Below are 461,373 nucleotides of genomic sequence, written 5' to 3' on the forward strand. Positions count from 1 at the left end.
ACTCGGGCTTCCGGATGAGGGCCTCGACGTTGTGGCCGGCTTTGGTCAGCAACGGCAGAGTGCGCAGGGCAACTCGTCCGTGGCCGCCAATGACAAGGACATTCTTAGATGTACTCATGCCAACAACCGTACGCGTGGGGTCTGGAGCGGAGACCCGGTTGCAAGTCACCACTTCGTATCCCCGCCATCGCCCACCTCACCCTCGCGTCCCACCACCGCGCGCCCCACCACGTCGGCCGCCGCACGCTGGCATATCCTGTCAGAAAGCGTTCTTTTGGCTTCCATTCGCGTGCCTGAATGTGAGGGGTTGTTGTGGGTTCTTTGTCGCGTGAGGTTCAGCGGGATCGTTTGCATCGGACTATTTGGGAGGTAGCGAACGAGCTCCGCGGTTCGGTGGATGGCTGGGATTTCAAGAGTTATGTGCTCGGGATGCTGTTCTACCGTTTTATTTCGGAGAATCTCGCGACCTTCATCGAAAAGAACGAGGGCGAAGGGTTCAGCTACGCGGACCTGACGGATGAGCAGGCTGAACCGATCCGCGGCATGATGGTGGATGAGAAGGGGTTCTTCATCCTCCCCTCGCAGCTGTTCGTCAACGTACGCAAGCGGGCGGCGCAGGATGAGAACCTAAACGAGACCCTGGAGAAAGTCTTCCAAAGCATCGAAGGTTCCTCGGTGGGGCATGCGAGCGAGGACGACCTCAAGGGCCTGTTCGATGATCTTGATGTGAACTCGACCCGCCTGGGCAACACGGTGGAGCGCCGCAACGAGAAGCTGCGCAAGCTGCTTAACGCGATCGGCAACCTGGACATGGGCGAGCAGCACGATGAGGGCATCGACATGTTCGGTGACGCTTACGAGTTCCTCATGCAGATGTACGCTTCCCAGGCCGGTAAGTCTGGTGGCGAGTACTACACGCCGCAGGAGGTCAGCGAGCTGTTGGCGCGCCTGACGGTGATCGGTAAGGACAGCGTGCAGCGCGTGTATGACCCTGCGGTCGGTTCCGGCTCGCTGCTTCTTAAGTTCGCGAAAGTCCTGGGCCCGAATGGTGTGCGGCAGGGCTATTACGGTCAGGAGATCAACCTGACTACCTATAACTTGGCGCGCATCAACATGTTTTTGCATGACGTGAACTATGACAAGTTCAATATCGCGCACGGGGACACGCTGATTGATCCGCAGCACTGGGATGATCAGCCGTTTGATGCGATTGTCTCTAACCCGCCGTATTCCACGCGGTGGGAGGGTAAGAATAATCCGTTGCTGATTAACGATGTGCGGTTCGCTCCGGCTGGTGTGTTGGCGCCGGTGACGAAGGCGGATCTCGCGTTCACGATGCATGTGCTTTCGTGGCTTGCGGTCGATGGTACGGCTGCGTTGGTTCAGTTCCCTGGGGTCTTGTATCGCGGGGGCACGGAGCAGAAGATCCGTAAATACTTGGTGGATAACAATTATGTCGATGCGGTGATTCAGTTGCCGGAGGACATGTTCTTTGGCACCACGATTGCTGTTTGTGTGCTCGTGTTGAAGAAGTCCAAGAAGGATAACGACGTGTTGTTTATTGACGCGTCGAAGGACTTCGTGCGGCAGGGTAAACACAATGTGATGGCGCCCTCGCACCGCGACAAGATCGTTGAGATGGTCGCGGAGCGCAGCGAGGAACAGTATGTTTCCAAGCGGGCGAGCGCTGAGGAGATCGCGGCGAACGACTACAACCTCTCCGTAAGTTCTTATGTGGAGATGGAAGACACCCGCGAAAAGATTGATATTGGCGCGTTGAACGCCGAGATCGCGGAGATTGTCGAGCGCCAGGCTGCGTTGCGGACCAGCATCGACGCAATCGTTGCCGAACTCGAAGCAGGTGCAACCAAGTGAACCGCATCGAGAAACTGATCCAAGAACTCTGCCCCAACGGGGTTGAGTTTGTCGCTTTAGACTCGATTGCAGCAATCCGATCAGGTATTGCGTTCCCAAAGCGTAAGCAAGGAAAACTGGAGGGGAAGTACCCTTTCTTCAAAGTTTCCGATATGAACCTTCCAACTAACCGCCGGTATATGGCCGAGGGTACGAATTACATCGAGCATTCTGACCTGGATGAGTTGCGGGCGTCTCTTGTTCCCGCAAACTCGATTATTTTTCCAAAAATTGGGGCGGCCGTTGGTACCAATAAGAAGCGGATGACAGTTGACGCGAGCCTAGTGGACAACAATGTGATGGCCCTTGTCCCTGGTGAACGGGTATCTGCCGGCTTTCTTTACCACTTTTTTACGACCATTAATTTAATGCAATTCGCCAACCAGCATGGGGCAGTTCCCTCTATTCGGAAAACTGTGATTGGCCAGTTGTTGGTCCCGGTTCCGCCGATTGAGGTGCAGCGGGAGATCGTTAAGATTCTTGATCTTTTTACTGAGCTCGAGGCTGAGCTGGAAACAGAGCTCAAAGCTGAGCTCGAGGCTCGCCGGAAGCAGTACGAGCACTACCGCGACCAGCTACTCACCTTCCCTGAAAATGGGGGGGTGACCTGGGTTGAGCTTGGTTCCCTTGGGAAATGGTATGGAGGAAGCACACCTAGTAAGAGCGAGAAGAAATACTGGGCCCAAGGAACAATTCCATGGGTCTCACCCAAGGACATGGGCGTTTCGCATATAGACAGAACAATTGATTTTGTCACTATGGACGCGATGAACTCAGCACGGGCGCGGCTCATTCCTGCCGGAGCCATCCTGGTCGTCACACGTTCCAGTATCTTGGCGAAACGGTTCCCCGTTGCAATCGCAGCTAATGAAGTGACCATCAACCAGGACCTCAAAGCTCTTGTACCCCAGGGGAATGTTGACGCTCGGTATGTTTTTCATGCGCTAAACGCATACGGGCGCCAGATCCTTTTGAAAGCCACCAAGCATGGCGGTTCCGTCAACTCAATCGAGTGGAAGCGTTTTGCTCGGTTCAAGATTCCAGTTCCGAATGTGTCGGAGCAGAAAAAGATTGCGGCCCACCTCGACAAGTTTGATGCGCTCGTGAACGACCTGTCGTCTGGCTTGCCGGCCGAGATCGAGGCTCGGCGGAAACAGTATGAGTACTATCGAGACAAACTCTTGACATTCAAAGAACTGCAACCCGAAGCGGCATAAACCCGCTTCCACTTCGGTTCGCGTAACGGCAGGGTAGGGAAATGGCAGGCATGGAGAAATCCGCAGTCGAGGAACTGGGCCGCGGCACAATCGCGCCCATCGCGGTCAGTGATGAAGCGACCGTCGTCGCCACCTACGAAGCCGACACCAGCACATCGGATGCCTACCAGTCCGAAGCGCAACTCGAAGACGCGTTCATCGCGCAACTCCAGGCGCAAGCCTACGAATACGCCGATATCCGCGACGAAACCGCCCTCGTCGCGAACCTGCGCACCCAACTCGAAGCGCTCAACAACATCCAATTCACCGACGCCGAATGGAAAACGTTCTTCGACACCTCCATTGCCAGCGCCAACGAAGGTCCCAAAGAGAAAACTGAACGCCTCCACAAGGACAACACCCAACTCCTACGCCGCGAAGACGGAACCACCAAAAACATCCGGCTCATCGACAAAACTCACATCCACAACAACAAACTCCAAGTCATCAACCAGTACGCCGTCGACGCTGGAACCACACCCGGCGCCGCGACCCACTCCAACCGGTACGACGTCACCATCCTCGTCAACGGGCTGCCGCTCATCCACATCGAACTCAAACGCCGCGGCGTCAACCTCCGCGAAGCGTTCAACCAAATAGCCCGCTACCAAAACCAATCACTCTGGGCAGGCCACGGCCTCTTCGACTACGTACAAGTGTTCGTGATCTCCAACGGAACATTCAGCAAGTACTACTCCAACACCACCCGGCCCAAGAAAACCGACAACACCAAACGCAACGTCAAGTCCTGGGCATTCACCTGCTGGTGGGCAGACAGCCACAACAAAGTCATCCCAGACCTCCACGGCTTCACCCGCACCTTCTTCGCCAAACACACCATCCTCAACATCCTCACCAAATACTGCGTACTCCGCGAAGACGGCACCCTCTTGGTAATGCGGCCCTACCAAATCGCCGCCATCGAACGCATCCTCCAACGCATCGACGTAGCCGCCAACAACAAAATGCTCGGCACCACCCAAGCCGGCGGCTACATCTGGCACACCACCGGCTCCGGCAAGACACTCACCAGCTTCAAAACAGCGCAACTCGCCACCGCCCTCCCAAGCGAGCCCAAAGTGCTGTTCGTTGTAGACCGTAAAGACCTCGACTACCAAACCATGCGGGAATACGACAGCTTCGAAAGAGGTGCCGCGAACTCCAACACCTCCACCAAAGTCCTCACCCAACAAATGGGGGATCCCAGCGCGCGCATCATCATTACCACCATCCAAAAACTCTCCAACTTCGTTGCCGCGAACGCGAAACACCCGATCTACAACGAACACACGGTGATCATCTTCGACGAATGCCACCGATCCCAATTCGGTGAAATGCACAACGCGATCACCAAGAAATTCAAGAAATACAACATCTTCGGGTTCACCGGGACCCCGATCTTTCGTGACAACGCCGGGAAATCCTACGGCGCACGCGACGGCCGCGTAGTGCTCCGCACCACCGAAGAAACCTTCGGAGAACAACTCCACACCTACACAATCGTCGACGCGATCGAAGACAAAAACGTCCTCCCCTTCAAACTCGCGTACAACAGTGTGCTGGCGCGTGCAGGAGGGGTAATGGCCGAAGGTGCGACGCGTGGTCAAGAAGAAGCCGCGTTCATGGCTCCCGAACGTATCAGCGCCGTCACCAGCTACATCCTCAAACACTTCGACCAACACACCCGTCGCGTCACCGAAGCCGGCGAAAGCACCACCTCCTACCTGCACACCGTCACCACTAACACCGCAGACGTTGCCCGCAGAAGGGGTAGTGCGGGCGAGGCGATCACAACCACGCGGCGCGTCACCGGCTTCAACGCGATGATGGCCGTGCAATCCGTGGAAGCCGCCAAGTTTTACTACAACGAATTCAAAGCCCAGCAGGCCGAGCTGCCGGAGCAGCAACGTCTCAAAGTCGCCACGATCTTCAGCTACGGGGCCAACGAAGACCCCGAAGCCGGAATCCTCGCAGAAGAAGGGTTCGACACCGGCAGGCTCAGCGGTGAGAACCGCGAATTCCTCGACGCGGCCATCGCCGACTACAACAAGAGCTTCGGCACCAACTTCGACGCCAACGGCGAGAACTTCCAGAACTACTACCGCGACCTCTCCATGCGGGTCAAAAACCGCGAAGTAGACCTGCTGCTGGTCGTGAACATGTTCCTCACCGGCTTCGACGCGCCAACCCTGAACACGCTCTACGTAGACAAGAACCTGAAATACCACGGGCTGATCCAGGCGTTTTCACGCACCAACCGCATCCTCAACACCGTCAAACGGTACGGGAACATCGTGTGCTTCCGCGACCTCCAAGAGAACACAGAAGACGCCCTCGCCCTGTTCGGGAACGCTGACGCACAAGGCATCGCCCTGCTTGAGCCATATGAACACTACCTGGACCAGTACCGGCTCAAAGTCGCAGAGATGCTGGCCTTCCATGCCCCCGGCACCGGGATGCCTGCGAGCGAAAGCGAACAGCGGCACTTCGCCGAAGTCTTCGGCGAGATCCTGAAGCTACGGAACCTGTTGGCCGGGTTCGATGAGTTCCCTGACGATGACGACCTCACTCCGCGCGAGATTCAAGACCTGCAGAGCGTCTACCTCGCGGTGCGGGATGAGATGCGGGCGGATGCCGACGCGAACGAGCCGCAGCCGGAACAGCTTGAACTCGTATTCGAGATCGAGCTGCTACGGCAAGTGGAAGTCAACGTCGACTACATCCTCATGCTGGTTGAGAAGTTCCGCGAACCAATGCTGAAATCCCAGGTTCCTGACTACCAGTACAAAGAGCAGGTGCTGCAAGCGGTTGACTCCAGCCCGACCCTACGCGATAAACGCGACCTGTTCATGGACTTCATCGAACTCGTCAACACCGACGCGAGCGTAGCCGAACAGTGGGTCGCATTCATCAACCAGCGCCGCGAACAAGAACTCGACACACTCATCGAAGAAGAACGACTCCGCGAGCCAGCCGCGCGGGACTTCATGGAAAGCGCCTTCGACGCCGGGGAAGTCCCCCGCATCGGAACCGACATCGGGGACGTACTGCCGCCCGTGAGCTTCTTCAGCAACACCGCCGATGGCGAGAGCCGCGCCGAAATCAAAGAACGCGTGCTCAACAAGATGAGCGAGTTCCTGGAACGCTACGAACCGCTCGGGTGAGAAAAGAATCAAAGGCAACACCCCTTAAGTTGTGAACCTCTCTAGAGCTGTCTTTGAAGCTCCTGGGTTTTAACGTCAAGATTGATTTGAAGGTTAAAGCTCAGATTTTGCGCCACCCGGTCGCCGTGGCGCCGTCACATGTTTAAGGAACGCCCTATGTTCACACGAATAACGTCCCCTCTATATAGGAGAACGGGCAGCGCGCTCGCGGTGCTCGCACTCGTATTCGGCATGACTGTGGCGCTCCCAAACCCAGCAACCGCAACACCCGACGCGGCGCCCACCGCAGAAGCCACCGCAACCGAAGCGGAAGCTCCGGGTGAACTCGGCGCGCCCGGTGAGACTCAGACTGTCGAGTTGGGGAACGGCAACGTCCAGTACGGCCTCCGGCTCGCCCGCGACGGCGGGGCCGGCTGTATCATCACGAAAGCTAACGGCTACGAACCCGGCGACAATACCCCGCGGGACGGCAATATTTGTGCCGGGGACATCGCCCACTACAGCATCGACCTCAACGTCAAAACCGCTGGCGAACCGATTACCTTCAAACTCACCCCCAACCTGGCTCTCCGCTGAGGCCCGCGCCTCGGGCCTGCCGGAGCCAACCGTCAAACCAACCCTGAAAACCGGTTCCGCTAACTACGGCGGCGTCTCCGCAACAGTCGACGCTAACAGTGTTGTCACCGTGAAAGCGGACCCGAACATCAACGCGACCGTCTCGCTCGAACTCACTGCCTCCACCATCGCCTCCATGCAGCTTTCGGACGGCACCAACCCGGAAGGCACGTTCAACCTCGGCCTCAAAGCAGTCAAGGAAGACGGAAGCAAACTCATCACCGCGGTAGCGAACAAGAAACTCAACGTACTGGTTGAGCCGCGCTTTGACCAGCGCCTCATCGAGCCAGAAAGCGGCGTCAACACCACCACCCGCAACGGCATCGAATACATCGGCATCAGCGCCCGCTCCGGCCTGCCCGCCTACCCGAGCGACCAGAAACACAGCCCGGCACCGGACAACGCAACCCCGAACGGCCGCATCCTGCCGATCGACCCTGAAACCATCAGCCGCTACACCCTCGTGATGCCAGCCGATGCGCCGTTCAAGGCGGACGAAGTGCTCGTCTCCTATAACGGCAGCCCGTGGCAGAAAGCCAAGGTTGACGCCAACGGCAACCCGTACATCGACGGCAAATACGATAAAAGCAACCCGCCGTTCCGCTTCCTGATCCCTACCGAGGGCCTGCCGGACGGTAAGACCACGTTCACTACCCGCATGGACATCGTCGATAAGGACGGCAAGCCGACGCGTGTGAAAGACAGCCGCGGGGTTCCATCCAACATCCCGACCACGGCGGGCAATAAAGCGCTCGGCAACAACACCGCTGACCCAGGTGGCTTGAGCGAATGCAGCGCATCCACCGCTGATGAGAAGCAGGGCCTGCTCGCAGGCCAGTACGGTTTCCCGAACAACAACTGCGCCAAGCAGGTTGTTGACCTGACCAGGTGGAAATGCACCAACCCGAACGGCTGCCCATCCGCTAAAGACGACGTCGGCGTCAAATGGGTGGAAACCGAGGAGAAAGGCAAACAAGCCTTCCGCTACAAGCAGGCCTTGTCCAGCGCGAACGTTCGTCTGAACGTCACCCCAGCCGATGTCAAAGACAACCCCACCATCTGTGCCGCATGGCAACCTGGGACACAACGTGTTGTTACTGAGGGGAACATTTACGTTCCCACCGTCCAGATCGGTGGCACCGGCAAGGTCAATATCCAAGACGTTTTCCCGGACGCCAAGGTGTACATCACCAAGCAAGACAAAACCAACGGCGGTAACCCGGACTGCGCCGGTGACGCAGGCTGGGAAGTGTTCTACGATGCCTCGACCGGCGTGAAGGGTAACACCTTCGCAGAGCCTGGCAGCATGAAGCCGAACGAGATCGCTGGTATCAAGATTGTGATTCCGGGCGAGAACGTCATCCAGCAGCCAACCATCTTCCGCTACGTGGCGACTACGGGTGACCCTCGCGTGGTCTCGACCCTGCCTACCGTGAAGGCCGCCAAGGGTGATGACGAGTACTACAAGACCGTTAACTACGGTGCGGTCTACTCGGGGGAAAAGAAGGTCCGCGGTAGCATGCAGGACACGCTCCTCGCGGAGAAGCCAGCGGCCGGTGTCCGCGATATCTGGGGCACCCTCGGCGAGACGCGCCTTAACGGTATCGGTGAACAGAAGCAACAGCTCATTACCTCCGGGCAGGTCGTTATCAACAACGGAACGCTCGCTGCAGTGAACTCGAAAGACGCTGACGGCAACCCGACGCGCGTACACATGCGCATCTATCTGTCCAAGTGTGTAACCGCCGACGCGGAAACGCTCTCGCCCGGTATGACCTACCACCGCGGCGAAATCTCGAACAACCCGAATGACTGCGCCCCGTCCAAGGACAACTACATTGAGCGCACGTGGGCCCTATCGGATCAGAAGAACGAAACCGGGGACCCAAATAATGACCCGTTCTTCCCGATCGACTGGGCCACCAAGAACGCTGCGCGTTCCACCGTGTTCTTCCAGCCGTGGGATAACGGCCAGCCGCGGCCAACGTTCACGGTAGTGACCCCGGTGTGGTCTGGCCCGCGCCAATCCTTCGATGTGGTCCATTCATACCGCATCACGGGCACCCCGGAGCTGGACCTTGATAAGGCGATGCCGGCGTTGAAGAAGGACCGGACCATCAAGTCCTCCTCTACCAAGGAAGCCTTCACTCCAGCTAAGGACGCGGCGAAGGAATACACGCCGCTGAACTCTATGGCCTCGCTGTCCACGCTCACTGTTCCTAACGTGGTAGCGGCTGGCTTAGCGAAGTCCACCGAGGACAAGCTCGTGGACCACGACGCCGTGTTCCAGCATCGTCTCAACCTCAGCAACTACACTGAGGCGCAACTGGGCGCCACCCAGTTCATTGACGTGTTGCCGTTCAACGGCGACTGGCGCGGCACCACATTCAGCGGCGAATACTGGCTGAGTAAGGTCCCGGAGAACGTGGGCTCGAACACGGCCGAAGGCCACGAGATCTACTACACCTACGATGACCCGAACACGGTGTCTGTATGCCCAACGAACGCTCAGGGCAAGGATGACCTCGATGCGTGCGTCAATGCCTCCCGGGCAACCAAACGCGGCATCGATAAGAAGCCGAGCGACACCAAATGGGAGCTACTGACCCAGGAGGTCATCGAGGCCCAAGCCAAGCCGGGGGCAAAGCACATCACAGCGCTGCGTTTCGACAGCCCGTTGCTGAGCCCTAAGTCCGAGGACGCATACGTTCTGGACTTCGAACCGCACGGTAATAAGCACGGCGACAAGTACGTGAACTCCACGGGTATTGCCACGATGCACGCTGTCCGCGGCGAGACCGCCGACACCACCGGCGTCGGGGCCCTACCTGTTCCGCAACCGGACCCCGTCAAGACTGAGGTCTATGCCGCGAAGATTTCCGGCACCGTCTACCACGACAAGAACCGGGACGAGAAACAGCAAGACGGCGAGAAGAACCTGCCGGGCTACACCGTGACCCTCTACGAAGTGGACGAGAACGGTGAGATCAAGAAAGACGAGAACGGCGACCCCGTCGCTGTCCAGACCACCACGAGTGATAAGGACGGCAACTACACGTTCGAGTCTCTCAAGCGGGGAGACTACCGCGTAGTGGTGAGCCCGCTGGAGGAAACCGACATCAACACCCAGGCAGGTAAGGGCGAGGACACTGATGCCGGCTCCTGGACGGGCCAGGTCATCACCGTGACCGAACCGAACCCGGACAAGTATGACGCCAACAAGTCTCAAACCCACAGTAAGTATGACTTCGGTGTGTTCAAACCAGCCCCGAAGATTAGCCTCAAGAAGACCGTGAACGGTAAGGACTCTGACGAGGTAGCCGTTAACGGTGAGGCGAGGTTCGTCCTGGCCGGTGAGAACAACGGCAACGTTGACCTTGAAAAGGTCAAGCTGGTTGACACCTGGGTCGAAGGCAAGGACCCTCTTGACCTGACGTGCACCATCACGCCGAAAACTGGCGGCGACTACGCGGGGGACGCGACTGAGGACCTGCTCAACGGCGAAGCCAAACTCGCGGTAGGGGACACCTATGAGTGCATCGGAACCTACACCGTCACCCAGGACGATGTGGACGAACAAGTCACGTTGCCTAACAACGCCGATGTGATCGGTGCATACCTGTATAAGTCCGCCACCACCGGCGAGGACAAGGAACTCCCTGTAGAAGACCACAGCAAGGCGACCGTCACTGTGCCGGAAGCTAAGCCCGCGCTTGAGGTGACGAAGACTGTTGATGGTCAGAAGTCAGTTATGAAGAAGGCTGGTGAGAAGGCCGAATGGTCCATCACCGGCAAGAACACCGGCAACGTAACCCTGTATAACGTGAAGCTCGCCGATGAGTGGGCCGGTGGCGACATTGAACTGACCTGCACGATGGGCGAGGAAGAGATCGATGTAGCCTCCGGTGACGTGACCCTGCCGGTGGGTGCCGAATTCACCTGCACGGGTGAAAGCGAGATCACCCAGGACCACGTGGATGCCGGTAACGAACTACCGAACACCGTGACCCTGACGGGTTCTTCGAAGCCGGAGGGCGGCGAGAAGGTCAGCTCGAAGGACACCGCGACTGTCACCGTCCCGAAGAGTGAGCCATCGCTGAGCCTTCAGAAGACCGTCACCAACTGGGCTGAAGACGCCGAACCGGCGCCTGAACCGCTCACGGTGGGCGACAAGGTCGAGTACAGCTTCATCGTCTCCAACAACGGGAACGTGACCGTCAAGGACGTCACGGTCGAGGACCCGAAGGTTCAGGATCTCGACTGCGGCGAGGCAAACACCACGCTGGCTCCGGGGGAATCGTTCACCTGCACCGCATCGCACGTTCTGACCAAGGAGGACGTTGAGGGCCAGACCGAATACGTCAACACGGCGAAAGCGAACGGCTCCACGGTCCCGGGTGAGCCGGTCGAGTCGAATGACGCAGAAGCCAAGGTCAAGGTCGCAACCCCGAAGTTGGAGCTGGAGAAAACCGTCAAGGATAAGAAGGACAGCTACCTGGCCGGGGACAAGGTCGAGTACCTCTTCACCATGACCAACACCGGCAAGCTCACCGTCAACGGCATCGAGCTGGATGACGCGATGCTCACCGAGGCCGAGGTTGAAGTCACGTGCGAGGCCGAAACCCTCGCACCGGGCGATTCCACCACGTGTGTGTCCGGTGAGTACACCGTGACAGAGGCCGATGCGGACGCCGGCGAAGTCATCAACACGGCCACCGCATCCGGCACCACGAACAACGGGACGCCGGTGAAGTCCAACGAGGCCGAGGCCAAGATCACGGTCGATAAGCCACGCGAACCGGAAGAACCAGCGCCAAGCGAGCCTGGCGACCCAAGCGAACCGGAGCCAAGCGAGCCTGCGCCAGAGGAGCCGGGCGACCCAAGCGAACCTGCGCCAAGCGAGCCAGGCGATCCAAGTGAACCGGCACCGAGCGAGCCTGCGCCAGAGGAGCCGGGCGACCCAAGCGAACCTGCGCCGAGTGAACCGGAGCCAAGCGAGCCGGAGGCTAGCGAGACGCCGGCTCCGGAGGCGCCTGAGGGTAGGAAGCCGGGGCTGGCTACCACGGGTGCTGAGGTGACGGTCGCTGTTTTGGCGGGGCTTGGCCTGGTGGCCGCTGGCGTGGCGCTCGTGCTGGTACGCCGCCAGCGCCGCAACTAGCGGCGCCCCAGCCCACCGGCTGAGCTAACGGAAGGGCCGGCAACACCTAATGGTGTTGCCGGCCCTTCCCGTTTGTTAGGAGTGTTCGGTGCTCGCGTTGCGTTAGAGCGAAACCCCGAATACGAGTGGCACGAGCGTGTAGAGCATAACCATGACCATCACGATGGAGATGAGGTTGAGCCAGATACCTGCCCGGACCATCTGTTTGATGGTGATTTCGCCGGAGCCGAACGCGACGGCGTTGGATGGTGTCGCGACCGGCAACATGTACGCCGAGCAGACAGCGAGCGTCACGGCGATCGTCATGAACAGCGGGTTGATACCCATACCCAAGGCAACCGCGCTGAAGATCGGGAAGAACGCCGCTGCGGTAGCGGTGTTGGAGGTCAGCTCGGTGAGTACGAGTGCGACCAAGATGATCGCGAGGATGATCAGGACCTTCGGTAGGGCGGTCCAGCCGGTCACCTGGTTGCCGATCCACGCGGAGAACCCGGTAGCGGTGAACATCGCGGACAGCGACAAACCGCCACCGAACAGCAACAGCAGGCCCCACGGGATTTCTTTCGCGGAAGACCAACGCAGTAGCGGCTGACCAGTTGCGTCTTCGCTACGCTTCTTGGCGGGCACCAGGAAGCATGCGACCGCGGCGGCCATCGCGACCTGGGAGTCGCTGATGCGGGCGAGGAACGGCAGGTTTTCAGCAACCCACGCGATGTCCTTGAGGAACGGCACAACAACCCAGAACAGGATCGCAGCCAGGAAAATCCAGGAGACACGGCGTTCAGCGGTGCTCATCTTGCCGAGCTTACGGAACTCGTTTTCGATCATTTCCTTGCCGCCAGGCAGTTCGTTGATCTCGGGGCGGAAAACGAACTTAGTCAGCACGAGCCATGCGAGCCCGGTCATGATGATCGCCCACGGCACGCCTACGAGCATCCACTGGCCGAACTGAATGTCGATGTCGTGGTTCTTCGCCAGGTGCCCCTTCATGAGTGCCATTGGCGGCTGGCCGATGAGGGTTGCGGTGGAACCGATCGTGACACCGTAGGCGACACCGAGCAGAAGGGACGCGGCGAGGCGCGGGCTTGCCGCGTCCGGGTCGACTTCCCGAACCAGCTTCAGGATCGATGCGGCAATCGGCACCATGATGACTGCGGTTGCGGTGTTGGAAACCCATGCGGAAATGAATGCAGACGCGATCATGATGCCCAGAACAATCTGCGACGGCCGCGTACCCACCAATCGGATGGTCCATAACGCGATCCTGAGGTGTAGCTGCGATTTCTCCGTAGCTAGGCCGAGGATCACGCCACCCATCACCAGGAAGACCACCGTGTCAGCGTAAGGTGCGGCGACCTCGCTCATCGGCGCCATTCCGAACAGTGGGAATACAGCCAGCGGCAACAGTGAGGTCACCGGAATCGGTGCGGCCTCGGTCATCCACCAGATCGCCATCCAGAGCGCGACGCCGGCAACGGCTTTGCCCTCAAAGCTCAGTGAAGCGGGCAGGATGAAACCCAACACAAGGCCCGCGATGGGGCCGAGGGCGAATGTCCACCAGTTGCGGCGGGTTGAACGGTCCAGTGGATCGCTAGCGGAGTCTTGCTGTTGCTCTTGCGGAGCAGGAGACGCGGTTGAGTTGAGTTCGGCAGACATAGCGTCCTTTTTGTGTACTTGTGAGATCTGGAGCACAGTTTGCTGGTTGAAGCATATGCTTCGAATCATGCTCCGTGAAGTACTCATTTGGGCGCTATTGAGATCTTGGGGATATAAGTTGGCCGCTTCGCCTCCAACACCGCCGCCTCAGGCTCGGCCGGCTCATATGCAGGGCTTGCGCAGTAGCAAGGACTCGGGACCGCGATCGAAGAAGAGCGTGTTCCTAGAACGCTACGAACCGATCGGCTAACAAGACATCTCGCGAACGAGCGGTCCACTCACCCTTCAAGGCTCGGGTAGTCCGTGTACCCGTGCGCGCCACTCGCGTAGACCGTCCCCTTCACCACCTCTTGCAGCGGTGCGCCAGTTGCGAACCGCTGAGGAAGATCCGGGTTGGCGATGAATAGCCTCCCGAAACCCACCAGATCAGCCACACCGGTGTCGATGAGGTCTTGCGCAGATTCGAACGTGAGCCCGCCAGTGACAATCACCGGGCCATCGAAAAGCGCGGAGTAATACGACGTCGGGACCTCGTCTCCGCGCGTCTCCGCGGAGCCAGCCCCGGCGATCCCCGGCTCAACCAGGTGCAGATAAGCCACATCGAGCTCATTCAACCGCTGAATCACCGCAGTGAACAGTGCGCGCTTATCCGAATCGATGGCATCCATCCAGCTCGAGGATGGGGAAAGACGCACACCAACACGATAAGACGGTACATGTTCGAATACCGCTTGCAACACTTCCTCGAGGAAACGCATCCGGTTTGTGATGCTTCCTCCGTACTTGTCGGTGCGCAGGTTCACTCCGTCATTAAGGAACTGCTCAACCAAATACCCGTTCGCACCGTGGATCTCCACGCCATCAAATCCAGCGAGCATCGCATTCTGGGCTGCCTGGCCAAACGAGTTCACAACATCGCGAATATCTGCCTCACTCAACACCCGAGGAACTTCATAAGGCACACGTCCCACCTCTGTACGGTATGTAGCACTCGTGATCGCTACCGCAGAAGGTGCTTTCGGTGGCAACCCGTCGGGTTGCATGCTCGAATGTGACTGACGCCCAACGTGCCACAGTTGGCAATACATCTTATTGCCACCCGACTTTGCGGCGGCAACGACGGGACGCCAAGAGGTAATTTGTTCCTGCGAATAGATCCCTGGGACGGCAGAATAAGCAGTCGCCTGGGCAGACACAACTGTCCCCTCAGCGATGATGAGTCCAGCGCTGGACCTCTGCTCATAGTAGCGCGCCATCAACTCTGTTGCGATGCCTCCAGTCGAGGCGCGACCGCGCGTCATCGGTGCAAGCACAATCCTGTTAGCAAGCTGTTGCCCACCAACCTGAACGGGCGTGAAAAGACTACTGGATGTGTTCATCTGCGCACCCTCCCTTCAGAAGAAGTCGAAACGGAGGAATCCGAAACCACGGTGTTTTCGATGCGTCCAATACCGTCAATCTCAACTGTGACGACATCGCCGTCGCGAAGGGTGACCTTCGGGTCCCGCTTACTGCCGATCCCCGCAGGCGTCCCCGCCAATATCACGTCGCCAGCATCTAGACGCGTGAATTCAGAGACCGTGGCGATCAGAGCTGGAACCGAGAACAGCATCATGGACATTCGGGCGTCCTGCAACGTGCGCCCGTTGACCGTGGTCCTGATGCCGGCTGTTTCAAGATCAACCTCATCAGGGGTCACGATGTGCGGACCCAGCGGCGTCGAATTATCCCACGCCTTACCCTGCAACCACTGATGTGATTTGTACTGATAGTCACGCATGCTCACATCGTTCGCGACTGAGTAGCCGAGCACATGATCCAACGCATCCGCTTTCGCGATGTGCCGGCCCCCACGGCCAATGATGACCGCCATCTCGCCCTCATAGTCAGGGCCGGTTGAAGTCGTGGGGATCACGATGTCGTCACTAGGTCCCACAAGGTTGCTGGCGAACTTTGTGAACAGGACCGGATAGTCAGGCATCTCCCGCTCCACTTCTTCAACATGCGAAGCGAAGTTCAACCCAACGCAGATGACCTTCCCCGGGGCGGGGGAAGCCGGCAAAAGCCGCACATCTACCTCACGCACCGCCGCGCCTTCCAACCTTTTCGCTGCGGCGATAACCTCTGGCGTCGTTTCATGGCCCAGCTTGCTGATCCCTTCAAGGGGAACCAAAGAATTACCTGATACCTCAGCTAACTGGGGCTCGCCATTGTGTGCGAGGAAATGGGCGAATCTAGTCATGCCATCCTCCTTTACTCGTAGTGCAGCGCTTCCTTAGACCGCTCCGGCAATGTGGCAGCAGCGATCATCGAAAGCAGTACGAGTCCGACTCCGATTCCAGTCAGAGCAAGAGTCCCATTGGTGGTGTTTTGGAAGATCCACGCTGCAATGAACGGGATGGGCGCGCCGAAGATCAACCCGGCAAACGTCATGCCCAACGCAGACCCGGTGTAACGCATTCGTGTCGGCAGAGACTCAGCGAAGAACGGAGCCTGAACTGCGGCAGTGATCTGGATACCGCACAGCGCTAGCGCGACGACAGCGACTGACAATGGGTAATTCATGGTGTTCATAACAGGGAACATTGTCGCAGCAGCGGTTCCTTGCAACACGAGTCCGATGTAGAACGTCTTCTTCCTGCCGATGTAATCGCTGACATACCCACCCAAAATGGCCATAGGGATAGAAACAAGGTTGGCAATGACTAGCAGGAGGAAGGTGGCAGATTTCTCATAGTCAAGCTGACCAGTTAGATAGTTCACTGCGTAGGTGACGCAAATCCAGAATAGTCCGGCCGAGGCTGCCCACGAGCAAACCAATTTGATGACCGTCCCTGGCTTTCTAACTATGACTTTGAGCGCCTTCTCCTGGGACGGCTCTTGCGCTTGCTTTTCAGCGGCACGTTTCTGGCTTTCTCGGAAGGCAGGCGTCTCTTCAATGTTGCGGCGAATCCACACGCCGACAAGCAGGAGGAATAGTCCCATGAAGAACGGAATACGCCAACCCCAGCTCTGGAAAGCGTCTTCGCTCAGGAACAACGCCAACCCGGCAAGAGTAAGCGAGGCGAAGGTTTGAGCCAGTGGTGAACCAACAGCAAGGATGCCGCCGTATAGGCCACGTTTGTGCGAAGGAGCATGCTCAGTCACCAGTACCTGTACTCCAGAGGCTTCCCCGCCTAGAGCGAAACCTTGGAGGAAACGAAGGATGACCAGTAGCGTTGGCGCCCAGATACCGATGGCGCTGGCTGGGGGAAGAAGTCCAATGAGTACCGATGCGGTACCCATCAGAACGAGCGTAAACATTAAGACATTTCGACGCCCCATCCGGTCGCCCAAAGCGCCGAAGAAGATACCTCCGAGCGGACGAGCTGCCATACCTGCTCCGAACGTTGCGAATGAGGCGAGAAGTGCAGTGTCTGCCTCAACGTTGCTAAAGAAGAGGATGGGGAAGATCGTCGCGGACAAAGTTCCGTAAACGGCAAAATCGAACCATTCGAGAGCGGTACCGAGAGTTCCACTGAAAACCGCTGTACGAGCCGTTTTTGGGTTAAATGTAGGAGCCTCGTTAGCCCCGTCATTGTGCGCGGCATCGGTTTGGGCTTGAGGGAAAGATTTCTCTGTAGCCATCGTCGACTTCTTTCTAGATGTAAAAGCAGGCAGTCCTGCGAGAGGCTGTTTAGCGCTTATAGGTCAGTTGAAGGGCTGACTCTATTGCTGAAGGGGTGTGTCGCCCTAGGAAGGGCGGCATTTCATGAGGGCTGTTCGCCGTACGGTGCATACGAGCTCGTCGTTTTGGTTGTATCCGCGATGCTCGATGCCAACAAGGCCCGTTCCTGGCCGCGAGTTTGATTCCCGCTTGTCGAGGGCTTCAGTTTCTACCCGCAGCGTGTCACCGAAGAACACAGGCTTCGGGAAGCTGATTTCTCGGAAGCCAAGGTTCCCCAGAGTGGTTCCCAGCGTGGTTTCTTGAACGGGAATCCCGGTGACGAGTCCGAGGGTGAAGATCGAGTTGACAATCTGGCGGCCAAAGATCGATTCGCCCGAGAACTCTGCGTCAAGGTGCAGAGGCTGAACGTTCATTGTCAGCGTGGTGATCAGGAGGTTGTCCGACTCAGTCACGGTGCGCGTGACTTCGTGACGAATGACCTCTCCTACAACAAAATCTTCGTAGTACATGCCTGCCATGAGAGTGGCTCCTTAACAGTCGTAACCGGTCAGCGAGAGAAGCTCGCGAGCATGGTTGGCGTGGGCTTTATCGATGTGCTCGCCGGCGTAGGTTACGGCTCCCAAACCCCGTTCGGTTCCGGCTTCGAAAGCAGCCACCAGCTCGCGGTAATAGTTGGCATCGTCTTCGCTGATGCCGTAGGCCTCATTCACAATGTCGATGTGTTTGGGGTGAATTAGTACTTGGCCTGAATAGCCGAGGTTGCAGTTATCCGCCGCGAAGCGTTCCAGGCCTTCGAGGTTGTTGACCTCTTGCCACAAGCCCAGGAGGATGATGCGCACCCCGGCTGCCCGGGCCGCTACCACAACCTTGCTGCGTAGGTAGAGTGTTTCGGTGCCTTCCTCTGACCAGTTGAAGCCGACTTCGCGTGAGATGTCAGCGTTCTTCGCGGCAGCGGCCATGACACCGACAACGCGAGGGCCCTGTAGGATCTCGTCCACCCGATTGACGGAGGCCGCCGTCTCCAGCGACGGGACGAGCCCAATGCGCCCGCGCTGAATACCTGCATTGATTTCAGCTGCAGTGACGAGCGCATCGAAAGAAATCACATCGTCCCTGCTGAACAATTTGGGTAGAAGGAACGCGGTCAGAGCCGGGCTTGCCACGGTAGCGATGTCCCGCCCGAAGTGCTCAGTATCCAGGGCGTTAGGGCGCACTAGAATCTGAGGGCCCGCAGGCGACGCCGACTCAAGAACCTCGGTAACGGTCTCGCGTGCCAGCTGTTTTTCTGATTCCGGAACAGCATCCTCAAGGTCGAGGATGAGCGCATCGGCGTTGGAAGCCAGCGCTTTATCGATCATCGAGCGTCGATGACCAGGCACAAAGAGGACTGAACGTGCAGGTTTCATGAAGACGGCTCACTTTCGGTTAGAGCGGCGAGCTCGGTTCCGGCGGATAGCGATTGTCCGATCTCAACGAAGATTTCATCGACTGTGCCTGTGACAGGCGAGGCCACAGGGTTCTCCATTTTCATCGCTTCAAGGACGAACAACGCATCCCCAGCTTTCACTCTGGAACCGGGCTCAACATTGATCTTGATGATCGTTCCTTGCATAGGTGCATTGACGATGCCGTTAAACACGGTCTTGGATTGGCGGCGGTGGCCTCCGGACTGACGACGACGGTTTCCAACGGCCTCGCCTTCTTCACCCTGCGGCGGCGCGGCCAGCCCAGCGAGTGATGCGGCGGCCGGGTTGTCACTGAACTGGGGAATGACGTAGAACCGCCCGTTGACGATCACTTCATCGCGTGCCAGTTGGTCGTCATCGCTCGCGGTTAAGTCAAAGGAATTTTCAAGCCACAGGGTCGAATGCTCGATGGCACGGAAGTCTGGCGAGTCAATGATTCGGCGGGCCAGAGAGGCTGTTGAAGCCACACCTTCGATCTGCAGCTCACTGAGCGCTTGATGCAGGCGGTCAATAGCAGCGTCTCGGTCCTCGCCCCAAACAATCAGCTTGCCGATGAGGCTGTCGTAGAAAGGCAGAACCTCGTCGCCACTCTCATAGCCTGTGTCGAAGCGGACATGCTCAGCGGAAGGTGCTGTGAGGTCCGAGATGACGCCGGGTGAAGGGGCAAACAGACCGGCGGTGGCGTCCTCGGCGTTGATGCGCGCCTCAATCGCCGCACCCACAATGTTTGGGTTCTTGACTGCCTCGCTCAGAGGCTCACCTGCGGCGACCTTGAGTTGCTCCTCTACGAGGTCGATGTTGGTGATCATCTCAGTCACGGGATGTTCAACCTGGATGCGAGTGTTCATCTCAAGGAAATAGAACTCTTCGCCCTCCACAAGGAATTCGACGGTACCTAAGCCTTCGTAGCCTACGGTTTCAGCCAAGCGGGCCGCGGCGTCAGACATCTTGGTCCGCATAGCGTCCGTGAGTCCTGGCGCTGGTGCCTCTTCGATGAGCTTCTGATGCCGGCGCTGCACCGAGCAGTCGCGGTCACCAAGGGTTGCGACCGCCCCGTGTGAATCTGCGATAACTTGAACCTCGACGTGGCGGGCGTTGACCAGGTAACGCTCCACGAAAACCTCGCCGTTGCCGAAAGCAGCGGTCGCTTCCCGGACAGCGGCAGCGAAGGAATCGCTGACCTCATCGGAGCCGTTGATGCGGCGCATACCGCGCCCGCCGCCGCCAGCGGAGGCCTTAACGAGGACCGGGTAGCCGTGCTCTTCACCGAATTCCACCACCGCATCGGCTGAGTCAACCGCGCCATTGGAGCCGGGCGCCATGGGAACGTCAGCCTTGTTAGCCAATTCGCGCGAAGCGACTTTGTCACCCATCGTTGAGATGGCGTCAGGGGACGGGCCAATGAACACCAGGCCGGCGTCAGTGACAGCCTGAGCGAATCCGGCGTTCTCGGAAAGGAAGCCGTAACCCGGGTGGATCGCTTCCGCTCCGGTCTTGAGAGCTGCCTCGATGATCTTTTCTGGGCACAAGTAGTTCTCGCTGGCAGGCCCCTTGCCAAGATCGACGGCTTCATTCGCGCGACGAACGTGGAGTGAGGCGGCATCTGCACTTGAGTAGACAGCGACAGTCTCCACGTTGAGGCGAGCACATGTGTCAATAATTCGTGCGGCGATCTCACCCCGGTTAGCAATCAGAATCTTTGAAAACATGTGTGAGTTCCCTTTCGGGTAAGAAGTAAAGATGGGCGTGTGAACCAGCTACCGATGCGCGGGTCAGATCCAGTCGAGTTGCTGCTTGAGCTTGGACTTGACGAGCTTTCCGGCGGGAGAGCGCGGGAACTGTTCGGCTGTTACGAAGACGATCTTTTTCGGCACCTTGTACCCGGCCAGATGCTCGCGCAGGAACTCTTTCAGTTCGTCTTCGGTGGCGTTCAGATCGGAGCGTAGGACGACTGCCGCGCGGACTTCTTCGCCCCATTCGGGGTCCGGAACGCCCACGACTGCCGCTTCAAGGACCGCAGTGTGAAGGTAGAGTATCTGCTCTACCTCTGCGGCGTAGACGTTCTCACCACCGGACTTGATCATCTCTTTGAGGCGGTCACGGAAGAAGTAATAGCCGTTCTCATCGGTTACTGCTAGGTCTCCGGTGCGGAGCCATCCATTGCGGAACGTGTCCGCGGTTTGCTCGGGCCGGCCGTAGTATTCGAGCATCAGGGCTGGGCCGCGAACACAGATTTCCCCAAGTTCGCCGGTCTCAACTTGGTTGCCGTCAAGATCTTGAAGCTCTACTTCAACCATGAGGTAGGGCTGGCCGATCGAGCCATCGACGTTCTCTTTGAGGATGTCTTCTGCCTTGAGTCGGGTCACCATAGGGCCTGCTTCGGTCAAGCCGTATCGGAAGTACAGTTCGGTGTCCGGAAGCATCTCAGTGAAAAGCTCTTTGTCTGGCATCCGAAGCAAGCCCGCGCCTGTGTGCACTGCCTTCAGGTGCTTGCGAAGAATTGGGTTGTCGAAAGAACGTAGATCTAGCATCTTGCGCACCATGTTTGGGATGAGGAACGTGTTGGTGATGCGTTCCTGCTCCACGGTCTTGATGAAGTCATCTACATCGAACTTTGGGGAAAGAACGCTTGTAGCGCCCGCAATGAAATGCGTGACGAGCCAGCAGAGGAGCCCAGCGGTGTGGAAAAGTGGCGTGACGATCAGGCAGCGCTCATTAGTTCGGGTTCCGAGCTGGCAGTCGACCATCTCGTTCAAAGCGTTTGCTACAGCCGAGCGGTGGGAAAGAACTACGCCCTTAGGTGTCCCGGTGGAGCCGCCGGTGTAGAGAATGCATAGCGGCGAATCGAGGGTTGCTTCTGAATGGAGGGGGCCTGTGCCGATTCGCAGACCGTCGATCTCGCTTTCGCGAATGATGCGAGGGAGAGTCTCCTGAGTTTCTGAAAGTTTCTCAAGAGCTTGGTCAATGAGGTCATCGAAGCGTGATTCGACGATGATGACATCAGCGGAGGTTTCTGCGATGCCTTGTGCACACTCCCTGACTGACCAGCGCCAGTTATAGGCGACATAGACGGCATCGGCTGAGGCGACGGAGAAGAACATTTCAGCGTTGAATACTGTGTTGGAACCCATGACGCCGATGTTTGTTCCTGCAGTGACCCCTTGTTCTTTGAGTCCGCGGGCTAGGGACCAGGCCCGTTCTGCAAGCTGTGCAAATGTGACGCGGCCGTCGATGCCTACCAGAGCTTCTCTTGATGGATGTTTCTGAGCGTTAAGCTCTATCCAGGCGCCTATCGTAAGCATGCTTTTCCTCCTGTTCCAGCCGATCGCTTATTAGGAAGCGAACAAGCGTTCGTACGCCCATCGTATGGTGCGCCCCTCTTCGGCGCAAGAGGTGAAAAGTAAATGACATAAAAAGATGCCCCCGCCTGAGCGCGGGGGAATCGAGTCTGGTGGGCTTGTGGGATTGATCTATTTTCTAGCGTCAACTAGTTTGTCTGCGTCTGGCACGCCAAGTCCGCGCAGGGCGATCTTTGAGTAGATGTCCACGATCTCGTCGAGGGAAAGGCGGCCGTCCATTTGATACCAGGTGGCAATATCGGTACCTAGCGCGATGATGGCATAAGCGTGCAGGCGGGAGTCGAGGAGGGTTGCGAAACCCGCGCGCTCGGCGTCTTTGATGATGTCCTGGATGCGTCGTACATAGTCGCTACGCTTATCCGTGATTCCATTGCGGGCCTCTAGGCTTAGGAAGCGCAGGTTGTTGTTGCCGATGAAGACCTTGCGGGCTTGAGTCGCATGGAACCGCAAGTGGCAGTCGATCGCACTCAAGAGTCGGTCGATCGCTTCGGTTTTACCGTCAAGGGCGTTGTCCAGGTCCGCAATGATGTCATCCATGAAGCTCCCCATGACCTGTTGGAGGAGGTCTTCTTTACTAGAGATGTGGTTGTATAGACTGCTCACCTTGACGCCAGCGGCGGAGGCGACCTCGCGTAGTGTTGTAGCCGAGAATCCCTTGACAAAGAAAAACTCGGTCGCCTTCTCTCTTACTGCAGCAGCGGTCCGCTGACCCTTTGTTGCCATGGTTGTTGCCTCACGCCATCTTCTTGGTTTATCTCGGAGTGTATGACGGTGCACTCCGTTGACATTGCAAGTCCATTGTTGCAAACTCAACAACTAACGCTTGTTCGCTTTTGGTTTCGAGCCGGTGCTTTTCTGACACTAATACCTTCGAAAGAGTCTTCAATATGATCAATAAGACCAACATAACCTCTTCAATACCGTTCTCCTCGAAAAAAGATCAGCCTCGACGTGTTCTCGTCACGGGTGCCGGCGGTGGGATGTGTGCGGGAATCAACGAGGTCCTGGCGCGGGCGGGTCACCTCGTTGTGTGTACCGACGTGGACCAGACCGCAGTGGAGGTCGCAAGCGAACGCATCCGAAGTATCGGCGGGCGCAGCGCAGCCTACTGCGTTGATGTGACGGTTGAGGGCTCCGTGGCGGAACTCGCGGCTCGTGTTGACGAGGAATTCGGTGGAATCGACGTCCTTATTAACGCAGCCGGCCTACTTGATCGGAAGTATTTAGTTGACCATGACGGGGTATCGTTTGACCGTGTCATGGCAGTGAACCTCAACGGCCCATTCCGTATGATCCGCCACTTCACGCCTGGGATGGTCAGCCGTGGATGGGGGCGAGTCATTAACATCTCCTCGATCGCGGGCACTACGGGCTACCCATATCCCAGCTATGCCGCCTCAAAAGCCGGCCTATCCAACCTCACTAGGTCGCTTCTGATCGACTTCTGGGGCACTGGTGTCACCGTGAACAACATCTGCCCGGGTGTTGTTGACACCAAGATGGTCATCCAAGAAGTCAGGGAACAGGTCAAAGAGAAGGTGCCGACCCAGAATATCGTGGACCCGCAAGAGATAGGTGCTTTCATTGAATTCCTGCTAAGCGATAACGCTAAAAACATCAATGGTGCAGACCTCATGATCGATGGCGGCGCCACCCAGATCTTCAGGCTCTTCGACGACAAGTAATAGCCGTTGTTGCGCTGACGAAAGAGCGGCTCCCACTAGTCAACTGAAATATCAGTTACCAACTAGTGGGAGCTGCTCTTTAAGGTCCCGGCCAGTGCCCTACTTGTTTAGACAGGCGTGACAGCCTGGCGGCGTTCAACAGGCACGGTATCGCGCTTGCTGTACAGTGCGAGCCTGCGCGTCAGATCGTCACGTAGATCGTTAGCGGGCACGACTGCCTCAACCGCGTTAGCGTTTGCGATCTTGAAAACATCGATCTTCTCCGCGTATTCGGCGTGCTTCTCTGCGATGAACGCCTTGCGCGCCTGGGGATCCTCAATAGCGTGGATCTGGTTGTAATAGATGCCGTTGACCGCCGCATCCGGCCCCATGAGGGCAGGGCGGGCCGTTGGCAAAGCAATGACCGCATCGGGGTTCATCGGCGACCCCGACATGGCTAGGTAGCCGCCACCGTATGCTTTCCGAACGAGTACGGTGATCCGCGGAACCCGGCACTCCGATACCGCGAAAATCATCTTCGCGCCGTGGCGGATTATCCCCTGACGCTCAACCTCTGAACCGATCATGTACCCGGCAATATCGACCAGGAAGATAATCGGGATCCCGTAGGCGTTACAGATCCAGATGAACCGTGCAGCCTTATCCGAGGAGTTCGGGAAGATGGACCCACCCATATGCGTTGGCTGGTTCCCAACCAGGCCCACGGGCCGGCCGTTGATGCGCGCAAAACCTGTGATCATCTCCGGGGCGAAGAGTTCCTTGTATGGGAACCATGTTCCTTCATCGACAAGTGATTCGACGAGCTCTTCCATATCGAAGACCTCCGCCTCTCGGAGGGGGACGATCTCTTCAATCGAGCGGCCCTCACGTGGCGGCACTGCCTCGGCGATAGGGGGTGTTGTTGTCCAGTTAGGGGGCAGGAAGGACAGCCACACGCGGATCGCGGCAACCGCCTCCGAGTCGTCATCCACCAGGACATCGCCAAGACCGGAGACTGTCGAATGCATCTCGGCCCCTCCCATCTCTTCGAGCGTTACCTTCTCGCCAGTAACCATTTCAGCTAGTCGAGGGGAGCCTAGGTAAGCGGTCGCGTTGCCTCGCACCATGATCGTGAGGTCGCACAGTGCTGGAACGTATGCGGAACCGGCAGGGGAGGGGCCGAAGAGTGCGCACACCTGAGGGACGCGCCCAGAAATCTGCACCTGGTTGTAGAAGATGTTTCCCCACGCGTTGCGGCCAGCGAACGATTCGAACTGTTCGTCAATGCGGGCTCCTGCTGAGTCGAAGAGGTAGACGATCGGGATGCCCGCCGCTTCAGCTTTCTTCTGAGCCATGGTGATTTTCTCGAACGTGCGGTTGCCCCACGTGCCAGCTTTGACGCTGTAATCGTTTGCGATGACGCAGACTTCGCGGCCGTCGACTTTGCCGAAAGCAATGACCACAGCATCGCCGGGAAGGCCATCTTCAAATCTGGCTAGCAGGCCGTCTTCAATGTAGTTCTCGTCATCAAATAGTTCCGCAAGGCGTTCACGGACGAGTAGCTTGCCGGTGTCCTTGATCTTTTGCCGATTCTTTTCAGATCCGCCGAGCTTCGCCTCTGCGACGCTGGTTTTGAGGCGATCGTGCACTGTCGTTTCATCCGTTTCGATGCTCTGTGCCATTGCTGTCTCCTTCGGTGCGTTTGTAGCTCGATGCCGAATTCAGGCAAGCGAATTACCCACAAACAGTATACGAACAAGCGTTCGCTAGTCTATAGTTGGTGGGCAGAAGACGGAATTCGATCATCATCACGTGAACACGTTCGCCTGATGGGAATTGGAGGAAGATGTGGCCTCAAGCGGAAATAATGCGGTGAAGACCCGGCCAGATTATTTTTGGGAAGACCTCGTTGAGGGCGACGTCATCATCAGCCCTGGCCTGACCATTACCGAGACTCACCTTGTTCAGTGGGCGGGGTTGACGGGGGACTGGGTCTCCCTTCATCTGGATTCCGAGTACGCGAAGGCAAGCTCGTTTGGTCAAAGAGTTGGGCACGGGCCGCTGACGTTATCGGTGGCGATGGGGCTGCTTACTCAGACGGGATATTTCTCCAACGTTGCAGCATGGCTTGGTCTGGATGAGGTTCGGGCGATGAACCCGGTCTTCATCGGAGACACCGTGCGCGCGCAAGCGACCGCTATCGAGGTTCGCCCAACTGAAAAACCAGGCCGCGGAGTGTGGACTCTGCTCTATGAGGTGAAGAAGCAGGACGGCTCCATAGTCATGACGTTCCGCAGCTCGTTCCTGATGCTTCGCCGAGAAGAAAGCGAGCGTGAGGGTTGCAATGGATAAGATCGCTGGAAACGTAGGGAATAGCAATCTCGATGCCGGCAATGCCGTGCCTTTTTCGACGCGTGAGGACAGCCCTGAGATCGCGAACTTGCGCACCAAAGTACGCGGCGTGCTGCGCGACCTGGTGACGCCTGAACGGTTGATCAAGCATGACGAAGAAGAGGTATACGACGTCGAGCTCTTCGAGGCTCTGGCTGCAGAAGGGCTCGTGGGTCTGGGGACCGAGATTGATGGGGCGGGCCCGAAGCATGCACGTCAAGTCACCGTTCTGGAGGAACTAGGTGCCGGTGCCACCTCAATGGCGGTGAGCATGGTGGTTCAGTACATGGGCGTGGAGCTGCTGCACCGCTATGGTTCGGCGCGTCAAAAAGCTGAATGGTTAGCACCTTTGCTCACCGGCTCTGCGCGTATGTCGTTTGGTTTGAGCGAGCCAGCGGGTGGAACTGATGTGGCGCGACAGATGGCCACTACCGCGAGCCAGCGCTCGGATGGTTCGTGGGTCATCAACGGTGCGAAGAAATGGATTGGCGGAGCATCGACTGCCACATTCATCATCCTCCTTGCGCGCACGGAACCCGTCGACAAGAGAGTGATCGACGGCATCACGATGTTTATCGTTCCGCGAGACACTCCTGGAATAACGACCACGCCGATCGACACGATGGGGATCCGGGCTCTTGAGCAGGCAGACGTTGTCCTCAACGACGTCGTGGTTCCGCAAGAGAGCGTGCTCGGTGAGGTAGGGAAAGGGTTCAGAAGTGTTCTAGCCACGCTCAATGGCGAACGCCTCAACGGGGCTGCGGTGGCGTTGGGGATAGCTCGTGGAGCGTTGGCCTACGCCGTCGATTATGCGAATGAACGCCACGCATTCGACCGGCCCATCGGATCATTCCAAGGGCTCCAGCACCCAATGGTGGATGCCCTGACTCGCGTCGAATCGGCCCGCCATCTGGTGTACAACGGGGCGGAAATGTCGGATCAGGGTTCAGGGGAAGCGGTTGAAAACCTCTCTGGCCTGGCCAAGCTCGCCGCAGCCGAGGCGGCAACAACAGCCACTGACGTTGGTATGCGCGTCATGGGTGGATGGGGTTTCCATAGGCACTTGCCGATGCAACGTTACTTCCGAGATGCCCGGCTCTACACCTTCGCGCCGTTGACGGACGAGATGATCCGCAATCAGCTCGCACAACGCCACCTGGGGCTTCCCCGCTCCACCTAAATGTCCCATCGTCCACTACTAAAACCGCAAAGGAAGGGAAACAGTATGTCCGAGAACAACGAAGAATTCGATATCAACCGCAACGTCCACCTCTTCTCGGTGCAAAAGGCGAGCGATTTGGAAGAGGCACCAGGGCAGACGCAAAACGCCCGCCGTATTTCGGGTGTATCGCGCGAAAACTCGAAAGCATCGAACATCTGGTTCGGGAAGGTCTACACCGGACCGGGCGAGGTTTCGGGGGCACACCACCACGGCGAGGCTCAAACGGGTGGATATGTGTTCAAGGGTCGCGGCTACATCCGTTACGGTGAACGCTACGAAAAGATCGTCTACATGGAAGAAGGGGACTTCGTGTTCGTTCCCCCTTACATGCCGCACATTGAAGGTAACGCGAGCAAGACTGAAGAGCTCATCTGGATGACGACGCGCACGCCGGACAACATTGTTGTGAACCTGGAAGATCAGGACATCGCCGACATCGAGATTGACTACCGTTCATGACGGAATGGTGAGGTCAAAAATGGGTCTTGCAGTCCGGCTGAAACTCGGGCGGCAAGACCCATTTGTATGTTCAATGAGTGGCTCAGTGTGCTTCTATTAGTCGCTTGGTCGGGTATGGTCGGTGGCGAAGTTTGCTCCCTGCGGCTCCGGATCCGGTTGGGAGTCCTGGACTCCCAACCCCATCCGTACTGATTGCGTCGTCTCCAGATCCCGGGCGTCAGGCTTGGGTGGCTTTTCTTTTTCCGGTAGAGCCTCCTGGATGAAACCGCGCAGCGTGAGCAGAAATCTGAAAATGATCGAGTACAGCACCACTCGATAGAGATACGGCAGAAAACCAGGGGCCTCGCGGAGTTCATTGCCGTTCGCATCGACGATGCTGTTCTTGGCAGTCACGGTGGACTCACCCGGCGAGGGCGGGATGGCATGACCAGGACGGGGCGGCACGTAACTCGCCGCCCCGTCATAGCGCCAGGTGCTTGTGTGTCATCTCGACCTAGCGTGATGCGCGGGTGCGGCGCGCCCCGATGGCCATGAGGATGACACCAACACCGATCCACGCCAGCAGGACCCATGCCGAGCCGCCGAGTCCGTTGCCGTCAAAGTAGGCGGCTGAGCGGAGGAAAGTCCCGGACGCACCAACCGGCATGAGTTGACCGAAAGTGCCCCAGCCGTCGGGCAGCCACTGCGGGCCGGCCATAAAGCCGGACAGCGGGTTGGAGATGAACAGCATCAGCACGGCGCCGAGGCCGACGCCCGCGAAGCCCATGACCGAGTGCAAGCCGAGGATGGTCGCGGAGATCGCAAGGATGCCCAGTGAGAGACCCGTCCAGAGGAGCCAGAAGTTGCCGTCCACGGCGTGGAACCACGGCTGCAGGATCGCGGCTGCGATGAGCCCACCGAACACGGCCACGCCAACCGCGCCGGCCGTCCGCTTCGTCGCGGAGGTCAGCTGCGCTGCGAGCAGTACGGCCGAGGCCATGCCGCCGAAAATCAGCGGCAGTAGCGCCGAGTTGAGGCCCACACCCTGCGGGTCTTCAGGGGTCATAGGTGCGACGTCGTTGACGGTGACGTTCTGCCCGCTGGCTTCCAGTTGGGTTGACATACCCTTGAGGGCTGCGGCGTAGGGTGCGCCGGCGCCGCTTGCGATGGTGATGGTGGTTCCGGTGGGTGTTGCTGCGATCGCGCCGATGGTTTCGCGGTTCTCCACCTTGGCGGTGGCGTCTTCAGGGGAGTCCGCATCGATGACCTCGAAAGCCCCGCTTTCTTCAATCTTTTCCGTGAGTGCTGCTTTGACTGGTTCCGGCGCGGACACAGCGAGCGGAAGGTTGTTGGCGCCCGAGTTGATGGCTGGGGTGATGAAGGCCAGCAGCATGAGCGCGATGACCGTGCTCACCAGAGCGGTGATGGCACCCGGGCCTAGGCGCCGCTTCTTTGTGGTGTCTTGCTGGACTGTTTCTGGTGTGTTGCTTTGCGTGGTTGGCATGACGCCTCCTCGATAAGTGGAGCGGTTCGCTCCGTTTCTAAGTGGAGCATAGCGCTCCGGATATACTTAATGCAACTGAGGAGGTCACATGAGGCGTCAGATGAGAGCGGATGCGGAACAAAACCGCGCGGATATCCTGCGAGCTGCGTGGGCGTTGTTTGAAGAGCATGGAACGGGTGTCTCGCTGCGGGCCATCGCCGCCGAGGCGGGGGTGGGGATCGCTACGCTGTACCGGAGTTTCCCTACGCGTGATGATCTTTTGCTGGCGCTCGCTATGCAGGCGACCGATGAGGGGCTTGCCGCGATGGATTGCGCCTTGGAGTGCTGGGATGAGGACCCAGAGGCGGCATGGCATGGCTTCGTGCGGTCGATGGCGGGTGCGCGGGTGAGCGCTTTCTTGGTGTCGCTGGGCGAGGAGAATGAGGACTTCGTTGCTTCGGAGAAGGTCGCGGAGGTTAGGGCGGAGCGGCTGGCGCGCCTTGAAGTGATCCTTACGCGGGCGCGGGACGCGGGGCTCGTTGGGGATATTGATGCGATGCGGTTCATGGCTGGCATCGCCGCGGCGACTCGCCCGCTACCGCCGTTCGTTGAGGAATCCATTCCGGACTTGCATGAATGGCTCGTTGACGTCTACCTGCAGGGGCTCCGTCCGTAAGGCGTGGCTTCACTCAGTCGTCGCCGGTGCGGGTGTGTGATTCCTGCGCCCCGGCAGCCAGGCTCAGCGCAGGCCGGCCCGTTCGGCCAACGCTTGGGCTGTAACCGAGCGCGAATCCGGGCACACACCCTGCTGAGCAACCACCGCCGGTGTCCCGGTGGCCAGGATTTGGCCGCCCTCGTCGCCGGCTCCCGGGCCAACGTCGATGACGTGATCAGCCTGCGCCACCACCCGGAGGTCGTGCTCAACCACGACCACCGTCGCGCCGTCCTCTACCAAGCGACGCAACTGGGCAAGCAACAGGTCAACGTCCGCGGGATGCAGCCCCGTCGTCGGCTCATCCAAAAGGTACAGGCTGTGCTTGCGGCTGGATCCGCGTTGCATCTCGGAGGCCAGTTTGATGCGCTGCGCTTCGCCACCCGAAAGCTCCGGGGAACCCTGCCCCAGCCGCAGATAGCCCAGGCCGAGCGCGTGCAGGAGCTCGACCGAGCGCAGAATCCGCGGCTCCTCCGCGAAGACTTCCAGCGCCTCATCCACGGTCAGCGCCAAAACATCCGCGATGCTGCGGCCGTTCCACTGCACCTCAAGGATCTCCGGCTTATAGCGCTTGCCGTGGCAGGCCGGGCAAGTCGTGTAGGTGCCGGGCAGAAACACCAGCTCGACCTCGATGCTGCCCGCACCATCACACTCCGGGCAGCGGCCCTTCGTCGTGTTGTAGGAAAAATCAGACACCGACATGCCGCGCCGCTTAGCCTCCGGTGTTGCGGCGAAGATCTTGCGGACGTGATCGAAAAGACCCGTGTAGGTCGCGACAGTGGAACGCACGGTGCGGCCAATCGGCTTCTGTGTGATGTGAACCAGGCGGTGGATCTTATCGAGCCCCGTAGCGTTATCCACCCGGAAATCCTCGGAAGGGTCGGAACCAGCCGCGAACTCAGCATCCGCGTCCTCGGCGGTGGCCTCATCGGCGCCCACGACCTGCTTGGCCGAACGCGCCGCCACATCAGCCAGCACCCCGATGACCAAGGTGGATTTACCGGAACCGGACACGCCTGTGACGGCGGTGAGCGCACCCAGCGGGAAGTCCACATCGGCCCCATCGAAAGCGCGCGCGTGCACGCCGGTCAGGCTGATGGATTCACCGGTGCCGGCCGGGGTGTCCGTCAGCTCCGGGAAGTCCGCGTTCAGTGCGGCAGCGGTGGGCGAACCCAACTGCTCGGCGCTGGCGCGGAACTCGTCAGTGGGGCCGGAGAACACCAGCTGCCCACCGCGCTCACCGGCGCGGGGGCCGATATCCACGATCCAATCGCACCCGGCCACCAGGGACATATCGTGCTCCACCAGAAGCACCGAATTACCCGCGTCGATAAAGCGCTGCAGCAGCTCAGAGACCGCCTTTCGCTCCACGACGTGAAGGCCTGCCGAGGGCTCATCCAGCACATAGGTTGTGCCGAACAGGTTCGAATTCAACTGAGAAGCCAGCCGTAAGCGCTGATGCTCACCCGCAGATAAGCTACGTGCCGGGCGGGACAGGCTCAGATGCCCCAGCCCCAGCTCGATTGCCGCGCGCACCGTGGGCAGCACCTGATCCAGCAGGAGCTTTTCGGCCTCGTCGTGCTCATTCCACTGCTGCTTAGCGATTCCTTCCAGGTGCTGGAGGCGGTCCTCCAACGCGGCCAGCACGTCCTTCAACGCCAGGTTGTTGAATTCGTCGATCGCGTAGCCAGCGTAGGTGACCTGCAGGGTGTCCGGCTGAAAGCCGCGGCCCCGGCAGGTTGGGCACATCGATGAATGCATGAAGGAAAGTACTCGGCGGCGGTTTTTATCCGACTCCGTCTCCGCTAGCGTGTCGGTGAGGTAGGTGGCTACCGATCGCCATTTGCCTTTATATGAACCGTGCACGGCGTTTTCGTCCCGCACAGGGTGGACGGTAACCACCGGTTGCTCGTCGGTGAATAGGATCCAGTCGCGGTCCTTTTGTGGAATGTCCCGCCACGGGATGGTGAGCGGGTAGCCGAGGGTGCCGAGGATGTCCCGGAAGTTCTTGCCCAGCCACGCCCCTGGCCACGCGGCGATCGCGCCGTCCCAGATGGACCGGCTCGGGTCCGGCACCATCGACTCTTCTGTGGGCCGGTGCACGGTGCCGGTTCCTTGGCATTCGGGGCACATGCCGGCGGTGGTGTTGGGGGAGAAGGCGTCGGAGTCGAGCCGGCCGTATTCCAGCCGCTCGCGCATGCCGGCCGGGTAGCTTCCGGAGCGGGAGAAGAGCAACCGAATACTGTTCGACATGTTGGAGATCGTGCCGACGGAGGAGCGTGCCCCGCCCAGGGTGGTGGACTGCTGCAGAGCCACTGTCGGCGGTAGGCCGGTGACCGACCCGACGCGCGGGTTGACCGCACCACCGATGAGCCGGCGAGCGAAGGGGGCGACGGACTCCAGGTAGCGGCGCTGCGCCTCACCGTGGATGGTGCCGAAGGCGAGGCTGGACTTGCCCGAACCTGAAACGCCGGTGACCGCGACGAGGGTGTCGCGCGGCAGGTCAACGTCGATGTGTTTCAGGTTGTGTAGGTGCGCGTCACACACCCGGATCATGGGATCGTGCCCCGCGCGCGCCGATGCGTGCGGAGACGGGACTTCGGGCTGGGCGTGAGTCATGGTGGCCACTCTATCGGGCAGGCCGGGCCGGTGTAGGTGGTGAAGGCTCGACGATCAGCGCTAGGCCCGCATCGAGGTCTGCCAGTAACTGCTGAGCCGAGTTTTTCGGGCCGTTGAGGTAGTCGATCGTGAGTCCGTTGACGAGTGCCGTGACCAGCCGAGCTCCTTGTTCAGGCGATAGCTTGCCGTTCAGTTTCCCATGCTGTTCAGCCGCTGCGAGCCCGTTGCATACTAGCGCCCGGAAGCTCTCCACCTCGGCGTCGTATAAGTCGGCTAGCCAACCGCGTAATGAATGCTTTCGCGATGATGTCGTTTCGCGTCCCCATTTGAGGGTTAAGGGTCAAAATGTGTGTCTGGTTTGGGTGTGTTGCGGGGGTTAGATGTGGCCTTTTTGGATGCCGATTGAGTGTGTGTAGGTGGTGTCGATAGCGTTGTCGTAGAGGGCTGGTCGTCCTGTTTGGTGGTCGGCTTGGTTCTTGTTGTGGGTCAGGGCTGGTACTTTGGCGAGTTGGTTTTGGCCCCAGTTGGACTGCCTGGCGATTTCTGTTGGATCGTCAGGCAGTTCTGTTTTCTGGTAGAGCCACCATTCCAGCATTTTTCGTTGGTGTTCTCCGGTTCTGCCGCGGTGGGTGCGGGTGAGCAGTTTCAGTTCGGCGTTGATCGCGCCTTCAAGGCTGTTGGTGGTGGATTTGATGCGGTGCCGGTGCTGTAGTTCGGTCGGTGGGTTGAGGTAGGTGAACAGGAGGTTGTTACGCCATAGGTGTAGCAGGCTGTTGTAGGCCTTACGGGTGTTCGGGTGTGTCCAGGCCCAGTGGCGTTGTTGGGTGATTGGGTCTGTGGTGAAGGTTTTCTGGTTGAGCCATCTCCGGTAGAAGGTGCCGTATTCATGGAGTTGCCTCGCCCAGGTGGCTGCTTCATCCAGGGTGGTGATCCGGGTCAGGTTCCGTGCTAGTTGATAGATCGCTTTGCCCGCATCGGTACGCGGGTGTGAGGTGGTGTAGCGTCGTACAACTCGTTGTGCATGCACCAGGCAGCGTTGGATCACGGTGGCAGGCCAGCATTTCTTGATAGCGCTGGCGGCTCCTTGTCCTCCATCGATGACAGCGATCACTGGTGCGGGGATACGTTGAAGTAGTCGTTGGTAGTCCAGGCTGGTTTCACGCTTGCACCAGTGCCAGGCCAGGACATGATCGAAGGTGGCTGCCACGATAAGACACCCGGCACCGGTGTAGGTTCCATCGATAAAGATCTGGTCATAGATCGTCCCGGCGTGTTTGATCATCGGGTCGGGTACTTCAACCAGCCAGCACCAGCTAAACCGTCGCTTCAACGTCGAAGGGCTCACCCCGGCCTGTTGTGCGGTGTCTTTCAAGCTACGGGTCGAGGTGCAGTGAGCGATGAACTGCTTGAACACTGCTGCTTTGGTGATGTCAGTCCGGGTTTTGGTGCTTGAGGCTCCACAGAGTTTGCACCGCCACCTTGTCCTACCTTGTGTGGTGGTGCCATTGCGTTTCATATCGCCACCGCAGTGGCATCGTGGTCTGTTCTTCGGCATCCAGCCACCACACCACTAGCCGGTAGCACATCAAGGGCACCACACCGAGGAATGAACGCTCACACCACCGATATATGCCCAGCAGCCATATATATCCGCTGAAACCCGCGCCAACACAGCCGAAAACACCAACCCCAGACACACATTCTGACCCTTAACCCCCATTTGATACTGGACAGTCCCAGGTGCGACCCCCGCCTCTGCAGCGACATTGCGCACGCTCAGGGCATCGAGTCCTTTGTTGACCATCACTCGAATGGCGGCGTCGGCTATCAGCGCTGGGGAGCCGGTGATGGGAGTCTACCTTGCGACGATCGGTGGGGCCTACTGTGGCGAGGTTTCGCATGAAGCTGAAGGTTCGCGCAAACTGTTTACTTCCCGTCATCCGCGTGGGTACGTTTCGTGTAGCGAATAAGAGAAATGCCTCGTGAGGGTCGGTTGAAGATGTGCCGGTGTTACCGGGGTTCGGGAAGGCGGAAGGCTGAACGATGGCAACTATTGCTGAGAACGTGGTTGAAACTCTTGGGGCGAGTGGCGTAAAGCGAGTTTATGGCGTTGTAGGAGATTCCCTTAACGGTTTCACTGACGCGATTCGAGATTCAGATATCGAGTGGGTCCATGTCCGTCACGAAGAAGTCGCAGCCTTTGCGGCTTCTGCTGAAGCGGCGCTGACCGGTGAGCTTGCGGTGTGTGCCGGTAGTTGCGGACCGGGAAACCTTCACCTCATCAACGGGCTTTACGATGCTCAGCGGTCACGTGTGCCGGTCCTAGCGATTGCGGCTCAGATTCCCGGTGGGGAGATCGGTTCTGGCTACTTCCAGGAAACCCATCCTGTTGAACTGTTCCGGGAATGCTCGGTCTACGTTGAAGATGTGAGGTCGGCGCAGCAGATGCCGAGGGTTTTGCGGATTGCTATGAGAGAGGCACTCTCAAAGAGGGGAGTGGCTGTTCTCGTTGTTCCTGGTGAGATTTTCCTGGAAACAACGAAAGCTGCCGCCGAGGTAATCGTGGAATCCAAGTCGCACCAGGTTCCGGTAGAAGCTGATCTGGTTCAGGCTGCCAAGCTTCTCAATGACTGCAAGAAGGTCACGATCCTGGCGGGAGCAGGCGCTGAGGGCGCGCACAACGAGCTAGTGGCGCTTGCCGATAGGCTGCAGGCTCCCATTGTCCACGCCCTGCGCGGTAAAGAGTTTATCGAATACGATAACCCGTTTGATGTGGGGATGACCGGGCTGCTGGGATTCGAATCAGGGTATCGGGCCATGGAAGCCTGCGATACTCTCTTGATGCTGGGGACTGACTTCCCGTACCAGCAGTTCTTCCCAGAAGATGCCACGATCATTCAGGTTGATATTCGTGGAGAACAGATTGGTCGGCGCACCCCTGTCGATCTCGGTCTGGTGGGTGGAGTCAAAGAAACGATCGACCACCTGCTACCCAAGCTGCAAAAGAACAAGTCGAGCAAGCACCTCAAAGCGATGCTCAAGCATTACGGGAAGACCCGTAAGGATCTTGATGATCTGGCTACGCCTTCGCGTCGCACTATTCATCCCCAATACCTGACCAGGTTGATTGATGAGGGGGCTAGTGATGATGCGGTATTTATTCCCGATGTTGGATCCCCGGTTATTATGGCTTCCCGGCACCTGACCATGAATGGGAAACGGAGACTCATTGGCTCCTTTATTCACGGTTCCATGGCCAATGCCCTACCCCAGGCGATCGGCGCTCAACTCTCTCACCCGGATCGTCAGGTGATTGCCTTGGCGGGCGATGGTGGGCTCGCCATGCTCATGGGTGACCTTCTTACGCTCACAACGTATGACCTGCCGGTCAAGGTTGTGGTTTACAACAATTCTTCGCTGAACTTTGTTGAATTGGAGATGAAGGCAGCAGGGTTCGTGACTCACGGAACCGGTCTCGATAATCCGAACTTTGCTTCCCTTGCGGAGGCGATTGGGATGAAAGGTTTCAGGGTGGAAAAGTCGAAGGACCTGCCCAGGGCGGTTGAGGATTTCTTGGCCCATGATGGTCCAGCGATTCTCGATGTGACAACCGAACGCCAAGAGCTCACCCTGCCTCCCACAATTGATGCCGAGCAGGTCAAGGGCTTCACGATGTACGCAGTCCGTACGGTGCTTGACGGCAAGGGAGCCGAGCTCGTCGACCTGGCAAAGGCCAACCTGCGGCAGCTGTTCTAGGTGGGATAACGTTTCCTCACAAACTGGATGGGGAGCTCGCCGATGCTATGTTGCAGTGTCCAAGTGCTTCCCATCCGGGTAAGGCAATGCCTGATAAAACCGCGTCGCGAAGTAGCGCAGTTACGGAGCTTCATGCCCGCCGAGTAGAACCGGCTCGGCGGACATTACTAAACGGGAGACACTCTACGCACTAACCCTCAGAATGTATGTCAGGGTCTTTTCTGGGTTTCCAAATCAAAACTGGAAACGTTCGTCGCATCTGAATGGCTCAGACATTCTGGTCTGTTTGTCACACTCTGCCCCTTCGAGGCATTTAGCCTGCTTTGTTGGCCTCGCGGGGCCCGCTATTTTTCCGCGGCTGGAGCGTGCTGCTGGCAGGCTCGAGTATGAAGGTAAGGTGACTCGGCTGTGGATCGCGGCGATCGTTGGCGTCTACATGGCCTACAGGGGTGCGGCACAGCTAGGGCTGATGGGCGGCTAGGTAGCAAGGGGTGGCGAGCTACACGGCAGGCGACGTGGTAGGTGCCGTGTCGGCCGGTGTCTGGCATTACACGCCCGCCGCCGCGCAACAACCCGCGCCTTATTGCTCTTGGCAAAAGGACCTGACGTTTCCTGTCAGAAATGCTTTTTTCGGGCTGTTTTGGCCTGCCCTGATTAATGTGAGGGGTTGTTGTGGGTTCTTTGTCGCGTGAGGTTCAGCGGGATCGTCTGCACCGGACTATTTGGGAGGTCGCGAACGAGCTCCGCGGCGCGGTGGATGGCTGGAATTTCAAGAGCTATGTGCTCGGAATGCTGTTCTATCGATTCATTTCGGAGAACCTCGCGACCTTCATCGAGAAGAACGAGGGCGAAGGCTTCAGCTACGCGGACCTGAAGGATGAGCAGGTTGAGCCGATCCGCCAAATGATGGTGGATGAGAAGGGCTTCTTCATCCTCCCGTCGCAGCTGTTCGTGAATGTGCGCAAACGGGCGGCGCAAGATGAGAACCTGAACGAGACGCTAGAGAAGGTTTTCCAGAGCATCGAAGGCTCCTCGGTGGGGCACGCGAGTGAGGACGACCTCAAGGGCCTGTTCGATGATCTTGATGTGAACTCGACCCGCCTGGGCAACACGGTGGAGCGCCGCAACGAGAAGCTGCGCAAGCTGCTTAACGCGATCGGCGACCTCGACATGGGCGAGCAGCACGATGAAGGCATCGACATGTTCGGTGACGCTTACGAGTACCTGATGCAGATGTATGCCTCGCAGGCCGGTAAGTCCGGCGGCGAGTATTACACGCCGCAGGAGGTCAGTGAGCTGTTGGCGCGCCTTACGGTCATCGGTAAGGACAGCGTGCAGCGCGTGCTGGAAGCTTTCATGCCACGCTGGATACAAGCGCGCGCGAACTAGGATTTGGCCGCCTGACTGGTTCACTTCGCAATCCATGAGCAATTTGAGAGAATGCCATCTAACCGACGACTTAGGGGCAAGTAATGACTGGCGAAAATAGGCAGCTCGATGCAAAGGAAATAAGCGTCGGCAGGCTACTTAATGATGGAGACTACGAGTTTGTCATCCCTGAATACCAACGCCCTTATGCCTGGGGCGTAGAGGAAACCCTGCAGCTCCTTTCCGACTTGCTTGGCGCGCTGGAACGTGACACTGATGAGCCTTATTTCCTCGGTTCCGTCGTCTTGGTCAAAGACCCAAGCAACCCCCGCGCTGAGGTCATCGATGGGCAGCAACGACTGACTACCCTCACCCTTTTGCTTTCGCTTTTACGCGACCTGGCTACCGATGACGAATTGCGTAGAGACATCCACAAGCTCATTGAGGAACCGGCGGTTGGCTGGGAGGACAAGGCCGCTCGCCCCCGTTTGGCACTACGTCCACGCGACAACCAGTTCTTCTTAGAGAACGTCCAACAGCAGGGCGGCACTCTCGGGTTGGTCGGGCTGAGCGATAACATCCCGGAGACGGACGCCCAGCGCGGTCTGCGCGACAACGCCAAGGCACTCTACGAGGAGTTGCAGGGCCTTACTTCCGACCTGCGCAAAGATCTGTTTCGCCTCATCGCACGACGAGCATTCTTGGTCATCGTCGCAACCCCTGACTTGAACAGTGCGTATCGTATCTTCTCGGTAATGAACGCTCGGGGACTGCCTTTGTCGCCCCAGGATATTTTCAAGTCCCAGATCATCGGTGCTATCCCTGAAGATCAGAAGCAGCATTACGCTGACCGGTGGGAACGTCTTGAGGAAGATTTGGGTCGCGATGAGTTCGGAGATCTGTTCCCTCATATTCGTGCGATTAAAGCACGCACCCGAAGTGTCAGGAATTTGTTGCAGGAATTCCCTGAGCAGGTTCTCAACGTTTATCTGCCTGACAACGGAATCGGTTTCATGAAGGAAGTTCTCGAGCCGTATGCCAAAGCAAACATTCGTCTGAATGCTCAAGACTTCCAAGGTGATGTCCCACTTTGGGAGCAGATCAACCATTGGCTAAAGCGTTTAACTCAACTCGACAATGATGACTGGCGTCCCCCGGCTTTGTGGGCGATCACCGAACACGGCGAAGACCCCGAATTCCTAGTGGCGTTCTTCAGCAAGCTCGAACGCCTGGCTGCCAGCATGCTTGTCCGCCGGGTCTACTTGACGCCACGACGGCAGCGTTACATGGAGCTACTCAAACAACTCGCTGATGGGCATGGTCTGGATTCGCATAGCTTCGAACTCACCGAAATTGAACGGGCAGAGACGTTGGAACGCCTCGACGGTGACATCTACTTGGATACGCGTGTTCACAAGTATGTGTTGCTACGGCTGGACTCCGTGCTGGCTGATGACCCAGGAGCTTCCTACGACCACAAGATCATCACGGTCGAGCATGTTCTGCCTCAAACCATCGCTCCCGATAGCCAGTGGGCCTCGAACTTCACGGAGGAAGAGGCAGCGACGTGGACGCATCGTCTTGGGAATCTATTGCTGCTCAACCGCCGGAAAAACTCCAGCGCCGGTAATTACGACTTCGACGTTAAGAAGGAGAGGTACTTCAAGTCGGGGAAAGGTGTGGCGGTGTTCGCACTCACCACGCAGGTACTTGGAGAACCGGTGTGGACTCCGAGTGTTATCGAGCGACGTCAGCAAGTGCTTGTTGAGACCTTGATTAAGGAGTGGCAACTCTAGTCACACCCTGACACCTTCCCAAGTTACGGCTTGATGGCGAGTACTTGGGTGCTGCCGTCGCGGAATCGGAAAGCCACGGTACCGTCGACATCGAGGGTGCCTTTATCGAGCAGCGCCACGCAAAGGTAAGGGCTGAACTCCAGCTGCTCCAAGTCAAGGTTGGCAGTTTCTTGCTGATAGTAGCGGTAGGCAGCTAGCGGGTTCTGTTTGTTTCGGATCTCGGTGACCACGGCAGCGTGGTCAGCTAGGAGTGCCTGATGTTGCTGATAGATACTGCTAAACGTTTTCTCGTAGGCATGCTGGTCTTGAGCAACTCGTGAGTTGTAGGCAATCAGTGCCGGGAGCTTCTTAGCCACCTGCTCAATCTGTGCGAGCAACCCGGCGGCTTCAACTTTAAGGGCGCTTGTATCGAGTACGTTGGTGACAGCCTCGCTGACGGTAGCATCTTCCGATTTGCCGAAAGTGCAGAGCGATCGCTTCTAAGAACACCTGTTTCAGGCGCTCATCGTCAACGTGCTTGGTAGCGCACTTGGTGTCGCCTTTGTATTTGTGGCCGCAACGCCAGATGACTTTCTCGTACTTACTTCCGGCGTGCCAAGTTTTCAAGCCGAAGAAGTGCCCGCACTCGCTGCAGATGATCTTGGCGGAAAAGGGGCGGGTGCGGTGCTGTGCAGTTGCCCTCCTGCACCTTTAACGAGGACGCCAACGGAGACAACCTCCAGAACTACTACCGCGACCTCTCCATGCGGGTCAAAGACCGCGAAGTAGACCTGCTGCTGGTCGTGAACATGTTCCTCACCGGCTTCGACGCCCCAACCCTGAACACGCTCTACGTAGACAAGAACCTGAAATACCACGGCCTGATCCAGGCGTTCTCACGCACCAACCGCATCCTCAACACCGTCAAACGGTACGGGAACATCGTGTGCTTCCGTGACCTCCAAGAGAACACAGAAGACGCCCTCGCGTTGTTCGGGAACGCTGACGCGCAAGGCATCGCGCTACTGGAGCCATACGAGCACTACCTGGACCAGTACCGGCTCAAAGTCGCAGAGATGCTGGCCTTCCATGCCCCCGGCACCGGGATGCCAGCAAGTGAAAGCGAACAGCGGCACTTCGCCGAAGTCTTCGGCGAGATCCTGAAGCTACGGAACCTGTTGGCCGGATTCGATGAGTTCCCCGAGGATGATGACCTCACCCCGCGCGACATTCAAGACCTGCAGAGCGTCTATCTTGCGGTGCGCGATGAGATGCGCGCGGATGCCGACGCGAACGAGCCGCAACCGGAACAGCTTGAACTCGTATTCGAGATCGAGCTGATGCGGCAAGTGGAAGTTAACGTTGACTACATCCTCATGCTGGTTGAGAAGTTCCGCGAACCGATGCTGAAATCCCAGGTTCCGGACTACCAGTACAAGGAACAAGTACTGCAGGCGGTTGAAACAAGCCCGACCCTACGCGATAAACGCGACCTGTTCATGGACTTCATCGAACTCGTCAACACCGACGCGAGCGTAGCCGAACAGTGGGTCGCATTCATCAGCCAACGCCGCGAACAAGAACTCGACACACTCATCGAAGAAGAGCGGCTCCGCGAGCCTGCCGCTAGGGACTTCATGGAGAGCGCCTTCGACGCCGGGGAAGTCCCCCGCATCGGAACCGACATCGGCAAGGTGCTACCCCGCATGAGCTTCTTCGGCAACACCACCGGCGGTGAGAGTCGCGCCGAAGTCAAAGAACGCGTGCTCGACAAGATGACCGAGTTCCTGGAACGCTACGAACCGCTCGGGTGAGCGGTGCTAACCGCCGGCAACTGCAAGTACGACCAGTCGCCCCAGATGAACTGTACGTAAGCCGCGTAAGGGGGCTGACAGCACTAGCCCTGTGGCACGACAAGCGCTAGCGATGTGGCGTCGCGCCCGCAGATCCGCTAATGTTGTCTCGCCAGCTATTGTAAATGAGAATGATTAGCAATAAGAGAATTGTTGGCATCTGAATCATTGGCAACAGCGCCATCATCAGCAGAGTCATCACCAGCTAAGGAGCGGTTCATGCGCGTCCTCCGGGCAACCCGTGCCTCCATCGCGGCTGCGGCCATCGCGGCAACCACCTTCGCCACCGCATCGAGCATCACGGCATCGCTGACGCTCGGCGCGGCTCCTGCCTACGCCGGGCCGGATGATGGCCGCAGCGTGGAAACGAAAGCGCACATCGACGCCCCTAAGGTCTTCTGGAACAAGCAAGCTGGCACGTTCGCGATCAACTCGCAGGCCAACGGGAAAACCGTACCGCTCGAAACCACCGCCAACTGGGTGGGCCGCGGCTACAACGACGACGGCAGCCAAAACTACACGTTCCCCATCACCTCGGACCCGCGCCTGGACTTCCTCGGCAAGGACGGCCAGCTGCTCTACATGGCGCCGCAAGTTCCAGGGCCGGGCAACAGCCCCATCTGGTCGGGTTTCGGGGCCGATACCGCGGTGCCTATCGAGCAGTTCCAAGACGGCAACTTTGCGCTGGAAATGGTCGGCTTCAACGGCCCTGGCCGGATGGAGATGTTCAATTATTCGACGTTCGGTAGCCTGCCGGTGACGCGCCTGTTTTCTTCGCATGACAAGGTTTCGCGCACTGTGTGGCTGGACCCGGGCACGCACACGCACAACATCACGACGTTCACCAAGCCGGGCCGCTACGAAGTCACGTTCGACGCGACCGCCCGCACAACCGACGGCCGCTTCATTTCCTCTAAGCCCACGACGCTGGTGTGGCGGGTAGGCGGTACCAACCCCGCCGATGAGAAGCTCGGCGACGTCCGCGCCGCCTACAACAAAGCGTCCAGTGTGGGTGCAGCGGTGCAGGGCGACGCTCAGGAAAGTGCGGCGGAGGGTGCCGCGGCTTCCAAACCGACGTTCACGATCGCCCCGCACGCCGGCAGTGAGCGTGACGGCGACAAGAACCTCACCGACCTCACCTTCAACGCCGGCAACGAGGACGCTGAGGGCACGGTGGTGTTCTACATCGACGGCTACCACCTCGCCGAGGTTCCGGTGAAGAACGGCACCGCGACGTGGAGCGAGATGATCGGCTCGCAGACGTCGAATTTCCAGGCCGTGTTCGTGCCCACCAAGGGTGCGGCCCGCTGGATTAGTGCGCCGCTGAGCGCCGCCACGGGGCAGAAGGCCGTGTCCACGCAAGAAGCGGCTGAGTTCCCTGAGGAAACCCCCGATGCGCCGGCCGGCGAGTTCTCGAAGGGTGAGGTCACGGTCGGTTCGCGTGATGTGTCCGTGACCGCGCGGCCGCAGGACAGGAGCGATCTCATCACCATCGACACCAAGCCAGCCGATGATTCGCTGATCTATAACGTCACCGGCGGCTTCTATGAGGAAGGCTACGACGAGCCGACCTGCCCCGTTGAAGGCGTGAGCGGACCGGGCCGCCGCACCATCGTGGCGGACAGCGAATACTGCAAGGGCGACGACTATTCGCTGCGCCTCACGCTGGAGCCGCAGCCGCGCGCTGCGATCGGCAACACTGACGTGATCGACCTCGGCCAGGTGAGTGGCAAGGGTAAGACGGTTGAGACGCAGTTCTCCGGCGTCGGGGAAAGCAATGAGCCAGTTCCTGGTGAACCGGCGCCGGGCGACCCTGAGCCGAACCCGGGTGATGGCGACGACGGGACCGAAGGTTCCGACGGCGCGGTCTTGGACACGCCTGTGACGATCAACAACGGCCACGTGGACTTGCGTGCCATGGAGGTTGACGGGAAGTTCTCTGTGGCGTTGGGTGATGATTCGCGTCAGTACGCCAAGGAGTCCGTGCTCCGAACCATCAACTCGACGACCCTGGAGGTCACCAAGCTCGCGAAGGTTAAGCGTGAGGGCAACGTGCTGGCCGATGAGAGCTATGACGTGCTCGGCCCGAAGGGTAGCGAGCTGTATGTTCTGCCGCAGGGTCAGCAGCCGGGGCGTGTGTGGCCGGGCTTCTCGAGCGAGGCCCTGGACCGCGTGAAGTACCCCGAGGGCGCAACCATGACGCTCACCCCGGTGAGCGCCCCTGAGGGCGGTAAGTGGTTCGCATACACCGAGAACCTGGGCGCCATCAACCGGATGTACGCGTCTAGCGAGAAGACTTCCGACGTGCCGCTTCCTCCGGGCACGCACATGCACACCGCGTGGGCGTTCACGAAGCCGGGAACGTACACGATCGATGTGACGGCCCGCGCCAAGCAGTCCGGCGACGGCGAGCAGGGTGCCCAGGCCCGCAGTGCCGCTGGAAGTGGCAACGATGGGGAAGCGGTTGCTAAGACCCAACGCCTCACATTCGTGGTCGAGAAGAAGTCCGCCACCGATGAGCCTGGCGCTTCGGAAGCTCCGAGCGAGAATCCGACGGCGGAACCAACGGAAGAGCCGACGGAAGATCCAAGTGAGGAACCGACCGAGCAGCCGAGCGGGGAACCGTCCCAACAGCCGACCGCGGAACCTAGCGCGGAGTCTCCGGAAGCTCCAAGCGCGGAGCCAACGCTGGAAACGGGCGCCGAGCCGAGCGACCAGCCGACGGAGCAACCTTCAGCGGAACCGTCCGACCAGCCGTCTGAGCAGCCAACCGAAGAGCCTTCGGAATCGCCAAGCGCGGAGCCGACGCAGGAACCGGGCGCCCAGCCGTCAACGGAACATCCGAGTGAAAGCGCGGGCCCCTCAGCTCAGCCAGGTGAAGCCGGCGATCGTGCTGGGGCGGGATCCGCATCGGACGCTGGAAGTGACCTAGCACGCACGGGCGCGGCGGTGTTGGCTGCGAGCGTGATCGCCGGGGTGGCGGTTCTCGCGGGTGTCGTGTTGTTGTTGGTTGCGCGCCGCCGCAAGGGCTGAACCCCTGTTGAAGCGGTGCTGGTGTTCAAGAGGCGCTGGTGGGCGTGCAACGGAGCGGGGGTTGTCGCGACCCATCGCGACAACCCCCGCTCCGTTAGCTTAGAAAGCTTCCTTCCGGTTTAGGCGAGCATGAAGCCCCACACCAGAACCGATACTGCGAAGATGATTCCGAGCACGATGAGGATCAGGACCATATAGCCCATCACGTCGCGCAGCTTCAGCCCGGAGATAGCCAGCACTGGCAGGACCCAGAACGGCTGAACCATGTTGGTCCACTGGTCACCGATCTGCACCGCAACCGCGGTCGCAGCGTGATCCGCGCCAAGCGCCGCCGCGGCCTCCGCCATGACCGGTCCCTGGACTGCGAACTGACCGCCACCAGACGGCATCAAGATGTTCAAAATACCGCCAGAAATGAACGACCAGAACGGCAGAGTTTCCGCGCTAGCGAACGTACCGAACGCGTCAGCGAGCGCAACAGCCAAACCGGACGCGCTCAAAATACCCATGATGCCCGCATAGAACGGGTACTGGATGATGATGCCGGCAACAACCTTGATGCCATCGTTAACTGCCGCGAGGAACGCGGAGGGCCGCATGAACAGCAGGATTCCGATGAACAGGAACATGAAGTTCACCGTGTCCAAGTTCAGCGTGCCGCCCTTGACGAAATAGCGGACTGCGAACAGCATCGCAATCAACCCGAAACCAATCCCCACAACGCGGGAGTTGTTCAAACGGCTAGCAATAGTAGGGGTGCTTTCCTGCACGGGCTTCACCGAAACCGCAGGGAAGTCTTCGCGGTTGATCTCGCGGACCTTCGCCGGATCTTTCGGGTGTAGCAACATGTTGAAGATCGGCAAAATGATGAACACAGCGAGGTTCGTCAGTAGCAGGTACGGGGAGAACAGGGTATCCGTCAGCGGGATCAGACCAACCTGTTCCTCCATGAAGTTGCCAGGAGTCGCGAGCAACAGCGGAACAGAACCAGACAAGCCGATGCCGTACACAGCGAACCCGGAATAGCCGGCCGCAATCGCAAGCGGATAGTGCAGGCCCTTAACGTTCATCGCGAGCTTCTGCGCAACAATGCCGCCCATGACCAGGCCGAAGCCCCAGTTCAACCACGAACCGATACCGCCCACCAGCGTCGCTGCAACAATAGCGGCACGCGGCGAGGAGATCTTCGAGGTCAGCACGTCCAGGAAGCGGTCCACCGGCGGAGTCTTAGCGAGCACGTAGCCCGCCAACAGAACCACGGTCATCTGCATCGTGAAGGAAAGCAGACCCCAGAAGCCTTCGCCCCAGTAATCAACAACCTGGAACGGGCTGGAACCCTGGAAAATAATCGCCAGAATCATCGTCAAGACCGTCAAGATCATGGCGATCACGAGCGGATCCGGCAAATACCGGTCCATCAAATTAGAGAAAAACTGGGCCGTCGCTTCGAGCGGTCCACGCCTCCGTTTTACGGTTTGAACCTCATTGTTCATCATTTCCCCAAGGGCTTATTGAGTGATTTTTGCTTTAGAAGTTGTTCATCGCGCCATAGGACGCGCTGTTCCCAGTCGCTTGGCGAAAGTAGCTCGCCGCGTTGGCGCACCACCTCCGCGACAAGGTCCTCAGTCCACGGTGTCCTGTCACCAATGTCATGTTCCATGCGCTGATACGACGGGCCCATGCGTTCAGCGTGCGCGGCGATACCGCCGCGAGTGTTGAGGTCCACCGTCTCGAAAGGCCCCATGAAAGCCCAACGGCGCCCCAAACCGTCGCGGACCACTTTGTCGATGTCGTCGACGTCCGCAACGCCCTCCCGCACGAGCGCGTAGGCTTCCCTTAGCACAGCACCCTGGAGTCGGTTGAAGAGGAATCCCTCAATCTCCTTGTGCAGAACCACAGGTGAAAGCCCCGCTTGGTCATAGAGCGCACGAGCCCGCTCAACCACGGCGGGGGAGGTGGCAGGGTTAGGGACCAATTCGATCACCGGGATCGCGTATGGCGGGTTACCTGGGTGGGCCACCAGCGTCTGCTCCTCGATGCCGGTTCCTGCCGCGGATTTCGACGTCGGGATGAACGAAGTCGACGAGCACACAACGCAGTCCTCAGAGATCAGCTGAGCGAGTTCACTGAACAGTGAACGCTTCATCTCAAGCTTCTCCGGGATGCATTCCTGCACTAACGCCGCGCCGGCAGCCGTTTCCTCGAGGCGCCCAGTGGTGGTCACGAGTTCAACCAGGGCAGCAATATCGCCGTCGAAGAGGCCGTGCTTCTGCAGCAGCTCGCCGCGTTCGCGGATCTCCCGCGGAATCGCGTTCCGTCGCTGCTCCGCAGGCTCAAAAATAGAAACCTGGGTCCCCGCCTGCGCAAAAACCACAGCGAAAGCAACCCCGATGGAGCCGCCACCAACCACCGCGACGCGTGCCTTGGTCACGGCGCCGGCTGAAGATGCGTTCTGTTGATTAGTCATGGTGTGCTCCTACAGTCATGCCGCCACATACATACAAGGTCTGGCCGGTGATGAAGCCGGCGTCAGTACTCAGCAAGAAGGCGGCGGCGTGGGCGACGTCGTCGGGCGTTCCCATACGGCCAACCGGGATGCTGTTGACGATCGCCTTAGTACGCTCAGAGTCCGCTGGGTTCGCGTTCATGAACAGCTCAGTGGCGATAGGCCCCGGTGCTACGGCGTTCACCGTGATGCCCTGCTTACCTTCCTCGAGCGCCCACGTGCGGGTCATGCCCTGCAGACCGGCCTTCGTCGCGGAATACGCGGTGCGTAACTCCTTACCCAGAGCCGCGCGCGACGCGATATTCACGATCCGGCCGAAACCAGCCTCACGCATCCCCGGCACCAACGCCTGAGCGCACAAGAAAGCGCTCCGCAGATTGAGGGCAACAGCGTTATCAAACTCTTCGACCGTCTGATCGCTGAGAGAGTTCGCGAAAACCGCGCCAACATTATTGACCAGGCGGGTAATCGGGCCGCCGGCAAGCGCCTGCTCCAAGGCAGCGCGAGTGGATTCCGGGTCGGAAAGATCGCAGTGAATAGCGTCGTCGCCGGCGCGATCCAGGATGACTGTTTCGTAGCCGGCCTCGTGGCATTTCTTCGCGATCGCGGCACCAATACCGTTGGCCCCGCCAGTAATCAGGACACGTTCAGGGGTAGCAGTAGACATCAGCAAGCCTTCTCAAATAGGGGAGTGGAAGTTCGTGGGAGCTAGATCGTGGCTATCGGGTTGAGCGGCGAACCTGCCGCTCCAGGAAGGTGAAGTGGCGGAGCGGTGAGCAGGAACGCGCTTCGGCCAGCCTCGCGCAAGGCGTGGGCTAGCTCTTGGGTGTACCAGAGCTCTCCGAGCGGAACCCCGAGTTTGAAAAGGCAATGCTCGTGGAGCGGAAGGATCGCGGCAGGCCCCTCAACCGGCAGTGCTGGATACAACTCAACCGCGGTGTTATCCGCAGCGATTGCGGCAATGCCCGCATCAGTAATCCACTGCAGTAACCGCTGATCCCGCCCATCGAGCCCAGCACCCAGCGATTCGAGCTTCTGCGCATCGGGCTCGCCGCCCATCGCCATCAGTTCCGTCGCGAACCCGGTGTGGACCACCAGAATGTCGCCCGGGCGGATATCCAGCTGATCTTCCTTGAGGATTCGTTGCAGGTCCTCGAAACCGACCGGTTTCTGGTCGCGGCCCAGGTGCTTCTCCAGGTCCACCAGAACCGCGCGTCCTTGGATAGGGTGCTGCGCCATCGAATGGATGCCGAGCGGGCCGAAATCGGCCGTCGATGTGGACGGATCAGTGATGCTGCAGTCTTCCGGACGCTCTGGAGCGTGCACATCAGTTCCAGCCCGGTAGCCGTTGTAATAGACGGGCTCCGGGACGCCGTCACCGTCCGCATCGAACATAGACCCAGCATGAGCCAGCGAATCCCATTGAGTTGAATACTGATTGTGCAAGATCACGAGGTCATCATTGAGCACGTCCGTTGCGCCATCATGCACCTGGCTCACCTGACAGTTCGCGTTCACGAGACCGTTGCGTAAATTAGGTCGGTGTACCGGCGGCAAACGGTTCGGGTTCAACACGGTGCCGCCAGGCAAAGTGAGCGGAAGGCTCAGCGAAAAGGTGCGGTAGTCCCGGACTTCGGCGAAGCCCTCCCGGACCTTCTCAGGGGTGAGCAGATTCAGGCGTCCAAGCACATCGTCGGGTCCGAAGTCACCCCAGGTGGAGCCTTCAGGCTTCGCCACCCAGCGGTTGTTTTCTGTGTTGCGGTGCGTAGCCATAGAACCTCCATTTATATGCGTCTGCTTCAAGTTCTAAGCGATTTATGCAAGAACTGTCTAATTGTTTGTGCATATGAATCTTGATTAAAAACCTATGACGCCCAGGGCTGAGTGCCTCATGCCTGTTTGACCGCGAAATCACACGATTCTTCGGCGGGTACATGGGAAGGTTCTGGTGGGTGATAGGGGGCCGAGCTGACGTAACCCCCGTCACGAAAGCGAAACAAAACCGAGGCGTAAAGGGCTCTTCAGTGCCAGGTGCGATCACTTCTGTAAAGTGACATAGGTCACAGGGTTTTCGGTTGGTGTACCGAAGTTGGAGTACCGAACGGTGCAACTGCCGTAGCCATGGCTTACTTCGCAGGAGACATCCATGTCAGAACACAACACTGAAACGAGCACCTATCGCGCAACGGATTGCCTCGTCATCGGCGCAGGCTCAGCAGGCTCCGTCATCGCCCGCCGCCTCCTCGACGCCGGGCACACCGTCACCGTCGTAGAAGCTGGCGGTCAGGACGCCAACCCGGACATCGACGACGTCTCCCGCCTTGGCCTGCTCTGGAGTGGGCCACACGACTGGGACTTCGCTACCACCCCACAAGCCAACGCCGCCAACCAGCAGATCCAGATCCCGCGCGGCAAGGTCCTCGGCGGATCCCACGCACTCAACGCAACCATCTGGGTTCGCGGTGCTAAAGAAGACTTCGACGGCTGGGCCACCGAACACGACTGCGCTGGCTGGGGTTGGGACGACGTCCTCCCATACTTCAAAGCCATCGAAAACTATCCCGAAGGCGACCCGGAAACCCGCGGACACGACGGCCCGCTCGACGTCCGTACCGACTACTCTCGCCACCCCATCCAACAGGCCATGTATGACGCGGCCGTCGCCGCCGGCATGCCAGAGAACCCGGACTACAACTCCGGTGAGGAAGACGGCGTTGCATGGATGCAGCTGAACATCCGCGACAAGAAGCGCTTCAACACGTGGCGCGCCTACCTCAAGCCCGAGGCCGACAACCCAAACCTGCAACTCATCACCAACGCAGAAGTCGAGACCCTGACCCTGGACGGCAAGAAGGTGACCGGTGCGCGGGTTATCGTGAACCGCGACGGCGCTGAAGAGACGGTAGATCTTGTTGCGGGGGAGACGGTGCTCGCCGCGGGCGCGTTGGGTTCCCCGGTCGTACTGATGCGTTCGGGTATCGGCCCGGCCGACCACTTGAAAGAGGCCGGGGTCGATGTGGTGCACGACCTTCCGGGCGTCGGCCAGAACCTGCACGACCACCTGCTTTCTCCGGTGGTGTGCACTACCGAAAAAGAGCTGCCGCCAGTGGTTGAGGCGGCCGCCCAGGTGCACTTCTTTGCGAAGTCCTCGCCTGACCAGCCAGTGGTGGACACCCAGCCGATCTTCTTTAGCGTGCCTATGTACACGCGTCACGCGGCGTTCTCGATGACCGGCCCCGACGCCGGCTTCTCACTGTTGGCGGGGATTGTGCGGCCGAAGTCCCGCGGCTCCATCAAGCTCACCGGCCCAGGCGTCAAGGACCCGTTGGAGATCGACCTCTCCGCTTACGAGCACCCTGACGACCTGGAGGCGATGAAGTTCTCGCTCCGCCAATGCCGCGAGATCGCGTCGCAGCCACAACTGACCGAAGAGTGGGGCGCCACGGAACTGTATCCGGGACCTGAGGTCACCGATTCTGACGCCGACCTTGAAGAGTACATTCGCGCAACCAGCACCACCTACCACCACCAGGTTGGAACCTGCGCGATGGGAACCGGCGAGGACGCCGTCGTGGACCCGGAGACCTTCCGCGTCTATGGCGTTGACGGCTTGCGCGTTGCCGACGCAAGCATCATGCCAGTCGTCACCTCCGGCAACACCAACGCGCCATCCGTGATGATCGGCGAGAAAGCCGCAGCCCACATCACCGGCAAGCAACCGTTCTAGGAGCGTTCTGTTCTAGAACCTTTCTGTTCTACAACCGTTGCCGGCGCAGATACCGAAGTGGGGGTTGTCGCGACGCATCGCGACAACCCCCTCTCGTTCGTTTAGTTAGCTGCGTTGGAGACACAGCCTCGGGCCGGTGGGTTAGGTGAGCATGAAGCCCCACACCAGAACGGAAATCGTGTAGATAATTCCGAGCACCACGAGGATCAGCACAAGGTAGCCCATCACGTCACGCAGCTTGAGCCCGGAGATCGCGAGCGCGGGCAGAATCCAGAACGGCTGGATCATGTTGGTCCACTGGTCACCAATCTGAATAGCCATCGCTGTGGCGGCCTGGTCCGCGCCCAGCGCGGTCGCGGCTTCCGCCATCACCGGTCCTTGCACGGCGAACTGGCCGCCGCCCGAAGGCATGAAGATGTTCAGGAAACCAGCGGAGATGAATGACCAGAACGGCAAGGACTCCGCGGTCGCGAACGCTCCGAACGCATCCGCGACAGCGACAGCCAAACCAGTCGCGCTCAAAATAGCCATGATGCCGGCATAGAACGGGTACTGGACGATGAGGCCAGTAACAATCTTGACGCCATCATTCACCGCTGTGAGGAAAGCCGATGGGCGCGTGAACAACAGGACAGCGAGGAACAGCAGCATGAAGTTCACCATGTCCAGATTCAACGCTCCACCCTTGAGGAAGTAGCGGGCCGCGAACACCATCGCGATCAACCCGAAACCAATCCCAACAACCCGGGAATCATTCAACCGGCTAGCAATAGTTGGGACATCATCCTGCGCAGGCTTCGCCACTACCGTGCCGTAAGCGGCCCGGTCAATCTCACGAACCTTCGCCGGGTCCGTGGGGTGCAACAGCATGTTGAACAGCGGCAAAATAACGAGCGTCGCCAACGTTGTCAGCAACATCTGCGGGGTGAAAACCGTCTCCGACAACGGGATCACACCCACCTGTTTCTCCATAAAGCTGCCAGGCGTAGCCAACAGCAGCGGGACTGGAGCCGAAATCCCAAAACCAAAAACAGCAAAACCCGAATAGCCCGCAGCGATAGCGAGTGGATAATGCAAGCCCTTAACGTTCATCGCGAGCTTTTGCGCAACAATACCGCCCATCACCAGGCCGAAGCCCCAATTCAGCCAAGAACCAACGCCAGCAACCACAGTTGCCGTGACGATAGCGACGCGCGGCGAATAAATCTTAGATGCCAAGCTATCCAGGAAACGATCCACCGGTGGTGTCTTCGCGAGCACATAACCCGACAACAGCACCAAAGTCATCTGCATTGAGAAGGCCAACAGGTCCCATAAACCTGCGCCCCAGTAATCGACAACCTTGAGTGGGCTGGTGCCGCGAACTATGACCGCTAAAGCCATCGTTGCGACCGTCAAGAATATTGCTATGACGAACGGATCCGGTAGATATCGATCCATCAGATTCGAGAAGAACTGGACCGCCGCTTCAAGCGGGCCGCGCCTCTTCCGTCTGGCCTGTATTTGACTGGACTGTATTTGGTTGGTCTTTAGTTGTGTGGTTTCTGTTCGTGTTTGTGTTTCCGTTTGTGCGGATTGTGTCTGCGTTGTCTGCAAGCCATCTTCCTCTGGTTCGGCTTGCTTTTGACGCTTCCGCTTGAGGGTTAGAACCCCATTTTTCATCATTCCCCCTAAGGGCTCGTTGAGTGTTGGTATTTACACACTTTCAACGCCGCGCGGCATCGCGTTAACGCCCGGTGAAGAAGACCCCTTTCCGTAGCTGCAAACTGGTATGCCGCGGACGTTGAGAAAGAGCGTATGCGCTGTGGGAGGGCGGGACGACGAACATGACGAAATGCAACGCGCCCCGGTCTGCTTGCGCAACGCCGCTACGCGGAACGTCCATTATCGGAGGGCCTGTTCGGAGATATCTGTCCGCGGAACGTCACCCATTGTTTCCCTGCGAGTGTTTCAATGGGTTCATGAGCGAGAAACTTTTTGAACACGAATCTGAAGAGTCCATGAGCCGTGAACAGGCCGCCGCCCGCCTGCGCGACCTCGCCGATGCGCTTGATGAGATTCTCGCCGTGGGTAAATGTTAGGCGCATCTTTAGTTAGTGCGTCCCTCCTAAGGCAGTCGGGAACACATCGATCGAGACCGCCCCGACGTGGGAGTCGTTCTTGAACGAGCACGCCTACTCTCACTGGAGAAGCGCTCTGCCCCTCATCGCCACCCAGACGAGTGCTCTGGTATATCCTCGTAGTCGGCGAGGGGCTCGGCAGCGCTGAAGGCGGGCACGCAGCACCCGACCGATTCTATAAACGTGGGTAACGGTTATTCGCCTATTAACGTGGTGATCCGAGGGGCAGTCTAATTCGGTGTTAGGCTTTAAGTATGCAGGGGAGGTGAAGTCGATGGACTACTTGTGGCAGTTTATTTCTTGGACTACCAGACGTGAGGCTGATGAGGCGCTTGCCCCCTCTATTACGAATATGAAGGCGCAGAAGTTGGCCTATCTCGCGGAAAGTCTCTACGGACACTTGGAGTCTCGCGACCTTTCTGCAGGGGCGTTCCAGGCGTGGGAGCATGGTCCGGCCCAGCCAGAACTGTACCGGGCTATTAAATCTCGTGTTGGTGATAATCCTGCCGCTCCGTTGCCGCCTTTCTCGGGGGGTAATGCCCTTTCGAAGGATATTGAGGAAATCTACGAGGGGGTATGGGACAATTTCGGCGGAATGACTGCCAACCAGTTAAGAAACTTCACGCACACGTACGGCCCCTACGACCGTCATTATCGCCGCGATGTTCGAGACATCGACATTCCAAAGGACGAGATTCACGAAGCTTGGCCCGAGTTTATTAACGGCCTGCACATTTTCGAACGCTCGCCTGAAATGCGACGTCGGGTTGTGGCGCTCGCAAAGTTGCCCAGGACGGTTGCTTCCTCGCCAATGAGTGGGATCCATGGTGAAATAGTTCACGACGTCCTCGTGGGACCCTGTGTCGAGTCGTGAGTTTGTCGTTTCCGCTGGTTATCCGCCAAGGATGCCTTTATTACGTGAAAGATGAGAAAATTACCTTCATCTCCGAGGGTAAACGAACTCGGCACGCTACTCGTCGTCCGGTTCTAGTCGTCTCCCGTGACAACGTGAATGATGAAGACTCTTATGAGGCAGTTTTTGTATGCCCAATTTCTAGTGGAGGCAACTCATCGGACTTTGACGTTAAAATTGCGGCTTTTGAAGGTGGGCAGCGAAAAAAGAGCTGGGTGAGAGTCGAACACCTTCAGCGCTTGCTTAAGAACGACTTGGAAGCATGTCTGTCGCAGGACGGGATTTCAGCTGCCGCTTTGGAGAATGTTCTTGCTAACATCGCAGAAATGTTTTTTCCCCGATGAGCCCTCCGTGAGGAGGTATCTGGCGCCCTCTTCTCGAGCGGCCCGCGCTACTCCTGCATGCTAGGGGCGAGGTAAAGGGAATATCGACTACCTCCTATCGGTCTGGTCTTTTGTAGTGGGGGACTTGCTTGTGACTTCGGCACGATATTGAGTTTGCAGTGGGTGCGACGACTAGGTGAGGCTGGTTTCTGTGATCATCTCCACTGTGGCAGCGGGTCATAATTTGTTCAGTTCGTTTGAGTGTCGCTAGTGATATGTAGTATTTTGTTCTAGCTAACCCGGTGCCGATGGGCAAGTATTGAGTAGATAGTCGCGTGATGGAACGTGATGGAATCTTAAATCGGTATCCTGGTCTTGACATCTGTGCGCCGCTGGGGTCTACGGTTCCACTGTTCGGTGAGGTTGCCAGACCACGCTTTGTCCAGATCGGTTTGATGTTGCGATAAACGCCAAGAACTCGTGGCGACTCCCTCCAAAGAGGGGCAATCTGAGGTATTTTTGGTACCGTCGAGTTGACGAACCCACATAGGCTAGTGCCCAGGTGGGTGCATTACCGGGTTGTTGAATGACCGCCTGAAATGTCGCCAAGATATAGCCCATTGAATTTAGGATTTTCTCTTGGAGAGGTTCTTTATAAGGTGCGTGCGGTAACGCTGACAGGGTGCTTCAGACAATACTTCAGATATCGCGAAGTAACGCGAGCAGAAAAGTTAGAATTGATGCAACAAGAGAGGTAAAACTGCAGCATCAAGCGCACTGCCTGTTCGCTGAAGTTGCCGTGGTCTGGATAATAAAAATGGCCTTATGCAGAGCAACAACGCTTATCCGTTAAGGATTGGCGAACAGCTTTTTACGATGATGATGCCCGCAACATTCATCAGATTTGGTTGGAACCTGATGAGGTTTATGGTGCTCGGCAGATCACTGTAGAACATGCTGAGCGCTACTGCACTTCGGATAACAGGAAGCCGTTGCTAAGTGAATGCGCTTAATCGGGATAGAAGTGGTTCCGCGCGGCACCTTATCCCCCTGCTAACTGCCCAATCTACGCACAGGTTGCCTTATCCAAACCTGCTCAAGCACATATCCGAAACCGCTGGGCTGATCTGGATGTGGATGTTGGACTTTACCTATCTGCCCACCGGCGAACCCTGGTTGCACTTGTACACAGTCGACGAGAACCATTCCCACAGGGTCTGAGATCGGGCGATGAACAGCGTTCGCGGTGCACGCTTTGGTCGTAGTCCCTGGAGAAGGAACAAGTAATACGCGATTATGTTGCAGGGCCTGTTCGGGAAGTATCTGTCCGCGTAACGTCACCTTGCGTTTCCCTGCGAGTGCTTGAATGGGTTCATGAGCGAGAAACTGTTTGAACACGAATCCGAAGAGTCCATGAGCCGCGAGCAAGCAGCCGCCCGCCTGCGCGACCTCGCCGACGCGCTCGAACGCCAAAACAAGGTACGCGTCCAGTCCGGCGAAACCGACGTCATCGTAGACATGCCGGACCACGTCGGCTACGAATACGAAATCGAAGTCAAACAAGGCGGAAAGTCGGAGATCGAAGTCAAGATCTTCTGGAAGTAGGGCAGGCGGGGCGGACGCCTGAGAAACAACAGAGCCGCCTTAATACAACGATGCCGCCGTGCACTGAACATGCCAGTGCACGGTGGCATCACGCTTTTAGTTGCGGTCGCAGTCGCAACCGAAATAGCGGCTACGAACGCAGCGTGCGCATCGCGCCTTCAACTCGCTGCAGCTCTTCAAGCATCGTCTTCGCGGCGGCTACGTGATCCTCGGTGGCGATGAACTTGCCGTCCTCGAGGTACTTGCCGAAACCATGCAACGCGACCTGCTCCGTGAGCGGGAACAGCTTGAGCGTGGACGTGATCGGCTTCAACGTCTGCACCGCACGCATACCGCCCGAAGCGCCGCCGTAGCTCACAAAACCGAGCGGCTTGTAATGCCACTCAACCCACAGATAATCCAGGGCGTTCTTGATCGCGGCCGGGAAACCGAAGTTGTATTCCGGCATCACAAACACAAAAGCGTCCGAACCGTCCACGAGCTCCGACCACTTCTTAGTGTGCTCATGCTGGTAATCACGCAGGCGCGGATGCTTCGGCTCGTCCATCATCGGCAAGTTGATCTCGCCGAGGTCAGCAACCTGAACCTCAAACCCATCAAACTCGCGCGCGACCTTCTCAAACCACCGCCCGATCGGCAACGCCTTACGGCCAGGTCGGGTACTAGCAATCACGATGGTCAACGTCGGCTTAGCCACGAAAATTCCTCCCACAAAAGTTCAACAAAAGAATCAGCCCCAGAACATCCTAAAGGGGGCCTCCCACGCCGATGAGGTGAGTGCGGCGGGGAGCTGCGGCAAATGTCCGGGGCTAATTCCCGGTCATGGACCGGCCATCGATGAGAAGTGAGGAAAACGAGTGGCGACACTAGAAGCCTGGACTGGTAGAATTACATACAGCTCATCTGCCATGTGTAGACGGAGTATCTGGGCCGTCCGTTTCCGGGCGGCTCTCGCCTTTCACGCTTAAGTTTGCCCCATCGTAGGCCGGCTAGCCCGAGGAGCTCGGGTGGCATAACACCCGCGGTGCCGGGCCCGAATAGCTTCGGCGCGGGCTATGGTTTTCGTAAACACTCCACTCGTGGGATCGAAACCTACCTTCGCGACAAGGTCCCCACCATGTGCCGATGCGTCACCTGCAAAACCTGCGGCAAACCAACCTGGGCCGGCTGCGGCCAACACATCGAACAAGCGCTCGCCGGCGTCCCCAAATCACAACGCTGCCAAGGCCACGCCAGAGAACCAGCTAGCGGCGGCATCGCACGCTTCTTCAGCAAACTGTTCGGTCGCAACGAATAACAGCGCCGGCAAACACCGAGGTGCCGGCCAACACCGAGCCGCCGCTAACGCGGCCTACGCGTCGACGTCGGCTTCCGCCTCAGCCTTTGCTTTCGCCTCGGCTTCGGCTTTCGCTTGGGCGGCTTGCGCTTTCTTCTTCTCGCGCACCTTCCGCTTCGCCTTCTTCCGTGCCAACCGCAGCTTCTGCCGCTCGATCGCCCGAGCGCGCCGCTCAGCGGCCTCCGCCTTGATCTCGGCGTGCTCTTCCTTCATTCCCTCAATCGCAGAGGACTTACCGCCGCCCGGCAGGCCCGGCGCAAGGGTGGCCCAGTCACGCACAACCTCAACGCGGGTCACCAGGAAGCACGCGAGCACCAGCATCAGGAACCCGGCGATCAGCCACCCCATCAGGATGCTCGCCGCCACGGACGTACTGAGGATCACGCCGCCACCAATCAGGGAACGGAACGCCTCAACCGTGTACGTCATCGGCAAGTGCGGGTGAATATCGCGCAGAATCCCCGGCATCGTCTGCCACGGATACGTGCCGCCGGCGGAGGCGATCTGCAACACAACCAGGATCAACGAAAGGAACCGCCCCGGTGCCCCCAGCAGGCTCACAAGGCCCTGGTTCACCGCGAGGAACGCGAGCGAACCCAACGTCACCAGCCCCCACAACAGGAACGGGTGCGCCACCTCAAGACCGAAAATGAACTGCACGATGATGGTGATGATCGCCGCTTGAACGATCGCCATGATCGCCGCCCGGCTATAGGAGGCGAAGGCCATCTGAATGAACGAATACCACTTGCCGCGGTACTTACGCACCAAACGCTCAGGGATCGGCGCGAGCAGCATGAAGAACGCGATACCGCCAATCCACAACGCAAGCGACATGAAGTAAGGGCTCAAACCCGTACCGTTATTCGCCATCTGGTTGATGCGCTCCAGCTCGCCGGTCACGGGTGCTGAGTTCACCTCGGACAGCTTCTTCTTCTCATCCTTAGTGAACGCCGGAACCTTATCCGCACCGTCCTTCAAAGCATCGGTGAGCTCGCCGGAGCCATCCACAAGATCACCCAAGCCGCTGTTGAGCCGGTTGGATCCATCGTGGGCTTTCTGCGCGCCATCATCGAGCTTGCCGGCGCCCGCTTGCAACTGGTTCGTGCCATCCCACAGCTTGTTAGCGCCATTCGATAGCTGCCCGGCACCCGCATTCAGTTTGCCGATACCAGCCACCAACTCAGGTGCCTGCTGAGCCAACTGATGCGTGCCTTCCTTGAGCTGCTGAGCACCCTTGGCGAGCTCAGGGGACTTAGCCGCCAACTGGCCCAAACCATCCGAGAGCTTAGTCGCCCCCGTATTCAACTGGCTCGTTGCGGTGTTCAGCTCATTCGCGCCGCTCTTGATAGCGGCGTTACCGGCACGCAACTTCTGCAACAGGTCCCCCGGAACCAGCGGCTTCGAGCCACCAGACAAGCCCGCGCTCTGAGCGGCTTGCCGCACCGAATTGATACCCGCGCGAATATCAGCGGTGTCCTTTTGCGCTGTCGCAAGACGCTGTGCGAACTGAGGGTTCTCCTTCAGAAACTGCTGGAACTCCGGGGAGCCATTCAGATCCGTGAGGAAACCTTCAATCCGCTGTGCGGCCGGGTCCAGGTTGATCGTGACGTCCGGGGTCAGCGCCTCGAAATCTTTCTGAGCCTTCTCCAAGGCACCCAGCAGCTGATCATTCGCGCCAGTCAGGGTCTGCGCACCCTGATTCAGTTGAGTGATCTTGCTGTTGAGCTCACCCGTGCCTGAGCTCAACTGCTTCGAGCCCGCCGACAACTTCTGGATCGCATCGTTAGCATCACCGGCACCCTTGGCAAGCTTGCCGGCACCTGTATCCAGTGCCTTCGCCGCACCAGGCAGTGATGCCGTCTTGGAGCTCAACTCACCCAAGCCACCGGCGAGCTCGCTCGCGCCGCTCGAGAGCCTGCCCGCACCAGAGTTCAGCTCGCCCGAGGCACCACGCAAACTACGCGTACCATCGGCCAGCTGCAGAAGCCCCGAGCTCAACTCGCCTGAGGCATCGTGCGCTGTGGAGGCACCATCGGTGACCTTACCGGAACCATCCGCGGCCTCATTGAGAGAACCGTTGATGTCCGTGAGGCTCACATACACGTTCTCCAGGTATTCCTTAGCGAACTGGGAACGCAGCTCCGTGGTCAGCTTGTTCTCAACCGAGGAAGCGATCTGACCCATGATGTAGTTAGTCGAATCGTTGGTCTGGATCGTGATGTGCGCCGAGGCTGCATCCTCAATCGAGGCTTCCTTCTGAGAAGCCTTCGCCGCATGCGCCAGATGATCCGTGAACCCCTCCGGGATGGTCAACACCGCGAGCGCCCGACCATGATCCAACGCGTTCTTCGCCTCCGCCGCGGTGGCGGTGTCCCAGTTCAGGTTCTTGTCCGAATCACTCTCCATCAGCTTCTTAGTGAGCTCATCACCCACATTGATGGTCTTGCCCTTGACCTCCGCGGCGGAATCCTCATTCACGATCAACGCCGGAATATGGTTGAGGTTGCCCGTCGGATCCAAGTTGGAGAGGATCAGCATCGTCGCATAAATCAACGGGATACAGCCCACCGCAACCAAAGACACCGCGAGCCGGCCGTACTTCTTCAGGAAACCCTTGAAGCCGCCCGGCTGCGGTGATTCTTCCGACGGATGCTGTTGCTGTGACGGTGTGTTTGAAGCCATAAGTGTGAGCTCTTAAATCTAGGAAGTCTGAATGCTGGTAGCGTGCCCGGGCCGGTGTTGAGGCCATAGCACTCGTTGTGCGAGGTTTTGCAGGGTTGTGGCTAGCCGTTCCACGGTCTCGTCGCGGGTTCCGGTGAGCCAGCCGATCGCCGCGCCAGCGACCCCGTCGGAGACGAACTGCAGCTGTTGCGCCAAGCTTGGCTCGTTGGAATCAGTGTGGTGTTCCTCAAGCGGGGCGGGAGTCGCGAACGGGTTGTTCCCCGCGTCCAGCCCCTCCTCGTACGCGAACGCATTCCACAGTTGCCGCGCCAACGCGTGAGTGATCGCCTGCACCACCCGATAACTACTTGGCCCCTGGGTGACGTTGAGGAAGAAATCCCTATCTTCTTGCAGATGGTTCAGCAGGTTGCGGATCGCGTCCGCACTACGCCTAGTGCTTCCGTCTCTGTTGCTACCGGCGACGGGCCCGTCCTGCTCCCAAGCAGTGAACAGCAGCTGCTCGAGGTTGTGGACGGCGGCTGCCACGGTGAGCCCGGTCAGGTCACCGAAATGCTGATACAGCGTGGGCCGCGATGTGTGTGCTTCACGTGCAACCATGGACGCAGTGATCTTATCGATGGGTTGTTCCCGCAACAGCTCGGTCATCGCGGTGATCAGGGTGTCACGCGAACGCATGATGCGCGGGTCAACACCATCCGATGCCTTAGCGTCGGTCGCGTCGGTTTGTTCAGACTGCGCGGTCTGTGGCGCTGTCTGTTCACTGTGCGCGGCTTGTGCACACTGCACGGCGTTGATAGTCACGAGCCCCTCCACCAATCTCGTTGTCAATAACCTTATGTAGAGAACCGTTCGTACAGAACCACTTGTACTCAACCACGGTACATCTTACATCTGTAAAAGAGCCTACATGTGTGGGTTCGTCCAAAGCAACGGGTGTGAGACGCATCGCACCGTGCGTGAGTTCACTCTGGCCTGTACGGAAGTTCAGCCGAGCCAGTGCAGAAGTTCACTCGGGTCCGTGCGGTGCCGCATCGTTATCCAGCAGAGTGCAGTGCCGCGTGGGTAGCCAGCCTTGCTGGTGCAATAGTCTTGATCTCATCATTAGCTTTCGCGGTTGCTGCGTTCGCGGCATCCGCTGATCAGCCCCAAGGAGAATGCCATGGCCGGTGGGCTTGCCGCTTTGCTTGACGATATTGCCGCGATAGCGCGCGCCGCTGCCGCATCGTTGGATGATGTTGCCGCCGCAACCGGCAAGGCAACCGCGAAGGCCGCCGGCGTCGTCGTGGACGATGCCGCCGTGACCCCGCGCTATGTCCAGGGGATCACGCCGCAGCGCGAACTGCCGGTGGTGTGGAAGATCGCGCGCGGCTCCATCATCAATAAGCTTGTGATCATCCTGCCGCTCATCATGCTGATGAGCGAGTTCACGCCCTGGCTGTTGACCCCGCTACTCATGGTGGGTGGGCTCTTCCTGTGTTTTGAGGGCGCGGAGAAAATATGGGAAGTCATCCGGGGGCATTCGGAGGCGGAAAAACCGCCGGCGTCCTTCCAGGGTGCCGCGGAGGAGAAGCAGATCGTGCGGGGGGCGGTGCGCACTGACCTGATCTTGTCCGCTGAGATCATGGTGATCTCGCTGTCCGCGGTGGATGGAATGGGTTTCTGGATGCGCCTCATCTCGCTGATCGTGGTGGCGCTGGTCATCACGGTGGGCGTGTATGGCGTGGTCGCGTTGATCGTGAAAATGGACGATGTTGGCCTTGCTCTGGCCCGGAAGCCCGCGACCGAGAAGCTGGGTACCGGCATCGTTAAAGCGATGCCGGTGGTCATGAAGGTGCTTTCGGTTGTGGGTGTGGTCGCGATGCTGTGGGTCGGTGGGCACATCTTGTTAGTCGGGATGCATGACCTCGGTTTCCACCCCATCTATGAGTGGGTGCACCACGCTGAAACCGCGGTCGCCGCAGCAACCGGTGGTGCGGGCGCCGTGCTCGGCTGGCTCACCAACACGTTCTTCTCCGCAGTGCTCGGCTTGATTCTAGGGTCCGTTGTGGTCGCGGTAGTCGCCGGCGTTCATGCTGCGATGTCCGGCAAAGGTGGGAAGGCTGCGGCGGCTGGCGAGGCGGGTGCGCCTAGCGAGGGAGGCGCAACTGGTGAAAATGACACAGGTGTCATGGACTGATGTGCAGTCCCTAAGCGATGCGTAACGATGCAATAACGTTTCCTTCAAGCAGTGGATAAAGGTTGCTCGTTCGCATAGATTGGTTCACAGGTGGCGCACAGATGTTCGGCTGTGAGGCTGCCGCTGACCTAGGCGGATGCGCCTTGGAGATAAACAGCCCCGAAGCGGCGAATGACCCGCCGCGCCGGGGCTGTTTCGCATTTAAACAGTTGATGCATTGGGCCAGCTGACGCATGGGGCCGCGAGCCCCGCGTCGCTTACTGCTCGCCCCGCGCTTTCCCGCGGGCTTGCTCGCGGTTGCGTTCGCGTTGGAACCACCACCGTAGCAGCAACAAGGCGACTGTGATGATGAGGATGATGTCGATCCACACATCGGACAGCGCGGCAGCCTGGGTTTGGAGCCACATCTGAGTCTCCAACGGAACCAGCTGAGGCGCGGTCACCAAACCATTCGTCGTCCAGAAAAGAACACCCACGGCGATCATCAAAACACCCGTGATCACAGACACCACATGGAACTCACGTCCGGCAACCGTGAACGTGCGGCCCCGCAACACGCCACGGCCACGGGCACCGAGCCGCTGCCACAAAAGCGCGATCACAAACAACGGAACCACCATGCCCGCGCCATACACGGCCATCATGAACCCGGACATCCATGCACTACCCGAGGTCGCGGCAAGTGTGAGAACCGAACCCAGAATAGGGCCTGCACACGCCCCAGCCAGCCCCGAGGTCAACCCCAGCAACAGGCTCTTGATGAGCCCCGTGGCCATCGACGTCCGCTCATGCACCGCATCAGAGCCCGGGATCCAACGCGCAACATCGAACCCCAGCCCGAAAATCTGCAGCACACCCAAAACAATCAGCACGATGGCCGCCACAATGATCATAGACGTGCGGTACGCATTAAATAGCTGCGCCAGCGCACCCACACCAAGCCCCAGCGGGACCAGCACCGCGACCATGCCCACAAAGAACACGAGCGAATGCACCACCAGCCGCGCCCCGGAACCCACGACCGTCCCGAAATACGCTGGCAACAACAACGCCGAACACGGGCTCAACAACGCCAGAGTCCCGCCAATGAACGCGGCAACTACGCCAATATCCATGCGTCCCCTATGCCCTCACACTCAACGAACCTCACAGCAAGCAAACCTCGCAGCGAGCAAACCTTCACGGCCGGCAACCCTTCGTAGCCGGCCGGGCTACTCGGATTCCTGCTTCAGCTGCTCCTCGATTTTCAACTGCTCCTCGATGAACGCCTCAAACTGTTCCGTCGGCTGCGCGCCGCTCACGGGGCGGGTTCCAACAATGAACATCGGGGTTGAGGTCACACCAAGTTGTGCGGCACGCTGCTGATGCTGTGCCACCAGCTCCGCAATCTGCTTCGACCCCAAGTCAGCCTTGAACTTCTTAACGTCAAGCCCTAGCTCCTCAGCGATCTCCACCATCTTCTCTTCTGGGAAGCTCTTCATCGGCTCTCCACCCGGATACAGCGCCTTCTGGAACTCAAGGAACTTGCCCTGCTCGCCAGCGGCGGCCGCGGCACGCGCCGCTTTAACCGACTCCTCGCCGAATACGTTCGCCTCACGGAACTCTATCCGCAGCTTGCCCGGCTCAACATATTTCTCCATCAGAACCGGCAACGTCTTAGTGGTCCACAACGCGCAGAAACCGCACTGGAAGTCCGAATACATGATTATCTGCACCGGCGCGTCCGGCTCACCCACCGCCAACGTGTCATCAGGGTTGCGTTCCGGCAGCGACTTGATCAGCTCCAGTTGAGCCTCCTCCTCGCTGCTGCGCTCGCCCTGCTGCTTGCGTTGCTCATCGACCGCCGCGTCTTCCGCCGCATAATCCGGCGCGCCGCTACCGCTGTTGGAATTCGCGCCGCCGGAACCGCCGCGCAGGACCACCACCAACACCACAGCGATAATTGCCGCCACAATCACGATGCCGGGGAACAGATACTTACGCCACGCCGGCGCACTGTTAGTGGCAGCGGCAGGGGTGCTTCCGGCGGCATTCTCGGTAGGTTCCTGAGCGGCTTCCTGATTGGATTCCGATGGGGTAGGGGGCTGGTGCGACACGCGGGCTCCTTATGGGCTACGTAAATGAGGTAGAGGCGTGGCCTATTTTCCCACGTATGCAGAAAGGTGCAACTATTAGCTGGTAAAGCCTGAGTCGATTAAGCACGCACGATAAAGCCTCCGCTTGACCAAGTTGATGCCCTAGCATCACTGTAATCACGCGAGTGTCATAATCCATCTGCCATAATGCCTCTATGGCAAAAACAGCAACAACTGATACTGAAGCGCACGTACGCCCAGGTCAGGCATCACTCGTCAAGTGGGTTTTCTGGCCCACTGCTGTGATCGTGGTTGGCTTGTCGGTCATCACCATGATCAAGCCAAAGCTCATGGAAGTAGCGTTCCAATCCATCACATCGTGGATTACATCCAACTTCGGTTGGTGGTACGTGCTCCTAGCTTTCGTTTTCGTGGTGTTCTGCGTGGCGTTGGGATTGTCCAAGAAAGGCGACATCAAACTAGGGAGACCGGGCGATGAACCTGAGTTCTCGCTCATGTCCTGGTTCGCACTCCTCTTCGCAGCAGGCATGGGTATCGGCCTCGTCTTCTTCGGCGTCACCGAACCGATGTCCCACTTCGTTGAACCACGCCCAGGCGAAGACGTCTCCGGCGTCATCAGCGACTCCACCGAACACGGCGGGGAAGTAGCAACCACCACAGCGAATCGCGCACAATCCGCGATGGCAACCACGTTCCTTCACTGGGGCTTCCAGCCGTGGGCTATCTACGTCATCGTGGGTCTCTCGCTCGCGCTAGCGATCCACCGCCGCGGCCGCCCACTGTCCGTACGTTGGGGTCTGGAGCCGCTCTTCGGCGAAAAGCGCGTCAAGGGTGCGTTCGGTAACGTCATCGACGTCATCGCACTCGTCGGTACCGTCTTCGGTGTCTCCACTTCCCTCGGTTTGGGTGTCAACCAGATAACCGCAGGTATGGCCCACATGGGGTGGGTCGATGAATCCAACCCGTGGATCAAATACGTCCTGATCGCCGTGGTCACCGCCTGCGTCCTCTGGTCCGTACTCACCGGTGTTTCCAAGGGCATGAAATGGCTGTCGAACACCAACCTTGTGATCGCCGGCGGGCTGCTTCTGTTCTTGCTGATTGTCGGGCCAACCCAGTTCCTGCTCAAGGAATTCGTCCAGTCCATCGGCTACTACCTGCAGAACTACCTCGGCCTCTCCATGAACACCTCCGCCTTCCAGGGCGACGCCGGTGAAGCATGGCAGGCCGGCTGGTCCACGTTCTACTGGGGCTGGTGGATCGCCTGGTCGCCATTCGTGGGTGTCTTCATCGCACGCATCTCCCGCGGCCGCACCGTCCGCGAGTTCATCCTCGGCGTCATGGGTGTCCCTGCGACCATCACGTTCCTGTGGTTCGCGATCCTGGGCGGTAATGCGATCTACCGCGAAATTCACAAGACCCCAGGCTACGAATCGATCATCGGCCCAGACGGGGCCGTCGATTCGAACGCGGCACTATTCCAGATGCTCGCGCAAATCCCAGGCTCCGCAATGTTGATTGTGGGTGCGATGCTGCTGTCCGCGATCTTCTTCATCACCTCCTCTGACTCCGGTTCGCTCGTGATGGCGATGCTCGCAACCGGCGGCGACACCGAACCGCGTTCCTGGATTCGCGCGTTCTTCGCAGTCGCAACCTCCGTGCTTGCAGCAGCCCTGCTGATGGCGGGCGGACTCGAAGCGCTCCAGGCCGCATCGATCTCTGTGGCGCTACCGTTCTCGTTCGTCATGGTGCTACTAGCGATCGCTACCTGGAAATACCTCGGCGATAACGTGCGGCGCAACGAGAAACTGCGGCGTGAAGCGTTCATCGAAGAAATCGGTGAGGCATACGGTCTCGAAACCGAAGAAACCGGATCCGTCACCAAGAAATCAGACACGTGGTGGCGCGGCCTACGGAAATAGCTACAACACAGCACTAGCTTCACAACAGTTCCGATGAAGCTGTATCTGCAGTTCACATCAACAGCCCGCGTGGGGGAAGGCCAGGCCTTCCCCCACGCGGGCTTTAAACGGCCACGTAAAAAACACAGCCAACAGCAGGCTATGAACCGCTTTCCGGTAGGCTATTGTGCACTTGAATGCCCCGCGCATCGTAATGTTCCGCTCAGCACAATGCTTTGCTCTGCATTGAGAGCAAGCATCCCGTGAACGCGAGCCCGCGCCAATAGGCACAACACCGGCGCCCGCGCCCGCCGCGTCACGGACCACACTGAAAGGCCACAGCCATCAGACGCCCCGCACTGCTCCAGCGAGTCAAAGACGCCCGAGCCCAGCAGCATAACCAGGCCCGGCAGCGTAGCCAGGCTCGGCAGCACAACCAGGCCCAGCACACCCGGGTGCACGCACGCACCCAGACCGGCCGCCGTATCGGTGTGCTCGCGCGCATCACTGCCGTCATCGCGGCAGCAACGCTCACGCTCACCGCGTGCGGCGCCGGCGGCAGCAAGAGCGAGGGCGGGAGTAAGGACGCGGTCACCGTCGGCCTCACAGCCGCACCAGCGAACCTCGACTTCACCACCACATCGGGCGCTGCCATCCCGCAAGCGCTCATGACCAACGTGTATGAAGGGCTCGTGACCGTCAACCAAGAAGGCGAACTGGAACCACTGCTCGCCGAATCCTGGGACATCTCCAAAGACCGCACCGAATACACGTTCCACTTGCGCGAAGGCGTGAGGTTCTCCAACGGCACGGAATTCAACGCCGAAACCGCCAAGTTCTCGATCGAACGCGTCAAAAGCAAAGCGTGGAAGAACGGCCTCAAAGCCGGCATGGACGTCGTTAAAAAAGTTGAGGTCATCGACAAGAAAACCCTCAAAGTAACCCTCAAGCAGCCGTCCCAAGCATGGCTGTGGGACATGGCCACCCTCATCGGTGCGCAATTCGCGCCCGACGCGGTCGACAAACTCGCAACCGAACCCGTGGGCACCGGCCCGTTCACCGTCACCAAATGGGACAACGGCCGCACCCTCACCCTTGAAGCACGCGATGACTATTGGGGTGAGAAACCGGCATCCAAGAAAATCACGCTTCGCTACTTCGCAGACGCAACCACGGCAGCCAACGCACTCAAAACCGGCTCCGTGGACGCGATCCCGGCCTTCCAAGCCCCGGAACTCATTCCAAGCTACGAAAAGAACCCCAAATTCACGGTTCAACGCGGCACCACAACCGGCAAAGTCATGCTCGCGATGAACAACAAGAAACCGCCCTTCAACAAGCTGGCCGCACGCAAAGCGATCATGTACGGCATCGACCGTAAAGCCGTCATCGAATCCGCGTGGGGCGGCTACGGCGACCTGCTCGGCGCACCCGTGGTCCCAACCGACCCGTACTTCGAAGAGCTCAGCGGCGAATACCCCTACGATCCAGATAAAGCCGCCAAACTCGTCGAGGAAGCCGGCATCAAGGGTAAAACCGTGACCATCGCAACGCCATCGCTGCCGTATGCGACCGCTTCCGCGCAGGTCATCGTCTCTGACCTGAAAAAGATCGGTCTCAACGCCAAAATCGAACAACAAGAGTTCCCGGCCGTGTGGCTCGATAAGACCTACACCAAAGGCAACTACACGCTCTCAGTGATCGCCCACGTCGAACCTAAAGACCTGTTGAACCTGGTTCGCGGGGACTACTACTTCGGCTACGACGATTCCCGTATCGCGGAGCTACGCGCCTCCGCGGACGCTGGCGACGATAAAGAATACGTGCGCGATATGAAGAAACTCGTGCGCAAAGCCTTCGTCGAAGACGCCGCCGCCAACACGCTCTTCCTCATGGCCGGCATCACCGTCATGGCTGAAGACATCGAAGGCATGCCAAAGAACACGCCAACCACCGCACTCGATCTCACCAAGGTCCGCCACCGCTAATGCGCAAGCCAAACATGTGTGAGGGCGGCCGGTGATTCGCAGCCTCAGCCAGCTAGCGTTGCGGATGATCACAACGCTGCTCGTTGCCTCCATGATCCTCTTCGTCTTGTTGAGGGTCATGCCAGGCGACCCCGCACAGGTCGCGCTCGGGATGCAGGCCTCACCCGAAGACGTCGCGGCACTGCGCTCCGAGTACGGGCTCGACCGGCCGCTGGCTGTCCAATACCTCGACTGGATCGGCTCCTTCCTCACCGGCAACGCCGGGGAATCCGCGATCACAGGCCAAAACATGACCCCCATCATCGCCGACCGTTTCGCCGTCACAATGTGGCTCGTGGTCCCTTCGGTGGCACTCAGCCTGCTTGCCGCCGTGCTATTCGGCGTGTGGTCGGCCCGCCGCGCCGGAAAGTTCGACGCGGTGCTCATCTCACTCATGACCCAAGGATTCATGGCGGTGCCCGCGTTCCTCGCAGGCCTGCTGCTCGTGATGCTGTTCTCGGTCAGCCTCGGCTGGCTGCCGGCCTCCGGCTGGGTGGTCCCCAACGAAGGCTTCGGCACGTTCCTGTCCCACCTCGTGTTGCCGGTCATCGCGCTCTCGCTTGTGCAGACCGCGGTCCTGACCCGCTACGTACGTACCTCGATGGCGAACGTGTTGCGCAAAGACTACATCCGCTCCGCCCGAGCCCGCGGCCTCAGCAAATCCGCGGCCATCCGCCGCCACGGCCTACGCAACGCTGCTATCCCGGTGCTGACGGTAGCGGGACTGCAACTGGCCGCGGCCGTTGTTGGCGCCGTCGTGATCGAGCGGGTCTTCGACATCCCCGGCCTCGGCGCGCAACTGATCACCAGCGTTGAACACCGCGATATGGTGACCATCCAAGCCATCGTGATGCTGCTGGTGACCGTGACTGTGGTGATCAACGCGCTCGTCGATGCGCTCTTAGTGGCCGTGGATCCGCGGCTTCGCGTCAAGGCGGTGGCATGATGCGCAGACTCCCCGTGACGTTGTGGGCCGGTAGCGTCCTGATTGCGATGGTCGTGTTGCTTGCGCTGTGGTCCTGGCTCATCGGTGCCCCATACGACCCGGTTGCTGCAGACGCGGGCGCGCGGCTGCAAGACTCGAGCCCCGAACACCTCATGGGTACTGACCGTTTTGGACGCGATGTGTTCTCGATCATCTTGGGAGGGGCGCAAGTCGCTTTGTCTGTGGGTGTGGTCGCGGCGTTGATTGCGTTGCTGATCGGAACCCCGCTCGGGATGTGGGCGGCGATCCGCCGCGGCTGGGTGCAGGGGGCGGTGACCCGCTCATCTGACGTGATCCAGGCGTTCCCGTCGCTACTGTTGGCGATCGTGTTCTCGGCCGTGTTTGGGGCCTCCCCGATGGTGGCCGCAGTAGCGATCGGTATCGGCGCGATTCCGGGATTCGTGAGGATGGTGCGCGCCGTCACCGCACGTATTCTGCGAGAGGAATACATCACTGCTGCGCGCTCGGCCGGCCGGAACTGGTTCAGCATCGCGTGGCGGCACGTGCTCCCCAACCTTGCGGGACTGTTGCTGGTTGAGGTCGCGGTGACCTTCTCCATCGCGATCCTCGCTGAATCCGCGCTCAGCTACCTCGGTCTTGGCACGCCTGCGCCCGAACCATCCTGGGGTCGCATGCTGTACGAACACCAAGTCTTCATTGAAGTAGCGCCCATGACACTCGTGTGGCCGGGGCTCGCGATCGCGATCAGCGTGCTGGGCCTCAACCTGTTCTCTGAGGGGCTCCGCGACGCGCTACATAGCCGCCGCTCCTGACTTCGTTGACCGCAGGTTTCCCGTATTTCCTCATGTGTGTGGCTATTTATAGAAACTAGGCAATGAAAACTCCGTGGTCTAAACTTCAACTAGAAATAGCCTGAGAGCCTAGTCACACCAAAAGGAACTGACGACGTGACGCCACGCGAGAACACGCCACCAGAAGACAACGCATCCGTCAATAACGCGAACCAGCAACAGGGCGGACACCTCCCACCGCCACCGACGCCTGAAAACAGTGCCGACCAAACGCAGGCACTGCCACAGAACGGTTTTGATCAGACGCAGGCACTGCCACAGAACAATATCGACCGGACGCAGGCTCTGCCGATGCAGGGTGATGCGACCACCGTATTCCCGTCGACCCCGTACGAAGACAACGTCGAAGCGCACAGTCAGCAACCCTACGGTCAGCAGAACCAGTACCAGCAGGGGTATGGCCAGCAGAATCAGTACCAGCAGGGCTCCGGGCAGAGCGGCTATGGCCAACAGGGTCAGTATCAGCAGGCCTATGGCCAAGACGGATATGGGCAGGGTGGCTATGGCCAGCCAGGCCAGTACTCTCAGCAGGGGCAGTACGGCCAGCAGGGCTACTACGGTGCCGCCGGCTACGGCCAGAACGGTTATGGCCAGAACGGTTATGGGCAGGGTGGCCCAGGCTACGGTGGGCCGGGTTATGGCGGCCCAGGCTATTACGGCGGGTCAGGTGATGAGAAGGATAACGGCAAGAAGAAGAGCCTCACGTGGCTGTGGTGGCTCATTGGTCTTCTTGTTGTGCTGGTTGCCGCGGGGCTCGTGTACATGTTCGTGTGGGGCCCGTGGGGCGATAAAAGCAACAGCGGCGGCAACAAGCCGGCCCCAGGTGTTTCTGAAACCGTGACGGTCACGGATGACCCGAACAACCCGAATCCGAATAATCCAGGTTCAGGGGGCGGTGAGAACCCTGCTCCAGGTGGTGGCGGGGACAACCCTGGTCACGGCGGGGACGATTTCTTCACGGAAGATCCGTTCGGTAACTCGGGTGGCAACTCCGGTGGAGACACTGGCGGCGATACGGGCGGAGGAACAGATTCGTTTGGCGGCAACACTAGCGCTCCGTCGAGTGACCCGTTCGGCTCTTCTGATGGTCCGGGAAGCGGTCTGCCGGAGATGCCATCCATGCCGGAGATGCCGTCCATCCCAACAGACTTCGACTTCGACCTGGATAACTAGGCCTTCAAGGCCTTCGCCACAGCACGGCCTCCGCTTCATCCGATCCACACATCGAGATCCTGGCCGTTAGACTCATCACTATGTCAGCCGCATTGCCTCAAGACCCCATCGCCGCAGCCCAAGCCAACTGGGAGAAAGCCGGGTGGGGCGAGGTTGCCGAGCCCGTGGCGACCGTGACCAGCATCGTTCGGGCCAACCAGATCCTTACCGGCCGCGCCGAAGCGTTGCTTCGGCCGTTCGATCTCACGTTCGCCCGCTACGAGATGCTCATGGTGCTACGGTTCGCGCGCCGACCCATGGCGATGTCGAAAGCCTCACGCGTTCTGCAGGTCCACCCCACATCGGTCACCGCGGCCTCAGAACGGCTTGAACGCGACGGTCTCATCACTAAAACCCCGAGCCCGGATGACGCCCGCACCGTGCTGCTTGCCATCACCGAAGCCGGTCGCGAACTCAGCGAAGAAACCACTCAGATCCTCAACCGTGAACTCTTCGCGAAAACCGGATTCACGCAACGCGAGATCACCACACTCAACCGCATCCTGCGTAAGTTTCGGCAGAAAAACGGCGACTTCGCAGAACCGCTCGACTAGCGTCATCCCCGCCCCAACAAACGGGCGTTTGCGTTAGATTGGTGTCATGTCGAGTACCCGCCGGAAAGCCTCCGCAAGCGAACCTGTAGCGCCGCCAGCACACCAGAGCGCGATCGCTCGCCGTGTTTTCCCCACGGGTAAAGAACCAGACCCACGCTTCACGCTCGCCAACGAACGTACGTTCCTTGCATGGATCCGCACCTCGCTCGCGTTCGTCGCAGGCGGTGTCGCACTCGAGGCGTTCGAGGTTGGTAACTGGGATCCTGTGCTCCGTAAGTCGGTGGCTATCGCCGTGATCGCGATGGGCTTGTTGATCGGCTTGGGTGCGGCTTTCCGTTGGTTGCGTGTTGAGCGCGCGATGCGCCACGACCATCCGCTACCTGTCCCGCTGATCATCCCTGTGCTTGCGTTGATCGCTGCCGCAGGCTCAGGTGCGGCTGTTGGTTTGGTGCTAACTAACTGATGCCAGATCACGGAAGTAGCGAGCGCCGGGAGAACCGGGTCCGTCTCAGCACTGGATGGCACACCGTCAAAGAAACGGGTGTGACCATCAGCCGCGCGGTGCGTAAACGCATCCCGATCAAGCCGCCGCAACCCCTTCCGGAACCCGTCGACGTCGGCCTGCAACCGGAGCGCACATCGTTGGCGTGGTCTCGCACGGGTTTTGCCGCGCTCGTCGCAGGGTTCATGGGGGTCCGCTGGTACGGGCAGATGGGGTCACTGTTACTCGTGGCGACCGCGTTGACGTTCGTGGGTGCGGTGTGGGTTTCCACGACCCAGAGGGGGCGTCTGCGCCGCATGGCTGAGTCATTTGAGGAGCGGCAACCACCGCCCGTGGTGCCGGTCATCACGTTGACGGTCATGGTTGTGGCCATGGCAGTGATCGCAATGATCGTGGTGCTACGCGTGTAGCCGGCCTTAGTTTTTGTACCGCTTGATCACAAAGACCCTCAGCTGTTCTGCGAGTGCCCCGAGCTCATCGTGCGCGTAGTGGTCGGCTCGCCACGCAGCGTGCAGGGTTACGGTGAGCTCTTGTGCCCCGTTGGTGATTCGTAGCGGCACGAGGTCAAAACTGGGATCTTCGGTGACGACCGCAACTCCCTCCGTTGCGACGAGTGCTTGGGCAACGCGGCCTGAGTTGGTTTCGATGATGTCTGGCTGTGAGAGGCCAGCGGTTTCGCATGCGCCGTCGAATACGCGGCGGGCTTTGAATGCCCGCGATGGAATGTGGATGGTGTGCTGAGCGAGCTCCTCGAGCGGAACACTGCGGCGCTGAGCCCAAGGATGCTGAGCAGAAACATATGCCCAAACGGGCATCTGTTGAAGCTTGACATGGGGGATATCAGCTGATGGAGCAGAAGGCATCACTGCTAGATCGGATGTAGCGATCGTGTCCTGCAAGCTCGCATCCAAGGATGCCTCCACAATATTTGGTTGCCACTCGGACTGATCCAGCGTTGCCACGAACGGGATCACAACGTCGATAAGTGTGGTGCCAGGCGCTGCGATCGTCACTTCACGCATGCCACCGTGCGCGAGGAGCTCAGCGAAGTTGCGGGTGTGCTGATATTCGGTCAGGAGCTTCTTGGCGGCAGGTAGGAAATCGCGGCCTGCTTTCGTCGGAGTGAGACCGGATGGAACGCGATCAAACAGCACAAGCCCGACGTCGCGGCTGAGCTTCTGAAGCTGTCGCGTGACTGCAGGCTGTGTGATGCCGAGGTCTCGAGCCGCGGAGGAGACGGAGCCAGTTTCGTAAACGGTCACGAAGGCTTTCAGATGCTCGATGTCCATGATTCCCAGTCTATGCGCATTCGTTATAGGGGTTATGCAGATAACTGATTAGACAGTCATAATGATTTCGGAACAGAATGTGATGTACGCAACTATCTGCGATCCGTATTCACCGGGAGGGTTCACACCACAATGCACGCGGACAACACCAACGTCAGCACCCCGCTCGAACAGAGCCGCCACCTCGTAACTGACCTCCCGGGCCCTAAAGCCCAGGCACTCGCCGAACGACAGCGAGCATCGGTATCCGCCGGTGTCGGCGGGACCATGGCAACCTACGCTGTCCGCGCTGACCGCGGCATCATCGAAGACGTCGACGGCAACCGCCTCATCGACCTCGGTTCCGGCATCGCCGTGACCACCGTGGGCGCATCCCATCCGAAGGTCGTGGCTGCGGTCCAGGAAGCCGTCGTGAACTTCACCCACACGTGCTTCATGGTGACCCCATACGAGTCCTACGTCGAGGTCGCTGAAAAGCTCAACAAGCTCGCCCCGATCTCCGGCGAAACCCGCACCGTTCTGCTGAACTCGGGTTCTGAGGCCGTTGAAAACGCCGTCAAAATCGCACGCGCTACAACCGGTAAGACCGCCGTCGTCGCATTCGATCATGCCTACCATGGCCGCACCACGCTCACGATGGCGTTGACCGCGAAAGCCAACCCCTACAAGAAGGCATTCGGTCCATTCGCCCCAGAGATCTACCGCGTGGCTGGCTCCTATCCGCTGCGCGACGGCCTGAGCGGCGAGGAAGCAGCCGTCCGAGCTATCAAACAGATCGAAGTCCAGGTTGGCGCGCAAGACCTCGCCGCGATCATCATGGAGCCAATCCAAGGCGAAGGCGGATTCATCGCCCCAGCCCCAGGGTTCCTCCCGGCGATCATCGAATGGTGCAAAGCCAACGACGTCCTGTTCATCGCGGACGAAGTCCAGACCGGCTTCGCCCGCACCGGCTCGATGTTCGCATGCGAATACGAAGGCATCGAACCAGACCTCATCACCACCGCGAAAGGCATCGCCGGCGGTATGCCGCTCTCCGCAGTAACCGGTCGCGCCGAGATCATGGACGCCGTCCACACCGGCGGGCTCGGCGGAACTTACGGCGGCAACCCTGTCGCATGCGCCGCAGCGCTCGCCTCCATCAGCGTGATGGAAGAAGAGAAACTCGCCGACCGCGCGCAAGAAATCGACCGCATCATCACCGAAAAGTTCACCGCCGCGCAGGAAAAGGACAGCCGCATCGGGGAAGTCCGTGGCCGAGGCGCTATGAAAGCCATCGAATTCGTGGACCCAGCCACCGGCGAACCGGATGCCGCACTCACCGGCGCCATCGCCAACGCCGCCCGCGCACAGGGTGTTGTAACCCTGACCTGCGGAACCTACGGCAACGTCATCCGCCTGCTGCCGCCGCTAACCATCAGCGACGAACTGCTCACCGAAGGCATCGACATCATCCTCGAAGCCCTCGCGCAGAACTAACGGCGCAGTGTTGAGCTAACGACGCAGCCACCAAGCTAGCGCCGCGGGCATCACTACAGAACTCAAACGAAACATCCTCTATCGAGAATCCATACCTATAGGAAGCGATAACAATGACGAACGCTCAGAACCCAACCATCGACCGCGATGTGGTGGTCATCGGTGCAGGGCCAGCAGGACTCATGGCCGCATACACCCTTAAGAAGGCCGGCAAGTCGGTCGCCGTGCTGGAAGCACGCGAACGCGTGGGCGGGCGCACCTGGAACGGTAAGGTCGCCGGAACGGACGGTAAGGAACACTTCATCGAGATCGGTGGGCAGTGGATCTCCCCAGACCAGACGCGGCTGACTGAGCTGGTTGAGGAGCTCGGTCTGAACACGTTCCCGCGCTACCGCGAAGGCACCTCGATCTATGTGGATCCGGAGGGTAACCGCCACGAATACACAGGCGACCGCCTGCCGGTCAAGGAGTCCACGAATAAGGAGATGGATAAGCTCATCGACCTTATGAACTCGGTCGCTGAGGAAGTCGGGGCAACCGAGCCGTGGGCAGCCGAACGCGCAGCCGAGCTGGATTCGATCTCCTTCAAGGACTTCCTCGCTCAACACACCGACGATCAAGAGGCGATCGACAACGTCTCGATCTACGTGGCGTCCGGCATGCTGACTAAGCCAGCCCACACGTTCTCCGCGTTGCAGGCCGCTCTCATGGCCGCATCGGCGGGTTCTTTCTCCAACCTCGTGGATGAGGACTTCATCCTGGATAAGCGCGTTGAAGGCGGTATGCAGTCGGTATCGCTCACGCTCGCTGAGCACCTGGGGGAGGACGTGTTCCTCGGCAGCCCGGTGCGTGAACTCGAATGGGCCACCCCAGACCCATCGACCGCCGATGAGCTCAACAAGATTGCCGCCGATGTGCGCAACGGCGTTGAAAACGGTGTGCTCGGCCCGGTGACCGCGGTCTCCGATAAGGTCACCGTCAACGCGAAAGCCGCAGTACTCGCGGTACCGCCGAACCTGTACAACCGCATCCAGTTCGTTCCGCCGCTGCCACGCGAACAGCAGGTAGCCCACCAGCACATCTCGATGGGCCTGGTCATCAAGGTTCACGCGGTCTACGAGACCCCGTTCTGGCGTGAAGAAGGCCTCTCCGGTACCGGCTTCGGCGGCGGCCGCCTGGTTCAGGAGGTCTACGACAACACCAACTACGGCAAGAACTTCGCCGGCGGAACCAGCGGGGAAGAAGACACGAACGGAACCCTCGTCGGCTTCGTCTCCGACGTCTATGCCGAAGAGATGTGGGCGCTGCCTGCAGAGGAACGCAAGCAGCGGATCCTGTCTGCGATGGCTGACTACCTTGGCCCGAAGACCATGGAACCGATCGCGTTCTACCTCTCCGACATGGCGGCAGAGGAATGGACCCGCGGCGCATACGCAACCAGCTATGACCTCGGCGGCCTGAGCCGTTGGGGCCACCTCCAGAACCAGCCGACCGGGCCGATCTTCTACGCGTGCTCCGACATCGCGGCGGAGGGTTATCAGCACGTCGACGGTGCCGTGCGTATGGGTGAAGCCGCTGCACGTGCCATCCTGGAAGCACGTTAACGTTCACACCCACCCCGAAACAGGGGTGCTGAAGGTGAGGAGGACACCGTGCCAGTTCCATCCCGTCGAATCCTTGTAGGTTACGTCGCGACCGCGGCGGGCCGTGACGCCCTGAATCTGGGCATCGCGCTCGCCGCGGGACGCGATGCGGAGCTTCACGTGACCATGGTCGCCCCGGAAGCGGAGCCGTACGCTGCCGCTGTGTCTCAGGGTGCCGGTTATGAGCGTGTTTTGCGCCGTCAGCTGCAGAGCTGGCTCGACGAGGCGCTCGCTTCGGTCCCGGAAGGTGTTCGCGCGGTGGGGCACGTGGTGTCCTCCTCATCGGACGCTGAAGGCTTGTTGTCTCAGGCGCGCGCGGTGGATGCGGAGGCGATCGTGATCGGTGCCCGTGCCGGCGGTGTGCTGGGGCGGTATCGGATCGGTTCGGTTGCCCAGGCGTTGCTGCACAGTTCGCATGTACCGGTGGTTTTGGCGCCTCGCGGCTATTCAGGGCATGGCCCGCTAAGCCGTATCACCGCGCTGTTCGGCGACCGGCCGGGCGGTATGCAGGTGATCGCTGAAACGCTTGCGGCCGCTGAAGCGACCGAGACCCGGGTGCGGTTGGTGACGTTCGCGCAAGCCTCTGAGACGGGTAAGTCCTCGGCGGCCCACACGGGTGTCCCGGGTGCCGAGACGATGAAGGCTTTCGTTTTGGAGCAGCTGGATCGGCTAGGTAGTGGCGAGCACGGTGAGCGTGCTCGCGCAATGATTAGCTCCGGCCAGGCGACCACCGAGGTGGTGGCTGGCAAGGAGATCGAGAAATCGGTGCGGCGCCTTGATTGGGAACCGGACGAGGTTGTGGTTGTGGGATCTTCACGTTTGGCCCCTGCTGGGCGTGCGTTCTTGGGCTCCCACGCGGCACGTGTTCTGCGTGCAATCTCTGTTCCCATGGTGGTGGTTCCTGCACCGCGGTGATTCGGTCGCGGCCACGGTCACGTGAGCCCGCGGTTTTGATGGAAGGGGATGGTTTCGCTTGGCCACCTCAACGGAAAAACTTTCGAGGAGTGAAAGCTTCTCTGGCAAGGGGCTTGCGGCCGGTAAGGTCGGTGTGCTCGGTGCTGTGGTGATCGGTGTTTCGTGCATCGCGCCGGCCTATACCCTCACGTCTGGCTTGGGGCCTACGATCTCCGAGGTGGGCACGCACGTTCCCGCGATCTTGCTGCTGGGTTTCATCCCGATGCTGTTGGTCGCTTTCGGGTACAAGGAGCTCAACAACAAGGTCCCTGACTCGGGGACGTCCTTCACATGGGCAACCAAGGCGTTCAACCCGTGGATCGGTTGGATGGGCGGCTGGGGTCTGATCGCTGCGACCGTGATCGTGTTGTCCAACCTCGCGGCAGTTGCGGTGGACTTCTTCTATCTGATGCTTGCGCAACTATTCGGGAACCCGTCGATCGCGGAGCTGACACGTAACCTGTGGGTCAACATACCCACAACGATCGTGCTGATCTCGTTGGCCGCGTGGATCTCCTATGTGGGTGTCGAGGCGACCAAGACCGTCCAATACGTTCTGGTTTTGGTCCAGATCATCGTGCTGGGTGGCTTCGTTTTCATGGCGTTCCGCGGAGTTAACGAAGGCACTGCGTTCGATGCGACCCCGGTGAGCCTGGACTGGTTCAACCCGCTTTCGGCGGGGGACTTCTCGGTGATCGCGGCTGGTGTTTCGCTGTCGATCTTCATGTTCTGGGGCTGGGATACAACCCTGACCATGAACGAGGAGACGAAAGACCCGAAGACCACCTCGGCTCGCGCATCCCTCATCGTGATGCTTGTGATCATGACGGTCTACATCGGTGTTGCACTCGCTGTGGTTGCGTGGGCAGGCACGGGGGACGAGGGCTTGGGTGCCGGTAACCCTGATAATCAGGAATCGATATTCGCAGCGCTTGCTGGCCCGGTGATGGGCCCATTCGCGCTCGCGATGGCGGTGGGCATCATGGCTTCGTCTTTCGCATCCCTGCAGTCGACGATGGTCTCGCCATCCCGCACCCTACTTGCGATGGGCTACTACGGGGCGTTGCCGCCGAGCTTCGCGAAGATCTCGCCGAAATACCGGACGCCGTCCGTTGCCACGGTTTTTTCCGCGGCCGCCGCCGGAACCTTCTACATCGTGACCCGCCTGCTGAGCGAAAACGCGCTGTGGGACACGATCACCGCGCTTGGGCTCATGGTGTGTTTCTACTACGGGATCACCGCGCTCGCCGCCGTCTGGTATCTGCGCCGCGAGCTCTTTGAGAGCACCAAGACCATCTTCACCCGGCTCATCTTCCCGCTGCTGGGCGGGATCATGCTGCTGATCATGTTCTTCAAGACCGCCTACGATTCGCTCGACCCAGGCTACGGCTCCGGCTCCTCGCTGGGTGGCATCGGGATGGTATTCATCCTCGGAATGGGCGTCCTTGTGATCGGGGTCACTATTATGGTGATTACAGCGATCAAGAACCCAGCGTTCTTCCGCGGTGAAACTCTGCCTAGGGTGGACTCCACGACCGACACCTACATGGGGGATGTGGTCGGCGAGGCCCTCGAACGAGGCGAGGCACGCACCGTTGGGGACACTGGCGAGAAGATCGTTGCCGAAACTAACACCGCCGTAAAGGATGAGGACCGCCCGTGACCAACCAGTCCGCCGCATATGTGATGCCACCGGAGTGGGAACGCCACGAACGTACGTGGATGTCTTTCCCAACCCCGAATGACACATTCGGCGCGCGTGGCTCAGAATCGCTTGAGCGTGCACGGGACGCGTGGGCGCAGGTCGCGCTCGCGGTGGCTCGCTACGAGCCGGTTGTCATGGTCATGGACCCGGAAGATGAGGCCGAAGCGCGTGCCCGCTTGGGTGAGAACGTCGAGTATTTCGCGGCCCCGCTGGATGATGCGTGGATGCGGGATTCCGGCCCCACATTCGTGCGCAACGCAGACGGCGAGCTCGCGGCAGTCAACTGGGTTTTCAACGGTTGGGGTGCCCAGGACTGGGCGGCGTGGGAGCACGATGCGCTACTCGCCTCCCGCGTTGCCGCGCATGCCGGTGTGCCGCGTGTGGATTCGCAACTGGTCAACGAGGGCGGCGGGATCCACATCGACGGCAAGGGCACGGTCCTGCTGACCGAATCCGTGCAGATGGACCCGGGCCGCAACCCCGGTGTGGACCGCGAGGCAATCGAGCGCGAGATCCACAGCAAACTCGGCACGACCCATGCCGTGTGGGTGCCGTATGGCCTGACCCGCGATAACGGACAGTTCGGAACCCGCGGCCACATCGACATCGTCGCGTGCTTCACCCCGGCCGGCGACGTCCTGCTGCACATGCAGAACAATCCCGAACACCCGGACTACGAGGTTTCCCGCACCATCAGGAGCGTGCTCGAGTCCGCAACCAATGCCGCCGGCGAGCCGCTACGGATCATCGAGGTCCCGGCCCCGCAGGTGCTGACCGATGAGGAAGGCTGGGTCGATTACTCCTACATCAACCACTACGTCGGCAACGACTGCGTGATCCTGTGCGGATTCAACGACCCGAACGACCAAGCGGCCGTGGAAATCATGCAGGAAGCGTATCCGGGCCGCACGGTTGAGCTCGTCGATGCACGCGAGATCTTCGCATGCGGCGGCGGGATCCACTGCATCACCCAGCAACAGCCGGCGGTTGAGGCATGATCAAGGTTTTTGATGCCGGCGACGTTGCTGCGGACATCATTGTTGAGGCGAGCATCGCCGAGCTGCGCACCGCGCTGGAAGAAGGCCGGGTGACCGCGGTTGAGTTGGTGCGCGCGTATCTGGACCGCATCGACGCCTACGATGGCGAGCTCAACTCGGTGATCGTGCGCAACCCGGACGCGTTAGCTGAGGCCGAGGCCTCAGACGCCCGCAGGCGCACCGGTAAGCCCGCCTCGCCGCTGGACGGGATCCCGTACACCGCGAAAGAGTCCTACATGGTGCGCGGACTCACGGTTTCCGCGGGCTCGCCAGCGTTTAGAGACCTTGTAGCGCAGAAGGATGCGTTCACGATCGAACGGTTGCGTTCCGCCGGCGCGATCTGCCTGGGCCTGACTACGATGCCACCCATGGCTAACGGCGGAATGCAACGCGGCCTGCACGGCCGCGCCGAATCCCCGTATAACCGCGCCTACCTCACAAGCGCATTCGCGTCCGGTTCCTCGAACGGCTCGGGTACCGCGACCGCCGCGAGCTTCGCGGCCTTCGGGCTGGGGGAGGAGACATGGTCTTCGGGCCGCGCCCCGGCATCCTGCAACGCCTTGTGCGCCTATACGCCCTCCCGCGGAGTGATTTCGATGCGCGGGAACTGGCCGCTGGTGCCCACGATGGACGTGTGCGTACCCCATACGCGGTCGATGGCGGACATGCTCGAGGTCCTCAATGTGATCGTCGCCGACGATCACACGCACGCAGGCGATTTCTGGCGCGAACAACCCTGGGTTGAGATCCCGAAAGCCTCCGAAGTGCGGCCCGCTGACTATCGCGAGCTGGCTCAGCAACGCCCGCTGGCTGGCATGCGCATCGGGGTCCCGGGCATGTATATCAACCAAGACCAGCACGCTGGAACCGGCGGGGACCGCACGGCGGACGCTGGCGTGGGCGGGCCGATGGGGCAGAAAATCCACACCCACCCCGACGTCATTGCGCTATGGGAGAAAGCCCGTATCGTTCTTGAGCAGGCGGGCGCTAGCGTGGAGATTGTGGACTTCCCCGTAGTCAGCAATTATGAAGGTGACCGCCCCGAAGCTCACACGATTTCAAGCCGCGGGCTGGTCAGCTCCGAGTACCTCACTGACGAGGTCGGATACCTCGCAGCGTGGTCCTGGGAGCGCTTCCTGCGCGCCAACGCTGAGGCCACTGAAGCCGGCAATGACAACACCGCCCCGCGCCCGGCAACGCTGGCTGACGTTGACGGGGCAGAGATTTTCCCGCACCCGGACGGCGCGCTCGAAGACCGCTATGTGGGCTTCGATGACGACATCGCTACCTACCCGGACATGATCCGGGAACGCGGCTTCTGTGAACTCGCCGAGATCCCAGGCATCGGGGAGGGGATCGCGGGAATGAACCGGATCCGTGAGATCGACTTCGACGAATGGATGAACCGGCACAGCCTGGACGCTATCGCCTTCCCAACGATGGCCGACGTGGGCCCAGCCGATGCCGACACGAACCCGGAATCAGCGGATCAAGCGTGGGCGAACGGGGTGTGGGTCGCTAACGGCAACCTCGTCCCACGCCACTTCGGCATCCCGACCGTGACCGTATCCATGGGTGCGATGCGCACCGGGATGCCGGTGGGCCTCACCTTCGCGGGCCTACCGTATTCAGACAACACGCTGCTGGCGCTCGCCGCGCAGTTCGAGGCCAGCCATCCGGCCCGCACCACACCAAACCTGACCGTAACAAGCAAGGATTCAGCCGCCAACATCGGCAGCAAGTGAAAACAAAGGAGCAGGAACAATGTCCCAGTCCTACGTTGGAATCAACCCGGCAACCGGCCAGGTCAACAACGAATACCCACACACCACTGACGCCGAAATCAGCGAGGCCCTCGACAAAGCCGTGAAGGGCTACAAGGAGTGGCGCGCCAAGAGCGTCAAGGAGCGCGGTGAAATCCTCGCCAAGGTCGCTGACCTGTTCGTGGAGCGCCGCCGTGAACTCGGCGAGATCGCCACCAAGGAGATGGGTAAGCCATTCGGTGAGGCCCGCGGCGAGGCGGCGTTCTCCGGCGAGATCATCCGCTACTACGCGGAGAACGCCGAAGAGTTCCTCGCTGACGAGGTCATCAAGGATGACGAAGACGGCAAGGCCGTGATCCAGAAGCGCCCGCTGGGTCCGCTCGTGGGTGTTATGCCGTGGAACTACCCGTACTACCAGGTTGCACGCTTCGCCGGCCCTAACCTCATGCTCGGTAACGTCGTGCTGCTCAAGCACGCGGAATCCACCCCGGATTCGGCGCTTGCTATCCAGAAGATCATGGACGATGCGGGCGTTCCGGAAGGCGTCTACCAGAACATCTTCGCTTCCCACGAGCAGATCGCCTCGCTCATCGAGAACCCAGAAGTCGCAGGTGTCTCGCTGACCGGTTCGGAACGTGCAGGCCGCGAGGTCGGCGCAACCGCCGGTAAGGCTCTCAAGAAGTCCGTCCTTGAGCTCGGCGGTAATGACCCGTACGTGATCCTCTCGAGCGAGGACCCACGCCAGGCCGCACGCGACGCGATCGCGATCCGCTTCGAGAACACCGGCCAGGCATGCAACTCGAATAAGCGGCTGATCGTGATGGAGGACATCTACGATGAGTTCCTCGACGAGCTCATCAAGGAGACCGAGAAGCTTCAGGCGCACGACCCGATGGAGAAGGGCGAGAACGTCTTCGGTCCGCTCTCTTCCGAGAAGGCCGCAGAGCGTCTTGTGGAACAGCTCGAGCGCGCCGTCTCCGAAGGCGCGAACCTGCGTGTTGGCGGAACCCGCCTGGACCGTCCAGGCTTCTACGTTCAGCCAGCCGTGCTGACTGACATCCCGAAGGGCACCACCGGCTACAGCGAAGAACTCTTCGGCCCAGTCTTGAGCGTCTACAAGGTCACTTCCGACGAAGAAGCGCTCGAACTCGCCAACGACACCGCATACGGGCTGGGCTCCGCAGTGTTCGCAGTCGAGGAAGGCCGCGCAGAACGCTTCGCCGAAGGCATCGAAGCCGGCATGGTCGGCGTCAACGGCACAACCTTCGAAGACGTCGACATGCCATTCGGTGGCGTCAAGGGCTCCGGCTTCGGCCGCGAACTCGGCGCGCTCGGCATCGACGAGTTCGTCAACAAGCGCCTCGTATGCTTCAACAACTAACGCGCCAACGCTGGTGCTGACGCCAGTGGCGTCCGCTAGCAACAGCTTCGGCTAAAACAGCAGTGGCGGGCGGTTCACACGAACCGCCCGCCACTCGCGTTTAAAGGTTGTTGCTTACTCGGCGCTGTCTATTCGGCGCTGTCTATTCTGCGCTGTCTACAAAGATCGTGGAGAAGTCGCGGTCGCCGCGGCCCGTCTCCTGAGCCGCATCTAGCGAACCCAGTGCGGCACGCACGGCAGGCATGTTCGCATCGAACGCATCCGCATCAACCGCGCCCTGCTCGTACAGCTCACCGAAACGCTCCGAGCCAGCCACGGCATCGAGCATCAACCGAGCGTCCTTAGCGATCGCGTCCACCGTGAAATCGCCGGGCGAACTCTCCCGCTCGCCCTCAACGAATGGGCGCTTCATGTTCGCGATGAAAGCCAAGCCAGTCGAATCCAGCATGTCGAGGGTTGCGGAACCGTCCAGGCCAGCGGCCGCACCCAGCGTCAGGGCCTCACGCAGGCCTTGCGCTGAAACCGCCAACGCGAGGTTAGCCAGCAATTTACCAGCGGTAGCCTTCTCGGCAGTATCGACCGGACGCAAACGCGCCGGATCAGCCCACACAGCCACCACATCGGCGGCCCGGGTGCGCAGGCCCTCATCCGGGGAGCCCACATACACGCCGAGCTTGCCGGCACGCGCCGGACCCAGCGTGCCCACCACCGGGGTTGCGACATAGCTCGGGACCGCGGCAGCGAACTCACGTGCATCAGCCAGCCCCACCGTCGTGGCATCAAGCCACGGGACACCATCCGGGATCAAGCCCGCGCCCGTGATGACCTCACGCACCACATCCGGGCCAAACAAGCATGAAACCACGATGTCCGCGCCAGCCACCGCATCAGCGGCAGACTCAGCGAGCACGGCACCCTCATCAACCAGCGGCTGGGCACGCTCGGCGGAGCGGTTCCACACCGTCACATCGTGATCAGCGAGCAACTTACGGGCAAGCTCGGTGCCCATCCGGCCAGTACCAAGAAAAGCAATCTTCATGCTTTCAGTCTCTCGCACTGCGGCGCTCACGCCAACAGTGATGCCAGCGCCCAACAATCCGGTAATGCAGGTCTCCCCGGGTCTTGCGAAAGAAGACCCGGGGAGACCATGAACTCATGAGAGCTAGCGACTAGTGTCAGCAGCCGCACCCTGCATCGTTGGAGTCGCTGCCGTCGCTGGTGCAGCACACTTGCTGCTTCTCAGGTGGCGGGACATCCAGGACTGGGGAGCGGTCGAAGAAGCCTTCAGGGCGCAACTTGAACCCGACGGTGTCTACCGGCATGATCGGCCAGTCTTCAGGCCGTGGGAAGTGGGTCAGGCCGAAGGTGTGCCATACGACGTTGCGTTGGGTGTCGATATCGCGGTCGGCTTCGATCCACTGTTTGATGCCGTGCTTGCCCGGGTTCTGGTTCGGGTAGTCGCCGGTCGGGTATTTCTCTTCTTTCGCGTAGCGGGTCACCCAGAGCGCGTGGCACATCACGGTTGCGCGGCGGCCGATCGAGGAATCGTCGTGGTCGGCCAGTAGCACCGGGGTTCCCGCCGGATGCAGCTTGTAGGCAACCGGGTGGCCCAGGCGGTTGGTGGATTCTGGGTTGGAGATGACCCAGGCGCGGCCCACGGAGCCGTCCGGGTCACGCACCGCATCGGATTCTTTAGCGAGTACAGTGCGTTTGCGGGTGAACGCGTTACCGCGCGGGTTCTCTTCGGAGACCGGTACGCGTACGGCGTCTTCTTCTTCGATGCGGGACGGGCCGCCGTCCAGGGCGAAGTCGAGGCGCGCAGCGAACTGGTGCTGGTGGAACGGTGCACCCAGGCCTGGGGCGATTTCGCTGTTGTAGCGCGGGTCGCCCGTGAAGCCCGAGGTGAAGACGATGCCGGTGGCTTTCGCTTCGAACTCGATGTTGCCGTCCAGGTAGAGGTACCAGTAGAAGCCGTAGTCGTAGTTACCTACCGTGGTGAAGATCGAGAACACCATGCGGCGGTTGCGGCGGGTGTAGGCGGTGCCTGCCCAGTCGTCGGTGTGCTTTGCTAGCAGCGAGTAGTCTTCCTCGTGCATGCAGATGCCGTTGGTGATGGTAACTGGCTTGCCGTCGTTATCAGCGATGGTGGGGGACAGGTAGGTGATGTCGCCCAGGCAGTCGCAACCGAGTTCGAGCGAGTTGGCGCACTGGCCGATGAGGTACTCGCCGGTGTCGAAGTAGTTCTGCCACGAACGCACGGGGCTCGGGTCGCCGTAGGGGACCACCATTTCGGCGATGGATGCGCGGTTGAGGATGCGGCGGCGGCCCTTGATTGGGTCGTCGAAGCACACGTTGTGCAGCACGAGGCCGTCACGCATGTCGAAGCCAACGTCCAGGCTCCAGCGTTCCCATTCGACGTGGTTGCCGTTGGTCACGGTGAACGATGGGCCTTCAGGCTGGGTGATGACGATCGGTTTCTGTGTTTCACGCAGCGGGTGCCCGGTGTCTTCCGGGGTCATGTAGTTGCCGTGCTCTTCAGGGATCGGGTGGTCGAAGAAGTCGAGTACCTGCATGACTTCCTTGTTGCCCACATCGACGTATCCGAGCAGACCCTCGATTGGGCGTGCCCACGCGGAGTCGGCTTCGTGTTCCTGTACGAAAGCAAGACCGCGAAGAACGCGTTTGCCGGATTCCTCCGGGTATTCGAACACGCCAGCGGACAGTGGGGCGACTCGTACGTTCTCGACTTTGAGGCCGCGCTTTTCGATCGCCGCGATCCACTCGGGGTGCTGGGAGAGCAGCGCCTCGACGATCGGGAACTCTTCCGCCAGGACCGGGAGCTCGCCGTATTCCTGGGTGTCGATTTCGTGGTGGCATTCAACGGTCCCGTTGGTCACGGACACGGTTGCGTCATAGGACTTCTGCTCTTGTGCGTCATACAGGTAGATGCGGACCAAACGGTTGACGGGGGCGTCTTCTGGCAGATCAAAATCAGGGTCAACCAGGCCGATGTAGGCCAGGCGGGTTGCTTCGCTGAACTTGCCTGCCTCGCGCAGGATGTTCACTGCGGTTTCCACTTCCGCTGGGGTCAGCAGAGTGTGGTGCCCAGGGGTTGCGTTGGTTGGGGTGATGGTCTGCGACATGCTTTCTCCAATTCGACACGCGTGCGCCGGATGGCATGGTGGCGGGTCGCGCTTTCATGCGGACCCGGGTTTTTCTATACTCGTAGAGAATAAATGTGATTCGGGTTACATGCAAGTGATCTGGAGCATGTGAATCGACTCGGTTTTACGGCCGCGTAACTATATGTTTTTGCTTAAACGCGCATCGGGCGGTTAGAAGGATGTCATGCCTAAAGTTGTTGATCATCAGGCCCGCAGGGAACACATCGTCGATGCCGCGTGGGCGCTCATTGGGCGCGAAGGTTTCGATGCCGCCACGATGCGCGACATCGCCGCCGAGGCCGGCTTCGCCAATGGCGCGATCAAGCCCTATTTCGGGACCAAGCGAGAGCTGCTGGAGGCCGTGTATGAATCCGCGGTGGACAGGACCAACGCCCGCGCGCGCCGGGCGTGCACACAACGTACGGGCCGCGCGGCGATCGAGGTGTTCGCTAGGGAAGTGCTTCCGCTGACTCCGGAGTCCCGCGAGGAAGCCGCCGGCGTGGTGGCCTTCTGGGGTGCCGCGGCAGACAGCCCCGAGCTCAAAGCCATTCACGAGCGCGCGATGCGGCGCTGGCGTGAACGCGTAGCCGAATGGATCATGCAGGCTCAAACGGCTGGCGAGTTCAGGCCCGCGCTGTGCCCGCATAAGGCTGCCGATGCGCTCGTGACCTTTCTTCTGGGTACCCAAGTCATGCTCACGATGGAGTCACAGAACACTCGACCCGAATCTTTGACCGCACAGCTGCACGTGCTCCTTGACGGCTTCGCTCGTGACACAGAAACCCCAGCAACGTAGATTGAGCCCTATTATGTGGCCTATGTCACCTATGCAGAAAACTGAGCCAGCCAACCGCGCTGGAACTCATCGCGCGATCACGGGCACGCCGATCACTCGCACGTTCGTCGAGTGGCAGCGGGCGTCGTCGCAGGCCTTCGTGCCGCTGCATGCTCACGCGACCCGCGGTGGCGACTTCAGCGGCAAGCTCACCAGCTTTCAGCACGCCGCCGCATCGGCCATCCGCATCGACGCATCCGCCCACGCTGTGGAACGCACCCCGGAGCTGATCTCCGCGGGCGGGGGAGGGATGCTCAAGTTCACCCTCCAAGAGGCGGGGCGCTCCTACCTGATCCAGGGAGGCCGCGAACTTGAACTGACCCCAGGGCGGCTCGCAGTCTATGACACCTCAGAGCCGTACACGATGGTCGTGGACGATGATTCGAGCATGCTCATCGTGATGCTCCCATACGCCCGCCTATCCGCCCCGGCCCGGAACCTGACCGCGGTGGCGCTGGGCGAAAACGGCGGAATGTCCGATGTCGTGGCCCCGCTGCTTGCGGGACTTTCGCGCCGCATCGCACAGCAAGATGCCGCAGGCGGGCGGCATGACGCGGCAGGGTTGGCGGCGTTGTGCGCTCATTCCGTGGGGCTGCTGGATGCGATGTGCCGTGACCAGGCCGAGCGGGACCTCGGCGGCCAGGCGATTGCGGACTCCGCGCTGGCGGCCGTGCGCGCCACGATCGAGGCGAAACTGCGCGACCCATCGTTGACCCCGGCCACACTCGCGCAGGCGCACTTCATGTCCGTGAGGCAGCTCTACACGATCTTCGAGCCGATGGGCGTGCCGGTAGCTACCTGGATCAGGACCCGCCGGCTCGAGGAAGCCCGCAAAGAAATCCAAGACCCTGCACACGCCTCGGTTCCCGTGTCTCATATCGGGGCGCGCTGGGGTTTCCCGGAAGCCGCGCACTTCTCGCGGGCCTTCAAAGCCGAATTCGGGCAAACCCCAACCCAAGCCCGCCAAAAAATGCGGGCGCCGCGCTGAGTACGTGGGCGCCGAGCTAGCCCCGGCGCTGAGCTGACTCTGCAAGGGAATGCAAGGCGTGTGCACGGGAATGCTAGCTGAGCTGGCCCTCACGCGAGCAAGATGGTGAGCTATATCACATGTTGTCCTTAGGCGGCCGCAGTCTCTTCCGTATCGAAGGTTCCCGCGGTCCCATCTTTTGAGTGAGGTGCCCTCATGACAGCTGAAACGACGGGGTCCGCTAAAACGCCGCACGTAATAGAGCCAGGTTCGCTGGATACCAGCATCAGCCGACAGCTCAACAGTGACGAACCGAACGGCCAACCACCGGCATCCAAGCGCATCGGGACGGTTTCGCTCGCGCTCATGATCATCGCGGCCTCAGCGCCGTTGACGGTGCTCGCAGGTGGCGTGAGCTCCAACTATGCCGTGACCGGCCTGCTCGGTGTCCCGCTGAGCTTCCTCATACTCGGCGTGGTCCTCGCGCTGTTCGCAGTCGGCTACGCAGCCCTATCAGCGCGCGTACGCACCGCCGGCGCTTTCTACGCATATGTGGCTCGCGGACTCGGCCGCGTCACCGGTGTTTCCGCTGCGTGGGTCGCGCTGCTGGCCTATAACGCGATGCAGGTCGGCATCTACGGAATGTTCGGCTTCGCATCGGCAGACACGTTCAACGCACTGTTCAGCATCGACGTCCCATGGTGGGTCTACGCGCTCGCCGGCTGGGTGATCGTGGGCATCCTCGGCGTCAACTCGGTAGACCTCTCCGCGAAGGTCCTCGGAATCCTCGTGGTCATCGAGTTCATCATCGTGATCATCTACGACATCTTCGCAGTCGTCGACGCACCAGCAGGCCTATCCGCTGACGGCTTCCAGTTCGGTGACTTCTTCGCACCAGGCGTGGGTGCGGTACTCGCGTTCTCGATGGCTGCGTTCATGGGTTTCGAATCCGGCTCCGTCTATGTCGAAGAGGTCAAGGACCCAGAAAACACGGTCCGCCGCGCAACCTTCGGCGCCGTGATCGCTGTAGCGATCTTCTACGCGATCTCCGCATGGGCCATGATCATGGCACTTGCCCCAGAAAACACCGTCGCAGAAGCTGGGGAACAAGGCCCAGGCGTGGTGTTCTCACTGCTCGGGGCGCACGTGCCGAACTTCCTAGTGGTCTTCGCCCAAGTCATGTTCGTGACCTCGCTCATCGCAGCTCTCATCTCCTTCCACAACGTCGTAGCCCGCTACCTGCGCACCCTGGCACGCGAAGGCGCGATGCCTAAGTTCCTCGCGATCTCACTCGGCCGCGGCCAAGCCCCAGCGCTAGGTTCCATCTGCCAGTCCTCGATCGCACTCGCCGTGCTCATCGTCTTCGCTGTCGTCGGTTCAGGTTCGGAAGACCCGGTCATGTTCCCGGTCTTGACGCTGTTCACGTGGCTCACCAACCTCGGCTCTTTCGGTCTCATCGCGCTCATGGCTGTCACGAGCTTCGCGGCGATGGCCTACCTCGGAACCAACGCGCGGGATCTCTCGATGTGGACCAGGTTCGTTGCCCCACTGCTTGCGGGCCTGAGCCTGAGCGGGATCGTGGTGCTCATCATCACGAACTTCTCTTTCCTCGTGGGTATCTCTGAAACCAGCCCACTGAACTGGATCCTCCCAGGCCTCGTTGTTCTTGCCGCACTCTTCGGTGGCATCTGGGCGGCATGGCTGCGCTCGGCCCACCCAGAGCGCTACCTCAAGCTCGGTGGCGGCGAGGCCGCGGAATTCGAATGGAGAACATCCACCCAGGAGTGAAAACGGCGCAATCGAAATCACAACGCAGCTGAAACCGCCACAACTGAAACCACAGTGCAACTGAAACCGCAGCGCAGCTGAAATCGCAGCGCACCTGAAAGTGATTCGCAGTGCGCGAAACGTTTCAGATCGTTCTTTCCCGCAAGCGCGGGATAGGTTTAAAGACATACACGTGAGACTCGCCTCACACCGCTGAGCATCATACAGACAAGGAGTGTCATGACTACCGAAAACGTCACCTACGCGACCGTCGAAGAACTTCGCGCGGCGTTCGATCTTCCAAGCGAGGGTCGTGAAATCAAGGACCCCGCAACGGGCGAACTTGTTGGCTACGCACCAGAACCAACCGTTGAGGACCTCGACCGCGCTGTGGTCAAGGCCCGTGAAGCGCAGAAGTCCTGGGCCGCTAAGTCCTTTGAGGAGCGCACCAACGTCATGATGGCTGTTGCCGATGCGCTCGATGAGAACGCCGAGCAGCTGGCTCAGTTGCTCTCCCGCGAGCAGGGCAAGCCGCTCAACGGCCCGAACGCCCGCTTCGAGGTCGGCGCGTGCTCCGCATGGCTGCGCGCAACCGCAGCGATCGAAGTCAAGCCAGAAGTGCTCTTCGATGATGAGTCCGGCAAGGCTGAACTGCACTGGCGCCCGCTCGGCGTGGTCGGTGCGGTTGGCCCGTGGAACTGGCCGATGATGATAACGATGTGGCAGATCGCCCCGAACCTCAAGATGGGCAACGCAACCGTGATCAAGCCATCCGAATACACCCCGCTTTCGGTGCTTGCGATGGTCAGCGTGATGAACCGTGTTCTGCCAGAAGGCCTCGTGCAGGTCATCGCTGGTGGCCGCGACGTAGGTGAGGCGTTCACCGCGCACAAGGACATCGACAAGATCATGTTCACCGGGTCGATCGAAACCGGTAAGGCGATCGCGAAGGCCTCCGCTGAAACCCTCAAGCGCGTAACTCTGGAACTCGGCGGTAATGACGCCGGCATCGTCCTCGATGACGTCGACCCGGCCGCTATCGCTGAAGACCTGTTCTGGGGCGCGTTCATCAACACCGGCCAGACCTGCGCGGCCCTGAAGCGCCTCTACGTTCCGGATTCGATCTATGACGAGGTTGTTGAGGAGTTGCGCAAGGTCGCTGAAGCGATGCCGATGGGCGTGGGCCTGGGCGAAGAGAACGTGCTCGGCCCGCTGCAGAACCAGATGCAGCTCGATGTGGTCAAGCGTTTGGTGCAAGCCGCTAAGGATGGTGGCGCGCGCATCGTGACCGGTGGGGAAGAACGCCCAGCTGATGAGGCTGGTTTCTTCTACCCAGCCACCCTGGTTGCTGACATCGACAACGACAACCCGCTGGTTGCGGAAGAGCAGTTCGGCCCGGCTCTGCCGATCATTCGTTACACGGATGTTGAGGAGGCCATCGAGATGGCCAACGGGCTTGAGGTGGGCCTCGGCTCCTCCGTGTGGTCCTCGAACCGTGAGCGTGCGCTCGAGGTCGCTAACCGCCTCGAGGCAGGCACCACCTGGATCAACAAGCACGGTGCGATCGACCCGCGCATGCCGTTCGGTGGCGCGAAGCAGTCCGGCTACGGCGTCGAGTTCGCTCTGGAAGGCCTCAAGGAGGTCGCTCAGCCGCACGTCATCAACTACTGATCGCGTGGCTCGGCGCACGCTAGTTGGACGGCGTAGCTAGGCGGCGCCGGCACGGCTAGGTTGCATGCAGGCCGATGCGGTGTAGGCGCCGTTTGCGCCGCACGTGAGCGCATACAAAAGGGGTTTTAGGGAACCGGAAGAGGATCCCTAAAACCCCTTTCTATGCCTCAACGGTGATTTAGCTGTGCTTAATGAAAGCTATGAAAAGTGATGTAGCGCATATTCGATCTGGAAATTTGGGTACAATCAACCATCATCAAGAACAGTTCGTCCAAGGAATCCTGGAGATAGGCTTCAATCTTTCGAAAACGGCTGATCCTTGGCGAACATATGTGACAAAGTTCACATCACACTCTCCTCTTTGACACGACGGGAAGTAAAACTATGAAGCGCACTCGCGTAGCATCCCTTGCGGCAGTAGCCGCGATCGCAGCTCTCGGGCTCTCGGCCTGCTCCGGTGACGGCTCGGGTAGTGGAGGTTCCGGAGGCTCCGGCAACGAAAAGAAGAAGGTCGACATCGTCCAGTTCGTAAAGCACCCGTCGCTTGATGCAGCGAACAAGGGCTTCCAGAAGGGCCTGAAAGACAACGGCATCGACGCTGAGATCAAGGAATACAACGCACAGGGCGAAGCCGCGAACAACGCCCAGATCGGCTCCCAGGTCGCAACCAGCAAGTCTGATCTGATCCTCGCTATCGCGACCCCGAGCGCACAGGTGCTCTCGCAGGCAGTCAAGAACCGTCCGATCCTCTTCACCGCGGTCACTGACCCGGTTGACTCGCAGCTTGTCGATTCACTTGAGAAACCAGGCAAGAACGTCACCGGAACCTCGGATGCCAACCCGGTCAAGGAACAGCTCGAACTGCTGAAGCAGATCGACCCAGACGCCAAGAAGATCGGCATCGTCTACTCCTCGGCAGAGCAGAACTCCAAGGTTCAGGTTGACTGGGCTCAAGATGCTGCTAGCGAGCTCGGACTGACCGTGGAAACCAAGGCGATCTCCGCGTCCTCCGAGGTATCCCAAGCCGCAAGCTCCATGAACGTTGACGCGTTCTACGTGCCAACTGACAACATGGTTGTCGCCTCCCTGGAATCCCTCCTGAAGGTCGCAGAGAACAAGAAGATCCCAGCGATCGCCGCTGAAGGGGATTCCGTCAAGCGTGGCGCAACCGCAACCGTGGGTATCAACTACGAAAAGCTCGGTGAACAGACCGGCGCGATGGCCGCGAAGGTCCTCAAGGGTGAAGCTAAGCCAGAAGACATGGCAGTTGAAACCCAGGAGGAATACGACCTCTACGTCAACGAGACCTCCGCAAAGAAGTCCGGCATCGAACTTCCAAAGGAACTCGTAGAGAAGGCAGCCGAAAAGTACTGATCCCCTCCACGGATCACACACCCTGACGTGAAGCTCGGCCCGCCCACCTAACTTCACTGAAGACAACAGCGGCGGTGCAGGGAGCAGTACACAGCCCTCTGCACCGCCGAACTGTGAGAACATCACCACGCACGCAGGAGCACACACCATGTTTTTCAGCGACATGCTGGAGCAGATGCCTTCCGCAATGGAGCTCGGACTGATCTATGCCATCGCAGCCCTCGGGGTCTACCTGACCTTTCGCGTCCTCGGTTTCCCTGACCTGACCGTCGACGGTTCCTTCACTACCGGCGGCGCCACCGCGGCAACCGCCATCGTTGCTGGCATGCCGCCGTGGCTCGCGATGGTCATGGCGTTCTGCGCTGGCGCTATCGCGGGCGCTTTGACCGGCATTCTGCACACCAAAGGTAAGATCGACGGCCTTCTCGCGTCCATCATCATGATGATCGCGCTGTACTCGATCAACCTGCACATCATGGACAACTCGGCCGCCAAGCCGCTCCTCGGTGAAGAAACCATCCTGACCCCGCTCGAAGAAAACGGCCTGCTGCGTGACGACTGGGGAGGGTCCGGCCTGATGCTCCTCGGTGTTTTGGGGATCTCGTTCCTGCTCATCTGGTTCCTGCACACCCGCACGGGTCTCGCGTTGCGTGCAACCGGTAACAACAGCCAGATGGCAACCTCGTTCCGCGTCAACACGGACAACCAGAAGATCCTAGGGCTTGCGATCTCCAACGGCCTGGTCGCGGTCTCAGGCTCGATGCTCGCCCAGTACCAGGCGATCGCGGACGCGACGATGGGTATCGGCTTGATCGTGATCGGCCTGGCTTCCGTGATTGTTGGCCAGGCGATCTTCGGTCAGCGTCGCGTATGGCAAGCGGTGCTCGCGTGTGTTGCAGGTGCGATCATCTACCGTCTGGTTCTGCAGATCGCGCTCGGTGCCGGCTTGCCGTCCTCGGACATGAAGCTCGCCTCTGCGGTGCTCGTGGTGGTCGCACTGCTGCTGCCGCGGCTTGAGATTTTCAAGAAGCTCAAGGCACGTAAGATGCGCCGCGAACAAGCCGAGGTCGAATCCGGCCTCCCAGACGATACAGACACCCACGCCGATGCCGCGGGCGCCGCACGCGCAGACGCTCAGGCATAAGGAGAGAACCATGCTTGAAATCCAGAACCTCTCCCGCACGTTCTTCCCAGGAACCGTCAACGAACGCAAAGCCCTGCGCAACATCAACCTGACCCTCAAGAACGGTGACTTCGTAACCGTGATCGGTTCCAATGGTGCAGGGAAATCGACGTTGCTGAACATGATCGGCGGGCGGCTGCGTCCGGATACCGGCAAGGTTGTGATCAACGGCAAGGACGTCACCAAGTTCAAGGAGCACAAACGGGCCTTGTGGGTTTCGCGGGTGTTCCAGGACCCGATGGCCGGAACCGCCCCGGAGCTCACGATCGAAGAGAACCTCTCGGTTGCGGCCTCCCGCGTTCGGAACCGCGGGCTACAGTTGGCGGTATCCGGTAAGGACCGCGCACAGTTTAGGACCGCGCTGGAAACTCTCGAGCTCGGCCTCGAGAACCGCATGAGGACCCCGGTCGGGCTGCTGTCCGGTGGTCAGCGTCAGGCTCTCAGCCTGCTCATGGCGACCATGACGCATCCGCAGATCCTACTGCTGGATGAGCACACCGCGGCACTGGATCCGCAGCGTGCAACGCTCGTATCACGCTTGACAGGCGAAATCGTGGAACGCGATCAGCTCACCACACTCATGGTGACCCACAACATGGAACAAGCGATCCAGTTGGGCAACAGGCTGATCATGATGCACGACGGCCAGATCATCCTCGAACTCGACGGCGAAGCGAAGAAGAACGCAACCGTCTCCAGCCTGCTCGCAGAGTTCGACAAGATCGGTGGTGAACTCTCCGACCGCGCGCTGCTTGCCTAACAACCGACGAGGTGGCGCAGACGAGGTAACTGGCGCGGATGGTGCTGTGGTACTTCGCGGATGATGCCGTGGTATTTACTGACCGAGCGTGCGGCGCGGTATCTTGAGGAGTATGCCCACACAGTCTGTTAAGCGTGGCCAGCGTGCGGCCATGAACCCCGCCGTGAAAATCGGTGCGCTGGTGCTCGGTGCGATCGTTGTCGTAGCGGTCCTGGTGCTTGCTGCCCGCGGCCTGCGGAGCCTCGACGCGGTTGAAGAGTTCATTCAACGCTACCCAGGAACCTCTAAGCCGCCGGCGTTCAGCGAGCCAGGGTTTCCGTTGTGGGTGCGTATTACGCACTACCTGAACTTCCTGTTCATCCTGCTCTTGATGCGTTCGGGCATGCAGAAACGGGCGATCGGCGCACGCAAGCATCCCGCGTACTGGACCCCGAGCAAGCGCGGCGGACGTAAGATCCCGTTCTTGCTGTGGTGGCACCAGTTCGTGGATGTTCTGTGGGTCGCCAACGGCATCGTCTATGTTGTGTTGCTGTTCTCCACCGGACGCTGGGGCCGGATGGTGCCGACTAGTTGGGACGTGTTCCCGAACGCGATCTCCGCTGGCTTGCAGTACCTTTCGCTGGATTGGCCTCTGACTGAATCGTGGGCGGCCTATAACTCGCTGCAGCTTTTGGCGTACTTCGTGATCGTGTTCATCGCAGCGCCGCTTGCGATCATCTCCGGCCTGAGGCTTTCCAGTTTCTGGCCTAAGGATGCTCCACGCTTGAACAAGATCGTCTCAGCCAAGGTTGCGCGCGGTCTGCACTTCCCGGTCATCCTCGTGTTCATTGCCTTCGTGGTGTTCCACGTGTTCCTCGTGTTCACGACCGGGATGCGGCAGAACCTCAACCACATGTTCGCAGGCACCGCCGATACCTCGTGGGTCGGTTTCTGGGGCTTCGTGATCTCGACCGTGATCGCCATCGGTTTGACGGCGGCCGCGACCACGCCGGTTCTGCGGCCGATCGCCGCAACCCACGGCAAGGTCACGACGCGTTAGTTCGCGGTCGCGTGAACTAACGCGATGATTTCTGCAAGCCGCGCAGGCGTCATACCGGTGAGGGTTTCGCGGATGATGAGCCCGTCGCGTCCGGTGATCGCCGCGGTGTGTGGGATGCCGAGGGTCGCCAGCCCCGCGTTGACGGCGGAGGTTGTTCCGGGTGTTGAGTCTTCGATCGCGATAACCCGCTCTGCAGGTAGCTCTAGCCCCGTGGCTTCACGCAGCAAGCGTAGACCCTGAAGGTAGGGTTCAGGTTCTGGCTTGTGCGGATGCACCGTGTCTCCCGTGACTATCGCCTGGAAGGGGTTGTGTCCCAGCACCTCGATGAAAGCGCTCGAAAGAGGCGTCTCAGACATCGTGACCAGCGCTTGCGGAACACCCGCCTCGCTCAGCGCCTCAAGCAGTTCGCGGGCGCCTGGCCGCCACGGGATCCCGTGTTCGCGCACACCGGCGGCAACCGCGGTGATGAGGTGGTCGATGATCTGTCGAACAGACAAATCGAGCCCGGCATCTCGCATCTTCGCAGCCGCAGTGGGTAGGGAAGCGCCTACGAAATCCTCGACGTCCTGCTGCGTCCACGGGGCGCCCGCCCGCTGCATGAGCGAGATCTCAGCGCGGCCCCACAGCGGATCGGAATCGATGAGGGTCCCGTCCATGTCCCACAAGACTGCCGCTGGTACCTGATTGCTCACGTTTCACTCTCACTTGTGCTGTAGCCGCCGACGCGGTGGTGTGGTTCCCGTTCGGCCTGCCCCAATTCTAGTGAAGGCAAAGCCTATGGGAAGGCCCGGTTAAAGCTCTGCGGGGGTATGGGATGAATTCCCATACCCCCGCAGTCGCTGGTGGCGAAGCGCTAGTCCACGTTCGTGATCCTTATGCGCTGATGTGCCAGCGTTCTCTTGCCAATGATTCAGTGCAAGTGGTTACTTGCCTGGGATCACCTGTGCGCGAGAACCCTTCTGCTTGTCGTTGCCACCCTTGAGGTTGCCGGTGCGGTTGTTCAGGTGCAGAACCAGGAGATCCTTGGCTGCGTCATTGACCAGAACTGGTGCGGCCGAGCCCTGAACCGAGGTGACGAGCAGGCCGTCGGTGCGGTTAGCGATAGCTGGCTTGGTTGCATCGAACTCGATCCAGTCGGTCTCATCAACCGCGGCGAGGCGGCCGTCCTCGTCAACGTTGTAACGGGACCACGAGCTGACCTTGTAACGCAGCTTTGAGGCCTCGTCCTTGGTGAGTCCAAGTTCCTTGAGGGCTACCGGGAATACTGCAACGTTCGAATCGAAGGTTGCTGGGTCCTGGTTACCAACGAGGTCATTGACTGGACGCAGGTCGATGTCCTTACCGGTGTCCGAGTGGACGGTAGCTACGAGGTCCAGATCGAGCGTGTTGATTCGAGTGTTGAACATCTCGTAGTCAGCCTTGCCGTCACCGTCGATGTCGAGCTCGATGTTGAACTCGGTTGCGGTGGACATGCGTGCCCAGTTGCCCCACGTGGAGATACCGATACCCAAGACCGCGTCATCCAAACCGGTGACTGGTGCGGTCGTGGTTGCACCTACGTACTGCAGGTCCATTTCGCGGCCGCCTGGAACCTTGTCGAGCTCCTTGCCCTGTCGGTCAGAGGTTGCACCGAGTTCGAGGAGCGCTGCCTTCGAGATGAAGGCCTCGTTGCGGGAGCCGGAGTCGGCGTCTGCGCCGCGGAAGCGGACGGTGCCGCGGTCGCCGCGTACCTTGGCCAGCTGAGCGGTAGCGTTACCGGCTGGCTTAGGTGCCGAGGTGACAGGGACGCGCAGGGTTGGCTGGGTCGAGGAGGTGAACTCGACGCGGCCGGTGGTGTCTGCAACGTATGCACGTGGCAGGTCCATCTGCATCGCGTCCATGGTTGGGTCCATGGTGCGGGTCATCGCGTTCTTATCGAAGGACACGGTGACCTTGACGTGTGCGACGCCCTTGGAAGGAACCGAGACGCGGTCCTTATCGAGGGAAACCTTGACACCCTTCTGCTGGGTTGCGCCCTTGTAGGCGACGTTGTAGGTCTGCGCACGGGTGGTCAGGTTGCGCACCTCGATCGTCTTGGTGACGGAATCGGTGTCCTTCACAACCTCAACTACACCGAAGTTCGCGGAGACGAGGTCCTTGCGGTCCTTGTCGTAAGCGATGACCGGGGTCTTCAACGCAGCATCAGCCATGACACGGCCGGAACCAACACGGTTAGGGCTGTAGATGTTCTTGCCCTTCTTGATGTCGGCTGCCGCGGTGTTCATCACGATGTTCTTGATCTCGGTTGGGCTGTAGTTGCCGTTAGCCGCGACCAGCGCAGCAACACCTGCGGTGTATGGGGTAGCCATCGAGGTACCGGTCATGGTCAGAGCGCCGTTACCCATCGCGACACCTGCGGAAGGAATCGAGGTACCTGGTGCTGCAATGTCTGGCTTCACAACGGAATCCGAGCCGTGCAGACCACGCGAAGAGGACGCAGCCAGGGTGTCGAGAGCGTTCGTGTTGATCGACATCGAAGACGTCTTATCAGGATCAACGGTGACCTCGAGCTCGCCCTTCTTAGCGGCATCGAGCAGAGCCTCGGAGCCGGACTTAGTCAGCTGAACGCCTGGGATCTTCGAGTTACCGGCGATACCGGCGGAGAAGACTTCGTTAGGGGCGTCCAAGACAATGCCTTTAGCTCCTGCGGCGGTTGCGTTGTCGAAGCGGGCCTTGGAGCCGCATTCGAAGGTCTCACCAGTTGGGTCATCCGACCAGTGCAACCATACCCACTTGCCCTTCAGTGAATCATCGCCGGTGAGCGCGGAGCAACCGGTGGTCTTAGGGCCGGCCTTAGGGACGACAACCTGACCGGACTCTGGCTTCTCCCATGGGTAGGAGCCGGAGAGCTGGCCTGGGTAGTCCTTAGCGAGGTTCTTAGGCTTGGTCACAGTGATCGCGTCAGCCGCGGCCTGAGAACCCACCGAGTTAGCGACGGTGAGAGCGGATGCGGCAACGCCTGGCGCGCCACCGATGTCGGTGATGTCGCCGGAGTTACCGGAAGCGATGACGGTCAGGATGCCTTGATCGGTGAGCGCGTTGACCATGTCTGCTTCAGGGTCATCGGCCGGGCTGTTGGTCGAGCCCAGCGACATGTTGACGATCTGTGCACGGTCAGAGAAGTCGCCGTCGCCGTTCGGGTCGAGCACGCGGTCGAGTGCCTCGCCGACAACGTTGGTCGAGCCTTCGCAACCGAACACACGCAGGCCAACGATGCCGGCTTCCGGAGCGGCGCCCGGGCCGATGCGCATAGCGTTGACGAGGTCATCGTTGAGGGACTGGTAGTCGCCGCGGAAGGTCTTGCCGTCCTTATCGACGCCGTAGCCGGCAGCGGTTCCCGCTACGTGGGTTCCGTGGCCGCCGATTTCGCAGTCAAGCGGGTTGGAGTCTGGCTGAGGCCAGGAGAAGAAAGAAGCCGCGTTATAGTCATCGCCAACGAGGTCCCAGCCGCCCTTGTACTTCTTAGGGTCGTAGAGGCCGGACTTCGCGGATGGCATGTCGTTGGAAGCCTTAGCTTCCTTGTAGGCTTCCTTGGTGCCTGGGCCACCGAAAGCTGCGTGGGTGTAGTCCACGCCGGAGTCGATGACAGCGATCGTGACACCCTTACCGGTCTGGTGCTGTGCCGCCCAAGCCTGGACTGCGCCGGTGTCGATGACGGTGCCCTTGTTTTCACGGGTCTTCGGGATGATCGCGGAGATCTTCACGACGTCGTCACGCTTTGCGAGATCACGCAGACGGCTCGCTTCACCCTGGAGGGCTACACCTGGCAGAGCGTTCGTGGTCTTGTAGAGGACCTTGGACTGGGACTGCTGTGCAGCCGAATCAGCCTTGGACTGGATTTCCTTGCGGACCTGGCGGACCTTAGCAACGTTCTTGACAGGGCGCTTCTTGCCGGTACGAACCTGGACTGGCTGGGAGAGTTCGTAAGCACCCTTGCCAGTGAACTGAACGTAGACGGAAGCCTGACCTTCCATGTCGGCCAGTGAGCCCTGGATCTTCAGCTTGGCCAGCTTGTCTAGGTCAAGGTCAGAAGGCTTGAGCTTATTCTTATCTACCTTGTCCTTGCTCTGGCTGAGCGAGTCTGATTTGGCTGCTGGGTTCATAAATGACGATGCGTTAGCGGCTGGGATTGACCCCATAGTTAACGCAGCACCCACAGCCAGCGCGGCGGCACCGCGTGCAACGCGGCGCGTTTTGCTGTTTTTCAAGAGAGCTCCTCAAGAGTGCTTTGAGTATTGTGAATAGATTTGTGTTGATGGGAACAAGGCTGTGAACATCATGTGCGTAATGTCACATCAACACTGATGAGATTTCTCTAAACCGCGAGTAATGTCAAGGCGAATTTATGATTCTATGCAAAGGCTATGAAAAGGCTGTGGTGTAGCCAAGATAGTTTACGTGTCACTTTTATCAAAAACCCCGACTTTCCAGGTTTTTGCCTGTGAAGCCTGAGAAAGCCGGGGTTTATTCGTATACGAAATGTTGCAAGAACTTTTTGCTCACAAACAGCTCCCGCACAGCCTCGTATTAGAGTCAGCGCAGCCCGCCCTGCCACAAGGCATCGAACGGAAGCTGCGAAGACACCCGCTGGTGGATGCCGCGGGTCACGAAGTCCTTGGCCTCGCGTGCCGCGTCAAGTGGGGAGCGGCCCCGAGCCAGCAGTGCGGCGACGGCGGCAGCCAATGAGCAACCGGCCCCGGAGACTGCGTGATCGCCGACCTTAGGGGTCGCGAGAACCTCGAATTCGCCTCCGTTATAGAACACATCCACAGCGTCCGGGCCGTCCATACGGACCCCACCCTTGGCGAGTACCGCGGCACCAGACTTTTCATGGATGACCTGCGCGGCTTTCTTGAGGCCCTCGATATCCGTGACCTCAAAACCGGCCAGGGTTGAAGCCTCGAACAGGTTAGGGGTCACGAACGTAGCCTTCGGAAGGAGCTTGGCAATCAAAGCCTGGTCAGTATCCAAAGCCGCGCCCGGCTCCTGGCCCTTGCAGATCAGCACCGGGTCCAAGACGACGTTGTCCCACTCCTGGCGCTCGAGCGCGCCCGCGACGGTCTCGATGGTCTGCGGGGTGCCCATCATGCCGAGCTTCACGGTACGTAGCTTGCCCTCATACGAGGTCTGCGAGGCCTCAAGCTGGTCGGCAATCACCTGCGGATCGATCGGTACGAAACGGTGGTTCCAATCATCCTTCGGGTCGAAAGAGACGATGCACGTGAGCCCTGCGATACCGAAAACACCGAGCTCCTGGAACGTCTTCAGGTCAGCCTGGGCGCCCGCACCGCCGGTGGCCTCAGAACCTGCGATGGTCAATACGATGGGAGGATTCTCAAAACTCATAGTCATATCGTAAAACCACGCACAGTCACGATCCGGCAAACCAGTCACTGGTCGTGCCAAAATAGGTCGGGAACTTTCATGTTTCGTAGCAACCCGGTGGTGGCAGGACCGGGCCGCGCAACACCATTCCGTTGAAGGAGAGCTATGCCTACCCGGCCCGAAACCAACCCTGCCAATGAAACCAACCCGGCTAGTGACACCAACGCTGCCCAGGACGCCGTCTTCGCCAGCCCCGTAACGGAGGCGACCCGTGAGCGGCGGGCGGTTTTCGCATCGACCGGTTCACGTTTCTATCCCACCATTTTGGCCCTCATGGGCCTCGTGTTCGTGCTCAGCAACATTGGCGCGAGCAAGGGCGTTGAACTGTTCGGGTTGGTGACCGACGGCGGATTCTTCCTCTTCCCGCTGGCCTACATTCTGGGGGACGTGGTCTCCGAGGTCTATGGGTGGAAAGCCTCGCGCCGGGCCATCATCACAACCTTCATCTTCGGTGCGCTCGCGGTGCTGACGTTCCAGGCGATCATCGCGCTGCCTGCCGCGAGCTTCTATGAGGGCCAGGAAGCGCTCGCAGCGACCTTGGGGCCGGTATGGCAGATCGTGCTCGCCTCCCTTCTAGGTTTCATGGCGGGCCAGCTTTCGAACGCGCTCATCATCGTGTGGCTCAAGCGCCGCCACGGCGAGCGCGGTCTGTTGTTGCGCATCCTGGGTTCTTCGGGTGTTGGTGAGGCGCTGGATACGCTGATTTTCTGCTCGATTGCCGCCCCGGTGATCGGGATCGATTCGTTCGGGGTGTTCCTGCAGTACTTTGTGATTGGTTTCTGCTGGAAGCTCGGTGTGGAGGTCGTGTTCTCGCCGGTGACGGTTGTGGTGATCAAGCTGGTGAAGCGGTATGAGCCGAGCTACCCGAAGAATAACGACGTCACGGCCGCCTAGCCCTCTGCCGCTGAGTTAGCTGGGCTGTTGAGTTAGCTGGGCGGCTTAGCTGGCGGGCCCGTCGGGGGAACCGTGGCCTCCGTAGTAGTTGCTCAAGACGGTGTGCTTGTACGCCTCGTAGGTTCCGTTCTCGATCGCTTCGCGGGCGCGGTCCACGAGCCTCACGGTGAAGGCGAGGTTGTGGATCGAGATGAGCGTGTGGCTGAGCATCTCTTTCGCCTTGTAGAGGTGGTGGATGTAGGCGCGGGTGTAGGTGGTGCAGGTCGCGCATTCGCAGCCGGGCTGTAGTGGGCGGAAGTCTTCGCGGAAGCGTCGGTTGGAGAGGTTGTAGCGGCCGTAGTCGGTGTAGAACGCCGAGTTGCGGGCTACGCGGGTAGGAGAGACGCAGTCGAAGGTGTCCGCGCCGTTTTCGATGGCCCACAGCACATCGTCTGGTTCGGAGATGCCCAGCAGGTGGCGCGGCTTATTCTCGGGTAGTTCTTCGGCACACCAGCCCACGATGGTCCCGAGGTGTTCCTTCTCGAGTGCTCCGCCGATCCCGAAGCCGTCGAAAGGCATAGCTGCGAGGTCTTGGCAGGCTTGGCGGCGCAGGTCTTCGTATTGGGCGCCCTGGATCACGCCGAAGAGTGCTTGGTATGGGCGGTGGGCGCGTTCATCGGTGAGGCGGAAGTGTTCGATGATGCAACGTTCAGCCCAGCGGCGGGTCCGTTCGAGGGATTCGATCTGGTACCGGCGGGAATTGTGCAGCGTGGTGAGCTCGTCGAAAGCGAACATGATGTCCGCGCCGAGGCCGTGCTGCACCCGCATCGAAATCTCGGGTGTGAAGCGGTGTTTATCGCCGTTGATGTGGGAGGTGAACCACACGCCGTCGTCATCGACGTTAGCCATGCGTTCATGCCCGGGCGCTACCGCATCGTCGGCGCCACCACCCACGGCGGCGCCGTCGGAACCCATGTCGATGACCTTCTTGAAGCCTGAGCCGAGGCTCATGACTTGGAAGCCGCCCGAGTCGGTGAAGGTTGGCCCATCCCAGCCCATGAAGTTCCCCAGCCCGCCCGCGGCGTCCACGATCTCATGCCCTGGCTGCAGATAGAGGTGGTACGCGTTGGAGAGTACAGTTTGCGCGCCAAGCTCTTTGACGTCGCGCGGGAGCACGGCCTTGACGGTGGCTTTGGTGCCGACCACCACGAACGCAGGCGTGGCGATGTCGCCATGCGGGGTGCGGATCACGCCGGTACGGCCGCGCCCATTGGCCATGCGGGTGCCCACGGTGAAACCGAATTCGGACTGCCGCTCATGCCCCGCTGGAAGCTCAGGCTTGACGTAATCAGCCGAGGGCGCGTGGCTGGCTGCAGCGGAGCGCTTGCTAGCACGAACCGAGCGCTGGCTAGAACCAACCGAGCGCTTGCTAGTTCGATCGGAATGTGGCGTGCTGTTGGGCGGCGTGGCGTTCAGCGGCGTGTTGGTGGGTGGAGTGGTGTTCACGGGGTTCTCCTGATGCGGCGCGGATGATCGGTAGCTCGCGTTCGATCAACGCAATGAAGTCGGGGCGTTCGCGCTCAAACGCTAAACGGTATGCGGTGGTGACCATGAGCGACTTCAGCCGGCTCCACCGGAATTCGAGCTCTAGGGGTGCGTTGAGGCTGTCGCGGGCGCGCTGTATTTCGCGGTCGTATAACGATGCGTGCTCAAGCTGGCGGCGGTGAATCTCACGCGCGGTGCCCGGCAGGGTAGCGATGAGTGCTTCCTCGCCGCCCTTGAGTTGCTGCGCGTAGCCGGTGGCGGCATCGTGGTCTGCGGCTTGGCGGGCAAGCCAGCACGCGAGCGCGAGCCCGTAGCGTGTGGGGAGCCAGCGTGTTGCGTTGTCCTCGAAGGATTGTTGGGTGAGCACGTTGAGGATAGGCCACACGAATTCGGTGTCTTCATACACCACAGCCAGCTGGAAAGCGGCCCACACGAGGCTATCGAGGTGGGATCCAGCACGAGTGTTGATGCCGGGTGCCACACGCAGCGCAGCACTGAGCAACTGCGCGTCCTTGCGGTGGGCCTTGGCGGCCTCAACGAGTGCGGCTTCCGCGGAACCTTCCTCGACAGGCACCGCCAACAGCTCATCGATTCCGGGGCCCAGGTTGCGTTCGGTGAAAACCCGGATGGTCGAATTGATCGCCACGGTTGCACGCGAGCCGTCTTCCAGCACCACATCCACGTAGGCGTCAGTCCCGAAGGAGTCCTTCACGACCCTCGCGGACTGGACCGGCTCCGAAGGCAGGCCGGAACGGTGCATGAAACGGTCACCCTTGGTGATATTGCGGGCGGGGATCGCTTGGCGGTGCCGCGGGAAACGCCCATCGAAATGCACGGTTGCCGCATGGGATGGGGACCCCGCCTGCGCTTGCGCCGCCGCCTGCGTTTGGGCCGTCTGCGCCTGCGCCGTTGATTGTGTTTGGCTCACCGTCCCCACCCCACGTAGGCGAGCGCTTGGTGGATGATCTGCCCACGGCCTCCGGTGAATTCGGCTTGAACGCTTTCTGAGAGGGCCTCTTCTGGGGTCAGCCAGGACAGTTCGAGCGCGTCTTGGCGTGGGTTGCACTCGCCTTGCACCGGAATCACGTAGGTGAGTGCGACGGCGTGCTGCCGTTCGTCGGTGAGCCCGGTTTCGGAGGGGGACGGGAAGTATTCCGCAACCGAGAACGGGGTGAGCGAGGCTGGCAACGACGGCATCGCAAGCGGGCCGAGGTCCTTTTCGAGGTTGCGCATCAAGGCCGCGCGGATCGTCTCGCGGTACATGACACGGCCGGAGACGAAGGTCCGCTCGAACTGGCCTTCATCCGTGGTCGTGTAGAGCAGGCCGACCTCGGAAACGTATCCCATCGGGTCCACACGCACGGGGATCGCTTGCACGTAGACGATCGGTAGCCGGCGTCGGGCCTCGTACAGGTCCTCTTCTGATAGCCAGCCTGGGTTTGGGTCCGGGGTCCGTACAGCGCTCATAGTCTTTGTCTACCTCACTGTGTGTCTGGTTGCCAGCCTCGCCCGGGGCATTGTCGCTTTGTTCTCAAACAGCGTGAGAGCGTAGCCGTGCGTTTTCGCTAGCGCATCCCGAGCCAGTAAGCCTCCGATGCGGGGCTATTTTCAACGCGCACGCGCAACGAACGTGCGGCCACGGCCGCCCAGTGCGGGTTGCGCAGGGCCTCACGCCCGATGCTGGTGGCGTCGGCTTGGCCGCTGGCGACGATCGTTTCGGCTTGGGCGGGTTCGGTGATGAGCCCTACCGTGCTAACCACGGCCTGTTCGGCCGGTAACGCTTGGCGTAGCACAGCTGCTAACTGAACCTGGTAGCCGGCCCCGACCGGGATGACTTTAGGGTCCGGATGGATCCCGCCGGATGAGATGTCAAACCACGTCACACCGGCGTCCTCCAGCAGCCGGCGGGCGAGTTCGAGCGTGTCCTGTAGCGTCACGCCGCCTTCGACCCAGTCGGTTGCGGACAAGCGGATCCCCAGAGGCTTGTGCGCAGGCCACACGTCACGCACCGCGGATGCGACCTCGAGTGCGAACCGTGCCCGGTCGCGGCCGTATTCATCCTCACGTTGATTGGTCAGCGGCGAGAAGAACTCGTGGATCAGGTAGCCGTGCGCCCCGTGGATCTGCACCGCGTCATAGCCGGCTTGATCCGCGCGGCGTGCTGCTTCACGGAACGCGGCGATAACCTCTTGGATGTCCTCAGCGGTCATCTCGCGAGGGGTGAACAGGCCGGGCTGGATCGGTTCAGAACCGGGCGCGATGACCTCCCATGCGCGGTCCTCACCCAGGGTCCCGCGGGGCTCGTCACGCAAGTTGGGGTAGGTTGCGGCTTTACCGCCCGCGTGCCCCAGCTGAACCGCTGCGGCCGCGCCTTGAGCGCGCATGAACTCCGCCATCGTGCGGTGGCCTTCGATCTGTTCATCCGACCACAGCCCGAGGTCCTGATCAGAGATCCGTCCGCGTGCCTCGACCGCCGTGGATTCGACCGTGACGAGGCCGAAACCGCCGGTCGCGAACGCGCCGTAATGCACCAGGTGCCACGGCTGCGGAACCCCGGTGCGAGGCGCGTAGTACTGGCACATCGGTGAGACAAACGCGCGGTTGCGTAGAGTGAGCCCCGCACCGTGCGGGGCGGGGATGGTCAGCTCGGTGAACAGTGTGGATGCCACGGCACTCCTTCGACAACTGATGAACGGTTGGCAGGGGCAAGGCTGGTACAGGCTCGGGGTTGGTACAGACCCCGGCGGGCGTAAGGGTTTCAGCGGGTGTGAGGGGTCCAGCATGGTACAGGCCTGGCGCATGTAGACCTCGCGGGTGCGTAGGCCTAGCGTGGGAGGTAGATCTTCGCGAAGTTCGCCAGGATACGGTGCGCTGCGGTCACGTCCGCGTTGCGTGCCAGGTGAGCGATCGCATCGAAATCTTCCGGATCGAAATAGCCGTTTTCACGGTAGGCCTCGATGCGGCCGATGAGTCCGTCCGGGTCCAGTTCGGGGTGGAACTGGGTCGCATAAATGTTGTTCTTGAGCTTATACATCTGGACCGGTGCGGGGTCCGATGTGGCAAGCAACACCGCCTCGGCCGGCAGCTTGGTCGTGGACTCCTTGTGGCCTACGAACGCATCGAAATGCGGGTCAACGCCAGAAAGTACGGGGTCAGCGATACCTTCCGGAGTGAGGCTGATGTGGGAGATGCCCGCAGGTTCTGAATACGTGCGGTCAACCACCGCGCCGGAGGCCAACCCGAGCACACCCACCCCGTAACACAAACCAAGGAACGGGAGGTCTTTCTCGATCACGACCCCCAGCACTCGCGCGAGTTCTTCCTCAACACGGATCTGGGTTTCGCTTCGATCAACATCGGTTGAGGTGAATGGGCTCCCGCCAAGAACCAGAGCCGAATAGCGTTGATGCCACGTGTTCTCAAAACCGGCCGGTAGCGGCGCGGCTTCAAGCCGGAACCGTTCAACATCGCCCGCTTCAAGTCCGGACAGCCGCACGAACGCCTCGTATTCGGCGTCCGCCAAGGCGTCTTCCGGGCGGGTCTGCAACAGCAGGAATGGTGCGCTCATCAGCCCATCCTTTCACGTATGAGATCAAGCAGGCGCGGCGCCGACGCGAAGCCGTGCCAGGCTAGCGAGTGAGCCAGGCTAGCCGGCGGCCAGGCTCGATACTGCGACGCAGGTTCGCGCGTTAGCTGCTGCGGCGCAGGTTGGCGTCGATGGCTGCTTCTTTGACTCGGATGTCGTTGCGTCGCGTGGTCGCTGCGATCAGCGTACATGCTGCCGCGAGCCCTGCCACCAGGATGAGCCCTACATGGAAACCCAACGTAACGATGTGGGCGATGATGAGCCACGCCGCACCCCAACCGAAGGCAACCGGCGCCCACAGGCGCCCACGTTCCGTGAATGAGGCGAGGAACACGGGGATGCACGCTACAGCGAGGGTCGCTGGCGCCCAGAGCGCTTGCGGTGGCAGCGACCATCCGGCCGCGGTTGCGGCCGCGCTTGCGGTCCATGCGGCCATGAAGGCGCCGGCGCCGAGGCTCAGCTCAGTGGGGAGGTCGGTTTCGTAATACTCACGATGCGTGCGCGCGGTGAGCAGGTTGAGCCGCCGCACTGCTTCCGCGGCCAGAGCGGTCCACAGGACCGCACAGACGGCGGCAAGCCACCACAAACCCGCCATCGCGGAGCCGACCCAGCCGGCCAGCGCCGCCGAGGTCACAGCCGTTAACCAGCCTGTGCTGCGTTGGCGGCGGGCTGAATGTTGATTGCGTTTCCATGAGAAAGCGCTCGCGGTGAGGAGCCCTAAAGCAGCAACCGGAACCAGAGCTATACCTGGAACCAGCGGCGCGAGTTCAACACGCGCATCGGCATGCGTTATGAGTCCAGCCGGCACTCCTTTGCTGAAGAGCGCGAGGCTCGCCACGAAAGCGACGAGTGAGACAACCGTTGCCGTGATGCGCCGGAACAGATCGTGCGGGCGTGGCTCAGGCGCTGGCGAAAACTCTGGCAGGTTATACGGCAACACAACAGTCTGCGGGGCCTGCTCCTGTGCAGTCGTTGATGCCGGCCTGCGGGACACCGCGATGGGGACATACTCGGTCGGTGAATAGTCCGGGTCATTGTGGCGCTCGTTCTGCAGGCGCAAGGCCTCACGGGCCTCCCACACGCTCTCCTCGAGGGTCAACTCACGCGGTGCTTCCTCGACCGCCTCAGGTTCCTCGAGCTCTTCAGATTCCGCCGCGATCTCGTCCGGTTCATCAATCGCCTCTGGCGTAGAGGGAACGTCCGCCTCTGGCGTAGCCGGGACGTCTGGCGCTGGAGGAACGCCCAGCGCAGGTGGAACGCCCAGGGCTGGAGGGCCGTCTGGGGCAGCAGGTGCTTCAGGTGCTTCGTCCGTCTTTTTGCTGCTCCGTTCGCGGGAAGCCTGTGCCGCAGCGGCGCGACGTTCGGTTTCGGCGTTCGTGTCATCCACATCGAACGGTTCATCACGTTCAGGGAAACGCAACGTCTCAGGCCGGATCTGAGCCGGAAAATAGAGGGTCTCGCCGTAGCCTTCTACGTTCTCGTCCGCGCGCCCACCCTGGCCCTCGCCGGAATCCTGGGCGCCAGAACTGTCCCGAGCAGACTCAACCTGCTCATCAGAGCGGTCACTTTTCTTCACGGGATTGTTCCAACGGGACGGAAGCTGCACTAACGGCTCCTCGAAGTCGACGGCGGCGTTTGTGCGTCCACACGAGGGGGACTACCCCCAAAACACTACCGATAATCATGCCTAGAATCGCGGAACTCCACGCCGGCAACCCCAGAAGCGAGTGCAGAATTCCGCCAAGGGTAATCATATATAAGACCCACAAGGTGGAGCCCACACATGAAGACCACCACACCAGGGACCACCGTAGTTTCGACAAGCCCGCGCCAACGCACGCGACGGTACGGCCGCCCGATATGAACCGCAAGCCCACCAAAACAGAGAAACTGCCCGCAGAACCAAGCGAACCCGCCGCGGAGTCCGCGCTCTGCAGTAACCGGCGGCCCCATCGTCGTTTGTTAAGCCACCCGTGGCGCGTACGCACTACCCACGTGAGCCACACCTCACCCAGCACATGCCCGATCACCGTGACCGCGGCAGCGAGTGGCCCGTTGATAATTCCCTGCCCCGTCAACGCTGGGATGGCTAGAGCGAACAGCTCCTGCGGGATCAGCGGGAACGCGGCATCCAACACTTGAGCCAAGAACGTGCCGAGATAGAACCACGTACCCCACGCGTTCGGATCGAAAAGGTTCACGGCCGGCCGTCCTGCGTGACGGAGCGGTGTTTTGTGGAGGAGTAGTGCTGTGCAGGGGAGCTGTCCTGCGTGACGGAGCTGTCCTGCGTAGGGATGGTGAGTGGGCCTAGGGTGAGGCGTTGCTGGGTTGTGAAGGAGCGCGGCTGGCCCGTGAGAGGGTCAGTGAACCTGATGGTGTGGGCTAATAGCTGCAGGGGCTCATCGTGGTTGTCCGGGGCGTCATCCAGCAGGTAGGGGTAGTGCTGATCTCCGATGATCCCGGAACCCAGCTGGGCAAGATGCACGCGCAACTGGTGGGTGCGGCCGGTTACCGGCGAGAGGTCCCACAAGCAGACGCCCTCGCCGCGGCGGTTGAGGCCATAGGCGGCAAGGCGGATGCGGGTGACGGCGTTGGGAGGAAACTGGTCGAGGCGATGGAGGCGCACCACGATCTCGCCGCGGACCTTCTTGATATGGCTGCGGACGGTGAAGGGCAGGCGGGTTCCACCCAGGGCGGGATGTTGCGGATCCCAGCCGGGCGGGGTCAACGTGACGGCTTGATATTTCTTGGTGATTTCGCGGCGCTCAAACATGGTTTGGTAGGCGCCGCGGGTCGCTGGATTGATCGAGAACATGACCACACCGGCTGTTGCGCGGTCGAGCCGGTGGATCGGCACGAGGTCATCGATCCCCAGCTGGACTCTCAGCCGAGCCAGTGCAGATTCGCGCACGTACCGGCCGCCCGGGGTCATCGGCAGGAAATGCGGTTTATCCACCACCAGCAGGTCCGCATCGCGATGGATCACGCGGCAATAGAACGGGATGTGTTCCTCGTTAGGGGAGTCCCGGTAATACCAAATGAATTCGTGCGCGCCCAGCGGGGTCTCCGGGGTGACGCGACTGCCATCGACCGCGGCAACCTCACCGTGAGCGAAGCGGCGGCGCAACCCTTCAGCGTCGATGTGCCCAAAACGATCCAGCGTGTATTCCTGAATGGTCTCCCACGGGCCGGTGGTCGGTACGCGAAGGCGGGTCGCGTTGATGCCGTTTCTCACCGGTAGCGGGGACTGCTTATAAGAGGAAGGTTTGAAGCTCATGCGTTTCAGGACTGGATGTGTGAACTACACAGAATGTGTGAAATACCTTGCCCATTCTTGCAGGCCTTGCTGGGGTAGCTGCGTTACGGCGGCGCTTTAGGCGCCACAGAAAAGTTAAGGTAGCTTAACAATTGCCGGGGTATGTTGAAACACCAGGCTGACGAGGAGGACACCATGCAAACAGCCGATGCGGTGCGCATCGAAGAGCTGACCGTGCGCTACGGACGCAACACCATCTTGAGCAACGTCAACCTCAGCATCCCCGCAGGACGCATGGTGGGGGTCATGGGCCCCAACGGCGCCGGTAAATCCACCCTCGTCAAAGCGTGCCTGGGGCTCATTCCGCGAGCCACAGGCCGCATCGTCATCAACGGCAAAAGCCTTGACGAGGTGCGCGGCGAGGTCGCCTACATCCCCCAACGCACCACAAGCGACTGGGACTTCCCAATCACCGTTCTGGAAACCGCGGTGCTCGGAAGCTATCCGCGGCTACGCACCTTTCAACGGCCCAGCCGAGCCGACCGCGAACGCGCCCGCGAATGCCTCGAAGCCGTCGGGATGAGCGAATACGCCACAACCCAGCTACGGGAACTCTCCGGAGGCCAAGCCCAACGCGTCTTCACCGCGCGAGCCCTCATGCAAGAAGCCACCGTGTTCTTCCTCGACGAACCTTTCGTGGGTATCGACGCCGCATCCCAGGCCCGCATCACACACATCCTCAAGCAACGCGTCGCCCACGGCGCGACCGTCATCGTGGTCCACCACGACCTCAACAACGCACGCCTCATTTTCGACGACATCGTGCTCGTCAACCGCCGCATCATCGCCAACGGAGCAACCGCCGCGACCTTCACCGCAGACAACCTCTCCGCAACCTACGGTCCCGACATCATCACCTACGCCCCGGCGCTGCTCGGCGGCGCAGCGCACAGCGGCAGCGACGCTAGCGGTACCGGCGGCGGGGAGAACGAGAACCTATGACCTTCATCAACGACCTTTTCGAATACACATTCCTCGCCCGTGCGCTCTTCACCGCAAGCGTTGTGGGGCTTGTGTGCGGGGTCATCGGCAGCTTCATCATCCTGCGGGGGCTCTCACTCATGGGGGACGCGATCTCCCACGCCGTGCTGCCGGGGATCGCGCTCGCGTTCATGTTCGACGTCTCATTCTTCGTGGGAGCGCTCGCCGCGGGGCTGCTCGCGGCGTTCGGGATCGGCGTGGTCTCGACCACCACAACGCTCAAACGTGACACCTCGATCGGGATCGTGTTCACCGCGTTCCTCGCGTTCGGCATCATCTTGCTCTCCAACACGACCGCGACGTTCTCACTGACCGATGTATTGTTCGGCAACGTGCTCGCGGTTCGGAAGCAAGACATGTGGCTTGCGGTGGTGATCGGCGCGGTTGTGTGCGCGGCGGTCTTGTTGTTCTATAAACAGCTGAAGATCACGACGTTCGACCCGGTCCTCGCTGATTCTTACGGGGTTCCCGTCAAAGCCGTGCATTACGGCGTTCTGGTTGCGCTTGCACTCGTGACGGTCGCGTCCGTGCAGACCGTGGGCGTGATCCTCGTGGTCGCTTTGCTCATCACACCTGCCGCGACCGCGTATCTATTGACCACCCGGTTGCCAAGCATGATCGCGGTCTCCGCGCTCATCGGTGTCGTAGCGGCTGCTGGAGGGATGTACTTCTCCGTAAGGTTCAACATCGTGTCTGGGCCCGCCATCGTGCTCACCGCGTTCACCATGTTCACGCTCGCGTACCTCTTCGCGCCACGCACCGGCGTCGTTACGAAAGCGATCGCTGGGCGATGACGCGGAAAGTGACTTTCAAAGCGGTGCTTGCTGCCATCGCGGTGGCGTTGCTTGCCGTGACAGGTTGTAGCGTGGTTCCGCGAGACGAGGCCGGTAGTGGCGCCGGGTTCGATGGTGACGGCAAGTTCAACGTCGTGACGAGTTTTTCTGTTCTCGAGGACATGACGCGGCAGATCGGCGGGGAGCACGTGAATGTCTACAACCTCGTTCCGGTGGGGCAGGACCCGCACGAATACGAGCTCCGTCCTGCCGACACGACTCACGCTCAAGATGCTGACCTGCTGATTTCCAGCGGCATGAATCTAGAGGGCGGGGAGGACGGCTGGATCAGCCGGCTCATGAACGCCGTGGACCTAGACACCAGCCAACACGTGGAGGCGACCCGCGGCATCAAACCGCTCTACATCAGCGACGGGGTGGAACAGGACGAAGCTGACGGCGATCAAGCATCCGATCTGGATGAGGATGAAGTGAATCCGCATGTTTTCGTTGACCCGGCTAACGGGGCGAAGATGGCGGAGAACGTCGCTGAGGCCCTGATCCGGGCGGACCCGGAGCACGCCGCTGACTATCGTGCCAACCGGGACGCCTACGTTGGGCGCATCAACGAGTTGGCGGGCAGCTATGACGAACTGTTCGCAGGCGTCGCGGAGGACGACCGGATCATCGTGACAAGCGAGCGTGCGTTCCAGTATCTAGCAAAGCGTTACGGGCTTGCCGAAGGCTACATCTGGCTGATCGATACGGAGGACGCGGGTAGTCCCGAGCAGCTGAAGCGTGCCGTGGATTTTGTGCGGGAGCATCGGCCGCCGGCGCTGTTTGTGGAGACGAACGTCAATCAGCGGCCTATGGAGACTGTGTCGGAGGAGACCGGTGTGCCGATCGCAGGAACCCTGTACTCGGATGAACTCGGCGCACCAGGCACTCCCGCGGGGACGTATATCGGTTTCCTTGAACACAACCTTGAAAGCCTGACCCGCGGGCTCGGTGAACAGTAGGGCTAGATCTTCGGGAACCGGCGCTTCTCAGTGAACGGTTCGACGTGGAACATATCAACGCCGCGTTCTCTGAGCCCTTCAAGTACGCGTTCGCTCACGATCCACGCGAAACTGTGGGCGCTTTCCCGCCAAGCATATGACGTAATCTCGCTGGTGCCTTCCGTGTTTTCGACGAATCCGACGTAGCCGGTGACACGCCCCTCGTTCGCGCTGAAAAGGTTTACCTCGAATGTTGAGCACCCTGCTACCCCGAGTTCAGCTACTGCATCCGCGAAACGTTGGGACACGAGCGTGGGCGGGCCACCCCAGAGAATGTCGCCCCGACGTTTACCGCGACTTATTGTTTCTCGTTCGAACCACACGTCGAATGGGAGCTCTTCGAGGTTGCCGTCGGCAACAACATCGTAAATATCGCGTCCATCGTCAAGGGTGTACGGCCCCAACGGGGGTTTCCCTTCCCAAACTGTGCGAATCCAAAAGTCTCGCTGGGTGCTCAGCGGAAGTATCTCGTACCAAGTCGTCACGGGGTCCCACGTCAGGTCTAGGCGGTGTTCGGATAGGTCCGATCCTATACCTCTACTGCTTTGGAACTGCCGAGTTCTCAGAAATCCGGGCGGAATCGCACGCCCGACGGCAGTGAAGAGAACCCTGCCCCGAGGAGCGCCGCAGCCAGATTCGTGCCCAGGATGTCTTCGCCGTTGACCTTCTGGAGCGTGATGACCTGCGACCGGGCACGCCGCAACGCCTCAACCAGTGAGACTGCAACGATCGAGGTCAACGCTGACTGCACATCGGCCGCCGACGCGCTGGCAGGCACCGCGCCGCTTGCGGTAGTGAGATGGTGCGCGAGCTCATCGATCCACGAAATGACGGTCCGACCACCCCGCTCCACATACAGTGCCGCGTGACCATCCACCATGACCACGAGGGCACCAGCCTTCCGGCCCGGTCGTGCTTTCGCGGGCGGGTCTGGCCACGGCAGAACCCCGCCGAAAGGGTTCGCGGGATCAGTCGCCGCGAGGGTCACCGCACTGTATGCGGGTGTGCCCGTGGCGAAGGTGGCGGAGGTGTCGGACAGGGCGGCGGAAGGTGCATCGCCGTCGCGGACGAACTCACGCAGCCTGTCCACCGTCCCGGACAACGCGAACTGCGCCGCCCCGAGTTTCTCCACGAAATAGCCGCGGCGGACCGTCCCGGTCTCCTCACGCCGCTGGAAAACCTTATACAGCGCCCCGAAACTGGCGCCCTCAACTGAGGCCCCGCCCTTCGTGACGACCCCGTAGCGGGCCAACAGCATCTCGGCGCGGGCGGCAGCCAGCAACGTCGGGTCGGTCTCCGGGGCAGGCAGCGCGGCCCATCGTCCCGCGTTCAGCCGTTCCGCAGGAGACAACACGGCCGGCTTCGACGCGGATGCCGAACGCAAACCACGCAAACCGGCCCGCCCCACCCTCGTGGTGCGGGTGCGGGCACGCGAACGCGACTGATGCGTCGCCTTACCCTGCGTCAACAGAGAACGCACCGGCAGGAACGAATCGTTCGTGACCCGGCCGGACCACAATAAATCCCACAAAACCGAACCCACAACGGAGTCTGTGACTGGGGTGGCGCCAGGGTCCGCGCCGTCGGCGGCCAAAGCCTGCGCAATCTGCCCCACATAGAACGCACCGCCGGAACCCAAGACCCCGAGCACGCGTTCGTGGAGGGTCGAGTGGACGGCCGCGTCGTCGGTGCTCGTTGCGTCGCCTGGGTTGGTTGCGTCGGCAGGGCTCTTGGAGTCCGCGCCGTTAGCCACCACCGCATCGGTCATGGCCAGAGGCAGCGAGAGCGCCGCGGTATCGGTGGTGTGGAATGCGATCCAGCCGTCATCAGCAGCGAGCGCCCCCGCGCCAGAGAACACAACATCGCCCGAAGCGAGGAGCTCCTCGAGCATCGCCGGCGCATAATCCGTCACGCGCGCCGGGAACACGTAAGACTCCCACGCGCTCGCCGGCAACGGGACTCCCGCGAGCTGCTCAATCACGGTGTAAACGCCGTCCAAGCCACGCAACGCATCAGCGCTATGCGACGCTTGAGTGCCGCGCCCAGCGCCCGTGCCGACGTCTTGCCAGTCGAGCAGGAATCGCGCGTACGCGTCTTGCGGGGTGGGCTCGACTTCGCTACGCAGTGCCGCGAGTGTGCGGGCGCGGATGCGCCGCAGGATCTCGGTGTCGCACCATTCACCTCCGGTGCGCCCGGGCGTGAATTCGCCGCATTCGATGCGGTTGTCCTGCATCAGCCGCCGCAGGGTCTGGATCACGACGGCGTTGGCCAGCCCCAGCGAATGCGCGGCTTGTTCTGTGGTGAAGGGGCCGTGGGTGCGGGCATAACGCAGCACGAGGTCTTCGAGCGGCGCTTCGACGGGTTCGAGGAACGCGACCGGGACACCCATGGGCAGCGGGATGCCCAGGGCATCCCGTAGACGTGCCGCATCCTCGATCGCGGCATACATCTCAGAGCCACGGATCCTGACCTTGAGCGCGCGCCGCTGAGCCACGAGCTCATCAGCCCACGCCGCCGCGTCCTCAACCGACGCGTGCGGTGCGGCACCTGCGCCGGCGTCGCTATCCGCGCCGCCATCGTGGGCGCCTGCACCGCCAGTCCGGCCATCGTCGTCCTGACCATCGGGCGGGTTGAGGCGGGCCGCGAGTTCTTCGGCGTTGAGTGGGCCGAGCACCCGCAGGAGGTCCGCGGCGCCTTCGAGCCCCCACGCGCGCCGTGATGGGGTGAGGCGTTGGGCTTCGGCTTCGACAGCGGCGATGATGTCCGCATCGAGCAGTTCGCGTAGTTCGCCTCGGCCCATGATTTCGTTGAGCAGTTTGGGGTCCAGGCTGAGCGCGGCAGCGCGGCGTTCCGCGAGCGGGGAGTCGCCTTCATACAGGAATTGGGCGACGTACCCGAACAGGAGGCTTTGCGCGAACGGCGAGGGTTCGCGGGTCTCAACCTCGGTGATGCGCACCGCGCGGGACGCAAGTTTCTGGGTGAGCACCCGCAGGGCCGGCATGTCGTAGACGTCTTGGAGGACTTCCCGCACGGTTTCCATGACGATGGGGAACGTCGGATGCTTCGCCGCTACAGCGAGTAGCTGGGCGGCTCTTTGCCGTTGTTGCCATAGCGGTGTGCGGCGGCCCGGGTCGCGGCGGGGCAGCAGGAGGGCGCGGGCAGCGCATTCACGGAAGCGGGCGGCGAAGAGCGCGGAACCGCCGACGCGTTCGGTCACGATCTCTTCAAGTTCCTCGGGTTCGAAGATGAAGATTTCGGCCCCGGGTGGTTCGTCTTCGGCGAGCGGTAGCCGCACGACGATGCCGTCGTCGGCTGCCATCGCGGACCCGTCGAGTCCGTAGCGTTCCTCGATCCGGGCGGCGACCGCGAGCGCCCATGGCGCGTGGACGGCTTTACCCCACGGCGAGTGCAGTATGAGCCGCCAGTCGCCGAGTTCGTCTTTGAAACGCTCGATCACAAGGTGAGTGTCGCTGGGTACGCGCCCGGTGGCTTGTTCCTGTACTTTGATGTAGCGGATGAGGTTGGTCGCGGCCCATTCGTCGAGCCCCGTGTTGGTGAGTTCGGTGTGGGTTTCAGTTTCGGGTTGGTGTGCGATGCGGGCTTGGAATGCGCCTAGTGCTTGGCCGAGTTCGGCGGGGCGGCTGAGGTCGTCGCCGTGCCAGAACGGTAGCTTGCCGGGTTCTCCGGCGGCTGGGGTGACGAGGACGCGGTCGAATGTGATGTCTTGGATGCGCCACGCGCTGGCACCGAGTTGGATGACTTCGCCGATCCTGGTTTCGTAGACCATTTCTTCGTCGAGTTCGCCTACGCGTTTGTTGCCGGTTCCGGCTTGGTCGCCGTCGGCGAGGAATACGCCGAAGAGTCCGCGGTCCGGGATGGTTCCGCCGCTGGTGACGGCGAGGCGTTGCGCGCCGGGGCGGGCGGTGATGGTGCCTTCGTCGCGGTCCCAGATGATGCGGGGCCGCAGTTCCGCGAAGTCGGCTGAGGGGTATTTCCCGGCGAGCAGGTCGAGGACTGCGATGTAGGCGGAGTGGGGTAGGGATGCGTAGGGTGCGCTGCGGCGGAGGGTGTCGTACCAGGTTTCGACGTCGAGGGTGTCTAGGGCCGCGGCGGCGACGGTGTGTTGTGCGAGGACGTCGAGTGGGTTGGCGGGTATCGCCATGGTTTCGATGAGTCCTTCGCGCATGCGTTGCACCGTGATGGTGGTGGAGACGAGGTCGCTTCGGTGTTTGGGGAAGAAGTGGCCGTGGGATTCGGCTCCGACGTGGTGGCCGGCTCGGCCTACGCGTTGCAGGCCGGCGGAGACGGCGCCGGGGGATTCGATCTGGATGACGAGGTCGACGTCGCCCATGTCGATGCCGAGTTCGAGCGAGCTGGTTGCCACGACGCATGTGAGCGTCCCGGTTTTGAGGGATTCTTCGATCGTGGCGCGGCGTTCTTTGGATACGGAGCCGTGGTGGGCCATCACGATGTCCGGCACAGGTGTTTCTGTGCCGGTGCGTTCGTTTTCGTGGCGGGTGTTGAGTTCGTTGAGTGCGGTGGTGAGTTTTTCTGCGAGCCGCCGTGAGTTGACGAACACGATGGTGGAGCGGTGGGCGCGGATGAGGCTGAGCACGCGTTCTTCGATGTGGGGCCAGATGCTTGCGCTGGCGACGTCGGTGGGTAGGCCTGTTTGGGGTGCGGGTGCGGTCGCGAGGTCTGAGAGGTCAGGCACGGGGACGGTGACGCGGAGGTCCCAGGTTTTCTCTGCTGGCGGGGCGACGATCGTGACTGGCTGGTTTCCGCCCAGGAAGCGGGCAACCTCTTGGTGCGGTTCCACTGTGGCTGAAAGCCCGATGCGTTGAGCGGGTTTGGCCAGGAGGCTATCGAGGCGTTCAAGTGAGACGGCGAGGTGGGCGCCGCGTTTGGTTGAGGCGAGTGCGTGGACTTCGTCGATGATGACGGTCTCTACGTTGCTGAGGGTCTCCCGCGCTTTGGAGGTCAGCATGAGGTAGAGGGATTCCGGGGTGGTGATGAGGATATCCGGCGGGCTGGAAATGAGTTTGCGGCGCTGGTTGACGGGGGTGTCGCCAGTGCGGATCCCTACCGTGATCTCCGGGGTGGTGTTGGTGTCCAGAACGGCGTTGTCTGCGGTGATGTCGGTTGTGGTGCCGTTGTCAGCGGCTTGGGTGAGGTGTTTGGCGGTTTGGGTGATTCCGATGAGGGGCGCGCGGAGGTTGCGTTCAACATCGGTTCCGAGCGCTTTGAGCGGGGAGATGTAGAGGACCCGGGTGCGTTTCTTTTTGCTCCGGCTCTTCTTGGTTTCTTTCTCTGAGCGCAGTGTCTTGTCGCTCTGTGTCTTGTTGCTCTGTGTCTTGTTGCTCTGTGGCTTTTCGCCGGTGGCTTGGTGCTGTTTCCCGTGGAGGAGTTGGTCGAGTGACCAGAGGAATGCGGAGAGTGTTTTTCCGGAGCCGGTGGGCGCGATGACGAGCGTGTGGTTGCCGCGTGAGATTGAGTCCCAGGCGCCGAGTTGGGCGGCCGTGGGGTGTGGGAAGGCGCCGTTGAACCAGGTGCTGGTGGGTTCTGAGAACCGGCCCAGGATGGTTTCTGCGTTCGGTGTTTGTGGTGCCACTCGTTACGAGTTTATCCCCCGCTGGTAGCTAGTACTTGATGCCTATAAGGTAGCTCCAGAATGCGATCGAGACCATGAACGCGATCACCGCTCCTGCGAAGATGCCCCAGCCGAGGTGCTTTCGAGGAGTAAACAAAGCGGTTTGCAGGCCGATGATCCCGAGAATGAACGGGGCCATGGGGACTAGGAGAAGAGTCTCGCCGGGGTCAATGAACCATGGAAGATGCATGCCGAGGACGGTTGGGACGAAACCGATCAAGAAGCCTGCAACACCGATGTAGACGTTGCGGCGTTTTTTGCGATTTTCATCGACCAGCTCCGCTACATGTGACGAAATGGTTTGTTCGTGCACCTGGGACGGGGTGGTATGTGGCTCGGGCGGGGTACTCTTCTCGTTCATTTTTAACCTTCGCGGGAAGAAGCCCAGCAAATGTAAGTGTTGGCGGGGCTGTGTTAGTTAGGCCAGTTCAAATAGTCGGCGAGCAGGTAAGCCCCGTATATGAACATTACAACGAAGGGTATGGCGAATCCGGCGAATAGACCCAAACCGAAGTGTTTGTGAGGCGTCAGCAGAGCAATCAGTATGCCTATCACTGGGATTCCAAATGAAACTAGAGGAAGCAGAAATACGTAGTGGCCTATGGCTAGCTGCGACAGAAGATAGTACAGGAGGAAGAGTGCGAAACCGGTAGCCAACCCGAGGAAAGTACGGCGGAAAGCCAGGCGGCGATGTTTGGTCTGCTTTGGTGTGCGTGGAGATGGGGTTTCTTGGTGGGCCGGAGCTGGTGTGGTGTGTAGTTCGGGAGGTGGATTGTTCTCGTTCATGTTTCAACCTTTGTGGAAAGAGATCTAGCAGGTATAGCGGTGGTTTAGATGCAACAGTGGCTGTGCTAGCTAATTCAGTTTTTACTGTTGCCGAGGAAGTAGAGCAGGAGCACGATGACAACGATGAAGCCTGCAACAGTTCCTATGAAGATGCCCCAGCCGAGGCGTTTACGAGAGCTCAGCGTGGCTATCGTTATGCCGATGATTGCGTAGACGAGCGGGGACAAGAGCAAGAGGGGAAGAATATCCCCGTTAGCGAAGAATGGCGGCACATACATACTGAGGCCGGTTGCCACGAAACCGATAGCAAAACCGATGTAGGCGCCGCGACGGTCTGTATGTCGTTTCTCGGTCTGCTTGGGTGTGTGGATGTTTTCGTGCACGGATCACCCCTTGTGGGAAACCCTACTGAGTGCAGGGAGACTGTGAGTTTCTGGTGAGTGAGTTTTATATGTGGACATTCTGAGCCTATGAAAAGGCCATAAGGGCGCACGGACCAAAGAAGATGATGATGCTGGCCAAAGGCCCAGCAATGAGCCCCCATCCGAATGATTTGTGTTTTTCGTTTTTCAGGATTAGGGAGATGCCGATGAGGATGAACCCTATCGGTGGAATCAATGGGCCCACGAATGGGTTCATAAAGAAGAAGAAAGGAGACACTAGCACCGAGAAGAAAACACCAACAACAGCGCCGGCGAACATGAGCCCGCATCCGCCCACATCGTTGCCCCGCTCATCATCCCGAGGGGGACCGTAACCGTCGCTAGTGCCAGGCATGCCATACTGCTGGTTGTTGCTCTCGTTGTGGTGTTCGCCGCTGTCTTCGCTGTCTCCGTAGCCGTTGGTGTTGTTGTTCGTGCTCATGCCGGCACCTCATTTTCTTCAGGCGCGCGGTTTCCTGCGTGGACAGGTGCTGCCACACGGGTAGTTTCTCCCTCAAGCGCAGGTTGCGTCACGTGGCCATGAGCGTGTTCTGCCGCGGCATCGTGAACAGCCGCCAGACGCGGAGCAGCCGCAGTATCACGGCTGGTTTCGGTGCCCCAGAGTTTGCCGCGTTTTATGAGGTAGATAATGCGGATCGCGAAGATCGGGATCGTCACGAGCAGGAACATTTGCGGCCGGGTGAGGCCCATCCAGGCGATCTCGTTGCCGCGCACAAACTCGACGAAGAACCGGAATACCGCGTACGTCCCGATATACAGGGTGAGGGTTTCACCCGGTGCGATCGGTTTGAACCGTAGCCAGAACCACAGAACACAGAATGCGATCAGATGGAACGCGGATTCGTAAGCGAAGCTCGGATGCAAACCCACACCCGCCGGGGTGTGCAGGTGAGCCCCTTGCTGTTCGTTGAGCACAACACCCCAGTCGCTCCCCGTGGGGGTTCCCGGCCGCTCCGTCAAATAGCAGGCCCAACGCCCAAAAGCCATCGCAAGCGCCACAGCCGGTGCGAACAAGTCACCGCTGCGGGCTTTATAACCGATGATCTTCTTCGCAACATGGACGCCAAGCCACGCACCCACCAGCGCAGACAGGAAGGATGCATTGCCATAAGCTAGCTGCTCTGCGAGGCCCAGATTCTCGCGCGGGTCCAGGTGTTGCGCCCATGTGCCAAGACGAGCGAACACGGCGGCACCAGCCAGTGCGCCCACTACAAGCACGCCTGTGCGTTCGTTGAGGCGTTCGCGTCTGCGCGCCTCAATCCAGAACACCACGGAACCGAGCAATAATGCGATAGCAACGAACACCGAGTGGGTATCCAACGGGACCCCAGGGATGAGTTCGAACCCGATCAAATCAGATAAATGTGGATACATGGTCAGCTCACTATCTTGATCCATGCCATGACCCACAGCGGTGTGAGCGCTGCTGCGAGCACGGCAAGTGTGGTGAGGTAGGCGATCACACGTTTAGTGTCGCCTAGTTTGCATTTGGATTTCATGAGGCCTTCGCGACGTGCCTTCGCGTAGCCGCGAATCCCAAGAATCGAGAAGAACAAAAGCGAAAGCGGGCCGAAAATACACGTCAGTAAAGCGATGGTGGCGAAGATGCACAACCGCAACGGGTCGAAAGGCTGAGCCGGTTCCGGCAACCCGTCCGTGACACGTTGGTTCAACGCCGGGGTGTTCGGCGTCATGAACGAATGCTCCGCCTCGTGTGCCCTATTAGTCATGATGCACCCTCATCGTGTCACTCCGTCAGGAACTTTCACTGACACAGGGAGACGGTGCCGGCCAGCGGAGTCATGAGCCGGCGTGCTTGCGGTGTCTGCTTTGCCAGTGGCGGTGGAGATGCGGCGTTCACCTAGCGGAGCCCACGCCTGCACAGCGCAGAATGGCGCGCACTGGTGGATCGCGTTGCCATCCTCGTCGGCGCCTTCACGCACTGTCGCGACGTGTACACAGCATTGGGTGAGGCGTTCTTCGATCATCGTGTTGATGTCCATGAACGGTTTGATCGTGATGCGTTTGACGCGTTCACCCATGAACTGGCGTAGCCGGTGTTGTTGCCCCGGCAGGGAAGAAGCCGCGAGCTTGGCGAGCGTTCCGATCCCCAGATCACACCCCACACAGATGTCGCGCCACAGCGAACCGATCGACGGGTGAGACAGCGAGGACTGCTCAGAGAACAGATCCAGAAGTGATTGCTTGACCTGTTTCTTGAGTGTCTTATTGACCCCGGAATCCGCGATGCGGTTGGCGATCATGTCAGGGTTCAGGTCAAGGAACTCTTTCAGTTTCTCAGGGCCCACGAGGCTCGTGAGTGAAGACCATTCGCCCGAATCGTCTTTGAGTAGGTATCCCAGTGAGCAACAGTGCGGATGGGAACACGGTAGCGCGGTCATGTCCCGCCACGTGACGAGGCCATCAGTCTGTTCCTCAAGACGGGCAAGAACCCCTGTATGCGTTAAACGGTTGTTCGGGTCGATGCCCGCGGAACGTCCAGACCCGAAGACCGGCTGGATCGTCACGCCACCCACGAACGGGGTGTCGAGCGCACGGCGGATCACGGTGCCGATCTCGTGGTCGTTGACTCCTAAAGCCGCCGTCATGGTCAGCGTTGTGAAGATCCCGGCCTCAGACAACCGGTCCAGGGCCTCGAACTTGATCTTCCGGATGTCCCCGCCGCGGTGGTAACGCACGGAGCATTCCTCTTCGCCGTCGTACTGCAAATACACTTCGAGGCGCTCGCGGTGCTTGGCTAGGAAATCAACGAATTCCTGGTCTTGGGCTATACGCAGTCCGTTGGAGTTGAGCAGGATCCGGACTACCGGGCGTGCAGCAAGTTCCTCGATGAGCTGCTCAAGCCACGGATACAGCGTCGGTTCGCCGCCCGAGAGCATGAGCACGTCGATACGGTTCTCTTCGCGGGACAAACGCGTATCGACCGAGGCGAGGACTTCCGCGAGCGGAGCAACAGAGGACTCAGCAGGGGAAGAGGACGCGAAGCACGTGGGGCACTTGAGGTTGCAGTGGTCTGTGATGTCTTCCAACAAGATGCAGGTGTGCTGGGTCTGCATCGTGGGAAGACCATATTCGTAGGCTTCCGGAACCGGTAGGAAGTTGTTCTCAAGGTCCGGGGTATGCACTTTGGTGGGAGCCGTCCACTGCTCAAGATAGGTGAGGATCTCACCGGATTCGTCATACAGCGTCCGCTGCAGACCGTGTTTGCGGCAACCGCGTTCCAGCCACACTTGCCCGTCAGGGTATTCGGCAAGCCAACCGGTGAGCCGCTCAACCTGAGCTAGTGGTTTATGAGGGTCTTGCTCATGGCATACGGGACAAAACGCATTCACATAACGGTGAATGCGGTACGAACGAAGCGGCATCCCAGGTGCATCGACAGGCATGATATGAGCCTAAGACAAGAACGTGCCGTAGGCCACATTCCTATCAAAATTGTGGATATATAACGGAGCGTTCGCGGCTGTGGACAACGGAAAACCCGCACGGCGTCCTCACACGTGGTGGTATCCGCTACCGGCCATGATCTCTTGTGATCGGTACACCTGCTCAACGAGCATCAACCGCACAAGCTGGTGCGGGAACACCAAGTTGGAGAGCGACCATACGAGGTCCGCCCGTTGGTGCACGCTCTGATCAACACCGAACGCGCCACCAATTACCACAACCACTCTCTTACCTTGGTCGATCGGGCCACGCAACGCCTTCGCTAACTGAGGTGAGTTCAGCATCTTCCCGCGCTCATCCAACAGCACAACGTAGTCGCCGTGGCCGATCTTCTTCAGCAGGCGAGCTGACTCTTCAGCCCGTGCAACATCGTCGGCTTTGGAACTGTGCTGTAGTAGGTCCCACTGCACATCCCACGGCTTGCGCAGCCGGCGTTCGTAACGGGCGATGCCTTCTTCAACCCACGACTCATGTTTGCGGCCCACGGCCAGAACCCTAATACTCACACAACCATCCTGGCATGCGTGTGGAAGACTTAACCCTATGAGTCATTCTCACGAGCCTGAACCTGGAACCCATCCACGTCTTCGCCGTTTGCGGGCAGGGGATGCGGATGCGGTGCTTGCAGCGTTCGCCTCGTGCCCAGAGATGACCCGCCAAGGCAACGTCACCGATGCCGCTTCAGCGGCCCGCTATGTAGCCGCGCTCATCAACGAGGACTCCAGCGCTGACCCCGAAACCACGGATGAACCCGCAACCGAAACCACCGGCGACACCACGGACGCTTGCGATGACAAGGACGCGTTCGCGGTCGTGGATGACAATGACCGCCTGTGGGGGCTTGTTGGTATAAACCGCGATGCGGCCAACAAGGTTGGCTGGTTCTGGTACTGGATGCACGCTGCAACACGGAAGCGTGGTTGGACCTCGCAAGCGGCCGCAACAGTTGCGAACTGGGCTCTAGATCACGGAGGATATGAAAGGCTCGAGTTAGGTTACAGAGCCAACAACCCGGGCTCTCAACGGGTTGCCGCCCTGGCCGGATTCATCCCGGAAGGGGTCGAAAGGAAGAAGTTCCTTGTCAAAGGGGAACGTATCGACGTTCACTTAAGCGGCCGGTTGGTGACAGACCCGGCACCAGAAACCACGGAACTTGACATCACCTGGTGATCGACCAGCGTGAAGGCCACTATGAAAGACAAGGCGAAGGCCCAAGTGAAGACGAGTCTGAAGCCCTCAATACAGCTTGGGGTGATCGTGTGAGCAACCGCGGAGTGTTCAGCCCTATATCTGGGCGGCCTGCACCTCACCCGGTGCCTCTTCCCGGTTGGAACATCTCCATCTTGTGGTTGAGCGCGCTCATACCTCTGGTAGCTACCATCACGTTGCTGGGGCATGTAGGCCGTAACTCAACAGGCCTACCCGTGGACCGAGATATTTTGGACTGGATCGTAGCGTCCCGCTCTGAGCCCTGGACCCACATCGTCCCTGTGTTCAGCATGATCGGTAGTACGCCGGTGTTCACGCCCATCATGATCGTGTTTGCTGGATCTATCGCGTATTTCAAACGGTCGCTGTGGCCGGTGATCTTGCTCGCTCTCACGGCAACGCTGTCGGTGAGTGCCACGGTGATCATCAAGAACGTGTTCAACCGCCGGCGGCCACCCCTTGAAACCCAGCTACAACCTTACGAGTATTCCGGGTCGTTCCCCTCGGGGCATACTTTGAACGCGTTCGCCCTCGTGAGTGTGTCTATCTCAATGGTTCTGCGGTGGGCAGTGCGCACTTGGCTGCGGTGGGCCACCGTGATCCTCGGTGTGGCTTACATGTTCGCGATGGCGTTCTCCCGTGTCTATATGGGTGTGCACTGGCTATCAGATGTCCAATGCGGCGCCATGTTGGGTGCGGCGATCGGGTTTATCATGATTTCGGTCGATGTGTGGGCCCGCTCGCACTGGTGGTCGCGGGAGATCAACCGGGCGAGCGAAGAAAGGCTTCCGCGCCGCGAGGTAAAGCGGACAAGCAGGCGGCGCATCAGACAAACGGTGCATAAGATAAACATCGATTAAGCCAAGAGGTCCCAAGAACTGGTGTTCTTGGGACCTCTTGTTTGTGGCGGTAGCGGTGGGATTTGAACCCACGGTGCAGGGTCACTGCACACAACATTTCGAGTGTTGCACCTTCGGCCGCTCGGACACGCTACCAACTCCGGACACTCTATGTCATAGCCCGGCCGGTTTCCAAACCGAACTGGTGCCTCGGTACGTAGCGTTCAGGGTTCGCTACGCATTGTGGCGAAGAATTCCTGGAGTATTTCTTGGCACTCTCCGGCTTGGACGCCCGCGAAAACTTCGGCGCGATGGTTCAGCCGCGGTTCCCGCAGAATATCCATCACGGAGCCGGTTGCTCCGGCTTTCTCGTCCCACGCACCAAATATCACCCGCGGGATGCGGGCGAGCACGATTGCCCCGGCACACATAGGGCACGGTTCAAGCGTCACCACGAGCGTGCAGTCAGTGAGCCGCCAACCATCGCCGCCATCGTCGTCTCCTCTGTCGCTAGCGGCGCCACCGTCGCCACCGGTGGGGTTGCCGGCGTTGGATGCGAGGGCGCGTGCGGCTTCACGGATCGCTACGACTTCGGCGTGCCCGGTCGGATCGCCGTCGCGTTCGCGGATGTTATGGCCGCGGGCAACGATTCTCCCGTCCGGACCCACGATGACCGCGCCGATGGGGATGTCGCCGTGCTGGGCGGCTGCGCGGGCTTCTTCGAGGGCGGCCCCCATCCATGCGTTGGCCCCGTCGGGTGGTTTGATCGGCATGTTCACAACGGTAAACCATGAATCTTCCCGCCGCGTACTCGGCAGTGGCGGCGGCGTTGTTGCTCGGACGGTATCCTGTTTTCATGCGCGTACATGTTGTTGAGCACCCGCTCGTGGCCCACAAGATTTCGGTTCTGCGTGACAAGACGACCCCGTCCCCGGTTTTCCGGCAGTTGACTGAGGAGCTTGTCACGTTGCTTTCGTATGAAGCGACCCGGGACGTCCGCACCCGTGAAGTCACGGTTGAGACGCCTGTGGCGACAACCAAGGGGGTTGCTTTCGCAAAGCCGACCCCGCTTGTCGTGCCGATTCTTCGCGCTGGTTTGGGGATGCTCGAAGGCATGATGCGGCTGTTGCCGACCGCTGAGGTGGGCTTCTTAGGCATGGCTCGTAACGAGGAGACGCTTGACATCATCACGTACGCCGAGCGGCTGCCCGATGATTTGTCGAACCGTCAGGTTTTCGTGATCGACCCGATGCTGGCTACCGGTGGAACCCTTGTGGAATCGATCGGTTACCTGTTTGAGCATGGAGCGGATCAAGTCACGTGTATCTGCTTGATCGCTGCCCCGGAGGGCGTTGAGCGCCTGAACGCGGCCTACGGCGATGATGACCGCGTCAACCTCTACATCGCGGCGCTCGATGAAGGGCTGGATGAGAACGCCTACATTGTGCCTGGTCTCGGCGATGCAGGAGACCGCCTGTACGGCCTCGCCGAATAGACCGGCTCCTTAGCGTTGGCAGGCTCTTGAACCTTCGGTTCCTGCCGCGTGGCTGGGGCCTGCGCCGTGGTTGGAGTTTGCGTCTCTATCGCGGCCTGGGCATCAGCTGGGGCTTGCGCTTCGAGCTGTGTGGTTTCAGCGAGGTGCTTTGCCGCGCCTGCCGCCGGTGGTGGGCAGTATGGCAGCCGGATGGTGAAGACGGTGTTGCCGGGCTCTGATTCAACGTTGATGGTGCCTTGGTGGGCTTCTGCAATCGCTTTGACGATGGCCAGGCCGAGGCCGCTGGTTGATGTTGAACCGGAGCGCGCTTTGTCGGCGCGGGCGAGCCGGTCGAATACTTTCGGCAGGAATTCTGGGTCGATACCTTCGCCGGTGTCGTGGACACGGACTACGACGTCGTAGCCGCTGTTGTGCGAGCGTGCCCGTTCTTCCGCGTGCATTTGTGTGGTGCTTGCGTTGAACAGCGCTGGAACATGGGTGAGCTGTGTCGGTTCGATGCCGACTGTGATATCGACTTGCGTTCCGGCGCTGGTGTGTTTCGCGGCGTTGGAGGCAAGGTTGCTGAGAACCCGGGCGAGCTGGGACGGGTCGCCTTCGACGTAGGCGGGGTCGCCGTCGGTGAACGCGTCGAATTCCCATGTGTGCTCGCCGAACGCGGCTTGAGAGTCCAGGTACACGTTCGCGGCGATCTGGACCATGTCCACGGTTTCGATGGTCGTGGCGTGGCCTTCTTCGAGTCGGTTCAGAAGCAAGAGCTGCTCGACCAGTTCGGTCATGTTCTCGGTCTGCCCGATCAGGCGTTCGAGTGAGCGTTCCCCGTCGGGGGTGAGCTCGTGGGTCACGTGGATCAGCTGGGCGTAACCGCGGATCGAGGCCAGTGGTGTGCGCAGTTCGTGGGATGCGTCGGCCACGAAGCGGCGCATCTTCATTTCGGAAGCGGCGCGGGTCTCTAATGCGTCTCCGACGTTGTCGAGCAAACGGTTCAGAGCTCCACCGAGGCGCCCGATCTCTGTAGGTTTGCTGGCAAGGTTACGGTTCACCCGCTGATCCACATGAACATCGGATTCTGTGAGGGGGAGGGTCGCGATGGAGTCCGCGACATCCACTACGTGGTGGAGCGGCTGCATCGTGGCTCGTATGACCGCGCCGCCTACAGCGCCCACCAACACGACGCCGATCGTGGAGACCACCAGCATCGTGAGGTCGAGCGTCCGCAGGGTTGCGTAGGTGCGTTTAGCGGGCAGTCCTGCGACCATCACTGTTGATGCTGGCAAATCGCGTGAGGCGACAGGCTCAATGAGGAGCCGGTAGTCCCCGATCTCGAGTGTGGCTGTGATGCCTTCAGTCTTTTGAGGGTTGTACTCGAACTCGTCGATTTTGGTGATGATGGTTTTCCGGTCGGCTTCTGAGAGCTTTGTAGGCTCGCCGGTAACGGAGTCGGTGACTTCGGGGCCGGCACGGAACTTGCCGTCGGCAACGAGGGCGACGACGGTTCCAACGGGCTGGCTGCTTACGTCGGTGACCGGCATGTGCCCGCTGGCGGAGGTCGCGCGGTCGATGGTCGCGGCGAGGCTCGAGTCGAGCTGCCCCCACAGCTTTGCGGCCATGAGGGTGTGCGTCAGCCCGCCGATGATCATGGATCCAGCGGCGAGCATCAGGGTTAGCAAGACCACCAAGCGTACGCGCAAAGACATGCGCGTATTCTTGCGTGCTAGGTGGCGCTTGCGGTGACGCACGTGATAATCACGCTCCAGGTTTGAGGACGTAACCAGCTCCGCGAACGGTGTGGATCATTGGCGAGCGGCCTGTGTCAATTTTTTTGCGTAAGTATGAGATGTATAGCTCGACGATATTAGCTTGTCCGTCAAAACCATAGTTCCACACTGATTCTAGGATCTGTGGTTTGGACACTACCCGACGAGCATTCTCCATGAGGTATTTCAAAAGGTCGAATTCGGTTGCGGTGAGTTGAATCTCTTCGCCAGCGCGGTGCACTTCGTGCGAAGCGGTGTTGAGGCTGAGATCACCGACCACGATTTCGGTCTCGTCGGCGCTTGCTGCGCCGGAGCGTTGCACAAGACGGTGCAAGCGCAGGAGGAGTTCTTCGAGGTTGAAGGGTTTGGTGACGTAGTCGTCGCCGCCGACTGCCAGGCCTTCGATTCGTTCGTTGGCGGAATCCTTCGCTGTCAAGAACAGTGCTGGCAGTTCAGGCTTGAATCCGCGGATTCGCTTGAGCACTTCAGGCCCTTCGATTCCTGGCAACATCCAGTCGAGGACAACGATGTCTGGGTTGACGTCACGGGTCATCTGGACGGCTTCGAGGCCGTCGTGACACACAGTGGCTTCCCAGCCAAGCATGCGGACTCCCATCGCTACGAGATCGGCGAGGGTTGGCTCGTCATCGACGACGAGAGCGCGGATAGGGGAACCGTCTGGGTGTTCAAGGCGCGGTAGCTCTTGAGGGGAGAAACGAGAAGTGCTCATGTAACCACTTTTCCTGAGAGAGGTGAGGTAATTCTATGGAAAACCTATGTAAATGCTGTGTAACGCTTCTACATCAGCTGTTTCTTCTTGTCAAGACAGCATCTGAATTATATGCAACTGATTGAATCAATATTCACCAACCGGCACTGATTCTCAGTCTTGAGGCCTGAAGGTTGCGGGTTGCATGGTGACGAAGATTGCATAGTGCCGGTTCGTGGGTGTGCAAAAACTCTTTGATAATTCAAAGCCTTAGGTTCAAAGTGCCTCCGGGAGTGAGGTTCGTCACTAAAATCGGCGTGTATCTCACATGCTGAGACGTTTGCATAAACTTTGCTTGCGATATCGAAATATTGCGAGCAATATCTTGTCATACAAGGAAATGAGCCGAAACATATAACGTTCCAGAATTTCGGACCATTGTGAAAATCGCTCTGTTATATCGTGTCATTTTCGCATTGGTATGTTTTTAGGCGTTGGAGTTTTGGTTGGCAGGGCCCCGGGGCGGCAAGGTGTCGGGGCTGCGTCTAAGGAGCAGGTATGTCCACCAACCCCGGATACGTTCACATCTCTGTCCGCGCCGCACAAAAGCGCGCAGCAGCAGCTCGCCGAGCAGCTGAGTTAGGTCGGGCCGGCTGGGGTAACCTCGCTCCAGTACCTCAAGGGCAGAACGGGATGCATCCCATGCCCGGTCAAGCTATGAGGCATAACAACCCTGCAGAATCCGGCGGTGAGACATCGGCGCGCGGTTTCGTGGTCTATGTGGGTCTGGATGAAGAGACCGCAGCAAACGCGGGCACGTCGCTTTCGCGTTTGTCCTCGCAGGTCACGACGTTCCTCCAGACTCTGGTTCCGGACGCTCAAACTCACGCGGCAGTAGCGCTCGCGCCTGCAAGCGCCGGTGGTAGCAACATCGACGTTGTGCGCCAGTGCTTGGGCGACCCAACTGTCAGCGGCAACGCTCCGGCTCGCGCGGTCCCGACTGTCGCTGATCCAGCGCGTCACACCGTGGGTGTATTGATTGATCTTTCTCGCCGCGAAGTGCAGCTCGACGGCGACATCCTGAACCTCACTCATAAAGAGTTTGAACTTCTGAACTACCTCGTTGAGAACGGTTCCCGCACTGTGGGGCGTGAGGAGCTGCTTGAGAGTCTGTGGCGCGGCGCCGACGAGATCCCGAATGAGCGTACGATCGACGTTCATATCCGTCGATTGCGCGCCAAGCTCGGGCGTCTGTCCAATACGGTACGGACTGTCCGCGGCCAGGGCTACCGCTTTTATGATCACCCAGAGGTGACCGTGTGGGCGGTTCCGGAATACTCCATCTAATATAGAACCAATCCATGGTGTGAACGGGGCGAGGCTTGATGCCTTGCCCCGCTCGCATTTAATGGTGTTGAGTAAGTGGTCCGGTTGGATGTCAAGCGAGGGATTCAGATGGCAGCTAAGACTCTGTTGATCATGCGTCACGGAAAAGCTGAGGCTCCGTGGGGGCAAGAGGATCGAATGCGTCAGCTCACCGAGTTCGGATGCGAGCAAGCGCGCCGGGCGGGGGAGTATGTGCTGGGGCAGGGGCTCGTGCCGGATGCAGCCTTGGTGTCTGATGCGGTGCGTACGAGGGCGACGTATGCGATGTTCTCTTCGGTGCTGGGCGAGGATGCCCCGAGCGCGTATCTCGATGCTGATTTGTATCTGACTGATGCAGTGGGCCTGATTGCCGCGATTAATCATGTGCCGGAAACGGTGTCCCGTTTGATTGTGGTCGGGCACATGCCTGCGGTGCAGGATGCTGCAATGCGGTTGGCGTCAGCTGAGTCAGATGAACAAGCGGTCATGGACATGGCGGGGCATTACCCGCCCGCATCGTTATGTGTGTTCCACTTTGATGGTGTGTGGGCTGAGCTTGACGGGCGCGATGCGGCGCTGGAGCGGTTCAAGACCTTTAAGTAAGCAACATTCAAGGCAGTGTGCCAGGAGATGAAACCCCCGAGAATATAAAAGGTCTCGGGCACCGCATGAACGGTGTCCCGAGACCTAACAATTTGCGCGCCCTAAGGGATTCGAACCCCTGACCTTCTGTTCCGTAGACAGACGCTCTATCCAGCTGAGCTAAGGGCGCATTTAGTTTTCATCTGATGTTCACCTGATCGGTTCTCATCGATGGCGACCTGCATAAGATTACCGAGACTTTGGCGGGTGTGCAAATCGGTAGTCCAGTACCACGTAAAAGATAGACCGGTCTATTTGACGTGTGTTACCAGCCGAAGCTCAAGAAACCCCGGAAATACAAGGAACTTAGACCGCTCACTTGCCTCGTGGGGCCCTGTCCGCGTGGGACGCCTCACGTCACGTCCTGCCTGCACCTGCATTCTGTAAGCCCTCATGGTTACTCTTGATGGAGACGCAACAGTCCATTTGGAGGCATAGTCTTATGACCGCGAACGCTGAGCAGACCAGCTTGTCCGCACCCACTTCTCACCAGAAGCTGGCGCAGTGGGTGTCCGAGGTGGCAGCGCTGACCCAGCCGGATGCTATCCACTGGGTAGACGGTTCCGAATCCGAAGACCTCAAGCTCAAACAGCTCCTTGTTGACGCCGGTACGTTCACCAAGCTCAACGAGGACTTGTTCCCTAACTCTTACCTCGCGAACTCTGACCCTGCCGACGTCGCGCGTGTCGAGTCCCGTACGTTCATTTGCTCCGAGAAGGAAGAGGACGCAGGCTTCACGAACAACTGGATGGATCCGGTTGAGATGAAGACTAAACTCAACACCCTTTTCGAAGGCTCGATGCGCGGCCGCACGATGTACGTCATCCCGTTCGTGATGGGCCACCTCGACGCGAAGAACCCTAAGTTCGGTGTTGAGATCTCTGACTCCGCATACGTCGTGACCTCGATGCGCATCATGGCCAAGATCGGTAACGAGGTCTTGCGCAAGATGGAGGAGACGGACGCGTTCTTCGTTCCGGCGTTGCACTCGGTCGGCGCCCCGCTTGAAGAGGGCCAAGAGGACGTTGCGTGGCCATGCAACGAAGAGAAGTGGATTGTGCACTTCCCGGAGGAACGCTCGATCGTCTCCTACGGTTCCGGCTACGGCGGCAACGCGCTGCTCGGTAAGAAGTGCTACTCGCTGCGTATCGCCTCCGTCATGGCACGCGATGAGGGCTGGCTCGCGGAGCACATGGTGCTGATGCGACTGACCAACCCGGAAGGTAAGTCCTTCAACATTTCCGCTGCGTTCCCATCGGCATGCGGTAAGACCAACCTCGCTTTGATCGACCCAACCGTGGACGGCTGGAAGGCCGAAGTCCTAGGCGATGACATCGTCTGGATGAACTTCGACGAAGACGGCGCTCTGCGTGCGGTCAACCCTGAATACGGTTTCTTCGGCGTAGCACCGGGCACCGGCTGGTCCACCAACCCGAACGCGATGCGCGCCATCGCTAAGGGCAACACGATCTTCACCAACGTCGCACTCACTGACGAGGGCGGCGTCTGGTGGGAAGGCATGACCGACGAAGCCCCAGATCACCTGATCGACTGGCAAGGTAATGACTGGACTCCGGACGCAGGCCGTCCAGCGGCCCACCCGAACAGCCGTTTCTGCACGCCGATCAGCCAGGCTGACATGCTCTCCGAGGAGTACTACAACCCGGACGGCGTCAAGCTGGACGCGATCATGTTCGGTGGCCGCCGCAAAACCACCATCCCGTTGGTCTCCCAGGCTCGCAGCTGGACCCAGGGCGTGTTCTTCGGCTCGACTCTCTCCTCTGAGACGACCGCGGCCGCAGAAGGTGCTGTGGGTGTTGTCCGCCGCGACCCAATGGCAATGCTTCCATTCATCGGCTACGACGCGGGCGACTACCTCAACCACTGGGACAAGCTACGCGACCTTCCAGCGGCTCAGGGCGGCAAGAACCTGCCAGCCGTGTTCTTGGTCAACTGGTTCCGCCGCAACGCTGAAGGCGGGTTCGCGTGGCCTGGCTTCGGCGAGAACTCGCGCGTTCTGAAGTGGATCTGCGACCGCATCGAAGGCAAGGTTGAAGCTGAAGAGACCCCACTGGGTCTGATCCCTGCTGAGGGCTCGCTGGACCTGGTTGGTTTGGAGATCAGCGATGAGGACCTCGAAGCCGCAACCCGCTTCGATGTTGAAGAGTGGAAGAACGAGCTTCCACTTATCGAACAGTGGTACGAGAACTTCGGCGATCACCTACCAACCGCTATGCGCGCCGAGCTGGACGCTTTGCGCGAACGCCTCGGAGCCTAAACGCCAAGCATCAGCTGAAGCCGCACGCACGGCTTCAGCTGATGCTGTGAACTGATAACGATGCCGCAGTCACTGTGTGAGGTGACTGCGGCATCGTTGTTGTCTGCAGAGAAAGGTGGGCCCCGTGGCGGAATTGACGCTGATTTTCGATGGCCGCTGTGGTGTGTGTACGCGGGCTGCGGGTTGGTTGCGGCGGCTTGATAGGGGTGGCCGGATCCAGCTGAGGGCCTCGCAAGAGCACGGGGTGCGTCAAGCGTACGGCCTCACGCAGGCTCAAACGGATGTTGAGATTTGGGGATTCCGCGTGGTTACCGGCGAAGGCCGCGTCATGGTTTCACGTGGTGCCGGTGCTGCGGCGATTGCGTTGGATGTCGCGATGGGCACGCGGATTTTTCGAAACCTGTATCGCTTCCCGCCGCTTCGGTGGTGTGCGGACCGTGTATATGCGTGGGTGAGCGCGCATCGCGGAAGATTCCCGGGAACCACTCCGTGGTGTACGCAAAACCCCGGAGCCTGCGAGGATACTCAAGTATCCCGCGCAAACCCCGGGGCATGCGGTGCAACGCAGCCATACGGTGCAGCGTGACCGTGAGGTGTAGCGCGGCTATGCGGTGGTGCGTAGCTGCGTGGCTACGTCAACGCCCTCAGGCTTGACGCTGTAGCCCCTGACGCCTTAGCCGCGGACGATTCCGAGCACCGTATCGCGGATGCGTTCCATCGTTTCTTGGTCTGCGGCTTCAGCGTTGAAGCGAAGCAGAGGTTCGGTGTTGGATGGCCGCAGGTTGAACCACCAGGAGCCGTCGGATGCGCTCACGGTGGTTCCGTCGAGGGTTTCGATTGTGGTGTCGTCACCGGAAGCGAGCTCGTCAACAACTTTCTGGGTTGCGGCCGCGGCGTCGGCGACCGTGGTGTTGATCTCGCCGGACGCGACGTACGGGTGGTATTTGGCGACCAGCTCCGAAAGTGGCTTATCTTGCCCGCCGAGCGCGGCAAGAATGTGCATCGCGGCCAGCATCCCGGTGTCTGCGAAATAGAAGTCACGGAAGTAGTAGTGAGCGGAGTGCTCACCGCCGAATACTGCGTTCTCATCGGCCATCACAGCTTTGATGAAGGAATGCCCCACGCGCGTGCGCACCGTCCGGCCGCCGGCCGCTTCAACCGTTTCCGGCACTGCTTTGGACGTGATGAGGTTGTGAATCACCACCGGGGTTTCTTCACCCTCGGACTTCGCGCGGGTGATCTCGCGGGCGGCAACCAACGCGGTGATCGCGGAAGGGGAGACGGCATCCCCGTTCTCGTCCACAACAAAGCAACGGTCCGCATCGCCATCGAAAGCAAGCCCAAGGTCTGCGCCGTGCTTCTTCACGGCCGCCTGGAGGTCTGCGATGTTTTCCGGCTCGATGGGGTTGGCCGGGTGGTTCGGGAAGGAGCCGTCCAGCTCGAAATACAGCGGCACGATCTCAAGCGGGAGGGGATCCAGCGCGGAATCGCCCAGTACGGCCGGGGTCGTGAGGCCAGCCATCCCGTTGCCCGCATCAACAACCACCTTGAGGGGGCGGATACGGGAAAGGTCGACGAGCGAACGCAAGTGCCGGGCGTAATCAGGCAACACATCGCGGTGTTCAATCTCAGCACGCGCATTGAGAGGCTGAGGGAGGCCTTCGTTGAGGTACTTCTGGGCGAGGATGCGGATGTCCTCGAGGCCCGTGTCAGCAGAGATCGGTTTAGCGCCGGCACGCGTCATTTTGATGCCGTTGTAGCCGGCCGGGTTGTGTGAGGCGGTGAAGGTCACGCCGGCGGCGTCGAGGGAGCCGCTAGCGAAGTAGAGCTCATCGGTAGAGATCTGGCCAAGGACCAACGGGTGTGCGCCACGCGCGGCGAGGGTCTCAGCGAAAACTTTGACGAACAGTGTGCTGGAAGGCCGCATATCGCCGCCGACGAGCACGGTGGCCCCTGCCAGTCCGAGCACGTCGACGAAAGCCGCGGCGGTGGCTTCTACTGTTTCTTCTGTGATGCTCTCGCCGACGATACCGCGTACGTCATAAGCTTTGAATGAATCGCTGAGATTGATCGTGGTCATAAGTGTCAGACTACGCTGTCACGCTTTGCTCAATGGTCAGACTCACGGAAACAGCGGGAGGCGTGGGATGGAATTTACAGGTAACGATGCCCTGTCTGCTGACTTCGATGCGGATGCGGCTCTTGCCGCGTTACGCCGTCTGGTGGGCCGGGCGGGCACAGACAGCGAGCGTGTCCAGTTCCATCCGGGGCAGCTTGAAGCGATCGAGGCGCTTGTGGGGCGCCGGCGTAGGGCCTTGGTGGTTCAGCGGACCGGTTGGGGTAAGTCTGCCGTGTATTTTGTGGCGACCGCGCTGTTGCGGGCTCAGGGAGCCGGCCCAACACTGATTATTTCTCCGCTGTTGGCGCTGATGCGAGATCAGATTGCGGCGGCTCAGCGGGCTGGTGTGCGCGCGCAAGCGATCAACTCGGCGAACGCGACGGAGTGGGAACAGATCCGCGGTCAGCTCGCCGCAGATCAAGTGGATGTCTTGTTGGTGTCTCCGGAGCGGTTGAATAATCCGCGGTTCCGTGAAGAGCAGCTTCCGCAGCTGGTTGAGCGGATGGGGCTGCTCGTGGTGGATGAGGCGCACTGTATTTCTGACTGGGGGCATGATTTCCGGCCGGATTACCGCAGGATCAAGGACCTCATCGAGCAGCTTCCGCAGGATGTGCCGGTCTTAGCGACTACCGCGACCGCGAACGAGCGCGTTGTTCGGGACGTTGAGGAGCAACTGGCCGCAGGTGGTCAGGATGTGTTCACGTTGCGTGGCCCGTTGGCGAGGAAGTCGCTACGTTTGGGTGTTTTGCGGATGGCAAGCCCGCGTAAGCAGTTGGGTTGGCTCGTGCAGCATGTGGGGCAACTTGCCGGTTCCGGGATTATTTATGCTTTGACGGTTTCCGCGGCCGAGGACATCGCTCAGATGCTGCGCGAGGCGGGTCTGAACGTGCGGGCCTATACGGGGCGCACGGATCAGGATGAGCGGCACGAGCTTGAAGATGCGTTGAAGAATAATCAGGTCAAGGCGTTGGTTGCGACCTCCGCGCTGGGTATGGGGTTCGATAAGCCTGATCTTGGGTTCGTGGTGCACGTGGGTGCTCCGAGTTCCCCGGTCGCGTATTACCAGCAGGTGGGGCGTGCTGGGCGTGGCGCTGCCCGGGCGGATGTCATGTTGTTGCCGGGGCCTGAGGATCGGGAGATTTGGCGGTATTTCGCGTCTGCGTCGATGCCGCAAGAGTCCGTGGCCCGCGCTGTGCTCGATGCGTTGGCTGAGGCCGGTGGGCCGGTTTCGGTTCCTGTTTTGGAGGCGCGGGTCAATGTTCGGCGGACGGTGCTGGACCTGTTGCTCAAGGTGCTGGCTGTGGATGGCGCGGTTGAGCGGGTCCAGGGCGGCTGGGTGGGTACCGGTGTTCCGTGGGTGTATGACCGTGGACGGTATGAGCGGGTGGCGGCGGCGCGTGAGGCTGAGCAGGAAGCAATGCTTGCGTATGAGCAGACCGAGGAATGCCGGATGCGTTTCTTGTCTGAGCAGTTGGATGACCCGCACGCGGAGGATTGTGGAATATGCGATAACTGCGCTGGCCGCTGGTGCCCTGCCGATGTGGGGGATGAGGCGACGCAGCTGGCTGAAGGTGGCCTGAATCGGGTTGGTGTAGAGATTGAGCCGCGGAAGATGTACCCGACGGGGCTTGCTGCGCTGGGCTTGGATGTGAAGGGCCGGATCCCTGTTGAGCTTCAGGCCGCTGAGGGGCGCGCGTTGGCTCGGTTTACAGATTTGGGGTGGGGCACACGCTTGCGTGAACTACTGCAACAGCAGACCCCGGATGCGCCGGTGGCCTCCGATGTGCTGAACGCGTGCGTCAAGGTCGTGGGGGAGTGGTCGGCTGCGGCTGGCTGGATGGACCCAGATGGCATGCCGTCTTCTGAGCGTCCGGTGGGGGTTGTGGCGATGCCGTCTACGCGGCATCCGCAGCTGATCTATAGCTTGGCGTCTGAGTTGGCTCGGATTGGGCAGATGCGCTTCATGGGTGCGCTCGAATATTCGGGTGCTCCGCCGAGGTCTGGGCCGGGCGGCAACTCGGCGTACAGGTTCGCGGATGTGCGTGACGCGTTCGTGGTGCCGCCTGCAATGGGTGAGGCGGTGGCTTCTGCGCCGGGCCCGTTGTTGCTCGTGGATGATGTGGTGGATTCGCGGTGGTCGATCACGAGCGCGACCGCAACCTTGCGGCAGGCAGGCGCTCCAGGGGTGCTGCCGTTCGCTTTGGCGGTTGTTGGTTAGCGGGGGTTCGTAGACTTAGTTATATGGATCCAACGTTTCTGGTCTTGGGTGTCGTTGTTGTCGTGGTCGTGGTTGTGCTGGGGCTACGGTCAATGGCTAAGCGTGCGCAGAATAAGCTCCGCTCCAACACCACACCTGAGCGTGCCCGTGAGGTTTCTGAGCTTCTGGACACCGAAACCCATAAGGCGGTGTATGCGAGGATCGCTCAAAATGACCTGATGGGTGCCGCCCAGTTGATCAAGAGCGCCACGAACCGTTCCAACATGGATTGCGTCACTGACGTGGTGGCGTTGCAACAATACCCGCAGATCAAGACCGAACCTGCGTTGCGTGAGATCGAGACGCCTGAGTTCGAGTCGCCGGGGACTGGGGCGCCTTGGGAAGGGCAGTCGCGGGACGGGGAAACATCGGGATCCAGCGCGTCCCGTACTGAGTCGTCGGAGTCTTCTGTGGATTCCGGGGTACAGGACGGGGCCGGTAGCGAGCTTGACCTGGGCAGTGACCAGGATTGGGCGATCCCTGAGGACTGGGCGGTTAAGTACGGTGATGAGGCGGCTGCCTCTGAACGGCACATGAACTTCACACACAACGATGGCGTGCGGGAGCATTCGTTTAGTACCCAGGACATTACTGGTGCCGAGCGGGATCAGTTCATGGCCAAGATGCGCGATGGCCGTTTCGATGAGGCGGCCGAGATCATCGCGCGCCACATCGATCTGAACCAGGAGATGATCCGCCGTGCTTTGGAAGCGAACACGTCGGCTGGCACGAGCGATGGCATCACGCTGCAGGTCAATGTTGAGGATGGCCGCACGGTCACGTTCAGCACGGATCATTTGAGCGAGCCGGAGCAGGACGCGTTCATGATGGCGATGCGCACCGAAGATGTGGACGCGGCGATGGATATTTTCATGCGTCACACCGGTGTTGATGAGGAGCACGCTCGGGAGGTGCTGCAACAGATTGCGCACCTGTATAAGCGTGGACGGTAGGTCTGCTGGTGTAGCTGTTTTGCGCATATCAGTTGTGCAGTATTGAGATGTCCGCTTTTGAGTTTTGAATAGTCGGTTTTATCGCTTTAGGAGGGTGACATGGCATTGGCGCCGAACGGAAACGATCCATTTGCTGGTTTGGGTGAGGTCCCAAGCTTTGAGCTGACGTCTACCACGGTTAAGGATGGTGGGATGTGGCCGGCTGAACAGTACTCGGGTGCTTTCGGTATCGAAGGCGGCCAGGATATTTCGCCGCAGTTGAGCTGGTCTGGCGCGCCTGAGGGCACTAAGAGTTTTGCTGTCACAGTGTTTGATCCGGATGCCCCAACTCAGTCGGGTTTCTGGCACTGGGTTCTCACGCGTATCCCGGCTTCGGTCACGGAGCTCGATGAGGGTGCCGGTAACGGCTTGGACCTTCCGGAGGGTGCGTTCCAGCTGCGTAACGATGGCGGCCAGCCGGGCTTCATTGGTGCCGCGCCTCCGCAGGGGCATGGCCCGCATCGTTATGTGATTACGGTGCATGCTTTGGATGTTGAGGATCTTGGTGTGGATGGGGATACGTCGCCGGCTAAGCATGGCTTCATGATGTTCGGGCACACGTTGGGCCGGGCAACCATGGTGGTCAACGGGGAGATCCCAGCCTAGGTTTCAGCGTGGTTCCCGGCTGTAGGGGCTGAGTTGTTTTTGAGGGCGGTTTCGTGGCGTGAGCTGCGGGGCCGCCCTCGTTGAGTTAAAGCCTCACTCTGTCTGGCGGTGTGATTGGGTTGCGCTGATGGGGCTGGGCTCTGTTAAGGATCGCTAATCTTAGGGGGTGCTTAGTAAGCGTAGCCTAGCTTTGCTAGCGCTGAGAGGTGGGGAGGAGGAAACTGTTCATATGAGTTCAACGAATGTGGGACATGAGAATAGGCTGGAACCGCATCAGGTTTCGGGGTATGCGCAGAAACTGAACTGGCTGCGTGCCGGTGTTTTGGGCGCTAATGATGGCATCGTCTCGGTTGCGGCGGTGGTGGTTGGTGTTGCTGGGGCGACAACGCAGATCGGCCCGATTTTAGCGGCTGGGGCTGCTGCTGTGATTGGTGGCGCGGTGTCGATGGGTCTTGGCGAGTATGTTTCGGTTTCTTCGCAGAAGGATGCGGAGGAGGCGTTGGTTGCTAAGGAGAAACGTGAGCTTCTTGAGGATCCGGAGGGGGAGCTTGAGGAGCTGACGCAGCTGTATCAGCAGCAGGGGCTTTCGCGGGATACTGCGGAGAAGGTTGCGGTTGAGTTGACTGAGAAGGATGCGTTGAAGGCGCACCTGCAGATGGAACTCAACATTGATGAGGATGACATCGTGAGCCCGTGGCATGCGGCTTTCGCTTCGATGCTTGCGTTCCTCGCTGGTGCGATCTTGCCGATGTTGACGATCGTTCTGCTCCCGCATGGAGCGAATATTGTGGGCACGTTCGCGGCGACGTTGGTTGCTTTGGCGTTGACGGGGGCGGTTGGAGCCAAGCTGGGTGGTAGCTCGCCGGGCAAGGCCGCTATCCGCGTGGTTGTTGGTGGCGCGCTCGCGCTCGGATTCACGTACCTCGTGGGCTACCTTCTGGGTGCGTCAGGAGTCGCTTGAGGTGTAAGCGTTTCAGTACAAGAAGCATGCTTCTAATATGGCTTTAGCCCGGCACCCTTAAAGGGTGCCGGGCTAAGACGGTCTATCACTAGTTACCTGAAAACACAGTTAGTCGAGGTTAGCGATGGCGTAGTCGGCCTCTTCTTTGGTGAACTTTTCACCGTGTTCACTTGTCAATTGGTCATGAATTGCGCTTGGAGACATAGCCATCGATTCTTGATAATTCTTGGCTGTTTCGAGGGCGTTCTTTTTATAGTCTGCCTTGAGATTGTCTATCGCGTATTGAGCTGCTTCTTTAGTAAATTTTTCACCGTACTCGCTGGTGAGCTGTTCATAGATTCCGGCCTTGCTCATGTGCATCGTATCGGAGTAGGTCTCCGCAGTTCTGAGTGCTGACTTATATTCCGTCGGAATTGTCTTTTCAGTTGGCTTGTCAGTTTTTGTAGAGGCGCTCGACTTCTCACCGTCACTTGTCTGTGACTTATGCGTCTCTGAAGCTGATGGGGTCGAGGAGCCGGCCGGTGAGGCGTTCTCGTCACCTCCGTTAGCCAATGCATTGATGATGCCGATACCGAGGACGACGTAGATGGCAATCATCCACCAGCGGGTCCAAAGCGACTTTTTCTTGGTAGTCGCGGGGGAGCTGCTCGAGGATGGAATGTCACCCGGCTCAGACGCTGGTGGCACCTGTGGGGAGTTATGGTCTGACACGTATGAACCTCCAAGATGAATATGCATTTATCTCTTCTTTGCAACAGTATTGTCCCATAAAATGTGTCCAATGGATTTCGATATGGCTTTACGACATTTTTCTACATATCTGCGTAGCCCACGTCGCGACAGGGTGGCACAGAAAATTGCTACCCCAGTAGTCACGTGCAACAGATGTAACGGCAACAGGACGATCCCCGGGAGTATCGGAGCTGCAAGGTAAGAAAATCGTTTCGCGGGGTTCTTTAGAGACCCCAGCGCCGGAACGATGACGCGACACATCAACGCCCCAGAGCATAAAAAATGTCGGGACATCGTGTGAACGATGTCCCGACACATAACAAAAGCGGAGACGGGGGGATTCGAACCCCCGGTCCGGTTTTACCCAGACCCTTCATTAGCAGTGAAGTCCAATCGGCCACTCTGGCACGTCTCCACATTGCCCTCACGAAGGGCAACATCCCATAGTTTAGCCGAGGGCAAGCGTTCACATCAAAGTGAACACCTGGCCGCAACCGTTCACACGGTCCCAGGCCACGGCTATTGGCGGGTCAACGCGCCCCAAATAAAGCTGTAGCTTCGGGCCGCAGTCCGGGCAGCGGACGCATGGTCCACTGAACCTGAATGTCCGCCATCCACCTCCTCGTGGTACCACGCGTTACGGTGGCCGAGCTCCTCCAACAACGCATAAAAGTGACGTGCCTGCACAGGACCCACACGGTCATCGGACGCTGTAGTCCACACCAATAGTTCAGGCCACGTAACCTCACCCTCGCTGTTGGCTGTATCAGCTAGCCGATGGGTAGCTGAAATATCGCGCAGATGTTCAACATCCCCGGGAACATCAGGGTCGCCGTACTCCGCGATCCACGAATGCCCCGCCGAAAGCTGCGTGTACCGCAGCATGTCCAGCAACGGGACACCACACGAGATCGCGCCGAACAGCTCCGGGTAGCGCACATACATGTTGCCCGCTAGCAGGCCACCATTCGAGCCACCGGCCATACCCGTCAAAGCAGCTGAAGAAACGCCGCGCTCATGAAGATCACGCACAACAGCCGCCAGATCCTCGTACGCGCGCGGACGTTTCTCACGCAAAGCAGCCGCATGCCAATCCGGGCCGTACTCGCCACCGCCGCGAATATTCGCGACAACAAACGCCGGAGCCCGGCCCTCATCCGTGCGGCGCTCAAGCCAGCCAAGGCCCACCGCCGAAGAATAAACCGGAGTACGGGACACCCGGAAACCACCATAAGCACTCACATACACCGGCGTCTTACCGTCCAGCGGAGCGTCCTTCGGGGCGACCAAGAAGTACGGGACCCGCGCCCCATCATCAGACACCGCGAAATGCTGCGAAACCTCGTGTGCGCTCACATCGAAACGCTCCGGCGCAACACCGATGACCCGCCAGCCACCGCCGCCACTACCATCGTCGCCGTCACCTTCACCGCCAGCGCCACTCACGCTCGCGAGCGAACCGAGCTGCAGCGTCGGAGGCTGTAGGAACCCCTCCGAAACCATCCAGACGTCGTCGCTATTTTCCTCATCAAGCGGCCACATACTCACCGAAGACAACGCCGGCACACCAGGCAACTCAGTCACCTGCCAATCGTTGCGCGGATCCAAACGCACTACCCGGGAAGCGACGTCCCTCATGATGAGAGCGAAGCCAAAATTCTTGGTGAACCCCACGCCCTGAACGGACTCGGACTGCTCCGGGACCAATACCGCACGCAAACCAGACCGCTCACCAGCCAGCCACTCAGTGGTCTTGACCACCAAAACCGTTCCAGCCGGGTAGCTCTGCCCGTTGACCTCCCACGTGCTCATCGGGCGGATAATCAACCAGTCCTCAAAGAAGCCAACGTGGGCATCCCCCGGAGCGTCGATCTTCTGAACAGTCACGCCTACACCGGTGCCACCGCCAGCGCCCCCGTCTGCGCCGTCACCAGCTCCATCGCCTAACGCCACATAGTTCGTGCCGGTGAAAAAGTCCTCAGCATCCCGGAACACGGTCTTCTCAAATCCAGGCGTGGTGTCCACGCCGGCCCCAGCCGCCACGTGGCTCGCATCAACCTCGAACACAACCTCCGCATCCGCCAGATCCTGCCCTCGGCGCACACGGCGCACGCACCGCGCATAGGTCGACCGCGTCATATCGTCCTCGCCCGTCACCGTAGAGACCAAGAACGTGTCATCAAAACCCCAGCTCACGGACGTCTTCGCCAACGGAAGCTCCAAACCGCCGTCAACAAAGCCCCGATCCACCGCATCGAACTCACGGACCACCACCGCATCCCCACCATCAGGGGAGAGCATCACCAACGCACGCCGCGGCTGCCCTCCCGGCTTCGGCTCCCAGGAGGCACCACGCCACACCCAATTCACGCCCTCATCGGCGCTGAGCTCATCCAGATCCAGAAGCGTCTCCCACCGTGGGGCGCCCGCAACATAGGAATCCCAGTCCGTAGTGCGCCAGATCCCGCGCGGATGCTCGGCGTCCTGCCAGAAATTCGTGTGGAACTCACCATGCCTGCTGACCGTGATGAGCCGATCCTGGGCATCCATCGCTTCCTGGATCCGAGCCACCACACGTTCATGCTCCGGGGAAGCTAGATGCTCATCAGTCGCGCTCGTGCGTTCAGCAGCCCACTCGAGCGCCGCCTCACCGCGAATCTCGTCCAAAAATGAATGAATATGCGTCAGGTCAGTTGGTTTAGTCACAGCCTAAGAATACGTTGAAGTGATAGAGATAAATACATGGAACAAGCAACGGATCATGCACAGGATGACGGCCTCCTTCGCGTAGTGGTGATCGGCGCTGGACCGCGCGGAACCTCGGTTGTGGAGCGGCTCGCGCTCGCCGCGTCGGGGCAGTCCGCGTGGGCTCCTTCTGATCTGTTGATTGATGCCGACGACGGCCAGGCCCTGGCCGCGCGCCCGTTGCGTATCGATGTGGTTGACCCGTGCGATCCCGGTTCTGGCAGGGTGTGGGATCCGGGGCAGTCGCGGAACTTGTGGATGAACACGCCCTCGATGTTCCCCACGGTTGCCCCGGAGCGTCCAGCCGGTGTGGGGCGGGCCGAACATCCGGGGCTGAGTTTTGAGCAGTTCCGTCTCTCTGACGGTGATGGGGCCGAGCTGAGCGAGGTCGAGCGGGCCGAGCTGGGGGCGTTGGGGCCGGGTAGTTTCCCGCCACGCCCGCTCTATGGCCGGTACTTGCAGCACGTGTGGGAAGGTGTCGCCACACAGCTGGAGCGCTTGGAGCACGTGGATGGGCCGCATGTGCATTCGACGTTGGCGGTTTCGGTTGACCCGCATGTTGGTGGTGGCTACCGCGTTGTTTTAGGCACGGGCCAGGTTTTGTATGCGGACCGTGTGGTGCTGGCTCTCGGCCACGTTCCGGCCCGGATCTCACCTGAGCAGGAGGCCGTGGGTTCGGCGTGTGCATCGCATCCGGGGGCGCACTATGTTCCCCCGCACGTTTCCACGGACGTGGACTATGGTGCGCTCCCGGCCGGTCAGAACGTCCTGGTGCGCGGGATGGGGTTGAACTTTTTCGACCTCATGGCAGAGGTCACTTTGAGCCGTGGCGGCCGCTTCGAGGCAACTGATGGCCCGCCAGGGCAAGCGTTGAAGTATGTCCCGTGCGGAAAAGAACCGGTGCTGATCGCGGGCTCGCGCCGTGGAACCCCCTACCGCGCCAAGGCCGCGATCCCAGCGTTCATCCCGCCGGGCATCGAACTCAAATTCTTCACCTATGACCGCATCGTTGAGGCAGCGGAGAAAGGCGCGACCGGCCGGTTGCCCGGCACCGTGGACTTTGAGCGTCACGTGTGGCCGCTTCTGAACCGGGACGTGATCCGCACCTACTACTACGAGCTCGCTGCCGCCGCTCCCGAGGTGTTCGAAACCACCCCGTCCGTGTTCTTGGATGAGCTGGACGAAATCCTTGCCGCCCCCACCGACATCGGTGACGAGGTGTGGGTTCTGAAGCTCAAAGACGCGTTGGCACGCGCGCTCCCTGACCGTGAACTCTTCGATATCCGGGCACTGGCTCGGCCGTGGTCGGGGCACGGCGCGATCACCGCTGAGGCCTACCGTGCCGCGACTATCGAGATGCTGGAGCGTGATGTCGCCGCCGCCTCGCTGGGTACGGGTTCGCCGGAACACATGGCGATCGGTGCGCTGCACGCCGGCCGAATGATCGTGAAACGTCTGATCGCGGAGAGCTATATCGACGAACGTTCCGTCGCTGCCCAGGTGCGTGGCTGGTTTGAGCCGCTCGTGGAAGGCCTCGCGTCGGGGCCTCCTTTGGAGCGCATCGAGCAGATGGCGGCGCTGGTGCGGGCTGGCGTGGTTGAGGTTCTGGGCCCTGAGCCGTCCTATACCTACGATGCGGAGGCCCGTCTATTCCGCGCTGTGTCCCCGTGGGTTGGCGGCGCGGAACCGGAGGCGGCGTGGATGGTTGAGGCGATGATGCCAGCCAACCGTGTTGCGATCACTGATTCGCCGCTGTTGCGTTCGATGCTGGCCTCGGGTTTGGCTCGCCCTCGCGTACGCATGACCGATGATGGTGAGCAGGTTCCTGGTTCTGGCCTTGACGTTGAGGGCGCTGATCACCGTGTGGTCGGGACAAGTGGCGCTGCCTCCGATGGCGTGCACGTGCTTGGCCTGCAACTTTCCTCTGTGCAGTGGGGGACTGCGATTGCGGCTGAGGCCGGTGGGGATCCGCACGTGGGCGCCCGGACACTGGCGGATGCTGAAGCGATCGCCCGCTCGGTTCTGTTGGCCTAGTCTGACGCTTTAAAAGCGGAAACCCCGGAATCTCGATGATTCCGGGGCGCTCAGCGGAGGGTAAGGGATTCGAACCCTTGGTACGGGGTTACCGCACAATGGTTTTCAAGACCATCTCCTTCGGCCACTCGGACAACCCTCCAACATCGCTTGAGTTTATCGCATGCTTCCGTCAACTCTGTATTCGTGTCAGTCTGGGTGTATGTGTGCTGATCGTGAAGTGAAAATGCCCGGCCAGCCGAGGCCGGTGGTTCCGTCAGATGTGAAGACATCCGCAGCGATGACTGCGGTCTCGTTTGAAGGGGCGGGCGGCCCTGAGGTGATTCGGGTGGGGGAGGCTCCCGTTCCGGAGCCTGGCCCTGGAGAGGTTTTGATCCGGGTGCGCGCGTGCGGTGTGAACCCGGCTGATGTTTCGCAGCGTGAAGGGAACTATCGTCCCCCGAAAGGTGCCTCGGAGGTTCCGGGGCTAGAGGTCGCTGGCGAGGTTGTGGGGCGCGGCCGCGGCGTGAGCGAGGCGGTATGGCCGTTGGGTGAACCCGTGGTCGCCTTGATTGACGCGGGTGGTTACGCAGAGTATGCGGTCGCTCCGGTCGCGCAAGTTTTGCGGGTTCCTCGCGGTATCAGCATGGTGGGTGCGGCTGCATTGATTGAGGTTGCCGCCACGGTGTATTCGAATCTTGCGATGACTGCGCGCCTGCAAGCGGGCGAGACCGTCCTGGTGCATGGCGCATCGGGCGGTATCGGGACGTTCGCGCTGCAGTGGCTTTCGGCCTGCGGGCACACGGTGTACGCGAGCGCATCGACCCCGGAGAAGTGCCGGTGGGCGCGTGAACGCGGCGCAACTGAGGCGATCAACTACAGGGATGAGGATTTCGTTGAGCGCATCAAGCAACTCACCGACGGCCGGGGCGTGGATGTTGTGATCGATGTAGTGGGCGGGGCATACCTGGACCGTAACCTGAGATGCTTGGCTACTGATGGCCGGATGGTCACGATCGGTTTGGTGGGTGGCCGGAAGGCTGAGCTGGATATGGGCCGGTTGATGATCAAACGGCTTTCGGTGCACGGCACTACGTTGCGGGCTCGGCCCGCGGATCAGAAAGCGGCGATCGTTGCGGCTGTGGGTCAGCATGTGTGGCCTTTGATCGCCGATGGCCGGGTCACGGTGCCCGTGGATGCGCAGTTCCCGCTGGAGCAAGCGAGGGCCGCGCATGAGTATCTGGCGCGCGGCGAGCATTTCGGCAAGATCGTGTTAACGACGCATCCCGACAACCGGGAGTAGTGTGTCTTGTACAAGTCATCGCAAGTACCTATTTGAGTGAGGTTTCTTATGTCTACAACCTCAGACGAGGTTCAGCGGCCACCGGCGTACGTTGAACCTGACGTCCTGGAAGCAGAGGAACGTAAATGGACTCCGACCCGCATTATCGTGTGGGTCGGAGTCGCCCTGTTGGGCGCGGTTGGTTGGGGTGCGATCGCGCTGGGCCGCGGCGAGCCGATCAACGCGGTGTGGCTGGTTTTCGCGGCGGTCGGTACATACTTGATCGCGTACCGGTTCTACGCGAAGTACATTGAGCGTAAAGTTGCGAAGCCTGATGACCGCAGGGCAACACCTGCGGAGGTGAAGAATAACGGCCAGGACTTCATGCCGACAGACCGTCGCGTGCTGTATGGCCACCACTTCGCTGCGATTGCGGGCGCTGGCCCGCTGGTTGGACCGATTTTGGCGGCCCAGATGGGTTACCTTCCCGGTACTATCTGGATCATTGTTGGTGTGATCCTCGCAGGTGCCGTCCAGGACTACTTGGTTCTGTTCTTCTCGATGCGTTCTGGCGCTGTCTCGTTGGGGCAGATGGCTCGCCAGCAGCTAGGCCGTTTTGCAGGTACCGCGGCGATCATTGCGACCGTGTTCATTATGACGATCATCGTCGCGATCCTCGCGCTCGTGGTCGTGAACGCTTTGGGTGAGTCTGCTTGGGGTCTTTACTCGGTTGGCCTGACCATCCCGATCGCGCTGTTCATGGGCGTCTACCTGCGCTTTTTGCGCCCGGGCAAGGTTATGGAAGTTTCCATCATCGGTTTCGTACTGTTGATGTTCGCCATCATCTCTGGCCGTTGGGTCGCTGAATCCGAGTGGGGCGCTTCGTTCTTCCACCTGGATAAGACCACGATCGCGTGGATGATCATCATCTACGGTTTCGTCGCCGCTGTCCTGCCGGTGTGGCTGTTGCTCGCGCCACGTGACTACTTGTCCACGTTCATGAAGATCGGCGTGATCGCGCTGTTGGCCGTCGCGATCGTTGTGGTACGCCCGATGCTGGACGCGCCAGCCGTCTCGATGTTCGCCTCGGTCGAAAACGGACCGGTGGTTTCAGGTAAGTTGTTCCCGTTCCTGTTCGTGACGATCGCGTGTGGTGCGCTCTCTGGCTTCCACGCGCTCATCTCCTCAGGCACCACCCCGAAGCTCGTTGAGAAAGAACGTCAGACCCGTTTCTTGGGTTACGGCGGCATGCTCATGGAGTCTTTCATCGCGATCATGGCGCTCATCTGTGCCCTCGTGATTGACCGCGGCGTCTACTTCGCTATGAACTCGGGTGCTGGTCTCACCGGTGGGACCGTGGAAGGCGCGGTCCAGTTCGTGAACTCGCTCGGCTTGGTTGGCGCGACTGAGCTGACACCGAACATGCTCACCGAGCTTGCCAATAACGTCGGCGAAGAGTCCGTGGTGTCCCGCACCGGTGGTGCACCGACGCTCGCGGTCGGCTTGGCCTACATCATGCAGCAGTGGTTCGGTGGCGTATCGATGATGGGCTTCTGGTACCACTTTGCGATCATGTTCGAGGCTCTCTTCATCCTCACCGCTGTGGACGCCGGTACCCGTACCGCCCGCTTCATGCTGCAGGACGCGTTCGGTAACTACGTCCCTAAGTTCAAGGACATGTCATGGAAACCAGGGGTGTGGATCACCACCGCGATCATGGTCGGCCTCTGGGGCTACATCTTGATCCTGGGTGTGACTGACCCGCTGGGCGGTATCAACACGTTCTTCCCACTGTTCGGTATCTCGAACCAGCTGCTGGCTGCGATCGCGTTGGCGATCGTCATGGCGATCGTTGCGAAGAAGCAACGCTTCAAGCATCTGTGGGTTATCGTCTTGCCGCTGGCTTTCACCACTGTCATCACGATGTACGCCTCGCTTTTGAAGATTTTCTCGCCTAACCCTTCGGTGGGCTACTGGGCTAACCACTTCAAGTACAAGGAAGCGCTCGCCGCTGGCGAGACGAGCCTTGGCACGGCAGGCAATGTTGAAGCGATGAACGCGGTGGTCCGCAACACGTTTGTTCAGGGTTCGCTTTCGATCTTGTTCATGGTTTTGGCGATCATCGTGATCGCGGCTTCGACCGTCGTCACGTTCAAGGCCTACCGCCACGGCAAGGTCGTGGATCCGTTCGAGACCGAGGAAGTGGAGTCTAAGATCTATGCCCCTAGCGGTTTGATCCCTTCGAAGCCGGAGCGTGAGCTTGAGCAGCGCTGGAAGGAATATGACCAGAAGGTCGCTGCCGGGAACGCTCCACGGAAGGAGTGACCCTTTCTCATGGGACAGGTGATGGCAACAGTCGTGGATTTTCTGCGTAAGTTCGGCCGCTTCTTCAGCGGTGTCGTAGGCGCGGATAAGTACCACCGCTATGTTGAGCATTTTCAACGGGCGCACCCCGGTGAAGAGCCGCTCAGCGAGAAAGAGTGGTGGCGCCAATACCACGATTTCCAGGACAAGAACCCTGGGGCTCGATGCTGTTGAGGCATCGCTACCGCTGAGCCACCGCCGCTGTTGAGGCTTAGCCCGCTCAAACCAGCTATCTTGGGTGCATGCGTGAGTTTTTCAAAACCATGTTCGGTAACCCGGACCGCAAGGACACCAAAGATCTAGGCGAGGGCGTGTGGCGCTCAGACTATTGGCGATTCCGGCGCGCGGTGGACCGTATGCACCAGGTCCTGGAGCAGGCGCAAGCTGACGATGCGTATCACGTGATCCTCACGTACGCGGACGAGGTGGGTGACCACCTTGAACGCGTACGTGAGGTCTCACACCGAGCGCAAGCGGCGTTCCCGTCTTCAGGAGACCATGTCCCAGCCGCCGCTATGGACGTGCACCATGCGTTAACGAAAGCAGCCACGCACGCTGCGACCCTCGCTCAATCCGCAGCGATGCTCGGGTGGGCTACCGCCGAGGATGCCTCAGAAGCTGGCCAGGGTGGCGCGCCGCAAGAGGCCAAAGCGGCGCAGGACAACAAAGCGGCGAAAGACAACCTGGACCGCAAGAGCGGGGCAGTGGACTCATATGTTGAAAAGGCGGAAGCTGCACTGCAGCGGGCACTGCATCGCTAAACACTGTAGGCCGGCGCACCGCAGAGTAGGGTACGCGCACCGCAGAGCTAAACACCGCCCAGTCCGGGTTAAGGGTCAGAATGTGTGTCTGGGGTTGGTGTTTTCGGCTGTGTTGGCGCGGGTTTCAGCGGATATATATGGCTGCTGGGCATATATCGGTGGTGTGAGCGTTCATTCCTCGGTGTGGTGCCCTTGATGTGCTACCGGCTAGTGGTGTGGTGGCTGGATGCCGAAGAACAGACCACGATGCCACTGCGGTGGCGATATGAAACGCAATGGCACCACCACACAAGGTAGGACAAGGTGGCGGTGCAAACTCTGTGGAGCCTCAAGCACCAAAACCCGGACTGACATCACCAAAGCAGCAGTGTTCAAGCAGTTCATCGCTCACTGCACCTCGACCCGTAGCTTGAAAGACACCGCACAACAGGCCGGGGTGAGCCCTTCGACGTTGAAGCGACGGTTTAGCTGGTGCTGGCTGGTTGAAGTACCCGACCCGATGATCAAACACGCCGGGACGATCTATGACCAGATCTTTATCGATGGAACCTACACCGGTGCCGGGTGTCTTATCGTGGCAGCCACCTTCGATCATGTCCTGGCCTGGCACTGGTGCAAGCGTGAAACCAGCCTGGACTACCAACGACTACTTCAACGTATCCCCGCACCAGTGATCGCTGTCATCGATGGAGGACAAGGAGCCGCCAGCGCTATCAAGAAATGCTGGCCTGCCACCGTGATCCAACGCTGCCTGGTGCATGCACAACGAGTTGTACGACGCTACACCACCTCACACCCGCGTACCGATGCGGGCAAAGCGATCTATCAACTAGCACGGAACCTGACCCGGATCACCACCCTGGATGAAGCAGCCACCTGGGCGAGGCAACTCCATGAATACGGCACCTTCTACCGGAGATGGCTCAACCAGAAAACCTTCACCACAGACCCAATCACCCAACAACGCCACTGGGCCTGGACACACCCGAACACCCGTAAGGCCTACAACAGCCTGCTACACCTATGGCGTAACAACCTCCTGTTCACCTACCTCAACCCACCGACCGAACTACAGCACCGGCACCGCATCAAATCCACCACCAACAGCCTTGAAGGCGCGATCAACGCCGAACTGAAACTGCTCACCCGCACCCACCGCGGCAGAACCGGAGAACACCAACGAAAAATGCTGGAATGGTGGCTCTACCAGAAAACAGAACTGCCTGACGATCCAACAGAAATCGCCAGGCAGTCCAACTGGGGCCAAAACCAACTCGCCAAAGTACCAGCCCTGACCCACAACAAGAACCAAGCCGACCACCAAACAGGACGACCAGCCCTCTACGACAACGCTATCGACACCACCTACACACACTCAATCGGCATCCAAAAAGGCCACATCTAACCCCCGCAACACACCCAAACCAGACACACATTTTGACCCTTAACCCCATTTTGACCCTTAACCCCCCAGTCCATAAGCGCTGAAAACGTTAAAGGTTCGTGGCCGTACCAGTCTTGGTACGGCCACGAACCTTTTGTGCGAGCCCCCTGCCGGAATCGAACCGGCGACCTTTTCATTACGAGTGAAACGCTCTACCGACTGAGCTAAGGAGGCCTGGCGGTGAACCGCCGGCATACACGCAAGGTGCATGCCACGAGTCGAAACTCTATCGGTTCAACGCGCCAGGGTCAAAACGCGGGTGAAACTGCGTTGAAACCGCCCTGAAACGGGGCCTACGTACGGCCACAACAACGCCGTAACCAGCGCGAGGCGATCCGTCAGCAGTTAGTCTTCTTAGGCATCTTTCCCTTGAGCAGGAAGTCTTCGACCCCGGTGGTGACGCACTCGTTGGAACGCCCGTAAGCGGTGTGGCCCCACCCGTCAAAGGTCAGCAGGGTAGAACCTGGAAGCTGCTTCTGCAGGTTCACAGACCACTGGTACGGGGTTGCTGGGTCGTGCTTAGTGCCGACCACCAAAACAGGCGGGATGTCCTTAGACACTTTGAAGTCATCTTGCGCGGCGCCACCGGCGTTAGGCCAGCCAGCGCAACCATCGTGCTCGCTGAGGGCCTCGCCGTAGAACGGCGCTTCCTTCTTGAACTTTTCGCGCGTCTTCTTGCGGGATTCCTCCGTCAGTGCAGACGCGCCGTAATCCATGCAGTTGTATGCGTAGAACGCCTGGCTGGTGTTGTTGCGGTACTTGCCGTCCTCTCCACGCTCAGTAGACAAGTCCCACAGCATCGCGATCCCCTCTGGGCCATTGTCTTCGATCGCCTGGCTCAACGCGTCAGTGAGCATGTCATGGGCTGCTGGCTCATACATCGGCAAGAGGGCTGCCTCGAAAACGGCGGCGCCACTGAACTTGCGGCCGTCCTCGGTGGTCATCGGTTTGGCATCCCACTTGTCGATCGCTTCGGTGAGCTTCTTACGGCCAGCCGCAACGTCACCTTTGAACCAGCAAGTATTCGGCTGCTCGGTGCAGGACTCAAGATAGTAGTCGAGGCTCTCCTCGAAGGACTTCGCTTGCCCAAGCCCGACCTCTTCCATCTCGAGCGTTGGGTCCAGCGCCCCGTCCAGCACCATGCGTCCAGCATTTTCTGGGAATAACGACAGGTACTGGGCGCCGAGCTCGGTGCCGTATGAGTAGCCGAGGTAGTCGAGCTTCTCATGGCCGAGGGCCGCGCGCAGAATATCCATATCTCGCGCGGAGTTCGGTGTGGTGATTTGGCTCAGCAGCCCTTCCGGCTTGGTGTTCTGCTTGCACTTGAGCACATCGGCTTCTGCGTCCTTCTTGATCTCCTTGATGCTCTGCTCGTTGTTGCGCGGCATACGAGATTCCTCCATGCGCGCATCGAGCTCCTCGTCCGTGAAACACTTCACGGCCGTCGAGCTACCCACCCCGCGAGGATCAAAACCGACGATGTCGTAGCTCTTACGCAGCTCATCTGAGAAGAGCATCGAGGCGGCGTCCTTGACCATGTTCACGCCCGAACCGCCGGGCCCGCCCGGGTTCACGACCAAGCTGCCTTCGGACTTTTCGGTGGCTTTCGCACGAATAACTGAGATCGTGATCGCGCCCTCGTCAAGCTTCTCGTAGTTCAGTGGAACTGCGATCTCGCCGCACTCAAAGTTGCCGCATTCCTGCCAGTCGATTTTCTGGTCATAGAAAGACTTCAGGTCTTTGCCGCTGACGGCTTCTGTGGCAGGCGCTTTCGACGACTCGGCCGGGCTCGCCTCGGGCCCGCCGTTGCTACCGCCACCGCCGCAAGCGGTGAGCGCTAACGCAACAGCGGCGGCTGCTGCACTGAACATCATGCCCCGGCGGGGCATAGCACCCGGAAGGAGCCGGGTTTGGTGTGGGGAAGTCACATTATCCTCGCTGATGTCGATCTGATGGAGCTAGTAGGCCAGGGTCTGCTGGTGGCTCGGGAGGTTCATCGAGCCGCAGACGGCCTGGGCGCAGTCAGTCTAGGTGAAGCAGAACTTCGCGGAGTAGTACTACGGGGTGAGACGATGATCGCGGCCATGAGCGCTTCGATCGCTACTTGTGGGCTCACATTTCCGGCGATCCTCTCGCGTGCGGTCCCGATGTGGTCGATCGCGGCAACAGAGTGCCCCGGATTCGTCGCGTTCGCGTACTGGGTCAGCTGCGGCGCTAGGTGAGCGTTGACGAGCTCTTGACCTGTGCCGAGCTGGATTGTGAGAACGTCGCGGAAGAACGTCGTCAGGTCGATCAATGCGCGGTCTATCGAGTCTGTGGTTCCGCGCCGTCCGCGGCGCTTAGCGGCATCGGCGAGGCGCTTGAATTCTGTGCGTAACTGCCGCGGGATCGATTCTTCCGGGGACAAGCCGAAGGTTTCCCTCAACGCAGCCTCATCGGCTTGGGAACGCTCTTCAACGGATGCGGTCGCCTCCGCGGTCGCTATCTCAACGAAATGGGCGGCTGCCGCCATAGCGTTAGCGATGTTCGTGGCTCTGAACGGCGTGTTCACGATGTCTTCACGCCGCTGCCGTGCCCCCTCGTCGCGGGCGAGCCTGCGGGCAACACCGATGTGGCCTTGGGAAACGCGGGCCGCGAACTCAGCTTGCGCCGGGGTTAGCCCGTCCCTGCGAACCAAAAGCTCCGCGACATCGGCGTTATCCGGGATCCGGAGTGTGATGTTGCGGCAACGGGAACGGATCGTGACCAGGACATCGGCGGGCGAAGGCGCACATAGGATCCACACGGTGTGCGGGGGTGGCTCTTCGATGGCTTTCAGCAACACGTTGGTGGTGCGTTCGGTCATGCGGTCGGCGTCTTCAACGATGATGATCCGCCAGCGTCCCGTGGCTGGCCTGTCGTGGGCTGTGCTGATGAGGTGGCGGACGTCTTCAATCGAGTAGGTAACGTTCTCGGTTGTCACCATGCTGACATCGGGGTGTGTTCCAGCGAGCACGGTGCGGCACGCCGGACATTCACCGCAGTCCTTTGCTTCCGGCGCGGCCTGTTCGCATTCAAGGGCGGCAGCGAACGCGCGGGCCGCGTTGGTACGTCCTGAGCCCGGAGGGCCGGTCATGAGCCACGCGTGGGTCATCGCACTACCGCTCACCGCGCGCTTGAGTTGCTCAACCACCCGCTCCTGTCCAGGGAGGTCCCGCCACACGCTCATGCGCTACCTCCGGCATCTGTCACGGCATCAGGTGCAGGGTTGGACGCTGAGCCCGCCGCAGGCCGCGCCGCCGGGGCTTGCTCGGCCTGTTCGGTCCGCGCTGTTAGGGGAACACGCTTTATGAGGGGAGCCACGGCCGCGTTGATCTGTTGCGCGATGTCTTCGATGCTTGCCCGCGCATCGATCACAAGATAACGCTGCGGATCCAGTGCCGCGATCCGCTCGAACTCTTCCATGAGTGTTCCGTGAAACTCATCGGGCTCGGCTTCGATGCGGTCGCTGGTTCCGCGTTGGCCTTGGCGTGCACGCGAGTCCGCTACCGGCATCGTGAGCACGATGGTGAGGTCGGGTTCATGCCCCCGCACGGCCGGGGCATTGATGGAGGCAACTGTTTCCAGGCCGAGCCCGCGGCCTGCACCTTGATACGCGAGCGAGGAGTCAAGGAAGCGATCAGAGATCACAACCGCGCCGGCCTCCAGCCACGGGATGATCCGGTCGTTGACGTGAGCCGAACGCGCCGCAGCATAGATCAAGGCTTCGGTGACAGGGTCCATCGGAGCGAACGCCGGGTCAAGCACGATGCCGCGCAGTGCCTCGGACACAGCCGTTCCGCCTGGTTCGCGGGTGGTTTCAACGCGGTAACCGGCCGAACGCAGGTGCTCGGCGAGCAAGCGAGACTGGGTTGATTTACCTGTCCCGTCGCCTCCTTCAAACACGATGAACACACCGGCGGTATTACGGTGTTGCTGTGTGGCATCTACCTGCATGTACTTAACCCTACCGGTGGTTAGGTCCAAAACATGAGGGTGAACACATAGAATGGGACGCATGACTTGGGCTCTCATGATCGAATTCGTGATCTCCGTGTTAATCGACGGAGCCATTTTCGCTCTCGCGTTATTCGCGTTGCTGGACTGCCTCGGGCAGCCCGCGGACCGTTTCCGCGTCTTCAGCAGGATGTCGAAGGGCGCGTGGACAGGAGCCCTCGCAGCGGCAGCGCTCGTGTCAGGTCTTTCATGTGTCAGCGGTGTGACCGCTTTGATAGGTCGGCCTTTCGGCGCCGGCATTCTAAGCGGTGGCAGCTTCGGCATGATCCTGATCTTGGCTGCGGCGATCTTCACAGGCGTGTATTTGGCGGGGGTCCGTCCTAACGTGTCCGGTAAGAACGGGTACGGCTCGTATTAAGCCGCGGCACCCATCGTCATTGAGAGACCCTGCTTGCGCGGGAATGAAAGGCGGATCATGACTTATAAGCTGATTTTGCTTCGGCACGGTCAGAGCGAGTGGAACGAGAAGAACTTGTTCACTGGCTGGTATGACGTGACGTTGACTGAGAAGGGGCGTGCGGAGGCCAAGCGTGGCGGTGAGCTGCTCAAGGAGACCGGCAACCTGCCTGATGTGCTTCACACCTCGCTGTTGACTCGCGCCATCGTGACGGCCAACATCGCTTTGGAGGCCGCGGATCATGTGTGGATCCCGGTCAAGCGTTCGTGGCGGCTCAACGAACGCCACTATGGTGCGTTGCAGGGCAAGAACAAGGCCGAGGTTTTGGAGAAGTTCGGTGAGGAACAGTTCATGACCTGGCGCCGTTCTTATGACACTCCGCCGCCGGAGCTGGAGGATGATTCGCCGTTCTCGCAGGCGAATGACCCTCGCTACGCGGACCTTGTTTCGATGCCGCGCACCGAGTGCCTTGAGCAGGTTCTTGAGCGTCTGTTGCCTTACTGGACTGAGCAGATCGTGCCGGATCTGAAGGCCGAGAAGACTGTTTTGGTGACCGCGCATGGTAACTCGTTGCGGGCGCTCGTGAAGCACCTGGATGGTATTTCGGATGAGGATATCGCCCAGTTGAACATCCCGACCGGTATCCCGCTGGTGTATGAGCTGGATGAGAGCCTGAAGCCTGTCACCCCGGGCGGCACCTATCTTGATCCGGATGCTGCCGCGGCTGAGATCGCTAACGTCGCCAACCAGGGTAAGAAGTAACGCCTAGGTAATGCATAGAGCTGGGGCCAGCACCTGCCACAGGTGCTGGCCCCAGCTCTATGCTCTCTCAGCCGCGAACGGTTAGTGAGGCGTATCGGCTACTTGAATGGGAGGTCTACGGACTCTGGCTCCCATTCGCCGGTCACGAGGTAGGTGACCTTGCGGGTCACGGAGACGCCGTGGTCGCCGAAGCGCTCGAGGTAGCGGGAGGTCAGGGTCACGTCTGCCGTGGTTTCGGATGGTGCGTCCCATTCTGGGGCGGCTACGGCACGGAATACAGATGAGTGCAGTTCGTCGATCTGGCGGTTCTTTTCAATGATCTGGCGCGCCAGGCTCAGGTCGCGGGTGTCGAGCAGGTCGCCGAGCATGTGTGCCAGCTCGATGTCCAGCTTCGCCATGTCAGCGAAGGTTGGGATGATGCTTTCTGGTGCTACCGGGTTAGGGAAGCGCAGGCGAGCCAGCTGGGCGATGTGGCGGGCGAGATCGCCCATGCGCTCGAGGGATGCAGACATGCGCAGCGAACCGACGATCATGCGGAGGTCGGAGGCGACTGGGCCTTGGAGGGCGAGGACGTCGATGGCGCGCTCGTCCAGTTCGTTCTGCATGAAGTCGATGCGAGCGTCGCTTGCGATGACTTCCTGCGCTAGTTCGGTGTCTTGGGTGGTGAACGCCTCCCATGCCTGTTCCATTGCGGTTGCAACACGGTGGGACATGGTGATGAGGCCTTCGCCGATGGAGGTCAGCTCTGCTTGGAAGACTTTGCGCACGGTTGCGTGTGTTCCTCTCGATTGTCAGACATGTGCGGCGGCGGTGAGTTTTGCTGTGTGCGGCTCACGCCGTGTGTCTCTCACTGGGCACATGTGGGGGACTATGAATTATCTTTGCTCCGCTAAGTATCGCGGCGGTAGGCGTTACATGAACATCAGGTGAACAGGTCGTAGGGGAGTGCATTCTCCGGTTGTTGTCTAGTTTTCCAGGGTTAGGCTCTTAGTGTGGACCATACGCAACTCATTGCCGTGATTTCAGGCCTGGTGGGCCTGCTCATAGGTGTGGGCGGAGTCCTTGCTTATAACGCATCGCAGCGTGGCAGGGTTCTCCAGCTCGCTGATGACACCCCTGATCTGCCGGAAGGAGCGGCAGACGTGTTGGGGGTTATTGGTCGTGCCTATGTTTTGGTCGATGAGGTCGATGGCGTGGTGCGGGCGAATCCGTCTGCGTACGCGTATGGGTTGGTGCGGGGCCATACGTTGGTGCATAGCGACATTGTGGAGATGATCGCTGATGTTCGCCGCGATGGTGTGGTTCGTGAAGGCGAGTTTGAGCTTCCGCGCGGCCCTGTGGGGCAGGGTTTCATTGTGGTGCATGTGCGTATGGCGCCGCTGGGTGGGGAGCATATTTTGATCCTTGCAGATGACCGCACTGAGATCACTCGTACAGCTACCATGCGCCGCGATTTCGTCGCGAACGTTTCACACGAGTTGAAGACCCCGGTCGGTGCTGTGGGTTTGTTGGCTGAAGCTATTGAGAGCGCGGCTGATGACGAGGTCGCGGTGCGGCGGTTCACCAAGCGTTTGGCTAAGGAATCGCAGCGGTTGGCGGCTTTGGTTCAAGACATTATTGAGCTTTCACGCCTGCAGTCTGCTGATGTTGTGCAGGCGGGTGAGGAAGTCGATATGTCCAAGCTCGTGAATGAGGCTGTGGATCGTACGGCGCTCATCGCGGGTGAGCAGGACATTGAGATCAAGGTTGGCGGCATCCAGAACGCGACCGTTTATGGCGAATCTGATCTGTTGATGACTGCGGTGCGGAACCTGATTGATAACGCGATCAGGTATTCCCCTGAAGGCACCACGGTTGGTGTGGGGATCAGTGACCGGAATGGTTTGGTTTCGGTCACGGTGACTGACCAGGGTCCGGGTATTCCGGCGGATGAACAGGAACGCGTGTTTGAGCGTTTCTACAGGCTTGATTCGGCTCGTGCCCGCTCGACTGGTGGTAGCGGGTTGGGTTTGAGTATCGTGCGGCACGTGATGGAGAGCCACGGTGGTGAAGTGACCTTGTGGTCGCAGCCGGGGCAGGGTTCTACGTTCACGTTGCGTTTGCCGCGCCTCGAAAGTGAGGAAGAGCAGAGCGCTTCCTCGGCAAGTTCTAGCCTCGAGGAAGCCTCGAGCGTTGAGGGAAAGTGAGTACAGCACGGTGACACGCATTCTGATTGTGGAGGATGAGGAGTCGCTCTCCGATCCGCTCCACTTCCTTTTGGAACGCGAGGGGTTCGATGCCGCAGTCGCTGCTGACGGGGAAACCGCGGTTCAGGAGTTTGACCTGCATGGTGCGGACCTCGTTTTGTTGGATTTGATGCTCCCGGGGCTTCCGGGAACTGAGGTGTGCCGGCAGTTGCGGCAACGTTCTAACGTGCCGATCATCATGTTGACGGCTAAGGACTCTGAGATCGATAAGGTCGTGGGTCTTGAGCTAGGCGCGGATGACTATGTGACGAAGCCGTATTCTTCGCGTGAACTGCTGGCCCGGATTAGGGCCGTTTTGCGTCGCCAGGGGGAAGCGGAAGAGCTGATTTCCACGACCGTGCAGGCGGGCCCTGTCCGGATGGATGTCGAACGGCATGTGGTCACGGTGCGTGGTGAGCGTGTGCAGATGCCGCTCAAGGAGTTCGAGCTTCTTGAAATGTTGCTTCGTAACGCGGGCCGTGTGATGACGCGCGGGCAGCTGATCGATCGAGTGTGGGGCTCGGACTATGTGGGCGATACCAAGACTCTTGATGTTCATGTGAAGCGTCTGCGCGCCAAGATTGAGGAGGAGCCCGGCTCGCCTGTTCACTTGGTGACGGTGCGCGGCCTGGGATACAAGTTCGAAGGCTAGTCTTCCTAGCGTAGGTACCGTTTCCCGCGCAGTTACCGTATAAAACGCTGTGGGCCGGACACTCGAGCGAGTGTCCGGCCCACAGCGTTTTATTGTGCCATGCCCGGCGGTTAGCGCGGGTCAGGCTGTGTTCTTAGTGGCCGTGGTCGGCCTTTTCGGAGGGCTTGAGGTGGTCGCTACGTGACTTGTCGTGGCCACCTGGGACGTAGTTGGCGTACTCAGGGAGGGTTCCGTCGACTACTGGGACCTTCGCGGTGGTGCTGTTGCCGCCGCTCTTGATGGTCACGAGGACCTGCTGGCCAGGGTAGGTGCCCTTGTTGGTTTCCTTGCTGGTGTCGCCTGGAACCGTGAAAGTTTCGGCGTTCTTATCGTCTTCGAGGCGCAACGGTTTGTCTGCGGTGACGTTGGTGTCTACGGAGTTGCCGCTGAACTCGAGGCTGAGGTCTGCAGAGTCCTTGCCCTTGTTCACGATGGTGCCGAGGTAACGGGCTTCTTGGTCGGCGCCGTTGGTGACGAGCATCAGGTTCTGGATGGTGACGTCGCCGACGTGCGCGGAGACACCGTCTGATGGGTCGTACTGGGCAGTGGTTGCCTGGTCGTTGATCGCACCGCAGCCGGTAGCGGTGAGCGCAAGCGCAGCAAGGGCGGCGCCCGAGGCGGCGCGGCGGATGCGGGCCTTCACGGGAAGTTTCACGAAATTAGCTCCTCATCAATGAGTCATCTGCGCGGTTGTTTGCTCATTTAAGGGTGCAAGCAGACCACCGCCTCCTGCGATTCTATCGTGTTTGTGTGTTTCTCGCGGCCTCGGCTGTGTGTTGGTGACAAACCGTTCGGGCTTGTGCGGTGATTCGATCGTTTATTTGGGGTGCGTGGGCCGCTGTTGTGGTGACTGTGTTGCCAGTCGGCGTATAGATAACTGCGCGTTGAAGGTACTGAGCCGTTAAGTTCCGTTTCCCCTATGTTTACGGGGTTCTGTGGAAAGGTGCGGAGTTAGTCGTGATATTCTAGTTATCTAGAAAGGGGTTTATCCGCATGATTTTTGACGTCGGAGAGACGGTCGTTTACCCACATCACGGTGCTGCCACGATCGAAGAGATTAAGATGCGCACCATCCGGGGCGAAGAGAAAATGTACCTTAAGCTTCGGGTTGCCCAGGGTGACTTGGTGATTGAGGTCCCTGCTGAGAATGTGGATCTTGTTGGCGTCCGCGACGTTGTGGACCGGGATGAGCTTGAGCACGTTTTTGAGGTGTTGCAGGCTCAGGATGTGGAGGAACCTGCTAACTGGTCTCGTCGTTATAAGGCGAACTTGGAGAAGCTGGCTTCTGGTGATGTGAATAAGGTCGCTGAGGTTGTGCGTGACTTGTGGCGCCGCGAGAATGATCGTGGTCTGTCTGCTGGTGAGAAGCGCATGCTGGCTAAGGCGCGCACTATCCTGACCTCGGAGTTGGCTCTTGCTAAGAAGCTGACGGAAGATGAGGCTGAGGTTGTCCTGGATGATGTTTTGTCTGGGAAGCGTAAGGCTAAGGTCTAAGTTTTCGTATCGGGGGTTGAATGTCACCTCATGTGACTCTTCTTCCGGCCGAGTGTTCACCGGAGTCTGTGGCCATCGTTGTGGTGGCGGCGGGCTCCGGTACGCGTTTAAAGGCCGGTATGCCTAAGGCTTTGGCGGCTGTTGCTGGCCGGAGTTTGGTTGAGCATTGTCTCGATGTTGTGGTTGATCCGGGCCTGGCCGGGCAGGTGGTTGTTGTGACGCCGCCTTCTGATGGGCGTGTAGCGCAACTCGTCGCACAGCGTCCTGAGGTTGCCGGTGTTGCGGTTTCGTGTGTTCCTGGCGGGGCGACGCGTCAGGAATCGGTGGCGGCCGGTCTTGCAGCTGTGGGGGATGCGCGTTTCGTGTTGGTTCACGATGTCGCTCGCGCCTTTGCGCCTGCCTCCTTGTTTGGGCGGGTTGTTGAGCAGTTGCGTTCCCGTGATGATGTGGACGGCGTTGTTCCGGGGCTACCTGCGGTGGATACATACAAGATCGTTGATGCCGATGGCGTGGTGGTGGATACGCCGGAGCGTTCGTCGCTGCGTGCTGTGCAGACGCCGCAAGGTTTTGTCGCGGATACGTTGCGGCGTGTGCACCGCGAGTCGGTTGGCCGGGATGCCAGTGACGATGCGGGCTTGCTTGAACAGACCGGTTACCGGGTTGTGGTGGTTGCCGGGGATGAGCGGGCGTTGAAGGTCACGCATCCGCAGGATGTTGTTATCGCTGAGGGCATTCTCGCGGCCGGTGCCGCTGAAGAGAAGGGAGTTGGAACCGTGAGTGAGGTGCGCGAGTTGGGTGAGGGAATCCCTGCAGGTTGCTTGCCGATGGTTGGCTTGGGTTTTGATGTGCACGCGTTTTCGGATGAGGACCCGTCAGCGCCTGGGGCTTTGCCGTTGATGTTGGCTGGGCTTGAGTGGCCGGGGGAGCGCCGTTTGAGTGGGCATTCTGATGGTGATGCGGTGGCTCACGCTGTGTGTGATGCGGTGTTCGCGGCGTCCGGTTTGGGGGATGTGGGCACCCAGTTTGGTACTGACCGCCCTGAGTTCGCTGGCGCGTCTGGCGTGACGCTGGTTCGTGAGGCCGGGCGTTTGGTGGGAGAAGCGGGCTTCACGGTGGGGAACGTGTCGGTTCAGTTTGTGGGGAACCGTCCACGCTTTGCTAAGCGGCGTGAGGAAGCGAACCGTGTGTTGTCGCATGCCTTGGGCGCTCCGGTTGTGGTCGCTGCCACGACGTCGGATGGCTTGGGTTTCGAGGGTGCGGGCGAGGGTATTTCGGCCCGCGCGGTCGCGTGGGTGTATCCGACGCCGAAGCGATAGGGTTGGGTCTGTGAGCTTGCGTTTCTATGACACCCGTACCCGTGCCGTCCACGATTTTGTCCCTGTCAGGGAGGGGCATGTGGGGCTGTATTACTGTGGCGCGACGGTTCAGGGGATGCCGCATGTGGGGCATGTACGATCGGCCATCGCGTTCGATATTTTGCGGCGCTGGCTGATGTATCGCGGTTTCACGGTCACGATGGTCCGTAACGTCACGGATATTGATGACAAGATTTTGGAGAAGTCGGCGCTGTCTTTCTCTGATCCTGCTCAGCTCGGCCCGGATTATGTGGCTAATGAGTTGTGGTTCGCGTTGGCGTACCGTTTTGAGGCGGCGTTCCGTGAGGCGTATGCGACATTGGGCGTTTTGCCTCCGACGTATGAGCCGCGCGCTACGGGGCACATGACGGAGATGTTCGCGTTGATTCAGCGTCTGATCGATGCGGGCCATGCGTACCCGGCTGAGGATGGCTCGGGTGACGTCTATTTCGATGTCCGTTCCTATCCTTCCTACGGTGCGCTGACGCATCAGTCGGTGGATGACATGCAGGATGCTGGCGACGCTGATCCGCGCGGTAAGCGTGATCCGCGTGATTTCGCGGTCTGGAAGGGTCATAAGGATGGCGACCCGTTGACGGCGTCGTGGGTTTCGCCGTGGGGGCGTGGCCGGCCAGGCTGGCACATCGAGTGCTCGGCGATGGCGGGTAAGTACCTTGGCGAGACGTTCGATATCCACGGTGGTGGCTTGGATTTGCGTTTCCCGCATCACGAGAATGAGATGGCTCAGTCGCAGGCTGCTGGCGATGGTTTCGCGCGTTTCTGGATGCATAACGGCATGGTGACGTTTGAGGGCCAGAAGATGTCGAAGTCCGTGGGGAACACGGTGTCTCCGCGTGAGATGTTGGCACAGGCTCCGGCGGATGTTGTCCGGTATTTCTTAGGCCAGGCTCATTATCGTTCGCAGTTGGATTATTCGCCGTCGTCTCTGGCGGAGGCCGGTGCCGCTCTGGAGCGTGTGAAGGGTTTTGTTGCGAGGGCTGCCGAGAAGTTTGGCGCCGATGCTGTGGCTGGTGGCGAGGTTGCGCCGGCTTTCGCTCAAGCCATGGACGATGATCTGAATGTTCCGCAGGCGCTTGCGGCGTTGCATGAGACGGTGCGTCGCGGCAACGCAGCTTTAGGGTCAGGCGACGGCGCGGAGGCCGGTGCCGCGTTGGACGCGGCTCGCCAGGTTGCGGCGATGACCGCGGTGTTAGGCCTTGATGACGCGGCGTCCACTGTTGCGTCTAGTCAGGGCGCCGAATCGGACGCGTTGGCGCAACTGGTGGAGGCGCGTCTGGCTGAGCGCGCGGCCGCGCGTGCGGCGAAGGACTTTGAGACCTCTGACCGTATCCGTGATGAGCTCGCTGCGGCGGGCATCACGGTCAAGGATGGCGCTGATGGCGCATCGTGGGTTTTGACTGGATTGTAGAGCTTGGAAGCTCGTAGGGGTTTCAGAGCCTAGACTTGACGTTAGTCCGGGTTCCGGGCGTTGTAGTTGATCGTTGTGTCCGTTGAGGAGGGCATATGTCGGCGCCACGTAAGGCACCACGTAACCGTAAGGGGCCCTCTAAGGGCAGCGGCGGTAAGAATAAGCGCGCGCTTGAGGGCCGCGGTCCCACTCCTAAGGCGGAGGACCGGGTCTATCACAAGGCGCATCGTGCCAAGGTTTTGCGGGAGCGTTCGCAGAACAAGCAAGGCAACCGTCGCCAACCGACTGGTGGTCGTCGTTTCTCTGAGGAGCACGTGAACGGGCGTAACGCTGTGCTGGAGGCATTGCAGGCCTCCATCCCGGCGAAGGCTTTGTATGTTGCGGCTCAGATTGATGTGGATGACCGCATCCGTGAAGCGTTGAAGATCGCGGCTCAGCGACGCATTCCGATTCTTGAGGCGACTAAGCCTGAGCTGGATCGTTTGACAGACGGCTCTGTGCATCAGGGTATTGCGATACAGATCCCGCCGTATGACTATCCGGATGCTGCCGCGAGCCTTGCCGATGCGATGGAGAACTACCGCAACGGAACAGCGGGGGCCCCGTTGGTTGTGGCGTTGGACGGTATCACTGATCCGCGTAACTTGGGTGCGATCATCCGTTCCGCATCGGCCTTTGGTGCTGGGACGATCGTGATTCCGGAGCGCCGAACGGTTGGTGTCACTGCTACAGCGTGGAAGACCTCTGCTGGTGCTGCTGCACGTGTGCCGGTTGCGCGGGCCACGAACCTCACGCAGGTTCTGCGGCAGGCCAAGCAGAATGGCTTCTATGTTCTGGGTCTGGATGGCGGGGGTGATGTATCCCTGCCTGAACTTGAACTTGCTGATGAGCCGCTGATTGTTGTGGTGGGCAACGAGGGCAAGGGATTGTCGCGTTTGGTTTCGGAGACGTGTGATCAGATCGTCTCGATCCCGATTAACGCTGCGATGGAGTCTCTCAATGCATCGATGGCTGCGGGCATCACGCTGTACGAGATCGCGAATAAGCGACGAGCATCACAGAACTGAATCTTCTTCGCTAACTCCCCTGAACTGCGTCCTGGAACGTGGTACAGGGGAGTTTTGCCTTGTATTTACGGGGTTCATGGCTGGAACGCTGGCCGGTGTGTGGGTGGTTTTGCGTTTTGGTGTGGGTGTGTGTAGAGTATTTTCCTGTTGCCCACACGGATGGAGTGCCGGTTGCCGGCGTGTCTGGTGGACAATGACTCGGGATTCATCTACCGGCTAGGTTTGTTTCTGGTTTTGGTTTGGTGGGGTTTCGGGTTTCATATCTGCCATATGGTTGCTTTCTTGTTGAGGGTTTCCGGGTTGTTTACCTGGTTTTGTTTTCTTGGAAAGCTTGTGGTAGAGTGAGTATCCGCTCTTGAGCGAAGCGTCCTGGTTTCTTTCTTACTTCGCATGGTTTGTGTGGGGTTTGTGGGGCGTGGAGTCTTGGGTGTTTGTTGTTTGAGAACTCAATAGTGTGCCAAGTTTGTTTGTTGATACCAAATATTTTTTGTTTGGTGGTTGCCTGCATGCTCTTGATCCCTGTCAGGGTGTGTGGGTTTCTGCTTGGATTAGATGTGACCGCGCCCTTTTTTGTGGGGTGTGGTTGTCCGCTTTGTAGCATCTGTTTTTATGTTTTTTGCGGAGAGTTTGATCCTGGCTCAGGATGAACGCTGGCGGCGTGCTTAACACATGCAAGTCGAACGCTGAAGCCTGGTGCTTGCACTGGGTGGATGAGTGGCGAACGGGTGAGTAACACGTGAGTAACCTGCCCTTGACTTCGGGATAAGCCCGGGAAACTGGGTCTAATACTGGATATGACTTCCTACCGCATGGTGGGGGGTGGAAAGATTTATCGGTTGGGGATGGACTCGCGGCCTATCAGTTTGTTGGTGGGGTAATGGCCTACCAAGACGACGACGGGTAGCCGGCCTGAGAGGGTGACCGGCCACACTGGGACTGAGACACGGCCCAGACTCCTACGGGAGGCAGCAGTGGGGAATATTGCACAATGGGCGCAAGCCTGATGCAGCGACGCCGCGTGAGGGATGACGGCCTTCGGGTTGTAAACCTCTTTCAGTAGGGAAGCAGCCTCTTTTTGGGGTGACGGTACCTGCAGAAGAAGCGCCGGCTAACTACGTGCCAGCAGCCGCGGTAATACGTAGGGCGCAAGCGTTATCCGGAATTATTGGGCGTAAAGAGCTCGTAGGCGGTTTGTCGCGTCTGCTGTGAAAGCCCGGGGCTTAACTCCGGGTGTGCAGTGGGTACGGGCAGGCTAGAGTGCAGTAGGGGAGACTGGAATTCCTGGTGTAGCGGTGGAATGCGCAGATATCAGGAGGAACACCGATGGCGAAGGCAGGTCTCTGGGCTGTTACTGACGCTGAGGAGCGAAAGCATGGGGAGCAAACAGGATTAGATACCCTGGTAGTCCATGCCGTAAACGTTGGGCACTAGGTGTGGGGGACATTCCACGTTTTCCGCGCCGTAGCTAACGCATTAAGTGCCCCGCCTGGGGAGTACGGCCGCAAGGCTAAAACTCAAAGGAATTGACGGGGGCCCGCACAAGCGGCGGAGCATGCGGATTAATTCGATGCAACGCGAAGAACCTTACCAAGGCTTGACATGGACCGGATCGGCGCAGAGATGTGTTTTCCTTTCGGGGCTGGTTCACAGGTGGTGCATGGTTGTCGTCAGCTCGTGTCGTGAGATGTTGGGTTAAGTCCCGCAACGAGCGCAACCCTCGTTCTATGTTGCCAGCACGTGATGGTGGGGACTCATGGGAGACTGCCGGGGTCAACTCGGAGGAAGGTGGGGATGACGTCAAATCATCATGCCCCTTATGTCTTGGGCTTCACGCATGCTACAATGGCCGGTACAATGGGTTGCGATACTGTGAGGTGGAGCTAATCCCAAAAAGCCGGTCTCAGTTCGGATTGGGGTCTGCAACTCGACCCCATGAAGTCGGAGTCGCTAGTAATCGCAGATCAGCAACGCTGCGGTGAATACGTTCCCGGGCCTTGTACACACCGCCCGTCAAGTCACGAAAGTTGGTAACACCCGAAGCCGGTGGCCTAACCCTTGTGGGGGGAGCCGTCGAAGGTGGGACTGGCGATTGGGACTAAGTCGTAACAAGGTAGCCGTACCGGAAGGTGCGGCTGGATCACCTCCTTTCTAAGGAGCACTCAACACCACAACCTGTATGGATATATGCATGGTGGTTGGTGGTGTCAGAGAATAGATGGTGCTGCTGTCACGGGTGTTGACAGGTGCCATGCTCATGGGTGGAATATCAACGAAACCACGCACTCTCTTGGGGGTGTGTGGGTCTTGGTGCATTGTTGGGTCCTGGAGCAACAAACCACCAGGTACGTAGCGGGCATGTTTTGTGTTCGTGTGTTTGGTGTGGTTGTTTCTCTAGTGTGTCCCCGACCTAATACAACACGCTACTGTGTGCGCTGGTTCTTTGACTGGTGTGTCTGGTGTGGTTGGTGGGTGTGGGGTTGTTGTTTGGTTACTGCATAGTGGACGCGAGCATCTTGTGAGGATGACACCCCTTGTGGGGTGTTGTTTTCATGTATGTGATTTTCTCAACCCAACACAATCAGTCCAGTCTTTTCCTTTTTTGGTTGGTTGGTTTGTTGGTTGTGTGGGTTGTGTTTGTTGCTCATGAATCAATGGTTTGCATATGTGTGTGTAAGTTGTTGAGAGCGTATGGTGGATGCCTTGGCATCAGGAGCCGATGAAGGACGTGGGAATCTGCGATAAGCCTGGGGGAGTTGATAACCGGACGGTGATCCCAGGATGTCCGAATGGGGGAACCCCGCATGCTGTGAGGTGTGTGACCTGACACTGAATATATAGGTGTTATGGGGGGAACGAGGGGAAGTGAAACATCTCAGTACCCTTAGGAAGAGAAAACAATAGTGATTCCGTTAGTAGTGGCGAGCGAACGCGGATGGGGCTAAACCTGTATCGTGTGATACCCGGCAGGGGTTGCGGTGCGGGGGTTGTGGGTGTATGTGTCCAGTTACTGCCGTGGCTGGCTGGTGAGGTGCGGGCGTGGAGACGAAGCAGTGTGAGTGCTGCACCGTAGAGGGTGTGAGTCCCGTAGTCGTATTATGTTCCGCCGCTAGATCGTATGACCCGAGTAGCACGGGGCTCGTGGAATCTCGTGTGAATCTGCCAGGACCACCTGGTAAGCCTGAATACTACCTGATGACCGATAGCGGATCAGTACCGTGAGGGAATGGTGAAAAGTACCCCGGGAGGGGAGTGAAATAGTGCCTGAAACCATGCGCTTACAAACCGTCAAAGCCCTTTAGGGGTGATGGCGTGCCTTTTGAAGAATGAGCCTGCGAGTTAGTGCTGTGTCGCGAGGTTAACCCGTGTGGGGTAGTCGTAGCGAAAGCGAGTCTGAAGAGGGCGTTTCAGTGGCACGGTCTAGACCCGAAGCGGGGTGATCTACCCATGGCCAGGTTGAAGCGTGTGTAAGAGCACGTGGAGGACCGAACCCACCTAGGTTGAAAACTGGGGGGATGAGCTGTGGGTAGGGGTGAAAGGCCAATCAAACTCCGTGATAGCTGGTTCTCCCCGAAATGCATTTAGGTGCAGCGTTACGTGTTTCTTTACCGTGGTAGAGCTACTGGATGGCTGATGGGCCCTACAAGGTTACTGACGTCAACCAAACTCCGAATGCGGTGAAGTGAGAGCGTAGCAGTGAGACTGTGAGGGATAAGCTTCATGAGTCGAGAGGGAAACAGCCCAGAACATCAGCTAAGGCCCCTAAGCGTGTGCTAAGTGGGAAAGGATGTGGAGTTGCTGAGACAACCAGGAGGTTGGCTTAGAAGCAGCCACCCTTGAAAGAGTGCGTAATAGCTCACTGGTCAAGTGATTCCGCGCCGACAATGTAGCGGGGCTCAAGTACACCGCCGAAGCTGTGTCACTCCATACTTTTGTGTGGGGTGGGTAGGGGAGCGTCGGGCATGTGGTGAAGCCTGGGTGGAAACCATCAGGTGGAGCGTGTTCGAGTGAGAATGCAGGCATGAGTAGCGAATGGCGGGTGAGAAACCCGTCCGCCGAATGATCAAGGGTTCCAGGGTCAAGTTTTTCTTCCCTGGGTGAGTCGGGACCTAAGGCGAGGCCGACAGGCGTAGTCGATGGACAACGGGTTGATATTCCCGTACCGGCGAAGAACCGTCCATATCGAAGCGATGATGCTAACCACCCCAACCACACCAGACCAGCCACTTTGTGGCTAGATGGTGTGTGCGGCGTGGGACCCGATTCGTGGAGGTAAACGTAGTAACAGGTGTGACGCAGAGAGGTAGCCGGGCCAGGCAATGGAATCGACCTGGTCTAAGAGTGTAGGCCGGTGTATAGGCAAATCCGTACACCATAATGGCTGAGACTTGATGGGCGCCCACTATGGGTGGGTGATCCGGTGATCCTGTACTGCCGAGAAAAGCATCGACGTGAGGTTCTAGCTGCCCGTACCCGAAACCGACACAGGTGATCTGGTAGAGAATACCGAGGCGATCGAGAGAATCATGGTTAAGGAACTCGGCAAAATGCCCCCGTAACTTCGGAAGAAGGGGGGCCTGCCTCGTGACCCCCACATGCTGGGGTGAGCGGGTGTGGGCCGCAGAGACCAGAGGGAAGCGACTGTTTACTAAAAACACAGGTCCGTGCGAAGTCGCAAGACGATGTATACGGACTGACTCCTGCCCGGTGCTGGAAGGTTAAGAGGACCTGTTAGAACATTCGTGTTCGAAGCGGAGAATTTAAGCCCCAGTAAACGGCGGTGGTAACTATAACCATCCTAAGGTAGCGAAATTCCTTGTCGGGTAAGTTCCGACCTGCACGAATGGAGCAACGACTTCCCTGCTGTCTCAACCATGAACTCGGCGAAATTGCAGTACGAGTAAAGATGCTCGTTACGCGCAGAAGGACGGAAAGACCCCGTGACCTTTACTATAGTTTGGTATTGGTGTTCGGTGCGGTTTGTGTAGGATAGGTGGGAGACTGTGAAGCAGCCACGCCAGTGGTTGTGGAGTCATTGTTGAAATACCACTCTGATCGTATCGGATGTCTAACCTCGGCCCGTGATCCGGGTCAGGGACAGTGCCTGATGGGTAGTTTAACTGGGGCGGTTGCCTCCTAAATGGTAACGGAGGCGCCCAAAGGTTCCCTCAGCCTGGTTGGCAATCAGGTGTCGAGTGTAAGTGCACAAGGGAGCTTGACTGCGAGACTGACAGGTCAAGCAGGGACGAAAGTCGGGACTAGTGATCCGGCAGTGGCTTGTGGAAGCGCTGTCGCTCAACGGATAAAAGGTACCTCGGGGATAACAGGCTGATCTTGCCCAAGAGTCCATATCGACGGCATGGTTTGGCACCTCGATGTCGGCTCGTCGCATCCTGGGGCTGGAGTCGGTCCCAAGGGTTGGGCTGTTCGCCCATTAAAGCGGCACGCGAGCTGGGTTTAGAACGTCGTGAGACAGTTCGGTCCCTATCCTCTGCGCGCGTAGGAAATGTGAGAAGGGCTGTCCCTAGTACGAGAGGACCGGGACGGACGAACCTCTGGTATGTCAGTTGTACCGCCAGGTGCACCGCTGATTAGCTACGTTCGGGAAGGATAACCGCTGAAAGCATCTAAGCGGGAAGCCTGCTTCAAGATAACATTTCCAACCAAACATTGCTTTGGGAGAGGCCCCCAGCTAGACCACTGGGTTGATAGGCAGGAAGTGTACGCACGGACCATAGACGTGTTCAGCTGACCTGTACTAATAGGCCGATCACTTACACACAACACCAACCTCATCCTCTTCAATAGCGAGGGGTTCGCGTCCACTAAGCGGTCACCACACCACAAACCCACCCCCACAACACACACGTAGCAACCCGGCCGCGTGAAGGGGTGACACACCAAGAATTGAATACAGCAACACACACGTACACGTACAGATTTCCCGCAACCCGGTACGGGTTGATGGGTGAGAGAGTTACGGCGGTTATAGCGTGGGGGAAACGCCCGGTCCCATCCCGAACCCGGAAGCTAAGCCCCACAGCGCCGATGGTACTGCAACCGGGAGGTTGTGGGAGAGTAGGACACCGCCGAACACACTATAGAGAGGATGTTGGTCCCGAAGCTCCCAACCCCCACACAGGGGGTTAGGTCGCAGCATCGGGACCAACACCCATCTAAACCACAAAACCAGGGATAACAGAAGAAGCACGGGTAGCTGCTGAGTGCCACAAGTGAACAGCGCCGTGTTAGGCCGCACTACGACAGTGCTATCTCAAGCCTCACGTCATCAGACCCCGGTAGCATCCCTACGGAAGCCGGCTCTATAGACTGAATCCATGACTGACATGCCGCTGTTCAGCCACGCACCACAAGACAAACCTGAAACCGACGCGCAACAGCCAAGCACGCTGGTACGCGTCGAAGCGATCGTTCCCGTAGACATCCTGAACGCGTGCGAAGGCCTCGTCGACTACACAGACCTCTGGTGGCCCCGCAACCAACGCTTGAGCACAGACCCGGAAGCCCAACTTATCTGGGACGAAAACAGCCTCTTTGAAATCGACGAACAAGGCAACGTCCACCTATGGGGACACAACCACGGAAGCGAACCACCGCTAAAGATCAGCATCCTGCTCGAAAACGAAGCGTTCCCACACCACATCGCAACCTTCACATTTACGCCACACGGAGTCCAATCAACACGCGTCGATATCCGTGCAGAAGCACCCCGGGCAAACCACCGGATCACGAGCAGCATCTGGCGGGACGTACTCCAAAGCTATTCAACCTTCATGGGCAACCGGGAGCGAGCTCAACGAACTTAGAATGACTGCATGCTGACAACTCAGGGCGTGTGACGTTACACGTGAAATCTCGATTATGTTCCTGAGATGCCTTGATGTAAGGTGTGAAGGTCTCGTCACCGGGGTGTGGCGCAGTTTGGTAGCGCGCGTCGTTCGGGACGACGAGGTCGCAGGTTCAAATCCTGTCACCCCGACGCAGAGGTTCTGGCCTGGAGCAAAAGCTCCAGGCCTCAACTGTTTAACCGGCTCTGCCTAGCTCTAGTGACGCTTACCCCCTTAACGTTCTGCTGGCCGTTAACCCTCTATTGAGCGGTTATGCCTAGTCGGGCCGCTTAATCTCAGATACTGTTACTCGAAAGCATGCCCGTAACAACGAATGATTCAACGAGAGCAGTATTCATGGACGCAGACCTCATTGTTGTAGGTGCAGGGCTGGCGGGACTCGTCGCTGCGAGAGAAGCGATTCGGGGCGGACTCTCAGTAGCTGTCCTGGATCAAGAGAACCGACAGAACCTCGGGGGCCAGGCGTTCTGGTCGTTCGGCGGAATGTTCCTGATCGATACACCACAACAGCGCCGCCTAGGCGTCAAGGACTCGGCCGAGCTTGCGCACTCAGACTGGAGCGGAACCGCCGGCTTCGACCGACTCGATGACTCGGATGGGCTTGCCCAAGACCGGTGGGCGAAACGGTGGGCCTATGAATACGTCGAATTCGCTGCAGGGGAGAAAGCCTCATACCTGGCTGAACACGGCATCAAGTTCACGCCGGTTGTCGGTTGGGCTGAACGCGGAGGAACATCAGCGGACGGGCACGGAAACTCCGTGCCGCGCTTCCATGTCCCTTGGGGGACAGGCACCGGCATCGTGAAGCCATTCATCAACTTCGCACTGCAAGCAGAGAAAGACGGCAAACTCCGGTTCCACTTCCGCCACCGCGTTACCGGGCTTGTGACTGAAAGCGGGCGCGTCGTCGGTGTAGAAGGCGACGTCCTCGAGAACTCGGCGCGAGACCGCGGACGCAGCTCGACTCGTACGCGCACTGGAGGGTTCACAATCACCGCGCCTGCCGTCGTGATGGCGACCGGCGGTATCGGAGCCAACACCGAACTGGTACGTGCCAACTGGCCCGAACGCCTCGGGTCTGCGCCACGGAACATGATCTGCGGGGTTCCGGACTACGTCGACGGATCAGGCCTGATCGCAGCAGAAGCCGCGGGTGCACGATGGGTCAATAAAGACCGCATGTGGCACTACACGGAGGGGATCATCAACTATGATCCGGTGTGGCCGCACCACGGTATCCGGATCCTGCCGGGCCCAACGCCGCTGTGGTTCGATGCGCGCGGCAGAAGGCTCCCGCACCCTAACCTGCCCGGATATGACACCCTCGAGACCCTCAAGTATCTGCGCACAACGGAAGATATTAAGGACTATGAGCATTCGTGGTTCATCGTCAACGAACGGATCCTCGCGAAAGAATTCGCGCTCTCCGGCTCCGAACAAAACCCGGACATCACATCGGGGAAGATGGCCAGAGTGCTCGCCTCACGCTTGTCTTCCGGAATCTCCGGACCGGTGCGGCGCTTCCAACGCCAAGGCCAGGACTTCTTGACCGCCGAAACCCTAGAGAAGCTCGTGCCGCAAATGAATCAGTTGGTCGGGGAAGAGCTCATCGACGGCGATGAGCTGCGGGCGCAGATTCAGGCACGCGACCTGCAGATCGACAACCCGTTCTCGAAAGACGCCCAAATCCAGGGGATCCACAACTCCCGGGCTTTCCGCGGCGACCGGATGATCCGCACCACCAAGCCGCACAAGCTCCTCGACCCAGCGGCGGGGCCGCTTGTTGCGGTGCGGCTTCACATCCTCACACGCAAATCGCTAGGCGGCCTGCAGACAGACCTGGCATCACGGGTTATCGGAAGCGACGGCGAGGTCTTGCCGGGGCTTTGGGCGGCTGGCGAAGCCGCTGGCTTCGGCGGTGGAGGCGTGCACGGTTATCGAGCGCTCGAAGGCACGTTCCTGGGTGGTGCGGTGTTCTCGGGCCTACTAGCGGGCCGCTCACTCGTTGAAACGCTACATTGAGCTTGGGCTAAGCCCGGGCACGTATAATGTTTGAATTGAGTGCCGTGTAGGCAATACACAAAACCGATTCAATAAGGACGTTACTGAGCATGGCAAAGAATCCACCGCGTTCCTCGAATAATCAGGACCGTGTTCAGGCCGCCCGTGAACAAGCGGAGCAGCAGCGCATCGCAACGCAGAAGGCGCAGCGCCGCCGCGCTAACCTCATCAAGGCCGCTATTGCCGCTACCGTGCTGATCGTTGTCGCGGTAGCCGTGGTGATCATCATCGCCCTCAAGAACCAGGACGAAGAGCAGCATTCAGAAAGCTCGTACCCTAAGACCGGTAACGAATACGGCGGTGTGGTTTTCACGAGCCCGAACGAAGCGAAAGAATTCAACCTCAGCGGCACAGTCAAACGCCCGGAAGGGGATCCGCCTGCTCCTGCAGAGGACGTGAACATTAGTGGCGCTGACGCGAACGCTAAACCGGTCCAGGTGATCGTTTACGCTGACCCTGCGTGCCCGCACTGCTTCGAATTCGAGAGGGCTTTTGGCCCGCTGTTGAACCAGAAGCTTGAAGCAGGCGAGATCACGTTGGAACAACGCATGGTCCCGTACCTGGACCGCGGCTCACCAAGCAACTTCTCCTCGCGTGCCGTCAACATGCTCGCGTGTGTGGCTGACGCTAAGCCGGACGCATACAACGCTGTTCTCAACGACGTGTTCGAGACACACATGAACCAGGGCGAGCTGAAGAACCAGGAACTCATCGATCTTGCCAAGAAGCACGGCGTTGAAGGCAAGATTGACAGCTGCGTCACCGAAGGCCGCTTCCGCCCATGGATCGCAAACGCCGACCACCAGGCACGTGAAGATGGTGTGCGTGGAACCCCAAGCGTCTTTGTGAACGGCGAACGGTGGGACGGCGAACAAGAACCGAGCTTCGAGAACTGGCTCCAGACCAAAATCGATGACGCCAAGTAGACACCTACACGTGACAAGCGAGTGTGTGTTTAGCCGGGGAATGTCGTAAGATTGGTTATCGTGCCTGAACACACGGGCACGGTAAGCCTCCTTAGCTCAGCTGGCCAGAGCAACTGTCTTGTAAACAGTAGGTCGCCGGTTCGAATCCGGCAGGGGGCTCGAGGATATTACCGTAAAGGAATATCGTCTAGGATCCTTAGCTCAGCTGGTTAGAGCGTTCGCTTCACACGCGAGAGGTCGCTGGTTCGAGTCCAGTAGGATCCACTTAAAAGCCCCGAGTTCACTCACGAACTCGGGGCTTTTCCTTGTAATCACGCGGAAAATCCGGGTTTTCACGTCGCCGGCATATACTCACATAGTGACACTAAGTGACAGGAAAACTGCCACAGACTGCCACAAAACTGCCACACCTGGACCGAGCGGGGCGTGATGACCACGAAGAAGAAGCTGCCGCGAGGCATTGCAGAGCACCGCGGGAAGTACCGCGTCCGAATAGTGCATAGGGCGAATCGGTCAGCCTAGGTGTAGTTCCCCGTGAGGTTGTGAACGCGTTGGGCGGGGGTTTGGCCTCCGATTCCGGTGTGGGGTCGGTGGTGATTATAGTGATGTAGCCAGGCTTCGTAGGTCGCTGCTCGGGCTTCGTCACTGTAATAGGTCTTAGCGTAGGCCCATTCTTGGGTCAGAGTACGGTTGAAGCGTTCGACTTTGCCGTTGGTCTGAGGCCGGTAGGGCTTGGTGAACTGGTGTTTAATCTTTGTCCCGAGCGTGTTGTTGAACAGGCGTGAGCGGTAGCAGGCGCCGTTATCGGTCATCACTGCCTGTACGGTGATCCCAGCTTGAGCGAAAAACTCCTGAGCGCGTTGCCAGAACCCGGCCGCGGTCTGTTTCTTCTCATCGGTAAGGATCTCTGAATACGCGAGTCTCGAATAGTCATCGATGGCGTGATGTAAGAAGGCATAGCCCCTGCCGTGTTTTCCATACCCACCGTTCTTGCGCGCCTCGGGTCCAAGCATACGGTGGCCACCACCATCGGGGATCCGCCCAAGTTTCTTGATATCAACATGCACCAGCTCACCTGGGGCTTGTTTCTCATACCGCGCGATGTGCGGTGTCCTGATGGGCAGTCCTGTTCCTCGATCGATATGGGCCAGTAACGGCATCTGGTACCGGGCCAAGACTCTACCAACCGTGGACCGTGGGATACCCAAGTGGTAACTGATCCGGTGTGGGCCCCACTGGCGGGTGAACCGCAGCGCAATAATCCGGCGTTCTCGGCGAACAGACAACCGGTTAGGACAGCGACGTGGCCTGCAGGACCGATCCGTCAGTGGGGCGCCGACGAGGTAGCGTTTGGCCCATTTCGATGCGGTAGCCGGTGAGACTTGGAAACGTTCGGCGGCTCGACGAATCGTCCAGCCTTCCTCGACGATAAGCACGGCAAGACGCCGGCGACCCTCAGCAGTCAAGGGTGCATTAGGGTGAGACATGAAGACCTCCGGGTCAGGCAGGAGTTGTGGTAACCCCATACTGCCCGGAGGTCTTCACCTACCGCGAACGTTCACAACCTCCCGAGGAACTACACCTAGGCGTCTACACGACACTGACACACGCGAAGGCGGCGCTGGCTATCGCACGGGCAGACATAGCGCAGGGAACGTTCACCACACCACGAGAAGAAAAGCGGCTGAGCGAGCTGCAGCAGAAGCCACCGAACGAGAGGCCGCCCGCAACAGGTACACGGTGGATGACCTCTACCGAGACTTCGAGGAATACGAACACTCTCGAGGACTGACCGTCAGCACGATCTACTCCAGAGAATCGAAGTACCGAGTCCACGCCCGTCCCGTGCTCGGATCAATGCCAGTCATAGAAGTCACCCCCAAGGTCATCATGGACTGGTACGACAGACTGCACGAAGACAAAGGGGACGGAGTCAGCCACGATGTTTTTAGCATGGTGCGCACGATGTTCAACTACGCGATTGGCAAGGCCCGCGGTCTACCGTATGACTTCGATCGAGTGATCGAGCGCTCGCCGTTCGAGGGGCTGGAGATGAAACGCCGCTCCCCGGTGAAGGATCCTAACCGGGTACGCATCGCCACACCTGAGCAGGTCGCAGGAATCGCCGCAGAGATGAAGCCTCACGTCCGCTTCGCCGTCTACATCGCCGCATGGGCGGGGCTACGCATGGGCGAAGTGCTCGAGCTACGTCGCAGCGACTTCTACACCACACAGGGACGAAACGGCACACAGTACTTCATCTCCATCAAACGGCAGGTTCAGCACCGCGGGGGCGGGGCACAAGAGCAGTCACCGCTCTCATGTTGTTTTTAACACCTGAACACGCGCGTTCTATCTACGCATCTACCTGCAGGATCCACGGCGAAAGAACCCCAGAACGTGCCCTAGCACGGCAGACACTCACCGCCGCTAAGATTCCATGCCCTCATCACACGCGAGGCCGCTAACGGTGCGACAGTGACCCCTGAACAGGCCGACGCGCTCGCCGGCATACTGCAGGGGGGGCAAAGTGATCACCACCAAACAGCAAAACAAACTCACCGAACAGCTGAGCGCCGAACAGGCGGCTGAGAGGCTCAACGTCAGCCTTCGCACGATTAGGCGGCTCATCGCCCGCGGAGAGCTGAGGGCGTATCGTATCCAGCTCGATGCAGCGAGAATCTATCCTGGAAGTCTCCGACCTCGGCGCACTGCCTAGAGGCCGTGCCATCGTTACCGGCCCGGGCATTCCTGCAGGACTGCTCGAACTCGTGCACTTCTCCCAAAAGTCCTATGGCCAAGATGTGAAGCTCTCACAGGACTACTACGAGAACGTGGAAAAGTTCCTCTCATAGGCGCCGCCTTCTCCCCGGCAACGCGTAGAAGTAATCACATACACACAAAACCAAGTCATACGTAACCTCGGATACTCCCCTTAAGCCACGAAAAGGCCGCCAAAGAGCTATTGCTCACTGGCAGCCTTTTTCAAACCAACGAGAAGACCCCTATGAGGAAGATCCCTGCGAATTAGTAGGAGACAACTCCATGGTTCCTTCAGGGTCTTCCTGTACCGACCATTGCTGATCGGCCGGGAACGCCTTCACATAGTCTGTCTTTCCAGAGCAGAAATCAACCTTCGAACGGCTCAACTCAACCGGCTGGGCATCATTTCCTTGTCCAAAGACCAACCACTGTCGCTGGTCCCCGGAGTCAGCATCCAACTGATCCACCACGTTTTTCATAGGGGCAGGCAGATCTGCAGAAGCCGAGGAATACGGGCACACCACTGCAACACGTTCCCAAGATTCCATGGGCGAATCCTGCTGCGGAAGCATCACAGTTTTACCAGGCTTCGCCTCAGAAATCAGCGTTTCCTCGTATGAACCTTGCGTAGCGCAACCAGCCATCAGCACGGCCAGAGCAGTCACAGGGATAATTTTCAAAGACAGTCGTTTAGTAGTTTTCATGCTCGCATTCAATGATTTTTGAGGGTAACCAGCTTGTTGAACTAGCCCCCGAAAGTTGGACTGGTTTAATTCTAGGCGGCGAGGGGTTCAAGGGTCTGATTCCGGTATTGCATCGGGGTCAGGCCCTTGAGTCGTTGTTGGACGCGTTCGGTGTTGTACCACCCGATGTACTCGTCGATCGCTTGGTTGAACTCTGCGACCGTGTCGAAGACCTCACCGTGGTACATCTCTGTCTTCAAGTGCCCGAAGAAGTTCTCCATGACCGCGTTGTCGTAACAGTTGGCTTTACGCGACATCGACTGAACACCACCGTTGTCGCCGATCAGATTGCGCCACGAGGCATGCTGGTACTGGAAGCCTTGATCGGTGTGCATCATCCACCCGGGTTCAGGTGCACACGCTGCGATTGCCTTGGACAAGGAATCGGTGGTCAACGCTGTCGAGGGTGATGTAGCCACGGTGTGAGCGACGATAGAGCGGTCGAACAAGTCCATCACCGGTGACAAATACACTTTTCGGCCTTGGACCCTGAACTCGGTGACGTCGCTGACAAAGACGGTATTTGGCTTATCCGGGGTGAACTTGCGGTCAAGCGTGTTGTCAGCGATGTGGCTGATCGTCCCAGCGTAGGAAACATACGGCCTGCGCTGGCGGATCTTGGCTCGAAGACCCATCTGGTGCATGAGTTTGTAGACGAGTTTGTGGTTGAGCACCCAGCCCTGGTTGCGCAGGTCAAGTAGCACCCTCCGGTAGCCGTAGCGATGCTTGTTACGTTCGAAGCACTCCCGGATCGCGTCTTTGAGTGCCGCGTACTTATCCGGTTCGTTGAGGCGTTTCTGGTGGTAGAAAAACGTCGATCTCGGCATGCCTGCCGCATCCAAAAGGTATTGCAGACGATGCTGTGACTTGAGGATGACGATCGCCTGGACTTTCAGGCGTGTCCCTGGTTCCTCAAGTCCCGCAATTTTTTAGATACGCGTTTTCCGCTTCCAAGCGTGCGATCTGACGGCGCAGCTTGTCTTCTTCTGTAAGCCGCTTCGGTGCGGCCGAGCCTTTGGGTCTGCCCTTCGGCTTCGGTTTCAACGCGTCATCGCCGCTTTGACGCCATTTCTGGGACCAATCTTTGACGAGTTTGTCTGAGGACAGGCCAAATTCACGGGCAAGATCCATCTTTGTCTCGCCGGCAAGGTGGCGTTGGACAACTTCCTTCTTGATCTCGAACGAGTACTGCTGCTTTGTCGGTTTCTCCACAAGACATAGCCTGCCATGCAGCTGAAACCGACGACGCAGCGTACGGACGGCGTATTTGGAGACACCAAGAGTCTTGGCAGCGGCTGTATAACCCATGCCTTGCTCGAAACACTCAACCAACTGCTCACGCTGATGTTCGCTCAGCGAACTTCGTGCTCTCAATGAAAACTGCTCCCCACTAGTCGGTAACTGATTTCTCAGTCCAACTAAAGGGGAGCAGTTCACTCTGAGGAACCGCGCGGGGGTTGTGCTGTGTGTGGAACACGGTGGGGTTTGTTGGTGGTACTTGGGGTGGGTCCTAGTTTTGGGCATCGCTACCAGCGAGTAAGCCGAGGGTTTGTAAGGTTAGGCTACCCTTGGTATTATTTTGAAATTGTTGCGCGTCATGCTGTGCCCGTGACCTGCCGGAGTATTCTTTCCGGATATTTTGGGTCGCTTGCACCGCGATGTCCCGCTGCAGTCGAAGCACCCAAAACTCTCACACTTTAAGGCCCGACATGTTCCTGAAGAAGACTCTGAGCCGCCGCGCGGCTATCAAGACCACAGCAGCTCTGGCTGTATCCGCCCTCGTTCTCACCGGTTGCGCGCGAGGGGAGGTGCAGGCCTCAGGAGGGGAAGGGGCAGGCAATGAGCGGATCGCGGCAGTTGGGCTCGGGGACGCCGATACACTGCTCGCTCTCGGAATCCAGCCTGTCCTGGTAGCGCCGTGGGGTGCGGAGGGCGATGTGGATGCCTCGGGCGTTGGCCCATGGGCAACCGACAAGCTTGGGGACGAGAAGCCAGAAACTGTCTACGGCACCGGTAACGGCTTCACTGCTGAAGTTCTGGAAAAGATTTCGGCTGCCGATCCCGACAAGATCATCGCTGTGAACAGCGCCGTGGATGAGCAGGCGAAGAAGGCTCTCAACGACATTGCCCCAACCACCGTCAAGCCAGAGGGGACAACGGACTGGCAGATCCCGTGGCGAGACCAGGTAGCCCAGATCGCGAGGGCTGTGGATAAGAAGGAGGAAGGGGACAAGCTCGTCGAGGAGACGCAGAAGGCTTTCGAGGACTTCCGAAAGCAGCACCCCGAGCTCAAGGGCAAGCGCGCAGCTATCGTCATGCCCTACGAGGGCAAGATTGGCCTGTACACCTCCGGCGATGGTCGAGGGCAGTTCATCGAGAACTTGGGCTTCGACATTCCGAAGGAGCTTGAGGGCAATGGCGGTGAGTTCTACCGCGACATCGCTCCCGAGAACTACAACGAGCTCAACAACGTGGATTACCTCTTTGTGCTCGATTACCAGGGGGCAGCAGAAACTCTGAAGAAGGATCCAACCTTCAGCAAGCTCGAGGTGGTTCGCGAGGGCAAGGTGTACTGGATGGAGGACAACGTCGGTAACGCGATGAGCATGCCCAACCCCCTGACCATCCCGTGGGCCGTCGAGAAGTTCTCCGACGCGGTCTAGCTGCAGAAGTTCTGTGATCAAAGCGCTCTCACCGCTCGCCTCTCCCGCACAACGCCTACGTGGCGGTGCGGGGGCTAGGCGTCCCCTGTCCGTTGTCGCGGTTACGCTTGGCGCACTGGCTTTTCTGGTGCTTTTGATGATCGCCTCCTTGTACCTAGGGGCCCGCAGCCTGTCGATGGGGGAGGTGACCAGCATCCTCCTGCACGGACCGCACCACGCGCCACATTCCACCGCTGGCGCAGAGCAGGCAGGGATTGTTTGGGACCTGCGCGTGCCCCGCACTCTCTTGGCTGTGTTCGCGGGCGCAGCCCTCGCCATGGCGGGAGCGATCGCGCAGAGCTGGACACGCAACCCCTTGGCGGACCCCGGCATCATCGGTGTCAACGCCGGCGCGGGATTCGCGGTCGCCGTCTCACTCACCGTGGGGTGGGCGACGACGGTCGGGCACCGGGCAGTGGCAGGGCTTATCGGTGCGGCCATTGCCGCGCTGGTCGTCCTGCTTATCTCCCGGGTCTCCCGCGACCCATTGACGCTGGTGCTGGTAGGCGTCGGCGTCACCTTCACCCTGCAAGCAGCCACGAATATGCTGAGCCTCTATTCCTCCGACACCCTGGAGGGACTGCGCCGCTGGACCGTCGGCTCCACCGCAGGGCGCGGTATGGATGACGTGCTGATGGCTGCTGTCGGCCTAGCCCTCGGGGCACTGTGCGCGGCGTTAGCGGCACGGCCACTGGACCTTCTGGCCATGGGTGAGGATGCGGCTCGTTCCCTGGGTGGCTCGCCCGCCCGAGCACGTCTGCTCGCCGCCGCTGCGGTGGTTATTCTTGCCGGTTCGGCGACCGCCACCGTGGGGCTTGTTACTTTTGTGGGCTTTGCCGTACCGCATTTGCTGCGGCCTGTCACCGGCCCTGGGCTTACGCGCTTGCTGGTGCCCACCGCGGTGGTTGGCGGCGCTGCCACGTTGTTGGCAGACATTGTTGGTCGTTTCGTGCTGCAGCCGAATGAACTCGAGATGTCGATTGTTCTGGCTATCGGCTGTGCGCCCATTATGGTCGCGGCGGTTCGTCGTCGGCGAGGCATTTCGGGCTCGAAAGACGCGGAGGTGGCAGTGTGAGCGGGATGACGGCATTGCACGCAGTCAAGCGCGCTCGCACCAGGCGTATCTTCCTGGCGACATTAGGCTTCGCCGCCGCCACGGTGCTCGGTTATTTCCTCATTCTTGGGCAGGGGGCTGTGAAGCTCAGCCCGGCTGAGGTGCTTGATGTTCTCACCGGTGGCGGTACGCGCCAGGCGATCAACGTTGTGTGGGATCTGCGCCTTCCCGTGGCCATCGCCACCGTCGTGGTTGGCGCGGCCCTGGGGCTCGCCGGATCATGGACTCAAGCCATGGCCCGCAATCCGCTAGCCAGCCCCGATATCCTCGGCGTTTCCGGGGGCGCAGCAGTGCTTGTCGTTGCGGGCACAGTGCTTGCCCGACCGGCATGGAGCGAGGGTATCCCGACGTTTTGGTGGCGTGCGGGACTCGCCCTCATCGGCTCCCTGGTGATTGTCGCGTTGCTTATGCTGCTCGGTGGCTTTGGCACCTCTCAGCGCGTGGTGCTCATTGGCCTGGCGCTTTCTTTTCTTACGCAGGCCTTGGTGCAGTATCTTTTGCTCAAAGCAGAGCTGACCCGTGCTGCCGATGCTCAAACGTGGCTCGCTGGTTCCACCGGCTTCGTACGCACCGAAGCGTTGTTGCCCATGGTGTTGGGCATGCTGCCTTTCGTGGTCTTGGGCCTCGTCGTCACGGTCGATCTTCCACTTTTTGCTCATGACGACGCCACCGCTTCCACCCTTGGCGTGAATGTCACCCGGGTGCGCTCGATCTTGCTTATCGCAGCGACCGGCATCGTTGCGGTCGTGGTTTCCTTTGTTGGGCCCATCGGTTTTATCGCGTTGCTGGCTCCTCAGTTGGCCAAGTTGGTGGCCGGTACCCCTACGCCTCATCCGTTGTGTTCGGCTGTTGCGGGATCCGCGCTCATGGCCGTGTGCGCGGTGGTGGCAGGTGCGTTGCCCTTTACTGCTCCTGTGGGGTTGGTGACCGCGATTATCGGCGGACCTGCGCTGATTTGGTTGGTGTGGTCGGCCGCGCGTCGCGGAACTGTGAAAGGAACGATCCAATGAGTATGCGAGTCGAGCACGTGACGGTCGGCTACAGCGAGGACCGGAGCATCGTTAAGGATGTCTCTTTTGAAGCGCAGCCGGGGCAGGTCACGACGCTGCTTGGCCCCAATGGCTGTGGCAAGTCCACCCTGCTCAAGGCCCTGTCCAGGCTTCTCGTTCCCAGCCAGGGGCGGGTGCTCGTCGCGGATAAGGACGTCCACGGCTTGGGCGCCCGCGAGGCAGCTCGTCTCATCGCGCTCTTGCCGCAACATCCGATCTGCCCGCCGGGGCTGACGGTAGGGGAGCTGGTGGAGCGTGGGAGGCACCCCTACCGGCGCGCGCTGTGGGGTGGGAGCGAATCGCCCTCCGAGGACCGGAAGAAGGTGCGGGAGGCGTTGGAGAAAACAGCGACTGACCACCTTGCCGCTCGTGATGTGGCGGCGCTCTCTGGTGGCCAGAGGCAGCGCGTCTGGATGGCGATGGTGCTGGCGCAGGATACGCCAGTCGTGTTGCTGGATGAGCCGACAACTTACCTAGACCCAGCGCATGCGATGGAGATCCTGGGGATCGTGCGCGAGCTCGCTCGGGAGGGCAAGACAGTCGTGACGGTGCTGCATGACCTCAGCCTGGCTGGTGCCTTCAGCGACACCATGATCGTGATGAAGGGTGGGAAAAAGATCGCGCAGGGCGCACCGCGGGAAGCGCTAACGGAGGATGTGCTCCACGAGGCTTATGGCCTGCGCGCTGAGGTGTGGGAGGACCCCCGTGGCACAGCGCCGATCATCGTGCCACGAGGAGTCGTCGACAACCCCACCCAGGCCTCCTAGCGCCACACCGCAGAGGGCGGTGGCTAGGTGCTCGGGATTGGCGTCATCTGACCCGAGCTAAGGGCGAGCCCTGCCGATGAACCAGTACGGGCACCATTGCACGGAGTCGCTCTTAAGACCCCACGAGTCAATGACGTGGCGCCGTACGTCTTTGCAGAGATCTCCTTCGCCCGCGACCCAGACATATGACGCGCGGGTGGCGGGGTGCTTGGCTTCGTCGAGTTGGCGAAGGTGCGACAGGGTGGCGCCGCTGAACTCTGTCGTAGGGCGGAGAATAACTTTTAAGCTGCCTACCTTGTCCTGCCAGTGTTCACGTAGCAGCGGTTCCAGGTCGTGCTGGCTTTCGGCAAGCACAATCACGTGCATCTCGGGTAGCTGTTCGGGCGCGAAGGTCTGCGTGTACTCCAGGATGGCGCGGAGGGAAGGCGCTGCAGAGGGGTCGGCAATCAAGGTCTGGGAAGCCTGCTGACGATGCCACAGACCCTGGCATGTCCACAGAGCGACGTCATCGCCGACGTGGGCGTTCAACGCCCAAGAAAGCCCGGGGCCGATGTGCTCGTCATCAGGGCTGCTTATGCCGTGCGTAACCACATCGAAAGTGAGGATTCCGCGTTCGGAATCAAGTGTTCGGACGGTGTACCAGCGCAGAATCGGGCGCCGCCCCTCCGGCATAGCCGCCACGCTGGCGCGGATGTTAATGCCACCATCGTGATCTGGAAGGTGCAGCTGCGCGCCGGGGGTCGGGGGCATGAGGAGGCCAAAGAACTCATCAGGACCAGAGAGTTGGCAACCCATTAGTTCGGGTGACTGGACGGCGATCCGACGCAAATTCTTTGCCGGAGCACTGATGCTGCAGACCTCAGCGCGGATGATGCGATGACCGCGCTCGCTTGGGGTATCGAGCAGCTGGTGATCAACGTATGAAGTGGGTCGGGTGGCGCTGATCGCGAGGGGATCCATGGTGTTCTGGCTCTTCGACATAATACTGGTAAGCCTACCCTTAGCGTGAGCTGGGGTTGGGTCTGATGGTCAGGGGGAGGGCTGCGCCGGGGGCTAGAGCGCACAAACCCCGCCTGGTTCTTTGAACTAGCCCCCGAAAGTTGGACTGGTTTAATTCTAGGCGGTGAGGGGTTCAAGGGTCTGATTCCGGTATTGCATCGGGGTCAGGCCCTTGAGTCGTTGTTGGACGCGTTCGGTGTTGTACCACCCGATGTACTCGTCGATCGCTTGGTTGAACTCTGCGACCGTGTCGAAGACCTCACCGTGGTACATCTCTGTCTTCAAGTGCCCGAAGAAGTTCTCCATGACCGCGTTGTCGTAACAGTTGGCTTTACGCGACATCGACTGAACACCACCGTTGTCGCCGATCAGATTGCGCCACGAGGCATGCTGGTACTGGAAGCCTTGATCGGTGTGCATCATCCACCCGGGTTCAGGTGCACACGCTGCGATTGCCTTGGACAAGGAATCGGTGGTCAACGCTGTCGAGGGTGATGTAGCCACGGTGTGAGCGACGATAGAGCGGTCGAACAAGTCCATCACCGGTGACAAATACACTTTTCGGCCTTGGACCCTGAACTCGGTGACGTCGCTGACAAAGACGGTATTCGGCCTATCTGGGGTGAACTTGCGGTCAAGCGTGTTGTCAGCGATGTGGCTGATCGTCCCAGTGTAGGAAACATATGGCCTGCGCTGGCGGATCTTGGCTCGAAGACCCATCTGGTGCATGAGTTTGTAGACGAGTTTGTGGTTGAGCACCCAGCCTTGGTTCCGCAGGTCAAGTAGGACTCGCCTATAGCCGTAGCGATGCTTGTTACGTTCGAAGCACTCCCGGATCGCGGCTTTGAGTGCTGCGTGCTTATCCGGCTTGTTGAGGCGTTTCTGGTGGTAGAAGAACGTCGATCTCGGCATGCCTGCCGCATCCAAAAGGTATTGCAGACGATGCTGTGACTTGAGGATGACGATCGCCTGGACTTTCAGGCGTGTCCCTGGTTCCTCAAGTCCCGCAATTTTTTGAGATACGCGTTTTCCGCTTCCAAGCGTGCGATCTGACGGCGCAGCTTGTCTTCTTCTGTAAGCCGCTTCGGTGCGGCCGAGCCTTTGGGTCTGCCCTTCGGCTTCGGTTTCAACGCGTCATCGCCGCTTTGACGCCATTTCTGGGACCAATCTTTGACGAGTTTGTCTGAGGACAGGCCAAATTCACGGGCAAGATCCATCTTTGTCTCGCCGGCAAGGTGGCGTTGGACAACTTCCTTCTTGATCTCGAACGAGTACTGCTGCTTTGTCGGTTTCTCCACAAGACATAGCCTGCCATGCAGCTGAAACCGACGACGCAGCGTACGGACGGCGTATTTGGAGACACCAAGAGTCTTGGCAGCGGCTGTATAACCCATGCCTTGCTCGAAACACTCAACCAACTGCTCACGCTGATGTTCGCTCAGCGAACTTCGTGCTCTCAATGAAAACTGCTCCCCACTAGTCGGTAACTGATTTCTCAGTCCAACTAAAGGGGAGCAGTTCACTCACGAACTCGGGGCTTTTCCTTTGTTTACGTCCTGGAAATGCACGCGTCTGCGTCACGGCCTAAAGTGGGATAAGGCGCAAAGTACAACGTGCAGAAATCATGTGCAGAAAGCCACGTGTAGAAGGGCATGGGCGCGTTTCTGAGTAGCGGCAATACTAGGCGAAACACTAGAGGAACCACTGGGCGAGGGGAGACGACAACAGAATGACCCACCGTCAGAACTCACGCCAGCCACGCTTCCGCCGCAAGAACAAAACTGTCCCCAACCTCCAGCCCCACCAAGCTGGCCTCGACCCGGACGTACCTCACCCGACCACATTCGACCCCAACATTCCGCTACCTGCCGTCCCTCCGCCATCGATACGCAGCATCGCTAACGACAACGACAACCTTCTCCGCGAAGAATCGCGTGCAAAACCGACGCATGCCGAACCGGCTCATGCAGAACCGACTGATGAAGAAGTCGCCGGCGTAGAAGTAGTCGACCCGTCTCATCAGGCCGATACCCCGGCGACCTCCGTCTGGACTGTTGCGCAACGCCAGGGGTCCATCCTGCGTTCGCTTGAAGCCGCCCAAATTACGCAAGACCAAGCACCCGTAGCTGATCCCGCCCACGCAGGTGACGCTGAGCGGCCCGCGAACACCGCATCGATAGCCGAAACCGCGCCAAAAGAAACCGGCAGACCGCATAAAAAGAAAGGCCCCCGCGGAGTTCGGGCGCCACATCGTCGTGGGAAAGCCAGCGCCGCAGAGAAAGGCAGCGGCCGGAAACAGAAAACCAAGGTAAGCGATACAGAACAGCGTGCGACGACGGCACCAATCGTGCGCGGGCTGCGTGGCATGATCCAGGGCGAAGCGCCAGCAACAACCACGTTCAACATTGTTGACAGGCTCATCGGCTCACCCTTTGAACAAGCTGCCGCCCGCACCGACCCCCAAGCTGAAGCGGAAAAGGAAGCCGAAAACGTACGACGCGCAATGCGGTTCGCGCTCGACATCGCCGAACTCATGCTGCGGTGGGGCTCCGGCGCGCAAGAAGTTGAGACCGCGGTCATCGCAGTAACCGCCTCGTGCGGGCTGCGGCACGTGGACATGGACATCACGAACCAGTCGATCCACCTCAACTGGACCCCACCAGAAGGCATGCCGGTCTCTGTGATGCGAGTGGTGCGTTCCTTCTCCGACAACTACAAGTCGCTTGCCGCACTGCACCAACTGGTCTCCGACATCTCCGCGGGCCGTGTGGAAATGGAAGCGGCCCAAGCGCGCATGCGTGCAATCCGCCGGTACAGGCACCCGTACTCGGCGAAAGTCACGTTCATCGGAAGTCTCGCGTTCGCGACCCTCTTCGTGGTCTTCATCGGCGGTGGTTGGCGCGCCGCAACCGCGGTGTTCTTCACCCAGGCGTTCATCACGACCGTCACCAGGCTCAACATCAAATGGCGAGTCCCGGAATTCTTCAACGTCGCATCCAGTACGCTGCTGGCGACCATCATCGCGCTCGTACTCTATAACTACGAGATCATCAACAACCCCGAAATGGTGGTTGCCGGTGGGCTCATGCTGATCCTGCCCGCCGGCCGGTTCGTCTCCGCAGTGCAAGATGCGATCTACGGGTTTCCGCTCACCGCGGTCTCCAGACTGTTCTCAGCGCTCATCATCTACGCGGCGATCATCACCGGCGTCATGGCCGGCGCCTATGTTGCGGGCTTCTTCAACCTCAGCGAAATCGACCTCGCCCGGCCCCCTGCAGGCAACAACCTCCCGTTCTGGGTGCTCGCGCTACTCGCGGTCTTCGCAGTCCTGAGCGGGGCCGTCATCCAGCAGGTCGCGCCACGGCACCTCATCGCCATCGCGCTCGTTGTGCTCGCCGGCTACTCGACGTTCTGGATCTTCGCTAACACCCTCAACGTGGGGCCACGCGCAACCCCTGCGGTCGCCGCGACAGTCATGGGCCTGCTTGCACGCTTACTAGCTCAACGGCTTAACATTCCATCGCTGATCCTGATCGTCCCATCAGTGATCATCATTCTTCCCGGACTTGCGATCTTCCGCTCCATGTACGCGATGGTTCAACAAGCAGAAGGTATCTCCACGTCGATCGCAGGCATGGTCGTCTCGTTCTCGATCATCATGGCTATCGCCGTGGGCGCCGCGTTCGGTGACCTCCTAGCACGCCCCTTCACCTCCGCACATAACCGAGCAACCAAGCAGCGCTTCCGCCGCCGCTAACGCCGCTACACGGTCCAGTCGATGGGGTCATACCCCATCGAGACCAGGGCCTGATTCGCGCGTGAAAAAGGACGCGAACCGAAAAAGCCGCGACGGGCCGACAACGGCGAAGGGTGCGCGCTCTTGATCACCGGATGCTCCTGAAGCATGGGCTCGAAACTTTGGGCATGCCGGCCCCACAGTATGCAAACAGGAGCGCCCGCGCCGTATTGCCCCTGCGTCTGTTGCCCAGATCCGTAATGACCAGATCCGTAACGACCAGGTCCGTGCTGACCAGATCCTTGCCGACGTGCCCCGCGCCGACCCAGCTCCGACACGATCGCGCCCGTGACCTCGTGCCAACCGCAACGCGAATGAGAGCCAGCCTCGCCACGAGTCACCGTCAGCGAGGAGTTCAACAGCATCACGCCCTGAGCCAGCCACCGCGAAAGATCACCGTGCGCGGCCGGGGCGAGCCCCACATCGTCAGCAAGCTCACGGTAAATATTCACCAAGCTACGGGGAAGCGGCCGCACTGACGCATCACACGCGAAAGCTAGGCCGATCGGATGCCCCTCAGTCGGGTAAGGGTCCTGCCCAATAATCAGGACCCGGACGTCCTCCGGGGGAATAGACAAAGCACGGAACACATGTTGCGGAGCCGGCAGAATACGCTCGCCCGCGGCAAGGCGGGCAGCCAACTCGTCCCCCACACGCCCCAGCTGCGGACCCAAGCCAGCCAAAACATCACACCAGGCCGGTGCGACACCCCAGCTCAGCCACCGTTCACGCCAGCGCGGGAACCAACTGGAGGGATCAGCGGAGACCTCCGCGCTCGTCGGGACGATTACAGCAGGTAACGCATCAGCCGGTAATGCACTCATGAATCAATGCTGGCATGTGCGACGGTTAGAATGAAACACGCACCGCGGCGAAACTAGACGGCCACACCAGACGGACAAGCCCGAGGGGTAGGCCAGAAGGCTAGGCCAGAAACGGGCCGCCGCATAGCACACCAAGCAAAGGAGCGCAGTGGCTGAAACACCTCAACCCCGGCACTCCTTGACCGAACCCAACTTGACCGATCCCAATCTTGAGTCAGAAGACTCTCCAGCGGGGGAGACCGCAGCGGGGGATGAAACCCTCCCCGAACTGCATCGCGGGATCCTCGACTTTGAGAAGAAGACCTATAAATATAGTGGCGCCAAAGAAGACGCGATCCGCGCCAACTTTGGACTCACAGCAACGCAGTACTACCAGATCCTCAATGGGCTCATCGACCAGCCAGTAGCCCGCCGCTATGCGCCCTACGTGGTGGAGCGGCTACAACAACAACGAGCCGCGCGCACGGCCGCCGCCGGCAACACCCGGGCAACGAGTATGGAGGGATAGGACAACCATGGCCAATCGATACCCCACCGACGAATTCGACTCAGTGCCCGAGACATCCAAACGGGTTGGCGCTCACAGGAACTGGGTTGAATTCCCGTCCCCAACTAAGCGGTTGCGGCCGCTTCTGATCGTTGGAGCGTTCGTGCTGGTGGTGGGGCTCGTGATGTACATCGTTGTGAGGCCGTGGGCCGCCGAAGCATTCGGCGACTTCAAAAAAGACGAGAAACAAACCGAGCAACCTCAAGCCTCGCCATCCACAACAGAAGAGGCGAGCGCAAGCGATACGGAATCTGAGGAACCGAGCCCGAGCGAGTCTGACACGGAAGGCTCGGGTGCCGACGGCGCTGAATCTGGAAGCGCGGACTCTGGAGGCTCCAGCTCTGAAGAAGCCGAAAGCGAAGAATCGAGCGAGTCGCCGGAGAGCAGCGAATCACCAAGTGAGGACGAGGAAAGTAGCGAGCCGGCTCGTGAAGATCGTGATGTGCCGTTGGCGGTCTATAACTCGACCAACCGTAACGGGATGGCGCGCGGTGCAGCCAACTACCTGACCCAGCAGGGCTTCCAGCCAAGAGTTGCTGGGCAGTGGAGCCGCCCCGAGAGCACGAGCCTCGTGTACTACAAGAATGAAGCTGACGCGCAGGTCGCGGCGAAGGTCGCTCGGAGCCTGGGGATCTCCGGGACGTATCAGCACCAGAACATCCCGAGCGACATCACCGTGGTGCTCGGAGCGGACTACACGCCTCGCTAGATTGCGCTGTGGGCGCACGCAAACGCATCTATCTTGCACTCTCGTGGTCAGAGTGCCAACATGGTATTAGCACTCGAGCGCGCTGACTGCCAGAAATGGTGGTTGTGTGTTTCGAGACCACTCGAGGAAGTGAGGGGCGCTACGCCCCGTACCGTCGCGGGCGCGACCTTGAGATGGGACAGAAATGCTTTCACTAGACGTTTCCGGAAAGGAACATCTGAATCCATGGCAAAGACCATTGCATTCGACGAGGAAGCACGCCGCGGACTCGAATCCGGCCTCAACCAGCTGGCCGACGCAGTCAAGGTAACCCTCGGCCCACGCGGTCGCAACGTTGTTCTGGAGAAGAAGTGGGGCGCACCCACCATCACCAACGACGGCGTCTCCATCGCAAAGGAAATCGAACTCGAAGACCCGTACGAGAAGATCGGCGCGGAGCTCGTCAAGGAAGTCGCTAAGAAGACTGACGACGTAGCAGGCGACGGCACGACCACCGCTACCGTCCTCGCCCAGGCTCTCGTGAAGGAAGGCCTTCGCAACGTAGCCGCTGGCGCTGACCCGATCGCTATCCGCCGCGGCATCGAGAAAGCTGTTGACGCGGTTACTGAGCAGCTGCTCGGCTCCGCTAAGGAGATCGAAACCAAGGAAGAGATCGCAGCAACCGCATCGATCTCCGCAGGAGATAAGCAGATCGGTGAACTGATCGCTGAAGCCCTCGACAAGGTGGGCAAGGAAGGCGTCATCACCGTCGAGGAGTCCAACACTTTCGGGCTCGACCTCGAACTTACCGAAGGTATGCGCTTCGATAAGGGCTTCATCTCTGCATACTTCGTTTCCGATGCCGAGCGTCAGGAGACCGTGCTTGAAGACCCATACATCTTGATCGTCAACTCGAAGATCTCCGCGGTCAAGGACATCGTCCCTGTCCTGGAGAAGGTCATGCAGTCCGGCAAGCCGCTGCTGATCATCGCCGAAGACGTCGAGGGCGAGCCGCTGGCAACCCTAGTTGTCAACAAGCTGCGCGGTACCTTCAAGTCCGTTGCCGTCAAGGCCCCAGGTTTCGGTGACCGCCGCAAGGCGATGCTCGCCGACATCGCGATCTTGACCGGCGGCCAGGTCATCTCCGAAGAAGTAGGCCTCTCGCTGGAGAACACGACGCTGGACATGCTGGGTACCGCCCGCAAGGTTGTTGTCACCAAGGACGAGACCACGATCGTCGAGGGCGCAGGCTCCGCCGAGGAGATCGCCGGCCGCGTTGCACAGTTGCGCGCCGAGCTGGAGGCGACCGAATCCGACTACGACCGCGAGAAGCTCCAGGAGCGCCTCGCGAAGCTCGCAGGTGGCGTGGCTGTTCTCAAGGCAGGTGCCGCAACTGAGGTCGAGCTTAAGGAACGCAAGCACCGCATCGAAGACGCCGTGCGTAACGCGAAGGCAGCCGTCGACGAGGGTATCGTCCCAGGCGGTGGCGTCGCGTTGATCCAGGCAGGCGAGAAGGCATTCGCTGGCCTCAACCTGGAAGGCGACGAAGCAACCGGTGCGAACATTGTCAAGGTCGCTATCGAGGCACCACTCAAGCAGATCGCTATCAACGCAGGCATGGAGCCAGGCGTTGTGGTTGATAAGGTCCGCGGTCTCGAGCCAGGCTTTGGCCTCAACGCCGCAACCGGCGAGTACGTCAACCTGCTCGAAGACGGCGTGAACGACCCAGTCAAGGTGACCCGCTCTGCACTGCAGAACGCGGCATCCATCGCTGGTCTGTTCCTCACCACCGAAGCCGTTGTCGCCGACATCCCTGAGAAGGCTCCAGAGATGCCAGGTGCAGACCAGATGGGCGGCATGGGCATGATGTAATGCCCGCCTAACCGTGCGGTTCACCCGAACCCGCGGAACAGGGTAGTTCCTAGAACGGGGCAACCTACAGAACACAGTTGAGGCCCCGAACACGAAGCGTGTTCGGGGCCTCAACTGTTTCACCTTGGCTCTACGTTCACCTCTGCTCTAGAAGAGATGAGCGCGGCGATCAGCCCGAACAGGACACCTGCGATAGGCCAGATCACCCAAGCCGTGCTCCACGCGTCGAACGCGAACGCCCACACAAGGAAGACCAAAGTGGCAAAGCACCAGTAAGGGCCGGCGATCCGGTCGATCTTGCGGCGGGCCTCCAACTTCTCCGGCGCGTAGTCGCGCGTTGAGGTCAACTGGTTATAGGCGCTACGTTCAATCCCGCCGATAGTCAGGAAGGCAACACCAATACCAGTGAGTGGGAAGAGGATCATCAAACCGACCTGATGGAAGCGTTCAGGGGTTGTTGAAGCATCGGCTTCCGCGCCGCAAATAGCCATTGCAGCTACCGCCAGAATGATGAGCGCCACGCCAGCGCCCATCAAGAAGCTAGTGCGCGTTGAACGTTGCTTCTTCTCTCTTTCGTATGCGAGCAGAACATTCGGTTCAAGATCAACTGAGTCGAACTCGTTGAGACTGACTCCATTACGGGAAGAGCCAGATACGAAGAACAGGGCAACACCGATCGCCACGGAAACGAACAGGCCAGCCAAACCGACAGACAGTGGAGATAACGGGCCGGTATTCGTGAAGAACGCACCGCGCGGTGAATCATTGGCTATGCCGAACGTAGCGATGAAACCGCACCCCAGCAGGATGAGGAAGACCCCTACCGCGACGAAGCGAGCGGTGCGGCGGCGCTGACGTAAGAAGTTCTCAGCGTCCACTTTCGAAAGGTGTACCGAAGATTCTCGGGAGGTTTCGAATTCGGTGCGGATCCCCAGCTCATCAGCGAGTTCGTCCAGGTTGCCGAACTGCGTGATGACCTTACCCACGGCTTCGTTGTCGCTTGCCCCAGAATTACGAAGTTCTGTGTACCGGTCTTCGCACATCTGTAGCAGTTCGGATCGGGCCCGCCTGACCTCACGGGAATCAGGCAGTGCATTGAACATGTTTTCGATGTAGCTCTGGATTGCGTTCATGATAGCTCCTCATTCCTGATGAAAAGACTGACCATCTCGACGGTGGCAAGCCACTCTTGGCACCGTGCCAGGTAAAAGCTGCGGCCATCGTCGGTGATTCGGTAGTAGGTGCGGGGGCGGCCGGTCTCCGAAGCCCCTTTGAAGGATTCGAGAGAACCTGCGTTCTCTAGCCTGCGCATGGCCGAATACAGCGTGGTCTCCTTGATGCTGTAGCGCCCGGCTGCCCGGTTTTCGATGTGCTTGGATATCGCGTATCCGTATGAAGGTTCATCCCAGACGCATTCGAGAACAAGAATGTCGATCACGCCGCGGATGACATCTCCGCTGATCATGTCATCTCCGTTCCTCGTGTCTGATGTCTCACATCTGATCCTACACGTGACGTACTATGTCTGCCATAGTATGAGGGGTAAATTTTAGGGCGGACCAAGGAAAAGTCTCCTGATCCGCCCTCGTTGCGGTAGCGGTCTAGCTAATGATGGATGTTCAAGCGGGCCAGCTCTCCAGCGATATTAGACCTTGCTTTAGCTTCCCAGTTCTGTACCGCGAAATCCGTGATGTAGAGCTGCGGTGTTGCCAGCATTCCCTTCAAAATACGGGTTCGTCCCGCAACGAAATCCTCGTCAGGAACGTGCGCGTATTCGTTGCGGACATCCAAAACATAGCGCTGATAACCGGCGTGGGGGCGCGCCAGAACAGACAAATCCGCATCCAGCAACACGCTCACTCCTGCATCAACCTCGCCCCGCCCCTGAACTGCCTCCCGAGCGTAAGCGGCGTGATCAGCGGTTGCCAGGATCGCGCGATAAACACGGTGCACAACATCATGCTCCACGACACCCTGGAGCTGTTGAGCCGCTAATTCGGCTGATGCGTGTTCGTCCTCGCCAGGTTTGCCCTCGTAGACCGCGTCATGCCACCACGCGGCCAAACGCGCGGTACGCACGGCGGTTCGGCCACCGTGCATATCATCCATACCGGAAGATGTTGCGATCGTGTTGATGCTGGCGAGCACCTGATTCAAATGCCGCAGGTCGTGATAGCGGCGGTGCGGTTCCTTCCACCGCTCAAGCAACCCACGGCACAACCCTGCCTGCCCCGGCAAGAGGCGCTCGAATTCGCTCGCCAGGCGGGTTTCAATACGCTCGATGCGATCACGTGCTGGAACGCGCAAGCCTGAGTCCCGCAACCTCCTAGTCAGCTCAGCAGCTGAGACTGGGACCGCGCCCAGTGCGATGAGGGATTCATAGACTCGCAGTGGGACGTCGTAATGGTCATGGTCGAAAGCCTGCTGAGGAAGACCCGCGCGCTGCGCAAACGCGTGAAGCTCCTCCAAAGACGTATCTGACACCACATGTGAAAAGTGGGTTCCGTGGGCCGGCCACACGGGAGGATCAATCAGAATCGTCATGCACCCCAGCCTAGAGGGCGCCGCCCGAGGTTGGCGGCACCACCGCGGCCGGGATACCTTCAGCGTGATGCAAGGCTACTGAGCGAACAGGCTCATGTTCGCCTGCTCAACCTGGTCATACTGTTCAGAGGCACGCGTGAGAGCAGCGGAAATCTGAGACAGTGACTCTTCAACGCGGGCCTGGGTGGCCCGCCACTGCGCAACGATGTTTTGAAAGTTAGCGGACGCCGAACCGCTCCACGTGCCCTGCAGTTCAGTGAGCGAAGCACGCATGCTATCGACCTCAGCACGTACACGTTCCGCGGTAGCCAAAACAGCTGCCGACTTCTGCCGCATGAGTCCAGTATCGGTTGCGAACATTGCCATGGTGAAAACCTCCACAAATTGGAATGGTGTTGATTCAGGTCCGTTCTTGGCCCTGGTCACCACGTTATGAAAACACCGACTCGACTCGGTCGCATCACCAAAAGATGTGGACAAGTACGGGAGTCTGAGCCCCTGTGAATAACGGGACGGCGCAGTTGGCGCTTCTGCAACCCTCACACTACTGTTGCGAAGCTTCTAACTCTCTGGGGGAGGTGGCGGCATCAAGCGACCAGAAACCCCAGGCACGGCGTCGTTGCCGCTGTCATCCGGTCGGTCGCTGTCACCCAGGTTGCCGGTGTCACCCAGGTTGCCGCTGTCGTCGTCAGTGTCGTCATCGCTGTCGTCGTAGCTGTCTTCCATCTCTGAAAGCTCAATCCTCGGCAAGCGCAACTCGAGTGTGGCCCCACCACCGGGGGTATCAGTGATCACGACGCTGCCGTCGTGCTGTTTAGCGATCGCCGCAACAATCGCCAGGCCCAGACCGGTGCCTCCGGTCTCACGGTCACGTGACTCATCACCGCGATAGAACCGCTCAAAAATACGGTGCGCATCCTCCGGCTTAATACCTGGGCCATGATCCACGATCGCAAGAACCACGACGTCATGCCCCTCAACCACCGAACGGGAACCCACTGCAACCTCAATCGGGGAGCCCTCCGGCGTATACCGCATCGCGTTCGTCATGAGGTTCACCAAAACCTGACGCAGCTTCGCCTCATCTCCGCGCGTCGGCGCAGAAACAGGAGGCTCGCCATCGATCCCTACCAAACTGATGGTCCGATCAGGTGCGCTCACGCGGGCATCAGCCACCGCATCGTGCGCAAGAATCAGCAAATCTACTTCCTGCGATTCCAGCGGGCGTTCTTCATCCAGGCGAGCCAGCGTCAACAAGTCCTCAACCAACTGAGTCATCCGCTTAGCTTCAGACTCGACCCGGCCCATCGCCTGATCCAACGGCTCACCAACAGGGATGCCGCCGTGACGATACAGTTCCGAATAGCCGCGGATCGTCACCAACGGCGTTCGTAACTCGTGCGAGGCGTCCTGGATGAAGCGCCGCATCTTCTCCTCGGAAACCTGCTGTGCCTTGAACGCGGACTCAATCCGGGACAACATGACGTTCAAAGACTCCGAAAGGCTACCGACTTCGGTCTCCAGCGGGTACTTGGGCACACGCAATGACAAGTCACCGCCAGCGATCTTCGCGGCGGTCCGCTCAACATCGGACAACGGCTTGAAGGCCCGCGTTGTGATGACGTAGCCCACCAGCGACATCACCATGGTCGCGAGCGTGCCAGCAACCAAGATAGAGGCCGTCGCCTGCTCAACCGTGCGCACCGTATCCCGTAACGGCCACGCAATCACCATGGTGCCTGGACGGTCCGAACGCATCACGGCTTTGACACGCCAACCACGCGAGGTCGGGTCGGTGCCAGCCACCGTGAAAGGGCGCCGGTCATGCTCATATACAACTTCAGCGGTGACCGAGGGGAGCGCTGGCTGATCCACCGTCCCGACACCCTTCGTCAGAACAGCCTCGCCGTTCTCGTCATACAGCTGACCAAAGAACGTCAACGCGTTCGGTGAAGTACCCGTCACCCGGTCCGAACCTGTACGTAACGCAACCTCGAGGCCCGTCTGCAGCTCACCTATGTTGGTTGCTAAGTCACGGTCCACCCGCTCCATCAACGCCGCTTGGGTTGTCTGCGCGGTGCCCCACGCCGTCACAGCGATGCCGGCCATCATGAGGCCAGCCATCATCGCAACGAGCTTAGACCGAAGCGAAATGCGGCGAAGAGTACGGCGAAACCAGTCCAGCAAAGAGACAGAACCTATCGCTTTTCAGGGGTGCGCAACAAATAGCCGACACCCCGCTTGGTGTGAATCAGTGGCTCCCAATCATGCGGAGCATCCACCTTGCGGCGTAGATATGAAATATAGGATTCGACGATCGATGCGTCACCGTTGAAGTCGTACTCCCATACGTGATCCAGAATCTGGGCTTTCGAAAGCACACGGTTCGGGTTCATCATGAGATAACGCAACAGCTTGAACTCGGTAGGGGAGAGGTCAATGGTCTCGCCACGGCGGCGAACCTCGTGCGCGTCATCATCAAGCTCAAGATCAGCCACCCTTAGGATCTCGTTCTCCATCTCAGGCTGGGTACGGCGCAACACGGCACGGATGCGGGCAACTACCTCATCCAGCGAGAACGGTTTGGTCACATAGTCGTCACCACCGACCGTGAGCCCCGTGACTTTATCGCTCGTGTCATCACGCGCCGTCAAAAACACGACAGGGAAGTGCCGGCCTGTTTCACGTAGGCGACGCGTCACCTCGAAGCCATCAAGGTCAGGCAACATGACGTCCATGACCGCAAGGTCAGGTTCCTCGCGCTCTACCGCGGCGAGAGCCTCCTGGCCGGTGCCCGCCGCAACCACGTCAAAACCAGCGAAACGCAATGAGGTAGCAAGGAGCTCACGAATGTTTGGCTCGTCATCAACAACGAGCAACTTAGCTTCAGATGCGTTGGGTTTCATGGGCTTATTATGGCGCCGGAAGCTGGATGTTTGCTGAACGGTAGCAGGACGCCAGCCAGATGCTTGCTGGATGAAGAAGTGACCGCGTTAGGAATGCTGCAAGGAGTGAAGCGCGGCCGATGCTAGGGCGCTAGCGCATCGTTATTCTTCAGGATGTGAGTGCGCAACGCGGCGGTTCGCGCGGGAGCGTTCAACGGCACCCCACACAATCAGGATCATGACGCCAGCGAAAGCGGTAGGCAGGCCCCATAAACCAACCGCAGTGAAGTAACGGCCAAAGCCAAGACCTAAGAAGTAGTCGACCAAGATGCCGAGCAGAGCGAACAAGCTGACCACGCCGGCGATCGCCGTCATAACTAGGACGGCCGTCCACACTGGGCGGCTCGCTGTCTTCACATCGGCGGCTTGTTCGGGGGAATCCAGCGGTGCCTGAGCGTCCTCGGTGAATACTTCACCTGCGCCCTCGGCGGGGCTTGCGTGGCTAGAGTCTTGGCCAAAATTCTGCTGCGTCATCAGTGCAATGGTAGCGCTAAACAATGTCGTAGGCTTAAAAGTCAAGAACGTTGTGAACACGCGGCCATCCGGGATCCCGTGTGACGCTAAGGAGGAAACGTGGCCCGTAAACCGAAACTCGATTCGGTGCTGGCGGAAGCCAAAACGCAGGCCCGCGACGCGTTGCTTGAACACGAGCCTGAAACGGTTGTGGGCGAACACCTGGAGGCGGTCGCGGAAGATTCCCGCGTGGTGACCCACTATTTTGAATGCATCCAGGACGGCTATGTGGGTTGGCGTTGGTACGTGACGTTGACCCGCCCACCCCGCGGGAAGACCCCCACCGTCAATGAGTCTGGCTTGGTTCCTGGCGACGGGGCTCTTTTGGCGCCGGATTGGGTTCCGTGGGAAGAACGGATGCGCGCGTATAAAGAGGAGCAAGCCGCTAAGAGGGAAGCCGAAGAGGCTGAAGAGCAAACGCGACACGGGGCTGAGGCCGATGAAGGCGCCAGCGAAACTGGAGACGACGCGGATGATGCTCCACGCCGCGCACACAGTGATGTGGCCGATGCGGAAGTTGAGGCAGAAGAAGACTCAGCTGCTGAAGACGCGACCGGCGATGCGGACGTTGAAGAAGACCTTACGGGCAAGGCAGCCGGTGGTGCTCCAGGGAACCGTGCGGCTCGTCGCGAAGCGTTGCAGCGTCGTCGCCGGCGCCGTCGCCGCCGTGGCCACCGGAGCAACAAGAAAAGCTAGGCACCAGGTTTTCGGTACCCGTGAACGGTAACGCGGGACACTGAACCAATAGCTGCAGTGTTAAACGTTGTTGGGGCGAGGAAGATCCTCGCCCCAACAACGTTTAAATCCTAAAAAGGTTAGCTACCTCGGGTTAGCGGTTCTCCAGGATGAAGTCGATGGCTCGGGTGAGCTTACGGACATCCTCTGGCTCAACGTTGACGAACGTAGCGATACGCAGCTGGTTGCGTCCCAGCTTGCGGTACGGTTCCGTGTCAACAATGCCGTTGGCGCGCAGAGCCTTAGCGAGCCAGGCTGCGTCGACAGAATCATCGAAGTCGATGGTGCAGATCACCTGCGAACGGTCCTGAGCCCGTTCAACGAACGCGTTCGCGAGGCTGTGGGAATCAGCCCAGTCGTAGATGATCTGGCTTGACTCAGCGGTGCGGGCCGTAGCCCAATCCAAGCCGCCGTTCTCATTCATCCACTTCAGCTGAGCATCGAAAGACACCAACGTTGGAAGCGAAGGCGTGTTATAGGTCTGGTTCTTCGCCGAGTTATCCACGGCCGTCTTGAGGTTCAGGAACGCGGGAACCCAACGGCCAGACTCAGCGATCCGCTCCACACGATCGAGCGCGCGGGGCGACATGATCGCAACCCACAGGCCGCCATCGGAACCGAAGTTCTTCTGCAGCGAGAAGTAGTAGACGTCAGTTTCCTTGACATCCACCGGCAAGCCACCGGCCGCGGACGTGCCATCAACAAGCAGTAGCGCGTCCTCTGAGATCTCTGCCGGACGCTTCACTCCAGCCGCGGCACCAGTTGAGGTTTCGTTATGAGGCCACGCGTACACATCGGCGTCCGAGGCCTGAGCCTCCGGGACCGTACCGGGCTCCGACTCGATCACCTCAGGATCCTCCAGGAACGGCGCCGCCTGGGTAGCGGAAGCGAACTTGCCACCGAACTCCCCGAACACCAAATGCTGGGCCTTACGCTCAACCAAACCGAACACGGCGGCATCCCAAAACGCGGTAGCGCCACCGAGCCCCAACACCACCTGGTAGCCCTCAGGGATAGAGAAGAGCTGCGCGACACCCTCCTGGACCGACTTCACAAGGTTCTTCACCGGCGCCTGCCGGTGCGACGTCCCCAATAGGTCCCTATGATCAACAATGGCCTGAACCTGAGCATCACGCACCTTGGACGGGCCAGCGCCGAAACGGCCATCAACAGGAATCATGTCTGCAGGGATGCGGGGAAACTCGCTCACTCATACTCCTAGCTCGGGAACGTCAGTTTCGATTGGCAGCCGAAACCGTGTTCCTTCAGTCTCTCGCATCCCAGCTGGATTCCCCGGGTTCTGGTCAGCTTTATGACTCAGGCCGCTTCATGTCTCAGGCAGGTTGATCAGCGCCCGATGCGGTGTCCGGCTTGGTGACTTTATGTACAACAGCTAAAAGACCCCATAGCCCAGCGCTGAGGATTCCCAGGGTTGCAGTGGCCCAGTGAGGGACAGTCTCAGCGGCTGTGAGGACAAAACCAACCGCCAGCACCGAAAACACGGACGCGGCAACACCCACGGCAAAACCTCGTGTGGGGGAGTTGCGGGCAACCTCCGCTATGGCGAAGACTCCCGCCAACACTGCGCCGGCGGCGGCCGCCACGGCCACTAAAGGCAAGCCGTTCGCTCCAGTGAAAATGGAACCGAAAGCACAGCAGGCAGCGATGAAGATTTTCAGTCCGGTCGAATATTCCATCTCTTTCTCCACCTCCACACTGGGTTTAGTTCATTTAACGACATCGGAAACGAAAACGAAAGCACTGCTGGGAAGCGGAAACGGACTAGGGTTTAATACATGAGAGCCCCGCGGGGCCTGGTGGCGGGTTGGAGACGCTCACCATTGCCTGTGAGGTAACGCCACCACATGCGTGTGGGCAAACGCGTGTGGTGGGCTAATGCATAAGGAGCAGTTGCACGGCATGTCTGAACTCATCGATACAACAGAGATGTATCTGCGCACGGTTTTGGAACTTCAAGAAGAAGGCATCCCACCCATGCGTGCGCGCATCGCTGAACGTTTAGGCCACTCCGGCCCAACTGTGTCCCAAACCGTTGCCCGCATGGAACGCGACGGCCTCCTACTGCTGGACGAGCACCGGCATCTCACCTTCACCCCACTGGGCCGCGAACGCGCGATCTCCGTGATGCGTAAACACCGGCTCGCCGAACGGCTGTTAGCTGACGTGATCGGCCTTGACTGGGAATTCGTGCATGAAGAAGCGTGCCGTTGGGAGCACGTCATGAGTGACCGTGTGGAAGAACGCATCGCAGAAATCCTCGATGACCCATCCGTTTCCCCATACGGAATCCGCATCCCAGAAGCAACAGATCAAGGCGAGTCGCACATCCCAGGGACCAACCTGGAGAAAGCCGTCGCAGACTCCGGCACATATAAAGGGGAGGTCCTGGCGCTCGCCGAAACCCTCCAGGTTGACCCGGTCCTAATGGGGCAACTGCGTGACGGTGGCATCAAACCGCAGGCACGCATCAGCGCAGACACCAAAGAGGATTACATTGTGGTGCGCGTCGATGGCGTGGAAGGTGCTTTAGAGCTTCCACCGGAAGTTTCAGCACACATTTTCGTAGCACAGTAGCTTCACAGCTCGCTGCTATAACGGCCGGGTAACGTCACACTTAATACTTCGGGTGATACCGGTCTGCTGGTGGCGAAGCGCTTGCATAAGCGTGGTCTAAATCGGCGCAGGCTTCCCGCTTTGTTATCAAATTGTAACTTTTGTCGAAAATCGTTACGATGATGAGCCAGGGGGAAGTCCTAAATTTACCCCCGCAAACCTCCTCAAGGGAAAAGGTGAGTGCTGCATGCATCAGCAGGCCATGCTGACGCCGACCAGGCGCCGGGCGCGCCGCGCAGCGATACCGGTTAAAAAAGCGCCCATCATGAAATCAAACGAGGCGCGCCGCTTCACAGGCTCGTCCCGCTACGGGTTCACCCCAAAGAGAGCCGCGCTGGAAGCATTCGAAGCGCGCGCACTGCAAGCCATGTTCGACGCTGAGGCGGAAGCTCCGCGCCCCGTCCGCGCCATGGCAGTCACCCGGGTGCACAGCACTCCCGCGCGGAACAGCAGCACGCCAACGCGCGCTACTTCAGGCGCGCCAAAGCGCGTTACGCCAAGCACGCCAGAACGCGTCGCGCCTGGGCATCTCGCACGGCCCCGCGGCGCAGTACCTGCCGCATCGAACATCCGCGACTTTGAACCCCGCAGCGCACGCCGCTCTAAGAACGCACGCGCAGCCCGCAAGCTGAACGACTACAGCGGCGCAATCGGCAACATTCCGCAACGCGCCGCAGTGGCCGCAGCGTCCGCCGGCCTGGTCGCACTGTTGGTTATGCCAAACCACAGCGCACAGAAGAACAGTGAACTCAGCGTAGAGCGAACAGCGCAAACGCTTCCAAAGGTCGGTGACGTCACCGCACCGACCGTGCCGCAGACCTTCGCGCACGTACAGGCTCAGGCCGTGGCTCCGGAGACCCTGGCGGAAATCCTTGAAGCTGCCGGTGGTGCCAGCAACCTGACCACCGAACAGCGGCAGGGACTCTTGTCCCACCCTGTCAACCCAGTCCGCATCACGTCGCCATTCGGTAACCGCCCGGACCCATGGGGTAGCGGGCGCATCGTTGGCCACGTAGGTCAGGACTATGCGACCAGCTGCGGCCAGCCGGTATATGCAACCGGACCGGGAACCGTGGTTCAGGCTGAATCCGCAGGCCACTCTGGCATGCGCGTAACGATTGATCACGGTTACGGCCTTGAAACGGCGTACAGCCACAACACTTCCTTCAAGGTGAAGGTAGGCGACAAGGTGGATACCGGCGATGTGATCGCATTGGCCGGCAGCACAGGCAACTCAACGGCTTGTCACGTGCACTACGAAGTCATTGTCGACGGAGAATTCACTAACCCAGCCAGCTGGGTTGGCAGGCCAGAATAGGGCTCTTGTAGCCCTGTGATCACAAACCCGTGATCAAAATGTGACAATTCAATAACGATGCAGTATTGTTATGAAAGTCGGGTAGAGACATCGACTCGACAACAGCTCGGAGCCGAACACTGCCCCGGGCTTAAACAAACCGAACACTCATAGGCAGTGGCGGGGGAACCAAACTTTGGGGCTAAGACGCTCCTAGGGGTAAAGCGGGAAACCGCCGAGAGACTCCCTCTCGAACCCGACAGCTCACTCCGCAGGCACAGGGAGAGGTAATTTAGAAGTGACCAAGCGTATTGACAAGGGACGCCACCGCGCGGCCGTATCCGCTAGCTCATTCGAGGTTCTTAGCCGTGCAGTTGCGTCCAACGCAGGTGCAATGGGTCGCCAGGCAGCAGTCGTTGCTGCAGCGAGCGGTCTCGTTGTAACCCTCGGCGTAACCGGCGCGAACGCCAGCAAGCAGGACGAAGCAGCAGCGACCCCTGAAGCGAACAAGACCCTCAACATCGAGCGCACCTCGGCTGTCAAGCCAGCTGACGTCGCTGCGGTCAAGGCTCAGGGCAAGTCTGCTCCAGTCGCAACTGTCAAGGTAAAGGCAACCCCAGCCCCAGTTGTTGAGGAAGAAGCCCCAAGCACCGAAGAGACTCAGTCCTCGGCTAGCCAAGCCAACAACACTCAGGGTTCGGCAAACCAGTCCCGTAACAGCCAGGCTGCATCCAACCAGTCCTCGGCATCCCAGACTCGCGACGAGAACGGCCTGACTGAAGCTGACTACGCGGCACAGACCACCGCCAACGGCAGCACCGCAGCTCCAGCCGCACCGGCTCCTGCACCTAAGGCCACCAAGGCAGACGACTCGACCCCGAAGCCTTCCTCCGGCATCGCAGCAACCGCACTGTCCTACCAGGGTGCGCCATACGTTTGGGGCGGCAACACCCCAGCTGGCTGGGACTGCTCCGGCTTTGTCCGCTACGTCTACGCACAGCACGGCATCAACCTGCAGGGCCGCTCGACCCACGCGATGCTCGCATCCGGTCAGCTCAAGCGCGTATCCAATCCGCAGCCGGGCGACCTCGTATTCCAGAACGGCAACAACCACGTTGCTATCTACATCGGTAACGGCAAGGTCATCGGCGCCCAGAACCCTAAGGTTGGCACCGTGATTCGCCCAGCTAACTCGCCATACGGCCCACTCAGCGGCTACTACCGCGTAGGCTAAGAGGCTCAAGCTGAACGGCCCACGAAGCTATAACAGCGAAGGCCGTAACAATACCTAAACGAGAAGGGGCGGAACCTGAAAAAGGTTCCGTCCCTTCCGGCGTTTAAACCAAAAATCTAGGCGCTGCCCTCAACCGACGTTCACGTGCATAGAACTTGGCGACCTCGTGCCTAGCTGTTAACAATCCGTGGAAGAACATGCTCACGCAAAAGAGGAGCAATGCTCATATCTTCAAGCGCTTCGGCCGGATCCCGCCACGCGATCTCCGCGAGCTCCGCATCCGCACACACCGAGCCATCGACATCTTCGACATAATCAACATCAAACAAATAAGCTATCAATGGAGTATTTGCTTCATTCGCGGCCCAGCCTTGCCACACACCCCGGTGTGTAAACCTAGACTGGGGGAGAAACAAGCCGATCTCTTCGCTCAGCTCCCTAACTGCAGCCTCAACAGGTTGCTCGCCGGGTTCAGGCTTACCGCCAGGCTGCATCCACTTAGACGTACCCTTTTTACGAACTAAAAGGATCCGCCCGGACGTGTCAAGCACCCGGACAGCTGAAACAGTGATTGGCTTGTTAATAGAATCTTGATGTGTCGATGTCATATGAGTCGATGCCATGGCCACACGGGCATGAAGGAGAATGGTTTCTAATGAGTCCAGCGAACGGTCAGAGCCGCATTGCGGACTTTAACCAGGCTATGGTCCTAGCCGCCATCCGCGCTACCGACGAAGGTGTGTCGCGGGTAGAACTCGCAGAAAGCACAGGCTTATCCGCGCAAACCATCTCCAACGTGGTGCGCCGGCTCATCAATGACGGCTGGGCCCAAGAATCCGGCCGTGTGATCCACGGCCCGGGCAAGCCCCGCACCAAGCTACAGCTCGTACCGGACCGGTGCATCGCCGTCGGGATCCACGTAGATTTCTCCGCAGTCGAGTTGGTGCTCATCAACCTCCATGGTGAGGTCCTCACACAGCGCCGGGACCCTTTCGGGGAGAACTGGGCTTCCGTGGACGTGCAGGTGGCTGAAGTACAGCAGCACATTGCCGAAATGCTGGAGGCAACCGGCTTCGGGATGGACAAGCTACTCGGCGTGGGAATCGCATCCTCCGGTTACATCAACACAGAGACCGGCGTGATGTACCACCCGTACATCTGGGACGACGGTTACGCGATCGTTGAACCCCTCAAAGATGCACTCAACTGCCCGGTCTACCTCGTCCGAGACATGGTTGCTGCGACCGTAGCGGAGCGTTGGGTGGGGATCGGACGTACAGATTCGCACTTCATGACCGTCTATGTTGGTGCAGGGCTCGGCGCCGGGTTCGTCTCTGACCACCACGTGGTGGTGGGGCACCGCGGAAACGCCGGGGACTTCACCCACCTGGAAGTCCCATACACCCAAGAAGAGACCTGCCCTAAATGTGGGGCCAACAACTGCCTCTACATCAACCTTGAACCCCCAGCATTGAAGCGGCTGTTCGCATCTGAAGGTGCCGAGCTGCCAGAGTTGGAAGGGATCCCGCCGTATGCGGAAGCAGAGGTTCTGTTGGCGCAGATCACTGACGCCTCGAACGACTCGGAAGCCGTGAAACGTGTACGGGAGCACCTTTCAACGCTGATCGGCGACTGCGTTGGCAAGATTGTAGGCCTGCTCGATCAAGACAAAGTGGTTGTTTCCGGGCCGCTGTGGGAACACGTCCGCAAAGACTACGGGGAAGGCGTAGCCGAACAAGTCCGCTCCCGTGCCGAAGGCGTAGTCGGGGCGCCGGTTGAGGTTGTGCCGACCGAGCTCGGCCCAGGGATCGCCCCACTAGGTGCTGCTTGTGTAGTGCTCGATGCGGGACTCATGCCACGCTGCACGTTCACCGCAAAACGGTAAACAGGCAAACGCGCTGAGCGGTGCAAGCGGTTGCGGAATCGGTCGCTCCAACAGTCGCGCCACTTGTCAGTGCCGTCGGATGTCAGTGCCGCGACTCTTAGTGCCGCAACGCTTAGTGCTGCGACTATTTGGTGCCCCTGGCGGGATTCGAACCCACGGCCTTCCCTTTAGGAGAGGGACGCTCTATCCATCTGAGCTACAGAGGCTTACGTGTTCGTACGCATCGTGATGCACGGAAGCGACAACACGCCTTGTTCATTCTAGCGCCTACTGCGCGCCATCATAGTTCGGGTCATTCCAGCGTTTACGGAACTCGGTGATAAACCACACCACCGGCAGCACGATGACGCAGACGGTGATGACAGCTAACAGTACCCAACGGATGAGGCCGATCACGGCGGTCGCGGTCACCAGTGTGGACCCTGTTGCTGAGAGCATTTCGTCGATCATGATGTGGCTTGCGATGCTGACCGGGATGAATGCGAGGCACGCCCAGATCAGTGTCTGCTTGATGGCTTTGTTCGCAGGCCCCACGAGTGCCGCTACGGCGGCGCCTGCAGCAGCTACGAAAACAGTGAACAGCGTGCCCGCTGCCATGTGTGCGCCCGAGAGCAGCACATGGTGGTCCTTGTTCATCGCAGAACGGATGCCATCCACGGTTGCCGTATCAAACCAGAACAAATGATCAGGCAGGACCGTTCCAACAGCCTGATGCAGTTGAGGCAAGGTGTTCCCGTGGAAATACCACGTCAGTACGGCGGCGGCCACGACGAGCGCGATCACAAACGAACGCGGGCTCATGTTATTGCGTGTGTCGTTGGGATCAGCGCCATGAGGGCTGTGGTTCGCGGCAGAACGCTGGGGCACAGGGGCATTCTTACGGGCAGGGGAATGGCTCGGGCGACGACGTTTACGGGACATGCTTTCTATTATGGGCGACGCCGCGGGCGAAGGCTCAGTCCGCATCATTAGACTAGAAGCGCTATGGATGCCCTCTTCGATCCTTTCGGTTCCTCCCACGCCACCCGTTCCGCGCAACAGCCCGCGCAACGCGTATCGCCTGATGCGCTCGTGGACGGCCTGAATCCGCAACAGAAAGCCGCGGTCCTCCACCGGGGTGCGCCGCTGCTGATCGTGGCGGGCGCCGGCTCCGGGAAGACGCGCGTGCTGACTCACCGCATCGCGCACCTTCTCGCTACAGGTGAGGCACGCCCCGGTGAGATCCTCGCGATCACATTCACCAACAAGGCTGCAGCGGAGATGAGGGAGCGCGTCGGGCAGATCGTGGGGGAGCGGGCACAGAACATGTGGATCTCCACATTCCACTCCACAGCGGTGCGCATCCTGCGTAGGGAAGCCAAAGCGTTGGGCATGAAGTCCAGCTTCAGCATCTATGACGCCCAGGATTCACTGCGGCTGATCACGATGATCGCTAAAGGCCTGGAACTGGACCCTAAACGGTTCGCGCCGAAGGCTCTACAGAACAAGATTTCCGCACTCAAGAACGAGCTCGTGGATCCAGAGGATTACGCGGGCATGATCCAGCAGAACAACCCGTTCGAAAAAGCGGTCTCCCAGGTTTATACCGAATACGCAGCGCGCCTCAAACAAGCCAACGCATTCGATTTCGATGACCTGCTGACACAACTGGTGTACCTGATGCGGGCGTTCCCCGAGATCCGTGATTCCTACCGCCGCCGGTTCCGCCACATCCTGGTCGATGAGTATCAGGACACCAACCACGCCCAGTACGCGTTCATCCGCGAACTCACCGCAGGCGAGTCCCCAGTTGAGGGCGCTGAACTGACCGTTGTGGGTGATACCGATCAGTCGATCTACGCGTTCCGCGGCGCCGACATCCGCAACATCCGGGACTTCGAAGAAGACTTCCCCGATGCGGTGACCATCAAACTGGAACAGAACTACCGCTCAACCCAGAACATCCTGGGTGCTGCGAACGCCGTGATCTCCCACAATTCACAACGGCAAGATAAATCCTTGTGGACCGCGTTGGGTGACGGCGAGAAAATCGTCGGCTACGTCGCCGAATCCGAACAAGCAGAGGCGAAGTTCATTGCCGATGAGATCCTGCGGCTCTCCGACGAAGACGGCATCCGCCCCGGCGACGTCGCGATCTTCTACCGCACCAACGCCCAATCCCGTTCGATCGAAGAACAACTCATGCGGGTAGACATCCGCTACACCGTAGTAGGCGGCACACGCTTCTATGACCGCAAAGAGATCCGCGACGCGATCGCCTACCTCCGGGTTCTGGTCAACACCGCAGACGACATATCGCTACGCCGCATCCTCAACGAACCCAAGCGAGGCATCGGCGATCGTGCGGAAGGGGCCGTTGCGGCGCTCGCCGAACGCGACCGCATCCCATTCTGGGAGGCGCTCTTGCGGGCCGATGAAGCACCCGGGATAGCGACCCGCTCACTCAACCAGGTACGTGCCTTCACCGAGATGATGCAGCAACTCATCACCGTCGCGGAAGGCTCCGGCCCCACCGCCGCCCTCGAAGCGGTACTCGAACAGACCGGCTACCTGCACACCCTGCGGACCTCATCCGACCCGCAAGATGAATCCCGCGTAGAAAACCTCGCAGAACTCGTCGCCGTAGTGAGGGACTTCGAAAAGGAACACCCAGAAGACGGCCTCGCAGAGTTCCTCGAACAGGTCTCCCTGGTAGCCGACGCCGACTCGATCCCGGATCAACCCGACGACTCCGAAGGGGCCGCGCTCGCCGCCGCGGAAGGCCAGGTCACCCTCATGACCCTGCACACCGCGAAAGGCCTCGAATTCCCGGTTGTGTTCCTCACTGGGATGGAACACGGGATCTTCCCGCATCAGCGCTCCCTCACAGACCCCAAAGAGCTCGAAGAAGAACGCCGGCTCGCATACGTCGGCATCACCCGAGCCCGCCAGCGGCTCTATGTTACGCGCGCCGAATACCGTTCGATGTGGGGCCAAGCCCAATACAATCCGGCCAGCCAATTCCTCGAAGAAATCCCTGACGAACTCCTCGACTGGCAACGCGAAGGCACGACCCGCACGCCCGTCGGCGGAACCGGCTTCGCAACCAGCCGCTACAGCAACCGTTGGGGCTCCGACACCGCAAGCTGGGCAGTGCCAGGAGCCGGCCGCAACCGCGGCCGCATGAGTGGGGACCCAGAACCACACACCCTACGTACAGGCCCAGTATCAAACGGAAAACAAGCCGCGGCAGGCCCACCCGTGACCAACTCCGGGCGGCCATACGAGCCGCGGGCCGCATCGGGCGCAAACCCCTCCGGCGACGGCGAAATCCTCGAACTCACGCCAGGCGAGAAGGTCATCCACGCGACCTTCGGAAACGGCACGGTCAAAGCCGTTGCGGGGCAAGGCCCTAAGACCGTGGCGACCGTAGTGTTCGACACCGCAGGAGAGAAACGACTCCTGCTGCGCTACGCGCCACTGAGCAAAGCCTAAGCCAGCGAAAACACCCTATTGTGAGGCGCATCACCACCGGGCTGAACAAGGCGGCCGGCACGCGGTATCCTGAAGAGTGGTGGCGCACGCCGTAGCGCCAAGCAAGGCCACGCCGGCCTTGCACCATCGGCATAAGAATCTAACAAGATCACGGATCATGAGGTTCTGTGTGCCGATGCCGAAACACACTTCTTATAGGAAGAGGACAACACCGTGGACCTGTTTGAATACCAGGCGCGCGACCTGTTCGAAAAGCACGGCGTACCCGTGCTCGCCGGTACAGTCGCGACCACCCCTGAGGAAGCCAAGGCCGCAGCCGAAAAGATGGGCGGCGTCACCGTCGTCAAGGCTCAGGTCAAGGTGGGTGGCCGAGGTAAGGCTGGCGGCGTCAAGGTCGCAAAGAACGCCGACGAAGCCTACGAGCACGCCAAGGCAATCCTGGGCATGGACATCAAGGGTCACACCGTCCACCGCGTCATGATCGCCCAGGGTGCGAACATCGCCTCCGAATACTACTTCTCGATCCTCCTGGACCGCGCAAACCGCAACTACCTGGCAATGTGCTCGGTTGAGGGCGGCATGGAAATTGAGCAGCTCGCAGTAGAGCGCCCAGAAGCCCTCGCTAAGGTTCCAGTCGACCCAACCAAGGGCATCGACGAAGCCAAGGCACAGGAGATCGTTGAGAAGGCCAACTTCGACGCTGAAACCGCCGCCAAGGTCGTTCCAGTCATCCAGAAGCTCTGGGACGTCTTCGTGAAGGAAGACGCAACCCTCGTTGAGGTCAACCCGCTCGTATCCGACGCTGACGGCAACGTTCTCGCACTCGACGGCAAGGTCTCCCTCGATGACAACGCAGAGTTCCGCCAGCCAGAACACGCAGACCTCGTCGACGAGAAGGCTGAAGACCCACTCGAAGCGAAAGCCAAGGAACTCGGCCTGAACTACGTCAAGCTCGACGGCCAGGTAGGCATCATCGGTAACGGTGCCGGCCTCGTCATGTCCACCCTCGACGTCGTCGCCTACGCAGGCGAGAACCACGGCGGCATGAAACCAGCTAACTTCCTCGACATCGGTGGCGGCGCCTCCGCAGAGGTCATGGCTAACGGCCTCGACGTGATCCTCAACGACGAACAGGTCAAGTCCGTGTTCGTCAACGTCTTCGGCGGCATCACCGCATGCGACGCTGTAGCATCCGGCATCGTGAAGGCCCTCGAAATCCTGGGCGACAAGGCAACCAAGCCACTGGTTGTCCGCCTGGACGGAAACAACGTTGAAGAAGGCCGCCGCATCTTGTCGGAGGCTAACCACCCGCTCGTGACCATGGCCACGGGCATGGACGAAGGCGCCGACAAGGCAGCCGAGCTGGCCAACGCCTGAGAAAAGGGAACTGAGAAAACTCATGTCGATCTTCATTAACAAGGACTCCAAGGTCATCGTCCAGGGCATCACCGGCTCCGAGGGCGCAAAGCACACCGCACGCATGCTCGCCGCAGGCACCAACATCGTCGGCGGTGTCAACGCGCGCAAGGCCGGCCAGGTCGTGACCCACGGTGACAAGGAAATCACCGTCTACGGCACCGTCAAGGAAGCAATGGAAGAGACCGGCGCGGACGTCTCCATCGCGTTCGTCCCACCGGCATTCTGCAAGGACGCAGCCGAGGAAGCCATCGAGGCTGAAATCGGTCTGCTGGTTGTCATCACCGAGGGCATCCCGGTACAGGACTCCGCAGAGTTCTACAACCTCTCCCTGACCAAGCTGGGCGAAGACGGTAAGCCGAAGACCCGCATCATCGGCCCTAACTGCCCAGGCATCATCACCCCAGGCGAATCGCTCGTGGGCATCACCCCGGCTAACATCACCGGCGCAGGCGGTGTTGGCCTGGTATCGAAGTCCGGTACCCTCACCTACCAGATGATGTACGAGCTGCGTGACCTCGGCTTCACCACCGCAATCGGTATCGGTGGCGACCCAGTCATCGGCACCACCCACATCGACGCCCTCGAAGCGTTCGAGAACGACCCAGACACCAAGGCGATCGTCATGATCGGTGAAATCGGTGGTGACGCTGAAGAGCGCGCTGCAGAGTTCATCAAGGAGAACGTGACCAAGCCAGTTGTCGGCTACGTCGCAGGCTTCACCGCCCCAGAGGGTAAGACGATGGGCCACGCAGGCGCGATCGTTTCCGGCTCCTCCGGCACCGCGCAGGCCAAGAAGGAAGCCCTCGAAGCCGCCGGCGTCAAGGTCGGCAAGACCCCATCCGAGGCAGCACGCCTGCTCCGCGAGGTCTACCCAGGCTAAGGACGTGTTCTGAGCGCAGCGTGCACGCGCTGACACTCAAACCCTCCACATAAACCTGTTGGTCCCGCACACTTTCTGAGTGTGCGGGACCAACGGGTTTAACGGGGTACTGGCTTAACTAGCCTTCGATGTGGCGTTCTGCTGGGCCGTCGTATGCGGACAGCGGGCGGATCAGCGCGTTGTTGGCGCGCTGTTCCATGATGTGCGCTGTCCAGCCCATGATGCGGGAGCACACGAAGATCGGGGTGAACATCGGGATGTCGAAACCCATGAGCCAATAGGTTGGGCCCGCCGGGTAGTCGAGGTTCGGTTTGATGCCCTTCGCCTCATCCATCGACTTCTCCAACCCGCGATACAAGCCGAGCAGCTCGTGGCGGTCATAGTAATCCAGCATGCGGAACAACGCATCCTGCATGGTCGGCACACGCGAGTCGCCGTTCTTATAGACCCGGTGGCCAAAGCCCATGATTTTCTTCTTCTGAGCCAGCGCATCATCCATCCACGCTTTAGCGCGGGCCTCGGCGTCCTCAGCCGACTCATCGGCCCTGATCCCAAGCTCCTCGAACGTGTGCATCACGGCCTCGTTCGCGCCACCGTGCAACGGGCCCTTGAGCGCGCCGATCGCGCCACCGACAGCCGAATGCAGATCAGACAACGTGGACGTGATCACGCGCGCGGTGAACGTGGAGGCGTTGAACGAATGCTCCGCATACAAGATCATCGAGACACGGAACGCATCCACAACCTCCTCAGCGGCTTCCTCACCGAAGGCCATCCACAGGAAGTTCTGCGAATAATCGAGGTCCTCACGCGGTTCCACAAGCTCAAGCCCGCGACGGCGGCGCTGGTCATAACAAACCACCGCAGGCATCAGCGCGAACAACTCTTGCGCTTTACGCAACTCAGCTTCAGGCGAGTTGTCCTCACCGTCTGGATGCGACGCACCGATCACAGCGGCGGCGGCGTGGCACACATCCATCGGGTGGCACGTGGTCGGCAACTCATCGATCACGCGCTTGAGCTGTTCACTCAGCGCCCGGCCGGAACGCTCACGGCGCGTGAATTCCGCGAGCTGCTCTTCGCTTGGCAACTCACCGTTCCACAGCAACAGTGCGACTTGTTCAACGGAGCATTTCGCGGCCAGCTCCTGGACCGGGTAGCCGCGGTAGAGTAGCGAGTTCGTTTCTGCATTGACCTTGGAAATCGCGGTGGTGTCTGCGACAACGCCGGCAAGGCCCTTATAAATAGTTTGCTCAGTCATGACGCCTCCTTTAAGGCTTGGTTCGATGCCGGAAACGGCACCGATGGTGGGTCAGCTTTAGGCCAGCGGCTTGCCGGGGACTTCGAAATTGAACACGCCAGTGTCGAACTGGTTGTAGGCGTTGTAGTCAACAAGCTCGTACAACCGCGCGCGTGTAAGCATGTTGTCAACCTCTGATTCCTGGGTGCCTTGCGTACGAATCGCGCTGAGCACGCGTTCGATGGCGCCCATCGCTTGCCGCTGCAGCGTCACCGGATAGATGATCATGGACACGCCCGCGTCCTGAAGCTGCTGCTTGGTGAACAGCTGGGACTTACCGAATTCGGTCATGTTCGCAAGCACCGGAACATCAAGGTTGGAAGCCATCGCCTCGAACTCGGCGAGGTCCGCCATCGCTTCAGGGAAGATTGCGTCAGCGCCAGCATCAGCGAGCTTCTGAGCGCGTTCCAGGGCCGCGTCGAATCCGTCTACGCCGCGGATGTCGGTGCGTGCCATGATCACAAAGTTACTGTCCCGGCGGGCCTCGACTGCGGCACGGATTCGCTTGACCGCGGTCTCCTCGTCGACCACGTTTTTCCCATCGAGGTGACCGCAACGCTTCGGGTTGAACTGGTCCTCGATGTGGCAACCAGCTAGGCCTGCGTTCTCAAGTTCCTGGATGGTGCGGGCCACGTTCATCGGTTCACCGAAACCGGTGTCAGCATCAACTAGGCACGGCAGGTCCGTGGTCCGAGCGATCTGGCCGGCGCGGGTCGCTACCTCGGTCAGGGTCGTGAGCCCAATATCCGGTAGCCCGAGCTCGTTAGCGAGCACCCCACCAGAAATATAGACGCCTTCAAAGCCCTGCTCCTGGATGAGCTTGGTGGACAACGGGGTGAACGCGCCCGGGAACTGAGCCACCTCATCGGCCGCCAGCGCCTCACGGAATGCAACACGTTTTTCTTCGGCAGTGACGTTGGAATACAGCATTTTTAGAACACACCCTTCTGAGCCTTTTCAAGGTCAACGCTGGCCTCGATGTTGAGCTGATCCAGCTCGCCCACACCGAGTTCAGGCAGACGCTGCACCGCATCCAGGAAACGCTCGATCTCCTCCGGAGCGACCTTGCCTTCAGCTAGTGTGCGGAACTTGTTAATGTACTGCTCGCGAGCGAACGGGCGCGCACCCAGCGGATGAGCGTCAGCAACAGCGATCTCGTCAGTGATGACCGTGCCGTCCTTCAGTGTGATCTCAACCGAGCCGCCGAACGCCTTCTCCTCCAGATCCAGCGAGTGATAACGGCGGGTCCACTCAGGGTCTTCTTCGGTAGTGACCTTGTGCCACAGCTCCACGGTGTCCGGGCGTTGAGCGCGCTCCGGTGCGTAGGAATCCACGTGATGCCACGCGCCGTCCTGCAACGCAACCGTGAAAATGTATGGGATCGAGTGATCCAGGGTCTCGCGGGATGCCTTTGGATCGTACTTCTGCGGGTCGTTTGCGCCCGAACCGATCACGTAGTGGGTATGGTGCGAGGTCTTGATCAGAACCGACTCGACGTTAGCTGGGTCGGTGGCCTCAGGGTGTTCCTTGTTGAGCTTGCGCGCCAAATCGATCCACGCCTGCGCCTGGTATTCAGCGGAGTGTTCCTTGGTGTATGTGTCCAGTATGGCTCGCTTGGCTTCACCTGCCGCTGGAAGCGGGACGGTGTATTCGGCCTCCGGGCCGGAAAGTAGCCACGCGATCACGCCATCTTCGCCCTCATAGATCGGGACAGGGGAGGTCTGGCCGCGCATCGCACGATCCACCGCCTCAACCGCCATCTTGCCCGCGAACGCTGGCGCGTGGGCCTTCCATGTTGAAATCTCACCCTTACGGGACTGGCGGGTCTGCGTGGTGGTGTGCAGAGCCTGGCCGATCGCCTGGAAGATCGTCTCGGCATCCAAGCCGAGCAAAGTACCGATGCCGGCAGCGGATGCCGGGCCGACGTGGGCGATGTGGTCGATCTTGTGCTCGTGCAAGCAGATTCCCTTGACGAGGTTCACGTGGACCTCGTAGCCGGTCGCGATGCCGCGGATGAGGTCCTTACCGCTTGCCCCGGTGTGCTGGGCTACCGCGAGGATCGGCGGGATGTTGTCACCCGGGTGGGAATATTCGGCGGCGAGGAACGTGTCGTGGTAGTCGAGTTCACGCACGGCCACGCCGTTGGCCCACGCCGCCCATTCAGGGGAGACGGCAGCGTTGTCCTCTGGCGCACCGAAGATGAGCGCGCCCTTGCCCGTGTAGCCACCGTCCGGGGTCACGCGGTGGGTGAGGGCCTGCCCGCGCGCCGAGACGATCGGGCCGCGGTTCAGCGACGCGATAGCTACGGAGGCGTTGTCGATGATCCGGTTGATGATCATCTCGGTGACCTCGTCATCGACCTCGACCGGGTCAGTTGCAACGAGCGCGAGCTTATAAGCCAGCTGCTCTTCGTGCGGCAGGTGCTCTGCCGATGGGTAGGTTCGTACCGTGTGGTTGACAGTCACGTTGTGCCTTCCTTCTGGGCGGTCGTGGCCGCGTGGTTGGGTTCTCAGTTCTACGTTCGATATTCAGTTCTGCTGCGTGGCTTACTCTGGATCGCGCCGCTTACGCTGAGGCGCGGTGCTTATGATGCTGCCCGGTGTTCACGATGCGGCGAGGTGCTTATGATGCTGCACTGAGGTGCCGTTTTTCTTCGGCTTGATGGGTTAGCTCTTTGGATGCCAACGCGTTCTTGAGCGCATTGGATAGGTGGACGCGCGTGGTTGCGATCGCTAGTTGTGGTGAGCCGGACGCGATGGCCTCTGAGATGGCTCGGTGTTCGTTCGCGGCTGCGATGAGGCGATCGGGATTCGATGTGGATAGCCTGCGGACCCGGGCGAGCCGCAAGCGCACGCTTGCCTGGGCTTGAGTTAGATAAGGGTTGTCGGCCGCGTGGTCGATCGCGGCATCCAGCTGGTCGATGAGCTCGTAATAGCCCGGGTGGGCGGTGTGCTCAGCGCTGAGCTTTTGCGCGGTGTCAGCGAAGCTCTGCGCCAGCTCCGTGAACGTTGCAGCGCTAACACCCGCCGCCGTGTTCGCGCGTTGCGCGGCGTTGACGTGCTCTGCTGCGAGGGCAGCTGCTCGGGTGTCAAGCACGTCGCGTAGGTCATAGAGCTTGCGTACGTCATCTTCTGAGATGTGTGAGACGGCGAATCCGCGCCCGCCAGCGGGTTCCGCTAGGCCGTCTGCTACGAGGCGGGAGATCGCCTCGCGAACCGGTGTGCGGGATATACCGAGGCGCTCCGAGAGATCGACCTCGCCGAGGACTGCGCCTGGCCGTAGCCGCCATTGGGTGATGTCAGCGCGTAGTTTCCGGTAGGCGCGTTCGCTGGCTCGCATCGCGTCTCCCTTCCATTGAGAGTCCCGGTTCCAGTGAGTGTCCCGGCAGAGCGCTCCTGAGCGCCCCATGCTCGATTGTATACACAACTAAATGCTTGATGCGAGGAATCAAAGAAATCTCCTGGATTTTCAGATTTATGTATACATAACTATTGATTTGCTTCACTTCGAGGGCTAGCGTGTGATTCACGCCACAGCCTGTGAGGTTGATCTTCGCGGGGTCTGTGACAACTGATCAGCAATCAGCAAACAGGCGAGTTGGGGAGAGGCATCATGACGGGAGAAAACTACCGCGAGGTATATGAACGCAGCATCAATGATCCGGAGGGCTTCTGGCTTGAGGCGGCCAGCGGCATCGACTGGGTCAGCCCACCGAATAAGGCGCTCGATGACTCGAACCCGCCGTTCTATAAGTGGTTTCCCGGCGCCGAAGTGAACACGTGCTACAACGCCGTGGACCGTCACGTGGAGAATGGCCGCGGGGATCAGGCCGCGATCATTTATGACTCCGCGGTACTCGGCAAACAGGAGACGATCACGTACCAAGAGCTCCTTGAGCGTGTATCCGTGTTCGCAGGCGCTCTGCGCGACCAAGGTGTGGGCAAAGGAGATCGGGTCATGATCTACATGCCGATGGTCCCTGAGGCTTTGATCGCGATGTTGGCGACCGCTCGCCTCGGCGCCGTACACATCGGCGTCTTCGGCGGCTTTGCCGCCCGGGAGCTTGCCAGCCGCATCGACGACGGCACACCAAAGGTTGTGGTGACGACCTCCGGCGGTATTGAGCCTTCGCGCCGCATCGAATACATCCCGATCATCGAAGAGGGTATGAGCATCGCCGAGCACAAGCCGACTAGCGTGATTGTCTATGAACGCGACGGTTTCCATACCACTGTCGCGGAGGCTCGCGAGCGCGCCGCTGAGAGCAGGGGAGCGGCATGGATTTCATGGGGCGATGCGGTAGCTGCCGCCCAGCCGGCCGACCCGGTCACGGTCAAGGCCACTGATCCGCTCTATATCCTCTACACCTCCGGAACCACGGGCAAACCGAAAGGTGTTGTGCGCGATAACGGCGGATACGCGGTAGCCGGTGTGTGGTCGATGAAGAACGTCTATAACATCAACCCTGGCGATGTTTCGTGGACCGCATCGGATGTTGGCTGGGTTGTGGGTCACACCTACATCGTGTACGCGCCGCTGCTCGCTGGCGCGACCACGATCGTCTACGAAGGCAAGCCGGTTGGAACCCCGGATGCCGGCGCTTTCTGGCGGGTTGTGTCTGAGCATAAAGCGAAGATCCTCTTCACCGCACCGACCGCGTTGCGCGCTATCCGGAAGATGGATCCGGACGGTGAGCTGAGCAAGAAATACGATCTCTCCTCGATGGAAACACTGTTCGCGGCAGGGGAGCGACTGGACCCCGAAACCTATACGTGGGCCTCTGAACTGCTGAACGTCCCCGTGATCGATAACTGGTGGCAGACCGAAACCGGTTGGCCTATCTGCGCGAACCTGCGTGGGCTTGACCCAATGCCGGTCAAAGCCGGATCCCCAACCGTCCCGGTGCCCGGCTATAACGTGCAGGTGTTGGACCCGATCGGTGAACCGATGCCGGCAGGTCAGGAAGGCAACCTGGTGATCAAGCTACCGATGCCTCCAGGGACGTTGCAGACCTTGTGGGGTAACGATGAACGTTTCAGGTCCGCCTATCTGGACGCCTTCCCGGGCTTTTATGCGACCGGGGATTCGGGCATGGTCGATGAGGACGGCTACGTTTTCGTGATGGGCCGCACCGATGACGTCATCAACGTCTCTGGCCACCGGCTCTCCACCGGCCAAATGGAGCAGGTGGTAGCGGAGCATCCGGCGGTGGCTGAGTGCGCGGTGATTGGCGTTGCGGACCCGCTGAAAGGCCAGCGCCCATCCGGCTATGTGATCCTCAAGCATGGCGTTGAGATCGATGAGCAGCAACTGCGCGAGGAGGTAGTCGCCTTGGTGCGCAAAGAGATCGGGCCGGTGGCCGATTTCAAGCATGTTGCTGTGGTTGAGGCGCTTCCAAAGACTCGCTCGGGCAAGATTCTGCGCAAAACGATGCGGCAGATGGCCGACGGCGAAGACTACGTAGTGCCCTCCACCATCGAGGACGATTCGATCCTGGAGGCGCTTCATGAGGTGCTGACCCGCAAGGGCTAGGCAGGGGCAGAGGTTAGGGCTTCGCCGGGGGCAGAGGGTAGGGCCTCGCTGGGGCAGGCGCTAGGCTCAGCGGGGCAGAGAATGAGGGCCCGGAAGGGCGAAGGAAGCGGCCTCGTGTGTCAACTGATGCGTTCAGTTGGCACACGAGGCCGTTTGACGTCGTGGCGCAGGTTTGCGAGAGGAGATGCGCTTAGACGTAGAGGTCTTTGTTGTCGCTGAGAGGAGCGCCCAGCTCAACAAAGAGGTTTCGGTTGAGTGCGAAGCCTAGGCGGGCTTCGTCAACGATTTCGGCCTGGTTCGCTTGTTGAGCGAAGTGATCCAGGTGGATTCGGTACGCGTCTTTGTAGATTTTCGGCTTATCGATGGTGGGGAACTTCCACATCGTGAGCAATTCGCTCGGAATGTTGTAGTGGCGTGCCACGAGAGCGCCGATCGCTTGGCCGCCGGACAGATCGCCAAGGTAGCGCAGGTAGTGGTGTGCGATGAGCCGCTCAGGGGAGGCCATAGCGCCGACTTCGTGAATGCGCTGGGTGTAGAGCATCACGGCCGTGGTGAGGTCCGGCATCTGGATGCCGAGGTATTCGGTCAAGCCAGCTAGATCGTTGCGGATTGACTCGCTGCGTTCAAGTGCAGGGTCGAGCAACTGCCGGACACTGGGCTCGCACCGCCATGCAGCACAAGCCTTTTCAAGTGCCCTATAGAGCGGCTGATATTGAGCGAGCAGCCGCACGTAGTCCTCGGCGGAGAGCTTGCCTTCCATGAGGTTCTGGATGAACGAAGAGTGTTCCGCCGCGGCATGTTCAGTACGCGTTGCTGATTTCAGTTGTGCTGCGAAAGACGGTGCTTGGGTGGGTGGAGCAGTCATCGGTCTATCTTTCAGGAATCAGTGGCCTTGCGAATCAGTAGATCGCTTTTCTAAGGTCAACCTAACCATGCGATCTTGATTTACGCAAGAGGTCTCTTGCGTTATTCGATAAATTAAGTTTAGGCTTGCCTGTGTTGCTTGACGGTGGCTGTGGGCACCACCCGAAATCACGACATCTCCGCATCTGCACCCGACGCCATTGGGGTGCCCATCAAGCAAGGATCGTAAAAGCTATGAAGCAGAAAACCACCCGTAAGCGAAGCGTGAGGAGGGTTCTGGGTACGATGCTGTCCTTCGCGCTGGCTGGCGCGATGGCATCGGTTCCAGTTGCCACTGCCCACGCGGATACCGGCTCTGCGGCAGAAACAAAGCCCACCATTACGGTGACACCTGCACCCGCTGAGGGCGGCGAAGTCACCGTTACCGGCAAGAACTTCTACCGAGGCGACGATAAGGGCGCCGCAACAGCAGGAATCTATCTGGGCTACGGCCCATCCGATGCGGCGGGCTTTTACCAGGGCGGGAGCCAGAATCCCGTATGGATCGCAGCAGGGAAGAAAGACGAAGACACCGCACGTGGACGCACCGCTCCGCTAAACGCCGATGGCTCGTTCTCAGTCAAGGTCGATGTCCCCGCGCAGTCGCAGCAAAACCTCTCCTTCTTTACCTCCAAGGGCCACGGCAAGGGCATGAGGGACACTAGCCAGGACGCTAAAGCCCCCATTACCTACCTGGAAAAGGCCGAGCCTCAACCGGAGCGGCCTCAGCCTGAGAAGCCTGAACCTGAGCAGCCGGAGCCTCAGCCTGAGAAGCCAGCTCCACAGCCTCAGCCTGAGAAACCTCAGCCTCAGCCGAAACCTCAGCCTCAGCCGAAACCTCAGCCAACGCCTGAACAGCCGAAGCCCGAACAACCGCAGCCAAAGCCAGCGCAGCCAAAGCCAGCGCAGCCAAAGCCAGAGCAGACAAAGCCACAGCCACGCGCGGCGAAGAAGCCTGCCGGCAAGGGCGGCCAGCTCGAGTGGGGCGTCAAAGAAAGCTTCCGTAAATACGTTGTGGGACGTATCGCTAAAGGTTCCGTCGTAACCGGTGGTGGCGCGGCACAGAAGCCAAACAACGGCACCTTCACCTTCCCCAACGGTAAGGGCGCATATAAGAATGGCAAGGGAACCGTGACCTTCGATGGCACTGTGACTTTCAAGGGACACGGCGGCCAGATGAACCTCACGATGTCTAAGTTCGCGGTCAACTTCACCTCTGGCACCACCGCGCAGCTCATCATGACTGTAAAGGCGCCAAAGACCTCTGTCACGGAGGCTGTGGACTTGAAGAACGCGCGCGTTGCGAACCTCACGTTCCCCAAGAACGCCGTGAAGGTCAAGAACGGAAAACTTAGCCTCTCTAACGCTCGAGCGAAGTTGACCAAGGACGGCGCTATAGCCATGGCTGGTTTCTACGAACCAGGAACCGAGATGGACCCTGTATCCATCAAGGCCGCATTGATCACGGGAAACAAGCCGGCACCTCTGCCTGCACCACAGAAGCCAAAACCTGCGCCAAAGCCTGCGCCAGAAAAGTCAAAGCCGGCACCGAAACCTGCGCCAGAGAAGCCGAAGCCGGGACCTAAACCAGCTCCGCAGAAGCCAAGCGTTGACGTGCAGACCCCAGGTTCACAGGGCCTGCAGGTGCAGGGCACCCAAACCCAGGGTGCTCAGGCCCAGGGGTCTGACACTCAAAGCTCTGGCGCTCAAGGCACTGAGGCCGGCCAGGGTAAGAGCCCAGCGGCACCGATTTGCCGCATCGAGAAGACTCCTGGAACCCCAGGCGCTTCAACTCTTTCCTGGGGTGTTAAGAGTTCCTTCCGGAACTACGTCACCGGCGGTATCGCTAAGGGCTCCATCTCTGCCGGCAACGGCGCGGCCCGCACCGCGGACGGGTTCACGTGGGGCGCAGGTTCTGGAGCTCTCACCTCCAACTCCGGAACCGTGTCCTTCCCCGGCAGCGTACATTTCACCGGCCACAAGGGCATCCTCGACACCACTATCTCCGGGCTGCGGGTCAAGGTCACGGGACCTGGCAAGGGCCAGCTGATCGCAAACGTGAAGTCGCAGTCGATGGAAGGTAAAGACCTGTCCGGGAACAACATCGTGTTCGCAACCCTCTCCTTCAGCGGTGACGCCTCCAAAGGCATCAAGAATGCGACGGTAACCCTCACTAAGGAAGGCGCAGCAGGGTTCGCGGGCTTCTATGAGGCCGGCCTGGTGCTGGATCCGCTCACCGTAACCGTGGGGTCTGCAGGCACGGTTGAAAAGGAGATTTGCACCGACCCAGTAACCGGTGAGGTCGTCTCCCCAGACGGAACCAACACACCGGGTGCAGGTAACGGCCCGGCAGGTGCAGGATCCACGTCCGGTTCTGCTGGCGGACAGCTTGCTGCTACCGGCTTCGGCAACGCCACCTTGGCGGGGACCGCAGGCCTACTGGCTCTCATCGGGCTGGTGGTCATGCGGGGCGTGAGCCGTAAAGACTCCGCTGCATAATCACGCCTCCTGGCGTAATTCTGCCCACTCATGCAGCGGAAACCGCGTGTGGTTGTAGCTCCTCCAACGGGCTACAACCACACGCCCTCCTCCATTTCTAACGTCCTCACTCCGACGTGCTCCTAACGTCGTGACAATGTATGTGTAAAGCGATGGGATCATGACTCACAGCTCGCCCTTCGAGAAGACACCTTCCCGCACCACCCGTGTGGCCTTGTTCGGGGCAACGGGGCTGATGCTAATCAGCTTGCTTGCAGGGTGCAGTTCAGCGCCGTCCGCAGGCGAATCGCCGAGTCCGCACGCCACAGCAACGGCGTCCGGCTCAGACGGATCCAGCGGTAAAGATAGCGGTGCCAACGCGGCGGATGCACTGAAACTCACTGGCCCCGCCGAAGCACGCGACATCCCGGATATGAAACCGGTTCTATCCGGTGTGAAACCGGCGCTACCCACCACGGTGACCGATGCACACGGTAAGGAAATCACGGTCACATCAGCCAAGAAAGTGCTTGCGTTGGATCTCAACGGAACCCTGACAGACACGATGGTCGGGCTGGGGTTGCACGACCGGCTGATCGGGCGCTCAAACTCTGACACGAGCGCGCTACTCAAAGACCTCCCCGTTGTCACCAAAGACGGCCACGACACCAACGTTGAGGCGATCCTCAATCTCAAACCGGACCTCATCATCACCACCGAAAACATCGGTGGGGCCGAGTCCTACCGGCAACTGGAAAACGCGGGAATCACAGTGGTGAGGCTCGAACCAGCCACCAGCATCGAGGGGATCCCGGACGGAATCCGCGCGGTTGGAAAAGTGTTCGGCGTGCCAGAAGCTGCAGAAAAACTCGCCAAAGAAACCAAGAAGAACCTCGAAGAAGCAGCCGAATACATCAAAGAACTGCGGTCGAAGACCCCGCGGGCACCTCGCGCCGCCGTGCTTTATGTGCGCGGAACTGGGGGAGTGTTCTTCATCCTCGGCAACGAACACGGCGCTTCCGACATCGTTGAGGCGCTCGGCCTGCAAGATACGGCACGGGAAAACAACATCGAAGGCGTGAAACCCGCTAACGCGGAAGCGCTTTTGAACCTCAACCCAGAGATTGTATTCGCGATGAAACGCGGGATCGAATCCGCAGGTGGAATGGATGATTTCCTCAAACGCCCCGGTATGGCTGCAACAGTGGCGGGCAAGAATAAACGCATCATCACCGCGGCTGATGGCCAGCTGTTATCTTTCGGGCCACGCACACACGAGAATCTTAAAGCGCTCGCAGAAGCCGTGTATCAGGACGGACAAACAAAGAAATGACCCAGACCGTGGCGAGCAATCGTAGCGCGAGGGCACGCGCGGCTTGGCTCACCGGTATCGTACTGACTATCGCCGTGGTGTGTGTTTTGCTGATCTCGTCCGCGGCCGGCCAATACGCGACAACACCCATAGAAGTTCTCAGCTCAATCAAGAGAGTCGTGTTCGATGGGGCTGAACCCACCGACAACCCGACCGACGCCGCGCTGTGGACGATCCGGTTCCCACGAGCCCTGCTCGCAGCAGTCATCGGGGCGAGCCTCGCGCTAGCCGGCACCGTGATGCAAGGCATCTTCGCCAACCCGCTAGCCGAACCAAGCGTTGTAGGCGTCAGTGCCGGAGCGAGCGTCGGCGCGTGCCTCGCCATCGTCTTCGGATACACATCGACCGGCTCCTGGGTCCTACCCGTTAGCGCATTCATCGGCGCGATGACCGCCACCGCATGCGTGTGGATGCTTGCCAAAGGATCGGGTAAGGTCCTGGTACTCACGCTCGTCTTGACCGGTATCGCGATCAACGCAATCGGCGGGGCACTCACCAGCTTCCTGGTGTACCTGGGGGACACGAGCTCGCGCGAAGAAATCATCTTCTGGCAAATGGGCTCCCTCACCGCGGCCCGCTGGGAACAAGTCGGCGTATGCCTCGCTGTGCTCGCCGTGACAGCCCTAGCCATCTGGTTCTATAGGAACCGGCTCGACGTTCTGGCACTTGGGGACGCCGCCGCCCACGGAACCGGAATCAACGTCGAACGGCTACGGTTCATCAGCGTGATCCTCGTATGCATCCTGACCGGAACCGCAGTCGCATTCTCCGGGATGATCGGTTTCGTGGGGCTCGTCGTCCCCCACGCCCTACGGCTCATAGTGGGGCCCTCCCATAAATACCTCGTCCCGCTATCCCTCCTGGGTGGGGCAACCCTGCTTGGACTCGCCGACACCGCGGCCCGCACACTGATCCCGCTCAGCGACATCCCAGTCGGCGTGTTCACCGCACTCGTAGGCGGCCCCGTCTTCATAGTCTTGCTGCGCGGAACCCTCAAAAAAGGAGGCATCAGGTCATGAACGCGCTCGAAGCCGAAGACCTGAGCATCATCGTCAACGGCAAAACACTGCTCGACGCTGTATCAGTGTCCGTGCGGCAAGGGGCCGTGACTGGGATCATCGGACCGAACGGAGCAGGGAAATCGACACTGCTGGCCGCACTCGCCGGCTTCACACACCCACGCCGCGGGGTAGTCCGACTCAACGGGGTAGAAATACACACGATCCCGCACCTGGAACTAGCCCAACAGCGTGCCGTCATGAACCAGAACCCGGATGTCGCCTTCCCCTACACGATCAGGGAAATCGTGGAGATGGGACGCACCCCGTGGGGAACCGACCCAGCCAACAGCACAGCCGTTGAGCAAGCGATCGAACTGACCGGGCTCAGCCACCTACTCGATCGTGAAATCACAACCCTTTCAGGCGGCGAACGCCAACGAACCGCTTTCGCCCGGGTCATCGCCCAAGCCTTCCCCATGTGCACAGGCCGGGTCCTCTTGCTCGATGAACCCACAGCAGCGATGGACGTCGCTTACGCCGAACACACCCTGGCACTGACTCAAGAATTCGCGGCTCTTGGTGCCGCAGTTGTGGTGGTGATCCACGACCTCGACGCCGCCGCATCCTACGCAGATGACCTCATCGTGCTCGATCAAGGCAGGGTCCGCGCCGCCGGAGCCACAGCGGAAGTGTGTGACGCGCGGCTGCTGAGCTCGGTCTACCGGACCTCACTCGAAGTGTTCGAAGTCGCCGGCCGCACACGCATCAGCCCCGTACGCCCCTGCCGGTTCCTGAAACCACGCGACAGCCACAGTGTTAGCCACAACAGCGGCAGCGGCAACAACAGCGCCGGAATCACGGAAAGCTAAGCGCGAGGTGGGGCCTATTCGGCGAGCAGTTCGCGGATGTCGTCCGCGCTGAGGGCGGAAGCGAATCCGTCGCCGCCGTCCATGACGGAGGTGATGAGTTCGCGTTTGGCGTCCTGCAGAGCCACGACCTTCTCTTCGATCGTTCCGGCAGAGACCATGCGGTAGACCATGACGTTGCGGGTCTGGCCGAGGCGGTGGGCACGGTCCACAGCCTGGGCTTCCGCGGCCGGGTTCCACCACGGATCCATGAGGAAGATGTAGTCAGCCTCCGTGAGGTTCAGCCCGAAACCGCCGGCTTTGAGCGAGATCAAGAACACCGGGGCCTCGCCGTCCTTGAACTCTTGGATTGCCTCTTCACGGTTGCGGGTAGCTCCATCCAGGTATGCGTAGTCGATCCCCGCCTCATCGAGTCGGGCGCCAGCGCGTTTGAGGAAGGACGTGAATTGCGAGAACACCAGCGCACGGTGGCCTTCGGCCAGTAGCGAGTTCAGGTAGTCCAACAGAGTATCCAGCTTGGCTGAACCGACATCGGCGAACTCTTCTTCATCCACCAACGCGGGATCCAACGCCATGAGACGCAACGTGGTGAGTGAGGTGAAGATCGTGAATCGGTTCCGGTTGATGTCCTCCACCAGATGCAGAACCTTCTGCCGCTCACGCTGCAGCCGCGTGTCATAGATACGGCGGTGCTCATCCGAAAGGTCGATCGCCAGAACCTGCTCTTGTTTGCTCGGCAGGTCCGTAATCACTTCAGCCTTGGTGCGGCGCAGCATGAACGGACGCACCCTGCGGCGCAACCGCTCCAACGGTTCAACAGCACCCATCCGTTCGATGGGCCGGCCAAACACTTCAGCGAACTTACTGGACGAGGGGAACAAGCCAGGGGAAGTGATCGCCAGTAGTGCCCACAGCTCCATGAGGTTGTTCTCAAGCGGAGTACCCGTGATCGCGAACTTCACGCGAGCCTTCAACTCACGCGCCGTCTGGTGCGCCTTCGTGGATTTATTCTTCACGAACTGCGCCTCATCCAGGATCAGCGCCGACCATTCCACGTCGTGATAAACATCCGAATCCAGACGGAACAGCGTATAGGAGGTCACCACCACATCGTTGTGCGCGGCGACCTCAGCCAGCGACTGAGCCGCTTTCGCCTGTGTATCCCGCACACCGGCAACCCTCACGCCCGGGGCGAACCGGCGCAACTCAGCGAGCCAGTTAGGAACCACCGAGGTCGGCGCGACCACCAAAACCGGGCCGGCGCCGCCCGTCAGCGCGGTGTGCGCGCTAGCGTCCGATACGGCTGAAACGTCTTGCCCGTTCTGATCTTCACTCATCCATGCTTGGCGCATGTGGACTAACAAGGTGATGACTTGCAGCGTTTTACCCAGGCCCATGTCATCAGCCAGGATCCCACCGAGACCCTGCCGCCACAGCGAAGCGAGCCAACGGAAACCATCCACCTGATACGGGCGCAACGTGGCATCGACAGTGTCAGGGACCGGGATTTCACTCGCTTTCTCCGAACCCGTCGCTAGACCGGAGATGGCCGCATACCACGAGTCCGTGCCGGACACCTCGGTAGCTAAACCGGCCAGCTCGTCCCACAGGTTCACTTGATAGCGGGTGATCCGCAACGGGTCTTTCGGGTTCTCTTTCAGCATGTTCGCTTCCTCAATGAGGCTGCGAAGCTGATGGAAGAGCGGCTGATCAAGCGAGACGTAGGTCTTATCCGACATCAGCATTCGTTTCTGCCCAGCTGAGAGCGCCCGCAGAATATCGGCATAAGGGATCCGGCGGTCACCCACCGTGATCATCAAACCTAGATCAAACCAGTCGTTCTTATCCGACTCAACCGTGGTCACCGTGAGCTCGGGGGCCTCGGTGAGTTCCTTATAGACAGGACGCCTACCCACATCGAGCACCCGCACGTGCGGGGTCCGCTCCAAAGCAGGCAGGCCGCGGCGGACGAAGTCGACGGTGGCAAGCCCCTCGAGCGTATGCGAAACCAGGCCGCCGTTACTGCGATGGGGCTCGAGCTCATCCCAGCCGTGATTGACCAAAACCTTCAGCGCCGCGGAACGCAACTGCCCCTCAGCCTGCAAATCGCGGGCGTAATCATCGAGTCCTGCGGCACCGTAATCGATCTCCGAATCGACGACCACCACATCGTCCGGTTGATACGTCGCAACAACAACCAGCGACGGGGGAGTGATCTGCGGCAACGAAACCGAACCATCACGGGACACAAAGGAAACGCGGCGACCTAAACGCTGATACAGGCCCGAGAAGAACTGCTGCTGTTCACCAGCGGGGACCGTTATGGTCGAGGGGCGGCGCACCAAGAAACGAGTCTCCGGCTCCAACGTGTGCTCCACCGGCGCGATCTGAACGGTGTGGCCGTCCTCAGCCAACGCCCACACACCATGCCGACCCACACTGCCCGCCACGACGTCCTCACCTAGGGCGATAGTGCGGGAGCCGATGTCCATCGTCGGAGTTAGCTCGAGGCCCTCATCGCTGCGCTGCGCATCGAAATACACGCGGCCGGCATCAACCAGCTCGATACCGGAGATCTCGCCGGAACCCACGAGTTCGATCCCCAGCTCGTGAGCCTCCTCAAGCAAGGAAAAAACCAAACCGGAGGCGAAATCATCGAAAATGAGCCAGTCGTTATCCTCACCGAAATACAGCTCGCCATTAGCCCTATACAGAGGAACCAACTGGCAGAACCACCGGTGTTGCTCCGGATCCAACGGCAAACCATAGGTCTTGAAAGAAATCGTGTTCCACCGTAAAGCAGAACGAATCCAACGGCCCTGCGGGTTACGGATTACAGGGCGGATCGCCAACGTGAACCGGCTACGCACACCACGCGCACCCACAGCCTTCGGGTTCTGCCCCGCGCCATACTGGCGCCTCGAGGCATCCCGGGAATCACGCAACTCAAACTGCAAACCCAGCGGCTGAATATCCTCAGGTTTCTGACCGTCACGGCCAGCACGCCCGCTCTCCACAATCCGGTACAGAGCCTGCTCCCACTCGGCGTCAACAGGCTGCAGAGCCTCCTCGGCTTCCCGCTCATCCTTCGCCTTCATATGGCGGGCATTCGAATCGATCAGCACAGCGGCGGCATGCTTACAACCCGGCTCCTCGTCCGCGCTGCAGGTCATCTCACCAATCAAGAACCCAGACTGATCCGCAACTAACGTGACATGCGCGTGAGCCTCAACATCGTCATCGACCACCGTGCCGGTCAGCACCAACGCATCCGAATCCCACGAAAGCTCAGACAACCTACCCGCATCAACCAGCATTTTCCCGCGGGTAAAAGAGCCACCACCGACCCTTTTCAGGACCTCACGGGCATCAACCAAAGGAAACTTCGCAGAACTCATCACCGCATAGTTTCTCATCCTGAGGCAGGTGTCATGAAATCGGGGACGTCATGCCGAGGGGTTCTGCACCGCGTGTGGCGGGTTCTATAAGGCGACGGTGCCGAAAGCCAGACCCAGCCCGTAGGTCACAGCTGCGGCGCCCAGGCCGATGAACAGTTGCCGGAACCCACGCGATACCGGGGGAGAACCGGAGATCAGCCCCACAAAGCCCCCCGTGATGAGCAGAGCAGCGCTGACAAGCACGGTAGCCACGAGCACGGCGCCGAGGCCGGACATACCGAAGATGTAAGGGAGGATCGGGATGATCGCACCGATCGAAAACATCACGAAGGACGATGTCGCTGCACCCCACGCGCTGCCGTGCCCGTCGAGCTCCTCATCACCTGGCAGGGAACGCTCCTCATGCGGCAACGGCAGAGACGTAGACGGGTCGCAGTCGCAATCGAAGCGACCCATGCGTTCAGCGGCGCGATGCTCAGCAGCGGCCTGGGACATTCCTCGCGCCAGATACACCAGCACAAGCTCGTTCTCGTCAATATCTAGGTGTGGGGCGGCATGCAAGGTTGCGTGCGTTGGCCGGGAGGCATCCAAAAGTTCCCGCTGGGAACGGATCGAAACGAACTCGCCAGCACCCATCGACAACGCGCCCGCGAGCAGGCCCGCGATACCCGTAAACATCACGATCGACGGCGCAACACCGGTCGCCCCGATACCTAACACGAGCGCGAAGTTAGACACCAAACCATCGTTGGCACCGAACACCGCGGCACGGAAATTACCCGAAAGCCGCATCCGGCCCTCCGTGGCGAGCCCGCGCACAACCTCCTCATGCACCAACTCGTCCGCGGCCATCTTGTCTGGAACATCCGAATCCTTCGCATACGGGTTATTGCCCTCGGCACGCTGGACCAACGCCAAAACGAAAATCGAACCGAAATGCGTAGCCAAAAAACGCAGAAGCGACCGCTGGACCGAAGGCCGCGACGGCTTAGCGTGCTCACCTAAAAGCTCACGCCAATGATCAGCGTGACGCTCCTCAGCTGCGGCGAGCCCCTTCAGAATGCGGGCATCCTCCGGGGACTTCACTTTCGCGGCGAGCGCCTCATAGATCGCGCCCTCCGTCAACTCATCAGCCAAATAGCGGCGCCAACGGCGGATCTGTGCGGGTGTTGGCTCCGGTCGTTGGGAATCCGGGCGCTGGGCTGGAGAGTTATCGTTGGGGTTTTGGGTGGGGGAGGGGTGGGCAGGCGAAGACGATGAGGTACTCACGGGCACCAGTTTAGAAAAACTTTCGACGCCGGTGCCGGGCAAAAAGTTATGCCACCTTTAATTCTCCGGAAGTCTCTGTTAGTCGTTTGGAAGCGTCCGGGCGATCATCTGGTTGAGGATCTTCCGCGCGGTCGGAACGCTCGCGCCGTTCGCATGCACCAGGAACATCGGCGCATCCAGAACACTGCCGCCGGAACCGGAGTTCGTGTCGCTGGTGCGTCGGGAACCGGAGCCTGCGCCGCGGCTGAGCAGGGCAACGGGAGCTGAGGAAGGCCCCGGAATACCAGCGCGGCGGCCACCATAAAGCCACGTGGCCCCCGAACCCACCGCGATCAAAGCCGCCGCAGCGATATCCCACGGCTTCACGGCCGGGCCGAGCACCGCATCGTGCACCCCCGAGGCCAGCCTGCACACATCCACCGTGGTGCACACGTGCCGGCGCACCGTCGCGAAGGCCTGCACCAGGTTAGAAAACTCACGTGCCGCATCGGGGGAGACCTCGAGGGCTTCAGGATGCGGATGATCCGTGACCAGCGCGCACGACGATTCAGCACCGCGGCCAGAAGAGGCACACGGAACCCAAGCATCGGCGCCACCTGCAGAGTCACAGCCGCCTGCAGAGCCAAAGGTGCCTGCAGAGTCAAAAGTGCGCTGCTGAAAGTGACGTTGTTGAGAGACCACAATCCCGTCTGCGCCGATCCATGCGCGCCACATACGCCCCAATGCAGGCGCGCACACAACCCCGGCAACCGGGACACCATCCACGACCGCGGCAACCGAAATCCCGAAATCCGGGAGGCCGTGAACGAAATTGCTTGTTCCATCGATCGGATCAATAACCCAACACACCACTCCTGCCTCGGGAGAGCCGGCCCTGTTCTCGCCAGCGCCATCCTCGCCGGCGCCGGCCCCGCCAGCGCCTTCTTCACCGAGAAACACGGCTTGCGGGGTCCGTGCGCGCAGGAACTCAACCAGTCGGGCTTCAGTCTCGATGTCCGTTGGAGTCACCACATCGTGCGTCGAAGACTTCTGCCGCGCACTCACACCGGCACGCCACGCAGCCTCAACATCGGCCGCCACGGCCACGACCGCGTCCACCGCGATGTCCCGCAAACGCTCAGGCTCCCTGGCCCCGAGCCGCGCAACCATCGCTCCAGCGTCAGGCCACACGCGAGCCTCTATCGCATCGAGCCCCTCCGCCGCATCGATCCCCGTCGCCGCACTGTACAGATCCGAACTCATAGCTTCAGCCTAACCAAGAACACACAAACCAAATGCCAGCCGCCGCCACCTGAAACCGGTGCCATGTGAGGGACGCCGCACCCTCCGTGACCGTGCCACATGAGAAACTAGTTGCGTGATGAAAGACGGTAAAAAACAGCACACCAAACGAGCCCATAAAGAGTTCGCTCTCGCGCTTGAAGACCGTTGGCAAGACTTCCGCCTCAAAATGTCCCAACGCCGTGGAGACAAAGTCGCCGTCGTCCCATACCGCGGCTACGGCCGCAGCGGAGAAAACGGGTGGGTGCGCGTATTCGCACGAGTTGTCATGGCGAAACCCGGGTCACGGCTTGAAGACCTCCACCTGCCCGCAGTCGTTGAAGAAGGCGTGCGCGGGTGGCGTCACTTCATCTCACCCACCGTCGCGGAATACCCCGTCACAATCCGCATCAACGGCGCAACCTATGACGTGTACTCAGACCGCGGCGGCGTGATCGACGAACGCCTCGCCGTGAACCTCGAACCCGGCTGGCACCACGTCGAATTCATCGTCGATGACTCTGAACCCGTCAGCGGTCACGTGTTCATGGTCAACGAGAAACAAAAACACGGGATTATCTGCGACGTCGATGACACCGTTGTAGTCACGATGCTCCCGCGTCCACTACTAGCGGCATGGAACTCCTTCGTCATCGACGAACACGCACGCGTACCAACCCCAGGCATGGCAGTGTTCCTCGACCGCTTCGCCACCGCACACCCCGGCGCACCCACGCTCTACCTCTCCACGGGCGCGTGGAACACAAACCGGGCACTCAGCCGCTTCATGGCCCGCAACCTATTCCCCGACGGCCCGCTACTGCTCACCGACTGGGGGCCAGTCGAAGGCCGCTGGTTCCGCTCCGGCATCCAACACAAAGTAGACAACCTACGCCGCCTTGCTAGAGAATTCCCCGACATCTCGTGGCTACTGGTCGGTGACGACGGCCAAAAAGACCCCAACATTTACGCCGAATTCGCCCGCCGCTACCCAGACAACGTGTCCGCGATCGTGATCCGTCAACTCACCCCATCGGAAGCCGCGCTCGCCGGCGGGCGTAACGCCGCCATCATGAACACGACCCCGGGTGTCCCGTGGGTCTATGAGCCCGATGGCGGGCGCATCGCCGCCCGGCTGGCCGCCTTGGGCCTCATGCCAGAAGCCCCCGACGCGCTCCATCCGGACCACTAGCCCCGGCGCCAGAACAGGTGCTGAAACCAGCGCGAAGCCCGCGCTGAATCCAGCGCCGAAATAGGCGCCAGATCTTGCGTCGAAACAAGCCCCCAAGCAGGAAGGACAGCCACGTGAGCCGCCAAACCGTCTCTGTGCCACTACGGTGGGCAGACATGGACGCCTACGGGCACATCAACAACGCCAACCAGATCCGCCTCATGGAAGAAGCCCGCGTCGCCGGCTTCGGCGTCCCCGGCGGAACCGGCTCACCAGTAGGCCGCGAAGGCAAAAACGACCTGTTCGAAAACGTCGGCGAGGGCATCATGATCCTCGTCGTCGAACACACCATCCGCTACCTAGCGCAACTTCCATACCGCGACGTACCTGCCGCCGTGGACATCTGGATCTCCGACATCAAACCCGCAACCTTCACCGTCAACTACGAAATCCGCGACGGTCACGACGGAACCCTCTGCTCACGCGCCAAAACTCTCATGGCGCTCGCCGAGGGCGAGACGGGGCGCCTCATGAGAATCCCGGCCGAGATCCGCGAAGCCATGCAGGTATTCACAGACGAGAACCGGGACAACGAATAATCCGCGCCCAACACACCGTCAATTCGATGCGCTTAACGCACGGTGTGTTCCGCGCGCTTAACGCACAGTTCCTTCGGCGCGCCTAACGCACGACGGTCGCGCCGGCCTCCTCGAGGGAGGCCAGTGCCGCTTTCGCCGCGTCAGCGTCCACGTAAGCGGTGTGCTGGTTGAGCACGGTGACGGTGAAACCGTTGGCTAGGGCGTCGCGCGCAGAGGCCAGAACGCAGTGGTCGGTTGCGATCCCCACAACATCAAGCTTGGTGATGCCCTCCTCTTTGAGGATCTCGGCGAGGCCGCTGCCGTCATCGGATACACCCTCGAAAGCCGAGTAGGCGGGGCTTCCCATGCCTTTACGGACCTCAAGCTCGATGCGCGAGGCATCAAGATTCGGGTGATATGCCGCGCCCTCGGTGTTGGCTACACAGTGGACTGGCCACGTGGTGGTCCAGTTCGGTTCCTCACCAGCTGGAGCGAAATGGCCGCCATTATCGCCTTCCGGTGAATGCCAATCCCGTGATGCCGCGATCAGCTGATAGTCGTGGCCCGGAGCTGTCAGCGAGTTGATGGACGCCGCAACCGCGGCTCCGCCATCACACCCCAAGGCACCACCTTCAGCGAAGTCGTTCTGCACATCCACAATCAGTAGCGCGCGGCCATTCGCGGCGCCCTCGCGGCTCTGGCCAGCAACGTTGTCAGCTACCATCGTTTTCCTTCTTTCCGGTGAAAGGACGCCCAGTGAAGGGACGTCTCCTAGGCGGGAACCCAGTTCGCGCCTTACTTAGCTGAGAGTGCCGCGACCTTTTTCTGGGCTGCTTTGTGGGCGCGGGCGGCCTTGCGTTCCTCACGCTTGGCCGCCACTTTCGCTTCGCTGCGCTTGTAGCCGCCGAAGAGCAACGCGCTGAGACCGGATGCCGCGGTCACGATCGCCACGGCCTCCTCTGCACCCACCTTCTTGGCGAGTGGATGCGAGTAGCCGAACGCGCCAAGATAGATCCCCAGTAACACAAGCGCGCGTGGCCAGCCGACCTTCTTGACCCAAATGAAGGTAGCGAAGATGCCGCAGACCGCCAACACGGCGCCGCCAAGCGGACGGTTCTTGGTGCGGCGGGCAACCTCGAAGCCGCCCACGAGTCCGGTAGTCGTCAAGAGTGGAGTAGTCAGATTAGCCATAAGGCTCTCCTTATGTGTGGAAAAGCGTCGAGAAGACAAGCCGGGGCGGTGCCGTTCTGCACCGCCGCCTGGCGTTAGTTGGAATCGTCCTTACCGGAGGTTTCTTCCGGTTCCGGCGGGGTGTGGGAAGCCTGGCGGATTATGCTCAACACGGCAACCACGCCACCGAAGCCCGCGAGTGCTTTCAGACGCCTCTTCTTACGTTTAGGGTCCATCGGCTCAGGACCAATCGGGTTGGTCATCAAACGCAACTTACGGCCTTCGAACACGTCCTTGGCGTAGGCCTTTTCCTTCTTCTTGATCCCAGAAACCGAGCGAGGCGGAAGCAAGACCTGTTCCTCAGCGATCAGGCCCGCGGTGAGCTGGCGTGCACGCTGAGCCTCAACATCGACCTCCGCACCCAAGACCAGTACGCAGTTGATGATCCAGATCCACATCAGACCAGCAATAGCACCACCGATGGAGCCGTAGGTCTTGTTGTAGTTAGCGAAGTTGGAGAGGTACCACGCGAAACCGGCGGTCGCCAACGCCATCGTGACCAGCGCGAACGTGGCACCTAGGGTGACCCAGCGGATCTGCGGGCGGCGCACGTTCGGGGTGAAGTTATACAGCAGGCCGATCATGACGATCGCAACCAGGATAAGAACCGGCCATTTCAGGATGTTCCATGCGGTCACGGCCTCAGCGCCTAGACCGATCCAGCTGCCGATCATGGACGCGAAGTCACCGGAGACCAGCAGCAACAGGATGCAGATCACCGAACCGAACAGCAACGCGAGGGTGATGAGGTACATCTGGATGCGCAAGAACATTGGGGCGCGGCCCTCTTCAACGCCGTAGACGGTGTTGATCGAGCGGGAGAACGCGTTGACGTAGTTCGAGGACGTCCACACGGCACCGAGGACACCGATGACGAAGAACAACCCAGCGCCGCCGCCTTCAGTCAGGCTCGTGATGGGTTCTTCGAGGACTTTCGCCATCTCCGGGGAGCCGACGTCCTGAACGGTGTCGAGTAGCAGTTTGGTGGTCTCTTCGCCCTGGCCGAACAAGCCCAGCGTGGAGACGAGGGCGAGCAGTGCCGGGAACATCGCGAACACTGTCCTGTAGGTCAGGGAAGCGGCCATGTCCATGCCGCCGTCGCGTGTGAACTCGCGTAGCGCTCTACCGAAAATGTATTTCCATCCGGCTGCCGGAATTGGTCCGGCTTTGTCCATGCGTTCCTCGATCGCTTCTTTCGCGTCGGGGTCTGCCGTGATGCTTCTCTCCACGGTGGGGGCCTTCCTGATGGATGTTATTCATCTAGAGCCTAACCATCTCACAGATCGGATGCCACACTTTGGAGGTTTTGGGGCTCAAGGGTGGGCGATTTCGCCGCGCCTGCGTGTGGTGTGGGTTCTAAGATGGCACGATCGGTGGTGAAGCATGCGGCGTGGCCGTGGATGCTGAAGTGAGTTTGTTGAGGGATGTTGCAGGATGCCTACGGATTTTAAGGATTCGCGCGACGCCGGCGGAGCCGGGGACGCTGAAACGTCATCTGAGGCCGGTAGTCCACGTGATGCTGAGGCGGCGGCAGCCGGTGAGGGTGCGGCGGAGCAGCTCGTGTATGGGGTAGGGGATGAGCGTGTTTCTTTGACGACCCGCACCCGCGAGGCTCTGTACCGTTTCCGCGTGGGCTTGCAGGAGGGCATGCCGCTTCCGTTGGTGATCCAGGGCGGTATTGAGGCGATCCAGGTGTATGTTCTGGGTTTGCTTGTTGTTGCGCTTCCGGTGGCTGGCGCCGCGATGTCTGGTGGCTGGTTGGGCGCGGATGTCAGCGAGGTCGCTCGTGTCACGGGGCGGTGGTGGCTGTTGGGGCATGGGGTTCCGTTGGTGCGTTCCGAGGCCGCTATTGGCGGGGCTGGCACGATGTGGTTCTTGCCTCTAGGTTTTGTTGTGTTGCCTGGCTGGTTGGCGTGGCGTGCTGGGCGGCGGTTGGCGCGGGCCTCGTGGTCTGATCAGTTGTGGCAGGCGATGCTGGGTTCGCTTCTGGTGTACGGGGTGCTCGGGATTGTGACGACGTGGTGGGCGTCCTCTGAGCTGATTGCTTCGCCGTGGTGGGGCGCGTTGTTGATTCCGTTGGTGATTCACGGGCTCGGTTTGATTGGTGGCGCGTGGCGTGAGGCGGGTTCGTTTGGCCGGTTGATTGGTTTTAATGCGGCGGAGCGGGTGCTTCACCATTCGCAGTATCAGCGGTGGGCTGGCTCGTATGTGTGGGCTGTGGTTCGCGCTGGTTTTGTGGGGCTTGTGATGGCTGTGGGGTTGGCTTCGGCGGCGTTCACGGTGCAGTTGGTGCTGCATTGGGTTGATGTGATCAACACTGTGATGCGCCTGAATCCGGGCCTGTGGGGTGGTGCCGCGTTGATGTTGCTGCAGCTTGTGTTTGTGCCGAACATGGTGATGTACACGCTGGCTTATGTCAGTGGTGGCGGGTTCGCGTTGGGTAGCACCACCTCGATTTCTGCGTTTGGTTCGTTCGGGACGGATATGCCTCCGTTGCCGGTTTTGGGGATGTTGCCGGATGGCCCGCAGGTGTGGGTTGTGGCTATCCCGGTGCTTGCTGGTGTTGTTGCCGGCTGGTGGTTTATGCGTGAGGGCGAGAACCATTTGGAGGAGTGGTTGACTCTTCGTTTTTCGCAGCGCTGGATTGGTGTGACGTTGTCTTCGCTCATGTTGGGTTTGTTGGTGGGCGCGGTCTCTGCAGTGGGTTTCGTGGTGTTGGCTTTGTTGTCTTCTGGCACGTTGGGGCTGGGTATTTTCACGTGGATCGGGCCGCACGTGTGGGTTTCGGCTGGCTTGTTGGTTGCGGAGATCGGCGTGGGCGCTGTGCTCGGTAATGTTGCTGCGCCGTTGTTTGAGCGTGACCCGGTTTTGGATGACTGAGTCTAGGTAGGGTTTGGGTATGCGTGCTGTTGTTCTGCTTTCTGGGTCTGGTACGAATTTTCAGGCTGTTGTTGATGCGGTTTCCGCTGGCCGGTTGACGGGTGTGGAGATTGTCGCGGTGGGTACGGATCAGCCGGGGGCGGCTGGTTTGCATCGGGCTGATGTTTTGGGTGCTGAAACGTTTGTGGTGGACCCTCGGGATTACGATGCGCGTGCTGGCTGGGATGCGGCGTTGGCTTCTGCGGTGGCTGGTTTTTCCCCGGATGTGGTGGTGTGTTCGGGGTTTATGCGGATTCTGGGGGCGGCGTTTCTGGAGCGTTTCGGGGATAGGACGGTGAATACGCATCCGGCGTTGCTGCCGTCTTTCCCTGGTGCTCACGGTGTGCGGGACGCGTTGGCTTATGGGGTCAAGGTCACCGGCTGTACTGTGCACTGGGTTGATGCTGGGGTGGATACGGGCCCGATCATCGCTCAGCGTGCCGTTGAGGTGCGGGATGGTGAATCCCAGGATGAGCTGCATGAGCGGATCAAGGTTCAGGAGCGTTCTGCGTTGATTGAGGTTTTGCAGGGCTTGGCTGATGGCGTGATCAGCTTCCCTCACGCGGAGGCCTGACGCGTAGACTGGGTGTGCCTGCCGTTTCGCGGCGGGCGCTTTCTGGTGCGCACGTGTAGTGCGTCTTGTTCCGCGATTTCTCCTGAGGAGCCTTTTCTCGTGACCGTTCAGGATTCCACGCCCACGACTGTTCCGATTAAGCGTGCACTGATCTCTGTATATGACAAGACCGGTTTGGAAGATCTAGCCCGCGGCCTGCATGAGGCCGGCGTTGCGATTGTCTCTACCGGTTCTACTGCTGGCCGTATCGCTGATGCGGGCATCCCGGTGACTGAGGTCTCTGAGGTGACGGGGTTCCAGGAATGCCTTGAAGGCCGTGTGAAGACGCTGCATCCGCGGGTTCACGCCGGTATTCTGGCGGACCGCCGTAAGGATGATCATGTTCAGCAGCTCAAGGATATGGAGATTGAGCCGTTTGATCTGGTGGTTGTGAACCTGTACCCGTTCGTTGAGACGGTGCGTTCGGGCGCTGACCAGGACGCGGTGATTGAGCAGATCGACATCGGCGGCCCGTCGATGGTGCGTGCGGCAGCTAAGAACCATCCTTCGGTTGCTGTGGTGGTCAACCCTGAGTTCTATGGCCAGGTGGTTGAGGCGGCCCGTGGTGTGGGCTTCGACCTGGCGACCCGCCGTCGTCTGGCTTCGCTGGCTTTCGCTCACACTGCCGCTTATGACAACGCGGTTGCCGCGTGGACTGCGGCGCAGTTCGGTGATCCCGAGGCCGCGGAGGCCCCGGTGTTCCCGCCGTATGCGGGCTTGTCGCTTGAGCGTGCTGAGGTTCTGCGTTACGGCGAGAACCCGCACCAGCCAGCAGCGCTGTATGTTGATCACGCCGCGTCCCTGGGTATTGCTCAGGCTGAGCAGTTGCACGGTAAGGCGATGAGCTACAACAACTATCAGGACGCGGACGCGGCAGTGCGTGCCGCCTATGACTTCGATGAGCCTGCCGTTGCCGTGATTAAGCACGCGAATCCGTGCGGCATCGCGGTCGCGACCCCGGGCGCTGAGGACCCGATCGCTGATGCGCACCGTAAGGCCCACGGAACCGATCCGTTGTCTGCTTTCGGTGGCGTGATCGCGGCTAACCGCCCTGTCACAGCGGGTATGGCGCGCACGGTTTCTGAGATCTTCACCGAGGTTGTTGTCGCCCCGGGCTTCGAGGACGAGGCCGTTGAGATCCTTTCGAAGAAAAAGAACATCCGCCTGTTGAGCCTGCCTGAGGGCTTCACGCAGGACACGGTCTCGATCCGCCAGATCTCCGGCGGCGCACTGCTCCAGACCACCGATCAGCTCGATGCCCCAGGCGATGACCCAGAGACCTGGACCCTGGCCGCAGGCGAACCAGCCGATGAGAAGACCTTGGCTGACCTCGCATTCGCGTGGCGTGCCCTGCGTTCGGCTAAGTCGAACGCGATCCTGCTCGCCAACGATGGCGCCGCGGTCGGCATCGGGATGGGCCAGGTCAACCGCGTGGATTCCTGCCGGCTCGCGGTCGAACGTGCCAACACCCTCGGTGTCACAGTCGCATCCGACGTCAACGCCGCAGGCGGTGCTGAGGCCGACGCCAACGCACAGTCGGAGGAACGCGCACGCGGTGCCGTGGCCGCATCGGACGCTTTCTTCCCGTTCGCTGACGGCCCGGAGGTCCTGATCAACGCCGGTGTGCGCGCGATCGTCCAACCGGGAGGATCGGTGCGTGACCAAGACACGATCGACGCGGCGAACAAAGCCGGCGTGACGATGTACTTCACCGGCGAACGCCACTTCTTCCACTAAAGAAGCCAGCTAGAGAGGCCGGTGTGGTTGATTGCTCGTGAACGCGTGTTCGGCAATAAACCTCACCGGCCTTCTTGCGACCATCTAGAATAGAGGCGAGTGTGCCCCGCCAAGCTCAGGGCACAAGTCAACTCATCAGCGACTGTTGAGGGAGAACGCCACCACATGGCAAAAATCATCTATACACACACTGACGAAGCGCCGATGCTGGCCACGCACTCGTTCCTGCCGATGGTTGAGGCTTTCGCCTCCCAAGCGGACGTGCCGATGGAGACCCGCGATATTTCGCTGGCTGGCCGCATTATCGCAACGTTTTCTCACTTGCTCCCGGAAAACCAGCGCATCAACGATGCACTGGCCGAGCTGGGCGAGATGACCCAGAGCCCGGACGCGAACATCGTGAAGCTACCGAACATTTCGGCTTCTGTTCCACAGCTAAAGGCAGCCGTTGCTGAGCTGCAGGGGCAGGGCTATGACCTGCCGGACTTCCCAGATGAGCCAAAGACTGACGAAGAGCGCGAGATCCGTGAGCTCTACGGCAAGGTCATGGGTTCGGCCGTGAACCCGGTTCTGCGTGAGGGTAACTCTGACCGCCGCGCACCGCAGTCGGTCAAGAGCTACGCGAAGAAGAACCCACACTCGATGGGTGAGTGGACTAAAGAATCCAAGACCAACGTCGCGACGATGGGCAAGAACGACTTCGCGTCCAACGAGAAGTCCGTTGTCCTGGAGAAAGACGACGAACTCACCATCCGCTTCACCCCTGCCGGTGGCGAGGCTAAGGTTCTCAAGCCTGCGTTCAAGGTGCTTGAAGGCGAGGTTGTTGACGGTACCTTCATGTCTGTGAAGGCGCTCGATGCGTTCCTCAAGGAACAGGTTGCACGCGCTAAGGATGAAGGCATCCTGTTCTCCGCGCACCTCAAGGCGACCATGATGAAGGTCTCCGACCCGATCATCTTTGGCCGCGTTGTGCGCGCATACTTCGCTGACCTGTTCGCCAAGTACGGCGAGAAGCTCGCTGAAGCCGGTTTGTCCCCGAACAACGGCCTGGCCTCGATCATCTCCGGCTTGGATTCCCTCGACTCCGAGACGGCCGAAGGCGTCAAGGCTGAGATCGAGAAGGCCTACAACGAAGGCCCAGCGATCGCGATGGTCGATTCCTCGCGCGGGATCACCAACCTGCACGTCCCATCGGACATCATCGTTGACGCATCCATGCCAGCGATGATCCGCACCTCCGGCCAGATGTGGAACGCGGACGATAAGACCCAGGACACCCTGGCGATCATCCCAGACTCCTCCTACGCGGGCGTCTACCAGACCGTGATCGAGGACTGCCGCGCCAACGGTGCATTCGACCCAGCAACCATGGGTACCGTCCCGAACGTTGGCCTCATGGCCCAGAAGGCCGAAGAGTACGGTTCGCACGACAAGACCTTCCAGCTTGAGGAAGACGGCACAGTTGAGGTCGTCAACTCCGCGGGCGACGTCCTGATCTCCCACGAGGTTGAGGCCGGCGACATCTGGCGTGCATGCCAGACCAAGGACCTGCCGATCCGCAACTGGGTTGAGCTCGCAGTTGAGCGCTCCCGCCAGTCCGGTATGCCAGCTGTGTTCTGGCTCGATGAGAACCGCGCACACGATGCGAACCTCATCGAGAAGGTCAACACCTACCTCAAGGACCTCGACACCGACGGCCTGGACATCCGCATCCTCGCCCCGAAGGAAGCAACCCAGTTCTCGGTGGACCGCATCCGCAAGGGTGAGGACACCATCTCGGTGACCGGTAACGTCCTACGTGACTACCTGACCGATCTGTTCCCGATCCTCGAGCTCGGCACGTCTGCGAAGATGCTCTCGATCGTCCCGTTGCTCGCTGGCGGTGGCCTGTTCGAGACCGGCGCTGGCGGTTCCGCACCGAAGCACGTCCAGCAGCTCGTTGAAGAGAACCACCTGCGTTGGGACTCCCTCGGCGAGTTCCTCGCTTTGGCTGAATCCTTCGAGAAGTTCGGCCGCCAGACCGAGACCCCAGCAGCTGAGGTTCTCGGCCGCGCACTCGACGCAGCGACCGGCACGTTCCTGGATGAGAACAAGTCCCCATCCCGCAAGGTAGGCGAGCTCGACAACCGCGGCTCCCACTACTACCTGGTCCGCTACTGGGCTGAAGAGCTCGCCAAGCAGACCGAGGACGCACGCCTCGCGGAGGTCTTCGCACCTGTTGCGAAGGCACTGGTTGAGAAGGAAGAGCAGATCATCTCCGAGCTCAACGGCGCACAGGGTGTGGCTGTTGAGCTGGGTGGCTACTACCGCCCAGACGAGAAGAAGGTCTCCGAGATCATGCGGCCATCCGCAACCCTCAACGAGATCATCGACGGCCTCAAAGCTTAAGTTTCTCGCTGATACAGCGAACGGGCGGCGTGACCACATGGTCACGCCGCCCGTTCGTTTACACGTCAGTGTGTTTGTGTGGCAGCGCCGCAGTGCTTTAGCTGCTTAGCGCTGCTGCGTGGCGGCGAGCCAGGCCGACGTAGGTTTCAGCGGACGTTGAGAGTGCAGCGACTTCCTCGTCGGTCAGTTCGCGGCGAACCTTCGCAGGAGCCCCGGCGACCAGCGAGCGCGGAGGGACCTCCATACCCTCCAGAACCAGCGCGCCAGCGGCGATGAGCGACTGCTCGCCGATGACCGCGCCGTTCATGATGGTCGCCGACATCCCGATGAGCGTGCCATCACCCACCGTGCAGCCGTGCACCACTGCGGCGTGGCCGACCGTAACGTCATCGCCGAGCGTGCACGGGTACTCAGGGTCAGCGTGGACCACCACGTTATCCTGCAGGTTGGTGCGGGCGCCGATGCGGATCGGCGCGGAATCCCCACGGACTGATACCCCATAGAACGCCGAAGAGTCTTCTGCTAAAACTGCATCGCCACTTACCGTGGCGGTTGGGGCTAGGAATGCGGCAGCGCCCACGTCAGGGGTGCCGTTATCGAGTGCAATGATGTGTGCCATGTAGCAAGCCTACTGACGCAGGCCCACTCTTGCATCCAAAGCCGTTCAGTCTTGTTTCCAGTAGCTCGGCATCTCTGGAGCATCCTGGGGATCGAACCCTTCGGTAGGCACGGTTTGGTCGGGGCAGCGTTTCAGGACCTGTTTCATCGCGTCCTTTTCGGCCTGGGTGACCCACAGTTTATAGCGGGACTTCACGGCGATCTGGCGGGCCACCATCGGGCACCTGTAGGACTTATTGGGTGGGAGCCAGCTTGCGGCGTCGCGGTCAGATTTCTGCTGGTTGAGTGGCCCGGAGACCGCGAGCAGGTTCAGCGGGTCATTCGCGAGCAAGATCCGTTCGCGTTTGCTCAAGTTCTGGGCGCCCTTCTGCCACGCGTCAGATAACGCTACGACGTGGTCGATCTGGACCGCCTCGGAGGTGCGGGGGCCGCGCTGAAAGTTGATCATGTCGCCCGAATACGGGTCACGGAGGACGCCTTTTTCGACGCCGCAGCGGCCTTGTTGGGTGATATCGCTCAGGTCTCGCTTGAGGATGTCGTCGCGGGTGCGGCAACCGTTACGGTCGGTATCGAGCCACGCCCGCCCGAAAGACTCTTTACGGTTATAGCCGGTCTTAGGCGCGCGGCCCTTGACCTCGAGGGTCTCCAGGACTGCTGCCGCATTATGAGACCGCGCGGGATCAGTGGCTCTATTGTCACCCGGCGCGGTTTGGGACGGCGCTGCTTTGGAAGGCGCGGTTTTGGAAGGCGCCGGCGTGGAAGGTGCGGTCGCGCTGGGCTTGCTTTCACCCGGCGCGGTTTCATTCGGTGCGGTTGAACTACCGTTGATGGAGAGCTTACCGATCACGAAAATCAAGAGCGCAGTCACAGCAAGGGCCATGAGTTTGTTAAATGTTTTCTTGAATTTTCGTGAGGCGCCAGACTTTCGTTGCATACCGAGCATCATCCACCAACCCGCGCTCGCGCCGCGAGTTCGGCTCGCCATGCACGCGTATGTGAAGCATCACGCAACGGGATCTACCGCCATAATGGATGAATCATGCAGTGCGATTATTACGATGCGGGAGTGTGTTTATCCTGCACGCTCATTCAACAGCCCTACGCCCAACAGGTTGAACTCAAACGGAGCCAGGCTCAAACGTTGCTCGAGCCGTACGGGCCAACGGCCTGGCTTGAACCGTTCACTGGGCCTGAGCAGGGCTACCGCACCCGCATCAAAATGGTGGTGGGCGGAACCTATCGACGCCCGACTTTCGGGATCCTGGACCGGGAGCGCCGCGGTGTGGACTTGCGCGAATGCGGGGTGATCCACCCGGAACTGACCCGCATGTTCGGGCTCATTCATTCGCTCATCCGCATCAGCAAACTCGCCCCGTATTCCGTCCCCGAGCGCACAGGCGAGCTCAAACAAGTCCACATGACGTTGAACGAAGCCGGGCAGATCATGCTGCGATTCGTGATGCGCTCCCGCGCCGGAGTCAAAGCCTTGCGACCGAACCTGGCCGGCTTCCTCGAAAGAGCCCCGCACATCGTGACGGTGACAGCCAACCTGTTGCCGGATCACGTCGCGCTCGCCGAGGGAGAAGAAGAAATCCATCTAACCGGTGAAACCACGTTCCCGCTCACGATCAGCCGCCTGCCGTTGCGGGTTCGTCCGCAAGGGTTTGTGCAGACTAATCAGGCGGTTGCCGAGGGGCTTTATGCCCAGGCGGGGGAGTGGATCGCAGCGGCCTCGCGGGACAGCCACGTAGGGCCTCCGGAGACCGTGTGGGATCTGTATGCGGGCGTTGGCGGTTTCGGGTTCACAGCGGCCCAAGCCGGGGCCGGGCACGTGATAGGCGTTGAGACCTCCTCCGAGGCGGTCGCTGCCGGCAACGCCGCGGCAGCGGCACAGGGTATGGCCGCGGTCGAGTTCATCGCGGCTGATGCGACGCAGTGGGTTCGCGAGAAACCTGCGCCAGAGCTCATCATCGTCAATCCGCCTCGGCGCGGACTAGGTCCAGACCTGCCCGTGTGGCTCAACGAATGCGAAGCCGAGAGCATCATCTATTCGAGTTGCAACCCCACCACGCTCGCCCGTGACCTCGCCGCGATGAGCAACTGGAGCATCGAGCAGGCGCGCTTGTTCGACATGTTCCCTCAAACCCCGCACATGGAGGTCATCGCGCTGCTGAGCAGGTCTTAGTCGAAAACGGCAGGGCTTAGTCGAAGACAACAGTGCGGTGGCCGTCCAGGAGCACGCGATGCTGGGCGTGCCACCGTACCGCGCGCGCGAGCGTCTGTGCCTCGGTAGCGCTACCTTGCTGCACGAGCTCTTCCGGGGTGCGGTCGTGACGCACCGGGGTCACGGCCTGGTCGATGATCGGGCCTTCGTCGAGGTCGCTGGTCACATAGTGCGCGGTGGCGCCGATGAGTTTGACACCGCGGGCATGCGCCTGGTGGTACGGCCGGGCCCCCTTGAAGGAGGGCAGGAACGAGTGGTGGATGTTGATCGCCCGGCCAGATAGTTCGTTGCAGAGCTCATCGGAGAGGATCTGCATGTAACGGGCGAGCACCACGAGGTCGATCTCGTGCTCAGCAACAAGCTCCCGCAGCTTCGCCTCGGCGTCTGCCTTGGTGTCTTTCGTGACCGGGATGTGCGTGAACGGCACGCCATAAAACTCAGCGAGCGGCTTCAACGCGGTGTGGTTGGAGACAATGAGCGGCACCTCGATCGGCAGGTAGCCTGCGTGCTGGCGGCTCAACAACTCTTCGAGCGCGTGCGGGGCCTTTGAACACATGATGAGGGTCCGCAGTGGCGCGTCCGCGTCCCACACCTTCAAATCCATCTGGAACTGCTGAGCGACCGCGCGGAGATGAGCCTCGACATCGACGGTGGGCAGACGCACGTCCGCTTCAATCCGCATGAAGAACGTGCCGGTCTGGTCAGAACCGTACTGCTGGGATTCCACGATGTTGCCGCCGGCTTGAAACAGCGCCCCGGTCACGTGGTGGACGATGCCCGGCTGGTCTGGGCAGGACAAGCTCACCACAATACGGTGGCTGCTGTTGACATCGCGGTGGCTAGTTTTGCGCTCCATAGGGTTCACGATAGCGGGGGCTTGCGGTGGGGTTGCTATTCGTTGAGTTGCTGCGTCGAGTTATGTTCGGTGTCTGATGGGTGTTCACGGGCTAGAATGGAGGCGTCCGCCGTGTGTTCACTCGACACCTCACGTGCCGGGTGCCGCGGCATCGCTGTTGCCGAACACCAACGAGCGCTAAGCGCCGCACAGGAGAGGCCCGTGTCACAGACTTCCGATGTCACTAATCAGCCGCTTGCTGAGGTTGACCCCGAAATCGCTGCCCTGATCGATCAGGAATTGGGGCGTCAGCGCGACACCCTGGAAATGATCGCTTCTGAGAACTTCGCTCCGCGCGGTGTTTTGGAGGCTCAGGGCTCGGTTCTGACGAATAAGTATGCCGAAGGTTATCCGGGGCGCCGCTATTACGGCGGCTGCGAATACGTGGATCAGGTTGAAGACCTGGCGCGGGACCGCGTCAAGGCCCTGTTCGGAGCGGGTTTCGCCAACGTTCAGCCGCACTCGGGAGCTTCCGCTAACGCCGCCGCGTTGGCGGCGATGATCAACCCAGGCGACACGATGCTGGGCCTTTCGCTCGCTCACGGCGGCCACTTGACGCACGGCATGAAGCTCAACTTCTCCGGCAAGCTCTACAACGTTGCCGCTTACGAAGTAGACCCGGAGACGTTCCGCATCGACATGGATAAGGTGCGTGAGCAGGCGCTTGAGGCCCGCCCGAACGTGATCGTTGCTGGCTGGTCGGCGTACCCTCGCCAGCTGGATTTCGAGGCGTTCCGTTCGATCGCCGACGAGGTTGGCGCGCTTCTGTGGGTTGATATGGCGCACTTCGCTGGCCTGGTGGCGGCTGGCTTGCACCCGAACCCGGTGCCGGTTGCTGACGTGACGACCTCGACTGTCCACAAGACGCTCGCCGGCCCACGCTCGGGCGTGATCTTGTCCAACACCGCTGAGATGTCCAAGAAGATCAACTCCGCAGTGTTCCCTGGCCAGCAGGGCGGCCCGCTCATGCACGCGATCGCCGGTAAGGCTGTTGCGTTCAAGGTTGCCGCTTCTGAGGAGTTCAAGAACCGCCAGGAGCGCACGCTGAGTGGTGCGAAGATCCTCGCCGAACGGCTGACCGCCAAGGACGTTGCCGACACGGGTGTTTCGGTTCTGACCGGCGGCACCGACGTCCACTTGGTCCTGGTTGACCTGCGCGAATCCGAGCTCGATGGCCAGCAGGGCGAAGACCTGCTGCACGAGGTCGGCATTACCGTCAACCGCAACTCTGTCCCGTGGGATCCACGCCCGCCGATGGTGACCTCCGGCCTGCGCATCGGCACCCCGGCTCTGGCGACCCGCGGCTTTGGCGACAAGGAGTTCACCGAGGTCGCTGACATCATCGCGGTTGCTTTGCGTGACGGCAAGAACGCTGATGTTGATGCGTTGCGTGCCCGCGTGGATAAGCTCGCCGCTGACTTCCCGCTCTATCCTGGCCACGAGAACTGGTAAGGGGGAGTCATGACGGCAGTAAAGCTTGATGGGCGCGCGGCGTCCAAGGCGATCAAGGAAGAGCTCGCTGAGCGTATCGCGGCGCTCAAGGAACAGGGTGTGACCCCGGGGATCGCTACGGTCCTGGTGGGCGCTGACCCTGCCTCGCAACTGTATGTGGGGATGAAGCACAAGCAGTCGGTGGCGTTGGGCATGAACTCGATCATGCGTGAGCTACCTGCGGATGCGACCCAGGAAGACGTTGAGGCTCTGATCGATGAGCTCAACGCTGATGAGTCCTGCCACGGCTACATCGTTCAGTTGCCGTTGCCGAAGCACCTGGATACGGATGCGATCTTGGAGCGGATCGATCCGAAGAAGGACGCGGATGGCCTGCACCCAACGAATCTCGGCAAGCTGGTGCTCAACGTCAATGACCCGATCGACACCCCGTTGCCGTGCACCCCGCGCGGTGTGATCGAGCTTTTGACTCGCAACGGTGTTGAGATCGCGGGCAAGCATGTTGTTGTTGTGGGCCGCGGTGTCACGATCGGTCGTCCGATCGGCTTGTTGCTGACCCGCCGCGAACACAACGCGACCGTGACCCTGACCCACACCGGCACCAAGGACATGAGCGAGCACTTGCGCCGGGCCGACATCGTGGTTGCCGGCGCGGGCGTCAAGCACATGATCAAGGCTGAAGACATCAAGCCGGGTGCAGCTGTACTGGATGTGGGTGTGACCCGCGAGCCCGACCCTGAGGGTGGCCGCGATAAGGTCTACGGCGACGTCGATCCAGCGGTCCAAGAGGTAGCAGGGTACCTTTCGCCGAACCCAGGTGGTGTGGGCCCGATGACGGTCGCGTTGCTCATGACTAACGTTGTTGAAGCCGCCGAACGTTCCCTTAAGAAGTAACGGTCACGCGACGTAAGTAGGGGAATCGATCCGGCTAGGGGATTCAAACCTCGCTTGATATGCGAAGTGGGGGCGTCCAAACAGTTCAAACTGTTTGGACGCCCCCACTCGTTTAAGCGGTAGGCCGTCTCAGCTTAGTTGCGGACGTTGGCTTCGATGCGCTGGCCGACCTCTTCGTCGATGTTCTTCCAGTACTCGATGGCGTTGGAGAGAACTGGCTCTACAACGTCGGAGAGCGCGCCGGAAACGGTTTCGACGAGGCGGTCACGGCCGGCGTCGTCGAAGACGTTGCGGACCAGGTCGTGTGCCTGCGAGAAGTCGTCGTCGTCCTTACGGAGGGTGTAGGCCGCGCGGGTCAGGTCGCCGTCAGCTTCCCAACCGTTGTCGACTGGGCCCTCTTCATCCGACCACGAGTCACCAAACGAGTTCGGGGCGTAAACGGAGCGAGCACCGGTGTGCTCGTACCACATGTTGCCCTCGAAGTTGTAGGTGTGGACGTCGTTGATTGGACGGTTGACAGGCAGCTGCTGGAAGTTGGTGCCGATGCGGTAGCGCTGTGCATCCGCGTATGCGAAGTTACGGCCCAGCAGCATCTTGTCTGGGGAGTTACCGGTACCTGGAACCATGTTCGCTGGGGAGAAAGCAGCCTGCTCGATCTCAGCGAAGAAGTTCTCAGGGTTGCGGTTCAGGGTGAAGGTACCGACCTTGTGGCGCGGGTAGTCGCCCAGTGGCCAGATCTTGGTGAGGTCGAATGGGTTCAGACGGTAGGTCTTTGCCTCTTCGTACGGCATGATCTGAACGTGCATGTCCCACTTCGGGTAGTCGCCGTTCTTGATGGCCTCGAACAGGTCGCGGCGGTGTGCTTCAGCGTCGGTACCTGCCAGCTGCTCTGCTTCCTCGTTGGTGAGGCCCTCAACACCCTGCTGGGACAGGAAGTGGTAGCGAACCCAGAAGCGCTCGCCTTCAGCGTTGACCCACAGGTAGGTGTGGGAGCCGTAGCCGTTCATGTGGCGGTAGCTCTTAGGGATACCGCGGTCACCCATGAGGTAGGAAACCTGGTGTGCGGTCTCTGGGTTCTGGGTCCAGAAGTCCCACTGCATCGTGTTGTCGCGCAGACCGTTTTCAGGCAGGCGTTTCTGCGAACGGATGAAGTGTGGGAACTTCATTGGGTCGCGCACAAAGAAGACTGGGGTGTTGTTACCGACGAGGTCGAAGTTGCCCTCTTCGGTGTAGAACTTGAGCGCGAAACCTCGAACGTCACGCCACGTGTCTGGGGAGCCGAGCTCACCAGCAACCGTGGAGAAACGAGCCAGCATCGGGGTCTTCTTGCCAGGCTGCAGGAAGTCAGCCTTGGTCCACTTCGAAACGTCCTCGGTGACCTCGAGCTCACCGAATGCGCCGGAACCCTTTGCGTGTGGGCGGCGCTCTGGAACGTTCATGCGGTTGAAGTGTGCCAGCGTCTCGACCAGGTGGTGGTCGTGCAGGACGATCGGGCCGTCCTGGCCAACGGTCAGCGAGTTGCGGTCGCTGACAGCAGGGATGCCGGCCTGGGTGGTTGAACCAGTGCCGTGGGGCTTGGTGTTCTCAGCCATGTTGCTCCTTTACTTGGATGAGATTGGAACTTTGTAGACGACCTTATGCTTCTTTGCAGTCCTCGCAAAGACCGCGGTAGAGAACCTCCGCCACGTCAATGTCGATGCCGTGGGTGTGTGAAGGTTCAAGGCACGGGGCGTGCCCGAGGGCACACTCCACGTCCTCAAGTCTGCCGCATTTCACGCACTGAACATGGTGATGGTTATCCCCGGTCTCCACCTCATACAGGGTGGGGGAGTTAGGGACTTCCACGCGCCGTAACAGCCTCACGTTCGTGAGGTCATGCAGGATCATGTGCGTGGTTGAAAGCGCTAACTGGGGTAGAGCTTCCGATGCGTACTTGTGGATCTGTTCTGCCGACGCATGGGATGACGCGGCTGTTGCTCGCATCACCGCCATCCGTTGCTTGGTGACACGGCGATTATGCGCCTTGAGCGTGTCCGCCCATGAGCGTTCACGGTCGTCAACGGGTGAAGCCGCCGTGATCGGTCCGAGTGTCATGCAACACACTCTAGCAAATTATTCTGAATAATTCAGAATAAGAAATGAACTCTTGGTGTCTCGGTAACAGCGTGGTGAGCGATGAGGCGGGGTGTTCGTTGCGGCCGTGGGCACACCTTATGTAGTGTCACGGTGTGGCACACGACTCAAAAGCCCATTCTGGGGTACCTGCACCATCTCCTCAAACACCTTCTTCTAATGACGCGCCAACGGTTCTGCGCGCGCGTTCGCTAACCAAGAAGTTCGGGGATTTCACAGCCGTCAACGGCATCGACTTCGACGTCGCCGCAGGCGAATCCTTTGGCCTGCTCGGCCCCAACGGCGCAGGTAAGTCCACGACCATGAACATGATCGGTGGCGTCTCAACCCGCACATCGGGTGAGCTCAGCATCCTCGGGATGGACCCGAGCGAAGAAGGCCCCCGCTTGCGCGCCCACCTCGGCGTGGTGCCGCAGCAAGACAACCTCGACGAAGAGCTCACCGTCCGCGACAACCTCTACATCTACGGCCGCTATTTCGGGATGAAGCGCCGCGAAATCGTGCCGCGTATCAAAGACCTGCTCGCGTTCGCGCAACTTGAAGACAAAGCCGCCAACCGCGTCGACCAGCTTTCAGGCGGCATGAAGCGCCGCCTGACCATCGCGCGTTCGCTCATCAACGACCCTGCCGTGCTGCTGCTCGACGAGCCAACCACTGGCCTCGACCCACAGGCCCGTCACATCCTGTGGGACCGCCTATACCGGCTCAAAGAACGCGGCACGACGCTCATCATCACGACCCACTTCATGGATGAGGCCGAGCAACTCGCAGACCGGCTCATCGTGGTCGATGGCGGCGAGATCAAAGCTGAAGGTTCGCCGTCCGCGCTTGTGCGCGAGTACGCGACTCGCGAAGTCGCAGAGATGCGTTTCGGCTCCGACAAGAACGCTGCAGCGGCCGAGGTCCTGAATAAAGACGGCTTCCGAACCGAAACGCTGGCCGACCGCGTGCTTGTCTACGCCGACGACGGCGAGGCCGCGGTTGCTCGCGCTGTGAGCTTGGGGCTGCGCCCCGTATCGACGCTGGCCCGCCGCGCATCGCTTGAAGACGTGTTCCTGATCCTGACAGGACGGTCCCTCATTGACTGACCCTCACAACGCACACACAACCGACGCCTCAGCAACAGGCGCCGACGTCCTCATCCGCCGCGAGCCGATCTCCGGGCCCACGGAGCAAGGCGACCGCTCCGCCCGGAAGGTCTCCCGCGCAGGCTCCTGGTACTTCGCGGAGTACCTCTTCCGCGGGATGCGCCGCTACATCGACGTGATCCTCGCGGACTCCGTCGGCACCCCTCTCATGTACCTCGTCACGATGGGCGTGGGCCTCGGTGCCGTCCTGACGAATAATCAGACGAGCTTCGATGGCGTCCCGTACATCACCTTCATCGCCGGCGCGCTCGCCGCGACCATGGCGGTCGGCATCGCGATGGAGGAAATGACCTTCCCAGTGATGGGCGGGTTCAAATGGAACCGAACCTATTACGGGCCGCAGGTCACCCCGATCACGCCGCAACAGATCGCCCGGGGCACGGTGATCGCTGTCTCTATACGCGTGGTTGCGCAGACCCTACTGTTGCTCCTGATCCTCGCGGCCTTCGGCGTCATCCACAGCCTGAGCGCCGTCCTGGTGATCGTGTTTTCGACGATCGCAGCACTCGCTTTCGGCTTGCCGTGTATGGCGTTCGCGGCGGGTATTTTCCAGGAGCGCGGCCAGTTCTCGGTCATCATGCGCTTCATCGTCACGCCGATGTTCCTGTTTTCGGGAACGTTCTACCCGCTCGAGCACCTGCCGATCTACCTGCAGTGGATCGGCTGGATCTCACCCATCTGGCATGCAACCGAGCTGAACCGGTGGGCGATCTACGGGCACGAGGTTGAGCCGTGGATGTTCCCGGTCCACCTCGGCGTCATGATCGTGGTCGCCGTGATCGCGTTCCTGATCGCCCAGACCCGCTATTACCGCCGTTTGCGCGGCGAAAAAGTCAAGACGCGCGTGTGGGGTGCCCGCGCCGCCAAGAAGACGATGGCGAGCGTGAGCCCCGCTGACACCTCGGGTGAAGCAGGCGATCCGTACGCGGTCGGTTACGGAAGCCAGGGCACCGGTTCCGCCGATGCGCAGAATGCGCATGAAGACTCCGCACCTTCCGCCCCGGCAGCTGCCCAGGCCCAGGGCACAGCACAAGCCGCGCTTTCGCAAGCTAGCAAGCCACGGCGTCGTTGGCTATCTGACCTGTATGGCCGCAACGCTAAAGCGGTCATGGAACGTTCGTGGATGGCGACCAAGAACTCCACGTGGATCGTGATCGTGACCGGCTTTGCGGAGCCGGTGCTGTATCTCGCCTCGCTCGGTTTCGGCCTCGGCGTGGTCATCAGCGGGGTCGAAGGCCCAGGCGGGCAGACGATGAGCTACGCGGCATACATCGCGCCGGGCTTGCTCGCGGTTTCAGCGATGAACGGTGCCCTCATGGACACCAACAACATGTTCTTCAAGCTGCGCTACGCGAAGCTGTACCGGGTGATGCTCAACACCTCGCTCGGCCCGATGGACGTTGCGATCGGTGAAATTACGATGGCGATGATCCGCGGGTTCATCTATTCGCTCGGCTTCTACCTCATCGCCGCGGCCGCGGGCCTCGTGGGGTGGGGAAGCGGGCTGCTCATGATCCCGGCGGCGGTGCTGATCGCGTTCGGGTTCGCGGCCGTGTTCATGGCAATCACCACGTGGTTCACCCGATTCCAGCACCTCGACTGGCTCAACATGATCGTCCAGCCGCTGACCCTGTTTTCCGCGACCTTCTTCCCGCTGGACGTGTACCCGCAAGCCGTACAGGCCGTCATCGCGTCGCTACCGCTGTGGCACGGCGTCGACCTGCTGCGCATGCTTGCGACCTCGACCTTCACCATCGACATCCTGTGGCACGTTCTGTACTTCGTTGTCATGGCGGTCGCAGGGCTGACGGTCGCGACGATGCGGTTCAAGAAGATGTTCCTCACCTAACGAGTGAGCTGGACACAACACGTGAGCGGGGACGTGGGCGGCTGAGGCATCTGGGATAATGGACATCATGTCTGAACTCCCTTCGTCTAATAAACAGGCCAACGCGCGCGCTCGGAACGTCGCTCGCCCGCTCGGCATGGCCTCCTGGATGATGGCCGTGCTGACGTTCGCGCTCATCGTTGCCATCATCTTCGCCGCGAACTCCAACCAGGTTGTCGGCTGGATCGTCGTGATCATCACCGGCCTGTGGCTTTTGCTCGTTGCTGGCGTGTTCTTGACCCTGCGCGCCGGTGCCCGGGCCGTGGGACGTAGGTGGGATAAAACGAACGCGAACCTCGCCGCGAAACTCTCCAACGACGCGAGCCCAGACAGCACCCGCCCAGGCGTGATCAGTGAAGCCGAAATGAACCACGAGATGAAGCTTGATCACTCCTTCAAGATCGTCCAGGTCCAATACGGCGTGGTTATGGACAACCTCGGCAAAGACGACGAACAAGCCAAAGACATGGTCAACCGCGCTCTGGACACCATCAACATCACCGCGACCAACGCACGCGACATGATCAAGCAGCGCCGCAAAGACCGCCACACCAGCACAGTCGAAGGCGAGATCATCGACTAACACTGGGCGGCAGGCCCGCACTGAACCCGCATCCAGCCCGCAGCGAACCTGCGCCGAATGCGCGCTATACACGCACAGGAAACCGATCAAGCTAAAGGTATTTGAGTGTCTGAGAACGTATTGCGAGTAGCATCCTTCAACGTCAACGGAATCCGCGCCGCCGCCCGCCGCGGATTTGATGAGTGGCTCGAGGACCGCGGCGTAGACATCCTCGCGCTCCAGGAAGTGCGCGCACCCGATGCGATCGTTGAGAAACACTTCGAAGGAAGCGACTGGCACGTTCTGCACGCAGAAGCCGCAGATAAGGGCCGTGCTGGCGTGCTCATCGCCTCGAAACGGGAGCCGGATGCGACCCGCATTGGAATCGGTGAACCATACTTTGAGACCTCCGGCCGCTGGGTCGAAGCCGACTACACCATCAACGGCCGTAAGCTCACCGTCGTCTCCGCATATGTTCACTCTGGCGAGGTGGACACCCCACGCCAGGACGATAAATACAAGTTCCTCGACACGATGCTCGTGCGCATGCCGGAACTGGCAAAGCAGGCAGACGACGTGCTGATCGTGGGCGATCTCAACGTGGGACACACCGAACTTGACATCAAGAACTGGAAGGGCAACGTCAAGAACGCCGGCTTCCTCCCGGAAGAGCGCGCCTACTTCGATAAGTTCTTCGGCGAGATCGGCTACAAGGATGTCGCCCGCGAACTCGCAGGGGACGTTCCGGGACCGTACACGTGGTGGTCCTACCGCGGGAAGGCCTTCGACAACGACGCCGGCTGGCGCATCGACTACCACATGGCCACGCCAGAGCTTGCCGGCCGCGCGATCGAAGCGCGAGTGGACCGCGCCGAATCCTACGACAAGCGAGTATCAGACCACTCCGCACTCGTCATCGATTACAGCATCTAGCGCGCCGGCTGCACTAAGCGTAGCCTCCAGCACACACGGCAACAGCGCATACACCCGAAGGACATCAGCATCACCATGAGCACCGAAGCGACCGAAACCGAAACAGCGACTGAAACAACTGAGGCAACCGAAACGCCGCACCGTCCGCGCATCCTGTCAGGGATGCAGCCATCTGCGGACTCCCTGCACCTCGGTAACTACCTCGGTGCGCTCGTGCAGTTCGTGAAGCTCCAGCACGATGCGGATGCCTTCTATTTTGTTCCGGACCTGCACTCGATCACCTCCCCAGACGGCTCAACCAACCTTGCTCAGCGCACCCGCACGACCGCCGCGCAGTACATCGCAGGCGGGGTGGACGTCGACAAAGCCACGCTGTTCATCCAGTCCCACATCCCAGAGCACGCCGAACTCAACTGGGTTCTGCAGTGCATCACCGGTTTCGGTGAGGCCTCCCGCATGACCCAGTTCAAAGACAAATCGAGCCGCTACGGCGCCGACTCAACCAACGTCGGCCTGTTCACCTACCCGTCGCTCATGGCGGCCGACATCCTGCTGTACAAGGCAGATCAGGTGCCGGTCGGCGACGACCAGACCCAGCACGTCGAGCTGACCCGCACGCTCGCGCAACGCTTCAACCATCGCTTCGGCGAGGTGTTCGTGGTTCCGAAGGCCGTCAACCCACCCAACGGTGCGCGCATCTATGATCTGCAGGAGCCGACGTCGAAGATGTCGAAGTCCGGGGCGTCACCGAACGGCCGTATCGACATCCTGGACGCACCCAAGACGATCGCTAAGCGCATCAAGTCCGCGGTAACTGACACCGGGACTGAGGTGTCCTTCGACCGCGAATCCAAGCCGGGCGTATCCAACCTGCTCTCGATCCTCTCCGCCGTGACCGAGAAGCCGATCGATACCCTCGTTGCCGAATACGAAGGCAAGATGTACGGTCACCTCAAGGTCGATGTTGCCGACGCCGTGGTCGCAGCGCTCGAGCCGGTACGCGAACGCACGCTGGAACTGCTGGACGACCCAGCCGAACTCGACCGGCTGCTCGCCGTTGGTGCCGCGAAGGCCCGCGCCGTGGCTCAAGAGACCCTCAAAGAGGTCTACGACGCGGTAGGTTTCCTGCCACCTGCACGCCTGAACTAACGCGGCAACTGTTATTACGCGAAGGTGTGAGAATGCCACGGTAAGGTTCAACTATGGGTACCGAACGCTATGAGCACGGCACACACGAGGAAAGTGCGCGCACTCTTGCTACGAGCACGCAGCTAAGCGCAGGCCAGATGGCAGGCGCGATAGGCGAGGGCCGGTCCTTTCTTGGCATCGTGATCCCCGTCGAGGGCGAGTACGCCCGCAAGGTGTCTGCGACCCGTGCCGCCACCGGTGACCCGTACGCGTACATCCCTCCTCACATCACGCTGATGTCGGGGGTCCCGTTACCTGACCCGGCCGAGGCCATAGCGCATATCCGCAATGTCGTTTCGGCGTTCTCTCCGTTCCCGTTGAGGTTCGCAGGTACAGACACGTTCTATCCGGTCTCGCCGGTGACCTATCTGCGCGTTGCGGAAGGGGAGCGGGAACTCACCGAACTGCATGAACGCCTCCATTCAGGCCCGCTCGATGCGAAGCCTGCCTACCCGTTTGTGCCGCATCTGACCCTGGCCCAGGAGGTAGCGCCGGAGCGGCTTGCGCAGGTGCGCCGCGAATGGGAGGACGTCTCATTCAACATGTCCGCCCACGGCGTCACGGTGCATGTGGGCGATGGCGCTGGGTCCTGGACCCAGATCGAGGAACTTGCCTTCAGCGGATGACCGTTAAACGTGTGCGGGCCGGAAAGGGACATTCCCTTTCCGGCCCGCACACGTTTGAGGGGCTCAGCCCTACGCGTTCATCCTGTCACCTTAGATTGTGCGGTTCAGGATTGCGCGCTTGACCTCAGCGATAGCCTTCGTCACCTGAATGCCGCGTGGGCATGCCTCGGTGCAGTTGAAGGTTGTGCGGCAACGCCATACGCCTTCCTTATCGTTGAGAACCTCAAGACGCATATCCCCGGCCTCGTCACGTGAGTCGAAGATGAAGCGGTGGGCGTTCACAACTGCTGCAGGGCCGAAGTACTGGCCGTCGGTCCAGAAGATCGGGCACGAAGTGGTGCATGCAGCACACAGGATGCACTTGGTCGTGTCATCGAAGCGTGCGCGCTCTTCCTGGGACTGCAGGCGCTCACGCGTTGGAGCGTTGCCTTTGGTCACGAGGAACGGCATGACTTCACGGTAGGACTGGAAGAACGGTTCCATGTCCACGATGAGGTCCTTCTCGACTGGCAGGCCCTTGATCGGCTCAACGGTGATTGGCTTGGAGGTATCCAAGTCCTTGAGCAGGGTCTTGCAAGCCAGACGGTTGCGACCGTTGATGCGCATAGCATCGGAGCCGCAAATACCGTGTGCGCAGGAACGACGGAACGAAAGCGAACCGTCCTGATCCCACTTGGCTTGATGCAGGGCATCCAGAACACGGTCGGTGCCGTACATGGTGAGCTTGAACTCATCCCAGCGAGCCTCGTCGGAGACCTCCGGGTTGTAGCGGCGGACCTTCAGGGTGATATCGAACTGCTCGATTTCGCCGGAATCGGAGCCAGCAACCTCAATCTTGGATGCTGGTTCAGCAACGTTGGTAGACATCAGTACTTACGCTCCATTGGTTCGTAGCGGGTGAAGACAACCGGCTTGGTATCGAAACGCAGGCCGCGAGTGCCGTCAATGTTGGCGGACTCGTCCTTGTAGATCATGGAGTGCTTCATGAAGTTCTCGTCGTCACGGTTCGGGTAGTCCTCGTGGTAGTGGCCACCGCGGGATTCGTGACGGTGCATAGCAGCAACAGTCATGACCTCGGCAAGGTCGAGCAGGAAGCCGAGCTCGATCGCTTCGAGCAGGTCCAGGTTGAAGCGCTTGCCCTTGTCCTGGATACCTACCGACTTGTAGCGCTCACGCAGAGCCTCGATGTCATCGAGGGCCTGCTTCATGGAGGCTTGAGAACGGAACACCTGCATGTTGGTGTCCATGGTCTGCTGCAGTTCTGCACGGATGTGTGCAACGCGCTCCGGGCCGTCGTTGTGCAGAGCGTGGTTGATCTGCTCTTCGACAAACGCGGTCGGGTTCTCTGGGACGGCAACGAACTCGGCATCGCGAGCGTAAGCTGCCGCGTTGATACCGGAACGCTTACCGAACACGTTGATGTCCAGAAGCGAGTTGGTGCCCAAACGGTTGGAGCCGTGGACGGAAACGCAAGCGACCTCACCTGCGGCGTAGAGGCCCGGCACGATCGTGTCGTTATCCTGGAGAACCTCGCCCTTGACGTTGGTTGGGATACCACCCATGACGTAATGAGCGGTCGGGAAGACCGGCACTGGCTCTGTGTAAGGCTCAACACCGAGGTAGGTGCGTGCGAACTCGGTGATGTCCGGGAGCTTCTCGTCGATGTGGGACGGCTCGAGGTGGGTCAGGTCGAGCAGGACGTAGTCCTTCTTCGGGCCGGCACCGCGGCCTTCGCGAACTTCCTGAGCCATCGAACGCGCCACGATGTCACGTGGTGCGAGGTCCTTAATGGTTGGTGCATAACGCTCCATAAAGCGCTCACCGTCACCGTTACGCAGCACGCCACCTTCACCGCGGGCAGCCTCGGAAAGGAGGATGCCGAGGCCTGCGAGGCCGGTTGGGTGGAACTGGACGAACTCCATGTCCTCAAGCGGCAGGCCTGCGCGGAACGCGATCGCCATGCCGTCACCGGTGAGGGTGTGAGCGTTCGAGGTGGTCTTGAAGATCTTGCCTGCACCGCCGGTTGCGAAGACAACCGACTTAGCCTGGAAGACCTCGATCTCACCAGTTGCCAGATCGTAGGTCACCACACCTGCAACGCGCTTCTGCTTGTAGGCGGTGCCGTCCTCACGGGTTGCGTCCTCTTCGGTCAGCAACAGGTCAAGAACATATACCTCGTTGAAGAACTCGACGTTGTGCTTAACGCAGTTTTGGTAGAGGGTCTGCAGAATCATGTGACCCGTGCGGTCAGCGGCGTAGCATGCACGGCGAACAGGGGCCTTACCGTGGTCGCGGGTGTGGCCACCGAAGCGACGCTGGTCAATCTTGCCCTCTGGGGTGCGGTTGAACGGGAGACCCATCTGCTCAAGGTCGATCACCGCGTCAATGGCTTCTTTAGCCATGATCTCTGCGGCATCCTGGTCAACCAGGTAGTCGCCACCCTTAATGGTGTCGAACGTGTGCCATTCCCAGTTGTCCTCTTCAACGTTGGCCAACGCTGCACACATACCGCCCTGAGCGGCACCGGTGTGAGAACGGGTTGGGTAGAGCTTAGTCAAGACCGCGGTGTGTGCACGCTGACCAGCCTCGATGGCTGCGCGCATGCCGGCGCCGCCGGCACCGACGATCACGACGTCGTACTGATGTACCTGCATTCGTGTTTTCCTTTTCGAAACGTCAGGGGGCTACTCAGGCGCCGCACACGGCGAGAGTCGAGCCAGGGATGCATGGATCAAAGGTGAAGATGACCAAGGTGCCGAGGATCACCGTGAAGATCGAGGCGATGTAGAGGATCGTCTTGAGCCAGAAACGGGTGCGATCCTTCTCAGCGTAGTCATTTATGATGGTGCGAACACCGTTGGTGCCATGCAACATTGCCAGCCACAGCATCGTCAGGTCCCAGAACTGCCACAGCGGGTTAGCCCACTTACCGGCAACGAAACCGAAATCGATAGCGGCTACACCGTCGCCCACCAGCAGGTTGGTGATGAGGTGGCCGAAGATCAGGACGATCAGGACCACGCCCGAGAAGCGCATGAACAGCCACGCCATCATCTCGAAGTTGTTGCGAGACTTACGTGACCGGTTGTACTTCGGGTCAATTCGTGGGGAACGGGGAGCTTCAATCTGTGCAGTAGCCATGATTAGTTACCCCCAAAGAAGTGGCTGAACACGAGGGTCAAGTGACGTGCAGCGAATGCGGCGACGGTCACGACCCACAGGACGATGACGCCCCAGAAGAGGCCGCGCTGGATCTTGGTGCCCTGCTTCAGGAAGTCAACCAAGATCAAGCGGACACCGTTGAAGGCGTGGAACACGATCGCGGCGACGAGCGCGAGCTCACCGAGTGCCATGATCGGGTTCTTGTACGCGCCAATCACGGCGTCGTATGCGCCTGGGTCAATGCGAACCAGGGCGGTGTCCAGAACGTGGACGAGCAAAAAGAAGAAAATAACGACACCGGTAACGCGGTGTCCCACCCATGACCACATGCCTTCACGGCCGCGATACAGGGTGCCAGAAGATGTCTTCGACACTGATCTACCTCCAAGACCACCGGGCGTATGTGCCACTTTGGGCACAATTTCGGGTGCGCGCCGATGTCAGCGTTCCTATCTAGACTAATGCACTTTGAGTTTGCGTGCCGAGTGCTTGGCCGTCAGTGTGATCTGCGACCCTTAAATATGTCGGTTGCTTCATGGGCGCATGTCATCTGGGTGAAATATGCACGCCAAAGCTTTCCTAATACTTTGGTCTACTTCGACTCATCCTTCGGTAGGACGCCGGTCACATCATCTCGGGTAGTGTGATGCAAATGATGAAGAATAAAGGGTTTTCGGGCGATGTCATGGAACGCTTTTACGGCGTCATCCCTGCAGGCGGGACGGGCACTAGGCTCTGGCCGCTCTCACGTGCAGCAGCCCCTAAGTTCCTGCATGACCTCACAGGCTCCGGAACAACGCTGATCCGCTCGACGTACGAGCGTCTCTTGCCTTTGATGAATGACCGTGTCCTGGTCGTCACAGGCCGCGCACATGGAGACGCGGTGCGCCGGCAGATCACTGAGCTTAAAGAGCATGACCTCGTGTTGGAGCCTGAACCGAAGGATTCGGCTGCCGCGATCGGTTTGGCGGCAGCGATCCTCAATAAGTGCGACCCGGACATCATCATGGGATCGTTCGCGGCCGATCAGGTGATCACTCCGGAAGAACAGTTCCGTGAGGCAGTCACTGAAGCGGTGCATATCGCCGCGACCGGCAAGATCGTCACGATCGGCATTACACCTACCTACGCTGCAACCGGTTTCGGTTATATCCGCACCGGCGGCAAGCTCGATATCCCTGGTGCACCGAGCGGCCGGAAAGTCATCGAATTCGTTGAGAAGCCAGGCGGGGCCGCAGCACAGCGCTACCTGGCCAGCGGTAGCTACCTCTGGAACGCCGGAATGTTCGTAGCCCCGGTGGGGCTCATGCTCCAGCACCTACGGGAAAACGAGCCAGCGCTTGCCGCAGGGCTTGAAGAGATCGCTGACGCGTGGGGAACTGAGCGTCAAGAGCGGGTCCTCAACGAGGTGTGGCCGGGCCTACCTAAAACCGCGATCGACTACGCGGTCGCCGAGCCTGCCGCGCTAGCCGGTGATGTTGCGGTGGTCCCAGGCGAATTCACGTGGGACGACGTCGGCGACTTCGCCGCCCTGGGCCGGCTCAACCCTGCCGAGGATGACACACGCGTGAAAGTCCTGGGCCACGGAAGCCGCGTCTACGTCGATGACTCCTCCGGCATCGTGGTTTCTGATACGAACCGCGTGATCGCGTTGATCGGCGTTGAAGACGTTGTCGTGGTCGATACTCCGGACGCGCTTCTGGTGACCACAAAGTCCCATGCACAGCAGGTTAAGGATGCAGTTAACGCGTTGAAAGCTCACGGTCAAACGGACGTACTCTGAATCTAGAGGCACCTACTCTGATTGAGAGACAAAGAGGAGAGATACGCCGTGACATCTCAAAGGCCCGCCCCTGATACCGCTGAGCACATCGAGGACCTGTTCGATACCCTCGTCGCATTCCGCCGTGAAGTCCACGCTGACCCGGAGCTCTCTTTCGAAGAATTCCGTACCACAGACCGGATCGTAGAAGCGCTTGAAAAAGCCGGGCTGGAGCCGGTCCGCCTCCAAGACACCGGCGCCTACGTCGATATCGGGGAGGGGCCTTTCGCGATCGGTTTACGCGCCGACATCGACGCGCTACCCGTCACGGAAGTGACAGGCCTGGAGTTTGCATCCCAGAACAAGGGCGTGGCACACGCGTGCGGCCACGACGTCCACACCACGGTGATGCTCGGCGTTGCGCTGGTTCTGCACCGCCTGAACACCGAAGGCAGACTCAACGCCCGGGTTCGGGTGATCTTCCAGCCTGCTGAAGAGAAAATGCCAGGCGGGGCTAAGAAGGTCATCAAGCAAGGCGTAATCGATCCGTTGCCGCGGCTTGCGGCCCTGCATTGCGAACCCCGTATCCTCGCCGGCCGCGTCGGCACCCGCATCGGCGCGATCACCTCGGCATCTGACACGATCCGTATCCGCCTGCACGGGCGCGGCGGTCACACCTCCCGCCCGCACCTGACCGAAGACCTCATATACGCGATGGCGCAGATCGCGCTCGGCGTTCCGGCGGTCCTAAGCCGCCGCATCGACGTCCGCTCGGCCGTATCGGTTGTGTGGGGCCAGATCAACGCAGGTAACGCTCCGAACGCGATTCCGGCGTTCGGAACCCTATCCGGCACGATGCGTTGCCTCGACGCTTCAGCTTGGGATCAGGCAGGAGAGCTGCTGGATCAGGTCATCAAGCAGGTTGCAGCCCCCTACAACGTCGAGGTCGAGCTCGAACACATCCGCGGAGTCCCGCCGGTTGTCAACGCGGAAACCGAAACCGCGCTCATCGAAGAAGCCGCGCGCCAAGAGATAGGCGGCGAGGCCATCGAGCTCATGCCGCAATCGATGGGTGGCGAAGACTTCGCGTGGATGACGATGCGCAAGCCAGGCGTACTGATGCGCCTGGGTACGCGCAGGCCAGGCGGGCCAGTGTATGACCTCCATCAGGGCGACTATGACCCGGATGAATCCGCGATCAAGACCGGCGTTGCCGTCATGACGCGCGCCGCGCTACTCGCGGCAGAGGAAGCCGCACACAAACAGTAAACACACTGAAAAGGGAAGAGCATGACGAGATGAGCCTCACCGGTCTAGTCATCGCCACAAAACTCGGCGAGACCATGGACATGATCAACGACTGGATCCTGCACGCCGCCACCGCATGGTGGGTGTTGCCCGTGGTTTTCATCATGTCTGTGATCGACGGGTTCTTCCCAGTGGTGCCTTCAGAGTCTTTGCTCGTTGGCTTGTCCTCGGTGTGGGCCTCTCAAGGCTTCTTGCCTGTCATGGTGCTCGCGTTAGTGGGTGCAATGGGTGCGTTCATCGGCGATCAGATCGCGTACTCGTTAGGCCGAGCCGTGGGCAGGCAAGGGTTCAAGTGGATGCGCAGGCCCGCGGTCGCGAAAATGCTCGTGACCGCAGAGAAACAGCTCGAAAAACGCGGTGGCGTGCTCATCTTCACGGCCCGATACGTGCCAATCGGCCGCGTTGCCGTGAACTTCACCGCCGGGGCCACCGGATATTCACGTAAAACGTTCATGCTGTTTGACGCGATCGGTTGCCTCATGTGGGGCGCATACTCCGTGCTGATCGGGACCGTGGCCGGCCAGTGGATGGAATCGAACCGCCTGCTCGGGATCATCATCTCCATCTGCATCGCGATGGTGCTCGGGTGGATCCTGGACCGCATCGTCCACCGCGTGATCTGGCGCGTGAACCCTGAGTGGGAAGAAACCGAGCCGAAACCGAAAATCCCGCGCCGCGAAGTCCACAGGGACCCAACCCAGCAGCAGGCCGAGCCGCGCGAACCGAAGCAAGCAGAGTCGCGTGAGCAGAAGCAGGCAGAGCGCAATCCGAAAGATCCAGATGAATCCTGATGACGAGAAGGTGACGGCCGCGCTTGAACGTGCCCGCGGCATCGTGCGTTTGCTGCGTAGCGAGTGCGGGTGGACCTCCGCGCTGACTCCACAAAAACTGGCTCCGTACCTGATTGAAGAGGCGCACGAAGTCCACGATGCGGTGGCTAGCGAGGCCCCGGATGCTGACTTGGTGTCCGAGCTGGGGGATGTACTGTTCCAAATCCTGCTCCACGCGGAGCTGGGCAGGGAGCGCGGCGCGTTTGATCTTGATGACATCGCTGATGCGCTCAGTGAGAAGCTGCTGCGCCGCAACACTCACCTGTTCAACGCAGACGGTTCGATGCGCTCGGATCCGCAACGTAGCGCGGAAGCCGCGGAAGCCGCGTGGGCGGAAGCGAAACGGAAAGAGAAATCGGCCCCAAGCTAACGGGCGGATACCATAGGAAGCGACGAGCGGCGCCATCACAAAGCCACGCGCCGTTGAATCATCAAAAGGAGCACAAACCAATGCCTCTGATTGACGCCGTTCACGCGCGCCAGGTCATCGATTCCCGCGGTAACCCAACTGTTGAAGCTGAAGTTCTTCTCACGGACGGCTCGCTGGGCCGTGCGATTGTGCCCTCCGGCGCATCCACCGGTGAGTTTGAAGCGGTAGAGCTCCGCGACGGCGACAAGAGCCGCTACCTCGGCAAGGGCGTCACCAAGGCCGTGGATAACGTCATCGACGTCATCGGTCCAGAACTGCAGGGCCTCGTTGCAACCGATCAGCGTGACATCGACCAGATCATGCTCGACCTGGACGGAACCAACAACAAGTCCAAGCTCGGCGCTAACGCACTGCTCGGTGTATCGCTCGCGGCAGCACACGCCGCTTCCGAGTCCTCGAACCTCCCGCTGTATAAGTACCTCGGCGGCCCGAACGCACACGTCCTGCCAGTCCCGATGATGAACATCCTCAACGGCGGATCCCACGCTGACTCCGATGTCGATATTCAGGAGTTCATGATCGCTCCGATCTCTGCCCCAACCTTCTCTGAAGCGTTGCGTATGGGCATTGAGGTGTACCACTCGCTCAAGGCTGTTCTGAACGAAAAGGGCCTCTCGACCGGCCTCGGCGATGAGGGCGGCTTCGCCCCGAACCTGCCAAGCAACCGCACCGCGCTCGATCTGATTGTCACCGCGATCGAGAAAGCCGGCTACACGCCAGGTGCCGACGTAGCGCTTGCACTCGACGTGGCTTCGTCTGAGTTCTACAAGGACGGCGTCTACGTCTTCGAGGGTGAAAACCGCACCGCAGAGCAAATGGCCGACTACTACGCCGAACTCGTTGAGGCCTACCCGCTCGTCTCCATCGAAGACCCGCTGTATGAAGACGACTGGGCAGGCTGGAAGAACCTGACCGAACGGCTGGGTGATAAGGTCCAGCTGGTCGGGGACGACCTGTTCGTGACCAACCCAGAACGCCTCGAACGCGGCATCAAAGACGACACCGCGAACGCGCTACTCGTGAAGGTCAACCAGATCGGTACCCTCACCGAAACCCTGGACGCCATCACGATGGCGCAGCGTGCAGGTTATGCATGCATGATCTCCCACCGCTCAGGCGAGACCGAGGACGTCACGATCGCCGACCTCGCGGTTGCAACCAACGCAGGCCAGATCAAGACCGGCGCCCCGGCCCGCTCCGACCGCGTCGCTAAGTACAACCACCTGCTACGCATCGAAGAAGAACTCGGCGAAGCCGCATCCTACGCCGGCGCATCCGCGTTCCCACGTTTCAAGGCCTGATGCACGGCGAGGTTAGCCCGCAGTCCCGCCTCAGCTGAGTAGGATAGGAAACCACCGAAGCCCCACGCTTCGGTGGTTTCCTGCTTTCTCACCCCAGCTGGGTTGGCCCAGGAATGAAGGTGGGGGGGAGCCTCGCCTGGGAGCAGGCAAAGATTGGATGGATTGAGCGCCGAGAGGATGTGTCAATGAGCCCGCGACGCCCACGCGTTCCGCATGCGCACAGTGCACAGCAGGCGCGTAAATCCGAAGAAGCCCTGCGCCGTGCGCAACAGCGTGAACACGAGCTAGAACAACAACGCGCGCAACAGCGAGAACAAGAGCTCCAGCAAGAGCGCGAGCGCCAGCTGAGGCAAGAGCGCGAACGTGAACGTGCCGAGGGTCAGCCACAGGGCCCTGCATCGCTTGCACAGGACACGTTTTCAGCCACCGCTAAAGGTGGCGACAAAGGCCAGCAGCGGGTTGAAGCCCAAGCAGGAAACAGCGCTAGCCAGCGTCGTTTAGCGAAGAAGCAACGCCGCTTAGAGAAAACCGAACGCCGCCGTGCACAACGCGAGCACGCACAGAAACTCGCGGAAGCCCGAGCCCAAGACACCGAAGAACGAAAAGCGCGATTCCACGCCCGCCAACAGCAAGCCAGACAGGAACCATCCCCGCAGGGCCAATCTCAGCAGAGTCAATCTCAACAGGGCCAAGCAAAGCAAGGGCAGGCTAAGCAAGAGCGCGGGTCACTGGCTGAGCCCCCGACGAAACCCGGCCGCGGTCTCCGAGCGGCAGCGATTCGACGCCGCAAAGCCCGCATCAACGATCGCCTCACGGAACGCGCAGCACTTCAAGGCGCGATCCGATCGACGGGTAAGCGCACCCCAGCCGAGAAGAACAAGCCAGCCCCGCAACAACCCGTTCCGGCTAAAAGCTTGTCGATGCGCGTCATCGTGCTCACCATCGTCATCGCGATCTCGGTGGTGACAGTGTTCCCAGCGCTCACAACCCTTGGCCAGCAGACCGCCGAACTCAACAAAGCCCGCGCGGACATCGCGAAGGCAAAGTCGGAACAAGAACGGCTCACCCGTGAGCTTAAACGCTGGGATGACCCGGAATACATTAGGCAACAGTCTCGCAACCGGCTCAATGTGTATGCGCCGGGGGAAAAGCTCTACGTCCCGGTGGGTAAGCCTGCTAAAAAGAAGCTCGCCTCAACCAACCACCCGAGCGGCTACCGCCAAGGGCTGCCGTGGGTCGAAGGGCTGTGGGATTCCACCGTGTCGCTAGGCGTCAACCCGACCACGCGCTTCCAGGACTCAGAGGCAAACGCTCAAGAGCCCGAAGGTGAAAAAGACTGAGTAGAAGTTGATCGGTGCAGGTATCGATAGGCGCGGCACCGAGTGAGGAGAAGACATGACGACCCCCGCAGCAGAGGCGCTCAATAGCGAACAGCGGGTCCCCACCGAGAAGGACGTTGACACCGTTTCGCGTCAGCTTGGCCGGCCCGCTCGTGACATCGTGGAGATCGGCGCTCGCTGCGTGTGCGGTAATCCTCTCGTGGCAACCACCGCGCCTCGTCTCAGCTCCGGTATCCCGTTCCCCACGACCTACTATTTGACGCATCCGGTCGCGACCTCGGCGTGCTCACGTGTTGAGGCTGAAGGCCTCATGGTCACGATGAACGAACAACTTTCTAAAGACCCTGAGCTCGCGAAAGCCTACGCAGCAGCGCACGAACACTATCTTGCGGTGCGGGATGCGATCGGTAAGCGCTCCGGCGTGGGTGAGGTCCCTGAGATAGCGGGAGTATCCGCGGGCGGGATGCCGGACCGCGTCAAATGTATCCACGTGTTGGTGGGGCATTCGCTGGCGGCTGGCCCGGGGACCAATCCGCTCGGCGACCAAGCTCTCGAAGCGATCGCTCAGTGGTGGCGCCCCGATGTCTGTTCGTGCCAAGGCGCGTGGGACACCGAAGGTCCCGCACCATCGAAAGACAAGTCCCGCCACGTGCGCACCCAAGCGGGTGACCCGGAGAAGAAGCGACTTGAACGAGCCGCCAAACGCGCGGCAGACGAGGCTAGTAGCAACAGCAAGGCCGGCAGCAGCGCGGCTGATGACACGAACCAGGCGGAGGGTAACTAGATGCGTGCGGCCGTCATCGACTGTGGAACGAACTCCGTCCGACTCCTGATTGCCGATATGACAGTCACTGACGGCGAGATCGAACTCACTGACTGTGTACGCACGATGGAGGTTGTGCGGCTCGGGGAGGGCGTGGACTCTCACGGCCGGGTCTCGGCAGAGGCCCTAGGCAGGCTTGCGAAAGCCCTCGATGGTTTCGTGGCCACGATCAAACGGTTCCAGCCGGAGCAGACCACGTTCGTGGCTACCTCAGCTACCCGGGATGCCGCCAACGCTGAGGAGGTGCACGATGTGGTGCGCCATCATCTCGGGGTCGAGCCGCGCGTCATCACGGGCGAGGAGGAGGCTCGCTTCTCGTTCACGGGCGCGGTCTCTGCGGTCGATGTGGCTCCGGTTGAGAATGTTTTGGTCCTGGACCTTGGGGGAGGGTCCACCGAGTTCGTGACCGGGCGCGGCGGCGAGGTGACTGCTGAAGTATCAACGCAGATGGGTGCGGTCCGTTACGCCGAGCGTTTCATGCATTCTGATCCGCCATCAGAGGAACAGAAAGAAGAACTCGCCCAAGCCGTCGGGGAGGTCCTGGCGGGGATTTCAGACACGATCGATTTCAGCTCGGTTGACCGTCTCGTGGGTGTCGCCGGCACCGTGACTACGGTGCTCGCTCACGCGCTCGACCTGCCTTCCTATGTCCCAGAACGCATCACCGGCGCCGCGATCCCCGTCCCGTTGGCGATCGCAGTGTGTGGCGAACTCGCATCGTTCTCTAAGAAGCGGCTCGCTGACCTGCCGTACATGCACCCTGGCCGGGTCGACATCATGACCGGTGGCGCGATGATCCTCAAAACGATCCTTGAAACCATCCAGGAACGCACCGGCGGGCGCGTCAAAGAGCTCGCGGCGAGTGAAAACGACATTCTTGACGGCGTTGCGATCGATCTCATGCGCCGCTGAGTGCCGCGTGAAGTTTGACAATCGCAGATCAGGCATAGAATGGAACTATGCCTAGCTCACAGCAACTGTCCCAACGCCCACGTACTCTTGTTGTTGGGGGTGGATACCTCGGTCTTTACGTTGCTAAGAACCTGCAGAAGAAGGTTCGTGCACTTGGCGGCGTCGTCACCGTTGTCGATCCGCTTCCATACATGACCTATCAGCCGTTCCTCCCGGAAGTTATGGGTGGATCGATCGAGCCACGCCACATCACGGTGCCTCACGCACGTTGGCTTCGTCACAGCGAGCTCGTGCGCGGCTCGGTAGTCCGCATCGACCATCAGGCGAAGGAAGCACTCGTCAAGGATGACAACGGTGAAGAGTTCACCATCCCTTACCAGGATGTAGTCCTCGCCGCTGGTGCGATCACCAAGACGTTCCCGATCCCGGGCCTTGCTGATGCCGGCATCGGGGTGAAGCGTGTGGAAGAAGCGATCTATTTGCGCGACCACGTGCAGGAACGCATCCAGTTCGCTGACAACACCGATGACCCGGTGGCGCGTAAGCGTGCGCTGCGTGTTGTTGTTGTGGGTGGTGGCTTCAACGGTGTTGAAACCATCTCCGAACTGCACGATGCGGCGGTTCTTGCCGCTAAGCGTTGCAACAACATCACACCAGCAGACCTTGACTTCCAGCTCGTTGAAGCGATGGGCAAGATCATGCCTGAGGTCCAGGAGGACTCCGCTAAGTGGGTTGTTGAGCACCTTCGCGACCGCGGTATCACCGTGCGCCTGAACACATCGCTCTCTGATGCGACCGACCGCCACCTCAAGCTCGTCTCGATGCCAGGTGGGGACCCAGTCGATGAGTTCGACGTCGACACCCTGATCTGGACCGCGGGCGTTCAAGCCAACCCGATGATCCGTGACACCGACCTCAACGTCGAGCAGCGCGGCCGCCTGACCGTCGATGCAACTCTGCGTTGCGTTGATGCAGACGGCAACGTCATCGAAGGCGCATGGGGAGCAGGCGACATCGCGGCAGTCCCGGACCTCTCCGGTGGCGGCCTCCCAGACGGCACGTGCGTTCCGAACGCTCAGCACGCCGTCCGCCAGGCTCCTGTCCTGGCAAGCAACCTGCTCGCTGAGCGCTACGGCCAGGGCGAGATCAAGGAATACAAGCACACCAACCTCGGTGCTGTTGCCGGCCTCGGCTACGGCAAGGGTGTTGCTAAGATCATCAAGTTCCCGATGCACGGCTTCCTCGCTTGGGCTGCCCACCGCGGCTACCACGGCATGGCGATGCCAACCATCGAACGTAAGATCCGCGTGTTCAGCGGCTGGATCAACCAGCTTATCGCTGGCCGCGACGTGTGGGGTCTGCGTAACGTGAACCGTCCGTTCGATGAGTTCCGTAAAGCAGCTTCCCCTAAGAAGAAAGCTGATGCTTCTAAGTAATTCTCATAGCGAGGCATAAGCCTCGCGCGTGCTCAGCGTCTAGCATGGCGCTGAGCACGCAAGCCCCCATAGCCCAATGGCAGAGGCAGAGGACTTAAAATCCTTTCAGTCTGGGTTCGAGTCCCAGTGGGGGCACGTGCCAGCTGTTGAACTGATTCAGCCGATCGCGGTCTTGAAAGACCCGGAGGCTTTAGCGACCCACGAAGATACGTGTCTTGCCGCGGCGCTTGCTTCCATCACAGCGTGGCTTGCTTTCCCGGATGACCCGATGTGGGGTCCGTGGCTTCACGGGCCCGACGGCCGGGGCGGCGGTCAAGGCAAAAGTGTGCGACGGGGCAAACCGAAAGACTTCCGTGCGCTTGAGAACGCCGGAGCGGTCATGGTGAGCGTCGGGACCGCGCAAGCGGCGGCGCTGGCCCCTACTGAATATCCGCTGACCGGCCGCATGAAGCAGCTGCAGGTTTCTGGAACCGAATTCGAACACGCCGGCGAGCCAACCGTTTACGGTGAGATGAATTCGCCGAAAATTCTGCACATCGGTATCGATACCGTATTGGGGATGTCCACGGGTAAAGCGGCCGCTCAGTCCGCCCACGCAGGGCTGACATGGGCGATGCAGTTGAGCCATGACGAGCTTGAAGACTGGATTGAAGACGGCTTCCCATCCACGCTCATCCCGCTTGATCGCGATGGTTGGCGCACCACGGCAACGAACGCGACCGTGGTGATCCGCGATGCCGGGCACACCGAGATCACACCGGGTTCGGTGACCGCGGTCGCTTGGTGAGCGAATGCATACAGGGCAGGCGACCCTGTAAGATGGTTCACAGTTCCTTGGACGCGTGAAACGTCGCCAGGTGATCTGTGCGTGTTCGCGCTGCCCTAAGAAAAAGAGGTAGAAAATTAATGGCTTTCCGCAGTAGCAACCCGGTTTTCAAAGAAGGAAACTTCCGCGAGAAGATGCGCAACGGTGAAGGCGCCGAGGCGATCCACGCGCCGTCAGCTGCAGATCTTGACCGCATGTATGGTGCGCCTTCGGCACAGCCGGGCCAGCAGCCTCCGCAGCCACCGCAGGGTTATCAGGCCCCGCGGGGTAACCAGCCGCCGCAACCGCCAATGGGTTACCAGCCGCAACAGGGCTATCAGCAGCCTGACTACGCTGCTGGCGATCTAAGCGTCCAGCATGGTCAGGGTGGCCAGGGCGAGCGCATGGTCATGGGCGATGTGCTCAACAAGATGACCATCTTGCTCGGCCTGATCGTTGCTTCCGGCGCGGTTGCTTGGTTCATCGTGATGGGTACCGTCCGTGGCGCTATGAGCGGGGCGGGCATAGGCGCACTCGGTGGCGCAATCATCCCTATGGTGGTTATCGCGGCGATCGGTGCTTTCGTGATCGCGATGATCAACCAGTTCAAGCGCGTCACCTCGCCGGCCTTGTCTGTCATTTACGCGGTCCTTGAAGGTTTCGTGTTGGGTGCGATCTCCGCGATCGCTGAAGTCGCTTACCCAGGTATCGCTCTGCAGGCCGTTCTCGGCACGATCCTCGTGTTCGCTGTCACCTTGGGCCTGTACCGCTCGGGTAAGTACCGCACCTCGCCACGCATGACCCGCATCGTGATGGTTGCGGCGATGGCTTACCTCGCGTTCTCCCTGGTCAACCTCGGTGTTGTTGTTTTCGCTGGCACCTCGATGCGTACCGGCGTGTTCGGTATGCTGATCGGCCTGTTCGCGGTGCTGCTCGCTACCTACTTCTTGGTCATGGACTTCGAGTTCATCCAGGGCGCGATCGAGCAGGGCGCACCGAAGCACGTTGCATGGACCGCGGCGTTCGGTCTGACGGTCACGCTCGTGTGGATCTACATCGAGGTCCTGCGTCTGCTGATGATCATCCGCGAAATGGTGGACCGCTAAACGCAGGACACCACAGCTGGGCACGCTCAGCGCATAAACCTCAAGCCACGGTATGCCAAAACATTTGTTTTGGCATACCGTGTTTTTATGCCCAGATCATCACCGAACCGTCTCCGCAAGGCGGGGGCGAGGTTTTCAGAAAAGCTCCGTAGCGTCCGCAACTCTATAGAGCAGCGCCGCGCGGAACTTAAAGCGGAGCAGGAACAGCCAGAGCGAGAGCCTGAACAGCCAGATGTAGCGGTGCCTAGCGATATCCCGCAACCGCTCAAGGTCACCGCGGGGTATGCGTGGCGCATCGGCGTCATTATTGTGGTGACGGTCATGATTCTGTGGGGCCTCAGCCGTGTAGCGGTGGTTCTGATCCCGGTGATGATCGCCGCACTACTGGCCGGCCTGTTGAGCCCTTTGAAGAAGCTGCTTGTGAAACTGCGGTTTCCAAACGGGCTGGCGACCTTCGGAGCGCTACTGATCTTCGCGGGCCTGCTCACTGGAGTTGTGTGGCTCGTGGTCGCGACCATGGCGCAAGGCGCTGAAAGGTTGTGGGCCGAGGCGATCGACGGCATCAACTCGATCCGCACTTGGTTGGCGACGGGCCCACTCAAGATCACGGATACACAAATCACGGACTGGGCCCAGGAGATGCTGCAGCGCCTGCAAGCGAATTCGCAGGATGTACTCAAGCAGGCCGCATCAGTGGGCACCACCGTGACCCATTTCCTCACGGGCCTCCTATTGACGATCTTCGCGCTGATCTTCTTCCTGCTGGATGGTCCGAAGATCTGGAAGTGGGTTGTCGGTCTTTTCCCTCGCCACACCCGTGCTGCCGCTGATGGGGCTGGCCGCTGTGGCTGGGCGTCACTGATTTCTTATATCCGCGTCCAGGTTGTGGTCGCGTTGATCGACGGTTTCGGCATCGGGCTGGGCGCCTACATCCTCAACGTTCCGTTGGCACCACAGCTGGGTGTGCTGGTGTTCCTGGGTGCGTTCATCCCGATCGTCGGTGCGTTCCTGACCGGCGCTGTCGCCGTGCTGATCGCGCTTGTAGCCCAAGGCTGGGTCGTCGCGCTGATCATGCTCGGTGTCGTGCTGCTGGTGCAACAGGTTGAATCCCATGTGTTGCAGCCGCTGATCATGGGCCGCGCAGTGAGCCTTCACCCGCTCGCTGTGGTGTTGGTGGTTGCGTGCGGCACGTTCCTGTGGGGCATCGCTGGAGCGCTGTTCTCGGTTCCTCTGGTGGCCATCATCAATAGCGTCGGCAAGTATCTCGCCGCGAAGGAATGGGAGCGAGACCCCGCGGTTGCCCACCACCGTAAAAATTCCAGGCAGAGTGACGTAAAAGCGAGCCACGAGCCAACAGATACATATGATGAACAAGAGCCCCGTCTCACCCCGCGCCCAGCTGATACCGCAGCCGAGCGGGACGGTGACGAGCAACAAAAACCATAGCTGCGCGGCAAAACTCAAAGCGCAGTGACCGCTGGAAACCTCAGCAACCAGGAGAAACTAAAGTAGTGACGAGAAACAGAGTAGTGACAGAGCAGGCACGTCAAGACGAATCGTCCACTCCTACAGAACCCACTCCCACCGAAGCGGCACCGACGATTCCTCGCGAAGACCCCACACGTAATCTTCCGGTGACGCTTGCTGATATTCGCCGTGCGGCTGAGGTGCTCGATGGCGTGGTTGAGAAAACTGGCCTGCATCACTCGCGTGCGTTGGAACTTCACACGAAGGCACCCGTGTGGCTCAAAGCCGAGAACCTGCAGCGTTCCGGGTCCTTCAAGGTCCGCGGCGCCTATGTGCGCATGAAGAACCTCACGGAATCCGAACGTGCCCGCGGCGTTGTGGCCGCATCGGCCGGTAACCACGCCCAAGGTGTAGCCCAGGCCGCATCCCGGCTCGGGATCAAAGCACGGATCTACATGCCGTTGGGCGTGGCCCTACCTAAGCTCACTGCGACCCGCGATCACGGCGCCGAGGTCGTGTTGCACGGCGACACTGTCGATGAGGCGCTCGCCGCGGCCGAGGAGTACGCGAAGGAAAGCGGCGCGGTGTTTGTGCACCCGTTCGACCACCCGGACATCATCGCGGGGCAGGGGACCATCGGTTTGGAGATTCTGGAGCAGTATCCAGAGGTCGAGACCGTGATCATGGGAGTCGGCGGCGGCGGCTTGCTCGCCGGGGTCGCGACCGCGATCAAGGGTTGGGCAGCTGAACTGGGCCGGGACATCAAGGTCATAGGTGTCCAAGCTGAGGATGCGGCGGCCTATCCGCCGTCGCTAGCGGCGGACGCGTTGGTTCCGCTGACGAAGGTCCGCACGATCGCCGATGGCATCGCGGTGGGCCGCCCCGGCCAGATGCCGTTTGAGATCATTCGTGAGCTCGTTGACGATGTCGTGACGGTCTCTGAGGACGCGCTGGCTCGCGCGCTCGTGTTCTTGCTGGAGAGATCCAAGCTCGTGGTTGAACCGGCCGGTGCCGTGGGTGTTGCGGCCCTGCTGGAGCACACGCTTGTCGATTCCGGAATTGAGCCTTCCAAGACGGTCGCGGTCCTCTCCGGAGGCAACATCGACCCGCTCCTCATGCTGAAAGTGATCCAGCGCGGTCTCGCCGCGGCCGGGCGCTACCTGACCATCAAGATGATGCTTCAGGACCGCGCGGGTGAGCTCGCAACCATATCCCGCATCATCGCCGAATGCGGCGCCAACGTGACCCGTGTGGACCACACCCGCATCGGCGGGGCGCTGTCGATGGGCGACGTCGCGATCACGATCGACATGGAAACCAACGGCCACGAACACTCCAACGAAGTGCTCGATGCGCTACGCGAGCACGGCTACGACCCACAAGTCATGCAGTAGCAGGCCCACGGCAGCCAAGCGGGCCGCCAAGGGTCAGCCGATACGTGATGGGACAGCGTGAGGGGCGGTTCAGAGATCTGAACCGCCCCTCACGCGTCAAGCTCGTTGAACTTAAACGGTGTTTAGCCTTCGAACGGGTGAGCCTCCACGATTTCGACCGGGATCTCCTTGCCGTTCGGGGCGGTGTAGCTCAGCTTCTCGCCGACCTTGCGGCCGTCGATTGCCTGCCCGAGTGCGGAATGATCCGAATACACGTCAAGATCGGTGCCGTCAGCGAGCTCGCGGTTACCGAACAGGAAGCGGGTCTCCATACCCGCGATGTTGGCGACAACCACCATGCCTGGCTCGACCACGCCGTCGTCTTGAGGGGTTTCACCCACCTGGGCGTTCTCAAGCAACTGCTTCAAGTACACGATGCGGCCCTCGTTCTTCGACTGCTCTTCACGCGCCGCGTGGTAGCCGCCGTTCTCCTTCAGGTCGCCCTCGTCACGAGCAGCCTCGATACGCTCAAGGATCTCAGCCCGGTACGGGCCGGAGAGGTGCTCCAATTCAGCGCTCAGACGATCGTAGGCCTTCTGTGTCAGCCACACTTCTTCATGCTGAGACGTCATGAACACTCCATTTCGTTGAACCGCGCCCCAACAGCGCGGTGGTTAATTGCAAAAGAAAATACCCACTGGTTACCTTGACCGGACTGAAGCAGCGTCAAGCTAATCCCAGCGGGCACACTCGTTATCGCACGAGTCTAACGCGCAAAAGCGAACAATGGGAGCCACAACAGGCTAAATCTATGGAAAATTTGTGGCCGCGCTACTGGGTTCCTGTGCGCCAGCATGCTTCGTAGCCTGCCGTTACAGGCGTGAACGTGGTGCGCATCGGAACGGTTTTCTGCACGATATAGCGATTGCCGGAACGTTCCGAACTTTCATCCGCTTGGAAACGGACTTCCCTGTAGCCGACCACCGAATAATCCTGGCTCAACGCACGCAAGCCGCACGTCACATCGGCCCCGGGATCCATCGTGACAGCAACCGTGACCTCAACGTTGCGGTCACTGATTAGCTGATACGAGATGTCCTTGGCATCGAAACTGCTCTGGAACCGAAGCGTCACAAAAAGCAGGTAGCCGGAAAGAAACAGAATCCCGACCACCGCAACAATCCACCAGCCGCGCGTTGACAAACTACGACGCGCGGAACCATAGCGGTTCGCTAGGCTTGGAGATTGGCGAGTATCCTCGCCACCGATTTTGAGATCACCTGAGGACATGATGCCCCCCATTCTATCCGGGGCATCGAAAGGGGAATCGCACCACCATGGGACATTCGCCGCGTAGTGTGCCTGATTCGTCTGGCTTGCGTGTACTTTCCGTGCACGCCCACCCCGATGACGAAGCCAGCAAGGGTGCATCGATGGCCGCCGCGTACGCGCAGGCCGGGGCGGAAGTGCTTGTCGTGACCTGTACTGGCGGTGAACGCGGAGACATCCTGGTAGAGGAGGTCCAAAGCATGCCTCGCGCGCACCGCGACCTCACTGGTTTGCGCCGCGAGGAGATGAAAGTCTCCGCGAAAGCGCTCAACATCAAGCATGTTTGGCTGGGCTTCGAGGATTCGGGCCTGCCGGAGGGGGACCCGCTGCCGCCGCTTCCAGAGAGCTGCTTCGCCTCGGTTCCGCTCTATGATGCTGCCGCGCCGCTGGTGCATCTGGTGCGTACGTTCAAACCGCACGTGCTCATCACGTATGACGAAAACGGCGGATACCCGCACCCGGACCACATTCGTACCCACCAGATCTCCGTCGAAGCGTTCCGTGCTTCCCACCGCGAAAACGAATATCAGGGCCTCGGTGAGCCGTGGACCATCTCCAAGATGTACTACGACCGCGCGTTCTCACTTGAGCGCTTCAAGGCCCTGGACGAGGCGATGCGTCAACGCGAGGGTGTCTCTCCATTCGGTGAGCGCATCGAATTCTTGGAAAAACGCCAACGCGACAGCACCAACCCCGCTGCCCGGCACCGTGTGACAACGCACGTGCCCATCAGCGGCTTGGTGCACTTACGTGATGAGGCCCTCTTGGCCCACCGTTCCCAGGTTGAACCGGGCGGCTTCTTCTTCGCGGTCCCTCCGGAGCTCGTGGAAGAGGTGTACCCGTGGGATGACTACGTGCTCGCGGCCACTCGCGTGCACACCGAACTACCGGAGTTCGACCTGTTCGCTGGCCTTCACGATGGCGAAGGCGAGCGCATCGGTACGCTGCGTCCGGTGCCAGAAGCCTTCAAACCAGAGCTTGCCAACGACCGGCGGTAAAATAGATCAATGCACGGGGGACGACGGACCCTCGGATGCGTTGCGTATGGAAGGTGAGCATGCTTTTCTCAGTACTGGCCTACGTCCCAGCGAATCTGGGGACTGACTCGGATGAGTACCGCGCGGTTGGGCCCGGCTTCCCGGGGTTTGTGGCTATCGCATGCTTGGCGATCGCCGTCATCCTCCTGATCGTTTCTATGGCCCGCCGCATCCGCCGCCTCGACTACCAGCCGCCGGTGGAGACCGCTCAGGCTGAGCTTGTTGAGCAAGGCCAAGCTGATGAAGTTGAACGTGAAGCACGCCGTCGTCTTGCCGAAAAATACGGTGAGAACGCCGAGCCGGGGCGAAGCCCGCAAGCATGAGGCTACTGAAGATCTCGTGGCCGCCGCGTTTCCTCTATGGGCTGTATGAGCGGCGGCTAGCGCGCGAGCTGGAGCCTGCGAAACTTCCCAGGCACATCGGCGTGATGGTCGATGGGAATAGGCGCTGGGCTAAGCTCGCGGGTGCGCCGACGGCCTCGGGGCACCAAGCGGGCGCGGACAAGATCCTTGACTTCCTCGAATGGTGCCGTGAGATCGGTATCCGTACCGTGACTCTCTACATGCTCTCTACCGATAACCTCAACCGCGACTCGGCTGAGGTTGCCGCACTGCTACGGATTATCGACGAAACCTTGAGCCGGGTGGGGTCTGAAGGCTCGATGCGTGTGCACCCGGTCGGGGCGTTGGATGTGCTGCCTGCCGAGCTTGCCGAGAAGTTGTGCGCGCTGCGTGACAGCACCGCTGGCCGTGGGGGCCTGCACGTGAATGTTGCGGTGGGCTACGGTGGCCGCCGCGAGATTGTCGATGCGGTGCGCGCTTTACTTGAAGACGCCGATACCCGCGGTATGAGCGCCGGCGAGGTCGCGAAGGCACTCGATGCCGATATGATCGCCAAGCATCTCTACACCTCGGGTCAGCCTGACCCGGACCTGGTGATCCGGACATCAGGCGAACAGCGCCTCTCCGGTTTCTTGATGTGGCAGTCCGCCTATTCCGAGTTCTATTTTTGCGAAGCATTGTGGCCGGATTTCCGGCGCGTGGACTTCCTGAGGGCGTTGCGTGACTTCCAGCGGCGGCAACGCCGCTTCGGCTGCTGAACCGCGCTCCGCACGGAACCCGGGGCCGCAATCAGCGCGTTAGCCTGTCCACAACTGCGATGCGGGCTGAATCTGTCCACAATACCGGGCAGTCCGTAGCGAGTCTTTGCAGGGTGCGCATAGCCTTGAGAGCATGCGCACCCTGATTCTTTCCTACGCCGGCTCCGGTTCGGTATGGGGCCTCATCGTGGCCGCCGCGCTGATGTGCGCATGCCTTGCGTTCTTAGGCTTCGGGGTAGTTCTGGCGGTCATTGATGCCCGCACGCATCGGCTCCCGAATGTGTGGGTCGCCCGCCTGAGTGCAGCGTGCGCTTTCTTTCTCACGCTCGCCACGTTTGCCTCGATCGGGGTGGGAACGTTCTTGGGGTTCCGGTGGATCCTGGCCGCCGTGTGCGGGGCCGTGGTGTTCATCGCGCTTCGCTGGATGACTGCTCAAGGGCTTGGCTTAGGGGATGTGAAACTCGCGCCCGTGTTGTGCGCGATGTGTGCGGTAGTCAGCTGGGGCCACGTCGTGTTGGCGGGGGTGTTGATGTGCCTGATTGCAGGCGTGCACGCGCTCATCGTGATGATCGCGACACGCAACCCGCGCGCCTTCATCGCGTTCGGCCCAGCCATGCTGTGTGGCACAGGGCTCGCGCTCGCGCTCTAGCGGCGGCCATCTCAGCGCGGTCCCTTCCTAACAGGCCGCGTAGAACAGCCCCGCGGGCACCCACCGTTGTGGTGAGCGCCCGCGGGGCTGTCGAGTTCAAGTGCCGCAACCGTATCCGGTTGTGGCACTTGAAATGTGTCGAGTCGAAACTCGAGGGCGCTTAGTTGAAGCGGCCGGTCATCGTGGTGACGTCGAGTGCCTTGTCGAGGTCAGCCTCGGATACCTTGCCCTCGCCTTCGCCAACGAAACCGAGCGCAACGGTCGCTTCGCGCACCGTCATGCCTTCAGCAACGGCCTTCTTGGCGATCTTCGCGGCGTTTTCGTAGCCGATGTACTTGTTCAACGGGGTCACCACGGATGGGGAGGCCTCAGCCAGGAAGCGTGCACGCTCCTTGTTGACGGTGAGGTCGTTGATCATCTTGTCTACCATCACGCGGGCGGTGTTGGTGAGCAGGCGGATCGATTCGAGCAGGTTGGCAGCCATGACTGGGATGCCGACGTTGAGCTCGAACGCACCGTTGGTCGAGGACAGCGAGATGGTCGTGTCGTTACCGATGACCTGCGCGCACACCATGGAAGAGGCCTCGCAAATCACGGGGTTGACCTTGCCCGGCATGATGGAGGAGCCTGGCTGAAGGTCTGGGATGTGCAGCTCGCCCAGGCCGGTGTTCGGGCCGGAACCCATCCAGCGCAGATCGTTGTTGATCTTCAACAGCGAGTAGGCGATGTTGCGCAACTGACCCGAGGCCTCGACGAGGCCGTCTCGGTTAGCTTGTGCCTCGAAGTGGTTGCGGGCCTCGGTGATTGGAAGCCCGGTGTTTTCCGCGAGGTTAGCAATGACCTTCTCGGGGAAGCCCTCTGGGGTGTTGATGCCCGTGCCAACCGCGGTACCGCCCTGTGGGACCTCAGCTACGCGTGGCAGGGAAGACTCGATGCGTTCGATGCCGTAGGCGACCTGTGCTGCGTAGCCACCGAAGACCTGACCCATCGTGACCGGGGTTGCGTCCATGAGGTGGGTGCGGCCGGACTTGACGACGTCCTTCCACTCAACACGTTTCTTCTCAAGCGCCTCGGAGAGGTACTTCAACGCCGGGATGAGGTCGTTGATGAGCGCGCCAGTGACAGCGACGTGAACAGAAGTTGGGAACACATCGTTGGAGGACTGGGAAGCGTTGACGTGGTCGTTTGGGTGGACCTGGGTCTCGGAGCCGTTGGCCTTCAGCTCGCGGGTAGCCAACTCAGCGATGACCTCGTTGGTGTTCATGTTCGAAGACGTTCCGGAGCCGGTCTGGAACACGTCGATCGGGAACTGGTCATCGTGCTTACCGGCGATGATCTCGTCAGCTGCGTGGAGGATCGCGTCAGCGATCTCCTGCGAAATCACGCCGAGCTCGAGGTTCGCCAGAGCTGCCGCGCGCTTAACCTGTGCGAGAGCGTGGATATGCTGCGGCTCAAGGGTTTTACCGGAGATCGGGAAGTTCTCAACTGCACGCTGGGTCTGTGCTCGGTACAGAGCATCAATCGGTACGAGGACCTCGCCCATCGTGTCATGTTCAGTGCGGAATTTAGGTGTTTCAGCCATATCTCAAATCTTACCGCTCAGAGTCGACGAGCTTGACCGTGCCCGTATCGAGCGAGTACACGGCACCCACAATCTTCACCTTGCCGGACTTTTCGGCACGGTAGAGCACCTGGGAAAGCTCACGCAGAATTTTGACGGTGCGCCGGGTGTGGATTTCAACAGCGCCGCTCAGGCCCGGGGTGTTCGCGTCCTCGCGGGCCTGAACCACGGACGGGAGGATGCGCTCAACGAGCGAGGCGATGCTACCTGGGGGAGTGTCCCCTGAATCCAGCGTTGCCTTCGCGGCTTCGACCGCGCCACACGAGGTGTGGCCGAGCACCAAAACCAACGGGACCTTGAGCACCTCGACCGCGAACTCGATCGAACCGATCACAGTCTCGCCCAAAGCGTGGCCAGCGGTGCGGATCGCGAACAGGTCGCCGTAGCCCACATCGAAGGCATACTCCATGGGAACCCGGGAATCCGAGCACCCCACGACCGCGGCGATCGGATGCTGTTCTTTACGCAGAAGTTCGCGGCGGGATTTATCCGAATTAGGGCGAAGCGGACGGTCTAAAGCGGCGCGCTCAGCACCCTGCAACAGGGTCTCAAGGGCTTGGTCCGGGGTGAGAGTTGGGTTGGTTGCTGGCATGGTGACCTCGTGATGACAGGCCCTTCGTGGTGAAGGGCGGTTCAAGCCCATGATAGGGCGGTAAGTGGGCGGAATCGACGAACGGTGCGGCTACGGTGCCGAGGTTACGGGCCTGTTTAGGGCGCTGACTTCTGAATGTTCTGGGCGACCTCAGGCAGGTGTTCGGCCACGTCGTTTTTCATGGTGATGACGTAGGTGAAGCCGTTGATCTTTGCGACCCAGCTGGTTCTGGCGTTGTCTCCCTTGCCGCCGGTTGCACGTTCGGTCCACTCGGTGCCGTCGACGTTGTGCTTCTTGCCGGTCGGGACGGAGCCGTCGGTTGCCAGGGTGACCCAGGAGTCGTTGGCTTTATCCGTTTGCTTGACGGCGGCGAAGGCCTCATCGCGGATCACGACGCCGAGGTCCCAGAACGCTACACCGTCAGCGGTGCCTGGGTTCCAGCGGGCGTAGTTGACGTACCAGCCCTCCGGTAGATCTGGTGCGATCGCATCGAAGTCGAGGGTTTCCTTGGTTTGTTTCGCGATTTCTTCGACGTTGACGCGGTCGTTGTATTCGTGCTGCCTGTTCGCCGGGTTGAGAAGGATGACGGGGATCACCACGAGGATCGTCAGGGCAGTGGAGATGATCATGCCCTTGATGGTCTGGTTGGCGCGTTTGGCCTGCTTCTCAGTCAGCGGCGCCTTGAAGCCCGGTTCTCCGGGTAGGGGTGAACGCTCAGCGCTGGGGGTCTCAGTTGCTGGAGGCTCATCGTTGTGTTTTGCGTCGTCAGATTTCTCAAGCACGGCTCCATTGTCTCCCATATTGGGCACTACACGAACTGGTTATGGAATTTCGTGTGAAGAATGGGTAGATTCCAATCAACGAAACGTGACGCAAGTCACATTTTGTTTGTCATCTACTTTCTCCTCGAGGTAAGGACCGCTCATGGAGCAGAAATCCTACGATGATCTCGCGGAACGGAGTATCGCGGTTCGTGACTCCCAGGAGTTTCAGAACCTGAAACGTTCCTTCATGCGGTTCATCGCACCCATGTCAGTGATCTTCCTGGTCTGGTACGTCATCTACATCGTGCTTGCTAGCTACGCCCCGGGCTTCTTTGGGATCAAGGTTTTCGGACTCATCAACGTCGCCTTGCTGTTTGGTTTGGCGCAGGTGGCCACGACGTTCATCATCACAACCCTGTACCGCCGGTGGGCGGATAAGAAATATGACCCGTTGGCCACAACGCTTGGTGAACGCATGGAATCGGGCGCGCTTTTGGCCGATGAGGAACGCGCCGCTTCAGAGTCGAATAAGGATGGTGCGGCGTGATCATCGATCAGATTAACCCGGTCATCAACATGATCGTTTTCGGTCTGTTTGTTGCGGTGACCCTCTACATTGTTTTCCGTGTTTCACGTAAAGGTTCCTCAGCTGATGAGTTCTATACCGGTTCGAGGTCTTTCTCCGGCCCACAGAACGGTGTGGCCATTGCGGGTGACTACCTTTCGGCGGCGTCATTCCTGGGCATTGTGGGTGCGATCGCGGTAGCCGGCTATGACGGCTTCCTGTATTCGATCGGATTCCTGGTTGCGTGGCTCGTGGCTCTGCTGCTGGTTGCGGAGCTGCTGCGTAACACGGGTAAGTTCACGATGGCGGACGTGCTGAGTTTCCGTTTGCGTCAGCGTCCTGTCAGGATGGCGGCATCGCTGACGACCCTGGCTGTGTGTTTCTTCTATCTCATCGCCCAGATGGCTGGCGCTGGTGGCTTGGTTGCGTTGTTGCTCGGTATCGAGGGCAAGGCCGCTACCGCGGGTGTTGTGGTCATCGTGGGTGTCTTGATGATCGTCTATGTGATTGTGGGCGGCATGAAGGGCACGACGTGGGTGCAGATTATCAAGGCTGTCTTGTTGGTTCTTGGCGTGGCGATCCTCTCGATCGTTGTGATGGCGAAGTTCGGTGGAAACTTCTCGGATCTGTTGCAGGCTGCGGTTGATAAGTCGCCGAAGGGCGAGGCCGTTTTGATGCCTGGTTTGAAGTATGCGAACCCGCTGGACTTCATTTCGCTGGGCTTGGGCCTGGTACTCGGTACCGCAGGTCTGCCGCACGTTTTGATGCGTTTCTACACCGTGCCGACGGGTAGGGAAGCGCGGCGTTCGGTTGTGTGGGCCATCTGGATTATTGGCGCGTTCTACGTCATGACTCTGATCCTGGGATACGGCGCTGCGGCATTGGTTGGCCCGGAAATTCTGACGGCCAAGACCACCCCGGGTGGCGAGAACGCGGCCGCCCCGCTGTTGGCTTTGGAGATCGGCGGGCCGGTACTCATGGCCGTGGTTTCGGCGATCGCGTTCGCAACCATCCTCGCGGTTGTGGCTGGTCTTGCGATCACCGCGGCAACCTCGTTCTCGCACGACATCTATACCTCGGTCATCAAGAAGGGCGAGATCAGCCCCGGCCAGGAGGTCAAGGTCGCGCGTTTGACGGTTGTGGCGATCGGTGTGCTCTCGATTATCGGCGGCATCGTTGCGCTGGGCCAGAATGTCGCGTTCTTGGTTGCGTTGGCTTTCGCTGTTGCGGCGTCCGCGAATCTCCCGGTGATCCTGTATTCGCTGTTCTGGAAGCGTTTCAATACAGGCGGGGCTTTGTGGTCGATGCTCGGTGGCTTGTTCACAACCCTGATCTTGATCACGTTCTCGCCAGCGGTTTCGGGTAAGCCAACCTCGATGTTCCCGAACCTGGACTTCGCGTTCTTCCCACTATCTAATCCGGGTATCGTCTCGATCCCGGTCGGGTTCTTGCTCGGCATCATCGGCACGCTCCTCATCAAGCCTTCCGATGATCACGATGCCAAACACGCGATCATGGAGGTCCGTGCCTTCACCGGTGCTGGCGCGGAAAAGGCCTCAGAGCACTAGATAGCTCACCGCTATAGCTCACCGCTGGATCTGAACCAGCGCACAGAAAAGGGCTGTGGCCCCAGCTTCACTGTTGAAGGTGGGGCCACAGCCCTTTAATGGAGGCGCTGAGCCGTTACTGGCCTTGCGGTTTAGGCTCGTCGCCGTTGCCAGTGGGTTCCGCGTCGGCGGCCTCATCGGTTTCTTCTTTGATGATTGCGCCTTCGGGAACGTCGATGCCTTCGGCGAGGGCTTCCTGGGTAATGACGATGTCGCCCGTCTCCGGGTCGACCAGGGAAGGCTGTTGTTCAGCGGGCAACGGCTTGCCGTCATCATCGAGGTACAGGCCTGAGTCGTAGTCGAAGCCGATCGGGTTGCCGTCGGCGTCGGTACGGGCGTACCAGTCGGTGAATTCGTCCGAGGTCGAATCGAAGTTATGGCCGGCCGCGTATTCGTTATCAGATTCGATGACGCGCAGCTCGAAGTTATCGCCGTGCTTTTCGATACCGTATTTGACGGCGTTGGACAAAGCCACGTCCTCGAACTTCTGGCGGATCACCAGCGGGTCGGTACGCATCTCTTTATAGAGGGCGATCGCCATCAGTGCGAGCACCACCGCGAACGGCAGCGCGGTGATCGTGATGAGGTTCTGCAAGCCCTGCAACGCGGTCTTGCCGGCCATCAGGAGGATCACCGCGGCGATGCCTGCCATCAAGACAGCCCAGAACGCGGTAATCAAGCGCTTAGGGTGCGGGTTGCCGCGCTGGGACAGTTGCGAGTTCACGATCGAAGCGGAGTCCGAGGTCGTGATGAAGAAGACCGCGAGCATCACAATCACGATCGGGGCCACAAACTGGGCTCCTGGGAGGTGCTCAAGCACCACAAAGAAGATGTCTTCAGGGGCGGGCAGTTTGTTGATGTCATCACCTGGGGCGATATCTCCCGCTGTGCGTTGCAGATAGATCGCGGTACCGCCGAGGATCGTGAACGCGAGGATGATGATCGAGGACGGGATAGCCAAGACACCGACCACGAACTGGCGGACCGTGCGGCCCTTGGAAATCTTCGCGACAAAGACGCCCACGAATGGCGCCCATGAGACCCACCAGGCCCAATAGAACGTGGTCCATGCGGACAGGAACGCGTTCATCTCCGGGGAGTCAGCGGTCGTGGCGGAGAGCATCGTGGGCAGTTCAGCGAAATAGGAGGCTACAACGCCGGGGATCACGTTGAGCAAAAAGACGGTGGGGCCAACCACAAAGAAAAACAGTGCCAGGGCAAGCGCCAACACGAGGTTGATGTTGGAGAGCCGCTTAATACCCTTGCTCACACCCGATACTGCGGACCAGATGGTTCCGATGGTCAGCAACACGATGATGATGAGCGCGAGCTTATTAGCGCCCGGGCTCCAGCCGGTCACGAGTTCGAAGCCTCGGCCGATCTGGAGCGCGCCGATACCGAGAGACGCCGCGGTACCGAACAGTGTTGCGATGATCGCTAGGCCGTCGATGACACGGGCACGCACCGAGCTTGAGGTTCCACCCCACAGTGGTGTGAGGATCGAGCTCATGAGTGGTACGCGGCCGCGGCGGTAGGAGACATAGGCGATAGCCAAGCCGACGATGCCGTAGATGGCCCACGCGTTGATGCCCCAGTGAAGCGCTGACTGCGCCATTGCTTTCTTGACCGCATCCACTGTGGCTGGATCATATGCGCCGGGGCGAGGGGAGAGGTAGTAGGTCATCGGCTCGTATGGGCCGAAGAAGATCACGCCGATACCGATACCGGCGCCGAAGAGCATCGCCGCCCACGAAACCGTCGAGTATTCAGGCTTTTCGCCCTCCAACCCCAGCGGGATACGCCCATACTTAGTGAACGCGAGCATCAGAAGGTAGATCACTAGCACGATCGCAAGCGAGTTAAAGATCCACCCGAGGTTAGTCATGATCCAGGTGAGCGCGGCCGTGGTTGAGGACAGCACCTGATCAGGCTGGAGAACACCCCAGACCACAAAACCGATCACGGCAACACCCACCGTGATGAGCATCGGCTTATCTACGCCGTAGCGAATTTTCTGGTGGTCAACATCCACGCCGGGAACAAGCGCCGGGTGGATGTTGTGTGGGTAGCGGTTGAGTCCGCCGAGGAACTCGCCGGCTTTACGTCCGACCGTCTTCAACGTTTCTCCAGCGGTGGGTTTCGGGGTTCGCCTCTCGCGGTTCTCCGCTGTCAGAGGGTGCCCGGGATGTTCCGCTTTGCCTGCGCCCTTGCTTGGGCGACGCCTCTTTTGTTGACTGTTCTCAACCGGTTTTTCCGATTGAGAGTCCAGTTCATCATTGGATGACATCTTCTCTCCTCAGGGTCAAGGTGTAGCCCTCATCATATAAAGATTGGGTTTTCTTGCTAGTTGGGAGACTGACTGTTTACGGGGTGGGCATATGATGAACGTGAGGCCCGAGGCCGTGATAACTGCAAGCGAGAACACTGAATGAGGACTCCGTGACGCAAGAGCAGGACTACACCCAACTGTCCCCTAAGCTGTCTGTTTCAGAGGCGGCTCCAGACCGGAACTTGGCGATGGAGCTGGTCCGTGTGACCGAGGTCGCCGCGATCGCCTCCGCACCGTGGGTTGGCCACGGGGATAAGAACGCGGCTGACGGCGCGGCTGTCGATGCGATGCGCGCGATGCTCACTACCGTTGATTTCAACGGTGTTGTGGTGATCGGTGAGGGCGAGAAAGACGAAGCCCCGATGCTGTATAACGGCGAGCACGTGGGTTCCGGTAACGGCCCTGAGGCTGATGTTGCGGTTGACCCGATCGACGGAACCCGCCTGACTGCGCAGGGTTTGAATAACGCGTTGTCCGTTATGGCGGTCGCTGAGCGCGGCACGATGTATGACCCGTCGGCGGTGTTCTATATGGACAAGCTCGTGACCGGGCCGGAGGCAGCGGATTCGGTCGATCTTCGCTTGCCGATCGGTGAGAACATCCGCCGTGTAGCCAAAGCTAAGGGCAAAAAGCCGTCCCAGGTAACGGTAACCGTTCTAGACCGTCCGCGCCACGAAGAGATGATCAAAGAGATCCGCGAGGCGGGTGCGCGCACCAAGCTGATCCTAGACGGTGACGTTGCCGGGGCGATCGCAGCGGCGCGCCCTGATTCCGGTGTTGACATGCTCGTGGGTATCGGCGGAACCCCAGAGGGTATTGTGACCGCGTGCGCTATCCGTGCGCTAGGCGGCGTGATCCAGGGCCGCCTGCACCCAACCGATGATGCCGAACGCGAGGCGGCCGAGAAGGCTGGTTTGGACGTCAACCAGGTCCTATCCACCGAAGACCTGGTCACGACCGATAACTGCTACTTCGTGGCAACCGGCATCACCGACGGCGACCTGCTGCGCGGGGTCCGCTACCGTGGCGACCGCATCGTGACCCAGTCGCTCGTGTTGCGCGCTAAGTCCGGCACTATCCGCGAAGTCACTGCAGAGCACCGCGCCGATAAGTGGGACGGATTCACCCGCTAAAGCAACGGCGCGTAGCCTGGAGCGTGATCAAACCGTAGAGCACTAGCGCTGGAGGGGCGTGGGTGAAGATTCATCCACGCCCCTTCAGCGTTAACCAGGTTCTCTGGGCTAGGTTTTCTGCGCCGGATTCTTGAGACCTATGCCGCGGCAGCCGGTTTCTGGCGTGCACGCGGGGTCGCGCACATATACGCGTGGGCTTGCTCGTCAGATTCGATGGAGAGTTCACCGGCGGCGGCAGGGATGAAGGCGGATTCGCCACGGGTGAGCTGAACCTGGCTTCCGTCCGAACCGCTCACCGTGAGGTTGCCTGCGAGCGCGATGATGCAGGCTGGGCCACGCAAGGACACCGCCCCGGTTGAGGTGCCGTTGATGCGGATGAGCTCGAACTCATCGAAATCGGTCGAATACAGCTCAATGCCCGGCTTTTCCTGGGTTGGTCGCACCCACGTAGGCTCGAGCGAAGCGAAGCGGGTGATCGAAAGCAGCTCGTCCACGTTGATGTATTTGGTCGTCATCCCGCACCGCAGCACGTTATCCGAGTTGCCCATGACCTCAATCGCTGTCCCGTGGAGGTAGGCGTGAATGTTGCCGGCCTGCAAAGCCACGGCCTCGCCCGGCTCAAGCTCGACGTAGTTCAGCAACAGTGACACTAGAACGCCGGCGTCCTGCGGGTATTTGCTCTCAAGCCATGGAAGCAACGGAAGCAACGCATCGACCTCGCGCAGGGCATCCGCATCGCGGGCAGCCATGTCCTCTACGATCTGCACGGCGTCAGTAACGATCCCAGCGATATCCTCGATGCCGCTGAGCACATAGGACAACGCGGCCTTATAGTCCCGGTTTTCCAGATGCTCGATGACGGTCTGCGCAAGCATGCGCGTGCTTTCCCGCGAAGAGTTATCCCGCAACAGCTCCCACGCCGGGATGCTCGCCTCTGCGGAACGGAAGCCCGTCAAAGCCTTGAACGGAGTCAACGCGAGGATCATCTCTGGCTTAGGCCGCGGATCTTTATACATCCGATGGGGAGCCTCGATCGGCACGCCTTGTCTTTCCTCAAGCTCAAACCCGGCTTGTGCCTGGAACGCATCAGGGTGCACCTGCAAAGACAACGGGGCATCCGCAGACAGTACCTTCATCAAGAACGGAAGGCTCACACAATCTGCTGGCTGGGAAGCGAGCACCTCAGAGCCGAGCATCGCCTCAGGGTTTTCCTTCAAAACATCCGCCAAGGAACGGCCGTTAGTGCGCAAACGGCTTGGCGCGCCCGGGTGCGAACCGATCCACAGTTCGGCCTCTGGGCCTCCTGTGGGCGTTCGCCCTAAAAGCTCGGTAATCGCGGAAGATGAACCCCAGTCATAGTCGCGGATGGAATTATCCAATTTCTCCACGGCTATCACGTCTCCTGACTCTCATAAACATCCAGGCCTATGGACCCGGATGGGGCAGGTCAGCCTAGCCGACCTTGCACGAATCGTTGTTTTGAGCAATCTGCTCAATCCGGCCGGTGTCGCCAACATACTCAAGTTCCTGCAGGTACTTCTCCGTAATCGGCGAACCATCACGCTGTGTGGTGATGACCTGATCTTCCGCCCCCAATGAGGCCTCAGAGGAAGGTTCAGGTGAACTCTGAGTAACTTGCGGTTTAGATTTGCCAGAAGCCTGACCCTGGTGCGAAGACTGCTGCGTATCCTGCTGGCCGGAATCCTGCGGTTTGGATCCCTGAGGTTGAGAATCGCGCGGCTTATCGTCTTCAGCCTTCGCACCATCGTCGGTAGCTTTGGCAACCAACTGGCCTACACGCTGATGAATCAGATCATAATCAGGGTAAGTCGAGAACAAGTCACCCGGTTTACCGAAATCCGGGGCACCCAACGTGAGCCTTAAGAATGAATGCTGACGCGTCTTCTCTGCTAACCCAATAAACGAACCCAACTGGGACTGCGGAATATTCGTGTGAACAATCTCCTCACCCGAATCCATGATCTGGGTGAAGTTCACCAAAACATTCTGCGGAGTGAACTGCTTGATCATCGCCTGCTGCAAACACTGCTGCCGGCGAATACGGTGATAATCCGTTGCGAAATCACGCGAACGCGCAAACCACAACGCCTGTTTACCCGTGAAGTGATGCTCACCCGGGCTGAACCACTTGGTGCGCAGACCCGTATTCGGGTCCCGCTTCCCGTTATAAGGAACCCAACCGCCAGAGACGATCTTGACCCCACCCAACGCATCGATCAGGTGCTCAAAACCACCCATATCGACCGTGACATACATGTCGATCTGCAATCCGGTGACGGCGCTCGCCGCCTCCATCGTCGCAACCGCACCCGGGTCTTTAGTATCCGGGTACTTATCCGCATGCTCTTGCTCCACGGTCGGATAGATCGCATTGAAAATGCATTCATCCCCACAGTTGAAGCCGTTCGGATACACCTTGCGCATCGGCGAACCCTCAGGGAAAGGCGCGTTCTGCAAATTACGCGGAATCTAAATCACAACAGCACGGCCAGACTTCGCATCAATCGACCACACCTGAGCCGAATCCGGACGCAAACCCACACGCGACTTACCCGCATCCCCACCAAGAACCAAGATGTTATAGCGGCCATCAACCGGATCAACCGCCGGGCCGGAAGCGAAAATAGTGCCCAGCGTGGACTTGCTCTTGAACGCAAGATACGAGCCATAACCCAGCCCGCCAGAGGTGATCACCACAGCCAGCGCCGTGAACACAGTGACGATGCCGCGCATACCCGGCGCCAACATCGTCGGCTTCGTGATCCGGTAAGTGTGAACGAAAAGCAACAACCAGCCCACAGCGAGCACAGCCAACACGATGCCCACGAGCACCAAAACCCACGGCCTGCTGAACACATCGAGCAGTGATCCACGGTTGATCAGCGCCCACGCAACCAAGATGAGCAACGCAACCCACACGCTCACCGTGACCGTGAGAGCCTTACGCCCCAAAGACTTATATCCGGTCACAAGCTGCGCGCCGCCTGGCACCAGAAGCGTCAACAACCACAAAATCCAGGCACGCTTAGAACGCCCCGGCGCGTTCAACTGCTCCGGATCAGGAACGGGGGAGGTCTTCAAAGATGCAGGCTGAGTCTTGAAAGATGCAGACCGAGCCTTGAAAGACGCGGATTCTGCTTTGAAATGTTGCGAGGAATCGTTCACGTTCAAACCTATGGAGAACTGCCGCCTGAAACGGCCTACCGGGCTGACGACTCAGCTGCGCGCTTCTGTGACAAGGCACGGCCCTTAGCTTCAGCGCCGGCACACATCTGCTCGGCATAGTCTGCCAGAGCTGCAGATATGCGGGAGGCTTCCTCGCCCGCGCCGCAACCTAAGATCCGGGCCGCATACAAGCCGGCGTTCTTGGCGCCGTCTACCGCCATCGTCGCAACGGGGACACCACCTGGCATCTGAACGATCGAGAGCAAAGAGTCCAAGCCTTCAAGGTTCTTCAAGCTCACCGGAACACCGATCACTGGCAGAGTCGTGACAGAGGCGAGCATGCCCGGCAAATGAGCCGCACCACCCGCGCCGGCGATGATGACCTCAAAACCCTTCGATGCGGCATCCGTGCCGAACTGGATCATCTGATGCGGCATCCGGTGAGCCGAAACAACATCAACGAAATACTCGATGCCCAACTCGTCCAATACATCGGCCGCAGCTGACATGGTTGGCCAGTCCGAATCCGAACCCATCACAATCGCAACGCGAGGCTGCTTCTTCTCACCACTCATACCCGAGCTCATGCATCGCATCCTTTACTCATGATGTCCGCGGCAACACGCGCCTTCTGGCGCACATCGACCAGGTTCTCGCCTTCGAAACCGACACGGTTAACATGGCCGATCTTACGGCCTGGACGCACCGACTTGCCGTAAACATGCACTTTAACCTGCGGATCGGTCGCCAACGCGTGCGGCAAGGTAGCGGCGAGATCCTCATTGGCCCCACCCAAGAAGTTCTTCATCACGGCAACAGGTGCCAACGGTTCAGCAGATCCCAACGGCAGGTCAGCGACCGCACGCAGATGCTGCTCAAACTGGCTCGTCACCGCGCCATTCTGGGTCCAATGCCCGGTGTTGTGCGGCCGCATCGCAAGCTCATTGATCAGAAATCCGGGGCCACGGCCTGGAGTCTCAAACAACTCGACGGCCAAAACACCTGTAACACCCAGCTCGGATGCAATCTTCAACGCGGTCTGTTGCGCGGCTTGGGCGGTCTGAACGGGGAGGTCCTGCGCCGGGGCGATCACCTCATCGCACACCCCAGCAACCTGAATCGTGTGGGCGACAGGCCACGCGGCAGTCTCACCCGAGGGGCGGCGAGCAACCAAAGCAGACAATTCACGCGAGAAATCCACCAATTCCTCACACAACACCGCGCCGCGCTCACACCATTCGCTGACCCGGGCAACATCAGCCGCGGAATCCAGCTTCTCAACGCCCTTGCCGTCATAGCCGCCACGCGGGGTCTTCACGATGATCGGCCAGCCGATCTTCTCACCGAAAGCCCGAACCTCATCAGCGGAACTTGCTGAGCACCACTTAGGGTTCGGCAACCCGAGCCGTTCAACGGCCTCACGCATCACAATCTTGTCTTGGGCGTGAATCAACGCATCCGGGCCGGGGTGAACCCGCACACCCTTCTCAACCAGCTCATGCAGAATCTCAGCCGGAACATGCTCGTGATCAAACGTGACAACATCCACAGTGGAGGCGAAATCCAGGACCGTCTGTCGATCCTTATAGTCACCCACCGGCGCGTGAGCCACCGCCCGTGCACTCGCGGTCTCTTCCGACTCACACAGAATGGAAAGCTCGATCCCTAAATCAATAGCCGCCGGGGCCATCATCCGGGCCAGCTGGCCCCCGCCAATCACACCAATGCGCAAAGTTTTCATCTTTTCTAGTCTAAGATAAGGCCCTTGTAGACCAGGGCTCATCCGAGCAGGCTGAATGTGATCTGCGACCCACGCGGTACGCATCCACCTACAGGACTACAAGAAAAACGAAAACCGCCAGTACAGTGGGCAGAATGAGACCGCGGGTAGAACGCGAGACAGTGGGCCGGGTGGGCTCGCTACACACGCTCTGCCGCAACGATTAGCTCCGTAAGAGACAGCGTACTGACAACGACTGCGTACTGACAACGACAGCGCCGTGAGAATGTCAGCGCCATATTTACTGCAACGAGGAGGCACCGCATGATGCGAACCCTTTGGAGCAAAATGCGTACTCTCATCGAAGTGATGTGGCGCGAAGTCGCCAAGTTCGGTGTCGTGGGCGCTGTTGCCTGGGTTATCGACACAGCCGTGTTCCTGTGGCTTATCAAAGGCCCGATGTCAGATGCGGAAGTGTGGGCTAAAGGGTGGGCGACCGTGGTCGCCTCGATCTTCTCGTGGGCTGCAAACCGCTGGTGGACCTTCCGCCACCGCCGCAACAACCGGTGGGCGCGAGAATTCGTGCTCTTTGCCGTGATGAACGCGATTGGCCTGCTGATTGCTGCCGGATGTGTCTTCTTCACCAAGTACGTGCTTCAGATGACCAGCCCGATGGCGCTGTTCATCGCAGGCTCCGTTGTGGGGCTCGTGCTCGGAACCATTTTCCGCTTCATCGCCTACCGCTTGTGGGTCTTCAACGAGGCAAGCGCCACCGAGACCAAGCAGCGCCACGAAGTCACGCTCTGAACACTCGGTCACGCTCTGAGCACTCGGTGGCGCACTCAGTGTGAGGTCATGCTCTTAGCACGCGTTATACAACACCCGTAGTGATGGCTCGTGTGATGCGTTCTTGTTCGCATAGCGAATCAGTCGGCTTACCCTCAACCAGGGATTCGAGGGGCAGCAGGACCAGCGAACCTTCGGATCTGCATGCCAAAAGCGATGCCATAGCCGCCGACCAATCACCGAGCCTCCAATCACCGGACCTCCAGCCGCCAGCCGTGGCGTCCCGAGCCGCCTCGGCCTGAACGGCGGTCCCGCCTACCCCAAGCCAGGAGACGGACGTGGCTGCGCCATCGTTGGCCTCCGTATAGGCCATGTGTTCAAGCGCGGTGGTGTCTAGACCATCGACGTCCCACGCGGCTTGCGCGGCGGCAGCGGCCGCGAATGCCAGCGCATCGGGTTGTGCGCGGACCTCAGCTGCGTGATCGACCATCCCTTCGGGGACTTCGCCCGGGAAGGAAACCGCGAGGGCCTCAAGTGTTACTGCCAGGACGTCAGGGGCGGACACGTGCGCGGAGGGATTGCCAGTGATGACGAGGTCGGCGCTTTCCTCATGATCCGTGACGGTAGCCCCTAAAGAAAGGGCTGCCAACGCTAGTGGGAGTGTGCGCCAATGCGGCGGAACGTCAAGATGGACCGTATAACCGGGGCCGATCCCGAATTCCATCTCTAATAAGCCGGCGTTCTTGGCCCACCAGTTAACAAGTACCCGGCCGGAGAGTTCGATGCGGTGGCCACGGGTTCGGTCGACCAGTAGGGGTGTGGTCGCGGTTCCGCGCTCAGCGATCAAACTCAGGGCCTGGGGGATCCTGAGCTCGAGCGACTCATCGTGTAGTGGGGGAGTGTGAGGTGAGGGGGTGCTGGGGGTAGAAGTCATACTCATATTTAACGTCAGGGATGCGCTTGAAAGGTAGTTCTCAGACACCCTCGGATGGTCACTTTTTTGATCTGCCCGAGTCTTTCTAGGCGACCGCAAAACACCCCAAACAGCGCAAATACCTAATAATTTCTAAGCTAACGCAAAGGTTTTTGTGTAGTAGCTCCAGGCTTGCGGCCTCAATCTTCATGGTGATACAAAAGCCATTTTTTGGCTCGATTTCGCGACGTCGGCATTTGACGAATCGTTCTTACGTGGATGTAATTATGTGTGTGCGCCGAGCTCGGTAGTACACCTGAGGGTACGAGTGAGCTAGGCGCGCCAAACCACCCCCAACGGTTATGCAATTGTTAGGAAGCTGACCTGAGGTGGGAGGCGTCGAAAACGGCGCAAGATTTTGATGTGGCGAACGGATGAAGGGACGCATGACACATGGCACAGCGTGACCGCTACGAGCTCGCGGAGGCCCGCGAGGAGCGAGCAGTTGTTACGCGCGATGTGCCCGGCGATTGGTTCCTCGATCCAGCGGACCCTGAAGCCGGCACGCGCTACAACAGCAATCTTGACTTAGAAGATGCTGCGACCGCTTTCCTGGCGGCGCATTCCTCTTCCGATGCCCCGGAAGCGCTGGCGACTGTAACGCCGCTGCACACCGAGGGTTTCGATGCCACTCAACTCGACACTGCACGGCCAGGTGCTACGCAGTTCAATGCTGACCAGTTTGGTAATGCCGAAACGAACGCTGGAAATGCGACGAGCCTACTCGAAGCGGCACCGAGTGCAGGATCAGCTCCTGCCGAGGTGGAGAAGCCGTCGTCCCAGCAGTTCGTTTCACTCTCCGAATTCATGGGAATGGCAGACGACGGTGAGCTCGGCTGGCAGACCCAGGCACTGTGTGCCCAGACTGATCCGGAAGCGTTCTTCCCTGAAAAGGGCGGCTCAACCCGTGACGCTAAGAAGGTTTGCGGTTCGTGCGCGGTCCGTGCACAGTGTCTTGAATATGCACTGAAGAATGACGAACGCTTTGGTATCTGGGGCGGGATGTCTGAGCGTGAGCGTCGTCGACTTCGAAAGCAGGGTGCCTGATCAGTAGCGCAGCTCATGTAACGGCAGTTGTTGTCACCCATGATGCCGCATCGTTTTTACCGGCCACGGTCGAAGGTCTTATGACCCAGACCCGGCCGGTCGATGCGTTATATGGCGTTGATACGGGTTCACGGGATGGCTCCGCGCAGCTACTTCGCGAGCTTCTACCTGAGTCGGCCGTGGTCTTAGAAGAGCCTGGAACCCACTTTGGTGCGGCTGTTCAGCGAGCTGTAGATCACATGCCTTCGCAGGGCGAAAGCGCAGCCCGTGAATGGCTGTGGTTTATCCACGATGACTCCGAGCCTGCCGCTGATGCGCTTGAGTTGATGCTTGCGGAGATCAGCAAGTCTGAATCCACCGCGGTCGCTGGCGCTAAACAGGTGGATGCCAGCGACCGAGTGCATCTGCTGGACGCCGGTCTGAGCCTGACCCGCCACGGTGAACGGTTCGCTGGTGTTGGTCTTGAAGAAAAAGACCAAGGCCAGTACGACATGTATACGGACCGTTTAGGCGTCAACTCTGCTGGGATGTTGTTTCGCCGCGATGTGTTTGAGGAGCTCGGCGGGTTTGATCCGGCTCTTCCTGGTGTTGGCGATGACGTCGATTTGGGGCGGCGTGCATGGCTTGCAGGCCACCGTGTGGTGCTTGTTCCGGGTGCGTATATGTTTCACCGGCCCGATGTGGTCAAGGACATCGCGGGTGAGGACGCCCAATACGCTGCCGCGAAATACACGCGTTTGAAGTATGCGGCACCGCTGACTTCCTTTTTTCTTGGCCTGTGGATGATCGTGTCCGGGCTGGGTAGCGCTGTGGCGCGCCTGATTGCTGGAGATACGCACACTGCGGGGCTTGAGTTCCGGCACGCGTTCGCCCCGTTGACCCGCATGGGGGCGGTGCGCAGGGGCCGGAAATCGGTGCGGCGTATCCGGAAGGTTCCTCGTTCGAGTGTGAACAGGCTTCTGGTGGGCCGTGCGCAATACAGAGACCACGAGCGGGCTATCCGCGACGGGTTGATGTTGCATGATGCTGAAGCCCAAGCGGATCAGACAACGCGTGCCGAAGCCAGCGGTGACGATGATTCCTTTGAGGCCGCGGCCGCCGATGGCCGTACGACCCGCGGCGTTGCTGCCGGGGTGATCGCGGTGGCTCTCGCCGCGATCGTTGGCGCGGTGACGTTCCGTGGCGCGATCATGGCTAAGGGCATCGCAGGTGGAGCGTTGTTGACGCCGAATGATTCGCTGTCACAGATGTGGCATGCCGCGGTTTCGCCGTGGTCCACCGAGATGTTCGGTATGGCCTCTGGGCCGGATGCTTTCGCTGGGATCTTGTTCTGGCTTGCACTCATCAGCGGCGGTAACGCTCCGATGGGTATTGTGGTCGCCTATTTCTTAGCTTTGCCGGCTGCCGCGTTCACGATGTGGTGGGCTCTGCGTCTGGTCACGCGCGCTCCGGCTTTCCGCGGCATCGGCGCGTTGCTGTGGGCTTTGGCTCCGGTGTTCGCGGTTGATTTGACGCAAGGCCGGATCGCTCCCGCGTTGGTGCATGTTGTTCTCCCGCTGTTGGTGTATGCGTTGGCGCGCGCGGTAGGTGTTCGTGGCGCGGTGGGCGTTGCCTCCTATTCGGAGAATGAAGGGCTGTCCTCGTGGCCTTCGGCTGTTTTCGCGAGTGTTCTTGCCGTTGTGGTGGTTGCCGCTGAGCCGTTGTGGCTGGTCCCGCTTGTAGTCTTCACGCTGGTTGCCGCCGTGGTTTCTCGCCGGGCTCGGGTGTTGGCGTGGGTTCCTGCTCCTGCGTTGATCGCTTCCGCCCCTACGATCCTTGATGCGATCCGCACCCCGCGGATTGCTTTGGCGCAACCTGGCTTGCCGCTGCCGGGTGAGCCGACGCCTGCGTGGCAGGCTTTGCTGGGTTTCCCATCGGGTTTCGATGCGGGCTCTACCGTGACGGGGTGGGGGTGGCTTCCTGGAGGTCATGGAGCGCTGATCGTTGCGCTGGCGTGCGGTGTTCCGTTGCTGCTGATGGGCTTGATAGGCCTGGTTGCTCCGCTCAAGCGGGCTACGTGGATCCGAGTGTTTGCGTTGGTAGCGTTGGTTGTGTTCGCGGCATCGGTTGCTGCGAGCTGGCTGGTTGCCTCCACTGTTGGTGGGCAACGCACCCACTATTACGTGGGTTCCGCGGTGAGCCTCGTGTGGCTCGCTTTTGTGTTCTCGGCCGGCGCGATGCGTGAGGCGGGGACTGTACGGATCCGGGCGCACGTGCAGCGGACACGGTGGACGGGCAGGCTGGTTGCTTACTCGGTCATGGTCACGATGCTGGTGAGTGGGACCACCTGGCTGGCTCCGATGACGCAATCGGATGCGGTTTCTCAGGATGCTGACCGTGGTCTGGGGATGCAGCCTGCTGTTCACGCTGTGGAGGAAACCACGCTTCCGGTCACAGCAGCTGACCGCGGTGTGGGGCCGTTTGAGGAACGCACCCTTGTTCTATCCGGTGCCCAGGATGGTCTCTTCCGCGCCAATATCGTGACCGGTGATGGCTTGCATCTGGAAGAGGTGCGTTTACGTCCGCACGCGAGCACCTTGGGTGGCAGCGTGTTGGATCCGTCTGGCACCGTGATCGCTGAGGCGCCGAAGGCTCAAAACCTGGCCAAGGAAGCTGTTGCCGGTTTGGTTTCCGGTGACGGCGGCGATGCCGCTGAAACGCTAAGGCAACTGGGTGTTGGCTACATCGTGATGAAGGCTGCACCTAATAATGGAAGTGTTGCGAAGAACCTGGATTCGATCCCGGGTATCGCCGCGGTGACACGTGGCGAGCGGTCACCGGCCTGGTTGTGGCAAGTGGACACCTCGGAGGCGACTCAGGAGCTCTATGAGCTGACGGGCTCTGTCACTTCTCGCGTACGCGTTGAGGCCGCTGATGGCACGATGCTGCAGCTGCTCAAGAGCGAACACGGCGCGGTGACAGATCAGAAGATTGAGACCACGCAAGCTGGCTCGGAAGGTTCTGGCCGCTTGGTGGTCATGGCAGAGAACTTCGATTCCGGTTGGAGCGCAAGCCTCAACGGTAAAGATCTGCAACCACAGAAATACAAGGGCTGGATGCAGGCCTTCGAGTTGCCTGTAGAGGACGGCACGTTGAATATTACGTATTCGACGTGGTGGCAGACCCCGTGGCTGATTCTTTCGGCGATCGTAGCGGCGTTCTGTGCGTTGTCGATGATGCCGATGCCGCGCGGATGGCGCAACCGCGTCCGCTACGTGCCGGTCTACCGTGAGCCATACGATCCGGATGCGGTAGCAACAAACGCGCCGGATGCGGAAGCAACGGACACGCCGGAGCATGCAGCTGAGCCTGAACTAGCAGATGAATCTGAACCAGCAACTGAACCCGACCCAGCAGATGAATCTGGTCCAGCAGGTGTGTCAGAGACTGACCTAGTGGAGGAGGGTGAGCGTGAGCGAAAAGAAGACTGACGATCCAGCGCCTCGCACCGCGCGGTCGCGTTCGAAGGTTGTTCTCGCCGCCGCCACTGGTGCGTTGCTCGTTGCAGGTTTCGGTGCTGTTTCGGTGGCTGATCATTTCTTAGCCCCGGACACAGACGGGGAGCCGGTGGCGATCGCTGCGACCTCGTTGCCGGTTTCTGAAAGCACACTTGTGTGCGGGCCTACTATCGCGGCGGCTTCCACCAATCAGGGGGCCACGGATTCTGCCTACGCGCCTGGCGCTGACCACGCGTCCTCCACGTTGCGCGGCATAGCTTTAGGGGACCGGGGTATGCGCGTTCCTGGGGCGCGCATCGTAAGCGGGGATAAGACTGAGCAGGTTTCGAAGGATCTTCCGGAACAGGAAGCTCTCAAGGTCGCAACGCGTAACGAACAGGGCCTGTCTGGAACGAAGGCCGTTGGCAAGGGTGGTGTGAAGGCCAACGATTCGGCGTGGTTCACGGTTCAGGGGCTCGGCGGTAATGCTTCACCGGCGGCGGGTGTGCGTACTATCCGGCAGAAGGATGGGGACCTGGAAGGTTTCGCGAGTGTGCCGTGCACGGCACCTTCTACGTCACACACGATTGTGGGTGGCTCTACAACGTTGGGGCATGCCGCTGTTTTGGTGGTGACTAACACGCAACAGGCGACCGCTACGGTGCAGGTCGATGTCTCTACCAAGGATGGGGTGAGCTCGGCTGGAATCCCGCAGTTCACGCTCAACCCGGGCGATACTCGCACGATCAACCTGGCCTCGGCTGCCTCTGATGCCGATGCGGTCGCGGTCACGGTGAATTCTTCGGGCTCGCCTGTGCGTGCCGCTGTGGCTCAGACCGCGCTCAGAGGTTTGGTTCCCGGTGGTATCGACAGTGTTGAGGCTCAAGCCGAGCTGGGTCAGAAGGTGATCATCCCGGGTGTTCAGGCTCAAGACCCTGCGGCTGACCGTTCCGCACGCCGCACTGAGGAAGCAGGGGATCTGACCCCCTCCGTCATCCTCTACAACCCGGCGGCTAAGAAAACTCAGGCCACCGTGACGGCGGTGCGCGATAACGGCACGTCTGTTGACCTCGGCTCAGTGGCCTTGGAAGGGCGCAGCGTGGGCAGTGTTGCTACGGATGCTTTGCCGGCGGGCACCTATTCGATCGTGGTTGAGGCGGATACTTCGGTTGCTGCGACCGCGCGGCTACTTCGCGGACAGGACGCCGATAAGGCCCACGACGTGGCATATATCCCTGGCACCTCAGCGCTGGGCAACCAGAACCTGGTTGCGCTTCCGGAGCAGGGGGCGGCGCGGTTGAGGATCTTCGCAGACCACGATGCGGTGGTTACGGTCACGCCGGTCTTAGGTAACGGCACGCTCGGTAAAGCTCAGCGCGTTGAAGTCGCTGCCCAGCGCACGGTTGAAGTCGAGCCAGCTAAGAACGCGGTGGGCTTGCACGTTGCCTCTAGCCGCGGAGAAGCCTACGCATCGGTTGTGACTACCGACGGCGTGGGAATCGCTGCGATGAATGTTCTCAACACGGATCAATCCAACGCTGCAGTGCGGGTGGATCTGAACCCGGTTGCTCCGCGATCCGTAAGCGGCGAATACTAGAAACCGCGGGCTACCGGTATCTAACGGTGAGGGCCTGTCCCATAGATCGGGTCGATCTCTTCAGGCGGGACGTTGAGGAACTCACTCACGAGCTCAATCACAACGTCAGCGACGATGTGCGCCAAGTGGTGCTCATCCACAGCCGAGGTCTCGATCGGTCTGCGAAACAACACCACATGGCGTGTGCTGCGGTGTGGGTTCCGGCGCTCTTGCCTCACTGTTGCAACCCCGAGCGGGACCGTTTCACCGCGGGCGGTAGCCCGCTCCAGGGACGCGGAGCTCGGTACGGTCCGCACCGCAAAATTGATGCCTTGAAGCTCATCTGCCCACGTTTCGAAAAGCCGGTCAACAACCTCCCACATGATCTGTTCAACCCGCTGATTCCGGCGCTCAGCACCAGGCGACATCGGCGGTAGGACGTTTCCACGCCATCGCCCACGCACATCGGCGCGGCGACGTTGAACGCCTCCACTGACTGCCCGCGAAGCCAACGAACCTTCTCTGAGTGGGTGTGGATCGATTCTCCAGCTCATACCGCCAGCATATCCACGCCCAACCGATACCCAGAAGGTTGAGCCCAAAAGGTTGAGCCCAAAAGGTTGAGTCTAGAACCATTGAGCAGAGTCACGCATCAGTTTCCGGCCCTGCCTCCACCTCTTTACCTAACGCGACTAGTACGCTATCAAGCGTGGAATCTCAACGTTTTTGTTCTCGTCCAGGGTGCCGCAGGGAAGCGTACGCAACCTTGACGTATGCGTACGCAGACTCCACCGCCGTGCTCGGCCCATTGGCTCTGAAAGTGGAGCCGCACGCATACGATCTGTGCCGCCACCACGCCGACCGTCTATCGGTCCCGCTCGGCTGGGAGCTTCTGCGGCTAGACATCCCAGAGCAACGGAAACCACTGTCCAAGGACGACATGTATGCCCTGGCAGACGCCCTCCACCAAGAGGAACAGCGGGACCAGGAACAAGCTGAAAGGACAGCCCCGCGCCGCACACGCGAGCGCCTCGGCGGAGAGAACGCTCCGCCACCAGCCAAACCCGGCCTGCACTTGGTGCGTGATGACGACTAAAACCTCCACCGGCAGCGCCGAGCTCTAGATTTCTCTTTCAACGCCCCTCCTTTTAGCAATTCCGGGGCGGAAAGGACCCTTGATGTCGCTGAATACCCCTGATCCTTGGAAAGAGGACAGAGACGAGCAAAACCCGACGGGACCCAAAAGCCCTGCGACGCCTGAATCTCCGGCGGAGCCTGTGAACCTGAACGAAAGCCGTGATCTGAACCAAAGCCAGGAAGCGACCCAGGCGTTCCCGCCGGTGTCTGAGCATCCGCCAGCATCTGAGACCGCCGTGCTCGGGGCGCCACCGGCTTCAGAGCAGTCTGGGGATCAGGGCACGTATTTGCCTGTTTCGGAGAAGCCCACGCCTGGTTACAGCGATGAGACCTCGCATGAAACTGTTGCTGCGAGCCTCGACTATAAGCCGGTCTTCCCACGCATCCTGCAGTGGGTAGTCGCTGTCTTGACCCCGTTCGTGTTGCTCGCAGCGGCCGTTCGGTTGGTCGCCTCTTCCGCTGTCTTGTGGTTTATCTACCACATTCCAGGTTTCCCGGCAGACCCGGCAGGATTCACCCGCGGCGACCGCGTTCTGTACGGCTCATACGGGGTGGACTATCTCAACAACTTCGCCCCAAGTAAGTACCTCTCCCAAGTCCAGACCGACGAAGGTCCGCTGTTCACCGCCAACGAGGTCTCGCACATGGCCGACGTCAAGTCGCTTGTGCACCTGTGCTACCTGCTCGGTGTGATCGCGCTCGTTCTTCTGCTGATCAGCTTCATCATCCTGCGTAAAACCTACCCGGGAGGCGTCCGCAGGGGCCTGTTCGCCGGCTCGATCGTAACGTTCGCGGTGCTACTCATCTGCGCGGCTGTGGCGTTGGTTGGCTGGGAGGAGTTCTTTGTTGGCTTCCACCAGTTCTTCTTCTCACACGGTAACTGGCAGTTCGCGTGGGATGATTCGCTCATCCGGCTCTACCCGCCGCAATACTGGGTCATCGCGGCAGGCATACTTGGCGGCCTGTTGCTCGTGGGCAACCTGGTGTTGATGCTCGTGACGTGGCCAACGCGCCGCCGTCGGGAGCTGTCTCGCAAGCAGATGGAAGAGAAACGAGACGGTTCGGACTACGTCATCGAATACGATGCGTTCGATCAACGCTAAACGAACACGGCCCCGCCGTTGAGGCTTGAGCTCAAACACGGGTGGGCGGTAGCTGGCCACAGCTACCGCCCACCCGTGTTGTTGACCTACGTTGCCGCCCAGCTATGAGCGTTTGCGGTAGATCGTGTTGATCGTGTCAGCATACTGCTGATAGACCTGCGGGCGGCGTACCTTCATCGATGGAGTGAGGGTGCCTTCGTCCTCGCTGAAGTCTTCATCGAGGATCACGAACTTGCGGATAGATTCAGCCCGGGACACGGTCGAGTTGGCGCGGTTGATGTATGACTGGATTTCCTCATGCACGCGCATGTTGCGCACCGCATCGGCCAGGGTCGCTACTCCGGAGACCTTCTCTGCCTTCGCCCAGGTGTGTAGTTCGTCTTCATCCAGGGTCACCAGCGCTGAAACGAAAGGCTTGTCATCACCCAGGAGAACAACCTGGGACACGATGCGGCCTTCCCGCACGATCTCCTCGAGCGGGCCGGGGACAACGTTCTTACCGCCGGCGGTCACGATGATGTCTTTCTTACGTCCGGTAACGGTGAGGAAGCCGTCTTCATCGAGCTCACCGAGGTCGCCGGTGTAGAAGAAGTCCTCGTCGTTGAAGGCTTCCTGAGTGGCTTCCGGGTTGTTCCAATAGCCGGCGAAAACCCCGATGCCTTTCACGAGGATTTCGCCGTCATCGGCGATGCGCACGCAGGTTCCGGGGATCGGCAAACCGACCGAGCCGACGCGCTGTATACCTGGCATGTTCACGCTCAAGGGTGCGGTGGTTTCGGTGAGGCCGTAGCCTTCTAGCACACCGAGGCCGATCGCGTTGAAGAAGTGCGCGAGGTCCGGGAACAGGGGAGAAGCCCCGGAGATCGAGTAGCGAACTTCTCCACCCATGATTTCGCGGATCTTCGGGTACACGAGCTTGTTGTATAGCCGGTATTCGGCCTCATGCAGCGGGTTGCTGCGTGGCTTCTGCTGGCCGCGGCGCACCTGGTCTTCGGCGCGTCCACGTTGGGTCGCGATGTAGCGGGCGCGGCGGAACAGCCAGCCCTTGCCCTCGGCTTCTGCTTTGGCGAGCGCGCCAGCCATGAGTTTTTCGTAGATGCGCGGCACTGCAAGCAGGAATGTTGGTTTGATGTTCGGGAGGTCTCGGGTCACGGTGCGCGGCGAGCAGTGGGAGACCGTGATGTCGCGGTACATGCATGCGTGCTGTACGGCACGGGCGAGGATGTGGGCCAGCGGCAGGAACAGCGCGGTGCGCCCGCCCTCTCCAACGACTTCGCTCAAGTGCTCAACGAGGTTGACGGCTACGAGCGTGATGTTGCCGTGGGTGATGATGCACCCTTTAGGGCGCCCGACGGTTCCGGAGGTGTACACGAGGGTTGCGGGATCGTTGAGTCCCGGGCGGCTGCGGCGAAGGTTCACTTCGTCGTCGGGCACCCCGGAGTCACGTCCGGAGGCCATGAGGTCTGCGAGTCCGGCGCCCACGGGTACACCGTCGTAGAGAACCGTGGCTGGGTGGCCGGCGTCGTTGACGACGTCCATGCGCAGGTGGCGTGGCGCGCGGTCTGCAGGCAGATTCGCTACCGCTTGCGCGGCCGGGTCGGAGGCGTCCGGTGTTTGGGTCAAAAGGTGGCTTGCCCCGGAATCGGTGAGGATCCATTCGATCTGGGAGATCGAGGAGGTCTCATAGATCGATACGGAGATCCCGCCTGCAAACCATGCGGCTTGTTCGGCTAGTGCCCATTCGAAGGATGTGGGGGCCATGATCGCGAGCACGGAGCCTTCTTCGAAACCGTGGGCGATGAGGGCTTTCGCGAGGTCGGTTACGAGGCGTTTGTAGTGTTCCCCGGTAACGTCCACCCAGGTTTCGGCATTGGGGTCATAGACGGAGTAGACGGGTAGGGGCTTGTTGCGTGCAATCCGGTCAAGCAACAGCTGTGGCGTGTTGTAGTTGGATGGCAACGTTTCAAGTTGCGGCATGCACCGTTCGCGCACTGATTCTCCTTGAAGGCCGATGGGTTCTAGCGGTGGGGCAGTCGGCTGCACCGGATAGGGGGGCGGACGGGTTATGTCCAGCTTGGTATCCAGATGCGCCACTGGGCGTGTTCGCTCAAAAGTGTTCCGCCTGTGACGATCGGTAGGAAGAAAGCGGATGTGAGCAGGATGATGGCGACGATGCCGGCTAGGATTCCGGTGCGGATCTTCGCTTGGAGCTTGGGCGTGCCCGGTGGCGGGGCGAGCATACGTAGCGCATAGACGACTGCGAGGATCCAGCTGAGTTGGAAGCCGGTCGTGTAGAAGAAGAACATCGTGCGTTCTGGATAGAACAGCCACGGGATGTAGCCGGCTACAACACCTGCCAGGATCATGAGTGCTACCCAGTCGCGGCGAGCGAGGAAGGCCCACAGCACGATGAAGATGCAGAGGGTCCCGGCCCACCACAGGAGCGGGTTGGGTAGGTCGGTGATGATTTGGACGCAGTTGCGGCCGGGTTCGCATTCGACGCCGTCGCGGGTGGTGGTGTCCCATTTGAACAGCGTTGGGCGCCCTGCAACGAGCCAGGTCCACGGGTTGGACGCCCAGCCGTGGTCTTTGGTCAGCCCGGTGTGGAATGCGTAGGCCTTGCCGTGGTAGGTCAGCAGGTCAGCTAGCGGTGCTGGGAAGAGCTTGACCCATGCCGCACCTTCGCGTTCGGCGAGCCCGTGGCCCCAGGCGCGCGGCTGCATCAGCCACGGTAGCCAGGTGAAAAGATAGGTCAGTGCCGCGACGGGTACTACGCGGATGAACGCGGGGATGCCGTTGTGGAGTACGCCGCCTTTGAGCCATTGTTGGATCCCAGCGGCACGGCGGGCTTGGCAGTCCCACCACACGATGAGTAGGCCGAAGACAGCGACGAAGGTGATTCCGGACCATTTGATAGCGCACAAGGCACCCAGTGAAACACCGATGCCGATCTGCCACGGCCGGGACCATAAGCGCGGCCCCACCCCTTTATAGAGGGCCGCTACCTTGCGTTTATCGCTAGAGGCCTCGGCGTCTCCGGCGAGCGCGTAGGCCAGTTGGCGGCGCCCGTAATCGCGGTCTACGAGTACGAGCCACGCGATGATCGTGATGAACATGAAGTAGAAGATGTCGAGGATCCCGGTCCTCGATAGCGCGATCTGTTGGCCGTCGAGCGCTACGAATACTCCGGCGAGCCCGCCCCATACGGCGGAGCGGAACAGGCGGGTTGCGGCCATGGTTGTGAAGACGGCTGCGATGGTTCCGGCGAAAGCGGTGCCTGCACGCCAGCCGAGCCCGGTGTCTGTTCCGAAGATCGCCATTCCCAGCGCCATGATCCATTTACCCAGTGGTGGGTGGACGACGTAGGAGGCCTCGTTACTCGGTGTTGCCGATCCGTTGACGAAGTCTTCGTTGATGTCTTGCGGCCATTGGCGTTCGTAGCCGTAGTTCAGAAGTGAGTAGGCGTCTTTGACGTAGTAGGTTTCGTCGAAAATGAGTTGGTGTGGGTGGCCCAGGTTGAAGAATCTGATGATCGCGGCGAGTGCACCGATCAGCAGAGGTAGCCACCAGCGCGCGTGTGAAACGACCGTGTTGAGCTTGCCGCCGGGCATGCCGGTGAGGCGGAGCAGTAGCTCGTCGAGGCTCGGTCTTGAACGGCTCAGCTGCGCCCCCTGTTTGCGGTGGGCGTGCTGTTGCCGTTGAGCTTGAGAAGTGGTGCGCGCGGAAACAGTCACAGGCTTACTCTACTGAACTACGGGGTTTGAGGCCGGAAGATGGCTAGGAGGGTAATACCAAAGTAATACGGACACACTGTAGCGGAGGCGATGTGCCGCGGTGTTGGTGTAGTGGCGGCTGGGTAGGCTGGTGGTGTGAGTGATGTAACTGGTCGCATCGAGATTGCTGGTACCCCGATTGGGAATATTGGGGATGCGAGCCCGCGGTTGCTCGCGGCGTTGGAAGAGGCCGATGTGGTGGCGTGTGAGGACACGCGGACCACGGCGAAGCTGTTGCGGGCTTTGGACGTGAGGGCTCGCGGTGAGTTGGTTGCGTATCACGAACATAATGAGCGTTCGCGTGCGGATGAGTTGGTGGAGCGGGCTCGCCGTGGGGCGCACGTTGTGGTGGTCAGTGATGCAGGCATGCCAGGTATTTCTGATCCTGGCTACCGGATTGTCGCGCGCGCGGTCATCGAGGATGTGCCCGTCACGGTGATCCCGGGGCCTTCGGCACTGATCTGTGCACTCGCCGCATCGGGGTTGCCGACAGACCGGTTCACGTTCGAAGGATTCATGCCGCGCAAGGCTTCTGAACGCACAGCCTTCATCCGCGCGATGAGCACTGAGACGCGCACCGTCGTGTTCTATGAGACCCCGCACCGGATCGAGGCGACCTTTCAAGCGCTCGCCGAGGGTTTGGGTGGGCAGCGTCGCGCGGTGATTTCGCGTGAGATTACGAAAATGTTTGAAGAGCATCGGCGTGGAACCCTCGAGGAGTTGCTTGCCGGGGTGGCGGAGGATCCTCCGCGCGGCGAGATCGTGGTGGTGTTAGAAGGTGCCGCTGAAGAAGCTGAAGCCAGCATCGAAGAGTTAGTTCCGCTGGTCCTAGAGCGGGTAGCTGAAGGTGAACGGCTCAAAGACGTGTGCAAATCGCTTGCCGAGGCTTACGGGGTGTCCCGGCGGGAACTCTATGACGCGGCGGTCAAAGCCCGGCCATAAGTGTGGCCCGGCGGTAAGCGTGGCTCGGCGGCGGAAGGGACCTGGCCGTAAGTGTTGCCCGGCCGTAAAAGGGACCTGGCCGTGAAATGGACCTGGCCCTGGCGAGCCGGGCCAGTCAGCGAAATGCGGCGTCGCTTTCTAGCGGAATAGTTTGCCGCACGTATAAGTTGAGCTAAGTAGACCTCGATGATCCGTGGCAAAGGAGAACCATGACTTCACAGCGCGAAGCCGAACTGCTGGAATCAGTCCCGAAGGGGTTGCTGATCAATGGTGAATGGCGCGATGCCTCTGATGGCGGAACGTTCGATGTTCTCGACCCTGCAACGGGGAAGGTTTTGGCTACGTTGGCCTCTGCCACCTCTGAGGATGCTAAGGCCGCTTTGGATGCGGCTGATGCTGTGCAGGCGTCGTGGGCTCGCACCTCTGCCCGTGAACGTTCTGAGATTCTGCGCCGTGGTTTCGAACTGATTCAGGAACGCGCCGAGGATTTCGCTCTGCTCATGACCTTGGAGATGGGTAAGCCTCTGAACGAGGCGATGGGCGAGGTTAAGTACGGCAACGAGTTCATGCGGTGGTTCTCTGAGGAAGCGGTGCGTCACAACGGCCGCTACAACGAGACCCCTGAAGGCAACATGAAGATGATCGTGCAGCACAAGCCTGTTGGGCCGTGCTTGCTGATCACGCCGTGGAACTTCCCGCTGGCGATGGCGACCCGCAAGGTTGCTCCTGCTGTAGCTGCCGGCTGCACTATGGTTTTGAAGCCAGCTAAGTTGACCCCGCTGACTGCCCAGCTGTTCGCTCAGGTCATGATGGAGGCAGGCCTTCCAGCAGGTGTCTTGAACGTGGTTGCTGGTAAGTCGGCTTCCCAGATTTCTGGCCCCATCATGCAGGATCACCGTCTACGTAAGGTCTCCTTCACCGGCTCCACCCCGGTGGGGCGCCAGTTGCTCAAGGACGCCGCAGACAACGTTTTGCGTACCTCGATGGAGTTGGGCGGCAACGCGCCATTCATCGTGTTCGATGACGCCGACATTGACGATGCGGTTGAGGGCGCTATGGCGGCGAAGATGCGCAACATGGGTGAGGCCTGCACCGCGGCGAACCGCTTCCTGGTCCAGGATTCGGTCGCCGAAGAGTTCACCCGCAAGTTCGCTGAGAAGATGGCCGCCCTCAAGCCTGGCCGCGGCACCGAAGAAGACGTCAACGTTGGCCCGGTCATCGAGGAGTCCGCTCGTGAGGACATCCACTCGATCGTGACTAAAGCGGTTGAACAGGGTGCTAAGGTCGCGACCGGTGGCGAGAAGATCGAAGGCGACGGCTACTTCTATCGCCCGACCGTCTTGACCGATGTTCCGCACGACGCCGAGATCCTGCGTGAAGAGATCTTCGGCCCCGTCGCCCCCGTCACGACGTTTGCTACCGAGGACGAAGCGATCGAACTCGCCAACGCATCCGAATACGGTTTGGCCTCCTACATCTACTCGAAGGACTACAACCGCCTGATCCGTGTGGCGGATCAGATCGAATTCGGGTTGGTCGGCTTCAACCAGGGCGTGATCTCCAACGCTGCCGCACCATTCGGTGGCGTCAAGCAGTCCGGTCTGGGGCGTGAAGGTGGCGCCGAAGGTATCGAGGAGTACAGCACCGTGCAGTACATCGGTATCGCAGACCCATACGCCAAGAAGTAAAGCCTTCTGCACAGACTGTGACCTAACGGGGTGGCCATCGCATCAGCGGTGGCCACCCCGTCGTAAACCTCACCCCGCCGATAACCTCACTCCGTCGTTAACCTCGCGGTGCATCGCTAAGGTTGTTGATATGTGTTCTGAACATCAAGGTTTGGTTGTTCCCGGTGAAACCCCGCGGCCTTATGTCCCTGAGGCCCACGAAGGCCTCGGCGATGACAGCGGGCGTAAGCGCGCGGCCGTCAACGAGCAGGGTGCTCGCCGTAAGCTCGAATATCCGCCGGCCCCGCAGCCATTGCCGGTCCCGGTGATCGATAACCACACGCACATGGATTTCCATGACGGCGATGTCGCGTTATCTGTGAGCCAGCACATGGATGTCGCCGAGCAGGTCGGTATCTCTGGGGCAGTCCAGATCGGGACCGATGTTGAGTCTTCGCGCTGGTCTGTTGCCGCGGCGGAATCTGATCAGCGCGTGCTTGCCGCGGTCGCCTTGCACCCCAACGATGCCGCGCGGGCTTATGCGGAAGGCACCCTTGAGGATGATCTCGCGGTCATCGAGCAGTTGGCTGGGCATCCCCGGGTGCGGGCGATCGGAGAGACGGGGCTTGATTACTTCCGTACCACCGAGGAGGGCTGGGCGCCCCAGCACGAATCCTTCCGCCGGCATCTTGATATTGCGCAGCGTTTGAACCTGCCGGTACAGATCCATGACCGGGACGCGCACGATGACACGGTGCGGATCTTGGAAGAAGAGAACTTCGATGGAACGGTTGTCTTCCACTGTTTCTCTGGCCCGGTGTCGATGGCGAAGAAGGCGCGCGAGCGCGGCTGGTATGTCTCCTTCGGCGGGACCGTGACGTTCAAGAACAACCATGAGCTTCGAGAAGCGATCATGGCGGCCGGTCCACAGCTGTTGATGGCGGAGACGGACGCCCCGTTCTTGACTGCTCACCCGTTCCGGGGCCGCCCGAACGCTCCCTACATGACCCCGTACGCGGTGCGGTTCGTCGCGGACATGTTCGGCATGGACCTAGATGAGTTCTGCCACACACTTAACGAGAACAGCACGCGTGTTTACGGGGATTTTGCCGCAGGTTTCACCCAAGAATCGCCTGAACAATAGCCATACCCCGAAACTGTGCAGGAGCTGAAGTAGCGATTTGATAACAATTAGGTTACGATTGTTATCGCATCGTGACCTTCGGTGTGGTGCTGACAAGCACTTCCTTCCCTGAAGGCCGAGCGTGAACGCTCATCGAGCGCTTCATGGAAAAGGTCATGTGTGCAAAGAAATATCCCCGAACATAGTGCCTGTCAAGGCATGAGGTTTTTCGTGAACAAGAAGATGAAACGCGGTCTGATCATTGGCGGCCAGGCAACTGTAGCCTCGGCGCTGGTCTTGGGAACCGTGGGGTTCGTAGCAAATAACAAATCCATCGAGGTTGTCGTCGACGGGGAATCTCAAAACGTCCGTACCTTCGGTGGGAAGGTAGAAGACGCCCTGAAGGCAGCTGATGTCACCGTTGGCCAACACGACCGTGTCACGCCAGCCGTAGACTCCGACATCAAGAACGGCGACACCGTCAACATCCTGACCGCTCACAAGGTCGAATACCAGGTCGACGGCGAAGACAAGACCGTCATGACCACCGCACGCACCGTGGATGAGCTGGTGGATGAGCTCGATCTCGCTGACGGTTCTGACATCAACCTCGACGGTCACGTCCAGTTGGCAAGCGCTGAGAAGCTCACCGTGCTGACCCCTAAGGAAGTCAAGCTCAACCTCGCGGGCAAGAAGTCGACTCTGACTACTACCGCACTCGATGTTGACGCGGTTCTGGCCGATAAGGGCGTCAAGGTTGGTAAGCACGACGAAGTGAAGCCTGCCCGGAACACTGTTGTATCTGATGGCATCACCATCACGTACAACAAGATCCAAAAGAAGAAGAAGACCACCACCGAGGCGATCGCGTTCGAAACCAAGCGTGAAGAGGACGCCAAGCTCGCCAAGGGCAAGACCGAGACGGTCACCGAAGGCAAGGCTGGTGAACGCAAGGTCGTGACCGAGACTGTGATCCGTAACGGTAAGAAGGTCTCCACCAAGAAGGTCTCCGATAAGGTGACCCGCGAGCCAGTCGATGCGCTGATCAAGGTTGGCACCAAGGAAGAAGCCCCAGAGCCTGAGGAGAACTCGGACTCGGAGGAGAGCTCGAACAACTCCTCGAAGGGTAAGAAGAAGAAGTCGAAGTCCAGCTCGAAGGCTAAGGCCCCAAGCGGCGGCGTTTCCTCGACCTGGCAGGCACTGGCTCAGTGTGAGTCCGGCGGTAACTGGAGCATCAACTCCGGTAACGGCTACTACGGCGGCCTGCAGTTCTCGGCTTCCTCCTGGCGTGCAGCCGGCGGCACCAAGTACGCTCCGCTGCCACACCAGGCAACCCCAGCTGAGCAGGTTGCTACCGCAGAGAAGTTGCGCGCTAACGGTGGCTGGGGCCACTGGCCAGCATGCTCGAGCCGTCTCGGCCTGCGCTAAGCCACACGCTGTGCTTTCAGGTCAGCACCTGAACGTTGGCTTATAGCTCCGGAATAAATCACCCGGAATAGGCACTGTTCAAGCCCACGATGGTGCGGGAGTCTCCCGCGGCATCGTGGGCTTGGCCGTTTAAGGACATTAGGATTGAGGGGATGAATCACGTGCCTGAATCTTCTGCTTCAGCTCCGCTTTTGGGGGCTGCTCATATTCGTGCGCTCGCCGATGAGCTGGGTGTGACCCCGACTAAGACGCTGGGGCAGAACTTTGTGATCGATGGGAACACGATCCGCCGCATCGTTGCCGCCGCACACCTCACGGGCGATGAGACGGTGCTTGAGGTGGGGCCGGGCCTTGGTTCGCTGACGTTGGGGATCCTGGATGCCGCTGCGCGCGTGATCGCGGTGGAGATTGATCCGCGGCTGGCCGAGCGCCTGCCGCGCACGGTGGAGCAGTGGCGCCCGGGCACGCATGAGAACCTCACGGTCATCAATGAGGACGCGTTGAAGATCACCGAGCTGCCGGGCGCACCCGATGCGCTGGTTGCGAACCTGCCCTATAACGTCGCGGTTCCCGTAGTGCTGCATCTGTTGGCGCGCTTTGAGAGCATCCGTTCCGGTTTGGTCATGGTCCAAGACGAGGTAGCCGACCGTTTGGCAGCGAAGCCGGGGAACAAGCTCTATGGGGTCCCTTCCGTCAAGGGCGCGTGGTACGGGTCCATGACCAAAGCCGGGGTCATCGGGATGAACGTGTTCTGGCCCGCGCCCAAGATCCGCTCAGGGCTCGTTGCGTTCACGCGTGGCCCCAAACGCGGGGATGAGGCTCTGCGGGAGGCGACGTTTGCGGTGATCGATGCGGCATTCGCGCAACGACGCAAGACGCTACGGGCAGCGTTAGCCGGATGGGCAGGTTCCGCCGCAGCAGCCGAAGAATATCTGCGTGCAGCAGGAGTAGACCCGCAGCTGCGCGGCGAGAAGCTTGAGATCGAGCAGTTCATCGCGATCGCCCAGGCCCGCGCTGCAGCAAGCGACAGCGGCGCGGTAGGCGACAGCGGCGCGGCAGGTGAAAGTAGTGCTGCCGTTGAAGAAGTAGGAGAGCAAGGTGGTGGGGTGTGAGTCTTCCAGCGTTGGAGGAACAATCGGGGTTTGCGCGCACGGTCACGGCGCGCGCACCAGGCAAAATCAACGTCAGCTTCGAATGCGGTGACCCGCGCGAGGACGGATTCCATCCGGTTGCGACCTTGTATCTTGCGGTCGGGTTGGATGAAGAGGTCACCGCCCGTCACCGTGACGACGGCGAGATCGCGGCGGAACTCGATGACGCATCGAGCATCGCGGTGGATCAAGCGAGCTTCCCGGTAGGAGCCGATAACCTCGCAGTGAAGGCCGCGCTCGCTTTGCGGGACGCGACCGGAGTGCACGCTGGAGCTGACTTGCGCATCCTCAAGCGTGTGCCGATCGCTGGAGGCATGGGAGGCGGCTCCGCGGACGCGGCCGCGGCACTCGTTGCGTGCAATGCGCTGTGGGAGACCCGCCTGAGCAGGCAAGACCTCGCCTCGATCGCCGCGGGGCTCGGCTCGGATGTTCCCTTCGCGCTGTTCGGCGGCGCGGCCGTCGGCCTGGGGCGCGGGGAAGACCTCGCGCCAGTGCCGCTGCGCACCGAATCGCACTGGGTTCTGATCCCGGCATCGTACGGGCTCTCAACACCGAAGGTGTATCAGGAGCTTGACCGGCAACGCGAACGAGCCGATGTGAGCGTGCCCGCGCCTCAGGAAGTCTCGCCCGAGGTTCTCCACGCCCTACTCGAAGGGGACCCGCTCAAGCTCGCAGCTTCCGTGCATAACGACCTCACTCCGGCCAGCATCGCGCTTGCACCGGAACTCGCGCACGTCATCGAACGAACCGAGGAAGCCGGGGCGCACAAAACGCTCGTATCAGGCTCCGGGCCAACCCTGGCCTGCATCGCGCACTCATCAGCGCATGCGGAACGGATCTCGATGCAGATACGTGATGAGCTCGACCTACAAACCATCGTGGTGAGCGCACCTGCGGCAGGGGCCTCGATCCTGCCCAACTGCGGCGCAGTTTGATGGCCAGCGCTGCCTGATGACATGCCCGGCCTGGTAGCCAGCGCGGTCTGGAGGCCAGCCCGGCCTGGCGAACTTCACGCGCTGAAACCTGCACGCTGAAAGCATCCACGCACACTATCCACTGAAAACTATTCATTGAGAAGGAAACCCTGTACAGATGTCCCACCTCTTAGGTGCTGAATCGATCTCCATCACGTTTGGTACCCGCACCGTGCTCGATAACGTGACGCTCGGCATCGACGAGGGCGACCGCATCGGGATTGTGGGCCGTAACGGCGACGGCAAGTCCACACTCATGAAGCTTCTGGCGCAACGGATCGAACCAGATACCGGGCGGGTGACGCATCGGCGTGATCTGCGGGTCGGTTACCTCGATCAAGCCGACGTTTTAGACCCCGAACTGAGCGTGCTTGAGGCGATCGTGGGTGATGTTCCGGAACACGAATGGGCCGCCGATGCCCGCATCCGTGACATCATGAGCGGGTTGACCGAAGGCATCGATCTGAACAAGAAAGTCGGGGAGCTCTCCGGCGGGCAACGCCGCCGTACCGCGCTTGCCAAGCTGCTGGTTGCTGACTGGGACGTCATCATGCTCGATGAGCCCACCAACCACCTCGACGTTGAGTCGGTCGCATGGCTGGCTGAGCACTTGAACCAGCGGTGGCGCGCCAACGAGAACGCGTTCCTGGTGGTGACTCACGACCGCTGGTTCCTGGATGCCGTATGCACCATGACGTGGGAGGTCCACGATGCGATGGTGGATGCTTTTGATGGCGGGTATGCGGCCTATGTTCTGGCTCGGGCCGAACGCGACCGCGCCGCTGCGGTCAAGGAAAGCAAACGACAGCAACTTGTCAAAAAGGAGCTTGCGTGGCTGCGCCGCGGCGCACCGGCACGCACCTCGAAACCCAAGTTCCGCATCCAAGCAGCCAACGCGATCATCGAAGACGTTCCCGCACCACGCGAAAGCCTCGAGCTGAAGAAAATGGCGATGGCCCGGCAAGGCAAAGACGTCATCGACGCCGAAGACCTCACCTATACGCTGCCCAACGGCCGCGCACTCTTCGATGACATCACGTGGCGGCTGGCACCAGGGGAACGCGTGGGACTTGTGGGCGTCAACGGTGCAGGAAAATCCACGCTCATGCGACTACTGGACGGACAACTCGAACCGAGCGCCGGGCGCGTCAAGCGCGGCAAGACCGTGGTTTCAGCGATCCTCTCCCAAGAAGTCAAAGAGCTTGATGAGCTCGCGAACACGCGCGTCGTGGACGTCATCAAGGCAGAAGGCAGCCAGTTTGTCGCCGGAGGCCGCGAAGTGTCCGCCGGTCAGCTACTCGAGCAGGTCGGGTTCAACGCGCACAAGCAATACACCCCGGTCAAGGACCTCTCCGGTGGCGAGAAACGCCGCCTGCAACTCTTACGCCTCATGGTGGGTGAACCCAACGTGCTGATGCTCGATGAGCCGACCAACGACCTCGACACCGACACCCTCGCCGCGATCGAAGACCTCCTCGACACGTGGGCCGGAACCCTGATCGTTGTCTCCCACGACCGCTACCTGCTCGAACGCGTCACCGACCACCAGCTCGCACTGCTCGGAGACGGCAAACTCCGCGATCTGCCCGGCGGCGTTGAGCAGTACCTGCAGCTACGCGAACACGCAGCGCACGCCGGCACCGACAACAGCAGGATAAGCCACAGCGGGACAGGCCAGCACGGAGAACCCGCCGCCGCATCGGACGCTGGGGGCGCAGCTGAAGCCCCCGCGCACAAGCCAAACAAGCCAGCGTATTCGGCAGCCGAACAGCGCGAAGCGCGCAAAGACATGCAACGCTACGAACGCCAACTCGGACGCGTCGAGAAGGCGCTCGCCGAGGCAGAAGAGAAACTCATCCAAGCGACCGAGGCCGGGGATTTCGAGGCGGTCACCCAACTCACCCAGGAAGCGGACGCGGTGCGGGAGCAGAGGGACGAGCTGGAGATGGCGTGGCTCGAGGCCTCCGTGAAGATCGGGTAGGGGGGCAGGTTGATGCCAGAACAAACGGAAGTCACTGAGTATCGGCCGGTCTGTGAGTATCGGCCGGTGCGCATCGCGATGAGCTACGTCATGGATGCCGCGAACGTCCCTGTCAGCTATTCCGATGAGCTTCACGGGCTCGCAGCCCATACGGGGCGTTCACTCATTGAGGTCGGCGGGCACGTGCAACCGTGGTTCGTGGATGCTCTCAAACCGGGACGCAGCGCCAGCGAGGTTGTCGCGGGCGCGGAGGCGGTCATTATCCTGGGTGGTGCTGATGTGCATCCAGGGTTCTATGGGTTGGAGCGTGAACGGTGGCCCGAGGTCGATCTTGCAGGTGTGAGCGCGAGCGCCGATGCGTTCGAGATAGAACTCGTGCATGAAACCCTGGCCGCCAATAAGCCGCTGTTAGGGATCTGCCGCGGCCTGCAGATCATCAACGTTGCGCTTGGCGGCACGCTCATCCCGGAGATCGGCAACCCTACGATCCATAAGTCACCACCAGATGGCGACGGCTGGGCTGATCACAGCGTGAGTCTCACCGCCGGCAGCACGCTCGAACGCATCTACGGGTCAGCCGAAATCACGGTGCGTTCCGCGCATCACCAAGCCGTCGATGCGCTCGCCGCAGACCTCGTGCCCGTCGCGACCGCCCCGGACGGCCTCGTGGAAGCCGTCGAACACCGGCAACACTCCAGGATGCTGGCTGTGCAGTGGCATCCCGAAGACCTCAACGGTGATAAAACTCACCTCGATGCGCTCATGACGTGGCTTCTGCGCCGGTTTCATTGACGTACAGATAGACGCTCATAAGACATACGGTTAAGAAAACAAGGCCTAACGTGGCACAATGGACAACGGCCTGAACAGTTCAGCCTGTACCAGGCTGATCCGCCATGGTGTAACGGCAGCACGCCAGCCTTTGGAGCTGTGTGGTCTAGGTTCGAATCCTAGTGGCGGAGCGATAGTGGCAGGGCAGTGGAAGGAAAAACAGCCAGGTGTCCAGCGAAAACGTCCATCCGGCAGCAGTGATCGTTCTAGCCGCAGGTGCTGGAACACGTATGAAATCCTCTAAGCCGAAAATCCTCCACACACTCGGTGGCCGTTCGATGGTCGGCCACGCGCTCGATACCGCGCATGCGCTGGAACCCGATCGCCTCGTCGTGGTTGTGCGTCACCAGCGTGACCGCGTTGCAACCCACGTGCTCGAGCATGCGCCTGACGTGAGCATCGTCGACCAGGACGAGATCCCAGGCACCGGCCGCGCAGTCCAAGTTGGCCTTGAAGCGATGAACGACCTCGCTGAAGGCACCGTCTTGGTGACCTACGGCGACGTCCCGTTGCTTTCCCCGCAGTTGCTCACTGAACTCGTGGAGCGCCACGAATCCGAGGGCAACGCGGCAACCGTTCTGACCGCCGCGGTTGAAGACCCGACCGGCTACGGCCGCATCCTGCGCGATGAAAACGGCGACGTCACCGGGATCGTTGAGCACAAAGACGCCACCGAAGAGCAGCGTCTGATCAACGAAGTCAACTCCGGTATCTACGCGTTCTCCGCGAACGAGCTGCGTTCGGCTCTGGCCCGGGTTTCGACCGACAACGCCCAAGGCGAAATGTATCTGACCGATGTGCTCGGCATCATGCGTGAAGACGGGCACCGCATCTCAACGGCAGTGACCACCGATCAGTGGCAGGTAGAAGGCGCCAACGATCGCGTGCAGCTTTCCGCGCTGGGGCGTGAACTGAACCGCCGCATCACCGAAAAGTGGATGCGCGAAGGGGTCACCATCCAAGACCCTGAAACCACATGGATCGACGTCGATGTCGCTTTGTCCCAAGACGTGACCCTGCTACCGAACGTGCAGCTCGTTGGCCGCACCTCGGTCGGCCAAGGCTCCGTGATCGGGCCAGACACAACCTTGCGTGACACCCACGTGGGCCAGAACGCGACCGTGAAACGAACCGACGCAACCGAATCCCGCATCGGCTCCGGATCGACCGTTGGCCCGTTCAGCCACCTCCGCAAAGACACCGTGCTCGGTGAAGACGGCAAGATCGGCGCGTTCTACGAAACTAAGAACGTCCAGATTGGGGATCGCACCAAGCTCTCCCACCTCGGCTACTCAGGTGATGCGGTGATCGGGGAAGACAGCAACATCGGTTGCGGAAACATCACCTCCAACTACGACGGCGTGAACAAGCACAAGACCGTGATCGGCTCGCACGTTCGCACGGGCGCATCCACCGTGTTCATCGCCCCCGTCGAGATCGGTGACGGCGCATACACCGGCGCTGGCGCGGTAGTCCGCAAAGACGTCCCTGCTGGCGCACTTGTGATCTCTGATGCCCCGCAGGTCAATAAAGAAGGCTGGGTTGAAGCTAAACGAGCAGGAACCCCCGCCGCCGTCGCCGCGGCCCTGACTGAAGCAAAGAACTCCACCGGATCGGATACAGCCCGTACCGGTTCGGATGAAACACGCCCCTGATTCGGTACAGTCATAGAAGCTCCAACTAACACCCCATCCTCGAGGAGAACGGACAGCTCGCAATGTCTGAACTGAGCTACAACGTAGACAAAAAACTGGTCTTGGCTTCCGGCCGAGCCCACCCAGAGCTGGCACAACAGATCGCCGACGAGCTCAAAACCGAGCTCGCCCCAGTTTCCGCATATGACTTCGCTAACGGTGAGATCTATGTCCGCCCCGGGGATTCCGTCCGCGGTAAAGAATGCTTCGTCATCCAGTCCCATCCGTTCCCGATGAACAACTGGCTCATGGAGCAGCTGATCATGATCGATGCGCTCAAGCGCGCCTCAGCCCGCCGCATCACCGTGGTCTCGCCGTTCTACCCGTACGCTCGCCAGGACAAGAAGGGCCGCGGCCGCGAGCCGATCACCGCGCGCCTGGTCGCTGACCTTTATAAGACCGCTGGCGCTGACCGTATCATGTCCGTGGACCTGCACACCTCGCAGATCCAGGGTTTCTTCGATGGCCCGGTCGATCACCTCATGGCGATCCCGTTGCTCGCTGACTACATCCGCACCCGTGTAGGTAACGAACCGCTCACGATCGTCTCCCCGGACACCGGCCGTGTGCGTGTGGCTGAAATGTGGGCTGAACGCCTCGGCCACGCGCCGCTGGCATTCGTGCACAAGACCCGTGACCTCACCGTGCCGAACAAGGCCGAATCAAAGACCGTGGTCGGCGAGGTTAAGGATCGCGTCTGCATCCTGATCGACGACATGATCGACACCGGCGGCACCATCTCCGGCGCGGTTTCGGTACTGAAGAACGCTGGTGCTAAAGACGTCATCATCGCGGCAACGCACCCGGTCTTCTCAGATCCGGCAGCGCAGCGTTTGAGCGAATCCGGTGCGCGCGAAATCGTTGTGACCAACACGTTGCCTGTTCCAGCTTCGAAGCGTTTCCACAACCTCACGGTGCTCTCGATCGCCCCACTGCTGGCGCGCGCGATCAAGGAAGTCTTCGAAGACGGCTCCGTCACGAGCCTGTTCGACGGCCGCGCCTAACCATGCGAGCTCTGCTAAACTAGGGGAGTTGCCCAGGCGAGGGGAACTACGGTTCCCGTGATCGACGAGGCCTTCTGGATTTACCGGCTAGCACAAGGTGCAGGCCGAAGGTGAGCTTAGAAGCCACGACGAGCCCCCGGGGCGAAGACCAGCCAACACCACCGCACACGCGGAGATATTCACGGTGTGGCGTCATCGACCAATAGGAGAAGAGCTCTCATGCAGAAATTCGAATCCCTTGACGTAGAGGTCCGCGAAGACTTCGGTAAGGGTTCGGCACGGCGCGCACGCCGCGACGGCCAGATCCCAGCTGTTGTTTACGGCCACGGCTCCGAGCCAGAGCACCTGCTGCTCCCATCGCACCAGACCACCCTGGCTGTCCGCCAGCCGAACGCTATTCTGTCCCTCAAGGTCGCAGGCGATGAGCGCCTCGTCATGGTGAAGGACATCCAGCGCCACCCACTGCGCCAGACCGTTGATCACCTCGACCTGCTGATCGTCAAGCGCGGCGAGAAGGTCTCCGTCGATGTCTTCCTCGACTACCAGGGCGAGGTCGCCCCAGGTCTGGCAGCAACCCTCGACATCCAGGAAGTCACCGTCCTGGCAGAGGCACTCAACATTCCAGACACCCTGGTTGTCAACATCGATGGCCGCGAAGAAGGCTCCGTCCTCGCATCCGAGATTGAACTGCCTGAAGGCGTTGAGCTCGAGATCGAAGAAGACACTGTCATCGCGACGATCGCTGAGCCACAGGAAGTCGAGCTTCCAGAGGACGAGGAAGCAGAAGAAGGCGAAGAAGCTGCCGAGGCTCCAGCGGAAGAGAAGTCCGAGGAAGACAGCGAGTAAGCCTCACTGGGACTGCCCGAACTCTCAGGAAGGCCGCCACATGTGTGGCGGCCTTCCGCCATTTAAAGATCAGCCAAAGCGAAGAGTGCGCTTTATATAGAAGTCTGTATTGGCGAGCTATGTTGAGTGATCATTCTTTCATTGCTCGTTCACAGTGAATCACAGGATTCTTTACTGTTTGTTAACCATTCCGTCGGTGAGGGGACGGCCAAAGAGGCATTGAAGGTTTACCTCGCTTCCTAGGCTCATTGGCGTTGGTCACCATCACGCCAAATGAACGGATTGACACAGTGAAAGCACCTCGCACCACCGCGATTGCAACCGCAACAGCGGGTCTTGCATTCGCATCGTTCTTCACCGCAATGCCAGCCCACGCGACAGCGACGGCTGAAGAAGCCCCAGCTACGGGCGGGCCAAAGAACGTCATCGTACTGATCGGTGACGGCATGGGCTACAACCACATCGACAACCTCAACGCCTACACCAAGAACCAGGTGCACTGGCAGGTAGAAACCGGTCCAGACCACAAGGTCATGCCATACGGCGGCAACACCAAGCCAACCGAAGGCTGGCAGGCCTGGGAACACACCGGAATGTCCACCCACTGGGTCGATGGCCCGGCATATGACACCTCGCAAGCCTGGACCAAATTCGACTGGGTCAAAGACAACCCAACCGACTCCGCAGCAGCCGGCACCGCCATGGCTACCGGCGTGAAGACCTATAACGCCGGCATCGGTGTTGACCCAAACAAGAAGGTCGTAGAGAACCTCAGCGAACGCGCCAAGTCCCTCGGTAAATCTGCAGGCGTCGTTTCCAGCGTTCCCTTCTCGCACGCAACCCCAGCCGCCTACTCCGCCCACAACCAGACCCGCCAGGACTACCACGGCATCGCTGAAGAGCAGGTCAACGGCAACATGGACGTAGTGATGGGTGCAGGCCACCCATTCTTCGACGACGATAACAAGAAGCTCGCCACCCCGAACTACAAGTACATCGGCGCAGATACCTACAAGAAGCTCGAGTCTGGTGACAGCGACTTCACGTTCGTGACCAACAACCAGGACTTCTCTAACCTCACCAAGGGCGAGACCCCAGAGCGCGTATTCGGTATCGCTGAGGTAGGTAGCACCCTGCAGCAGAGCCGCGCCGAAGGCAAGGCAAAGAACGAGGTCATCGACCTGCGCACCATGACTGACGGCGCACTCAACGTCCTCGACAACAACGACAACGGCTTCTTCCTGATGGTCGAAGGCGGCGCAATCGACTGGGCAGGCCACGCCAACCAGACCGACCGCGACATCGAAGAAGTCCAGGACTTCGACAAGGCCGTCGACGGCGTCATCGACTGGGTTGAAACCAACTCCAGCTGGGATGAAACCCTCGTCATCGTCACCGCAGACCACGAGACCGGTTACCTCTCGGGCAAGCCAGAAGGCAAGTTCGCGCCAATGCTCCCGCAGGGCACCAACAAGGCTGCAGAGCAGAGCTGGAACAGTGGTGAACACACCAACCAGCTCGCACCATTCTTCTTCAAGGGCGCAAACGCTGCCGACGTGAAGGCGCTGGCAACCAAGACTGACACGGTCCGCGGCTCCTACATGGACAACACCGATGTAGCTAAGTGGCTGTTGAACACCGCCTGGGTAGCTAAAGACGTTCCACCAAGCGAGGAACCGACCGCGGCTCCAACTGAGGAACCGACCGCGGAACCGACGGACGCGCCAACGGAGACCCCGAGCGAGGATCCAACCGAGACTCCATCTGAGCAGCCAACGGAGACCCCGAGCGAGGAACAGCCAACTGAGAAGCCTTCTGAGGACTCGAGCGAGACTCCAACCGAGGCACCGTCCACGGCACCAACTGAAGCACCAACCGACGCCCCTTCCCAGCCTGAAGGCGAGGGTGGCGCAGGCTCCGAGGGCGGCAACCAGAACGATGCGCAGGGTCCAACGACCGGCGGCGAGCTAGCCAACACCGGTGTCAACGCTGAACTCATGTGGGGTGCAGGCATCGCGACCCTGCTGGTAGTCGGTGGCGTGACGCTGCTGGTAGTCAAGCGTGCACGCCGCGCTGACGCCACCAAGTAACTAGACCAAACAGCCTTCTGAAAGCGCCGGGACACACGATCCCGCACGCTCTCAGAAACCCATCGGTACCGCCGTGGACGCCCACGGCGGTACCGTCGTTTTAAGCTGGTGCAGTCGTTTCAAACGGGGTACCGCCGTTGCACGCTCGCGTAGATACCCTTGAAGCATGGCATCTGACATGTTCCTCATCGCTGGCCTGGGCAATACAGGCGTCCGCTACGCGAAAAATCGACACAACATCGGCTTCATGGTTGCTGATGAACTCGCCGGCCGCATCGGCGGCACGTTCAAGGCGGCCTCCGCGCAACGGTGCATGCTGCTTGAAGGACGGCTGGGAATAGGAGGGCCGCGGGTTGCGCTCATCAAGCCCACAACGCTCATGAACCGTGTAGGTGGTGCTGTCTCCAGTGTCGCGAAATACTTCGGGATACCGGCATCCAACGTGATCGCAATCCACGACGAGATCGAACTGGGCTTTGACACGACCCAGCCGCGGCTCGGTGGCTCGGAAGCCGGGCACAACGGCTTACGCGACATCACTAAGGCGTTGGGGACCCGGCAGTATTGGCGCATCCGTGTAGGCGTGGGGCGGCCCCCGGGTAGGCAACAGGTCGCCGACTATGTGCTCTCCGACTTCTCCGCGCAAGAGCGAAGAACGTTGCCGATAACCCTCTCAGACGCTGCAGACGAGGTAGAGAAACTGATCGTTACTCTCTGAGGCTGACCACATCGCGCTGATACTGACCGCCTTCCGCTGGGGCTCGCTACAGCCGGTTTCAGGGGATGCTCACCAGATTACTGGGGGTTTTCCATGACTATCCCAGGGTTTATTGAGGCTTGCTCTGTAGTGTCGAAGACACCTCAAGGGTGCGAGTGATGACAGAGGGGCTCCGGTTGAATGATCAACCGGAGCCCCTCACCTTTAACCACTGGCATGTGTGGCGGAACAGTCCATGCCTGAAGGCGGGTCAGTACTTGACGTGGCTGCGTTCCTGAGCCGTCTCTTGTTGCGCCTGCATCTTGTAGCGGCGGTTACGTGGGGCGAGCCAGATGCTCGCGAGCACGGCCGCCAGAACGGAGGCCAGGAGGATCGCGACCTTCGCGTCCTCACCGTGCAGGGAGTCGGTGCCGAAAGAGAGCTCAGCGACGAGCAGAGCGACCGTGAAGCCGATGCCGGCAACCATCGTGACCCCCAGCAGATCGCCCCACTTGATCCTCGGATCCAGTTCGGCGGCTGGAGTGCGAGTGACGAGCCATGTAGCACCCATGATGCCCAGAGGCTTACCGACCACGAGGCCAAGGATGATGCCCCACACCACGGTGTCAGCCATCGCGGTCTTGAAAGCGTCCATGCCCGCGATGGTCACACCCGCTGCGAAGAACGCGAAGATCGGCACCGCAATCCCGGTCGAGAACGGGCCAACACGGTGGGCGAGTACCTCGGTGAGTGGGATGCCTCGATGCCCCTTCTTGATCTTGGCAGGCACCGTGAAGCCGAGCAGAACACCCGCGATGGTCGCGTGGATCCCGGAGTTCAACATGAAGACCCACGCGAGGAACCCAAGGCCCAGCAGGATGACCCACGGGGCCCAGTTCTGGCGGCGGAAGAAGTTAGGGAACAGTTGCGCGAGCGTGCCGTAGATAGCGATCGGCACGAGCGAGAGCCCGAGCCACACAAGCGAAATATCGGAGGAGTAGAAGACCGCGATAATGATGATCGCGATCAGGTCATCAACCACCGCAAGCGTGAGCAGGAACAGCTTGGCCGGGGTTGGAAGCCACGCACCGACTACGGCAAGCACCGCGACAGCGAACGCGATGTCGGTTGCCGCCGGGATGGCCCAACCGTGCACCGTGGATGCGGGCTGGCCGATGTTGACCAGCAGGTAGATGAGCGCGGGCACCGCGACCCCGCCGATGGCGGCAGCCATCGGCGGGATAGCGTGCTTGAAGTTACGTAGCCCGCCAGAGACGAACTCTGTTTTCAGTTCAAGACCGACCACGAAGAAGAACACGGCGAGCAGGCCATCGGAGGCCCAATGGCCGATCGACATGTCGATCGTGGTGAAACCTAGCGGCAACACGAAATGGGAATCGCGTACACCGTAGTACCAGTCCTGTAGCGGGGTGTTAGCCACCGTGACTGCCGCGATGGCGGCGATGATGAGCAAAATGCCGCCGATCGAATCCGAGCGGAGGATGTTGCCGATCCGGTGGCTGAACTTGGATTGACCGGCACGAGCCGGGGGAGTCTGGAAGTGCGTCAGGTCATCGAAGGGGACGTGATAGACGTGGCCGTCCTCGGGATGCTGGATAGCAACCGTGTCTTCGCGCGGCTTAGACAGCAAACGAGGCTTATTCTCCTCGTCGTTGTGCTGCTGGCCGTCAATGTCCTGGCTGTCGTCCTGGGCATTACCTGTTTCCAGGTTCTCTGTAGCCTCTAGCGCATCAGCTGCGGCATCGTTGTTTTCTGGTTGCTTCAAGGAACTCTCCTGCGTACGTGTTTCCATTGCCGACCAGACTTCCCGGCGCACCAAAGCAATATCCTAACGAAGATTTACCGCTGAGGTGCTGGCGCGAGGCTATGTGCCCGTATATTTCGGGCCAAATAATTCGCGCCCGAGGGTCTCGGGCGCGAATAACTGGTGGCTGCTTGTCGAAGCTACTTACTTCGAGAGCTGCTTATTTTGCGATCTGTGCGCTGATGGCCTCGGCGCGGGCCGAGAGGATGCGCTCGACCATTGGTTCAGCGTGCTTAGCGATCTTCGAGCCGAGCAGTGGGATGCCGCTCTTGACATCACCGGTGAAGCTCATCTCGGTGGCATCGCCCTGGGCCTTGAGGGTTTCGGTGCCGGAGAAGGAAACCGGGACGCCACCGACCTGTGCGGAGAGCTCAGCTTCAGCCTGATCAGCGCCGGACGTGTACTTCCAGTCTTCGGTGATGGTGACCTTCAAGCCGTTCTTGATGATGCTCGAGAGGAAGCTTGGCAGGCGCTCGCCCGAGATGGACACGGTCATGGTCACGGTTGGGGATGCGGCGTCACCGCTGACGCTGTGATCAACGAGCTCGCCCTGGGCGCGCGCTGCCAAGGATTCGGCTACTTCGCGGGCCGCGGTTGCCTCGATAACCTCTGGGATCGAAGCGTTGATGTTTGTGGAGGAGGACAAAGCCATGGGTATGCACTCGCTTTCTGCTGTTAATTTCGGGCCGGTAGGCACCGATAGGATGATGTGTGCATCTAATAGTATGGCCTGTCGCGCTGACGTGTGACGGACCCGGTTGGTCCCTTGACGCATGAACTTGACAAGGGAAGAGGAAGGCGTTGCATGTCCCTGAACGGTCTGCTCACCGCGCTATCGAAGGATTCTGCCTTTGAGCGGATTCGGGTTTCTGCCGAGCGTGGACCGGATGCTGGGGACGAAAAAGAGATCGCGGCACCTGAAGGCATGCGGCCGCCGTTGGTCGCGCAGATCGCCCAGGCTTTGCCGCAGCCAGCCGATGCCGCAGAAGGGGCGGCTCGCGCTGTGACGGTCGTGGTGACGGCCACAGGCCGTGCGGCGGGGGACCTGGTCGATGCGTTGGGTAGCTATATGCCTCACGGTGCGGTTGAGGAGTTCCCGGCGTGGGAGACGCTGCCGCACGAGCGGCTTTCCCCGAAGTCGGATACGGTGGGCCGCCGTTTGAATGTTTTGCGGCGGCTTCATGTTCGTGATGAAGCTCTCAAAGTTGTTGTGATGCCGGTGCGCTCGCTGATCCAGCCGATCGTGGATGGGCTGGGCGCGTTGGAGCCGGTTGAGCTGGTGCGCGGAGCTGAACAGGATTTCGATGCGGTGGTTGAGGCGCTCGCGGCCGCCGCGTATTCGCGCGTGGATATGGTGGCCAACCGCGGTGAGTTCGCGGTGCGTGGCGGGATTATTGACGTGTTCCCGCCAACTCAAGAGCATCCGGTGCGTGTGGATTTCTTTGGTGACGAGATCGAGGAGATCACGTATTTCTCGGTTGCTGATCAGCGTTCCATGATGGGAGAGGACGCATCCCTGGAGCGGGTTGAGTGCCCTCCGTGCCGTGAAATGTTGGTGGATTCCGGGGTGCGTGAGCGTGCCCGGGGGCTTGCGGATTCGATGCCGGGTGCCCGGGACATGCTTGAGAAGATCGCTGCCGGGCTCAGCGTTGAGGGCATGGAGTCTTTGGCGCCTTTGCTTGCCGAGAAGATGGTTCCGTTGTCTTCAGTCTTCGGGCCAGGCTCGGTGGTGATTGTTGCCGATCCGGAGCGGGTTTCTGGGCGTGCGGCGGATCTGCTGGCCACGAACGCAGAGTTCTTGGAAGCCTCGTGGTCTTCTGCCGCGATGGGTGCCGAAGCACCGGTTGATATATCGCAGGTCACGGGTGGATCAACCCACGATGCGGCGGCCGCCGGTTTCCAGACGCTCGCTCAAGTCCGGTCCGAGGTCTTAGACGCAGGGCTTGCGTGGTGGACTATGACTGCGCTCGGCGCAGATGAGGAGCTGGTCCAGGAGGGGCTGACAGTTCGGATCCCGGCCCGCGAGCCTGCCGCGTGGCGGGGGGATGTCGCCCAGATGCTTCAATACGTGGGCGGCCGGATCCGTGACGAATGGTCAGTTGTGGTGGTCACCGACGGCGCCGGGCCTGCCAACCGTCTGGTTGAGTTGTTCGCTGACGCCGATATCGCCGTCAACCGCGTCGAATCGATCGATGAAGAACCCCGGGCCGGGGTGATTCAGGTGACCCAAGCGCTCGCCGGCAACGGTTTCGTTCTCGATGGCCTCAAGCTCGCGTTCCTCACCGAAGCCGATGTTCTGGGCCGGGCAAGCTCGGCAGTGGCACGCTCCACGAAAAAGCTTGCCTCGCGTCGGCGGCACGCTGTTGACCCGTTGACCCTTGAAGAAGGCGACTATGTTGTCCACGACCAGCACGGCATCGGGCGCTTCAAGGAAATGCAGCAGCGTAAGACCGCAGGCGCGGTGCGTGAATATTTGGTGATCGAGTACGCGCCGTCTAAGCGCGGGGCGCCGGGGGACCGGTTGTTTGTCCCGACGGATCAGCTGGATCAGATCACCCGTTATGTGGGTGGGGATCAGCCGACGCTGTCGAAGATGGGTGGTTCGGACTGGTCGCAGACGAAGTCGAAGGCGCGGCGCGCGGTCCGGGAGATCGCCGGTGAGCTGGTGAAACTGTATTCGGCGCGGATGGCTTCCCGCGGGCACGCGTTCGCCCCGGACACTCCGTGGCAGGCCGAACTTGAGGCAGCGTTTCCGTACGTTGAGACTCCGGATCAGTTGACCACGATCGATGAGGTCAAAAAAGACATGGAGTCCGAGGTCCCGATGGACCGTCTGATCTCAGGTGATGTGGGTTTCGGTAAGACCGAGGTTGCTGTGCGGGCCGCGTTCAAGGCGATCCAGGACGGCAAGCAGGTTGCGGTTCTGGTTCCGACCACGCTGCTTGCCCGCCAGCATTTTGAGACGTTCACCGAGCGTTTCGCGGGCTTCCCGGTTGCTGTGCGGGCGCTCTCGCGTTTCCAGACCGCTAAGGAGTCGAAAGAGACGATTGCCGGGCTTGCCGATGGCACGGTCGATGTGGTGATCGGCACGCACCGGTTGCTCTCGAACCAGGTTCAGTTCAAGGATCTGGGCCTCATTGTGGTGGACGAGGAACAGCGTTTCGGCGTCGAACATAAGGAGCAGTTGAAGAAGCTGCGCACCAACGTGGATGTCTTGGCGATGTCTGCAACCCCGATTCCACGCACGCTGGAGATGTCGCTGTCCGGGATCCGTGAGACCTCGACCCTGGCGACCCCGCCGGAGGAGCGGCACCCGGTTTTGACGTATGTGGGCCCGTACACGGATAAGCAGGTGGTGGCAGCGATTCGGCGTGAGCTGATGCGTGAGGGCCAGGTTTTCTATGTGCATAACCGGGTGTCCTCGATCGATAAGGTTGCCGGTCAGCTCGCCGAGCTGGTCCCGGAAGCGCGGATCGCTGTGGCGCACGGCCGGATGTCGGAGAGCCGGCTTGAGCAGATCATGGTGGATTTCTGGGAGGGCCGTTATGACGTGCTCGTGTCCACGACCATCATCGAAACCGGCCTGGATATCGCGAACGCGAACACTCTGATTGTGGATCGCGCGAACATCTATGGCCTGTCCCAGCTGCATCAGTTGCGTGGGCGTGTGGGCCGTGGCCGTGACCGTGCGTACGCGTATTTCTTGTGGGATCCGGAGCGTCCTTTGGGTGAGGTTGCGCTTGAGCGCCTCAAAGCGGTTGCAGCCCATAACGAGCTGGGTTCGGGGCACCAGTTGGCGATGAAGGACCTCGAGTTGCGCGGCGCAGGCAACCTTCTGGGTGGCGAGCAGTCCGGCCACATCCAAGGTGTCGGTTTTGACTTGTATATCCGCCTGGTGGGTGAGGCCGTGGCCGCGTTCAAGGGCGATACGGACGCTACGGCCAAGGAAATGAAGATCGAGCTTCCGTTGAACGCTCACTTCCCGGAAACCTATGTTCCGAGTGAACGCTTGCGCTTGGAGGCGTACCGGAAGCTGGCGCAGGCAACTGAGCCTGCAACGGTCGATGCGGTGGTTGAGGAGCTGCAGGACCGTTACGGTGAACTCCCGGAGGCCGCGCAGCTGCTGGTTTCGGTTGCGCGGGTGCGTATTGTGGCGCGTTCGGTGAACATCAACGAGATCCAGGCTCAAGGTAACTACATCCGGTTCGCTCCGGATAACATCGCTGAATCGCGTGTGATGCGGATGAAGCGCCTCTATCCGGGGGCGATGCATAAGCCTGCGTTGAAGGCGATCCTGGTTCCGTTCCCCAAGGGGAAAGGGATCGGTGCGCAACGGCTCGCCGACCAAGAGCTACTCGACTGGGTCGAGACGTTCCTGACGTCCGTGTTCGGGGAATCCTAGGCCGTGGGGAGTCCTAGGCCGTTCAGCGGCCGAGGAGAGCGGCCGGTAGCCGAAAAAGCTACAAGCAGAAAGGTGGGGCGCATCCGCTACGGATGCGCCCCACCTTGAGGTTTATAGGCCGTGTTGCTTATAAGTCGTGCTTACTTGGAGACGGCTTTACGGTACTCGTCGTCCACAGAGTCCAATGCACCGGCTTCGTTAGCGGTGACGTCCGGGTTCTTGTTGGAGCGGCCGGTCACGTGTTTACCGATGCCGAATGCGAGCGTGCCGCCCACTACACAGGCAATGAATGGGAACCAGGCCTTAGCTGGGTCATGCAGGTCAGCGAAACTGAGTGCGTAAATACCTGCGAGGAGAATTCCGAACAGCACCAGGAACAGGATAATGTTGCTGACTGCGTGGCCTTCACCTGAGTGGTTCTTGTTCTTTCCATCGGCCGAGTACACGGATGGCCTCCTAGGGGCAAAGCATTAGGTCAATGCAATGGTTCAGTCCAAAGCGATGATGACAGCGCTCGCGCGCATTCGTGTCCATCGTATCAAGTTTGAGCGGTGCGCGCGCCTTTACGCCGTGCCGGTCGGCTTGTGCGTTAGCCAGCGCTTGTGTGCTGGAGATGACACAATGGAGGCTGTGAGCGCTCAAGTTGATTTTACTTCTCCACGTCTTGTCATTATTGGTGGCGGCCCAGGCGGTTATGAAGCGGCGATGGTCGGTGCACAGTTGGGTGCACAGGTGACCCTGATTGAAGAGCAGGGGACGGGCGGTTCGGCCGTTCTGACTGACGTTGTGCCTTCGAAGACCCTGATCGGTTCCGCTGACGCTATCCGCCGGGTTTCCGTTGCGAACGATTTGACGATCCGCGGTACGGACGAACATGAGGTCGATGCCGATCTCGGCTATATCAATGAACGTCTGCTGGCGTTGGCTGCCGAGCAGTCGGCCGACATCCGTTCTGGTCTTGTGAAGGCCGGCGTTGAGGTGGTCGATGGCCGCGGCCGTTTGGTGGGTACGCACACCGTGGAAGTTGAGTCTAAGGATGGCTCCACGGCCCGTTTCGATGCCGACTATGTGATTGTTGCGGTGGGTGCGCATCCGCGTGAATTGCCGACCGCTGTTCCTGATGGTGAGCGGATCATGACCTGGAAGCAGGTCTATGAGATGAAGGAGAACCCCGAACACCTGATCGTGATTGGTTCAGGTGTTACGGGTGCCGAGTTCGCGTCTGCTTATAACCTGTTGGGTACTCGCGTGACGCTGGTGTCTTCGCGTGACCGTGTTCTTCCCGGCGAGGATGAGGACGCGGCACGTTTGCTTGAGGACGTGTTCCAGGAGAACGGTGTTGAGGTCCGTTCCGAGGTCCGCGCTAATTCTGTAGTTCGTGATGGTGACCGCGTCACGGTTGCGCTCTCTGACGGCACCACGGTTGAAGGTTCCCACTGCTTGGTTGCGGTGGGTGCGATCCCGAACACGGCTGAGATGGGTCTTGAAGAGGCCGGTGTTGCTGTTGCTGAGTCTGGGCACATCACGGTCGATGGGGTCTCCCGCACCACTGTCCCGCACATTTACGCTGCCGGTGACTGCACGGGTGTGTTTCCGCTCGCCTCGGTAGCGGCGATGCAGGGGCGTATCGCGGTGGCTCACATGATGGGCGATGCCCTGACCCCGTTGAAGGTGGATGAGGTCGCGTCTAACGTGTTCACGTCCCCGGAGATCGCAACGGTCGGTATCACGCAAGCGCTCGTTGACCAGGGGGCTGTCGCGGCTGACTCGTTCATGCTGGACTTGGCGACGAATCCGCGCGCGAAGATGATGGGTATCAAGCGTGGCTTCATCAAGATTTTCGCCCGTAAGGGTAGCGGTACCGTGCTGGGCGGGGTTGTTGTGGCTCCGCGTGCCTCCGAGCTGATCTATCCGATCGCGACCGCGGTGCGCAAACACCTCAACGTTGATGATCTGGCAGATACCGTGACGATCTACCCGTCGCTGTCTGGCTCGATCGCCGAGGCCGCACGCCGCCTCCACCACCACATCTAGCGCTTATAACCAGCGGACGAGCATCTGGCTCGAGCGAAACGCTCGTTACAGAGCCACGGACTTACAGAGTCTCGGCATCTCAGAACTTCGGTACAGACGGGCGTGGCTGGGAGACTCGTCGAGTCTCCCAGCCACGCCCGTGTTAGTTGCTTCGCTGCGCGCTTGATACTGAGCTAGATGCTTTAGCAAGCGGGTCGCGGTTTCTATTCGTCGTCGATGGTGCACAGCACCTCGGAGGCGGAGACTGTCCCGCCAACGCTGACCTTGAGTTTCTTGATCACACCGTCGCGGTGCGCGGTGATCGGTTGTTCCATCTTCATCGCTTCAAGCACCACGACCAGATCCCCTTCGGAGACCTTAGCGCCTTCCTTGACGGCAACCTTGACGATCGTGCCCTGCATCGGTGAGGTCAAGTCATTGCCGGAAGCTGCGGCAGCTGCGCCGCCACGTGCACGCTTAGGGCGCTTCGGCTTGTGCTGGGCGCGGGCACCCGAACCGGAGCCGAGCGAGGCCGGCAGAGCGATCTCAAGCCGGCGCCCACCAACCTCGACCGTGTAGTGCTGGATGTCCTCGTCTTCTTCCTCAGCCGGGGTCGCTTTGGTGTATGGCTTGATGGTGTTCTTGAACTCGGTTTCGATCCAGCGGGTGTGAACCTCGAACGGCTTGTTCTCATCCTCCGGGATGAACGCTGGGTCTTCCATCACGGCGCGGTGGAACGGGACCACGGTCGCCATGCCTTCGATCTGAAGTTCCTTCAACGCGCGGCGGGAGCGTTCAGCGGCTTCCAGGCGGGTGCGGCCGGTCACGATGAGCTTAGCGATCATCGAATCGAAGTTACCGGTCACGGTCTCGCCCTGCTCAACACCGGTATCCACGCGCACGCCCGGGCCGGTAGGGAACGTCAAGGTTGTGAGGGTGCCCGGGGTCGGCATGAAGTTACGGCCCGGGTCTTCACCGTTGATGCGGAACTCGAAGGAGTGCCCGCGCAACTCAGGGTCTTCGTAGCCTAAGGTTTCGCCGCGTGCGATGCGGAACTGTTCACGCACCAGGTCGATCCCGCTGATCTCTTCGGAGACGGTGTGCTCAACCTGGAGGCGAGTGTTGACCTCGAGGAAGGAGATCACACCGTCCTGGCCTACGAGGAATTCACACGTTCCTGCGCCGACGTAGCCGGCTTCCCGCAAGATCGCCTTCGAGGATTCATACAGGCGCTGGTTCTGCTCATCAGTCAAGAACGGTGCAGGGGCTTCCTCAACGAGCTTCTGGTTGCGGCGCTGCAGCGAGCAGTCACGGGTCGAAACAACAACCACATTGCCGTCCCTGTCCGCAAGGCACTGGGTTTCGACGTGGCGTGGGGCATCCAGGAAACGTTCGATGAAGCATTCACCGCGGCCGAAAGCCGCGGTCGCCTCACGCACGGCGGAATCGTACAGCTCGGGGATGTCGGAGCGGTCACGCACAACCTTGATGCCGCGGCCACCACCACCGTGGGCCGCCTTGATGGCGATCGGGAGACCGTGCTCGTCAGCGAAGTCGAGGACCTCCTGGGTCGAGGAGACCGGGTCTTTCGTGCCAGGAACCAGCGGAGCGCCGACCTTCTGCGCGATGTGGCGGGCCTGGACCTTGTCACCCAACGCACGGATCGCTTCAGGGGACGGACCGATCCAAATCAAACCGGCATCGAGCACAGCCTGGGCGAAGTCAGCGTTCTCGGCGAGGAAACCGTAGCCCGGGTGCACAGCATCAGCTTTCGCGCGCTGAGCCACCGAGATGATCTTCTCGATGTTCAAATACGATTCGGTAGCGGAAGCCCCGCCCAGCGCGAACGACTCATCAGCCATGCGTGCGTGCATAGCGTTACGGTCAGAGTCGGCGTACACGGCGACGGACTTGATGCCCTCATCGGCCGCCGCGCGAATAATGCGGACAGCGATCTCGCCACGGTTGGCGATCAAAACCTTCGTCAGTTCTGGCATGAGCCTGGCTGCTCCTTACGTTGCATAGACTCTGTGAGCCTATCCGATATGTGGGGAACCTCCTGAATTCTCCAGGAATTCCCGCCCCAATTGGCCTGTATTTTGTGGGAACCCTACAGGCCGTTGCATTGCCTTAAGCCTACGACGACCCACGCGCCGTGGACACTGCCCTCACTCGTGCGCAATCTTATGCACAGCCTTGGTGCGCAGTCTTGTGTTCAGCGCGGCCACACGAGCGTGAGTGGTAGCCCCAGCTGGTTGAGCATGCGCCGCAACGCCGCAGGGGAGAGGCCAACCACGGCGTGGAAGTCGCCCTCGATGCCGTCGATGAGGGCAGCGGCTCGGCCATCGACCGTGAAAGCGCCGGCGCACGGCAACGGTTCCCCGGTAGCGATGTAGGCCTCAAGTTCCTCATCGGTGACGGAAGCGAACCGGACCGTGGACGAGACGCACTCGGTAGCTTTCTTCCCGGTTTGCAGGTCGATCAGGCAATGCCCTGAATGCAGCACGCCTTCACGGCCGCGCTGGGAAAGCCAGCGCTCACGGGCCGCTTGAGGTGTGTGGGGCTTCCCGTACGCTACGCCTTCGAATTCAAAGACCGAATCACACCCCAAAACAAGCCGCGAACCGGTCGGGTTGCTGCGTAAGGTTTGGGCGACATCGGCGGCTTTCGCTTCAGCGAGCAGCTGCGCTTGGGCAGCAGGCGTCAGGCGCGCTTGAGCCTCCGCGGCGGCCGCGGCGACCACGGCATCCTCATCCATGTGAGAGCCTTGCTGAGAAAAAGCGATGCCCGCAGCTTTCAGCACAGAGGCACGCCCAGGGGAGGTCGAACCCAATACGAGCGCTGCAGGCGCATCGCTTGCGGAAAGCGAAGCACTTGCGGCGGAGGCAGGTGCAGTGCCGGAAGCGTCAGCGGCCAAGGTGGCCCTCCAAGCGTTCGGCACGCAGCGTGACAATCGAAGGGATCAGCAGGGGAGCGAGCTCAACGCCGGTCGCGACCGTGATCAGCTCATCAGCCAAAGCCGGGTTACGAGCCAAAACCGGCCCGTGCGGATACGTCCCGTACACGGTGCCCTTGACAGCGCCTTCCGTGCCGTCGCCGTTGCCAACACCCTCGATCACATCAGCCAACGGCTCTGTACCAGCCGAGAGTCGCGTCTGGCCGCCATGGTTCTCAAAACCGGTGATCAACGCGTCGTTGCCGCTCACGCCACGGCGGCGGGTCACAATCTCACCCACTGCACGCGGATCCCGGCGCACCGTCTGGGCATTCAACAGCCCCAAACCTTCACGCTCGTCATTATCGTGGCCGACCGTGAACGTCTCACCCAGAATCTGGTAGCCCGCACACACACCGAACACGACCGCGCCGCGCTCAACAGCGCGGCTCAGCACGCCATCGGCAGCAAGGGCACGCACCGCGGCGGTCTGAGCGCCGTCTTCACCGCCACCCAAAACATAGATGTCAGCGTCATCCGGGACCGGGGCGCCTGGCTCGGCAACATGCTCGGTCACTTCAGCGCCGCGGCGGCGGGCACGCTCGGCCAAAACCATCGCATTACCGCGGTCACCATAGATCCCCAGCAACGACTGATACACGTTCACGATGCTGAGTGTGCGGCCAGCCAATTCCAGCGATGCGGCCGCGCTGTTTGTTGCGGCCGCGCTGCTTGTCGAACTCATGCCGCCCGTCGTGTTTGGGTTGTTTTTCGTGCTCACTTGGCGCCTCCCATACGACGCAAAACCTGAAACGGAGTGTAGGTAGCAATAACATCGAGGGTCGCATCCGGATCCTCAAGCATCGAGCCCGCGGTCTCGATGGCTGTACCGAGGTCCTTGATGGTCTGACACTCAACGCCCGCATAATCGAGGCGGACGGCAAGATCAAACGTGTTCCGGCCGGTCGCGATCACTTTCCGGCCCCGCAGGGACTCAAACTCAACATCCCACAGCCACGAAACATCCCGGCCGTCAGCAAGCACCGAATCGATCGCCAGGACCAGCGGGTCACTCACACCCAGCGGCAAAGACTCAGCCCAGCCGGCAGGGTTCTTCGAAAGCATCAACCGGCACTTCACGCCGTGAATCTCGTTAAGCCCGAAACGCCCAGCAGGAGCCTGGACCTTACGCATCCCCACCAACGCGGTCTGAGTATCCACACCCAGCTCACGCACGGTAGCCAACGCGACAGCGGCGTTACCCACGTTGAAACGGCCCGGGACATTCAACTGAAAATCCAGCTCGCTACCGTCAGCATCGCGCACAGTTTCACCGCGGACCACAATCGTGGAGTCCTGCTGGTGGCGGCCACAGCCAGGGCAACGCCACGTACCAGCGAACGTGACGGTCCCGGAATCATCGACCTCCGGGTTTTCACGATCCAGAACCGTGTCACATCCCGGGCACAACACCGCGTCATCGTTCCACACCGAGCCAGGGTTGACCCAGACCGTCTCACGGGCGGTCTCAGCGGCCCACGCAACCAACGGCTCCTCCGCGTTGGCGATCACGAGCGGGCCGTCCTCACCGGCTTCCTCGAGCGCGTTACGCCACGCACGGGCCAGCCCCTTGATCTCGTGGTTGCGGTCCAGCTGATCGCGCGAGAAGTTCAACATCACCAGAATCTTCGGCTTACCAACCCTCACCAGGTCAGCCACAACACGCTCATCGACCTCCAACACAGCGAGGTCCGCCTTCGGTGCCTCAGACAACGCAGAGGCGATACCGCGATGCAGATTCGCGCCATCAGCGTTCGTGACCAACCGGGCGGCATCCTCACCCAACGCCTCACGCACAGCGGAAGCAACAAAGTGCGTGGTTGTCGTCTTGCCGTTAGTACCGGTGACCGCAACGATGGTGCGGCCAGCGAGCAACTGCTCAAAAGCACGCGGAGCCAAGCGGGTGAGGATCGCGCCCTGAATCGACTGACCTGAGCCGCGACCCACCAACCGGGAACCGAGCCGCGCGGTGCGGCCTGCGAACGTAGCGAAAGACAAACGCGCACGGTCCAAGACCGGCATGCCGGCCCTCGCGCGAGGATTGGATGCGGGAGGTTCGGGTAGATGCTGAGAAACCATAGGCTCTATCTTCCCACGTGGGGAAGCGCCTTTCGGCACTTCCCCACGAGGGATCACAGGTTGACTCGGTCACAATACGGCCTGCGGCCGGCGGGGCTGTTAGCTCAGCGCCCGCCGCAGCGAATCCAGGCCCATGCCGCCGAGCTTCAGGGCACGGGTGTGGAAGTCTTTAGCGCTGAACTCGCTACCTTCACGGTCTTCAACTTCCGAACGGATCTGCATCCAGATCTGCTCACCGATCTTGTACGCCGGTGCCTGGCCTGGCCAGCCCATGTAGCGCAGCCACTCAAACTCGATGCGGCCCTCGGATTCGAACACGTTCTTCTTCAAGAACTCAAGGCCTGTCTCTGCATTCCACACGCCTGAGCCCCACTGCTGCGGGACCTCGAAGCCGCAATGCAGACCGATATCGAAGACGACGCGGGCGGCACGCAGACGCTGGCCCATGAGCATCCCGAGGCGATCGCCTGGATCTTCGAGGTAACCGAGCTCTTCCATGAGGCGCTCAGCGTAGAGGGCCCACCCTTCACCGTGGCCCGAAGTCCAGGAGAATTCGCGGCGGAAGCTGTTGAGCTCACCCGAATTCATGGTCGAGGTAGCGATCTGCAGGTGGTGGCCCGGGACACCCTCGTGGTAGACGGTCGAGGTTTCCGACCACGTCGTAAACATGTCCTCACCCGCTGGTACGGACCACCACATGCGGCCTGGACGAGAGAAGTCATCGGATGGACCCGTGTAGTAGATGCCGCCTTCATTGGTTGGGGCGATCATGCACTCGAGGCGATCCATAGGCGGTTCAATATCAAAGTGGGTTCCGGCAAGCTCCCGGACAGCCTTATCCGAAAGCCCCTGCATCCACTCGCGCAACGCATCCGTGCCGTGCAGCTGGCGTTGAGGGTCCGCGTTGAGAGCCTCCATCGCTTCTTCGATGGAGGCGCCCGGCTTGATCTGCTCGGCGACTTCCTCTTGCTCTGCGATGATCCGGTCGAGCTCCTCAACGCCCCACCTATACGCCTCTTCGAGGTCTACTTCAGCGCCAAGGAAGTCACGCGATGCCAGCGCATAGTATTCGCGGCCGCACGCGTCTTCTTGGCGGGCCGATGGGCGCAGAACGGTGGTGAGGTAGTCAGCGAACTCGGCATAAGCCTTCCCCGCATCAGCTGCTGCCGTTGCGAGAGCCTCGCGGGCGGAATCATCGAGGGACGCCGGTGCTGCGATCTCGGTGAGTTTAGCGAAATAGCCGTCCTCAGCTGCATATGCCGCACACTGCTCAGCGACGATATCCACCTGGCGAACCGCTGGAGCCTTACCGTTGGTGCGCGCCTCTTCCAGGGTTGCGCGATAACCAGCCAGCGCCTCCGGGATGTGGGTTACACGACGCGTGATCGTGGCCCAGTCTTCAGCGGTCTTTTGCGGCATGAGGTCGAGGATCGCTCGGATGCCTTGGGCCGGGGATGCGATGTTGTTGAACGACGGAACACCGGTATCCAACAGCTCGAGCTTGACGGTGAGGCGTTCGTTCATGATGTCGAGCGTGACGGCGTCGGCGTCATCGGTTGGTTCGAGTGTCTTGAGCTTCTCGAGCGTCGATACGTACAGCTCGCGCTCCTGCGCTGTACCGGCAGGGGAATAGTCCGCGTAATGGTCGGGGGCGTCCGGGCTCCCGATGCTCACGAGATGTTCAGGTACGAGCTTGCCGAACGCGGTCATAAATTCCTCGGCAACGGCATCGATCGCCGAAGGGGTACGTGGTGATGTAGGTGTAGTCATGAAACTAGCCTAAAACGTTATCGCTCTAAATGAGAGCTCGGTCATGGTTGGCCGCGTTCCGCTGAGGGAGGAACCGGCTCACACGGTCCGGGCCGCCCAGGGCACGCAGCGCGTACAGGATGCACGCGAGGTCCACGACCTCCTGCAAAAGTGCGCCGACCGTTGCCGGGATGAACCCGAACGCCGCGAAACCCATGAGGCCCAGCGAGAGGGCGATACCGATGAGGATCGCGGTGATCGCAACCTGGTAAGTCCATTTACCGACGTCGACTGCGCGGGCCACCAGCGAGATGTCTTCGCGGGTGATGACGGCGTCGGCGGATTCACTAGCGGCAGATGCGCCGCGGGCACCCATCGCAACACCCACGCCAGCGGCTGCAAGGACGGGGGCGTCGTTGATGCCGTCACCCACCATGAGGGCCGGTTGCTGCATCTGGGTGATGCGGCGGACCTTATCTTCAGGAAGAAGATCGCCGGCGATGGCACTGACACCGATGTGTTGCCCGACTGAATCTGCAGTGGCCTGGTTATCGCCGGTCAGCAACGCGATATCGCTGATTCCCAGTTCCGTCAGGGCCGTGATGGTGCCGGCTGCCTCTTCGCGGACCTCATCGGCCATGAGGATAATGCCGCCTAGTCTGGCATCAACGCTGATGTATACAGCGGTTTGCGAAGCGTGCAGGTCAGGCTGTGCAACCTCACCGGCGACTTCCTCGATAAAGGACTTCTTGCCTACGCGAACGTTCTGCCCGTCAACGATGGCGCTCACGCCGTTGGTGGCGATCTCGCTGGCATCGTGGGCGTCCAGCATCGCGAGCCCGCGTTCTTCAGCGGCTTCGATGATGCCATCAGCCAGAACGTGGGAAGAGAACTGCTCCGCGGTTGCCGTGAGTTGTAGCAGGCGAGCCTCATCGATTCCGTCAGCGGGAATGATCCGGTCGATGCGGGGGCGGCCGAATGTAACGGTGCCCGTCTTATCGAACGCGGCCGATTCCGCACGCGATAACGCCTCAAGAGTTGCGCCACCCTTCACGATCACGCCCAAGCGCGAGGCACGCGACATCCCGCCCATGAACGCGACCGGCGCACCGATCAGTAACGGGCATGGGGTCGCCAAAACCAGAACTTCAGCGAAACGCACAGGATCGCCTGAGAGCCACCACGCAACACCCGCGACGATGAGGGACACGATCGTGAACGGGACAGCGAAACGGTCTGCAACCCGGACCGTTGGTGCTTGCTGCTGTTCGGCCTCGCGCACCAGCTGAACAATCCGCTGGTACTGCGAATCCTCAGCGGTCGCGCTCGCGCGAACGCGGATCGCTGTGTGTCCGTTCACGGAACCAGACATGAGGCGCTCGCCGCGGGTCTTCGTCACGGGCAAAGGCTCGCCTGTGAGGCTCGCTTCATCGACCAAGGCGTGCTCATCGAGCAGTTGTGCATCCACCGGAACCACCTCAGACGGACGAACCATGAGGGTATCGCCCACCTTGACCTCTGTGACCGGAACGTCTTCAAGACCCAGCCCCGCATGTTCTTGGCCTGTTTGGTCAGGCCCTGCGCTGTCGATGCTGTGCTCCACATCGACTGTGCTTTCCGAGGTGATGCGGTGGGCGGTATCGGGCGCGCGGTCCACGAGTGCTGTGAGTTCGCGTTGAGCCCTGGAAACCGCGTAGTCTTCGAGCGCTTCACCGCCGGTAAGCATGAGCGCGATGATCGTGGCAGCGACGTATTCGCCGACCAGTAGCGAGGAGATCATTGCGACAACCGCGAGGATATCGAGGCCGAAGTTGCCGCGCAGTACGTCCCGGATCATGTCGATGGCGGTCACGAGGATGATGATCGAAACATAGACGGTCGCGACCCACTGGGCGGCAGGACTGCCCAAGACCCTCAAGGTGACAACCACCGCAAGCGCGATCAATGCCGTGCACGCAAGAAAATATTTCTGTGCAAAACCTATGAATCTGCCCATGAGTCAATAGTTCGCTAAAACCCTGACGGTTTCTAGCGAAGAAAGGCTAACCATAGTGAACGCAGGCTCACTTCATCTATACGCGGAGCGTCTAAGTTCATATGGACTAAGTAATTCTCGTGTCTGAAATTCTTAGCTAAGGTGATGGTCAGATACGGTGATGTAGGTCACGTGCTGACATAGAAAGTGTGAGGTTGGTTACGGCCGCACAGGAGTTTGGCCAGCGCTAATGCTCACCGAGAGGAAAGCCCTAACTAACGTGAGGAGTGGACCTGATGTTCATTGCGCCAGCCGCAGTGGTTCGAGCCACAACATCAGAAGACATGGCTGTATCCCGCGAGCAAGCCAAGACATGGCGCTCCGAAGGCATGGGGATCCCGGATCGCTTCCTCACGGATGCCGCGCTCGCGGATCTCGCCGCCACAGCCGAATCCCTCGGTAACGAAACGTTCGTGCGCACCATCGCCGCGGTGCAAGCCGCACGCAAAGGTGACTACGGGACCATCCCGAGCATCGAATCAGCTGAAGCCCTCTTCAAGCAGTTCCTCGCCGATGACAAGATCGACGGGTGGGTCTATATGCAGGAAGAAGATGGCTATCTGCACCCCTACCTTGTTGCTGACATCAAGTTTGAGCACGCAGACATCTCCCGTGATGCGCGTGTCAAGATCACGATGGAAGCAGATAGTCCCACCGTGCAGCGCCCATCCAAGACGCCGCGGTTGCTGTTGCTGGAAGACTCCGCGATCGTGGGTAAAACTCCCGAGCAGGCGCTGACCGCCCAGGGTGCCTTCCATGAAACTGAAGAGCTCAAGGCTGCATACCAGAAGCGCCGGGATGTCTATCAGGACATCATCGATAACGGTTTCGCCCAGCAGTTCATGTTCACAGGGACCGCGATCCGCACCGAAGACCACAAGTCGCCTAAGAACCGCGCCAACCGCAAGGTCGTCCAGGATGTGAAGCCAGGCTCGATCGCCCCGCTGCGCACCGGGTCCCCATCCGTCCTGGCTGGTAACACCGACGGGCAGGGCATGGGTGAAGTGCCCGTCGTCACCGCTGTCGCTGTCTTCGACCTCGCAGCGCAAGACTACATCGACGTCAACGTTGGCGACCTCACCCCGTACGAATACGACGAAAACCTGCGTGAGAAACTCGTCCTGCCAGAAGAACAAGTCGAACTGCTGGACATCCTCACCTCAGATATTTCGGTGTTCACCGGCGACATCATCGAAGGTAAATCCGCAGGCAACGTGATCCTGGCCCGCGGCCGGCCAGGCGTGGGTAAAACCTTGACAGCGGAAGTCTATGCCGAGGTATCGCACCGCCCGCTGTACTCGATCCACACCGGAACGCTCGGGATCAATCCGGAATCGATCCGTAAAAACCTCGAAACCGCATTCGAACGCGCCAAACGCTGGGATGCAGTGTTGTTGCTCGACGAAGCAGACGTGTTCGTGCTACAGCGCGGGCTGGAGCTTGAACAGAACGCGATCGTCGCTGAGTTCCTGCGCACCCTCGAGTACTACGACGGGCTGCTCTTCCTGACCACCAACCGCGTGGACGGGGTTGACGAAGCGATCCTGGCCCGTTGCGCGGTCGTGATCGACTACGACCTGCCAAGCCGCGAAGACGCCCGCACCATTTGGGGCATGCTCGCTGAAGGCCACGGAGCCAACCTCGGGGAAGAGCTGCTTGACACCCTCGTGGAAACCTTCCCGAACATCACCCCGCGAGACATCAAGATGATCCTGCGCCTCGCGCTGCGCATCGCCGCCTTCCGCAAGGACGAGGCGAACCTTGAAGCGTTCATCACCGCCGCGAAATACCGCGGCATCCACCCCGCATAAGCCACCGTCACGGCATCAAACCGGGTGCCGCAACGGATCAGCAAGACCAACCCAAACCGCTTCAACTGAAACCCCGGATTCAGTTGAATAAGTTTCAACCACTAGAAGGAGCAAACATGGCTACTCATCACACCCAGGCATCTGAAGCCCGCGCCGCAGACTCCGGTGCACAGGCATCAGCCCGCTTCAAGGACCGCGCTGCCGCACATCGTGGCGATCAGCCAGTTGACCACGAACGCGTCAACCTACTTGCCGGTAAGGCGATCAAGGCGCTGACCGACATCGTCTACGAAGACAAGGTCTCCTACGAGGAATACAACGCCCTGAAGTCTTGGCTCATCAAGGTCGGCGAAGACGGCGAATGGCCACTGTTCCTCGATGTGTGGATCGAGCACGCAGTCGAGGACGTAGCAACCGAGCACCGCGAAGGCTCCAAGGGCACTATCGAAGGCCCGTACTACGTCGAGGACTCCCCAGAGTACGAATGGGACGCCAAGATCCCGATGCGCGAGGACGAGCCGGGCACCCCATTCCGCTTCAAGTCCAAGGTCACCGCGGTTGATGGCACCCCGCTGTCGAATGCGAAGATCGAGATGTGGCACGCGGACGAGTACGGTCTGTACTCGCAGTTTGCGCCAGGTATCCCGGAGTGGAACCTGCGCGCAAGCTTCCTCGCTAACGAGGACGGCGAATTCGACATCAAGACCATCCGCCCTGCGCCTTATCAGATCCCAACCGAGGGGGCATGCGGTCAGCTGATTGAGGCCGCCGGCTGGCACGCATGGCGTCCAGCGCACATCCACGTCAAGGTCTCCGCACCGGGATATGAGCTGCTCACCGCGCAGCTGTACTTCCCAGGCGATGAGCACAACGACGACGACATCGCATCGGCAGTCAAGCCGGAGCTCATGCTCGATCCGAAGCCATCGAGTGACGGCGAAGGTGAAGAGGTCCAGTACGACTTCGTTCTCGACCCAGAGCGCTGATCCGTACAGACCGCTGACCTAGCTAAGGCGTTGGGCGACGCCTTGCGGGTGAGGTGGGAGAGTGGCTCCGACCGTGGAGGTCGGGGCCACTCGTATTTAAAATCAAAGGCTTTCATACTGTTTGCTCGCTGGTTGATACACGCTGTGTTTCAAAGTCGCTTTAGTTTCTATATTTATCCATTATGCAATCTATTTGACGTGTCGCTTGGGGCAGTTTTGTAGCTTGAGAAACCTTGGGAACATGCGCGTCTAATTGCTTCAATCTTTAGTCCATGTAAAGCGATCCCCACTATTTTTGAATAAAAGAATGTGTATTCTGTGCAGATTCATGCCGGTTGATTAACTGTTAGCTTGGTCTCAATCGCACGTTCTGTGATGTGCGTTACACCAGGAGGCAAAACCGTGCAGTTTCATATTTCCGGATATTCAACAGGCGATCCGCTCGAACAGCCAGCGGCGGGCTATGGCGTGGATAGGCCCGAGGAGCTCCCAGACACGATGGATGTTCTGGTTGTAGGGTGCGGACCGGCAGGCTCGATCGCGGCAGCACAGCTCTCGCAGTTTCCGAACGTGAACACTCGCCTGATCGACCAGCGTCCACACCGCCTCGAGCTCGCCAACGCGGACGGCGTGCACTCCCGCACCATGGAGACCTTCCAAGCCTTCGGCTTCGCTCACGAGATCTTCGCTGAGGCCCACGAGATTACCGACATGGCGTTCTGGGTTCCGGACCCGCAGAACCCAGAGAACATCATGCGTGAAGTCAGCACCGCCGAACTTGGCCCTGAATACAGTGAATGGCCGATGATGCTCATCACGCAGGTGCGCATCATCGATCACTTCAACCGGTTCATGCGCAACTCCCCAACCCGCATGAAGCCTGACTACGGTTGGGAGTTCGTTGACCTCGAGGTCGCGCCCGAGTCTGCTAAAGAGGAATACCCGGTCACGGTCACCTTGCGGCGCAACGGTGGGCCAGAGGACGGCAAGGAACGCCAGGTCAAAGCCAAGTACGTTGTGGGCGCCGACGGGGCGAAGAGCAAGGTGCGTAAGTCGCTCGGGTACCGGCTGCGCGGTAACCAGGCTAACCACGCGTGGGGTGTCATGGATGTTTTCGCTGACACGGACTTCCCGGATGTACGCAAGAAGTGCACCATCAAAGGCCACTCGGGCCGTTCGATCCTGCTCATCCCGCGTGAGGGCGGCTTCCTGGTGCGCTACTACGTCGACCTCGGTGAGGTTGCAGAAGACGATAATCACGCAGTGCGTGAGACCCCGCTGCAGACCGTGATCGATACCGCGAACGAGATCATGCACCCCTACAGCATCGACGTCAAAAACGTTGTGTGGAACACGATCTACGAAGTCGGCCACCGTGTATCCGATCACTTCGATGACCGCGACTCCACCTACACTGACGGAGATCACCCCCGCGTGTTCATCGCAGGCGACGCATGCCACACCCACTCTGCTAAAGCGGGGCAGGGCATGAACGTCTCGATGCAGGACGGATTCAACCTCGGTTGGAAGCTCGGCCACGTGGTTTCCGGTAACAGCCCAGACGAGCTGCTACGCACCTACGCCGAGGAACGCAAGGACATCGCCCACCGGCTCATCGAATTCGATAAAGAGTGGTCCACCCTCATGGCGACCCCGGCAGACCAGCTGCCGGACCCGCAGACCGTGCGCCGCTTCTATAACAAGACCGCGGAGTTCAACGCCGGCTACCTCACCGAATACGAGCCATCCATGCTCACAACCAGCGACGAGCATCAGGGCCTGGCTACCGGATACCCACTGGGCCGGCGCTTCCGGTCCGAGATGTGTGGGCGGGTGTGCGATCTGGTCCACACCCACATCGGGCATGAACACACAGCCGATGGGCGCTACCGCATCTACGTTTTCGCTGACGCAGAAATGCCCGGCGAATCGGAGCGTCTCAACGCGTGGGCGGACTGGGCGCATGAGCACCTCGATTCGAGCTTGTTCGATGTCAAGGTGATCTTCCAACAGCACTACCGTGCATTCGATATGCGGCACGTGCACCCGGCATTCAAACCGCGCGTGGGAGACTTCCAGTTGCTCAACATGGAAAACGCGTGGGGAACCCTCGAAGACGTCGACATCTTCGAAACCCGCGGCATCTCCCGGGACGGGGCGGTAGTGGTGGTCCGCCCAGACCAGTACGTAGCCGGTATCTTCCCGCTGGATCAGACCGATGAACTCGCAGAGTTCTTAGGCCGGACCTTCAACGACGTCAAAGCTAAGGCTTCAGCTGTGAAGGCGTAACCGCAATCCACCAACGCTAAGGGCGCCGCATCCATGTAAGGATGCGGCGCCCTCTCTCGCTGATGCGTAGGCTGCTGAGGCGCAGGGTGTGCGCTTTACAGGTCGACGCGGTAGCGGGTGAGTTTGTCTTCGTCGATCTCAGCGCCCACGCCTGGGATGTCACGGACTGCGATGTGCCCGTCGATGATCTCGATCGGGTCGGCGAGCAGGTCATCTGCCATGTCGAGGAAGTTAGACAGTTCGCCGGCGCGTGCCGATGACGCCTTGTGTGCCGCACCGAAGGCCACCGTTGCCAGGGAGCCGATCTGGGTGTCGATCTGGTTGCCCATCGTCACGTCCACGCCGAGGCCCGTGCACAGCCCAAGGATTTCGGTCGCCTCGGTGAAGCCGGAGCGTGCGGTCTTGATGCAGATCGCGTTGCAGCCGCCGGATAACAGCTCGCGTGATGCGTCCCCTGCGGTCGGAACCGACTCATCGCCCACAATCGGGATGCGCGAGTGGGTCACCAAGCGGCGGCGGCCCATCGCCTCCTTCGCGTCATTCGGTTCTTCGAACAGCGTGATTGGGAGGTCCTCGATCTGCCGCAGAACATCCATCGCCTGGTTCGCGCTCCAACCGCGGTTGGCATCCAAATAGATCTCGACGTCGTCGCCAAGGTGCTCAACGAGCGCGTGGCAGGCCTCAACATCCTCACTGACAGGCAGCCGGCCCACCTTGAGCTTGAACGTGGTGATGCCGTACTTCTCACCGAACATCTGGGCTTCCTCAACCAGCTCAGCGGCTGGTTTGAAACCGAGCATGTGGGAGACCCGCATCGAGTCCGTGTAGCCGCCCAAAAGCTTGTGCACGGGCTGTTCGGTGATCTTGCCCGCGATGTCCCACAACGCAATATCGACGGCACCTTTAGCGACCTGATTGTGGATCGTGCGGTGCATGATCGCGCGCACCTTCTCACGATCCAACGGGTTCAAACCGATGATCTCCGGCGCGAAAACCTCGTCGATGATCGTCTTGATCGAATGCTGGGTTTCCCCGTAGGTATAAGGCCGCGGAGGGGCATCCGCGACACCCGTGACGCCGGCATCAGTGTGGATGCGCACCAGCACGTGTTCAGCGTTGTGCACCTCGCCGGAGGCGAACTTGAGCGGCTTGACGTACGGGATGTTGTACGGGATCGCCTCGATGCCAGTAATTTTCACGGTGTCCTCCCACGGTCTGTAGGTTTTTGGCTTGTGTATTTGCGGTTGCGGCTGGAAATCTCCGGTTGAGGCAATGTAGCCGCCGCGTCGATAGTGGTGGTGATGAAGTTCTCTGCGATAGGGGTCAGCGCATCACCCTTCCACGCGATGCCGAGGCTGACCGTGATATCGGTCTGGAGCGGACGTAGGATGATGGATTCCTGGAACGGGTACTGCGCTGAATACGGTACGAACGCGACCCCGATGTTGGCGGCCACGAGCGCGTTGAGTGTGCTGGTTTCGGTTGCGGTCTGCACCACCCGCGGCCGGAAGCCGTGTTCGCGGCACGCTTGATGCGCAAGGGATGCAACAGCGGATGCGCGCGGATAACTCACGACGTCGATGTTCATGACGTCCTCGGGACTGACCGGGCCGGAGTCTTCGGCGAGGGGATGGTTGCGGCTGATCGCCAACGCGAGCCGGGTATCCATGATGGGCTTGTAGTTGAGTTCATCGGATGAAATAGGCGGCCGCAGCACCGCCAGGTCCATCCGGTTATCGAGCAGGGCCTGCTCCATGTGAGGGGTCAGCAGTTCACCGAACACTTTGAGCCTCACCGACGGGTAGCGGTGGTGGGAGAGCCGGATCGCAGCCGGCATGAGCTCGTGGGTCGCGCTGCCTGTGAACCCGACCCGCAACACACCGGCTGAGCCGGCGCCGACATCGGCCACATCGCTTTGGGCTGACTCTACGGCAGAAAGAATCCCGGTTGCGCGTTCAAGCAGCAACTCCCCGGCAGGGGTCAGATCAACCCGACGCGTCGTGCGCTCAAACAGCTGGGTTCCGAGTTCTTGTTCGAGCTGCTTGATCTGTGCTGAAAGCGGCGGCTGAGCGATATGTAGGCGTTGCGCGGCGCGTCCGAAGTGCTTTTCTTCTGCCACCGCAACGAAGTACCGCAAATGGCGTAACTCCATGGGTTCTCTCCGTTCCGTCGAGGCAGTGATACTCGGTCGCGTCATCGTCGGCGCACCTGGCTGCGTCTGCGGAGGCCGGGGCGTCGAGTCCGGTGACGTATCTCACCTTAGATTCAGCTGGGTGGACTTGTGAAAGACTTTTATGAACCCTACTCATATAGCACAAGTATCAATGCCGGTGGTTTAGGTACTTCAGACTACGGTAAAGGGTGAATAGGGTGAAGCCTAGATACCCCAAGTTTCGATAGGCACAAGTTTCGATAGATACAGGACTTGTTAGGCACAAGCCTTGTTAGGCAGAAGACTTGGTACACATATACGAAGGAGATCACGATGCTGTTCCTCGCCCGCATGGACGTTAACTTCCCGGAAGATATGGACCCGGACACGATGGCCGATTTTCAGGCACGAGAGAAGGCCTACTCCTCTGACCTGCAGAACCGCGGCATCATGAAGGGCATCTGGCGCGTGGTAGGGGAGTACTCCAACTACTCGATGTATGAGGTCGATGGACACGACGAGCTCCACGCGATCTTCCAGGGCTTCCCAATGTTCAAATACATGGACGTCAAGGTGACCCCGCTGGCAACCCACCCGAATGCAACCAAGGACGACTTCTTCGCCCCTGCAACCGGGAACTGATGCCCGGGCATGAGCCGGAGTTAAACGGGCGGGCCCCAGAGAACACGTTCTCTGGGGCCCGCCCGTTTTAGTTCAGTGCGTTGTTAGCTCAGCACGTTCAGTCTGACACGTAGCTGATTAGAACGCTGGGATGACGGTTCCGTCTTTCCAGTTGTCCTCGATGAACTTCTTGACTTCATCCGAGTGCAGCAGGTCATTGAGCTTCTGGATGTTCTCGTCGATCTTGGTGGACTGGCGGACGACCAGCAGGTTGGCGTACGGGTTGTCTTCAGGCTTCTCGAGGAACAGGCCGTCCTTGGATGGGGTCAGCCCGCCTTCGAGTGCGAAGTTACCGTTGATGACTGCACCGTCGAGGTCTTCCATGACGCGCGGCAGGGTAGCGGCATCGGCTTCTACGAACTTGATGTTCTTAGGGTTCTCGGCAACATCGTGGGTCGTTGCAGAAACAGCCTCGACGCCGTCCTTAATCTTCAGCAGGCCAGCGTCTTCGAGCAGCTTCAGCGAGCGGCCCATGTTGGACGGATCGTTAGGGATAGCGATCCTAGCTCCGTCCTTGATGTCTTCGACCTTCTTAGCCTTGGACGAGTAGAGGGCCAACGGCTCGATGTGGATGCCCCTGAAGTGGGAGAATTCGTAGCCCTTCTTGTCGATTTCTTCTGTCAGGTATGGCTCGTGCTGGAAATAGTTGGCGTCGATATCGCCGTCATTGAGTGCCTGGTTAGGCAATGCGTAGTCGGTGAACTCCTTGATCTCAAGATCGAGGCCTGCGTCCTTGGCGAGGTTATCGTCCACGAACTTCAAGATCTTCGCCTGCGGGACCGGGGTCGCGCCGATCGTCAGGACCGTGACGTCGCCGTCTTTCTTACCGACGCTGTCTTTGTCGTTGCCGCCCATCAGGCCGCATCCGGCAAGGCTCACGGTGACTGCTAGCGCGGCGGTTCCTGCCGCGAACTTACGAAAGAAGCGCATTCTTCTCCTCCGAAGGGTTGAGCAACCTCAGGCAGAACTGAACCTGAGGAGTGATGGTTAGCGGTGGTTGACGCGGCGTGCGAGCCAGTCACCAAACATTTGAATAGCAATAACAATAGCGACCACCACGATGATGCACGCGATCATCGTGTCAGTCTGGTACTGGCTGTAGCCGTAGTTCATCGCGAGCGCGCCGAGGCCTCCGCCGCCAACCGCACCGGCCATCGCGGTATAGGAAACCAGCGTGACTGCAGTGACGGTCGCAGATGAAACGAGCGTGGGCAGCGCCTCGGGGATCATGACTTGCCGTACGATCTGACCGTTGGTGGCACCCATCATCTGTACGGCTTCGATCTTGCCTGTTGCGACCTCGCGCATCGCGCTTTCAGCGAGCCTGGCAAAGAACGGGATCGCACCGACTGCGAGCGGGACCACGGTCGCTTCCCATCCGATCGCTTTACCGACCATGAAGCGCGTGAACGGGATCAACGCGATGATCAGGATGATGAACGGGATCGAACGCCCCAAGTCCACGATCGAGCTGATGATGCGGTGAATCACAGGGGTCGGGGCGAGCCCTCCCTTGGAGGTCATCCACACCCAGATTCCCAGCGGCAAACCGAGGATGATCGCAAACGCCGAGGAGAACACGGTCATCAGCAGTGTCTCCTGGGTTGCTGGCCACAGCGAATCCTGGATGACGGGGTTGTTGAACCAGGTTTCACGCTCGGCGGCGAGCACCTGGGTTGGCGCTACCTTCAGCGGTAGCGCGGTGTGGGCTTGTGCGGCAATTGTGCTCAGTTGTGTCATCATGCGGCTTCCTCCACGTGGATGCCACGCTCAGTCAGTGTGCGTCCTAGCGCGCGGGTGGCTTGCGCGTCGGTGCTGCGGATGCGCATGCGGCCCACGTCCAGGCCCGCGATGCGTTCCAAGGTTGCGGCTTCGACTTCCACGATCGGGGTTCCGGCGCGTTGAGCGGCATCGAAAACCTCCGCTGCGGAGAGGCCTGCGATGCTGATCTCCAGCATTACGGTGGCGTCCTCGGCGTCACGGATCGGTGCCGATGGCAGTGGGATGAGTTCGCGCGCCAGCGTCGAGGCTGGGTCGGAGAGCACCTCACGCAACGATGCGGTGTGCTGATTGCGGCCCTCAGCAAGCAAGGTCACCGAGTCGCAGATTTCACGCACCACTGACATTTCGTGGGTGATGATCAGCACGGTGATACCCAAGTCATCCCGTAGCTGCTTGATGAGGGCGAGGATCTGGGCGGTCGTGGTCGAGTCGAGTGCCGAGGTCGGCTCATCGCACAACAAAATCTTCGGTTCAGTTGCCAACGCACGTGCGATACCGACGCGTTGACGCTGACCACCCGAGAGCTGGGCGGGATGGTTGTCCTCACGGCCTTCGAGACCAACAAGAGTGACCAGTTCGCGGGCCCGCTGCATCGCCTGCTTCTTCTTGACCCCAGCGATCACCAGAGGGTGCGCGATGTTCTCCAACGCGGTCTTGGAATCCAGAAGCTCCGCGTGCTGGAAAACCATGCCGATCGAACGGCGGGCCTTCCGCAAACGTGCCCCGGTGTAGGCGGTGACGTCTTCGCCGTTGATCTCGACCGTGCCAGAGGTTGGGGTTTCCAAACCAGTCAGGCACCGAATCAACGTCGACTTACCCGCCCCAGAGCGTCCAACGATTCCGTGAATCAGGCCGGACTCAACGTGCAGATCGATGCCGTCTAAAGCGGTAGTGCCTGCGAACTCTTTACGCAAGCCTTTCAACGTAATCATCGGACCCTCCCTTCTAGATACTCTTGCTGACTCAATGCCATTGCCCGCGACACTGTGTTCTTCGGGATACTCCCGGTATTCTTCGCGACACCGCCGCGCGCGCGTGTGTGCGGGAAACATAAACATTTCCATAGGAAACGCGTGATCCATAAACTGGATGATTCTTGTGTTACACAAGATGTCATTAGAGCGGCTGAAAGCGCGGGTTTCGTGTCAAGGATCACGCGGTAAGTGTGCACGATGCGCAAACCAAGCCGCGCATGCTGTGTGAACCAGCGCGACACTGGGACAGAACCCAACAGGCAACCGCGGGCTGGCCGGGTGCGAATCACTCCTGGTCAGCGAACTGGGTGCGGTAGAGCTCGGCGTAGCGCCCGCCTTGAGCTAGCAGCTCATCGTGGCTGCCCTGTTCGACGATCCGGCCGCCCTCAATCACCAAGATCGCATCCGCTGCCCGGATCGTTGAAAGCCGGTGCGCAATCACTAACGCGGTACGGCCTTCCATCGCCTCCGAAAGCGCGGTCTGGACCGCGGCTTCATTCGTTGAATCCAAAGCCGATGTCGCCTAATCCAAAACCACCACGGCAGGTGCAGCGAGAAGCAAACGCGCGATCGTGAGCCGCTGCCGCTCACCGCCAGAGAGGCGATAGCCGCGCTCGCCGATCACCGTGTCCAGGCCATCGGGCAACGCTGCGATCACAGGTTTGAGCCGCGCCCGCTCCAAGGCCGACCACAACTGCTCATCTGTAGCGTTTGGGGCTGCGATCGTGAGGTTATCGCGGATCGACTCATGGAACAGGTGACCATCCTGGGTGACCACGCCGATCGTATGCTTGAGCGAATCGAAACTCACATCGCGAACGTCCACGTCATTGAGGGTGATGCTGCCCTCCGTCGCGTCATACAGCCGCGGAAGAAGTGCCGCGATCGTCGACTTACCGGCACCACTGGAACCCACCAGCGCGACAGTCTGGCCCGCCTGAATCGTGAAATCGATCCCGTGCAGAACTTCGGAACTCTCACGCTGATCCAGCACCGAGACGTCCTCAAGGGAAGCCAGAGAAACCTGTTCGGCTGTGGGGTAGGCGAACCGCACGTCGTTGAACGCGACCGTGACCCGACCGGAACCCAACTCGACCGCGTCCGGCTTCTCCTTGATCAGCGGGTCAAGATCCAAAACCTCAAACACGCGCTCGAAAGAAACGACAGCGCTCATGATGTCCATGCGGGCGTTCGCAAGCATCGTGAGCGGAGCGTACAGACGGGTCAACAGCATCGCAAGGGTCACAACCTCGCCTGCGTTGAGATGCCCCAGAACCGCCTGGACGCCACCCACGCCGTAGACGAGCGCCAAAGCCAGCGCCGAAACCAGCGTGAGGGCCTGAACGAACGTGGTCTGCAGCATCGCGGTCTTGACCCCGATATCCCGTACCCGACCCGCACGCTCGGAAAACGCCTGAGACTCAGCCCCCGGAGCGCCGAAGAGCTTGACAAGCGTTGCCCCGCCCGCGGAGAACCGCTCCGTCATCCGGGTAGACATCGCCGCGTTATAGTCAGCCGCTTCACGCTGCAACGAAGCTAACCGACCGCCCAGCAGGCGGGCAGGGATCAAGAAAACAGGCAACAACAAGATCGAAAACAGCGTGACCTGCCACGAGATCGTGACCATGACCGCAACCGTGAGGATCAGCGAAACGATGTTGGCAACGACCCCTGAGAGCGTGTTGGAGAAGGCTCGCTGCGCGCCAATCACGTCATTATTCAGGCGAGAAACGAGCGCACCGGTTCGGGTTCGGTTGAAGAACGCGATCGGCATGGTCTGCACGTGATCAAACACCGTGGTGCGCATGTCATAGATGAGGCCTTCGCCGAGCTTCGCGGAGAAGTACCGGTTCAGGAGACTGAAACCCGCATCGGCGAGCGCGAGTGCGGCGATCGCGATCGCAAGCCACACGATCACCTCAACAGGACCGCCGGAGGTGATTGCGTTGACAACATCGCCGGCGAGGATCGGTGTGATGACCCCGATCACCGAGATCACAACCGAAATGCCCAAGAACAAGAACAGCATCGCTTTGCGTTTAGCCGCGAAACCCCAAATACGTTTGAGGGTCCCTTTGGAGATCTTTCCGTGGTCCTTGGTCCTCTGGGCTGCCACGGTGCGGTGCAGAACCATCCGCGGTGAGAACTGGCTCATCAACATCCTCCTCAGGGCGCAGAAACTTAGGCGCGCTACCTAGATGCAGTATCTAACGCGCAAGGCCGATGCGCACGTTACGTGTACGCATCGGCCTGCCACACAGTGGTGTGGTGTTGGTTGATTAGTTGGTGAAGTATGTGCGTTATTTGCGGCGGAACAGCCCCGGCAAGCTCGTCAACCGGCCGCGGATGGTTGCGGCACGGCGCAGAATCTCGCTACGAGTCGACGGTGGCGCCTGCTCAGCGGTCTGGCGGGACTGAGCTTCGGCGAGGATGACCGCGAACAGTGCCGCGATCTCCTCGTCGGTCGCTTCACCACGCACCACGCGAAGGTCGCTCGGCTCAGGATCCGCCTTCTGTTGAGGTGCCCAGGAAAAGTTTTGTGCGGTGTTCACAGCGGAATGTTCCCATGCTTACGGTCAGGGTTGGTCGTGTGCTTATCGCGGGTTGCGCGCAAGCCCTTCACAATCTGGACGCGGGTCTCGCTCGGTGCGATCACCGCATCGACATAACCTAACTCAGCGGCCTGATACGGGTTGAGCAGTTCGGCTTCGTAACCGTCGATCAGCTCGGTGCGGCGCGCCTCGACGTCGCCACCTTCCTGCTCAACAGCTGCCAGATCACGGCGGTAGAGGATATTGACCGCGCCTTGGGCGCCCATCACACCGATCTGAGCGGTAGGCCAGGCAAGGTTGATGTCCGCGCCGAGCTTCTTTGAACCCATCACAATATAGGCGCCACCGAAAGCCTTGCGGGTGATGATCGTGAGCTTAGGCACGGTCGCCTCAGCATAGGCGTAGAGCAGCTTGGCGCCGCGGCGGATGATGCCCTGATCCTCTTGGTCCTTACCCGGCAAGAAGCCTGGAACATCGACGAAAGTCAGCACCGGAATGTTGAAAGCATCGCAGTGGCGCACAAAACGGGCGGCCTTCTCCGACGCTGCGATGTCGAGTGTGCCAGCGAACTGCATCGGCTGGTTCGCGACGATTCCCACCGTCGAGCCTTCAACACGGCCGTAACCGATCATGACGTTCGGCGCATACAGCGCCTGCATCTCAAAGAATTCGCCATCATCGAGCACGGACTCGATGACTTCACGCATGTCATACGGCTGGGACGCCGAGTCCGGGATCAGGGTATCGAGGGCCTCGTCATCCTCGGTGACCTCGAGCTCGGCCTCATCCGCGTAGAGCACTGGCGGGGAAGCGAGGTTATTGGACGGCAGATAGGAGAGCAGTTCACGAACGAAATCGAGCGCATCCTCCTCATCCTCGGCAAGATACGTGGACGTACCCGTCTCCGTGTTGTGGTGGCGGGCACCACCGAGGGTCTCCATGTCCACGTCTTCGCCCGTGACAGCCTTGATCACGTCCGGGCCGGTGATGAACATGTGGGAGGTCTTATCCACCATGATGACGTAGTCCGTCAAAGCAGGGGAGTACGCGGCACCACCCGCAGACGGGCCCATGATCACCGAGATCTGCGGGACCACACCCGAAGCGTGGACGTTATTGCGGAAAATATCGGCGAACATCGCAAGGGATGCCACACCCTCCTGGATGCGAGCTCCACCACCATCGAGCAGGCCGATCACCGGCATCCCGTTGCGCAAAGCGAACTCTTGGACCTTGACGATCTTCTCGCCGTTAACGTTAGAGAGTGAGCCACCAAAGACCGTGAAGTCCTGCGAATACACCGCAACCTGACGACCATCTACCGTCCCGTAACCGGATACAAGACCATCACCGAGAGGATGCTTCTTCTCCATACCGAATGCCGTGGTGCGGTGCTTAGCCAACGCATCGAACTCAACGAAGGAACCCGGGTCCAAAAACATGTCGATGCGTTCACGCGCCGTGTTCTTACCGCGGCTATGCTGCCGTTCAACCGCGGCTTCACCACCAGGGTTGATGGTCTCAGCCATACGGCGATGGAAGTCCTCGAGCTTACCGGCGGTCGTAGTGAGATCCGGGGTGGTGTGCGGATCTGACGGCTGGGCGGTCATCGCTTGCGAACTCTCCTTCGTTTTGGTGGAAACCTCTCAAAAAGAAAGGCATCCAGGCCATTCTACGGGCTATCTTCGCTAAAGCTTTTGTCGGACTCCTACAAAAACAAGCCATAAAGCCCGGCCTGCTCCCACGGAACCCGCGGTTAGGTCAGTGCTGCGCGCCATAGTAATCGCGGTAGTTACTGCACAGTCACTTAGGCAATGTAACCTGGATCACAACACATCGCTTTTGATGCATTCGATACTGCGCTGCATTCAGCACAGCCTGCATTCGGTACTGCAACGCGCCCGGCAACACCAGGAGGACCACATGAGCACATCAACCACAACCCTCAACGGCAAAACCATCCTCATGTCCGGAGGCTCCCGAGGAATCGGCCTCGCGATCGCCCTACGCGCAGCCCGCGACGGCGCCAACATCGCGATCCTCGCGAAAACCGCTGAACCACACGCCCACCTCGAAGGCACCGTCCACACCGCAGTCCAAGACATCAACGACGCCGGCGGCCAAGGACTCGCGATCGTCGGCGACGTACGCAAAGACGAAGACATCCAACGCGCCGTCGACGCAACAGTAGAAGAGTTCGGCGGCATCGACATCGTCATCAACAACGCCTCCGCGATCAACCTCAGCCCCACACCTGCACTCGACATGAAGCGCTTTGACCTCATGCACCAAATCAACATGCGCGGAGCCTTCGCACTGCCCAAAACCGCCTACCCACACCTCAAGAAGGCCGAGAACCCACACATCCTCACGCTCTCGCCTCCGCTAAACCTCGACCCCAAGTGGGCTGGTGCGCACCTCGGCTACACGATGGCTAAATACGGGATGAGCATGACCACGCTCGGCTTCGCGGCAGAATTCGCGGCAGACGGAATCGCCGCGAACTCACTGTGGCCGGCGTCCCTCATCCACACCGCCGCGATTGAAAACCTCCCCGGCGGCGAAGCCATGCTTTCCGGCGCACGCACCCCAGACATCGTCGCCGACGCCGCACACCACATGCTGACCCAGCCATCGCGCACCTTCACAGGCAAGTTCCTCACCGACGAAGAAGCGCTCGCCGACGCCGGCGTCACCGACCTCACCGGCTACGCCATCAATCCCGACCACCCACTCACCGCCGACATCTTCCTCACCAAAGACCGCATGCCGGAAGGCTCCTTCTCGCCAATCCCCGGACAGTGACGCGCTACGGCGGGGCGGGGTTTGCGGGCGTGTTGATCGCGGTATGTTCTTAGGGCACCCGATTCTTAGGGCCCGTTTTCAAGGCCCGGCAACTGACGATCAACACGAGCGAAGGTTGACATGCACACACCAGAGCGCCTTGAAGCCGACATCATCACCGCCAACGCAAGCGCCGAATGGGCGGCGTTGCACGGTAGTGAACGTTCCGCCGCGTGGCCACGCCTCATCGTCGAGGACCACACGGACTCGACGAACGAGGACGCCATCAACTTGCTAGCTAGTGGTGAACTGGGCGGCCCCGATATGCCCGATGCGTCAGGGACACTCATCGTGACGCTCGACCAACGCTCGGGCAAGGGTCGGCTTGGCCGCGATTGGGAAACACCGGCAGGCTCGGGGCTTGCCATGTCCCTCGTGATTCAAGCCCCCGCGAGTGTGCCTACCGAATCGCTAGCGATGGCCTCGACCCTTGTCGGGCTCGTGTGGCGTGACGTGTTAGCTGCAGCGACGGCCTCCGACGTGAGCCTCAAATGGCCCAACGACGTGCTGATCGACGGCGAGAAAGTAGCAGGCATCCTCGCTCAAGTTGCGCCCTCCTTGCCCGGGCCGCGTGGCGTCAGCGTCGGGGACAGCAAGACCGGTGTGGACAAGACTGGACTGACTGATAAGACCGGCGTCACCGGCAAGAACGGCGTTGCAGACAAGACCGGTGTCACTGACAAGACCGGGGGCGCAGGCGTAGCAGGTGCCGGGGGAGCAGGCGGGGGAGGCCTCAACCTCGTCGTAGGTATCGGCACCAACCTGACCCAGGCCAAAGAGGACCTGCCGGTGCCCACCGCAACCTCACTCGCGCTCCACAACTGCACTACCGACGTTCACCATCTGGTCTCCGCGTTCTGGACCCGCGCTATCGCGGTACTTTCCGAATGGTTGCCAGCGGGTGGCCCGCTCGATCAGCCGCTGGGTTCGCTCGGGTGCATGAGCCTCATCGATGCGACCCGCAAACACTGCGCAACCATCGGAGTGGACGTGCGGGTCCAGTTGCCCCACGAGGTGACCATCGCCGGCGTGGCACGCGACATTGACGCATACGGCCACCTCATCGTCGAGGACGGCACGGGCAAACGGCATCAGATTTCAGCAGGGGATGTCATCCACGTACGCCGCAGCGACGGCCACTACGCCTAAAGGCGTATATCTAGGCACCCGCGGGCCGCTAAGGTACAGCGTGAGGGCGCTCTAGAGTGGATGAGAGCGTGGAGTGGATAAGAGCGTAAGCTCAGCTGAACGGAAGAGTAAGAATGGTCCCGCGGAAACTTCTACACCCTGGCGAAGAAGCTGTGATCAGAACCCGCCGCCACCCGCGCGCACTTGTGCCCATCGCTGGGGCTCTCCTGCTTATTACGATCATCGGCGCGATGCTGGGCGGATTCGCCTCACGCACCGCGGACCTCGGAGGTGCCTGGGGTTTGGTCTCCCAGGCCCTGCTGGCGCTCGTAGCGATCGGCTGGGGATGGGCGATGTTGCGCTGGGTCCTGCGGCCGTTCTTCGCTTGGGTCAACACCCACATCACGCTCACGAATCAGCGTTTCTTCATACAGCGCGGCCGCAGCGTTCAGCATATTCCACTGCTCTACATCAACGGCGTGTGGTTCAAGCCGACCGACCGGATGCCGCGCGCGCCGGGAACCCTCGTCGTGAAGGTTGAGGGGCGAGAAGCCACGTTCCGAAACGTCCCCGACGTCGCGCATGTTGCTGACAGCATCAGGCGAGAAGCGGCGGCGGCCCATCAGTACAGGGTTATGGTGCCGTACGGGCTGTGAGGGCACATGTTGGCTCCCGAACCGCCCAAGTAATGCCCATATTGTGGACACTGCGTGACCTTTGACACATTTTTCGCTGTGAGGGTGTAAGAATGGACAGGGGCATTTTTGACGTCGGCTGACATATGCGCAAAGAAGAACGATTTCAACGGGAAGGACGGTGCCGGCAGTGAGCCAAGGAAACCCACCTGAGCGCACCGAAAACCCGGAACACAACTCCAAAGCACAGAACCCCGAAACGCGGAACGCGAAGCCGCAGGACTCGGAGACACATACCCCGGGGACACAGAACCCGCAAGAAAATGGTTCGGTCACGCACGGATTCGCGACTCAAGGTTTCGATGCGATCAAGGCCTTCGAAACGGAGCAGGACTTTGGTGCGGGGAAGCAGGGGCGCGCTCACCTCATCGATGACGGTGGCAGCGATGCAGGGCCTGGCGATGCGGGGACCGGCGGTGCGCAGCTCGGCGATGACGGGTTCACTGATGTGGGGTTGAGCCCGGTCCCGCCGCCGTCGTTGAAGCCCGTGACGGAAGAACCATCAGATTCCCAGCCACATGAGGCGGGCAGCAGCGATCAGTCAGCGCCTCAACAGTCCGAGAGTGAACAGTCAGCCGGCGAGCGGTCAGGCAGTGAACAGCCAGGCAGCGGACGGTCAGGGAACGCTCCGTCCGACGGGCAGGGCGAACGGGCGGTTACAGCCCAGATGCCGGCAGTCGAGATGCCAGTTGTTTCAGGCCATGTTCCCGTCACCCAGACTAAGCCGAATGAACCTGCGATGCCGGTAAGCGCATCGAACCCTACCGTGTGGGAAGCATTGGATACCCACGCGATCGGGGCGGTCCCGGAAATCGGGCCAATCACCACGTCGATGCCGGTTTTGGAAACCAAGACCGAAACCGACGACGAGGTACGGGCTGCCGCACACCGCCTTGAGATGCGGCTACGGGGCTCGGCACGGACCATGCGTCGCCGCGAAATCGCGGCACACGTCGGTATCTCGCTGCACTCGGCCCGCAAACTCTGGCGGGCCCTGGGGCTTCCGCGGGTTTCAGATGACCAGGTCGCGTTCACGATGCGGGATCAGCGCGCCTTGGACACGATGGTTGAGCAGGTGCGCAAGCGTCGCTTGTCTGAGGACGCGATGCTCTCGATCGCCCGTTCGATCGGGCAGCTGACAGACCGGATGGCGATCTGGCAGATCGAGGCACTCGTTGAAGACCTCGTTTCGACTCACGGGATGAGTGACCCGGAGGCGCGCCGCCAGGTTGTGCTGATGTTGGACGAAATGTTGGATCCGCTTCTGAAGATGGTCAACTATTCGTATCAACGCAACCTTGCGGCGGCGATTCACCGGCAGGTTTTGCGTGCCGAGTCTGGTTTGCGTTCCTCGAATGAGTACCGCACTGGTACTGAGGACGATGCCGCGCTCCCGTTGGCGCGTGCGGTCGGTTTCGCTGACATGGTGTCTTTCACCTCGCTTTCGCGCGGTATGGATGCGCGGCGTTTGGCGCGGCTGGTTCAGAACTTCGAGGCCCGTTGCGCCTCGATCATTTCGACTGGTGGTGGCCGGCTGGTCAAGACGATCGGCGACGAGGTTCTCTATGTCGCTGAAACCCCGCAGGCCGGTGCGAGGATCGCGTTGACGTTGGCGCGCGCTTTCAGCCCTGAAGAGGACATGCCGGAGGTCCGTGTGGGGCTGGTGTGGGGCCGTATTTTGTCGCGTCTGGGCGATATTTATGGTGCGACCGTGAACATGGCGGCACGCTTGACTGCGATGGCGGAGCCGGGCCAGGTTTTGATCGATTCGTTGACGAGCCAGGTGCTCGATGACGATGAGCGGTTCGTGATCGATGAGTTGTCGCCGGTGGAGCTGCAAGGCTTCGGGGCGGTGACCCCGTTTGACCTCTCGCCTGGCCCTGACGCTGTATTGCCAATCGACTAGCGCGTGCTGTCCGTGGCGTTATTCAAACTGTCAGACCCCTGGGGCATGATTGTTTTGTGGCATTTGAGAACGCATCGACATCATCGTCTTCTGTAACCGGTGAAGACCCCAACGAGCCCGCGGCTATTGACTCTGCGACCGTTGAGCCCGCGGCTGGAGATTCTGCGGATGTTCCTGCGCATGCGTTGCGGGAGGAATACGCGGAGCTGGTGGATAAGGTCCGTAAATATCGGCACGCGTATTACAACGAGAACACGCAACTGGTATCTGATGCCGAGTTCGATGAGCTTTTCGCTCGGCTTGAGGAGCTTGAAGCGCTACACCCCGAGTTGGTGACCAACGATTCACCGACCCAAGAGGTGGGCGGCGAGGTTTCCGCGGCGTTCTCCCCGGTTAAGCACCCGAGCCAGATGTATTCGCTCGAGGACGTTTTCAGCTATGAAGAGCTTGAAACCTGGTTCGAACGCGCCCGCGCCAACAGCGCCTCTTTCGCCCCAGGGGTTGAGGTGAAGTGGCTGACTGAAGTCAAGATCGATGGGCTCGCGGTCAACCTGATTTACCGCGATGGCGTGTTGGATGTCGCGGCAACTCGCGGGGACGGGACCACGGGTGAGGACGTGACGGATAACGTCAAGACGATCGCGGACATCCCGCACCGGCTCGAGGGTGAGGGGTGGCCCGCCGAGCTTGAGGTCCGTGGTGAAGTATTCATCCCCTCGAAAGAGTTCGAGGCATTCAACGCCTCGTTGATCGCGGAAGGTAAGGCGCCGCTAGCGAATCCGCGTAACGCGGCGGCGGGCTCGCTGCGGCAAAAAGACCCAGCCCAGACTGCTAAGCGTCCGTTGCGGATGTTCGTGCACGGCGTGGGTGCTCGCGAGGGGATGGACGTTGAATCTCAGCACGAGATTTATGCGCAGCTTGAAACGTGGGGGCTTCCGGTGTCCCCGTATAACAAGCTCTTCGATACCTCGGAAGAAGTGTTCGGCTATATCGACCAGATCGGTCAGGACCGCCACGGCTTGGTCCACGAGATCGACGGCATGGTCATCAAGATCGATGACTTCCAAGCCCAGCGCGCCCTGGGCTATACCTCGCGCACGCCTCGCTGGGCTGTTGCCTATAAGTATCCGCCGGAGGAAGTTCACACGGATCTTCTGGAGATTCGCGTGCAGGTGGGGCGCACCGGACGAGTGACACCGTATGGAGTGATGCGGCCGGTGACTGTGGCTGGCTCGACGGTTGAGCGGGCTACCTTGCACAACCGCGATGTGGTCAAGGCGAAGAACCTGCTGATCGGCGACGTTGTGGTGTTGCGTAAAGCAGGGGATGTGATCCCGGAGATTGTTGGGCCGGTTCTTCCGTTGCGTGAAGGCCGCGAGGACGAGCTATCCGAGTGGGTCATGCCGAGCGAATGCCCGTCGTGCGGAACACCGTTGCGTCCCGCGAAGGAAAGCGACGTGGATCTTCGTTGCCCGAACAGCCAGCACTGCCCCGAGCAGTTGGCTCAACGCGTCGAATACGCGGCCTCTCGCGGCGGGCTGGACATCGAGGCTCTCGGCGCGGAGGCGGCCATCGCGTTGACGATCGGCCCAGGGCCAGACCCGGCCGAAAACAGCGGGGTTCCAGCACCATCCGGACCTGGTCCATTGACGACAGAACGCGACCTTTTCGATCTGGCTGACCCGGAGTCTGAGTTATCGAAGTCGCTTGCGGATGTTCGAGTGTGGCGCGAGAAGCGTTCCAAAGGCCAAGGCACTGGCGTATGGGAGCTCCGCCCCTACTTCTATACGCGGGGAACATCCGCGAAACCGGCAGGACCGAACGCGAATACGCAGAAGTTGTTCCGTGAAGTCGCAGGTGCGATGGGCAAGGAACTGTGGCGGGTTTTGGTCGCGCTGTCGATCCGCCATGTAGGCCCGACCGCATCGCGGGCTTTGGCTCAACGCTTCGGATCGATGGATGCGCTGCGTGAGGCCGTGGCGAGCGAGAACGCGCTCGAGATCCTCTCCGATATCGACGGCGTGGGGACCATCATCGCCGAGGCCCTAGTGGATTGGTTCAAAGAAGACTGGCACGTTGAGATCGTGGACGCGTGGCAGCAAGCCTGGCGCGCGAACGGTTACGAGATGGCCGATGAACGCGACGAAGCAATCGCGGCGATCCTCGAAGGCCTCACGATTGTTGTGACCGGATCCCTCGAAGACTTCTCCCGCGATGAAGCCAAGGAAGCGATCCTCGCCCGCGGAGGCAAAGCAACCGGCTCCGTCTCCAAGAAAACAAGCGTTGTGGTTGCCGGTGAAGCCGCAGGCTCCAAACTCACGAAAGCCCAAGAGCTCGGCATCCCAGTGCTGGATGAGGACGGGTTCAAAGAATTACTCGCACACGGCCCATCCGTGCTTGAAAACGACGCAGCACGTGAGGAAAGGGACGACGCGTGAGCCACGCACAAACTGCACCAGACTCTGTGCTGGCTGAGGTGTTCGACATCGCTCTGGGCGCTGCCCACGAAGGAGCGAAGGTTCTTGCCGCGATGCGGGGCCAGGCCGAGGTCGTCGCTGAAGCAGACACGAAATCCGCGGCAGGGGACTGGGTCACCCAAGCCGACCGCGCATCCGAGCAAGCGATCCGCGAATACATTCACGCTCGCCGGCCCGAGGATGTCCTCACGGGCGAAGAATACGACGCAAGCGGAGACATCCACGCCGAATACCGCTGGTGCATCGACCCACTCGACGGGACCGCGAACTTCGTGCGCGGGCTGCCGCACTACGCGGTGTCCGTTGCGGTGGCGCGCCGCGAATACCTCCGTGAGAATCTTGATGAAGACGGCAACCCAACCGAAGACACCCCATTCGTTGAACGCTGGGTTGCCGGTGTTGTGATTGCCCCCGAGCTGCAGAAAATGTGGGCGGCCTGCGCATCTGCTGATCCGGTGTCTGCAGATACAGCGCAGGCATACACCGCTGTGTGGGAAGCGGAACACGCTCCGCGCCGGTGCGACGATGAAGCCAGTCGCAGGCTCACGGCGGAGGCATTCGACGGGGCAACTGGTCAGGCCCGGATTCTCGCCTACGGATTCGGCTACGGCGCTGGGCAGCGTCAACGCCAAACCCAATCGCTCACGCGCCTCATTCCGCACTTCGACAACGTCCGGCGGCTCGGTTCAGCCGCGATCGATATGTGCCTTGTAGCGGACGGGACACTCGATGCCTACGCCGAAACCGACATCAACGAATGGGACTGGGCCGCCGGCTCATTCATCGCGCAAGCCGCTGGGTTCCCTGTGCAACGACCCCTCTGGAACAGTACTCACAGCTACGGGTGGTGCCTCGTAGGTGACGTACACGGCCGATGGCTCGGCCCCATTGCCGCCATCAACACGGGCGATACAGCCAGCGTTAGAGATGCAGCCAGCGGTGACGGTGAGGTCAACGCGGGTGGCATCACGCTCCGTTACGCGACCTACCACGATGATGAAGCGATCGGTGAGATCACCGAGCGAGCGTACCTGCACGAAGGCTACTTCGACTCCGCAGACGACCCCTACATGCAACAGATCGCGCAGGTAGCGGAACGCCGCCGGCACGCGCTCTTGCTCGTTGCCGAAGACCACCAGAACAACATCGTGGGGTCCGTGACGCTCGCGCTACGAGGTAGCCTGTGGGCCGACCTCGCAGAGGACGGCGAGCTTGAGATGCGGCTGTTCGTTGTGGACCCGGAACATCAACGGACAGGGCTCGGCGGCAAGCTCGTGGAGGCGATCCTCTCATTCGCCGGGACTCTGCCGGGCATCCGCAGGGTTGTCTTGACCACCACGCCCGACTGGGAACCAGCGATGCGTTTCTATGAACGCTACGGCTTCACCCGCGAGGCTCACCGGGACGTCGACATCCCAGAGGTGCCGGGCCTGCGGCTCGCGGCGTTCAGTAAAGCAGTGGGGTCCGCCGCTGAGCCCAACGCATCCTGAACTCGTCAACAGACCTCACATACAGACCTCAAAATGCCAACGACGGCGACTGTGCCTAAACTGGTGCAAGCACTTAAGACTTTCGGGACTTTGAAAGATTGGGAGGGAAATGTCTGGAATCTCTCGTGACCAAGTGGCGCATTTAGCGACCTTGGCGCACATTGCCATGACAGAAGAAGAACTTGACAGGATGTCCACGGAGCTTGACGCGATCGTTGACGCCGTCGCCTCAGTCAGTGAAGCCGCAACGGATGACATCCCGGCAACGAGCCACCCGATCCCGTTGACCAACGTGATGCGTGAGGACGTTGTTGGAGACACGCTCACCCAAGCGCAAGCACTTGCCAACGCTCCTGATGCCGAAGACGGCCGCTTCCGTGTGCCAGCGATTCTGGACGAGGACTGATAAACCATGGCAGAGATCTACGAACTTTCCGCCTCCGAACTCGCAGCGAAACTGCGTGCAGGAGAGGTCACGAGCGAAGACGCCGTGAAAGCCCACCTCGAGCGCATCGAAAAGCTCGACGGCGTCATCAACGCATACCTGCACGTCAACGCTGAAGAAGCGCTTGAGGTCGCACGCGAAGTCGACCAGATCCGGGCCGCAGGCGGTGCCGAGGCTGAAGTCCTCCACCCGCTGGCTGGCGTGCCGATCGCGATCAAGGACCTCATCGTCACCAAGGGGCAACCAACCACCGCGGCCTCCCGCATGCTTGAAGGCTGGATGAGCCCCTACGATGCGACCGTGATCACCAAGATCCGCGAAGCTAAGTTGCCGATGCTTGGCAAAACCAACCTCGACGAATTCGCGATGGGTTCCTCGACCGAATACTCCGCGTTCGGTGTGACCCGTAACCCGTGGGACCTCGACCGCATTCCGGGTGGTTCCGGCGGCGGCTCCGCGGCAGCGGTCGCAGGCCACCTCGCACCACTGGCACTCGGAACCGACACGGGTGGATCGATCCGTCAGCCATCCGCGGTCACCGGAACCGTGGGCGTCAAGCCAACCTATGGTGCCGTTTCCCGCTACGGTGCGATCGCGATGGCATCCTCGCTCGACCAGATCGGCCCTGTAGCGCGTACCGTGTGGGACGCGGCTGCGCTGCAGGAGCTCATCGGCGGCCACGACCCGAAGGACTCGACCTCGCTCGAAGGCAGCTCCGAAGGCCTCATCAAGGCCGCTGAAGAAGGCGCGGCAGGCGACCTCACCGGCGTCAAGGTCGGCGTGATCGCACAGCTGCGTGGCGGCGACGGTTTCGAAGACGGCGTGACCGCTTCCTTCGAAGAAACCCTCAAAACGCTTGAGGCACGCGGTGCCGAGATCGTAGAGATCGAATGCCCGAACTTCACCTACGCGGTGGGTGCGTACTACCTCATCATGCCGTCCGAGGTCTCCTCGAACCTCGCTAAATACGACGGCGTCCGCTTCGGCCTGCGCGTACTCCCAGAGGACGGCCCGGTGACCATCGAACGCGTCATGGGTGCCTCCCGCGCGGCGGGCTTCGGTGACGAGGTCAAGCGCCGCATCATGCTCGGAACCTACGCGCTTTCGGCTGGCTACTATGACGCCTACTACGGTTCAGCGCAGAAGATCCGTACGCTCATCCAGCGTGACTTCGCGGCCGCATTCGAAAAGGTCGATGTGCTTGTGACCCCAACCGCGCCGACCGTTGCGTTCAAGATCGGTGAGAAGATCGATAACCCGGTTGCGATGTACCTCAACGACATCGCGACCATCCCAGCGAACCTCGCAGGGATCCCTGGTATCTCGATCCCGTCAGGGCTCTCCGAGGGCCTCCCAGTGGGGGTGCAGTTCCTCGTCCCAGCACATGAGGACGCACGCATGTACCGCATCGCTGCAGCCGCTGAGGCCGCACTTGAAGAAAGCAACGGCGGCCCGATCCTCGCCCAGGCACCAAACCTCAACGAGGAAGTAGCAGCCCGCGTTCAGGAGGCTAACTAAACATGACAGAGATTGTTGATTTCGACGAAGCCCTGACGCGCTATGAGCCAGTGCTTGGCTTCGAGGTCCACGTTGAGCTGAACACTAAAACCAAGATGTTCTCCTCAGCACCCAACGAATTCGGTGACGACCCGAACACCAATGTCAACGAGGTCGACCTTGGCCTTCCGGGCGTGCTTCCGGTGGTGAACAAAGCCGGCGTCGAGTATGCGATCCTGCTGGGTTTGGCACTGAACTGCAGCATCGCGGAATACTGCCGTTTTGCCCGCAAGAACTATTTCTACCCGGACACCCCTAAAAACTTCCAGACCTCGCAGTACGACGAGCCGATCGCTTACGACGGCTACCTCGACATCGAGCTGGACTCCGGGAAGGTCTACAGGGTCGAGATCGAACGCGCACATATGGAAGAGGACGCGGGTAAGCTCACCCACGTCGGCGGTTCCTCGGGGCGTATCCAGGGTGCATCGAGCTCGCTCGTTGACTACAACCGCGCAGGTGTGCCGCTTGTTGAGATCGTGACCCGCCCCATCACGGGTGCAGGCGCTGATGCTCCCGAGCTTGCACGCAAGTATGTTGAAGCGATCCGTGACATCGTCAAGGCCCTCGATATCTCTGATGCCCGCATGGAGCGCGGTAACGTCCGCTGCGATGCGAACGTTTCGCTCATGCCGATCGGCTCCGAGAAATTCGGTATCCGTTCCGAGACTAAGAACGTGAACTCGCTGCGCTCCGTCGAACGTGCCGTGCGCTACGAGATGTGCCGCCACGCAGGCATCCTCGATGCCGGTGAGACCGTGGTCCAGGAGACCCGCCACTGGCACGAAGACACCCGCACGACATCGTCGGGCCGTCCGAAGTCCGATGCCGATGACTACCGCTACTTCCCAGAGCCAGACCTCGTACCGATCGTCACGACCGCCGACCAGGTCGCTGAACTTCGCGAACGTTTGCCGGAACTCCCAGCCGCTAAACGTTCCCGCCTCAAGGCGGCGTGGGGCTTCTCGGATGAAGAGTTCCGCGACATCGTCAACGCGGGCCTCATCGACACGATCGAAGAGACCGAGAAAGCCGGCGCGAGCGCATCAGCTGCACGTAAATGGTGGATGGGTGAGATCTCTCGCATCGCTAACGAAGCGGAGAAGGACGTCACCGAAACCGGTATCACCCCGGCTCACGTCGTGGAGATCGAAAACCTCATCGCTGAGAAGAAGATCAACAACAAGATCGCCCGCCAGGTCCTCACACACGTCGCTGACGGTGAAGGCAGCCCGGCCGAGATCGTTGAGAAGCGTGGACTGGCCGTCGTATCTGATGACGGCGCGTTGACCGAAGCCGTCGAACAAGCGATGGCGGATAACCCGGACGTGGTCGAAAAGATCAAGGCTGGCAACCAGAAGGTCATCGGCGCCCTCATGGGCCCGATCATGAAGGCGACCCGCGGTCAGGCTGATCCAGGCCGAGTCCGCGAGATCATCCTCGAGAAGATCAACTAGCCTCGCTTGCTCCCCGTCTCGGGATGGTGACCGTTGGTCCTCACCACGAGGCGGGGACCAGCGGTTAACGCCCTGCCACTTTAAACAGCCTGCCACTTTAAACAGCCTGCCACTTCATACACCGCGCCAGTTCCTACATGGCGCCGTTCATACACCGCGTCAGTGTCACACACGATGCAGTTTCGAGCATCACGCAACGTAGAGCGCATCACGCAAGGAGAGCGCGCATGAGTAAGCCAACCGTCACCGTTGTGGGGTCCACCAACCTGGACATCACCGCTACCGTGCACCGCCTACCGGGGCCAGGTGAGACCCTCCTAGGGCGTACACTCGTGCATTCCCCTGGTGGCAAGGGCGGAAACCAAGCGCTCGCGGCCTCGCGAGCTGGCGCCCGCGTCCGGTTCATCACTGCCATCGGAAGCGACGATGCCGCGCGGGAGGCCCACGAACTGCTCACAGCGGATGGTGTTGACTTGAGCCACGTGCTCGTGCGTGAAGACGAACCAACAGGAACCGCGATCATCACGGTGGACCACGGGGCAGAAAACACGATCATCGTGATCGCCGGCGCTAATCAGCACCTTGATGCAGGGGCCGTGCAGGCACGCGCCCACGCTGTTGAAGGTGTGGTTGTGTTGCAAGGTGAAATCCCGGTCACGGGAATCCAGGCTGCCTTCGCGGCGGCCGAGGACCGGGTGGTTTTCAACCTCGCACCCGTCATCGACGTCCCGGCTGATCTGATCTTGCGGGCTGACCCGTTGGTCGTCAACGAACACGAGGGCGCAGGGGCGCTGAAGATGCTTGGCGGCGACCCTGAGGGGCTGAGCGATAAGGAGATCGTCCGTGAGCTCAAAGCCGCCGGAGTGCGTTCGGTGGTCATGACCCTGGGCGCAAGCGGTTCACACGTGATGGACGAGACCGGCGAACACAAGATCCCAGCTCACACCGTGAAACCCGTTGACACCACCGGTGCCGGGGACGCGTATGTCGGGGCGCTTGCTGCGCGGCTCGCGGCAGGGGACAGCCTCGCCGAAGCGGCCTCCTACGCAAGCCGTTACGCCGCCGACACCGTGACCCGTCCCGGAGCCCAAGCATCCTACGGCGTGTTGCCAGTACGCTGACAGAACCGCTGACCTCGCCCATCCGGAAAGGCTGCCCGTCCGCAGACGCTGCCCGTCCGCAGACGCTGCCCGTCCGCAAGCGCCGGAAGCGTGGCGCTGATGTCCGCTGTTGGCTAAGCCTGAGGCTAAACCCTTGCCAAATGCTGGGGCACCTCTGAAAGGATAAGGCTATGGCTACTATCGAGTTCCAAGGTAAGACCCTCAACACGGTTGGCGACCTCCCCGCTGTAGGTAAGGCCGCCCCAGAGTTCACTACCGTCAACACCGACCTTGAAGACGTAACCCTCAAGGATTACGCAGGCAAGCGCGTTGTGTTGAACGTGTTCCCGTCGATCGATACCGGGGTGTGCGCCCAGTCCGTTCGCGAATTCAATAAGCGTGCAGCGGGCCTTGAGAACACGGTTGTTGTGACTGTGTCCATGGACCTTCCGTTCGCGCTCGGCCGCTTCTGCGGTGCTGAAGGCATCGACAACGTTGTTGCGACCTCGGCATTCCGTTCGAGCTTCGGCGAGGACTACGGCATCAAGTTCGCAGACGGGCCAATGAAGGGCCTCATGGCTCGCGGCGTCATCGTGATCGACACGGACGGCACCGTGCTCTACTCCTCCCTGACCCCAAGCGTGGGCGAGGAACCAGCGTACGACGAGGTCCTCAACGTCCTCTAAACCACACACGTGCTGGCGCCCGGGGTCACAGACCCCGGGCGTTTCGCGCATCCACGCAGCAGTGCTCATCTAACAGAACTGGGCGGGCCTTCAACAGCTCAGCCGGATGCGGCAAGTAATCTCCGGAGATGAACGTGAACACCGACAACGATGGACAACAAATTTTTCGGCGCACTGTTTGGTGCCGTGATCGTCGCGTATCTGCTCTTCTTTGTCCCTAACGTGAGCCTCATCATCGGTATCACGGTCGTGTTGATGATCGCATCCTGGTGGGCGGTTGTAGCGTTCTGGCCTATTGAACCGCCAAAGAAACCGGGCGTGCGGACCTACCGCTCGAACTAGCGAGCTCCACAGTATGAGCCCCACAGTATGAGCCTCAGGGGATTACTGGAGCAGCTCGCGGCATACGTGTGCGGCTTGAGCGGCCCTCATGATGCGCGGCTGGGTTTTCCTCAAAAGCCGGCCCCAGGTTTTCACTCCACCGCGCAGTGCGGCGTCAGCCACGCGAGTCAACGCCAATGACCCGTTCCACACGTGGGCTCGAGCCGCGAAGAACTCATCCGGGGCTGACGGGTCGATCACGTCTTGGCCGTGCCACAGCGATAGATGCGCCAGATTGATCGCCGGGTCCCACAAGGATGCTTTGTCCCAGTCGAGGATCCCGATCAGCTCGCCATCACGCCAGTGCATATTCCGGCCCGCTAAGTCCCCATGCACTAAACCACGCCGGAGTGAACCGCGAAGAGCGGCGCCTTGGCCCACCGCGGATCCCATGGCTTGCTCCATCTCACCCAGAGTAGCTAACACGGTAGCGGCACTTGCCCGCACATCGGGCTCAAGCGCATCGATCGCGGCATCGGCGCGGGCCTGGGTCCATTGAGGTTCTGCCTCCCAGGGCGCGCCAACCAGGCCTTCGTAGGCGCTCAACGGAACCGCCTGCAGGTCGGTAATAATCCGCCCCAACGCTGCAGGGTCGCCTTGGTGTAGCGGGTGGGCGGCACCGGGGATGAAACGTTGGATGATCCCGCCGGCGGAATCGATCGGGGAGCGGGATTCAGGGACGAGCCACGGAACATGCGGGGCAAGCGCATCTGCTAACGCGGCACGGCGGGCTTGGGCGAGCGCCTCCTCACGAGTCCGGGCCATCCGGAACACAACCTCAGGAACCGGGTCTGCCGGGATGAGAACCAGGTTCGACTTCCCAGATTCCTCAACCCGGCCAGAAACCCAATCCGCGGCAGGGTATAAAGCGTTGGCGCGTTCAACTTCTTCGCTCGTGGGTTGCCTGGCCATGCATCCAGCCTACCGAGCATAATCGGATGCATGAGTGCCCAATCCCCACACGCACACACCCCAGACGGTGACGGCTCAGCGAAGACGCCCGGCCTGGGCGAGCTGGGGGCGCCCTCGCGAAAGGCCCTGGGGTGGGAGATCGGCATCGTCCTAGCGCTCTCTTTGGGCAAATCCGGGGTGTATGCGCTCATCGACTTGCTCGACACCATCACGCGCGGCCCCATCTCCTCCGGGACTGCGGCCCTCAACACCTCAACTAGCACGCGTGAGTGGATTGATCTGCTGTATCAGCTTGCCGGCATCTTCTTTGCGCTTGCCCCGGTAGCGCTCGTGATCTACCTTGTTTCACGCTGGCCGGGCAATAAGCCTTGGCGCAGGTGGGGCATCGACGGTCAACGATGCGGTAGCGACGCCGCAGTGGGTTTCGCATTCTTCGTGCTCATCGGCGTAGGAACCCTCGCGGTATACGCGGTGGGCAGGGCGCTCGGTGTCGCGACTGCTATCACGACCTCGGGCCTGCCGGATGCGTGGTGGAGCGTACCCGTGTTGCTGTTGGCCGCACTCAAGAACGGGTTACTTGAAGAGATCGTGGTGCTCGCCTACCTGCATGAGCGGCTCGCAACACTGAAATGGACGCCCGCCGCGATCATCATCTTCTGCGCCGTAGTGCGTGGCTCCTACCACCTCTACCAAGGCGTCGGGCCGTTCATCGGCAACGTAGCGATGGGCGTGATCTTTGGGCTCTACTACCTGCACAAATGCCGCATCATGCCGCTCATCTGGGCGCACTTCTTACTCGATGCGGTCGCGTTTGTGGGCTACCCGCTGCTCGCGGCATGGTTCGGGTACGGTAGCTAGCCCGCGCCGTCGGCCCTGTCAGCTCCCGCCGGGCCAACGCTGTTAGAGGGTTACGAGGCCCTTCGGGGTCTTCAGCGTGACTGACTGCAGGCCCGGCATCCCGGAGGGGGAGGTGAAGTTGAATGTGACCTCGCCCTTGAAGTCTTCACCTGGGTGGCCGAGCCATTCGTCGATGCGTTCGCGGTTACCGGAGATCGTGAGTTCCACGATTTCACCGTGTGGCTCTTCAGCCCGGGATGGGTGCAGGTCCTCGAAGCTCTCGTCCCAGCGGAGGAAGTAGGGAAGCTGAGGGTCTGCGATGAGCCCGTTGATGCCGATCTGGCGCCACGTGAGCTCTCGCCCGTCGGGGAACTTACGCGAACCGGGGACCGCGCCGCGTTGCAGGCGCTCCTCGATAGGTGTGAGGTCCTCTACTGAGACGACCCAGCCCATCCATCCGCCACCCATCTCACTTCGGGCGCGTACTGCCTTCCTGAACGGCTGCTGGAGAGTGGCCGGGTGGTCTAGTACCTCAACGACTTCGAGGTACTGGTGGTTGTGGAGGGGGAAGAACACGTTGCGTGTTCCGAAGCGTGGGTGCACGCCTCCTTTGACGTACCGGAGCCCGAGCTGATCGGCGATACGGTCTGCGGTGGTGATGAGGCCTTCTGGCCCGCAAGCGTAAGAAACGTGATCGAGCTTCATGGGTTAAATCTGACACTGTGTGAGCCACATCTCTACTTAGGTTTACCTAAGTTGAAGTCCGGCCTGTGGATCACACCGGGTGTGGTGGGCGTTATGTGGTGCCAGTGGGTTGGCGTGTTGTAGGCTAATTGCCAAGGTCATGAGTGCCAGTGCAAAACCCCGGTTTGCTGGCCGGCAACCCTCCGTCCGCGGCGGGGTGCCCCGGGTGAGGACCTGGTCACACGGGAATGCCGCTGTGGCAAGCGCGGGCTCTGCCCGCCCGTATCCGGGCGGACGTTACGTCAATTCAACCGGTGTATGCGGGCAAGCCCCTCCTATGAATCAAGGGGTGCACTGTAAATGTCGCAACAAAAGTTCGAAACTCGTCAGATCCACGCCGGTCAGACACCAGACCCGACCACGGGTTCGCAAGCATTACCGATCCACCTGACCAACGCATATGTTTTCCCGGACACCGAGGCTGCTGCCAACCGCTTCGCACTGAGCGAGCTGGGGCCTATCTATACGCGCTTAGGCAACCCGACCACCGAGGTCATCGAGAACCGCATGGCAAGCCTCGAAGGCGGCGTCGGCGCGCTGTTTGTCGCCTCCGGAATGGCCGCTACGAGCTACGCGATCCTCAACGTTGCAGAAGCCGGCGATCACATCGTCGCATCGCCATCCCTCTATGGCGGGACGCAGAACCTCTTCAAGCACACTCTGCCTAAGCTCGGCGTCGAGGTCACGTTCGTGGAAGATCCAGACGACCTGGATGCATGGCGCGGGGCGATCAAGCCGAACACCAAAGCGTTCTTCGGCGAGACCATCGGTAACCCACGCCAAGACGTGTTCGACATCGAAAACATCGCCGCGATTGCACACGATGAGGCAGGCGTACCGCTCATCATTGACAACACGCTGGCAACCCCGTACTCGCTGCGCCCGATCGAATGGGGCGCCGACGTCGTGGTTCACTCCGCAACCAAGTACCTGTGCGGCCACGGAACCGCGATGGGCGGGGTCATTATTGACTCAGGAAACTTCGACTACACCCAGCACCCGGAGCGCTTCCCGGGTTTCAACCAGCCGGATGAGTCCTATCACGGCATCGTTTACGGCCGCGATATGGGTGTCGGCTCGCCACTGGGTGCGAATCTCTCCTACATCCTGAAGGTCCGCGTGCAGCTGCTGCGTGACACCGGTGCTGCGATCTCCCCGATGAACTCCTTCCTGATCGCCCAAGGCCTCGAAACGCTATCCCTGCGTGTTGAGAGGCACATCGAAAACGCGCAGAAGGTCGCTCAATGGCTCGAAGCGCGCGATGACGTCTCCGCGACCATCTACGCCGGCTTGGAATCCTGCCCGTGGTACGAGCGCGGCCGCCACTACGCGCCCGAAGGAGTGGGCGCGATCGTCTCCTTCGAGATCAAGGGAGCTGAAGACAACGAGGAGGCGGCCCGCGCCTTCGTGGACGCGCTCGAGCTGCACTCGCTTGTAGCCAACCTCGGTGACGTCCGCTCGCTCGTGGCGCATCCATCATCCACAACCCACTCCCAGCTGTCTCCGGAAGAGAAGCGAGCCGCCGGCGTGGGCCCAGGCACAGTACGCCTCTCAGTGGGCCTTGAACACGTGGATGACATCATCGCCGACCTGCAGAAGGGTTTCGACGCCTTCCACGCCGCCCGCGCCTAACTAGCGCCGGGACATTGGCATGTGGCAACGGAAGCGATAGAAACTCACGAAGCGAAAGCAGCGTTATGACGTTGGATGTACGAGAACACTCACAACACAACGCTCCCGAGAGCGATGTGAAGATCCTCCCGCTGGGCCCGCTGGATCTAGAGACAGGCGGGCACCTTCCCCAAACCCATATCGCGTACGAGGTTTTCGGCGAGCTCAACGCTGAGCGCAGTAATGCGGTCCTCGTTTTGCACGCGCTGACCGGCGACACCCACGCAGCCGACGGAACGCCGGCTAAAGATGCGCCGGCTAAAGATGCGCCGGCTAACGATGCGGCAGTGACCGATGCGGACGCACCGCAACCTGGTTGGTGGCGCGAGGTCGTAGGCCCGGGTAAGCCGGTGGATACCACCACGTATTGCGCAGTGGTTCCGGCAGCCTTGGGCGGGTGCTCAGGCACGATCGGCCCGGCCTCGCTGGCCGAGGACGGGCAACCCTATGGTTCGCGTTTCCCATTCGTGACGATCCGCGACATGGTCGAGCTTGAACTGCGCCTCATGCACGCACTCAACATTGAGGCGTGGCACGCCGTTGTTGGCGGCTCGATGGGCGGGGCACGTGCGCTCGAATGGGCCGTGAGCTATCCGCAACACGTCACCAAATGCGCAGTGATCGCCGCGACCGCTGAATCATCGGCCGAACAGATCGCGTTCGCGCAGATCCAAACTGAGGCGATCCGGCTCGACCCACAATTCCACGGCGGAGACTATTACAGCCACGGCAACGGTGCCGGCCCGCAGCGTGGCCTAGGTATAGCTCGCCGCCTCGCCCACGTCTCCTACCGCTCCGCTGCCGAGCTCGACCATCGTTTTGGGCGCTCGCCGCAAGGTAGCGAACTTCCGCTGGGATCTGCTGGCCGTGATGAACGCGGCCGCTACGCGGTCGAGTCGTATCTGGACCATCAGGCGCATAAGCTCGTGAATCGTTTCGATGCCAACGCCTACCTGACCCTCACTGAGGCGCTCATGAGCCATGACGTTGGTCGGGGCCGCGGGGGAGTCGAAGCGGCTCTCGCTGAGGTAGTGGGCGTTGAGTTCTTCATCGCGGCCGTGGATACGGACCGTCTGTATTATCCGCAAGAGTCCCAGCGGATCGCGGATGCGCTGCCGGGTGATGTTCCTGTGCACATGGTTTCGACCCCGGTGGGCCACGACGGTTTTCTGACCGATGGGCACCAGCTGGATGCGCCGTTCCGTGCGTTTTTGGGCCCGGTGCCGCCAAGCGCGTGACAGGATGGTTATATGAGTGAAAAGTGGGAACCGTTTGTAGTTGAACATGTGCCGGAGGGCGTGAATGAGTCTGCGCCGCTCTTGGTTTTCTTGCATGGTTTTGGCGCGGATGAACGCGACCTTCTACCTATTGCGAGCATGCTTCCGGGCCAGTTCGCTGTGATGTCAGTGCGAGCACCGCTTGCACTGGGTTATGGCGGCTACGCGTGGTTCCCGCTTTCAAGCCAGGATCTGGAGTTCAACTCGGCTGATTACAGCCAAGTCGTGGAGGACCTGACACACTGGGTCGCTGAACGGAAGAAGCACCACGAATCGGTCACGCTACTGGGTTTCTCTCAAGGTATGGCGGTGGCGACCGCGGTGGCCCGCCGTGATCCTTCCGCGGTGGACGCACTCGTGGGCTTGTCCGGTTTCACGCTGGAACAGTTCAAGGATGAAACCGGTGCGGACTTCTTCAAAGACCAAGAGCTGGCCGCACGCGAAGAGAAGCTGCCGATGTTCTGGGGACGCGATCCGGAAGACCCGGTGATCCCGGAGCGGTTCATCGAACCGACGAACGCGTGGGCGCGAGCGAACACGGACCTCACCAAGGTCAACTACCAAGGCATCGGCCACGGAGTGGGGCAAGCAGAGATCCGCCACATCGGCGAGTTCCTGACCGCTAAAGTGCTCGGCGCCCAGGTATAGGCGCCAGGCCTGGCCGCCCGAGACTGGCCGCTGCGGCTAGGCTTCGTCTTCGCGCGCCACACGCAGCACGTAGTCGTGGAAGCCGACCACGTCGTCGAAATCTAGTTGCCGGCCTCGGCGGGTCTCGACCTCGCCGTTGACGGTTGCACTACCCTCAGCGATCTCTTCGCGTGCCTGCACACCGTCTTCAACCACGTTGGCTAGTTTCAGAAACTGGCCCAAACGGATGCCTGCGGTGCGTACGGGCACGTCAATGATCTCTACCGAACTCATGCTCCAAGGTTCTCACGCGCCGCGGATCCGTGCACGCGCGCCCGGAGCGTTTCTGAGCTGGGCGAGGATTTCGCGGTGGGCACATATTTGGGCTAGCAAGGTTCAAAACGGGCCAAAAATCAGCTCAACCGTTAGGATTGACGGCAGACCATAACGGACCGCAGCCGGCGGCCCGTATCAACCGATGGAGTTCACTCAACATGGCAGCAGCGTCCAAGCTGGATAAGGTCATTTCACTCGCTAAACGGCGTGGTTTCGTTTTCCAGGCAGGTGAAATCTATGGCGGTTCCCGCTCTGCCTGGGACTACGGTCCGCTAGGTGTGGAACTCAAGGAGAACATCAAACGCCAGTGGTGGAACACGTTTGTGCGTTCCCGTTCGGACATGGTGGGCCTGGACTCTTCGATCATTATCCCGACCCCCATCTGGCAGGCTTCCGGTCACGTAGAGACCTTCACTGACCCGCTCGTGGAATGCCTCTCGTGCCACCGCCGCCACCGCGAAGACCACCTGCTTGAGGCATACGAGGCTAAGAAGGGCCGCATGCCGGAAGAAGGTCTGGCGGAGATCGTGTGCCCTGACTGCGGTAACCGCGGCAAGTGGACCGAGCCACAACAGTTCTCGGGGCTCATGAAGACCTACCTTGGCGCCGTCGATGACGAATCGGGCCTGCACTACCTGCGTCCGGAGACCGCCCAAGGTATTTTCGTGAACTTCCTCAACGTCGTGAACTCGGCGCGCCGTAAACCACCGTTCGGTATCGGCCAGATCGGTAAGGCGTTCCGCAACGAGATCACCCCGGGTAACTTCATCTTCCGTACCCGCGAGTTCGAACAGATGGAGATCGAATACTTCACCCCGCCTGAGCAGACTTCTGAACTGTTCGATGAGTGGGTTGAGGACTGCTGGAACTGGTTCGTTGAGCTCGGTGTTGACCCGGATAACCTGCGTAAGTTCGATGTCCCTGCAGATGAGCGCGCCCACTATTCTGAGCGCACGATCGACCTCGAATACCGTTTCGGTTTCCAGGGTTCGGAGTGGGGCGAGCTCATGGGTATCGCCAACCGCACCGATTACGACCTCAAGCAGCACATCGAACACTCCAAGACGGACTTGTCATACTTCGATCAGGCCAAGGGCGAGCGTTACGTGCCGTACGTAGTTGAGCCGTCCTTCGGTTTGACCCGTTCGATGATGGCGTTCCTGGTTGATGCCTATCATGAGGACGAGGCGCCGAACACGAAGGGCGGAACCGATGTGCGCACCGTGTTGAAACTTGACCGTCGCCTGGCGCCCGTGAAGGCCGCGGTTCTGCCGCTTTCACGTAACGAGAAGCTGTCCCCGCTGGCGCGTGAGCTGGCTCGCAAGCTCGGTGCGCAGTGGAACGTTGACTTCGATGACGCGGGCGCTATTGGCCGCCGTTACCGCCGCCAGGACGAGATCGGTACGCCGTTCTGCATCACGGTGGACTTCGATTCGCTTGATGACAACGCAGTGACCGTGCGCGAGCGTGACACGATGCAGCAAGAACGCGTCGCGATCGATGAGTTGCCTGCCTACCTGGTAACCCAACTGATGGGAGCTGTATGAGTGCGGCTGAGCTTGAGGGCCTAACGTTTCGCCCGTGGGCGGAAGGTGACGATCTGCGTCTGCTTGAAGTGTGGGGTGGGCCCCGCACCCCGCAGGCGCACGAAGACCGAGCCATGTTGCGGCCCTCGAGCGATGAGCCGTTCGCTCGCTGCATTGTCGCTGAACTGGATGGCGTCCCGATCGCGGCTGGCGTGGTGTATTCCTCGAGCCTGCACCCGCAACGGTATTGGTTCTATGTTGAGGTGGCTTCGGCTGAACGTCGGCAGGGGATCGGGCATCAGCTGCTTGCGCTTTTGAAAGCGGAGCTTCCAGCGGGGGCTCAGTTGAAGTCGCGTTACACATCGGCCGATGCGGGAGAGAACCCGGATGCCGATGGTGCGGCTGGATTTCTCGCAGCTGAGGGCTTCGGGCTGGTCAATAAGTCGATGCTGGTGGTCGTTGAGCCGTCCGCGTTGCCTTTGCCGGAGTTCGCTGAAGACGGGCTTGTGCTTGAAGAGGCGGCGACCGGTTCGGTTGAGCTTTCAACCACTGTCGCCGAGTTCTATAACGCCACACATGAATGGGATCCTTCAACGATGACGGTCGGGCTCACACAGACCATGTTGTTGGGGCCTCACACCGGCGCGAAGGGCGCCGTTGTGGTTCGTGACCGTGCGATGGGTGAGGGTGCGCCGATTCTCGCGTTCGCGGTCTCGTATGAGCCGGCCCGCCCGGATGCTCCGACCGAGGTGCTTCTGGGGTGGAACCCTGAGCTTGATGAGGCTCGGGCATCCCAAGCGTGCCGCGACCTCTTGGCGATGCTGGTGCATCAGTACCCGGTCCAGCTTGAGGTGGATACCGCGATGGTCCCGTTGGGCCGTGTGATCGATGAGCTTGGCCCGAAGGGTCTGGCCACGATCGTCACGACGACTCACATCGTTGCCACGGATGCGTAGGGCGCGTCACCAGGGTGGTGCTGGCGGGCGTCACCGCAGCCCGCATCAGGCTGAAGGTAGCCCGCATCGTGCTGAGAACCATGCCCCTCTTGAGGTGCACGGGCATAGCCATGATGCGCCGATCGCTGATCCGCGTTTGCGGCGCCGTGCAACGATCGTTCTGACCTCGATCCTGATTCCGCTCGCATTGCTCACGATCGCCGGCCTTGTGTGGTTGTGGCCGAGCCCGAATGACCGCCCTGAGTCTTTGGGGCAACCGTATTCTGCGGCTCCAGGCGTCAGCATCGTGACGTTGCCGGTGGACAAGGTCGATTCCGAGGGCAGTTGCGCAGCCACAGAAACCCACGCCGGCCAGGTCGAGATCGAGTCGGATGCGACGTGTCGAGTCCCATACGTCACAGACCCGGAAACGGATCAGCTGGTTCCGGTGCAGATCCCACCAGAGGTTGAGAATCACGACCCGCCTGAGGTCGGGGACAAGCTGCGGGTCATGCTCATCAACACCTCCGCTGGTGAGGGAAACGCTGGCGATGGCAACGCTGGCGCGGAACCGGGTGGGGAAGCAGGCGTGGAGCCGGGCGCTGAATCCGGTGCGGAAGCCGGTGCGGAAACGACTGCGACGTTCATCGACTACAACCGTGATTTTCCTGTCGCGTTGCTCTCGATCGTGTACGCGCTGTTGGTGATCGTGGTTGCTGGCTGGCGTGGTTTCCGTGCACTGATCGGGCTCGCGTTCTCATTCCTGATTTTCGGTTGGTTCATGTTCCCGGCCCTGCTCGCGGGTAAGCCCGCTTTATGGGTCGGGCTGGTGGGCGCGATCGCGATCATGTTCGTGGTCTTGTATTTCGCCCACGGGCTCTCAGCTCGAACTACAACAGCGTTGCTCGGTACTATCGTGGGGCTTTTCGTGACCGCCGGCATCGCGGTGTGGGCCACCGACAGCGCATCCCTGTTAGGCCAGGGGGAGGACTCCACCTATACGCTGAATCAGGTAGTTCCAAACGTTTCTTTGTCAGGCATCGTGTTGTGCGGCTTGTTCATCGCTGGCCTTGGCGTGCTCAATGACGTGACGATCACCCAGGCTTCGGCCGTGTGGGAGCTTGCCGACGCCAAACCGGACGCCACAGTGCGGGAGCTATTCAGGTCCGCGATGCGCATCGGCCGCGACCACATCGCATCCACTGTGTACACAATCGTGTTCGCCTACGCGGGCGGGGCGATCGCGACCCTGCTCATGATGAGCCTGTATGACTATTCGATGCTGAAGTTCCTCACCACCGGTCACCTCGCCGAAGAGGTCGTGCGAACACTCGTGGCTTCAATCGGACTGGTCATCGCGATCCCGGTGACAACGCTGATCGGTGTGATCGTGGTCAAAGCCTCGCTCCAAGGCACCGAGCCAACACGGCGGGCCGATGTGCGGCGCGGTGGCGGTTTGCGTGGCCGGCTGACGGAGGGTCGTGGCACCATAGAATCGTGACTATTGCAAGCCCTATCGCCCCGTTGAGCACCGGTGAGACTGATCATCCGGTCAAGCTCACGTTGCCTGAGTTGCGTCTTCGGGACCTCAGGTTCGCCTCGCCAGTGGTGCTTTCGCCGATGGCGGGGATCACGAACTCGGCGTTCCGCCGTTTGTGCGCTGAATACGGTGATGGCTTGTTTGTGTGCGAGATGGTGACCTCGCGCGCCTTGGTTGAACGTACCCGGGAGTCGATGCGCATCATCAAGCATCATCCGGCTGAACGGGTCCGTTCGGTTCAGCTGTATGGTGTGGAGCCTAATACGGTGCGCGCGGCGGTCCGTATGTTGGTTGAGGAGGGGCGCGCCGACCACATCGACCTCAACTTTGGTTGCCCGGCACCCAAAGTCACGCGTAAAGGCGGAGGTTCTGCCTTGCCGTGGAAGATCGATCTGTTCCAGCGTCTGCTCACAGGCGCAGTAGAGGAAGCGCACGCGGGCAACGTTCCGCTGACGGTCAAGGTGCGCAAAGGCATCGATGACGATCACTTGACCTATATCGAGACGGGCAAGATGGCCCGCGATGTGGGTGTGGACGCGATCGCACTGCATGCCCGCACCATGAACCAGCATTATTCGGGGCACGCGGACTGGAAGGCGCTTGCGCGTTTCCGCGAGGCGCTCCCTGACATCCCGGTGATCGGTAACGGCGATATTTTCAGTGCCGAAGACGCCGTGGAGATGGTTGAGCAAACCGGGGTTGACGGCGTCCAGATCGGCCGCGGCGTTCAGGGCAAGCCGTGGCTTTTCGGTGATCTTGAGGCCGCTTTGAACGGTTCGCCGGTGCGCTACAGGCCAACACTGGGCGATGTGGCCGGTGTGTTCCGCCGCCATGCTGACCTGCTCATCGAGCATTTCGAGGATGAGTTCCGTGGCTTGCAGGATCTGCGCAAGCATGTCGCGTGGTATTTCAAAGGCTATGAGGTCGGAGGGGAAGTCCGTTCTGGGCTTGCGAGGGTTTCGGCACTCGATGAGTTGGACGATCTACTCGCCAAGCTGGATTGGGACGCGCCTTATCCGGGGAGAGCCGCGGAAGGAACACGCGGGAGAGCTGGCAGCCCTAAGCGGCCGCACCTGCCGCAGAACTGGCTGGATTCCCGCTACCTCAACGATGAGCATAAGGCCATGATTTCCCACGCTGAATTGGATATTTCCGGTGGCTGAGCAGCGTTCAAAGCAAGAACAGAATTCGGTGCATCCACGTTCGCATGTGGGCGTTGCAGGTGAAGCGCTCGCCTCCATCGCCGGTTATGAGACCCACGATATGGAGCGTTGGGTTCCCGAGCCGCCTAAGAAGGCCTACCGTTCGGCGTTTGAACGCGACCGTGCCCGTGTTCTGCATTCCTCGGCGCTACGCCGGCTGGGTGCCAAAACCCAGGTTGTTGCGCCGTTTTCTGATGACTTTGTGCGTACCCGTTTGACGCATTCGCTTGAGGTCGCGCAGGTGGGCCGCGAACTCGGTGCGGCGTTAGGCTGTGACCCCAACGTCGTGGATACCGCGTGTTTGTCGCATGATTTGGGGCATCCGCCGTTTGGTCACAACGGGGAGAAGGTCCTGGACCAACTGGCTGATGCGTGCGGTGGGTTTGAAGGTAACGCCCAGACCTTGCGGTTGTTGACCCGGTTGGAGACTAAGACGTTTCGCGCCAATGGCGCCTCGGCTGGTTTGAACCTGACGCGGGCGACCCTGGATGCGACGATCAAGTATCCGTGGACGCGGCAAGAGGCTCCGCTGACGCGTGAGGGCCGTCCCACCCGTAAGTTCGGCGTGTATGCCGATGATGAGCCGGTGTACCGGTGGGTTCGTGATGGCCGCGAGGATTCAGCGACCCCGCTTGAGGCCCAAGTTATGGATTTGGCCGATGACGTCGCGTATTCGGTGCACGATGTTGAGGACGCGGTGAACGCGCATCGTTTTCAGTTGCGGTGGGTTCAGGAGAAGGCACGGCGGGCGCGGGTGATCGATTACACGCGGCGTTGGTATCTCCCGCAGACGCCTGAGGATGAGATCGATGAGGCGCTGAAGCGTTTGGAGCGTTCTGAAGAGTGGGTTCCGGTGGTCGATGGCGGCCGCCGTTCGCTGGCTGCGTTGAAGGATATGACGAGCCAGTTCATTGGCCGTTTCTGTTCTGCAGCGCTCAAGGCCACGCAACAGCGGTACGGGACGGACCCGTTGACCCGTTATGCTGCGAGCCTTGTGGTTCCGCGTGAAACCGAGGTTGAGATCGCTGTCATGAAAGGCATGGCTACCGCGTATGTCATGACGGTCGATGAGCGTCAGCCGATCTATAGCCGCCAAGCTGAGGTTCTTAGTGAGCTGGTTGAGCTGCTGTTGAAGACTGAAGGTGAATACCTGGATCCGATCTTCCGTGAGGATTACATCATGGCGGTCGATGATGCCGCACGGGTCCGCGCGGTGATCGATCAGGTCGCATCGCTGACGGATTCCTCAGCGCTTGAGTGGTATCTCACGTTGGTGCGTGGCGGGCAGTTCCCGCCCGCGGTGGGCACGCATGATTTCTTCGTCCCGGTCTCTATGCCTGAGGGGAAAGCGCCTGAAGGGCGATCACCTCAGGGGCAAACACCCGAGGAGAAGCCATCCGAGGGGAAGCCCTAGAATGGTGGCATCATGGCAGGGCTGATTAAGCGTGCGGATATCGATGAGGTCCGTGAACGCACTGATATTAAAGAGATCGTCCAGGAATATGTCTCACTGAAATCCGCTGGTATCGGTTCGTATAAGGGTTTGTGTCCGTTCCATGATGAGCGCACGCCGTCGTTTCATGTGCGCCCCCAGATGGGTTCCTTCCACTGTTTCGGTTGTGGCGAGTCCGGGGATGTTATCGCGTTTTTGATGCAGATGAATTCGACGTCGTTTGCTGAGACGGTCGAGTATTTGGCTGGCCGTGTGGGTGTCACGCTGCATTATGAGGATGGCGGTTCGGGGCCTAGCAAGGAGCAGGTGGGGCGCCGGCAGCGTCTTTTGGATGCCCACAAGGTTGCGGAGGAGTTTTTCCGCAAGCAGTTGCAGACCCCGGGGGCGCAGACGGCGCGGGAGGAGCTCACGAGCCGGGGGTTCAGCGCTGAACATGCTGAGCAGTTCGGTGTGGGGTACGCTCCGCAGGGGTGGGATAACTTGTTGCGGTTGATGCGCAACCGTGGCTTCACGGAGGATGAGCTCAAAGAGACCGGCTTGTTCTCTGAAGGTCAGCGCGGTATTTATGACCGGTTCCGGGGGCGGTTGATCTGGCCGATCCGTGACCTGACTGGCGCGACGATCGGTTTCGGTGCCCGCAAACTCTATGAGGATGATCCGGGGCCGAAGTATCTCAACACCCCGGAGACTGCGATCTATAAGAAGTCGCAGGTTCTCTATGGCGTGGATTTGGCGCGCCGGGAGATCGCTAAGAAGAAGCAGCTCGTGGTGGTTGAGGGCTATACGGATGTTATGGCGTGCCACCTGGCGGGGGTCACGACCGCGGTTGCCACGTGCGGCACAGCCTTTGGCGCGGACCACATCAAGGTTGCGCGGCGCTTGCTTTCGGACTTCGGCTCCGGTGGCGAGGTCGTCTTCACCTTCGATGGCGATGAAGCGGGCCAGAAGGCGGCGTTGCGTGCGTTCCGTGAGGATCAGCGTTTCGTCGCTCAGACGTTCATCGCGGTGGGCCCGGATGGCATGGATCCGTGCGATGTGCGGCAAAAGCGCGGGGATGAGGCGCTGCGTGAGGTCCTGGAGCACAAGACGCCGTTGTTCGAGTTCGCGCTCAAGGCGGAGCTGAAACAACACAATCTAGGAACTGTTGAGGGCCGGGTTTCGGCGATGCGTGCCGCGGCGCCGATTATCGCCTCGATGCGGGATTCTGCGATGCGGCCTGCTTACATCCGTGAGGTTGCCGGTTGGCTTGGCATGGAGGTTGCTGAGGTCCGGCGTGCTGTGGCCCAGGCCGGACGGGGCGGCCAGCACGGCCCCGGTGGGCAGGGTCCGTATCAGCAGGTTTCAGCGCAGCGGGGCAGCGGCGGGCGCGGAATGCAACCTCATGTGAACGGGTCGCCGCATGGTTTCTCGGGCGAGCCTGGGAGTCCTTCTGCACCGGCGGGCGTGAACATATCGGATCCGGCAACCAAGATCGAGTGGGATGCGCTTGAGGTTGTGATCCAGAATCCGCACCTGATCGATGCGGATGCGTGGTCTAAGTTTTTTGAGACACGGTTCTTGACTCCGGCGCACGCGGCGATCAAGGACGCGATTGTGGTGGCTGCAAGCATGCAGGTTTCAACGGCGGTGTGGGTTGAGACGATCCGTGAGCAGGTCCCGGAACCCTTGGCCGCCTTGGTGTCGCAGATGGCGGTCGCGCCGTTGCCTGCCTCAAACGAAGACGAGCTGCGGCGCTATTGCAAGGGGATCGTGAACCGTTTGCTCGCGATGCAGGTCAACCGGCAGAAAGCTGATCTTGCTGCAGAACTGCAACGGGTTGCTTCGGATAACCCCGAGCGGGTCGAGCAGCTGCATCGACAGCTTCTGGAGTTGGAGATGGAACGCCGCAAATATCAGTCGGGCGCGCTCTAAATCGGCAACGTATCAGGCGGTTTTGCCTTCCCCGTAAACCCCTGGTAAAGTCTTCTTCTGTTGTTGATCCCTCGTAGCTCAACGGCAGAGCACTCGACTGTTAATCGAGTGGTTACTGGTTCGAATCCAGTCGGGGGAGCTGAACTGAAACCCTGGAACCAAAGTTGTTCCAGGGTTTTTCTTTTCCAGGCCATAGCCGTTCCAGGTTGAAGCTGCTTCATGTTGCAGCTGTACGCGGGGGAGTGAGTCCGTGCAGTTGGTAGTTGATGCGCGTTATACGCGCACTGATCATCACGATGGGATTTCGCGTTTCACCGCGTCGTTGATTGAGGCGTTGGCTCGCAACCATGATGTGCGGATGCTGATCTCGGATGAGGCTCAGCTGCCGATGCTACCGGCGGTGCCCTATGTTGTGATCAATTCGCCGACCTCGCCGCTTGAACCATTGACGTCCTTGCGAGTGAATCGTTTGCGCCCGGATGTGGTGTTCAGCCCGATGCAGACGATGGGTTCGCTCGGGCGCCGCTTCCCGCTGGTGCTCACGCTGCATGACTTGATTTACTATCAGCACCCTACTCCGCCGGGTTTCTTACCGGCTCCGGTGCGCCTGTTGTGGCGTTTGTTCCATAAGGCGTATTGGCCGCAGAGGTTTCTACTGAACCGCGCCGATGTTGTGGCTACGGTTTCTCACACGACTGCCTCGCTGATGCTCAAGCATGAGCTCACGCGTAGACCTATCCGGATTGTCTCTAACGCTTCGGCTTCGATGGGTGAGCCCCGCGATCCGGCCGAAGGTGCAGCCAATGAGCTGGTCTATATGGGTTCGTTCATGGAGTACAAGAACGTTGAGACGTTGATCCGGGGGATGGCTCACTTGCCTGGCTACACGTTGCGTTTATTGTCCAAGATCAGGCCGGATAGGCGTCGTGAGCTTGAAGCGTTGATCCCTGAGGGGGCCTCGGTTGTTTTCCACGATGGGGTGAGCGAGGAAGAGTATGCCCAGCTTTTGCGGCGTGCCCGGGCTTCGGTCACGTTGTCGAAGGCGGAAGGGTTCGGCATTCCGCTGGTTGAAGCGATGGGTTTGGGTACGCCCGTGGTGTGTGCTGACACCCCGATCTTCCGTGAGATTGGTGCTGACGCCGCGCTTTTTGTTGACGCGGATGACGATGCGGGCTTTGCGTCCGCTGTTCGTTCGCTTGAGAATACGCATGAGTTTGCGGCCCGTAGTGGCCTCAGCCGCGAGCGTGCTGCCCACTATTCGTGGGAGCGTTCTGCCGAGGATTTATGGCGGGCTTGCCAGGAAGCACGCACTTTATATCACGCCAAAGAGAGATGACTGAGACCTGCTTGAGAGCAGGAAACTGAAACTCATCTTTCTGAGTAAACGGTGGTAGTTTTGTACAAGGAACCACTACCAGGAACCACAAGCGATTCGCACCCGGTTTGTACCGAGTGTGCTAGGAGACCGGATTTCATGACACAGCAGGAGCAGTTGCCTCAACCGCAGAACCTGCGTCAGACCGCATCTGTGATGATGCGTTTGGCCCCTAAACAGATTAATGACGAAGTGCAGTTGACTCTGCGTCAGCTCCAGGCCAAGGGCGTTTCCTTGGGCGTTGCTGTTGCACTGCTCGCCGCAGGTTTGGGCCTTTTGGGCTTGTTGGTGATCGCACTGGTTGTCGCCGCGATCGCGGGCTTGGCAACCGTGATGCCACTGTGGGTTTCCGCCTTGCTGGTCTCTGCGTTCTTCCTGATTTTGGCTTTGATCTTTGTTCTCGTGGGTGTGACCCGCGCAAAGAACATCGTTCCTGAAGCGATCGAGATCCCTAAGAACGCGGCAACGCGCCTGCGTTATGACATGGGTGTGCTTTCGCAGGGAACCGCCTTCAGCATCGCTGAGTTTGAGCAGAAACAGAAGGAAAAGGAAGAAGAGAAGAAGCGCAAGAAGGAAGCGTCGAAGAAGCAGACCAACCCGAACTCCCGTGAGGATCACTCGCAGACCTATTCGGAGAAGCCTTCCGAGGGCGAGTTGAAGCGCCGCTTGTCCCGCCGCCGTGAGCACTTGGCTCAGTTGCGTGACACCCTGGGACGCCAGTCCGATGTCAAGGCTCGTGTGGGCTCGGTCGCTCAGCGTACCGGCCTGGTCAGCACCGGTGGTGACTCGTATGAGGCCAACCGTGCCGCTGGCGAGAAGGTCATGCCGATCCTGGGCGCGGCCGCAGGTATCGCTACGGCTCTGCTCGTGATCCTGGGCATCTCGAAGAAGCGTAAGAAGAAGAAAGCGAAGAAGGCTGCTAAAGCCTCCAAGTAGGGCTTAGAGCAGTCTCGAATCCACGCTTTGAACACTCTCTGTGAACACTGGCAGGCCGGTAACCCTGGCCTGCCAGTGCATGTCTACACCACATAACATGGTCTGGTTAGCTGTCACGGCGGCCCTCGTATCGGCCGCGTTTCTTGCCTTGGGTACGCAGCGTCAAGCCGCGGCCGTACGCAACGCGCACGGCCGTGAGGTCAGCGGGCGGCAGATCCTGGAGATGCTGAAGAACCGCACGTGGCTCATCGGTCTTCTCTTGATGATCACCGGCGTGGTCCTCAACGTCGTTGCGCTCTCGCTCGCCCCACTCACGGTGGTTCAGCCGTTGGGCGCGGTGGCGCTGGTTTTGACAACCATCATCAACTCGTGGGACCGCAAGATCCGCATCAACGGTGCAACCTGGCGTGCGATCACGGTATGCACTATCGGCGCGATCGGTTTCGTGCTGCTTGCGATCAAGGCGACTCACGAAACCTTCGTGACCGGTAATCAGCGTGTTCTGATCATCATCCTGTTGGGCATCAGCAGCCTGATCCTCGCGATCCTGGCCCTGGTTCATAGGCGCCATAAAGGCGGCGCCATTTTCTACATCGTCGGGGCGGGCATCCTGTTCGGTTTCACCGCGGTCCTGGTTCGCACGATCGCGGTGACGTTCCTGCATTGGGACCCGGAGATGACCTGGTGGAAGCAGGTTCCGTGGGGTGCGATGATCGCGATCGTGATCGTGGGCATCATGGGGCAGTACTTCAACCAGCACGCATACGCATCCGGCCCGCCAGAACTCGTGGTCGCAGGTTTGACCGTGATCGACCCTATGGTGGGCGTGCTGATCGGGGTCATCATTTTGGGTGAGCTCATGCCTGGATTGCCGTGGTACATTGCGCTGGGAATGATCGCCGCGGGCGTGATCGCGATTATCGGGGTCTTGCAGCTGTCCCGGCACCATCCTGATTCGGTGGCCCCTGAGCGCACCGAGGTTCGATAGAAGGTTCGATAGAATTTAGAGGTTGTAGCCGATGGCGTCGAGAGAAATGGAGCCTGCGTTGGAGACCCGGGAAACTCCCCTGAGAATCCTGATCGCTTGCGATACGTATCCGCCCGACGTCAATGGGGCGGCCGTGTTCTGCTACCGGCTGGCATCCAACCTGACTAAGCGGGGCCATGAAGTCCATGTCCTTGCGGCACGTAGCGACCGCGGCCCGAGCTTTGTGGAGCATCGCCCGGAAGCCACCGTGCACCGTGTCACCTCGCATAAGGCGCCAACACACGAAACCTACCGGCTTGTGACCCCGTTGACCGCCAATAAGGTCGCGGGCCAGGTCATGGATGAGATCAGGCCCGATGCGGTGCACATCCAGTGCCACTACATGATCGGCCACGCAGCCCAGAAGCAAGCCACCAAACGCGGCATCCGTTTGATCGCAACGAATCACTTCATGCCGGAGAACCTCGAACCGTTCCTCCCGTTCCCGCAGTGGTTCCTCAACATCGTCTCCCGTAACTCGTGGCGTGACATGGGCAAGATCATGGGCAAAGCCGACGTGGTCACCACGCCGACCCCGCTCGCGGCGCGCGCGATGCGCGAGAACGCTGGCCTCAAACACGTCTTGCCGCTCTCCAACGGCATCGACTCGGCCCACTATGAGCTGCGTAAGGACGAGACCCTACCGCAACGCGACTATCAGACAGTGTTGTTCGCTGGCCGGCTTGCCGTGGAGAAGAACATCGATGTTCTTCTGCGAGCGATGGCCCGCCTCAAGCAGCATCCGCAACCCCACGTGCGGATCGTAGGCGAAGGTGAACAGCGGCCCAAGCTCGAAGCGCTAGCTAAGGAGCTGGATATTGAAAACCGCGTCCACTTCCTCGGATTCGTTGACGATGAAACCCTGCGTCAGGAGTACCTGTGCGCGGATGTCTTCTGCCAGCCGGGAACAGCGGAGCTCCAGTCGCTCGTGACGCTCGAGGCGCTCTCAGCGTCCCGTCCTGTGGTGCTCGCGGACGCGCTCGCCTTGCCGCACCTGGTCAAGGACGGCGTCAACGGCTACCTCTTCACCCCAGGCGATGATCAAGACCTCGCGGCTAAGCTCGCAAGCATCCTGAACCTTTCACCGGCCGAACGCGCCGAGATGGGGGAGGCTGGCCACCAGCTCGCGCTGACCCACGGCGAAGAGAAAACGATCTCCACGTTCGAGGCTCTCTACCGCGGAGCTGACGTCCGCGACTACCTCTAAGGGCCCCGCGCTAGGAAGTTACCGGCGCTCAGGGTTGCCCGGCTTCATCAACGGTTCGGCGCCTCAGCTATGTTCGTGCTAGCTGAGGCGCCGAGTTGATCTATCCCTAGCTGTTCCACGGGTGGGTTGCGAGGAACTCGACTGCCGCCTCGATGTCGGGTGCCAGGAAACGGTCGGGGCCCGGGCCGGGCACGCTCGCGCGGAACGCTTCGATGACCTCTGCCGTGGCAGGTGATGGTTTGAGCGGGGCACGCAACTCGATTGCGCGGGCCGCCGTCATGAGCTCGATCGCCAGGACGCGACGCAACGCATCAATCGAGGTGCGGAGCTTCCGTGCGGCATGCCAACCCAGCGAGACGTGGTCTTCTTGCATCGCAGAGGACGGGATCGAATCAACCGAGGCGGGGGAGGCCAGCCGCTTCATCTCTGCAACCAGGCCTGCTTGGGTGTATTGGGCGATCATGAAACCGGAGTCCACGCCCGGGTCATCTGCGAGGAACGGCGGCAAACCGAAGTTGCGGGACTTATCGAGCATCCGGTCGCTACGGCGTTCAGAGATCGACGCCAGATCAGCCGCCGCGATCGCGAGGAAATCCAAAACATAGGCGACAGGCGCCCCGTGGAAGTTACCGTTCGAAGTGACGGTACCGTCTTCCAACACGACAGGGTTGTCGATAGCCGAGGCCAGCTCGCGTTCAGCAACGGTTGAGGCGTGAGAGATCGTGTCCCTCACAGCACCAGCAACCTGTGGGTGGCAACGCAACGAGTACGCGTCCTGGACGCGGGAGCCTTCCTTCATGACATCGGCAACGATCGGGGAGTCTTTGAGCCAGCGGTACACGTTAGCGGCCGAGCGCGCTTGCCCCGGATGCGGACGCAACGGTTCGTGTAGCTGTGGTGCGAACACGGTGTCACGGCCACGCAGAGCCTGGATCGACATCGCAGTGGTCAGATCCGCGACATCGACCAGTTCACGCAGATCAGCCAGCGCCATGAGCAACATGCCGAGCATGCCGTCGGTGCCGTTGATGAGCGCAAGCCCCTCCTTCTCTGCCAGTTCCAGCGGCTCGATGCCGGCTTCCTCTAACAGTTCAGGCACGGGACGCTCAATGCCTTCGGCATCGCGGGCCCGCCCCTCACCGAGCAACACGATCGCGCAGTGAGCCAGCGGAGCGAGATCACCTGAGCAACCCAGCGAACCGTACTCATGGACGATGGGTGTGATGCCAGCGTTGAGAAGCCCCACGAGGTTTTCAAGCACCACGAACCGCACACCGGTGCGGCCGGTGGCGAGCGTGCGGGCACGCAAGAACATGAGCGCACGCACAACCTCCCGCTCAACCTCCGGGCCGGTACCGGCCGCGTGGGAACGGATCAGGCTCGACTGCAACAGGGTGCGGCGCTCCTGCGGGATCGAGGTATCAGCAAGCGCACCGAAACCCGTGGAAACCCCGTAGACCGGGGTTGTGGAGGCCGCGAGGTCCTCAACGTGTTGGCGGACCGCATCCACCGTCTGGAAAACCTCCGGGCCCAGCTCAATTCGGGCGCCATGACGCGCCACCGCAATGACGTCCTCGGCGCTCACACCGCTCGGGTTCAGCACCACGGTGGACGGGGAAGAGTTCTCTAGATTCTGGTGTAGGGACACTGCGTGCTCCTTCATGAAATTACACAGTCAATACGTGAGCCACAGGGGCCCAGGGTGGTTAGTCGAGTGCGCCGGCGATGATGCGGCCGTTCTTCACGGTTGCGCGGACGCCGACCATGCCTGGCCGGTAGGCCATATGGATCGCGGCGGGCGCATCGAGCACGGCAAAGTTCGCAGGTGCGCTGCGGCTAAGATGCCCGACGTCGGTGCGCCGCAACGCTGCCGCCCCGCCGAGGGTTGCCGCGCGGATCGCTTCGGCAAGGGTCATCTGCTGCTGCAACACCGCGGTGGTGATGCAGAACGGAACCGAAGACGTATAGGAGGTTCCAGGGTTCAGGTTCGATGCGATCGCGACCGTAGCGCCGGCATCGAGCAGCTCCCTCGCTGGCGCTAGCGGTGCACGCGTGGACAGATCGCACGCCGGAAGGATCGTCGCGACCGTATCGGAGGCGGCGAGCATCTCAATATCTTCACTACTCAAGAAGTTCAGGTGATCAACGCTTGCCGCCCCGAGCTCAACCGCCATAGCGGCCCCGCCCGTATGCCCAATCTGGTTACCGTGCACCCGCAAACCCAGCCCGCGCGCCTGCCCGGCCTGCAAGACCCGCATCGACTCCTCGACAGTGAACGCACCCTGTTCACAAAATACATCGATCCAGCCAACATGATCGGCAACCGCATCCAGCATCGGACCACACACCAGATCGACATAGGCGGCACGGTCATGCTCGTATTCAGGCGGGACCAGGTGAGCACCTAAGAACGTGACTTCCTCAACGTGGCGGGCAGCGACACGTGCGGCGAGGGCTTCTGAATCCACATCCAAGCCGTAGCCGGTCTTGGTCTCCAGCGTCGTGGTGCCTAAGGCTGCGGCCTGCGCTACACGATCGGCAACCAGCGCATCGAGTTTAGCCTCGGACGCGGAACGGGTCGCCTCAGTTGTGACCGCGATCCCGCCGGCAGCATACGCCTGGCCAGCCATCCGGGCCTCGAACTCAGCGGAGCGGTCGCCGTCAAAAACCATGTGGGAATGAGAATCAACCCACCCCGGAACCACGGCAGCACCGGCAAGATCAACGCGCGTATCGGCGTCAGGGGCTGCCGAGGCCGGACCAGTCCAGGCGATCACGCCGTCCTCAACCACCAGCGCGGCATCAGCGATAACACCGGCATCAGCCGATGTAGCGAGCTTCGCGGAATCAACCGCGCCATGCTCGGGGTCAAACGACCACAGCTCACCAATCGAGCTATATAGGGTCGAAGTCATCAGCGCTCCTCTCAAACACGCTTGAGCTGATGTGAGTATCCGCGGATGCGGCCTAGTCCCGCACGCGTGGGTTCATCGGCACACGCACACCACGCTCATCGGCAACCTCAACGGCGCGCGAATAGCCGGCATCAACGTGCCGGAAAACACCCATCGCAGGGTCATTGGTCAGTAGCGCCGTGAGCTTGGCCGCCGCAAGCTCGGTACCGTCAGCGACACCCACTTGGCCAGCGTGGATCGAACGCCCCATGCCCACGCCACCGCCGTGATGCAGCGAAACCCAGGTTGCGCCCGAGCTGGCCGCGGTCAGCGCGTTCAACAGAGGCCAGTCAGCGATCGCATCCGAACCATCCAGCATCGACTCCGTCTCACGGTACGGAGAGGCGACCGAACCCGAATCGAGGTGGTCACGGCCAATCACGATCGGCGCGGTGACCTTACCTTCGGCAACCAGACGGTTGAACAACAGGCCGGCCTGGTGGCGCTCGCCGTAACCCAGCCAGCAGATACGGGCTGGCAAGCCTTCGAACTCGACGTGTTCAGCGGCGGCATCCAGCCAACGATGCAGGTGCTCGTTCTCAGGGAACAGTTCCTTGAGCGCCTCATCGGTCACACGGATATCCTCCGGGTCGCCCGAGAGTGCAACCCAACGGAACGGACCCAAACCCTCGCAGAACAGCGGGCGAATATAGGCCGGAACAAAGCCAGGGAAGTCGAATGCGCGCTCGAAACCTGCATGGCGAGCCTCGTCGCGGATGCTGTTGCCATAATCGAAAACCTCGGCACCGGCATCCTGGAAACCAACCATCGCCTCAACGTGGGCGGCCATCGATTCGCGTGCCTTCTTGGTGAAGCCCACCGGGTCAGCCTCGGCTTCGCGGTCCCAGTCCTCAAGAGCGATCTCCGCAGGCAAATATGACAACGGATCGTGAGCCGAAGTCTGGTCGGTGACAACATCGATTCTCAGCTCACCGGCCTTGTATCGGCGCAAAAGCTCGGGGAACACCGCGGCCGCGTTGCCTTCGATACCAATCGAGACGGCCTCGCCAGCCTCAACGGCCTGCTGAGCGCGCGCTACTGCGGCATCAAGGCCATCGGCGATCTCATCCAGGTAGCGCTTGGAACGGCGACGTTCAAGACGGTTGCGGTCCACATCGACCACGAGCGCAACACCACCGTTGAGCGTCACTGCGAGCGGCTGAGCACCACCCATGCCGCCGCAACCGGCGGTCAGCGTGATGGTGCCTTTCAGGCTTCCGTTGAAACGCTTCTTAGCAACCGCGGCGAACGTCTCGAAGGTGCCCTGCAAAATACCCTGGGTTGCAATATAGATCCAGGAACCTGCGGTCATCTGGCCATACATCATGAGGCCTTCGTCTTCGAGCTTGCGGAATTCTGGCCAGTTGGCCCAGTCGCCCACGAGGTTCGAATTAGCGATCAGCACGCGCGGGGCCCACACGTTGGTGCGGATGATGCCAACTGGTTTGCCCGACTGAACCAGCAGCGTCTCGTCATCGGCGAGCTCCTTGAGCGAATCCACGATGGCGTCGTAAGCCTCCCACGAGCGTGCTGCCCGGCCTGTGCCGCCGTAGACCACGAGGTCATCAGGGCGTTCTGCAACTTCTGGGTCGAGGTTGTTCATGAGCATGCGCAGAGGCGCTTCTGTCTGCCACGAGCGGGCAGTGAGCTCGGTTCCGCGGGGTGCACGAACCTCGCGTGGTTCGTGGCCGGGGGAGGTCAAGTGGGCAAAGCTCATGATGGTCTCCTTATGTTGAAGCCGGGTTTATGGCCTGGAGATAGCTCATCATGAAAATAGTCTCAACGCACTAAAAACCGCGTGATCACGCGAGGCGCGTCCGAGATACCGGACAATGCGAGGTCAGAGGGGGCGGTTTATGCCTCGGTGATGATGTGCGACCTGACCGAGCTGTCGTCTATATTCGCGGCTAGTTCGGGCGAGAGGACCGTCACGCCTTCTTGCTCGATGATCTCGTTCGGCTGGTGAGCGATCTTGGGTGCGAGGATCCCGAGTCGCCGCTGCAGGGTAGCTGCGGCCTCATGGAGCTCCTCAACGCGGTCGTCAAGGACGCGCTGATCAAGAGACGCCTTGCCCCGTTTCCACGTCAAAGCGATCGCGGCGATCGGCCACTTGGAAGCATCCAGGACCGGGACGGCGGCCGAACAGAAGTCCGGGCTGACTAGGCCGTCTTCCCAGCCGTAACCGAGCTCGCGCGTCATGCGGATGGCAATAGCCGCTCGCGTGCGTTCAGGGCCTGAGCGGAAAAGCGCGTTGATCTGCTGATTCGGTAGCTTCGCAAGGATCGCGCGGCCGCTCGCGGTCCGCAAAGCATCGAGGCGCACACCCACATCGGTCACGAGGCTTGTGCGGTTTTGCGCCCGAGCCTCAACGAGGTACACGGTTTCCTGCCCGCGCAGAATCGAAAGGTGCCCAGATTCGCCGACTCTATCGACGAGCGCTTCGACGATGCGGCGGCCCAGGCGTGCCAAGGGCGCATGGCGGTTATAGCCCGAGGAAAGCTCATGAGCCGACGGGCCGAGGCCGTACGCGCGGTCCTCCATATGGTGGATCACATAGCCCCGGGCAACGAGTGCCTGCAAGAGGTCATAGAGGCTCGAACGTGGAATGTCTAAGGCGCGGCTGATGTGACTTGCGGCTGTGGGGCGAGGTTGGGACGCCAAGTAGGAGAGGACGCGAAGTGTTGCGTCTGCCGCAGGAACTTTCGACATTGAGGCCTCTCTTTGGCGCATTACCATAATCTCCGTGGTGACGTCCCCTTAGTTCACCACAAAGTTTAGGTGAAAACCCGAATAGGAAGCCGAAACTCAAACAAGGCGAGAAACTCTCAGCTGCATCTCAGTTTCAACATAGGCGCCTCAGTGTGCCGTGAGGATTCTTTAGGTACAGCACGGGGGGCGCGGCGTCGTGGCGCGAATAGCTGATGCCGGGCATGAGCGTACCGTGCGCGCTGGACTCGCCCCGGATACTTTTTCACGCAACAGGCACGCTTCCGTTAGGCTTATCTCTCGTAGCTAGGCCGCTTCCAGCGGCCACTACGGGGCGTTAGCTCAGTTGGTTAGAGCAAAGGACTCATAATCCTTGGGTCGCGGGTTCAAGCCCCGCACGCCCTACAAGCCATAACCTCGGCCAGTGCAGGCCGGTATGGCGCGCTACTGACGCCAGGTCATGACAACGATGGCGGGCTCACCACAAGTTAGTGGTGAGCCCGCCATCGTTGTGAACAGCTATGCGGCCGCGGCCTAGGTGGTTGCCAGCGCCGCTTAGTTGGTCGCCAGTGCTGCTGCGGGGGCGGTGGCCGCCTGCTTCATGCATTCTGGGCATTCAGGGTGCTTGCCCGCGGAAGTGCAGGCCTCGCAACGCAAGAACTGCGAACGGCACGATGGGTGCACACAGTTGACGAACACCGGGGTGCGTTCGCCACACTCGATGCACGAGCCGAGGCTTTCGGCGCCGGAACCGAACTCCATGTGCATGCGCTTATCGAACACATATAGCGATCCGTCCCAGTAGCCGTCATTGCCGTAGGCTTCGCCGTAGCGGACGATCCCGCCATCGAGCTGATAGACCTCTTGGAAACCACGGTTCTTCATGAGAACCGTCAGCACTTCGCAACGAACCCCACCGGTGCAATACGTCACGACAGGCTTGTCTTTAAGATCGTCGTATTTACCGGACTCGATCTCTTCGATAAAATCCCGGGTCGTATCAGTGTTCGGGACCACGGCGTTGCGGAAACGGCCGATCTCCGCCTCCATCGCGTTGCGGCCATCGAAGAAAACAACATCCTCACCGCGAGCATCCATGAGCTCATGCAACTGCGCAGGCTTGAGGCGCTCGCCGCCACCCACCACGCCGCTGGCGTCCACCTCGATCTCATTCGGGGTCGTGAACGTCACCAGCTCAGGGCGAACCTTGACGGACAGGCGGGGGAAGTCATCTCCCAAGCCATCCGACCACTTGATGTCTGCGGAACGGAACGGCTCATAGGAGCGCGTGTTCTTCACATATTTCTTAACATCGCTGATATCGCCCCCGAGGGTCGCGTTGATGCCATCCTTCGAGATGATCACGCGCCCCTTAAGGTTGCAACTTTCAGCCAGCGTGTACTGCCACAAACGCACAGCCTCTGGATCTGCCAGCGGAGTAAACACGTAGAACAACACAATTTTCTGAACGGACATACCCCTTATTCTACGCCGGCGATCAGCGCCGGCTATATACCAGGTTGCCTGCCAGAACATGGAGCACCCGTCTTGAGCCGCAGAGAAGCCTCAAGGAGATCTTTGACATGTTCTGTTGACTGTTCACGTAAGGGCGCTAGCGTTGAAAGCGATAAGTAGTGGCGCCTATCAGCATCGATTGTTAGCAATGCATGAGACTGGCAACAATGCGGGGCAGTGCCAATGAGGAACGATTGTGAGATGTAAATGAGTAGAGACGAACAACAGGGCCAGGTAGAAGGTGACTTCACTCAAGACCCAATCCCGGTAGAGGGCTCACCGGGGGAGGTCTTGATCGACGGCGTGCAGATCGCTGAAGACCGGATTCCGCAAGAGAAGCTCGCCCAAGCTACTGAACACGATGCGCACGTGCATCAGGACCGCAGGTTCATGGGCCACCCCATGGGGTTGTTCGCGCTGTTCAACCTCGAGATTTGGGAGCGTTTCTCTTATCTGGGTTTCCAGGCGATCCTCGCTCTGTATTTCGCTGATGCGATCGCCAACGGAGGGCTCGGCTACGAAGAGTCCACCGCATCCTCGATCGTGGCGGCATATGGTGCCTTGGTCTACCTGCTGGGTATCGCTGGCGCGTGGGTTGCCGACCGTATCGTGGGCACAGGGCGGGCGACCCTGTGGGGCGCGATCATCATCGCGGCAGGCCACATCTGCATGGGCCTGCCTGCCGAGGTGACCACATGGATCGGCCTAGGGTTGATCATCCTCGGTACGGGCCTGCTCAAGCCGAACGTCGCGACCCAGGTCGGTGAGCTTTACGGTAAGGACGATGCCCGCCGTGACTCCGGTTTCGCGATCTACTACGCCGGTATCAATATCGGTGCGTTCCTCGGCCCGCTCGTTGCAGGCTGGCTGGGTCAGAACATCAACTGGCACCTCGGGTTTGCATCGGCCGCGGTGGGCATGGTCCTCGGCCTCATCCTCTATATCGCGATGGGTCGGAACCTGGGTGGTAAGCGCCGCGAAGTGCTCGTGCGTGCCGCGTTCAAACCGGATGCCAACTTCTGGATCATCGTGACCGCTGCCGTAGCGGTTGTCGCCGTGGGTATCTTCTTTGGGACCCGCTCGACTGACGGATTAGATAACGTGGTCAACGCGGTTAGCATCATCACGATGATCGTGCCGGCAGCGTTTCTGCTGTGGATGTATTTCTCCAAGAAGGTCACCGCGGTTGAACGCCGCAACCTCGGGCCCTACGTGTTGTTGCTGATCGCCCTGATCGCCTACAACCTCACCTACTTCCAGACCGGTAACACGCTGAACTTCTTGGCGCTGAACAAGACCGATAACACCGCGTTCGGCTTCGAGTACCCATCCACGTGGTACATCTCGCTGACCGCGATCGTCGAGATCATCATGGGGCCGGTTCTGGCATGGCTGTGGGTCAAGCTGGGCCGGCGCCAACCGTCGGTTGCAACCAAGGTCGGTATCGGTACGATCCTCGGCGGGCTTGCGTTCTTGACCGTTGCGATGGGTGCCGCGGTAACCCCTGCGATGGGTCTGCTGGCTAGCGCGTGGCTCATCGGCTGCTACATCTTCCTAGGCCTAGGCGACCTGATCCTGCAGACCTCCGGGATGAGCGCGACCACCAAGCTGGCCCCGCGTGCATTCGCAAGCCAGACGATGGCGGTCTGGTTCGCCGCGATGGCGCTGGTTCAAGGCTTGCAGGCCCAGATTGTGAAACTGTTCGACTTCGATAACTTCTCTAACGCTGCCGCCTACTTCGGTATTCAAGGCGGGCTGATTGTGGCTTACGGTGTGTTCCTCATTCTGGTGAGCCCATGGATGACCCGCCGCATCCAAGCAGTCGCGTAAATCCGCAGCGTAGAAGCAACAACTTAGAGGTAGGGAGTGGACATGCTGAAACCTGAAGACCTTCCGTTTAAAGTCGAGATCGTTGAGGACTGGATTCCTCTCAGCGATGGCACACGATTGTGGATGAAAGCATGGATGCCTGTAACTGATGATCCGGTTCCAGCGATCCTGGAATATCTGCCGTACCGCCACGGAGACTGGACTGCCCCGCGCGATCACGAACGGCACCCGTTCTATGCAGGCCACGGCTACGCATCCATTCGCGTGGACATCCGCGGCCACGGCAGCAGTGAAGGCGTACCGGGGGATGAATACGATCAGCAAGAGCACAATGACGGGCTTGAGGTGATCGAGTGGATCGCCAAGCAAGACTGGTGCACGGGCAAGGTCGGTATGTTCGGCATCAGCTGGGGCGGGTTCAACTCGTTACAGCTAGCGAGCTATCAGCCAGAAGCGTTGAAAGCGATCGTCACAGTGTGCTCAACTGATGACCGCTACGACAACGACGTGCACTATTTCGGCGGCTCGATGCTTGGGATCGACATGCACGCGTGGGCCGGAACGATGCTCGCGTTCGAATCCCGCCCGGTTGATAAGCGGGTGTGGGGCGAGAACTGGCTCGATCAGTGGAAGTACCGGCTTGAGAACATCGAGCCGTTCATCGACACGTGGGTTGGGCACCAGGTCCGTGACGACTACTGGAAACACGGATCTGTGTGCGAAGACTACAGCTCGCTTGACGCCGCGGTCATGGCGGTGGGCGGCTGGTATGACCCATACCGTGACACCGTCCTGCGGCTGACCGAGCATCTGTCCGCACTCGGTAAGAATGTCCGCGGCATCGTAGGCCCGTGGGCGCATCAGTATCCTGACCGCGACTTGCGCCCCGGCCCGCACATCGACTTCTTGGGTGAGACCCTGCGCTGGTGGGATCATTGGCTCAAGGGCAAAGACAACGGCGCGATGGATACTCCGCTATTCCGGGGCTGGATCACCGATTCGGTGCCGCCGCGTTCCGCCTATGACAAGATGCCGGGCCGCTGGGTTGCAGAAAAGCAGTGGCCTAGCCCGCACATCAAACCAACCGAGCTGAGCCTGGACGGTGCGCATGTTTCACCGTTCGCCGCACAGAGCACCAACAGCGATGGCGCTCTTGAGGTGCGTGTGGCCTCACCACAGGATGTGGGTGCAGACGCCGGCCGTTACTTCCCGTACGGCAACGCAGCTGACTTGCCGGTGGACCAGCGTAGCGATGACGGTAAGTCAGTTGTATTCGACTTCCCGGTGACAGAAGACATCGACGTGCTCGGCAACGCTTCGGTCAAGCTACGGGTCTCATCACCGACCGAACGCGGCCAAGTGTATGTGCGCATCAACGATGTCGCTCAAGACGGCTCCTCGACCTTGGTGACCCGCGGCAACCTGAACTTCAGCGCCCGCGAAGGCCGCGATAAGGCCGTAGCGATGCCGGTAGGCGAGTGGGTTGAGGTTGAGGTCCCGATCACGGGAGTGGGCTACCGTTTCCCTGCCGGCCACGTGCTCCGTGTAGCTGTCTCGAGTGCCTACTGGCCGTGGGTCTGGCCGCAGCCAGGCGGGGAAGGGTTCAGTATTGATCCTGCCGCGAGCGCGCTGGTGCTGCCGGTCCGTGAACCCACCGACGGCGAAGGCGCGGCAGAGCGTGCCGCTGCGGATGCTTCGGTGCGCTTCGATGATCCAGTCCGGCTAGTTCCGTTGGATGTGAAGTATCCGCAGGCAGGCGAAACAGGGGCAGCGGGTGCGGCGCGCCCTGAACGGCTGATCTCTCAAGACGTGGTGGCCAACGAAACCGTGTTGCAGGTGGACCCCGCCTATGGCGGCACGCGCGTGTACCCGGATGGCTTGCACTATGACGAAGACACGGTTGAGACCTACTGGATCAATAAGGACGATCCGCTCTCTGCACGCACCGAATCGGTGTGGACCGTGGGGATGCGCCGGCCAGACATGGACTGGGACACCAAGGTTTTTGCGACAACACGCATGAGCTGTGATGCCGAGAACATCTACACGTACTCCCATGTGCTCGCATATAACGACGACGAGCTGATCTTCGAGAAGACCTGGGAGAAAGAGCACCCACGTATCGCAAGCTAAGTGAGCGAGCTCGCGCCAACGTGAATTCGCTCAACAGTAGCGGGGCTAACGTCTAGACCCTCATAGTTTTAGGGCCCGGATCCTGGCGGGGTGTCAGCATCCGGCCACAAAACCGAAGGCTGTTCAGAGAGCAGTGTTCGGGGGTCTCTGTATAAGACGTTGGCCCCGCTGCCTGTTTTTAAACCCCAATGAACACATCGCTGATCACACGGGCCACCCGCCGCGACAGTACCGATGCGCTTGCCGGCAGTAACGCGGTCGCCCTTGCGAACCGATGCATCAACAGGTTCGACGGTTGTACGCCAGCCTGAAGGTAACTGGATCGCAACCACTGGCCGCCCTGCCACTTTTCCAGCGAAGCTGACCACGCCGTCGGCGGGTGCAACCACCGCATCGCCGGCGGCAGCTTTCAACTGGACCCCGCGGCTTCCAGCACTCCATACATGCTCAGGGGCTTCGAACCCACGCAACATCCCTACGTCTTCCCAGGATTCAGAGCCCGTGGGTTCACGGCCGACCGGCGGAACCGGTTTCGCCGCCGTGAGAGCCACCGTGCAGATCAGGGCAAGCATGCATAACAACACGGTGCGAGGCAAGCCGGTGCCGGGGAGGGGCACGATAGTCGAAAAGCGGTTGCGAGCAGGGGAGGGGCTATGAGTTTTCATGGTTCACAGTCCACTGCAGGATCGATGAGGAAGGGCATCGGCGAGCGAAATTGTGGATAGACAGCCGACGCAAAAGAGACTGTGGATCGGTGGAAAACGCAAGCCAAAACAGGCTCTTCAGAGTTGAGTGTGGGCACGCCGATCGGGCACGGGTGCTAGGGGGTAGACGTCGAGGTCCCCGATGATGAGCGGACTCTAACCTCTGCTCACACCAAGGACCTCGACGATGCCCAACTCTACGTGCGCCTGCTCCGACACGCTCAACCGCTGCTGCCGATGCGATCTCCTCCTCGACTTCCCCAACCTCCATCTGACCGCAGTACTGAAAGACCCCACGAGCCTGGTACTCGAGGTGGAGTCCTGCGATCCCGTCGCCGGATGCCCCGGCTGTGGAGTCATCGCCACAGGGCATGGCCGGATCGTGACCTCGATGATCGACGCGCCCTGGGCAGGCAGGCCGGTGAGGATCCGGTGGCGCAAACGCCGCTGGATCTGCCGCGAGCCCCTCTGCGACGTCGCCACCTTCGTCGAGCAGAACCCCAACGTCTGCGCTGCGCGAGGGCTGCTGAGCACGCGCGCGATCCGCTGGGCAATCGGACAACTCGGCCGTGAGGGGGCGACGATCCAGGGCCTGGCCCGCCAGCTCGGCACGACCTGGAACACCCTCTGGTCCCAGATCCGACCAGTCCTGATCGCGGCCGCGAACGACCCATCCCGCTTCGAGGGCGTGCAGATCCTGGGCGTGGACGAGCATGTCTGGCACCACCGCAACCCAAGACGGCGCGGTCCGAAGGAGCCCACCGGGATGGTGGACCTGACTCACGGACCCCACCCCACCGCCAGGCTGCTCGACCTCGTCCCCGGCCGATCCGGCAACGCCTACCGGGACTGGCTCGACGAATGCGGCGAAGGGTTCCGCAAGCAGGTCGAGATCGCCACACTCGACCCGTTCCAGGGCTACAAGAACGCGATCGATGACCAGCTCGAGGACGCCACCTGCGTGCTGGATGCGTTCCACATCGTCAAGCTCGCCACCAGCGCCGTCGATGACGCGCGCCGTCGGGTCCAGCAGGAGACCCTCGGCCACCGAGGCCGTACGGGCGACCCGCTCTACGGCATCCGTCACATCCTCCGGGCCGGGCAGGAACGCCTCACCGCCCGCCAGCAGACCCGCCTGGAAACAGCGTTCGCAGCCCACCCCGATCACGTCGCGGTCGAGGTCGCCTACATGTGCGCCCAAGACGTCCGTGACGTGTTCCACCAGCCCACCCCTGCCCAGGGTCGGCGTCTGGCCGAGAAGCTCATCAACTCGTTGCCGTCCTGCCCGATCCCGGAGATCGCGAGGCTGGGAAAGACGCTGCGCCGGTGGAGGACAGCGTTCCTGGCGTACTTCGACACCGACGGTGCCAGCAACGGCGGCACCGAGGCCATCAACGGGCTCATCGAGCTCGGTCGTCGCATCGCTCGCGGCTTCAGAAACTTCGAGCACTACCGACTCCGCATGCTGTTGACCACTGGCGGGCTGGATGCCTCACCCCACACTCAACTCTGAAGAGCCAGTTATCCGATCCCTGTTAGCTTAGGTGCATGCTGGATGTCTCCCTCCTCCCGATCACCTGTGAGAACACTCGTCTGCGCCAGCTCTCCGAGCTGGACGCGGAAGCGTATGCAGCAGGTACCAGGGATGAGGCCGTGCGGCGCTTCGGCCACCTGCCAGAGCCCACCTACACCCCCGAGTCCGTACGGCGGATGATCCGAGAGGAGGTTGCGGAGGGCCTGTCATCGAGCATCACGGCGTCCCGATCGGCGACGTGGCACTGTGACTCACCGACCCCGAGCACCGCCAGGCCGAGATCGGGTGGGTTCTCGACCCGTCATACGGCGGGCACGGCTTCGCCAGCGAAGCCGTCCGGGCAGTGCTTGCCCTCGGGTTCGACCACTACAGGCTCCACCGCATCACTGCGCAGATGGATGCCCGCAACAGCGCTTCCGCAGCACTCGCTCGCCGCGTCGGACTCCGGCTCGAAGCGCATCACATCCAGGACTGGTTCAGTAAGGGCGAGTGGACCGACACCCTCGTCTATGCGCGGCTTGCGTCCGAGAGACTGCAACACTCATCGGAAGACTGATAGTAGGACCCCGCGCCGGCTGAACAGCATCAACAGCGAGGCGGAGCAGTTCCGCGACAGCGGCCACCGCGCGCTTCCCGGGCGTGAACGAGGGGTGCTCCCACCAAGATCCACATGACCCTCCATAGCGGGAGGATCGAACGCACCGGCGGCTACGTGCCGATGAATGCCTTCACGACGCCGCCCGTACGCTTTCGAGACCGACCGCAGAGAATCGATCAGGGTCTGGAGGCACCACTTCGACTACCGTTTGCCCCACACCACCTGCGGCGAGAAACCTCGGCTTGATGCCTTCACACCATCGTCGACAACGCCTTGGCCTACTACACCTCCCCGCGCGCGGCAGCTGTACGGATGCCAAGAACAATGAGAATCGTCCCGCCTCCGACGTCAATCCACCGCTTCCAGGACGCTACGCTGAAGGCGCTGGACAGCTTCGCGAGCCCCGTTGACCAGAGCCCAAGCCAGACGGCCATCACGCAGACATGGACCAGAGCGAGCATCAGCATCGAAGTCACTCCGATCAGGTCCATCGGCACGAACTGTGGCGCCAGCGTGAGGTACACGGTGGCCGCCTTCACGTTGAGCACGTTCGCCAAGTACGCCTGCCCTATCTCCTGCGCAACGGATTTGGAGTCGCTTCGGGCATGCTCTCTCTCCGCCGGGGCGCGGCTGAGCCGCGAGCGCCACACCAGCCACGCACCAAGGCCGATCAGATACATCGCGCCAACCAGCCGCAGAACCTGATACAACTCCGCGGAGCGCACCACCACCCCGGCGAGTCCCAGCCCCGCAAGCACACCATGGCTGATGATTCCGGCAGCCGTCCCCACGATCACAGCCCAAGCACCACGCCTGTCCCCCACCAGCCCTCGTGAACTCACCAACGTAAAGCTTGCGCCCGGAGTGATCACAAGCGGAGTCACCGCAACTCCAAAGGCGAAAAGCGTAGCAACCGAAAGCATTCGCTCAGTATGCCATGCGTCGACCGATATCCGACTCCGCATGCTGATGATCACTGGCGGGCTGGATGCCGCACCCCACACTCAACTCTGAAGAGCCCCAAAACATGATGTAGACTTGGAATAGCAGTTTTGTGCGTGCGATCTCGTGTGCCCGAAACTGACTTCGCGTGAAGACGCTGCATGTCGCCGATATACATCATCATCGATGCGCATCACAGGCATGCACGCCCATCCCACGGTCCAACAACAGCCAAACCTGTCCAGGCTTGGTGCGATGTTGGAAACGGATGAAGCGACCAAACGGTGCGTTTTCACTAGGGGCCGGCGCAATGCCTGGCCAATAACCGTCAAATACAACAGGGCCACCGTGCCCGTACAAGGAGAACGCAATGTCCGTCGTGACCATGCGCCAGTTGCTCGATTCCGGTGTCCACTTCGGCCACCAGACCCGCCGCTGGAACCCAAAGATGCGCCGCTTCATCATGACCGAGCGCAACGGCATCTACATCATTGACCTGCAGCAGTCGCTGTCCTACATCGACCGTGCATACGACTTCATCAAGCAGACCGTAGCCCACGGCGGCACGATCCTGTTCGTCGGCACTAAGAAGCAGGCCCAGGAAGCCATCGCTGAGCAGGCTCAGCGCGTGAACATGCCATACGTCAACCACCGCTGGTTGGGCGGCATGCTCACCAACTTCGCTACCGTTTCCAAGCGTGTTAACCGCATGAAGGAACTCGAAGAGATCGACTTCGACGACGTAGCAGGTTCGAAGTACACCAAGAAGGAACTGCTGCTGCTTGAGCGCGAGCTGACCAAGCTGCGCGCAAACCTCGGCGGTATCCGCAACATGAACCGCACCCCATCCATGCTGTGGGTTGTCGACACCAAGAAGGAACACCTCGCAGTCGACGAGGCAACCAAGCTGGGCATCCCAGTTGTCGCGATCCTCGACACCAACTGCGACCCAGATGAGGTCCAGTACCCAATCCCAGGTAACGATGACGCCATCCGCTCCGTATCCCTGCTGACCCGCGTTGTCGCAGACGCCGTCGCAGAGGGCCTCATGGCTCGCCAGGGCGGTAACAAGGGCGAAGCCGAAGAGCCAATGGCGGAGTGGGAGCGCGAACTCCTCGAGGGTGAGAACCCAACCGCACAGGCTGAGGAAGCTCCAGCTGAGAAGGCTGAAGAAGACGGTGGCCAGGCGGCTACCGAGTCCAAGTAATTTTCCGTCCATCACAACTTCCTACGAACGGGGATAACTCGAATGGCGAACTACACCACCGCAGACATCAAGGAACTGCGTGAGCGCACCGGCGCCGGCATGATGGATGTCAAGAAGGCTCTCGATGAGGCTGACGGCGATACCGCCAAGGCCCTCGAGATCATCCGCGTGAAGGGCCTCAACAAGGCATCCAAGCGTGAAGGCCGCGCAACCGCTGAAGGCCTCGTGGCCGCAAAGGTTGTTGACGGTGCAGGCTACATGCTCGAACTCAACGCTGAGACTGACTTCGTCGCTAAGAACGAGAAGTTCGTTGAGCTGGCAAACAAGGCCCTCGATGCCGCAGTAGCTAACAACGTCGCTGACGTTGACGCTTTGCTCGCCGCAAAGATCGGCGAGAACACTGTCGCTGAGGAGATCGAGGAGCTCAGCGGTGTTCTGGGCGAGAAGATCCAGCTGCGCCGCATCGAAAAGGTTGAAGGCCCACTCGTGAAGGCATACCTGCACAAGACCTCGCAGGACCTGCCTGCACAGGTTGGCGTTCTCTTCGCAGTCGACGGCACTGGTGAAGCCGCTGAAACCGCAGCTCACGACGTGGCTGTCCACGCAGCAGCTATGGCTCCTGTCTACCTCACCCGCGAGGACGTCCCCGAGGACCTGGTCGCTGAAGAGCGCCGCATCGCTGAAGAGACCGCACGCGCCGAGGGTAAGCCAGAGCAGGCACTGCCGAAGATCATCGACGGCCGCATGACCGGCTTCTTCAAGGAGAAGGTCCTGGTTGATCAGCCATTCGCTAAGGACACCAAGCAGTCCATCCAGCAGGTCCTGGATGCAGCTGGTGCCAAGGCTGTCGCCTTCGCACGTTTCCGCGTTGGCGCCTAACAACGCTGGTAGGGGCCTCACGCTCCGATAGACACCAGGTGTGCCCGCACTCGTCACGAGTGCGGGCGCAACCGTTTAAAGCCGGCTGCCGCATCGTGGAGCGCAACGGGTCACGGCTCGTGAGTGACGCAACCGACACGCCTCGAATAGCGGCGGGCGGCGTATGCGAAAATAAAGGTCGATTGCCTACCCACCTTGAACGCCTAAAGGAGCCTTGATGTCGAACACCCCTAGCAAGCAGCGCCGGCGAGTCCTATTGAAGCTCTCGGGAGAGGTGTTTGGTGGCGGCAAGCTGGGCGTGGACCCGGCGACCGTGCGGCGCATCGCCGAACAGATCGCCTCGACCGTAGGCGAGGTAGAAACAGCGATCGTTGTTGGCGGCGGCAACTTCTTCCGCGGAGCTGAGCTCGCGGAATCCGGTATGGACCGTTCCCGCGCTGACTACATGGGGATGCTCGGAACCGTCATGAACTGCCTGGCGCTTCAGGACTTCCTGGAACAGACCGGTGTTGAGACCCGCGTCCAGTCCGCCATTTCGATGTCCCAGGTCGCTGAAGAGTACATTCCACGCCGCGCGATCCGCCACCTGCAGAAAGACCGCGTCGTGATCTTTGGTGCAGGTGCTGGCCTCCCATACTTCTCAACCGATACGGTCGCGGCCCAGCGGGCGCTTGAAGTCCACGCTGACCAGGTTTTGATGGCCAAATCCGGTGTCGACGGTGTCTACACCGCGGACCCGAAAACCAACCCTGACGCCAAGAAGTTCGAGAAACTCACTTACAGCGAAGCCCTTGCCGGCAACATCCGGGTCATGGATCAGACCGCGATGACGATGTGTAAGGACAACGGCCTGGAAATGTTCGTTTTCGGCATGGAAGGCGAAGGCAACGTCGCGGCAGCGATCCGCGGCACCGCCCAGGGAACTCACGTCACAGTCGCCTAAAGTGGCGGCCTAGCCCATGAGGTAGGTGGTAACGCTAGAAGCCAAACAGGGTAGCCCTGGGGCTTAGCAAAGCGAGTGAGTAGCCTAAGATGTATGACAAGATGCACCTTTGGTACGTATAACCTGTGGTGCACGTTGACGGTGTAAATAGAACCCTCGAAGGAGTTCCGATGATCCAGGAAGTGCTGGGCGAAACCCGCTCCGCTATGGAACGTACGATCGAAGCAGCTCAAGAAGACTTCGCAACTGTCCGTACCGGCCGGGCAAACCCGGGCCTATACGCCAAAGTGATGGTTGAGTACTACGGCTCCTTCACCCCGCTTCAGCAGCTGGCCTCCTTCCAGGTGCCGGATGCGCGCACTATCCTCATCAACCCTTACGATGCCTCCTCGATCCGCGCGATCGAGAAGGCGCTTTCCGATTCGGAGATCGGCGCTAACCCATCCAACGACGGCCGCCAGATCCGCATCACGATGCCGGAGCTGACCGAGGAACGCCGCAACGAGTACGTCAAGCTTGTGCGCACCAAGGCTGAAGAGCACAAGGTAGCCCTGCGTAACCATCGCCGTAAGGGCAATGACATGCTCAAGGAACTTGAAGAGGACGGCGGCGTTGGCGAAGACGACGTCAAACGAGGCGAGAACGAACTGAACCAGATGGTTCGTGAGTTCGGCGAGCAGGTCGACGAGATGACCAAGAACAAGGAAGCCGAGCTCCTCGAGATCTAATGACGTACACGTCTGGTTTCCGGAATGAGTCCAGCCCTGTCGAGGGGCTGGGCTCATCGGTGTCTGTTGATGAGACGCGAGCGCGCCGTGCCGCATCGACGCATGTCGATGCGCCATCGCGCGCTTCAAGGCGTCCTGCAGCACCCGGGAGCAGGCGGGCACGCCGTCAAGCCGAGCGAGCAGCAGCCGCGGCAGCCGCGGCAGCGGAAGCTGAGACCCCCGAAGCGAAGGATCTTGAGGCACCAGTTCTCGAAACCGGCAACGCACAAGCCGACACCACCGAACCCGTGGCTGAAGCCAACACAGCGCAGGAGGTTCACACAGCGCAGGAGACTCACACGGCGCCGCAGCCTATCGTTGAGGCGCCGGAGCCGGCTGAGCTGCGGGGGTGGAGGGCCGATCAAAATGCGGCGTGGGAGCCTGCCTACGATGAAACGCCCGAGCCTGTTGCTGCTGTGGAGGCTGAACAGGATGCAACCGCGCTGTATGAGCAGGATGCAACGGCAGCGCATCAAGAGGAAGCACCGGCGCGGTTCGGACACGATGCAACTGCCCTGTTTGAACAGGATGCAACTGCAACGTATGACAGGGATGCGTTGGCTGGGCAGGATGCCGTGCCTGAAGAAGGTGCGCTACCTGCACCGTACGGGGCGCTGGAACCGCTGAGTGTTCCTGATCCGAATGATTTGCCTGAGCCGAAACCGTCTAAAGCGGGCCGTAACCTTCCGGCGGCGATCGGCGTGGGCGCGGGTCTTCTCGCCGTGCTTGGTCTCGGGCTTTTTGTTTTTCCCTATCTGCTGATCGCGCTCGGTTGCTTGGTTGCAGGTATCGGTTCGTGGGAAGTCTCGCGTGCGCTCAAGGCGCGCACGGGTATCCCTATTCCGTTGGCACCACTTCTCATCACGAGCGTCGCTTTGCCGTTGCTTGCGGGCATCTACGGGCCTGTCGCGCTCTCCTTGGGGTTGACCGCCTGCCTTGTGCTCGTGGTGATCTGGAACCTGCTTGAGGGGCGTTCGCACGGCTCACAGTCGATCGGGCTGAGCGTTCTAGTGGTGGGGTGGGTCCCGCTGCTGGCCTCTTTCGCGTTCTTGATTTTTCAAACCGAGCGTGGTGCTGCCGCGTTGCTCACGGTTGTTCTGCTGGTGGTCTCTAACGACACGTTCGGCTACATCGTCGGGGTGACCCTGGGTAAGCATCCGATGGCGGCACGCATCAGCCCTAAGAAGTCCTGGGAGGGCTTCGCAGGTTCGCTGCTGGGCGCGACCATCGTGGGTATCGCGTTGTGCCTGTGGGTTCTGCAGATACCGTGGTGGCTTGGCGTTGTCTTGGCTATTGCGACGGTCGTGTGCGCCACGTTGGGCGATTTCGCTGAGTCGATGGTCAAGCGTGCGCTCGGGGTCAAGGACATGTCTAACTTGTTGCCGGGGCACGGCGGCATGATGGACCGCCTGGATTCCCTCTTGTTTGCGATGCCTTTCGGCTACGCAGTGGTTATGTTGGCTGAAGCGCTGGCCTAACCCTCAGATAAACTCTCACTTGCACATACCTCTATCGAAGGAGCGCCACGGTGGCTCGAACGGATAACGCCGGTCTGGCTGGCACTTTGTTTGCACGGGTGGCTGACGACGCCTTTGGATACGACACCGGTCAGGTCGAGGATTTCTTGGCGCGTGCCCGTAAGACGTATGAGGCGGAGAACCTGAACAGGGACGTTGTCACGAGCTCTGTAGTGCGGCGGGCAACGTTCGACCCGGTCAGGGGCGGCTATGATCCTCGCGAAGTCGATGCGGCCTTGGACAGGCTCGAGGACGTCTTCGCGGCCCGTGAACGCAACGCCCTGATCGAGTCTGAAGGCCACGACCGTTGGCTTGAGAACATCTCTCAGGTCGCGATGGTGTTGCGGGCTCGTCTGCATCGAGCGCCGGGGGAGCGTTTCCGCCGTCCATCCAAACGGAACGTACCGTCCTATAACATCGCAGACGTCGACGCGTTGTGTGACCGTCTCATCCAGTACTTCGAACACGATGTCCCCCTGAGCGTTGACGATGTACGCCGTGTGGTGTTTAGGCGCGCTGAGGGCGATGAAGGCTATGAAGAGAACCAGGTGGATGCGTTCTTGGACCGCACCATCGAACTCATGGCCGCGATCGACTAACGCGGCCAAGACGACCCACTAGAACGATGACCCACTAGCGCGTGGTCAACGCTTGGGCCCGGCACCACAAGGTGCCGGGCCCAAACGTTAGATAACTGTATTACTCAAATATTATTGCTCACCTGTTATTGGTCAACTGCTATTGCTCACCTGTTATTGCTCAAGGGTGTGCGGTCACGGAGCACAGCTACGCATATCAGCTACGTGTTTTAGCTACAGAGATCAGCGTGTCAGCTGAGTTCGAAGTGGTCTTCGGCGACGATTTCTCCGCGCGCGTTGGAGAAGTCCCTGGTCTGGTCGACTTGTTTGAAACCGCGGCCTTCAAGGATCTTGTGGGTTCCCACGTTGTCAGCCACCACGGATGCGCGAACAGGCCGCTGCGGGAATTCCTCCAGCATCGCTTCCACGGCGGCGGTGGTGACTCCCTGGTTCCAGAAGGATTTATCAGTCCAGAAGGAAAGCTCCGCGTAGTCCTCGTGGAAAGCCATGACGATCGATCCGGCTACTTCACCATCGTGCTCAATGGTGCGCACCTGGATTTTAGGGTCGCGCAACATGAGGCCCCAGTGATAGTCGAAGACGCTGCGGTCGCTGGGGTTGCGGGCGCTGAAGGCCGCCATATGGTTGGCGTCCGGGTCCTGTTGGTGAGCGAAGAAGTGCTCGAGGTCCGCGGGTTCAACGGGGCGCAGGCGCATGTTTCCTCCGGGTGCTAATGAATGAATATGTATTGCTTATCTATCTTAGGCCAGATGGTGCCCACCTGGGTTTTGCCTCAATGTTGGGCTATCACCGGTTTCGGGTGCCAGCTGCGTTGGCTAGTCGTGGCACACTAGCAGGGGCGCGTTTGCCTGTAGATGCTGGGGCGCTTCCGCAGCAGTGTGGTGGGGTTGCTGGTTTTTATTGTTGATGCTGGGTTGTTCGGTTTGTGAGGGAGCTTGTTGTGGCTAGGTCTGTTGTGATTGTGGGTTCGACGGGGTCGATCGGTACTCAGGCTTTGGCGCAGATCGCCCGTGCGGGGGACCGGTTTGCGGTGCGGGCTATTTCTGCGGGGCAGCAGGCTCGCGAATTAGCGTTGCAGGCGGTGGCGTTCCGCACCAGTGTGGTGGGTTTGGCTGGCGCTGAGGGGATGAGTGCCGACGATGTGCGCGGCGGCTTCTTGCTGCATCTGGCAGGTGCTAAGGAGGTTGCTTCACGTGAGGGGCGGCTTGAGCTTGCCGGTGTCGGTGAGGTTGACGTCGATGTCGCGGGCCTGGACGCTTATGTACCCGAGGTTGTGGTTGGTGACAGCGCGGCGCGCGCGTGTGCGGCGTTGCCTGATGTGGATGTGGTGCTCAACGGGGTCACGGGTTCGCGCGGTTTGCGGCCTACGCTGGCGGCTATTGAGGCCGGTTCTGTGGTGGCGTTGGCTAATAAGGAGTCACTGGTTGCTGGCGGCCGGCTGGTGATGAATGCGGCATCGCCGGGGCAGATCGTTCCTGTGGATTCGGAGCATTCAGCGATCGCGCAGGCCTTGCGTTCGGGAGCGCGTGGTGAGGTTGAGCGTTTGATCATCACCGCATCGGGCGGTCCGTTCCGCGGCTGGAACGCGCACCAGCTTGAGGAAGTCACCCCGCAGCAGGCCTTGGCTCACCCTACCTGGGATATGGGGCGTGTGGTCACAACCAATTCGGCGACCTTGGTGAATAAGGCGCTTGAAGTGATTGAGGCGCATCTGCTGTTCGACGTCCCGCTGGAGCGGATTGTTCCGGTAGTGCATCCGCAGTCGGTGGTGCATTCGATGGTCGAGTTCGTGGATGGTTCCACGATTGCGCAGGCGTCTCCACCGGATATGGGGTTGCCGATCGCGTTGGGTTTGAATTGGCCGGATCGCCTGCCGGGGGCGTGCACACCGGTGGATTGGACGCAGGCTCATACGTGGGAGTTTTTCCCGATGGATCATGAGGCGTTCCCTGCTATCGAGCTTGCGAAGAAAGCGCAAGAGGCTTCACCGACGCACATGGCCGTGTATAACGCAGCCAATGAGGAAGCGGTGGATGCTTTCCACGACGGCGCGATCGGTTTCCGGAGGATCGTCGAGGTCGTGGCCGAGGTGGTTGAGGCTTATGACTCGGATGCGAACACGGCAGAGTATGGCCGTAGTGTTGAAGGGGTTTTGGCCGCCGAAGAGTGGGCGCGCGATAAAGCCCGCAAGCTGTGGGCTTGAGTTTTACCGGTTGGGATTGAGATGGATCAGGTTCTGGCGTATGTGATTGGCGCGCTGGTGATGCTGGTGGGTATCGGCATCTCGATTGCGTTGCATGAGGTGGGGCATTTACTGCCGGCTAAGGCTTTCGGTTTGCGCGTGCCTCGCTACATGGTGGGTTTTGGGCCTACGCTGTTCTCTTTCCGTAAAGGGGAGACAGAGTACGGGATCAAATTGCTGCCGCTGGGTGGGTACATCACGATGATCGGTATGTATCCGCCGCATCAGGACGGCAAGCAGCGGCCTACACGCACCGGTATTTTTCAGCAGTTGTCCGATGAGGCGAAGAAGGCTGAAGCTGAGACTCTGCAGCCTGGCGATGAGAAGCGATTGTTTTTGAACTTGCCGGTGTATAAGCGGATCATCATCATGCTGGGTGGCCCGTTTATGAATCTGCTTTTAGCGTTCGTGTTCTTTGGGATTGTTCTTACTGGTTTCGGGGTCGCGACTCCTACGACCACGGTGTCTGAGGTGTATCAGTGTCTTCAAGCAGTGGATGACGAGAACACGCGCCCGGCGGGGGAGGAGCAGGGCTGTCCTGAGGGTGCCCCAGCTGGGCCGGCGTATGCGGCGGGCTTGAAGCCTGGGGATGTCATTACCTCGGTTGACGGTGTTTCGCTTGACGACACTGATTGGTCTGCACTCACGGACCGGATCAAGGCAAGCCCTGATCAAGAGCTCAGCATCGGTTATGAGCGCGATGGTGTCGCATCGACCACAACGTTGGTTCCGGTTGAGACGGCTCGGCCTGTTGTTTCGCCTTTGGGGATGGTTGAGAAGAACCGTGACGGTACTGCCAAGGTGGAGTCGGTGGGTTTCGCTGGCATCGGTTCGACAGCTGAGATCCGGCCGCGGCCGGTAGGTGAGGTCCCGGGTTTTGTGTGGGAGAATGTCAAAGCTGTTTCTGGTGTTGTGACTCAGCTTCCGCAGAAAGTTGCTGGCGTTGCCCAGGCCGCGTTCAGCCCAGCTGAACGCGATCCGAACGGGCCGATGTCCGTGGTAGGGGTGGGCCGCATCGCCGGCGAGATCACCTCTTTCGAGCAGATCAGCGTCAAAGATAAGCTCGCAAGCTACCTGAGCCTGATGGGTTCGCTGAACGTCGCGCTGTTCGTGTTCAACCTGATCCCGCTCTTGCCGCTTGATGGCGGTCATATCGCAGGGGCTTTGTGGGAGAAGATCCGCAAAACGTTCAACAAGATTTTCAAGCGCCCTGACCCGGGACCGGTGGATCTTTCGAAGATGCTCCCGGTCACCTATGTTGTTGCAGGTTTATTGCTCGTCATGGGTGTGATCTTGATCTATGCCGACCTCGTGAAACCGGTGTCCCTGCTGTAGCTTGCCTCAGATGCTGCCTCAGGCATGTGAAGGTGCCGGCAGCGGCATGGGAAGATAGAGCACAGCAGTGGATTCGTTTATCACGTATGAGTTCTTGGAGGACACCTCGTGTCATCGGTTAATTTGGGAATGCCTACACCACCACCTATGACGTTGGCTCCGCGGCGCAAGACCCGCCAGATGATGGTCGGCAACGTCGGTATGGGCTCGGATCACCCGATCACCGTGCAGTCGATGACGACCACGAAGACTCACGACATCGGCGCTACGTTGCAGCAGATCGCCGAGCTCACCGCCGCTGGCTGTGACATTGTCCGTGTCGCGTGCCCAACAGACAAGGACGCCGATGCGCTGAAGGTCATCGCGCAACAGTCCACGATCCCGGTGATCGCGGATATCCACTTCCAACCCAAGTACGTCTACGCAGCCATTGAGGCCGGTTGCGGTGCGGTGCGTGTCAACCCGGGCAACATCCGCAAGTTCGATGACCAGGTTGCAGAGATTTCCGCTGCCGCGAAGCAGCATGGGACCCCGATCCGCATCGGCATCAACGGCGGCTCCCTCGATAAGCGCCTGCTGGAGAAATACGGCCGCGCAACCCCGGAGGCTCTCGTTGAATCCGCGTTGCAGGAAGCCGCGCTGTTCGAAGAAAACGATTTCTACGATTTCGGTATCTCCGTCAAACACTCTGACCCGGTCGTGATGATTCGCGCGTATGAGCTGCTCGCTCAGAAGGGCGATTGGCCGCTGCACCTGGGTGTCACCGAGGCAGGTCCTGCCTTCCAAGGCACCATCAAGTCCGCAACCGCTTTCGGCGCGCTGCTCTCCCAAGGTATTGGCGATACGATCCGTGTCTCACTTTCGGCCCCACCTGTCGAAGAGATCAAGGTCGGCGAGCAGATCCTCCAATCGCTGAACCTGCGTCCACGCCAGCTCGAAATCGTTTCCTGCCCGTCCTGTGGACGCGCCCAGGTCGATGTGTATGAGCTCGCCAACAACGTGACCGAAGGCCTCAAAGACTTCAAGGTTCCGCTGCGTGTGGCCGTCATGGGTTGCGTCGTCAACGGGCCAGGCGAGGCACGAGAAGCCGACCTCGGTGTCGCATCCGGCAACGGCAAGGGCCAAATCTTCGTCAAGGGCGAGGTCATCCGCACGGTCCGTGAAGACCAGATCGTGGAAACCCTGCTCGAAGAAGCCCACCGCATCGCCGAGGAGATGGGCGCAAGCGAGACCGAAGGCGCATCGCCTTCCGTGTCCGTCCACTAGGTAACGGTCTCAACGTCAATGGTGATCCGGCAGATCGTGAACCGGGCCGGCGCCCGGATGGCGGATCTGCGCTCGCCGGACCCCAGCATCCGCACCCTCACGAATGAGGACGCGCCAGCGTTGCTCGCGTTGATCGCGCGCAACCCTGTCCAGCATGCTTTCGTTCAGCAGCAACTCGATGTTGTTGGCGGCAAGATCGATGTGTTGCCTGGCGCGCGCATCCTGGGCCGCTTCGATGATGCAGGCGTGATGGTTGCGGCGTGCTGGCTGGGCGCGAACGTGGTGCCTGTGACCGCGGATGAAGGCGAGCAAGCCCGGGAACACGGTGAAGCGTTCGGGCGGCGGGTCCTGACCAGCCGTAAGCGCTTCGCCTCGATTTTCGGTCCGAAAGCAGGAGTTGAAGGGATCTGGGATGTGGTGAAGACCAGCCCGGCCTTCTACCCGCGTAGTGTGCGGCTCACCCAGCCGTTCATGACGTTGGAAGGCCCGGCTGTGATCGAAGGATCTGGCCGAGTCCGGCAAGGGTATGTGAGTGATTTCGATGCGTTCTGGCCGGCTTCCGTTGCGATGTTCACCGAGGAGCTTGGCTATTCACCCCTCGATGTAGGCGAGGCCTCCTATAGGGCGCGGGTCAAACAGTTGCTGGCGTGCGGGCAGGCTCTGCTCGAGCCGGGTGCGGCGGGCACAACGGTGCGGTTCAAAGCCGAGCTCGGGGTTGTGACCGGCCAAGCCACACAGATCCAGGGCGTATGGATGCATCCGGGCCACCGCGGCATCGGGCTTTCAGCGAGCCGCGTGGCAGATGTCGTGGCCCATGCGCACACGTGGGCGCCCGTGACGAGCCTGTACGTCAACGACTACAATCACGCGGCTCGAGCCGTCTATGAGAAGGTGGGTTTCCAAACCACCGGGATGTTCGCGACCGTCCTGCTATGAGCATCGAATCCCGGGACGGGCACGCGGCAGCGCGCCACATAGCCGGCCGCTATGCGTGGGCAGACTACACTGGACACGAGCCGTCACCGGATACTAACGGTGAACGCAACCGATTTGCTGATTCACTCTGCACACCCCGATCCACCCTGAAAGGGGAGGCCCTGTGGTAACACGCCTTTCAACGTTCTTTCTCCGCACGCTGCGCGACGACCCTGCCGAAGCTGAGCTCGCAAGCCACAAGTTGTTAGTCCGGGCTGGCTACATCCGCCGTGCAGCACCGGGCATCTATTCCTGGCTGCCGCTGGGGCTCAAGGTCCTGAACAAGGTCGAGAACATTGTGCGTGAAGAAATGAACGCGATCGGCGCTCAGGAAGTGCATTTCCCGGCGTTGCTTCCGAAAGAGCCCTATGAGGCGACGGGCCGCTGGGAAGAATACGGAGACAACATTTTCCGTCTGCAGGACCGCCGTAAGGCCGACTATCTACTCGCGCCAACGCACGAGGAAATGTTCACCCTCTTGGTCAAAGACATGTACTCCTCGTATAAGGATCTGCCGGTGTACCTGTACCAGATCCAGACGAAGTACCGCGACGAGGCCCGCCCGCGCGCTGGCCTGTTGCGCGGCCGTGAATTCATCATGAAGGACTCCTATTCCTTCACCCTGGATGAGGAAGGCCTCGACGAGGCATACGAGGCCCACCGCGCCGCGTACCTCAAGATTTTTGAGCGTTTGAACCTGGAGGTCCGCCCGGTCTTCGCGATGGCGGGAGCGATGGGTGGCTCGAAGTCGGAAGAGTTCCTGCACCCAACCGAAGCGGGCGAGGACACGTTCGTGGTCTCCCCAGGCGGTTACGCCGCCAACGTTGAGGCCGTGACGACGCCGCCGCTGGACCCGATCGACTACACCGACGCGCCGGCCGCCCACGTTGAGCTGACCCCGAACAGCGAGACCATCGAAACGCTCGTTGACGCAGCGAACGAGAACCACCCGAAGGACACCCCGTGGACTGCCGCGGACACACTCAAGTGCGTTGCGTTGGTTGTTGTGACACCGAACGGTGAGCGCGAACTCGCCGTCGTGGGTGTGCCCGGCAACCGCCAGGCTGACCTCAAACGAATCGAGGCGACCATCGGTGAGCTCATGGGTATCGTCGGCGAATCCCAGGTTGAGGTTGCCACCGATGACGACCTCGGCCGTCACCCTGAACTGGTCAAGGGCTACATCGGCCCTGGCTTGTCGAAGGATGAGGCCGTTTTGGGTCGTGAAGCACGTTCGGGCGTCCCGTTCTTCGTTGACCCTCGTGTTGTTGAGGGGTCAACCTGGATCACGGGCGCGAACCTCCGTGACCATCACGTCTTCGGTTTGGTTGCAGGCCGTGACTTCGGCTGGGATGGTGTGCTTGAGGCTGTTGCGGTGGAAGACGGCGACCCCGCACCCGATGGTTCCGGTCCGTTGAAGACGACCCGCGGCATCGAGATGGGCCACATCTTCCAGCTGGGCCGCCGCTACGCTGAAGCGTTGGACCTGAAGGTTTTGGATCCCAACGGTAAAGCGCAGGTTGTCACGATGGGTTCCTACGGCGTGGGCGTGACCCGCGCGGTTGCGGCTATCGCTGAGGCCCATCATGATGACAAGGGCCTCGTGTGGCCTCGGGCTGTGGCACCCGCCGATGTTGTGGTGATCATCGCTGGCAAGGGGGAAGAGCTCACGGAAACCGCCGAGGACATCGCGGGCAAGCTCGATGACGCCGGCTTGGAGGTCATGCTCGATGACCGCGCCAAGGTTTCTGCGGGCGTGAAGTTCCGTGACGCTGAGCTGATCGGTATCCCTACCACTGTTGTTGTGGGCCGCGGCGTGGCCGATGGCGTGGTTGAGGTCAAGGACCGCGCCACGGGCGAGGCCGAGAACATCGCGCTCGATGCCGTGGTTGAGCACGTTGCCCAGCTCGCAGCTCACTAAGCTCGCCTATGGACTACATCCTGACGGACACCGGCGCGCTCAACATCGGGCTGATCCTGTTGGTTTTGGGCGCCGGTTTCCTTGCAGGATGGGTCGATTCGGTGGTCGGCGGAGGCGGGTTGATCCAGCTTCCGGTCGTGTTGCTGATTCCGGGGCTTACCCCGGTTCAGGCTTTGGCCACGAATAAGGTCGGCTCGATCTTTGGTACCACGACATCGGCTATCACGTATGGTCGGCGTGTGCGGCCGGACCTCGCCACGAGTCTGGGTCTTGCTCTCACCGCGGGGCTCGCCTCGGTGGGTGGGGCCGCTGTGGCCTCGATACTGCCTACCGAGGTTTTCAAACCCATCATCCTCGTAGCGCTTGTTGTGGTTTTCGTTTTCACACTCGCTAAGAAGAACATGGGGGCCTCAACCGCGCTCAAGCATGCGAGCATGAAGCACCATGTTCGGGCGTGGGGGATCGGTATCGCGATCGGGTTTTATGATGGCGTGCTGGGGCCGGGCACGGGATCGTTTCTGGTGATCGCCTTGGTTGGGGTTTTGGGGTATTCGTTCCTGGATGGATCAGCGCGCGCGAAGATCGCTAACTGGGCCACCAACTTCGGTGCGTTGTGCTTCTTCATCCCCGCAGGCCACGTCGTGTGGCCGCTCGGTATTGGCTTAGGCATCGCGAACATGTTCGGGGGCTATATCGGTTCGCGGATGGCGGTTTCAGCCGGCTCGCGTTTTGTGCGGATCGTGTTCCTCGTGGTCGTGACCGCGCTCATCATCAGCGTTGGAGCGGACACCCTTCGGCAACTGAGCTAGCCCGCTGAGTTAGCCCGCTGAGTTAGTGAGGCGAGCTAGCTAACGCGTGTATCCGGCGACCTGGAAAGACAAAGCCATGAGCACGATGCGCGCCTCACCGTGATAGTGCGCCGCGAGGTGTTGCAGCGGTTCAGCGAGTGACGCTTGCGCTGAAGCGAGCTTTTCCGTTCCGGGAGCGAGGTAGTCTTCCCGCGGCCCGATGGTCGCAGCAGCATAGGGGTGCCCGGACGCTTTCCCGAGACCGAGCGTGAGATCACGCGAGGCTTCGAACCATTCCTGATTGCTGTCTGCTGGGTTTCGGTGCGCGATGATGCGTGCCGCTTCAGTGATCTTGGCTGATGTTCGGCCCGTCCGATCCCACAAGGCGGCGGCCTGTTCAGGTTCGCTGGGGTCCGCTAGGGCAACCACGTCCCCTAAAGCCGCCACGGGGTCGGTGAGGCTTGCGGAAGCTAGCGCTTCCTTGATCACTGCGGCCGCATCGTTATCTAGGGGTGGGGCGCCGGCTTTCTGGGAAGCCGAGTACAGCGTGACGGAGGCTGCGATCAGCCGGGATGCATCCTCACGGCTCAGCTGCTCATTATCGCTAGGACGCAAGGCCAACTGCATAAGCTCACCGGAGAGGACGGCGGCGTCTTTAGCGTTATCCTGCCCGCTGGCTTTCTGAGCGGCTACATGTTCTTCGATCCACCGCATCTCACGGTTAGTAGCCGGCCCACCCCAGGCGTCAGAGCCACTCAACAGCTCATAGGCTGTGCGTGCCGCGGTCGTGACATCCTCGCCGCTATGGGCCTGATCCACCTGCGCGAGCAAAACCCGGGCACGGTACACAGGGCTGTGTTCGGTCCGGGACACAGCCTTATCGAATACAGCGTCTCCAGGCCTTGCGTTAGCGGAATAGCTGCTCGTGGTGGTTGTGACGCCTAACCAGCATGTGCTCACCATCAGCACAGACACGGCGGCGCGGCCCATCCGTGAACCGGAACCGCGGGACTGTTGGGTATCCCGCCGTGCCCGCCGACCGTCGCCTGGGGACTGTTGGTTATTGCCCGAGGTTGGTTGGTCGTCTCCCGAGGTTTGTTGGCCGTCGCCTGGGGTCTGTTGGTCGTTACCCTGGGCCTGCGGAGCTTCCTGAGTTGCCGGCGACGTCTCCTGTGTCGCTGACTCCGTGGAATCCTGTACTGAACGCATAACGCTATGGTGCCATGCGGGTAGGGTAGATCTGTACAGACACAGCGTAAAGGGAGGAATAGCGTGTCATCCCACAGCATGCCAGCCGATAACGCGTCGAGGCACGAGGGTTCGCCATGGGCTCCTGAAGCAATCACGCGAGCTATCGAGCCTGTGATCAGCGATGCTGGTTTGATCGTTGAAGACGTCACGGTCAAAGGTGGGAACACACCAACCCTGCAGATTCTGGTTGATCTGCCGAGCGGTACGGATGCGGTGGATCTGGATGTTCTCGCTGAAGTTTCGCAGCAGGTGGGCGAGGTTTTGGATAACGGTTTGCTTGCCTCCTCGGGTGCTTATGAGCTTGAGGTTTCCTCGCCGGGGGCTTCGCGTCCGCTCACACAGCCTCGCCACTTCCAGCGCAACGTGGGCCGTGTGATTCGTGTGGTGAGCGAGGATGAAGACTTCACAGGCACCGTGCTTGAGGCCGACGACGAGGGCATTGTGATCGAGCCGATCAAGCCTGCGCCTAAGAAGGGCATGAAAGATAAGGTGCTTGATCCGGTGCGGCGCGAGTATGCTGACATTCGTCGCGCGAAGGTTGACATCGAGGCGACGGCGGCGGCACGGTTGGCTGCCGTAAAGGACGCCGAGGATGTGGCAGAAGAGTCAATGGAAGATCCAGCACAGTCAGGTCTAACGGGCGAGGAGGCCTAAGAATGCATATTGATATGACGGCGTTGCGTCAGCTTGAAAAGGACCGCGATATTCCGCTGGATCGGCTGATCAACGCGATCGAGCATGCGCTTGTCCTCGCTTATGACAAGGAGCCCGGCGCTATCCGCGGCGCGCGTGCGGAATTGGACCGTAAAACCGGTGTCGCCACCATTTGGGCGCCTGAGGTTGATGAGAACAACCAGCGGATCGGTGAGTTCGATGACACGCCTGCGGACTTCGGCCGGGTAGCAGCAGCGACGGCGCGGCAAGTGATCTTCCAGCGCCTGCGCGATGCTGAAGACGAAGCCGTCCTAGGCACCTTCCGCGATAAGCAAGGCGAGATCCTCTCCGGAGTGATCCAGCAGGGCCGTGATCCACGCATGGTCCAGGTTGATCTTGGAACCCTTGAAGCGGTCCTGCCGCCACCGGAGCAGGTACCGGGCGAGGATTACAGCCACGGACGTCGTCTGCGCGTGTATGTCACCGATGTGCACCGCGGCCCTAAAGGCCCCTCGATCACGGTTTCACGCACCCACCCGCAGCTGGTGCATAAACTGTTTGAACTTGAGGTCCCGGAGATCCAGGACAAGACGGTCGAGATCGTTTCGATCGCACGTGAAGCGGGCCACCGCACCAAGCTCGCGGTGCGTGCCCGCGTTGAGGGCCTCAACGCTAAGGGAGCCTGCATCGGCGAGATGGGTTCTCGTGTGCGCGCGGTGATGACCGAGCTCAACGACGAGAAGATCGACATCATCACGTGGGATCCAGACCCTGCACAGTTTGTAGCTCACGCGCTTTCGCCAGCCAAGGTGCTCTCGGTTGAAGTTTTGAGCGAAGACCTACACCACGTCCGCGCTGTTGTCCCGGACGATCAGCTCTCGCTTGCGATCGGCAAGGAGGGGCAAAACGCTCGTCTTGCGGCCAAGCTCACGGGCTGGAGAATCGACGTTGTCTCGCCAGCGCGTCAGAGCGCGGTAGACTAGACAGGTCAGAAGTTCAGTCTGTTGCGCCCAAATACGGGGCAGAGGATGGGAGTTCGTGGTGAACAAGGGTTCTTCACGTAGCCCCATCCGGACCTGTATAGGGTGCAGGCTCACCGATGACCAAGCCGTTCTTTTGCGGCTAGTGCGGAACCCCGGAAGCGCGCGAGTGGTTCCGGATCCGCAACGCCGTAAAACGGGGCGCGGTGCTTGGGTGCACCGTAACCCCGAGTGTGTACGGCGGGCAGTGAATCGGAACGCAGCGAACAGGGCCTTCAGGGCTCGCAGTGTCGTTGATGAAGATGAGTTGCTTGCCGTCATCAACCTGGGCATAACCGGTGTCCAGGGTTCAACCATGACCGATCAGAAAGCGGGTTAAGAAGAGTGGCAACCCGATGAACACGCAACGGTGATGGGCCAGAGATGAACAACCTCAGGCTCGGAAATCAGCGTGCGTTCCGCTTAGCGGGGCGCACACCACGAAATCTAGGGTCCGTGGTCTTACACGTCACGTGCAACGCTTTTACTTGATGCGCGTGAGCGTTCAAAAGGATACGCGGACCAGAGAAGGAGAACTGTGGCCAAGAAGGTCCGCGTACATGAGCTCGCTAAAGAGCTCGGCATTCCGTCAAAGGAAGCCATGGCAAAACTTGAGGAGATGGGCGAGTTCGTCCGCTCAGCTTCCTCCACGATCGAGCCGCCGGTCGTCAAGCGTTTGCGGGAAGCATTCCCGAACGCCGCAGGCGGCGATTCCGCTCAGGCGGATCAACCGAAGGTGAAGACTGCGCAGGTTCAGGGTGCGGGAACCCGAACCTCCGATCCAGCTCCAGCGGCTGCCGCTAAGCCAGCTGATGATGCCCCTCAGCCGGAAGCTAAGCCAGCTACCGCAAAGAAGGCGGCATCGGCGGAGAAGCCAGCGCCGAAACCGGGCCCTAAGCCTGGACCTAAACCGGGTCCTAAGCCTGGCCCGAAGCAGGCCCCTAAAGCCGCTGAGAAGCCTGACGCTAAGCCGGCGCCAGCTGCTAAGCCAGGCCCGGCTAAGAAGGCACCGGCAACCCCTCAGGCGACCCCGCGCACTGCTGCGCCGAAGCCCGGTCCAAAGCCTGGTCCGCGTCCGGGTAACAACCCGTTCAGCACCCCATCCTCACAGGGTCGCGGCAACGATGCTGGCCCACGCCCACCTCGCGGTGGCGCACGCCCAGGCCCACGTCCGGGTGGAGGCCGTGGTGGTGCCCCACGTCCAGGCAACAACCCGTTCTCAAACCAGCAGGGCATGCGCGGCGAAGGCGGCGGCCGCGGCGGACAACGTCAGGGTTCTGCAGGTTCGGGCGGCCCACGTCCAGGCGCGCCACGCCCACCACGCGGTGCGGCCTCGGGTTCAGGCGGTCCACGCCCTAACCCGAACATGATGCCTAAGAAGCTCGACCTCAACGTCAACCAGCCGCGTCCAGGTGGTGGCCGTCCAGGTGGCGGCGGTCGGCCAGGCGGTGGCGGACGTTCCGGTGGCGGAGGCGGTTTCCGTGGTGGCCGCGGCGGCGGTCGCGGTAACGCGGCAGGCGCATTCGGTCGCGGCGGTCCACGCCGTGGTCGCAACCGCAAGTCCAAGCGCGCCAAGCGCCAGGAGATGGAGCAACAGGGCGCACCAGTCATCGGCGGCGTGGTTGTTCCACGCGGCGATGGCAACACGGTAGTTCGGTTGCGTCGCGGTGCGACCTTGGCTGACTTCGCTGAACGCATCAAGGCAGATCCAGCCGCACTTGTGACGGTGCTGTTCCACCTCGGTGAAATGGCTACGGCTAACCAGTCGCTGGATGAATCGACGTTTGAGATCCTCGGTGAAGAGCTGGGCTATAAGGTCCAGGTCGTGTCCCCGGAGGACGAAGAGCGCGAACTGTTCGAGTCCTTCCACATCGACCTCGAGGCAGAAGCCGAGGCCGAGACCGAGGACATGCTCGAGCCTCGTCCACCTGTGGTGACCATCATGGGTCACGTTGACCACGGTAAGACCCGCACGCTGGATGCGATCCGCCGCTCCAACGTAATCGAGGGTGAAGCCGGCGGCATCACCCAGCACATCGGTGCCTACCAGATCTCTACGATGCACGAAGGTGACAACGGTGAAGAGGAACGCCTCTTGACCTTCATTGACACCCCTGGTCACGAAGCCTTCACGGCGATGCGTGCCCGCGGTGCCAAAGTCACTGACATCGCTGTGCTGGTTGTTGCAGCTGACGACGGCGTCATGCCGCAGACGGTTGAGGCGCTCAACCACGCGCAGGCGGCAGACGTGCCGATCGTGGTTGCGGTGAACAAGATCGATAAGCCGGAAGCCAACCCTGAGAAGGTCAAGGGCCAGCTCGCCGAGTACGGCCTGGTCCCTGAGGATTACGGCGGCGACACGATGTTCGTGCCGATCTCCGCTAAGCAGGACATCGGTATCCATGACCTGTTGGATGCGATCCTTCTGACCGCGGACGCAGCGCTCGAGTTGCGTGCTAACCCGGATAAGGACGCTCGCGGTATCGCGATCGAAGCGAACCTGGATAAGGGCCGCGGTGCGGTCACGACCGTTTTGGTTCAGTCGGGTACGCTCGCGGTCGGCGACACGATCGTTGCCGGTAAGGCGCACGGTCGCGTCCGTGCGATGTTCGATGAGAACGGTGAAGCGCTCGATGTCGCGTTGCCTTCGCGTGCGGTGCAGGTCTTGGGTCTTTCGAACGTTCCGCGCGCTGGTGACACGTTCATAGTGACTCCGGATGAGCGTACGGCCCGCCAGATCGCAGAGCGCCGCGAGGCAGCGGACCGTAACGCGATGCTCGCTAAGCGCCGTAAGCGCATTACGCTTGAGAACTTCGATGACGCTGTCGCTGAGGGCAAGATCGATACCCTCAACCTCATCCTCAAGGGTGACGTATCCGGTGCTGTTGAAGCGCTTGAGGATTCGCTGCTCAAGATCGATGTGGGCGATGAGGTTCAGTTGCGTGTGATCCACCGTGGCGTGGGTGCTATCACGCAGAACGACGTCAACCTGGCAACGGTCGATAACGCGATCATCATCGGCTTCAACGTCCGCCCTGCAGAGCGTGTCTCTGAGTACGCGGATGAAGAGGGCGTTGACATGCGCTTCTACTCGGTCATCTACCAGGCGATCGAGGACATCGAGAACGCGCTCAAGGGCATGCTCAAGCCTGAATACGAGGAAGTTGAGCTTGGCTCGGCGGAGATCCGCGAAGTGTTCCGTTCCTCGAAGTTCGGTAACATCGCCGGTTCGATTGTCCGTAGCGGCCTGATCCGCCGTAACGCGAACGCTCGTTTGGTCCGTGACGGCAAGGTCGTCAATGACAAGCTCACGATCGAGTCGTTGCGTCGCTTCAAGGATGATGCCACCGAGGTCCGTGAGGGCTACGAATGTGGTATCGGCCTGGGTGGCTTCAACGACATCAAGGAAGGCGACATCATCGAGACGTGGGAGCTTCAAGAGAAGCCACGCGCCTAGTCTGCTGACCTCGAGCCTAGTCTGCTGACCAGTAGCTAGCGTTATGAACGCAAAGCCCGCGGCGGGTTGAGAGTACATGTGCTCTTGCCCGCCGCGGGCTTTCGCGTTGGCAGGGCCGGCTGGTGTCAAGGCAGGGGCTACGCACCGATAGGATGGAGGCAGAGAATATTGTTGGTAGCGCACGCAACTGTTGGTGGTGCGCAGGGAAGGAGCACATCATGACTGGTTCGCCGCGTGCAGCTAAGTTGGCCCAGCGCATCAAGGTGGTTATGGCGCAGGCTCTCACGAAGGTGGTTCGTGATGATGCGATGGAGTCTGTGACGGTCACGGATGCGCGCGTGACGAATGATCTTCAGAATGCGACCGTCTACTACACGGTTTTGGGTGACGATGAGCAGAAGGCTCAGATTGCTGAGCTGTTCGAAGCCAACCGTGGCCGTTTGCGTAAGGAGCTGGGCTCGCAGCTAACAACTCGCTTGACCCCAACCTTGGAGTTCGTTCCGGATGAGGTCCCGATGAACGCCTCCCACGTTGAGGAGCTGTTGCGTGCCGCCCGTGAAAAGGACGCTGCGGTAGCTGAGCTTGCCGAGGGCGCAGAATACGCTGGGGATGCTGAGCCGTATAAGGCACCGGAAGACGAGGCTTAGGCGCTGTATGTCTCAAGCGCAGACTGAACCGACCCCGGGCCTGGTTGTTGTTGATAAGCCCGCTGGGATGACCAGCCACGATGTGGTGGGTCGCTTGCGGAGGCTCGCCGGTACCCGGAAAGTGGGGCATGCGGGAACGTTGGATCCGATGGCGACCGGTGTGCTGGTTGCCGGTGTGGGTCGAGCTACCCGGCTTCTGACCTATATCGTGGGCGAATCGAAGACCTATGTGGTTACGATTCGTTTGGGGGAAACCACCACGACTGAGGACGCCGAAGGGGAGATCCTTGAGCGTCGTTATGTTGCGGCGGTGACTCGCCCCCAGCTTGACGATGCGGTGGCCGGGTTGACGGGGGAGATTCAGCAGGTGCCCTCGGCTGTTTCGGCGATCAAGGTGGACGGTAAACGCGCTTATCAGCGGGTCCGTGACGGGGAGAACGTGCAGTTGCAGGCCCGGGCCGTCACGGTGAACCGTTTCGATGTTTTGGATGTTCGCCGCGCCAATGACGGCACGACGATGGACGTTGACGTTGTGGTCGATTGCTCTTCTGGCACATACGTGCGTGCTTTAGCGCGCGACTTGGGCGAGGCTTTAGGTGTGGGCGGCCATTTGACCGCGTTGCGGCGTACGCGTGTGGGTGGCTTCAATTTGGGCCAGGCTCGCACGCTGGAGCAGCTCGCGGAGCAGTTCATTGTGTTGTCGCTCGCGGATGCTGCCCGCGCGCTGTTCCCGGTCCGGCACGTGAGCGATCAGGAAGCGATTGAGCTCGGGCACGGCCGGCGCATCACGCCGTCGGAGTCGGCGGGGGTGACCGCGGCGATCGACCCGGCCGGTGACTTGATCGCTTTGATCGAGAACAAGGCTCAAGGCACGCATTCGATGGCCAAACCCGCCTTGGTTTTCGCGCCGCGCTAGGCACAGACCCGCCTTCGGTGGTTTTCTAGCTTGCTGGTTTCTCAGTTGTTGGCTTTCTAGGTTGTTGTTCGAGGAGATTCTGTAGCCGTGTTGATGGATGGCTTCGCGATCGCGGGCGTTGTGGTGTGCGTGATCTCGATGATCGTTGGTATCGCGATGACGGTAATCCGCACCTTCCCCGCGGACTCTTCGATTCTGAGCCTCGCGCTGGTTGAGCTGTATCTGGTGGTGTACGGGATTCAGGCCGCGGTGCGGCATACCGGCTCTGCCCCGCTTCTAGGCGCTGGATGGGAGTTCTGGGGATACCTCGCGACCGCTTTGTTGCTGGTTCCTTTGGCGGCATGGTGGGCGATCGGGGATAAGTCCCGCTGGTCCAACACCGTGATGGCCGCGGCAGGCTTCACTGTGCTGGTCATGCTGGTTCGGATGCAGCAGGTGTGGCACGGTCAAGGATTCTTTGCCGGCTAGGGATTCGGTGGGCTAGGGATTGATGAGTGGAATGGATAATCACGTGAAGGATACGGGACAGCCAGATAACGCACCGCAGCCAGATAACGCACCGCAGTCAGATAACGCAGTGCAGCCAGATAGCCCAGTGCAGACGAAAAATAAGGGCCTTGGCCGGATCCTGGTTGCGGTGTATGGCGTGTTTGCGTTGTCGGCTTTTGCGCGTTCGGTGTATCAGATTGCTACTGATTTCTCGCTCGCGCCGGTCGCTTTCTCGCTCTCGGCGCTCGCGGCTGTGATCTACATTGTGGCTACGGTCGCACTCGCTCTACCGGGTGTAACAGCCTGGCGTGCGGCGTTTGCGGCGGTGATTGTTGAGTTCGTTGGCGTGGTTGCGGTCTCGATCTTGTCGTATATCTCGCCTGAATTGTTCCCGAAGGCGAGCGTGTGGAGCCATTTTGGTCAAGGCTACGGTTATGTTCCGTTCGTTCTGCCGGTCATCGGTTTCTGGTGGTTGTGGGTTCACCGGCCACATAGGGCCGCGGCGTGAGCGTAGAGCGCAGCGGCCGTGGTGTTCGTGAGAGAATAGCGCGGGGTGTCACGGACGGGTGCTCATCCGGCCCGGCCACCGCATCGTGAGGTGACAAGCGCACACCGCGGTGACGTGAGAATCGATCTTCAGCACACGAGGAGTCTTTGTGCATATTTGGACGGATCCTTCTGAGGTTCCGGAATCGCTGACGTGTTCGGTGGTGACGATCGGTAATTTCGATGGCGTTCACCGCGGGCACATGGCCTTGCTGGAACGGGTTGTTGAGCTCGCTGCCGCGAGCGAGCCGCCGTGTGCCGGTGTTGTGATGACGTTTAGCCCGCATCCTGCCACGGTGCACCGGCCGGCGTTTGCGCCGGTCCCGATCATGGCTGATGAGATCAAGGACATCCACTGTGCTGAGGCCGGGGTTGACGCGGTTCTGCGCCTGAACTACACGTGGGAGTTCGCGCAACAGACCCCTGAAGAGTTCGTGAAGAACTACGTGGTGGATGTGTTGCATGCCCGTGCCGTGGTGGTGGGTGAGGACGTACGGTTCGGCCTGGACAACGCTGGTGACATCGAGTGTTTGCGCACGCTGGGTGAGAAGTTCGGTTTCGAGGTTGTCACGCTGGCTGATGTGGGGCTGCAACGGCGCTGGTCCTCGACGTGGGTGCGTGAAGCGCTGCAGGTGGGGGATGTGAAATCCGCGGCGGAGGTTTTGGGCCGTAATCACCGCATGTTCGGGACGGTGGCGCACGGTTTCGCGCGCGGCCGCGAGCTCGGTTTCCCTACCGCGAATCTGGCCGATGACGCGACCGGTCTGATGCCGGCTGACGGCGTGTATGCGGGCTGGTTGATCGATCAGGCCGGGGTGTGGTGGCCGTCTGCGATCTCGATTGGTACGAACCCGACGTTCGATGGCGTGGTGCGTGTCGCTGAGGCGTTCGTGATGGACCGTCCCGAGGGCGAGCAGGTCGAGGACTTTAACTTGTATGAGCAGGAAGTGGTGCTCGAGTTTGTGGACCACTTACGGCCAACCATCACCTACCGCGGCCCTGAGGCGCTCATCGAGCAGATGCACATGGACGTTGACCGTGCTCGTGAGATTCTGCGCGCTGATGCCAAAGCCCGACCTGACGTGGTCAAAGTAGCCGCTGGCTGAGAACGGTTCAGGTTTGACGGGGCAAGTCCCGAATCTTCCGCAGCGCGGGCCGAATCTGGCTGGCGCGAAGCGTGCGTTGATCGGTTCTGCGTGGGCTGGTTCGGGTGCCGACTACGATGCGGTTCGGCCTACCTATCCGCAGTGGTGCGTGCCGTGGCTGCTAGATGGTAGCGCTACCCGTCGCGTGGTCGAGGTCGGCGCGGGGACGGGCTTGTTCACGCGCGACCTGGTTGCATCGGGGCATCGGGTGATAGCGGTTGAACCTTCCGTATCGATGCTTGAGGTGCTGCGGAAACAGGTTCCTGGGGTTGAACACACGTTGATCGGCACGGGGGAGTCCACCGGTCTGGAGGAAACGGTCGATGCGGTGGTTGCCGCGCAAGCGTGGCATTGGGTTGATCCGATCGAGGCTGGCGCCGAGGCCGCGCGCATCACCCAGGCAGCGAGTGACCCGGTGCTGGGGCTTGTGTGGAATCAGCTGGATGTGCAGGTTCCGTGGGTGCACCGTTTAGCGCGGATCATGCATGCCGGCGATGTGCATCGGGATGCTCAAGCTGCCGCGCAGGCGGGGCCGCTGTGGCGTATCGAGGCGGTCCGCGAAGACCGCTGGGTGCAGCGGCTCAGTGTTGAGCAGGTGTTCGAGCTGACCCGCACGCGAGCCTATTGGTTGCGGGCGAATCAGAAGACCCGGCAGCGGGTTGAAGATAACCTGCGCTGGTACTTGCACGAGCATCTGGGGTTTGAGCCGGGGGAGCGCATCGAGCTTCCATACCGGACACTCGCGGTACGCAACACACGCACGTGAGACTCGCGTGAAGCGGCCCGCCGCCGCTGTGTTCTGAGGCTCATCGCGGGCTTTGGATCGGCTTGATAGACTTATAGCTGGTGTTAGCTGCAGTCCGCGGTGGCTACCATCCCCGGCGACGATGGCCCAGCGATATCAGTTGAGGGCGATCCCGTGCGGGTTCACTGTACGCGGCACACTCTCAAGGAGTAAATACATGGCTCTTGACCAGGCCGTAAAGCAAGAGATCATCAAGGAATACGCGATCCACGAGGGCGACACTGGTTCCCCTGAGGTTCAGATCGCTGTCATGTCCCGTCGTATCTCTGACCTGACTGAGCACCTGAAGCATCACAAGCACGACCACCACACCCGTCGTGGCCTCATGGCCCTGGTTGGTCGCCGCCGCCGCATGCTTGGCTACCTCAAGTCTGTAGACATTGAGCGTTACCGTTCGCTGATCGAGCGCCTCGGTCTGCGCCGCTAATGTCTCACGTTTAACGCCCCGGAAAAGCTTTCCGGGGCGTTAACGCATCAGAAGTTCAAACATCAATATCTAATCCAATACAGCGTCACCGACGTTCACGCTAACTAGAGAATCGCGTGTGGTCCTCGGTAGTGGCCCGCGGTGCAGCCCATTCAGATTCGTCCTCAACAGGGCGGCTAGATGTTCGTCCTCAAGAGGGCGGCCGGAAGCTGTACCGATGGCCTCGATCGAGCACCAACCGCGAATAAGCGTTTCGTTGTTGACGTGCATTTTTAGGAGAAAACTGTAGTGGAAGCTACTGACATTCAATATTCAGAGGCCGTGATTGACAACGGCCGTTTTGGTAAGCGCACCATCCGTTTCGAGACCGGCCACGTAGCCAAGCAGGCTGCTGGTTCGGCGATGGTGTTCCTCGATGATGACACCTCGATGCTCTCGGCAACCACCGCCGGTAAGCATCCGCGTGAGGGCTTCGATTTCTTCCCGCTCACCGTCGACGTTGAAGAGCGCATGTACGCTGCGGGTAAGATCCCGGGCTCGTTCTTCCGTCGTGAAGGCCGTCCATCGACTGAGGCGATCCTCGCGTGCCGTCTGATGGACCGCCCGCTGCGCCCGTCTTTCGTCAAGGGCTTGCGCAACGAGGTTCAGATCGTGGTCATGGTGACCTCGATCAACCCGGATGACTACTACGATGTGGTCGCTATCAACGCTTCCTCGATGTCCACCCAGCTTTCGGGTCTGCCGTTCTCCGGCCCGATCGGTGGCGTGCGCATCGCGCTCATCGAAGACAGCGAAGGCCCACAGTGGGTTGCGTTCCCAACCAAGACCCAGCTTGATGAGGCCGTGTTCAACATGGTTGTTGCAGGCCGCGTTGCTGGCGATGATGTTGCGATCATGATGGTCGAGGCTGGCGCTACCGATCACGCGTGGGAACTCATCCACGATCGCGGCGTCACGGCACCGACCGAGACCGTTGTCGCTGAAGGCCTCGAAGCCGCCAAGCCATTCATCCGTGCACTCGTTGAGGCGCAGGCTGACCTCGCATCGCGCGCGGCTAAGCCTGCCCGTGAGTTCCCGATCTTCCTCGACTTCGAGGACGACGCCTACGAGGCAGTCGAGAAGACCGCTGCGCAGAAGCTTGCAGAGGTCTACCAGATCGCTGATAAGCAGGAGCGCCAGGACGCTGACGATGCGCTGAAGGAAGAGGTCCTTGAGGCTCTGGCCGGTGAGGGCAAGGAGTTCGAGGAACGCGAATCCGAGGTCTCCAAGGCATACGGTGCACTCACCAAGCACATCGTGCGTCAGCGCATCTTGAAGGACCAGGTCCGCATCGACGGCCGTGGTTTGACTGACATCCGCCAGCTGCTGGCCGAGGTCGAGGTTCTGCCGCGCGTTCACGGTTCCGCGATCTTCGAACGCGGCGAAACCCAGATCATGGGTGTCACGACCCTGAACATGCTCAAGATGGAGCAGCAGATCGATTCGCTCGCCCCAGAGAAGGCGAAGCGCTACATGCACCACTACAACTTCCCGCCGTTCTCCACGGGCGAGACGGGCCGTGTCGGCTCGCCGAAGCGCCGCGAGATCGGCCACGGCGCCCTCGCGGAACGCGCCCTGGTTCCGGTTCTGCCATCGCGTGATGAATTCCCATACGCGATCCGCCAGGTTTCTGAGGCGTTGGGCTCCAACGGTTCGACCTCGATGGGGTCAGTCTGCGCATCCACTTTGTCGATGTACAACGCTGGTGTTCCGCTCAAGGCCCCTGTTGCAGGTATCGCGATGGGCCTGGTCACCGACACGGTGGACGGCGAGACCCGTTACGCGGCCCTGACTGACATCCTCGGTGCTGAAGACGCGATGGGTGACATGGACTTCAAGGTGGCCGGTACCCGCGATTTCATTACCGCGATCCAGCTGGACACCAAGCTCGACGGCATCCCAGCCTCCGTGCTCGCTGCCGCACTCAAGCAGGCTCACGAGGCCCGCGTTCACATCCTGGACGTCATGGATTCTGCGATCGACGCCCCAGACGAGATGTCCCCATACGCTCCACGCATCATCTCGGTGAAGATCCCAGTGGACAAGATCGGTGAGGTCATTGGTCCTAAGGGCAAGATGATCAACCAGATTCAGGAAGACACCGGCGCTGAAATCTCGATCGAAGATGACGGCACGGTCCTGATCGGCGCCACTGACGGCGCTGCGGCTGAAGCTGCACGCGCAACGATCAACGCGATGGCTAACCCGCAGATCCCTGAGGTTGGCGAGCGTTACCTCGGTACCGTGGTGAAGCTGACCTCCTTCGGCGCGTTCATTTCGCTCACGCCAGGCAAGGATGGCCTGCTGCACATCTCCGAGTTGCGTAAGCTCAACGGCGGCCAGCGCGTCAACGACGTCGAAGACGTTGTGGGCGTGGGCCAGAAGCTCCAGGTTGAGATCACCAAGGTTGACGACCGCGGCAAGCTCTCGCTCGCCCCAGTCGTTGACGAGGAAGCAGCTGAGAAGGACGCCGAGTAAGGCGTCAGCGCACGCGTGGCGTGATCGCTTGAACTGATTCGCTGATACGCGGGCCCCGGAACCAGTCAACGGTTCCGGGGCCTTTGCTGTAAGGGGGTCTTGTGCGTGTGGTGGCCATGTCATAGGGCCACATCATGCGACCACACTGCGCGACCGCATCGTGCGCCCACGTCATGCATCGTCATTGGTTTGGGTTGCGAGTGAGGCGTGGATCACGATGGTTAGCATTGTTAACCAAACGTTCTTAACTAAGCATTACTAACCATCGGCGCAGTTGTATTGGATTCTGGAGGGGCGATGTCTGCAGTAGAGGCGTTCTTGGCCGGGGTGGCATCCGGTTCGATAGAGATGGTGGATCTTACGGCGCCGTTGTCGTCTGAGACTCCGACGTTGACGTTGCCTGACCCGTTCCCGAACCTGAATGACTTCAGCCTCGAACAAGTCTCGGCCTATGACGAGCCGGGCCCGTTCTGGAAGCACCACAACATCCGTACCGGTGAGCACATCGGAACCCATTTGGATGCCCCGATCCACTGGATCAGCGGCCGCGAGGGTAAGGACGTATCCCAGATCGATCTGCCGCGGCTGACTGGCCCGGCGGTGGTCTTGGATTTCACCGCTGAGGTTGAGGCTGACCCTGATTTCTTGGTCGACGTTGAGCACTTGAAGGCGTGGCAAGAGCGCCACGGCGCGTTCCCGGAAGGAGCGTGGCTTTTGTTCCGCACCGGCTGGGATCAGCACGACCACAGCGAGGAAGCGTTCCTGAACGCGGACGGGGCCGGTTCCCACACCCCAGGCTTCACGGTCGAATGCGCCCGCTACATGGCGGATGAGCTACCGATTTCGGGTATGGGCGTTGAGACGGTCGGGATCGATGCCGGCTGCGGTGGGGAACAGGACCCGCCGTTCCCGGTGCACTACTATCTGCTGGGTGCGGATAAATACGGGATCACGTCGTTGAAGAACCTCGCGAAGCTACCAACAACTGGCTCGATGATCTGTGTGGCCCCGCTACCGATCGTGGGCGGCACCGGCTCCCCATGCCGTGTCTACGCGTTCCTTGAGAAGTAAAACAGGCGCTGAGAAGTAAAACAGGCACGGCGAAGTAACGCCTCCGGTGCGAACTCGGCCCTGCCGTCACTGAGGTTGGGTGCCGTCGCTAAGGCATTGGAAGATTGAAGAAGTGGTTATGAACGTCGCTGAACAGGTCGCAGCCCTGCTGGCCCAGTTGGGTGTGGGGCACGCTTTCGGTGTGGTGGGTAGCGGTAATTTCGTGGTCACGAACGCGTTGAAAGCCCACGGGGTCCCGTTCACCGCGGCCCGTCACGAGGGCGGGGCGGCGAACATGGCGGACGCGTATGCCCGTGTTTCGGGCAAGGTTTCGGTGCTGAGCGTGCATCAGGGCTGTGGGCTGACGAACGCGACCACCGGGATCGGTGAGGCCGCGAAGTCCCGCACCCCGATGATCGTTCTGACCGGTGAGTCCGCGGCGAGCGCTGTGAGCTCGAACTTCGCGATGGATCAGGATGGGCTAGCGGAGTCGGTGTATGCGGTCTCGGAGCGGCTTCATTCTGCTGAGACGGTGGTGGACGATGTGGTGCGCGCCTATCGCACGGCGGTCAATGACCGCAGGACGGTGGTTTTGAACCTCCCGTTGGATGTTCAGGTTCAGCCCGCGTACGCTGATCAAGCCGGTCCGGCCCGCGCTGTTCCAGCCGCTGAGCGTCTACATCGGGCGGAACCTGTGCGGCCTTCGCGGGTGAGCGTTGCCGCGCTCGCGGAGCTGATCATTCAGGCACAGCGCCCTGTGTTCGTTGCTGGGCGCGGCGCGAAGCACGCAGGTGGTGTGATCTCGCAACTGGCGGAGCATACGGGTGCGCTGTTGGCGACCTCAGCGGTTGTGAAGGGGCTTTTCAACGGCAAGGATTACAACCTCGGGATCTCCGGGGGATTCTCATCGCCTGTGACGGCCGAGCTCATCAGCAACGCGGATCTCATTGTGGGGTTCGGGTGCGCGCTGAACATGTGGACCATGCGGCACGGAACCCTGATCAGCCCGGATGCGGCGGTGGTGCAGGTCGATTGTGAAGACGCCGCGCTTGGGCGGAACAGGCCCATTACGCTCGGGGTGCTCGGCGACACCGCCGAAACCACCGCCGATGTGCTTGAGCACATCCGTGAACAGCACCCGGCACCTCGCACCGGCTACCGGACGCAAGCCAACCGCGAACTCATCGCTTCCCGCAGCTCGTGGGCGAGCGAACCCTACAGCGACCTGTCCACTGACGGTGACCTATCAACCGGCAGCGAGCAGGCAGGCGACAGCGGAGAAGTACACGGCAGCGGGGAACTGGCGCGCATCGACCCACGTACGTTGACCATCGAAATCAACAAGATCCTGCCGGCCGAACGCATCGTGAGCATCGATTCGGGTAACTTCATGGGGTATCCGAGCCAGTTTCTGGATGTTCCGGACGCCGACGGGTTCTGCTTCACGCAGGCTTTCCAAGCGATCGGGCTGGGGCTGGGCACCGCGATCGGCGCGGCGCTGGCCCGGCCGGACCGGATGCCGGTTCTGGGAACCGGGGATGGTGGATTCCATATGGCGATCGCGGAGCTTGAGACAGCGGTCCGGTTGCGGCTTCCGCTTGTGTGCATCGTCTATAACGATGCTGCATACGGAGCCGAGATCCACCACTTCAACGCGGACGGTTCAGAACCTGACATGTCCACGGTCACGTTCCCGGATACCGACATCGCGGCGATCGCCCGCGGTTTCGGAGCCGAAGGGGTTACGGTGCGTAGGGTCCAGGACCTCGCGGCGGTACGCGAATGGCTCGCTAGCGATCCTCAAGCGCCGCTCGTGATTGACGCGAAGATCGCATCGGACTCCGGGGCGTGGTGGCTCGCGGAAGCCTTCAAAGGCCACTGAGCTACCTCAGCCGCGGTGCTGTATAACCCACTGAGTCGTATAACCTACTGAGTTGCATAGCTTGCTGAGCTATATAACCTAGCGCGAAAGGATTTCGTTGTGCCGATAGATTTGCCGTTGGTCCCGTCCCCTGAACGTCTTGAGCAGACGCTGCGGCAGGATGAGGACGGCTCGGTGGTTCGCCGCACGGTTTTGCCTTCAGGGGTTCGGATTCTGACGGAGCACATGCCGGCGGCACTTTCGGCTTCGGTGGGTTTCTGGGTGGGCGTGGGTTCCCGTGATGAGGCTGAAGGCCAATACGGTTCCACACACTTCTTGGAACACCTGTTGTTCAAGGGCACCCCGACCCGTTCGGCCTTCGATATTTCCTTGGCTTTTGACCGCGTGGGTGGGGAAGCGAATGCCGCAACCACCAAGGAGACCACGTGCTATCACGCCCGCGTTTTGGGTGAGGACCTGCCGATGGCGATCGAGGTCATCTCTGACATGGTGACCCAGCCCCTCCTGGACCACGAAGAAGCCGAACGGGAGCGCGGGGTCATCTTGGATGAGCTTGCGATGGATGCCGATGACCCGCTCTCGATGGCCCACGAGCAGTTCTCTCGGCTCATCTTTGGCGAGCATCCATTGGCCCGCCCCGTAGGCGGTACGCGTGCCGAGATCCGCGAACTCAAGGTTGCAGAGTTCCGTGACCACTACAACAAGTATTACTCCCCGGAAACGCTCGTGATCACGGCGGCGGGCGCGGTAGAGCACGATGAGGTGGTTCGGTTGGTTACCCAGGCCCTCAAAGACGGCGGCTGGGATCTAGAGACCGAACGCACGCCGATGCCGCGCCGCACCGGCGTGTACGGGGTAGAAGTGGACGCGCAGGCCCTGGCAACCCACGACGGTATCCCTGAGCCTGTTGAGGAGCTACGGGCAATGCCCGGCTCCCAGTCCGGTGTTTTCCGCATCTATAAAGACATCGAACAAGCCCAAGTGTTCCTGGGCGTTCCGGGCCTGCCCTCGGATTCAGAGAACCGCTTTGCGCTCTCGATCCTCTCCACGGTGCTAGGTGGGGGAATGTCCTCACGCCTCTTCCAGGAAGTGCGTGAACGCCGCGGACTCGCGTACTCAACGTTCGCGATGACCGCCGGCTATTCAGACACCGGGTTCTTCTCACTGTATGCCGGATGCGCGCCCGAAGACGCCGAAACCACGCTCACGGTCTTAGGGGAGCAGTTCGACCTCATCGCCGCTGCCGGCATCACCGAGGACGAACTCGACTGGGCAGTCGGCTCACTCGCCGGCCAATCCGTGTTGACCGGCGAGGACCACGGGCCACGCATGTCACGCCTAGCAGGAGCTGAACTCATGACCGGCCACTACGTAACCCTCGAAGAAACACTCGAGAAACTGCGGGCCGTAACCATCGATGAGGTCAAGGCGCTCGCCGCCCGTCTAGCCGCGCAACCGCGAACCGCCGTGATCCTCGCGCCCGAGGCTTTCATCGGCCAGGCCGGTGATCTAACTGAGCCCGGTGACGCCACTGCGCCCGGTTACGTCACTGAGCCTGATTACGTAACTGAGCCTGATTACGTAACGAGGGCCAGCGGCGCCGCCACCCGGTAACCTTAACGGCAACTGCGCTTTACAACTGCAGAATTAGGTTTCACGGGCAACCGTGTCAGGAGGAATTGTGGCTGAAAAGAACATGGCGAACGTCGAGAGCTTCGAGCTTGACCACACCGCGGTCAAGGCTCCCTATGTACGTCTCATCGCGGTAGAGCACGGTCCTGAAGGCAACGGAACCATCTCCAACTTCGACCTGCGTTTGCTGCAACCCAACCACGAGGCGATCGACACCGCTGGCCTACACACCATCGAACACCTCCTGGCGGGCCTGCTACGCACCCGGTTGGATGGGATCATCGACTGCTCTCCATTCGGATGCCGCACCGGCTTCCACCTCATCACGTGGGACACCCCCAGCATCGAGGAAGTGGCCCGCGCGCTCAAGTCCTCACTTGAAGCGATCCGCGACACCGTCGAATGGGAAGACGTCCCAGGCACCACCGAAGTCTCGTGCGGTAACTTCAAAGACCACTCGCTGCACTCAGCGAAGGCCTGGGCAGAACGCATCCTGCGCGATGACTTCTCACTCGACCCATTCGACCGCAGGGCCACGGTTTAGGAACGGCACGGTTTAGAAACGGCACAGTTCAAATACCGCATCGCATCAGAACACTAAAACCTCACTTTGGAGCAGCACATCGTGACTGACACGCAGACCACCTCGCCTCTCCGCGTAGCCGTGATCGGCGCCCGCGGGCGCATGGGATCCCAAGCCGTTGAGGCCATCGGGAACGCACCGGATATGGAGGCGGTCGCACAGATCGGGCGAGGGGACTCGCTGGATGCGATGCTCGAGGCAAACGCGACCCACATGGTGGATCTGTCCGTTCCATCAGCGACTGCCGATAACGTCGCGTTCGCTATCGAACACGGGATTCACGCGGTTGTTGGCGCTACCGGCTGGGATGCCGACCGCCTCGCCGCAGTGCGCACCCAGCTTGAAGATCAGCCGGAGGTTGGGGTTTTGATCGCCCCTAACTTCGCGCTCGGTGCCGTGCTTGCCGCACAGTTCGCCGCTCAAGCGGCACCGTATTTCGAATCGGTCGAAGTGATCGAGATGCATCACCCAGATAAGGTCGACGCGCCCTCCGGCACCGCGGACCGCACGGCCCGCATGATCGCCCAAGCGCGTGCTGAAGCCGGACGGACGCCAAGCCCCGATGCAACAGAAACCGATCCGCACGGAGCGCGTGGCGCCATGGTTGACGACGTTCATGTCCACGCGGTGCGCCTACGCGGCCTCGTGGCTCATCAAGAGGTGCTACTGGGCGGTGAAGGCGAGATGCTCACGATCCGCCACGACTCTTTCGACCGTGTCTCCTTCATGTCCGGGGTCCTGCTCGGCTTGCGCACCGTCGCGCAACGGCCCGGGCTGACCCACGGGCTGGAAGGCTACCTCGACCTCGGCGCATAGAGGCAGGTACAGCGCAACACTATGAAAGCGAAAATCTTCACCGGCATCATCCTGGCCGTCTACATCATCTATCTCATCGCGTTCTTCGGGTCCGTGGTGAGGTTGTGGCAGACCGGCGAGCCGATCGGGATCGCGCTGGGTGCCGCGATCCTCGTGGTCCCGCTCATCGGCGTGTGGATCCTTGTACGCGAGGTCACGTTCGGCGCCACGACTGAGGCCATGGCCAAAGAACTAGAAGAACAAGGCCTACTGCCACGCGATGACTTGCCGCGCATGCCGTCGGGACGCATCGTTAAAGAAGCTGCAGACGAAGACTTCAAGAAATACGCGGCAGAAGCCAAAGAACATCCTGAGAGGTGGCAGTCCTGGCATCGGCTCGCGCTCGCATACGACGCGGCGGGGGACCGCCGGCGTGCCCGCGAATCCATGCGCACCGCCATATCGCTTCGTAAACAAGCCCGAAACAGCACAGACAGGTAACCTGGGAACCATGGCACTTCACACTGATCGTCCACGCTTCGGAACACTGCTGACCGCAATGGTGACGCCCTTCAAGGCCACCGGTGAGCTCGACCTTGACGCCGCGCGCGCCCTGGCCCGAAAGCTTGTTGACGACGGCTGTGACGGGCTGGTCGTGACCGGAACCACGGGCGAAACTTCGACATTGACTGACGAAGAGAACGTCGAAATGTTCAAGGCAGTCGTCGAGGAAGTCGGGGACCGCGCCGCTGTCGTGGCGGGCACCGGAACCAACGACACCCGCCACTCGATCAACCTCTCCCGCATGGCGAAAGAGGTCGGCGTTGACGGGCTGCTGCTGGTGACCCCGTACTACAACAAGCCATCCCAGGCAGGCATCCAAGCCCACTTCGAAGCCATCGCCGATGCGGTAGACCTACCCGTGATGCTCTATGACATCCCAGGCCGCTCCGTGAAACCCATCGAGACCGAAACGATCGTAGCGCTGGCCAAGCACCCCAACATCGTGGCCCTCAAAGACGCCAAGGGCGACCTCATGGAGACCACCAAGGTCATCGCCCGCACCGACCTTGACATCTACTCGGGTGAAGACGGGCTGACGTTGCCGTTGCTGGCGATCGGTGCGATCGGGCTTGTGTCCGTGACCGCGCACATCGCGGCTGCGCAATACCGCACCATGATCGACGCGGTCGCCAACGGTGATCTTGCGACCGCACGCAAAGCCCACGCGGACATCGACCCGCTCCAGCGTGGCATCATGAGCCATCTCCAAGGAGCCGTGGCATCGAAAACAGTTCTTCAGCGGCAGGGTGTCCTGCCGAGCGCTCACGTCCGCCTCCCACTCGTGGAGCCTACGGATGCTGAGCTCGCCCCCGTACTCGCAGACCTCGCGGAGGGCGGTCTACATCTATAGAAAGGCTTATCAACAGGATGACTGACACACCGACCATCGCGTTCGACGTCGACCGGAAGGTCTCAGCACCGCCTCAACTACCTAACGGAACACTTCGCGTCTACCCACTCGGTGGGGTTGGCGAAGTGGGTCGTAACATGACCGTCTATGAAATGGACGGCAAGCTACTCATTGTTGACTGTGGGGTGCTCTTCCCGGAAGAAGAACAGCCGGGTGTGGATCTGATCCTGCCTGACATGTCCCATATTGAGGACCGTCTCGACGACGTGGTCGCCGTGGTCATCACTCACGGTCACGAAGACCACATCGGTGCTGTCCCGTACCTGTTGCGCCTCAAGCAAGACATCCCGTTGGTGGCTTCGCAGCTCACACTCGCACTCGTTGAAGCGAAGCTGCAGGAACACCGCATCAAACCGTTCACGTTGCAGATCCGTGAGGGCGATGTCGAGCAGTTCGGGCCTTTCGAGGTCGAGTTCGCGGCCGTGAACCACTCGATCCCGGATTCGATGGCGGTGCTGGTGCGTACCAAGGCCGGTAACGTGTTCCAGACCGGTGACTTCAAGATGGACCCGTTGCCGCTCGATGGGCGTGTGACTGACCTGCGGGCCTTCGGACGTTGGGGTGAAGAGGGTGTGGACCTCATGGTCCCTGACTCAACCAACGCGGAAGTCCCGGGGTATACCCCAACTGAACGCAACATTCAGCCGGTGCTGGATAACGCGATCGCCAAAGCCGATCAGCGCGTGATCGTCGCCTCTTTCGCATCGCACGTGCACCGCGTCCAGCAGGTTGTCAACGCCGCCGCGAAGGCCGGCCGCAAGCTGTGCCTGGTGGGGCGTTCGATGGTGCGGAACATGACGATCGCATCCAAGCTGGGATACCTCGATATCCCCGAAGGGATGCTAGTCGATTTCAAGAACGTGGATAAGATCCCGGACCACCAGATCGTGCTGATGTGCACCGGTTCCCAGGGCGAACCGATGGCGGCGCTGTCCCGCATGGCCAGCGGGGATCACAAGATCTCACTGGACTCCGGGGACACCGTGATCCTCGCGTCCTCTTTGATCCCAGGTAACGAGACTTCGGTCTTCCGCCTCATGAACGCCTTGCAGTATCGCGGGATCAACGTGATCCACAAAGGCAACGCGAATGTGCACGTATCCGGCCACGCCTACGCCGGTGAACTCCTGACGGTCTACAACGTGGTTCAGCCGCGCCACGTGATGCCAGTCCACGGCGAGCCGAAGCATCAGCTCGCTAACGCGAAACTCGCTCACGCCACGGGTGTCCCGGTAGAGAACCTGTTGCTGGCGAACAACGGAACGGTCGTTGACATTACCGATGGCGTTCCAAGCATCACGGGTCAGCTTGATGTCAGCTACGTATATGTGGACGGGACGCACGTGGGCATGGTCACCGAAGACGACCTCAAGGACCGCATGGTCTTGTCCAAGGAAGGCTTCGTCTCCGTCATCAGCGTTGTGGACCGTAAGACCCAGAAGATCATCCAGGGCCCAGACATCGTGGTCCGCGGTGTTGCTGAGACCGCGAAAACGTTCGAGGTCATCAAACCGAAGATTGCATCCGCGCTGGAAGAAGCGATGCGGGATAAGCCGGATCACACCCAGCATCAGCTGCAGCAGGTCGTGCGGCGTGTGATCGGTTCCTGGGTTGGGCGTAAGCTACGCCGCCGTCCGATGATCGTGCCCGTGGTCGTCGAAGTATAGGCGCTGCTTAGGCCGGTAACGGTGTCGGTTGCCTCTCTTGTAGCGCCTGCGGCGTATCCTGGAACCTATGGCGACCCGTACTTCCCCCGGATCGCAGCGTTCTTCCTCGTCTTCAAAGAGCAGAAGCAAGCGCTCCGGTAGCAAAGAAACCACGGAATTGAACGCGGAATCCAGTGAGATCCCCGCGCCGCTCCGTGCCATCCAACGTGCCTGGTCCAGCCTCGGCGGGATCATCGGCGCTGGTGTCCGTCAGCTCGGTGAACCCGTGCAACTGGAGCCAGGGACGCGGCGCGACGGCAAAGCCCTCACGTGGCTGGTACTCGCGCTGATTGTTGCGCTCGTTGAATGGTGGGGGCTGCGTTCCGTACCTGTTTTCGGTACCTACACCCACGCCGCTGTTGGTGGGCTGTTCGGCGTCATGGCTGTCGCCCTGCCGGTGGTTTTGTTCATCTCCGCGATCCAGTTGTTCCGCCGCCCAACCGACCACTCGGTCAATGGCCGCATCAGCATCGGCTTCCTGCTCGCGCTGATCACTGGCGCTGGTATCGCTCACGTTACGACGGGCCGCCCGGAGCTTGATGGCCCGTTCGAGATGTTGTGGGCTGGCGGGGGATGGGTCGGCTGGTTCGTTGGTGAACCGCTCGCGGCGCTACTCACCGAGGGCGGCGCGGTCGTCGTTTTGTGCCTCGTGGGCATCTTATCGCTGCTGATCATCACGGGAACCCCGGTGAAGAAGGTCCCTGAACGGATTGTGGGCCTCTACCGGCTGCTCATGATCGGTCATGAAGACCCTGAACATGATGTGAGTGGGGACCGCGACGGCCACGATCAGTCCTATCTCTACGATGCTGAACGCCGCGAAAAAGAGAAGAATAAGCAGGCTGGAAAGAGTAAGAAGTCCCGCAGGTCTTTGTTTGGGCGTAAGAAAGACGCCGAGGCCGATGCGGAGGCAGTTGAGCCTGGAAACTCGAGCGAGGCCTACGAAAGCCCCGTGATCCACGACGGCGCTGAAACCGATGGCGCTGGAGCCGATGCGGCAAATGGCGGCTCGGCGGATGCGACCGAGGCGATCACCCCGCCTCCCGGCGTGCGTCGCCCTACCCGGGATGAAAAGCGCCGCGCCAAGCTCATGCGTGATGCCGGTGTCTATAACGTTGAGGAGCACGGTGGGGCAGGAACCCCTTCCGAGGAGAACAACACCGCGAACCACGATGCGGCGAACGCTGATCCTGACGCAACCACGGTGATCAACCGCGGCGATGCAGACGTGCGCACGCAAGCCATCGACATGACCGGTGCCCCAGCGGCAGGTGCGAGTGTTGCACCGACTGCGCAGCCTGAGAGGCCCATGCCTGAGCCGTTGCCGCAGCGCACCGAACAGCTCGAGCTCTCCGGGGACGTCGCGTACACGCTGCCACCGAGCGAATACCTGCCGGCTGGCCCGCCGGCCAAGGAACGGTCTGAGGCCAACGACAAGGTTGTGCATGCGCTGCAGGAAACCTTGCGCGAATTTAAGGTCGACGCTGAAGTCACGGGCTTCTCGCGTGGCCCGACTGTGACCCGCTACGAGATCGAACTCGCCCCGGGCACCAAGGTTGAGCGCGTCACGAACCTGTCGAAGAACATCTCCTATGCCGTGGCTTCCTCGGATGTGCGCATCCTCTCGCCGATCCCGGGTAAGTCCGCGATCGGTATTGAGATCCCGAACACGGATAAGGAAGTCGTATCCCTCGGCGATGTTTTGCGTTCCAACGCGGCCCGCCGCACTGATCACCCGATGGTCATGGGCGTGGGTAAGGATGTTGAGGGCGGGTTCGTTGTAGCGAACATGGCGAAGATGCCTCACATGCTCGTGGCAGGTGCCACCGGTGCTGGTAAGTCCTCGTTCATCAACTCGCTCATCGTGTCCTTGCTCATGCGGGCAACCCCGGATGATGTCCGGCTTGTGCTGGTTGACCCTAAACGTGTTGAGCTCACCGCGTATGAGGGTGTTCCGCACCTGATCACCCCGATTATCACGAACCCTAAGAAGGCTGCTGAGGCGTTGCAGTGGGTTGTGAAGGAGATGGACACCCGTTACGACGATCTAGCGAACTTCGGTTTCAAACACGTCGATGACTTCAATAAGGCGGTGCGTGCAGGCAAGGTGACTCCGCCTGCCGGTTCTAAGCGGGTCATTAAGCCGTATCCGTACCTGTTGGTGATTGTCGATGAGCTCGCTGACCTCATGATGGTGGCCCCGCGCGATGTTGAAGATTCGATTGTGCGTATCACCCAGCTCGCTCGTGCCGCGGGTATCCACCTCGTGTTGGCGACCCAGCGTCCGTCGGTGGATGTTGTCACGGGCCTCATTAAGGCGAACGTGCCTTCGCGTATGGCGTTCGCTACCTCCTCGGTCACCGACTCCCGTGTGGTGCTGGATCAGCCGGGTGCAGAGAAGCTGCTGGGCCAGGGTGACGCTCTGTTCTTGCCGATGGGTAAGTCCAAGCCGATTCGTGTCCAGGGCGCGTGGGTTACAGAGTCCGAGATCCACAGGGTCGTTGAGCATGTCAAGGGCCAGCTGAGCGCGCACTACCGCGAGGATGTGGTCCCGGAGACCCAGAAGCGTGAGATCGACGCGGACATCGGTGATGACCTCGAAGACTTGCTGCGCGCTGTCGAGCTCGTGGTGACCTCGCAGTTCGGTTCGACCTCGATGCTGCAGCGTAAGTTGCGCATCGGGTTCGCGAAGGCCGGTAGGCTCATGGACCTCATGGAGTCCCGCGGCGTGGTCGGCCCATCCGAAGGCTCCAAGGCCCGCGATGTGCTGGTCAAACCTGAGGACCTTCCGCAGGTAGTGGCCGCGATCAACGGAACACCGGCGCCGGAGACCCCGGATGCCCAGCAACAGGCGCTAGCCGATGAAGCCGCCTATAACCATGCACCAACTCAAGCGGCGGAAGCGGGGGAGAACACCGCATCGAGCGCAGGGGCGGGCGCAGGTGCAGGCGGTGCTGGCGGCGGATACGCTGGGGACACGTGGCACGACGATGACGACGAGGAGTCCGAAGACGCATGGTCGCTGACAGGCCGGTAACCGGGGCAGGCCCACACGCGGGGCAGGCTTCGAGCTGGAACATCGCGAACATCCTGACCGGGATGCGGATTCTGCTGATCCCTGTATTCGTGGTGTTCATCGTCCTGGATGCCGCGCACTATGGCGCGTGGCGTTGGTGGGCGGTCGCGGTGTTCGTGGTCGCGACCCTTACCGACTGGCTTGACGGTGCTCTTGCGCGCCGGCTGAACCTTGTGACGGATTTCGGCAAGATCGCCGATCCGATTGCGGACAAGCTGCTCATGGCGGTTTCGCTCATCAGCTTGAGCGTGCTGGGGGATCTGACATGGTGGATCACCGCGATCATCCTGGTGCGCGAGATCGGTGTGACCGTGATGCGGTTCTGGGTCATCAAATACGGTGTGATCGCGGCGAGCCCGGGCGGGAAGATCAAGACGGTCGCGCAAATGCTGGGCACGTTCATCCTGCTGTTGCCGACCGCCCATTTTGTGCACGGTGTGTGGTGGGCCGGTTTCCTGATCATGCTGATTGCCGCCGCATTGACTCTGTGGTCCGCGATCGACTACGTGCGCCAGGCCGCCGCGCTGTATAAGAACCGTGAACGGTAGTGGTCACAGCGTGCGCGTGGATCAGCGAGGAAGGTGACTACGATGCGGGACGCAACAACGCTGGTGCGCGGGCTTGAGCGCGCCGGGCTGAGCATCGCTACGGGGGAGTCGCTGACGGCTGGTTTGGTTGCCAGCCGCATCGCCGATGTCCCGGGTGCCTCCGCCGTGTTGCAGGGCGGGGTGGTCGCTTATCAGGTGAGCGTCAAACGTGACGTTTTGGGTGTGGATGCGGGCCTTTTGGAGCGTCATGGCCCGGTGCACCCAGAGGTCGCTGAGCAGATGGCGGTGGGTGCGGCGCGAGCCTGCGGGGCGCGCATCGGGGTATCCACCACGGGTGTGGCAGGGCCTGAACCCCACGGAGGACATGCGACCGGGACGGTGTATATCGGTTGGGCGGTTCTCAACGAGGCTGGGTCCGAGATTCAAGCTCAGGGGCATGAGCTGTTGCAGCTGGAGGGGGACCGCGCAGCGGTGCGGAACGCGACCGTGGATGTCGTGCTGGCGCAAGGTGAACGTATCCTCGCTGCTTCCTGACAACTTCCTGATGATTAGGCCGTTTGGGAACAAACAGGGTCTGAACCTGGTTACGCTTAATGTCCGATCTTCTTTCGAGCAGTTCACACGAGTAGTTCACGCAAGCACACCACGCAAGCGGTTCAAGAACAGTTCAGATGGCTGAAGATATGCAAACCGCAAGGAGAAGCGAGATTTCAATGAACCGACAGCCCACCCACGTAAACGGAATTACCCGCTGGGCGGGCGTGGAAGACAACCCTTCCAAAAAGACTGAGGCAGTTCGCCGCCCCGTTGTCCTGCGACAAGAGATTGGCGAGGTTCTTCGCCAGATCCGCCAGCAGCAGGGCCGCACACTTCGCGAAGTATCCCACTTGGCTCGTGTATCGCTCGGATACCTCTCCGAGGTAGAGCGTGGCCAGAAGGAAGCCTCGAGTGAGCTTCTAGCATCGATCGCGGCCGCACTTGAAGTTCCGCTCGCCGTTGTATTGCGTGAAGTCACGCAGCGCATCGCGCTCATGGAGGGCCTGATCGACGGCAGCTCCGTGCCAGACACTATCCCTGCAGAGTTCTACGAACACGGCGGCGTGTCCGTTCCAGACGCCCTGCCAGAAGACTTCGGCACCGTTACTTCTGCCTAAAGGTGCCTCGGCCTAAGCACTACTTACATTCACGGGTGAGGGCGGATCCATTGCGGATCCGCCCTCACCTGTTTGTTGGTTGTTCGGAACTGACCACTCCAGTGTTAGCTTTTCTGGCTTGTTAGCCGTTCCGACTTTTAGCCGTCCCAGGGCGTGTCGCGTAAGGGGAGGTCGCGCCCCAGCCAGCGGGACTCGGGAACATCCTTGGCGCGGCACAGAGCAAGCCATACGGTCTTCGGTTCGAAGCCGGCCTCGAGGGCGTCAGCGGCGGTGAGACCGTCGCATTCGGTCAGGGCCATCGTGAGCATGAGGTGCTCACCGGCGGCCTCGCCGAACTCTTCTGTAACCATCCGGTGGAAATCGCTCAAACGCATACCAGGATCCTCTCACGCGAAAGCCATGAGTCAGTGACACGCTTCGATGTATTCGAATGTGTGTTCGAAATCCGTTATCCTTATTCACGGTATCCACAGCCGGAACATGGGCGGAAGTTGTGCACATTGCGGGCCTGTCAGGAACAAACTGTCAGACCCCCGTCCTAGGCTAAAAACAGTTACACAACGAATAACTAGCTTCCTAACCACAAGTATTGAGCTTCCCAAGCACACAGTTGCTACCCGGGCCGCCCCGGGCAGTGACACACAGATCCGAGAGGACTTCAGATGGCAGCACAGGACCGCGAGAAAGCACTGAATCAGGCTCTCGCCCAAATTGACCGGCAGTTCGGTAAGGGCGCGGTGATGCGCCTGGGTGATGAGACCAAGGCACCGATTGAGACGATCTCGACCAGCTCGATCGCCCTCGACGCCGCACTTGGCATTGGTGGTTTGCCGCGCGGCCGCGTCGTGGAGATCTACGGCCCGGAATCCTCCGGTAAAACCACTGTCGCGCTTCACGCGGTTGCTAACGCGCAGCGCAACGGCGGGATCGCCGCGTTCATTGACGCGGAGCACGCACTTGACCCGGTGTACGCCGCCAAGATCGGTGTGGACACGGACGCTCTCCTGGTTGCACAACCGGACACGGGTGAGCAGGCCCTGGAGATCATGGACATGCTCGTCTCCTCGGGCACGATCGACATCGTGGTGATCGACTCGGTTGCGGCACTTGTTCCGCGTGCGGAAATCGAAGGTGAGATGGGTGACTCCCACGTTGGTTTGCAGGCACGCTTGATGTCCCAGGCGCTGCGTAAGATCACCGGCCGCCTCGCCCAGACCAAGACGACCGCAATCTTCATTAACCAGCTGCGTGAAAAGATCGGTGTCTTCTTCGGTTCCCCAGAAACCACCACGGGTGGTAAAGCGCTGAAGTTCTATGCTTCGGTCCGTGTTGATGTTCGCCGCATCGAAACCCTCAAGGACGGCGCTAACCCGGTGGGTAACCGCACACGTGCCAAGATCGTGAAGAACAAGATGGCTCCGCCGTTCAAGCAGGCGGAGTTTGACATCCTCTATGGTGAAGGTATTTCCCGTGAGGGTGGACTGCTGGACATGGGTGTCGAGAACAGCCTGGTCAAGAAGTCCGGTGCCTGGTACACCTATGACGGCGATCAGCTGGGCCAGGGTAAAGAGAACGCACGCCGCTTCTTGAAGGACAACCCGGATCTAGCCGATGAGCTGGAACGTCAGATCCGCATCAAGCTGGGCATTGACGAGGATCCGGAAGCTGAGAACGAAGCCAACCTGAAGGCTGTTCCTAAGGCATGAGCCACACCCCGGATACGTCCGGGAACTCAGGAGAGAATCCTGCCGGACTGAGTGACGAAAAGCTTGCCGAGCGCCAGCGCCTCCAAAACCTTTTGGGCCTGGTGCCGGCAAGCTCACTCAGCCAACCTGCAGACAGCGACGTGGACGCCAAGCCCACTCGCTCGGACAACCGCTCGACGTTGGGGAAATCCGCCCGCTCAAAGAAGCGCAAAGCTAAGCCGGCGTCGATCCAGCAGCTGCAACGGCAACTCAAAGCGTTGCGTGAACAGCGCCGCGAACGCGAACACCAGCCACTGACCGGCGGCTCGGCACCCGCATTCGGCCGAACACAGAGCGACGAAGACGAGCCAAGCGCCAAATACGCCAACGGGGCAGCTGCGAACACCAACGCGGGAACGGCCGAGGCTCCGGTGCCGGAATGGCTCAACACGGACGCCGAGGTTCCAGAGTGGATGCTCGGTGACCTGCCGAATGACGTGCTCGAGCTCATCGAAGCAGGGGAGACTCTCAACGCACCCGGTGGCGAGCCCCCTAGCAACGAGGAAGCCTCCGAACCAGCCGAAGAATTGACCAGCGAGCAGGCTGAACGCCTGTGCCGGGAGACGGCGTTGCGCTTGCTTTCAACGCGGGCTCGTTCACGGTACGAAATCGAAGAGAACCTCCGGCGCAAAGAGCTTCCAGATGACGCCATCGCACACGTCATGGACCGTTTCGAGGAAGTCGGCCTGATCGATGATGAAGCGTTCGCACACGCGTGGGTTGAATCCCGCAACAGGTCGAAAGGTTACGCATCAGCACGCCTATCCCAAGAGCTGCGGCGCAAGGGGATCGGCGAAGAACACATCGCCGCGGCCCTTGAACAGCTCGACGGTGACGACCTTCGAGCCCAAGCAGAACAGCTTGCGCTCAAACGCCTGGGACACAGCGACCTCCCGCCGGACCGCTACGGGCCAGACCGTAAGGAACGCGAGAAAGTCATGCGCCGCATCGTGAGCCACCTCCAGCGGAAAGGCTACGCGCCAGGCATGTGCATGGCTGCGACCCGTGCGGCGATGCAACGCCACGACAGCGGCGAACGCGGCTAGAAGGGCCCATTCACAGCAACCACCGAACCAGCCGCAGCGCGCCAATCTGCACCAGGGTGTCAGCCGGTGATTCGGCGCATGAACCCAAGGCACCGTTGCTGTAGGGCCTCAACTCGCTGGGACCTGAACAGTTCAGGGTCGAGCGCGCCCTCCATCGGGGTCGGTAGCCGCCGCGCGTACTCGTTGCAATGGAAGTCCTCGTGGATCAGGGTCGCAACCGAGTTACCGGAACGGCCAGCATCCCCGGCGCGCCGGGCCGAGAACATTCGCACACCAGCCAGCTCGGTCACATCACGACACAGCGCGCACACGCCATGAACCCCAGGGGTGTGGGTCGGCCTCAACACAGCACCGCGCAAGACCCCATCCACCTCAACAACGAGGTAGGCGCGCGTGCGGTCCCGCTGATCCCGCCACCCTAGAAACTCCATGGCCTCCCAGTGATACTCAGCCAACGGGAACGGAGGTACGGCACCGGCAGCCTCACGGCGCGTCGCATTCACAAAACAACCAGCCAACGCTTCCGCACTCACAGCCTGCACAGACGTTCCTCCTTTTCAACAGCCACAGGTACCGAAACAGCCCACGGTTACCGACTCACCATGTTACGTGCCCCGCTCGTTAGACTAGACGGGTGACTTCAACCCCAATGACTGCTTCAAACTCAGCAACCGAACACCACACTGACGGTGCGCAACACACGGCGCGGACCTACCAGGTCAACACGTTCGGGTGCCAGATGAACGTCCACGATTCCGAACGGATCGCGGGCCTGCTTGAAACCGCAGGCATGGTTCCGGTTGAGCCCGGCACAGATGAGGGTGATGCCGACGTCGTTGTGTTTAACACGTGCGCGGTACGTGAAAACGCGGACAATAAGCTCTATGGCCACCTCGGTATGCTCAAGGCCGCGAAAGATGAGAACCCCGATCTGCAGATTGCTGTGGGCGGGTGTCTTGCACAGAAGGACCGTGACACCATCGTCAAGCGTGCCCCGTGGGTCGATGTGGTGTTCGGAACCCACAACGTCGGCTCCTTGCCGGTGCTGCTCGAGCGGGCACGCCATAATAAAGAAGCCCAGGTTGAGATCCTTGAAGCGCTCGAGGTTTTCCCATCCACTCTGCCGGCTAAGCGGGAGTCTCATTCCGCGGGCTGGGTTTCGATCTCGGTGGGATGTAACAACACGTGCACGTTCTGCATCGTGCCGTCCTTGCGCGGTAAAGAGAAGGACCGCCGCCCGGGGGAGATCCTCGCCGAAGTCCAGGCGTTGGTTGATGACGGCGCGATCGAGGTGACCCTGCTGGGTCAGAACGTGAACTCTTACGGCGTTGAATTCGGTGACCGCCAGGCGTTCTCCAAACTGTTGCGGGCATGCGGTGAGATCGAAGGCCTCGAAAGGGTCCGTTTCACCTCGCCACACCCTGCGATGTTCACTGACGATGTGATTGAGGCGATGGCTGAAACCCCGAACGTCATGCCGCAGCTTCACATGCCGTTGCAGTCCGGTTCGGACAAGGTCCTGAAGGATATGCGGCGCTCGTACCGTTCCAAGAAGTTCCTCGGGATCCTGGAGAAGGTGCGCGAGCGTATGCCGCACGCGGCGATCACCACCGACATCATCGTCGGCTTCCCGGGTGAAACCGACGAGGACTTCGAAGAGACCATGCGGGTTGTCGAGCAGTCCCGCTTCCATCAGGCGTTCACGTTCCAGTATTCGCCGCGGCCGGGAACCCCGGCGGCCGAATACGAAAACCAGGTCCCTAAAGACGTGGTGCAGGAACGTTTCGAGCGCCTCGTTGCACTCCAGGACCGTATTTCTGCCGAAGAAAATCAGAAGCTGCTCGGCACCACGGTTGAGCTGATCGTCGCTGACGAAAAGGGCCGCAAAGCCGAAGAGACGGGCCGGCTTGCGGGACGCGCCCAAGACCAGCGGCTCGTGCACTTCTCTGTTCCGGAAGGCGGTCAAACCCCTCGCCCAGGCGATGCCGTGACCGTGCCGATCACTCACGCTGGATCCTTCCACTTGCTCGCTGACCCAACCCTGGAGCAGTACAGTGTTCGCCGTACCCGCTCCGGGGACGCGTGGGAGCGCGCACAAGCAGATTCGTGCTCGCCAGGCGGTAGCGCGAGCGGCAAGGGTGTTTCGCTCGGCATGCCGAGCCTGCGCCCGCAAGCGTAGACAACCGCACTACAGTGAACCCGAACCCTGTGATCGCGGTGGTCGGCCCGACCGGCACCGGTAAATCCGAGCTCGCCCTTGATCTGTGCCACATGCTCAATGGAGAAGTGGTCAACACGGATGCGCTGCAGTTCTATCGCGGCATGGACATCGGTACAGCCAAGCTTCCTGTGGCGCAGCGGCAGGGGATCGAACACCATCTGCTCGACATCATGGATGTGACCGAGGAAGCCTCGGTTGCGGTGTTCCAACAGCAAGCCCGCGATGCGATCGCTGAGATCCAGGCGCGCGGGAGGACCGCTGTGCTGGTAGGTGGTTCTGGGCTATATGTGCGCGCGGTTTTAGATGAGATCGAGTTCCCGCCCACCGATCCGGAGGTCCGCGCCGAGATCGAGGCGTGGGCTGATGCGCGTAGTGCCGAGGAGGTCCGCGAGGCTCTGCGTGCAGTCGATCCGGCGAGCGCTGAGAAAATCACTGACGTGCGCCGCATGATCCGCGCGCTTGAAGTCCACCGCATCAGCGGCCGCGCATTCACCTCGTTCATGCCGCAACGCATCTATCACCAGCCCGCCGTCCAGGTGGGGCTTGACCTTGACCCGGCTGTCCTCAACGAGGCCCTCTTGCAGCGGGTCCACCGGATGTATCAAGCAGGCTTGCTGGATGAGGTCCGCGAGCTCATCACGCACGGCCTGCGGGAAGGCCGGACCGCATCGGCGGCTATTGGGTATAAACAAGCGCTCGCCGTGCTCGATGGTCAGATGAGCCAGGACGAAGCGATCGAGAGCACCCACATCGCCACGCGGCAGTTCGCCAAGCGGCAGAGAACATGGTTCCGTGCTGATCCGCGTGTCAAGCATTACGATGCCGGCGCCGGCGCGCGCGAGATCGCCCGGGCATTCGTTGCCGAAGCCATCCCGGAGGCTCTCTAGGTTCCCGCGGACGCGGGACGACTCTCGGTAGGCTGGGGTCATGGTCGATCCGCTCTCGAATGACGTCCCGGTGAGCCTTGCCGGTGCGAGTTTTGCCCGCGTCACCGCGGGCGCTGTCCCGTTTCTGATCAGCACGGCAGCGACCGTGAGCGAAGCCGAAGCCCAGTGGCTGTGCGACGGCTCCGCTGGGCTCGGTGCGGCAGGCGTGATCACGGTGTCTCAACAAGGGGACAGCGTAGGAGCTAATACTGGCGCATGGCACTGCGTTCTGACGGGGGCATCAGGGGCCCCGGTTCCTGAGCTAGAGCCCGATGCGGCACTAGCGGTGGCCGCCTACCTCGATGAGGCTGGTCAGTTGGGCGCGGGCACGCGGCTCGAATTCGGTTCGGGTGAGGCATACGTGGTCTCGCGTTCGCGGGGTAACTATAAGGTCGCTGGGGTGCGGTGGTCGTTCGCGTTCCCGCAGCAGGCCCAAGCAAAAGCCAGTGACGGCACGGTCCAGGCTGAGGGTGTACCGGTGGCCCGTCCGTGCCTCACGATGACCGTTGGCGCGCCGGTTTCTGTGGTTGCGCTCGCGGATGTGTCCGAGCTTGACCGGCTACGTTTGGATGAGCGCGGCCCGCAGCTGGATTCCGAGGTGCTTGAGCGTTCGTCGACGAGCTTCGTTGTTCCGCATGATCCGCTGGTCGAACGCGGTATCGCTGCGGTGTCGATGCGTTTCTATCATGCGCACGATGCGTTAGCAGGCAACAGCGGCGACACTGCCAGCATCAGTATGGCAGGGAGGCGGCTTTCGCGCGAATACGGTTCGAGTGTGGCTGCCGCGGTCGCGGGATCGGTTGCGTTCCAGTACTGGGCAGGCTCCGGTAGGGACATCGCGGAAGGCTGGGCGGTGAACCAGCCATCAGCGCTCGTGGGGGTCCGGCTTGAGCCGGGGTCCGCATCGAACGCTTCCGGAACAGCGCAGGCAACGGGGCCTGCGCGCGTCATCGCGAAGATCCAGCTGCGCTAGCCCCATTCAGCTGCGTTAGCCTCATAAAGCCGAGCTCGCGGTTCAAGCCGGGCGGGCCACGCGCAGAATCCGGAACTCTTTCTTTCTCGCGTAGCGTTCAACGCTCCACTCTCCCGGCAGGTTTTCGGCGAGCCATTTCTGTAGGGAATCTGAGCCGAGGTTTTTCTGGACCACAAGATACGCCTCGCCGCCCGGGTTGAGGCGCGGAAGCCACGTCATGAGGATCTCGTGGAGGACCTGCTTACCCACACGGATCGGTGGGTTGGACCAGATGAGGTCGAAACTTACATCGGCCGGCACCGCCTCCGGTGTGCACACCGTGACGTTGCGAGCGCCGGCATCGGCCGCGTTGAGACGGGCCAGATCCATCGCGCGTTCGTTGACATCGACACCCCACACCTCAGCCTGTGGAGAAGTCAGCGCGAGCGTGAGCAAGATGGGTCCCCAACCGCACCCGATGTCGAGCATCGTTCCGTGGGCCCGCGGGCTAGGAGCTTCATCCAATAAAATCTGGGTTCCCTTATCCACACCGGCGGGGCTGAAAATGCCCGAAGCGGTATGAACGTCAAGTTCCCGGTCAGCCAGAGAAACCGTAATGCGCTTGCGTGCCTCGGGAGTCACCGGTTCCGCTGTGAAGTAATGCTCGGCCATGGAACACAAGCCTAACCGAGGCACAGGGCCGCAGGTGGGTCGCTGCGGCACGGTCGCGACGACACCGGCGCTACGGCAGGGTTGCGACGACACCGGCGCTACGGTCTAGCTGAGCCCGCTACAGCTTAGAATGGTGGGGAGCCCGCAGGCCGCGGGACCACGCAATGTCAGGAGACCATGACCGAGCACCGCAACACCGATCCCCACCCGCCTTCACAGCAACGGTCTTCACAGGATCAACCTTCACGCGAGGGGACTCCACATAAGAGCACATCGGAGCACGAACGCGAGATCCAAGCGACCATCCAGCGGATCCTCGCCGCTGACCGTGAACGTGAGATTCTTGCGGGGCGTCGCGATGCCGAGAAAAGCAACGCTGCACCGGCAGGGACTGAAGCGTTCCACACTGAGGAAGGCGCGGGGAACCACGCGGCGGATGAACACGCGGAGGATGAAGCAGGGGAGCCGGGTGGACCTCGGCAACGTGGCTCTTTCTTGCAGTTCGGTCAGGCTCAAGCACTCGATACAGGCCAGGCTGAACATTCGCGTTTCGATGGACTGCAGCAGGACCTTGAGGAACGCCGCGCTACTCGCCGCGTCCAGGGCCTCTCGACAGAACTTGAAGACATTTCCGAGGTCGAATACCGTCAGCTTCGTCTCGAACGCGTCGTGTTGGCCGGTCTGTGGTCAGACGGCACCGCGGAACAAGCCGAAAACTCGCTCCGTGAGCTCGCGGCGCTCGCCGAAACCGCCGGCTCGGAAGTATTGGACGGCGTGATCCAGCGCCGCGTGAAGCCAGACCCGGGAACCTATTTCGGTTCAGGTAAGGCAACCGAGTTGCGTGACATTGTGACGGAGGTCGGCGCGGACACCGTGATCGTGGATAGCGAGCTCGCGCCCTCTCAACGCCGTGGCCTCGAAGACGTCATCAAGGTCAAGGTCATCGACCGTACCGCTCTGATCCTGGATATTTTCGCCCAGCACGCTAAATCCCGCGAAGGTAAGGCCCAAGTCGAGCTGGCTCAGCTCGAATACCTCTTGCCGCGGCTTCGCGGCTGGGGTGAATCGATGTCGCGGCAGGCCGGCGGCCAGGTCGCCGGTGGTGCCGGTATCGGTTCGCGTGGCCCGGGTGAAACGAAGATCGAGCTGGATCGCCGCCGCATCCGCAACCGCATGGCCAAGCTGCGCCGCGAGATCAAAGCGATGAAGCCGGCACGCGAAGCCAAGCGCGCCAACCGCAAGCGTCACTCGGTGCCGTCTGTGGCCATCGTCGGCTACACCAACGCCGGCAAGTCCTCGCTACTCAACCGGCTGACTGACGCCGGGGTCCTGGTGGAGAACGCTCTGTTCGCTACCCTGGACCCGACTGTGCGTTCAGCGCAGACCCCTGACGGCATCGGCTATACCCTCACAGACACGGTCGGTTTCGTGCGCAACCTGCCAACCCACCTTGTGGAGGCGTTCCGTTCAACCTTGGAAGAAGCCGCGGATGCCGACGTGCTGCTTCACGTGGTCGATGCCTCCCACCCGGACCCGATGTCGCAGATCCAAGCGGTGCACGAGGTGCTCGCGGACATTGAGGCGGACTGCCCTGAGCTCATCGTGCTGAACAAGGCGGACCTCGCCGATGCGCATACGCTGGCTCAGTTGCGCCGCAACCATCCTGACCACGTTGTGGTCTCTGCCCGCACGGGCCAGGGCATCGACGAGCTCAAAGAAAGGATCTCGCGCACTATCCCGCGCCCGCACACCGAAGTGCGCGCCTTGATCCCATACACCGAAGGCGACTTGGTGGCGCGCCTGCACGGTCAGGACGCCGAACTGCTCGAGCTTGAACACGTCGAAGACGGGACACAGATCCACGCGCTAGTCCGCCCCGATCTCGCTGATGCGCTTGCACCGTACGCGCAGACTAACGATGCGCAAGCCCACACGGCCGATGAGGCCCAGGCCGAGGCGACCGAAGAGGCGAACGAAGAGGCGAACGAATGAGCCAGGACGTTTCGGCTGGGTCCGAGCCAGAAAGCACCGCTGCATCTGAAACGGGTGCCGCATCGGAGGCTTCAACTGAGTCGGGTGAGCCCGCCGTTGAAGAGGTTGAGCGTCTGCTGACCACGGCGGTGGACAAGATGGGTGGGCAGCGCCGCGATGGTCAGCATGAGATGGCGCATTCGGTTGCGTACGCTCTGTCCACGGGTACGCACCTGCTGGTGCAGGCCGGGACCGGCACGGGTAAGTCGATGGCGTACTTGATTCCTGCGATCCGGCACGCGATCGAGGCGGATAAACCTGTAGTGGTTGCCACCGCAACGTTGGCGTTGCAGTCCCAGGTTGTGGGGCGCGATGTTCCGCGGCTTCTGAAGGCTCTGGAAGATGAACTTCCGCGGCCGGTGGACGTCACCCTGCTCAAGGGGCGGAACAACTATGTGTGCAAATATAAGCTCTCTGGCGGGTATCCGGAGGATGAGGACGCGGGCTCGCTTTTCGATGCGTCCCTGGCAGACCCGAATGCGGCCGAGGACGGCCCGACTTCGCCTTTGGGTCAGGAGATTATGCGCATCCGGAAGTGGGCTGAAGAGAGCGAGACGGGGGACCGGGATGAGCTGATCCCTTCGGTTTCGGATAGGGCGTGGCGGCAGGCTTCGGTGTCCTCGCTTGAATGTCTGGGTACCCAGCATTGTCCTATGGCGGAGGAATGTTTCACGGAGCGTGCCCGCGCGTTGGCCGCTGAGTCCGATGTGGTGGTCACTAACCACGCGATGCTCGCTTTTTCTGCGTTTGAGCAGCTACCGGTTTTACCGGATTTCGATGTTGTGATTGTGGATGAGGCCCACGAGTTGCAGGACCGGGTCACGAACACGTACACGCGCCCGCTCACCCACACCGCGATCACGCACGCGGCGCAGGGAGCTAAGAAGCACCTCAAGGTTGCGTCGAAGGCGTTATCTGATGCCGCTAAGGCTTTTGAGAAGTCTGTCACGAACATCCCGACAGGTCTTCAGCCGCGCGGTTTGACCGAGGCTCAACGTGCCGCTGTGATGCAGGTTTTCGAATCAGCGAAGGTCGTGATGGCGGATTCCAAACGCGAGGCTGGCGATGCGGCTCCGGATGGCGCCTGGCAGTCCGCGCGTTCCGCGGTGGCTCAGGTTGTTGAGCTGGCTGAACGTTTGTTGAACGCTGGTCAGGGCGACGAGGTTGTGTGGGCGGCCCGGCCCGGCAGCTTCGAGCCAGGGCGCGGCTATGTGGTTCCGGATGATTCTGAACCGGCGTCTTTGATGGTTGCCCCGTTGTCTGTTGCGATGCAGATGCGGGATGGCTTGTTCGCGGACCGGACCGTGGTTTTGACCTCGGCCACACTTGCTGTGGGTGAGGCTTTTGAGCCGGTTGCTGGCGGTTTGGGGTTGATGGGGCCGGAGGCTCCTGAGTGGGATTCGGTTGATGTTGGTTCGCCGTTTGAGTATGAGAAGCAGGGCGTGCTGTATGTGGCTCAGCATCTTCCGCCTCCAGGCCGCGGGGTCTCTGAAGCAGCTATCGATGAGCTTGTGGACTTGATCAAGGCTTCTGGCGGTGCGGCGTTGGCGCTGTTTTCTTCACGCCGAGCCGCTGAGGACGCCGCCGCTGCGTGCCGTGAACGTCTGGATGTGCCGATTTTGGTGCAGGGCGAGGCGTCAATGACGGAGCTGGTGCGGGAGTTCTCAGCTGATGAGCAGACTTGTCTGTTCGGGACGATGACGCTGTGGCAGGGTGTGGATGTACCGGGGCGGCATTGTCGTTTGGTGGTGATTGATCGGATCCCGTTCCCGCGCCCTGACGATCCTTTGATGACTGCGAGGACCCGTGACGTGAATGAGCACGGCGGGAATGGGTTCATGTCTGTTTCGGCGCATCACGCGGCGATCCGTTTGGCGCAGGGTGTGGGCCGTCTGATCCGTTCCACAGAGGACAGGGGAGTGGCCGCGATCCTGGATTCGCGGATGGCCACCCGTCGCTACGGTGCATATCTGCGTAGCGCGTTGCCACCGTTGTGGACCACAACTGACCGGAATACGGTTCTCGGCGCTTTGGGACGCCTGCGCGAAGCCAATAAGTAGCGCGGCGCTCATGGAAACGGCGCGGCGATACGGGCCCTGCGCTTAAGAGGGGTTGCCTGAACGGGCCTGCGCTTAGAGGGAGCGCAGCACGGATACGACGCGGCCCATGATTTGTGCGTGGTCACCCAGGATGGGTTCGTATTGCGAGTTCTGAGGCAGTAGCCACGTGTGGCCGTCGCGTTGACGGAAGGTCTTCACGGTGGCTTCGTCATCCAGCAGCGCTGCGACAATCTCGCCGTTCTGTGCGGTGTTTTGGCGGCGGACCACAACCCAGTCGCCATCGCAGATCGCGGCGTCGATCATCGAGTCCCCAGAGACTTTGAGCATGAACAGTTCGCCGTGCCCTACAAGCTGACGTGGCAGGGTCACGACGTCTTCAACGTGTTGTTCAGCAAGGATCGGTCCACCTGCCGCGATACGGCCGACGAGTGGGATCTCAGCCGAGTCTTCCCCGCCGCGAGCCTTGAACTGCGTGATGTTGGCGGAGTCGGTGGCGTTGGAGGATTGTGCGGTGCTGGCGGAGTCTGTGGTGTTTGGGAGTTTGGCTGCACCGGGCATTGGTGTGACCTCCGCTAGGCCGGCGCCTGTCGCTGCTCCGAGTGCGGCCGCACTAGCTGTGGTGGAGTCCTTCTGGGTCACGTCCAGGGTGGACGGATAGAGAACCTCGAGCGCGCGGGGGAGTTTGGGGTCGCGGCGAATCCAACCGAGCTTGTTGAGCTGCTGCAGTTGGTGTGTCACCGAAGACAGCGATTTCAACCCGACCGCGTCACCGATCTCACGCATCGTGGGCGGATACCCCTGATTCTCTAAGAAAGACTCGATGCACTTCAGCACAGAGCGTTGACGCGAAGTCAGCGGTTTCGAAGGGCGTGCGGGCTGGGTGTCCATCGACGGTGTATCGGTGCTCATTCGTTTCCCATCCTTCGTTTCCCATCCCTGGTTCGCTACCCATGGCCATCAATGTGTCAGGGGGTTGTTCTTGACTGTAATGACAGTCCACATCGGTAGTTACAGCCTATATGGCTTCGCCGCATATTCAAAGATATGTACGAAGACTATTGAGCAGATTCGGAGATGTGTGCTAGAAATATATCGAAGAGATGTTCGAATATATGTTCTGTTCGATGTCGGAAGGAATGGTCATGGTGGAAACCGTTGTCATGTCGAATACTGCTGAACGGCCCGTCAATTCTGATGAGCGCATTGTTAACACTGCTCATCACGAGCACGCATCACGTCAACGTATCCGTCTGACTTCACGGGGGCGGTTTGTGTTCTTCGGCCTGCCGACTATGGCTTTGGTCGTTGGCGTGTTTTTGATGCTCTCGGCCTTGCTTCAGCCTGCTCAGGCAACCACGGGTGAGCCGGTGACCGCGCAGGGGGATCGCTTGGTTGAGGTCACCGTTGCGCATGGAGATACCTTGTGGGAGCTAGCTGAGCACTATGCACCTGAACGCGATGTCCGCGACACGGTGGCTCTGATCCAAAAGCACAACTCTTTTGATGGAGCGCTCGTTCCGGGGCAGAAGCTCGTTGTCCCGGTCAGCTACTAACCCGACCTCAGCGTGAGTGGATGCGCAATAGGGCGACCCTAATTCGAGACGCCACTTAGCCGATCCCTAGACTTGAACCATGTCTCAGGATGCTATGCAACGGCTCAACCAACTTCCACTTAGGGATAACCTCCGTGGGCTCTCCCCGTACGGCGCCCCACAGATCGACGTTCCGGTACAGCTGAACGTTAACGAAAACACTCACCCGCTGCCACAAGACGTGATCGATGAGATCGCCGCATCCGTACGCGAGGCCGCACACAGCCTCAACCGCTACCCAGATCGGGAATTCACGGCGCTACGCACCGCACTCGCCGAATACCTCGGCCGCGGGCTCACCCCAGAAAACGTGTGGGCTGCTAACGGCTCCAACGAAGTACTGCAACAGATCCTGCAAGCCTTCGGCGGTCCAGGCCGAACCCTGCTGAGCTTCCCACCCACCTATTCGATGTACCCGCTGTTGGCGTCTGGAACAGACACCACATACATCGCCGGCCACCGCGCCGAGGACTACAGCCTCAGCGCGGAATCCGCGGCAGAACAAGTCCGCACACACAAACCGAACATCGTGTTCCTGTGCTCGCCCAATAACCCGACCGGGACCGGGCTCGAACTCGACGTCGTGCGCGCCGTCTATGAGGCCGGCGAAGAGTTCCAGACCATCGTCGTCGTTGACGAGGCCTACGCCGAATTCGCGCACGACCCAGACTCGACCGCCCTCACCCTGCTTGAGGGTCGGCAACGGTTGATCGTCTCCCGAACCATGTCCAAAGCGTTCGGGCTCGCCGGGGCACGGCTCGGCTACCTGGCGGCCGCACCAGAAATATCAGACGCCCTACGTCTCGTACGCCTTCCGTACCACCTCTCCGCCGTAACCCAAGCCACCGCACTCGCAGCCCTCAAACACACCGACGCGTTGCTAGCCAACGTCGAGGCGATCAAAGAGCAACGCGACCGGATCGTGACCGAGCTCAGAGGCATGGGGCTCACACCAACAGTTTCTGACTCAAACTTCGTCACCTTCGGCGACTTCGAAGACCCCAACGCAGTCTTCGAATACCTCCTGGAAGGCGGAGTCATCATCCGCAACAACGGGCTACCAGGCAAGCTACGCGTCACCGCAGGAACCGAAGAGGAAACCACCACGTTCCTGACCCTGATGCGCCAATACATGGAACGCGCCTAACACGCGGCAAGCGGCCGGCTCACCAG

At 60.4% G+C, this 461,373-nt stretch carries 380 protein-coding genes, 13 tRNA genes, 3 rRNA genes, 5 pseudogenes and 2 riboswitches (1 of these 403 running past the window's edge); of the genes and pseudogenes, 244 read left to right on the forward strand and 157 right to left on the reverse strand.

Features of this window, described 5'->3' with window-relative positions; translation table 11 throughout:
• On the reverse strand, positions 1 to 118 hold the start of the coding sequence (locus tag J2S67_RS00485; RefSeq protein ID WP_310245270.1) for an NAD(P)H-binding protein. It extends 548 nt beyond the left edge of the window; 118 of the gene's 666 nt are visible here — the first part of the coding sequence; it begins with the start codon at positions 116 to 118; its stop codon lies off the left edge, out of view.
• Positions 119 to 321: 203 nt separating this feature from the next.
• On the opposite strand from J2S67_RS00485, the gene J2S67_RS00490 reads away from it, so the two are divergent.
• From J2S67_RS00490 to J2S67_RS00510, 5 genes are all read left to right on the forward strand, one after another.
• Positions 322 to 1,875 (forward strand): type I restriction-modification system subunit M, encoded by a 1,554-nt coding sequence (locus tag J2S67_RS00490; protein ID WP_377650295.1) that lies wholly within the window; start codon positions 322 to 324, stop codon positions 1,873 to 1,875.
• Positions 1,872 to 3,131, forward strand: coding sequence for a restriction endonuclease subunit S (locus J2S67_RS00495; protein WP_310245274.1), 1,260 nt, complete (start codon positions 1,872 to 1,874; stop codon positions 3,129 to 3,131). Before J2S67_RS00490 ends, J2S67_RS00495 begins: the two co-directional genes overlap by 4 nt.
• A 50-nt stretch (positions 3,132 to 3,181) precedes the next feature.
• Positions 3,182 to 6,334: a type I restriction endonuclease subunit R gene (locus J2S67_RS00500; protein WP_310245276.1), complete on the forward strand. Its 3,153-nt coding sequence runs from the start codon at positions 3,182 to 3,184 to the stop codon at positions 6,332 to 6,334.
• Positions 6,335 to 6,490: 156 nt separating this feature from the next.
• On the forward strand, positions 6,491 to 6,910 hold the full coding sequence (locus tag J2S67_RS00505) for a hypothetical protein (RefSeq protein ID WP_310245278.1): 420 nt from the start codon (positions 6,491 to 6,493) through the stop codon (positions 6,908 to 6,910).
• A complete protein-coding gene (locus J2S67_RS00510) occupies positions 6,813 to 12,107 on the forward strand; it encodes a DUF7507 domain-containing protein (RefSeq protein WP_310245279.1) in 5,295 nt (1,764 codons plus the stop codon). The genes J2S67_RS00505 and J2S67_RS00510 overlap by 98 nt, the downstream gene beginning before the upstream one ends.
• 102 nt (positions 12,108 to 12,209) lie before the next feature.
• Here the strand turns inward: J2S67_RS00510 and J2S67_RS00515 are convergent, their stop codons facing one another.
• The 9 genes from J2S67_RS00515 to J2S67_RS00555 form a co-directional block, all read right to left on the reverse strand.
• Positions 12,210 to 13,763, reverse strand: a complete 1,554-nt coding sequence (locus J2S67_RS00515) for an SLC13 family permease (protein WP_310245281.1) — start codon at positions 13,761 to 13,763, stop codon at positions 12,210 to 12,212.
• Positions 13,764 to 14,041: 278 nt separating this feature from the next.
• On the reverse strand, positions 14,042 to 15,142 hold the full coding sequence (locus J2S67_RS00520; RefSeq protein ID WP_310245283.1) for an alkene reductase: 1,101 nt from the start codon (positions 15,140 to 15,142) through the stop codon (positions 14,042 to 14,044).
• Entirely contained in the window at positions 15,139 to 16,005 is an 867-nt protein-coding gene (locus J2S67_RS00525) for a fumarylacetoacetate hydrolase family protein (protein ID WP_310245285.1), read from the reverse strand. Before J2S67_RS00525 ends, J2S67_RS00520 begins: the two co-directional genes overlap by 4 nt.
• An 11-nt stretch (positions 16,006 to 16,016) precedes the next feature.
• Positions 16,017 to 17,390, reverse strand: coding sequence for an MFS transporter (locus J2S67_RS00530; RefSeq protein ID WP_310245286.1), 1,374 nt, complete (start codon positions 17,388 to 17,390; stop codon positions 16,017 to 16,019).
• Between the two features lie 105 nt (positions 17,391 to 17,495).
• Complete coding sequence (locus J2S67_RS00535) at positions 17,496 to 17,948, reverse strand: MaoC family dehydratase (protein WP_310245287.1); 453 nt, start codon at positions 17,946 to 17,948, stop codon at positions 17,496 to 17,498.
• A gap of 12 nt (positions 17,949 to 17,960) precedes the next feature.
• Positions 17,961 to 18,836 (reverse strand): HpcH/HpaI aldolase/citrate lyase family protein, encoded by an 876-nt coding sequence (locus J2S67_RS00540; RefSeq protein WP_310245289.1) that lies wholly within the window; start codon positions 18,834 to 18,836, stop codon positions 17,961 to 17,963.
• Positions 18,833 to 20,605 (reverse strand): acetyl/propionyl/methylcrotonyl-CoA carboxylase subunit alpha, encoded by a 1,773-nt coding sequence (locus J2S67_RS00545; RefSeq protein WP_310245290.1) that lies wholly within the window; start codon positions 20,603 to 20,605, stop codon positions 18,833 to 18,835. Before J2S67_RS00545 ends, J2S67_RS00540 begins: the two co-directional genes overlap by 4 nt.
• A 63-nt stretch (positions 20,606 to 20,668) precedes the next feature.
• Positions 20,669 to 22,198, reverse strand: a complete 1,530-nt coding sequence (locus tag J2S67_RS00550) for a class I adenylate-forming enzyme family protein (protein WP_310245292.1) — start codon at positions 22,196 to 22,198, stop codon at positions 20,669 to 20,671.
• Between the two features lie 168 nt (positions 22,199 to 22,366).
• Positions 22,367 to 22,978: a TetR/AcrR family transcriptional regulator gene (locus J2S67_RS00555; protein WP_310245294.1), complete on the reverse strand. Its 612-nt coding sequence runs from the start codon at positions 22,976 to 22,978 to the stop codon at positions 22,367 to 22,369.
• A gap of 164 nt (positions 22,979 to 23,142) precedes the next feature.
• Between J2S67_RS00555 and J2S67_RS00560 the strand changes: the two genes are divergently transcribed.
• Positions 23,143 to 23,940 (forward strand): SDR family NAD(P)-dependent oxidoreductase, encoded by a 798-nt coding sequence (locus J2S67_RS00560; RefSeq protein ID WP_310245296.1) that lies wholly within the window; start codon positions 23,143 to 23,145, stop codon positions 23,938 to 23,940.
• Between the two features lie 107 nt (positions 23,941 to 24,047).
• Here the strand turns inward: J2S67_RS00560 and J2S67_RS00565 are convergent, their stop codons facing one another.
• Complete coding sequence (locus tag J2S67_RS00565) at positions 24,048 to 25,601, reverse strand: acyl-CoA carboxylase subunit beta (RefSeq protein WP_310245298.1); 1,554 nt, start codon at positions 25,599 to 25,601, stop codon at positions 24,048 to 24,050.
• Between the two features lie 166 nt (positions 25,602 to 25,767).
• Here J2S67_RS00565 and J2S67_RS00570 point away from each other — a divergent pair, with 166 nt between their 5' ends.
• The 3 genes from J2S67_RS00570 to J2S67_RS00580 are packed head-to-tail and all read left to right on the forward strand — an operon-like array spanning position 25,768 to position 27,991.
• Complete coding sequence (locus J2S67_RS00570) at positions 25,768 to 26,271, forward strand: MaoC/PaaZ C-terminal domain-containing protein (protein WP_310245300.1); 504 nt, start codon at positions 25,768 to 25,770, stop codon at positions 26,269 to 26,271.
• The gene (locus tag J2S67_RS00575) at positions 26,264 to 27,490 is read left to right on the forward strand and encodes an acyl-CoA dehydrogenase family protein (protein ID WP_310245301.1); all 1,227 of its coding nucleotides are present in this window, start codon (positions 26,264 to 26,266) and stop codon (positions 27,488 to 27,490) included. The genes J2S67_RS00570 and J2S67_RS00575 overlap by 8 nt, the downstream gene beginning before the upstream one ends.
• Before the next feature lie 45 nt (positions 27,491 to 27,535).
• Complete coding sequence (locus J2S67_RS00580) at positions 27,536 to 27,991, forward strand: cupin domain-containing protein (protein ID WP_310245303.1); 456 nt, start codon at positions 27,536 to 27,538, stop codon at positions 27,989 to 27,991.
• A 96-nt stretch (positions 27,992 to 28,087) separates the two neighbouring features.
• Here J2S67_RS00580 and J2S67_RS00585 read toward each other — a convergent pair whose 3' ends face one another.
• Both J2S67_RS00585 and J2S67_RS00590 read right to left on the reverse strand, forming a co-directional pair.
• Entirely contained in the window at positions 28,088 to 28,384 is a 297-nt protein-coding gene (locus J2S67_RS00585) for a hypothetical protein (protein WP_310245304.1), read from the reverse strand.
• 100 nt (positions 28,385 to 28,484) lie between these two features.
• Positions 28,485 to 29,474, reverse strand: a complete 990-nt coding sequence (locus J2S67_RS00590) for an ABC transporter permease (RefSeq protein WP_310245306.1) — start codon at positions 29,472 to 29,474, stop codon at positions 28,485 to 28,487.
• Between the two features lie 88 nt (positions 29,475 to 29,562).
• Here J2S67_RS00590 and J2S67_RS00595 point away from each other — a divergent pair, with 88 nt between their 5' ends.
• The gene (locus tag J2S67_RS00595) at positions 29,563 to 30,129 is read left to right on the forward strand and encodes a TetR/AcrR family transcriptional regulator (protein ID WP_310245308.1); all 567 of its coding nucleotides are present in this window, start codon (positions 29,563 to 29,565) and stop codon (positions 30,127 to 30,129) included.
• A 63-nt stretch (positions 30,130 to 30,192) separates the two neighbouring features.
• On the opposite strand, the gene J2S67_RS00600 is transcribed toward J2S67_RS00595, so the two are convergent.
• From J2S67_RS00600 to J2S67_RS00615, 4 genes are all read right to left on the reverse strand, one after another.
• A complete protein-coding gene (locus J2S67_RS00600) occupies positions 30,193 to 32,784 on the reverse strand; it encodes an excinuclease ABC subunit UvrA (protein WP_310245309.1) in 2,592 nt (863 codons plus the stop codon).
• A gap of 10 nt (positions 32,785 to 32,794) precedes the next feature.
• Positions 32,795 to 33,037: a hypothetical protein gene (locus J2S67_RS00605; RefSeq protein WP_310245311.1), complete on the reverse strand. Its 243-nt coding sequence runs from the start codon at positions 33,035 to 33,037 to the stop codon at positions 32,795 to 32,797.
• A 123-nt stretch (positions 33,038 to 33,160) separates the two neighbouring features.
• Positions 33,161 to 34,339 (reverse strand): IS1249 family transposase, encoded by a 1,179-nt coding sequence (locus tag J2S67_RS00610; protein WP_310245177.1) that lies wholly within the window; start codon positions 34,337 to 34,339, stop codon positions 33,161 to 33,163.
• A 30-nt stretch (positions 34,340 to 34,369) separates the two neighbouring features.
• Complete coding sequence (locus J2S67_RS00615) at positions 34,370 to 34,633, reverse strand: TetR/AcrR family transcriptional regulator (protein WP_310248633.1); 264 nt, start codon at positions 34,631 to 34,633, stop codon at positions 34,370 to 34,372.
• Between the two features lie 194 nt (positions 34,634 to 34,827).
• Between J2S67_RS00615 and poxB the strand changes: the two genes are divergently transcribed.
• The 3 genes from poxB (at position 34,828) to J2S67_RS00630 (ending at position 39,704) form a co-directional block, all read left to right on the forward strand.
• A complete protein-coding gene (gene poxB, locus J2S67_RS00620; protein WP_310245313.1) occupies positions 34,828 to 36,540 on the forward strand; it encodes a ubiquinone-dependent pyruvate dehydrogenase in 1,713 nt (570 codons plus the stop codon).
• 672 nt (positions 36,541 to 37,212) lie between these two features.
• Positions 37,213 to 37,929 carry a type I restriction-modification system subunit M gene (locus J2S67_RS00625; protein ID WP_285326155.1) on the forward strand — a complete coding sequence of 239 codons (717 nt, stop codon included), beginning with the start codon at positions 37,213 to 37,215 and terminating at the stop codon, positions 37,927 to 37,929.
• A gap of 83 nt (positions 37,930 to 38,012) precedes the next feature.
• Positions 38,013 to 39,704 carry a DUF262 domain-containing protein gene (locus J2S67_RS00630; protein ID WP_035756487.1) on the forward strand — a complete coding sequence of 564 codons (1,692 nt, stop codon included), beginning with the start codon at positions 38,013 to 38,015 and terminating at the stop codon, positions 39,702 to 39,704.
• Positions 39,705 to 39,727: 23 nt separating this feature from the next.
• Here the strand turns inward: J2S67_RS00630 and J2S67_RS00635 are convergent, their stop codons facing one another.
• Positions 39,728 to 40,060 (reverse strand): hypothetical protein, encoded by a 333-nt coding sequence (locus J2S67_RS00635; RefSeq protein WP_257000633.1) that lies wholly within the window; start codon positions 40,058 to 40,060, stop codon positions 39,728 to 39,730.
• A gap of 37 nt (positions 40,061 to 40,097) precedes the next feature.
• The gene (locus J2S67_RS00640; protein ID WP_232219300.1) at positions 40,098 to 40,310 is read right to left on the reverse strand and encodes a recombinase zinc beta ribbon domain-containing protein; all 213 of its coding nucleotides are present in this window, start codon (positions 40,308 to 40,310) and stop codon (positions 40,098 to 40,100) included.
• A gap of 62 nt (positions 40,311 to 40,372) precedes the next feature.
• Here J2S67_RS00640 and J2S67_RS00645 point away from each other — a divergent pair, with 62 nt between their 5' ends.
• Both J2S67_RS00645 and J2S67_RS00650 read left to right on the forward strand, forming a co-directional pair.
• On the forward strand, positions 40,373 to 41,497 hold the full coding sequence (locus J2S67_RS00645) for a type I restriction endonuclease subunit R, EcoR124 family (protein ID WP_310245314.1): 1,125 nt from the start codon (positions 40,373 to 40,375) through the stop codon (positions 41,495 to 41,497).
• Between the two features lie 258 nt (positions 41,498 to 41,755).
• Positions 41,756 to 44,569 carry a choice-of-anchor M domain-containing protein gene (locus J2S67_RS00650; protein ID WP_310245316.1) on the forward strand — a complete coding sequence of 938 codons (2,814 nt, stop codon included), beginning with the start codon at positions 41,756 to 41,758 and terminating at the stop codon, positions 44,567 to 44,569.
• Positions 44,570 to 44,688: 119 nt separating this feature from the next.
• Here J2S67_RS00650 and J2S67_RS00655 read toward each other — a convergent pair whose 3' ends face one another.
• The 4 genes from J2S67_RS00655 to J2S67_RS00670 are packed head-to-tail and all read right to left on the reverse strand — an operon-like array spanning position 44,689 to position 48,848.
• On the reverse strand, positions 44,689 to 46,065 hold the full coding sequence (locus J2S67_RS00655; RefSeq protein ID WP_310245318.1) for a short-chain fatty acid transporter: 1,377 nt from the start codon (positions 46,063 to 46,065) through the stop codon (positions 44,689 to 44,691).
• Positions 46,062 to 47,036, reverse strand: coding sequence for a 3-hydroxyacyl-CoA dehydrogenase (locus tag J2S67_RS00660; protein WP_310245320.1), 975 nt, complete (start codon positions 47,034 to 47,036; stop codon positions 46,062 to 46,064). Before J2S67_RS00660 ends, J2S67_RS00655 begins: the two co-directional genes overlap by 4 nt.
• Positions 47,029 to 47,742 (reverse strand): SDR family NAD(P)-dependent oxidoreductase, encoded by a 714-nt coding sequence (locus tag J2S67_RS00665; RefSeq protein ID WP_310245322.1) that lies wholly within the window; start codon positions 47,740 to 47,742, stop codon positions 47,029 to 47,031. Before J2S67_RS00665 ends, J2S67_RS00660 begins: the two co-directional genes overlap by 8 nt.
• A gap of 41 nt (positions 47,743 to 47,783) precedes the next feature.
• Complete coding sequence (locus J2S67_RS00670; protein WP_310245324.1) at positions 47,784 to 48,848, reverse strand: cyclase family protein; 1,065 nt, start codon at positions 48,846 to 48,848, stop codon at positions 47,784 to 47,786.
• Positions 48,849 to 49,221: 373 nt separating this feature from the next.
• On the opposite strand from J2S67_RS00670, the gene J2S67_RS00675 reads away from it, so the two are divergent.
• The gene (locus J2S67_RS00675) at positions 49,222 to 50,802 is read left to right on the forward strand and encodes a GMC family oxidoreductase (protein ID WP_310245327.1); all 1,581 of its coding nucleotides are present in this window, start codon (positions 49,222 to 49,224) and stop codon (positions 50,800 to 50,802) included.
• A 141-nt stretch (positions 50,803 to 50,943) separates the two neighbouring features.
• On the opposite strand, the gene J2S67_RS00680 is transcribed toward J2S67_RS00675, so the two are convergent.
• Positions 50,944 to 52,467 (reverse strand): short-chain fatty acid transporter, encoded by a 1,524-nt coding sequence (locus J2S67_RS00680; RefSeq protein WP_310245329.1) that lies wholly within the window; start codon positions 52,465 to 52,467, stop codon positions 50,944 to 50,946.
• Positions 52,468 to 53,196: 729 nt separating this feature from the next.
• On the opposite strand from J2S67_RS00680, the gene J2S67_RS00685 reads away from it, so the two are divergent.
• The 3 genes from J2S67_RS00685 (at position 53,197) to J2S67_RS00695 (ending at position 55,763) form a co-directional block, all read left to right on the forward strand.
• Positions 53,197 to 53,796, forward strand: a complete 600-nt coding sequence (locus tag J2S67_RS00685) for a Panacea domain-containing protein (protein WP_239445900.1) — start codon at positions 53,197 to 53,199, stop codon at positions 53,794 to 53,796.
• Positions 53,793 to 54,179: a type II toxin-antitoxin system PemK/MazF family toxin gene (locus tag J2S67_RS00690; RefSeq protein WP_310245332.1), complete on the forward strand. Its 387-nt coding sequence runs from the start codon at positions 53,793 to 53,795 to the stop codon at positions 54,177 to 54,179. Before J2S67_RS00685 ends, J2S67_RS00690 begins: the two co-directional genes overlap by 4 nt.
• 1,353 nt (positions 54,180 to 55,532) lie before the next feature.
• Positions 55,533 to 55,763, forward strand: a complete 231-nt coding sequence (locus tag J2S67_RS00695; RefSeq protein ID WP_239445902.1) for an amphi-Trp domain-containing protein — start codon at positions 55,533 to 55,535, stop codon at positions 55,761 to 55,763.
• Between the two features lie 130 nt (positions 55,764 to 55,893).
• Here the strand turns inward: J2S67_RS00695 and J2S67_RS00700 are convergent, their stop codons facing one another.
• The 3 genes from J2S67_RS00700 to J2S67_RS00710 all read right to left on the reverse strand — a co-directional run bounded on the left by J2S67_RS00700 (position 55,894) and on the right by J2S67_RS00710 (position 60,585).
• A complete protein-coding gene (locus J2S67_RS00700) occupies positions 55,894 to 56,460 on the reverse strand; it encodes an NADPH-dependent FMN reductase (RefSeq protein WP_239445903.1) in 567 nt (188 codons plus the stop codon).
• 654 nt (positions 56,461 to 57,114) lie between these two features.
• The gene (locus J2S67_RS00705; protein ID WP_070508065.1) at positions 57,115 to 59,784 is read right to left on the reverse strand and encodes a YhgE/Pip domain-containing protein; all 2,670 of its coding nucleotides are present in this window, start codon (positions 59,782 to 59,784) and stop codon (positions 57,115 to 57,117) included.
• Positions 59,785 to 59,802: 18 nt separating this feature from the next.
• Positions 59,803 to 60,585 carry a TetR/AcrR family transcriptional regulator gene (locus J2S67_RS00710; RefSeq protein ID WP_310245340.1) on the reverse strand — a complete coding sequence of 261 codons (783 nt, stop codon included), beginning with the start codon at positions 60,583 to 60,585 and terminating at the stop codon, positions 59,803 to 59,805.
• A gap of 358 nt (positions 60,586 to 60,943) precedes the next feature.
• On the opposite strand from J2S67_RS00710, the gene J2S67_RS00715 reads away from it, so the two are divergent.
• Complete coding sequence (locus tag J2S67_RS00715) at positions 60,944 to 61,960, forward strand: DUF808 domain-containing protein (RefSeq protein ID WP_310245342.1); 1,017 nt, start codon at positions 60,944 to 60,946, stop codon at positions 61,958 to 61,960.
• Positions 61,961 to 62,217: 257 nt separating this feature from the next.
• Here J2S67_RS00715 and J2S67_RS00720 read toward each other — a convergent pair whose 3' ends face one another.
• Positions 62,218 to 63,075, reverse strand: coding sequence for a cytochrome c biogenesis CcdA family protein (locus J2S67_RS00720; protein WP_310245344.1), 858 nt, complete (start codon positions 63,073 to 63,075; stop codon positions 62,218 to 62,220).
• Between the two features lie 96 nt (positions 63,076 to 63,171).
• Positions 63,172 to 64,056: a DsbA family protein gene (locus tag J2S67_RS00725; RefSeq protein ID WP_310245346.1), complete on the reverse strand. Its 885-nt coding sequence runs from the start codon at positions 64,054 to 64,056 to the stop codon at positions 63,172 to 63,174.
• 194 nt (positions 64,057 to 64,250) lie between these two features.
• Between J2S67_RS00725 and J2S67_RS00730 the strand changes: the two genes are divergently transcribed.
• The 8 genes from J2S67_RS00730 to J2S67_RS00765 all read left to right on the forward strand — a co-directional run bounded on the left by J2S67_RS00730 (position 64,251) and on the right by J2S67_RS00765 (position 72,459).
• Positions 64,251 to 65,978, forward strand: coding sequence for a BCCT family transporter (locus J2S67_RS00730; RefSeq protein ID WP_052048496.1), 1,728 nt, complete (start codon positions 64,251 to 64,253; stop codon positions 65,976 to 65,978).
• Between the two features lie 434 nt (positions 65,979 to 66,412).
• Positions 66,413 to 67,945, forward strand: coding sequence for an ABC transporter substrate-binding protein (locus J2S67_RS00735; RefSeq protein ID WP_310245353.1), 1,533 nt, complete (start codon positions 66,413 to 66,415; stop codon positions 67,943 to 67,945).
• A 31-nt stretch (positions 67,946 to 67,976) separates the two neighbouring features.
• A complete protein-coding gene (locus J2S67_RS00740; protein ID WP_310245356.1) occupies positions 67,977 to 68,930 on the forward strand; it encodes an ABC transporter permease in 954 nt (317 codons plus the stop codon).
• Positions 68,927 to 69,742 carry an ABC transporter permease gene (locus tag J2S67_RS00745; protein WP_310245358.1) on the forward strand — a complete coding sequence of 272 codons (816 nt, stop codon included), beginning with the start codon at positions 68,927 to 68,929 and terminating at the stop codon, positions 69,740 to 69,742. Before J2S67_RS00740 ends, J2S67_RS00745 begins: the two co-directional genes overlap by 4 nt.
• A 135-nt stretch (positions 69,743 to 69,877) precedes the next feature.
• Positions 69,878 to 70,954: a hypothetical protein gene (locus J2S67_RS00750; protein WP_310245361.1), complete on the forward strand. Its 1,077-nt coding sequence runs from the start codon at positions 69,878 to 69,880 to the stop codon at positions 70,952 to 70,954.
• 80 nt (positions 70,955 to 71,034) lie between these two features.
• Positions 71,035 to 71,547 carry a MarR family winged helix-turn-helix transcriptional regulator gene (locus J2S67_RS00755; RefSeq protein WP_310245365.1) on the forward strand — a complete coding sequence of 171 codons (513 nt, stop codon included), beginning with the start codon at positions 71,035 to 71,037 and terminating at the stop codon, positions 71,545 to 71,547.
• A gap of 46 nt (positions 71,548 to 71,593) precedes the next feature.
• Positions 71,594 to 72,010, forward strand: a complete 417-nt coding sequence (locus J2S67_RS00760; RefSeq protein WP_101629865.1) for a YidH family protein — start codon at positions 71,594 to 71,596, stop codon at positions 72,008 to 72,010.
• Entirely contained in the window at positions 72,010 to 72,459 is a 450-nt protein-coding gene (locus J2S67_RS00765) for a DUF202 domain-containing protein (RefSeq protein ID WP_310245373.1), read from the forward strand. The genes J2S67_RS00760 and J2S67_RS00765 overlap by 1 nt, the downstream gene beginning before the upstream one ends.
• 6 nt (positions 72,460 to 72,465) lie before the next feature.
• On the opposite strand, the gene J2S67_RS00770 is transcribed toward J2S67_RS00765, so the two are convergent.
• Positions 72,466 to 73,338, reverse strand: a complete 873-nt coding sequence (locus J2S67_RS00770; protein ID WP_310245376.1) for a LysR family transcriptional regulator — start codon at positions 73,336 to 73,338, stop codon at positions 72,466 to 72,468.
• Positions 73,339 to 73,470: 132 nt separating this feature from the next.
• Between J2S67_RS00770 and gabT the strand changes: the two genes are divergently transcribed.
• From gabT to J2S67_RS00805, 7 genes are all read left to right on the forward strand, one after another.
• Entirely contained in the window at positions 73,471 to 74,814 is a 1,344-nt protein-coding gene (gene gabT, locus J2S67_RS00775; protein WP_310245378.1) for a 4-aminobutyrate--2-oxoglutarate transaminase, read from the forward strand.
• 113 nt (positions 74,815 to 74,927) lie between these two features.
• Entirely contained in the window at positions 74,928 to 76,418 is a 1,491-nt protein-coding gene (locus tag J2S67_RS00780) for a flavin monoamine oxidase family protein (RefSeq protein WP_310245380.1), read from the forward strand.
• Positions 76,419 to 76,466: 48 nt separating this feature from the next.
• A complete protein-coding gene (locus J2S67_RS00785) occupies positions 76,467 to 77,372 on the forward strand; it encodes a universal stress protein (protein WP_035756451.1) in 906 nt (301 codons plus the stop codon).
• A gap of 58 nt (positions 77,373 to 77,430) precedes the next feature.
• Positions 77,431 to 79,074 (forward strand): APC family permease, encoded by a 1,644-nt coding sequence (locus J2S67_RS00790; protein WP_310245384.1) that lies wholly within the window; start codon positions 77,431 to 77,433, stop codon positions 79,072 to 79,074.
• Entirely contained in the window at positions 79,071 to 80,114 is a 1,044-nt protein-coding gene (locus J2S67_RS00795) for an agmatine deiminase family protein (protein WP_310245387.1), read from the forward strand. The genes J2S67_RS00790 and J2S67_RS00795 overlap by 4 nt, the downstream gene beginning before the upstream one ends.
• Positions 80,111 to 81,898: an amidase gene (locus tag J2S67_RS00800; protein ID WP_310245391.1), complete on the forward strand. Its 1,788-nt coding sequence runs from the start codon at positions 80,111 to 80,113 to the stop codon at positions 81,896 to 81,898. The genes J2S67_RS00795 and J2S67_RS00800 overlap by 4 nt, the downstream gene beginning before the upstream one ends.
• A 19-nt stretch (positions 81,899 to 81,917) precedes the next feature.
• The gene (locus J2S67_RS00805; protein ID WP_310245394.1) at positions 81,918 to 83,297 is read left to right on the forward strand and encodes an NAD-dependent succinate-semialdehyde dehydrogenase; all 1,380 of its coding nucleotides are present in this window, start codon (positions 81,918 to 81,920) and stop codon (positions 83,295 to 83,297) included.
• Between the two features lie 142 nt (positions 83,298 to 83,439).
• Here J2S67_RS00805 and J2S67_RS00810 read toward each other — a convergent pair whose 3' ends face one another.
• Complete coding sequence (locus tag J2S67_RS00810; protein ID WP_310245396.1) at positions 83,440 to 84,366, reverse strand: NAD(P)-dependent oxidoreductase; 927 nt, start codon at positions 84,364 to 84,366, stop codon at positions 83,440 to 83,442.
• A gap of 106 nt (positions 84,367 to 84,472) precedes the next feature.
• Entirely contained in the window at positions 84,473 to 86,440 is a 1,968-nt protein-coding gene (locus tag J2S67_RS00815) for a primary-amine oxidase (RefSeq protein WP_239445919.1), read from the reverse strand.
• Positions 86,441 to 86,645: 205 nt separating this feature from the next.
• On the opposite strand from J2S67_RS00815, the gene J2S67_RS00820 reads away from it, so the two are divergent.
• From J2S67_RS00820 to J2S67_RS00855, 8 genes are all read left to right on the forward strand, one after another.
• Positions 86,646 to 87,257 (forward strand): TetR/AcrR family transcriptional regulator, encoded by a 612-nt coding sequence (locus J2S67_RS00820; RefSeq protein WP_310245399.1) that lies wholly within the window; start codon positions 86,646 to 86,648, stop codon positions 87,255 to 87,257.
• A gap of 22 nt (positions 87,258 to 87,279) precedes the next feature.
• Positions 87,280 to 88,284 carry an AraC-like ligand-binding domain-containing protein gene (locus J2S67_RS00825; protein ID WP_310245402.1) on the forward strand — a complete coding sequence of 335 codons (1,005 nt, stop codon included), beginning with the start codon at positions 87,280 to 87,282 and terminating at the stop codon, positions 88,282 to 88,284.
• 195 nt (positions 88,285 to 88,479) lie between these two features.
• Positions 88,480 to 90,051, forward strand: a complete 1,572-nt coding sequence (locus tag J2S67_RS00830; protein WP_083289514.1) for an APC family permease — start codon at positions 88,480 to 88,482, stop codon at positions 90,049 to 90,051.
• Positions 90,052 to 90,270: 219 nt separating this feature from the next.
• The gene (locus tag J2S67_RS00835) at positions 90,271 to 91,701 is read left to right on the forward strand and encodes an aldehyde dehydrogenase family protein (RefSeq protein ID WP_239445923.1); all 1,431 of its coding nucleotides are present in this window, start codon (positions 90,271 to 90,273) and stop codon (positions 91,699 to 91,701) included.
• 384 nt (positions 91,702 to 92,085) lie between these two features.
• A complete protein-coding gene (locus tag J2S67_RS00840) occupies positions 92,086 to 93,075 on the forward strand; it encodes an ABC transporter substrate-binding protein (RefSeq protein WP_310245407.1) in 990 nt (329 codons plus the stop codon).
• 175 nt (positions 93,076 to 93,250) lie between these two features.
• On the forward strand, positions 93,251 to 94,219 hold the full coding sequence (locus J2S67_RS00845; RefSeq protein ID WP_310248637.1) for an ABC transporter permease: 969 nt from the start codon (positions 93,251 to 93,253) through the stop codon (positions 94,217 to 94,219).
• A gap of 10 nt (positions 94,220 to 94,229) precedes the next feature.
• Positions 94,230 to 95,018: an ABC transporter ATP-binding protein gene (locus J2S67_RS00850; protein WP_310245409.1), complete on the forward strand. Its 789-nt coding sequence runs from the start codon at positions 94,230 to 94,232 to the stop codon at positions 95,016 to 95,018.
• Positions 95,019 to 95,130: 112 nt separating this feature from the next.
• Entirely contained in the window at positions 95,131 to 96,057 is a 927-nt protein-coding gene (locus tag J2S67_RS00855) for a cytochrome b/b6 domain-containing protein (RefSeq protein WP_310245411.1), read from the forward strand.
• Here J2S67_RS00855 and J2S67_RS00860 read toward each other — a convergent pair.
• The 3 genes from J2S67_RS00860 to J2S67_RS00870 all read right to left on the reverse strand — a co-directional run bounded on the left by J2S67_RS00860 (position 96,054) and on the right by J2S67_RS00870 (position 101,442).
• Positions 96,054 to 96,749 (reverse strand): HAD family hydrolase, encoded by a 696-nt coding sequence (locus J2S67_RS00860; protein WP_310245413.1) that lies wholly within the window; start codon positions 96,747 to 96,749, stop codon positions 96,054 to 96,056. The genes J2S67_RS00855 and J2S67_RS00860 overlap by 4 nt on opposite strands.
• A gap of 231 nt (positions 96,750 to 96,980) precedes the next feature.
• Entirely contained in the window at positions 96,981 to 100,304 is a 3,324-nt protein-coding gene (locus J2S67_RS00865; RefSeq protein ID WP_052048489.1) for a S8 family peptidase, read from the reverse strand.
• Between the two features lie 325 nt (positions 100,305 to 100,629).
• Entirely contained in the window at positions 100,630 to 101,442 is an 813-nt protein-coding gene (locus J2S67_RS00870; RefSeq protein ID WP_239445927.1) for a hydroxymethylpyrimidine/phosphomethylpyrimidine kinase, read from the reverse strand.
• Between the two features lie 144 nt (positions 101,443 to 101,586).
• Here J2S67_RS00870 and J2S67_RS00875 point away from each other — a divergent pair, with 144 nt between their 5' ends.
• Positions 101,587 to 102,375, forward strand: a complete 789-nt coding sequence (locus tag J2S67_RS00875) for a queuosine precursor transporter (protein ID WP_310245418.1) — start codon at positions 101,587 to 101,589, stop codon at positions 102,373 to 102,375.
• Between the two features lie 45 nt (positions 102,376 to 102,420).
• Here the strand turns inward: J2S67_RS00875 and tgt are convergent, their stop codons facing one another.
• The 8 genes from tgt to J2S67_RS00915 form a co-directional block, all read right to left on the reverse strand.
• Positions 102,421 to 103,632, reverse strand: a complete 1,212-nt coding sequence (gene tgt, locus J2S67_RS00880; protein ID WP_310248640.1) for a tRNA guanosine(34) transglycosylase Tgt — start codon at positions 103,630 to 103,632, stop codon at positions 102,421 to 102,423.
• Positions 103,633 to 103,783: 151 nt separating this feature from the next.
• Entirely contained in the window at positions 103,784 to 104,827 is a 1,044-nt protein-coding gene (locus J2S67_RS00885) for a DUF6707 family protein (protein WP_035756439.1), read from the reverse strand.
• Positions 104,824 to 105,366 carry an NUDIX hydrolase family protein gene (locus J2S67_RS00890; protein WP_035756437.1) on the reverse strand — a complete coding sequence of 181 codons (543 nt, stop codon included), beginning with the start codon at positions 105,364 to 105,366 and terminating at the stop codon, positions 104,824 to 104,826. Before J2S67_RS00890 ends, J2S67_RS00885 begins: the two co-directional genes overlap by 4 nt.
• Positions 105,367 to 105,464: 98 nt before the next feature.
• A complete protein-coding gene (locus J2S67_RS00895) occupies positions 105,465 to 106,568 on the reverse strand; it encodes an NADH:flavin oxidoreductase/NADH oxidase (RefSeq protein WP_310245425.1) in 1,104 nt (367 codons plus the stop codon).
• Between the two features lie 155 nt (positions 106,569 to 106,723).
• Positions 106,724 to 107,467: a glutamine amidotransferase gene (locus J2S67_RS00900; RefSeq protein WP_070491801.1), complete on the reverse strand. Its 744-nt coding sequence runs from the start codon at positions 107,465 to 107,467 to the stop codon at positions 106,724 to 106,726.
• Positions 107,468 to 107,588: 121 nt separating this feature from the next.
• Positions 107,589 to 109,061, reverse strand: a complete 1,473-nt coding sequence (locus J2S67_RS00905; RefSeq protein ID WP_035756433.1) for an MFS transporter — start codon at positions 109,059 to 109,061, stop codon at positions 107,589 to 107,591.
• Positions 109,048 to 109,686: a DedA family protein gene (locus J2S67_RS00910; RefSeq protein WP_070491797.1), complete on the reverse strand. Its 639-nt coding sequence runs from the start codon at positions 109,684 to 109,686 to the stop codon at positions 109,048 to 109,050. Before J2S67_RS00910 ends, J2S67_RS00905 begins: the two co-directional genes overlap by 14 nt.
• Positions 109,683 to 110,762 carry a pseudouridine synthase gene (locus J2S67_RS00915; protein ID WP_310245433.1) on the reverse strand — a complete coding sequence of 360 codons (1,080 nt, stop codon included), beginning with the start codon at positions 110,760 to 110,762 and terminating at the stop codon, positions 109,683 to 109,685. Before J2S67_RS00915 ends, J2S67_RS00910 begins: the two co-directional genes overlap by 4 nt.
• A 174-nt stretch (positions 110,763 to 110,936) precedes the next feature.
• Here J2S67_RS00915 and J2S67_RS00920 point away from each other — a divergent pair, with 174 nt between their 5' ends.
• From J2S67_RS00920 to J2S67_RS00930, 3 genes are read left to right on the forward strand one after another with little or no spacing between them, the layout of a single operon-like run.
• Entirely contained in the window at positions 110,937 to 111,743 is an 807-nt protein-coding gene (locus J2S67_RS00920) for a metal ABC transporter ATP-binding protein (RefSeq protein ID WP_310245436.1), read from the forward strand.
• Positions 111,740 to 112,576 (forward strand): metal ABC transporter permease, encoded by an 837-nt coding sequence (locus tag J2S67_RS00925; protein ID WP_070491791.1) that lies wholly within the window; start codon positions 111,740 to 111,742, stop codon positions 112,574 to 112,576. Before J2S67_RS00920 ends, J2S67_RS00925 begins: the two co-directional genes overlap by 4 nt.
• Before the next feature lie 8 nt (positions 112,577 to 112,584).
• Complete coding sequence (locus J2S67_RS00930) at positions 112,585 to 113,574, forward strand: metal ABC transporter solute-binding protein, Zn/Mn family (RefSeq protein WP_310245440.1); 990 nt, start codon at positions 112,585 to 112,587, stop codon at positions 113,572 to 113,574.
• Between the two features lie 2 nt (positions 113,575 to 113,576).
• On the opposite strand, the gene J2S67_RS00935 is transcribed toward J2S67_RS00930, so the two are convergent.
• The 10 genes from J2S67_RS00935 to J2S67_RS00980 form a co-directional block, all read right to left on the reverse strand.
• On the reverse strand, positions 113,577 to 114,017 hold the full coding sequence (locus tag J2S67_RS00935) for a hypothetical protein (RefSeq protein ID WP_070508043.1): 441 nt from the start codon (positions 114,015 to 114,017) through the stop codon (positions 113,577 to 113,579).
• A 158-nt stretch (positions 114,018 to 114,175) separates the two neighbouring features.
• Positions 114,176 to 119,224, reverse strand: a complete 5,049-nt coding sequence (locus J2S67_RS00940; protein ID WP_310245445.1) for an Lhr family ATP-dependent helicase — start codon at positions 119,222 to 119,224, stop codon at positions 114,176 to 114,178.
• Positions 119,225 to 119,252: 28 nt separating this feature from the next.
• Positions 119,253 to 119,624 carry a hypothetical protein gene (locus J2S67_RS00945; protein WP_310245447.1) on the reverse strand — a complete coding sequence of 124 codons (372 nt, stop codon included), beginning with the start codon at positions 119,622 to 119,624 and terminating at the stop codon, positions 119,253 to 119,255.
• 53 nt (positions 119,625 to 119,677) lie between these two features.
• On the reverse strand, positions 119,678 to 120,049 hold the full coding sequence (locus J2S67_RS00950) for a hypothetical protein (RefSeq protein ID WP_070490614.1): 372 nt from the start codon (positions 120,047 to 120,049) through the stop codon (positions 119,678 to 119,680).
• 74 nt (positions 120,050 to 120,123) lie between these two features.
• Positions 120,124 to 120,432, reverse strand: a complete 309-nt coding sequence (locus tag J2S67_RS00955; RefSeq protein WP_035756419.1) for a hypothetical protein — start codon at positions 120,430 to 120,432, stop codon at positions 120,124 to 120,126.
• A gap of 85 nt (positions 120,433 to 120,517) precedes the next feature.
• The gene (locus J2S67_RS00960) at positions 120,518 to 120,913 is read right to left on the reverse strand and encodes a hypothetical protein (protein ID WP_070490613.1); all 396 of its coding nucleotides are present in this window, start codon (positions 120,911 to 120,913) and stop codon (positions 120,518 to 120,520) included.
• Positions 120,910 to 121,890: a prolipoprotein diacylglyceryl transferase gene (locus tag J2S67_RS00965; protein WP_310245450.1), complete on the reverse strand. Its 981-nt coding sequence runs from the start codon at positions 121,888 to 121,890 to the stop codon at positions 120,910 to 120,912. Before J2S67_RS00965 ends, J2S67_RS00960 begins: the two co-directional genes overlap by 4 nt.
• A complete protein-coding gene (locus tag J2S67_RS00970; RefSeq protein WP_232219294.1) occupies positions 121,869 to 122,222 on the reverse strand; it encodes a hypothetical protein in 354 nt (117 codons plus the stop codon). The genes J2S67_RS00965 and J2S67_RS00970 overlap by 22 nt, the downstream gene beginning before the upstream one ends.
• 9 nt (positions 122,223 to 122,231) lie before the next feature.
• Positions 122,232 to 123,899, reverse strand: coding sequence for a radical SAM protein (locus J2S67_RS00975; protein WP_310245454.1), 1,668 nt, complete (start codon positions 123,897 to 123,899; stop codon positions 122,232 to 122,234).
• Between the two features lie 108 nt (positions 123,900 to 124,007).
• Positions 124,008 to 124,466 carry a 23S rRNA (pseudouridine(1915)-N(3))-methyltransferase RlmH gene (locus J2S67_RS00980; protein ID WP_070490611.1) on the reverse strand — a complete coding sequence of 153 codons (459 nt, stop codon included), beginning with the start codon at positions 124,464 to 124,466 and terminating at the stop codon, positions 124,008 to 124,010.
• Positions 124,467 to 124,503: 37 nt separating this feature from the next.
• Between J2S67_RS00980 and J2S67_RS00985 the strand changes: the two genes are divergently transcribed.
• Together J2S67_RS00985 and J2S67_RS00990 are read left to right on the forward strand one after the other, a co-directional pair.
• Positions 124,504 to 125,130, forward strand: coding sequence for a GNAT family N-acetyltransferase (locus tag J2S67_RS00985; RefSeq protein WP_035756415.1), 627 nt, complete (start codon positions 124,504 to 124,506; stop codon positions 125,128 to 125,130).
• Between the two features lie 254 nt (positions 125,131 to 125,384).
• Positions 125,385 to 126,029, forward strand: coding sequence for a phosphatase PAP2 family protein (locus J2S67_RS00990; protein ID WP_310245459.1), 645 nt, complete (start codon positions 125,385 to 125,387; stop codon positions 126,027 to 126,029).
• Between the two features lie 44 nt (positions 126,030 to 126,073).
• Here the strand turns inward: J2S67_RS00990 and J2S67_RS00995 are convergent.
• Together J2S67_RS00995 and J2S67_RS01000 are read right to left on the reverse strand one after the other, a co-directional pair.
• Positions 126,074 to 126,164 (reverse strand) — tRNA-Ser (locus tag J2S67_RS00995).
• A gap of 68 nt (positions 126,165 to 126,232) precedes the next feature.
• The gene (locus J2S67_RS01000; RefSeq protein WP_310245462.1) at positions 126,233 to 126,781 is read right to left on the reverse strand and encodes a nucleoside deaminase; all 549 of its coding nucleotides are present in this window, start codon (positions 126,779 to 126,781) and stop codon (positions 126,233 to 126,235) included.
• Between the two features lie 83 nt (positions 126,782 to 126,864).
• Between J2S67_RS01000 and upp the strand changes: the two genes are divergently transcribed.
• Positions 126,865 to 127,503, forward strand: a complete 639-nt coding sequence (gene upp, locus J2S67_RS01005) for a uracil phosphoribosyltransferase (RefSeq protein WP_035754803.1) — start codon at positions 126,865 to 126,867, stop codon at positions 127,501 to 127,503.
• Here the strand turns inward: upp and J2S67_RS01010 are convergent.
• Together J2S67_RS01010 and J2S67_RS01015 are read right to left on the reverse strand one after the other, a co-directional pair.
• Positions 127,446 to 129,197, reverse strand: a complete 1,752-nt coding sequence (locus J2S67_RS01010) for a sensor histidine kinase (protein WP_310245465.1) — start codon at positions 129,195 to 129,197, stop codon at positions 127,446 to 127,448. The two genes, upp and J2S67_RS01010, sit on opposite strands and share 58 nt — an antisense overlap.
• Positions 129,198 to 129,246: 49 nt before the next feature.
• A complete protein-coding gene (locus tag J2S67_RS01015; protein WP_035754796.1) occupies positions 129,247 to 129,987 on the reverse strand; it encodes a response regulator transcription factor in 741 nt (246 codons plus the stop codon).
• Positions 129,988 to 130,524: 537 nt separating this feature from the next.
• On the opposite strand from J2S67_RS01015, the gene J2S67_RS01020 reads away from it, so the two are divergent.
• Complete coding sequence (locus J2S67_RS01020; RefSeq protein WP_310245468.1) at positions 130,525 to 131,313, forward strand: winged helix-turn-helix domain-containing protein; 789 nt, start codon at positions 130,525 to 130,527, stop codon at positions 131,311 to 131,313.
• 108 nt (positions 131,314 to 131,421) lie between these two features.
• Positions 131,422 to 131,934: a SixA phosphatase family protein gene (locus J2S67_RS01025; RefSeq protein ID WP_070490606.1), complete on the forward strand. Its 513-nt coding sequence runs from the start codon at positions 131,422 to 131,424 to the stop codon at positions 131,932 to 131,934.
• A 95-nt stretch (positions 131,935 to 132,029) separates the two neighbouring features.
• Here the strand turns inward: J2S67_RS01025 and J2S67_RS01030 are convergent.
• Positions 132,030 to 132,103, reverse strand: a tRNA-Arg gene (locus J2S67_RS01030).
• Between the two features lie 312 nt (positions 132,104 to 132,415).
• Between J2S67_RS01030 and J2S67_RS01035 the strand changes: the two genes are divergently transcribed.
• On the forward strand, positions 132,416 to 134,251 hold the full coding sequence (locus tag J2S67_RS01035) for a phosphoenolpyruvate carboxykinase (GTP) (RefSeq protein WP_310245472.1): 1,836 nt from the start codon (positions 132,416 to 132,418) through the stop codon (positions 134,249 to 134,251).
• Between the two features lie 124 nt (positions 134,252 to 134,375).
• Positions 134,376 to 134,837: a thiol-disulfide oxidoreductase DCC family protein gene (locus J2S67_RS01040; RefSeq protein ID WP_310245474.1), complete on the forward strand. Its 462-nt coding sequence runs from the start codon at positions 134,376 to 134,378 to the stop codon at positions 134,835 to 134,837.
• Between the two features lie 87 nt (positions 134,838 to 134,924).
• Here J2S67_RS01040 and J2S67_RS01045 read toward each other — a convergent pair whose 3' ends face one another.
• Positions 134,925 to 136,331 (reverse strand): phosphomannomutase/phosphoglucomutase, encoded by a 1,407-nt coding sequence (locus J2S67_RS01045; protein ID WP_310245477.1) that lies wholly within the window; start codon positions 136,329 to 136,331, stop codon positions 134,925 to 134,927.
• Positions 136,332 to 136,398: 67 nt separating this feature from the next.
• Here J2S67_RS01045 and J2S67_RS01050 point away from each other — a divergent pair, with 67 nt between their 5' ends.
• The 4 genes from J2S67_RS01050 to J2S67_RS01065 all read left to right on the forward strand — a co-directional run bounded on the left by J2S67_RS01050 (position 136,399) and on the right by J2S67_RS01065 (position 141,186).
• Positions 136,399 to 138,588 carry a RecQ family ATP-dependent DNA helicase gene (locus tag J2S67_RS01050; protein ID WP_310245479.1) on the forward strand — a complete coding sequence of 730 codons (2,190 nt, stop codon included), beginning with the start codon at positions 136,399 to 136,401 and terminating at the stop codon, positions 138,586 to 138,588.
• Positions 138,589 to 138,611: 23 nt separating this feature from the next.
• Positions 138,612 to 139,580 carry a hypothetical protein gene (locus J2S67_RS01055; RefSeq protein WP_035757412.1) on the forward strand — a complete coding sequence of 323 codons (969 nt, stop codon included), beginning with the start codon at positions 138,612 to 138,614 and terminating at the stop codon, positions 139,578 to 139,580.
• Positions 139,581 to 139,679: 99 nt separating this feature from the next.
• On the forward strand, positions 139,680 to 140,225 hold the full coding sequence (locus J2S67_RS01060) for a YbhB/YbcL family Raf kinase inhibitor-like protein (RefSeq protein WP_035757410.1): 546 nt from the start codon (positions 139,680 to 139,682) through the stop codon (positions 140,223 to 140,225).
• A gap of 229 nt (positions 140,226 to 140,454) precedes the next feature.
• Positions 140,455 to 141,186 carry a VIT1/CCC1 transporter family protein gene (locus tag J2S67_RS01065; protein ID WP_070506569.1) on the forward strand — a complete coding sequence of 244 codons (732 nt, stop codon included), beginning with the start codon at positions 140,455 to 140,457 and terminating at the stop codon, positions 141,184 to 141,186.
• Positions 141,187 to 141,294: 108 nt separating this feature from the next.
• Here J2S67_RS01065 and J2S67_RS01070 read toward each other — a convergent pair whose 3' ends face one another.
• From J2S67_RS01070 to J2S67_RS01080, 3 genes are all read right to left on the reverse strand, one after another.
• Positions 141,295 to 141,897 (reverse strand): Ltp family lipoprotein, encoded by a 603-nt coding sequence (locus J2S67_RS01070; protein WP_232219315.1) that lies wholly within the window; start codon positions 141,895 to 141,897, stop codon positions 141,295 to 141,297.
• A 347-nt stretch (positions 141,898 to 142,244) separates the two neighbouring features.
• Positions 142,245 to 142,333 (reverse strand) — tRNA-Ser (locus J2S67_RS01075).
• 104 nt (positions 142,334 to 142,437) lie between these two features.
• On the reverse strand, positions 142,438 to 144,624 hold the full coding sequence (locus J2S67_RS01080) for a prolyl oligopeptidase family serine peptidase (RefSeq protein WP_310245486.1): 2,187 nt from the start codon (positions 144,622 to 144,624) through the stop codon (positions 142,438 to 142,440).
• Positions 144,625 to 144,660: 36 nt separating this feature from the next.
• Here J2S67_RS01080 and J2S67_RS01085 point away from each other — a divergent pair, with 36 nt between their 5' ends.
• Positions 144,661 to 146,697, forward strand: a complete 2,037-nt coding sequence (locus J2S67_RS01085; protein ID WP_310245489.1) for an FAD/NAD(P)-binding protein — start codon at positions 144,661 to 144,663, stop codon at positions 146,695 to 146,697.
• 54 nt (positions 146,698 to 146,751) lie between these two features.
• Here the strand turns inward: J2S67_RS01085 and J2S67_RS01090 are convergent.
• Positions 146,752 to 146,839: transfer RNA gene (locus J2S67_RS01090), tRNA-Ser, on the reverse strand.
• A gap of 138 nt (positions 146,840 to 146,977) precedes the next feature.
• Between J2S67_RS01090 and J2S67_RS01095 the strand changes: the two genes are divergently transcribed.
• From J2S67_RS01095 to J2S67_RS01115, 5 genes are all read left to right on the forward strand, one after another.
• Positions 146,978 to 147,979 (forward strand): NAD(P)H-quinone oxidoreductase, encoded by a 1,002-nt coding sequence (locus J2S67_RS01095; RefSeq protein ID WP_310248643.1) that lies wholly within the window; start codon positions 146,978 to 146,980, stop codon positions 147,977 to 147,979.
• A gap of 48 nt (positions 147,980 to 148,027) precedes the next feature.
• Positions 148,028 to 150,283: a carbon starvation CstA family protein gene (locus J2S67_RS01100; protein WP_310245492.1), complete on the forward strand. Its 2,256-nt coding sequence runs from the start codon at positions 148,028 to 148,030 to the stop codon at positions 150,281 to 150,283.
• A gap of 9 nt (positions 150,284 to 150,292) precedes the next feature.
• Positions 150,293 to 150,496: a YbdD/YjiX family protein gene (locus J2S67_RS01105; RefSeq protein WP_052048639.1), complete on the forward strand. Its 204-nt coding sequence runs from the start codon at positions 150,293 to 150,295 to the stop codon at positions 150,494 to 150,496.
• A gap of 68 nt (positions 150,497 to 150,564) precedes the next feature.
• Positions 150,565 to 151,083: a hypothetical protein gene (locus J2S67_RS01110; RefSeq protein WP_052048638.1), complete on the forward strand. Its 519-nt coding sequence runs from the start codon at positions 150,565 to 150,567 to the stop codon at positions 151,081 to 151,083.
• A gap of 226 nt (positions 151,084 to 151,309) precedes the next feature.
• Positions 151,310 to 152,488 carry an IS1249 family transposase gene (locus J2S67_RS01115; protein WP_310245177.1) on the forward strand — a complete coding sequence of 393 codons (1,179 nt, stop codon included), beginning with the start codon at positions 151,310 to 151,312 and terminating at the stop codon, positions 152,486 to 152,488.
• Positions 152,489 to 152,628: 140 nt separating this feature from the next.
• Here J2S67_RS01115 and J2S67_RS01120 read toward each other — a convergent pair.
• The 4 genes from J2S67_RS01120 to tmk form a co-directional block, all read right to left on the reverse strand.
• Positions 152,629 to 152,701, reverse strand: a tRNA-Thr gene (locus J2S67_RS01120).
• Between the two features lie 164 nt (positions 152,702 to 152,865).
• Entirely contained in the window at positions 152,866 to 154,401 is a 1,536-nt protein-coding gene (locus tag J2S67_RS01125; RefSeq protein WP_310245496.1) for an alpha/beta hydrolase, read from the reverse strand.
• A 119-nt stretch (positions 154,402 to 154,520) separates the two neighbouring features.
• On the reverse strand, positions 154,521 to 155,735 hold the full coding sequence (locus J2S67_RS01130; RefSeq protein ID WP_310245499.1) for a DNA polymerase III subunit delta': 1,215 nt from the start codon (positions 155,733 to 155,735) through the stop codon (positions 154,521 to 154,523).
• Entirely contained in the window at positions 155,732 to 156,502 is a 771-nt protein-coding gene (tmk, locus tag J2S67_RS01135) for a dTMP kinase (RefSeq protein ID WP_070490162.1), read from the reverse strand. Before tmk ends, J2S67_RS01130 begins: the two co-directional genes overlap by 4 nt.
• A gap of 61 nt (positions 156,503 to 156,563) precedes the next feature.
• Here tmk and J2S67_RS01140 point away from each other — a divergent pair, with 61 nt between their 5' ends.
• On the forward strand, positions 156,564 to 156,920 hold the full coding sequence (locus tag J2S67_RS01140) for a DUF2516 family protein (protein WP_052048632.1): 357 nt from the start codon (positions 156,564 to 156,566) through the stop codon (positions 156,918 to 156,920).
• 57 nt (positions 156,921 to 156,977) lie between these two features.
• On the forward strand, positions 156,978 to 157,721 hold the full coding sequence (locus J2S67_RS01145; protein ID WP_070490161.1) for a phosphoglyceromutase: 744 nt from the start codon (positions 156,978 to 156,980) through the stop codon (positions 157,719 to 157,721).
• Between the two features lie 98 nt (positions 157,722 to 157,819).
• Here the strand turns inward: J2S67_RS01145 and phoU are convergent, their stop codons facing one another.
• Complete coding sequence (gene phoU, locus J2S67_RS01150; RefSeq protein WP_035757391.1) at positions 157,820 to 158,488, reverse strand: phosphate signaling complex protein PhoU; 669 nt, start codon at positions 158,486 to 158,488, stop codon at positions 157,820 to 157,822.
• A 225-nt stretch (positions 158,489 to 158,713) separates the two neighbouring features.
• Here phoU and J2S67_RS01155 point away from each other — a divergent pair, with 225 nt between their 5' ends.
• Complete coding sequence (locus tag J2S67_RS01155; protein WP_310245511.1) at positions 158,714 to 159,907, forward strand: sensor histidine kinase; 1,194 nt, start codon at positions 158,714 to 158,716, stop codon at positions 159,905 to 159,907.
• 10 nt (positions 159,908 to 159,917) lie between these two features.
• Positions 159,918 to 160,598 (forward strand): response regulator transcription factor, encoded by a 681-nt coding sequence (locus J2S67_RS01160; RefSeq protein ID WP_035757387.1) that lies wholly within the window; start codon positions 159,918 to 159,920, stop codon positions 160,596 to 160,598.
• 133 nt (positions 160,599 to 160,731) lie between these two features.
• On the opposite strand, the gene J2S67_RS01165 is transcribed toward J2S67_RS01160, so the two are convergent.
• Complete coding sequence (locus J2S67_RS01165; RefSeq protein ID WP_035757385.1) at positions 160,732 to 161,292, reverse strand: hypothetical protein; 561 nt, start codon at positions 161,290 to 161,292, stop codon at positions 160,732 to 160,734.
• 338 nt (positions 161,293 to 161,630) lie between these two features.
• Between J2S67_RS01165 and J2S67_RS01170 the strand changes: the two genes are divergently transcribed.
• From J2S67_RS01170 to J2S67_RS01230, 13 genes are all read left to right on the forward strand, one after another.
• A complete protein-coding gene (locus J2S67_RS01170; protein WP_035757383.1) occupies positions 161,631 to 162,131 on the forward strand; it encodes a CarD family transcriptional regulator in 501 nt (166 codons plus the stop codon).
• 32 nt (positions 162,132 to 162,163) lie between these two features.
• Positions 162,164 to 163,447 carry a bifunctional 2-C-methyl-D-erythritol 4-phosphate cytidylyltransferase/2-C-methyl-D-erythritol 2,4-cyclodiphosphate synthase gene (locus J2S67_RS01175; protein ID WP_035757381.1) on the forward strand — a complete coding sequence of 428 codons (1,284 nt, stop codon included), beginning with the start codon at positions 162,164 to 162,166 and terminating at the stop codon, positions 163,445 to 163,447.
• 10 nt (positions 163,448 to 163,457) lie between these two features.
• Positions 163,458 to 164,915 (forward strand): cysteine--tRNA ligase, encoded by a 1,458-nt coding sequence (cysS, locus tag J2S67_RS01180; RefSeq protein ID WP_310245518.1) that lies wholly within the window; start codon positions 163,458 to 163,460, stop codon positions 164,913 to 164,915.
• A gap of 95 nt (positions 164,916 to 165,010) precedes the next feature.
• Positions 165,011 to 165,982 carry a 23S rRNA (guanosine(2251)-2'-O)-methyltransferase RlmB gene (rlmB, locus tag J2S67_RS01185; protein WP_310245520.1) on the forward strand — a complete coding sequence of 324 codons (972 nt, stop codon included), beginning with the start codon at positions 165,011 to 165,013 and terminating at the stop codon, positions 165,980 to 165,982.
• A gap of 615 nt (positions 165,983 to 166,597) precedes the next feature.
• Positions 166,598 to 168,130 (forward strand): 16S ribosomal RNA (locus tag J2S67_RS01190).
• A gap of 520 nt (positions 168,131 to 168,650) precedes the next feature.
• Positions 168,651 to 171,761, forward strand: a 23S ribosomal RNA gene (locus J2S67_RS01195).
• 196 nt (positions 171,762 to 171,957) lie between these two features.
• A 5S ribosomal RNA gene (gene rrf, locus J2S67_RS01200) occupies positions 171,958 to 172,074 on the forward strand.
• The 16S, 23S and 5S rRNA genes sit together here, the layout of an rRNA operon.
• Positions 172,075 to 172,317: 243 nt before the next feature.
• The gene (locus J2S67_RS01205) at positions 172,318 to 172,806 is read left to right on the forward strand and encodes an SRPBCC family protein (protein ID WP_070507699.1); all 489 of its coding nucleotides are present in this window, start codon (positions 172,318 to 172,320) and stop codon (positions 172,804 to 172,806) included.
• A 99-nt stretch (positions 172,807 to 172,905) separates the two neighbouring features.
• Positions 172,906 to 172,979, forward strand: a tRNA-Pro gene (locus J2S67_RS01210).
• 205 nt (positions 172,980 to 173,184) lie between these two features.
• Entirely contained in the window at positions 173,185 to 174,870 is a 1,686-nt protein-coding gene (locus J2S67_RS01215; protein WP_310245525.1) for an FAD-binding dehydrogenase, read from the forward strand.
• Positions 174,871 to 174,959: 89 nt separating this feature from the next.
• Positions 174,960 to 175,835, forward strand: a complete 876-nt coding sequence (locus J2S67_RS01220; protein WP_035754828.1) for a DsbA family protein — start codon at positions 174,960 to 174,962, stop codon at positions 175,833 to 175,835.
• 85 nt (positions 175,836 to 175,920) lie between these two features.
• Positions 175,921 to 175,994, forward strand: a tRNA-Thr gene (locus J2S67_RS01225).
• A gap of 31 nt (positions 175,995 to 176,025) precedes the next feature.
• A tRNA-Val gene (locus J2S67_RS01230) sits at positions 176,026 to 176,099 on the forward strand.
• 254 nt (positions 176,100 to 176,353) lie between these two features.
• Here the strand turns inward: J2S67_RS01230 and J2S67_RS01235 are convergent.
• Positions 176,354 to 177,322, reverse strand: a complete 969-nt coding sequence (locus J2S67_RS01235; RefSeq protein ID WP_310245531.1) for an IS481 family transposase — start codon at positions 177,320 to 177,322, stop codon at positions 176,354 to 176,356.
• Positions 177,323 to 177,575: 253 nt separating this feature from the next.
• On the opposite strand from J2S67_RS01235, the gene J2S67_RS01240 reads away from it, so the two are divergent.
• The 3 genes from J2S67_RS01240 (at position 177,576) to J2S67_RS01245 (ending at position 178,690) form a co-directional block, all read left to right on the forward strand.
• A complete protein-coding gene (locus J2S67_RS01240) occupies positions 177,576 to 178,169 on the forward strand; it encodes a tyrosine-type recombinase/integrase (protein WP_310245534.1) in 594 nt (197 codons plus the stop codon).
• Positions 178,170 to 178,365: 196 nt separating this feature from the next.
• Positions 178,366 to 178,554: an excisionase family DNA-binding protein gene (locus J2S67_RS09810; RefSeq protein WP_083289322.1), complete on the forward strand. Its 189-nt coding sequence runs from the start codon at positions 178,366 to 178,368 to the stop codon at positions 178,552 to 178,554.
• Complete coding sequence (locus J2S67_RS01245; RefSeq protein ID WP_035754835.1) at positions 178,505 to 178,690, forward strand: hypothetical protein; 186 nt, start codon at positions 178,505 to 178,507, stop codon at positions 178,688 to 178,690. The genes J2S67_RS09810 and J2S67_RS01245 overlap by 50 nt, the downstream gene beginning before the upstream one ends.
• Before the next feature lie 150 nt (positions 178,691 to 178,840).
• Here the strand turns inward: J2S67_RS01245 and J2S67_RS01250 are convergent, their stop codons facing one another.
• The 3 genes and pseudogenes from J2S67_RS01250 to J2S67_RS09815 form a co-directional block, all read right to left on the reverse strand.
• Positions 178,841 to 179,302: a hypothetical protein gene (locus J2S67_RS01250; protein WP_285332749.1), complete on the reverse strand. Its 462-nt coding sequence runs from the start codon at positions 179,300 to 179,302 to the stop codon at positions 178,841 to 178,843.
• Positions 179,303 to 179,373: 71 nt separating this feature from the next.
• Positions 179,374 to 180,562 (reverse strand): annotated as a pseudogene (locus tag J2S67_RS01255) (IS3 family transposase); the annotation flags it as partial.
• A gap of 15 nt (positions 180,563 to 180,577) precedes the next feature.
• Positions 180,578 to 180,865: pseudogene (locus J2S67_RS09815) on the reverse strand (helix-turn-helix domain-containing protein); the annotation flags it as partial.
• A 185-nt stretch (positions 180,866 to 181,050) separates the two neighbouring features.
• On the opposite strand from J2S67_RS09815, the gene J2S67_RS01260 reads away from it, so the two are divergent.
• The 4 genes from J2S67_RS01260 to J2S67_RS01275 all read left to right on the forward strand — a co-directional run bounded on the left by J2S67_RS01260 (position 181,051) and on the right by J2S67_RS01275 (position 184,973).
• Positions 181,051 to 182,004: an iron-siderophore ABC transporter substrate-binding protein gene (locus J2S67_RS01260; protein ID WP_310245541.1), complete on the forward strand. Its 954-nt coding sequence runs from the start codon at positions 181,051 to 181,053 to the stop codon at positions 182,002 to 182,004.
• A gap of 136 nt (positions 182,005 to 182,140) precedes the next feature.
• Entirely contained in the window at positions 182,141 to 183,118 is a 978-nt protein-coding gene (locus J2S67_RS01265; protein ID WP_198020645.1) for a FecCD family ABC transporter permease, read from the forward strand.
• 5 nt (positions 183,119 to 183,123) lie between these two features.
• Positions 183,124 to 184,167 (forward strand): FecCD family ABC transporter permease, encoded by a 1,044-nt coding sequence (locus tag J2S67_RS01270; RefSeq protein WP_070491595.1) that lies wholly within the window; start codon positions 183,124 to 183,126, stop codon positions 184,165 to 184,167.
• Positions 184,164 to 184,973, forward strand: a complete 810-nt coding sequence (locus J2S67_RS01275; RefSeq protein WP_070491591.1) for an ABC transporter ATP-binding protein — start codon at positions 184,164 to 184,166, stop codon at positions 184,971 to 184,973. Before J2S67_RS01270 ends, J2S67_RS01275 begins: the two co-directional genes overlap by 4 nt.
• Before the next feature lie 57 nt (positions 184,974 to 185,030).
• On the opposite strand, the gene J2S67_RS01280 is transcribed toward J2S67_RS01275, so the two are convergent.
• From J2S67_RS01280 to J2S67_RS09820, 3 genes and pseudogenes are all read right to left on the reverse strand, one after another.
• On the reverse strand, positions 185,031 to 185,954 hold the full coding sequence (locus J2S67_RS01280; protein ID WP_070491593.1) for a siderophore-interacting protein: 924 nt from the start codon (positions 185,952 to 185,954) through the stop codon (positions 185,031 to 185,033).
• 135 nt (positions 185,955 to 186,089) lie between these two features.
• Positions 186,090 to 187,279, reverse strand: a pseudogene (locus J2S67_RS01285) (IS3 family transposase); the annotation flags it as partial.
• A 15-nt stretch (positions 187,280 to 187,294) separates the two neighbouring features.
• A pseudogene (locus J2S67_RS09820) lies at positions 187,295 to 187,495 on the reverse strand (helix-turn-helix domain-containing protein); the annotation flags it as partial.
• Between the two features lie 206 nt (positions 187,496 to 187,701).
• On the opposite strand from J2S67_RS09820, the gene J2S67_RS01290 reads away from it, so the two are divergent.
• Entirely contained in the window at positions 187,702 to 189,729 is a 2,028-nt protein-coding gene (locus J2S67_RS01290; protein ID WP_310245548.1) for a threonine/serine exporter family protein, read from the forward strand.
• Between the two features lie 5 nt (positions 189,730 to 189,734).
• Here the strand turns inward: J2S67_RS01290 and J2S67_RS01295 are convergent, their stop codons facing one another.
• On the reverse strand, positions 189,735 to 190,592 hold the full coding sequence (locus J2S67_RS01295; RefSeq protein ID WP_083285504.1) for a uracil-DNA glycosylase: 858 nt from the start codon (positions 190,590 to 190,592) through the stop codon (positions 189,735 to 189,737).
• Positions 190,593 to 190,740: 148 nt separating this feature from the next.
• On the opposite strand from J2S67_RS01295, the gene J2S67_RS01300 reads away from it, so the two are divergent.
• The 3 genes from J2S67_RS01300 to groL all read left to right on the forward strand — a co-directional run bounded on the left by J2S67_RS01300 (position 190,741) and on the right by groL (position 193,699).
• On the forward strand, positions 190,741 to 191,100 hold the full coding sequence (locus J2S67_RS01300; RefSeq protein WP_052048267.1) for a DUF3263 domain-containing protein: 360 nt from the start codon (positions 190,741 to 190,743) through the stop codon (positions 191,098 to 191,100).
• A gap of 7 nt (positions 191,101 to 191,107) precedes the next feature.
• Positions 191,108 to 191,848 (forward strand): LytR C-terminal domain-containing protein, encoded by a 741-nt coding sequence (locus tag J2S67_RS01305; protein ID WP_070490114.1) that lies wholly within the window; start codon positions 191,108 to 191,110, stop codon positions 191,846 to 191,848.
• Positions 191,849 to 192,073: 225 nt separating this feature from the next.
• On the forward strand, positions 192,074 to 193,699 hold the full coding sequence (gene groL / locus J2S67_RS01310; protein ID WP_310245553.1) for a chaperonin GroEL: 1,626 nt from the start codon (positions 192,074 to 192,076) through the stop codon (positions 193,697 to 193,699).
• Between the two features lie 119 nt (positions 193,700 to 193,818).
• On the opposite strand, the gene J2S67_RS01315 is transcribed toward groL, so the two are convergent.
• The 7 genes from J2S67_RS01315 to J2S67_RS01345 form a co-directional block, all read right to left on the reverse strand.
• Positions 193,819 to 194,832 carry a permease prefix domain 1-containing protein gene (locus J2S67_RS01315; protein WP_310245556.1) on the reverse strand — a complete coding sequence of 338 codons (1,014 nt, stop codon included), beginning with the start codon at positions 194,830 to 194,832 and terminating at the stop codon, positions 193,819 to 193,821.
• On the reverse strand, positions 194,829 to 195,164 hold the full coding sequence (locus tag J2S67_RS01320; protein WP_035754853.1) for a PadR family transcriptional regulator: 336 nt from the start codon (positions 195,162 to 195,164) through the stop codon (positions 194,829 to 194,831). The genes J2S67_RS01315 and J2S67_RS01320 overlap by 4 nt, the downstream gene beginning before the upstream one ends.
• A gap of 140 nt (positions 195,165 to 195,304) precedes the next feature.
• Positions 195,305 to 196,243 (reverse strand): DUF4031 domain-containing protein, encoded by a 939-nt coding sequence (locus J2S67_RS01325; RefSeq protein WP_035754855.1) that lies wholly within the window; start codon positions 196,241 to 196,243, stop codon positions 195,305 to 195,307.
• A gap of 75 nt (positions 196,244 to 196,318) precedes the next feature.
• Positions 196,319 to 196,609, reverse strand: coding sequence for a WXG100 family type VII secretion target (locus J2S67_RS01330; RefSeq protein ID WP_035754858.1), 291 nt, complete (start codon positions 196,607 to 196,609; stop codon positions 196,319 to 196,321).
• 195 nt (positions 196,610 to 196,804) lie between these two features.
• The gene (locus J2S67_RS01335; protein ID WP_310245563.1) at positions 196,805 to 198,430 is read right to left on the reverse strand and encodes a sensor histidine kinase; all 1,626 of its coding nucleotides are present in this window, start codon (positions 198,428 to 198,430) and stop codon (positions 196,805 to 196,807) included.
• Between the two features lie 11 nt (positions 198,431 to 198,441).
• The gene (locus tag J2S67_RS01340; protein ID WP_035754860.1) at positions 198,442 to 199,149 is read right to left on the reverse strand and encodes a response regulator transcription factor; all 708 of its coding nucleotides are present in this window, start codon (positions 199,147 to 199,149) and stop codon (positions 198,442 to 198,444) included.
• Positions 199,150 to 199,290: 141 nt separating this feature from the next.
• Entirely contained in the window at positions 199,291 to 199,662 is a 372-nt protein-coding gene (locus J2S67_RS01345) for a hypothetical protein (RefSeq protein WP_310245567.1), read from the reverse strand.
• Positions 199,663 to 199,761: 99 nt separating this feature from the next.
• Here J2S67_RS01345 and J2S67_RS01350 point away from each other — a divergent pair, with 99 nt between their 5' ends.
• Positions 199,762 to 200,397, forward strand: coding sequence for a DUF3027 domain-containing protein (locus J2S67_RS01350; protein ID WP_070507684.1), 636 nt, complete (start codon positions 199,762 to 199,764; stop codon positions 200,395 to 200,397).
• Positions 200,398 to 200,530: 133 nt separating this feature from the next.
• Here J2S67_RS01350 and serC read toward each other — a convergent pair whose 3' ends face one another.
• Together serC and J2S67_RS01360 are read right to left on the reverse strand one after the other, a co-directional pair.
• A complete protein-coding gene (gene serC, locus J2S67_RS01355) occupies positions 200,531 to 201,616 on the reverse strand; it encodes a phosphoserine transaminase (RefSeq protein ID WP_310248646.1) in 1,086 nt (361 codons plus the stop codon).
• A 154-nt stretch (positions 201,617 to 201,770) separates the two neighbouring features.
• Positions 201,771 to 202,133: a hypothetical protein gene (locus tag J2S67_RS01360; RefSeq protein ID WP_035754866.1), complete on the reverse strand. Its 363-nt coding sequence runs from the start codon at positions 202,131 to 202,133 to the stop codon at positions 201,771 to 201,773.
• A 223-nt stretch (positions 202,134 to 202,356) separates the two neighbouring features.
• On the opposite strand from J2S67_RS01360, the gene J2S67_RS01365 reads away from it, so the two are divergent.
• The 3 genes from J2S67_RS01365 (at position 202,357) to J2S67_RS01375 (ending at position 205,601) form a co-directional block, all read left to right on the forward strand.
• Positions 202,357 to 203,031 carry a metal-dependent transcriptional regulator gene (locus J2S67_RS01365; RefSeq protein WP_070490094.1) on the forward strand — a complete coding sequence of 225 codons (675 nt, stop codon included), beginning with the start codon at positions 202,357 to 202,359 and terminating at the stop codon, positions 203,029 to 203,031.
• 304 nt (positions 203,032 to 203,335) lie between these two features.
• The gene (locus tag J2S67_RS01370) at positions 203,336 to 204,388 is read left to right on the forward strand and encodes a M23 family metallopeptidase (protein WP_310245571.1); all 1,053 of its coding nucleotides are present in this window, start codon (positions 203,336 to 203,338) and stop codon (positions 204,386 to 204,388) included.
• Between the two features lie 127 nt (positions 204,389 to 204,515).
• A riboswitch (cyclic di-AMP (ydaO/yuaA leader) is annotated at positions 204,516 to 204,659 on the forward strand.
• A gap of 6 nt (positions 204,660 to 204,665) precedes the next feature.
• Positions 204,666 to 205,601, forward strand: a complete 936-nt coding sequence (locus tag J2S67_RS01375; RefSeq protein ID WP_070490090.1) for a C40 family peptidase — start codon at positions 204,666 to 204,668, stop codon at positions 205,599 to 205,601.
• Positions 205,602 to 205,771: 170 nt separating this feature from the next.
• Here J2S67_RS01375 and J2S67_RS01380 read toward each other — a convergent pair whose 3' ends face one another.
• Positions 205,772 to 206,224 carry an NUDIX hydrolase gene (locus J2S67_RS01380; protein WP_232219245.1) on the reverse strand — a complete coding sequence of 151 codons (453 nt, stop codon included), beginning with the start codon at positions 206,222 to 206,224 and terminating at the stop codon, positions 205,772 to 205,774.
• A gap of 32 nt (positions 206,225 to 206,256) precedes the next feature.
• Here J2S67_RS01380 and J2S67_RS01385 point away from each other — a divergent pair, with 32 nt between their 5' ends.
• On the forward strand, positions 206,257 to 207,486 hold the full coding sequence (locus J2S67_RS01385) for an ROK family transcriptional regulator (RefSeq protein ID WP_035754870.1): 1,230 nt from the start codon (positions 206,257 to 206,259) through the stop codon (positions 207,484 to 207,486).
• Between the two features lie 129 nt (positions 207,487 to 207,615).
• Here the strand turns inward: J2S67_RS01385 and J2S67_RS01390 are convergent.
• Both J2S67_RS01390 and J2S67_RS01395 read right to left on the reverse strand, forming a co-directional pair.
• Positions 207,616 to 207,692, reverse strand: a tRNA-Arg gene (locus J2S67_RS01390).
• 61 nt (positions 207,693 to 207,753) lie between these two features.
• The gene (locus J2S67_RS01395) at positions 207,754 to 208,407 is read right to left on the reverse strand and encodes a hypothetical protein (RefSeq protein WP_310245577.1); all 654 of its coding nucleotides are present in this window, start codon (positions 208,405 to 208,407) and stop codon (positions 207,754 to 207,756) included.
• Between the two features lie 63 nt (positions 208,408 to 208,470).
• Between J2S67_RS01395 and pcrA the strand changes: the two genes are divergently transcribed.
• From pcrA to sucD, 3 genes are all read left to right on the forward strand, one after another.
• Positions 208,471 to 210,960, forward strand: coding sequence for a DNA helicase PcrA (gene pcrA / locus J2S67_RS01400; RefSeq protein WP_310245580.1), 2,490 nt, complete (start codon positions 208,471 to 208,473; stop codon positions 210,958 to 210,960).
• 213 nt (positions 210,961 to 211,173) lie between these two features.
• On the forward strand, positions 211,174 to 212,337 hold the full coding sequence (gene sucC, locus J2S67_RS01405) for an ADP-forming succinate--CoA ligase subunit beta (RefSeq protein ID WP_035754873.1): 1,164 nt from the start codon (positions 211,174 to 211,176) through the stop codon (positions 212,335 to 212,337).
• 22 nt (positions 212,338 to 212,359) lie between these two features.
• Positions 212,360 to 213,259 carry a succinate--CoA ligase subunit alpha gene (gene sucD, locus J2S67_RS01410; protein WP_239446239.1) on the forward strand — a complete coding sequence of 300 codons (900 nt, stop codon included), beginning with the start codon at positions 212,360 to 212,362 and terminating at the stop codon, positions 213,257 to 213,259.
• A 118-nt stretch (positions 213,260 to 213,377) separates the two neighbouring features.
• Here the strand turns inward: sucD and J2S67_RS01415 are convergent, their stop codons facing one another.
• The 4 genes from J2S67_RS01415 to J2S67_RS01430 all read right to left on the reverse strand — a co-directional run bounded on the left by J2S67_RS01415 (position 213,378) and on the right by J2S67_RS01430 (position 217,898).
• Complete coding sequence (locus J2S67_RS01415; RefSeq protein ID WP_035754876.1) at positions 213,378 to 214,520, reverse strand: bifunctional 2-methylcitrate synthase/citrate synthase; 1,143 nt, start codon at positions 214,518 to 214,520, stop codon at positions 213,378 to 213,380.
• A 57-nt stretch (positions 214,521 to 214,577) separates the two neighbouring features.
• Positions 214,578 to 215,489 (reverse strand): methylisocitrate lyase, encoded by a 912-nt coding sequence (gene prpB / locus J2S67_RS01420; protein WP_310245589.1) that lies wholly within the window; start codon positions 215,487 to 215,489, stop codon positions 214,578 to 214,580.
• 2 nt (positions 215,490 to 215,491) lie between these two features.
• Positions 215,492 to 217,024: an MmgE/PrpD family protein gene (locus J2S67_RS01425; protein WP_310245592.1), complete on the reverse strand. Its 1,533-nt coding sequence runs from the start codon at positions 217,022 to 217,024 to the stop codon at positions 215,492 to 215,494.
• 157 nt (positions 217,025 to 217,181) lie between these two features.
• Positions 217,182 to 217,898: a GntR family transcriptional regulator gene (locus tag J2S67_RS01430; RefSeq protein WP_035754882.1), complete on the reverse strand. Its 717-nt coding sequence runs from the start codon at positions 217,896 to 217,898 to the stop codon at positions 217,182 to 217,184.
• A 273-nt stretch (positions 217,899 to 218,171) separates the two neighbouring features.
• Here J2S67_RS01430 and J2S67_RS01435 point away from each other — a divergent pair, with 273 nt between their 5' ends.
• Complete coding sequence (locus J2S67_RS01435) at positions 218,172 to 220,091, forward strand: propionyl-CoA synthetase (protein WP_310245596.1); 1,920 nt, start codon at positions 218,172 to 218,174, stop codon at positions 220,089 to 220,091.
• 190 nt (positions 220,092 to 220,281) lie between these two features.
• Here the strand turns inward: J2S67_RS01435 and J2S67_RS01440 are convergent, their stop codons facing one another.
• On the reverse strand, positions 220,282 to 220,956 hold the full coding sequence (locus tag J2S67_RS01440; RefSeq protein WP_035754884.1) for a biliverdin-producing heme oxygenase: 675 nt from the start codon (positions 220,954 to 220,956) through the stop codon (positions 220,282 to 220,284).
• Positions 220,957 to 221,189: 233 nt separating this feature from the next.
• On the opposite strand from J2S67_RS01440, the gene J2S67_RS01445 reads away from it, so the two are divergent.
• The 4 genes from J2S67_RS01445 (at position 221,190) to J2S67_RS01460 (ending at position 226,714) form a co-directional block, all read left to right on the forward strand.
• Positions 221,190 to 223,493 (forward strand): HtaA domain-containing protein, encoded by a 2,304-nt coding sequence (locus tag J2S67_RS01445; RefSeq protein ID WP_310245599.1) that lies wholly within the window; start codon positions 221,190 to 221,192, stop codon positions 223,491 to 223,493.
• A 160-nt stretch (positions 223,494 to 223,653) separates the two neighbouring features.
• Complete coding sequence (locus J2S67_RS01450) at positions 223,654 to 224,805, forward strand: heme/hemin ABC transporter substrate-binding protein (protein WP_084590339.1); 1,152 nt, start codon at positions 223,654 to 223,656, stop codon at positions 224,803 to 224,805.
• Positions 224,802 to 225,863, forward strand: a complete 1,062-nt coding sequence (locus J2S67_RS01455; protein ID WP_035754887.1) for a FecCD family ABC transporter permease — start codon at positions 224,802 to 224,804, stop codon at positions 225,861 to 225,863. The genes J2S67_RS01450 and J2S67_RS01455 overlap by 4 nt, the downstream gene beginning before the upstream one ends.
• Positions 225,860 to 226,714: a heme ABC transporter ATP-binding protein gene (locus tag J2S67_RS01460; RefSeq protein WP_052048270.1), complete on the forward strand. Its 855-nt coding sequence runs from the start codon at positions 225,860 to 225,862 to the stop codon at positions 226,712 to 226,714. The genes J2S67_RS01455 and J2S67_RS01460 overlap by 4 nt, the downstream gene beginning before the upstream one ends.
• A 14-nt stretch (positions 226,715 to 226,728) precedes the next feature.
• Here the strand turns inward: J2S67_RS01460 and J2S67_RS01465 are convergent, their stop codons facing one another.
• From J2S67_RS01465 to J2S67_RS01475, 3 genes are all read right to left on the reverse strand, one after another.
• Complete coding sequence (locus tag J2S67_RS01465; RefSeq protein ID WP_310245610.1) at positions 226,729 to 230,109, reverse strand: DEAD/DEAH box helicase; 3,381 nt, start codon at positions 230,107 to 230,109, stop codon at positions 226,729 to 226,731.
• A gap of 84 nt (positions 230,110 to 230,193) precedes the next feature.
• On the reverse strand, positions 230,194 to 231,378 hold the full coding sequence (locus tag J2S67_RS01470) for a VIT1/CCC1 transporter family protein (protein ID WP_407682062.1): 1,185 nt from the start codon (positions 231,376 to 231,378) through the stop codon (positions 230,194 to 230,196).
• 78 nt (positions 231,379 to 231,456) lie between these two features.
• Positions 231,457 to 232,620 (reverse strand): inositol monophosphatase family protein, encoded by a 1,164-nt coding sequence (locus J2S67_RS01475; RefSeq protein WP_310245613.1) that lies wholly within the window; start codon positions 232,618 to 232,620, stop codon positions 231,457 to 231,459.
• A 118-nt stretch (positions 232,621 to 232,738) separates the two neighbouring features.
• Between J2S67_RS01475 and J2S67_RS01480 the strand changes: the two genes are divergently transcribed.
• Both J2S67_RS01480 and J2S67_RS01485 read left to right on the forward strand, forming a co-directional pair.
• Entirely contained in the window at positions 232,739 to 233,830 is a 1,092-nt protein-coding gene (locus tag J2S67_RS01480) for an App1 family protein (protein WP_035754892.1), read from the forward strand.
• Between the two features lie 113 nt (positions 233,831 to 233,943).
• Positions 233,944 to 234,408, forward strand: a complete 465-nt coding sequence (locus J2S67_RS01485) for an acyl-CoA thioesterase (protein ID WP_035754894.1) — start codon at positions 233,944 to 233,946, stop codon at positions 234,406 to 234,408.
• Between the two features lie 82 nt (positions 234,409 to 234,490).
• Here the strand turns inward: J2S67_RS01485 and J2S67_RS01490 are convergent, their stop codons facing one another.
• The 3 genes from J2S67_RS01490 to J2S67_RS01500 all read right to left on the reverse strand — a co-directional run bounded on the left by J2S67_RS01490 (position 234,491) and on the right by J2S67_RS01500 (position 236,846).
• The gene (locus J2S67_RS01490; protein WP_310245615.1) at positions 234,491 to 235,111 is read right to left on the reverse strand and encodes an isochorismatase family protein; all 621 of its coding nucleotides are present in this window, start codon (positions 235,109 to 235,111) and stop codon (positions 234,491 to 234,493) included.
• 71 nt (positions 235,112 to 235,182) lie between these two features.
• Positions 235,183 to 235,578: a hypothetical protein gene (locus J2S67_RS01495; RefSeq protein ID WP_310245617.1), complete on the reverse strand. Its 396-nt coding sequence runs from the start codon at positions 235,576 to 235,578 to the stop codon at positions 235,183 to 235,185.
• 74 nt (positions 235,579 to 235,652) lie between these two features.
• Positions 235,653 to 236,846, reverse strand: a complete 1,194-nt coding sequence (locus J2S67_RS01500; RefSeq protein ID WP_310245620.1) for a YihY/virulence factor BrkB family protein — start codon at positions 236,844 to 236,846, stop codon at positions 235,653 to 235,655.
• 205 nt (positions 236,847 to 237,051) lie between these two features.
• Here J2S67_RS01500 and J2S67_RS01505 point away from each other — a divergent pair, with 205 nt between their 5' ends.
• From J2S67_RS01505 to J2S67_RS01520, 4 genes are all read left to right on the forward strand, one after another.
• Positions 237,052 to 238,497, forward strand: coding sequence for a cell division protein PerM (locus tag J2S67_RS01505; protein WP_239446215.1), 1,446 nt, complete (start codon positions 237,052 to 237,054; stop codon positions 238,495 to 238,497).
• A gap of 19 nt (positions 238,498 to 238,516) precedes the next feature.
• Complete coding sequence (purN, locus tag J2S67_RS01510) at positions 238,517 to 239,110, forward strand: phosphoribosylglycinamide formyltransferase (protein ID WP_310245623.1); 594 nt, start codon at positions 238,517 to 238,519, stop codon at positions 239,108 to 239,110.
• Positions 239,111 to 239,209: 99 nt separating this feature from the next.
• The gene (gene purH / locus J2S67_RS01515; protein WP_310245626.1) at positions 239,210 to 240,886 is read left to right on the forward strand and encodes a bifunctional phosphoribosylaminoimidazolecarboxamide formyltransferase/IMP cyclohydrolase; all 1,677 of its coding nucleotides are present in this window, start codon (positions 239,210 to 239,212) and stop codon (positions 240,884 to 240,886) included.
• A 165-nt stretch (positions 240,887 to 241,051) separates the two neighbouring features.
• Complete coding sequence (locus J2S67_RS01520; RefSeq protein ID WP_070507647.1) at positions 241,052 to 243,274, forward strand: NADP-dependent isocitrate dehydrogenase; 2,223 nt, start codon at positions 241,052 to 241,054, stop codon at positions 243,272 to 243,274.
• A 97-nt stretch (positions 243,275 to 243,371) separates the two neighbouring features.
• Here J2S67_RS01520 and J2S67_RS01525 read toward each other — a convergent pair whose 3' ends face one another.
• Together J2S67_RS01525 and J2S67_RS01530 are read right to left on the reverse strand one after the other, a co-directional pair.
• Positions 243,372 to 243,893, reverse strand: coding sequence for a gamma carbonic anhydrase family protein (locus J2S67_RS01525; RefSeq protein ID WP_070490047.1), 522 nt, complete (start codon positions 243,891 to 243,893; stop codon positions 243,372 to 243,374).
• 45 nt (positions 243,894 to 243,938) lie between these two features.
• The gene (locus J2S67_RS01530; protein ID WP_310245632.1) at positions 243,939 to 244,877 is read right to left on the reverse strand and encodes an HNH endonuclease family protein; all 939 of its coding nucleotides are present in this window, start codon (positions 244,875 to 244,877) and stop codon (positions 243,939 to 243,941) included.
• Between the two features lie 54 nt (positions 244,878 to 244,931).
• Here J2S67_RS01530 and J2S67_RS01535 point away from each other — a divergent pair, with 54 nt between their 5' ends.
• Positions 244,932 to 246,077, forward strand: a complete 1,146-nt coding sequence (locus J2S67_RS01535; RefSeq protein ID WP_310245633.1) for a methyltransferase — start codon at positions 244,932 to 244,934, stop codon at positions 246,075 to 246,077.
• A 16-nt stretch (positions 246,078 to 246,093) separates the two neighbouring features.
• On the opposite strand, the gene purU is transcribed toward J2S67_RS01535, so the two are convergent.
• Positions 246,094 to 246,972 (reverse strand): formyltetrahydrofolate deformylase, encoded by an 879-nt coding sequence (gene purU, locus J2S67_RS01540; protein ID WP_310245636.1) that lies wholly within the window; start codon positions 246,970 to 246,972, stop codon positions 246,094 to 246,096.
• Between the two features lie 201 nt (positions 246,973 to 247,173).
• On the opposite strand from purU, the gene glyA reads away from it, so the two are divergent.
• On the forward strand, positions 247,174 to 248,463 hold the full coding sequence (glyA, locus tag J2S67_RS01545; RefSeq protein WP_239446209.1) for a serine hydroxymethyltransferase: 1,290 nt from the start codon (positions 247,174 to 247,176) through the stop codon (positions 248,461 to 248,463).
• 9 nt (positions 248,464 to 248,472) lie between these two features.
• The gene (locus J2S67_RS01550) at positions 248,473 to 249,357 is read left to right on the forward strand and encodes a bifunctional methylenetetrahydrofolate dehydrogenase/methenyltetrahydrofolate cyclohydrolase (protein ID WP_310245640.1); all 885 of its coding nucleotides are present in this window, start codon (positions 248,473 to 248,475) and stop codon (positions 249,355 to 249,357) included.
• A 134-nt stretch (positions 249,358 to 249,491) separates the two neighbouring features.
• Here J2S67_RS01550 and J2S67_RS01555 read toward each other — a convergent pair whose 3' ends face one another.
• Together J2S67_RS01555 and J2S67_RS01560 are read right to left on the reverse strand one after the other, a co-directional pair.
• Positions 249,492 to 250,949: a catalase gene (locus J2S67_RS01555; protein WP_310245643.1), complete on the reverse strand. Its 1,458-nt coding sequence runs from the start codon at positions 250,947 to 250,949 to the stop codon at positions 249,492 to 249,494.
• Positions 250,950 to 250,992: 43 nt separating this feature from the next.
• A complete protein-coding gene (locus J2S67_RS01560) occupies positions 250,993 to 251,451 on the reverse strand; it encodes a Fur family transcriptional regulator (RefSeq protein WP_052048276.1) in 459 nt (152 codons plus the stop codon).
• Positions 251,452 to 251,666: 215 nt separating this feature from the next.
• Between J2S67_RS01560 and J2S67_RS01565 the strand changes: the two genes are divergently transcribed.
• The 6 genes from J2S67_RS01565 (at position 251,667) to J2S67_RS01590 (ending at position 257,835) form a co-directional block, all read left to right on the forward strand.
• Positions 251,667 to 252,578, forward strand: a complete 912-nt coding sequence (locus tag J2S67_RS01565; RefSeq protein WP_310248652.1) for an ABC transporter ATP-binding protein — start codon at positions 251,667 to 251,669, stop codon at positions 252,576 to 252,578.
• Entirely contained in the window at positions 252,571 to 254,487 is a 1,917-nt protein-coding gene (locus J2S67_RS01570) for an ABC transporter permease (RefSeq protein ID WP_310245648.1), read from the forward strand. The genes J2S67_RS01565 and J2S67_RS01570 overlap by 8 nt, the downstream gene beginning before the upstream one ends.
• Positions 254,488 to 254,554: 67 nt before the next feature.
• Positions 254,555 to 255,109 (forward strand): hypothetical protein, encoded by a 555-nt coding sequence (locus tag J2S67_RS01575; RefSeq protein WP_035755000.1) that lies wholly within the window; start codon positions 254,555 to 254,557, stop codon positions 255,107 to 255,109.
• A gap of 105 nt (positions 255,110 to 255,214) precedes the next feature.
• Entirely contained in the window at positions 255,215 to 256,021 is an 807-nt protein-coding gene (locus tag J2S67_RS01580) for an exodeoxyribonuclease III (protein WP_239446206.1), read from the forward strand.
• A gap of 75 nt (positions 256,022 to 256,096) precedes the next feature.
• On the forward strand, positions 256,097 to 257,170 hold the full coding sequence (gene trpS, locus J2S67_RS01585) for a tryptophan--tRNA ligase (protein ID WP_275435893.1): 1,074 nt from the start codon (positions 256,097 to 256,099) through the stop codon (positions 257,168 to 257,170).
• A 53-nt stretch (positions 257,171 to 257,223) separates the two neighbouring features.
• On the forward strand, positions 257,224 to 257,835 hold the full coding sequence (locus J2S67_RS01590) for a 2'-5' RNA ligase family protein (RefSeq protein ID WP_239446205.1): 612 nt from the start codon (positions 257,224 to 257,226) through the stop codon (positions 257,833 to 257,835).
• 90 nt (positions 257,836 to 257,925) lie between these two features.
• On the opposite strand, the gene J2S67_RS01595 is transcribed toward J2S67_RS01590, so the two are convergent.
• Genes J2S67_RS01595 through sdhC form a run of 4 tightly spaced genes read right to left on the reverse strand, consistent with a single transcriptional unit; the run spans position 257,926 to position 261,371 of the window.
• Positions 257,926 to 258,702: a succinate dehydrogenase iron-sulfur subunit gene (locus tag J2S67_RS01595; protein ID WP_070490029.1), complete on the reverse strand. Its 777-nt coding sequence runs from the start codon at positions 258,700 to 258,702 to the stop codon at positions 257,926 to 257,928.
• On the reverse strand, positions 258,702 to 260,489 hold the full coding sequence (gene sdhA, locus J2S67_RS01600; protein ID WP_070490026.1) for a succinate dehydrogenase flavoprotein subunit: 1,788 nt from the start codon (positions 260,487 to 260,489) through the stop codon (positions 258,702 to 258,704). Before sdhA ends, J2S67_RS01595 begins: the two co-directional genes overlap by 1 nt.
• A gap of 34 nt (positions 260,490 to 260,523) precedes the next feature.
• A complete protein-coding gene (locus J2S67_RS01605; RefSeq protein WP_035754922.1) occupies positions 260,524 to 260,976 on the reverse strand; it encodes a succinate dehydrogenase hydrophobic membrane anchor subunit in 453 nt (150 codons plus the stop codon).
• Between the two features lie 2 nt (positions 260,977 to 260,978).
• On the reverse strand, positions 260,979 to 261,371 hold the full coding sequence (gene sdhC, locus J2S67_RS01610) for a succinate dehydrogenase, cytochrome b556 subunit (RefSeq protein WP_083285498.1): 393 nt from the start codon (positions 261,369 to 261,371) through the stop codon (positions 260,979 to 260,981).
• A 278-nt stretch (positions 261,372 to 261,649) separates the two neighbouring features.
• Between sdhC and J2S67_RS01615 the strand changes: the two genes are divergently transcribed.
• From J2S67_RS01615 to ilvA, 14 genes are all read left to right on the forward strand, one after another.
• Entirely contained in the window at positions 261,650 to 262,780 is a 1,131-nt protein-coding gene (locus J2S67_RS01615; RefSeq protein WP_070490024.1) for a mannose-1-phosphate guanylyltransferase, read from the forward strand.
• Positions 262,781 to 262,828: 48 nt separating this feature from the next.
• Entirely contained in the window at positions 262,829 to 264,028 is a 1,200-nt protein-coding gene (locus tag J2S67_RS01620) for an amidohydrolase (RefSeq protein ID WP_035754925.1), read from the forward strand.
• Positions 264,029 to 264,057: 29 nt separating this feature from the next.
• Positions 264,058 to 264,858 (forward strand): DedA family protein, encoded by an 801-nt coding sequence (locus J2S67_RS01625; RefSeq protein WP_239446204.1) that lies wholly within the window; start codon positions 264,058 to 264,060, stop codon positions 264,856 to 264,858.
• Positions 264,848 to 265,267 carry a MazG nucleotide pyrophosphohydrolase domain-containing protein gene (locus J2S67_RS01630; RefSeq protein ID WP_052048280.1) on the forward strand — a complete coding sequence of 140 codons (420 nt, stop codon included), beginning with the start codon at positions 264,848 to 264,850 and terminating at the stop codon, positions 265,265 to 265,267. The genes J2S67_RS01625 and J2S67_RS01630 overlap by 11 nt, the downstream gene beginning before the upstream one ends.
• 80 nt (positions 265,268 to 265,347) lie before the next feature.
• The gene (eno, locus tag J2S67_RS01635) at positions 265,348 to 266,628 is read left to right on the forward strand and encodes a phosphopyruvate hydratase (RefSeq protein WP_035754927.1); all 1,281 of its coding nucleotides are present in this window, start codon (positions 265,348 to 265,350) and stop codon (positions 266,626 to 266,628) included.
• Positions 266,629 to 266,813: 185 nt separating this feature from the next.
• Positions 266,814 to 267,968: an FtsB family cell division protein gene (locus tag J2S67_RS01640; RefSeq protein ID WP_310245673.1), complete on the forward strand. Its 1,155-nt coding sequence runs from the start codon at positions 266,814 to 266,816 to the stop codon at positions 267,966 to 267,968.
• 55 nt (positions 267,969 to 268,023) lie between these two features.
• Positions 268,024 to 268,752 (forward strand): DUF501 domain-containing protein, encoded by a 729-nt coding sequence (locus tag J2S67_RS01645; protein WP_310245676.1) that lies wholly within the window; start codon positions 268,024 to 268,026, stop codon positions 268,750 to 268,752.
• The gene (locus J2S67_RS01650) at positions 268,753 to 269,703 is read left to right on the forward strand and encodes a Ppx/GppA phosphatase family protein (protein ID WP_310245679.1); all 951 of its coding nucleotides are present in this window, start codon (positions 268,753 to 268,755) and stop codon (positions 269,701 to 269,703) included.
• A 47-nt stretch (positions 269,704 to 269,750) separates the two neighbouring features.
• A complete protein-coding gene (locus J2S67_RS01655; RefSeq protein ID WP_310245682.1) occupies positions 269,751 to 271,139 on the forward strand; it encodes an NAD(P)/FAD-dependent oxidoreductase in 1,389 nt (462 codons plus the stop codon).
• Between the two features lie 62 nt (positions 271,140 to 271,201).
• Positions 271,202 to 271,274, forward strand: a tRNA-Leu gene (locus tag J2S67_RS01660).
• A 1-nt stretch (position 271,275) separates the two neighbouring features.
• Positions 271,276 to 271,926 carry a peptidyl-tRNA hydrolase gene (locus J2S67_RS01665; protein ID WP_070507617.1) on the forward strand — a complete coding sequence of 217 codons (651 nt, stop codon included), beginning with the start codon at positions 271,276 to 271,278 and terminating at the stop codon, positions 271,924 to 271,926.
• A gap of 119 nt (positions 271,927 to 272,045) precedes the next feature.
• On the forward strand, positions 272,046 to 273,050 hold the full coding sequence (locus tag J2S67_RS01670; RefSeq protein WP_070507615.1) for a Bax inhibitor-1/YccA family protein: 1,005 nt from the start codon (positions 272,046 to 272,048) through the stop codon (positions 273,048 to 273,050).
• A gap of 87 nt (positions 273,051 to 273,137) precedes the next feature.
• Complete coding sequence (locus tag J2S67_RS01675) at positions 273,138 to 274,496, forward strand: AI-2E family transporter (RefSeq protein ID WP_083285496.1); 1,359 nt, start codon at positions 273,138 to 273,140, stop codon at positions 274,494 to 274,496.
• A gap of 155 nt (positions 274,497 to 274,651) precedes the next feature.
• Positions 274,652 to 275,911 carry a threonine ammonia-lyase gene (ilvA, locus tag J2S67_RS01680; protein WP_310248655.1) on the forward strand — a complete coding sequence of 420 codons (1,260 nt, stop codon included), beginning with the start codon at positions 274,652 to 274,654 and terminating at the stop codon, positions 275,909 to 275,911.
• A 122-nt stretch (positions 275,912 to 276,033) separates the two neighbouring features.
• On the opposite strand, the gene greA is transcribed toward ilvA, so the two are convergent.
• Together greA and J2S67_RS01690 are read right to left on the reverse strand one after the other, a co-directional pair.
• Entirely contained in the window at positions 276,034 to 276,522 is a 489-nt protein-coding gene (gene greA, locus J2S67_RS01685) for a transcription elongation factor GreA (protein ID WP_035754933.1), read from the reverse strand.
• Positions 276,523 to 276,721: 199 nt separating this feature from the next.
• Positions 276,722 to 277,180: a DUF4307 domain-containing protein gene (locus J2S67_RS01690; protein ID WP_035754934.1), complete on the reverse strand. Its 459-nt coding sequence runs from the start codon at positions 277,178 to 277,180 to the stop codon at positions 276,722 to 276,724.
• Between the two features lie 68 nt (positions 277,181 to 277,248).
• Here J2S67_RS01690 and mca point away from each other — a divergent pair, with 68 nt between their 5' ends.
• From mca to J2S67_RS01710, 4 genes are all read left to right on the forward strand, one after another.
• A complete protein-coding gene (gene mca, locus J2S67_RS01695) occupies positions 277,249 to 278,217 on the forward strand; it encodes a mycothiol conjugate amidase Mca (RefSeq protein WP_070507613.1) in 969 nt (322 codons plus the stop codon).
• A gap of 59 nt (positions 278,218 to 278,276) precedes the next feature.
• Entirely contained in the window at positions 278,277 to 278,579 is a 303-nt protein-coding gene (locus J2S67_RS01700; RefSeq protein ID WP_035754940.1) for a tripartite tricarboxylate transporter TctB family protein, read from the forward strand.
• The gene (locus tag J2S67_RS01705) at positions 278,576 to 279,355 is read left to right on the forward strand and encodes an isoprenyl transferase (RefSeq protein WP_070489997.1); all 780 of its coding nucleotides are present in this window, start codon (positions 278,576 to 278,578) and stop codon (positions 279,353 to 279,355) included. Before J2S67_RS01700 ends, J2S67_RS01705 begins: the two co-directional genes overlap by 4 nt.
• Positions 279,356 to 279,488: 133 nt before the next feature.
• Positions 279,489 to 280,004 carry a prepilin peptidase gene (locus J2S67_RS01710; RefSeq protein WP_070507611.1) on the forward strand — a complete coding sequence of 172 codons (516 nt, stop codon included), beginning with the start codon at positions 279,489 to 279,491 and terminating at the stop codon, positions 280,002 to 280,004.
• A gap of 160 nt (positions 280,005 to 280,164) precedes the next feature.
• Here J2S67_RS01710 and J2S67_RS01715 read toward each other — a convergent pair whose 3' ends face one another.
• From J2S67_RS01715 to J2S67_RS01725, 3 genes are all read right to left on the reverse strand, one after another.
• Entirely contained in the window at positions 280,165 to 281,586 is a 1,422-nt protein-coding gene (locus tag J2S67_RS01715) for a class II fumarate hydratase (RefSeq protein WP_035754942.1), read from the reverse strand.
• 10 nt (positions 281,587 to 281,596) lie between these two features.
• A complete protein-coding gene (locus J2S67_RS01720) occupies positions 281,597 to 282,217 on the reverse strand; it encodes a carbonic anhydrase (RefSeq protein WP_035754944.1) in 621 nt (206 codons plus the stop codon).
• Between the two features lie 116 nt (positions 282,218 to 282,333).
• Entirely contained in the window at positions 282,334 to 282,999 is a 666-nt protein-coding gene (locus J2S67_RS01725; protein ID WP_035754945.1) for a DUF4245 domain-containing protein, read from the reverse strand.
• Positions 283,000 to 283,141: 142 nt separating this feature from the next.
• On the opposite strand from J2S67_RS01725, the gene J2S67_RS01730 reads away from it, so the two are divergent.
• A complete protein-coding gene (locus J2S67_RS01730) occupies positions 283,142 to 283,528 on the forward strand; it encodes a DUF485 domain-containing protein (RefSeq protein WP_070489993.1) in 387 nt (128 codons plus the stop codon).
• 29 nt (positions 283,529 to 283,557) lie between these two features.
• A complete protein-coding gene (locus J2S67_RS01735; RefSeq protein WP_310248657.1) occupies positions 283,558 to 285,114 on the forward strand; it encodes a solute symporter family protein in 1,557 nt (518 codons plus the stop codon).
• 115 nt (positions 285,115 to 285,229) lie between these two features.
• Here J2S67_RS01735 and J2S67_RS01740 read toward each other — a convergent pair whose 3' ends face one another.
• A complete protein-coding gene (locus J2S67_RS01740) occupies positions 285,230 to 287,440 on the reverse strand; it encodes a BCCT family transporter (protein WP_084590345.1) in 2,211 nt (736 codons plus the stop codon).
• A gap of 230 nt (positions 287,441 to 287,670) precedes the next feature.
• Here J2S67_RS01740 and glpX point away from each other — a divergent pair, with 230 nt between their 5' ends.
• Entirely contained in the window at positions 287,671 to 288,615 is a 945-nt protein-coding gene (glpX, locus tag J2S67_RS01745) for a class II fructose-bisphosphatase (RefSeq protein ID WP_083285511.1), read from the forward strand.
• 137 nt (positions 288,616 to 288,752) lie between these two features.
• Here the strand turns inward: glpX and manA are convergent, their stop codons facing one another.
• From manA to J2S67_RS01770, 5 genes are all read right to left on the reverse strand, one after another.
• Positions 288,753 to 290,003: a mannose-6-phosphate isomerase, class I gene (gene manA, locus J2S67_RS01750; protein WP_310245693.1), complete on the reverse strand. Its 1,251-nt coding sequence runs from the start codon at positions 290,001 to 290,003 to the stop codon at positions 288,753 to 288,755.
• Between the two features lie 64 nt (positions 290,004 to 290,067).
• Entirely contained in the window at positions 290,068 to 291,060 is a 993-nt protein-coding gene (locus J2S67_RS01755) for an LCP family protein (protein WP_310245695.1), read from the reverse strand.
• A gap of 45 nt (positions 291,061 to 291,105) precedes the next feature.
• A complete protein-coding gene (locus tag J2S67_RS01760; RefSeq protein ID WP_310245697.1) occupies positions 291,106 to 291,717 on the reverse strand; it encodes a hypothetical protein in 612 nt (203 codons plus the stop codon).
• Between the two features lie 119 nt (positions 291,718 to 291,836).
• Positions 291,837 to 292,397 carry a 5-(carboxyamino)imidazole ribonucleotide mutase gene (gene purE / locus J2S67_RS01765; RefSeq protein ID WP_377649786.1) on the reverse strand — a complete coding sequence of 187 codons (561 nt, stop codon included), beginning with the start codon at positions 292,395 to 292,397 and terminating at the stop codon, positions 291,837 to 291,839.
• Positions 292,385 to 293,542: a 5-(carboxyamino)imidazole ribonucleotide synthase gene (locus J2S67_RS01770; RefSeq protein ID WP_310245703.1), complete on the reverse strand. Its 1,158-nt coding sequence runs from the start codon at positions 293,540 to 293,542 to the stop codon at positions 292,385 to 292,387. Before J2S67_RS01770 ends, purE begins: the two co-directional genes overlap by 13 nt.
• 303 nt (positions 293,543 to 293,845) lie before the next feature.
• Between J2S67_RS01770 and J2S67_RS01775 the strand changes: the two genes are divergently transcribed.
• Entirely contained in the window at positions 293,846 to 294,328 is a 483-nt protein-coding gene (locus J2S67_RS01775; protein WP_083285492.1) for a GtrA family protein, read from the forward strand.
• Positions 294,329 to 294,392: 64 nt separating this feature from the next.
• Here J2S67_RS01775 and J2S67_RS01780 read toward each other — a convergent pair whose 3' ends face one another.
• The gene (locus tag J2S67_RS01780) at positions 294,393 to 295,241 is read right to left on the reverse strand and encodes a TIGR03089 family protein (protein ID WP_310245709.1); all 849 of its coding nucleotides are present in this window, start codon (positions 295,239 to 295,241) and stop codon (positions 294,393 to 294,395) included.
• A gap of 432 nt (positions 295,242 to 295,673) precedes the next feature.
• Here J2S67_RS01780 and J2S67_RS01785 point away from each other — a divergent pair, with 432 nt between their 5' ends.
• From J2S67_RS01785 to J2S67_RS01795, 3 genes are read left to right on the forward strand one after another with little or no spacing between them, the layout of a single operon-like run.
• Positions 295,674 to 296,327 (forward strand): WhiB family transcriptional regulator, encoded by a 654-nt coding sequence (locus J2S67_RS01785; protein ID WP_141739855.1) that lies wholly within the window; start codon positions 295,674 to 295,676, stop codon positions 296,325 to 296,327.
• A complete protein-coding gene (locus J2S67_RS01790; RefSeq protein ID WP_310248661.1) occupies positions 296,327 to 299,797 on the forward strand; it encodes a glycosyltransferase family 2 protein in 3,471 nt (1,156 codons plus the stop codon). The genes J2S67_RS01785 and J2S67_RS01790 overlap by 1 nt, the downstream gene beginning before the upstream one ends.
• A complete protein-coding gene (locus J2S67_RS01795) occupies positions 299,778 to 301,400 on the forward strand; it encodes a DUF5719 family protein (protein WP_239446194.1) in 1,623 nt (540 codons plus the stop codon). The genes J2S67_RS01790 and J2S67_RS01795 overlap by 20 nt, the downstream gene beginning before the upstream one ends.
• Positions 301,401 to 301,420: 20 nt before the next feature.
• On the opposite strand, the gene J2S67_RS01800 is transcribed toward J2S67_RS01795, so the two are convergent.
• Positions 301,421 to 301,933, reverse strand: a complete 513-nt coding sequence (locus J2S67_RS01800) for a metallopeptidase family protein (RefSeq protein ID WP_310245714.1) — start codon at positions 301,931 to 301,933, stop codon at positions 301,421 to 301,423.
• Between the two features lie 155 nt (positions 301,934 to 302,088).
• Between J2S67_RS01800 and J2S67_RS01805 the strand changes: the two genes are divergently transcribed.
• The gene (locus J2S67_RS01805) at positions 302,089 to 302,475 is read left to right on the forward strand and encodes a DUF3499 domain-containing protein (protein ID WP_035756219.1); all 387 of its coding nucleotides are present in this window, start codon (positions 302,089 to 302,091) and stop codon (positions 302,473 to 302,475) included.
• A gap of 181 nt (positions 302,476 to 302,656) precedes the next feature.
• A complete protein-coding gene (locus tag J2S67_RS01810) occupies positions 302,657 to 303,619 on the forward strand; it encodes a TIGR01906 family membrane protein (RefSeq protein ID WP_310245717.1) in 963 nt (320 codons plus the stop codon).
• A 102-nt stretch (positions 303,620 to 303,721) separates the two neighbouring features.
• Here the strand turns inward: J2S67_RS01810 and J2S67_RS01815 are convergent, their stop codons facing one another.
• Both J2S67_RS01815 and J2S67_RS01820 read right to left on the reverse strand, forming a co-directional pair.
• Entirely contained in the window at positions 303,722 to 305,596 is a 1,875-nt protein-coding gene (locus tag J2S67_RS01815; protein WP_310245719.1) for an AMP-dependent synthetase/ligase, read from the reverse strand.
• Between the two features lie 86 nt (positions 305,597 to 305,682).
• Entirely contained in the window at positions 305,683 to 307,353 is a 1,671-nt protein-coding gene (locus tag J2S67_RS01820) for a dolichyl-phosphate-mannose--protein mannosyltransferase (RefSeq protein ID WP_052048455.1), read from the reverse strand.
• 135 nt (positions 307,354 to 307,488) lie between these two features.
• On the opposite strand from J2S67_RS01820, the gene rsmI reads away from it, so the two are divergent.
• From rsmI to pth, 14 genes are all read left to right on the forward strand, one after another.
• The gene (gene rsmI, locus J2S67_RS01825) at positions 307,489 to 308,334 is read left to right on the forward strand and encodes a 16S rRNA (cytidine(1402)-2'-O)-methyltransferase (RefSeq protein WP_310245724.1); all 846 of its coding nucleotides are present in this window, start codon (positions 307,489 to 307,491) and stop codon (positions 308,332 to 308,334) included.
• A gap of 209 nt (positions 308,335 to 308,543) precedes the next feature.
• Positions 308,544 to 310,022 (forward strand): NAD-dependent succinate-semialdehyde dehydrogenase, encoded by a 1,479-nt coding sequence (locus tag J2S67_RS01830; RefSeq protein ID WP_035756215.1) that lies wholly within the window; start codon positions 308,544 to 308,546, stop codon positions 310,020 to 310,022.
• 130 nt (positions 310,023 to 310,152) lie between these two features.
• Positions 310,153 to 311,145: a TatD family hydrolase gene (locus J2S67_RS01835; RefSeq protein ID WP_310245731.1), complete on the forward strand. Its 993-nt coding sequence runs from the start codon at positions 310,153 to 310,155 to the stop codon at positions 311,143 to 311,145.
• A 210-nt stretch (positions 311,146 to 311,355) separates the two neighbouring features.
• A complete protein-coding gene (locus tag J2S67_RS01840) occupies positions 311,356 to 312,552 on the forward strand; it encodes a resuscitation-promoting factor (RefSeq protein ID WP_176744712.1) in 1,197 nt (398 codons plus the stop codon).
• 152 nt (positions 312,553 to 312,704) lie between these two features.
• A complete protein-coding gene (gene rsmA / locus J2S67_RS01845) occupies positions 312,705 to 313,664 on the forward strand; it encodes a 16S rRNA (adenine(1518)-N(6)/adenine(1519)-N(6))-dimethyltransferase RsmA (RefSeq protein ID WP_084590415.1) in 960 nt (319 codons plus the stop codon).
• Positions 313,661 to 314,638, forward strand: coding sequence for a 4-(cytidine 5'-diphospho)-2-C-methyl-D-erythritol kinase (locus J2S67_RS01850; protein WP_070489968.1), 978 nt, complete (start codon positions 313,661 to 313,663; stop codon positions 314,636 to 314,638). Before rsmA ends, J2S67_RS01850 begins: the two co-directional genes overlap by 4 nt.
• Positions 314,639 to 314,795: 157 nt before the next feature.
• Complete coding sequence (locus J2S67_RS01855; RefSeq protein WP_310245738.1) at positions 314,796 to 316,658, forward strand: ABC-F family ATP-binding cassette domain-containing protein; 1,863 nt, start codon at positions 314,796 to 314,798, stop codon at positions 316,656 to 316,658.
• Positions 316,659 to 316,670: 12 nt separating this feature from the next.
• Positions 316,671 to 317,450, forward strand: a complete 780-nt coding sequence (locus J2S67_RS01860; RefSeq protein WP_310245741.1) for a gamma-glutamyl-gamma-aminobutyrate hydrolase family protein — start codon at positions 316,671 to 316,673, stop codon at positions 317,448 to 317,450.
• A 98-nt stretch (positions 317,451 to 317,548) separates the two neighbouring features.
• A tRNA-Gln gene (locus tag J2S67_RS01865) sits at positions 317,549 to 317,620 on the forward strand.
• 36 nt (positions 317,621 to 317,656) lie between these two features.
• Complete coding sequence (gene glmU, locus J2S67_RS01870) at positions 317,657 to 319,144, forward strand: bifunctional UDP-N-acetylglucosamine diphosphorylase/glucosamine-1-phosphate N-acetyltransferase GlmU (protein WP_310245743.1); 1,488 nt, start codon at positions 317,657 to 317,659, stop codon at positions 319,142 to 319,144.
• A gap of 62 nt (positions 319,145 to 319,206) precedes the next feature.
• Entirely contained in the window at positions 319,207 to 320,187 is a 981-nt protein-coding gene (locus tag J2S67_RS01875) for a ribose-phosphate diphosphokinase (RefSeq protein ID WP_035756212.1), read from the forward strand.
• 219 nt (positions 320,188 to 320,406) lie between these two features.
• Entirely contained in the window at positions 320,407 to 321,033 is a 627-nt protein-coding gene (locus J2S67_RS01880) for a 50S ribosomal protein L25/general stress protein Ctc (protein WP_035756211.1), read from the forward strand.
• A gap of 290 nt (positions 321,034 to 321,323) precedes the next feature.
• The gene (locus J2S67_RS01885) at positions 321,324 to 323,123 is read left to right on the forward strand and encodes an alkaline phosphatase (RefSeq protein WP_310245748.1); all 1,800 of its coding nucleotides are present in this window, start codon (positions 321,324 to 321,326) and stop codon (positions 323,121 to 323,123) included.
• A 166-nt stretch (positions 323,124 to 323,289) separates the two neighbouring features.
• Entirely contained in the window at positions 323,290 to 323,841 is a 552-nt protein-coding gene (gene pth, locus J2S67_RS01890) for an aminoacyl-tRNA hydrolase (protein WP_310245750.1), read from the forward strand.
• Between the two features lie 250 nt (positions 323,842 to 324,091).
• On the opposite strand, the gene nhaA is transcribed toward pth, so the two are convergent.
• Both nhaA and J2S67_RS01900 read right to left on the reverse strand, forming a co-directional pair.
• A complete protein-coding gene (nhaA, locus tag J2S67_RS01895; RefSeq protein WP_310245753.1) occupies positions 324,092 to 325,633 on the reverse strand; it encodes a Na+/H+ antiporter NhaA in 1,542 nt (513 codons plus the stop codon).
• 172 nt (positions 325,634 to 325,805) lie between these two features.
• Positions 325,806 to 326,297 carry a DUF2505 domain-containing protein gene (locus tag J2S67_RS01900; protein ID WP_052048548.1) on the reverse strand — a complete coding sequence of 164 codons (492 nt, stop codon included), beginning with the start codon at positions 326,295 to 326,297 and terminating at the stop codon, positions 325,806 to 325,808.
• Between the two features lie 153 nt (positions 326,298 to 326,450).
• Between J2S67_RS01900 and mfd the strand changes: the two genes are divergently transcribed.
• Positions 326,451 to 330,047, forward strand: coding sequence for a transcription-repair coupling factor (gene mfd, locus J2S67_RS01905; RefSeq protein ID WP_239446181.1), 3,597 nt, complete (start codon positions 326,451 to 326,453; stop codon positions 330,045 to 330,047).
• A gap of 140 nt (positions 330,048 to 330,187) precedes the next feature.
• Here mfd and J2S67_RS01910 read toward each other — a convergent pair whose 3' ends face one another.
• Positions 330,188 to 330,493, reverse strand: a complete 306-nt coding sequence (locus J2S67_RS01910; protein WP_070490669.1) for a hypothetical protein — start codon at positions 330,491 to 330,493, stop codon at positions 330,188 to 330,190.
• A 175-nt stretch (positions 330,494 to 330,668) separates the two neighbouring features.
• Between J2S67_RS01910 and J2S67_RS01915 the strand changes: the two genes are divergently transcribed.
• Complete coding sequence (locus J2S67_RS01915) at positions 330,669 to 332,081, forward strand: NAD(P)H-quinone dehydrogenase (protein WP_176744711.1); 1,413 nt, start codon at positions 330,669 to 330,671, stop codon at positions 332,079 to 332,081.
• A gap of 203 nt (positions 332,082 to 332,284) precedes the next feature.
• On the opposite strand, the gene J2S67_RS01920 is transcribed toward J2S67_RS01915, so the two are convergent.
• The 6 genes from J2S67_RS01920 to J2S67_RS01945 all read right to left on the reverse strand — a co-directional run bounded on the left by J2S67_RS01920 (position 332,285) and on the right by J2S67_RS01945 (position 340,879).
• Positions 332,285 to 334,057: an acetyl/propionyl/methylcrotonyl-CoA carboxylase subunit alpha gene (locus J2S67_RS01920; RefSeq protein ID WP_310245757.1), complete on the reverse strand. Its 1,773-nt coding sequence runs from the start codon at positions 334,055 to 334,057 to the stop codon at positions 332,285 to 332,287.
• 218 nt (positions 334,058 to 334,275) lie between these two features.
• A complete protein-coding gene (locus J2S67_RS01925) occupies positions 334,276 to 334,977 on the reverse strand; it encodes a Maf family protein (RefSeq protein WP_310245760.1) in 702 nt (233 codons plus the stop codon).
• Positions 334,967 to 335,776, reverse strand: coding sequence for a type 1 glutamine amidotransferase (locus J2S67_RS01930; RefSeq protein ID WP_310245763.1), 810 nt, complete (start codon positions 335,774 to 335,776; stop codon positions 334,967 to 334,969). Before J2S67_RS01930 ends, J2S67_RS01925 begins: the two co-directional genes overlap by 11 nt.
• Positions 335,773 to 337,134: a MurT ligase domain-containing protein gene (locus J2S67_RS01935; protein WP_310245765.1), complete on the reverse strand. Its 1,362-nt coding sequence runs from the start codon at positions 337,132 to 337,134 to the stop codon at positions 335,773 to 335,775. Before J2S67_RS01935 ends, J2S67_RS01930 begins: the two co-directional genes overlap by 4 nt.
• A gap of 99 nt (positions 337,135 to 337,233) precedes the next feature.
• Positions 337,234 to 338,904 (reverse strand): DUF885 domain-containing protein, encoded by a 1,671-nt coding sequence (locus J2S67_RS01940; RefSeq protein WP_310245767.1) that lies wholly within the window; start codon positions 338,902 to 338,904, stop codon positions 337,234 to 337,236.
• A 25-nt stretch (positions 338,905 to 338,929) separates the two neighbouring features.
• On the reverse strand, positions 338,930 to 340,879 hold the full coding sequence (locus J2S67_RS01945) for a heavy metal translocating P-type ATPase (protein WP_310245768.1): 1,950 nt from the start codon (positions 340,877 to 340,879) through the stop codon (positions 338,930 to 338,932).
• Between the two features lie 275 nt (positions 340,880 to 341,154).
• Between J2S67_RS01945 and J2S67_RS01950 the strand changes: the two genes are divergently transcribed.
• The 3 genes from J2S67_RS01950 (at position 341,155) to J2S67_RS01960 (ending at position 346,004) form a co-directional block, all read left to right on the forward strand.
• Positions 341,155 to 342,729 carry an ATP-binding protein gene (locus tag J2S67_RS01950; RefSeq protein WP_310245770.1) on the forward strand — a complete coding sequence of 525 codons (1,575 nt, stop codon included), beginning with the start codon at positions 341,155 to 341,157 and terminating at the stop codon, positions 342,727 to 342,729.
• Between the two features lie 116 nt (positions 342,730 to 342,845).
• Complete coding sequence (gene catA, locus J2S67_RS01955; RefSeq protein WP_310245773.1) at positions 342,846 to 343,715, forward strand: catechol 1,2-dioxygenase; 870 nt, start codon at positions 342,846 to 342,848, stop codon at positions 343,713 to 343,715.
• Between the two features lie 402 nt (positions 343,716 to 344,117).
• Positions 344,118 to 346,004 (forward strand): FAD-dependent monooxygenase, encoded by a 1,887-nt coding sequence (locus tag J2S67_RS01960; RefSeq protein WP_310245776.1) that lies wholly within the window; start codon positions 344,118 to 344,120, stop codon positions 346,002 to 346,004.
• Positions 346,005 to 346,099: 95 nt separating this feature from the next.
• Here J2S67_RS01960 and J2S67_RS01965 read toward each other — a convergent pair whose 3' ends face one another.
• Positions 346,100 to 347,203, reverse strand: coding sequence for a mandelate racemase/muconate lactonizing enzyme family protein (locus J2S67_RS01965; RefSeq protein WP_310245778.1), 1,104 nt, complete (start codon positions 347,201 to 347,203; stop codon positions 346,100 to 346,102).
• Positions 347,200 to 348,156, reverse strand: coding sequence for a LysR family transcriptional regulator (locus J2S67_RS01970; protein WP_310245780.1), 957 nt, complete (start codon positions 348,154 to 348,156; stop codon positions 347,200 to 347,202). Before J2S67_RS01970 ends, J2S67_RS01965 begins: the two co-directional genes overlap by 4 nt.
• A gap of 333 nt (positions 348,157 to 348,489) precedes the next feature.
• Here J2S67_RS01970 and catC point away from each other — a divergent pair, with 333 nt between their 5' ends.
• Complete coding sequence (gene catC / locus J2S67_RS01975) at positions 348,490 to 348,798, forward strand: muconolactone Delta-isomerase (protein ID WP_070490679.1); 309 nt, start codon at positions 348,490 to 348,492, stop codon at positions 348,796 to 348,798.
• 117 nt (positions 348,799 to 348,915) lie between these two features.
• Here the strand turns inward: catC and J2S67_RS01980 are convergent, their stop codons facing one another.
• The 6 genes and pseudogenes from J2S67_RS01980 to J2S67_RS02005 form a co-directional block, all read right to left on the reverse strand.
• A complete protein-coding gene (locus J2S67_RS01980) occupies positions 348,916 to 349,767 on the reverse strand; it encodes a MetQ/NlpA family ABC transporter substrate-binding protein (RefSeq protein WP_310245781.1) in 852 nt (283 codons plus the stop codon).
• Positions 349,768 to 349,824: 57 nt separating this feature from the next.
• Complete coding sequence (locus tag J2S67_RS01985) at positions 349,825 to 350,580, reverse strand: methionine ABC transporter permease (RefSeq protein ID WP_310245782.1); 756 nt, start codon at positions 350,578 to 350,580, stop codon at positions 349,825 to 349,827.
• The gene (locus J2S67_RS01990; RefSeq protein WP_310245784.1) at positions 350,577 to 351,551 is read right to left on the reverse strand and encodes a methionine ABC transporter ATP-binding protein; all 975 of its coding nucleotides are present in this window, start codon (positions 351,549 to 351,551) and stop codon (positions 350,577 to 350,579) included. Before J2S67_RS01990 ends, J2S67_RS01985 begins: the two co-directional genes overlap by 4 nt.
• A gap of 328 nt (positions 351,552 to 351,879) precedes the next feature.
• Positions 351,880 to 353,727 (reverse strand): annotated as a pseudogene (locus J2S67_RS01995) (ABC transporter ATP-binding protein).
• Positions 353,728 to 353,893: 166 nt separating this feature from the next.
• Positions 353,894 to 354,145 (reverse strand): acyl-CoA carboxylase subunit epsilon, encoded by a 252-nt coding sequence (locus J2S67_RS02000; RefSeq protein WP_310245786.1) that lies wholly within the window; start codon positions 354,143 to 354,145, stop codon positions 353,894 to 353,896.
• Positions 354,142 to 355,755: an acyl-CoA carboxylase subunit beta gene (locus J2S67_RS02005; RefSeq protein ID WP_310245788.1), complete on the reverse strand. Its 1,614-nt coding sequence runs from the start codon at positions 355,753 to 355,755 to the stop codon at positions 354,142 to 354,144. Before J2S67_RS02005 ends, J2S67_RS02000 begins: the two co-directional genes overlap by 4 nt.
• A gap of 313 nt (positions 355,756 to 356,068) precedes the next feature.
• Here J2S67_RS02005 and J2S67_RS02010 point away from each other — a divergent pair, with 313 nt between their 5' ends.
• The 12 genes from J2S67_RS02010 (at position 356,069) to J2S67_RS02065 (ending at position 370,272) form a co-directional block, all read left to right on the forward strand.
• Positions 356,069 to 356,950 carry an SDR family oxidoreductase gene (locus J2S67_RS02010; protein ID WP_310245791.1) on the forward strand — a complete coding sequence of 294 codons (882 nt, stop codon included), beginning with the start codon at positions 356,069 to 356,071 and terminating at the stop codon, positions 356,948 to 356,950.
• Positions 356,951 to 357,070: 120 nt separating this feature from the next.
• The gene (locus J2S67_RS02015) at positions 357,071 to 358,138 is read left to right on the forward strand and encodes a biotin--[acetyl-CoA-carboxylase] ligase (RefSeq protein WP_310245793.1); all 1,068 of its coding nucleotides are present in this window, start codon (positions 357,071 to 357,073) and stop codon (positions 358,136 to 358,138) included.
• 152 nt (positions 358,139 to 358,290) lie between these two features.
• Positions 358,291 to 358,773, forward strand: coding sequence for a YdbT family protein (locus J2S67_RS02020; RefSeq protein WP_141739870.1), 483 nt, complete (start codon positions 358,291 to 358,293; stop codon positions 358,771 to 358,773).
• A 169-nt stretch (positions 358,774 to 358,942) separates the two neighbouring features.
• The gene (locus tag J2S67_RS02025; protein WP_310245798.1) at positions 358,943 to 360,718 is read left to right on the forward strand and encodes an adenylate/guanylate cyclase domain-containing protein; all 1,776 of its coding nucleotides are present in this window, start codon (positions 358,943 to 358,945) and stop codon (positions 360,716 to 360,718) included.
• A 56-nt stretch (positions 360,719 to 360,774) separates the two neighbouring features.
• Complete coding sequence (gene ligA / locus J2S67_RS02030) at positions 360,775 to 363,156, forward strand: NAD-dependent DNA ligase LigA (RefSeq protein ID WP_370977526.1); 2,382 nt, start codon at positions 360,775 to 360,777, stop codon at positions 363,154 to 363,156.
• Positions 363,153 to 364,685 (forward strand): inositol monophosphatase family protein, encoded by a 1,533-nt coding sequence (locus J2S67_RS02035; protein ID WP_310245802.1) that lies wholly within the window; start codon positions 363,153 to 363,155, stop codon positions 364,683 to 364,685. Before ligA ends, J2S67_RS02035 begins: the two co-directional genes overlap by 4 nt.
• Positions 364,686 to 364,794: 109 nt before the next feature.
• The gene (gatC, locus tag J2S67_RS02040) at positions 364,795 to 365,091 is read left to right on the forward strand and encodes an Asp-tRNA(Asn)/Glu-tRNA(Gln) amidotransferase subunit GatC (RefSeq protein ID WP_035756845.1); all 297 of its coding nucleotides are present in this window, start codon (positions 364,795 to 364,797) and stop codon (positions 365,089 to 365,091) included.
• A 6-nt stretch (positions 365,092 to 365,097) separates the two neighbouring features.
• On the forward strand, positions 365,098 to 366,648 hold the full coding sequence (gene gatA, locus J2S67_RS02045; protein WP_070490684.1) for an Asp-tRNA(Asn)/Glu-tRNA(Gln) amidotransferase subunit GatA: 1,551 nt from the start codon (positions 365,098 to 365,100) through the stop codon (positions 366,646 to 366,648).
• Positions 366,649 to 366,650: 2 nt separating this feature from the next.
• On the forward strand, positions 366,651 to 368,144 hold the full coding sequence (gene gatB / locus J2S67_RS02050; RefSeq protein WP_035756848.1) for an Asp-tRNA(Asn)/Glu-tRNA(Gln) amidotransferase subunit GatB: 1,494 nt from the start codon (positions 366,651 to 366,653) through the stop codon (positions 368,142 to 368,144).
• A gap of 227 nt (positions 368,145 to 368,371) precedes the next feature.
• Positions 368,372 to 369,265: a ribokinase gene (locus tag J2S67_RS02055; protein WP_070490686.1), complete on the forward strand. Its 894-nt coding sequence runs from the start codon at positions 368,372 to 368,374 to the stop codon at positions 369,263 to 369,265.
• 170 nt (positions 369,266 to 369,435) lie between these two features.
• Complete coding sequence (tpx, locus tag J2S67_RS02060; protein WP_070490687.1) at positions 369,436 to 369,930, forward strand: thiol peroxidase; 495 nt, start codon at positions 369,436 to 369,438, stop codon at positions 369,928 to 369,930.
• A gap of 150 nt (positions 369,931 to 370,080) precedes the next feature.
• Positions 370,081 to 370,272: a hypothetical protein gene (locus J2S67_RS02065; RefSeq protein WP_035756855.1), complete on the forward strand. Its 192-nt coding sequence runs from the start codon at positions 370,081 to 370,083 to the stop codon at positions 370,270 to 370,272.
• Positions 370,273 to 370,314: 42 nt separating this feature from the next.
• On the opposite strand, the gene J2S67_RS02070 is transcribed toward J2S67_RS02065, so the two are convergent.
• Positions 370,315 to 371,223 (reverse strand): phosphotransferase family protein, encoded by a 909-nt coding sequence (locus J2S67_RS02070; RefSeq protein WP_070490688.1) that lies wholly within the window; start codon positions 371,221 to 371,223, stop codon positions 370,315 to 370,317.
• A gap of 30 nt (positions 371,224 to 371,253) precedes the next feature.
• On the opposite strand from J2S67_RS02070, the gene J2S67_RS02075 reads away from it, so the two are divergent.
• Positions 371,254 to 372,081, forward strand: a complete 828-nt coding sequence (locus J2S67_RS02075; RefSeq protein ID WP_310245817.1) for a CPBP family intramembrane glutamic endopeptidase — start codon at positions 371,254 to 371,256, stop codon at positions 372,079 to 372,081.
• Positions 372,082 to 372,123: 42 nt separating this feature from the next.
• Here the strand turns inward: J2S67_RS02075 and J2S67_RS02080 are convergent, their stop codons facing one another.
• The gene (locus J2S67_RS02080) at positions 372,124 to 372,765 is read right to left on the reverse strand and encodes a VOC family protein (protein ID WP_035756861.1); all 642 of its coding nucleotides are present in this window, start codon (positions 372,763 to 372,765) and stop codon (positions 372,124 to 372,126) included.
• Positions 372,766 to 372,900: 135 nt separating this feature from the next.
• Positions 372,901 to 373,016: riboswitch (SAM riboswitch) on the forward strand.
• 88 nt (positions 373,017 to 373,104) lie between these two features.
• On the opposite strand from J2S67_RS02080, the gene J2S67_RS02085 reads away from it, so the two are divergent.
• From J2S67_RS02085 to J2S67_RS02095, 3 genes are all read left to right on the forward strand, one after another.
• Positions 373,105 to 374,436: an O-acetylhomoserine aminocarboxypropyltransferase/cysteine synthase family protein gene (locus tag J2S67_RS02085; protein ID WP_310245822.1), complete on the forward strand. Its 1,332-nt coding sequence runs from the start codon at positions 373,105 to 373,107 to the stop codon at positions 374,434 to 374,436.
• Positions 374,437 to 374,501: 65 nt separating this feature from the next.
• Positions 374,502 to 375,713 carry a homoserine O-acetyltransferase MetX gene (gene metX, locus J2S67_RS02090; RefSeq protein ID WP_310245827.1) on the forward strand — a complete coding sequence of 404 codons (1,212 nt, stop codon included), beginning with the start codon at positions 374,502 to 374,504 and terminating at the stop codon, positions 375,711 to 375,713.
• Between the two features lie 12 nt (positions 375,714 to 375,725).
• Positions 375,726 to 376,400: an alpha/beta hydrolase gene (locus J2S67_RS02095; protein WP_310245830.1), complete on the forward strand. Its 675-nt coding sequence runs from the start codon at positions 375,726 to 375,728 to the stop codon at positions 376,398 to 376,400.
• 36 nt (positions 376,401 to 376,436) lie between these two features.
• Here the strand turns inward: J2S67_RS02095 and J2S67_RS02100 are convergent, their stop codons facing one another.
• Positions 376,437 to 376,673, reverse strand: a complete 237-nt coding sequence (locus J2S67_RS02100; protein WP_310245833.1) for an RNA-binding S4 domain-containing protein — start codon at positions 376,671 to 376,673, stop codon at positions 376,437 to 376,439.
• A 200-nt stretch (positions 376,674 to 376,873) separates the two neighbouring features.
• Between J2S67_RS02100 and J2S67_RS02105 the strand changes: the two genes are divergently transcribed.
• The 11 genes from J2S67_RS02105 to J2S67_RS02155 all read left to right on the forward strand — a co-directional run bounded on the left by J2S67_RS02105 (position 376,874) and on the right by J2S67_RS02155 (position 389,827).
• The gene (locus J2S67_RS02105; RefSeq protein WP_310245836.1) at positions 376,874 to 378,262 is read left to right on the forward strand and encodes a glycine--tRNA ligase; all 1,389 of its coding nucleotides are present in this window, start codon (positions 376,874 to 376,876) and stop codon (positions 378,260 to 378,262) included.
• Positions 378,259 to 379,197, forward strand: coding sequence for a GNAT family N-acetyltransferase (locus J2S67_RS02110; RefSeq protein WP_070490694.1), 939 nt, complete (start codon positions 378,259 to 378,261; stop codon positions 379,195 to 379,197). The genes J2S67_RS02105 and J2S67_RS02110 overlap by 4 nt, the downstream gene beginning before the upstream one ends.
• Positions 379,190 to 380,677: a YibE/F family protein gene (locus tag J2S67_RS02115; protein WP_310245839.1), complete on the forward strand. Its 1,488-nt coding sequence runs from the start codon at positions 379,190 to 379,192 to the stop codon at positions 380,675 to 380,677. Before J2S67_RS02110 ends, J2S67_RS02115 begins: the two co-directional genes overlap by 8 nt.
• Positions 380,674 to 381,879 carry a tRNA dihydrouridine synthase DusB gene (gene dusB, locus J2S67_RS02120; protein WP_310245841.1) on the forward strand — a complete coding sequence of 402 codons (1,206 nt, stop codon included), beginning with the start codon at positions 380,674 to 380,676 and terminating at the stop codon, positions 381,877 to 381,879. Before J2S67_RS02115 ends, dusB begins: the two co-directional genes overlap by 4 nt.
• A complete protein-coding gene (locus J2S67_RS02125; RefSeq protein ID WP_370977531.1) occupies positions 381,872 to 383,332 on the forward strand; it encodes a deoxyguanosinetriphosphate triphosphohydrolase in 1,461 nt (486 codons plus the stop codon). The genes dusB and J2S67_RS02125 overlap by 8 nt, the downstream gene beginning before the upstream one ends.
• 12 nt (positions 383,333 to 383,344) lie before the next feature.
• The gene (gene dnaG / locus J2S67_RS02130) at positions 383,345 to 385,282 is read left to right on the forward strand and encodes a DNA primase (protein ID WP_310245844.1); all 1,938 of its coding nucleotides are present in this window, start codon (positions 383,345 to 383,347) and stop codon (positions 385,280 to 385,282) included.
• 67 nt (positions 385,283 to 385,349) lie between these two features.
• A tRNA-Asn gene (locus tag J2S67_RS02135) sits at positions 385,350 to 385,421 on the forward strand.
• A 111-nt stretch (positions 385,422 to 385,532) separates the two neighbouring features.
• A complete protein-coding gene (locus tag J2S67_RS02140) occupies positions 385,533 to 386,618 on the forward strand; it encodes a glycosyltransferase family 4 protein (RefSeq protein WP_310245847.1) in 1,086 nt (361 codons plus the stop codon).
• A gap of 138 nt (positions 386,619 to 386,756) precedes the next feature.
• Positions 386,757 to 387,593, forward strand: coding sequence for a phage holin family protein (locus J2S67_RS02145; RefSeq protein WP_070490698.1), 837 nt, complete (start codon positions 386,757 to 386,759; stop codon positions 387,591 to 387,593).
• A 97-nt stretch (positions 387,594 to 387,690) separates the two neighbouring features.
• Positions 387,691 to 388,581, forward strand: a complete 891-nt coding sequence (locus J2S67_RS02150; RefSeq protein WP_035756882.1) for a DMT family transporter — start codon at positions 387,691 to 387,693, stop codon at positions 388,579 to 388,581.
• Positions 388,582 to 388,612: 31 nt separating this feature from the next.
• Positions 388,613 to 389,827 carry a glycosyltransferase gene (locus J2S67_RS02155; RefSeq protein ID WP_310245854.1) on the forward strand — a complete coding sequence of 405 codons (1,215 nt, stop codon included), beginning with the start codon at positions 388,613 to 388,615 and terminating at the stop codon, positions 389,825 to 389,827.
• Between the two features lie 106 nt (positions 389,828 to 389,933).
• Here the strand turns inward: J2S67_RS02155 and hutH are convergent, their stop codons facing one another.
• From hutH to J2S67_RS02175, 4 genes are all read right to left on the reverse strand, one after another.
• A complete protein-coding gene (hutH, locus tag J2S67_RS02160) occupies positions 389,934 to 391,490 on the reverse strand; it encodes a histidine ammonia-lyase (RefSeq protein ID WP_310245857.1) in 1,557 nt (518 codons plus the stop codon).
• A 43-nt stretch (positions 391,491 to 391,533) separates the two neighbouring features.
• Positions 391,534 to 392,742, reverse strand: coding sequence for an imidazolonepropionase (gene hutI, locus J2S67_RS02165; RefSeq protein ID WP_310245859.1), 1,209 nt, complete (start codon positions 392,740 to 392,742; stop codon positions 391,534 to 391,536).
• Positions 392,743 to 392,794: 52 nt separating this feature from the next.
• Positions 392,795 to 394,498, reverse strand: a complete 1,704-nt coding sequence (hutU, locus tag J2S67_RS02170) for a urocanate hydratase (RefSeq protein WP_310245861.1) — start codon at positions 394,496 to 394,498, stop codon at positions 392,795 to 392,797.
• Between the two features lie 137 nt (positions 394,499 to 394,635).
• A complete protein-coding gene (locus J2S67_RS02175; protein WP_052048560.1) occupies positions 394,636 to 395,490 on the reverse strand; it encodes an IclR family transcriptional regulator in 855 nt (284 codons plus the stop codon).
• A 328-nt stretch (positions 395,491 to 395,818) separates the two neighbouring features.
• Here J2S67_RS02175 and J2S67_RS02180 point away from each other — a divergent pair.
• Positions 395,819 to 395,892: transfer RNA gene (locus J2S67_RS02180), tRNA-Ile, on the forward strand.
• Between the two features lie 150 nt (positions 395,893 to 396,042).
• Here the strand turns inward: J2S67_RS02180 and trhO are convergent.
• Positions 396,043 to 396,963: an oxygen-dependent tRNA uridine(34) hydroxylase TrhO gene (gene trhO, locus J2S67_RS02185; protein ID WP_310245863.1), complete on the reverse strand. Its 921-nt coding sequence runs from the start codon at positions 396,961 to 396,963 to the stop codon at positions 396,043 to 396,045.
• Positions 396,964 to 397,209: 246 nt separating this feature from the next.
• On the opposite strand from trhO, the gene J2S67_RS02190 reads away from it, so the two are divergent.
• Positions 397,210 to 398,832, forward strand: a complete 1,623-nt coding sequence (locus tag J2S67_RS02190) for a peptide MFS transporter (protein WP_083285537.1) — start codon at positions 397,210 to 397,212, stop codon at positions 398,830 to 398,832.
• Positions 398,833 to 398,874: 42 nt separating this feature from the next.
• On the forward strand, positions 398,875 to 400,965 hold the full coding sequence (locus J2S67_RS02195; protein ID WP_310245865.1) for a CocE/NonD family hydrolase: 2,091 nt from the start codon (positions 398,875 to 398,877) through the stop codon (positions 400,963 to 400,965).
• Between the two features lie 68 nt (positions 400,966 to 401,033).
• On the opposite strand, the gene J2S67_RS02200 is transcribed toward J2S67_RS02195, so the two are convergent.
• The gene (locus tag J2S67_RS02200; RefSeq protein ID WP_070490753.1) at positions 401,034 to 401,537 is read right to left on the reverse strand and encodes a M23 family metallopeptidase; all 504 of its coding nucleotides are present in this window, start codon (positions 401,535 to 401,537) and stop codon (positions 401,034 to 401,036) included.
• Positions 401,538 to 401,856: 319 nt separating this feature from the next.
• Between J2S67_RS02200 and J2S67_RS02205 the strand changes: the two genes are divergently transcribed.
• Both J2S67_RS02205 and J2S67_RS02210 read left to right on the forward strand, forming a co-directional pair.
• The gene (locus tag J2S67_RS02205) at positions 401,857 to 403,182 is read left to right on the forward strand and encodes an ISL3 family transposase (protein ID WP_141739871.1); all 1,326 of its coding nucleotides are present in this window, start codon (positions 401,857 to 401,859) and stop codon (positions 403,180 to 403,182) included.
• 301 nt (positions 403,183 to 403,483) lie between these two features.
• Positions 403,484 to 403,759 carry a GNAT family N-acetyltransferase gene (locus J2S67_RS02210; protein ID WP_232219312.1) on the forward strand — a complete coding sequence of 92 codons (276 nt, stop codon included), beginning with the start codon at positions 403,484 to 403,486 and terminating at the stop codon, positions 403,757 to 403,759.
• A 323-nt stretch (positions 403,760 to 404,082) separates the two neighbouring features.
• Here the strand turns inward: J2S67_RS02210 and J2S67_RS02215 are convergent, their stop codons facing one another.
• Positions 404,083 to 404,724 carry a LysE family translocator gene (locus J2S67_RS02215; protein ID WP_035756893.1) on the reverse strand — a complete coding sequence of 214 codons (642 nt, stop codon included), beginning with the start codon at positions 404,722 to 404,724 and terminating at the stop codon, positions 404,083 to 404,085.
• 389 nt (positions 404,725 to 405,113) lie between these two features.
• Between J2S67_RS02215 and rpsB the strand changes: the two genes are divergently transcribed.
• The 6 genes from rpsB to J2S67_RS02245 all read left to right on the forward strand — a co-directional run bounded on the left by rpsB (position 405,114) and on the right by J2S67_RS02245 (position 410,655).
• On the forward strand, positions 405,114 to 405,950 hold the full coding sequence (gene rpsB, locus J2S67_RS02220) for a 30S ribosomal protein S2 (protein WP_035756896.1): 837 nt from the start codon (positions 405,114 to 405,116) through the stop codon (positions 405,948 to 405,950).
• Between the two features lie 42 nt (positions 405,951 to 405,992).
• Positions 405,993 to 406,829 carry a translation elongation factor Ts gene (gene tsf / locus J2S67_RS02225; RefSeq protein ID WP_070490705.1) on the forward strand — a complete coding sequence of 279 codons (837 nt, stop codon included), beginning with the start codon at positions 405,993 to 405,995 and terminating at the stop codon, positions 406,827 to 406,829.
• Positions 406,830 to 407,046: 217 nt separating this feature from the next.
• Positions 407,047 to 407,772: a UMP kinase gene (gene pyrH, locus J2S67_RS02230; RefSeq protein ID WP_035756906.1), complete on the forward strand. Its 726-nt coding sequence runs from the start codon at positions 407,047 to 407,049 to the stop codon at positions 407,770 to 407,772.
• Positions 407,773 to 407,942: 170 nt separating this feature from the next.
• On the forward strand, positions 407,943 to 408,500 hold the full coding sequence (gene frr / locus J2S67_RS02235; RefSeq protein WP_070490706.1) for a ribosome recycling factor: 558 nt from the start codon (positions 407,943 to 407,945) through the stop codon (positions 408,498 to 408,500).
• Positions 408,500 to 410,017 (forward strand): phosphatidate cytidylyltransferase, encoded by a 1,518-nt coding sequence (locus J2S67_RS02240; protein WP_083285538.1) that lies wholly within the window; start codon positions 408,500 to 408,502, stop codon positions 410,015 to 410,017. Before frr ends, J2S67_RS02240 begins: the two co-directional genes overlap by 1 nt.
• A gap of 50 nt (positions 410,018 to 410,067) precedes the next feature.
• Positions 410,068 to 410,655 (forward strand): DivIVA domain-containing protein, encoded by a 588-nt coding sequence (locus tag J2S67_RS02245; RefSeq protein WP_370977533.1) that lies wholly within the window; start codon positions 410,068 to 410,070, stop codon positions 410,653 to 410,655.
• Between the two features lie 230 nt (positions 410,656 to 410,885).
• Here J2S67_RS02245 and J2S67_RS02250 read toward each other — a convergent pair whose 3' ends face one another.
• The gene (locus J2S67_RS02250) at positions 410,886 to 411,350 is read right to left on the reverse strand and encodes a GNAT family N-acetyltransferase (protein WP_052048563.1); all 465 of its coding nucleotides are present in this window, start codon (positions 411,348 to 411,350) and stop codon (positions 410,886 to 410,888) included.
• Between the two features lie 245 nt (positions 411,351 to 411,595).
• Here J2S67_RS02250 and dxr point away from each other — a divergent pair, with 245 nt between their 5' ends.
• The 6 genes from dxr (at position 411,596) to J2S67_RS02280 (ending at position 419,203) form a co-directional block, all read left to right on the forward strand.
• The gene (gene dxr / locus J2S67_RS02255; RefSeq protein WP_310245878.1) at positions 411,596 to 412,858 is read left to right on the forward strand and encodes a 1-deoxy-D-xylulose-5-phosphate reductoisomerase; all 1,263 of its coding nucleotides are present in this window, start codon (positions 411,596 to 411,598) and stop codon (positions 412,856 to 412,858) included.
• 21 nt (positions 412,859 to 412,879) lie between these two features.
• Positions 412,880 to 414,232, forward strand: a complete 1,353-nt coding sequence (locus tag J2S67_RS02260; RefSeq protein WP_310245881.1) for a M50 family metallopeptidase — start codon at positions 412,880 to 412,882, stop codon at positions 414,230 to 414,232.
• A 129-nt stretch (positions 414,233 to 414,361) separates the two neighbouring features.
• On the forward strand, positions 414,362 to 415,498 hold the full coding sequence (gene ispG / locus J2S67_RS02265) for a flavodoxin-dependent (E)-4-hydroxy-3-methylbut-2-enyl-diphosphate synthase (RefSeq protein ID WP_035756919.1): 1,137 nt from the start codon (positions 414,362 to 414,364) through the stop codon (positions 415,496 to 415,498).
• A gap of 18 nt (positions 415,499 to 415,516) precedes the next feature.
• Entirely contained in the window at positions 415,517 to 416,434 is a 918-nt protein-coding gene (locus J2S67_RS02270; RefSeq protein ID WP_310245886.1) for a GNAT family N-acetyltransferase, read from the forward strand.
• Positions 416,435 to 416,597: 163 nt separating this feature from the next.
• The gene (locus tag J2S67_RS02275) at positions 416,598 to 418,394 is read left to right on the forward strand and encodes a proline--tRNA ligase (protein ID WP_310245887.1); all 1,797 of its coding nucleotides are present in this window, start codon (positions 416,598 to 416,600) and stop codon (positions 418,392 to 418,394) included.
• 8 nt (positions 418,395 to 418,402) lie between these two features.
• Positions 418,403 to 419,203: a sulfite exporter TauE/SafE family protein gene (locus tag J2S67_RS02280; protein ID WP_035756923.1), complete on the forward strand. Its 801-nt coding sequence runs from the start codon at positions 418,403 to 418,405 to the stop codon at positions 419,201 to 419,203.
• A gap of 39 nt (positions 419,204 to 419,242) precedes the next feature.
• On the opposite strand, the gene J2S67_RS02285 is transcribed toward J2S67_RS02280, so the two are convergent.
• Positions 419,243 to 420,391: a hypothetical protein gene (locus J2S67_RS02285; RefSeq protein ID WP_035756926.1), complete on the reverse strand. Its 1,149-nt coding sequence runs from the start codon at positions 420,389 to 420,391 to the stop codon at positions 419,243 to 419,245.
• A 63-nt stretch (positions 420,392 to 420,454) separates the two neighbouring features.
• On the opposite strand from J2S67_RS02285, the gene J2S67_RS02290 reads away from it, so the two are divergent.
• The 24 genes from J2S67_RS02290 to J2S67_RS02400 all read left to right on the forward strand — a co-directional run bounded on the left by J2S67_RS02290 (position 420,455) and on the right by J2S67_RS02400 (position 446,955).
• Entirely contained in the window at positions 420,455 to 421,087 is a 633-nt protein-coding gene (locus tag J2S67_RS02290) for a ribosome maturation factor RimP (RefSeq protein ID WP_232219309.1), read from the forward strand.
• Positions 421,088 to 421,089: 2 nt separating this feature from the next.
• Positions 421,090 to 422,070: a transcription termination factor NusA gene (gene nusA, locus J2S67_RS02295; RefSeq protein WP_035756929.1), complete on the forward strand. Its 981-nt coding sequence runs from the start codon at positions 421,090 to 421,092 to the stop codon at positions 422,068 to 422,070.
• A 58-nt stretch (positions 422,071 to 422,128) separates the two neighbouring features.
• Positions 422,129 to 422,446, forward strand: a complete 318-nt coding sequence (locus J2S67_RS09825) for a YlxR family protein (RefSeq protein WP_407682063.1) — start codon at positions 422,129 to 422,131, stop codon at positions 422,444 to 422,446.
• 198 nt (positions 422,447 to 422,644) lie between these two features.
• Positions 422,645 to 425,563: a translation initiation factor IF-2 gene (gene infB / locus J2S67_RS02300; RefSeq protein ID WP_310245898.1), complete on the forward strand. Its 2,919-nt coding sequence runs from the start codon at positions 422,645 to 422,647 to the stop codon at positions 425,561 to 425,563.
• A gap of 218 nt (positions 425,564 to 425,781) precedes the next feature.
• Complete coding sequence (gene rbfA / locus J2S67_RS02305) at positions 425,782 to 426,210, forward strand: 30S ribosome-binding factor RbfA (RefSeq protein WP_035756935.1); 429 nt, start codon at positions 425,782 to 425,784, stop codon at positions 426,208 to 426,210.
• Positions 426,211 to 426,217: 7 nt separating this feature from the next.
• Positions 426,218 to 427,126 carry a tRNA pseudouridine(55) synthase TruB gene (truB, locus tag J2S67_RS02310; RefSeq protein ID WP_310245903.1) on the forward strand — a complete coding sequence of 303 codons (909 nt, stop codon included), beginning with the start codon at positions 426,218 to 426,220 and terminating at the stop codon, positions 427,124 to 427,126.
• Between the two features lie 93 nt (positions 427,127 to 427,219).
• Entirely contained in the window at positions 427,220 to 427,594 is a 375-nt protein-coding gene (locus tag J2S67_RS02315) for a hypothetical protein (protein ID WP_310248669.1), read from the forward strand.
• Between the two features lie 31 nt (positions 427,595 to 427,625).
• Positions 427,626 to 428,123, forward strand: coding sequence for a hypothetical protein (locus tag J2S67_RS02320; protein WP_310245905.1), 498 nt, complete (start codon positions 427,626 to 427,628; stop codon positions 428,121 to 428,123).
• Positions 428,124 to 428,271: 148 nt separating this feature from the next.
• A complete protein-coding gene (locus J2S67_RS02325) occupies positions 428,272 to 429,267 on the forward strand; it encodes a bifunctional riboflavin kinase/FAD synthetase (RefSeq protein WP_310245908.1) in 996 nt (331 codons plus the stop codon).
• Positions 429,268 to 429,280: 13 nt separating this feature from the next.
• Positions 429,281 to 430,072, forward strand: coding sequence for a class I SAM-dependent methyltransferase (locus tag J2S67_RS02330; protein ID WP_310245911.1), 792 nt, complete (start codon positions 429,281 to 429,283; stop codon positions 430,070 to 430,072).
• A 196-nt stretch (positions 430,073 to 430,268) separates the two neighbouring features.
• The gene (rpsO, locus tag J2S67_RS02335; RefSeq protein ID WP_035756943.1) at positions 430,269 to 430,538 is read left to right on the forward strand and encodes a 30S ribosomal protein S15; all 270 of its coding nucleotides are present in this window, start codon (positions 430,269 to 430,271) and stop codon (positions 430,536 to 430,538) included.
• 288 nt (positions 430,539 to 430,826) lie between these two features.
• On the forward strand, positions 430,827 to 433,055 hold the full coding sequence (locus J2S67_RS02340; RefSeq protein ID WP_310245919.1) for a polyribonucleotide nucleotidyltransferase: 2,229 nt from the start codon (positions 430,827 to 430,829) through the stop codon (positions 433,053 to 433,055).
• A gap of 297 nt (positions 433,056 to 433,352) precedes the next feature.
• A complete protein-coding gene (locus J2S67_RS02345; RefSeq protein WP_310245922.1) occupies positions 433,353 to 434,126 on the forward strand; it encodes a cyclase family protein in 774 nt (257 codons plus the stop codon).
• 118 nt (positions 434,127 to 434,244) lie between these two features.
• Entirely contained in the window at positions 434,245 to 435,987 is a 1,743-nt protein-coding gene (locus J2S67_RS02350; RefSeq protein ID WP_310245924.1) for a thiamine pyrophosphate-binding protein, read from the forward strand.
• A gap of 111 nt (positions 435,988 to 436,098) precedes the next feature.
• Positions 436,099 to 437,601 carry a M16 family metallopeptidase gene (locus J2S67_RS02355; RefSeq protein ID WP_310248672.1) on the forward strand — a complete coding sequence of 501 codons (1,503 nt, stop codon included), beginning with the start codon at positions 436,099 to 436,101 and terminating at the stop codon, positions 437,599 to 437,601.
• 67 nt (positions 437,602 to 437,668) lie between these two features.
• Complete coding sequence (locus J2S67_RS02360; RefSeq protein WP_310245927.1) at positions 437,669 to 438,163, forward strand: S-ribosylhomocysteine lyase; 495 nt, start codon at positions 437,669 to 437,671, stop codon at positions 438,161 to 438,163.
• A gap of 81 nt (positions 438,164 to 438,244) precedes the next feature.
• Entirely contained in the window at positions 438,245 to 439,018 is a 774-nt protein-coding gene (gene dapB, locus J2S67_RS02365) for a 4-hydroxy-tetrahydrodipicolinate reductase (RefSeq protein ID WP_310245929.1), read from the forward strand.
• Between the two features lie 21 nt (positions 439,019 to 439,039).
• Positions 439,040 to 439,498 carry a hypothetical protein gene (locus tag J2S67_RS02370; protein ID WP_070490720.1) on the forward strand — a complete coding sequence of 153 codons (459 nt, stop codon included), beginning with the start codon at positions 439,040 to 439,042 and terminating at the stop codon, positions 439,496 to 439,498.
• Between the two features lie 10 nt (positions 439,499 to 439,508).
• The gene (gene dapA / locus J2S67_RS02375; RefSeq protein WP_070490721.1) at positions 439,509 to 440,411 is read left to right on the forward strand and encodes a 4-hydroxy-tetrahydrodipicolinate synthase; all 903 of its coding nucleotides are present in this window, start codon (positions 439,509 to 439,511) and stop codon (positions 440,409 to 440,411) included.
• Positions 440,412 to 440,428: 17 nt separating this feature from the next.
• Positions 440,429 to 442,138, forward strand: coding sequence for a ribonuclease J (locus J2S67_RS02380; RefSeq protein WP_310245934.1), 1,710 nt, complete (start codon positions 440,429 to 440,431; stop codon positions 442,136 to 442,138).
• A 67-nt stretch (positions 442,139 to 442,205) separates the two neighbouring features.
• Positions 442,206 to 445,214 carry an FtsK/SpoIIIE family DNA translocase gene (locus J2S67_RS02385; RefSeq protein ID WP_310245937.1) on the forward strand — a complete coding sequence of 1,003 codons (3,009 nt, stop codon included), beginning with the start codon at positions 442,206 to 442,208 and terminating at the stop codon, positions 445,212 to 445,214.
• Positions 445,193 to 445,801, forward strand: coding sequence for a CDP-diacylglycerol--glycerol-3-phosphate 3-phosphatidyltransferase (gene pgsA, locus J2S67_RS02390; RefSeq protein WP_310245939.1), 609 nt, complete (start codon positions 445,193 to 445,195; stop codon positions 445,799 to 445,801). Before J2S67_RS02385 ends, pgsA begins: the two co-directional genes overlap by 22 nt.
• A 42-nt stretch (positions 445,802 to 445,843) precedes the next feature.
• The gene (locus J2S67_RS02395) at positions 445,844 to 446,335 is read left to right on the forward strand and encodes a CinA family protein (RefSeq protein ID WP_310245941.1); all 492 of its coding nucleotides are present in this window, start codon (positions 445,844 to 445,846) and stop codon (positions 446,333 to 446,335) included.
• 179 nt (positions 446,336 to 446,514) lie between these two features.
• The gene (locus tag J2S67_RS02400) at positions 446,515 to 446,955 is read left to right on the forward strand and encodes a helix-turn-helix domain-containing protein (protein ID WP_035756969.1); all 441 of its coding nucleotides are present in this window, start codon (positions 446,515 to 446,517) and stop codon (positions 446,953 to 446,955) included.
• Between the two features lie 137 nt (positions 446,956 to 447,092).
• Here the strand turns inward: J2S67_RS02400 and J2S67_RS02405 are convergent, their stop codons facing one another.
• Positions 447,093 to 447,329, reverse strand: a complete 237-nt coding sequence (locus J2S67_RS02405) for a DUF3046 domain-containing protein (protein WP_035756972.1) — start codon at positions 447,327 to 447,329, stop codon at positions 447,093 to 447,095.
• A gap of 288 nt (positions 447,330 to 447,617) precedes the next feature.
• Here J2S67_RS02405 and recA point away from each other — a divergent pair, with 288 nt between their 5' ends.
• The gene (gene recA / locus J2S67_RS02410; RefSeq protein ID WP_035756975.1) at positions 447,618 to 448,661 is read left to right on the forward strand and encodes a recombinase RecA; all 1,044 of its coding nucleotides are present in this window, start codon (positions 447,618 to 447,620) and stop codon (positions 448,659 to 448,661) included.
• The gene (locus tag J2S67_RS02415; RefSeq protein WP_310245950.1) at positions 448,658 to 449,746 is read left to right on the forward strand and encodes a regulatory protein RecX; all 1,089 of its coding nucleotides are present in this window, start codon (positions 448,658 to 448,660) and stop codon (positions 449,744 to 449,746) included. Before recA ends, J2S67_RS02415 begins: the two co-directional genes overlap by 4 nt.
• Before the next feature lie 59 nt (positions 449,747 to 449,805).
• On the opposite strand, the gene J2S67_RS02420 is transcribed toward J2S67_RS02415, so the two are convergent.
• On the reverse strand, positions 449,806 to 450,288 hold the full coding sequence (locus J2S67_RS02420) for an FBP domain-containing protein (protein WP_310245953.1): 483 nt from the start codon (positions 450,286 to 450,288) through the stop codon (positions 449,806 to 449,808).
• A gap of 107 nt (positions 450,289 to 450,395) precedes the next feature.
• On the opposite strand from J2S67_RS02420, the gene miaB reads away from it, so the two are divergent.
• From miaB to J2S67_RS02435, 3 genes are read left to right on the forward strand one after another with little or no spacing between them, the layout of a single operon-like run.
• Entirely contained in the window at positions 450,396 to 451,925 is a 1,530-nt protein-coding gene (gene miaB, locus J2S67_RS02425; protein ID WP_035756977.1) for a tRNA (N6-isopentenyl adenosine(37)-C2)-methylthiotransferase MiaB, read from the forward strand.
• A 14-nt stretch (positions 451,926 to 451,939) separates the two neighbouring features.
• Positions 451,940 to 452,854 (forward strand): tRNA (adenosine(37)-N6)-dimethylallyltransferase MiaA, encoded by a 915-nt coding sequence (miaA, locus tag J2S67_RS02430; protein WP_310245955.1) that lies wholly within the window; start codon positions 451,940 to 451,942, stop codon positions 452,852 to 452,854.
• Positions 452,855 to 452,894: 40 nt separating this feature from the next.
• Positions 452,895 to 453,866, forward strand: coding sequence for a hypothetical protein (locus J2S67_RS02435; RefSeq protein WP_310245957.1), 972 nt, complete (start codon positions 452,895 to 452,897; stop codon positions 453,864 to 453,866).
• 42 nt (positions 453,867 to 453,908) lie between these two features.
• Here J2S67_RS02435 and J2S67_RS02440 read toward each other — a convergent pair whose 3' ends face one another.
• On the reverse strand, positions 453,909 to 454,517 hold the full coding sequence (locus J2S67_RS02440) for a class I SAM-dependent methyltransferase (protein WP_070490729.1): 609 nt from the start codon (positions 454,515 to 454,517) through the stop codon (positions 453,909 to 453,911).
• 177 nt (positions 454,518 to 454,694) lie between these two features.
• Between J2S67_RS02440 and hflX the strand changes: the two genes are divergently transcribed.
• Together hflX and J2S67_RS02450 are read left to right on the forward strand one after the other, a co-directional pair.
• Complete coding sequence (hflX, locus tag J2S67_RS02445) at positions 454,695 to 456,509, forward strand: GTPase HflX (RefSeq protein WP_310245973.1); 1,815 nt, start codon at positions 454,695 to 454,697, stop codon at positions 456,507 to 456,509.
• Positions 456,506 to 458,608 (forward strand): ATP-dependent DNA helicase, encoded by a 2,103-nt coding sequence (locus tag J2S67_RS02450; RefSeq protein ID WP_310245976.1) that lies wholly within the window; start codon positions 456,506 to 456,508, stop codon positions 458,606 to 458,608. Before hflX ends, J2S67_RS02450 begins: the two co-directional genes overlap by 4 nt.
• 72 nt (positions 458,609 to 458,680) lie before the next feature.
• Here J2S67_RS02450 and lexA read toward each other — a convergent pair whose 3' ends face one another.
• Positions 458,681 to 459,517 carry a transcriptional repressor LexA gene (gene lexA / locus J2S67_RS02455; RefSeq protein WP_035756984.1) on the reverse strand — a complete coding sequence of 279 codons (837 nt, stop codon included), beginning with the start codon at positions 459,515 to 459,517 and terminating at the stop codon, positions 458,681 to 458,683.
• Between the two features lie 233 nt (positions 459,518 to 459,750).
• Between lexA and J2S67_RS02460 the strand changes: the two genes are divergently transcribed.
• Positions 459,751 to 460,161, forward strand: coding sequence for a LysM peptidoglycan-binding domain-containing protein (locus J2S67_RS02460; protein WP_310245978.1), 411 nt, complete (start codon positions 459,751 to 459,753; stop codon positions 460,159 to 460,161).
• A gap of 79 nt (positions 460,162 to 460,240) precedes the next feature.
• Entirely contained in the window at positions 460,241 to 461,347 is a 1,107-nt protein-coding gene (locus J2S67_RS02465) for a histidinol-phosphate transaminase (RefSeq protein WP_310245981.1), read from the forward strand.
• The last annotated feature ends 26 nt before the right edge of the window (positions 461,348 to 461,373 follow it).

The sequence above is a fragment of the Pseudoglutamicibacter albus genome (assembly GCF_031458175.1).
GTDB lineage: Bacteria > Actinomycetota > Actinomycetes > Actinomycetales > Micrococcaceae > Pseudoglutamicibacter > Pseudoglutamicibacter albus.

Bases quoted from the DNA above. Each gene is read 5' to 3' on its own strand.
- J2S67_RS00500 (WP_310245276.1), top strand. From the start codon at position 3,182: ATGGAGAAATCCGCAGTCGAGGAACTGGGCCGCGGCACAATCGCGCCC.
- J2S67_RS00505 (WP_310245278.1), top strand. From the start codon at position 6,491: ATGTTCACACGAATAACGTCCCCTCTATATAGGAGAACGGGCAGCGCG.
- J2S67_RS00515 (WP_310245281.1), bottom strand. From the start codon at position 13,763: ATGTCTGCCGAACTCAACTCAACCGCGTCTCCTGCTCCGCAAGAGCAA.
- J2S67_RS00520 (WP_310245283.1), bottom strand. From the start codon at position 15,142: ATGAACACATCCAGTAGTCTTTTCACGCCCGTTCAGGTTGGTGGGCAA.
- J2S67_RS00525 (WP_310245285.1), bottom strand. From the start codon at position 16,005: ATGACTAGATTCGCCCATTTCCTCGCACACAATGGCGAGCCCCAGTTA.
- J2S67_RS00530 (WP_310245286.1), bottom strand. From the start codon at position 17,390: ATGGCTACAGAGAAATCTTTCCCTCAAGCCCAAACCGATGCCGCGCAC.
- J2S67_RS00535 (WP_310245287.1), bottom strand. From the start codon at position 17,948: ATGGCAGGCATGTACTACGAAGATTTTGTTGTAGGAGAGGTCATTCGT.
- J2S67_RS00540 (WP_310245289.1), bottom strand. From the start codon at position 18,836: ATGAAACCTGCACGTTCAGTCCTCTTTGTGCCTGGTCATCGACGCTCG.
- J2S67_RS00545 (WP_310245290.1), bottom strand. From the start codon at position 20,605: ATGTTTTCAAAGATTCTGATTGCTAACCGGGGTGAGATCGCCGCACGA.
- J2S67_RS00550 (WP_310245292.1), bottom strand. From the start codon at position 22,198: ATGCTTACGATAGGCGCCTGGATAGAGCTTAACGCTCAGAAACATCCA.
- J2S67_RS00555 (WP_310245294.1), bottom strand. From the start codon at position 22,978: ATGGCAACAAAGGGTCAGCGGACCGCTGCTGCAGTAAGAGAGAAGGCG.
- J2S67_RS00560 (WP_310245296.1), top strand. From the start codon at position 23,143: ATGATCAATAAGACCAACATAACCTCTTCAATACCGTTCTCCTCGAAA.
- J2S67_RS00565 (WP_310245298.1), bottom strand. From the start codon at position 25,601: ATGGCACAGAGCATCGAAACGGATGAAACGACAGTGCACGATCGCCTC.
- J2S67_RS00575 (WP_310245301.1), top strand. From the start codon at position 26,264: ATGGATAAGATCGCTGGAAACGTAGGGAATAGCAATCTCGATGCCGGC.
- J2S67_RS00580 (WP_310245303.1), top strand. From the start codon at position 27,536: ATGTCCGAGAACAACGAAGAATTCGATATCAACCGCAACGTCCACCTC.
- J2S67_RS00590 (WP_310245306.1), bottom strand. From the start codon at position 29,474: ATGCCAACCACGCAAAGCAACACACCAGAAACAGTCCAGCAAGACACC.
- J2S67_RS00595 (WP_310245308.1), top strand. From the start codon at position 29,563: ATGAGGCGTCAGATGAGAGCGGATGCGGAACAAAACCGCGCGGATATC.
- J2S67_RS00600 (WP_310245309.1), bottom strand. From the start codon at position 32,784: ATGACTCACGCCCAGCCCGAAGTCCCGTCTCCGCACGCATCGGCGCGC.
- J2S67_RS00610 (WP_310245177.1), bottom strand. From the start codon at position 34,339: ATGCCGAAGAACAGACCACGATGCCACTGCGGTGGCGATATGAAACGC.
- poxB (WP_310245313.1), top strand. From the start codon at position 34,828: ATGGCAACTATTGCTGAGAACGTGGTTGAAACTCTTGGGGCGAGTGGC.
- J2S67_RS00630 (WP_035756487.1), top strand. From the start codon at position 38,013: ATGACTGGCGAAAATAGGCAGCTCGATGCAAAGGAAATAAGCGTCGGC.
- J2S67_RS00650 (WP_310245316.1), top strand. From the start codon at position 41,756: ATGCGCGTCCTCCGGGCAACCCGTGCCTCCATCGCGGCTGCGGCCATC.
- J2S67_RS00655 (WP_310245318.1), bottom strand. From the start codon at position 46,065: ATGATGAACAATGAGGTTCAAACCGTAAAACGGAGGCGTGGACCGCTC.
- J2S67_RS00660 (WP_310245320.1), bottom strand. From the start codon at position 47,036: ATGACTAATCAACAGAACGCATCTTCAGCCGGCGCCGTGACCAAGGCA.
- J2S67_RS00665 (WP_310245322.1), bottom strand. From the start codon at position 47,742: ATGTCTACTGCTACCCCTGAACGTGTCCTGATTACTGGCGGGGCCAAC.
- J2S67_RS00670 (WP_310245324.1), bottom strand. From the start codon at position 48,848: ATGGCTACGCACCGCAACACAGAAAACAACCGCTGGGTGGCGAAGCCT.
- J2S67_RS00675 (WP_310245327.1), top strand. From the start codon at position 49,222: ATGTCAGAACACAACACTGAAACGAGCACCTATCGCGCAACGGATTGC.
- J2S67_RS00680 (WP_310245329.1), bottom strand. From the start codon at position 52,467: ATGATGAAAAATGGGGTTCTAACCCTCAAGCGGAAGCGTCAAAAGCAA.
- J2S67_RS00685 (WP_239445900.1), top strand. From the start codon at position 53,197: ATGGACTACTTGTGGCAGTTTATTTCTTGGACTACCAGACGTGAGGCT.
- J2S67_RS00695 (WP_239445902.1), top strand. From the start codon at position 55,533: ATGAGCGAGAAACTGTTTGAACACGAATCCGAAGAGTCCATGAGCCGC.
- J2S67_RS00705 (WP_070508065.1), bottom strand. From the start codon at position 59,784: ATGGCTTCAAACACACCGTCACAGCAACAGCATCCGTCGGAAGAATCA.
- J2S67_RS00715 (WP_310245342.1), top strand. From the start codon at position 60,944: ATGGCCGGTGGGCTTGCCGCTTTGCTTGACGATATTGCCGCGATAGCG.
- J2S67_RS00720 (WP_310245344.1), bottom strand. From the start codon at position 63,075: ATGGATATTGGCGTAGTTGCCGCGTTCATTGGCGGGACTCTGGCGTTG.
- J2S67_RS00730 (WP_052048496.1), top strand. From the start codon at position 64,251: ATGGCAAAAACAGCAACAACTGATACTGAAGCGCACGTACGCCCAGGT.
- J2S67_RS00745 (WP_310245358.1), top strand. From the start codon at position 68,927: ATGATGCGCAGACTCCCCGTGACGTTGTGGGCCGGTAGCGTCCTGATT.
- J2S67_RS00755 (WP_310245365.1), top strand. From the start codon at position 71,035: ATGTCAGCCGCATTGCCTCAAGACCCCATCGCCGCAGCCCAAGCCAAC.
- J2S67_RS00760 (WP_101629865.1), top strand. From the start codon at position 71,594: ATGTCGAGTACCCGCCGGAAAGCCTCCGCAAGCGAACCTGTAGCGCCG.
- J2S67_RS00765 (WP_310245373.1), top strand. From the start codon at position 72,010: ATGCCAGATCACGGAAGTAGCGAGCGCCGGGAGAACCGGGTCCGTCTC.
- J2S67_RS00770 (WP_310245376.1), bottom strand. From the start codon at position 73,338: ATGGACATCGAGCATCTGAAAGCCTTCGTGACCGTTTACGAAACTGGC.
- gabT (WP_310245378.1), top strand. From the start codon at position 73,471: ATGCACGCGGACAACACCAACGTCAGCACCCCGCTCGAACAGAGCCGC.
- J2S67_RS00780 (WP_310245380.1), top strand. From the start codon at position 74,928: ATGACGAACGCTCAGAACCCAACCATCGACCGCGATGTGGTGGTCATC.
- J2S67_RS00800 (WP_310245391.1), top strand. From the start codon at position 80,111: ATGATCAAGGTTTTTGATGCCGGCGACGTTGCTGCGGACATCATTGTT.
- J2S67_RS00805 (WP_310245394.1), top strand. From the start codon at position 81,918: ATGTCCCAGTCCTACGTTGGAATCAACCCGGCAACCGGCCAGGTCAAC.
- J2S67_RS00815 (WP_239445919.1), bottom strand. From the start codon at position 86,440: ATGTCGCAGACCATCACCCCAACCAACGCAACCCCTGGGCACCACACT.
- J2S67_RS00820 (WP_310245399.1), top strand. From the start codon at position 86,646: ATGCCTAAAGTTGTTGATCATCAGGCCCGCAGGGAACACATCGTCGAT.
- J2S67_RS00825 (WP_310245402.1), top strand. From the start codon at position 87,280: ATGTCACCTATGCAGAAAACTGAGCCAGCCAACCGCGCTGGAACTCAT.
- J2S67_RS00830 (WP_083289514.1), top strand. From the start codon at position 88,480: ATGACAGCTGAAACGACGGGGTCCGCTAAAACGCCGCACGTAATAGAG.
- J2S67_RS00835 (WP_239445923.1), top strand. From the start codon at position 90,271: ATGACTACCGAAAACGTCACCTACGCGACCGTCGAAGAACTTCGCGCG.
- J2S67_RS00840 (WP_310245407.1), top strand. From the start codon at position 92,086: ATGAAGCGCACTCGCGTAGCATCCCTTGCGGCAGTAGCCGCGATCGCA.
- J2S67_RS00845 (WP_310248637.1), top strand. From the start codon at position 93,251: ATGCCTTCCGCAATGGAGCTCGGACTGATCTATGCCATCGCAGCCCTC.
- J2S67_RS00850 (WP_310245409.1), top strand. From the start codon at position 94,230: ATGCTTGAAATCCAGAACCTCTCCCGCACGTTCTTCCCAGGAACCGTC.
- J2S67_RS00855 (WP_310245411.1), top strand. From the start codon at position 95,131: ATGCCCACACAGTCTGTTAAGCGTGGCCAGCGTGCGGCCATGAACCCC.
- J2S67_RS00870 (WP_239445927.1), bottom strand. From the start codon at position 101,442: ATGAGTTTTGAGAATCCTCCCATCGTATTGACCATCGCAGGTTCTGAG.
- J2S67_RS00875 (WP_310245418.1), top strand. From the start codon at position 101,587: ATGCCTACCCGGCCCGAAACCAACCCTGCCAATGAAACCAACCCGGCT.
- tgt (WP_310248640.1), bottom strand. From the start codon at position 103,632: ATGGCCAATGGGCGCGGCCGTACCGGCGTGATCCGCACCCCGCATGGC.
- J2S67_RS00890 (WP_035756437.1), bottom strand. From the start codon at position 105,366: ATGAGCGCTGTACGGACCCCGGACCCAAACCCAGGCTGGCTATCAGAA.
- J2S67_RS00900 (WP_070491801.1), bottom strand. From the start codon at position 107,467: ATGAGCGCACCATTCCTGCTGTTGCAGACCCGCCCGGAAGACGCCTTG.
- J2S67_RS00915 (WP_310245433.1), bottom strand. From the start codon at position 110,762: ATGAGCTTCAAACCTTCCTCTTATAAGCAGTCCCCGCTACCGGTGAGA.
- J2S67_RS00920 (WP_310245436.1), top strand. From the start codon at position 110,937: ATGCAAACAGCCGATGCGGTGCGCATCGAAGAGCTGACCGTGCGCTAC.
- J2S67_RS00925 (WP_070491791.1), top strand. From the start codon at position 111,740: ATGACCTTCATCAACGACCTTTTCGAATACACATTCCTCGCCCGTGCG.
- J2S67_RS00945 (WP_310245447.1), bottom strand. From the start codon at position 119,624: ATGAACGAGAAGAGTACCCCGCCCGAGCCACATACCACCCCGTCCCAG.
- J2S67_RS00950 (WP_070490614.1), bottom strand. From the start codon at position 120,049: ATGAACGAGAACAATCCACCTCCCGAACTACACACCACACCAGCTCCG.
- J2S67_RS00960 (WP_070490613.1), bottom strand. From the start codon at position 120,913: ATGAGCACGAACAACAACACCAACGGCTACGGAGACAGCGAAGACAGC.
- J2S67_RS00965 (WP_310245450.1), bottom strand. From the start codon at position 121,890: ATGGATCAAGATAGTGAGCTGACCATGTATCCACATTTATCTGATTTG.
- J2S67_RS00970 (WP_232219294.1), bottom strand. From the start codon at position 122,222: ATGACTAATAGGGCACACGAGGCGGAGCATTCGTTCATGACGCCGAAC.
- J2S67_RS00975 (WP_310245454.1), bottom strand. From the start codon at position 123,899: ATGCCTGTCGATGCACCTGGGATGCCGCTTCGTTCGTACCGCATTCAC.
- J2S67_RS00985 (WP_035756415.1), top strand. From the start codon at position 124,504: ATGAGTCATTCTCACGAGCCTGAACCTGGAACCCATCCACGTCTTCGC.
- J2S67_RS01000 (WP_310245462.1), bottom strand. From the start codon at position 126,781: ATGCCGATCAAACCACCCGACGGGGCCAACGCATGGATGGGGGCCGCC.
- upp (WP_035754803.1), top strand. From the start codon at position 126,865: ATGCGCGTACATGTTGTTGAGCACCCGCTCGTGGCCCACAAGATTTCG.
- J2S67_RS01010 (WP_310245465.1), bottom strand. From the start codon at position 129,197: ATGTCTTTGCGCGTACGCTTGGTGGTCTTGCTAACCCTGATGCTCGCC.
- J2S67_RS01015 (WP_035754796.1), bottom strand. From the start codon at position 129,987: ATGAGCACTTCTCGTTTCTCCCCTCAAGAGCTACCGCGCCTTGAACAC.
- J2S67_RS01020 (WP_310245468.1), top strand. From the start codon at position 130,525: ATGTCCACCAACCCCGGATACGTTCACATCTCTGTCCGCGCCGCACAA.
- J2S67_RS01025 (WP_070490606.1), top strand. From the start codon at position 131,422: ATGGCAGCTAAGACTCTGTTGATCATGCGTCACGGAAAAGCTGAGGCT.
- J2S67_RS01035 (WP_310245472.1), top strand. From the start codon at position 132,416: ATGACCGCGAACGCTGAGCAGACCAGCTTGTCCGCACCCACTTCTCAC.
- J2S67_RS01045 (WP_310245477.1), bottom strand. From the start codon at position 136,331: ATGACCACGATCAATCTCAGCGATTCATTCAAAGCTTATGACGTACGC.
- J2S67_RS01050 (WP_310245479.1), top strand. From the start codon at position 136,399: ATGGAATTTACAGGTAACGATGCCCTGTCTGCTGACTTCGATGCGGAT.
- J2S67_RS01055 (WP_035757412.1), top strand. From the start codon at position 138,612: ATGGATCCAACGTTTCTGGTCTTGGGTGTCGTTGTTGTCGTGGTCGTG.
- J2S67_RS01060 (WP_035757410.1), top strand. From the start codon at position 139,680: ATGGCATTGGCGCCGAACGGAAACGATCCATTTGCTGGTTTGGGTGAG.
- J2S67_RS01065 (WP_070506569.1), top strand. From the start codon at position 140,455: ATGAGTTCAACGAATGTGGGACATGAGAATAGGCTGGAACCGCATCAG.
- J2S67_RS01085 (WP_310245489.1), top strand. From the start codon at position 144,661: ATGGAACAAGCAACGGATCATGCACAGGATGACGGCCTCCTTCGCGTA.
- J2S67_RS01095 (WP_310248643.1), top strand. From the start codon at position 146,978: ATGACTGCGGTCTCGTTTGAAGGGGCGGGCGGCCCTGAGGTGATTCGG.
- J2S67_RS01100 (WP_310245492.1), top strand. From the start codon at position 148,028: ATGTCTACAACCTCAGACGAGGTTCAGCGGCCACCGGCGTACGTTGAA.
- J2S67_RS01105 (WP_052048639.1), top strand. From the start codon at position 150,293: ATGGGACAGGTGATGGCAACAGTCGTGGATTTTCTGCGTAAGTTCGGC.
- J2S67_RS01110 (WP_052048638.1), top strand. From the start codon at position 150,565: ATGCGTGAGTTTTTCAAAACCATGTTCGGTAACCCGGACCGCAAGGAC.
- J2S67_RS01115 (WP_310245177.1), top strand. From the start codon at position 151,310: ATGCCGAAGAACAGACCACGATGCCACTGCGGTGGCGATATGAAACGC.
- J2S67_RS01125 (WP_310245496.1), bottom strand. From the start codon at position 154,401: ATGATGTTCAGTGCAGCAGCCGCCGCTGTTGCGTTAGCGCTCACCGCT.
- J2S67_RS01130 (WP_310245499.1), bottom strand. From the start codon at position 155,735: ATGAGCGTGTGGCGGGACCTCCCTGGACAGGAGCGGGTGGTTGAGCAA.
- tmk (WP_070490162.1), bottom strand. From the start codon at position 156,502: ATGCAGGTAGATGCCACACAGCAACACCGTAATACCGCCGGTGTGTTC.
- J2S67_RS01140 (WP_052048632.1), top strand. From the start codon at position 156,564: ATGACTTGGGCTCTCATGATCGAATTCGTGATCTCCGTGTTAATCGAC.
- J2S67_RS01145 (WP_070490161.1), top strand. From the start codon at position 156,978: ATGACTTATAAGCTGATTTTGCTTCGGCACGGTCAGAGCGAGTGGAAC.
- J2S67_RS01170 (WP_035757383.1), top strand. From the start codon at position 161,631: ATGATTTTTGACGTCGGAGAGACGGTCGTTTACCCACATCACGGTGCT.
- rlmB (WP_310245520.1), top strand. From the start codon at position 165,011: ATGTCGGCGCCACGTAAGGCACCACGTAACCGTAAGGGGCCCTCTAAG.
- J2S67_RS01205 (WP_070507699.1), top strand. From the start codon at position 172,318: ATGACTGACATGCCGCTGTTCAGCCACGCACCACAAGACAAACCTGAA.
- J2S67_RS01215 (WP_310245525.1), top strand. From the start codon at position 173,185: ATGGACGCAGACCTCATTGTTGTAGGTGCAGGGCTGGCGGGACTCGTC.
- J2S67_RS01220 (WP_035754828.1), top strand. From the start codon at position 174,960: ATGGCAAAGAATCCACCGCGTTCCTCGAATAATCAGGACCGTGTTCAG.
- J2S67_RS01235 (WP_310245531.1), bottom strand. From the start codon at position 177,322: ATGTCTCACCCTAATGCACCCTTGACTGCTGAGGGTCGCCGGCGTCTT.
- J2S67_RS01245 (WP_035754835.1), top strand. From the start codon at position 178,505: ATGCAGCGAGAATCTATCCTGGAAGTCTCCGACCTCGGCGCACTGCCT.
- J2S67_RS01250 (WP_285332749.1), bottom strand. From the start codon at position 179,302: ATGAAAACTACTAAACGACTGTCTTTGAAAATTATCCCTGTGACTGCT.
- J2S67_RS01260 (WP_310245541.1), top strand. From the start codon at position 181,051: ATGTTCCTGAAGAAGACTCTGAGCCGCCGCGCGGCTATCAAGACCACA.
- J2S67_RS01265 (WP_198020645.1), top strand. From the start codon at position 182,141: ATGATCGCCTCCTTGTACCTAGGGGCCCGCAGCCTGTCGATGGGGGAG.
- J2S67_RS01270 (WP_070491595.1), top strand. From the start codon at position 183,124: ATGACGGCATTGCACGCAGTCAAGCGCGCTCGCACCAGGCGTATCTTC.
- J2S67_RS01275 (WP_070491591.1), top strand. From the start codon at position 184,164: ATGAGTATGCGAGTCGAGCACGTGACGGTCGGCTACAGCGAGGACCGG.
- J2S67_RS01280 (WP_070491593.1), bottom strand. From the start codon at position 185,954: ATGTCGAAGAGCCAGAACACCATGGATCCCCTCGCGATCAGCGCCACC.
- J2S67_RS01290 (WP_310245548.1), top strand. From the start codon at position 187,702: ATGACCCACCGTCAGAACTCACGCCAGCCACGCTTCCGCCGCAAGAAC.
- J2S67_RS01295 (WP_083285504.1), bottom strand. From the start codon at position 190,592: ATGAGTGCATTACCGGCTGATGCGTTACCTGCTGTAATCGTCCCGACG.
- J2S67_RS01305 (WP_070490114.1), top strand. From the start codon at position 191,108: ATGGCCAATCGATACCCCACCGACGAATTCGACTCAGTGCCCGAGACA.
- groL (WP_310245553.1), top strand. From the start codon at position 192,074: ATGGCAAAGACCATTGCATTCGACGAGGAAGCACGCCGCGGACTCGAA.
- J2S67_RS01315 (WP_310245556.1), bottom strand. From the start codon at position 194,832: ATGAACGCAATCCAGAGCTACATCGAAAACATGTTCAATGCACTGCCT.
- J2S67_RS01320 (WP_035754853.1), bottom strand. From the start codon at position 195,164: ATGATCAGCGGAGATGTCATCCGCGGCGTGATCGACATTCTTGTTCTC.
- J2S67_RS01325 (WP_035754855.1), bottom strand. From the start codon at position 196,243: ATGACGATTCTGATTGATCCTCCCGTGTGGCCGGCCCACGGAACCCAC.
- J2S67_RS01330 (WP_035754858.1), bottom strand. From the start codon at position 196,609: ATGGCAATGTTCGCAACCGATACTGGACTCATGCGGCAGAAGTCGGCA.
- J2S67_RS01340 (WP_035754860.1), bottom strand. From the start codon at position 199,149: ATGAAACCCAACGCATCTGAAGCTAAGTTGCTCGTTGTTGATGACGAG.
- J2S67_RS01345 (WP_310245567.1), bottom strand. From the start codon at position 199,662: ATGACGCAGCAGAATTTTGGCCAAGACTCTAGCCACGCAAGCCCCGCC.
- serC (WP_310248646.1), bottom strand. From the start codon at position 201,616: ATGATTCCTGTTGATGGCCGTTTCGGCGCTGGCCCGTCCAAGGTGCGT.
- J2S67_RS01360 (WP_035754866.1), bottom strand. From the start codon at position 202,133: ATGGAATATTCGACCGGACTGAAAATCTTCATCGCTGCCTGCTGTGCT.
- J2S67_RS01365 (WP_070490094.1), top strand. From the start codon at position 202,357: ATGTCTGAACTCATCGATACAACAGAGATGTATCTGCGCACGGTTTTG.
- J2S67_RS01370 (WP_310245571.1), top strand. From the start codon at position 203,336: ATGAAATCAAACGAGGCGCGCCGCTTCACAGGCTCGTCCCGCTACGGG.
- J2S67_RS01380 (WP_232219245.1), bottom strand. From the start codon at position 206,224: ATGGCATCGACTCATATGACATCGACACATCAAGATTCTATTAACAAG.
- J2S67_RS01385 (WP_035754870.1), top strand. From the start codon at position 206,257: ATGAGTCCAGCGAACGGTCAGAGCCGCATTGCGGACTTTAACCAGGCT.
- J2S67_RS01395 (WP_310245577.1), bottom strand. From the start codon at position 208,407: ATGTCCCGTAAACGTCGTCGCCCGAGCCATTCCCCTGCCCGTAAGAAT.
- pcrA (WP_310245580.1), top strand. From the start codon at position 208,471: ATGGATGCCCTCTTCGATCCTTTCGGTTCCTCCCACGCCACCCGTTCC.
- sucD (WP_239446239.1), top strand. From the start codon at position 212,360: ATGTCGATCTTCATTAACAAGGACTCCAAGGTCATCGTCCAGGGCATC.
- J2S67_RS01415 (WP_035754876.1), bottom strand. From the start codon at position 214,520: ATGACTGAGCAAACTATTTATAAGGGCCTTGCCGGCGTTGTCGCAGAC.
- prpB (WP_310245589.1), bottom strand. From the start codon at position 215,489: ATGCTGTATTCCAACGTCACTGCCGAAGAAAAACGTGTTGCATTCCGT.
- J2S67_RS01430 (WP_035754882.1), bottom strand. From the start codon at position 217,898: ATGCGAGCCAGCGAACGCGCCTACCGGAAACTACGCGCTGACATCACC.
- J2S67_RS01435 (WP_310245596.1), top strand. From the start codon at position 218,172: ATGACGGGAGAAAACTACCGCGAGGTATATGAACGCAGCATCAATGAT.
- J2S67_RS01440 (WP_035754884.1), bottom strand. From the start codon at position 220,956: ATGACTGCTCCACCCACCCAAGCACCGTCTTTCGCAGCACAACTGAAA.
- J2S67_RS01445 (WP_310245599.1), top strand. From the start codon at position 221,190: ATGAAGCAGAAAACCACCCGTAAGCGAAGCGTGAGGAGGGTTCTGGGT.
- J2S67_RS01450 (WP_084590339.1), top strand. From the start codon at position 223,654: ATGACTCACAGCTCGCCCTTCGAGAAGACACCTTCCCGCACCACCCGT.
- J2S67_RS01455 (WP_035754887.1), top strand. From the start codon at position 224,802: ATGACCCAGACCGTGGCGAGCAATCGTAGCGCGAGGGCACGCGCGGCT.
- J2S67_RS01460 (WP_052048270.1), top strand. From the start codon at position 225,860: ATGAACGCGCTCGAAGCCGAAGACCTGAGCATCATCGTCAACGGCAAA.
- J2S67_RS01465 (WP_310245610.1), bottom strand. From the start codon at position 230,109: ATGAGTTCTGCGAAGTTTCCTTTGGTTGATGCCCGTGAGGTCCTGAAA.
- J2S67_RS01475 (WP_310245613.1), bottom strand. From the start codon at position 232,620: ATGAGTTCGGATCTGTACAGTGCGGCGACGGGGATCGATGCGGCGGAG.
- J2S67_RS01480 (WP_035754892.1), top strand. From the start codon at position 232,739: ATGAAAGACGGTAAAAAACAGCACACCAAACGAGCCCATAAAGAGTTC.
- J2S67_RS01490 (WP_310245615.1), bottom strand. From the start codon at position 235,111: ATGGTAGCTGACAACGTTGCTGGCCAGAGCCGCGAGGGCGCCGCGAAT.
- J2S67_RS01495 (WP_310245617.1), bottom strand. From the start codon at position 235,578: ATGGCTAATCTGACTACTCCACTCTTGACGACTACCGGACTCGTGGGC.
- J2S67_RS01505 (WP_239446215.1), top strand. From the start codon at position 237,052: ATGCCTACGGATTTTAAGGATTCGCGCGACGCCGGCGGAGCCGGGGAC.
- purN (WP_310245623.1), top strand. From the start codon at position 238,517: ATGCGTGCTGTTGTTCTGCTTTCTGGGTCTGGTACGAATTTTCAGGCT.
- J2S67_RS01520 (WP_070507647.1), top strand. From the start codon at position 241,052: ATGGCAAAAATCATCTATACACACACTGACGAAGCGCCGATGCTGGCC.
- J2S67_RS01525 (WP_070490047.1), bottom strand. From the start codon at position 243,893: ATGGCACACATCATTGCACTCGATAACGGCACCCCTGACGTGGGCGCT.
- J2S67_RS01530 (WP_310245632.1), bottom strand. From the start codon at position 244,877: ATGGCGAGCCGAACTCGCGGCGCGAGCGCGGGTTGGTGGATGATGCTC.
- J2S67_RS01535 (WP_310245633.1), top strand. From the start codon at position 244,932: ATGCAGTGCGATTATTACGATGCGGGAGTGTGTTTATCCTGCACGCTC.
- purU (WP_310245636.1), bottom strand. From the start codon at position 246,972: ATGGAGCGCAAAACTAGCCACCGCGATGTCAACAGCAGCCACCGTATT.
- J2S67_RS01550 (WP_310245640.1), top strand. From the start codon at position 248,473: ATGACGGCAGTAAAGCTTGATGGGCGCGCGGCGTCCAAGGCGATCAAG.
- J2S67_RS01555 (WP_310245643.1), bottom strand. From the start codon at position 250,949: ATGGCTGAGAACACCAAGCCCCACGGCACTGGTTCAACCACCCAGGCC.
- J2S67_RS01560 (WP_052048276.1), bottom strand. From the start codon at position 251,451: ATGACACTCGGACCGATCACGGCGGCTTCACCCGTTGACGACCGTGAA.
- J2S67_RS01575 (WP_035755000.1), top strand. From the start codon at position 254,555: ATGTCTGAACTCCCTTCGTCTAATAAACAGGCCAACGCGCGCGCTCGG.
- trpS (WP_275435893.1), top strand. From the start codon at position 256,097: ATGAGCACCGAAGCGACCGAAACCGAAACAGCGACTGAAACAACTGAG.
- J2S67_RS01590 (WP_239446205.1), top strand. From the start codon at position 257,224: ATGGGTACCGAACGCTATGAGCACGGCACACACGAGGAAAGTGCGCGC.
- J2S67_RS01595 (WP_070490029.1), bottom strand. From the start codon at position 258,702: ATGTCTACCAACGTTGCTGAACCAGCATCCAAGATTGAGGTTGCTGGC.
- sdhA (WP_070490026.1), bottom strand. From the start codon at position 260,489: ATGCAGGTACATCAGTACGACGTCGTGATCGTCGGTGCCGGCGGCGCC.
- J2S67_RS01605 (WP_035754922.1), bottom strand. From the start codon at position 260,976: ATGGCTACTGCACAGATTGAAGCTCCCCGTTCCCCACGAATTGACCCG.
- J2S67_RS01615 (WP_070490024.1), top strand. From the start codon at position 261,650: ATGATGAAGAATAAAGGGTTTTCGGGCGATGTCATGGAACGCTTTTAC.
- J2S67_RS01625 (WP_239446204.1), top strand. From the start codon at position 264,058: ATGAGCCTCACCGGTCTAGTCATCGCCACAAAACTCGGCGAGACCATG.
- J2S67_RS01630 (WP_052048280.1), top strand. From the start codon at position 264,848: ATGAATCCTGATGACGAGAAGGTGACGGCCGCGCTTGAACGTGCCCGC.
- eno (WP_035754927.1), top strand. From the start codon at position 265,348: ATGCCTCTGATTGACGCCGTTCACGCGCGCCAGGTCATCGATTCCCGC.
- J2S67_RS01640 (WP_310245673.1), top strand. From the start codon at position 266,814: ATGAGCCCGCGACGCCCACGCGTTCCGCATGCGCACAGTGCACAGCAG.
- J2S67_RS01645 (WP_310245676.1), top strand. From the start codon at position 268,024: ATGACGACCCCCGCAGCAGAGGCGCTCAATAGCGAACAGCGGGTCCCC.
- J2S67_RS01650 (WP_310245679.1), top strand. From the start codon at position 268,753: ATGCGTGCGGCCGTCATCGACTGTGGAACGAACTCCGTCCGACTCCTG.
- J2S67_RS01655 (WP_310245682.1), top strand. From the start codon at position 269,751: ATGCCTAGCTCACAGCAACTGTCCCAACGCCCACGTACTCTTGTTGTT.
- J2S67_RS01670 (WP_070507615.1), top strand. From the start codon at position 272,046: ATGGCTTTCCGCAGTAGCAACCCGGTTTTCAAAGAAGGAAACTTCCGC.
- J2S67_RS01675 (WP_083285496.1), top strand. From the start codon at position 273,138: ATGCCCAGATCATCACCGAACCGTCTCCGCAAGGCGGGGGCGAGGTTT.
- greA (WP_035754933.1), bottom strand. From the start codon at position 276,522: ATGACGTCTCAGCATGAAGAAGTGTGGCTGACACAGAAGGCCTACGAT.
- J2S67_RS01690 (WP_035754934.1), bottom strand. From the start codon at position 277,180: ATGTCCTCAGGTGATCTCAAAATCGGTGGCGAGGATACTCGCCAATCT.
- J2S67_RS01700 (WP_035754940.1), top strand. From the start codon at position 278,277: ATGCTTTTCTCAGTACTGGCCTACGTCCCAGCGAATCTGGGGACTGAC.
- J2S67_RS01705 (WP_070489997.1), top strand. From the start codon at position 278,576: ATGAGGCTACTGAAGATCTCGTGGCCGCCGCGTTTCCTCTATGGGCTG.
- J2S67_RS01710 (WP_070507611.1), top strand. From the start codon at position 279,489: ATGCGCACCCTGATTCTTTCCTACGCCGGCTCCGGTTCGGTATGGGGC.
- J2S67_RS01715 (WP_035754942.1), bottom strand. From the start codon at position 281,586: ATGGCTGAAACACCTAAATTCCGCACTGAACATGACACGATGGGCGAG.
- J2S67_RS01720 (WP_035754944.1), bottom strand. From the start codon at position 282,217: ATGCCAGCAACCAACCCAACTCTCACCCCGGACCAAGCCCTTGAGACC.
- J2S67_RS01730 (WP_070489993.1), top strand. From the start codon at position 283,142: ATGGAGCAGAAATCCTACGATGATCTCGCGGAACGGAGTATCGCGGTT.
- J2S67_RS01735 (WP_310248657.1), top strand. From the start codon at position 283,558: ATGATCGTTTTCGGTCTGTTTGTTGCGGTGACCCTCTACATTGTTTTC.
- J2S67_RS01740 (WP_084590345.1), bottom strand. From the start codon at position 287,440: ATGTCATCCAATGATGAACTGGACTCTCAATCGGAAAAACCGGTTGAG.
- glpX (WP_083285511.1), top strand. From the start codon at position 287,671: ATGGAGCTGGTCCGTGTGACCGAGGTCGCCGCGATCGCCTCCGCACCG.
- J2S67_RS01755 (WP_310245695.1), bottom strand. From the start codon at position 291,060: ATGCGCAAGGTGTATCCGAACGGCTTCAACTGTGGGGATGAATGCATT.
- purE (WP_377649786.1), bottom strand. From the start codon at position 292,397: ATGCGATGCATGAGCTCGGGTATGAGTGGTGAGAAGAAGCAGCCTCGC.
- J2S67_RS01770 (WP_310245703.1), bottom strand. From the start codon at position 293,542: ATGAAAACTTTGCGCATTGGTGTGATTGGCGGGGGCCAGCTGGCCCGG.
- J2S67_RS01775 (WP_083285492.1), top strand. From the start codon at position 293,846: ATGATGCGAACCCTTTGGAGCAAAATGCGTACTCTCATCGAAGTGATG.
- J2S67_RS01780 (WP_310245709.1), bottom strand. From the start codon at position 295,241: ATGACTTCTACCCCCAGCACCCCCTCACCTCACACTCCCCCACTACAC.
- J2S67_RS01785 (WP_141739855.1), top strand. From the start codon at position 295,674: ATGGCACAGCGTGACCGCTACGAGCTCGCGGAGGCCCGCGAGGAGCGA.
- J2S67_RS01800 (WP_310245714.1), bottom strand. From the start codon at position 301,933: ATGAGCTGGAGAATCGATCCACACCCACTCAGAGAAGGTTCGTTGGCT.
- J2S67_RS01815 (WP_310245719.1), bottom strand. From the start codon at position 305,596: ATGCCGCAACTTGAAACGTTGCCATCCAACTACAACACGCCACAGCTG.
- J2S67_RS01830 (WP_035756215.1), top strand. From the start codon at position 308,544: ATGACTTCACAGCGCGAAGCCGAACTGCTGGAATCAGTCCCGAAGGGG.
- J2S67_RS01835 (WP_310245731.1), top strand. From the start codon at position 310,153: ATGTGTTCTGAACATCAAGGTTTGGTTGTTCCCGGTGAAACCCCGCGG.
- rsmA (WP_084590415.1), top strand. From the start codon at position 312,705: ATGAATCACGTGCCTGAATCTTCTGCTTCAGCTCCGCTTTTGGGGGCT.
- J2S67_RS01855 (WP_310245738.1), top strand. From the start codon at position 314,796: ATGTCCCACCTCTTAGGTGCTGAATCGATCTCCATCACGTTTGGTACC.
- J2S67_RS01860 (WP_310245741.1), top strand. From the start codon at position 316,671: ATGCCAGAACAAACGGAAGTCACTGAGTATCGGCCGGTCTGTGAGTAT.
- J2S67_RS01875 (WP_035756212.1), top strand. From the start codon at position 319,207: ATGTCTGAACTGAGCTACAACGTAGACAAAAAACTGGTCTTGGCTTCC.
- J2S67_RS01880 (WP_035756211.1), top strand. From the start codon at position 320,407: ATGCAGAAATTCGAATCCCTTGACGTAGAGGTCCGCGAAGACTTCGGT.
- pth (WP_310245750.1), top strand. From the start codon at position 323,290: ATGGCATCTGACATGTTCCTCATCGCTGGCCTGGGCAATACAGGCGTC.
- nhaA (WP_310245753.1), bottom strand. From the start codon at position 325,633: ATGGAAACACGTACGCAGGAGAGTTCCTTGAAGCAACCAGAAAACAAC.
- J2S67_RS01900 (WP_052048548.1), bottom strand. From the start codon at position 326,297: ATGGCTTTGTCCTCCTCCACAAACATCAACGCTTCGATCCCAGAGGTT.
- mfd (WP_239446181.1), top strand. From the start codon at position 326,451: ATGTCCCTGAACGGTCTGCTCACCGCGCTATCGAAGGATTCTGCCTTT.
- J2S67_RS01915 (WP_176744711.1), top strand. From the start codon at position 330,669: ATGGAGGCTGTGAGCGCTCAAGTTGATTTTACTTCTCCACGTCTTGTC.
- J2S67_RS01920 (WP_310245757.1), bottom strand. From the start codon at position 334,057: ATGCCAGAACTGACGAAGGTTTTGATCGCCAACCGTGGCGAGATCGCT.
- J2S67_RS01935 (WP_310245765.1), bottom strand. From the start codon at position 337,134: ATGGTTTCTCAGCATCTACCCGAACCTCCCGCATCCAATCCTCGCGCG.
- J2S67_RS01940 (WP_310245767.1), bottom strand. From the start codon at position 338,904: ATGACTACACCTACATCACCACGTACCCCTTCGGCGATCGATGCCGTT.
- J2S67_RS01945 (WP_310245768.1), bottom strand. From the start codon at position 340,879: ATGGGCAGATTCATAGGTTTTGCACAGAAATATTTTCTTGCGTGCACG.
- J2S67_RS01950 (WP_310245770.1), top strand. From the start codon at position 341,155: ATGTTCATTGCGCCAGCCGCAGTGGTTCGAGCCACAACATCAGAAGAC.
- catA (WP_310245773.1), top strand. From the start codon at position 342,846: ATGGCTACTCATCACACCCAGGCATCTGAAGCCCGCGCCGCAGACTCC.
- J2S67_RS01970 (WP_310245780.1), bottom strand. From the start codon at position 348,156: ATGGAGTTACGCCATTTGCGGTACTTCGTTGCGGTGGCAGAAGAAAAG.
- catC (WP_070490679.1), top strand. From the start codon at position 348,490: ATGCTGTTCCTCGCCCGCATGGACGTTAACTTCCCGGAAGATATGGAC.
- J2S67_RS01980 (WP_310245781.1), bottom strand. From the start codon at position 349,767: ATGCGCTTCTTTCGTAAGTTCGCGGCAGGAACCGCCGCGCTAGCAGTC.
- J2S67_RS01985 (WP_310245782.1), bottom strand. From the start codon at position 350,580: ATGATGACACAACTGAGCACAATTGCCGCACAAGCCCACACCGCGCTA.
- J2S67_RS01990 (WP_310245784.1), bottom strand. From the start codon at position 351,551: ATGATTACGTTGAAAGGCTTGCGTAAAGAGTTCGCAGGCACTACCGCT.
- J2S67_RS02005 (WP_310245788.1), bottom strand. From the start codon at position 355,755: ATGACCGCCCAGCCGTCAGATCCGCACACCACCCCGGATCTCACTACG.
- J2S67_RS02010 (WP_310245791.1), top strand. From the start codon at position 356,069: ATGAGCACATCAACCACAACCCTCAACGGCAAAACCATCCTCATGTCC.
- J2S67_RS02015 (WP_310245793.1), top strand. From the start codon at position 357,071: ATGCACACACCAGAGCGCCTTGAAGCCGACATCATCACCGCCAACGCA.
- gatC (WP_035756845.1), top strand. From the start codon at position 364,795: ATGTCTGGAATCTCTCGTGACCAAGTGGCGCATTTAGCGACCTTGGCG.
- gatA (WP_070490684.1), top strand. From the start codon at position 365,098: ATGGCAGAGATCTACGAACTTTCCGCCTCCGAACTCGCAGCGAAACTG.
- gatB (WP_035756848.1), top strand. From the start codon at position 366,651: ATGACAGAGATTGTTGATTTCGACGAAGCCCTGACGCGCTATGAGCCA.
- J2S67_RS02055 (WP_070490686.1), top strand. From the start codon at position 368,372: ATGAGTAAGCCAACCGTCACCGTTGTGGGGTCCACCAACCTGGACATC.
- tpx (WP_070490687.1), top strand. From the start codon at position 369,436: ATGGCTACTATCGAGTTCCAAGGTAAGACCCTCAACACGGTTGGCGAC.
- J2S67_RS02065 (WP_035756855.1), top strand. From the start codon at position 370,081: ATGGACAACAAATTTTTCGGCGCACTGTTTGGTGCCGTGATCGTCGCG.
- J2S67_RS02070 (WP_070490688.1), bottom strand. From the start codon at position 371,223: ATGGCCAGGCAACCCACGAGCGAAGAAGTTGAACGCGCCAACGCTTTA.
- J2S67_RS02075 (WP_310245817.1), top strand. From the start codon at position 371,254: ATGAGTGCCCAATCCCCACACGCACACACCCCAGACGGTGACGGCTCA.
- J2S67_RS02080 (WP_035756861.1), bottom strand. From the start codon at position 372,765: ATGAAGCTCGATCACGTTTCTTACGCTTGCGGGCCAGAAGGCCTCATC.
- J2S67_RS02085 (WP_310245822.1), top strand. From the start codon at position 373,105: ATGTCGCAACAAAAGTTCGAAACTCGTCAGATCCACGCCGGTCAGACA.
- metX (WP_310245827.1), top strand. From the start codon at position 374,502: ATGACGTTGGATGTACGAGAACACTCACAACACAACGCTCCCGAGAGC.
- J2S67_RS02095 (WP_310245830.1), top strand. From the start codon at position 375,726: ATGAGTGAAAAGTGGGAACCGTTTGTAGTTGAACATGTGCCGGAGGGC.
- J2S67_RS02100 (WP_310245833.1), bottom strand. From the start codon at position 376,673: ATGAGTTCGGTAGAGATCATTGACGTGCCCGTACGCACCGCAGGCATC.
- J2S67_RS02105 (WP_310245836.1), top strand. From the start codon at position 376,874: ATGGCAGCAGCGTCCAAGCTGGATAAGGTCATTTCACTCGCTAAACGG.
- J2S67_RS02110 (WP_070490694.1), top strand. From the start codon at position 378,259: ATGAGTGCGGCTGAGCTTGAGGGCCTAACGTTTCGCCCGTGGGCGGAA.
- J2S67_RS02115 (WP_310245839.1), top strand. From the start codon at position 379,190: ATGCGTAGGGCGCGTCACCAGGGTGGTGCTGGCGGGCGTCACCGCAGC.
- dnaG (WP_310245844.1), top strand. From the start codon at position 383,345: ATGGCAGGGCTGATTAAGCGTGCGGATATCGATGAGGTCCGTGAACGC.
- J2S67_RS02145 (WP_070490698.1), top strand. From the start codon at position 386,757: ATGACACAGCAGGAGCAGTTGCCTCAACCGCAGAACCTGCGTCAGACC.
- J2S67_RS02150 (WP_035756882.1), top strand. From the start codon at position 387,691: ATGGTCTGGTTAGCTGTCACGGCGGCCCTCGTATCGGCCGCGTTTCTT.
- J2S67_RS02155 (WP_310245854.1), top strand. From the start codon at position 388,613: ATGGCGTCGAGAGAAATGGAGCCTGCGTTGGAGACCCGGGAAACTCCC.
- hutH (WP_310245857.1), bottom strand. From the start codon at position 391,490: ATGAAGGAGCACGCAGTGTCCCTACACCAGAATCTAGAGAACTCTTCC.
- hutI (WP_310245859.1), bottom strand. From the start codon at position 392,742: ATGACTTCGACCCTATATAGCTCGATTGGTGAGCTGTGGTCGTTTGAC.
- hutU (WP_310245861.1), bottom strand. From the start codon at position 394,498: ATGAGCTTTGCCCACTTGACCTCCCCCGGCCACGAACCACGCGAGGTT.
- J2S67_RS02175 (WP_052048560.1), bottom strand. From the start codon at position 395,490: ATGTCGAAAGTTCCTGCGGCAGACGCAACACTTCGCGTCCTCTCCTAC.
- trhO (WP_310245863.1), bottom strand. From the start codon at position 396,963: ATGTCCGTTCAGAAAATTGTGTTGTTCTACGTGTTTACTCCGCTGGCA.
- J2S67_RS02190 (WP_083285537.1), top strand. From the start codon at position 397,210: ATGAGTAGAGACGAACAACAGGGCCAGGTAGAAGGTGACTTCACTCAA.
- J2S67_RS02195 (WP_310245865.1), top strand. From the start codon at position 398,875: ATGCTGAAACCTGAAGACCTTCCGTTTAAAGTCGAGATCGTTGAGGAC.
- J2S67_RS02200 (WP_070490753.1), bottom strand. From the start codon at position 401,537: ATGCTTGCCCTGATCTGCACGGTGGCTCTCACGGCGGCGAAACCGGTT.
- J2S67_RS02205 (WP_141739871.1), top strand. From the start codon at position 401,857: ATGCCCAACTCTACGTGCGCCTGCTCCGACACGCTCAACCGCTGCTGC.
- J2S67_RS02215 (WP_035756893.1), bottom strand. From the start codon at position 404,724: ATGCTTTCGGTTGCTACGCTTTTCGCCTTTGGAGTTGCGGTGACTCCG.
- rpsB (WP_035756896.1), top strand. From the start codon at position 405,114: ATGTCCGTCGTGACCATGCGCCAGTTGCTCGATTCCGGTGTCCACTTC.
- tsf (WP_070490705.1), top strand. From the start codon at position 405,993: ATGGCGAACTACACCACCGCAGACATCAAGGAACTGCGTGAGCGCACC.
- pyrH (WP_035756906.1), top strand. From the start codon at position 407,047: ATGTCGAACACCCCTAGCAAGCAGCGCCGGCGAGTCCTATTGAAGCTC.
- frr (WP_070490706.1), top strand. From the start codon at position 407,943: ATGATCCAGGAAGTGCTGGGCGAAACCCGCTCCGCTATGGAACGTACG.
- J2S67_RS02240 (WP_083285538.1), top strand. From the start codon at position 408,500: ATGACGTACACGTCTGGTTTCCGGAATGAGTCCAGCCCTGTCGAGGGG.
- J2S67_RS02250 (WP_052048563.1), bottom strand. From the start codon at position 411,350: ATGCGCCTGCGCCCCGTTGAACCCGCGGACCTCGAGCACTTCTTCGCT.
- J2S67_RS02260 (WP_310245881.1), top strand. From the start codon at position 412,880: ATGGATCAGGTTCTGGCGTATGTGATTGGCGCGCTGGTGATGCTGGTG.
- ispG (WP_035756919.1), top strand. From the start codon at position 414,362: ATGCCTACACCACCACCTATGACGTTGGCTCCGCGGCGCAAGACCCGC.
- J2S67_RS02270 (WP_310245886.1), top strand. From the start codon at position 415,517: ATGGTGATCCGGCAGATCGTGAACCGGGCCGGCGCCCGGATGGCGGAT.
- J2S67_RS02280 (WP_035756923.1), top strand. From the start codon at position 418,403: ATGGACTACATCCTGACGGACACCGGCGCGCTCAACATCGGGCTGATC.
- J2S67_RS02285 (WP_035756926.1), bottom strand. From the start codon at position 420,391: ATGCGTTCAGTACAGGATTCCACGGAGTCAGCGACACAGGAGACGTCG.
- nusA (WP_035756929.1), top strand. From the start codon at position 421,090: ATGCATATTGATATGACGGCGTTGCGTCAGCTTGAAAAGGACCGCGAT.
- rbfA (WP_035756935.1), top strand. From the start codon at position 425,782: ATGACTGGTTCGCCGCGTGCAGCTAAGTTGGCCCAGCGCATCAAGGTG.
- truB (WP_310245903.1), top strand. From the start codon at position 426,218: ATGTCTCAAGCGCAGACTGAACCGACCCCGGGCCTGGTTGTTGTTGAT.
- J2S67_RS02315 (WP_310248669.1), top strand. From the start codon at position 427,220: ATGGATGGCTTCGCGATCGCGGGCGTTGTGGTGTGCGTGATCTCGATG.
- J2S67_RS02320 (WP_310245905.1), top strand. From the start codon at position 427,626: ATGGATAATCACGTGAAGGATACGGGACAGCCAGATAACGCACCGCAG.
- rpsO (WP_035756943.1), top strand. From the start codon at position 430,269: ATGGCTCTTGACCAGGCCGTAAAGCAAGAGATCATCAAGGAATACGCG.
- J2S67_RS02345 (WP_310245922.1), top strand. From the start codon at position 433,353: ATGTCTGCAGTAGAGGCGTTCTTGGCCGGGGTGGCATCCGGTTCGATA.
- J2S67_RS02350 (WP_310245924.1), top strand. From the start codon at position 434,245: ATGAACGTCGCTGAACAGGTCGCAGCCCTGCTGGCCCAGTTGGGTGTG.
- J2S67_RS02370 (WP_070490720.1), top strand. From the start codon at position 439,040: ATGAAAGCGAAAATCTTCACCGGCATCATCCTGGCCGTCTACATCATC.
- dapA (WP_070490721.1), top strand. From the start codon at position 439,509: ATGGCACTTCACACTGATCGTCCACGCTTCGGAACACTGCTGACCGCA.
- J2S67_RS02380 (WP_310245934.1), top strand. From the start codon at position 440,429: ATGACTGACACACCGACCATCGCGTTCGACGTCGACCGGAAGGTCTCA.
- J2S67_RS02385 (WP_310245937.1), top strand. From the start codon at position 442,206: ATGGCGACCCGTACTTCCCCCGGATCGCAGCGTTCTTCCTCGTCTTCA.
- pgsA (WP_310245939.1), top strand. From the start codon at position 445,193: ATGGTCGCTGACAGGCCGGTAACCGGGGCAGGCCCACACGCGGGGCAG.
- J2S67_RS02395 (WP_310245941.1), top strand. From the start codon at position 445,844: ATGCGGGACGCAACAACGCTGGTGCGCGGGCTTGAGCGCGCCGGGCTG.
- J2S67_RS02400 (WP_035756969.1), top strand. From the start codon at position 446,515: ATGAACCGACAGCCCACCCACGTAAACGGAATTACCCGCTGGGCGGGC.
- J2S67_RS02405 (WP_035756972.1), bottom strand. From the start codon at position 447,329: ATGCGTTTGAGCGATTTCCACCGGATGGTTACAGAAGAGTTCGGCGAG.
- recA (WP_035756975.1), top strand. From the start codon at position 447,618: ATGGCAGCACAGGACCGCGAGAAAGCACTGAATCAGGCTCTCGCCCAA.
- J2S67_RS02415 (WP_310245950.1), top strand. From the start codon at position 448,658: ATGAGCCACACCCCGGATACGTCCGGGAACTCAGGAGAGAATCCTGCC.
- miaB (WP_035756977.1), top strand. From the start codon at position 450,396: ATGACTGCTTCAAACTCAGCAACCGAACACCACACTGACGGTGCGCAA.
- J2S67_RS02435 (WP_310245957.1), top strand. From the start codon at position 452,895: ATGGTCGATCCGCTCTCGAATGACGTCCCGGTGAGCCTTGCCGGTGCG.
- J2S67_RS02440 (WP_070490729.1), bottom strand. From the start codon at position 454,517: ATGGCCGAGCATTACTTCACAGCGGAACCGGTGACTCCCGAGGCACGC.
- hflX (WP_310245973.1), top strand. From the start codon at position 454,695: ATGACCGAGCACCGCAACACCGATCCCCACCCGCCTTCACAGCAACGG.
- J2S67_RS02450 (WP_310245976.1), top strand. From the start codon at position 456,506: ATGAGCCAGGACGTTTCGGCTGGGTCCGAGCCAGAAAGCACCGCTGCA.
- lexA (WP_035756984.1), bottom strand. From the start codon at position 459,517: ATGAGCACCGATACACCGTCGATGGACACCCAGCCCGCACGCCCTTCG.
- J2S67_RS02460 (WP_310245978.1), top strand. From the start codon at position 459,751: ATGGTGGAAACCGTTGTCATGTCGAATACTGCTGAACGGCCCGTCAAT.
- J2S67_RS02465 (WP_310245981.1), top strand. From the start codon at position 460,241: ATGTCTCAGGATGCTATGCAACGGCTCAACCAACTTCCACTTAGGGAT.